The sequence below is a fragment of the Pantoea sp. SGAir0215 genome (assembly GCF_043543215.1).
In genome coordinates, this window is record NZ_CP028031.1 from 1,266,399 (window position 1) to 1,727,771 (window position 461,373).

Annotated in this window: 411 protein-coding genes, 4 tRNA genes, 3 rRNA genes, 1 other RNA gene, 4 pseudogenes, 1 riboswitch and 2 other annotated features (2 of these 426 running past the window's edge); of the genes and pseudogenes, 250 read left to right on the plus strand and 173 right to left on the minus strand. The window is 54.3% G+C overall.

The window, feature by feature from the left end; all coding sequences use genetic code 11:
• The 4 genes from C1N64_RS05990 to C1N64_RS06005 all read left to right on the plus strand — a co-directional run.
• A protein-coding gene (locus C1N64_RS05990; protein WP_205957268.1) for a pyridoxal phosphate-dependent decarboxylase family protein crosses the window boundary here: on the plus strand, positions 1–1,453 show its 3' portion. Its footprint begins 101 nt before the window's first position; the window shows 1,453 of its 1,554 coding nt (coding positions 102–1,554); its start codon lies off the left edge, out of view; its stop codon occupies positions 1,451–1,453.
• 10 nt (positions 1,454–1,463) lie between these two features.
• A complete protein-coding gene (locus tag C1N64_RS05995; RefSeq protein ID WP_110267872.1) occupies positions 1,464–2,756 on the plus strand; it encodes a lysine N(6)-hydroxylase/L-ornithine N(5)-oxygenase family protein in 1,293 nt (430 codons plus the stop codon).
• A gap of 1 nt (position 2,757) precedes the next feature.
• Positions 2,758–5,109 carry a GNAT family N-acetyltransferase gene (locus C1N64_RS06000; RefSeq protein ID WP_394515332.1) on the plus strand — a complete coding sequence of 784 codons (2,352 nt, stop codon included), beginning with the start codon at positions 2,758–2,760 and terminating at the stop codon, positions 5,107–5,109.
• A gap of 79 nt (positions 5,110–5,188) precedes the next feature.
• On the plus strand, positions 5,189–6,421 hold the full coding sequence (locus C1N64_RS06005) for an MFS transporter (RefSeq protein ID WP_033740203.1): 1,233 nt from the start codon (positions 5,189–5,191) through the stop codon (positions 6,419–6,421).
• 38 nt (positions 6,422–6,459) lie between these two features.
• Here C1N64_RS06005 and C1N64_RS06010 read toward each other — a convergent pair whose 3' ends face one another.
• The 9 genes from C1N64_RS06010 to atzF all read right to left on the minus strand — a co-directional run bounded on the left by C1N64_RS06010 (position 6,460) and on the right by atzF (position 20,494).
• On the minus strand, positions 6,460–8,577 hold the full coding sequence (locus C1N64_RS06010; RefSeq protein WP_367143324.1) for a TonB-dependent siderophore receptor: 2,118 nt from the start codon (positions 8,575–8,577) through the stop codon (positions 6,460–6,462).
• A 288-nt stretch (positions 8,578–8,865) separates the two neighbouring features.
• Complete coding sequence (gene urtE / locus C1N64_RS06015) at positions 8,866–9,564, minus strand: urea ABC transporter ATP-binding subunit UrtE (RefSeq protein WP_033740208.1); 699 nt, start codon at positions 9,562–9,564, stop codon at positions 8,866–8,868.
• Complete coding sequence (urtD, locus tag C1N64_RS06020) at positions 9,565–10,356, minus strand: urea ABC transporter ATP-binding protein UrtD (protein WP_039338787.1); 792 nt, start codon at positions 10,354–10,356, stop codon at positions 9,565–9,567.
• Entirely contained in the window at positions 10,349–11,425 is a 1,077-nt protein-coding gene (gene urtC / locus C1N64_RS06025; RefSeq protein ID WP_263756978.1) for an urea ABC transporter permease subunit UrtC, read from the minus strand. Before urtC ends, urtD begins: the two co-directional genes overlap by 8 nt.
• Positions 11,425–12,990 (minus strand): urea ABC transporter permease subunit UrtB, encoded by a 1,566-nt coding sequence (gene urtB, locus C1N64_RS06030; RefSeq protein WP_110268091.1) that lies wholly within the window; start codon positions 12,988–12,990, stop codon positions 11,425–11,427. The genes urtC and urtB overlap by 1 nt, the downstream gene beginning before the upstream one ends.
• Positions 12,991–13,067: 77 nt before the next feature.
• Entirely contained in the window at positions 13,068–14,336 is a 1,269-nt protein-coding gene (gene urtA / locus C1N64_RS06035) for an urea ABC transporter substrate-binding protein (RefSeq protein ID WP_033740212.1), read from the minus strand.
• 30 nt (positions 14,337–14,366) lie between these two features.
• Entirely contained in the window at positions 14,367–15,068 is a 702-nt protein-coding gene (locus tag C1N64_RS06040; protein WP_006117610.1) for a GntR family transcriptional regulator, read from the minus strand.
• 9 nt (positions 15,069–15,077) lie between these two features.
• The gene (gene uca, locus C1N64_RS06045) at positions 15,078–18,695 is read right to left on the minus strand and encodes an urea carboxylase (RefSeq protein WP_367143323.1); all 3,618 of its coding nucleotides are present in this window, start codon (positions 18,693–18,695) and stop codon (positions 15,078–15,080) included.
• Between the two features lie 2 nt (positions 18,696–18,697).
• Complete coding sequence (gene atzF / locus C1N64_RS06050; protein ID WP_367143322.1) at positions 18,698–20,494, minus strand: allophanate hydrolase; 1,797 nt, start codon at positions 20,492–20,494, stop codon at positions 18,698–18,700.
• Positions 20,495–20,764: 270 nt separating this feature from the next.
• On the opposite strand from atzF, the gene sltY reads away from it, so the two are divergent.
• Together sltY and trpR are read left to right on the plus strand one after the other, a co-directional pair.
• Positions 20,765–22,684, plus strand: coding sequence for a murein transglycosylase (gene sltY, locus C1N64_RS06055; protein WP_039338782.1), 1,920 nt, complete (start codon positions 20,765–20,767; stop codon positions 22,682–22,684).
• Positions 22,685–22,729: 45 nt separating this feature from the next.
• On the plus strand, positions 22,730–23,077 hold the full coding sequence (gene trpR, locus C1N64_RS06060; protein WP_033740217.1) for a trp operon repressor: 348 nt from the start codon (positions 22,730–22,732) through the stop codon (positions 23,075–23,077).
• Here trpR and yjjX read toward each other — a convergent pair.
• Positions 23,055–23,570 carry an inosine/xanthosine triphosphatase gene (gene yjjX / locus C1N64_RS06065; RefSeq protein WP_006117615.1) on the minus strand — a complete coding sequence of 172 codons (516 nt, stop codon included), beginning with the start codon at positions 23,568–23,570 and terminating at the stop codon, positions 23,055–23,057. The genes trpR and yjjX overlap by 23 nt on opposite strands.
• Before the next feature lie 60 nt (positions 23,571–23,630).
• On the opposite strand from yjjX, the gene gpmB reads away from it, so the two are divergent.
• Entirely contained in the window at positions 23,631–24,278 is a 648-nt protein-coding gene (gene gpmB, locus C1N64_RS06070; RefSeq protein WP_033740218.1) for a 2,3-diphosphoglycerate-dependent phosphoglycerate mutase GpmB, read from the plus strand.
• Between the two features lie 46 nt (positions 24,279–24,324).
• Here the strand turns inward: gpmB and robA are convergent, their stop codons facing one another.
• The gene (gene robA, locus C1N64_RS06075) at positions 24,325–25,191 is read right to left on the minus strand and encodes an MDR efflux pump AcrAB transcriptional activator RobA (RefSeq protein WP_006117617.1); all 867 of its coding nucleotides are present in this window, start codon (positions 25,189–25,191) and stop codon (positions 24,325–24,327) included.
• 197 nt (positions 25,192–25,388) lie between these two features.
• On the opposite strand from robA, the gene creA reads away from it, so the two are divergent.
• Positions 25,389–25,862: a protein CreA gene (gene creA / locus C1N64_RS06080; protein WP_006117619.1), complete on the plus strand. Its 474-nt coding sequence runs from the start codon at positions 25,389–25,391 to the stop codon at positions 25,860–25,862.
• Positions 25,863–25,902: 40 nt separating this feature from the next.
• Here creA and arcA read toward each other — a convergent pair whose 3' ends face one another.
• Positions 25,903–26,619 (minus strand): two-component system response regulator ArcA, encoded by a 717-nt coding sequence (gene arcA / locus C1N64_RS06085; protein ID WP_006117620.1) that lies wholly within the window; start codon positions 26,617–26,619, stop codon positions 25,903–25,905.
• A 601-nt stretch (positions 26,620–27,220) separates the two neighbouring features.
• Between arcA and C1N64_RS06090 the strand changes: the two genes are divergently transcribed.
• The 5 genes from C1N64_RS06090 (at position 27,221) to thrC (ending at position 32,946) form a co-directional block, all read left to right on the plus strand.
• Complete coding sequence (locus C1N64_RS06090) at positions 27,221–27,925, plus strand: tRNA/rRNA methyltransferase (RefSeq protein ID WP_006117621.1); 705 nt, start codon at positions 27,221–27,223, stop codon at positions 27,923–27,925.
• 187 nt (positions 27,926–28,112) lie between these two features.
• Positions 28,113–28,181, plus strand: a complete 69-nt coding sequence (gene thrL, locus C1N64_RS06095; protein ID WP_071988721.1) for a thr operon leader peptide — start codon at positions 28,113–28,115, stop codon at positions 28,179–28,181.
• Positions 28,120–28,239: a sequence feature (Thr leader region), on the plus strand. (Overlaps the previous gene by 62 nt.)
• 25 nt (positions 28,240–28,264) lie before the next feature.
• Positions 28,265–30,727, plus strand: coding sequence for a bifunctional aspartate kinase/homoserine dehydrogenase I (thrA, locus tag C1N64_RS06100; protein ID WP_205957275.1), 2,463 nt, complete (start codon positions 28,265–28,267; stop codon positions 30,725–30,727).
• A 2-nt stretch (positions 30,728–30,729) separates the two neighbouring features.
• Positions 30,730–31,659, plus strand: a complete 930-nt coding sequence (gene thrB, locus C1N64_RS06105; protein ID WP_006117623.1) for a homoserine kinase — start codon at positions 30,730–30,732, stop codon at positions 31,657–31,659.
• Positions 31,660–31,662: 3 nt separating this feature from the next.
• Positions 31,663–32,946, plus strand: a complete 1,284-nt coding sequence (gene thrC / locus C1N64_RS06110; protein WP_006117624.1) for a threonine synthase — start codon at positions 31,663–31,665, stop codon at positions 32,944–32,946.
• 52 nt (positions 32,947–32,998) lie between these two features.
• On the opposite strand, the gene yaaA is transcribed toward thrC, so the two are convergent.
• A complete protein-coding gene (gene yaaA / locus C1N64_RS06115) occupies positions 32,999–33,772 on the minus strand; it encodes a peroxide stress protein YaaA (protein ID WP_054634518.1) in 774 nt (257 codons plus the stop codon).
• Between the two features lie 207 nt (positions 33,773–33,979).
• Between yaaA and tal the strand changes: the two genes are divergently transcribed.
• From tal to nhaA, 6 genes are all read left to right on the plus strand, one after another.
• Positions 33,980–34,933 carry a transaldolase gene (tal, locus tag C1N64_RS06120; protein WP_033740221.1) on the plus strand — a complete coding sequence of 318 codons (954 nt, stop codon included), beginning with the start codon at positions 33,980–33,982 and terminating at the stop codon, positions 34,931–34,933.
• Between the two features lie 116 nt (positions 34,934–35,049).
• Complete coding sequence (gene mog / locus C1N64_RS06125) at positions 35,050–35,637, plus strand: molybdopterin adenylyltransferase (protein WP_006117627.1); 588 nt, start codon at positions 35,050–35,052, stop codon at positions 35,635–35,637.
• A 104-nt stretch (positions 35,638–35,741) separates the two neighbouring features.
• Entirely contained in the window at positions 35,742–37,049 is a 1,308-nt protein-coding gene (locus tag C1N64_RS06130; protein WP_367143318.1) for an MFS transporter, read from the plus strand.
• Between the two features lie 408 nt (positions 37,050–37,457).
• Positions 37,458–39,368, plus strand: coding sequence for a molecular chaperone DnaK (gene dnaK / locus C1N64_RS06135; RefSeq protein ID WP_039338776.1), 1,911 nt, complete (start codon positions 37,458–37,460; stop codon positions 39,366–39,368).
• A gap of 102 nt (positions 39,369–39,470) precedes the next feature.
• Complete coding sequence (gene dnaJ / locus C1N64_RS06140; protein WP_006117631.1) at positions 39,471–40,613, plus strand: molecular chaperone DnaJ; 1,143 nt, start codon at positions 39,471–39,473, stop codon at positions 40,611–40,613.
• A gap of 236 nt (positions 40,614–40,849) precedes the next feature.
• Complete coding sequence (gene nhaA / locus C1N64_RS06145; RefSeq protein ID WP_367143317.1) at positions 40,850–42,028, plus strand: Na+/H+ antiporter NhaA; 1,179 nt, start codon at positions 40,850–40,852, stop codon at positions 42,026–42,028.
• Between the two features lie 344 nt (positions 42,029–42,372).
• Here the strand turns inward: nhaA and rpsT are convergent, their stop codons facing one another.
• Complete coding sequence (gene rpsT, locus C1N64_RS06150) at positions 42,373–42,636, minus strand: 30S ribosomal protein S20 (protein WP_006117633.1); 264 nt, start codon at positions 42,634–42,636, stop codon at positions 42,373–42,375.
• Between the two features lie 317 nt (positions 42,637–42,953).
• Here rpsT and ribF point away from each other — a divergent pair, with 317 nt between their 5' ends.
• The 11 genes from ribF (at position 42,954) to folA (ending at position 58,231) form a co-directional block, all read left to right on the plus strand.
• Positions 42,954–43,880, plus strand: a complete 927-nt coding sequence (gene ribF / locus C1N64_RS06155) for a bifunctional riboflavin kinase/FAD synthetase (RefSeq protein WP_006117634.1) — start codon at positions 42,954–42,956, stop codon at positions 43,878–43,880.
• A 29-nt stretch (positions 43,881–43,909) separates the two neighbouring features.
• Positions 43,910–46,729, plus strand: a complete 2,820-nt coding sequence (gene ileS, locus C1N64_RS06160; RefSeq protein WP_162286073.1) for an isoleucine--tRNA ligase — start codon at positions 43,910–43,912, stop codon at positions 46,727–46,729.
• Positions 46,729–47,232: a signal peptidase II gene (lspA, locus tag C1N64_RS06165; protein ID WP_367143316.1), complete on the plus strand. Its 504-nt coding sequence runs from the start codon at positions 46,729–46,731 to the stop codon at positions 47,230–47,232. The genes ileS and lspA overlap by 1 nt, the downstream gene beginning before the upstream one ends.
• Positions 47,233–47,235: 3 nt before the next feature.
• The gene (gene fkpB, locus C1N64_RS06170) at positions 47,236–47,706 is read left to right on the plus strand and encodes an FKBP-type peptidyl-prolyl cis-trans isomerase (protein WP_006117637.1); all 471 of its coding nucleotides are present in this window, start codon (positions 47,236–47,238) and stop codon (positions 47,704–47,706) included.
• On the plus strand, positions 47,687–48,637 hold the full coding sequence (gene ispH, locus C1N64_RS06175) for a 4-hydroxy-3-methylbut-2-enyl diphosphate reductase (RefSeq protein ID WP_039338773.1): 951 nt from the start codon (positions 47,687–47,689) through the stop codon (positions 48,635–48,637). The genes fkpB and ispH overlap by 20 nt, the downstream gene beginning before the upstream one ends.
• Positions 48,638–48,849: 212 nt before the next feature.
• Positions 48,850–49,665 (plus strand): 4-hydroxy-tetrahydrodipicolinate reductase, encoded by an 816-nt coding sequence (gene dapB, locus C1N64_RS06180; protein ID WP_185199924.1) that lies wholly within the window; start codon positions 48,850–48,852, stop codon positions 49,663–49,665.
• A 468-nt stretch (positions 49,666–50,133) separates the two neighbouring features.
• Positions 50,134–51,282, plus strand: coding sequence for a glutamine-hydrolyzing carbamoyl-phosphate synthase small subunit (carA, locus tag C1N64_RS06185; RefSeq protein ID WP_006117640.1), 1,149 nt, complete (start codon positions 50,134–50,136; stop codon positions 51,280–51,282).
• 13 nt (positions 51,283–51,295) lie between these two features.
• Entirely contained in the window at positions 51,296–54,526 is a 3,231-nt protein-coding gene (gene carB, locus C1N64_RS06190; RefSeq protein WP_006117641.1) for a carbamoyl-phosphate synthase large subunit, read from the plus strand.
• A gap of 656 nt (positions 54,527–55,182) precedes the next feature.
• Positions 55,183–56,082 (plus strand): GNAT family protein, encoded by a 900-nt coding sequence (locus tag C1N64_RS06195; protein ID WP_205954068.1) that lies wholly within the window; start codon positions 55,183–55,185, stop codon positions 56,080–56,082.
• Between the two features lie 295 nt (positions 56,083–56,377).
• Positions 56,378–57,517, plus strand: a complete 1,140-nt coding sequence (locus C1N64_RS06200) for a porin (RefSeq protein WP_033740230.1) — start codon at positions 56,378–56,380, stop codon at positions 57,515–57,517.
• 231 nt (positions 57,518–57,748) lie between these two features.
• Positions 57,749–58,231: a type 3 dihydrofolate reductase gene (folA, locus tag C1N64_RS06205; RefSeq protein WP_006117643.1), complete on the plus strand. Its 483-nt coding sequence runs from the start codon at positions 57,749–57,751 to the stop codon at positions 58,229–58,231.
• A 54-nt stretch (positions 58,232–58,285) separates the two neighbouring features.
• Here the strand turns inward: folA and apaH are convergent, their stop codons facing one another.
• Genes apaH through lptD form a run of 6 tightly spaced genes read right to left on the minus strand, consistent with a single transcriptional unit; the run spans position 58,286 to position 65,098 of the window.
• Positions 58,286–59,143 carry a bis(5'-nucleosyl)-tetraphosphatase (symmetrical) ApaH gene (gene apaH / locus C1N64_RS06210; protein ID WP_033740231.1) on the minus strand — a complete coding sequence of 286 codons (858 nt, stop codon included), beginning with the start codon at positions 59,141–59,143 and terminating at the stop codon, positions 58,286–58,288.
• 55 nt (positions 59,144–59,198) lie between these two features.
• Entirely contained in the window at positions 59,199–59,576 is a 378-nt protein-coding gene (gene apaG / locus C1N64_RS06215) for a Co2+/Mg2+ efflux protein ApaG (RefSeq protein WP_006117645.1), read from the minus strand.
• 3 nt (positions 59,577–59,579) lie between these two features.
• A complete protein-coding gene (rsmA, locus tag C1N64_RS06220) occupies positions 59,580–60,401 on the minus strand; it encodes a 16S rRNA (adenine(1518)-N(6)/adenine(1519)-N(6))-dimethyltransferase RsmA (protein WP_033740232.1) in 822 nt (273 codons plus the stop codon).
• On the minus strand, positions 60,394–61,386 hold the full coding sequence (gene pdxA / locus C1N64_RS06225) for a 4-hydroxythreonine-4-phosphate dehydrogenase PdxA (protein WP_006117647.1): 993 nt from the start codon (positions 61,384–61,386) through the stop codon (positions 60,394–60,396). The genes rsmA and pdxA overlap by 8 nt, the downstream gene beginning before the upstream one ends.
• Positions 61,376–62,671, minus strand: a complete 1,296-nt coding sequence (gene surA / locus C1N64_RS06230; RefSeq protein ID WP_054634509.1) for a peptidylprolyl isomerase SurA — start codon at positions 62,669–62,671, stop codon at positions 61,376–61,378. The genes pdxA and surA overlap by 11 nt, the downstream gene beginning before the upstream one ends.
• A gap of 54 nt (positions 62,672–62,725) precedes the next feature.
• Positions 62,726–65,098 carry an LPS assembly protein LptD gene (gene lptD, locus C1N64_RS06235; RefSeq protein ID WP_164482942.1) on the minus strand — a complete coding sequence of 791 codons (2,373 nt, stop codon included), beginning with the start codon at positions 65,096–65,098 and terminating at the stop codon, positions 62,726–62,728.
• 182 nt (positions 65,099–65,280) lie between these two features.
• Between lptD and djlA the strand changes: the two genes are divergently transcribed.
• Entirely contained in the window at positions 65,281–66,093 is an 813-nt protein-coding gene (gene djlA / locus C1N64_RS06240) for a co-chaperone DjlA (protein ID WP_006117650.1), read from the plus strand.
• 53 nt (positions 66,094–66,146) lie between these two features.
• Here djlA and rluA read toward each other — a convergent pair whose 3' ends face one another.
• The 3 genes from rluA to polB form a co-directional block, all read right to left on the minus strand.
• Positions 66,147–66,800, minus strand: coding sequence for a bifunctional tRNA pseudouridine(32) synthase/23S rRNA pseudouridine(746) synthase RluA (rluA, locus tag C1N64_RS06245; protein WP_006117651.1), 654 nt, complete (start codon positions 66,798–66,800; stop codon positions 66,147–66,149).
• A gap of 37 nt (positions 66,801–66,837) precedes the next feature.
• Positions 66,838–69,744: an RNA polymerase-associated protein RapA gene (gene rapA / locus C1N64_RS06250; RefSeq protein ID WP_033740345.1), complete on the minus strand. Its 2,907-nt coding sequence runs from the start codon at positions 69,742–69,744 to the stop codon at positions 66,838–66,840.
• A 155-nt stretch (positions 69,745–69,899) separates the two neighbouring features.
• Positions 69,900–72,260: a DNA polymerase II gene (gene polB, locus C1N64_RS06255; RefSeq protein ID WP_394515333.1), complete on the minus strand. Its 2,361-nt coding sequence runs from the start codon at positions 72,258–72,260 to the stop codon at positions 69,900–69,902.
• 167 nt (positions 72,261–72,427) lie between these two features.
• Here polB and C1N64_RS06260 point away from each other — a divergent pair, with 167 nt between their 5' ends.
• Positions 72,428–73,192, plus strand: coding sequence for a DedA family protein (locus C1N64_RS06260; RefSeq protein WP_006117654.1), 765 nt, complete (start codon positions 72,428–72,430; stop codon positions 73,190–73,192).
• On the opposite strand, the gene thiQ is transcribed toward C1N64_RS06260, so the two are convergent.
• The 4 genes from thiQ to sgrR form a co-directional block, all read right to left on the minus strand.
• Positions 73,189–73,890, minus strand: a complete 702-nt coding sequence (gene thiQ / locus C1N64_RS06265; RefSeq protein WP_006117655.1) for a thiamine ABC transporter ATP-binding protein ThiQ — start codon at positions 73,888–73,890, stop codon at positions 73,189–73,191. The genes C1N64_RS06260 and thiQ overlap by 4 nt on opposite strands.
• Positions 73,874–75,484: a thiamine/thiamine pyrophosphate ABC transporter permease ThiP gene (thiP, locus tag C1N64_RS06270; protein WP_367143314.1), complete on the minus strand. Its 1,611-nt coding sequence runs from the start codon at positions 75,482–75,484 to the stop codon at positions 73,874–73,876. The genes thiQ and thiP overlap by 17 nt, the downstream gene beginning before the upstream one ends.
• Positions 75,460–76,446: a thiamine ABC transporter substrate binding subunit gene (thiB, locus tag C1N64_RS06275; protein WP_039339092.1), complete on the minus strand. Its 987-nt coding sequence runs from the start codon at positions 76,444–76,446 to the stop codon at positions 75,460–75,462. The genes thiP and thiB overlap by 25 nt, the downstream gene beginning before the upstream one ends.
• Before the next feature lie 43 nt (positions 76,447–76,489).
• Positions 76,490–76,594: riboswitch (TPP riboswitch) on the minus strand.
• Positions 76,595–76,629: 35 nt separating this feature from the next.
• Positions 76,630–78,291 (minus strand): HTH-type transcriptional regulator SgrR, encoded by a 1,662-nt coding sequence (sgrR, locus tag C1N64_RS06280; RefSeq protein WP_394515334.1) that lies wholly within the window; start codon positions 78,289–78,291, stop codon positions 76,630–76,632.
• A 253-nt stretch (positions 78,292–78,544) separates the two neighbouring features.
• On the opposite strand from sgrR, the gene C1N64_RS06285 reads away from it, so the two are divergent.
• The gene (locus C1N64_RS06285; RefSeq protein WP_033740244.1) at positions 78,545–79,723 is read left to right on the plus strand and encodes an MFS transporter; all 1,179 of its coding nucleotides are present in this window, start codon (positions 78,545–78,547) and stop codon (positions 79,721–79,723) included.
• A 72-nt stretch (positions 79,724–79,795) separates the two neighbouring features.
• Here C1N64_RS06285 and leuD read toward each other — a convergent pair whose 3' ends face one another.
• From leuD to leuA, 4 genes are read right to left on the minus strand one after another with little or no spacing between them, the layout of a single operon-like run.
• Complete coding sequence (gene leuD / locus C1N64_RS06290) at positions 79,796–80,401, minus strand: 3-isopropylmalate dehydratase small subunit (RefSeq protein ID WP_033740246.1); 606 nt, start codon at positions 80,399–80,401, stop codon at positions 79,796–79,798.
• A gap of 10 nt (positions 80,402–80,411) precedes the next feature.
• Positions 80,412–81,809 carry a 3-isopropylmalate dehydratase large subunit gene (gene leuC, locus C1N64_RS06295; RefSeq protein WP_006117660.1) on the minus strand — a complete coding sequence of 466 codons (1,398 nt, stop codon included), beginning with the start codon at positions 81,807–81,809 and terminating at the stop codon, positions 80,412–80,414.
• A 4-nt stretch (positions 81,810–81,813) separates the two neighbouring features.
• On the minus strand, positions 81,814–82,905 hold the full coding sequence (leuB, locus tag C1N64_RS06300) for a 3-isopropylmalate dehydrogenase (protein ID WP_006117661.1): 1,092 nt from the start codon (positions 82,903–82,905) through the stop codon (positions 81,814–81,816).
• A gap of 2 nt (positions 82,906–82,907) precedes the next feature.
• Positions 82,908–84,470: a 2-isopropylmalate synthase gene (gene leuA, locus C1N64_RS06305; protein WP_006117662.1), complete on the minus strand. Its 1,563-nt coding sequence runs from the start codon at positions 84,468–84,470 to the stop codon at positions 82,908–82,910.
• A gap of 903 nt (positions 84,471–85,373) precedes the next feature.
• Between leuA and ilvI the strand changes: the two genes are divergently transcribed.
• The 22 genes from ilvI (at position 85,374) to mutT (ending at position 111,177) form a co-directional block, all read left to right on the plus strand.
• Positions 85,374–87,098: an acetolactate synthase 3 large subunit gene (ilvI, locus tag C1N64_RS06310; protein ID WP_006117663.1), complete on the plus strand. Its 1,725-nt coding sequence runs from the start codon at positions 85,374–85,376 to the stop codon at positions 87,096–87,098.
• A gap of 2 nt (positions 87,099–87,100) precedes the next feature.
• Positions 87,101–87,592 carry an acetolactate synthase small subunit gene (ilvN, locus tag C1N64_RS06315; protein WP_006117664.1) on the plus strand — a complete coding sequence of 164 codons (492 nt, stop codon included), beginning with the start codon at positions 87,101–87,103 and terminating at the stop codon, positions 87,590–87,592.
• A gap of 186 nt (positions 87,593–87,778) precedes the next feature.
• A complete protein-coding gene (cra, locus tag C1N64_RS06320; RefSeq protein WP_006117666.1) occupies positions 87,779–88,789 on the plus strand; it encodes a catabolite repressor/activator in 1,011 nt (336 codons plus the stop codon).
• A gap of 493 nt (positions 88,790–89,282) precedes the next feature.
• Entirely contained in the window at positions 89,283–89,741 is a 459-nt protein-coding gene (mraZ, locus tag C1N64_RS06325) for a division/cell wall cluster transcriptional repressor MraZ (RefSeq protein WP_006117668.1), read from the plus strand.
• Positions 89,742–89,743: 2 nt separating this feature from the next.
• Positions 89,744–90,685 (plus strand): 16S rRNA (cytosine(1402)-N(4))-methyltransferase RsmH, encoded by a 942-nt coding sequence (rsmH, locus tag C1N64_RS06330; RefSeq protein WP_054688155.1) that lies wholly within the window; start codon positions 89,744–89,746, stop codon positions 90,683–90,685.
• Positions 90,682–91,002, plus strand: coding sequence for a cell division protein FtsL (ftsL, locus tag C1N64_RS06335; protein WP_006117670.1), 321 nt, complete (start codon positions 90,682–90,684; stop codon positions 91,000–91,002). The genes rsmH and ftsL overlap by 4 nt, the downstream gene beginning before the upstream one ends.
• A 16-nt stretch (positions 91,003–91,018) precedes the next feature.
• Positions 91,019–92,785, plus strand: a complete 1,767-nt coding sequence (locus tag C1N64_RS06340) for a peptidoglycan glycosyltransferase FtsI (protein WP_394515335.1) — start codon at positions 91,019–91,021, stop codon at positions 92,783–92,785.
• Entirely contained in the window at positions 92,772–94,259 is a 1,488-nt protein-coding gene (gene murE, locus C1N64_RS06345; protein WP_054634504.1) for a UDP-N-acetylmuramoyl-L-alanyl-D-glutamate--2,6-diaminopimelate ligase, read from the plus strand. Before C1N64_RS06340 ends, murE begins: the two co-directional genes overlap by 14 nt.
• Positions 94,256–95,614, plus strand: a complete 1,359-nt coding sequence (gene murF, locus C1N64_RS06350; RefSeq protein WP_006117673.1) for a UDP-N-acetylmuramoyl-tripeptide--D-alanyl-D-alanine ligase — start codon at positions 94,256–94,258, stop codon at positions 95,612–95,614. Before murE ends, murF begins: the two co-directional genes overlap by 4 nt.
• On the plus strand, positions 95,608–96,690 hold the full coding sequence (gene mraY / locus C1N64_RS06355) for a phospho-N-acetylmuramoyl-pentapeptide-transferase (RefSeq protein WP_033740254.1): 1,083 nt from the start codon (positions 95,608–95,610) through the stop codon (positions 96,688–96,690). The genes murF and mraY overlap by 7 nt, the downstream gene beginning before the upstream one ends.
• Before the next feature lie 2 nt (positions 96,691–96,692).
• The gene (murD, locus tag C1N64_RS06360) at positions 96,693–98,009 is read left to right on the plus strand and encodes a UDP-N-acetylmuramoyl-L-alanine--D-glutamate ligase (RefSeq protein ID WP_006117675.1); all 1,317 of its coding nucleotides are present in this window, start codon (positions 96,693–96,695) and stop codon (positions 98,007–98,009) included.
• Positions 98,009–99,223 (plus strand): cell division protein FtsW, encoded by a 1,215-nt coding sequence (gene ftsW, locus C1N64_RS06365; RefSeq protein ID WP_033740255.1) that lies wholly within the window; start codon positions 98,009–98,011, stop codon positions 99,221–99,223. The genes murD and ftsW overlap by 1 nt, the downstream gene beginning before the upstream one ends.
• Positions 99,220–100,278, plus strand: coding sequence for an undecaprenyldiphospho-muramoylpentapeptide beta-N-acetylglucosaminyltransferase (gene murG, locus C1N64_RS06370; RefSeq protein WP_058702059.1), 1,059 nt, complete (start codon positions 99,220–99,222; stop codon positions 100,276–100,278). Before ftsW ends, murG begins: the two co-directional genes overlap by 4 nt.
• Before the next feature lie 75 nt (positions 100,279–100,353).
• On the plus strand, positions 100,354–101,829 hold the full coding sequence (gene murC / locus C1N64_RS06375) for a UDP-N-acetylmuramate--L-alanine ligase (RefSeq protein WP_006117678.1): 1,476 nt from the start codon (positions 100,354–100,356) through the stop codon (positions 101,827–101,829).
• Complete coding sequence (locus C1N64_RS06380; protein ID WP_394515336.1) at positions 101,822–102,739, plus strand: D-alanine--D-alanine ligase; 918 nt, start codon at positions 101,822–101,824, stop codon at positions 102,737–102,739. Before murC ends, C1N64_RS06380 begins: the two co-directional genes overlap by 8 nt.
• Position 102,740: 1 nt before the next feature.
• A complete protein-coding gene (gene ftsQ / locus C1N64_RS06385; RefSeq protein WP_054634500.1) occupies positions 102,741–103,580 on the plus strand; it encodes a cell division protein FtsQ in 840 nt (279 codons plus the stop codon).
• Positions 103,577–104,833, plus strand: coding sequence for a cell division protein FtsA (gene ftsA / locus C1N64_RS06390; RefSeq protein WP_006117681.1), 1,257 nt, complete (start codon positions 103,577–103,579; stop codon positions 104,831–104,833). The genes ftsQ and ftsA overlap by 4 nt, the downstream gene beginning before the upstream one ends.
• A gap of 71 nt (positions 104,834–104,904) precedes the next feature.
• Positions 104,905–106,059 (plus strand): cell division protein FtsZ, encoded by a 1,155-nt coding sequence (ftsZ, locus tag C1N64_RS06395; RefSeq protein ID WP_006117682.1) that lies wholly within the window; start codon positions 104,905–104,907, stop codon positions 106,057–106,059.
• A gap of 101 nt (positions 106,060–106,160) precedes the next feature.
• Positions 106,161–107,078, plus strand: coding sequence for a UDP-3-O-acyl-N-acetylglucosamine deacetylase (lpxC, locus tag C1N64_RS06400; RefSeq protein WP_394515337.1), 918 nt, complete (start codon positions 106,161–106,163; stop codon positions 107,076–107,078).
• Between the two features lie 290 nt (positions 107,079–107,368).
• Positions 107,369–107,875, plus strand: coding sequence for a secA translation cis-regulator SecM (gene secM / locus C1N64_RS06405; protein ID WP_233255760.1), 507 nt, complete (start codon positions 107,369–107,371; stop codon positions 107,873–107,875).
• A gap of 67 nt (positions 107,876–107,942) precedes the next feature.
• Positions 107,943–110,648 carry a preprotein translocase subunit SecA gene (gene secA, locus C1N64_RS06410; protein WP_394515338.1) on the plus strand — a complete coding sequence of 902 codons (2,706 nt, stop codon included), beginning with the start codon at positions 107,943–107,945 and terminating at the stop codon, positions 110,646–110,648.
• A gap of 133 nt (positions 110,649–110,781) precedes the next feature.
• Positions 110,782–111,177, plus strand: coding sequence for an 8-oxo-dGTP diphosphatase MutT (gene mutT, locus C1N64_RS06415; RefSeq protein ID WP_006117686.1), 396 nt, complete (start codon positions 110,782–110,784; stop codon positions 111,175–111,177).
• 31 nt (positions 111,178–111,208) lie between these two features.
• Here the strand turns inward: mutT and yacG are convergent, their stop codons facing one another.
• The 3 genes from yacG to coaE are packed head-to-tail and all read right to left on the minus strand — an operon-like array spanning position 111,209 to position 112,779.
• A complete protein-coding gene (gene yacG, locus C1N64_RS06420) occupies positions 111,209–111,406 on the minus strand; it encodes a DNA gyrase inhibitor YacG (RefSeq protein ID WP_006117687.1) in 198 nt (65 codons plus the stop codon).
• An 8-nt stretch (positions 111,407–111,414) separates the two neighbouring features.
• Positions 111,415–112,158: a cell division protein ZapD gene (gene zapD / locus C1N64_RS06425; RefSeq protein ID WP_006117688.1), complete on the minus strand. Its 744-nt coding sequence runs from the start codon at positions 112,156–112,158 to the stop codon at positions 111,415–111,417.
• A gap of 3 nt (positions 112,159–112,161) precedes the next feature.
• The gene (gene coaE / locus C1N64_RS06430; protein ID WP_394515339.1) at positions 112,162–112,779 is read right to left on the minus strand and encodes a dephospho-CoA kinase; all 618 of its coding nucleotides are present in this window, start codon (positions 112,777–112,779) and stop codon (positions 112,162–112,164) included.
• 226 nt (positions 112,780–113,005) lie between these two features.
• Here coaE and C1N64_RS06435 point away from each other — a divergent pair, with 226 nt between their 5' ends.
• The gene (locus tag C1N64_RS06435) at positions 113,006–114,046 is read left to right on the plus strand and encodes a GMP reductase (protein WP_033740262.1); all 1,041 of its coding nucleotides are present in this window, start codon (positions 113,006–113,008) and stop codon (positions 114,044–114,046) included.
• A gap of 39 nt (positions 114,047–114,085) precedes the next feature.
• Here C1N64_RS06435 and hofC read toward each other — a convergent pair whose 3' ends face one another.
• The 4 genes from hofC to nadC all read right to left on the minus strand — a co-directional run bounded on the left by hofC (position 114,086) and on the right by nadC (position 118,177).
• Positions 114,086–115,285, minus strand: a complete 1,200-nt coding sequence (gene hofC, locus C1N64_RS06440) for a protein transport protein HofC (RefSeq protein ID WP_394515340.1) — start codon at positions 115,283–115,285, stop codon at positions 114,086–114,088.
• Positions 115,282–116,664, minus strand: a complete 1,383-nt coding sequence (gene gspE, locus C1N64_RS06445) for a type II secretion system protein GspE (RefSeq protein WP_324029052.1) — start codon at positions 116,662–116,664, stop codon at positions 115,282–115,284. The genes hofC and gspE overlap by 4 nt, the downstream gene beginning before the upstream one ends.
• Positions 116,657–117,106, minus strand: a complete 450-nt coding sequence (gene ppdD, locus C1N64_RS06450) for a prepilin peptidase-dependent pilin (protein WP_006117693.1) — start codon at positions 117,104–117,106, stop codon at positions 116,657–116,659. Before ppdD ends, gspE begins: the two co-directional genes overlap by 8 nt.
• A 174-nt stretch (positions 117,107–117,280) precedes the next feature.
• Positions 117,281–118,177 (minus strand): carboxylating nicotinate-nucleotide diphosphorylase, encoded by an 897-nt coding sequence (gene nadC / locus C1N64_RS06455; protein ID WP_033740266.1) that lies wholly within the window; start codon positions 118,175–118,177, stop codon positions 117,281–117,283.
• A 200-nt stretch (positions 118,178–118,377) separates the two neighbouring features.
• Here nadC and ampD point away from each other — a divergent pair, with 200 nt between their 5' ends.
• Together ampD and ampE are read left to right on the plus strand one after the other, a co-directional pair.
• A complete protein-coding gene (ampD, locus tag C1N64_RS06460) occupies positions 118,378–118,932 on the plus strand; it encodes a 1,6-anhydro-N-acetylmuramyl-L-alanine amidase AmpD (protein ID WP_006117696.1) in 555 nt (184 codons plus the stop codon).
• Positions 118,933–118,934: 2 nt separating this feature from the next.
• Entirely contained in the window at positions 118,935–119,789 is an 855-nt protein-coding gene (gene ampE, locus C1N64_RS06465; protein WP_172913143.1) for a beta-lactamase regulator AmpE, read from the plus strand.
• Here ampE and C1N64_RS06470 read toward each other — a convergent pair.
• The 3 genes from C1N64_RS06470 to aroP form a co-directional block, all read right to left on the minus strand.
• Positions 119,771–120,730, minus strand: coding sequence for a glycoside hydrolase family 43 protein (locus C1N64_RS06470; RefSeq protein ID WP_367143306.1), 960 nt, complete (start codon positions 120,728–120,730; stop codon positions 119,771–119,773). The genes ampE and C1N64_RS06470 overlap by 19 nt on opposite strands.
• On the minus strand, positions 120,727–122,121 hold the full coding sequence (locus C1N64_RS06475) for a glycoside-pentoside-hexuronide (GPH):cation symporter (RefSeq protein ID WP_205955973.1): 1,395 nt from the start codon (positions 122,119–122,121) through the stop codon (positions 120,727–120,729). The genes C1N64_RS06470 and C1N64_RS06475 overlap by 4 nt, the downstream gene beginning before the upstream one ends.
• 176 nt (positions 122,122–122,297) lie before the next feature.
• A complete protein-coding gene (gene aroP / locus C1N64_RS06480) occupies positions 122,298–123,653 on the minus strand; it encodes an aromatic amino acid transporter AroP (RefSeq protein WP_039338716.1) in 1,356 nt (451 codons plus the stop codon).
• Between the two features lie 512 nt (positions 123,654–124,165).
• Between aroP and pdhR the strand changes: the two genes are divergently transcribed.
• From pdhR to lpdA, 4 genes are all read left to right on the plus strand, one after another.
• Complete coding sequence (gene pdhR, locus C1N64_RS06485) at positions 124,166–124,930, plus strand: pyruvate dehydrogenase complex transcriptional repressor PdhR (protein ID WP_033740273.1); 765 nt, start codon at positions 124,166–124,168, stop codon at positions 124,928–124,930.
• A 102-nt stretch (positions 124,931–125,032) separates the two neighbouring features.
• Positions 125,033–127,699: a pyruvate dehydrogenase (acetyl-transferring), homodimeric type gene (gene aceE, locus C1N64_RS06490; RefSeq protein ID WP_033740274.1), complete on the plus strand. Its 2,667-nt coding sequence runs from the start codon at positions 125,033–125,035 to the stop codon at positions 127,697–127,699.
• A 14-nt stretch (positions 127,700–127,713) separates the two neighbouring features.
• The gene (aceF, locus tag C1N64_RS06495; protein ID WP_164482957.1) at positions 127,714–129,609 is read left to right on the plus strand and encodes a pyruvate dehydrogenase complex dihydrolipoyllysine-residue acetyltransferase; all 1,896 of its coding nucleotides are present in this window, start codon (positions 127,714–127,716) and stop codon (positions 129,607–129,609) included.
• Between the two features lie 282 nt (positions 129,610–129,891).
• Positions 129,892–131,316, plus strand: a complete 1,425-nt coding sequence (gene lpdA / locus C1N64_RS06500; RefSeq protein ID WP_028724707.1) for a dihydrolipoyl dehydrogenase — start codon at positions 129,892–129,894, stop codon at positions 131,314–131,316.
• A 615-nt stretch (positions 131,317–131,931) separates the two neighbouring features.
• On the opposite strand, the gene C1N64_RS06505 is transcribed toward lpdA, so the two are convergent.
• Positions 131,932–132,759 (minus strand): LysR family transcriptional regulator, encoded by an 828-nt coding sequence (locus tag C1N64_RS06505; protein WP_394515341.1) that lies wholly within the window; start codon positions 132,757–132,759, stop codon positions 131,932–131,934.
• A 195-nt stretch (positions 132,760–132,954) separates the two neighbouring features.
• Here C1N64_RS06505 and C1N64_RS06510 point away from each other — a divergent pair, with 195 nt between their 5' ends.
• The 6 genes and pseudogenes from C1N64_RS06510 (at position 132,955) to C1N64_RS06535 (ending at position 141,437) form a co-directional block, all read left to right on the plus strand.
• On the plus strand, positions 132,955–133,953 hold the full coding sequence (locus C1N64_RS06510; protein WP_367143304.1) for an aldo/keto reductase: 999 nt from the start codon (positions 132,955–132,957) through the stop codon (positions 133,951–133,953).
• A 245-nt stretch (positions 133,954–134,198) separates the two neighbouring features.
• Entirely contained in the window at positions 134,199–136,796 is a 2,598-nt protein-coding gene (acnB, locus tag C1N64_RS06515) for a bifunctional aconitate hydratase 2/2-methylisocitrate dehydratase (protein ID WP_072021701.1), read from the plus strand.
• A gap of 159 nt (positions 136,797–136,955) precedes the next feature.
• Positions 136,956–137,318, plus strand: coding sequence for a protein YacL (yacL, locus tag C1N64_RS06520; RefSeq protein WP_006117708.1), 363 nt, complete (start codon positions 136,956–136,958; stop codon positions 137,316–137,318).
• A gap of 149 nt (positions 137,319–137,467) precedes the next feature.
• Positions 137,468–138,038: pseudogene (locus tag C1N64_RS06525) on the plus strand (2-keto-3-deoxygluconate permease).
• A complete protein-coding gene (locus tag C1N64_RS06530; protein ID WP_133745538.1) occupies positions 138,035–139,303 on the plus strand; it encodes a D-threonate kinase in 1,269 nt (422 codons plus the stop codon). The pseudogene C1N64_RS06525 and the gene C1N64_RS06530 overlap by 4 nt, the downstream one beginning before the upstream one ends.
• A 586-nt stretch (positions 139,304–139,889) precedes the next feature.
• The gene (locus tag C1N64_RS06535; protein WP_394515342.1) at positions 139,890–141,437 is read left to right on the plus strand and encodes a methyl-accepting chemotaxis protein; all 1,548 of its coding nucleotides are present in this window, start codon (positions 139,890–139,892) and stop codon (positions 141,435–141,437) included.
• Positions 141,438–141,484: 47 nt separating this feature from the next.
• Here C1N64_RS06535 and C1N64_RS06540 read toward each other — a convergent pair whose 3' ends face one another.
• The 5 genes from C1N64_RS06540 to C1N64_RS06560 form a co-directional block, all read right to left on the minus strand.
• Entirely contained in the window at positions 141,485–142,657 is a 1,173-nt protein-coding gene (locus C1N64_RS06540) for a nucleotide disphospho-sugar-binding domain-containing protein (protein ID WP_133745539.1), read from the minus strand.
• Position 142,658: 1 nt separating this feature from the next.
• A complete protein-coding gene (locus C1N64_RS06545) occupies positions 142,659–143,495 on the minus strand; it encodes an alpha/beta fold hydrolase (protein WP_033740283.1) in 837 nt (278 codons plus the stop codon).
• 644 nt (positions 143,496–144,139) lie between these two features.
• Complete coding sequence (gene speD, locus C1N64_RS06550; RefSeq protein WP_033740284.1) at positions 144,140–144,949, minus strand: adenosylmethionine decarboxylase; 810 nt, start codon at positions 144,947–144,949, stop codon at positions 144,140–144,142.
• A 28-nt stretch (positions 144,950–144,977) separates the two neighbouring features.
• Positions 144,978–145,841 (minus strand): polyamine aminopropyltransferase, encoded by an 864-nt coding sequence (gene speE, locus C1N64_RS06555; RefSeq protein ID WP_006117716.1) that lies wholly within the window; start codon positions 145,839–145,841, stop codon positions 144,978–144,980.
• Between the two features lie 107 nt (positions 145,842–145,948).
• Complete coding sequence (locus C1N64_RS06560) at positions 145,949–146,296, minus strand: YacC family pilotin-like protein (protein WP_006117717.1); 348 nt, start codon at positions 146,294–146,296, stop codon at positions 145,949–145,951.
• A gap of 159 nt (positions 146,297–146,455) precedes the next feature.
• Between C1N64_RS06560 and cueO the strand changes: the two genes are divergently transcribed.
• Positions 146,456–148,057 carry a multicopper oxidase CueO gene (gene cueO, locus C1N64_RS06565; RefSeq protein ID WP_394515343.1) on the plus strand — a complete coding sequence of 534 codons (1,602 nt, stop codon included), beginning with the start codon at positions 146,456–146,458 and terminating at the stop codon, positions 148,055–148,057.
• A 2-nt stretch (positions 148,058–148,059) separates the two neighbouring features.
• Here the strand turns inward: cueO and C1N64_RS06570 are convergent, their stop codons facing one another.
• Complete coding sequence (locus C1N64_RS06570) at positions 148,060–149,343, minus strand: cystathionine gamma-synthase family protein (protein ID WP_185199902.1); 1,284 nt, start codon at positions 149,341–149,343, stop codon at positions 148,060–148,062.
• Positions 149,344–149,577: 234 nt separating this feature from the next.
• Here C1N64_RS06570 and hpt point away from each other — a divergent pair, with 234 nt between their 5' ends.
• Positions 149,578–150,123, plus strand: a complete 546-nt coding sequence (gene hpt / locus C1N64_RS06575) for a hypoxanthine phosphoribosyltransferase (protein WP_006117719.1) — start codon at positions 149,578–149,580, stop codon at positions 150,121–150,123.
• Positions 150,124–150,182: 59 nt separating this feature from the next.
• Here the strand turns inward: hpt and can are convergent, their stop codons facing one another.
• Positions 150,183–150,848, minus strand: a complete 666-nt coding sequence (can, locus tag C1N64_RS06580) for a carbonate dehydratase (protein WP_033740288.1) — start codon at positions 150,846–150,848, stop codon at positions 150,183–150,185.
• 106 nt (positions 150,849–150,954) lie between these two features.
• On the opposite strand from can, the gene C1N64_RS06585 reads away from it, so the two are divergent.
• The gene (locus tag C1N64_RS06585; protein WP_006117721.1) at positions 150,955–151,881 is read left to right on the plus strand and encodes an ABC transporter ATP-binding protein; all 927 of its coding nucleotides are present in this window, start codon (positions 150,955–150,957) and stop codon (positions 151,879–151,881) included.
• Positions 151,878–152,648 (plus strand): ABC transporter permease, encoded by a 771-nt coding sequence (locus C1N64_RS06590; RefSeq protein WP_006117722.1) that lies wholly within the window; start codon positions 151,878–151,880, stop codon positions 152,646–152,648. Before C1N64_RS06585 ends, C1N64_RS06590 begins: the two co-directional genes overlap by 4 nt.
• Before the next feature lie 51 nt (positions 152,649–152,699).
• On the opposite strand, the gene panD is transcribed toward C1N64_RS06590, so the two are convergent.
• The 9 genes from panD to thpR form a co-directional block, all read right to left on the minus strand.
• A complete protein-coding gene (gene panD / locus C1N64_RS06595) occupies positions 152,700–153,080 on the minus strand; it encodes an aspartate 1-decarboxylase (RefSeq protein WP_033740289.1) in 381 nt (126 codons plus the stop codon).
• Positions 153,081–153,131: 51 nt separating this feature from the next.
• Complete coding sequence (gene panC, locus C1N64_RS06600) at positions 153,132–153,986, minus strand: pantoate--beta-alanine ligase (RefSeq protein WP_006117725.1); 855 nt, start codon at positions 153,984–153,986, stop codon at positions 153,132–153,134.
• A gap of 15 nt (positions 153,987–154,001) precedes the next feature.
• Positions 154,002–154,796 carry a 3-methyl-2-oxobutanoate hydroxymethyltransferase gene (gene panB, locus C1N64_RS06605; RefSeq protein ID WP_033740290.1) on the minus strand — a complete coding sequence of 265 codons (795 nt, stop codon included), beginning with the start codon at positions 154,794–154,796 and terminating at the stop codon, positions 154,002–154,004.
• Positions 154,797–154,879: 83 nt separating this feature from the next.
• Entirely contained in the window at positions 154,880–155,365 is a 486-nt protein-coding gene (gene folK / locus C1N64_RS06610) for a 2-amino-4-hydroxy-6-hydroxymethyldihydropteridine diphosphokinase (protein ID WP_033740291.1), read from the minus strand.
• Positions 155,362–156,780 carry a polynucleotide adenylyltransferase PcnB gene (pcnB, locus tag C1N64_RS06615; RefSeq protein WP_203232196.1) on the minus strand — a complete coding sequence of 473 codons (1,419 nt, stop codon included), beginning with the start codon at positions 156,778–156,780 and terminating at the stop codon, positions 155,362–155,364. Before pcnB ends, folK begins: the two co-directional genes overlap by 4 nt.
• Before the next feature lie 86 nt (positions 156,781–156,866).
• Complete coding sequence (gene gluQRS / locus C1N64_RS06620) at positions 156,867–157,748, minus strand: tRNA glutamyl-Q(34) synthetase GluQRS (protein ID WP_110268090.1); 882 nt, start codon at positions 157,746–157,748, stop codon at positions 156,867–156,869.
• A 70-nt stretch (positions 157,749–157,818) separates the two neighbouring features.
• Positions 157,819–158,274 carry an RNA polymerase-binding protein DksA gene (gene dksA, locus C1N64_RS06625; protein ID WP_006117731.1) on the minus strand — a complete coding sequence of 152 codons (456 nt, stop codon included), beginning with the start codon at positions 158,272–158,274 and terminating at the stop codon, positions 157,819–157,821.
• A gap of 247 nt (positions 158,275–158,521) precedes the next feature.
• Complete coding sequence (gene sfsA / locus C1N64_RS06630) at positions 158,522–159,226, minus strand: DNA/RNA nuclease SfsA (RefSeq protein ID WP_110267840.1); 705 nt, start codon at positions 159,224–159,226, stop codon at positions 158,522–158,524.
• Between the two features lie 11 nt (positions 159,227–159,237).
• Positions 159,238–159,765, minus strand: coding sequence for an RNA 2',3'-cyclic phosphodiesterase (gene thpR, locus C1N64_RS06635; protein WP_394515344.1), 528 nt, complete (start codon positions 159,763–159,765; stop codon positions 159,238–159,240).
• 36 nt (positions 159,766–159,801) lie between these two features.
• Between thpR and hrpB the strand changes: the two genes are divergently transcribed.
• From hrpB to fhuB, 6 genes are all read left to right on the plus strand, one after another.
• A complete protein-coding gene (hrpB, locus tag C1N64_RS06640; RefSeq protein WP_367143299.1) occupies positions 159,802–162,297 on the plus strand; it encodes an ATP-dependent helicase HrpB in 2,496 nt (831 codons plus the stop codon).
• An 83-nt stretch (positions 162,298–162,380) separates the two neighbouring features.
• On the plus strand, positions 162,381–164,912 hold the full coding sequence (gene mrcB, locus C1N64_RS06645; protein WP_039338694.1) for a bifunctional glycosyl transferase/transpeptidase: 2,532 nt from the start codon (positions 162,381–162,383) through the stop codon (positions 164,910–164,912).
• A gap of 197 nt (positions 164,913–165,109) precedes the next feature.
• Positions 165,110–167,311: a ferrichrome porin FhuA gene (fhuA, locus tag C1N64_RS06650; protein WP_367143297.1), complete on the plus strand. Its 2,202-nt coding sequence runs from the start codon at positions 165,110–165,112 to the stop codon at positions 167,309–167,311.
• Positions 167,312–167,350: 39 nt separating this feature from the next.
• Positions 167,351–168,145, plus strand: a complete 795-nt coding sequence (gene fhuC, locus C1N64_RS06655) for a Fe3+-hydroxamate ABC transporter ATP-binding protein FhuC (protein ID WP_039338691.1) — start codon at positions 167,351–167,353, stop codon at positions 168,143–168,145.
• A 10-nt stretch (positions 168,146–168,155) separates the two neighbouring features.
• Entirely contained in the window at positions 168,156–169,034 is an 879-nt protein-coding gene (gene fhuD, locus C1N64_RS06660; protein ID WP_367143296.1) for a Fe(3+)-hydroxamate ABC transporter substrate-binding protein FhuD, read from the plus strand.
• A complete protein-coding gene (fhuB, locus tag C1N64_RS06665) occupies positions 169,034–171,013 on the plus strand; it encodes a Fe(3+)-hydroxamate ABC transporter permease FhuB (protein WP_262959867.1) in 1,980 nt (659 codons plus the stop codon). Before fhuD ends, fhuB begins: the two co-directional genes overlap by 1 nt.
• A gap of 31 nt (positions 171,014–171,044) precedes the next feature.
• Here fhuB and hemL read toward each other — a convergent pair whose 3' ends face one another.
• On the minus strand, positions 171,045–172,325 hold the full coding sequence (hemL, locus tag C1N64_RS06670) for a glutamate-1-semialdehyde 2,1-aminomutase (protein ID WP_394515345.1): 1,281 nt from the start codon (positions 172,323–172,325) through the stop codon (positions 171,045–171,047).
• Between the two features lie 200 nt (positions 172,326–172,525).
• Here hemL and erpA point away from each other — a divergent pair, with 200 nt between their 5' ends.
• The gene (gene erpA, locus C1N64_RS06675) at positions 172,526–172,873 is read left to right on the plus strand and encodes an iron-sulfur cluster insertion protein ErpA (RefSeq protein WP_006117744.1); all 348 of its coding nucleotides are present in this window, start codon (positions 172,526–172,528) and stop codon (positions 172,871–172,873) included.
• A gap of 29 nt (positions 172,874–172,902) precedes the next feature.
• Here the strand turns inward: erpA and C1N64_RS06680 are convergent, their stop codons facing one another.
• From C1N64_RS06680 to mtnN, 3 genes are all read right to left on the minus strand, one after another.
• Positions 172,903–173,154 carry a hypothetical protein gene (locus C1N64_RS06680; protein ID WP_006117745.1) on the minus strand — a complete coding sequence of 84 codons (252 nt, stop codon included), beginning with the start codon at positions 173,152–173,154 and terminating at the stop codon, positions 172,903–172,905.
• Positions 173,155–173,275: 121 nt separating this feature from the next.
• On the minus strand, positions 173,276–174,088 hold the full coding sequence (gene btuF / locus C1N64_RS06685) for a vitamin B12 ABC transporter substrate-binding protein BtuF (protein ID WP_054634473.1): 813 nt from the start codon (positions 174,086–174,088) through the stop codon (positions 173,276–173,278).
• A complete protein-coding gene (mtnN, locus tag C1N64_RS06690; protein WP_006117747.1) occupies positions 174,081–174,779 on the minus strand; it encodes a 5'-methylthioadenosine/S-adenosylhomocysteine nucleosidase in 699 nt (232 codons plus the stop codon). The genes btuF and mtnN overlap by 8 nt, the downstream gene beginning before the upstream one ends.
• Positions 174,780–174,871: 92 nt before the next feature.
• Between mtnN and dgt the strand changes: the two genes are divergently transcribed.
• The 4 genes from dgt to C1N64_RS06710 all read left to right on the plus strand — a co-directional run bounded on the left by dgt (position 174,872) and on the right by C1N64_RS06710 (position 180,528).
• Positions 174,872–176,362, plus strand: a complete 1,491-nt coding sequence (gene dgt, locus C1N64_RS06695) for a dGTPase (protein WP_006117749.1) — start codon at positions 174,872–174,874, stop codon at positions 176,360–176,362.
• 133 nt (positions 176,363–176,495) lie between these two features.
• The gene (gene degP, locus C1N64_RS06700; RefSeq protein WP_033740303.1) at positions 176,496–177,944 is read left to right on the plus strand and encodes a serine endoprotease DegP; all 1,449 of its coding nucleotides are present in this window, start codon (positions 176,496–176,498) and stop codon (positions 177,942–177,944) included.
• 177 nt (positions 177,945–178,121) lie between these two features.
• Positions 178,122–179,279: a CdaR family transcriptional regulator gene (locus tag C1N64_RS06705; RefSeq protein ID WP_394515346.1), complete on the plus strand. Its 1,158-nt coding sequence runs from the start codon at positions 178,122–178,124 to the stop codon at positions 179,277–179,279.
• Between the two features lie 31 nt (positions 179,280–179,310).
• Complete coding sequence (locus C1N64_RS06710) at positions 179,311–180,528, plus strand: alginate lyase family protein (protein WP_394515347.1); 1,218 nt, start codon at positions 179,311–179,313, stop codon at positions 180,526–180,528.
• A 73-nt stretch (positions 180,529–180,601) separates the two neighbouring features.
• Here the strand turns inward: C1N64_RS06710 and C1N64_RS06715 are convergent, their stop codons facing one another.
• The 4 genes from C1N64_RS06715 to map form a co-directional block, all read right to left on the minus strand.
• On the minus strand, positions 180,602–180,994 hold the full coding sequence (locus tag C1N64_RS06715) for a DUF3461 family protein (RefSeq protein ID WP_006117754.1): 393 nt from the start codon (positions 180,992–180,994) through the stop codon (positions 180,602–180,604).
• Between the two features lie 217 nt (positions 180,995–181,211).
• Complete coding sequence (gene dapD / locus C1N64_RS06720) at positions 181,212–182,036, minus strand: 2,3,4,5-tetrahydropyridine-2,6-dicarboxylate N-succinyltransferase (protein ID WP_033740308.1); 825 nt, start codon at positions 182,034–182,036, stop codon at positions 181,212–181,214.
• Positions 182,037–182,116: 80 nt separating this feature from the next.
• Positions 182,117–184,765 (minus strand): bifunctional uridylyltransferase/uridylyl-removing protein GlnD, encoded by a 2,649-nt coding sequence (gene glnD, locus C1N64_RS06725; protein WP_394515348.1) that lies wholly within the window; start codon positions 184,763–184,765, stop codon positions 182,117–182,119.
• A 65-nt stretch (positions 184,766–184,830) separates the two neighbouring features.
• Positions 184,831–185,625, minus strand: coding sequence for a type I methionyl aminopeptidase (map, locus tag C1N64_RS06730; RefSeq protein ID WP_033740309.1), 795 nt, complete (start codon positions 185,623–185,625; stop codon positions 184,831–184,833).
• A 316-nt stretch (positions 185,626–185,941) separates the two neighbouring features.
• Here map and rpsB point away from each other — a divergent pair, with 316 nt between their 5' ends.
• The 21 genes from rpsB (at position 185,942) to C1N64_RS06835 (ending at position 209,845) form a co-directional block, all read left to right on the plus strand.
• A complete protein-coding gene (rpsB, locus tag C1N64_RS06735) occupies positions 185,942–186,667 on the plus strand; it encodes a 30S ribosomal protein S2 (RefSeq protein WP_006117758.1) in 726 nt (241 codons plus the stop codon).
• 183 nt (positions 186,668–186,850) lie between these two features.
• Entirely contained in the window at positions 186,851–187,702 is an 852-nt protein-coding gene (gene tsf / locus C1N64_RS06740; RefSeq protein WP_394515349.1) for a translation elongation factor Ts, read from the plus strand.
• Positions 187,703–187,856: 154 nt separating this feature from the next.
• Positions 187,857–188,582: a UMP kinase gene (gene pyrH, locus C1N64_RS06745; protein ID WP_289367861.1), complete on the plus strand. Its 726-nt coding sequence runs from the start codon at positions 187,857–187,859 to the stop codon at positions 188,580–188,582.
• 143 nt (positions 188,583–188,725) lie between these two features.
• Positions 188,726–189,283: a ribosome recycling factor gene (frr, locus tag C1N64_RS06750; RefSeq protein ID WP_006117761.1), complete on the plus strand. Its 558-nt coding sequence runs from the start codon at positions 188,726–188,728 to the stop codon at positions 189,281–189,283.
• Positions 189,284–189,393: 110 nt separating this feature from the next.
• The gene (gene ispC, locus C1N64_RS06755) at positions 189,394–190,590 is read left to right on the plus strand and encodes a 1-deoxy-D-xylulose-5-phosphate reductoisomerase (protein WP_394515350.1); all 1,197 of its coding nucleotides are present in this window, start codon (positions 189,394–189,396) and stop codon (positions 190,588–190,590) included.
• A 177-nt stretch (positions 190,591–190,767) separates the two neighbouring features.
• Complete coding sequence (gene ispU / locus C1N64_RS06760; RefSeq protein ID WP_006117763.1) at positions 190,768–191,520, plus strand: (2E,6E)-farnesyl-diphosphate-specific ditrans,polycis-undecaprenyl-diphosphate synthase; 753 nt, start codon at positions 190,768–190,770, stop codon at positions 191,518–191,520.
• 18 nt (positions 191,521–191,538) lie between these two features.
• On the plus strand, positions 191,539–192,396 hold the full coding sequence (cdsA, locus tag C1N64_RS06765) for a phosphatidate cytidylyltransferase (protein ID WP_394515351.1): 858 nt from the start codon (positions 191,539–191,541) through the stop codon (positions 192,394–192,396).
• A 12-nt stretch (positions 192,397–192,408) separates the two neighbouring features.
• On the plus strand, positions 192,409–193,758 hold the full coding sequence (gene rseP, locus C1N64_RS06770) for a sigma E protease regulator RseP (RefSeq protein WP_162286036.1): 1,350 nt from the start codon (positions 192,409–192,411) through the stop codon (positions 193,756–193,758).
• Positions 193,759–193,809: 51 nt separating this feature from the next.
• Positions 193,810–196,221: an outer membrane protein assembly factor BamA gene (bamA, locus tag C1N64_RS06775; RefSeq protein ID WP_033740313.1), complete on the plus strand. Its 2,412-nt coding sequence runs from the start codon at positions 193,810–193,812 to the stop codon at positions 196,219–196,221.
• A gap of 51 nt (positions 196,222–196,272) precedes the next feature.
• Positions 196,273–196,818 (plus strand): OmpH family outer membrane protein, encoded by a 546-nt coding sequence (locus C1N64_RS06780; RefSeq protein ID WP_191091151.1) that lies wholly within the window; start codon positions 196,273–196,275, stop codon positions 196,816–196,818.
• A gap of 3 nt (positions 196,819–196,821) precedes the next feature.
• The gene (gene lpxD / locus C1N64_RS06785; protein WP_033740314.1) at positions 196,822–197,847 is read left to right on the plus strand and encodes a UDP-3-O-(3-hydroxymyristoyl)glucosamine N-acyltransferase; all 1,026 of its coding nucleotides are present in this window, start codon (positions 196,822–196,824) and stop codon (positions 197,845–197,847) included.
• A gap of 151 nt (positions 197,848–197,998) precedes the next feature.
• Positions 197,999–198,454 (plus strand): 3-hydroxyacyl-ACP dehydratase FabZ, encoded by a 456-nt coding sequence (fabZ, locus tag C1N64_RS06790; protein WP_006117769.1) that lies wholly within the window; start codon positions 197,999–198,001, stop codon positions 198,452–198,454.
• A 3-nt stretch (positions 198,455–198,457) separates the two neighbouring features.
• Complete coding sequence (lpxA, locus tag C1N64_RS06795; protein WP_006117770.1) at positions 198,458–199,246, plus strand: acyl-ACP--UDP-N-acetylglucosamine O-acyltransferase; 789 nt, start codon at positions 198,458–198,460, stop codon at positions 199,244–199,246.
• 3 nt (positions 199,247–199,249) lie between these two features.
• Positions 199,250–200,398, plus strand: coding sequence for a lipid-A-disaccharide synthase (lpxB, locus tag C1N64_RS06800; RefSeq protein WP_367143286.1), 1,149 nt, complete (start codon positions 199,250–199,252; stop codon positions 200,396–200,398).
• On the plus strand, positions 200,391–201,017 hold the full coding sequence (gene rnhB, locus C1N64_RS06805) for a ribonuclease HII (RefSeq protein ID WP_033740315.1): 627 nt from the start codon (positions 200,391–200,393) through the stop codon (positions 201,015–201,017). Before lpxB ends, rnhB begins: the two co-directional genes overlap by 8 nt.
• 28 nt (positions 201,018–201,045) lie before the next feature.
• The gene (dnaE, locus tag C1N64_RS06810) at positions 201,046–204,528 is read left to right on the plus strand and encodes a DNA polymerase III subunit alpha (RefSeq protein ID WP_033740316.1); all 3,483 of its coding nucleotides are present in this window, start codon (positions 201,046–201,048) and stop codon (positions 204,526–204,528) included.
• Positions 204,529–204,540: 12 nt separating this feature from the next.
• Positions 204,541–205,497: an acetyl-CoA carboxylase carboxyl transferase subunit alpha gene (gene accA, locus C1N64_RS06815; protein WP_033740317.1), complete on the plus strand. Its 957-nt coding sequence runs from the start codon at positions 204,541–204,543 to the stop codon at positions 205,495–205,497.
• 121 nt (positions 205,498–205,618) lie between these two features.
• Positions 205,619–207,775 (plus strand): lysine decarboxylase LdcC, encoded by a 2,157-nt coding sequence (locus C1N64_RS06820; protein ID WP_039338658.1) that lies wholly within the window; start codon positions 205,619–205,621, stop codon positions 207,773–207,775.
• A 20-nt stretch (positions 207,776–207,795) separates the two neighbouring features.
• Positions 207,796–208,185, plus strand: coding sequence for a VOC family protein (locus C1N64_RS06825; RefSeq protein WP_033740319.1), 390 nt, complete (start codon positions 207,796–207,798; stop codon positions 208,183–208,185).
• 47 nt (positions 208,186–208,232) lie between these two features.
• On the plus strand, positions 208,233–209,540 hold the full coding sequence (gene tilS / locus C1N64_RS06830) for a tRNA lysidine(34) synthetase TilS (RefSeq protein WP_058702029.1): 1,308 nt from the start codon (positions 208,233–208,235) through the stop codon (positions 209,538–209,540).
• Complete coding sequence (locus C1N64_RS06835; protein WP_375124370.1) at positions 209,537–209,845, plus strand: c-type cytochrome; 309 nt, start codon at positions 209,537–209,539, stop codon at positions 209,843–209,845. The genes tilS and C1N64_RS06835 overlap by 4 nt, the downstream gene beginning before the upstream one ends.
• A 40-nt stretch (positions 209,846–209,885) precedes the next feature.
• Here C1N64_RS06835 and rof read toward each other — a convergent pair whose 3' ends face one another.
• Both rof and C1N64_RS06845 read right to left on the minus strand, forming a co-directional pair.
• Complete coding sequence (rof, locus tag C1N64_RS06840; RefSeq protein WP_033740322.1) at positions 209,886–210,146, minus strand: Rho-binding antiterminator; 261 nt, start codon at positions 210,144–210,146, stop codon at positions 209,886–209,888.
• Positions 210,133–210,333 carry a YaeP family protein gene (locus tag C1N64_RS06845; RefSeq protein WP_033740323.1) on the minus strand — a complete coding sequence of 67 codons (201 nt, stop codon included), beginning with the start codon at positions 210,331–210,333 and terminating at the stop codon, positions 210,133–210,135. Before C1N64_RS06845 ends, rof begins: the two co-directional genes overlap by 14 nt.
• Positions 210,334–210,550: 217 nt before the next feature.
• Between C1N64_RS06845 and arfB the strand changes: the two genes are divergently transcribed.
• Complete coding sequence (gene arfB / locus C1N64_RS06850) at positions 210,551–210,961, plus strand: alternative ribosome rescue aminoacyl-tRNA hydrolase ArfB (protein WP_006117783.1); 411 nt, start codon at positions 210,551–210,553, stop codon at positions 210,959–210,961.
• A gap of 91 nt (positions 210,962–211,052) precedes the next feature.
• Here arfB and proS read toward each other — a convergent pair whose 3' ends face one another.
• The 6 genes from proS to metN all read right to left on the minus strand — a co-directional run bounded on the left by proS (position 211,053) and on the right by metN (position 216,609).
• Entirely contained in the window at positions 211,053–212,771 is a 1,719-nt protein-coding gene (proS, locus tag C1N64_RS06855; RefSeq protein ID WP_033740325.1) for a proline--tRNA ligase, read from the minus strand.
• A gap of 89 nt (positions 212,772–212,860) precedes the next feature.
• Positions 212,861–213,565: a tRNA (N6-threonylcarbamoyladenosine(37)-N6)-methyltransferase TrmO gene (tsaA, locus tag C1N64_RS06860; protein WP_033740326.1), complete on the minus strand. Its 705-nt coding sequence runs from the start codon at positions 213,563–213,565 to the stop codon at positions 212,861–212,863.
• Positions 213,562–213,960 (minus strand): Rcs stress response system protein RcsF, encoded by a 399-nt coding sequence (rcsF, locus tag C1N64_RS06865; protein ID WP_006117786.1) that lies wholly within the window; start codon positions 213,958–213,960, stop codon positions 213,562–213,564. The genes tsaA and rcsF overlap by 4 nt, the downstream gene beginning before the upstream one ends.
• Before the next feature lie 126 nt (positions 213,961–214,086).
• On the minus strand, positions 214,087–214,902 hold the full coding sequence (locus C1N64_RS06870) for a MetQ/NlpA family lipoprotein (RefSeq protein ID WP_394515352.1): 816 nt from the start codon (positions 214,900–214,902) through the stop codon (positions 214,087–214,089).
• Positions 214,903–214,931: 29 nt separating this feature from the next.
• Positions 214,932–215,585, minus strand: a complete 654-nt coding sequence (locus C1N64_RS06875) for a methionine ABC transporter permease MetI (protein WP_039338652.1) — start codon at positions 215,583–215,585, stop codon at positions 214,932–214,934.
• On the minus strand, positions 215,578–216,609 hold the full coding sequence (gene metN / locus C1N64_RS06880) for a methionine ABC transporter ATP-binding protein MetN (protein ID WP_394515353.1): 1,032 nt from the start codon (positions 216,607–216,609) through the stop codon (positions 215,578–215,580). Before metN ends, C1N64_RS06875 begins: the two co-directional genes overlap by 8 nt.
• 188 nt (positions 216,610–216,797) lie before the next feature.
• On the opposite strand from metN, the gene gmhB reads away from it, so the two are divergent.
• The 6 genes from gmhB (at position 216,798) to C1N64_RS06910 (ending at position 223,128) form a co-directional block, all read left to right on the plus strand.
• Positions 216,798–217,358 carry a D-glycero-beta-D-manno-heptose 1,7-bisphosphate 7-phosphatase gene (gmhB, locus tag C1N64_RS06885; protein WP_006117790.1) on the plus strand — a complete coding sequence of 187 codons (561 nt, stop codon included), beginning with the start codon at positions 216,798–216,800 and terminating at the stop codon, positions 217,356–217,358.
• Positions 217,359–217,767: 409 nt separating this feature from the next.
• Positions 217,768–219,309 (plus strand): 16S ribosomal RNA (locus tag C1N64_RS06890).
• Positions 219,310–219,401: 92 nt separating this feature from the next.
• Positions 219,402–219,476 (plus strand) — tRNA-Glu (locus C1N64_RS06895).
• Between the two features lie 213 nt (positions 219,477–219,689).
• Positions 219,690–222,594, plus strand: a 23S ribosomal RNA gene (locus C1N64_RS06900).
• Positions 222,595–222,698: 104 nt separating this feature from the next.
• Positions 222,699–222,814 (plus strand): 5S ribosomal RNA (gene rrf, locus C1N64_RS06905).
• The 16S, 23S and 5S rRNA genes sit together here with 2 tRNA genes alongside, the layout of an rRNA operon.
• 237 nt (positions 222,815–223,051) lie before the next feature.
• Positions 223,052–223,128: transfer RNA gene (locus C1N64_RS06910), tRNA-Asp, on the plus strand.
• A gap of 403 nt (positions 223,129–223,531) precedes the next feature.
• On the opposite strand, the gene yafC is transcribed toward C1N64_RS06910, so the two are convergent.
• Positions 223,532–224,464, minus strand: coding sequence for a DNA-binding transcriptional regulator YafC (gene yafC / locus C1N64_RS06915; RefSeq protein WP_110268558.1), 933 nt, complete (start codon positions 224,462–224,464; stop codon positions 223,532–223,534).
• A gap of 307 nt (positions 224,465–224,771) precedes the next feature.
• Here yafC and C1N64_RS06920 point away from each other — a divergent pair, with 307 nt between their 5' ends.
• Positions 224,772–225,563: an endonuclease/exonuclease/phosphatase family protein gene (locus tag C1N64_RS06920; protein WP_006117999.1), complete on the plus strand. Its 792-nt coding sequence runs from the start codon at positions 224,772–224,774 to the stop codon at positions 225,561–225,563.
• A gap of 100 nt (positions 225,564–225,663) precedes the next feature.
• Here C1N64_RS06920 and mltD read toward each other — a convergent pair whose 3' ends face one another.
• Positions 225,664–227,040, minus strand: a complete 1,377-nt coding sequence (gene mltD / locus C1N64_RS06925; RefSeq protein WP_033738490.1) for a murein transglycosylase D — start codon at positions 227,038–227,040, stop codon at positions 225,664–225,666.
• 71 nt (positions 227,041–227,111) lie between these two features.
• Positions 227,112–227,867, minus strand: coding sequence for a hydroxyacylglutathione hydrolase (gloB, locus tag C1N64_RS06930; protein WP_205954105.1), 756 nt, complete (start codon positions 227,865–227,867; stop codon positions 227,112–227,114).
• 40 nt (positions 227,868–227,907) lie between these two features.
• Between gloB and C1N64_RS06935 the strand changes: the two genes are divergently transcribed.
• Complete coding sequence (locus C1N64_RS06935) at positions 227,908–228,642, plus strand: class I SAM-dependent methyltransferase (RefSeq protein WP_006118002.1); 735 nt, start codon at positions 227,908–227,910, stop codon at positions 228,640–228,642.
• On the opposite strand, the gene rnhA is transcribed toward C1N64_RS06935, so the two are convergent.
• A complete protein-coding gene (gene rnhA, locus C1N64_RS06940; RefSeq protein WP_006118003.1) occupies positions 228,627–229,094 on the minus strand; it encodes a ribonuclease HI in 468 nt (155 codons plus the stop codon). The two genes, C1N64_RS06935 and rnhA, sit on opposite strands and share 16 nt — an antisense overlap.
• Positions 229,095–229,147: 53 nt before the next feature.
• Here rnhA and dnaQ point away from each other — a divergent pair, with 53 nt between their 5' ends.
• Positions 229,148–229,879 carry a DNA polymerase III subunit epsilon gene (dnaQ, locus tag C1N64_RS06945; RefSeq protein ID WP_006118004.1) on the plus strand — a complete coding sequence of 244 codons (732 nt, stop codon included), beginning with the start codon at positions 229,148–229,150 and terminating at the stop codon, positions 229,877–229,879.
• Between the two features lie 134 nt (positions 229,880–230,013).
• Positions 230,014–230,090: transfer RNA gene (locus tag C1N64_RS06950), tRNA-Asp, on the plus strand.
• A gap of 223 nt (positions 230,091–230,313) precedes the next feature.
• Here the strand turns inward: C1N64_RS06950 and C1N64_RS06955 are convergent.
• Positions 230,314–231,813, minus strand: a complete 1,500-nt coding sequence (locus C1N64_RS06955; protein ID WP_033738495.1) for an NCS1 family nucleobase:cation symporter-1 — start codon at positions 231,811–231,813, stop codon at positions 230,314–230,316.
• Positions 231,814–231,955: 142 nt separating this feature from the next.
• On the opposite strand from C1N64_RS06955, the gene C1N64_RS06960 reads away from it, so the two are divergent.
• Genes C1N64_RS06960 through puuE form a run of 3 tightly spaced genes read left to right on the plus strand, consistent with a single transcriptional unit; the run spans position 231,956 to position 234,400 of the window.
• A complete protein-coding gene (locus C1N64_RS06960) occupies positions 231,956–232,678 on the plus strand; it encodes a GntR family transcriptional regulator (RefSeq protein WP_039338613.1) in 723 nt (240 codons plus the stop codon).
• A complete protein-coding gene (hpxA, locus tag C1N64_RS06965; RefSeq protein WP_033738498.1) occupies positions 232,675–233,406 on the plus strand; it encodes an allantoin racemase in 732 nt (243 codons plus the stop codon). Before C1N64_RS06960 ends, hpxA begins: the two co-directional genes overlap by 4 nt.
• Positions 233,407–233,440: 34 nt before the next feature.
• Positions 233,441–234,400: an allantoinase PuuE gene (gene puuE / locus C1N64_RS06970; protein WP_033738501.1), complete on the plus strand. Its 960-nt coding sequence runs from the start codon at positions 233,441–233,443 to the stop codon at positions 234,398–234,400.
• Positions 234,401–234,484: 84 nt separating this feature from the next.
• Here puuE and C1N64_RS06975 read toward each other — a convergent pair whose 3' ends face one another.
• From C1N64_RS06975 to C1N64_RS06990, 4 genes are read right to left on the minus strand one after another with little or no spacing between them, the layout of a single operon-like run.
• A complete protein-coding gene (locus C1N64_RS06975; RefSeq protein WP_058702729.1) occupies positions 234,485–235,216 on the minus strand; it encodes a class II aldolase and adducin N-terminal domain-containing protein in 732 nt (243 codons plus the stop codon).
• Between the two features lie 43 nt (positions 235,217–235,259).
• Positions 235,260–236,075, minus strand: coding sequence for an ABC transporter substrate-binding protein (locus tag C1N64_RS06980; RefSeq protein WP_039338605.1), 816 nt, complete (start codon positions 236,073–236,075; stop codon positions 235,260–235,262).
• A 23-nt stretch (positions 236,076–236,098) separates the two neighbouring features.
• Entirely contained in the window at positions 236,099–236,971 is an 873-nt protein-coding gene (locus C1N64_RS06985) for a phytanoyl-CoA dioxygenase family protein (RefSeq protein WP_162286964.1), read from the minus strand.
• A gap of 27 nt (positions 236,972–236,998) precedes the next feature.
• On the minus strand, positions 236,999–238,522 hold the full coding sequence (locus tag C1N64_RS06990) for an amino acid ABC transporter permease/ATP-binding protein (RefSeq protein WP_033738506.1): 1,524 nt from the start codon (positions 238,520–238,522) through the stop codon (positions 236,999–237,001).
• A gap of 418 nt (positions 238,523–238,940) precedes the next feature.
• Between C1N64_RS06990 and C1N64_RS06995 the strand changes: the two genes are divergently transcribed.
• From C1N64_RS06995 to argE, 5 genes are all read left to right on the plus strand, one after another.
• Positions 238,941–239,852: a LysR substrate-binding domain-containing protein gene (locus tag C1N64_RS06995; RefSeq protein WP_033738508.1), complete on the plus strand. Its 912-nt coding sequence runs from the start codon at positions 238,941–238,943 to the stop codon at positions 239,850–239,852.
• Positions 239,853–240,098: 246 nt separating this feature from the next.
• The gene (locus C1N64_RS07000) at positions 240,099–241,364 is read left to right on the plus strand and encodes a flavin-containing monooxygenase (RefSeq protein WP_164482983.1); all 1,266 of its coding nucleotides are present in this window, start codon (positions 240,099–240,101) and stop codon (positions 241,362–241,364) included.
• 17 nt (positions 241,365–241,381) lie between these two features.
• Complete coding sequence (locus C1N64_RS07005) at positions 241,382–241,816, plus strand: RidA family protein (RefSeq protein ID WP_054632950.1); 435 nt, start codon at positions 241,382–241,384, stop codon at positions 241,814–241,816.
• The gene (locus C1N64_RS07010) at positions 241,813–242,487 is read left to right on the plus strand and encodes a DUF1028 domain-containing protein (protein WP_162286961.1); all 675 of its coding nucleotides are present in this window, start codon (positions 241,813–241,815) and stop codon (positions 242,485–242,487) included. Before C1N64_RS07005 ends, C1N64_RS07010 begins: the two co-directional genes overlap by 4 nt.
• Positions 242,465–243,676 (plus strand): acetylornithine deacetylase, encoded by a 1,212-nt coding sequence (gene argE, locus C1N64_RS07015; RefSeq protein ID WP_394515354.1) that lies wholly within the window; start codon positions 242,465–242,467, stop codon positions 243,674–243,676. Before C1N64_RS07010 ends, argE begins: the two co-directional genes overlap by 23 nt.
• Before the next feature lie 27 nt (positions 243,677–243,703).
• On the opposite strand, the gene C1N64_RS07020 is transcribed toward argE, so the two are convergent.
• A complete protein-coding gene (locus tag C1N64_RS07020; protein ID WP_172913494.1) occupies positions 243,704–244,477 on the minus strand; it encodes a HalD/BesD family halogenase in 774 nt (257 codons plus the stop codon).
• 98 nt (positions 244,478–244,575) lie between these two features.
• On the opposite strand from C1N64_RS07020, the gene C1N64_RS07025 reads away from it, so the two are divergent.
• Positions 244,576–245,478, plus strand: coding sequence for a LysR substrate-binding domain-containing protein (locus C1N64_RS07025; protein ID WP_172913493.1), 903 nt, complete (start codon positions 244,576–244,578; stop codon positions 245,476–245,478).
• A 90-nt stretch (positions 245,479–245,568) separates the two neighbouring features.
• Here C1N64_RS07025 and hpxZ read toward each other — a convergent pair whose 3' ends face one another.
• Genes hpxZ through C1N64_RS07045 form a run of 4 tightly spaced genes read right to left on the minus strand, consistent with a single transcriptional unit; the run spans position 245,569 to position 249,127 of the window.
• Positions 245,569–245,952: an oxalurate catabolism protein HpxZ gene (hpxZ, locus tag C1N64_RS07030; RefSeq protein ID WP_006118021.1), complete on the minus strand. Its 384-nt coding sequence runs from the start codon at positions 245,950–245,952 to the stop codon at positions 245,569–245,571.
• The gene (locus C1N64_RS07035; protein ID WP_394515355.1) at positions 245,949–247,349 is read right to left on the minus strand and encodes an AtzE family amidohydrolase; all 1,401 of its coding nucleotides are present in this window, start codon (positions 247,347–247,349) and stop codon (positions 245,949–245,951) included. Before C1N64_RS07035 ends, hpxZ begins: the two co-directional genes overlap by 4 nt.
• A complete protein-coding gene (hpxX, locus tag C1N64_RS07040; protein ID WP_033738521.1) occupies positions 247,346–247,528 on the minus strand; it encodes an oxalurate catabolism protein HpxX in 183 nt (60 codons plus the stop codon). Before hpxX ends, C1N64_RS07035 begins: the two co-directional genes overlap by 4 nt.
• Before the next feature lie 12 nt (positions 247,529–247,540).
• On the minus strand, positions 247,541–249,127 hold the full coding sequence (locus tag C1N64_RS07045) for a gamma-glutamyltransferase family protein (RefSeq protein WP_006118024.1): 1,587 nt from the start codon (positions 249,125–249,127) through the stop codon (positions 247,541–247,543).
• 157 nt (positions 249,128–249,284) lie between these two features.
• Here C1N64_RS07045 and hpxU point away from each other — a divergent pair, with 157 nt between their 5' ends.
• The 10 genes from hpxU (at position 249,285) to katG (ending at position 258,817) form a co-directional block, all read left to right on the plus strand.
• Positions 249,285–250,124, plus strand: a complete 840-nt coding sequence (gene hpxU, locus C1N64_RS07050; RefSeq protein WP_039338586.1) for a MurR/RpiR family transcriptional regulator HpxU — start codon at positions 249,285–249,287, stop codon at positions 250,122–250,124.
• Between the two features lie 192 nt (positions 250,125–250,316).
• Complete coding sequence (locus tag C1N64_RS07055) at positions 250,317–251,102, plus strand: transporter substrate-binding domain-containing protein (protein ID WP_394515356.1); 786 nt, start codon at positions 250,317–250,319, stop codon at positions 251,100–251,102.
• A 10-nt stretch (positions 251,103–251,112) separates the two neighbouring features.
• Positions 251,113–251,778: an amino acid ABC transporter permease gene (locus tag C1N64_RS07060; RefSeq protein WP_394515357.1), complete on the plus strand. Its 666-nt coding sequence runs from the start codon at positions 251,113–251,115 to the stop codon at positions 251,776–251,778.
• On the plus strand, positions 251,778–252,434 hold the full coding sequence (locus tag C1N64_RS07065) for an amino acid ABC transporter permease (protein ID WP_394515496.1): 657 nt from the start codon (positions 251,778–251,780) through the stop codon (positions 252,432–252,434). Before C1N64_RS07060 ends, C1N64_RS07065 begins: the two co-directional genes overlap by 1 nt.
• Positions 252,415–253,146: an amino acid ABC transporter ATP-binding protein gene (locus tag C1N64_RS07070; RefSeq protein ID WP_006118029.1), complete on the plus strand. Its 732-nt coding sequence runs from the start codon at positions 252,415–252,417 to the stop codon at positions 253,144–253,146. The genes C1N64_RS07065 and C1N64_RS07070 overlap by 20 nt, the downstream gene beginning before the upstream one ends.
• A 21-nt stretch (positions 253,147–253,167) precedes the next feature.
• Complete coding sequence (locus C1N64_RS07075) at positions 253,168–254,403, plus strand: pyridoxal-phosphate-dependent aminotransferase family protein (protein WP_006118030.1); 1,236 nt, start codon at positions 253,168–253,170, stop codon at positions 254,401–254,403.
• Positions 254,400–255,653 carry an allantoate amidohydrolase gene (gene hpxK, locus C1N64_RS07080; protein ID WP_054632954.1) on the plus strand — a complete coding sequence of 418 codons (1,254 nt, stop codon included), beginning with the start codon at positions 254,400–254,402 and terminating at the stop codon, positions 255,651–255,653. The genes C1N64_RS07075 and hpxK overlap by 4 nt, the downstream gene beginning before the upstream one ends.
• Position 255,654: 1 nt before the next feature.
• Positions 255,655–256,149 (plus strand): 2-oxo-4-hydroxy-4-carboxy-5-ureidoimidazoline decarboxylase, encoded by a 495-nt coding sequence (uraD, locus tag C1N64_RS07085; protein WP_054632955.1) that lies wholly within the window; start codon positions 255,655–255,657, stop codon positions 256,147–256,149.
• Positions 256,146–256,481 carry a hydroxyisourate hydrolase gene (gene uraH, locus C1N64_RS07090; protein WP_054632956.1) on the plus strand — a complete coding sequence of 112 codons (336 nt, stop codon included), beginning with the start codon at positions 256,146–256,148 and terminating at the stop codon, positions 256,479–256,481. Before uraD ends, uraH begins: the two co-directional genes overlap by 4 nt.
• Positions 256,482–256,618: 137 nt before the next feature.
• The gene (katG, locus tag C1N64_RS07095; RefSeq protein ID WP_054688100.1) at positions 256,619–258,817 is read left to right on the plus strand and encodes a catalase/peroxidase HPI; all 2,199 of its coding nucleotides are present in this window, start codon (positions 256,619–256,621) and stop codon (positions 258,815–258,817) included.
• 36 nt (positions 258,818–258,853) lie between these two features.
• On the opposite strand, the gene C1N64_RS07100 is transcribed toward katG, so the two are convergent.
• Together C1N64_RS07100 and C1N64_RS07105 are read right to left on the minus strand one after the other, a co-directional pair.
• Positions 258,854–259,627 carry an amidohydrolase gene (locus tag C1N64_RS07100; protein WP_394515358.1) on the minus strand — a complete coding sequence of 258 codons (774 nt, stop codon included), beginning with the start codon at positions 259,625–259,627 and terminating at the stop codon, positions 258,854–258,856.
• Positions 259,615–260,775, minus strand: coding sequence for a pyridoxal phosphate-dependent aminotransferase (locus tag C1N64_RS07105; RefSeq protein WP_006118036.1), 1,161 nt, complete (start codon positions 260,773–260,775; stop codon positions 259,615–259,617). The genes C1N64_RS07100 and C1N64_RS07105 overlap by 13 nt, the downstream gene beginning before the upstream one ends.
• A gap of 115 nt (positions 260,776–260,890) precedes the next feature.
• Here C1N64_RS07105 and C1N64_RS07110 point away from each other — a divergent pair, with 115 nt between their 5' ends.
• Genes C1N64_RS07110 through C1N64_RS07120 form a run of 3 tightly spaced genes read left to right on the plus strand, consistent with a single transcriptional unit; the run spans position 260,891 to position 262,729 of the window.
• Positions 260,891–261,505 (plus strand): methylthioribulose 1-phosphate dehydratase, encoded by a 615-nt coding sequence (locus C1N64_RS07110; protein WP_394515359.1) that lies wholly within the window; start codon positions 260,891–260,893, stop codon positions 261,503–261,505.
• Positions 261,502–262,185 carry an acireductone synthase gene (mtnC, locus tag C1N64_RS07115; RefSeq protein ID WP_394515360.1) on the plus strand — a complete coding sequence of 228 codons (684 nt, stop codon included), beginning with the start codon at positions 261,502–261,504 and terminating at the stop codon, positions 262,183–262,185. The genes C1N64_RS07110 and mtnC overlap by 4 nt, the downstream gene beginning before the upstream one ends.
• A gap of 1 nt (position 262,186) precedes the next feature.
• Entirely contained in the window at positions 262,187–262,729 is a 543-nt protein-coding gene (locus C1N64_RS07120; RefSeq protein WP_039338570.1) for a 1,2-dihydroxy-3-keto-5-methylthiopentene dioxygenase, read from the plus strand.
• Between the two features lie 47 nt (positions 262,730–262,776).
• On the opposite strand, the gene mtnA is transcribed toward C1N64_RS07120, so the two are convergent.
• Positions 262,777–263,799 (minus strand): S-methyl-5-thioribose-1-phosphate isomerase, encoded by a 1,023-nt coding sequence (gene mtnA / locus C1N64_RS07125; protein ID WP_033738539.1) that lies wholly within the window; start codon positions 263,797–263,799, stop codon positions 262,777–262,779.
• 137 nt (positions 263,800–263,936) lie between these two features.
• Here mtnA and mtnK point away from each other — a divergent pair, with 137 nt between their 5' ends.
• Positions 263,937–265,136 (plus strand): S-methyl-5-thioribose kinase, encoded by a 1,200-nt coding sequence (gene mtnK / locus C1N64_RS07130; RefSeq protein WP_394515361.1) that lies wholly within the window; start codon positions 263,937–263,939, stop codon positions 265,134–265,136.
• 31 nt (positions 265,137–265,167) lie between these two features.
• Here mtnK and fadE read toward each other — a convergent pair whose 3' ends face one another.
• Positions 265,168–267,615, minus strand: a complete 2,448-nt coding sequence (gene fadE, locus C1N64_RS07135) for an acyl-CoA dehydrogenase FadE (RefSeq protein WP_367143274.1) — start codon at positions 267,613–267,615, stop codon at positions 265,168–265,170.
• Positions 267,616–267,867: 252 nt separating this feature from the next.
• On the opposite strand from fadE, the gene lpcA reads away from it, so the two are divergent.
• Positions 267,868–268,446: a D-sedoheptulose 7-phosphate isomerase gene (gene lpcA, locus C1N64_RS07140; protein WP_039338565.1), complete on the plus strand. Its 579-nt coding sequence runs from the start codon at positions 267,868–267,870 to the stop codon at positions 268,444–268,446.
• 53 nt (positions 268,447–268,499) lie between these two features.
• Positions 268,500–269,273, plus strand: coding sequence for a class II glutamine amidotransferase (locus tag C1N64_RS07145; RefSeq protein WP_006118044.1), 774 nt, complete (start codon positions 268,500–268,502; stop codon positions 269,271–269,273).
• On the opposite strand, the gene dpaA is transcribed toward C1N64_RS07145, so the two are convergent.
• A complete protein-coding gene (gene dpaA, locus C1N64_RS07150) occupies positions 269,238–269,978 on the minus strand; it encodes a peptidoglycan meso-diaminopimelic acid protein amidase (protein WP_033738547.1) in 741 nt (246 codons plus the stop codon). The two genes, C1N64_RS07145 and dpaA, sit on opposite strands and share 36 nt — an antisense overlap.
• 246 nt (positions 269,979–270,224) lie before the next feature.
• On the opposite strand from dpaA, the gene dinB reads away from it, so the two are divergent.
• A complete protein-coding gene (gene dinB / locus C1N64_RS07155; protein ID WP_006118046.1) occupies positions 270,225–271,280 on the plus strand; it encodes a DNA polymerase IV in 1,056 nt (351 codons plus the stop codon).
• 2,232 nt (positions 271,281–273,512) lie between these two features.
• Here dinB and C1N64_RS07160 read toward each other — a convergent pair.
• The 6 genes from C1N64_RS07160 to pepD all read right to left on the minus strand — a co-directional run bounded on the left by C1N64_RS07160 (position 273,513) and on the right by pepD (position 281,138).
• Positions 273,513–274,580, minus strand: a complete 1,068-nt coding sequence (locus C1N64_RS07160; RefSeq protein ID WP_394515362.1) for a sugar ABC transporter substrate-binding protein — start codon at positions 274,578–274,580, stop codon at positions 273,513–273,515.
• A 29-nt stretch (positions 274,581–274,609) separates the two neighbouring features.
• On the minus strand, positions 274,610–275,611 hold the full coding sequence (locus C1N64_RS07165) for an ABC transporter permease (RefSeq protein ID WP_006118048.1): 1,002 nt from the start codon (positions 275,609–275,611) through the stop codon (positions 274,610–274,612).
• On the minus strand, positions 275,608–277,113 hold the full coding sequence (locus tag C1N64_RS07170) for a sugar ABC transporter ATP-binding protein (RefSeq protein ID WP_033738551.1): 1,506 nt from the start codon (positions 277,111–277,113) through the stop codon (positions 275,608–275,610). The genes C1N64_RS07165 and C1N64_RS07170 overlap by 4 nt, the downstream gene beginning before the upstream one ends.
• A gap of 311 nt (positions 277,114–277,424) precedes the next feature.
• The gene (locus C1N64_RS07175) at positions 277,425–278,396 is read right to left on the minus strand and encodes a threonine/serine dehydratase (protein WP_033738776.1); all 972 of its coding nucleotides are present in this window, start codon (positions 278,394–278,396) and stop codon (positions 277,425–277,427) included.
• A 27-nt stretch (positions 278,397–278,423) separates the two neighbouring features.
• Entirely contained in the window at positions 278,424–279,416 is a 993-nt protein-coding gene (locus tag C1N64_RS07180) for an ornithine cyclodeaminase family protein (RefSeq protein WP_375124467.1), read from the minus strand.
• 264 nt (positions 279,417–279,680) lie between these two features.
• A complete protein-coding gene (pepD, locus tag C1N64_RS07185) occupies positions 279,681–281,138 on the minus strand; it encodes a beta-Ala-His dipeptidase (protein ID WP_033738557.1) in 1,458 nt (485 codons plus the stop codon).
• 252 nt (positions 281,139–281,390) lie between these two features.
• On the opposite strand from pepD, the gene gpt reads away from it, so the two are divergent.
• The 3 genes from gpt (at position 281,391) to crl (ending at position 283,739) form a co-directional block, all read left to right on the plus strand.
• Positions 281,391–281,849, plus strand: a complete 459-nt coding sequence (gene gpt / locus C1N64_RS07190; protein ID WP_006118053.1) for a xanthine phosphoribosyltransferase — start codon at positions 281,391–281,393, stop codon at positions 281,847–281,849.
• Between the two features lie 115 nt (positions 281,850–281,964).
• The gene (gene frsA / locus C1N64_RS07195) at positions 281,965–283,218 is read left to right on the plus strand and encodes an esterase FrsA (RefSeq protein WP_033738560.1); all 1,254 of its coding nucleotides are present in this window, start codon (positions 281,965–281,967) and stop codon (positions 283,216–283,218) included.
• A gap of 119 nt (positions 283,219–283,337) precedes the next feature.
• Positions 283,338–283,739, plus strand: a complete 402-nt coding sequence (gene crl, locus C1N64_RS07200) for a sigma factor-binding protein Crl (RefSeq protein WP_006118055.1) — start codon at positions 283,338–283,340, stop codon at positions 283,737–283,739.
• A 190-nt stretch (positions 283,740–283,929) separates the two neighbouring features.
• On the opposite strand, the gene ompC is transcribed toward crl, so the two are convergent.
• Positions 283,930–285,042 carry a porin OmpC gene (gene ompC, locus C1N64_RS07205; protein WP_054634449.1) on the minus strand — a complete coding sequence of 371 codons (1,113 nt, stop codon included), beginning with the start codon at positions 285,040–285,042 and terminating at the stop codon, positions 283,930–283,932.
• Between the two features lie 350 nt (positions 285,043–285,392).
• Between ompC and proB the strand changes: the two genes are divergently transcribed.
• The 9 genes from proB to lpxO all read left to right on the plus strand — a co-directional run bounded on the left by proB (position 285,393) and on the right by lpxO (position 293,964).
• Entirely contained in the window at positions 285,393–286,496 is a 1,104-nt protein-coding gene (gene proB / locus C1N64_RS07210; RefSeq protein ID WP_033738564.1) for a glutamate 5-kinase, read from the plus strand.
• Between the two features lie 9 nt (positions 286,497–286,505).
• Complete coding sequence (gene proA, locus C1N64_RS07215) at positions 286,506–287,759, plus strand: glutamate-5-semialdehyde dehydrogenase (protein ID WP_394515363.1); 1,254 nt, start codon at positions 286,506–286,508, stop codon at positions 287,757–287,759.
• A 359-nt stretch (positions 287,760–288,118) separates the two neighbouring features.
• Positions 288,119–288,850, plus strand: a complete 732-nt coding sequence (locus C1N64_RS07220; RefSeq protein WP_039338546.1) for a S24 family peptidase — start codon at positions 288,119–288,121, stop codon at positions 288,848–288,850.
• A gap of 419 nt (positions 288,851–289,269) precedes the next feature.
• A complete protein-coding gene (locus C1N64_RS07225) occupies positions 289,270–289,548 on the plus strand; it encodes a transcriptional antitermination N peptide (RefSeq protein ID WP_006118060.1) in 279 nt (92 codons plus the stop codon).
• A 187-nt stretch (positions 289,549–289,735) separates the two neighbouring features.
• Complete coding sequence (locus C1N64_RS07230) at positions 289,736–290,203, plus strand: lysozyme family protein (RefSeq protein WP_033738569.1); 468 nt, start codon at positions 289,736–289,738, stop codon at positions 290,201–290,203.
• Positions 290,200–290,547 (plus strand): DUF7940 domain-containing protein, encoded by a 348-nt coding sequence (locus tag C1N64_RS07235; protein ID WP_006118062.1) that lies wholly within the window; start codon positions 290,200–290,202, stop codon positions 290,545–290,547. The genes C1N64_RS07230 and C1N64_RS07235 overlap by 4 nt, the downstream gene beginning before the upstream one ends.
• Positions 290,544–290,837 carry a hypothetical protein gene (locus C1N64_RS07240; protein ID WP_033738571.1) on the plus strand — a complete coding sequence of 98 codons (294 nt, stop codon included), beginning with the start codon at positions 290,544–290,546 and terminating at the stop codon, positions 290,835–290,837. Before C1N64_RS07235 ends, C1N64_RS07240 begins: the two co-directional genes overlap by 4 nt.
• A 199-nt stretch (positions 290,838–291,036) precedes the next feature.
• The gene (locus C1N64_RS07245) at positions 291,037–292,785 is read left to right on the plus strand and encodes a glycosyl hydrolase family 28-related protein (RefSeq protein ID WP_033738573.1); all 1,749 of its coding nucleotides are present in this window, start codon (positions 291,037–291,039) and stop codon (positions 292,783–292,785) included.
• 270 nt (positions 292,786–293,055) lie between these two features.
• Positions 293,056–293,964: a lipid A hydroxylase LpxO gene (gene lpxO, locus C1N64_RS07250; protein ID WP_033738574.1), complete on the plus strand. Its 909-nt coding sequence runs from the start codon at positions 293,056–293,058 to the stop codon at positions 293,962–293,964.
• 66 nt (positions 293,965–294,030) lie between these two features.
• Here lpxO and dhaR read toward each other — a convergent pair whose 3' ends face one another.
• The gene (gene dhaR, locus C1N64_RS07255) at positions 294,031–295,947 is read right to left on the minus strand and encodes a dihydroxyacetone kinase operon transcriptional regulator DhaR (RefSeq protein ID WP_205957313.1); all 1,917 of its coding nucleotides are present in this window, start codon (positions 295,945–295,947) and stop codon (positions 294,031–294,033) included.
• 101 nt (positions 295,948–296,048) lie between these two features.
• Entirely contained in the window at positions 296,049–297,146 is a 1,098-nt protein-coding gene (locus C1N64_RS07260) for a glycerol dehydrogenase (protein WP_172913485.1), read from the minus strand.
• A 586-nt stretch (positions 297,147–297,732) separates the two neighbouring features.
• On the opposite strand from C1N64_RS07260, the gene dhaK reads away from it, so the two are divergent.
• The 7 genes from dhaK (at position 297,733) to C1N64_RS07295 (ending at position 304,379) form a co-directional block, all read left to right on the plus strand.
• The gene (gene dhaK / locus C1N64_RS07265) at positions 297,733–298,803 is read left to right on the plus strand and encodes a dihydroxyacetone kinase subunit DhaK (RefSeq protein ID WP_110268576.1); all 1,071 of its coding nucleotides are present in this window, start codon (positions 297,733–297,735) and stop codon (positions 298,801–298,803) included.
• A gap of 10 nt (positions 298,804–298,813) precedes the next feature.
• Entirely contained in the window at positions 298,814–299,446 is a 633-nt protein-coding gene (dhaL, locus tag C1N64_RS07270) for a dihydroxyacetone kinase subunit DhaL (RefSeq protein WP_394515364.1), read from the plus strand.
• 10 nt (positions 299,447–299,456) lie between these two features.
• Positions 299,457–300,878 carry a dihydroxyacetone kinase phosphoryl donor subunit DhaM gene (gene dhaM / locus C1N64_RS07275; RefSeq protein WP_394515365.1) on the plus strand — a complete coding sequence of 474 codons (1,422 nt, stop codon included), beginning with the start codon at positions 299,457–299,459 and terminating at the stop codon, positions 300,876–300,878.
• 629 nt (positions 300,879–301,507) lie between these two features.
• The gene (locus tag C1N64_RS07280) at positions 301,508–301,945 is read left to right on the plus strand and encodes a hypothetical protein (RefSeq protein ID WP_269751041.1); all 438 of its coding nucleotides are present in this window, start codon (positions 301,508–301,510) and stop codon (positions 301,943–301,945) included.
• A gap of 198 nt (positions 301,946–302,143) precedes the next feature.
• Positions 302,144–303,487, plus strand: a complete 1,344-nt coding sequence (locus tag C1N64_RS07285; RefSeq protein WP_394515366.1) for a CdiA C-terminal domain-containing protein — start codon at positions 302,144–302,146, stop codon at positions 303,485–303,487.
• Between the two features lie 9 nt (positions 303,488–303,496).
• Positions 303,497–303,859 (plus strand): hypothetical protein, encoded by a 363-nt coding sequence (locus tag C1N64_RS07290; protein WP_039338534.1) that lies wholly within the window; start codon positions 303,497–303,499, stop codon positions 303,857–303,859.
• A 187-nt stretch (positions 303,860–304,046) separates the two neighbouring features.
• Positions 304,047–304,379 carry a DUF6572 domain-containing protein gene (locus C1N64_RS07295; RefSeq protein ID WP_172913475.1) on the plus strand — a complete coding sequence of 111 codons (333 nt, stop codon included), beginning with the start codon at positions 304,047–304,049 and terminating at the stop codon, positions 304,377–304,379.
• 380 nt (positions 304,380–304,759) lie between these two features.
• Here C1N64_RS07295 and C1N64_RS07300 read toward each other — a convergent pair whose 3' ends face one another.
• Positions 304,760–305,674: a LysR family transcriptional regulator gene (locus tag C1N64_RS07300; RefSeq protein WP_394515367.1), complete on the minus strand. Its 915-nt coding sequence runs from the start codon at positions 305,672–305,674 to the stop codon at positions 304,760–304,762.
• A 100-nt stretch (positions 305,675–305,774) separates the two neighbouring features.
• Here C1N64_RS07300 and C1N64_RS07305 point away from each other — a divergent pair, with 100 nt between their 5' ends.
• From C1N64_RS07305 to C1N64_RS07315, 3 genes are all read left to right on the plus strand, one after another.
• Positions 305,775–306,557: an NAD(P)H-dependent oxidoreductase gene (locus C1N64_RS07305; protein WP_394515368.1), complete on the plus strand. Its 783-nt coding sequence runs from the start codon at positions 305,775–305,777 to the stop codon at positions 306,555–306,557.
• Between the two features lie 265 nt (positions 306,558–306,822).
• Positions 306,823–307,035, plus strand: coding sequence for a transcription antiterminator/RNA stability regulator CspE (gene cspA, locus C1N64_RS07310; RefSeq protein ID WP_006118073.1), 213 nt, complete (start codon positions 306,823–306,825; stop codon positions 307,033–307,035).
• 3 nt (positions 307,036–307,038) lie between these two features.
• Positions 307,039–307,212, plus strand: coding sequence for a cold shock small protein YmcF (locus C1N64_RS07315; RefSeq protein WP_110268586.1), 174 nt, complete (start codon positions 307,039–307,041; stop codon positions 307,210–307,212).
• 114 nt (positions 307,213–307,326) lie between these two features.
• On the opposite strand, the gene C1N64_RS07320 is transcribed toward C1N64_RS07315, so the two are convergent.
• On the minus strand, positions 307,327–307,461 hold the full coding sequence (locus tag C1N64_RS07320; RefSeq protein WP_255421330.1) for a hypothetical protein: 135 nt from the start codon (positions 307,459–307,461) through the stop codon (positions 307,327–307,329).
• 58 nt (positions 307,462–307,519) lie between these two features.
• A complete protein-coding gene (locus tag C1N64_RS07325; RefSeq protein ID WP_006118075.1) occupies positions 307,520–308,482 on the minus strand; it encodes a chemotaxis protein in 963 nt (320 codons plus the stop codon).
• A gap of 161 nt (positions 308,483–308,643) precedes the next feature.
• On the opposite strand from C1N64_RS07325, the gene C1N64_RS07330 reads away from it, so the two are divergent.
• Positions 308,644–309,036, plus strand: a complete 393-nt coding sequence (locus tag C1N64_RS07330) for a YgiW/YdeI family stress tolerance OB fold protein (protein WP_006118076.1) — start codon at positions 308,644–308,646, stop codon at positions 309,034–309,036.
• A 33-nt stretch (positions 309,037–309,069) separates the two neighbouring features.
• Here C1N64_RS07330 and dbpA read toward each other — a convergent pair whose 3' ends face one another.
• Both dbpA and C1N64_RS07340 read right to left on the minus strand, forming a co-directional pair.
• Positions 309,070–310,449 carry an ATP-dependent RNA helicase DbpA gene (dbpA, locus tag C1N64_RS07335; protein WP_394515497.1) on the minus strand — a complete coding sequence of 460 codons (1,380 nt, stop codon included), beginning with the start codon at positions 310,447–310,449 and terminating at the stop codon, positions 309,070–309,072.
• A 734-nt stretch (positions 310,450–311,183) separates the two neighbouring features.
• The gene (locus C1N64_RS07340; protein WP_039338628.1) at positions 311,184–312,044 is read right to left on the minus strand and encodes a LysR family transcriptional regulator; all 861 of its coding nucleotides are present in this window, start codon (positions 312,042–312,044) and stop codon (positions 311,184–311,186) included.
• An 86-nt stretch (positions 312,045–312,130) separates the two neighbouring features.
• On the opposite strand from C1N64_RS07340, the gene C1N64_RS07345 reads away from it, so the two are divergent.
• The 5 genes from C1N64_RS07345 (at position 312,131) to C1N64_RS07365 (ending at position 317,597) form a co-directional block, all read left to right on the plus strand.
• Entirely contained in the window at positions 312,131–313,294 is a 1,164-nt protein-coding gene (locus C1N64_RS07345; RefSeq protein WP_394515369.1) for a cyanate transporter, read from the plus strand.
• A 219-nt stretch (positions 313,295–313,513) separates the two neighbouring features.
• Positions 313,514–315,169 (plus strand): L-lactate permease, encoded by a 1,656-nt coding sequence (gene lldP, locus C1N64_RS07350; RefSeq protein ID WP_394515498.1) that lies wholly within the window; start codon positions 313,514–313,516, stop codon positions 315,167–315,169.
• A complete protein-coding gene (gene lldR / locus C1N64_RS07355; protein WP_205952748.1) occupies positions 315,166–315,936 on the plus strand; it encodes a transcriptional regulator LldR in 771 nt (256 codons plus the stop codon). Before lldP ends, lldR begins: the two co-directional genes overlap by 4 nt.
• Positions 315,936–317,123: an FMN-dependent L-lactate dehydrogenase LldD gene (gene lldD / locus C1N64_RS07360; RefSeq protein WP_394515370.1), complete on the plus strand. Its 1,188-nt coding sequence runs from the start codon at positions 315,936–315,938 to the stop codon at positions 317,121–317,123. The genes lldR and lldD overlap by 1 nt, the downstream gene beginning before the upstream one ends.
• Before the next feature lie 45 nt (positions 317,124–317,168).
• Entirely contained in the window at positions 317,169–317,597 is a 429-nt protein-coding gene (locus tag C1N64_RS07365; protein WP_006118083.1) for an OsmC family protein, read from the plus strand.
• A gap of 304 nt (positions 317,598–317,901) precedes the next feature.
• Here the strand turns inward: C1N64_RS07365 and C1N64_RS07370 are convergent, their stop codons facing one another.
• Both C1N64_RS07370 and C1N64_RS07375 read right to left on the minus strand, forming a co-directional pair.
• A complete protein-coding gene (locus C1N64_RS07370) occupies positions 317,902–318,132 on the minus strand; it encodes a hypothetical protein (protein WP_006118085.1) in 231 nt (76 codons plus the stop codon).
• Positions 318,133–318,239: 107 nt separating this feature from the next.
• Positions 318,240–318,410: a hypothetical protein gene (locus C1N64_RS07375; RefSeq protein ID WP_006118086.1), complete on the minus strand. Its 171-nt coding sequence runs from the start codon at positions 318,408–318,410 to the stop codon at positions 318,240–318,242.
• 401 nt (positions 318,411–318,811) lie between these two features.
• Between C1N64_RS07375 and C1N64_RS07380 the strand changes: the two genes are divergently transcribed.
• From C1N64_RS07380 to C1N64_RS07395, 4 genes are all read left to right on the plus strand, one after another.
• The gene (locus C1N64_RS07380) at positions 318,812–319,120 is read left to right on the plus strand and encodes a PTS sugar transporter subunit IIB (protein ID WP_006118087.1); all 309 of its coding nucleotides are present in this window, start codon (positions 318,812–318,814) and stop codon (positions 319,118–319,120) included.
• Positions 319,121–319,205: 85 nt separating this feature from the next.
• Positions 319,206–320,516: a PTS sugar transporter subunit IIC gene (locus tag C1N64_RS07385; RefSeq protein WP_394515371.1), complete on the plus strand. Its 1,311-nt coding sequence runs from the start codon at positions 319,206–319,208 to the stop codon at positions 320,514–320,516.
• Positions 320,517–320,519: 3 nt separating this feature from the next.
• Positions 320,520–320,834, plus strand: coding sequence for a PTS lactose/cellobiose transporter subunit IIA (locus tag C1N64_RS07390; protein ID WP_006118134.1), 315 nt, complete (start codon positions 320,520–320,522; stop codon positions 320,832–320,834).
• Positions 320,835–320,846: 12 nt separating this feature from the next.
• On the plus strand, positions 320,847–322,277 hold the full coding sequence (locus tag C1N64_RS07395) for a glycoside hydrolase family 1 protein (RefSeq protein ID WP_033738603.1): 1,431 nt from the start codon (positions 320,847–320,849) through the stop codon (positions 322,275–322,277).
• A 25-nt stretch (positions 322,278–322,302) separates the two neighbouring features.
• Here C1N64_RS07395 and C1N64_RS07400 read toward each other — a convergent pair whose 3' ends face one another.
• Both C1N64_RS07400 and C1N64_RS07405 read right to left on the minus strand, forming a co-directional pair.
• Positions 322,303–323,316 (minus strand): LacI family DNA-binding transcriptional regulator, encoded by a 1,014-nt coding sequence (locus C1N64_RS07400; protein ID WP_033738604.1) that lies wholly within the window; start codon positions 323,314–323,316, stop codon positions 322,303–322,305.
• A gap of 90 nt (positions 323,317–323,406) precedes the next feature.
• Entirely contained in the window at positions 323,407–324,054 is a 648-nt protein-coding gene (locus C1N64_RS07405; RefSeq protein WP_033738779.1) for a CPBP family intramembrane glutamic endopeptidase, read from the minus strand.
• A gap of 481 nt (positions 324,055–324,535) precedes the next feature.
• Here C1N64_RS07405 and C1N64_RS07410 point away from each other — a divergent pair, with 481 nt between their 5' ends.
• Together C1N64_RS07410 and C1N64_RS07415 are read left to right on the plus strand one after the other, a co-directional pair.
• Entirely contained in the window at positions 324,536–324,832 is a 297-nt protein-coding gene (locus C1N64_RS07410; protein WP_058701165.1) for an I78 family peptidase inhibitor, read from the plus strand.
• A 208-nt stretch (positions 324,833–325,040) separates the two neighbouring features.
• Positions 325,041–325,361 carry a hypothetical protein gene (locus tag C1N64_RS07415; RefSeq protein WP_006118139.1) on the plus strand — a complete coding sequence of 107 codons (321 nt, stop codon included), beginning with the start codon at positions 325,041–325,043 and terminating at the stop codon, positions 325,359–325,361.
• Between the two features lie 12 nt (positions 325,362–325,373).
• On the opposite strand, the gene C1N64_RS07420 is transcribed toward C1N64_RS07415, so the two are convergent.
• Positions 325,374–325,625, minus strand: coding sequence for a biofilm development regulator YmgB/AriR family protein (locus C1N64_RS07420; RefSeq protein WP_006118140.1), 252 nt, complete (start codon positions 325,623–325,625; stop codon positions 325,374–325,376).
• Positions 325,626–326,325: 700 nt separating this feature from the next.
• Here C1N64_RS07420 and iraP point away from each other — a divergent pair.
• From iraP to C1N64_RS07435, 3 genes are all read left to right on the plus strand, one after another.
• Complete coding sequence (iraP, locus tag C1N64_RS07425; RefSeq protein WP_054634421.1) at positions 326,326–326,580, plus strand: anti-adapter protein IraP; 255 nt, start codon at positions 326,326–326,328, stop codon at positions 326,578–326,580.
• Positions 326,581–326,695: 115 nt separating this feature from the next.
• Positions 326,696–326,998: a PsiF family protein gene (locus C1N64_RS07430; RefSeq protein WP_006117589.1), complete on the plus strand. Its 303-nt coding sequence runs from the start codon at positions 326,696–326,698 to the stop codon at positions 326,996–326,998.
• Positions 326,999–327,221: 223 nt separating this feature from the next.
• Entirely contained in the window at positions 327,222–328,754 is a 1,533-nt protein-coding gene (locus tag C1N64_RS07435) for an FAD-dependent oxidoreductase (protein WP_394515372.1), read from the plus strand.
• Between the two features lie 47 nt (positions 328,755–328,801).
• On the opposite strand, the gene proC is transcribed toward C1N64_RS07435, so the two are convergent.
• The gene (gene proC / locus C1N64_RS07440) at positions 328,802–329,614 is read right to left on the minus strand and encodes a pyrroline-5-carboxylate reductase (RefSeq protein ID WP_033738612.1); all 813 of its coding nucleotides are present in this window, start codon (positions 329,612–329,614) and stop codon (positions 328,802–328,804) included.
• 280 nt (positions 329,615–329,894) lie between these two features.
• Here proC and C1N64_RS07445 point away from each other — a divergent pair, with 280 nt between their 5' ends.
• Positions 329,895–330,344 carry a YaiI/YqxD family protein gene (locus tag C1N64_RS07445; RefSeq protein WP_006117586.1) on the plus strand — a complete coding sequence of 150 codons (450 nt, stop codon included), beginning with the start codon at positions 329,895–329,897 and terminating at the stop codon, positions 330,342–330,344.
• A gap of 1 nt (position 330,345) precedes the next feature.
• On the opposite strand, the gene C1N64_RS07450 is transcribed toward C1N64_RS07445, so the two are convergent.
• On the minus strand, positions 330,346–331,053 hold the full coding sequence (locus C1N64_RS07450; RefSeq protein WP_006117585.1) for a DUF2076 domain-containing protein: 708 nt from the start codon (positions 331,051–331,053) through the stop codon (positions 330,346–330,348).
• A 282-nt stretch (positions 331,054–331,335) separates the two neighbouring features.
• Between C1N64_RS07450 and aroL the strand changes: the two genes are divergently transcribed.
• The 3 genes from aroL (at position 331,336) to ppnP (ending at position 332,608) form a co-directional block, all read left to right on the plus strand.
• Positions 331,336–331,860 (plus strand): shikimate kinase AroL, encoded by a 525-nt coding sequence (aroL, locus tag C1N64_RS07455; RefSeq protein ID WP_006117584.1) that lies wholly within the window; start codon positions 331,336–331,338, stop codon positions 331,858–331,860.
• Positions 331,861–331,971: 111 nt separating this feature from the next.
• A complete protein-coding gene (locus C1N64_RS07460; protein ID WP_006117583.1) occupies positions 331,972–332,163 on the plus strand; it encodes a YaiA family protein in 192 nt (63 codons plus the stop codon).
• A 154-nt stretch (positions 332,164–332,317) separates the two neighbouring features.
• On the plus strand, positions 332,318–332,608 hold the full coding sequence (ppnP, locus tag C1N64_RS07465) for a pyrimidine/purine nucleoside phosphorylase (RefSeq protein WP_006117582.1): 291 nt from the start codon (positions 332,318–332,320) through the stop codon (positions 332,606–332,608).
• 33 nt (positions 332,609–332,641) lie between these two features.
• On the opposite strand, the gene rdgC is transcribed toward ppnP, so the two are convergent.
• Positions 332,642–333,553, minus strand: coding sequence for a recombination-associated protein RdgC (gene rdgC, locus C1N64_RS07470; protein WP_033738615.1), 912 nt, complete (start codon positions 333,551–333,553; stop codon positions 332,642–332,644).
• A gap of 143 nt (positions 333,554–333,696) precedes the next feature.
• Between rdgC and mak the strand changes: the two genes are divergently transcribed.
• On the plus strand, positions 333,697–334,602 hold the full coding sequence (gene mak / locus C1N64_RS07475) for a fructokinase (RefSeq protein WP_006117580.1): 906 nt from the start codon (positions 333,697–333,699) through the stop codon (positions 334,600–334,602).
• A gap of 132 nt (positions 334,603–334,734) precedes the next feature.
• Here the strand turns inward: mak and C1N64_RS07480 are convergent, their stop codons facing one another.
• Genes C1N64_RS07480 through sbcD form a run of 3 tightly spaced genes read right to left on the minus strand, consistent with a single transcriptional unit; the run spans position 334,735 to position 339,978 of the window.
• Positions 334,735–335,100, minus strand: a complete 366-nt coding sequence (locus C1N64_RS07480) for a cell envelope integrity protein TolA (RefSeq protein ID WP_033738618.1) — start codon at positions 335,098–335,100, stop codon at positions 334,735–334,737.
• A gap of 10 nt (positions 335,101–335,110) precedes the next feature.
• Positions 335,111–338,785 (minus strand): SbcC/MukB-like Walker B domain-containing protein, encoded by a 3,675-nt coding sequence (locus C1N64_RS07485; RefSeq protein ID WP_394515373.1) that lies wholly within the window; start codon positions 338,783–338,785, stop codon positions 335,111–335,113.
• The gene (sbcD, locus tag C1N64_RS07490; RefSeq protein ID WP_006117577.1) at positions 338,782–339,978 is read right to left on the minus strand and encodes an exonuclease subunit SbcD; all 1,197 of its coding nucleotides are present in this window, start codon (positions 339,976–339,978) and stop codon (positions 338,782–338,784) included. The genes C1N64_RS07485 and sbcD overlap by 4 nt, the downstream gene beginning before the upstream one ends.
• A 197-nt stretch (positions 339,979–340,175) precedes the next feature.
• Here sbcD and phoB point away from each other — a divergent pair, with 197 nt between their 5' ends.
• The 6 genes from phoB (at position 340,176) to proY (ending at position 347,649) form a co-directional block, all read left to right on the plus strand.
• Complete coding sequence (gene phoB / locus C1N64_RS07495; RefSeq protein ID WP_014606457.1) at positions 340,176–340,865, plus strand: phosphate response regulator transcription factor PhoB; 690 nt, start codon at positions 340,176–340,178, stop codon at positions 340,863–340,865.
• 14 nt (positions 340,866–340,879) lie between these two features.
• Positions 340,880–342,199, plus strand: coding sequence for a phosphate regulon sensor histidine kinase PhoR (gene phoR / locus C1N64_RS07500; protein WP_033738623.1), 1,320 nt, complete (start codon positions 340,880–340,882; stop codon positions 342,197–342,199).
• Between the two features lie 13 nt (positions 342,200–342,212).
• Positions 342,213–343,133, plus strand: coding sequence for a PstS family phosphate ABC transporter substrate-binding protein (locus C1N64_RS07505; protein ID WP_039338627.1), 921 nt, complete (start codon positions 342,213–342,215; stop codon positions 343,131–343,133).
• Between the two features lie 279 nt (positions 343,134–343,412).
• Positions 343,413–344,516: a cobalamin-independent methionine synthase II family protein gene (locus C1N64_RS07510; RefSeq protein WP_394515374.1), complete on the plus strand. Its 1,104-nt coding sequence runs from the start codon at positions 343,413–343,415 to the stop codon at positions 344,514–344,516.
• Between the two features lie 390 nt (positions 344,517–344,906).
• The gene (gene brnQ, locus C1N64_RS07515; RefSeq protein WP_006117572.1) at positions 344,907–346,226 is read left to right on the plus strand and encodes a branched-chain amino acid transport system II carrier protein; all 1,320 of its coding nucleotides are present in this window, start codon (positions 344,907–344,909) and stop codon (positions 346,224–346,226) included.
• 70 nt (positions 346,227–346,296) lie between these two features.
• Positions 346,297–347,649, plus strand: coding sequence for a proline-specific permease ProY (gene proY / locus C1N64_RS07520; protein WP_006117571.1), 1,353 nt, complete (start codon positions 346,297–346,299; stop codon positions 347,647–347,649).
• A 167-nt stretch (positions 347,650–347,816) separates the two neighbouring features.
• On the opposite strand, the gene C1N64_RS07525 is transcribed toward proY, so the two are convergent.
• From C1N64_RS07525 to C1N64_RS07535, 3 genes are all read right to left on the minus strand, one after another.
• On the minus strand, positions 347,817–349,103 hold the full coding sequence (locus tag C1N64_RS07525) for a histidine-type phosphatase (protein WP_394515375.1): 1,287 nt from the start codon (positions 349,101–349,103) through the stop codon (positions 347,817–347,819).
• A complete protein-coding gene (locus tag C1N64_RS07530; protein WP_006117569.1) occupies positions 349,103–349,918 on the minus strand; it encodes an inositol monophosphatase family protein in 816 nt (271 codons plus the stop codon). The genes C1N64_RS07525 and C1N64_RS07530 overlap by 1 nt, the downstream gene beginning before the upstream one ends.
• A 202-nt stretch (positions 349,919–350,120) precedes the next feature.
• Positions 350,121–350,702: an acyl carrier protein phosphodiesterase gene (locus tag C1N64_RS07535; protein WP_006117568.1), complete on the minus strand. Its 582-nt coding sequence runs from the start codon at positions 350,700–350,702 to the stop codon at positions 350,121–350,123.
• Positions 350,703–350,803: 101 nt separating this feature from the next.
• Between C1N64_RS07535 and queA the strand changes: the two genes are divergently transcribed.
• From queA to secF, 5 genes are read left to right on the plus strand one after another with little or no spacing between them, the layout of a single operon-like run.
• The gene (gene queA, locus C1N64_RS07540; RefSeq protein ID WP_006117567.1) at positions 350,804–351,874 is read left to right on the plus strand and encodes a tRNA preQ1(34) S-adenosylmethionine ribosyltransferase-isomerase QueA; all 1,071 of its coding nucleotides are present in this window, start codon (positions 350,804–350,806) and stop codon (positions 351,872–351,874) included.
• Between the two features lie 44 nt (positions 351,875–351,918).
• Positions 351,919–353,067 carry a tRNA guanosine(34) transglycosylase Tgt gene (tgt, locus tag C1N64_RS07545; protein WP_006117994.1) on the plus strand — a complete coding sequence of 383 codons (1,149 nt, stop codon included), beginning with the start codon at positions 351,919–351,921 and terminating at the stop codon, positions 353,065–353,067.
• Positions 353,067–353,399: a preprotein translocase subunit YajC gene (yajC, locus tag C1N64_RS07550; protein WP_006117993.1), complete on the plus strand. Its 333-nt coding sequence runs from the start codon at positions 353,067–353,069 to the stop codon at positions 353,397–353,399. Before tgt ends, yajC begins: the two co-directional genes overlap by 1 nt.
• 25 nt (positions 353,400–353,424) lie before the next feature.
• Entirely contained in the window at positions 353,425–355,272 is a 1,848-nt protein-coding gene (gene secD, locus C1N64_RS07555; protein WP_072021736.1) for a protein translocase subunit SecD, read from the plus strand.
• A 10-nt stretch (positions 355,273–355,282) separates the two neighbouring features.
• The gene (secF, locus tag C1N64_RS07560) at positions 355,283–356,251 is read left to right on the plus strand and encodes a protein translocase subunit SecF (protein WP_006117989.1); all 969 of its coding nucleotides are present in this window, start codon (positions 355,283–355,285) and stop codon (positions 356,249–356,251) included.
• A gap of 51 nt (positions 356,252–356,302) precedes the next feature.
• Here the strand turns inward: secF and C1N64_RS07565 are convergent, their stop codons facing one another.
• Positions 356,303–356,851, minus strand: a complete 549-nt coding sequence (locus C1N64_RS07565) for a SadB/YajI family lipoprotein (RefSeq protein ID WP_394515499.1) — start codon at positions 356,849–356,851, stop codon at positions 356,303–356,305.
• 203 nt (positions 356,852–357,054) lie between these two features.
• On the opposite strand from C1N64_RS07565, the gene C1N64_RS07570 reads away from it, so the two are divergent.
• The 7 genes from C1N64_RS07570 to pgpA all read left to right on the plus strand — a co-directional run bounded on the left by C1N64_RS07570 (position 357,055) and on the right by pgpA (position 361,382).
• A complete protein-coding gene (locus tag C1N64_RS07570) occupies positions 357,055–357,219 on the plus strand; it encodes a hypothetical protein (RefSeq protein ID WP_006117987.1) in 165 nt (54 codons plus the stop codon).
• 90 nt (positions 357,220–357,309) lie between these two features.
• Entirely contained in the window at positions 357,310–357,759 is a 450-nt protein-coding gene (gene nrdR / locus C1N64_RS07575; RefSeq protein ID WP_006117986.1) for a transcriptional regulator NrdR, read from the plus strand.
• Between the two features lie 3 nt (positions 357,760–357,762).
• Positions 357,763–358,866: a bifunctional diaminohydroxyphosphoribosylaminopyrimidine deaminase/5-amino-6-(5-phosphoribosylamino)uracil reductase RibD gene (gene ribD, locus C1N64_RS07580; protein ID WP_162286726.1), complete on the plus strand. Its 1,104-nt coding sequence runs from the start codon at positions 357,763–357,765 to the stop codon at positions 358,864–358,866.
• Between the two features lie 90 nt (positions 358,867–358,956).
• Positions 358,957–359,427 carry a 6,7-dimethyl-8-ribityllumazine synthase gene (ribE, locus tag C1N64_RS07585; protein WP_006117984.1) on the plus strand — a complete coding sequence of 157 codons (471 nt, stop codon included), beginning with the start codon at positions 358,957–358,959 and terminating at the stop codon, positions 359,425–359,427.
• A 19-nt stretch (positions 359,428–359,446) separates the two neighbouring features.
• The gene (gene nusB / locus C1N64_RS07590; RefSeq protein WP_006117983.1) at positions 359,447–359,866 is read left to right on the plus strand and encodes a transcription antitermination factor NusB; all 420 of its coding nucleotides are present in this window, start codon (positions 359,447–359,449) and stop codon (positions 359,864–359,866) included.
• Positions 359,867–359,920: 54 nt separating this feature from the next.
• Complete coding sequence (thiL, locus tag C1N64_RS07595; RefSeq protein WP_054634408.1) at positions 359,921–360,898, plus strand: thiamine-phosphate kinase; 978 nt, start codon at positions 359,921–359,923, stop codon at positions 360,896–360,898.
• Entirely contained in the window at positions 360,858–361,382 is a 525-nt protein-coding gene (gene pgpA, locus C1N64_RS07600; protein ID WP_392391906.1) for a phosphatidylglycerophosphatase A, read from the plus strand. Before thiL ends, pgpA begins: the two co-directional genes overlap by 41 nt.
• 134 nt (positions 361,383–361,516) lie before the next feature.
• Here pgpA and C1N64_RS07605 read toward each other — a convergent pair whose 3' ends face one another.
• The 4 genes from C1N64_RS07605 to xseB form a co-directional block, all read right to left on the minus strand.
• Positions 361,517–362,491, minus strand: a complete 975-nt coding sequence (locus C1N64_RS07605; RefSeq protein WP_033738643.1) for an aldo/keto reductase — start codon at positions 362,489–362,491, stop codon at positions 361,517–361,519.
• Positions 362,492–362,569: 78 nt separating this feature from the next.
• Entirely contained in the window at positions 362,570–364,435 is a 1,866-nt protein-coding gene (dxs, locus tag C1N64_RS07610; RefSeq protein ID WP_033738645.1) for a 1-deoxy-D-xylulose-5-phosphate synthase, read from the minus strand.
• Positions 364,436–364,454: 19 nt separating this feature from the next.
• Positions 364,455–365,354, minus strand: coding sequence for a (2E,6E)-farnesyl diphosphate synthase (gene ispA / locus C1N64_RS07615; protein ID WP_033738647.1), 900 nt, complete (start codon positions 365,352–365,354; stop codon positions 364,455–364,457).
• Positions 365,354–365,596, minus strand: a complete 243-nt coding sequence (gene xseB / locus C1N64_RS07620) for an exodeoxyribonuclease VII small subunit (RefSeq protein WP_054634405.1) — start codon at positions 365,594–365,596, stop codon at positions 365,354–365,356. Before xseB ends, ispA begins: the two co-directional genes overlap by 1 nt.
• A gap of 232 nt (positions 365,597–365,828) precedes the next feature.
• Between xseB and thiI the strand changes: the two genes are divergently transcribed.
• The gene (thiI, locus tag C1N64_RS07625) at positions 365,829–367,277 is read left to right on the plus strand and encodes a tRNA uracil 4-sulfurtransferase ThiI (RefSeq protein ID WP_039338476.1); all 1,449 of its coding nucleotides are present in this window, start codon (positions 365,829–365,831) and stop codon (positions 367,275–367,277) included.
• A gap of 96 nt (positions 367,278–367,373) precedes the next feature.
• Here thiI and yajL read toward each other — a convergent pair whose 3' ends face one another.
• Both yajL and panE read right to left on the minus strand, forming a co-directional pair.
• Positions 367,374–367,973, minus strand: a complete 600-nt coding sequence (gene yajL, locus C1N64_RS07630) for a protein deglycase YajL (protein WP_006117973.1) — start codon at positions 367,971–367,973, stop codon at positions 367,374–367,376.
• Positions 367,927–368,847, minus strand: a complete 921-nt coding sequence (panE, locus tag C1N64_RS07635; protein ID WP_033738652.1) for a 2-dehydropantoate 2-reductase — start codon at positions 368,845–368,847, stop codon at positions 367,927–367,929. Before panE ends, yajL begins: the two co-directional genes overlap by 47 nt.
• Positions 368,848–368,980: 133 nt before the next feature.
• On the opposite strand from panE, the gene C1N64_RS07640 reads away from it, so the two are divergent.
• Positions 368,981–369,472, plus strand: a complete 492-nt coding sequence (locus tag C1N64_RS07640; RefSeq protein WP_006117971.1) for a YajQ family cyclic di-GMP-binding protein — start codon at positions 368,981–368,983, stop codon at positions 369,470–369,472.
• Positions 369,473–369,709: 237 nt separating this feature from the next.
• On the opposite strand, the gene C1N64_RS07645 is transcribed toward C1N64_RS07640, so the two are convergent.
• The 8 genes from C1N64_RS07645 to C1N64_RS07680 form a co-directional block, all read right to left on the minus strand.
• On the minus strand, positions 369,710–371,074 hold the full coding sequence (locus C1N64_RS07645) for an MFS transporter (protein ID WP_006117970.1): 1,365 nt from the start codon (positions 371,072–371,074) through the stop codon (positions 369,710–369,712).
• Between the two features lie 132 nt (positions 371,075–371,206).
• Positions 371,207–372,094 (minus strand): heme o synthase, encoded by an 888-nt coding sequence (cyoE, locus tag C1N64_RS07650; protein WP_394515376.1) that lies wholly within the window; start codon positions 372,092–372,094, stop codon positions 371,207–371,209.
• A gap of 12 nt (positions 372,095–372,106) precedes the next feature.
• Complete coding sequence (locus C1N64_RS07655) at positions 372,107–372,436, minus strand: cytochrome o ubiquinol oxidase subunit IV (RefSeq protein ID WP_006117967.1); 330 nt, start codon at positions 372,434–372,436, stop codon at positions 372,107–372,109.
• Entirely contained in the window at positions 372,436–373,047 is a 612-nt protein-coding gene (locus tag C1N64_RS07660) for a cytochrome o ubiquinol oxidase subunit III (protein WP_006117966.1), read from the minus strand. Before C1N64_RS07660 ends, C1N64_RS07655 begins: the two co-directional genes overlap by 1 nt.
• Positions 373,047–375,029 carry a cytochrome o ubiquinol oxidase subunit I gene (cyoB, locus tag C1N64_RS07665; RefSeq protein WP_033738655.1) on the minus strand — a complete coding sequence of 661 codons (1,983 nt, stop codon included), beginning with the start codon at positions 375,027–375,029 and terminating at the stop codon, positions 373,047–373,049. Before cyoB ends, C1N64_RS07660 begins: the two co-directional genes overlap by 1 nt.
• A 4-nt stretch (positions 375,030–375,033) precedes the next feature.
• Positions 375,034–375,960: a cytochrome o ubiquinol oxidase subunit II gene (gene cyoA, locus C1N64_RS07670; protein WP_033738657.1), complete on the minus strand. Its 927-nt coding sequence runs from the start codon at positions 375,958–375,960 to the stop codon at positions 375,034–375,036.
• Positions 375,961–376,417: 457 nt separating this feature from the next.
• The gene (gene ampG / locus C1N64_RS07675; protein WP_054634403.1) at positions 376,418–377,890 is read right to left on the minus strand and encodes a muropeptide MFS transporter AmpG; all 1,473 of its coding nucleotides are present in this window, start codon (positions 377,888–377,890) and stop codon (positions 376,418–376,420) included.
• Between the two features lie 46 nt (positions 377,891–377,936).
• Positions 377,937–378,515: a lipoprotein gene (locus C1N64_RS07680; RefSeq protein WP_006117962.1), complete on the minus strand. Its 579-nt coding sequence runs from the start codon at positions 378,513–378,515 to the stop codon at positions 377,937–377,939.
• 266 nt (positions 378,516–378,781) lie between these two features.
• Between C1N64_RS07680 and bolA the strand changes: the two genes are divergently transcribed.
• The 9 genes from bolA to C1N64_RS07725 all read left to right on the plus strand — a co-directional run bounded on the left by bolA (position 378,782) and on the right by C1N64_RS07725 (position 389,169).
• Positions 378,782–379,096: a transcriptional regulator BolA gene (gene bolA, locus C1N64_RS07685; RefSeq protein ID WP_006117961.1), complete on the plus strand. Its 315-nt coding sequence runs from the start codon at positions 378,782–378,784 to the stop codon at positions 379,094–379,096.
• 294 nt (positions 379,097–379,390) lie between these two features.
• A complete protein-coding gene (gene tig, locus C1N64_RS07690) occupies positions 379,391–380,695 on the plus strand; it encodes a trigger factor (protein WP_394515377.1) in 1,305 nt (434 codons plus the stop codon).
• 335 nt (positions 380,696–381,030) lie between these two features.
• Positions 381,031–381,654 (plus strand): ATP-dependent Clp endopeptidase proteolytic subunit ClpP, encoded by a 624-nt coding sequence (gene clpP / locus C1N64_RS07695; RefSeq protein WP_006117959.1) that lies wholly within the window; start codon positions 381,031–381,033, stop codon positions 381,652–381,654.
• A 132-nt stretch (positions 381,655–381,786) separates the two neighbouring features.
• Complete coding sequence (gene clpX / locus C1N64_RS07700) at positions 381,787–383,058, plus strand: ATP-dependent protease ATP-binding subunit ClpX (RefSeq protein WP_033738665.1); 1,272 nt, start codon at positions 381,787–381,789, stop codon at positions 383,056–383,058.
• A 186-nt stretch (positions 383,059–383,244) separates the two neighbouring features.
• The gene (gene lon / locus C1N64_RS07705; RefSeq protein ID WP_394515378.1) at positions 383,245–385,599 is read left to right on the plus strand and encodes an endopeptidase La; all 2,355 of its coding nucleotides are present in this window, start codon (positions 383,245–383,247) and stop codon (positions 385,597–385,599) included.
• A gap of 215 nt (positions 385,600–385,814) precedes the next feature.
• Complete coding sequence (gene hupB / locus C1N64_RS07710; protein ID WP_006117956.1) at positions 385,815–386,087, plus strand: nucleoid-associated protein HU-beta; 273 nt, start codon at positions 385,815–385,817, stop codon at positions 386,085–386,087.
• A 250-nt stretch (positions 386,088–386,337) separates the two neighbouring features.
• Positions 386,338–388,206 (plus strand): peptidylprolyl isomerase, encoded by a 1,869-nt coding sequence (gene ppiD / locus C1N64_RS07715; RefSeq protein WP_039338626.1) that lies wholly within the window; start codon positions 386,338–386,340, stop codon positions 388,204–388,206.
• A 139-nt stretch (positions 388,207–388,345) separates the two neighbouring features.
• Positions 388,346–388,669 carry a helix-hairpin-helix domain-containing protein gene (locus C1N64_RS07720; RefSeq protein ID WP_033738667.1) on the plus strand — a complete coding sequence of 108 codons (324 nt, stop codon included), beginning with the start codon at positions 388,346–388,348 and terminating at the stop codon, positions 388,667–388,669.
• A 95-nt stretch (positions 388,670–388,764) separates the two neighbouring features.
• On the plus strand, positions 388,765–389,169 hold the full coding sequence (locus C1N64_RS07725) for a YbgC/FadM family acyl-CoA thioesterase (protein WP_058701150.1): 405 nt from the start codon (positions 388,765–388,767) through the stop codon (positions 389,167–389,169).
• 36 nt (positions 389,170–389,205) lie between these two features.
• On the opposite strand, the gene queC is transcribed toward C1N64_RS07725, so the two are convergent.
• Together queC and C1N64_RS07735 are read right to left on the minus strand one after the other, a co-directional pair.
• Complete coding sequence (gene queC, locus C1N64_RS07730; protein ID WP_006117951.1) at positions 389,206–389,901, minus strand: 7-cyano-7-deazaguanine synthase QueC; 696 nt, start codon at positions 389,899–389,901, stop codon at positions 389,206–389,208.
• A 108-nt stretch (positions 389,902–390,009) separates the two neighbouring features.
• Positions 390,010–391,044, minus strand: coding sequence for a PLP-dependent cysteine synthase family protein (locus tag C1N64_RS07735; protein WP_058701149.1), 1,035 nt, complete (start codon positions 391,042–391,044; stop codon positions 390,010–390,012).
• Between the two features lie 116 nt (positions 391,045–391,160).
• Here C1N64_RS07735 and C1N64_RS07740 point away from each other — a divergent pair, with 116 nt between their 5' ends.
• The 5 genes from C1N64_RS07740 to amtB all read left to right on the plus strand — a co-directional run bounded on the left by C1N64_RS07740 (position 391,161) and on the right by amtB (position 397,100).
• Positions 391,161–391,622 carry an Lrp/AsnC family transcriptional regulator gene (locus C1N64_RS07740; protein ID WP_033738670.1) on the plus strand — a complete coding sequence of 154 codons (462 nt, stop codon included), beginning with the start codon at positions 391,161–391,163 and terminating at the stop codon, positions 391,620–391,622.
• Positions 391,623–391,646: 24 nt separating this feature from the next.
• Entirely contained in the window at positions 391,647–393,416 is a 1,770-nt protein-coding gene (locus C1N64_RS07745) for a SmdA family multidrug ABC transporter permease/ATP-binding protein (RefSeq protein WP_033738672.1), read from the plus strand.
• Positions 393,409–395,184: a SmdB family multidrug efflux ABC transporter permease/ATP-binding protein gene (locus tag C1N64_RS07750; protein ID WP_110268602.1), complete on the plus strand. Its 1,776-nt coding sequence runs from the start codon at positions 393,409–393,411 to the stop codon at positions 395,182–395,184. The genes C1N64_RS07745 and C1N64_RS07750 overlap by 8 nt, the downstream gene beginning before the upstream one ends.
• Positions 395,185–395,441: 257 nt before the next feature.
• Positions 395,442–395,780 carry a P-II family nitrogen regulator gene (glnK, locus tag C1N64_RS07755; RefSeq protein ID WP_003850469.1) on the plus strand — a complete coding sequence of 113 codons (339 nt, stop codon included), beginning with the start codon at positions 395,442–395,444 and terminating at the stop codon, positions 395,778–395,780.
• A gap of 33 nt (positions 395,781–395,813) precedes the next feature.
• Positions 395,814–397,100, plus strand: coding sequence for an ammonium transporter AmtB (gene amtB, locus C1N64_RS07760; RefSeq protein ID WP_394515379.1), 1,287 nt, complete (start codon positions 395,814–395,816; stop codon positions 397,098–397,100).
• A gap of 48 nt (positions 397,101–397,148) precedes the next feature.
• Here amtB and tesB read toward each other — a convergent pair whose 3' ends face one another.
• Positions 397,149–398,012 (minus strand): acyl-CoA thioesterase II, encoded by an 864-nt coding sequence (gene tesB / locus C1N64_RS07765; RefSeq protein ID WP_006117944.1) that lies wholly within the window; start codon positions 398,010–398,012, stop codon positions 397,149–397,151.
• 192 nt (positions 398,013–398,204) lie between these two features.
• Here tesB and C1N64_RS07770 point away from each other — a divergent pair, with 192 nt between their 5' ends.
• Positions 398,205–398,762, plus strand: coding sequence for a YbaY family lipoprotein (locus C1N64_RS07770; protein ID WP_006117943.1), 558 nt, complete (start codon positions 398,205–398,207; stop codon positions 398,760–398,762).
• Positions 398,763–398,802: 40 nt separating this feature from the next.
• Here C1N64_RS07770 and C1N64_RS07775 read toward each other — a convergent pair whose 3' ends face one another.
• The gene (locus tag C1N64_RS07775) at positions 398,803–399,117 is read right to left on the minus strand and encodes an MGMT family protein (RefSeq protein WP_033738677.1); all 315 of its coding nucleotides are present in this window, start codon (positions 399,115–399,117) and stop codon (positions 398,803–398,805) included.
• Between the two features lie 161 nt (positions 399,118–399,278).
• On the opposite strand from C1N64_RS07775, the gene ffs reads away from it, so the two are divergent.
• Positions 399,279–399,375: signal recognition particle sRNA small type (gene ffs, locus C1N64_RS07780), an RNA gene on the plus strand.
• 167 nt (positions 399,376–399,542) lie between these two features.
• Here ffs and C1N64_RS07785 read toward each other — a convergent pair.
• The 3 genes from C1N64_RS07785 to C1N64_RS07795 form a co-directional block, all read right to left on the minus strand.
• Entirely contained in the window at positions 399,543–399,758 is a 216-nt protein-coding gene (locus C1N64_RS07785) for an HHA domain-containing protein (protein ID WP_006117940.1), read from the minus strand.
• A 24-nt stretch (positions 399,759–399,782) separates the two neighbouring features.
• On the minus strand, positions 399,783–400,160 hold the full coding sequence (tomB, locus tag C1N64_RS07790) for an Hha toxicity modulator TomB (protein ID WP_039338473.1): 378 nt from the start codon (positions 400,158–400,160) through the stop codon (positions 399,783–399,785).
• A gap of 146 nt (positions 400,161–400,306) precedes the next feature.
• The gene (locus tag C1N64_RS07795; protein ID WP_033738682.1) at positions 400,307–400,660 is read right to left on the minus strand and encodes a hypothetical protein; all 354 of its coding nucleotides are present in this window, start codon (positions 400,658–400,660) and stop codon (positions 400,307–400,309) included.
• A 349-nt stretch (positions 400,661–401,009) separates the two neighbouring features.
• On the opposite strand from C1N64_RS07795, the gene C1N64_RS07800 reads away from it, so the two are divergent.
• Genes C1N64_RS07800 through C1N64_RS07810 form a run of 3 tightly spaced genes read left to right on the plus strand, consistent with a single transcriptional unit; the run spans position 401,010 to position 403,405 of the window.
• Complete coding sequence (locus C1N64_RS07800) at positions 401,010–401,678, plus strand: metal ABC transporter ATP-binding protein (RefSeq protein ID WP_325991443.1); 669 nt, start codon at positions 401,010–401,012, stop codon at positions 401,676–401,678.
• Entirely contained in the window at positions 401,675–402,514 is an 840-nt protein-coding gene (locus tag C1N64_RS07805) for a metal ABC transporter permease (protein ID WP_006117933.1), read from the plus strand. The genes C1N64_RS07800 and C1N64_RS07805 overlap by 4 nt, the downstream gene beginning before the upstream one ends.
• Before the next feature lie 12 nt (positions 402,515–402,526).
• Positions 402,527–403,405, plus strand: coding sequence for a metal ABC transporter substrate-binding protein (locus tag C1N64_RS07810; protein WP_033738684.1), 879 nt, complete (start codon positions 402,527–402,529; stop codon positions 403,403–403,405).
• A gap of 57 nt (positions 403,406–403,462) precedes the next feature.
• On the opposite strand, the gene ykgO is transcribed toward C1N64_RS07810, so the two are convergent.
• From ykgO to C1N64_RS07830, 4 genes are all read right to left on the minus strand, one after another.
• Positions 403,463–403,603: a type B 50S ribosomal protein L36 gene (gene ykgO, locus C1N64_RS07815; RefSeq protein ID WP_006117931.1), complete on the minus strand. Its 141-nt coding sequence runs from the start codon at positions 403,601–403,603 to the stop codon at positions 403,463–403,465.
• Positions 403,604–403,614: 11 nt separating this feature from the next.
• On the minus strand, positions 403,615–403,869 hold the full coding sequence (locus C1N64_RS07820) for a type B 50S ribosomal protein L31 (protein WP_164483024.1): 255 nt from the start codon (positions 403,867–403,869) through the stop codon (positions 403,615–403,617).
• A gap of 559 nt (positions 403,870–404,428) precedes the next feature.
• A complete protein-coding gene (locus C1N64_RS07825; RefSeq protein ID WP_033738689.1) occupies positions 404,429–407,587 on the minus strand; it encodes a multidrug efflux RND transporter permease subunit AcrB in 3,159 nt (1,052 codons plus the stop codon).
• Positions 407,588–407,603: 16 nt separating this feature from the next.
• Positions 407,604–408,806 carry an efflux RND transporter periplasmic adaptor subunit gene (locus C1N64_RS07830; RefSeq protein WP_110268606.1) on the minus strand — a complete coding sequence of 401 codons (1,203 nt, stop codon included), beginning with the start codon at positions 408,804–408,806 and terminating at the stop codon, positions 407,604–407,606.
• A 142-nt stretch (positions 408,807–408,948) separates the two neighbouring features.
• Here C1N64_RS07830 and acrR point away from each other — a divergent pair, with 142 nt between their 5' ends.
• Positions 408,949–409,587: a multidrug efflux transporter transcriptional repressor AcrR gene (gene acrR / locus C1N64_RS07835; RefSeq protein WP_039338471.1), complete on the plus strand. Its 639-nt coding sequence runs from the start codon at positions 408,949–408,951 to the stop codon at positions 409,585–409,587.
• Here acrR and rsmS read toward each other — a convergent pair.
• Both rsmS and priC read right to left on the minus strand, forming a co-directional pair.
• The gene (gene rsmS, locus C1N64_RS07840) at positions 409,584–409,739 is read right to left on the minus strand and encodes a pleiotropic regulatory protein RsmS (protein WP_006117926.1); all 156 of its coding nucleotides are present in this window, start codon (positions 409,737–409,739) and stop codon (positions 409,584–409,586) included. The genes acrR and rsmS overlap by 4 nt on opposite strands.
• A 76-nt stretch (positions 409,740–409,815) precedes the next feature.
• Positions 409,816–410,346 (minus strand): primosomal replication protein PriC, encoded by a 531-nt coding sequence (gene priC / locus C1N64_RS07845; protein ID WP_039338470.1) that lies wholly within the window; start codon positions 410,344–410,346, stop codon positions 409,816–409,818.
• A 57-nt stretch (positions 410,347–410,403) separates the two neighbouring features.
• Here priC and C1N64_RS07850 point away from each other — a divergent pair, with 57 nt between their 5' ends.
• The 8 genes from C1N64_RS07850 to C1N64_RS07885 all read left to right on the plus strand — a co-directional run bounded on the left by C1N64_RS07850 (position 410,404) and on the right by C1N64_RS07885 (position 419,169).
• Positions 410,404–410,793, plus strand: a complete 390-nt coding sequence (locus C1N64_RS07850) for a DUF454 family protein (protein WP_394515500.1) — start codon at positions 410,404–410,406, stop codon at positions 410,791–410,793.
• Between the two features lie 145 nt (positions 410,794–410,938).
• On the plus strand, positions 410,939–411,490 hold the full coding sequence (apt, locus tag C1N64_RS07855) for an adenine phosphoribosyltransferase (protein WP_006117923.1): 552 nt from the start codon (positions 410,939–410,941) through the stop codon (positions 411,488–411,490).
• Between the two features lie 158 nt (positions 411,491–411,648).
• Complete coding sequence (gene dnaX / locus C1N64_RS07860) at positions 411,649–413,625, plus strand: DNA polymerase III subunit gamma/tau (protein ID WP_394515380.1); 1,977 nt, start codon at positions 411,649–411,651, stop codon at positions 413,623–413,625.
• Positions 412,967–413,028 (plus strand) — a sequence feature (DnaX frameshifting element). Its footprint overlaps the gene before it by 62 nt.
• A 56-nt stretch (positions 413,626–413,681) precedes the next feature.
• Positions 413,682–414,011 carry a YbaB/EbfC family nucleoid-associated protein gene (locus C1N64_RS07865; protein ID WP_033738698.1) on the plus strand — a complete coding sequence of 110 codons (330 nt, stop codon included), beginning with the start codon at positions 413,682–413,684 and terminating at the stop codon, positions 414,009–414,011.
• Positions 414,011–414,616 carry a recombination mediator RecR gene (gene recR / locus C1N64_RS07870; protein ID WP_006117920.1) on the plus strand — a complete coding sequence of 202 codons (606 nt, stop codon included), beginning with the start codon at positions 414,011–414,013 and terminating at the stop codon, positions 414,614–414,616. Before C1N64_RS07865 ends, recR begins: the two co-directional genes overlap by 1 nt.
• Positions 414,617–414,714: 98 nt before the next feature.
• Entirely contained in the window at positions 414,715–416,589 is a 1,875-nt protein-coding gene (gene htpG, locus C1N64_RS07875; protein WP_033738700.1) for a molecular chaperone HtpG, read from the plus strand.
• A 279-nt stretch (positions 416,590–416,868) separates the two neighbouring features.
• A complete protein-coding gene (adk, locus tag C1N64_RS07880) occupies positions 416,869–417,513 on the plus strand; it encodes an adenylate kinase (protein ID WP_033738701.1) in 645 nt (214 codons plus the stop codon).
• A gap of 354 nt (positions 417,514–417,867) precedes the next feature.
• Positions 417,868–419,169 carry an inosine/guanosine kinase gene (locus tag C1N64_RS07885; RefSeq protein ID WP_033738797.1) on the plus strand — a complete coding sequence of 434 codons (1,302 nt, stop codon included), beginning with the start codon at positions 417,868–417,870 and terminating at the stop codon, positions 419,167–419,169.
• Between the two features lie 67 nt (positions 419,170–419,236).
• On the opposite strand, the gene ybaL is transcribed toward C1N64_RS07885, so the two are convergent.
• Positions 419,237–420,931 carry a YbaL family putative K(+) efflux transporter gene (gene ybaL, locus C1N64_RS07890; protein ID WP_033738703.1) on the minus strand — a complete coding sequence of 565 codons (1,695 nt, stop codon included), beginning with the start codon at positions 420,929–420,931 and terminating at the stop codon, positions 419,237–419,239.
• 758 nt (positions 420,932–421,689) lie between these two features.
• Here ybaL and ushA point away from each other — a divergent pair.
• Positions 421,690–423,414, plus strand: a complete 1,725-nt coding sequence (gene ushA / locus C1N64_RS07895) for a bifunctional UDP-sugar hydrolase/5'-nucleotidase UshA (protein WP_394515501.1) — start codon at positions 421,690–421,692, stop codon at positions 423,412–423,414.
• A 36-nt stretch (positions 423,415–423,450) separates the two neighbouring features.
• On the opposite strand, the gene C1N64_RS07900 is transcribed toward ushA, so the two are convergent.
• A complete protein-coding gene (locus C1N64_RS07900) occupies positions 423,451–423,882 on the minus strand; it encodes a multidrug/biocide efflux PACE transporter (RefSeq protein ID WP_367143243.1) in 432 nt (143 codons plus the stop codon).
• An 86-nt stretch (positions 423,883–423,968) separates the two neighbouring features.
• Here C1N64_RS07900 and C1N64_RS07905 point away from each other — a divergent pair, with 86 nt between their 5' ends.
• A complete protein-coding gene (locus tag C1N64_RS07905) occupies positions 423,969–424,838 on the plus strand; it encodes a LysR family transcriptional regulator (protein ID WP_033738707.1) in 870 nt (289 codons plus the stop codon).
• Here the strand turns inward: C1N64_RS07905 and ybaK are convergent.
• From ybaK to C1N64_RS07925, 4 genes are all read right to left on the minus strand, one after another.
• A complete protein-coding gene (ybaK, locus tag C1N64_RS07910; RefSeq protein ID WP_033738710.1) occupies positions 424,835–425,314 on the minus strand; it encodes a Cys-tRNA(Pro)/Cys-tRNA(Cys) deacylase YbaK in 480 nt (159 codons plus the stop codon). The genes C1N64_RS07905 and ybaK overlap by 4 nt on opposite strands.
• 184 nt (positions 425,315–425,498) lie before the next feature.
• On the minus strand, positions 425,499–426,302 hold the full coding sequence (locus C1N64_RS07915; RefSeq protein WP_006117911.1) for a TraB/GumN family protein: 804 nt from the start codon (positions 426,300–426,302) through the stop codon (positions 425,499–425,501).
• Positions 426,303–426,369: 67 nt separating this feature from the next.
• Positions 426,370–428,886: a copper-exporting P-type ATPase CopA gene (gene copA, locus C1N64_RS07920; protein WP_375096565.1), complete on the minus strand. Its 2,517-nt coding sequence runs from the start codon at positions 428,884–428,886 to the stop codon at positions 426,370–426,372.
• A gap of 430 nt (positions 428,887–429,316) precedes the next feature.
• The gene (locus tag C1N64_RS07925) at positions 429,317–429,649 is read right to left on the minus strand and encodes a seryl-tRNA synthetase class IIa (protein WP_033738713.1); all 333 of its coding nucleotides are present in this window, start codon (positions 429,647–429,649) and stop codon (positions 429,317–429,319) included.
• 400 nt (positions 429,650–430,049) lie between these two features.
• On the opposite strand from C1N64_RS07925, the gene cueR reads away from it, so the two are divergent.
• Complete coding sequence (gene cueR, locus C1N64_RS07930) at positions 430,050–430,466, plus strand: Cu(I)-responsive transcriptional regulator (RefSeq protein WP_006117867.1); 417 nt, start codon at positions 430,050–430,052, stop codon at positions 430,464–430,466.
• Here the strand turns inward: cueR and C1N64_RS07935 are convergent.
• From C1N64_RS07935 to tesA, 5 genes are all read right to left on the minus strand, one after another.
• Complete coding sequence (locus C1N64_RS07935) at positions 430,442–430,900, minus strand: NfeD family protein (RefSeq protein WP_263756875.1); 459 nt, start codon at positions 430,898–430,900, stop codon at positions 430,442–430,444. The genes cueR and C1N64_RS07935 overlap by 25 nt on opposite strands.
• On the minus strand, positions 430,900–431,814 hold the full coding sequence (locus C1N64_RS07940) for an SPFH domain-containing protein (RefSeq protein WP_006117865.1): 915 nt from the start codon (positions 431,812–431,814) through the stop codon (positions 430,900–430,902). Before C1N64_RS07940 ends, C1N64_RS07935 begins: the two co-directional genes overlap by 1 nt.
• Before the next feature lie 58 nt (positions 431,815–431,872).
• Positions 431,873–432,730: a co-chaperone YbbN gene (locus C1N64_RS07945; RefSeq protein ID WP_006117864.1), complete on the minus strand. Its 858-nt coding sequence runs from the start codon at positions 432,728–432,730 to the stop codon at positions 431,873–431,875.
• Positions 432,731–432,809: 79 nt separating this feature from the next.
• Positions 432,810–433,583, minus strand: a complete 774-nt coding sequence (locus C1N64_RS07950; protein ID WP_394515381.1) for an SDR family oxidoreductase — start codon at positions 433,581–433,583, stop codon at positions 432,810–432,812.
• A 20-nt stretch (positions 433,584–433,603) separates the two neighbouring features.
• Positions 433,604–434,227: a multifunctional acyl-CoA thioesterase I/protease I/lysophospholipase L1 gene (tesA, locus tag C1N64_RS07955; RefSeq protein WP_174250603.1), complete on the minus strand. Its 624-nt coding sequence runs from the start codon at positions 434,225–434,227 to the stop codon at positions 433,604–433,606.
• Here tesA and ybbA point away from each other — a divergent pair.
• Positions 434,195–434,881, plus strand: coding sequence for a putative ABC transporter ATP-binding protein YbbA (gene ybbA, locus C1N64_RS07960; RefSeq protein ID WP_058701138.1), 687 nt, complete (start codon positions 434,195–434,197; stop codon positions 434,879–434,881). The two genes, tesA and ybbA, sit on opposite strands and share 33 nt — an antisense overlap.
• Positions 434,878–437,295, plus strand: coding sequence for a putative ABC transporter permease subunit YbbP (gene ybbP, locus C1N64_RS07965; protein WP_394515502.1), 2,418 nt, complete (start codon positions 434,878–434,880; stop codon positions 437,293–437,295). Before ybbA ends, ybbP begins: the two co-directional genes overlap by 4 nt.
• A 43-nt stretch (positions 437,296–437,338) precedes the next feature.
• Here ybbP and purK read toward each other — a convergent pair whose 3' ends face one another.
• The 4 genes from purK to ppiB all read right to left on the minus strand — a co-directional run bounded on the left by purK (position 437,339) and on the right by ppiB (position 440,432).
• On the minus strand, positions 437,339–438,403 hold the full coding sequence (gene purK / locus C1N64_RS07970) for a 5-(carboxyamino)imidazole ribonucleotide synthase (RefSeq protein WP_394515382.1): 1,065 nt from the start codon (positions 438,401–438,403) through the stop codon (positions 437,339–437,341).
• Positions 438,400–438,909 carry a 5-(carboxyamino)imidazole ribonucleotide mutase gene (gene purE / locus C1N64_RS07975; protein ID WP_205952773.1) on the minus strand — a complete coding sequence of 170 codons (510 nt, stop codon included), beginning with the start codon at positions 438,907–438,909 and terminating at the stop codon, positions 438,400–438,402. Before purE ends, purK begins: the two co-directional genes overlap by 4 nt.
• 312 nt (positions 438,910–439,221) lie before the next feature.
• The gene (lpxH, locus tag C1N64_RS07980) at positions 439,222–439,938 is read right to left on the minus strand and encodes a UDP-2,3-diacylglucosamine diphosphatase (RefSeq protein WP_033738726.1); all 717 of its coding nucleotides are present in this window, start codon (positions 439,936–439,938) and stop codon (positions 439,222–439,224) included.
• Positions 439,938–440,432, minus strand: coding sequence for a peptidylprolyl isomerase B (gene ppiB, locus C1N64_RS07985; protein ID WP_006117856.1), 495 nt, complete (start codon positions 440,430–440,432; stop codon positions 439,938–439,940). The genes lpxH and ppiB overlap by 1 nt, the downstream gene beginning before the upstream one ends.
• A gap of 215 nt (positions 440,433–440,647) precedes the next feature.
• Here ppiB and cysS point away from each other — a divergent pair, with 215 nt between their 5' ends.
• Together cysS and C1N64_RS07995 are read left to right on the plus strand one after the other, a co-directional pair.
• Complete coding sequence (gene cysS / locus C1N64_RS07990; RefSeq protein WP_394515383.1) at positions 440,648–442,033, plus strand: cysteine--tRNA ligase; 1,386 nt, start codon at positions 440,648–440,650, stop codon at positions 442,031–442,033.
• A gap of 42 nt (positions 442,034–442,075) precedes the next feature.
• On the plus strand, positions 442,076–443,182 hold the full coding sequence (locus tag C1N64_RS07995; protein ID WP_058708299.1) for an AAA family ATPase: 1,107 nt from the start codon (positions 442,076–442,078) through the stop codon (positions 443,180–443,182).
• 26 nt (positions 443,183–443,208) lie between these two features.
• Here C1N64_RS07995 and ybcJ read toward each other — a convergent pair whose 3' ends face one another.
• A complete protein-coding gene (gene ybcJ, locus C1N64_RS08000; RefSeq protein ID WP_006117853.1) occupies positions 443,209–443,421 on the minus strand; it encodes a ribosome-associated protein YbcJ in 213 nt (70 codons plus the stop codon).
• On the minus strand, positions 443,421–444,287 hold the full coding sequence (folD, locus tag C1N64_RS08005) for a bifunctional methylenetetrahydrofolate dehydrogenase/methenyltetrahydrofolate cyclohydrolase FolD (protein WP_394515384.1): 867 nt from the start codon (positions 444,285–444,287) through the stop codon (positions 443,421–443,423). Before folD ends, ybcJ begins: the two co-directional genes overlap by 1 nt.
• 174 nt (positions 444,288–444,461) lie before the next feature.
• Between folD and C1N64_RS08010 the strand changes: the two genes are divergently transcribed.
• The 7 genes from C1N64_RS08010 (at position 444,462) to C1N64_RS08040 (ending at position 449,197) form a co-directional block, all read left to right on the plus strand.
• Positions 444,462–444,965: a DUF1198 family protein gene (locus C1N64_RS08010; protein ID WP_054634384.1), complete on the plus strand. Its 504-nt coding sequence runs from the start codon at positions 444,462–444,464 to the stop codon at positions 444,963–444,965.
• A 94-nt stretch (positions 444,966–445,059) separates the two neighbouring features.
• Positions 445,060–445,136: transfer RNA gene (locus C1N64_RS08015), tRNA-Arg, on the plus strand.
• Between the two features lie 164 nt (positions 445,137–445,300).
• Entirely contained in the window at positions 445,301–446,485 is a 1,185-nt protein-coding gene (locus C1N64_RS08020) for a tyrosine-type recombinase/integrase (protein ID WP_394515385.1), read from the plus strand.
• Positions 446,486–446,499: 14 nt separating this feature from the next.
• Complete coding sequence (locus C1N64_RS08025; protein WP_054634382.1) at positions 446,500–447,312, plus strand: DUF6387 family protein; 813 nt, start codon at positions 446,500–446,502, stop codon at positions 447,310–447,312.
• Between the two features lie 80 nt (positions 447,313–447,392).
• Positions 447,393–448,013, plus strand: a complete 621-nt coding sequence (locus C1N64_RS08030; RefSeq protein WP_394515386.1) for a zinc ribbon domain-containing protein — start codon at positions 447,393–447,395, stop codon at positions 448,011–448,013.
• Positions 448,014–448,320: 307 nt separating this feature from the next.
• Complete coding sequence (locus tag C1N64_RS08035; protein WP_111208571.1) at positions 448,321–448,533, plus strand: helix-turn-helix transcriptional regulator; 213 nt, start codon at positions 448,321–448,323, stop codon at positions 448,531–448,533.
• 40 nt (positions 448,534–448,573) lie between these two features.
• Positions 448,574–449,197, plus strand: coding sequence for a hypothetical protein (locus C1N64_RS08040; RefSeq protein WP_394515387.1), 624 nt, complete (start codon positions 448,574–448,576; stop codon positions 449,195–449,197).
• 142 nt (positions 449,198–449,339) lie between these two features.
• Here the strand turns inward: C1N64_RS08040 and C1N64_RS08045 are convergent, their stop codons facing one another.
• From C1N64_RS08045 to C1N64_RS08065, 5 genes and pseudogenes are all read right to left on the minus strand, one after another.
• The gene (locus C1N64_RS08045) at positions 449,340–450,014 is read right to left on the minus strand and encodes a DUF3289 family protein (protein ID WP_394515388.1); all 675 of its coding nucleotides are present in this window, start codon (positions 450,012–450,014) and stop codon (positions 449,340–449,342) included.
• Positions 450,015–450,296: 282 nt separating this feature from the next.
• Positions 450,297–451,445: a tyrosine-type recombinase/integrase gene (locus C1N64_RS08050; RefSeq protein WP_394515389.1), complete on the minus strand. Its 1,149-nt coding sequence runs from the start codon at positions 451,443–451,445 to the stop codon at positions 450,297–450,299.
• Positions 451,446–451,579: 134 nt separating this feature from the next.
• A pseudogene (locus C1N64_RS08055) lies at positions 451,580–451,672 on the minus strand (helix-turn-helix domain-containing protein); the annotation flags it as partial.
• Positions 451,673–451,772: 100 nt separating this feature from the next.
• Positions 451,773–452,143, minus strand: a pseudogene (locus C1N64_RS08060) (MT-A70 family methyltransferase); the annotation flags it as partial.
• Entirely contained in the window at positions 452,106–452,375 is a 270-nt protein-coding gene (locus C1N64_RS08065) for a hypothetical protein (RefSeq protein ID WP_394515526.1), read from the minus strand. The gene C1N64_RS08065 and the pseudogene C1N64_RS08060, both read right to left, overlap by 38 nt.
• A 589-nt stretch (positions 452,376–452,964) precedes the next feature.
• On the opposite strand from C1N64_RS08065, the gene C1N64_RS08070 reads away from it, so the two are divergent.
• The 3 genes from C1N64_RS08070 (at position 452,965) to C1N64_RS08080 (ending at position 456,023) form a co-directional block, all read left to right on the plus strand.
• Positions 452,965–453,258 carry a hypothetical protein gene (locus tag C1N64_RS08070; RefSeq protein WP_394515390.1) on the plus strand — a complete coding sequence of 98 codons (294 nt, stop codon included), beginning with the start codon at positions 452,965–452,967 and terminating at the stop codon, positions 453,256–453,258.
• Between the two features lie 207 nt (positions 453,259–453,465).
• A complete protein-coding gene (locus C1N64_RS08075; protein ID WP_394515391.1) occupies positions 453,466–454,416 on the plus strand; it encodes a hypothetical protein in 951 nt (316 codons plus the stop codon).
• A gap of 518 nt (positions 454,417–454,934) precedes the next feature.
• Positions 454,935–456,023 (plus strand): acyltransferase family protein, encoded by a 1,089-nt coding sequence (locus C1N64_RS08080; RefSeq protein WP_394515392.1) that lies wholly within the window; start codon positions 454,935–454,937, stop codon positions 456,021–456,023.
• A 245-nt stretch (positions 456,024–456,268) separates the two neighbouring features.
• On the opposite strand, the pseudogene C1N64_RS08085 reads toward C1N64_RS08080, so the two are convergent.
• Positions 456,269–457,371 (minus strand): annotated as a pseudogene (locus tag C1N64_RS08085) (IS3 family transposase); the annotation flags it as partial.
• 207 nt (positions 457,372–457,578) lie between these two features.
• Between C1N64_RS08085 and C1N64_RS08090 the strand changes: the two are divergent.
• Positions 457,579–458,025, plus strand: coding sequence for a hypothetical protein (locus C1N64_RS08090; protein WP_058701129.1), 447 nt, complete (start codon positions 457,579–457,581; stop codon positions 458,023–458,025).
• 1,332 nt (positions 458,026–459,357) lie between these two features.
• Here the strand turns inward: C1N64_RS08090 and C1N64_RS08095 are convergent.
• On the minus strand, positions 459,358–459,567 hold the full coding sequence (locus tag C1N64_RS08095) for a hypothetical protein (protein WP_033738740.1): 210 nt from the start codon (positions 459,565–459,567) through the stop codon (positions 459,358–459,360).
• Between the two features lie 1,522 nt (positions 459,568–461,089).
• Here C1N64_RS08095 and C1N64_RS08100 point away from each other — a divergent pair.
• Positions 461,090–461,373: the 5' end (the start) of an ArnT family glycosyltransferase gene (locus C1N64_RS08100; RefSeq protein ID WP_263756872.1), read on the plus strand. It continues 1,318 nt past the right edge of the window; only the first 284 of its 1,602 coding nucleotides appear in the window; it begins with the start codon at positions 461,090–461,092; its stop codon lies beyond the right edge, outside the window.

Sequence of the window (461,373 nt, forward strand, 5' to 3'; positions counted from 1 at the left end):
GTGGCAGCAGCAAACGCACGCGGCGCTGGCGCTGATCAGCAGCACGGTGCAGCGCGTGGAGAAGCCGTTCAGCGGAATCCTGCCCCATGAGCTGGCCCCGGCGTTCAGCGCCGTCGACCTTGATCAGCCTCTGGGCAGCAACGAAGCCGCGTTGGAAGAGCTGCGGTCACTTTACCTGCGCGATGCCGTCTGGTTCCACCACCCCAAATATGTCGCCCATCTTAACTGCCCGGTTGTGCTGCCCTCGCTGCTGGCAGAGCAGATCATGGCGGCGGTAAACAGCTCCGTCGATACCTGGGATCAAAGCGCGGGCGGCACGCTGATTGAGCAGAAGGTCATTGACTGGACGCTGGGCCGCATCGGCCTGCCTGCGAGCGCAGACGGCATCTTTACCAGTGGCGGTACGCAGTCCAACCTGATGGCGATGCTGCTGGCGCGGGACAGTTGGTGCGCCACGCACCATCCGGGTCACCTGATCAAGCATAAGGGGTTGCCGGCGGAGGCCGCGAAATGGCGCGTGCTGACCTCCCGACTGAGTCATTTCAGTATTCAGAAGTCGATGGCGATTCTTGGCCTGGGCTACGATGCGGTGATTTCCGTGGATTACGACGAACACTACCGCATGGACAGCGTACAGCTTGAGCGCGAAATTGAGCACTGCCATGCGCAGGGCCTGATTCCCATCGCCGTCGTGGCCACCAGTGGCACCACCGATTTTGGCAGTATCGATCCGCTGAACGCTATCGCGGATCTGTGTCAGCAGTACGGCATCTGGATGCACGTCGATGCGGCTTACGGCTGTGGCCTGCTGGTATCTGAAACGCAGCGGCAGCGCCTCAGTGGTATCGAAAAAGCGGACTCGGTGACGGTGGATTACCACAAGTCATTCTTCCAGACCGTCAGCTGCGGGGCGTTTTTCGTGCGCGATAAACAGCACCTCAGCCATGTGACGCACCATGCCGATTACCTCAATCCGCTCAGCGCCCAGCAGGAAGGGACGCCAAACCTGGTCAACAAAAGTATTCAGACGACGCGCCGGTTTGACGCGCTGAAAATGTGGCTGACGTTGCGCATCATGGGCCCGGCGGCGCTGGGGGAAGCATTCGATACCATCCTGACGTTGACCGAGGCAACCCATCAGTTGCTGAAAGCCCATCCGTCTATTGAGGTGCTGCATGCGCCTGAACTGACCACACAAATCTTCCGTTTCGTACCCCGGCCTGACATGCGGGCCGCTCAGCTGGATGCCATCAATGCCGGTATCCGCAAGGCGCTGTTCCGCTCGGGTAACGCGGTGATCGCCGGTACGAAAGTCGAGGGTCACCAGTACCTCAAATTTACCCTGCTGAATCCCACCACTACGGTGGCCGACATGGAAGACGTCATTGCCCTGATTGTCCATTACGGCCGGGAGCAGGCACGTGACCTGACTTTGCAAGCCGCTAACCAGTGAGAACGGTACGATGAACGACAACATTTATGACTTTATCGGAATTGGCATCGGTCCTTTCAATCTCAGCCTGGCCTGTCTGAGTGAACCTGTTGAAGGGCTGAATGGCCTCTTTCTGGATCAGAATCCGGGCTTTGACTGGCATACCGGCATGATGCTGGAAAGTGCGCATCTGCAAACGCCGTTTATGGCCGATTTGGTGACGCTGGCCGATCCCACCAGTCCTTACAGTCTGCTGAATTATATGAAGCAGAAAGGAAAACTGTATTCGTTCTATATCCGCGAAGACTTTTTCCTGATGCGTAAAGAGTACAACCAGTACTGTCAGTGGGCCTGTTCAAAGCTGAGTAACCTGCGCTGGAACACGCGCGTGGACTATGTGAGCTACGACGAAGCGTTACAGTGCTACCGCGTGCGGGCAGTCGATACGGTCAGTGGGCAGCAGCAGGACTGGCTGACCCGCAGGCTGGTGTTGGGCACCGGTCCTGAAGCCTGGCTGCCTGGCTGCAGCCATCCATACCGGTCGCGTTTTACGCACTCCAGTCAGTATCTGGCGAATAAGGCGGATTTGCAGAAAAAACCGTCCATTACCGTACTGGGTAGCGGGCAGAGCGCGGCAGAGATCTATTACGATCTGCTTACGGAGATCGATCGGTTTGGCTATCAGCTGAACTGGATAACCCGTGCGCCACGCTTTTATCCGCTGGAATATACCAAACTGACGCTGGAGATGACCTCGCCAGAATGGGTGGACTATTTCCACGCGCTGCCGGGTGAGAAACGCGATGCGCTGAATGCGCGTCACAAAAATCTCTATAAAGGCATCAACAGCACGCTGATCAACGCTATTTACGATCTGATGTACGTTAAGCAACTGGATGGCGCGCTGAACGTTAACCTGTTCACCCATTCAGAACTGACCGGAATGCGCGCGTTACCCAACGGAGAGTTCGAGCTCGCGCTGCATCAGCAGGAGCAGGATTGTGCCTTTACCCGCCGTACGCACGGTCTGGTGATGGCAACGGGCTATCAGTATCGTCCGCCGATGTTTATTGAAGGCATCAGCCAGCGTCTGCGCTGGGACGAGAAGGGCCGTTACGACGTTCAGCGTAACTACAGCATTGATCGCCACAACCAGATCTTCGTGCAGAACGCGGAGCTGCACACGCACGGCTTCGTTACACCGGATCTGGGCATGGCCTGCTATCGCAATTCGGTGCTGCTGCGTGAAATCACCGGCAAAGAGATCTATCCCGTCGAACGGCAGATTGCCTTCCAGACTTTCCCGGCTCAATCGGAATCGTAATATGTCACAGTTAACGCTTTTCACTGCCGCCCGCCCGGCAGGCCAGTTTACCCTCCGCCCCATGCAGGCCGCTGACGCCACGCTGATTCATCGCTGGGTGACGCGCGACTATGCCCGCTTCTGGGGAATGCAGAATGACACACCAGAGCAGGTCGCCGACTTTTACCACCAGCTGACGGCCAGGGATCCGCATGCGGCGTTGATCGGCTGCTGCAATGGTGAACCGGCCTTCCTTGTCGAATGCTATCGCGCCCGCGAGGATGAAGTAGGTAAATACTATCCCGCTCAGCCGGACGACTACGGCATGCATATTCTGATCGCGCCCGCGGAAACCCCGGTCAGGGAATTTAGCTGGCAGGTCTTCAGCACCGTTATGGACTACCTGTTCAGCCGCCCCGAGGTCAGTCGCGTGGTGGTCGAACCGGATGTGCGCAACGACAAAATCCATCGCCTGAACAAACGTGCGGGTTTTCGCTACCAGCACACCATTGATATGGGCCACAAAACCGCCTGGCTGGCCTTCTGTCAGCGCGACGATTATCAACAGGCATTACTGCAGGACTCACGAATGAATCACGCCACCTCACTGTTAACCGGTGCCCATCTCACCGGACCTCACTGGCTGCAGGCTAACCGTTTACTGATTCGTAAAGCGATTGCCGAATTCGCGCATGAAAAGCTGATCGTCCCCGACGAAATGCACCCAGGACGTTATCGCCTGGCCGTGCCGGGTGCCGAGGCAGAGTACCATTTTTCCGCTCAGCGTCTGGCGCTGGACCACTGGGATATCGACGTTGCCTCACTGGAAAAGCAGGAGAATGGTCGGGCGTTACCGCTGGATGCGCTGCAGTTTATTGAGGAGTTTAATGCGCAGATCGGCATTCCTCAGGCGCTGTTAGCCACCTACATGGAAGAGATCAGCAGCACCTTATGCAGCAGCGTATTTAAGTTGCAGAAGCAGAATCCAGACAGCCAGGCGCTGGTAAAAGCGGACTTCCAGACCGTGGAATCCTCCATGACGGAAGGGCATCCCTGCTTCGTCGCCAATAACGGCCGCATCGGCTTCGATGCGCGGGATTACCTGGCTTATGCTCCAGAGGCCGCCGCGCCGGTAAATCTCATCTGGGTAGCCGTGCATCGTCGTCATGCCCATTTCTTCAGCCTCAGCGCGCTGAGCTATACGCAGTTGCTGCAGGAGGAGCTAGGGCAGTCCATTCTGGATCGGTTCGCGGCTCAGCTGACAAGCCACGGGGTGGAACCCGAGGACTATATCTTTATGCCCGTGCATCCGTGGCAGTGGCAGAACAAGCTGCTGACGGTGTTTGCGGCGGATATTGCCAGTCGGGACATTATTTATCTGGGCATCGGTGATGACCAGTATCAGGCGCAGCAGTCGATTCGTACCTTCTTTAACCGCAGTCAGCCCCACAAGCGTTATGTGAAAACCGCCCTGTCGGTACTCAACATGGGCTTTATGCGCGGCTTGTCGCCGTACTATATGGCGACCACGCCTGCGATTAATGAATGGCTGGAAACGCTGGTGGCAAACGACAGCTGGCTTCAGTGCTGCAACTTCCGCATCCTGCGCGAGGTGGCCGCCGTGGGCTATCACAACCGCCATTACGAACGTGCCATTAAGGGCGATTCCGCCTATAAGAAAATGTTTGCGGCCCTGTGGCGCGATAATCCGGTTCCTGATCTGCAGCCCGGCCAGCGCTTGATGACCATGGCGGCGTTCCTGCATGTTGATCACCATCAGCAGCCGTTACTGCCCGCACTGATCGCCGACTCAGGCCTCCCCGCGGCACAGTGGGTTGAACGTTACCTTAACTGTTACCTCAGTCCGCTGCTGCACTGCTTCTATCAACACGATCTGGTGTTTATGCCCCACGGCGAAAATCTGATCCTGCTGCTGGAAAACAATGTGCCGGTCAGCGCCTACATGAAAGACATTGGCGAAGAAATCGCCGTCATGAACCCGGAGGCGGTGCTGCCGGAGAACGTCCAGCGTCTGGCAGTAGACGTGCCTGAAGAACTGAAACTGTTGTCGATTTTTACCGACGTCTTCGACTGCATCTTCCGCTTTATCAGCGCGATTTTGCACCAGTCAGGTACGCTGCCCGAGAGTCAGTTCTGGCAGTTGGTGGCACAGTGCGTGAAGGATTATCAGCAGGCGCATCCGCAGCTGGCCAGTAAATTTGCCCGCTACGATATGTTTGCGCCCACCTTTACCCGCTCCTGTCTGAACCGCCTGCAGCTGGCCAATAATCAGCAGATGATCAACCTGTCCGATCCTGCCGAAAACCTCAAGTTTGCCGGCACGCTGGAGAATCCTGTCGCCCGGTGGCGTTAACGGGATTATCACCGCCTTTCCCATCAGCGCGGTCGCCCTGGCGGCCGCGTTTTTCTCGTTTTACTGGATAATACTGACGATGGCTCGTTTTCAACCTGTCTCGCGCCTGACGCGACGACATCTGTTATTTCCTTTATCGCTGGTGCTGTTTGAGTTTGCCACCTATCTCGCCCATGACATGATTCAGCCCGGCATGCTGCGGGTCACACAGGCGTTTCACGTGGGCCCGGAGTGGGTGGCCACCTCGCTGACCGCCTATCTGATGGGCGGGATGCTGTTACAGTGGCTCCTGGGGCCGCTGTCCGACAAGCTGGGCCGCCGTCCGGTCCTGCTGACCGGTGTTGCGTTTTTTATGCTGACCTGTCTGGCGACGCACTGGGTGCAGGGCATCGGGCCGTTTATCCTGCTGCGCTTTCTGCAGGGCATCAGCCTGTGCTTTATCGGTGCGGTGGGCTATGCCGCCATTCAGGAGGCTTTTGACGAGGCACTCAGCGTAAAGATGATGGCGCTGATGGCGAACGTTGCGCTGCTGGCTCCGCTGGCCGGGCCGCTGGCGGGTACGGCGTTTCTGGCCGTCGCAGACTGGCGCACACTGTTTCTGTTTTTCGCTGCTCTGGCCGCGCTGTCGCTCATTGGCCTGGGCCTGTCGATGCCGGAAACCGCAGGTGACAGACGCACCTCCGTATCGCTGCCGTCGCTGGCGGCGGGCTATTATGCGTTGCTAAAAGACCGCCAGGTGATGTGCGGTTCGCTGGCTATTGGCCTGGTGACGATTCCCTGCCTGACATGGGTCGCGCTTTCGCCTGTTATCCTGATTCACGGTCTGGGCCTGAGCCGACTGGATTACGCACTGCTTCAACTGCCGGTCTTTATGGCAATGATTGCCGGGAATCTCACGCTGGGACGACTGGCCAGCCGTCTCTCCGTCGAGCAGCCGTTACGGTTGGGGGCCTGGCCTGTGGTTACAGGGCTTTTGATCGCTGCGCTGAGCACGTTATGGCAGGCGGACAGCTACATTGGGCTCACGGCTGGCCTCAGCCTGTACGGCTTCGGCAGCGGGATGGTCAATGCCGGACTGTACCGACTGACGTTATTTTCCAGTCAGGCAGGGAAGGGCAGCGTGGCAGCGATGCTGGGCATGGTCAGTATGGTGGTCTTTGCTTTTGGGATTGAGGCAGGCAAAGCGGCCTATTTTCATGGCGGTACCGCAGGCTTCAGCCTGTTGAACCTGATCTGTGGTGTGCTGTGGCTGTGGTTAGTACGTGTTTTTCTGCGAGAAAAACAGCGGCGACATTGCGCCGCTGTGGCATAAGCGGTGACAGGCGGCACGGATTGCCGCCCTGGGAGGGATCAGAAATCGTAGCCGACGGTCGCCACCACGGTGCGCTCTGCGCCCCAGTAGCAGAAGCCCGTGCCGTAGCAGGCAGAAACGTAGTCGCGATCGGTCAGGTTATTGGCATTAAGCTGCACAAACGCGCCTTTGAGGCTGCTGTTCCAGGCACCTAAATCAGCGCGGACCGAGGCGTCAAACAGCGTAGCGGAAGGCAGACGTGTGGTGTTCTCATTGTCTGCCCACTGCCGACCAATGTAACGCACGCCAGCACCGACGCTGATTCCCGCATCAAACTGGTATTTCGCCCAGGCAGACGCCATCGAGTCAGGCGTCACGTAAGGCGTGTGGCCGTTATTGCCGTCGATGGAATCTTTGAAGCGCACATGGTTCACCGTCACGCTCGCCAGCGTGCTCAGTCGCGGGGTGAGCTGATTATGCGCTTCCAGTTCGAGGCCCTGAGAGTGCACTTTGCCAGCCGGTTCATAATAGGAGCCTACTACCACGCGGTTACCGACATCATTCTGTGTCAGGTCGTAGATCGCGGCGGAGTAGAGATCGGACGTGCCCACGGGCTGGTACTTAATGCCGGTCTCATACTGCTCCGAGGTCGTTGGCTTCAGCAGGTTACCATCCCGTCCGGAAAGGGATTGTGGCGTAATGGCCTGGCTGTAGCTGACGTAGGGCGAAATCCCGTTATCAAAGGCATACAGCAGCGCCGCCCGGCCACTGACGTGATCATCCTGACGACGATATTGGGTATCGGTGCTGTACTGGCGGTTTTCAGAAACGATGCGATCGTAGCGGCCTGAGAGATCCAGATGCCATTTGTCCCATTTCAGCTCATCCTGCAGGTACACGCCGGTTTGATAGTAACGACGCTGTGAATTTGTAAACACGTAAGCCGGATTCACGCCCATGGCCTGACCTGTCAGCGCATTGAGTGAACTGGCCGGACCGCTGGCACCCCGTAAATCGTTCGTGTACTGATGGTATTCCGCACCGAGCACCACCTTGTGATCCACCGGACCGGTATCAAAGTCGGCTTCCAGCTGGTTATCAATCGCGTACGCCTGCAGCGACGAACGCGAGCCGGAATAGTAGCGATTGAGCAGTTCTGACTGCGGTGATGCCCAGCCAATCTGATAAACCTGATCCAGATCGACATTGGAATGGGAGTAGCTGGCATTCGAGCGAAACGCCCAGGTTTCATTAAAGCGGTGAGCGAATTCCGCGCTGTAAATCTGCTCTCGCCGCTTGAACTGATCCAGCGCGCTGTCGCCATCATAGAAACCGGTGCTGAGCTTACGCCCGTTATGTTCGGTGATGCTGCCGTCCCCTGGCACGGCACTGTGATAGCCGCCGGACGGATCTTTTTGCAGATAAGCGCGCAGCAGGAGTGACGTATCCTCATCAGGTTGCCACAGCAGTGAAGGCGAAATCGCATATTTTTCTTCGCGTGTGTGATCGTACTGCGTATCACTGTTGCGCGTTATGCCGGTCAGACGAAACGCCCACTGATCGTTGATGGCATTGGTGTAATCAAACGCAGCGCCGTTGGTGTTATGGTTGCCGGTAGACAAACGGAAATGTCCCTCAGGCGCATACTGCGGACGTCTGGAGCTTTCCATCACTAAGCCACCCGGCACCGTCTGTCCATAGAGGGCAGAAGAAGGACCTTTGATCACATCAATACGGTCGAGGAACCAGGGATCGACCTGCAGCACGTTATAGCTGCCGGGATCGCTCATCAGACGCAGACCGTCCAGGAAAATGTTATCGACATCGCCGCCGTGGAAGCCGCGCAGAGAGACCGTGTCGTAGCGGGTGGCTGCGCCAGCGAAGTTCGTGAAGGCACCGGCGGTGTAGTTAAGCGCCTGATTCACATCCATTGCGCCCTGATCGGCCATTTGCTGGCGCGTCACGACCGAAACGGACTGACCGGTGGTGATCAAAGGACGATCGGTTTTGGTTGCCCCTTTACTGACGGTCGCCGTGTAGCCTTCAGTGGGCGTGGTCGATGTTTCTTCCGGCTTTGCTGTCACCACCAGCGTATCGGCGGCAAAGGAGACCGCAGGGGCGGCAATGGCGATGGAACACAGTAGCGCTAACCGTTTCGGGCCAAAAGGCATTCTCATTGTTTATCCCTTACAAAGGCAAATACAACGCGCCCGGCAGAAGAAAGGCGCAGAAAGTCATGTGACAAAGGTGTTATGCACATTGAATGCAAATGAGAATTATTATACTTGCTGTTATTTATTACAAGATGTCTTGTGCGTTATTACACAAGAATTTAACGACGGAAAAGAAACGGGCCGGTCACGGATGCGTACCGTGGGCGTGCATGGCTCAGGTGGGAAGAAAGCGCAGGGTGCCGCGATCCAGGCAGGTCAGCCTGCGCGCCGACCTGCCTGACAGGAGGAGAATCAGATGGCGACCAGGCTCCGCACGTTATCCGTTTCCATCTCTTCACCGCGCCCGCGCTGGATAATTTCACCGCGCGACATGACCAGATAGCGGTCGGCCAGGTCCGCGGCAAAATCATAAAACTGCTCGACCAGCAGAATCGCCATGTCGCCGCGCTGTGCCAGTTGGCGGATCACCAGGCCAATCTCTTTGATCACTGAAGGCTGAATCCCTTCGGTAGGCTCGTCGAGGATCAGCAACTGTGGACGGCTGGCCAGCGCCCGGCCAATGGCCAACTGCTGTTGCTGGCCGCCGGACAGATCGCCGCCCCGGCGGGATTTCATATCGAACAATACCGGAAACAGCTGGTAAATCTCTTCAGGCACCTGCTTTGCCTGCGAGGATGAAAAGCGTGACAGGCCCATCAGCAGATTCTCTTCAACCGTCAGACGCGGAAAAATCTCCCGCCCCTGCGGCACGTAAGCCATGCCGGCCTGCACGCGCTGGTGGGGCTTTCGCCCGTTGATGATATTGTCCTGCCAGCGCACCTCGCCCGATTTAGCCGGTATTAAGCCCATCAGGCATTTCAGCAGCGTGGTTTTCCCCACACCGTTGCGGCCGAGCAGGCAGGTGACTTCACCCTGTTTAACCTCAAAAGACAGGCCACGCAGAATGTGGCTGCCGCCATAATACTGATGCAGTTCAGATACCTGTAACATTTAGCGCCCCAAATAAACGTCAATGACCTGCTCGTTGGCCTGTACCTCGCGCAGGGAACCTTCTGCCAGTACGGCTCCCTGATGCAAAACGGTGACGTGATCGGCAATGGTTTCCACGAAGCCCATATCGTGCTCAACCACCATAAGTGAATGCTTGCCCGCCAGACTGCGAAACAGTTCTGCGGTGTAGTCAGTTTCCGCATCGGTCATGCCCGCAGCGGGCTCATCAAGCAGCAGCAGGTGCGGTTCCTGCACCAGCAGCATGCCGATTTCAAGAAATTGCTTTTGGCCATGCGACAGCAGACCTGCCGGTCGCTGGCGGGCGGCGCTAAGCCGCAGCAGCGTCAGGATCTCATCGATCCGATCCCGTTGCGCGCTGTCAAGGCGCGCACGCAGGCTGGCCCAGACGGTTTTGGTGGTTTTCAGAGCAATCTCCAGATTCTCAAATACCGTCAGCGCTTCAAACACTGTCGGCTTCTGAAATTTGCGCCCAATTCCGCTACGGGCAATCTCGACCGGCGACAGGGCGATGAGGTTTTTATCCTGATCGTAAATGACCTGCCCTGTGTCGGGACGCGTTTTGCCGGTAATAACGTCCATCAGCGTGGTTTTACCTGCGCCATTAGGACCAATGATGCAGCGCAGTTCACCGACACCAATCTGCAAAGAAAGATTGTTAAGCGCACGAAACCCCTCAAAGGTTACGGTAATGTTAGCCAACTGCAGGACCGGATCGCGCCGGGCACGATAACGATCGGCTGGCAGGGTTTGGGTGAACAGGGTCTCAGTCATCTTTTCTCCGGCGCAGTAAACCCATCACGCCACGCGGCAGAAACAGCGTGACCAAAATAAACATCATCCCCAGGAAAAACAGCCAGTACTCCGGAAAAGCCACGGTGAAGACGCTTTTCGCGCCGTTGACGATGGCGGCCCCGAGCAGCGGACCGATAAGCGTACCGCGCCCGCCAAGTGCGACCCAGATAGCGGCTTCAATGGAGTTGGTCGGGGACATTTCACTGGGGTTAATAATGCCAACCTGGGGCACATAGAGCGCGCCTGCCAGGCCACATAGCATGGCCGAGAGGGTCCAGACGAACAGCTTAAAACCCCGGGGATCGTAACCGCAGAACATCAGGCGGTTTTCGGCATCCCGAACAGCGGTCAGCACCCGGCCAAATTTACTGCGGGCCAGCGCGAAGCCCAGCACCAGGCTTGCTAACAGCAGCATGACGGTAGCAATAAACAAGCCGATGCGCGTGTTGGTTGAGGTCACACTAAAGCCCAGCAGGGTCGTAAAACCGGTAAAGCCGTTGTTACCGCCAAAACCGGTTTCGTTGCGAAAGAACAGCAGCATGCCGGCATAGGTCAGCGCCTGGGTCATGATGGAGAAATACACGCCTTTGATTTTCGAGCGGAAGGCAAAGAAACCAAACACCAGCGCCAGCAGGCCCGGCACGAGGACAGTCAGACACAGCGCCCAGGCGAAATGCTGCGTGCCTGCCCAAAACCACGGCAGCCGATCCCAGGACAGGAAGGTCATAAACGCGGGCAGGCTGTCCCCGGAGGCCTGGCGCATCAGGTACATGCCCATCGCATAGCCGCCCAGCGCAAAAAACAGGCCATGCCCCAGAGAAAGTAAGCCCGCATAACCCCACACCAGATCCAGCGCCACCGCGACCACGGCGTAGCACAGAATTTTACCGACCAGCGTTAAGGTATAGGTGGAAATCGCCAGCGGATGCGAGGCGGGCAGCAGTGCCAGGAACGGCATGATCAGCAGCAGCAGCGTAACGACTGCGCCAATGCCCAGCGTCAGGCGCGGTGCCTGACGCGTCAGACGTAAGGTGAGAGGTTGCGTCATCAGTCAGTCACCCTTCCTTTCACGGCAAACAGTCCCTGCGGACGTTTCTGAATAAACAGCACGATCAACACCAGAATAAGGATTTTCCCCAATACGGCCCCCATCTGCGGCTCCAGCACTTTGTTGAGAATGCCCAGTCCCAGTGCGGCGACCACGGTTCCGGCAAGCTGGCCGACGCCGCCCAGCACCACCACCAGGAAAGAATCGATGATGTAGCCCTGGCCCAGTTCTGGCCCGACATTGCCTAACTGCGACAGGGCGACGCCGCCCAGCCCCGCGATACCGGAACCCAGACCAAATGCCAGCATGTCCACGCGGCCCGTCGGCACGCCACAGCAGTCGGCCATGGCCCGGTTTTGGGTGACGGCGCGCACGTTCATCCCCAGCCGCGTACGGTTGAGGAGCAGCCAGGTTAGTATCAGCACAAACACCACGAACAGGATGACTGCAATGCGGTTCCAGGGCAGAACCAGATTGGGCAGCACCTGCAATCCGCCCGACAGCCAGGCGGGATTGGCGACCTCCAGGTTCTGCGCACCAAACAGCATACGCACCAGCTGAATCAGCATCAGGCTGATGCCCCAGGTCGCGAGCAGGGTTTCCAGCGGGCGGCCATACAAATGGCGAATGATAGTGCGCTCCAGCGCCATTCCAATGGCTGCCGTCATCAGAAACGCGACCGGCAGCGCCAGCAGCGGATACCAGGCGATATACTGCGGAGCAAACTGCTGAAACAGGTTTTGTACCAGCCAGGTGGCGTACGCGCCCAGCATCAGCATTTCACCGTGCGCCATATTGATCACCCCCAGCAGACCGTAGGTGATGGCCAGGCCCAGCGCGGCCAGCAGCAGGATCGATCCCAGCGAGAGCCCGCTGAATGCCTGTCCCAGCAGATCGCCCCACATCAGGCGACTTTTCATCTGCTTCAGGCTGTCTGCCGCTGCCTCGCGTACCGTTTCATCGGGCTCGGCTGCGGGCTGCGTCAGGCGCTGCAGGCTGGCCTGAGTATTAGGATCGCTGGATTCGCCCAGCAGTTTGACCGCTCTAAGCCGCACTATCGGCTGCGGGCTGGTCAGCTGCAGACTGGCCGCCGTCATGGCCAGCGCAGCATGAACCTGAGGATCCGTTTCAACACTGAGGCGTTTCTCTATGAGCGGAAGCAGGTCAGCGGCCGCGTCGTTTTGTAACTGTTGCGCCGCACGCAGGCGCACGCCGGCATCAGGGCTTACCAGCTGATGGGCGGCGAGAGCACTGGCGACCAGTACACGCAGACGGTTGTTCATAAACAGCTTTTTAACGTCGCCGTTGGGCTGTGCGGCGTCATCCAGTGGCTGAAGCGTATTCCCGGTTTTACTAAAGGGATGGTGGTCCTGATCCGTCACGACGGTTTCGGCTTTTAACGCTTCCAGCAAGGGTAAACGGCGGGCATCTGGCGCAGCGGCCCACTGTTGCAGCAGATCGGCCTGCTGAGTTCGGCTGGCGGCGGCAAAGTCCGTAGCGGGTCCGGCGCTGGCAAACAGCGGCAGAAGCAGCAATAACGCTAAAAAATTCAGGCGAAGCATCATGGTGAGCCTCATCAAAAGGGCGAGCATAGGATGTCCTGACGGCCGCCCTCACAGCCAGCGCGAGGGCGGTCTGAGTTTTACTGCGTCGTTTTCACGGGATGATCCGGTTTTTTATCATTGCCGGGAATATACGGGCTCCAGGGCTGGGCGCGTACCGGTTTGTCCGTCTGCCAGACCACGTTAAACTGACCGTTTTCTTCAACTTCGCCAATCATCACGGGTTTGTGCAGATGGTGGTTGGTCTGATCCATCGTCAGGGTAAACCCGTCCGGGGCCTTAAAGGTCTGACCGGCCATGGCCGCACGCACTTTATCCACATTGGTCGTACCGGCTTTCTCGACGGCCTGCGCCCACATATGAATGCCTACGTAGGTGGCTTCCATCGGGTCATTGGTTACCACGGTGCTGGCATTCGGCAGATTGTGCGCTTTTGCATAAGCCCGATAGTCGGCAACAAATTTCGCGTTGGTCGGATTATCTAAGGATTCAAAATAGTTCCAGGCTGCCAGCTGACCGACCAGCGGTTTAGTATCAATCCCACGAAGTTCCTCTTCACCCACCGAGAAGGCTACGACCGGGATATCGGTGGCTTTGATGCCCTGGTTAGCCAGTTCCTTGTAGAACGGTACGTTGGAATCGCCATTGATGGTGGAGACCACCGCGGTTTTGCCGCCAGCGGCGAACGTCTTGATATTAGAGACGATGGTCTGGTAATCGCTGTAGCCAAACGGGGTGTACACTTCCTCGATATCTTTATCCTGCACGCCTTTTGAATGCAGGAAGGCGCGTAAAATCTTGTTGGTGGTGCGGGGATAAACATAATCTGTTCCCAGCAGGAAGAAACGTTTGGCCCCGCCGCCATCCTGGCTCATCAGGTATTCCACCGCCGGAATCGCCTGCTGGTTTGGTGCTGCACCGGTATAAAAGACGTTCGGCGACATCTCTTCACCTTCGTACTGCACCGGATAGAAGAGCAGACCATTCAGTTCTTCAAAGACCGGCAGCACGGATTTGCGCGATACCGAGGTCCAGCAACCAAACACCACAGCCACTTTGTCCTGGGTCAGCAGTTGCCGGGCTTTCTCGGCGAACAGCGGCCAGTTTGAGGCCGGATCCACCACCACGGGCTCCAGTTTTTTCCCCAGCACGCCGCCTTTGGCGTTAATTTCATCGATGGTCATCAGGGCGACATCTTTAAGTGGCGTTTCAGAAATGGCCATGGTGCCGGAAAGGGAGTGCATGATGCCTACTTTGATGGTGTCAGCCGCCTGAGCGCTCCAGGCGAACCCCATGCCCGCGACGGTAGCTGAGAGAGCAAAAGCTTTAAGCAATGAACGTCTTTTCATCGATGGTAAACCCCTAATGGTATGGATACGTTATTCAATGGGTTGAAGCCGGGCCTGCTGGAGCATGTGTAGCGTGATTTTTCTGACCTCCGCTTTACTGACGGCAATGTGCCCGGTCAGGATCTGGCGGGCGTCGCGGGTCTCTTGCAATAAAATGGCTCGCAAAATCTGTGCGTGTTCGCGATAGGTCGCCGCAATACGATCTTCCCGGGTAAAATCAAGCCGCCGGATAATGCGGATTTTTTCTGTCAGCTCGGCATGGATCCGCGCCATTTCCGCATTGCCCGCAGCGGCGACCAGCGTCATATGAAACGCCTCATCATGCTGTGAAACCCGCTTGCCATCTTCTACCTGCGCGGCTTCGCACCAGAACTGATACAGCTCGCGTAGCCGGTCGGCGCACTGGGTCGGCGGCAACGCACACAGGCGCGTGACCGCCTCGCACTCCAGGACGGTACGCAAATCGTACAGCTCTTCGAAGTAGGCAAAATCAAAGGCTTTCACCTGCCAGCCGCTGCGAAACCACACGTCGACATAGCCTTCACGCTCCAGCCAGAACAGGGCCTGGCGAACCGGGGTGCGGCTGACCGCCATGCGCTCTGCAATCTCACTTTCGCTGAAGCGGTCGCCGGGCATCAGGCGGAACTCAAAAATGTCGTTTTTCAGTGCCTGGTAAACCCGTTCTGCCAGTGCTTCCGGGCGGGCTTTGCTTCGTGGTGATCGGGTCGTCATCGGCGCTCCTTATTCCAGCCACAGCAGCGTGTCGCCAGGGCTGACAGGGCGGCCGGCCTGGCAGGCCACGCGTTTCACCCGACCCGCGCAGGGAGCCGTAATGGCCAGTTCCATTTTCATTGCTTCAACAATCACCAGTGTTTGTCCAGCACTCACCGTCTCGCCCGCCTGCACCAGCACTTTCCAGATGTTGCCGTTCATATCTGCCTGTACAGCCTGCGCGCTGTTATCCTCAGCGGGCGCGTCTGACTCGGCCTCAGTGGAAGTGGGGGCTTCCGGCTCCTCCTGCGACCAGAGCCGGACCTCCTGCTCAAATGCCGCGGCCTGGCGCTGGCGAAACGCCGCAATGTCGTCGGCGTTCGCCGCCAGAAACGCCTGGTGAGCGGCAAAATCGAATTCAGTTTCTTCGATACGCAGCGCAGCACGGCCCTCGCGGAAATCATCACGAAGTTGCGCCAGTTCCTCTTCGCTCACCGGATAGAAGCGCACCTGATCGAAGAAGCGCAGGAGCCAGGGCTCACCGGCACCGAACTGCGGGTTTTTCAGGAAGGTGTTCCAGATGGGTAACGTACGGCCGACAAGCTGGTAACCGCCGGGAGAGTCCATGCCGTAAATGCACATGTACATGCCGCCGATGCCGACGGTGCCCTCTGCGGTAAAGGTACGGGCCGGACTGTACTTGGAGCTGAGCAGGCGATGGCGAGGATCAATCGGCACCGCGCAGGGTGCACCCAGATAAACATCGCCCAGGCCCAAAATCAGGTAGCTGGCATTGAACAGCGTATCGCGGACCTGTTCACGATCGGATAATCCATTGATACGTTGAATAAAATCGACATTATTGGGTAGCCAGGGCGCGCTGGCGCGCACGGTTTCTTTATAACGTTCGACGGCACCGAGCGTGGCGCTGTCTTCAAACGCCATCGGCATCCAGACAATGCGAGAGGGCACTTTCAGCGTGCTGACATCACCGAGCATGGCTTCCCGGGCCAGCAGCTCGGACATTAACTGGGACTGCGACAGGGTAAGGCTGTCATAGCGAATTTGCAGTGAACGCACGCCGGGGGAGAGCTCTTCGATGCCGTCAACCGGTCGCTCACGCAGCGACGCCATCAGCAGATGAACACGGAGGCGGAGCGCCAGATCCAGCACGTTGTCGCCATATTCGATCAGAATGTATTTATCGCCGGCCTGACGATACACCGCCTGCGGTGTGGTGTCGGTGGCGGCAACGGCGGCGAGCACGGTAGCGGAGCCAAAGCGGTTGTCGGCCAGCGACGGTACGTCAAACGTCTGCGCCGTGTGCGGACGCAACGTGGCGATGACCTGCAACCGGGCATTTTCCAGCGCGACGGCTTCTTCGACGCTGATGGGATGGAAGCGAATTTTATCGCCCGGTTTGACCTGGCCGACCTTCCACAGTTCGGCTTTGGCTATCGTCACCGGGCAGACAAAGCCGCCGAGGCTGGGACCGTCGTGGGTCAGGATGACCGGAAAGTCACCGGTGAAGTTGATTGCGCCAATCGCGTATTCACAGTCGTGCACGTTGGACGGATGCAGGCCCGCTTCACCGCCGTTAGCGCGCGTCCAGGTCGGTTTAGGCCCGACCAGACGTACACCAAGGCGGTTGGAGTTGTAGTGAACCTGCCAGTCGCTGGCAAAGAATTCATCGATGGCGGCCTGGGTGAAAAAGTCAGGTGCGCCGTGCGGTCCGTACAGGACACCAATGTGCCATTCGCTGGTGTACGTTGGGATCAGCGCCGGGCTGAGTGCCTGCGGAGCGCTGACCGGCGCGGGCGTGGTGCAGGCTGCCAGTGACGGTTGCGAGACAGGCAGCATATCGGCAACCCGAAGCGTGCGACCGGCGTGCCCGCCAAACTGGCCCAGAGAAAAGGTGGAACGACTGCCAAGGTATTCCGGGACATCAAAGCCGTTACGGATAGCCAGATAACAGCGGCAACCGCGCTGGGCGCGACCCAGTGTCAGCGTTTGACCAGCATTGACCGTTATCGGCTGCCAGTTGCTGACAGGGATGCCATCCAGTGTGGCGCCGCAGTCTGCCCCTGTGAGAGCAAGGGTCGCCGCGCAATGAAAGCGCAGCGTTGGGCCCTGCAGGGTAAATTCCAGCCCGGCCGCCGACTCATGATTTCCGACGATGCGGTTGGCAAGGCGGAAGGCATAATCATCCATCGGACCTGACGGCGGTACGCCGATATTCCAGTAACCCAGACGGCCCGGCACGTCCTGGATGGAGCTGAACGTGCCCGCCTGCAGCACTTCGACTACGGCTGCCGCGGGCGTAAAGCTGTCCAGAAAACGTGTCCAGACCTTGCCGCTACGGAACGCCTCGGTGGCCACGACCTGCCGCAGATAATCAAGATTGGTGGCGATACCGTGCAGTTGTGTGGCGTTCAGTGCGCATTGCAGTTTTTTCAGCGCCGCCTCTCGCGTGTCCGCATGGACGATGAGCTTGGCGATCATCGGATCGTAATAGCTGGAAACCTCGCTGCCGGTCGTCACCCAACTGTCCACACGGACATCGTCAGGAAAACTGACATGCGTGAGCACGCCGGGGCTGGGCTGGAAGTTTTTTAACGGATCTTCGGCGTACAAACGGACTTCAATCGACGCGCCCTGCGGTGCCTGCTGCAGGCGCGGCCAGTCGATCGCTTCGTCAGCGGCGACGCGCAACATGCATTCCACCAGGTCGAGGCCGGTGACGCATTCGGTGACCGGATGCTCAACCTGCAGGCGGGTATTCACTTCCAGGAAATAGAAGGCGTCCTGCTGTGCATCATAAATGTATTCTACGGTCCCCGCGCTGCGGTAATTGACTACCTCACCCAGCCGAACGGCCGAGGCGAGCAACGCCGCGCGCGTGGCCGTGGGCAGGCAGGGCGCGGGGGTTTCCTCCACCACTTTCTGGTTGCGGCGTTGCAGCGAACAGTCGCGCTCGCCCAGCGCCACCACGGTGCCCTTGCCATCACCGAAGATCTGCACTTCCACGTGGCGGGCATGATCGATACAGCGTTCGAGGAAAACGCCGGCGTCACTAAAGAATTGTTCGCCCAGTCGACGGACGCTCTCCCAGGCATTGCGCAGTGCCCCGGCGTCGGCACAGCGCGTCAGCCCAATGCCTCCGCCGCCTGCCGTGCTTTTTAACATCACCGGATAACCGATGGATTCGGCTGCGCTGAGGGCGTCATCAAGTGTGTTGAGCAGCGGCGTGCCTGGCGTCATCGGTACTCCGGCCTGCGCGGCTAACTCACGGGCGCGATGTTTCAGCCCAAACTCGCCAATTTGCGCAGCCGTGGGACCGACAAACACGATACCGGCCTGTTCACAGGCGGCAGCAAAGGGCAGACTCTCTGACAGAAAACCATAGCCGGGCCAGACCGCCTGGGCGCCCGTTTCCTGCGCCGCCGCCAGAATTTTGTCGACGCGCAGATAGCTGTCACTGGCTTTGTCGCCGCCCAGACCCACGGCGATATCCGCCTCTTTCACATGCTGCGCGTTGCGGTCGGCATCGGAAAACACGGCCACGCTTTCAATGCCCAGACGTTTCAGCGTGCGGATGGCGCGACAGGCAATTTCACCCCGGTTAGCAATCAGGACTGTGCTGAACATAATTAGTTACTCCCAGGCGAGGCAAGCCAGTTACGCCAGCCGCCAAATTCAGTGATTTCCAGCGCGCCGGTTAGCGCGGCACCTTCACAAATAAAGCCTTTCACCACACGTCCATCGGCAAGCGTCAGATTGCCAATGCCCAGTGGGGCAGGGATTTCCGCCACAAACTCACCGAAGCGCGCCAGCGGGATATCCCAGAGTTCAACGGTAATGGCCGCCCCCTGTTCTGTGCGCATCAGGCCGGGTTTCTTAATCGGACCCTCTAATAAGGCAAACAGACGATACTGGCTGGCGGTCTGCGTCTCTTCCACCAGAACGGCCTGGCGCGTGGTGAGCTGGAAATTAAGGGGCATCCCGGTCAGGTGTGCGCCGACGACGGCCACACGAACATGATCGTGGGATGGAGGAAGCGCCGTCGGGGAGGACGGCAGTGGCAGGCCGGTTGCGCCGAGAGGCAGGGCCAGAGCCTGCTGCCAGCGCAGGCCAAACTGCGCCAGCGCGCGGTCATGCCAGGCGGGAGCGATGAGCGTAATGCCTGCCGGCAGGTCGTCGTTTCTGAACGGGGCGGGCAGGGCCAGTGCAGCAAGATCGGCCAGATTAGTGAAGTTGGTATAAGTGCCAAAATGCGCGTTATACAGCACCGGCTCCTGCTGCATTTCGTCCAGCGTGTAAATGGTGGGCGAGGTGGGCACCACCAGCGCATCAAACGAGGCCAGAACCTGCTGAATGTGCCGGGCCAGTTCGGCACGCTGGTATTCGGCCTGCCAGGCATCCACGGCGCTGTACTTCAGGCCATTCGCCACAATGCCGTGGACCACCGGATCCATGTTCTCTGGCTGGTTAAGCATCTCGCCTACGGCGACGGTGCGCTCGGCGACCCACGGACCCTGATAAAGCTGCTCGGCGAGCTGGCGGAAAGGGGTAAAGTCAATGGGATGCAACGTCGCGCCGGTCGCCTTCAGTGCGCTGAGCGCGGCATCCCAGGCGGCTTCGGCGGCGGCATCATCGTAAAATTCCGGTGTAGCCGGAATGGCGAAATCAGGACGGGCTTTCATGCCTGCCGGTGCCGTACGGGGATTTACGCGCGAATAGGCGTCTTTCTCGTCGTAGCCACCGGCCAGGCTGGCCACGGTAAAGGCGTCTTCAACCGTCAGCGCAAACACCGAAATCGTATCGTTCAGGCGACAGGCCGGGACCACACCACGGGCAGAGAACCAGCCCTTTGTCGGTTTCAGGCCGACAATATTGTTAAACCCTGCCGGCACCCGACCTGACCCGGCGGTGTCAGTGCCGAGTGAGAAAGCCACCAGGCCACGCGCCAGTACTGAGGCCGATCCGGAACTGGATCCGCCACTGACAAAATCAGGATCAAAGGTATTACACACCGCGCCATAAGGTGACCGTGTGCCCACCAGGCCGGTTGCAAACTGATCAAGGTTGGTTTTGCCGATGACCACCGCACCTGCTGCTTTCAGGCGCGCCACCACAAAGGCATCCTCTTCAGCGGTGTAGCTAAACGCCGGGCAGGCGGCGGTAGTCGGCCAGCCTGCGACATCAATATTGTCTTTGACCGCGAACGGCACACCGAACAAAGGAAGCGCGTCGGGATTCTGCTGATAGCGTGCCAGAAGCGGCGTGATTTGTGCTTCGAGCTGCGCCGGACTGGCAAGACAGATCCAGGCATTATCACTGGGTTCCTGTTCCGCCAGGTGGGTTGCCAGCAACGTGTGAAGCTGCTGTGGGTGCTGCCGGGCGCGTTGCTGCCATTCGCTAAGGGTCAAGCCAGATGTTGAAGCCATGCAATAAATTCCAACTGGTATACAAGATGGCATTCAACAGAGCAAAGGCTGTGCCAGATTTTTAACTTGATGAATCAAAGAGATAAAGCGGCATGCCATAAGTTTATGTGATGATAAAATGCACAGCCGTAGCGCAGAACGTGTGACATTGCGGTGCGCCACGCCTGCGCAAAGGTAAATTTTGTGAAGAACATGGCAAGAGTGGGTTCCCCTGGTTAGCATGAATAACGTCTGGCACCCTGCCAGGGCCCAGCAACAGAGGAGATTTACGTGGAGAAGTGGCGTAACGGGATGATAGGGTTCTGCCTGGTGAGCATGGCCGGCAGCGCATGGGCTGATTCGCTTGATCAACAACGGCAACGATATCAACAGATTAAACAGGCGTGGGACAGTAACCAGATGGCGACAGTCGATCAACTGTTACCGACGCTGCAGGATTATCCGCTTTATCCCTACTTAGAATACCGTTTGCTGGCGCAGGATCTGGATCAGGAAACCAGCCTGGCGGTGCAGAACTTCATTCAAAAGTACCCCACCTTGCCCCCGGCACGGTCGCTGAAAACACGGTTTGTGAACGTGCTGGCCCATCGTCAGGACTGGCAAGGCGTACTGAATTTCAGTCCGGATGAACCGACGCCGGTGCAGGCGCGCTGCAACTGGTATTACGCAAAATGGTCTACCGGTCAGCAGCAGGCGGCCTTTGCGGGCGCAAAAGCGATTTGGCTGCGCGGCACCGCCTTGCCGAATGACTGTGACAAGCTGTTTTCAGTCTGGCAGGCCTCAGGGCAGCTCTCGCCTATTACGGTGCTGGAACGCATTCGTCTGGCGATGAAAGCGGGCAATGACAGCCTTGTCAGCTATCTGGCGAAGATGCTGCCCGCTGATTATAAGACGATGTCGGATGCCTTACTGACGCTGCAGAAAGATCCCCAGTCCGTAACGACTTTTGCCAACAGCGTTGGTGCCACCGACTTTACGCGCCAGGCCACTATCTTTGCCTTCGCCCGTGTGGCGCGTGCCGATATGGAAAATGCCCGCAGCATGATTCCCGAACTGGTCCGGGCGCAAAAAATGGGGCCGGAGGATGAACAGGCGCTGAAGGAGATTGTGGTCTGGCGCATGATGGGCAGCGATCTGACTTCTGAGCAAGCGCGCTGGCGCGATGCGGTGGTGATGAACAGCGAATCAACTGCCTTGCTGGAGCGGCGCGTCCGCCTGGCGCTGAGTGAAAATGACCGTCGTGGCCTGAATACCTGGATTGCCCGTCTGCCGGTAGAAGCGAAAGAGAAAGACGAATGGCAATACTGGCAGGCCGATCTGCTTTATTCCAAAGATCGCAAAGAAGAAGCCGATGAGATTCTGCGCAAACTGATGACGTCACGCGGCTTTTACCCGATGGTGGCTGCACAGCGTCTGGGCGTGAATTATCCTCTGCAGGTAGATGCCGCACCGAAACCCGACAGCGCCACGATACAGGGGCCCGAGCTGGCCCGGGTACGCGAGCTGATGTACTGGGGGCTGGATAATCTGGCGCGAAGCGAATGGGCCAACCTGATTAACAGCAAAACCCATGTCCAGCAGCAGATGCTGGCGCGTTACGCAAGCGAGCAGGACTGGTGGGATCTCAGCGTACAGGCCACCATCACCGCAAAAATGTGGGACAGCCTGAAAGAACGCTTCCCGCTGGCATGGCAGAATCTTTATAAGCAGAACACACAGGGGAAAACCATTCCGCAGAGCTATGCGATGGCGATTTCCCGTCAGGAAAGTGCGTGGAACCCGAAAGCGCGTTCCCCGGTCGGTGCGAGTGGCCTGATGCAAATTATGCCCGCCACCGCCACGCATACCGTGAAGATGTTTAGCATTCCTGGCTATGTGAATCCGTCTCAGCTGTTCGATCCGCAAACCAATATCCAGATTGGCACGCAGTATCTGGATTATGTCTATCAGCAGTTTGATAAGAACCGGATCTTCGCCTCGGCGGCCTACAACGCCGGGCCCGGTCGCGTACGGACCTGGCAAAACAGCACCGCGGGCAATCTGAGTGCCGTCGCCTTCATCGAAACCATTCCGTTTTCCGAAACGCGGGGTTACGTGAAGAATGTGCTGGCTTATGATGCCTACTATCGCTACTTCCTGGGCCAGCCTGACAAGATCCTGTCAGATGCTGAGTGGAATCGCCGTTACTAGCTGTGTTAAGCTTCCGTACTCTTTAGTGAGTACGGAAGCCCTCTCATGAACCAACCTGCTGTGCCACCCGAAACTGAACAGGCTGCGGAGTCGAACTGGCTACGTTTTGTTGATCTGATTCAGCAGGCGTTTGCCGACCAGCATGCGTTACCGCTCCTGCAACTCATGATGACGCCCGATGAGCGTGAAGCCTTTGGCACACGTCTGCGTATCATCGAATCGCTGCTGAACGGCGACATGAGCCAGCGTGAGTTGAAAAATGAGCTTGGCGTTGGCATCGCGACCATCACCCGGGGATCGAACAGCCTGAAAGAGGCGCCTCCCGCACTCAAGCGCTGGCTGGAGGCCCAATTGCGCCACCCGGAGTCGATTACGCGTAATAAGGATGTGTAAACGGGCAGAGCGCCAGAATTAACGCCTGATGATACACACTGGAGCGGCTGAGCAGACCATGGGTTAACGTGCCTATCGCACCGCCTTTGTGTTTAATGTTTTCTATGCCGGTCAGGCGCGCCATCTCGTCGCCCAGTTCACGGCCTTCACGTAAACCCGCCATCACGGGCGGCGGCAGCGTAAAGCTGGCTGAACGTGATTCACCCCGCTGCTTGTGGTTTTCCACCACTATCCAGGCAAACGCACTCTCTTCTTCAATGCCTGCTTCAATCGCGACCCAAAAATCGGCTTCCGGGCGAACCTGACGGGCATTCATGACGCGCTGACGTGCGCCGGTGCGGGTTTCAAGATTAGAGAGGGGCTGTGCTGCCACGCCGCTCTCGACCTCCACCCCTTCTGTGTGGCAGGATCCCTCGCCGAAAACGTCGTTGAATGCCTGAGCAATCGCACGAATCTTCGCTGGATTGGTGGTAGCTGCGACGACATGGTACATAATTAATTGAACCCTCAGGTAATAAAGGCGATTTTGGTCGCAGTATAACGGAAACTACGCATGCTACAGGTCTATCTTGTTCGTCACGGTGAAACGGTATGGAATGCAGAACGCCGCATTCAAGGGCACTCCGACAGTCCGCTGACGGCAAAAGGCGAGCACCAGGCCCGTCAGGTCGGTGAACGGATTAAACACGCAGGTATCACCCATATCATTTCCAGCGACTTAGGACGTACCCGACGTACGGCAGAAATCATTGCCGATGCCTGCGGCTGCGATGTCACCTTTGACGCCCGCCTGCGCGAACTGAATATGGGCGTGCTGGAAAAACGCCTGCTGGACGAGTTGAGTGCGGAAGAAGAGGGCTGGCGCGCGTCGCTGGTTAACGGCACTGAGGGTGGCCGTATTCCGCAGGGCGAATCCATGACAGAACTGGCGCAGCGTATGCAGGATGCCCTGAATGCCTGCCTGGCGTTACCGGCTGGCAGCCGCCCCTTGATTGTCAGCCATGGTATGGCGCTGGGCGTGCTGGTGAGCACCATTCTGGGATTGCCTGCGTATGCGGAACGTCGTCTTCGTCTGCGTAACTGTTCGATTTCCCGCGTTGATCATCAACAAAGCGCCTGGCTGGCAGCGGGCTGGGTGGTCGAAACGGCGGGAGATATTTCGCATCTTGACGAGCCCGCGCTGGACGAACTCCAGCGGTAAGTTGACAGATTATGCCGTCATCGCGACGGCATAATCACAAACGCGATTAACGGCGAATCGGGATCAGATACTCGCACTTAATATCTGCTGGGGGTTCGGTCCGTTTCTTTCCGCCATGGGTAATAAAACGTTCAATATCCTGGCCCTGACGGCGAGTCAGTCCCAGTGTCGGCATGCAGGTGCCATACAGTAACAGGATAAATTCCTGCAAATCTACGCGGGGACCTGCATAGTTGAACTGCACATAGTCGCCTGCTTCCAGGCTGACGTTCTGCCCGGAGTGCATATTCGTTGCGCTGTCCACAGGCACCGCCGTGGTATACAGAATCTCCTGCTCATCATCCTTTTCATGACTGGCACGGACCTGGTGCAGACCGTAAAGCACTGGCGGCACCGTATCCGTTTCCAGCAGAAACTGCCGCCAGAAGTGGAGGCGCATTTCATCACGATATTTGGAAATTTGTTCCAGCGTGCAGGTGTAGCTCTGTGTCTGACCAAACAGTACGGTTTCCGGCAGCGTAACGAACTGGTGTTCCGGCAGCGTGTCATTGCCCAGGCGAATCGGCGGGCGAATGCCGAAGGAGTTCCAGTCAGATGAACGGCGATACCATGCAGGGGTTTGATTAAACTGCTTTTTAAATGCACGCGTAAAGGTCTGCTGGGAATCGAACCGATACTGTAAGGCGATATCAAGAATCGGGCGACTGGTCAGGCGAAGCGCGACGGCGGCTTTAGAAAGACGCCGTGCCCGGATGTAAGCGCCGATGGCGTGCCCGGTGACATCTTTGAACATCCGTTGTAGATGCCATTTAGAATAACCTGCCTTAATGGAAACGTTATCCAGTGAAAGGGGTTGATCCAAATGGCTCTCCAGCCAGGCAAGCAAATCGCGAATGATACCGGCTTGGTCCATAAAACATCCTCATACTCTGGTGGCGCAGCTAAATGAAGTCGACGAATAATAGTACTTATAGCGTAAAGACGTGATCGGCTTTGATTGGGGTAGTTGTACTATTCACTAACGCGGGAGTTTATACCCTTTTTGCATTGGTTATTGTATCAATTGACAGTACATTACATGCTCATCTATTACATTTGCAATGGTAACTCATGACAATAACTCGTCTTGCGATCGCCACCTTCGCCGGTCTGCTATTTTCCAGTTCGCTGCTGGCCGAAGAGATCGGCTCGGTCGATACCGTATTTAAGATGTTTGGGCCGGACCACAAAATTGTGGTGGAAGCGTTCGATGATCCTGATGTTAAAAATGTAACCTGCTATATCAGTCGGGCCAAAACGGGCGGGATTAAGGGCGGACTGGGACTCGCAGAGGACACGTCTGACGCCGCTATTTCCTGTCAGCAAACCGGACCGGTTGAGTTAAGTGATAAGATCGCCAAAGGAAAAGCGCAGGGTGACGTTGTGTTTCGCCAGCGTACTTCACTGATTTTTAAAAAGTTGCAGGTTGTCCGCTTCTTTGACAGCAAGCGCAATGCGCTGGTCTACCTGGCGTATTCGGATAAGGTGGTGGATGGTTCGCCGAAAAATGCGCTGAGTGCCGTGCCGATTATGCCCTGGCATTAACGCATAAAAAAACGCCCGAAAGGGCGTTTTTCTGAGGCCGTTACTCTTGCAGGTCACCGCAGAAACGGTAGCCTTCACCGTGAATGGTAGCAATGATTTCTGGCGTATCCGGTGTGGATTCGAAATGTTTACGAATACGGCGGATGGTGACATCAACGGTACGATCGTGAGGTTTCAGATCGCGTCCGGTCATTTTTTTCAGCAAATCAGCACGGGTCTGAATTTTGCCGGGATTTTCGCAGAAGTGCAGCATGGCGCGGAACTCACTGCGCGGCAGTTTGTACTGCTCACCGTTGGGATTGATCAATGAACGGCTGTTGATATCCAGTTCCCAGCCGTTGAACTTATAGCTCTCGACCTGACGACGCTCTTCATTAGGCAGCGGTAAGTTCATGGTGCGTAACAGCAGATTACGTGCACGAATAGTTAACTCACGCGGATTAAATGGCTTCGTGATGTAGTCGTCTGCGCCAATTTCCAGTCCAAGGATCTTATCAACTTCGTTATCGCGTCCTGTCAGGAACATTAATGCCACATTAGCTTGCTCACGCAGTTCACGCGCCAGTAACAGGCCGTTTTTGCCCGGCAGGTTGATGTCCATGATAACCAGGTTAACATCATTGTCGGTCAATACCTGATGCATTTCTGCACCATCGGTCGCTTCATACACGACATAACCTTCCGCCTCAAAAATACTTTTGAGGGTATTACGCGTGACCAGTTCGTCTTCAACGATGAGAATGTGCGGGGTCTGCATGTTTAGCTACCTAATTTTGCCAACTAAATTGAAAACAGGGCGTACAGCGGTTAGGTGCTCTCCAGTGCGGAGAACGGCAAGCTTTGCTGAACCGTTGTACGAAAGTCATTGTGATAAGCTTTTATCAAGGTCAACAACCGTGTTCGCTCAGCCAGCCGTAACGACAATTCCATGCCCTGCGGAATAATAAATTGAAACATATACTAACTGTCTTAACAGCAACCTAACAGCAATAACAACAACTGCTAAGCATAAAAACAACGCTTCGTTGACTTATATCAAATGCAATTGTAGCACGTTAACATTTCTGTGAAAAACATCCCGAAAAATTGACGCAGAAGGCGATTACACGTCATTTTTGTACCGACAGGCACAGCACAGCACAAAACGGGATGTTAGAAACTTACTATCACAGAGGGCTGAATTGAAAGGCTTTTATTTTGAAGTTTCTGATAATGTGCACTTTATGGTAAAAAAGGACGCAATGGCTTTTTTTAACGTGTTTTAACATGTATTTCAGGGTGTTAACCTCAAAGCTTATACCTCTTAATATCACGCTACATGTTACACTGCACCGTCTACATTTACTGATGGAATGATCATGCTTTTTCCTCTTATCCTCGTCTCGCCCGCCCGGCCGGAAAATATCGGCGCAGCGGCCCGTGCCATGAAAACCATGGGTTTTAGTGAACTGCGCATTGTCGCCAGCGATGCCTGGCAGGACCCGGCTGCACGCCGTGTGGCGCACGGCGCGGGGGACATCCTGGATAACGTGAAAACATTTGCTACGCTGGCTGATGCGCTGGCGGATATCGATTTTTCCGTCGCCACCACCGCGCGCAGTCGCGCCAGGTTCCGTTACTACGCCACGCCCCAGCAGGTTGAAGCCCGGTTGCTTGAAAAGCGGCAGTGGGTAAACAGTATGGCGCTGGTGTTTGGTCGCGAAGATAGTGGGCTGACCAACGAGGAACTGGATCAGGTTGACCTGCTCACCGGGATCCCTATGGCGCAGGACTATCCTTCATTAAATCTCGGGCAGGCGGTGATGGTGTACTGTTATCAGTTAGCGGCCCTTAACCAGGTCACAGCGCCCGTTACGCCGCTTGCCGATGCGCAGCAATTGCATGCGTTGCGCCAGCGTCTGACGCAGCTACTCCAGCAACTGGATGTCAGCGACGACATCAAAATGTCAGACTGGATTAATCAGCGTATTGGTTTGCTGGAACAGCGCGACAGTGCAATGCTGCATCGCCTGTTACATGATGTGGAAAAAAAGCTCGCAGAGAAATCCTCGGGGAATGCGTAACTATTTAGTGACAGATGTTAATTAAGCGCACGATACCAAACGATTCGCCAGGTTTTTTTCCTGCAATCACACGCTAAGCATGGCGAGTTTTTTTTGCGCAAAGGATAAAACCGTTGACTTGATGTGCGCTTTGATTTACTTCTTAGAACCAGACGGACAACCAATGACAGACAGAAAATAAATCTGAATGCGTAATCACAGCCTGAACACCACAATTATTACCACCACCATTACCATGGGTAACGGGGCGGGCTGACGCATCCAGGAAAAACAAAAAAAGAAGCCCGCACCTCACGAGTGCGGGTTTTTTTTTGACTCAAAATCAGGAGAGTTGACATCATGCGAGTGCTGAAATTCGGTGGGACCTCGGTGGCCAATGCAGAGCGTTTTCTGCGCGTCGCCGATATTCTGGAAAGTAATGCGCAACAGGGACAGGTTGCTACCGTGCTTTCTGCACCTGCAAAGATTACCAACCACCTGGTTGCGATGATTGAAAAAACCATCAGCGGTCAGGATGCGTTGCCCAATTTGAGTGATGCGACGCGCATCTTCGCAGAACTGCTGCAGGGGCTGGCCGAGGCACAACCCGGTTTCGACTATGAGGGGCTTAAGAGCCGTGTTGACAGCGAATTTGCGCAACTTAAACAGGTTCTGCACGGCATCAGCCTGTTAGGACAGTGCCCTGACAGCGTCAATGCGGCCATTATCTGTCGGGGCGAGAAGCTCTCCATTGCCATTATGGAAAAGCTGTTAGAAGCCCGTGGCTATGGCGTCAGCGTGATCGACCCGGTCGAAAAACTGCTGGCCATCGGTCATTATCTGGAATCAACCGTGGATATCGCCGAGTCAACCCGCCGCATTGAAGCCAGTCAGATCCCAACAGAAAACATGATCCTGATGGCCGGTTTCACCGCCGGTAACGAACGCGGTGAACTGGTGGTGCTGGGCCGCAACGGTTCTGACTATTCAGCGGCGGTGCTGGCGGCCTGCCTGCGGGCCGATTGCTGTGAGATCTGGACCGATGTGGACGGGGTTTATACCTGCGATCCGCGCCAGGTTCCGGACGCGCGCCTGCTCAAATCCATGTCTTACCAGGAAGCAATGGAGCTGTCCTATTTCGGGGCCAAAGTTCTGCATCCTCGCACTATCGCACCTATCGCGCAGTTTCAAATCCCGTGCCTGATCAAAAACACGGCCAATCCCCAGGCGCCAGGTACGCTGATTAGCGGCAACGGCGAGCAGGATGAGTATCCGGTCAAAGGCATCACCAACCTGAACAATATGGCGATGTTTAACGTCTCCGGCCCGGGCATGAAAGGCATGGTGGGCATGGCGGCCCGCGTCTTTGCCACCATGTCGCGCACCGGCATTTCTGTGGTGCTCATTACCCAGTCTTCGTCTGAATACAGCATCAGCTTCTGCGTTCCTCAGAGCGAGCAGGCCCGCGCCCGTCGCGTGCTGGAGGACGAATTCTATCTTGAACTGAAAGATGGTCTGCTGGATGCGCTGGACGTTATCGAAAATCTGGCGGTGATCTCGGTCGTGGGTGACGGAATGCGTACCCTGCGCGGGATTTCAGCCAAGTTCTTCTCTGCGCTGGCGCGGGCCAATATCAATATCATTGCGATTGCTCAGGGCTCGTCTGAACGATCAATTTCCGTCGTGGTAAACAATGACGACGCCACCACCGGTGTTCGCGTGGTGCACCAGATGCTGTTTGCCACCGATCAGGTGATTGAAGTCTTCGTGGTGGGCGTTGGCGGTGTGGGCGGCGCGCTGCTGGATCAGTTGCATCGCCAGCAGGCCTGGCTCAAACAGAAGCATATCGACTTGCGCGTATGCGGTATCGCCAATTCCCGTGCGCTGTTAACCAATGTACACGGTATTGATCTCAGTAACTGGAAAGGCGAGATGGAGCAGGCCAAAGAGCCGTTCAATCTGGGACGCTTAATTCGTCTGGTAAAAGAGTATCATTTGCTCAATCCGGTCATTGTGGACTGCACATCAAGTCAGGCGGTGGCCGACCAGTACGCGGATTTCCTGGCTGAGGGCTTCCACGTAGTGACGCCGAATAAAAAGGCGAATACCGCGTCATGGGAATATTACCAAAAGATGCGCGCCGCCGCTGCCGGATCGCGTCGTAAGTTCCTGTACGACACTAATGTGGGCGCCGGTTTGCCCGTTATTGAAAATTTGCAAAATTTGCTGAATGCAGGCGATGAATTGATCCGCTTCTCCGGTATTCTGTCGGGATCGCTGTCGTATATTTTTGGCAAACTGGATGAAGGTGTCTCGCTGTCGGAGGCCACGCGCATGGCGCGCGAAATGGGATTCACTGAGCCGGATCCGCGTGACGATTTATCCGGCACGGATGTCGCGCGTAAGCTGCTCATTCTGGCCCGCGAAGCCGGCTATCAACACGAAATGCACGACATTGAGATTGAGCCGTTGCTGCCAGCGCACCTGACCGCCATCGCCGATATTGAGCAGTTTATGCAGCAACTGCCCGACGTCGATGCGGCGATTGCCGCCCGAGTGGCGCAGGCGCGTGAGGCGGGCAAAGTGTTGCGTCTGGTCGGCGTGATCGAAGAAGGCGGAGCGTGCAAAGTCAAGATCGAGGCAGTAGACAGTAACGATCCGCTTTTTAAAGTGAAAAACGGTGAGAATGCACTGGCGTTCTACAGCCGCTATTATCAGCCCATTCCGTTGGTGTTGCGCGGATACGGTGCAGGAAATGACGTGACAGCAGCGGGCGTGTTCGCCGATCTGCTGCGCACACTGTCGTGGAAGTTGGGAGTGTAATGATGGTAAAAATTCATGCGCCGGCCTCAATAGGCAATGTCAGCGTGGGCTTTGATGTGCTGGGCGCGGCGGTCTCGCCAGTGGATGGTTCATTGCTGGGGGATTGCGTCTCGGTCGAGGCGGCCGACAGCTTTAGCCTGAGCAATACTGGCCGCTTTGTCAGTAAACTGCCCAGCGATCCTAAAGAGAATATCGTTTATCAGTGCTGGGAGCGGTTCTGCGAAGCCATTGGCAAAAGCGTGCCGGTGGCGATCACGCTGGAAAAAAACATGCCTATAGGCTCGGGGCTGGGCTCCAGCGCCTGTTCCGTGGTTGCGGGTCTGATGGCCATGAACGAATTTTGTGGCAAACCGCTGGATGACAACCAGCTCCTGACGTTAATGGGGGAGCTGGAAGGGCGCATTTCCGGTAGCGTGCATTACGATAATGTCGCGCCGTGCTTCCTTGGCGGGATTCAACTGATGATCGAGGAAAATGGGATCATTACCCAGGCGGTGCCAGGCTTTGACGACTGGCTGTGGGTGATGGCCTATCCGGGCATCAAAGTGTCAACAGCGGAGGCGCGGGCGATTTTACCGGCGCAGTACGCGAAGCAGGACTGCATCAAGCACGGCCGACTGCTGGCCGGATTCATTCACGCCTGCCATACGCGCCAACCCGCGCTGGCGGCTAAACTGATGCAGGATGTGATTGCTGAGCCGTACCGGACTCAGCTGTTACCGGGCTTTGCCCAGGCACGTCAGGCTGCTCAGGATATCGGGGCGCTGGCCTGCGGTATTTCGGGCTCTGGCCCCACGCTCTTTGCCATTTGCAACCAGATGGAAACGGCACAGCAGATGGCCGACTGGCTGAGCCAGCACTATCTGCAGAACGATGAAGGCTTCGTCCATATCTGCCGTCTTGATACGGCTGGCGCACGTAAACTGGGATAACGCATGAAACTCTACAATCTTAAGGATCATAACGAGCAGGTCAGCTTCGCCCAGGCGGTGAAACAAGGTCTGGGTTCACAGCAAGGGCTGTTTTTCCCGCTTGAGCTGCCTGAATTTGAACTGACCGACATCGATGCCATGCTGGAGATGGATTTTGTTACACGCAGCAGCAAAATCCTCTCTGCCTATATTGGCGACGAAGTGCCGGCGGCGCATCTGACCGAACGCCTGAAAACGGCCTTTACCTTTCCGGCACCGATCAAAGCGGTGACCGATGATGTCGCCTGTCTTGAACTGTTCCACGGCCCAACCCTGGCGTTCAAAGACTTTGGCGGCCGTTTTATGGCGCAGATGCTGTCCTATGTAAGTGGTTCAGATGAGCAGATCACGATTCTGACGGCAACCTCTGGCGATACCGGTGCCGCCGTCGCCCATGCGTTTTACGGCATGGAAAATGTGCGCGTCGTGATCCTGTATCCGCAGGGCAAAATCAGCCCGTTGCAGGAGAAATTGTTCTGTACGCTGGGCGGCAACATCGAAACCATTGCGATTGACGGCGATTTTGATGCCTGCCAGGCATTGGTCAAACAGGCCTTTGATGATCAGGAACTGAAGAAAGCTATCGGCCTGAACTCAGCCAACTCCATCAACATCAGCCGTCTGCTGGCGCAGATTTGTTATTACTTTGAAGCCGTCGCGCAACTGCCGCAGGAAAAACGTAATCAACTGGTCGTCTCTGTACCAAGTGGCAACTTTGGTGATTTGACGGCAGGTCTGCTGGCGAAGTCACTTGGGCTGCCGATCAAGCGGTTTATTGCGGCAACGAATGCCAATGACACGGTGCCGCGCTTTCTTGGCAACGGCGAATGGCAGCCTAACGCGACCGTCGCGACATTGTCGAACGCCATGGATGTGAGCCAGCCGAATAACTGGCCGCGCGTTGAGGAGCTGTTCCGTCGCAAAACCTGGCGCCTGAGTGATTTAGCCTACGGCGCGGTATCCGACGCGGTGACGCGCGAAGCGATGCGTGATCTGGCGAAACTGGGTTACGTATCAGAGCCGCACGCGGCGATTGCCTGGCGCTTGCTGCGTGACCAGTTACAGGACGGCGAGTACGGCTTATTCCTTGGCACGGCGCACCCGGCGAAGTTCCTGGAGAGCGTGGAAAGTATTCTGGAGCAGAAGCTGGCGCTGCCGACTGAACTGGCAGAGCGTGCCGATCTGCCGTTGCTGTCGCATACCATGAAGGCAGATTTTGCCTCACTGCGTGCCTTTTTGCTGAAATAAAAGAAAGGTGGCTCGTGCCACCTTCCTGCATTCCGTCGCGCGTCGGGCAGGTTTACTGTTCGGCGCGTTTAAACACCAGTTCGTTGTCTCTGCTTTCCTCTGCTGCAAACCGATAACCCTCAAGGTCAAACCGGGTTAACTGCTCAGGTTGGGTCAGGCGCTGCTGAATAATAAAGCGGCTCATCAATCCCCGGGCCTTCTTCGCATAGAAACTGATGACTTTATATTTGCCGTTTTTCTCATCCAGAAACACCGGCTTGATCAGGCGCGCCTGCAGCTTTTTCGGTTTGATCGCTTTGAAGTATTCGTCTGACGCCAGATTAATCAATACGTCATCGCCCTGGCGGGCAAGGGCTTCATTCAGTTTTTCAGTGAGCAGGTCGCCCCAGAAGCTGTAAAGATCCTGGCCTGCCGGATTCGCCAGCTTGATGCCCATCTCCAGGCGATACGGCTGCATCAGATCCAGCGGACGCAGTAAACCGTATAAGCCCGACAGCATCCGCAGATGTTGCTGCGCAAAGTCGAAATCGTGTTCGCTAAAGGTTTCAGCCTGCAAACCGGTGTAGACATCGCCTTTGAACGCCAGAATAGCCTGACGGGCATTGTCCAGGCTGAAGTCGGGATGCCAGCTGTTGAAACGTTCGGCGTTCAGATGGGCCAGTTTATCGCTGATACTCATTAATGACGCGATCTGCGCAGGCGACAGCGTACGCGCAATCTGAATCAGCTGTTGTGACTTTTCTAACAGGGCAGGTTGGGTAAAGTGCTGCGTGGCCAGGGGGCTTTCATAATCCAGCGTTTTGGCGGGCGAGATCACCATCAACATCGTCGCGTCCTCAGTAAGTCCCTTTCAGAAAGGGGAGAGCCAGTCATTGTTGCTGCGAGTGTAGCAAAAAAGCCGCAAGGATCGGCAAATCACTCCCATTCGTTCGCGCTATCGTAAACGGCATTCCCCGACCTTGCACCGCCGTTGCCGCGTGATATTATCCCAACAGCCTTTTATCACCCTGACAGTTAACTAAGAGAAAAGAACATGACGGACAAACTGACCTCCCTGCGTCAACTGACCACCGTAGTGGCCGACACCGGTGATATCGCAGCGATGAAGCTGTATCAACCCCAGGATGCCACCACCAACCCTTCTCTGATTCTTAACGCTGCTCAAATCCCTGAATACCGTAAACTGATTGATGAAGCGATCGCGTGGGCACGTCAGCAGAGCAACGATAAAGAGCAACAACTGCAACTGGTCTCTGACAAACTGGCCGTAAACATTGGTCTGGAAATCCTTAAACTGGTCCCGGGCCGCATTTCGACCGAAGTGGATGCGCGTCTTTCTTACGACACAGAAGCCAGCATTGCCAAGGCACGCAGCCTGATCAAACTGTATAACGATGCCGGTATCAGCAACGATCGTATCCTGATCAAACTGGCGTCAACCTGGCAGGGTATTCGTGCAGCAGAACAGCTGGAAAAAGAAGGCATCAACTGTAACCTGACGCTGCTGTTCTCCTTCGCCCAGGCGCGTGCCTGTGCGGAAGCGGGCGTGTATCTGATTTCGCCTTTCGTAGGCCGTATCCTCGACTGGTACAAAGCGAACACCGATAAAAAAGAGTACGCGCCACACGAAGATCCAGGCGTGGTATCCGTCTCTGAAATCTATAACTACTACAAGCAACACGGTTATGAAACGGTGGTTATGGGGGCAAGCTTCCGTAACGTCGGTGAAATCATTGAGCTGGCTGGCTGTGACCGTCTGACCATTTCACCTGCGCTGCTGAAGGAGCTGGCTGAAAGCGAGGGCACGCTGGAGCGTAAGCTGAGCTACAGCGGTGAAGTGAAAGCGCGTCCGGAGAAAATGACCGAATCAGAGTTCCTGTGGCAGCACAACCAGGATCCGATGGCGGTGACCAAGCTGGCGGAAGGTATCCGCAACTTTGCCATCGACCAGGGCAAACTTGAGAAGATGCTGGCAGAAATGCTGTAATCGTTCACCGTGGCGGCACCGTCGCCACGGTTTTCCCTTTCCGTCACGGTTTGTTATTCTTTTCACTACGTCCTTTCCTTATCACCGCACTGCGGTAAACCACAGCGAACAACATCATGAACACATTACGTATCGGATTGATCTCGGTTTCCGATCGCGCAGCGAACGGCATTTATCAGGATCAGGGCATTCCGGCTCTGGAAGCCTGGCTGAGCGGTGCGATCAGCACGCCTTTTGAACTGGAAACGCGACTGGTCCCGGATGAGCAGCCCATGATTGAGCAGGCCATTTGCGAGCTGGTGGACGAACGCTTCTGTCATCTGGTGCTGACCACCGGTGGAACCGGCCCGGCCCGTCGTGATGTGACGCCGGATGCGACATTAGCGGTGGCCGATCGCGAGATGCCAGGATTTGGCGAGCAGATGCGGCAAATCAGCCTGAAGTTTGTGCCGACCGCGATTCTATCGCGCCAGGTGGGCGTGATTCGTAAACAATCCCTGATCCTTAACCTGCCCGGTCAGCCGAAATCCATTAAAGAAACGCTGGAGGGGCTGAAAGACGCGCAGGGCAACGTCCTGGTCCCAGGAATTTTTGCAGCTGTACCTTATTGTTTACAGTTGCTGGACGGACCTTATGTCGAAACTCACGCGGAATGCGTAGCAGCTTTTCGCCCAAAAAGCGCCATACGTGAGATAAATAACTAAATATTCTGCTTTTCAGGAATAAGCTACAGCCTGGCTGGTGTGGTGATAAATTGACGGTATAGTAAGCACAGCTTTACAACCGTTCTCTTTATCTCTGGACGCCTATGACCACACTTGAGACGCCGCGCCTGAAACCTCAGGACTATAAAACGCTGGCACTGGCTGCGCTGGGTGGCGCGCTGGAATTTTACGACTTTATCATCTTCGTTTTTTTCGCCGCCGTTATCGGTGAACTCTTCTTTCCCGCCGATATCCCCGACTGGCTTCGCCAGTTACAGACGTTCGCCATTTTTGCCGCGGGTTATCTGGCGCGTCCGCTTGGTGGCATCATCATGGCGCACTTTGGCGACAAAGTGGGCCGTAAAAAAATGTTCAGCCTGAGCATATTGCTGATGGCCTTACCCACTCTGGCAATGGGCGCGTTGCCCACCTGGTCGTCGATTGGTCTTGCCGCGCCGCTGTTGATGCTGCTTCTGCGCATGCTGCAGGGGGCGGCTATCGGTGGTGAAGTGCCTGGTGCATGGGTGTTTGTGGCGGAGCATGTGCCTTACAAACGCATTGGTATCGCCTGCGGCACGCTGACCGCCGGACTGACGATTGGCATCCTGTTGGGATCGGTGGTGGCAACCTTAATTAATACAACGCTGACGCAACAGGCGATTCACGATGGCGGCTGGCGCATTCCTTTCTTTCTGGGCGGGGCGTTTGGCTTAGGCGCCATGTATTTACGCCGCTGGCTGCATGAAACGCCGGTTTTCGTGGAGATGCAGCAGCGCAAAACGCTGGCGCAGGAACTGCCGCTGAAAACCGTGGTCATGAAACATCGAAAATCGGTAGCGATTTCAATTCTGCTGACCTGGATGCTGTCGGCCTGTATCGTTGTGGTGATTTTGATGGCACCGGTCTGGTTGCAGAAACAGCATGGAATGGTGCCGGCGCTGACCTTAAAAGCCAACAGCATTGCGATTATTATGCTGTGTGTGGGCTGTATCTTATCCGGACTGCTGGTGGACCGCTTCGGTACCAGCCGGACATTAAGCACAGGAAGCGTATTGCTCGCACTGTGCAGCGGGCTGTTCTATTCGCTGGCACCGCAGCATCCTGATTACCTGTTTTTGCTTTACGGGCTGGCAGGTCTTAGCGTGGGTGTTGTCGGGATTGTGCCCTTTGTCATGGTGCGCGCGTTCCCCGCCGAGGTTCGCTTCACCGGCCTGTCTTTTTCCTACAACCTTTCCTATGCGGTGTTTGGCGGGCTGACGCCGATTTGCGTAACATTGCTAATGAATGTGTCTCCCCTGGCGCCTGGCTGGTATGTCATGGCGCTGGCGCTGGTGGGACTGATCGTCAGCGTCTGGCTGAGACAGGATATCAGCCACGAGCCTTGCCTGAGTGAAGGCATCAAGCAGGCCTGAACCCTGTACGCGGAGCCCGGCTCCGCGCTTTCTTTTTCTCTGCCAGCCGCGGCGTGCAGTCTGATGCTCGCCGCCGCGCCCTGCGCCAGATAAAAGCGTACCGTACCCGGACTGCCCATTGTATGGATGAACAGAACCGAAACGTGGACTGTTTCGAGGCGGCATTTTGCCGCACTCTCATCAGGGAGCGCGTCAGTTTATTATCTTGGTTAAGGCAGCCTGAGCGGCCGTTGAAAATTTTTTTTCATTTAACCCTTGATGCGCTTCTAAGCGACCCCATTTACTTGTCATCGAGCGTTGTGGACGTTGGAAAAAAAAGCATGTGAGGTCGGGTTGAATGTCATCAACCTGCCCACATAAAAGGTTCACAACCCAAACTGGCAACGAATTTAAGTGGGAGATGTTTAGATGGGTAAGATTATTGGTATTGACCTGGGTACAACCAACTCTTGTGTTGCGGTCATGGACGGCACCAAAGCGCGTGTGCTTGAGAACGCCGAAGGCGATCGCACCACGCCTTCGATCATCGCTTACACACAGGATGGTGAAACTCTGGTCGGACAACCGGCTAAACGTCAGGCTGTGACCAACCCGCAGAATACCCTGTTTGCGATCAAGCGTCTGATTGGCCGTCGCTTCCAGGACGAAGAAGTACAGCGTGATATCAAAATCATGCCTTACAAAATTGTGGGTGCTGATAACGGCGACGCATGGCTGGAAGTGAAAGGCCAGAAAATGGCACCGCCGCAGATTTCTGCGGAAGTGCTGAAAAAAATGAAGAAAACGGCTGAAGATTTCCTGGGTGAGCCCGTAACTGAAGCGGTTATCACCGTTCCGGCTTACTTCAACGATGCTCAGCGTCAGGCAACCAAAGATGCTGGCCGTATCGCAGGTCTGGAAGTCAAACGTATCATCAACGAACCGACGGCAGCAGCGCTGGCGTACGGCCTGGATAAAGGCCAGGGCAACCGCACCATCGCAGTTTATGACCTGGGTGGCGGTACCTTCGATATCTCTATCATCGAAATCGACGACGTTGATGGCGAAAAGACCTTTGAAGTTCTGGCAACCAACGGTGATACGCACCTGGGTGGTGAAGACTTCGACAGCCGCCTGATCAACTACCTGGTGGCAGAATTTAAGAAAGACCAGGGCATCGATCTGCACAACGATCCACTGGCGATGCAGCGTCTGAAAGAAGCCGCCGAGAAAGCCAAGATCGAGCTGTCTTCTGCGCAGCAGACCGATGTTAACCTGCCGTACATTACGGCGGATGCTACCGGTCCTAAGCACCTGAACATCAAAGTGACCCGTTCTAAACTGGAGTCGCTGGTTGAAGATCTGGTTGCGCGCTCTATCGAGCCGCTGAAAGTCGCACTGCAGGATGCGGGCCTGTCCGTTTCGGACATCAACGACGTTATCCTGGTGGGTGGTCAGACACGTATGCCACTGGTTCAGGCTAAAGTAACTGAGTTCTTTGGCAAAGAGCCACGTAAAGACGTGAACCCGGATGAAGCGGTTGCGGTCGGTGCTGCGGTACAGGGCGGTGTGTTAGGTGGTGACGTAAAAGACGTTCTGCTGCTGGACGTGACCCCGCTGTCACTGGGTATCGAAACCATGGGCGGCGTGATGACTTCGCTGATCAGCAAGAACACCACCATCCCAACCAAGCACAGCCAGGTGTTCTCGACGGCAGAAGACAACCAGTCTGCGGTAACGATTCACGTGCTGCAGGGTGAGCGTAAGCGTGCCAGCGACAACAAGTCACTGGGCCAGTTTAACCTGGACGGCATTCAGCCTGCGCCACGCGGTATGCCGCAGATCGAAGTGACCTTCGACATCGATGCGGATGGTATCCTGCACGTATCAGCGAAGGACAAAAACAGCGGTAAAGAGCAGAAGATCACCATTAAAGCGTCTTCCGGCTTGAACGAGGACGAGATTGCGAAAATGGTGCGTGATGCTGAAGCGAACGCGGAATCTGACCGTAAGTTCGAAGAGCTGGTGCAGACCCGCAACCAGGGTGACCAGATCGCTCACAGCACACGTAAGCAGCTGGATGAAGCGGGCGACAAACTGTCAGCGGATGACAAAGCCCCAATCGAAGCGGCGCTGAGCGCGCTGGAAACGGCGCTGAAAGGCGAAGATAAAGCAGAGATCGATGCCAAAATGCAGGCGCTGATGGAAGTTTCCAGCAAACTGATGGAAGCCGCACAGCAGTCTCAGGCGGGTGCAGCGGATGCCCACGATGCGTCAGCGAAGAAAGATGACGATGTGGTCGATGCTGAATTCGAAGAAGTAAAAGACAATAAGAAATAATTGCCCCTGACCGGGCGCGACGGTTGCCCTGACAGCCGTTGAAACCAGCACGGGCGTAGGAGTTTTCTCCACGCCCGTGCGATCATGTTAAGGGCTAAATAAATGGCGAAGAGTGATTACTACGAGATTTTAGGCGTCGCCAAATCTGCAGACGAGCGTGAAATCAAAAAGGCGTACAAACGCCTGGCGATGAAATATCACCCGGACCGTAATCCAGGCGATAAAGACGCCGAAACCAAGTTTAAAGAAGCAAAAGAGGCCTACGAAATCTTAACGGACGCCCAGAAGCGCGCGGCCTACGATCAGTACGGTCATGCCGCCTTTGAACAAGGCGGTATGGGCGGAGGTGGATTCGGCGGCGGCTTTGGCGGCGGCGGTGCAGATTTCAGCGATATCTTTGGCGACGTTTTCGGTGACATCTTTGGTGGTGGCCGCCGTCAGCGCGCAGCCCGTGGTTCAGATTTGCGCTACAACATGGAGCTGACGCTGGAAGAAGCGGTTCGCGGCGTGACCAAAGAGATCCGTATTCCGACGTTAGAAGAGTGCGATGTCTGCCACGGCAGCGGTGCCAAAGCGGGGACCAAACCGCAAACCTGTTCAACCTGTCATGGCGCAGGCCAGGTGCAAATGCGTCAGGGCTTCTTCACCGTGCAGCAGGCCTGTCCAACCTGTCATGGCCGGGGTTCGGTGATCAAAGATCCGTGCAACGCCTGTCATGGCCATGGCCGCGTCGAGAAATCCAAAACGCTGTCGGTGAAAATTCCGGCGGGCGTCGACACGGGTGACCGTATTCGGTTGAGCGGTGAAGGTGAAGCCGGTGAGCAGGGCGCACCCGCGGGCGATCTGTACGTTCAGGTGACGGTGAAAAAACACCCAATCTTTGAACGTGAAGAGAACAACCTCTACTGCGAAGTGCCGATCAACTTTGCCATGGCGGCGCTGGGCGGTGAGATTGAAGTGCCTACCCTGGACGGACGCGTGAAGCTGAAGGTACCGGCAGAAACCCAGACCGGTAAGCTGTTCCGTATGCGCGGTCGCGGTGTGAAATCGGTGCGCGGTGGTGCGGTAGGTGACCTGCTGTGCCGTGTCGTGGTGGAAACCCCGGTCAGCCTGAATGACAAGCAAAAAGCGCTGCTGCGTGAACTGGAAGAGAGCTTTGGTGGACCCAGCGGCGAGCACAACAGCCCGCGTTCCAAAAGCTTCTTTGACGGCGTGAAAAAGTTTTTTGACGATTTAACCCGCTAATCGCACGGACGTATGTCACTAAAGCGGAGAGAACATTCTCCGCTTTTTTTATGCCAGCATCAGGGCGGAGGTACGCCGTTACTTAGGGCCCTGTCTTCTCTTGCCTGTTTTCCTTCTTCTCTTTGCTGTCGCCAAAATGTCGACATTACGTAAAAGCGGATAAATTAGCTTTTTATCAGGTTCAGTGAATCGTTACACTGCTCAGCATTGTGTTTTCCGCTCAGGAGGAGTGCATTTTGTCAAAACCTCGTCGTATCAGGCATTTAATTAAAAGTTTTATTGAGAGTGATGCCAGCAACGGTATGGTGTTAATTCTGGCTGCCGTGGTGGCGATGGTTCTCGCGAACAGTACGTCCACCGCTCAGGGCTACCAGGCGCTGCTGGAGACACCGGTGCAGATTCGCTTCGGTGAGCTGGATATCAGCAAAAATCTGTTGTTATGGATCAATGACGCCCTGATGGCGCTGTTCTTCCTGCTGATTGGTCTGGAGGTGAAGCGTGAACTCATCTCGGGTGAACTGGCCAGCCGCGATCGGGCCGTCTTCCCGGTTATTGCCGCCTTAGGGGGAATGGCGGCGCCTGCCATCCTGTTTTTACTGTTTAATCACGGGGATGAGATCGCCCGCAATGGCTGGGCCATTCCCACCGCGACGGATATCGCTTTTGCGCTGGGCGTGCTGGCCCTGCTGGGCAGCCGTGTCCCGACGGCCCTGAAAGTTTTTTTGATGGCGCTGGCAATTATCGATGACCTGGGGGCGATTATCATTATCGCGCTGTTCTATACCAGCGATCTCTCAGTCACGTCCCTCAGCGTGGCGGTAGGAGCCATTGTCGTGCTGGCCATCCTGAACCGGTGTAACGTGCGTAATATCGCCGTTTATATGCTGGTTGGGCTGGTGCTGTGGACTGCGGTACTGAAGTCCGGCGTCCATGCAACGCTTGCGGGCGTCGTCGTCGGCTTCTTTGTCCCGCTGGAAGAGAAAGACGGTCACTCGCCGGCTGAACATCTGGCGCATGGCTTGATGCCCTGGGTGAACTGGCTGATTCTGCCGCTGTTTGCCTTCGCCAACGCCGGGATTTCCCTGACAGGGATTACCTTTGGCGATGTGCTGTCACCCGAGCCGCTGGGCATCATCCTTGGCCTGCTGATCGGTAAGCCATTGGGGATTACCCTGTTCTGTTGGCTGGCGGTGACGCTGAGGCTGGCGGTGCTGCCCAATGGCACGACGTTGCGCGATATCATGGCGATTGGCGTGCTGTGCGGCATTGGTTTTACGATGTCGATCTTTATCAGCTCGCTGGCTTTTGATGCGGCTCATGAACAGCTGGTGACATTCTCGAAGCTGGGGATTCTGAGCGGTTCACTGCTCTCGGCCGTACTGGGTTACACGTTATTGCGATATAAACTGCGTTAAACGAAAGGAGGCGTAAGCCTCCTTTTGCCTTCCCCGACGCGGTTATGCAGCCAGGGCGAACATAACAGATTACCTTTTTGCGTACGGGGATAACGCGAAAAGGGCAGATATCGGATCGGGACGGCACAGGCTGAATTATGGGCACCTACCGCTTATGCCTGATAGCGTTTTCCCGTCGTCCATGGGCTATCCGTTGTCACAGAAAGGCGAGCTTTGAAGCGGTTCGCCATCTGCGCGGGCTGTCCGGCAAGGAAGCGGGAAAGAGGAAGGTCAGCGGTGAATCGCAGACATAAAAAAACCGGCTCAGAGCCGGTTCTTTCAACAAAGCGATAAACAAAAGGCGATTAAGCCAGTTTGTTGATCTGTGCAGTCAGGTTTGCTTTATAACGTGCAGCTTTGTTTTTGTGGATCAGACCTTTAGCAGCCTGACGGTCCACGATTGGTTGCATTTCATTAAATGCATTCTGCGCAGCAGCTTTGTCGCCTGAAGCGATCGCCGCGTATACTTTCTTAACGAAGGTACGCATCATAGAGCGACGGCTTGCGTTATGCTTGCGACGTTTCTCAGATGTTACGGCACGTTTCTTAGCTGATTTGATATTAGCCAAGGTCCAACTCCCAAATATGTTCGATAGAGACAAATCAAAGGCCGAGGACTATGCCTTTTGGACCTTCTGTTGTCAATGGATTTGTGCAAATAAGCGTCGTTCACAAGTGATAACCTGCACGACACTCGGTTACGTATTTGATGGCGCAAGATTCTACCAGCTTCTGTGTCCTGAATACAGTATTTCGCAACAAAATTCTCTTTGTGGCTCTGCGTGCCGGTAAATACGGCCTGTTACGCATGAAAGGCGTGTTCACGGGTTAACCTCGGCGGCTTTCGAGGGTATAATCCGCCGATTTCCACCGGTTTGAGTCAGCCATGAAGTTTATCCGCGGTATTCATAATCTTAATGCGCAGCATCACGGCTGCGTTCTGACCATTGGTAATTTCGATGGTGTGCACCGCGGCCATCAGGCGCTGATGGGGCGGTTGATGGAAGAAGGCCGGAAACGTCAATTGCCGGTCATGGTGATGGTGTTTGAACCTCAGCCGCTGGAGCTGTTTGCCGGTGGCAATGCCCCTGCCAGACTGACCCGCCTGCGCGAAAAACTCAGGTACCTGGCAGAAATCGGCGTGGATTATGTGCTGTGCGTGCGGTTCGACCATCGCTTCGCCGCACTCTCGGCGCAAAGTTTTATCAGCGAATTGCTGGTGAGCAAACTGGGCGTGAACTACCTGGCCGTTGGGGATGATTTCCGCTTTGGCGCTGGTCGGCAGGGGGATTTCCTGCTATTACAGAAAGCCGGAGTAGAATACGGTTTCGACGTCGTCAGCACAGAAACGTTTTGCGACGGCGGTAAACGCATCAGCAGCACGGCGGTGCGTCAGGCGCTGGCTGAGGACAATCTGGCGCTGGCGCAGTCGCTGTTGGGCCATCCTTTCAGTATCTCAGGGCGCGTGGTGCACGGTGATGCACTGGGACGCACGCTGGGATTCCCTACTGCCAATCTCCCTTTACGCCGCTGCGTCTCGCCGGTCAAAGGCGTGTATGCGGTAGAAGTTGAGGGCCTGGGGCCGAAACCCCTGCCCGGCGTCGCCAACATCGGCACGCGCCCGACAGTAAAAGGTTTACGCCAACAGCTTGAAGTTCACCTGTTGGACATCAATATGGATCTCTATGGTCGCCACATTGATGTGGTATTGAAGCAGAAAATACGAAACGAGCAGCGCTTTGCTTCACTGGACGCGTTGAAAGAGCAAATTGCGAAAGACACGGTAACGGCCCGACAATTTTTTGGCCTGTAACCTGAGCAAAAAACGGAATCGAGAATCTGATGAGTGACTATAAATCTACCCTGAATTTGCCGGAAACGGGGTTCCCCATGCGTGGCGATCTGGCCAAACGCGAACCGGGAATGCTGCAGCGTTGGTATGATGACAATCTTTACGGCATCATCCGCGAAGCCAAAAAAGGGAAAAAAACCTTTATCCTGCATGATGGCCCTCCTTATGCGAACGGCAGTATTCATATTGGTCACTCTGTTAACAAGATTCTGAAAGACATTATCGTCAAGTCGAAAGGCATGGCGGGCTACGATTCACCGTATGTGCCGGGCTGGGACTGTCACGGTTTGCCTATCGAGCACAAAGTTGAGCAGATGATCGGTAAGCCGGGCGAGAAAGTCACCGCCGCCGAATTCCGCGAAGCCTGCCGTAAATACGCGGCCGAACAGGTTGAAGGACAGAAAGCCGACTTCATTCGTCTGGGCGTGCTGGGCGACTGGGATCGTCCTTACCTGACGATGGATTTCACGACCGAAGCGAATATCATTCGTGCGCTGGGCAAAATCATCGGTAATGGCCACCTGCACAAAGGTGCCAAGCCGGTGCACTGGTGCATGGATTGCCGCTCTGCGCTGGCGGAAGCGGAAGTTGAGTATTATGACAAAACGTCGCCCTCCATCGATGTCATGTTTAATGCCGTGGATGCGGATGCCGTGCGTGCGGCATTTGGGGTAACGGCCTCAGAAGGCCCCGTTTCGCTGGTCATCTGGACAACCACGCCGTGGACCATGCCTGCTAACCGCGGCATCTCTCTGCACCCCGAATTTGACTATCAGCTGTTGCAGATTGAGGGCCGCAGCCTAATCCTGGCGAAGGATCTGGTTGAGAGCGTCATGAAACGCGCGGGCGTCAGCGACTGGACTGTGCTGGGCACCTGCCAGGGCGCAGCACTGGAGCTTCAACTGTTCCAGCACCCTTTCCTGGCGCAGATCCAGTCGAAGGTGGTTCTGGGCGATCACGTGACGCTGGATGCCGGTACCGGTGCGGTTCACACAGCACCGGGTCACGGTCCGGATGACTATGTGATCGGTCAGAAATACGGTCTGGAAACGGCGAATCCGGTTGGGCCTGATGGCGCTTACCTGCCCGGTACCTATCCCGGGCTTGACGGCATTAACGTCTTTAAAGCTAACGAGTTGATCGTTGAACTGCTGAAAGAGAAGGGCGCGTTGCTGCATGTTGAAAAACTGCTGCACAGCTACCCGCACTGCTGGCGCCATAAAACCCCGATCATCTTCCGTGCTACCCCGCAGTGGTTTATCAGCATGGATCAGAAAGGTCTGCGCGCGCAGTCCCTGAAAGAGATTAAAGGCGTTCAGTGGATCCCGGACTGGGGCCAGGCGCGTATTGAATCCATGGTCGCCAACCGTCCTGACTGGTGTATTTCCCGTCAGCGTACCTGGGGCGTCCCAATGGCGCTGTTCGTCCATAAAGAGACCGAAGAACTGCACCCGGACACCCTGTCGTTGATGGAAAAAGTGGCGCAGCGCGTTGAGCAGGACGGTATTCAGGCATGGTGGGATCTCGATCCCCGCGATCTGATGGGCGATGATGCCGACAACTATGTGAAGGTGCCGGATACGCTGGACGTCTGGTTCGATTCAGGATCGACCAGCTATTCCGTCGTGGATGCGCGCCCGGAATTTGGCGGTAATACGCCGGATATGTATCTGGAAGGATCGGATCAGCACCGTGGCTGGTTTATGTCCTCGCTCATGATCTCGACAGCGATGAAAGGCAAAGCGCCTTATCGTCAGGTGCTGACGCATGGCTTTACCGTTGATGGTCAGGGCCGCAAGATGTCCAAATCCATTGGTAATACCGTTGCGCCGCAGGATGTGATGGATAAGCTCGGGGCAGACATTCTGCGCCTGTGGGTTGCTTCGACCGATTACTCGGGCGAAATGGCCGTTTCTGACGAAATCCTGAAGCGCTCTGCCGATGCCTATCGTCGTATCCGTAACACGGCGCGTTTCCTGTTAGCGAACCTGAGCGGCTTTAATCCGGCCACCGATCTGGTTAAACCGGAAGAGATGGTGGTGGTCGATCGCTGGGCGGTAGGACGTGCGCAGGCGGCGCAGGCGGATATCGTGGCTTCCTACGAGCACTACGATTTTCACGAAGTGATTCAGCGCCTGATGCAGTTCTGCTCCATTGAGATGGGCTCCTTCTATCTGGATATCATCAAAGACCGTCAGTACACCGCGAAAGGTGACAGCCTGGCGCGCCGTAGCTGTCAGTCTGCGCTGTGGCACATTGTGGAAGCGCTGGTGCGCTGGATGGCGCCGATCATGTCTTTCACAGCTGATGAGATCTGGGGCTATTTGCCGGGCGAGCGCGCGAAGTATGTGTTCACTGAAGAGTGGTACACCGGCCTGTTTGGTCTGCCTGAAAACGAAGCGCTGAACGATGCGTACTGGGCTGAACTGCTTAAAGTGCGCGGTGAAGTAAACAAGGTGATTGAGCAGGCACGTAGCGATAAACGCATTGGTGGCGCGCTGGAAGCCTCTGTCACGCTGTATGCTGATGCCGAGCTGGCGGCGAAGCTGAAGGCGCTGGGTAATGAGCTGCGCTTTGTGCTGCTGACCTCCGGTGCTGAGGTTGCCGACTACGCTCAGGCTGACGCTGATGCGCAGCAGAGTGAACTGGTAAAAGGTCTGAAAATCGGCCTGCACAAAGCCGAAGGCGAGAAATGTCCGCGCTGCTGGCACTACACTACTGACGTCGGTCAGAACCCTGAGCACGCTGCGGTGTGCGGTCGCTGTTACACTAACGTAGCCGGAAACGGTGAAGAGCGTAAGTTTGCCTGATGAGTAGACCTGTTTTCTCCACCGGATTGCGCTGGCTGTGGCTGGTGCTGGTTGTTATCGTTGTTGATTTTGTCAGCAAGCAGTGGGTAATGAACAACATGATGCTGCATGAAACGCAGCCGCTGATGCCGTTCCTTAACCTGTTTTACGCGCACAATTACGGCGCGGCGTTCAGTTTCCTCGCGGATAAAGGCGGCTGGCAGCGCTGGTTCTTCGCCGGTATTGCGCTGGCGATTGTGGTGTCGCTGCTGGTGATGATGTATCGCAACAGCGCCCAACAGAAGATCGCCAACAGTGCTTATGCGCTCATTATCGGCGGCGCTGTCGGTAATCTGTTTGATCGTGCGTATCATGGCTTCGTGGTGGATTTTATCGATTTCTATGTCGGTAACTGGCACTTTGCTACATTTAATATCGCTGACTGCGGCATCTGTATCGGTGCGGCGTTGGTGGTGCTGGAGGGGTTTTTTAATCCGTCCAGCAAGCAGGTTAAAAAAGGGTAAACCATGTCTGAGTCTGTACAGCGCGACAGCGCGGTGTTGTTGCATTTCGTTCTGAAGCTGGAAGATGGCTCAGTGGCGGAATCCACCCGCGCCAGCGGTAAACCTGCGCTGTTTCGTCTGGGTGACGGTAGCCTGTCCGGCGCGCTGGAACAGGCACTGCTGGGCTTAAAAGCCGGGGATAAACATCAGTTCTCACTGGCACCGGAAGAGGCGTTTGGCGGTGTCAGTCCTGATCTGATCCAGTACTTTTCGCGTCGCGACTTTAATGAAGCGGGCGAGCCTGAGATTGGGGCTATTATGCTGTTTACCGGCATGGGCGGCAGTGAAATGCCGGGCGTGATTCGCGAAATCAATGGTGATTCAATCACCGTTGATTTTAACCATCCGCTGGCAGGCCATCGCGTTCAGTTTGACATTGAGGTGCTGGAAATCGATCCGGTACTGGAGGCGAACCATGCAAATTCTGCTGGCTAATCCACGTGGTTTTTGTGCTGGCGTCGATCGCGCCATCAGCATTGTTGAAAACGCACTGACGCTGTTTGGTGCGCCGGTCTATGTGCGTCATGAAGTGGTACATAACCGCTACGTGGTGGACAGCCTGCGCCAGCGCGGCGCAATTTTTATTGAGCAAATCAGCGAAGTGCCGGATGGTGCTATCCTGATTTTCTCTGCCCATGGCGTTTCTCAGGCGGTACGTAACGAAGCGAAAAGCCGTGATCTCACGGTCTTTGATGCGACCTGCCCCCTGGTGACCAAGGTGCACATGGAAGTCGCGCGCGCCAGCCGCCGGGGCGAAGAGTCGGTGCTGATTGGTCACGCCGGGCACCCGGAAGTCGAAGGCACCATGGGGCAGTACAATAATCCCAAGGGCGGCATGTATCTGGTGGAGTCCCCGGATGACGTCTGGAAACTGGACGTTAAAGATCATGACCGGCTGTCTTTCATGACGCAAACCACGCTGTCGGTCGATGATACCTCTGAAGTGATTGATGCGTTGCGTGCCCGTTTCCCGAAAATTGTCGGCCCACGTAAAGATGATATCTGCTATGCCACGACAAACCGGCAGGAAGCGGTAAGGGCACTCGCTGAAGAGGCGGATGTCGTGCTGGTAGTCGGATCTAAAAACTCGTCAAACTCTAACCGTCTGGCCGAACTGGCGCAGCGCATGGGTAAAGCGGCTTATCTGATCGACGATGCAGAGGATATCCAGCCCGAATGGATCGCCACGGCCCGCTGTGTTGGCGTCACCGCGGGTGCATCGGCACCGGATATTCTGGTGCAGAATGTCATCAGCCGTCTGCAGGCGTTAGGTGGCGGCGAAGCCAGAGTCCTGGAAGGGCGGGAAGAAAATATCGTGTTTGAAGTCCCCAAAGAGTTGCGGGTTGATGTCCGCAACGTGCAGTGACAACAAACCTGTAGTAGCAAAAAGGCCGACTCTGTTCGGCCTTTTTGCTATACGCCGCCCGGCCAACGACGAGGTGAAATTGCTTTTACTGATAATCGCCTTCGCCTGGCATAAAAATTCTTATTATCCCCGAGAAAAAGTGGCGCAGTTGTTATCTCATGGTTAACCTGATTGCGCTTGCATGCATAGTTTTGTTTTAGGAATGAATAAATATGAAGAATATCCGCATTGCCATCGTGGGTGCGCCGGGACGCATGGGCCGTAACCTGATTCAGGCGGTCGTTCATGCCAACGGCGTGGATCTGGGCGCAGCACTGGCACGTCCGGGCTCGTCATTAATCGGCACCGATGCTGGTGAACTGGCGGGCGTGGGCAAACTGGACGTTCCCGTTGTCGATGATCTGCGTGCTGTGATGGATGATTTTGACGTCTTAATCGATTTCACCCGTCCCGAAGGGACGCTGGCCTACCTGGCACTGTGCCGTGAACACCGCAAGGCAATGATTATTGGTACGACCGGATTTGACGAAGCCGGTAAGGCGGCGATTCGTGATGCGGCAACAGAGACGGGGATTGTCTTTGCGGCGAACTTCAGCGTTGGCGTCAATCTGGTTCTGAAGCTGCTGGAGAAAGCCGCTACCGTGATGGGCGATTATGCGGATATTGAGATTATCGAAGCGCATCATCGTCACAAAGTGGACGCTCCTTCAGGAACGGCGCTGGCCATGGGGGAAGCCATTGCCGACGCCATGGACTGGAAACTGGCTGATCATGCCGTTTACAGTCGCGAAGGGCACACCGGCGAACGTAAGGCTCAAACCATTGGTTTTGCAACAGTGCGAGCCGGTGACATTGTCGGCGAACACACGGCCATGTTTGCAGACGAGGGAGAGCGTGTAGAGATTACTCATAAGGCGTCAAGCCGTATGACGTTTGCTAATGGCGCGGTTAAGGCGGCATTATGGGTAAGTGCGAAGAAAAAAGGGCTTTACGATATGCGTGATGTCCTTGATTTAGCCAGTTTGTAATGGGTTTTACCTGTGTGATGTGGTGATTTCAATCGCTAATTCATTGATTGAAAAAGGGCAATAATATTATTGCCCTTAATTTTGTAAAAAATAAGCCTCTTGTTTATTTTTTCTGTATAAATGCTCATAAACTTATTTATTCTCTCTTCATCTTAACGGTAAACCTGTTAAATTTGACCATTTGGTCAAAATTAATAGCCTTCTCAGGCAGAATAATGCTTCTCAACGATGAGCAAACGATTATTTGATTGTGTTTGCCCCTGTTTTTGTCCCTTATCCTCTTTTTTTTCGCTCTGAGCCTGAAAAGATGTTAAAAAAGTGGCTTCAGGGTGGACAAGTACCAGAGCGATCATTAGAATGCGCGCAATTTGCCAAAAATTGACCACTCAGGCCGTTTTTGCATTGATTCAGATCATCATTATGAATTAATATGCAGATATTGTGACTGTTTATTCCCTGGAGGATGTTTTGATTAAGTCAGCGCTCTTGGTTCTGGAAGACGGAACCCAATTCCACGGTCGGGCCATCGGGGCTACAGGGTCGGCAGTGGGGGAAGTCGTTTTCAATACGTCAATGACTGGTTATCAAGAAATCCTCACTGATCCTTCCTATTCTCGTCAAATCGTTACTCTCACTTATCCCCATATCGGCAACGTTGGTGCCAACCCCGCCGATGAAGAATCCAGTCAGATTCACGCTCAGGGGCTTGTCATTCGGGACCTGCCACTTATTGCCAGCAACTACCGCAGCGAAGAGAGCCTGTCAGCCTATCTGCAGCGCAATAACATTGTTGCTATTGCCGATATTGATACACGTAAGCTGACGCGTCTGCTGCGCGAGAAAGGCGCACAGAATGGCTGCATTATCGCGGGCGACAATCCGGATGCCGCTCTGGCCTTACAGAAAGCGCAGGCCTTCCCGGGGTTGAAAGGGATGGATCTGGCGAAGGAAGTGACGACGGCAGAAACCTATACCTGGTTGCAGGGGAGCTGGACGCTGGAAGGGGATTTACCTGCGCAGACGTCAGCAGAAGCGCTGCCCTACCATGTTGTGGCTTACGATTATGGCGCTAAGCGCAATATTCTGCGCATGCTGGTCGACCGCGGCTGCCGTCTGACGGTTGTCCCGGCTAAAACGCCCGCCGAAACCGTTCTGGCGATGAATCCGGATGGCATCTTCCTGTCAAACGGTCCGGGTGATCCGGAGCCCTGCGATTACGCCATTGAGGCGATTGAAGCCTTTCTGAAAACCGACATTCCGGTGTTTGGCATTTGCCTTGGCCACCAGTTGCTGGCACTGGCCAGCGGCGCAAAAACCGTAAAAATGAAGCTGGGTCACCACGGTGGTAACCACCCGGTGAAAGATCTCGATAACAATCGCGTCATGATTACGGCACAGAACCACGGCTTTGCGGTGGATGAAACCCATCTGCCCGCCAATCTGCGGGTAACGCATATTTCGCTGTTTGATAAAACCGTGCAGGGTATCCATCGCACCGACAAGCCTGCGTTCAGCTTCCAGGGCCATCCTGAAGCCAGCCCGGGGCCGGGTGATGCCGCACCGTTATTTGACCACTTTATCGAGTTGATTGACGCATTCCGTTCGAAAGCAAAGTAATCAGGAGCTAATCATGCCAAAACGTACAGATATAAAATCCATCCTGATTCTTGGTGCCGGTCCGATTGTGATCGGTCAGGCCTGCGAATTCGACTATTCCGGTGCCCAGGCCTGTAAAGCCCTGCGCGAAGAGGGTTACCGCGTCATTCTGGTGAACTCGAACCCGGCGACCATTATGACCGACCCGGAAATGGCCGATGCAACCTACATCGAGCCGATTCACTGGGAAGTGGTACGTAAGATTATTGAGAAAGAGCGCCCGGATGCGGTGTTGCCAACCATGGGCGGCCAGACGGCGCTGAACTGTGCGCTGGAGCTGGAACGTCAGGGCGTTCTTGACGAGTTTGGCGTAACCATGATCGGTGCCACGGCCGATGCGATTGATAAAGCGGAAGACCGCCGCCGCTTCGACGTGGCGATGAAAAGCATTGGTCTGGATACGGCGCGCTCCGGTATCGCACATACGATGGAAGAAGCGCTGGCGGTGGCTGCCGATGTCGGCTTCCCCTGCATTATTCGTCCGTCGTTCACTATGGGCGGCACCGGTGGCGGTATCGCGTATAACCGCGAAGAGTTTGAAGAGATCTGCGAACGCGGACTCGATCTTTCGCCCACCAACGAGCTGTTAATCGACGAATCGCTGATTGGCTGGAAAGAGTATGAGATGGAAGTTGTGCGTGACAAAAACGACAACTGCATCATTGTCTGCTCTATCGAAAACTTTGACGCCATGGGCATTCACACCGGTGACTCCATTACGGTGGCGCCCGCACAGACGCTGACCGACAAAGAGTACCAGATCATGCGTAACGCCTCGCTGGCGGTACTGCGTGAGATCGGCGTGGAAACCGGTGGCTCCAACGTCCAGTTCGCGGTGAACCCGAAAAATGGCCGTCTGATCGTCATCGAGATGAACCCGCGTGTGTCACGCTCTTCAGCGCTGGCATCGAAGGCCACCGGATTCCCGATTGCCAAAGTGGCCGCGAAACTGGCGGTAGGCTTTACGCTGGATGAGCTGATGAACGATATCACTGGGGGACGCACACCAGCCTCGTTCGAGCCGTCTATCGATTATGTCGTGACAAAAATTCCTCGCTTCAACTTTGAAAAATTTGCCGGTGCGAATGACCGTCTGACCACCCAGATGAAATCGGTGGGTGAAGTCATGGCGATTGGCCGTACTTTCCAGGAGTCGGTGCAGAAAGCACTGCGTGGTCTGGAAGTGGGAGCTAATGGTTTTGACCCGAAAGTGCATCTGGATGATGCGGAAGCGTTGACCCGCATTCGTCGTGAGCTGAAAGATGCCGGTTCGGATCGTATCTGGTACATCGCGGACGCGTTCCGTGCAGGCATGTCGGTCGATGGCGTATTTAATCTTACCAATATTGATCGCTGGTTCCTGGTGCAGATTGAAGAGCTGGTTCGCCTGGAAGAGCAGGTAGCGCGTGAAGGCATCAATGGCCTTAACGCGGATTTCCTGCGCGCGCTGAAGCGCAAAGGTTTTGCCGACGCACGTCTGGCAGCCCTGGCGGGCGTCGCGGAAGGCGAGATTCGTAAACTGCGTCAGCAGCATCATCTTCACCCAGTCTATAAGCGCGTGGATACCTGTGCGGCGGAATTTGCAACAGACACCGCTTATATGTACTCCACCTATGAAGAAGAGTGCGAAGCTCATCCTAATCAGGATCGCGACAAGATTATGGTGCTGGGTGGCGGACCAAACCGTATTGGTCAGGGCATTGAGTTTGACTACTGCTGTGTCCACGCAGCACTGGCGCTGCGTGAAGATGGCTATGAAACCATCATGGTCAACTGTAACCCGGAAACCGTGTCCACCGATTACGACACTTCTGACCGCCTCTACTTTGAACCTGTCACGCTGGAAGACGTGCTGGAAATCGTGCGCATCGAAAAACCGAAAGGCGTTATCGTGCAGTACGGTGGACAAACGCCACTGAAACTGGCTCGCGCGCTGGAAGCGGCAGGTGTGCCGGTCATTGGCACCAGCCCGGATGCCATCGATCGCGCAGAAGACCGTGAACGTTTTCAGCAGGCGGTTGACCGTCTGAGTCTGAAGCAGCCAGCTAACGCCACCGTTACCACGCTGGAGCAGGCGGTTGAAAAAGCGGCGGGCATTGGTTATCCGCTGGTGGTCCGCCCGTCTTATGTCCTGGGCGGACGCGCCATGGAAATTGTCTACGACGAAATCGACCTGAAACGCTATTTCCAGACGGCGGTGTCAGTGTCCAACGATGCGCCGGTCTTGCTGGATCGCTTCCTGGATGATGCCGTCGAAGTCGATGTGGATGCTATCTGCGACGGTGAGCGCGTGCTGATCGGCGGTATCATGGAACATATTGAGCAGGCTGGCGTTCACTCGGGTGACTCGGCCTGTTCACTGCCGGCCTACACCTTGAGTCAGGATATTCAGAATGTCATGCGTCAGCAGGTTGAAAAACTGGCGTTTGAGCTGAATGTGCGTGGCCTGATGAACGTACAGTTTGCGGTCAAAGACAACGAAGTTTACCTGATTGAAGTTAACCCGCGTGCGGCGCGTACCGTCCCGTTCGTGTCAAAAGCAACCGGCGTTCCGCTGGCAAAAGTGGCAGCCCGCGTAATGGCAGGCAAAACGCTGGCGGAGCAGGGCGTCACCAAAGAGGTGATTCCACCTTACTACTCTGTCAAAGAAGTGGTGCTGCCGTTTAACAAATTCCAGGGCGTTGACCCGATTCTGGGACCTGAAATGCGTTCAACCGGGGAAGTCATGGGCGTGGGCCGTACCTTTGCCGAGGCGTTTGCCAAGGCGATGCTGGGTGCGCAAAGCAACATGAAGAAAACCGGACGTGCGCTGCTGTCCGTTCGTGAAGGCGACAAGAAACGTATCGTTGACCTCGCGGCGAAGTTGCAGAAGTTTGGTTTTGAACTGGATGCGACGCACGGTACGGCTGTGGTACTGGGCGAGGCCGGTATTAACCCGCGCCTGGTGAATAAGGTTCACGAAGGCCGCCCGCACATTCAGGACCGCCTGAAAAACGGTGAGTACGCCTATATCGTAAATACCACAGCAGGTCGTCAGGCGATTGAAGACTCCAAGCTGATTCGTCGCAGCGCACTGCAATATAAGGTGCATTACGACACGACGCTGAACGGTGGCTTCGCAACGGCAATGGCGCTAAATGCCGATCCAACCGAAAAAGTCATTTCGGTGCAGGAGATGCATGCGCAAATCCTTGCGCATAAATAGCGCAGACTGAGCGCTCAGGCCCCTGTCGGGAGCATCTGCCATAAGCAGAGCACTTCTGGCAGGGGCTTTTTTTTGCAGTACGTCCAGTTCACATCGCATGTGTTTACACGATGTGCCTGTAAAGCTGATGCAGAGAGTGTTGTATTGCAACAGCCTGACCAGCGTGCCTTTTCTGTCTTACGCCACCATTCGCACCCCGTCTAAATGCGGCTGTGGCTCTCGGCCATGCGTCATCACAGCCCACAGGTTTAAACGGCGCTGTAATATTCCAGATCTGCTCTGAATTAGATGAAAAATTTATTTTATAAAAAATAAGAATGCTGTGTTGTCAATGGATCATCCATTTAAAAATATTAATTATAAGTTAATTTCTTTTTCATATTTAATTGGTTTTAGCTGGCTATTCATCTAATTGTTTATTTTTCTCGTTGCTCTTGTTTTTAATATTACTCGTCAGGCATCGCCCTGTTATTTTAAATCATTGCCAATAAATCAACGAAATCTAAACGGGATGCCATTATTATATAAAGTCTCGAATAACAAACTGTTCTGTTGTTGTGCTTAACTTTACAATGCGGAATTGGTTAAGGCCATGCTGTTCCGGAGTGCCGACAGGTACTGTAAACCTTTTTCGCTAATATAAGTGCGTATTTACCATGTTGATCCCCAAATTTTTCAAATGGGAGCAGTGCTCTTTTAACGACTATCAAAAAGCGTGTGATGATTTTGGGTACAACTGTGAGTCAGCGCCGGAATTTATCGCTTTCCGGATGCGCCATCAGCAGCCTTTCACGTTTTATGCCTATAAGGTGAAAGGGACTGTGGTAGGGAGCGTTTGCGTTGAAAAAGGCTGGCTCGCTAACGATGGTAAAAACCCTCAGCGTTCGCTTCCTGCGCTACTGACTCCATCAACATCCGTTTATATACCCTTTTGTCGCGACACCAAAACAAAGGTCCTTTTGCCCTTTCGTTGTAAGTCGTTGCATCATCTGCACGGTAATACGTTTCTTAATGCGTCTTATCGTTTGTTGAGCAAGAATAAAGCAGCATTGACGAAAAATCCTGCTGTCGACTTCTCACGAAAAACTGTCTCAACCCGCGAACGCGAATTAAGAAAATTCCTCGCTGATGGCGGAAGTTTGCTTAATGTAAATCATCTTGAGGGTGAGCATATTTTTGAGGTTTTCGAAGCGTTATATCGCGCGAGACGGGAGCAGCCAATTGCTGAAAGAGACATCAATAAAGCCTTTTTCCGTGAGTTCCAGCACTGCTTCAAAGGGCATATGATGTTCCTGAACAATGAGCCAATCGGGCTGCAATTACTGGTCTCTGTAAATAGCCAGGTTGGCATGTTTGTGGACTTTATCAATATTGGCTACCGGATGGACAGCAATGCGGGCGCAGTGGGGACGATGCTGATGTGGAAGAATCTTACCTCTTTGCATCAGGAGGCGTCTGATAAACAGGTTCCTCTCTATTATTCCTATGGTTCGATGTCAGGAGAGTACAAAAACAGATGGTGCCATGCTGTGCCTAATGGACGCGTCATTATCTGAAGTCAGTGCGTTGTGAGAATGCGTCTTATCTTCAATAACAGTTACCAGGCGTGCCTGTTTCTCTTACCGTTTTTCAGGAAATGACTGAGGCAAAAAAGCCGCACGATGTCTGATACGATTCCGGCAAAAGAGAGAGGTGGGTAAACAATTTAAGAAATTTGATTTAATTATTATCAAATCATGCCTGATTCGCTTTTTCGCATGAATTTATAATACAAAGTACTACCAAGTCATGCATGGCCAATGTAATATCCTGCCCGCTCATGAAGAGAGCGTAAACAGGATATTTATAACAATGAAAGCGCGTAATTTTGCACTGAGTGCAGTGGCTGCACTGTTGGCTCTGGTCACGTTTTCCAGCCAGGCTGAAATCACTCTTCTTAAACAAGACCCACAAGCAGGCGATCCCCTTAGCCGTCTCGATTTCAAATTTGGTGGCAGCATTCGCCCCCAGTTTAATCATCAAACCGGCGTCAACGATAAATCTTACAAGCGTAATGGCTTTGACGGCGGATCCCGTTTCCGTTTCAGCGCCGACTACTACCTGTTCGATGATATTAGCTGGACCAGCTACTATGAACTGGGCGTTAACATTCCGGCCGTGTTCAACTGGGATAATCACTACGCTGAAGGTGCGCACGAGACTACTCGCCGCCAGCTTTATACCGGCCTGAAAAGTAAAACCTGGGGCCAGTTAACCTTTGGTCAGCAGAACAGCGTTTATTACGATGTTGTGGGTGCCAAGACGGATATCTGGGATTACGACATGCTGGCCCAGGCGCCGGGCAACGGCATTAACGGTGATTACGATGGTTCCTACCGTTCTCGTAAACAGCTGAAATACAAAAACAGTTATGGGGCAGTCGATCTTTACGCCTCTTACCTGTTTAGCGATAACGAGTATCTGCCGGGCAACGGGCTGCGCTATAAGCGCCAGGGCGGTGGCTCGCTGGGTGTGAATTACAATATTACGCCTACCCTGGCATGGGGTACGGCCTGGAACTACACCCGCGCCAGCATGCGTAATCCTGCTACTGGCAACAGTAAAGATTACGACCAAAACATTTTTGGAACAGCATTGAGCTGGACGCCAGGTAACTGGACCCTGTCAGCAGGGGGTGGCTGGTACCAAAACTTCCTGACCACCAAACAGCGCAACGTGAATAACTATTTTGCGGATGATGCCTGGGGCATCGAATATTACGCCGGATATAAAATCCCGGTGGCGCAATATGGTGTCAAAGCCGTTCAGCCTTATGTCATGGGTGACCGTTTAGAATATGCGAATGGCCGTAACTACCAGCGCATCGACAATGGTCTGGGCGTAACGCTGTTCCTTGACTATGGTTTCCGTGTGGATTACGAACATGTCTTCACGTCCAGCACGGATAATCAGGGCGACATGAATCTGGTTCGTTTCCGCTACGATTTCTGATAATCCCAACGGCTCCGTCTGGAGCCGTTTTATTCTCTGTGTTTATCACGCACTCGCGTCATTATCTGGCGATTTAAGGGTTATAACCGCGATTTTTGCGGAGTAAAACCCTGTACAAACTCTGAAAGGCGGTGTCTATGCCGCTTTATTTAAGAAGCCCGTTCCTGCTATCGACGAAGGTTTAACCTTTACGTATCATGGCGCCTGTTTTTTTTCAGCGAGCTTTTTAACATGATTAGTCTTATCGCGGCATTAGCAGCAGATCGCATTATTGGAATGGAAAACGCCATGCCGTGGGACCTGCCTGCAGATCTGGCGTGGTTTAAGCGCAACACACTGAAAAAGCCCGTCATTATGGGCAGGCTGACTTTTGAATCGATCGGCCGGCCTTTACCGGGCCGGTTGAATATTGTGGTCAGCAGTAAACCCGGTCACGCAGAAGGCGTTACCTGGGTAACGTCGCTGGATGACGCAGTAAATGCTGCGGGTGAAGCTGAAGAGATCATGGTCATTGGCGGCGGCCGCATTTATGAACAGATGTTAGCCCGCGCTGACCGCCTTTATCTGACGCATATTGATGCTGAAGTAGAAGGGGATACCCAGTTCCCGGACTACGAACCGGATGAATGGCATTCTACCTTTAGCGAATTCCATGACGCTGACGAGCAGAATTCACACAGCTACTGCTTCGAGATCCTCGAACGACGTCGTTAATGGGGGATCGAAAAACGCCTTGTTGTTGGGACAAGGCGTTTTTATGGCGGTGGATCAGCTGGCTGACTGTTGGGGTGACAGATCGTCTGGTACAGAAAGCTGGCGGTTGGAAGGCTGAACATAATAACGCTGCGTTTCCCAGTGCAGCAGGGTCAGATTCCCACCCCAGCAGCAACCGGTATCCAGACCGATAATGCCCTCTGGTGTCCCTTTGCCTTCCAGTGATGCCCAGTGCCCAAACACAATGGTGTGATCGCGGGCAACGGGCCCTTCAATCGTAAACCAGGGTTTAAGCGGTGGCGGCGCTGATTCGGGCGCATCCTTACAAATCATATCGAGCTGTCCGTTTGGGAAGCAAAAACGCATACGGGTCAGCGCGTTAGTAGAGAAACGTAGCCGCGCCAGGCCGGACAGGGATTCGCTCCAGTTATTCGGCATGTCGCCATACATGGCATCAAGGAACAGCGGATAGCTGTCACTGGCCAGGACGGCTTCGACTTCACGCGCGCAGCGTTGCGCCGTCTCCAGATCCCACTGCGGCGTAATGCCCGCATGGCCCATCACCAGCTTCTTTTCTTCATCAACCTGCAGCAGAGGCTGCCGACGTAGCCAGTTGATCAATTCATCTGCGTCTTCCGCTTCCAGCAGTGGCGTCAGGCGATCTTTAGGTTTATTGCGGCTGATGCCGGCATAAACGGCCAGCAAATGCAAATCGTGATTGCCCAGAACCAGGCGAACGCTATCTCCCAGCGATTTGACGTAGCGTAGTACCTCCAGCGAGCCGGGCCCACGTGCGACCAGATCACCTGTCAGCCACAAGGTATCCTGACCAGGATCATAGTTCACCTGGTTTAGCAGAGCACGTAATTCATCATAACAACCGTGAACGTCGCCAATCAGGTAAGTATTCATTGTGAATTATCCAACAAAAAACAGACGCCCGTTAGTCGGGCGAAAGGCATCAGGTTCAGTGAATATGGCTTTCAACAGCCAGGCGGAAAACGGGGATGTCGACGTGAAACGTATCGCCTTGCTCATCCACCATCACATAGTGGCCCTGCATCGTGCCCATAGGCGTTTCAAGCACCGCGCCACTGGTATATTGGTATTCACTACCGGACGCAATGTGTGGTTGTTCACCGATTACGCCTTCACCCTGAACTTCTGTTTCACGTCCATTGCCGTTGGTGATCAACCAGTAGCGCCCGAGCAGTTGCACAGAGGAGCGGCCTAAATTGCGGATCGTAACGGTATAAGCAAAAACATAACGCTCTTCTTCCGGTGAGGATTGCGAGGCGACATAAAGGCTTTGGACGTGGATCGATACGCGGGCCGGTTCACTCATAGGTTACTCCTGCGGTTTATCCAGATGGTCTGCCAACCAGTTCGCTAACTGACAGTATTGCGCAACCGACACGTTTTCTGCACGCAGGCCCGTATCGATCGACAAGTCTTCCAGCGCACCCGCAGTCACCATATGGCTCAGGCTGTTACGCAGCGTTTTACGACGTTGGCCGAACGCTTCCGTGGTAATACGGCTTAAAATACGCACGTCTTTTACCGGATGAGGTGGCGTCATAAAAGGCACCAAACGTACTACCGCTGAATCCACCTTCGGAGGCGGCGTAAAAGCGTGCGGTGGCACTTCCAGCACCGGAATGACCTGGCAGTAATACTGCGCCATGACGCTCAGGCGACCATATGCTTTGCTGCCCGGACCGGCCACCAGGCGATTAACCACTTCTTTCTGCAGCATGAAGTGCATATCTTTAATCGAACCAGTATAGCTGAACAGATGAAACATCAGCGGGGTCGAAATGTTGTAGGGCAGATTACCAAAGACGCGTAGCGGCTGGCCTTTCTCTTTAGCCAGCGCGGCAAAATCAAAGGTCATGGCATCCTGCTGATAAATCGTCAGCTTAGGACCTAAAAACGGATGTGTCTGCAGGCGGGCTGCCAGATCGCGGTCAAGCTCCACAACCGTTAAGCTGTCGAGACGTTCGCCGACCGGTTCTGTCAGGGCACCGAGGCCCGGCCCAATCTCAACTAACGCTTCGTCGCGTTGCGGATGAATGGCGGAGACAATGCTGTCGATAATGTATTGATCGTTCAGGAAGTTCTGCCCGAAACGTTTACGGGCGTAGTGCCCCTGATGGACGCGATTATTCATTACTGCTCTTGATCATAGTGATGGCGAGATTAAGCGCCGTGATAAAGCTGCCCGCGTCAGCCTGACCCAGCCCGGCTAGTTCAAGCGCGGTGCCGTGATCGACTGAGGTACGGATAAACGGCAGGCCGAGGGTAATATTTACCGCGCGACCAAATCCCTGAAATTTGAGAACCGGTAAGCCCTGATCGTGATACATCGCCAGCACCGCATCGGCATGTTGCAGATATTTGGGCTGGAAAAGTGTGTCCGCGGGCAATGGGCCAGTCAGCTGAATACCCTGCTGGCGGAGTTCATTCAGGGCCGGGATAATCGTGTCTATCTCTTCCCGACCCATGTGGCCGCCTTCACCCGCATGAGGATTCAGCCCACAGACAAAAATATGCGGCTGGGCGATCGCGAATTTCTCTTTGAGATCCTGATGCAGGATGGTGATCACTTCATGCAGGCAATCCCGGGTGACGGCGTCAGCGACCGCTTTTAACGGCAGGTGCGTAGTCGCAAGCGCGACGCGTAACTGCTCTGTTGCCAGCATCATGACCACGCGGTGCGCGCCTGCTCGTTCGGCAAAGAATTCGGTATGGCCTGTAAACGGTATCCCCGCGTCATTGATCACGCCCTTATGCACAGGGCCGGTAATCAATGCAGCAAACTCACCGGACAAGCAGCCGTCGCAGGCGCGAGCCAGCGTTTCCAGTACATAGTGACCGTTGTCGACACAAAGCGTACCGGGTGTGACGGGCTGCGGGAGTTCAACGGGAAGGACGGTGAGTGTACCGGCCTGCTGGGGCGCTGGAGGCTCGGCAGAATCGTAAAGACGAAGGGTCAGAGGCAAACCCAGCAATGCGGCGCGCTGCAGCAAGAGCTGGGGAGACGCACAAACGACCAGCTCAACAGGCCAGGCCTGTTGAGCCAGTTGCACAGCCAGATCGGGACCAATCCCGGCGGGTTCGCCGGGCGTAATCACCACACGACAATCACTGCGCATTGTTATCCAGAATTTTCACGTAAGCCCCTGCACGCTGCTCCTGCATCCAGGTCTGCGCTTCTTCCGCGAACTTGCGGTTGAACAGCATGCGGTAAGCACGCTCTTTCTGGGCTGCATCCGTTTTATCAACCTGACGCGTGTCCAGCAACTGAATCAAATGCCAGCCGAAAGAGGAATGAACGGGCTGGCTAATTTCCCCTTTTTTCAGGCGTAGCAGCGCATCGCGGAACGCCGGGTCAAAGACTTCAGGCGAGGTCCATCCCAGATCGCCGCCCTGGTTAGCCGAGCCCGGATCGTCAGAGAATTGTTTTGCGGCGGCCGCAAAAGTGGTTTTACCGCTGCGGATATCGGCGGCAATTTGTTCCAGCTTCGCGCGGGCCTGATCGTCAGTCATGATCGGTGACGGCTTCAGCAGAATATGGCGTGCATGCACCTCGGTGACAGAGATGTTTTTGCTTTCGCCACGCAAATCGTTCACTTTCAGAATATGGAAGCCCACACCGGAACGAATCGGACCAACGATATCGCCTTTTTTTGCCGTGGCCAGAGCCTGAGCAAACAGCGTCGGCAGCTCTTCAATTTTTGACCAGCCCATATTGCCGCCTTTCAGGGCCTGGGAGTCAGCGGAGTAGGTAACGGCCAGTTTGCCGAAATCAGCACCGCCCTTCAGTTCGCTCACCAGCTGTTTTGCCAGTTTTTCCTGATCGTCAACCTGCTGTTGTGTCGGGTTTTCAGGCAGCGGCAGAAGAATGGTGCTGATATTCATCTCAGTCCCTTGAGTATTCTGCGCACCCACCTGTTTTGCCAGCGTATCCACTTCCTGTGGCAGGATGGTGACGCGACGGCGGACTTCGTTATTACGGACTTCAGAGATCAGCATCTCTTTACGAATCTGCGACCGATACGTGTTGTAGTCCATACCGTCATAGGCCAGACGACTGCGCAGCTGATCGAGGGTCATGTGGTTTTGAGCGGCAATATTCTGAATGGCCTGATCCAACTGCTGATCGCTGATTTGCAAACCGGCTTTATCGCCTAACTGCAGAATGATCGCGTCCATAATCTCACGCTCAAGGATCTGATGGCGTAAGGTTTTATCGTCCGGTAGCTGCTGGCCGGCCTGTTTCGCCTGAGATTTTACGGTGTTCATCATGCTGTCCACGTCACTCTCAAGGACCACGCCGTTATTAACCACAGCTGCAACTTTATCAACCACTTGTGGTGCTGCGAACACGGTGTTGGCACTGATCGCCACACCAAGAATCAGCATTCTCCAGTTCTTCATACTTTATCCATTATTGGTTCCGCACTGCGGGATTGCCTGTCAAACATCACAACATCAGAATGCACGCTGGTAAGGGATGATCCCCTGACTCAGCATCTGGCCAGTGCCCAGGCCATAATTCGAGCTCAGGCCACGTAACTCAATGTTGAATGAGATTTGGTTGTCGTACTTACTGTCGTTGTTTTCCCAACCGTTGATTTTACGTTCATATCCCAGACGAATCGCGTAGCAACACGAGCTGTACTGCAGGCCAACCAGCTGTGATGCCGGGCGATTATTGCGCGTATCGTAATAATACGCGCCAACCACCGACCAGGCATCATGAATTGGCCAACTTGCCGTGGTGCCAACCTGTGAAATCCCGTTTTTATAAATCGGGTTATTCACCAGTGAGCTGTCGTTAAGCGCAGAAGCAACATACTCCGGGCTGCTGTAACGGTAGCTCAACTGCACCATACGGTCAGCATCACGACGGTATTCCAGCACGGTATTGCCCTGCGCCACGTTATTCAGGCGGGTATCGTATTGCAGCCCGCCACGCACGCCCCAGCGTTCGCTGATCTTCCAGTACGTATCCCCGGCCCAAAGAAGACTGCCGGTATCGTCATCTTTATTGGTCTGGTTAACGCCTGTACGCGAAGGCGTGAACGAATAGATTTGACCCACAGAAACGTTAAAACGTTCAACCAGATCATTATCATAAATTCGTGTAGTCACACCGGTCGCGACCTGGTTCGCTGAGGCGATGCGATCCAGACCGCTGTAAGAGCGATCGCGGAACAGGCCGGTGTAGTCCGTTTGCAGCAGCGTGGAGTCGTAAGGATAGATGTCGCTCTGGTCCCGATACGGGATATACAGGTACTGAACCCTTGGCTCCAGCGTTTGGGTGTAACCCTGTGCCCAGTCCATATCACGATCAAATACCATGCGCCCATCAACTTTAAACTGCGGTAATGTGCGGTTGACGGAGTCTTTCAGGACACCGCTGGTAGTGCTGGTGGGGGCAAAGTTAGCGTTGTAGTAATCAACATCTTTTTGCTGATAGTGCGTGGCCAGAAATTTGGCTTCAGTATCCAGGCTGGCCCAGCTGTTTGATAACGGCAGATCGAGCGTAGGTTCAACATGTAAACGCGTGGTTTCAGGGAACTTGCTGTTTACATTGACAAATTTCACAGCCTGAGCATAGACCCGAGTGTCGAACGGACCGACATCGTTCTGGTACCAGTTCAGGTCAAGTTGCGGGAAGGCACGATAGACATTGCTGTTACTGGTATTACCAAAAATCTGGAAATCTTTGGTCGACAGGGCTGCGTCCCAGTTAGTATCCGCATAACCGACGCTGAATTTCTGTGAGGCATAGCCGTCGGTGGACGTGTAATAGGGTGACGTCAAATCGTTGAAATAGAACGGATCGCTGACTTTGGTATAGTCGGCGTTAAAGCGCCAGTGCTGGTCATATACACCGGCATGACGCCAGTAAAACAACCAGCGATCAGAACTGTCGTTCTGCGCGATTTGACGTAACGCTTTATCATTGTCGTACTGCTTGTCTGAGGCCAGATAGTCAAATTCGACCAGGCCTGCGCCCGCTTCTGTGAGGTAACGGAATTCGTTCTGCAATTGCAGACCACGTTTACTCATATAGTGCGGCGTAATGGTGGCATCGGCCTGAGGCGCGATGTTCCAGTAGTAAGGCAGAATAAACTCGAAACCGTTACTGCTGCCGTATTTGGCATTAGGGATCAGGAAGCCTGAGCGGCGCCGATCGCCCAGCGGCAACTGCAGATACGGGCTGTAAAACACAGGAACCGGGCCAAGCTTAAAGCGCGCGTTCCAGATCTCTGCCACTTCTTCCTGGCGATCCTGAATGATTTCGGACCCCGCCACGCTCCAGCTGTTACTGCCGGGCAGACAGGACGTGAAGGTGCCGTTTTCCATGATGGTGTAACGGTTTTGTCCACGCAGCTTCATTTGATCGCCTGTACCCCGCCCCTGGCGGCCGACCATCTGATAATCACCGTCCCAGACGTTAGTATCTTTGGTGTTAAGATTCGACCAGGCTTTCGGACCTTTCAGGATGACCTGATTATCGTCGTAGTGCACATTACCTAGCGCATCGACGGTCCGGACGGGCGTCGTCTGACCTTCTGGCTGGCGTTGATGAAGTTGCACCTCATCAGCCAGCATGCGGCTGTTGCCTTGGCTGACGTCTACATCACCTTTGAAAATGGCATCATCAGGATAGTTGCCTTTCACGGAATCCGAGTGAATAGTAACGGGCAACTGATTGGGATCGCCATTGACCAGAGGGCGATTATAACTCGGCACGCCTAACATACACTGCGACATTAAATCGTCGGCGAAGGCTTGCTGGCTAATGGCTGCGCCGATCAGGGTGGCCAGCAGAGTAGGTATACGTTTTTTCATACGCGGTATCGAGAATTCCATGAAAACTGGCATCATGCCGACAATCGGGTCAGAGACTAACGCACTGCCTGGCGTTGCGCCAGTGTTAATCCTTTTCTGTCCGCGCTGCCGTTAGGCGCTGAGATAAATGACAGGTATGATAATGCAATTTTCAGCCGTAAGCATGGCGAATTGAGGAGTTTATGCGCTACTGGGGAAAAGTTATAGGTCTGGTGCTGGGATTATTGTCTGGCGCGGGCTTTTGGGGAATTGTAATCGGCCTGATCATTGGGCATGGATTTGACAAGGTTCGCGGCGCACAAAGCAAGGCGTACTTTTCAAACACCCAGACCCGACAGTCACTGTTTTTCAGCACCACGTTTCAGGTGATGGGGCATTTAACCAAATCGAAAGGGCGCGTAACGGAAGCGGACATCCAGATTGCGTCTCTGTTTATGGACCGCATGCAGCTTCACGGTGAGGCGCGTACTGCCGCACAACGTGCTTTTCGTGAGGGCAAACAGGGTGAATATCCGTTGCGGACCAAACTGCGCGAATTACGCAGTGCCTGCTTTGGTCGTTTTGACCTGATTCGGATGTTTCTGGAAATTCAGATTCAGGCCGCGTTTGCCGACGGCACACTGCATCCCAACGAACGTCAGGTCCTGTACGTTATTGGTGAAGAGTTGGGCATTTCACACAGCCAGTTCGATCAGTTTCTGCGCATGATGGAAGGCGGCCAGCAGTTTGGCGGCGGCCGCAGTTATTCTCAAGGCGGTTTCCAGCAGGCACAACGCGGTCCTACGCTGGACGATGCCTGTAATGTGCTGGGCGTGAAAAGCAGTGATGATGCCACTACCATCAAGCGAGCCTATCGCAAACTGATGAGTGAGCACCATCCCGATAAGCTGGTGGCAAAAGGGTTACCGCCAGAAATGATGGAAATGGCCAAACAGAAAGCGCAGGACATTCAGTCGGCTTACGATCTGATTCGCAAAGAAAAAGGCTTTAAGTAAGTGGCGTGCGCCCCGGTGATTCATCCGCGGGGCGCGAGTCATAAACGGGCCGGTCAGAAATCGGCGGGCTGCTTGAAGGTCATCGCACTGCCAAACGCAGGATGCGTGATGGTCAGCGATTCGGCATGCAGCAGAAGCCGGCTTGCCATTGCCCTGGCTTCCGGGTGAGCATAAAACCCGTCCCCAAGTATCGGATGGCCCAGCGCCAGCATATGCACGCGCAACTGGTGCGAACGGCCGGTAATGGGCTTCAACGTGACGCGTGCGCTGTTATCGTCCCGATATTCCACCACCTGATACTCGGTTTGTGCCGACTTACCCGTCTCAAAACACACTTTCTGTTTTGGCCGGTTGGGCCAGTCACAAATCAAGGGCAAATCCACCAGGCCTTTTTCCTCTGCCGGATGTCCCCAGACCTGAGCGACATAGGTTTTGGCGGGTTCGCGCTCGCGAAACTGACGTTTTAGTTCACGCTCAGCGGCTTTCGTCAGTGCGACGACAATCACGCCGCTGGTGGCCATATCCAGCCGATGCACCGATTCGGCTTCAGGATAATCCCGCTGGATCCGCGTCATCACGCTGTCTTTGTGCGCCTCAAGTCGACCCGGCACGGAAAGCAGGCCGCTGGGCTTATTCACCACCATGATGTGCGCATCCTGATAGAGAATGTGCAGCCAGGGCTCAAGCGGCGGATTATAGGGTTCCATACATTATTCCAAAAAAGAGGGCCTTGCGGCCCTGAACTTACTGATGCGTAACCACAATCAGACGCAGCGCATCCAGGCGCCAGGTGGCTTCATCCAGACTTTCCAGCACCTGCTCGCGATTGCTTTCCAGCGCGTCAACTTCATCGTCACGAATATTGGGGTTGACGGCTTTCAGGGCTTCCAGACGCGATAACTCGGCACCCAGCTTTTCACTCGCTTCACGCCGTGCCGTATCGATTATGGCACGTGCTTCACTGACGACTTCTTTTTCCGCCAGGGTAAGAATAGCGTGAACATCCTGCTGGACGGCGTTCACCAGCTTACTGCCTGTGTGGCGGTTGACCGCATTCAACTGACGGTTGAAGCTCTCGAACTCCACTTTACCTGCCAGGTTAGTGCCCTTGCGATCTAACAGCAAACGCACAGGCGTTGGCGGCAGGAAACGGGTTAACTGCAGATGCTTAGGTGCCTGAGATTCCACCACGTAAATCAGTTCTACCAGCAGCGTGCCGACAGGCAATGCCTTATTCTTCAGCAGCGACAGCGCACAACTGCCCGTGTCGCCCGACAGGATCAGATCCAGGCCGTTACGGATCAGCGGATGTTCCCAGGTAATAAACTGGGTATCTTCACGCGACAGGGCCTGATCGCGGTTGAACGTGATGGTGCAACCGTCTTCAGGTAAGCCCGGGAAATCCGGGACTAACATATGATCTGACGGCGTCAGCACAATCAGGTTATCGCTACGATCTTCCTGATTGATGCCCACGATATCAAACAGATTCAGGGCAAAGTTGACCAGCTCGGTGTCGTTATCCTGCTCGGCAATGGTATTCGCCAGCATCTGCGCGGCGTCGCCGCCGTTCGAGTTCAGCTCCAGTAACCGATCCCGACCTTGTTCAAGCTGAGATTTCAGCGCGTCATGCTGTTTACGGCAGGCGTCGATAAAGTCATCAAAGCCTTCACTGTTTTCCGGCGCAGCCAGATAATTAATCAGTTCAGCGTGCACGCTGTCATAGAGGGTTCTGCCGGTCGGACAGGTGTGCTCAAAGGCATCCAGCCCTTCGTGATACCAGCGCAGCAGGACCGCCTGAGCGGTTTTTTCCAGCCATGGCACCAGAATCTGAATGTCATGCGCCTGACCGATACGATCCAGACGACCGATGCGCTGCTCCAGCAGATCCGGGTTAAACGGCAGATCGAACATAACCAGGCGGCTGGCGAACTGGAAGTTACGGCCTTCAGAGCCGATTTCTGAACACAGCAGAACCTGTGCGCCGTTTTCTTCTGAGGCAAACCAGGCCGCAGCCCGATCGCGTTCAATAATCGACAGCCCTTCGTGGAACACGGCGGCACGGATACCTTCACGCTCGCGTAATACCTGCTCCAGTTGCAGAGCGGTTGCGGCCTGCGCGCAAATCACCAGCACCTTCTCTTTACGGTTGCTGGTCAGATAGCCCATAAGCCATTCTACACGTGGATCGAAGTTCCACCAGGTGCCGGTGTCGCCTTCAAACTCTTGATAAATCTGCTCCGGATAGAGCAGGTCGCGCGCGCGTTCTTCGGCGCTTTTACGCGCGCCCATGATGCTGGAAACTTTGATGGCCGTCTGGTACTGAGCCGGCAACGGCAGGCGAATGGTATGCAATTCCCGTTTCGGGAAGCCCTTCACGCCGTTACGGGTGTTACGGAACAACACGCGGCTGGTGCCGTGGCGATCCATCAGCATGGAAATGAGTTCCTGGCGCGCCTCTTGTTTGCCCTCGCGGTCACTGTTGGCGACCTGTAGCAGCGGTTCGATATCCTGCTCGCCAACCAGCTCATTGATCATATTCATCTCGTCTTGCGAGATGGGATTATCCGCCAGCAGGGAGGTGACCGCATCGGCAATCGGACGGAAATGCTGTTGCTCTTCGACGAAGGCGGCGAAGTCGTGAAAACGATCGGGATCGAGCAGGCGCAGGCGTGCGAAGTGGCTTTCCATGCCCAGTTGTTCTGGCGTGGCGGTCAGTAGCAGGACGCCTGGTGTGTTTTCGGCGAGCTTTTCAATGACCTGATATTCACGACTTGGCTCACCTTCAGACCAGGCCAGGTGATGCGCTTCATCGACCACCAGGAGATCCCAGTCCGCGTCGGCCAGCTTATCAAGACGCAGCTTATTGCGACGAACAAAGTCCAGCGAACAGATAATCAGTTGTTCCGTGTCGAAGGCATTGTCGCTGTCGTGCTGGGCTTCGGCGTAACGATCGTCATCGAACAGCGCAAAGCGCAGGTTGAAGCGGCGCAGCATTTCAACCAGCCACTGATGTTGCAGCGTTTCTGGTACCACAATCAGTACGCGCTCAGCGCGGCCAGCCAACAGCTGCTGCTGAATGATCATACCGGCTTCGATGGTTTTACCCAGACCCACTTCATCCGCCAGCAGAACGCGCGGTGCATGGCGACGGCCCACATCATGGGCGATATGCAACTGGTGGGGAATCAGGTTGGTACGCATCCCACGCAGGCCACTGACGGGCAGGCGGTACTGTTCACTTTGATATTTACGCGCACGAAAACGCAGGGCGAAGCGATCCATGCGATCGAGCTGGCCAGCGAACAGACGATCCTGGGGCTTGCTGAACACCAGTTTGCTGTCGAGCATGACTTCACGCAGCATCACGTTGGTTTCTTCAGTATCCAGGCGCGTACCGATATAGGTTATCAGGTCATTGTCATTACGGACTTCATCCACCCGCATTTGCCAGCCCTCATGGCTGGTCACGGTATCGCCCGGGTTAAAAATCACGCGGGTGACGGGCGAGTCGCTGCGAGCGTAGAGGCGATTTTCCCCTGTGGCCGGGAAGAGCAGCGTGATCATGCGAGTATCGATCGCCACCACGGTACCTAATCCCAGTTCACTTTCTGTATCACTAATCCAACGCTGACCTAATGTAAAAACCATATAATTTTTGCTCGAATTTTTAACGTTTTTGAAGGTGTTCCCCATTCTCAGGCAATAGCATGTCAACCAGGCAAAAGGGGCCTGGTGCGTATGTCAGAGCGGTGAGTTTTGAGGAAGGGCGTTATGGTACTGGATGGCAGGGCATTCGTCACCTGTCAAAAAAGCCCCAGTTGCCCGGTAATCAGTGTAGCAAAGTCACCCTCGACGAAAGGCAAAATGCCTTCGGCAACAGGTTGCAGCTGTTTCGTAACGTAGTGATCGTAGTCGAGCGGCGTGGTCCGGGCTTCAACGGGTTCGGGGCCGCCCGTCGCTATCACATAGCGAATACGGCCACCGGTCTGATATTGCAGCGGCCGACCCAGTTTACGGTTGTGTTCATCCGCCAGACGGGCGGCGCGCACGTGAGGCGGCACATTGCGTTCATACTCCTTCAGCGGACGACGCAGGCGTTTCTTATAAATGAGCTGATCGTCCAGTTCGCCCGCCAGCAGCTGTGTCACGGTCGTGCGGACGTACTCTTCCCAAGGCTGACGATGAAATATCCGGCTGTAGAGTTCCTGCTGAAACTGCTGCGCCAGTGGCGTCCAGTCGGTCCGGACGGACTCCAGCCCTTTAAATACCATACGTTCACTGTCGCCTTCACGAATTAATCCCGCGTAGCGTTTCTTACTGCCCTGTTCGGCACCGCGAATGGTTGGCATCAGGAAACGGCAAAAGTGATTTTCATATTCCAGTTCGAGTGCGCTTGTCAGGCCATATTGCTGCTGGAGATGTTCACGCCACCAGTCATTGACCTTCGCAGCCAGTGCGCGGCCTGTTGCTTCCGCCTCGGCTTCATCCCGGGCGGACTTGAGCCAGACAAAGGTAGAATCCGTATCGCCATAGATCACATCATAGCCTTCGGCTTCAATAAGCTCGCGGGTTTGCTGCATGATGGCATGACCGCGCAGCGTAATCGACGAGGCCAGGCGAGGATCAAAAAAGCGGCAGGCGCTGGTGCCCAGCACGCCATAAAACGCATTCATAATGATTTTCAGGGCCTGCGACAGGGGCTTATTGCCCTGTTTTTTCGCGGTTTCGCGTCCCTGCCAAATCTGTTCCACAATCGCGGGCAGGCAATGCGTTTCGCGTGAGAAGCGCGCCTCACGAAAGCCGGGCACCGAATCCGCATCCGTTGGGTGCGCCAGCCCTTCGATGAGGCCGACGGGATCGATCAGAAAGGTGCGGATAATCGAGGGATAAAGACTTTTGTAATCCAGCACCAATACGGAATCATACAGGCCTGGCCGGGAATCCATCACATAGCCGCCGGGGCTGGCTTCCGGCGCAACATCGCCGAGATTGGGGGCGACAAAACCGACCCGATGCATGCGGGGAATATACAGATGGCTGAAGGCCGCCACAGAGCCGCCGTGGCGATCGACCGCCAGCCCGTTAACGGCGGCGCGCTCCAGCAAAAACGGCATGATCTCGGTTTTATGGAAGATGCGTGTGACCAGCTCGCAGTCCTTCAGGTTATAGCGTGCCAGCGCCGGTTTATCGTTGGCAAAACGCCAGTTGATCTCTTCCATGCGCTGCCACGGGTTATCGATAGCTTTGCCTTCGCCGAGCAGTTGTTGTGAAACCGACTCCAGACTAAAAGAGGGGAAATCCCAGAAGGCGGATTTCAGCGCATCAATACCGTCAATGATCAGCCGACCTGTCGCCTGGGCAAAAAACACGCCGGGTTTAAAACCGTGCTCACGCCATTCCAGTACAGCCTGCTGGCGGCCCAGGCGTAACGGAATGCCATAGCGGTCGGCATGTTTCTGCAGAACGCGCAGGTCAAACTGCACCACGTTCCAGCCGATCACCACATCGGGGTCTTGGTCGGCAAACCAGCGATTGAGCGCCTCCAGCAGTTGAGGGCGGGTTTCCAGGTAAATGAGTTCGAAATCCAGTGCGCTGGCATCGCCGTTAGGCGGTCCCAGCATGTAAACCTGACGCTGGCCGCAGCCTTCAAGGCCAATGCAGTAAAGCTCGCCATGCTGGGTGGTTTCGATATCCAGAGAGACCCATTTCAGCGGTGGGCGGTAGTCAGGATGCGGTTTGAGCCGGGCGTTAACCAGCGCATCGCCCTGCGCGTCACCATCGAACCACACGGGCGCGGTGATAAACCGTTCCATCAGATAGCGTTCAGGCGGACGAATATCGGATTCGTAAAGGGGAATGCCGTTTTCGCGCAGTTTCTTTTCAATCCACTGAAGCTGGCGATGCTGGCGGCAGTAAAGGCCAAATACCGGCCGGCGGCGAAAATCGGTTAACTGGAGAGGCTGCATGCGCACCTGGCGCTCGTCCTGTAGCAGCGTTTCGACCTGCGCCTGGTACTCGCAGGGAATAAACGTCACCGATTCCTGCACGGGCAGCACGACGCGCTGAGCACCGTCATCGGTGGCCAGCCAGAGCGTAATTTCGGTGCCTTGCGGCGTATCGCGCCAGTGACGGCTCAGCAGAAACCCTGCGCGGGGCTTATTCACGTATTCTCCAGGCTGATAGCGAATCGGACATGCGATTAAAAAGTATAACATGGGTATTTATACAGTGTCTCCCGGTGCGTTTTGTCAATATTGGCCTACAATTCTTGCCTTGACGCTGTGATGTCTGCTCTGGACAATCCAGCCTTCTGCTTTTTCTGAGGATTGATATGGAAGCCTGGGTTCAACACCTGATTACACAGTCGCTGGAGTGGGCGCTGTTTGCCGTGGCGCTGGTGACGTTTCTGGAGTCACTGGCGTTTGTGGGGCTGCTGCTCCCCGGCACCGTGATGATGGCGAGCCTTGGCGCGCTGGTGGGCAGTGGGCAGATCGGTTTGTATCCCGCCTGGGCCGCTGGCTTCGTCGGTTGTCTGCTTGGCGACTGGGTTTCTTACGGGATTGGCTGGAAATTTCAGGGGCCGCTTCATCGCTGGAAATACCTGCAAAAATACAAAGGGCTGCTGGATAAAACCGAACATGCGCTGTATCAGCACAGCATGTTTACCATTCTGGTCGGCCGTTTTGTGGGCCCCACTCGCCCGCTGATCCCGCTGGCGGCAGGTATGCTGGAATTGCCGGTACGCAAGTTTCTGCCCCCCAATCTGATCGGCTGTATCTTATGGCCCCCGCTTTATCTGTTGCCGGGGATTCTGGCAGGCGTGGCGATTGATGTCCCGAAAGAAGCCCAGGGCGGTCACTTTATCTGGCTGCTGGTTGCCGTTGCCCTTGTGGTGTGGCTGGGATGCTGGCTGTGCTGGCGCTGGTGGCGCGGTGAAAAGACCCGCGACTGGGCCACCGCGTATTTGCCGCCTGAACGACTGCGCTGGCTCGCGCCACTGGGCCTGGTCGTGGCCGTTGCGGCCTTCGTCGGTATTCAGTTTCACCCGATGATGCCAGTTTTCCGCCACCTGCTGTGGCAGGTCTTTATCGGTTAACGACGTGGGATGCCGAGCACATCGGCTTCCCGCACGTCCCCTGACAGCAGCCGGTCCGTTGCGCCATCCCAGTAAACCCGTCCATCTACCACCACCACGCTGCGTGGCGCAATCTGCTGCGCATCTTCAAGACTGTGCGACACCATAAGTAATGTGATTTCACGGGCTTCGCAGACGGTACGCACCAGGTTGAGCATCTCGCCACGCAGTGCCGGATCAAGCGCCGAGAAAGGTTCATCCAGCAGTAATACCGGCCGCTCGCGCAGCAGGCAGCGTGCCAGCGCTACGCGCTGACGTTGTCCACCTGAGAGCTGGCCTGGCAGGCGCGACAGCATCTCACTGAGCCCGACCTGCTGTGCAATGGTGGCTACCTGCTGACGCTGGTCCGCAGTCAGCCTGAGCCCGGGATGTAAGCCCAGCCCCAGATTCTGTTCCACGCTGAGATGCGGAAACAGGTTGTTTTCCTGAAACAGCATCGATACCGGGCGCTGAGCGGGCACGCTGTGGGTATGATCGACGCCATCCATTATCAGACTGCCCTGGCTGACGGGCAGAAAGCCGGCAATCAGATTTAACAACGTACTCTTACCCGCGCCGCTTGGACCAAGAATCGCCAGCCGTTCGCCGCGCCCGGCGTGAAGGGAAAAACGCATCGGCAAATGCTGATACAGGTAAGTCAGATTATTCAGTGTCAGCATGGCGACCCGGTAATTTTTCCATCAGAGTAAACAGAGACAGGCAGAGCACCAGCAACAGTAATGCGGTAACGGCTCCGTCGGCCCCGCGATAGGCACCAATCTGCTGATAGAGGTAGAAAGGCAGCGTACGGAAATCGGCGTTACCGAACAGCGCCACGACGCCAAAGTCTCCAATTGACAGTACGCAGGCAAACGCCAGCGCCTGTGCCAGTGGCCGCTTCAGTGCACGGAGTTCTATCAGCGTCAGGCGGTTCCATCCGCTGATCCCTAATGCACCGCACAGGTGGTTGTAGCGTTCTGCGATATCCCGCATCGGGTTTTCCAGCACTTTCAGGGCATAGGGAATGGCGATCAGTGCATTGGCGAACATCACTACGCCATCCGCCGCATCGGGCAGCCCTGTTGTGGCATTCAGCAGCAGGAAAAAGCCGGTTGCCAGCACGATACCCGGCATGGCCAGAATCAGCATGCCGCTGGTGTCCATAAATTGTGCGGCAAGTTTACGCTGGCGCAGGCGCAGTTCGCGGCTGCTCCAGAGCAGCATGGTCGTCAGTAACACGCACAGCACGCCAGCGCCCAGGGCGATGCGCAGTGAGGTGAATGTTGCCTGCCACAACGCCGGTTGTTGCAAGGCGCCGCGCAGTCCGCCGTCCAGGCCATTAATAATCACTGCGATCAGGGGCGGTAGCAGTAACAGCAAGGCTAAACCGATGAGGGCGATGTCGCTGATGCGCGCCAGCACGGAATCCTGCGGATCGCGCCAGCCCTGGCGCTGCGTGTTGCCAGCGGGAATGGCGTGACTGATGCGCTGACTGAGAAGCACCAGCACCAGGCAGCAGCCAAGCTGAATCAACGCCAGGAGTGCGGCGCGTCCCGGATCGTAGTCATAACTTAAAGCCTGAAAAATGGCCAGTTCGATAGTGGTGGCCCGCGGCCCGCCACCCAGTGAAAGCACCGTGGCAAAACTGGCGAAGCAGAGCATGAAAATCAACGCACCGGTAGGCAGTAACTGGCGACGTAGCCACGGCCATTCAAGGAGCCGAAAGTGATGCCAGCCACGGATATTCAGCTGTGCAGCAAGCTGACGCTGTTCGGCCGGAATGCTTTCCAGCGCCTGCAGCATCAGGCGCGTGGCCAGCGGCAGGTTGAAAAAAACATGGGCCAGCAAAATGCCCTGAAGCCCGTAAGGCGAGAAGTGATAGTCCACGCCAAGCCAGGCGCAAAGCCGGGCCAGCCAGCCCACCCGACCATAGACAGTGAGCAGACCAAATACCGCGACCAGCACCGGCAAGACCAGCGTCATGGCGCACAGGCGTAATAATCCCTGACGGCCAGGAAAACGGCGTCGATAGAGAGCCCGGGACAGCGGAATGGCCGGCAGCAAAGAGAGCAGGGCGGAAAGCAGCGCCTGCGTAAATGAAAAGCCAATCACATGATGCAGATAGGTATCCTGCAGAACCGCGCGCCAGTCGGTCGCCGGGGCCGCCATCCACAGTGCAGCAAAAGCTGACAACGCCACGCTGCAAAGCAGCAACGTGGCGAGTGAACCCGGAATCAGCCAGAAGGGGATCAGCGACTCACGGCGCGTTGCCATTGGCTGACCCATTGTGAACGGTGGCTGGCGACGGCTTCAGGCGAAAACTGTAATGCCGTCTTCGGCACGCTGAGTGAAGCAAAGCCTGCAGGCAGGTCGGTTTTGATCACCGGGTACATCCAGTTGCCGGTTGGAATCGTATTCTGGAAAGCGGGCGTGACCATGAACTGCATAAACTGCTCTGCCAGTTTTGGTTGTTTGCTGTTAGCCAGGCGGGCTGCCACTTCCACCTGCAGATAGTTGCCTTCGGCAAACGGTGCCGCGGCATAGTTATCCTTCTTCTCTTCAATAATGTGATAAGCCGGCGACGTGGTATAGCTCAACACCAGATCGCTCTCGCCTTTCAGAAACAGACCGTAGGCTTCACTCCACCCTTTGGTCACCGTGACGGTTTTCTTTGCCAGCTTTTGCCAGGCTTCAGGCGCCTTGTCTCCGTAGACTTTTTGCATCCACAGCAGCAGGCCAAGGCCCGGCGTGCTGGTGCGGGGATCTTCATAAATCACGCGCCATTTTTCGGGGCTTTCGACCAGTTCTTTCAGGCTCTTTGGTGGGTTTTTCAGCGTGTTTTTGTTATAGACGAACGCGAAGTAGCCGTAATCGAAGGGCACAAAGGTGGTGTCCTTCCAGCCGCCGGGAACCTGCAATTTACCGGTATCAACGTCGCTTTTGGCAAACAGCCCGGTTTGTTGCGCGGCCTGCAGGAGGTTGTTATCCAGCCCTAAGACCACATCGGCCTTGCTGTTCTTGCCTTCCAGACGGACGCGATTCAGCAGCGAAACCCCGTCTTCCAGGGCCACATATTTCAGTTCGCAACCGCACTGGGTTTCAAAGGCTTTTTTAACGGCCGGACCCGGTCCCCAGTCAGCGGAAAATGAATCATAGGTGTAAACCGTCAGGACAGGTTTGGCCGCGAAGACCGGGGCAGAGAGTAACAGCAGCACGGGCAGGACGTTTTTTAACACTTTGCGCTCCTATAGCGGCAGGGTTGAGTCGCAAAGGATCTGAGCAAAGTTGCCTCTCAAATCCCTACGTCGGCATTAACCGATTCAGGTTCGACGGGTATATCTCAGCGCTCTGACATGATGGAAAGAGGCACCCCGTTGAGAACGTCACATTCTAGTCATTTAATGCCCGCCGGGAAAGGATCACAGCGTGGGCGGTGCAAACCAGGCGGATTTAAAGTCAAACCACCCCAGCGTATTCATCCGTACTCCGCGCATACTGCGCTGGCCTTCCAGCAGCAGCCAGTGATGAAACAACGGATGAAGCCAGTTGCTTTCAACCAGCTGTTTCGCCCATTCAGCAAGGGGGAGCGTTTTCTCACGCCAGCGCGCAGCATCCTGCTGCCAGTTCACCGGCAGGCAGTGCTGCAACAACGGGACTTCGTATAACAGCGCAAACAGAGAATAGTCCAGGGGCAGGGTAAAGTTGACGCTGCCGAGCCAGATATCGCTTTCACCTGTGCCCTGATGCCAGGATTCATAACTGACCTCACGCACGTCCAGCGTCACATCGTGTTGCGCCAGTAGTGGACGCAAGGCATCGGTGATACTGACGTGCTCAATGTGCTGGTTATAAACGGTCAGCGTCAGGTGCGTCAGGCCTGCGGGTTTTTCTACCGGTGTCAAATCACGCCGGTGGTGCCAGCGGGGCAGCAGGCCGTAAGCAGGAAACCAGTAACGCTGGTAACCCAGATCAGCATTGTTCAGTAAGGCAATGGGGTTAAGCAGGAAGCTAAGCCAGCGTCGAATGCCCGGTTCGCCTGCCTTCGCGGAGCGCTGGTCAAACAGTAAAAAGTAGCAGCCCTCTTCAAGCCGACTCTCTTCCTGTTTCTCATCGGCCTGTTCGCCCTGCAGGCGAACACCGGCATAAACCACTTCGTCACTGATTTCGGGCAGCACCCATACCGACACGTCATCGATCAAGGCGCGATAGCCAAAGTAGTCGTCGAAGGCTTCGATCTTCAGCTGACTTTGCTGATTGCGGATGACCCGATAGGGCCCTGTCCCTATGGGCTGACGGGCAAAATCGCGCATATCGGGCCACTCGCGCGGCAGAATCATGGCGCTGACGCTGCCCAACAGCCAGGGTAGCCAGCGGTCGGGCTGATCTAAATAGATATCCAGCGTCCAGGGGGCAGGGGAGTCAAGTCGCTGAAGATGGCAAAACAGCGGATGCTGGCGCAGGCGCTCAAGGCTGGCAATCACATCGTCCATGTCGAGTTCCCGGCCATGATGGAAACGGATAGCCGGACGTAAATAAAAGCGCCAGTGTCGATCCGAATGTTGCTGCCAGTGATGAGCGATATCGGCTTCGATTTCCCCCTTTTCCTCATTTATGCGTGTCAGACCGCTAAAAATCTGGCGAGCGATATGGGTTTCTGACCGACGCAGGGGCGATCCAGGCAGCAGATTGAGCAGAGGGCGATAGTAGAGAACGCGCAGAATATGTTTTCCCTGCCGGAAACTGCGGCCCAGATGCGCGCTGATCATCTGTCTGACCTGATCTTTATCGCCGACAAGCTGCACCAGTTGATCAATACGATCCTGTTCCAGCAGGTCTTCAGCGCGCTGCTGCTGCAAGGTTAGTCCGGTGTAGCAGAAGGTGAGCACGGATCGCTTGCCCCGTCCGGCCTCCGCCTGCCAGGTGAGCCAGCCGGCTTCCTGCATCCTGTTAAGCAGGTTCCGCATATGGCGACGTGAACAGTGCAGGGCGTCGGCCAGTTCAACCAGGGTGGTTTCCTGCGATTGCCCCTGACAGCTCTGCCACAGACGAATGAACTGCTGCTTCAGACGTGATGACGACATAAAAGAGGAACTCCCTCTGAAACCTGCTCTGTTTTTCCTGCCCTATTTTAGAGGCAAACTTTCTCGCATTGGAAGAGCGGGAGGCATTCAGCGATGGATGGCGCTCTGACATGGACGGCAGCGATGCCCGTCCCTTCTGAGTAGTGTGCTACGATTTTGCCAGCAGAGTTATTCTGCTGGTTTTTTTTACGTTGCAGGTTATGGTCGGGGGACACGCTTCCCGTTTCTATTGTTGTTCTGTCAGGGATAAGGCATGAAATCTTTGTTAGCATTCTCGCGCCGTTTCAATCCAGTGTTTTTCGCTTTTATGGTGACCGCCTTTATCCTCGGCGTAGCGGGCGCGCTTCAGGCACCGACGCTGAGCCTGTTTTTATCGCGAGAAGTGCAGGTGCCGCCGCTGTGGGTTGGGCTGTTTTTTACCCTCAATGCCGTTGCCGGGATTGTGGTGAGCATGATGATCGCAAAACGTTCTGACCGGGTCGGCGATCGCCGCAATATCATCTTGCTGTGCTGCATGCTGGCATTGGCAAACGCGCTCCTGTTCGCCTTTACCCGCCATTATCTGACGCTGATAACGCTGGGCGTACTGCTGTCGTCGCTGGCGAATGTCGCCATGCCGCAGCTTTTTGCCCTGGCGCGTGAATATGCCGACAGTGCTTCGCGCGAAGTGGTGATGTTCAGCTCTGTCATGCGTGCTCAGGTCTCGCTGGCCTGGGTGATTGGCCCGCCATTGTCATTTGCGCTGGCGCTGAATTTTGGCTTTGTCACGTTGTTCAGCGTGGCCGCCGGGCTGTTTTTTCTCTGTTTTCTGCTGATCTGGTTTACGGTGCCCTCGGTGCCGCGCACCGCGTCCCTGATGCAGTCAGGCGGAATTCCGCTGAGTGGCTGGCGTATTCGTGATGTGCGTATTTTGTTTGCCGCATCGACGCTGATGTGGACCTGCAACACCATGTATATCATCGACATGCCGTTATGGATCAGTACGGATCTGGGCTTACCTGAAAATCTGGCCGGAATCTTAATGGGCACGGCTGCAGGGCTGGAGATCCCGGTCATGATCGTGGCGGGCTTTTACGCCAAACGATGGGGCAAGCGGAATATGATGGCCGCCGCCGTGGCTGCTGCCGTCGTGTTCTACAGCGGCCTTATCCTGTTTCACAGCCATCTGGCGCTGCTGATCCTGCAGGTGTTTAACGCCCTGTTTATCGGCGTGGTCGCAGGCATTGGCATGTTGTGGTTTCAGGATCTGATGCCTGGACGGGCGGGCGCGGCCACCACCCTGTTTACTAACAGCATTTCGACCGGGATTATCCTGGCGGGGCTATGTCAGGGTGCGCTGGTTGAACATTTTGGGCACGGCAGTGTGTACTGGGTGATTGCAGCGATTTCGCTGGTTACGTTGGTGATGATCAGAAGAGTCAAAGAGGCGTGATCCGCGCCTGTGAGATGCGCAGGGCAAAAAAAAGCCCGGTCAGCAGACCGGGCCGTACGGTGATAACGAAGCTTAGCGCATAAAGGCGGGCTGGTTATTTTCGTAAGCTGAAATCGCGCTTTCGTGCTGCAGCGTCAGGCCGATGCTGTCCAGTCCGTTCAGCATGCAGTGGCGACGGAAATCATCAATCTTAAAGCTGTAGGTCTTGTCGCCGGCTTTAACCACCTGCGCTTCCAGATCCACTTCGAAGCGGATGCCCGGACGGGCTTTTACCAGGGTAAACAATTCGTCTACCTGCTCCTCAGTCAACGTGACCGGCAGCAGTTGGTTATTAAAGCTGTTGCCATAAAAAATATCGGCAAAGCTCGGCGCGATGACGACTTTAAAACCGTAATCGGTTAGTGCCCATGGCGCATGCTCACGTGACGAACCACAGCCAAAGTTTTCACGTGCCAGCAGGATGGACGCCCCTTTGTACTCCGGGAAATTGAGCACGAAATCCGGATTGGGCTCCAGGCCGTGATCGTCCAGGAAACGCCAGTCGTTAAACAGATGCGCACCGAAACCAACACGCGTCACTTTCTGCAAAAACTGCTTTGGAATGATGGCGTCGGTGTCGACGTTAGCGGCATCCAGTGGCACCACCAAACCCGTATGTTGCGTAAATTTTTCTGCCATGATGGCGTCCTTATGTCAGGCTGCGAATATCAGCGAAATGGCCATTAACGGCAGCAGCAGCGGCCATCGCCGGGCTGACCAAATGTGTCCGTCCGCCACGGCCCTGGCGGCCTTCGAAGTTACGGTTACTGGTTGAAGCACAACGCTCGCCGGGATTCAGGCGGTCGTTATTCATCGCCAGACACATGGAGCAGCCAGGCAGGCGCCATTCAAATCCGGCCTCAATAAAGATCTTATCCAGCCCTTCGGCTTCGGCCTGGGCTTTAACCGGGCCTGAACCTGGCACCACCAGAGCCTGAACGCCCGGCGCAACTTTACGCCCTTTGGCAATCGCGGCGGCGGCGCGCAGATCTTCAATGCGCGAGTTAGTGCAGGAACCAATAAAGACTTTATCGATGCTGACGTCGGTCAGTTTGATACCGGGTTGCAGGTTCATATAAGCCAGCGCCTTCTCTGCGGATGCCCGCTCCACGGGATCCGCAAACGAGGCCGGGTCGGGAATCTGCGCATCCACCGCGATAACCTGCCCAGGGTTCGTTCCCCAGGTAACCTGCGGGGCGATCTCTTCTGCACGCAGCGTCACGACGCGGTCAAATTTCGCGTCCGGATCGGACTTCAGCGTGCGCCAGTATTCAACGGCCTGCGCCCATTTCTCACCTTCCGGTGAAAACTGACGTCCTTTCAGGTAGGCGAAGGTGGTTTCATCGGGGGCCACCAGACCGGCTTTTGCGCCCATCTCGATAGCCATGTTACACAGCGTCATGCGGCCTTCCATGCTCAGCGCTTCGATCGCGGAACCACAGAATTCGACAACATGGCCGGTACCGCCCGCGCTGCCGGTTTTGCCGATAATGGCCAGCACGATGTCTTTCGCCGTAATGCCCGGGGCAACCGTACCTGTCACTTCAATCTTCATGGTTTTAGCACGGCCCTGTTTCAGGGTTTGGGTGGCAAAAACATGCTCGACTTCAGAGGTACCGATACCGAAGGCCAGCGAGCCAAAAGCGCCGTGTGTAGCCGTGTGCGAGTCACCGCAGACAATGGTCATGCCCGGTAAGGTCATGCCTTGTTCCGGACCGATGACGTGCACGATGCCCTGGAACGGGTGATTCAGGTCATATAACTGCACGCCAAATTCCGCACAGTTCTTGATCAGCTCCTGCATCTGAATACGGGCCATTTCACCCGAGGCATGAATATCTTTGGTCTGGGTAGAAACGTTGTGATCCATGGTGGCGAAGGTTTTCGACGGCTGGCGCACTTTACGACCGTGCGCCCGCAAGCCATCAAACGCCTGCGGTGAGGTCACCTCATGAATCAGGTGACGGTCAATATAGAGCAGCGGCGTTTCATTCGGCGCTTCGTGAACGACATGTGCATCAAATAACTTCTGGTATAAAGTTTTCATTTTATTATTTTTCCTCGGCGACAAAGCGAGCAATGATGCTGCCCATCTCATCGGTGCTAATCGCAGGGCCATCACCGGCTAAATCTTTGGTGCGGTAACCTTCGGCTAACGCACGGCTGATGGCGCGTTCAATACTGGCAGCGGCCTCATCGGCGTTCAGGCTGTAGCGCAGCAGCAGTGACAGCGACAAAATCTGAGCAATCGGGTTGGCAATGTTCTGCCCGGCGATATCCGGTGCGGAGCCGCCAGCCGGTTCGTAGAGGCCAAAGCCATCTTCGCTCAGGCTGGCTGAGGGCAGCATGCCCATAGAACCGGTGATCATCGCGCACTCGTCTGACAGAATGTCGCCAAACAGGTTTGAGCACAGCAGCACGTCGAACTGAGAAGGATCTTTAATCAGCTGCATGGTGGCATTGTCGATGTACATATGGCTCAACTGCACATCGGGATAATCTTTCGCAATCTCGTTGACGATCTCGCGCCACATGACCGAGGTTTGCAGTACGTTGGCTTTATCCACGGAGGTCACTTTGTTGCGGCGCTTGCGGGCGGACTCGAAAGCCTGACGTGCAATACGTTCGATTTCAAAGCGATGGTAGACTTCGGTATCAAACGCGCGTTCATGCGGACCGCTGCCTTCACGTCCTTTCGGCTGACCAAAATAGATGCCGCCGGTCAGTTCACGGACACACAGAATGTCGAAACCGCGTGCCGCGATATCGCTGCGCAGTGGACAAAACGCTTCGAGACCACTGTACAGCGCCGCCGGGCGCAGGTTACTGAACAGTTTAAAATGCTTACGCAGGGGAAGCAGCGCGCCACGTTCGGGCTGGGAAGCCGGGGGCAGGTGTTCCCATTTTGGCCCGCCCACGGAACCGAACAGAATCGCATTAGCCTGCTCACAACCGGCTACAGTGGCCGGGGGGAGCGGTTCACCATGGCGGTCAATGGCGATGCCGCCCACATCGTATTCGCTGGTGGTAATACGCAGATTAAAGCGCTGACGAACGGCATCTAATACCTTGATAGCCTGCGCCATCACTTCCGGGCCGATACCGTCGCCCGCCAGTACTGCGATATGTGAAGAGTTTGACATGATTACACCGTTTCCTTCTGATCTTTAGACTTGCGCTGTAACTCTTTCTCGACCTGTTTGGCTCGCCAGATGTTGTTTAAGGCGTTCACCATCGCTTTGGCAGACGATTCGACGATATCTGTCGCCAGACCAACGCCGTGGAATTTGCGGTTGTTGTAGCTCACCACAATATCGACCTGGCCCAAGGCATTTTCGCCGTGGCCTTTTGCCGTCAGCTTGTAATTAACCAGCTCGGCATTGAACTGGGTAATTCGGTTAATGGCCTGATAAACCGCATCAACCGGACCGTTCCCGGTCGCCGCTTCTGATTTCGTCTGTTCGCCACAACCCAGATTGACCGACGCGGTCGCCGTAATACTGGAGCCTGACTGCACAGTGAAATCATTCAGTTGGAAAAATTCAGGCTCTTCGTTTTGTTTGTCGATGAAAGCCAGCGCTTCCAGGTCGTAGTCAAAAACCTGACCTTTCTTGTCCGCCAGTTTCAGGAAAGCGTCATACAGGGAATCCAGATTGTATTCGCTCTCTGTGTAGCCCATCTCTTCCATGCGATGTTTTACCGCTGCACGACCGGAACGGGATGTCAGATTAAGCTGAATTTTATGCAGGCCAATGGATTCTGGCGTCAGGATTTCATAGTTTTCACGATTCTTAATCACGCCGTCCTGATGAATGCCCGACGAGTGGGCAAACGCGTTCGATCCGACAACCGCTTTGTTGGCCGGAATCGGCATATTGCAGATCTGGCTTATCATCTGGCTGGTACGATAAATTTCATGATGGTGAATGTTGGTATGAACATTCATGATCTGCTGGCGGGTTTTAATCGCCATGATCACTTCTTCCAGCGCACAGTTACCGGCACGTTCGCCCAGGCCGTTCAATGTCCCTTCCACCTGACGCGCCCCGGCCTGCACCGCTGCAATCGCATTACCGGTGGCCATGCCTAAATCGTCGTGTGTGTGCACAGACAGAATCGCTTTGTCGATATTCGGTACGCGGTTGATTAACTGGCTGATAATGTTGGCGTATTCATTCGGCAGGGTATAGCCAACGGTATCAGGGATATTGATGGTGGTTGCGCCCGCATTTATGGCGGCTTCGACCATGCGGCACAGGTCGTCAATGGGCGTACGACCACCGTCTTCACAGGAGAATTCAACATCGTCCGTATAGTTACGGGCACGTTTTACCATGCGCACCGCCCGCTCAATTACCTCGGGTAAGGTGCTGCGCAGTTTCGTGGCGATATGCATCGGCGAGGTGGCAATAAAGGTATGGATGCGGAAGGCCTCGGCAACCCGCAATGATTCGTAGGCGGCATCAATGTCCTGCTCAACGCAGCGCGCCAGGCCGCAAACCCGACTGTTTTTAATAGTACGCGCAATGGTTTGTACGGATTCAAAATCACCTGGTGACGAGACGGGGAAGCCGACTTCCATCACATCAACGCCCATACGTTCCAGCGCTAACGCAATCTGCAGTTTTTCTTTCACACTCAGGCTGGCCTGTAAGGCCTGTTCACCATCACGCAGAGTGGTATCGAAAATAATAACTTGCTGGCTCATCGTGTTCATCCTTTTGCGTTTCTTGCCTTGCAACGAGCATAAAAAAACCCGCGACAGGCGCGGGTTTTTAACTTTTAGCAGGTTCGAATCAGTGTTTGATTTCGCCCACAAGTCTACCGCGCAGAGAATTTGCGATAAGTAGTAGACCTGATAGACGAAAAGAACGTGACATGTTTCAAACCCCGTGAATTTTTTGCTGCATCTATTGGTACTGGAATCAACAATCGATGTCAACCATAAGCGAAGGGTTATTTTCAGCCGCCACAAAGAAAAATGTTCTGACATTTTTGACGCTCACAGAGTATTAAACGAGGCGGACAGAACCCATGACGTTCATTACTGCTGATACGGGGTTACAGGAGAAAGTCTGATTTTTAAGGTGATGAAATATAATGATAAATTAATATTCCAGTATCGCTTTATCCATAATCAGGCCATCTCAGGCAGCATAATCTCATGCGCTTTAAATTTTTATAAGATAATTACGCCATAAAAACGCATGAGGAAAAGATGGCTGGCTGAGTCCGTTCGTCATAGGTTTTTTTTATTTCTTAGATATGGCTACAAAAAATATCATTCACAGCATTTTCCTCTGCCATTATTGAACGTATTTAGTTTAATAATCGCAGGCAAAAGTTGGCGGGCAGAGGCTTTGAATCCCGCCGCCTTTCATCAAATGCGTTTGGCGTTTGCCAGCCCGTTTTTCTACGGTTATGGTAATCGACCTACTCTTAGAAAAATTAACCCAGCAGAATTCTCTGTATCTGGATCGCAGAAATGAGTTCTGCGGTCTTAGCAAAAACATAAGGTTTTGATTTTAATTGGCGAAACAGGGCAGGATGCATATGGCTAGCGGAAAAGCCGTCGCCAGTGGATTCAGTTCCTCAAGCCGGGAGGCAGAAAATGGAGATGTTGTCAGGAGCCGAAATGGTCGTCCGGTCGTTGATCGACCAGGGCGTGAAGCAAGTGTTCGGTTATCCGGGTGGCGCAGTACTCGATATCTATGATGCACTGCAAACTGTGGGGGGCATCGACCATGTTCTGGTCCGCCACGAGCAGGGTGCGGTCCACATGGCCGATGGTCTGGCACGCGCAACCGGTGAAGTCGGTGTGGTGCTGGTGACGTCCGGGCCGGGTGCAACCAATGCGATCACCGGTATCGCGACCGCCTATATGGATTCTATTCCGTTAGTCATTCTGTCGGGTCAGGTGCCGTCTTCGCTGATTGGTTATGATGCCTTCCAGGAATGTGACATGGTGGGGATTTCCCGCCCGGTGGTGAAACACAGTTTTCTGGTGAAAAACACCGAAGAGATCCCGACGGTACTGAAAAAAGCGTTCTGGCTGGCATCCAGCGGTCGCCCGGGACCGGTGGTTATCGATCTGCCAAAAGATATCCTTAACCCTGCGAATAAGCTGCCTTATCACTATCCGCAGGAAGTGAGCATGCGCTCGTATAATCCGACAATTCAGGGCCATAAAGGCCAGATTAAGCGTGCGTTACAAACCTTACTGGCGGCGCATAAGCCGGTTATCTATGCCGGCGGCGGTGCCATTACGTCGTCGTGTGAAGCCGAGCTGTTGCAGCTGGCTGAGCGCCTGAATATTCCGGTCACGACTTCACTGATGGGGCTGGGTGCGTTCCCTGGCAGCCATCGCCAGTGCGTAGGTATGCTCGGTATGCACGGCACCTACGAAGCGAATATGACGATGCACAATGCCGATTTGATCTTCGGCGTTGGTGTACGTTTTGACGATCGCACCACCAACAATCTGGCAAAATACTGCCCGAACGCCACCGTGATGCATATTGATATCGATCCGACGTCGATTTCCAAAACGGTCTCCGCGGATATTCCGATTGTGGGCGATGCAAAACAGACGTTACAGCAGATGCTGGAACTGCTTGATCACACGGAGGCGAAGCAGCAGTTAGACAGTCTGCGTGACTGGTGGCAGTCGATTGAGACCTGGCGCGGGCGTCAGTGCCTTGCCTACGATCGTACCAGTGACAAAATCAAACCCCAGGCCGTGATCGAAACCATCTGCCGTCTTACTAATGGTGATGCTTACGTGACATCGGACGTAGGGCAGCATCAGATGTTTGCCGCGCTCTACTACACCTTTGATAAACCCCGTCGCTGGATTAACTCTGGTGGCCTCGGCACCATGGGCTTCGGCCTGCCTGCCGCGCTGGGTGTCAAAATGGCGCTGCCTGACGAAACCGTGATTTGCGTGACGGGCGATGGCAGTATTCAGATGAACATTCAGGAGCTTTCGACCGCGCTCCAGTATGATCTGCCGGTATTAGTGCTGAACCTGAACAACCGTTTCCTGGGCATGGTGAAACAGTGGCAGGACATGATTTACTCTGGCCGCCATTCTCAGTCTTATATGGAATCATTGCCTGATTTCGTTCGCCTGGCGGAGGCCTATGGTCACGTAGGCATTGCCATCAGTCATCCTGCGGAGCTGGAAGAGAAGCTGACGCTGGCACTGGAAACTCTGGCAAAAGGACGACTGGTGTTTGTTGATGTTAACGTTGACGGCAGTGAGCATGTTTACCCGATGCAGATTCGCGGTGGCAGTATGGATGAGATGTGGTTGAGCAAAACGGAGAGGACTTAATTATGCGTCGCATTTTATCGGTTTTGCTGGAAAACGAATCCGGCGCATTGTCTCGTGTTGTTGGCCTGTTTTCACAGCGTGGCTACAACATTGAGAGCCTGACGGTTGCGCCCACGGACGATCCTACGCTGTCACGCATGACGATTCAGACTGTTGGCGACCAGAAAGTCCTGGAGCAGATTGAGAAACAGCTGCACAAACTGGTCGATGTTTTGCGTGTGACCGAGTTAGGGCAGGGCGCTTACGTCGAACGTGAAATTATGCTGGTGAAAATTCAGGCGACAGGTTATGGCCGCGAAGAGGTAAAGCGCAGCGCAGAAATTTTCCGGGGCCAGATTATTGATGTGACGCCTTCGCTTTACACGGTTCAGCTGGCAGGCACCAGCGATAAGCTGGATGCATTCTTAAGCACGGTACGCGAAGTGGCTGAAATTGTAGAAGTCGCGCGCTCCGGCATCGTCGGTGTTTCACGTGGCGAACGGATAATGCGTTAATCACGCGCCGTAACGATCTAAAACGAATGTAACCCGGCGAAATGCCGGGTTTTTTCTTTTTTGTGCAGAACAAGGTTCACCATCAGAAAAGCGGTTGCTCCGCGCACTTTTCTGCTGTTAGATGTGATAAAAGAATGTCCATAGCTTATCTGCGGGTTATCAGACCCGCTTAACGGTGGGGTTACAGTGAAACTGGATGAAATTGCGCGCCTGGCGGGTGTATCGCGCACCACGGCCAGTTACGTCATTAATGGAAAGGCACGGCAGTATCGTGTCAGCGATAAAACCGTTGAGAAAGTCATGGCGGTGGTCCGCGAGCATAACTATCATCCTAATGCTGTGGCGGCAGGGCTGCGCGCCGGGCGCACGCGCTCGATCGGTCTGGTGATTCCCGATCTGGAAAACACCAGTTATACACGTATTGCTAACTATCTTGAGCGTCAGGCCCGCCAGCGTGGCTACCAGTTATTGATCGCCTGTTCTGAAGATCAGCCTGACAATGAAATGCGCTGTATTGAGCATCTGCTGCAACGCCAGGTGGACGCCATTATCGTATCCACTTCACTTCCTCCTGAGCATCCTTTTTATCAACGCTGGATTAACAATCCCCTGCCCATTATCGCACTGGACCGCGCGCTGGATCGTGAACACTTTACCAGCGTGGTCGGTGCTGACCAGGACGATGCTTATGCCCTGGCGGCTGAACTGCGTCAGCTTAAGGTCAGCAACGTTCTGTTCATGGGCGCGTTACCAGAATTATCGGTCAGCTTTCTGCGTGAGCTGGGATTCAGAGAAGCCTGGAAAGGGGATGAGCGTCCCATCGACTTCCTCTATTGCAATAGTTTTGAGCGCACGGCGTCGGCCGCCGTGTTCGAAAAGTATTTGCAGGATCACTCAATGCCAGACGCGCTGTTCACCACGTCATTCGGCCTGTTACAGGGCGTGATGGATGTGACCCTGAAGCGTAACGGCCGCCTGCCGTCCAATCTGGCGATCGCCACCTTTGGCGATCATGAACTGCTGGACTTCCTGGAGTGCCCGGTGTTATCGGTAGGCCAGCGTCATCGTGATGTAGCCGAACGGGTACTGGAATTAGTATTAGCGTCTCTTGATGAACCGCGTAAACCCAAGCCTGGATTAACGCGTATTCGCCGCAATTTATTACGTCGCGGACAATTAAGCAGAATTTCTAATTAATAATACGGGCAGCGATTTGTCTGCCCCGATGTTTAAATGCTGTTTTTAAACTCTTTCTTATCCAAAGTAAAAAAGCGTAAGCGTTTAACATTCATTCTAACAAATTAAGTTAACAGACCATTCTTGTTTACTTACAACTTAACGCTGGTTTAGCCCCTTAACATCAGGCGAGTGGCTAGGCTTCCGTTAAGAAATCCCCTAAAATGCGTCCCCTGTCTCAAAACGGCATCGGATTATTCAACCGTAATAAACGTGTTAATTTTCGCCGTTTTTTTTCAGAGCTGAATTTTTTATTCAATTATTCATTAGTTTAATTTTGATTAATCATCTTCCGGCGTTTTGAAACCTTTTCAGTGTTAATTCCCGCCTCGGTAAATAATCATATTCTACTGCCGCTCCGGCTTGACAATGATTTCCTACGATCCTTAAACTCGTTTTGTGGTAAAAAGTGGGATAAAGTGGTGCAAATGGGTAACTGAGGGGTGAGACTGACATGTTCCGTGGAGCAACGTTAGTCAATCTCGACAGCAAAGGACGACTGGCGGTACCAACCCGTTACCGTAATTTGCTGAACGAGGAATCGCAGGGGCAGATGGTTTGTACCATCGACCTCCATCAGCCATGCCTGTTGCTTTACACCTTACCCGCATGGGAAATCATTGAGAAAAAACTGGCGAGTCTGTCCAGCATGAATCCGATGGAGCGCCGCGTGCAGCGTTTACTGTTGGGACATGCCAGTGAGTGTCAGATGGATAATGCGGGCCGCTTATTGCTGGCGAATACCCTTCGCCAGCATGCAAATTTAAGCAAAGAAGTGATGCTGGTTGGGCAGTTCAACAAGTTTGAACTGTGGGATGAACAGACCTGGTATCAACAAGTCAGGGATGATATTGACGCAGAACAGTCAGCTCAGTCGCCTTTATCTGAGCGGTTGCAGGATTTATCGCTATAGCTATGCAGGAAAATTATAAACACACCACCGTGCTGTTGGATGAGGCAGTGAATGGCCTCAACATCAAGGAAGACGGAATCTATATTGACGGCACTTTTGGTCGTGGCGGCCACTCACGCTTGATTCTGGCGCAGCTTGGCGCCAACGGAAAGCTCATCGCCATTGACCGTGATCCGCAAGCTATCGCCGCGGCCGCTGAAATAAAGGATCCGCGTTTTTCCATTGTTCATGGCCCCTTTTCCGCGCTGGCGGAGTATGTGGCAGAGCGTGAACTGGCAGGTCAGATTGACGGCATATTACTGGATCTGGGCGTGTCATCCCCGCAGTTGGATGATGCCGAACGCGGGTTTTCATTTATGCGTGACGGGCCGCTGGATATGCGCATGGATCCCACGCGCGGCCACTCTGCCGCCGAATGGTTGATGCAGGCAGAAGAGGCCGATATCGCCTTTGTGCTGAAAACCTATGGTGAAGAACGTTTTGCGAAGCGGATTGCGCGGGCGATTGTTGAACGCAACCGGGATGAACCGATGACGCGCACGAAAGAACTGGCAGAGGTAATTGCCGCAGCAACACCGGTTAAAGACAAGTTCAAACACCCGGCGACCCGTAGTTTCCAGGCCATTCGCATCTGGATTAACAGCGAACTGGAAGAGATCGACACCGCATTAAAAGGTGCAGTCGATGTACTGGCTCCGCAAGGGCGTTTGTCTGTCATCAGCTTCCATTCGCTGGAAGACCGGTTGGTGAAGCGGTTTATGCGCGATCAGAGCCGCGGGCCGCAGGTGCCTCATGGCTTACCCATGACCGAGCAGCAACTGAATGCACTGGGTGGGCGTCAGTTGAAGCTGCTGGGCAAAATGGTACCTGGCGACACGGAGGTGAAAGAGAACCCCCGTGCGCGCAGTTCCGTTTTACGAATTGCGGAGCGAACTGACGCATGATTGGCAACGAACGGCACAGCTTACCCGCTGTCATCGCGGGCGACATTATGCGTAAAGGGAAACTCCCTTTTCTGTTGCTGATTGCTGTGCTGGTTTCTGCCGTGCTGGTCGTGACAACGACGCACAAAACACGCTTGCTGACTGCCCAGCGAGAGCAACTGGTGCTTGAGCGTGATGCGCTGGACATTGAGTGGCGCAACTTAATTCTGGAAGAGAATGCCCTTGGCGATCACAGCCGCGTTGAGCGGATCGCCACCGAGAAGCTGCAGATGCAGCACGTTGATCCTTCGCAGGAAAACATCGTGGTGCAAAAATAAGGACCTGTTACTGCTAATGAGCGGCGTAAAAAGAACGCTGAAGTTAAAAAAACCAGAAGATAAAGCCAGCTTTGTAAGCTGGCGTTTTGCGTTGTTATGCGGTTGCATTTTACTGGCCTTAGGTGGGCTGTTATCACGCGTGGCCTGGCTGCAGGTGATTAATCCGGACAAACTGGTTAAAGAGGGCGATTTACGTTCACTGCGCGTTCAGGCCGTGCCCACCTCTCGGGGGATGATCAGCGACCGCGGCGGGCGTCCGCTGGCGGTCAGCGTGCCGGTTAACGCCATCTGGGCCGATCCCAAAGAGCTGCATGATGCGGGCGGTATCACGCTCGACAGTCGCTGGCGTGCGCTCTCAGATGCGCTTTCTGTGCCCATTGATCAACTGGCCGCCCGCGTAAATGCCAATCCTAAAGGCCGGTTCATCTATCTGGCCCGCCAGGTCAATCCCGCCATTGGTGAATACGTCAAAAAACTCAAGCTGCCCGGTATCCATCTGCGCGAAGAATCACGCCGTTATTACCCTGCCGGACAGGTCACCTCACATCTGATTGGCTTCACCAATATCGATGGTCAGGGAATCGAAGGCATCGAAAAGAGCTTTGACAAATGGCTGACGGGTGAGCCCGGCGAGCGTACCGTGCGTAAAGATCGCTATGGGCGCGTTATCGAAGACATTTCATCGGTGGACAGTCGTGCGGCACATAACCTCACGCTGAGCATTGACGAGCGTTTACAGGCGCTGGTGTACCGTGAGCTGAATAATGCGGTCGCCTTTAACAAAGCCGAATCGGGAACGGCGGTTCTGGTGGATGTGAATACCGGTGAGGTCCTGGCGATGGCGAACAGCCCTGCCTATAACCCCAATAACCTCAGCGACACGCCAAAAGATCTGATGCGCAACCGGGCCATCACCGACATTTTCGAACCCGGCTCGACGGTAAAACCGATGGTGGTGATGACCGCGCTGCAACGCGGCGTGGTGAAAGAGAACAGCGTTTTGAACACCGTGCCGTATCGCGTAAATGGTCATGAGATTAAAGACGTAGCGCGCTATAACGAACTCACGCTGACTGGCGTACTACAGAAATCGAGTAACGTCGGTGTTTCCCGACTGGCGTTAGCGATGCCCTCCTCAGCGCTGGTAGAAACTTACTCGCGCTTTGGTCTGGGTAAACCGACCAATTTGGGGCTGGTCGGGGAAAGCAGTGGCTTATACCCTAAAAAACAACGGTGGTCTGACATAGAGAGGGCCACCTTCTCTTTCGGCTACGGGCTAATGGTAACGCCGTTACAGTTAGCGCGAGTCTACGCAACGATTGGCAGCTTTGGTATCGCCCGCCCGCTCTCAATTACCAAAGTGGATCCGCCGGTGGGCGGTGAGCGCGTATTTCCTGAAGCTCTGGTGAAAACCGTGGTGCATATGATGGAAAGCGTTGCATTGCCGGGCGGGGGCGGCGTGAAAGCCGCCATTAAAGGTTATCGCGTCGCCATTAAAACCGGTACGGCGAAAAAAGTCGGACCGGACGGGCGTTATGTGAACAAATACATCGCCTATACCGCAGGCGTGGCACCTGCCAGCCGTCCTCGTTTTGCGCTTGTTGTGGTCATCAACGATCCTCAGGCCGGTAAATATTATGGTGGTGCGGTTTCTGCACCGGTGTTTGGTGCCATCATGGGCGGCGTACTGCGCACCATGAACATCGAGCCGGATGCGCTGCCGACCAATGACAAGAACGAGTTGGTGACAAACAGAAGTGAGGAAACAAGTGACAGATCGTAACCTGCGCGACTTACTCGGACCGTGGGTGCCCGGTGCACCTGCGCGCCCGTTGCGTGACATGACGCTGGACAGTCGGGTGGCGGCTGCGGGTGATCTGTTTGTCGCTATCGCCGGCCATCAGGTTGATGGACGCCGCTTCATTCCTCAGGCCATTGCCCAGGGTGTGGCCGCCGTGATTGCGGAAGCCGAAGGGGAAGCGAGCGATGGTGAAATACGCGAAATGCACGGCGTGCCGGTTATCTATCTTGCACAGTTGCCCCAGCGTCTTTCCGCTCTGGCGGGGCGTTTTTACCAACAGCCGGGCGAAAGACAAAAACTGATTGGCATCACCGGCACTAATGGCAAAACGACCACGAGTCAGCTGCTGGCCCAGTGGGCTGAGCTGCTGGGTGAAACCAGCGCGGTGATGGGGACGGTGGGAAATGGTCTGGTCGGCCAGCTCGTGCCTGCCGAAAACACCACCGGCTCCGCTGTGGACGTCCAGCATACTCTGGATGAACTGGCCAGCAAGGGCGCGTCGCTGACCGCCATGGAAATCTCCTCCCACGGTCTGGTGCAGCATCGTGTCGCAGCCTTGCCGTTCGCTGCTGCTGTCTTTACCAACCTCAGTCGCGATCACCTGGATTATCACGGCGATATGCAACAGTACGAATCAGCTAAATGGCTGCTCTTCTCTGAACATCAGGTGGGCGTGGCCATCCTGAATGCCGACGATGAAGTCGGACGCCGCTGGCTGGCAAACCTGCCTGATGCGGTTGCTGTCTCGATGGAAAATAACCTGCAGCCTGGCTGCCACGGTCGCTGGCTTCGCGCAACCGAGGTGAACTATCACGACAATGGTGCCCACATTCGTTTCCGCTCCAGTTGGGGCGATGGCGAACTGGACAGTCGTCTGATGGGGGCTTTTAACGTCAGTAACGTGTTGCTGGCGCTGGCCACACTGCTGGCGCTGGGTTATGCACTGGATGATTTACTGCGCGTTGCCGCAAAACTGCAGCCGGTTACCGGACGGATGGAAGTCTTCACTGCACCGGGCAAACCCACTGTCGTAGTGGATTATGCCCACACGCCCGACGCATTAGAGAAAGCACTGGCCGCCGCCCGCCTGCATTGTAAAGGTAAACTATGGTGCCTGTTCGGCTGTGGCGGCGATCGCGACAAAGGTAAGCGCCCACTTATGGGTGCCATTGCGGAACAGTTTGCCGATGTGGTCGTGATTACTGACGATAATCCGCGCAGCGAAGATCCTGCGGCGATTGTGCAGGACATTCTGAGCGGCCTCCTTGATCCGGGCCGCGCTCGCGTTGTCGCGGGCCGTGCACAGGCAGTCACCAGCACTATTATGCAGGCTCAGCCCGACGACATTGTGTTAGTCGCCGGTAAAGGCCACGAAGATTATCAAATTATTGGTCATCAGCGGCTGGACTACTCCGATCGTGCTACGGTCGCCACGCTGTTAGGAGGCATTGCATGATTCCGGTTTCATTACGCACCTTAGCGCAGGTCACCAGCGGTACGCTGCACGGCGACGATTTGACGTTCAACACCGTCACGACAGACACCCGCAAGGTCACCGCAGACAGTCTGTTTGTTGCCATTGTGGGTGAGCGCTTCGATGCACATGACTTTGCCGAGGATGCGATTGCCAAGGGCGCGAAAGCCTTGCTGGTAAGTAAGCATTTACCTGTGTCGGTGCCGCAGGTCGTTGTCAAAGACACGCGCATCGCCTTTGGTAAGCTGGCGTCCTGGGTGCGTCAGCAGGTCAGTGCCCGCGTCGTTGCGCTGACCGGCTCATCCGGTAAAACGTCAGTGAAAGAAATGACCGCAGCGATTTTACGCCAGTGCGGCGAAACGCTGCATACCGCCGGTAACCTGAATAACGATTTTGGCGTGCCCATGACCCTGCTGCGTCTCACGCCAGAACATCAGTATGCCGTGATTGAGCTTGGCGCTAATCATCAGGGTGAAATCGCCTATACCACCGACCTGGTTCGTCCGGAAGCGGCGCTGGTCAATAATCTGGCTGCCGCGCACCTTGAGGGTTTCGGATCGCTTGAAGGTGTCGCAAAAGCGAAGGGTGAAATTTTTTACGGCCTGCCCGCAAAGGGAACGGCGATTTTAAATGCTGACAGCAATGACTGGCCACGCTGGCAGGAGAATCTGCACGGTAAAACGGTATGGCGCTTCTCGCCGCAGGCCGCAGACTGCGACTTTGGTGCGCGCGATATCCGTATTCGCCAGGATGGCACCCATTTTGTCATGCATACGCCCCGTGGTGACATCGACATTATTCTGCCTCTGCCCGGTCGGCACAATATCGCTAATGCTCTGGCGGCGGCGGCGCTTGCGTTGTCGGTCGATGCACCGCTTAGCGCGGTGCAGACCGGGCTGAAAAGCCTGCAGTCCGTTCCTGGCCGCTTATTTCCTGTCCGGCTCTCAGATCATCAACTGCTCCTGGATGACAGCTATAACGCCAATGTAGGATCGATGGTTGCGGCGGCACAGGTGCTGTCTGAAATGCCCGGCTACCGTGTGATGGTGGTGGGCGATATGGCTGAATTAGGCGATGAAAGTGAACAACTTCATCGCGAAGTCGGCCTGGCCGCCAAAGCTGCGGGCGTTGACCGGGTATTAAGCACCGGGCAGTTCAGCCACTTTATGAGTGAAAGTAGCGAAGTTGGCGAACATTTCAGCGATAAAACGGCGCTGACTGAACGATTACGCCAGTTGCTGTCCGAACACAAAGAAATGACCGTATTGATTAAAGGTTCGCGTAGTGCCGCCATGGAGCAGGTAGTACAGAGCTTACAGGAGAAAGGAACATGTTAGTTTGGCTGGCCGAGCATCTGGTCGCATTTTATTCCGGTTTTAACGTCTTTTCGTATTTGACGTTTCGCGCCATTGTCAGCCTGCTGACCGCACTGTTTATTTCGCTGTGGATGGGGCCGCGTCTGATTGCCTGGCTGCAAAAGCTGCAGATCGGGCAGGTTGTCCGTAATGATGGTCCCGAATCGCACTTCAGCAAGCGGGGAACGCCGACGATGGGCGGCATCATGATTCTGACGTCGATTACGTTGTCGGTGCTGATGTGGGCTTATCCTTCTAATCCCTACGTCTGGTGCGTGCTGGTGGTGCTGGTGGGCTTTGGCGTCATTGGCTTTGTTGATGATTACCGTAAAGTGGTTCGCAAGGATACCAGGGGGCTGATTGCCCGCTGGAAATACTTCTGGATGTCGGTGATTTCGCTCGGTGTCGCCTTTGCGCTCTATCTGGCCGGTAAAGATACGCCTGCGACGGAACTCGTGGTGCCGTTTTTCAAAGATGTGATGCCACAGCTTGGCCTGTTTTACATTGTGCTGGCCTATTTCGTCATCGTCGGTACCGGCAATGCCGTCAACCTGACTGATGGGCTGGATGGTCTGGCCATTATGCCGACAGTGTTTGTTGCGGCCGGTTTCGCCCTGGTCGCCTGGGCGACCGGTAACGTGAAGTTTGCCGATTACCTGCACATTCCTTATCTGCGTCACGCAGGTGAGCTGGTTATCGTCTGTACGGCGATTGTTGGGGCTGGATTAGGTTTCCTCTGGTTTAACACTTATCCGGCTCAGGTCTTTATGGGCGATGTCGGCTCGCTGGCACTGGGCGGCGCGCTCGGTACCATCGCTGTCCTGCTGCGCCAGGAATTTTTATTAGTGATTATGGGCGGCGTGTTTGTGGTTGAAACGCTGTCGGTGATCCTGCAGGTGGGATCGTTCAAGCTGCGTGGCCAGCGTATTTTCCGCATGGCACCGATCCATCACCATTACGAACTGAAAGGCTGGCCAGAGCCGCGCGTGATTGTGCGCTTCTGGATTATTTCGCTCATGCTGGTGCTGATTGGCCTGGCGACGCTGAAGGTACGTTAATCATGGCTGATTACCGCGGGAGAAAAGTCGTCATCATTGGATTAGGCCTGACCGGCCTGTCCTGTGTTGATTTCTTTATAGCGCAGGGCGTAACGCCCCGCGTGATGGATACCCGTGTATCACCGCCCGGGCTGGATAAACTGCCTGAGCAGGTGGAACGTTATGTGGGCGGTCTCAATCGCGACTGGCTGCTGGCTGCGGATCTCATCGTGGCCAGCCCCGGCATTGCCCTGGCCCATCCCGCATTGTGTGAAGCGGCAGACGCGGGCATTGAAATCGTCGGCGACATTGAGCTGTTTTGCCGGGAAGCACAGGCACCGATCGTGGCGATCACCGGTTCAAACGGAAAGAGTACGGTCACTACGTTAGTCGGCGAAATGGCGAAAGCCGCCGGTTGGCAGGTAGGCGTCGGCGGTAACATTGGGTTGCCCGCGCTGAGCCTGCTGAAAGCGCCCGCTCAGCTCTATGTTCTGGAGCTTTCCAGCTTCCAGTTAGAAACCACCTACAGCCTGAAGGCCGCAGCGGCCACGATCCTGAACGTGACCGAAGATCATATGGATCGCTATCCGTTAGGTATGCAGCAGTATCGCGCGGCAAAACTGCGGATTTACGAGAACGCTCAGGTTTGCGTGGTGAATGCCGACGATGGCATGACCATGCCGGTACGCGGTGCCGACGCACGCTGTGTCAGTTTCGGTATTGATATCGGCGATTATCACCTGAACAAACAGCAGGGCAGTGTCTGGCTGCGGGCGAAAGGCGAAAAAGTCCTGAACACAGACGAGATGACGCTGGTCGGACAGCATAACTACACCAATGCGCTCGCCGCGCTGGCGCTGGCCGATGCGGTTGGTCTGCCACGCTCGACCAGTCTGTCCGCACTGGCGGCTTATTCAGGTCTGGCGCACCGTTTCCAACTGGTTCATGAAAGCCGCGGTGTGCGCTGGATCAATGATTCAAAAGCAACCAATGTGGGCAGTACGGAAGCGGCTCTGAAGGGATTACAGGTTGACGGTACGCTCTGGTTACTGCTGGGAGGCGATGGCAAATCTGCGGATTTCTCTCCACTGCAACCGTATCTGCAGGGCGATCGTATCCGGCTGTTTTGCTTTGGGCGCGATGGTGATGCACTGGCCGCGCTCCGCCCTGACGTGGCGGTCAGGACCGAAACGTTACAGGAGGCAATGGCGCAGATTGCAAAACAGGTACAGCCAGGCGACATGGTCCTGCTTTCCCCGGCCTGCGCCAGCCTTGACCAGTTCCGCAATTTTGAACAGCGCGGCGATGTCTTCGCGCAACTGGCCAGGGAGTTAAGCTGATGCGTATTCCTGGAGCGGGCATTGTGAATTATCTGTCAGGTCGCCTGAGTAACTGGGTGATGGGGGCGCGTGAGAGCGACGATACCTCGCAGGTGCTCTATGACCGGACTTTGCTCTGGCTGACCCTGGGGCTGGCTGCAATCGGGTTTGTGATGGTCACATCGGCTTCAATGCCGGTGGGACAGCGTCTGAATGACGATCCGTTCTACTTTGCCAAGCGTGATGCGTTCTATATTGCGCTGGCGTTTGGTATCGCGCTGGTCACGCTGCGCGTACCCATGGATTTCTGGCAACGCTACAGCAACGTGATGTTGATGGCGTCGGTCGTCATGCTGTTGATTGTGCTGGTCGTAGGAAGCTCCGTAAACGGGGCATCACGCTGGATTGCACTGGGTCCACTGCGTATTCAGCCAGCGGAACTGTCTAAGCTCACGCTCTTCTGTTATCTCGCCAGTTATCTGGTGCGTAAGGTTGAGGAAGTCCGCAATAACTTCTGGGGCTTCTGTAAGCCGATGGGGGTGATGGTCGTGCTGGCGGTGCTGCTGCTCGCTCAGCCCGATCTGGGTACGGTGGTGGTGCTGTTTGTCACGACGCTCGCGATGCTCTTCCTGGCGGGGGCAAAGCTGTGGCAGTTCCTGGCGATTATCGGTTCCGGCATCTTCGCGGTGGTGTTGTTAATCATCGCCGAGCCCTATCGTATGCGCCGTGTGACCTCTTTCTGGAATCCGTGGGAAGATCCGTTCGGCAGCGGCTACCAGCTTACTCAGTCACTGATGGCGTTTGGCCGCGGCGAATTCTGGGGCCAGGGACTGGGCAATTCGGTACAGAAACTGGAATACCTGCCGGAAGCACATACCGACTTTATTTTCTCGATTATCGGAGAAGAACTGGGTTACATCGGTGTGGTTTTAGCCCTGTTAATGGTATTCTTCGTGGCTTTTCGCGCCATGTCGATTGGCCGCCGCGCACTTGAACTTGACCAACGTTTCTCCGGCTTTCTGGCCTGCTCAATCGGCGTCTGGTTCAGCTTTCAGGCGCTGGTCAACGTGGGTGCGGCGGCGGGGATGTTGCCGACAAAAGGTCTGACATTACCGCTGATTAGTTATGGTGGCTCGAGCCTGCTCATTATGTCGACGGCCATCGTATTTTTGTTACGTATTGATTATGAAACGCGTCTGGCTAAAGCGCAGGCGTTTACCCGGGGTGGTCGATGAGCGGTAAACGATTGATGGTCATGGCAGGAGGAACCGGCGGGCATGTTTTCCCGGGGCTGGCTGTGGCCCATCATCTCGAGGCGCAGGGCTGGCAGGTGCGCTGGTTAGGCACGGCCGATCGTATGGAAGCCGACCTGGTACCGAAGCACGGTATCGACATTGATTTTATCCGCATCAGTGGATTACGCGGTAAAGGCAGTAAAGCGCTGTTGTTAGCGCCGGTACGCATCTTCAACGCCTGGCGTCAGGCGCGCAAGATTATCAAAGCCTGGAAGCCCGATGTGGTGCTGGGCATGGGCGGTTATGTATCGGGGCCCGGTGGTCTGGCCGCCTGGAGTTGCGGGGTGCCAGTGGTACTCCATGAGCAGAACGGTATTGCCGGGCTCACCAATAAATGGCTGGCTAAAATTGCCACCAAGGTCATGCAGGCCTTCCCGGGTGCCTTTCCGCACGCGGACGTTGTGGGTAATCCGGTGCGTACCGATGTGCTGGCGCTGCCGTCACCGGCGCAACGGCTGGCTGGCCGCAGTGGACCGATTCGTATTCTGGTTATCGGGGGCAGTCAGGGCGCGCGCATTCTGAACCAGACGTTGCCTCAGATTGCCGCCAGGCTGGGCGAGACCATTACCCTCTGGCATCAGACGGGTAAGGGCGCCTTGCAAGAAGTACAACAGGCCTATCAGCAAGCCGGTCAGCCGCAGCATAAAGTGACCGAGTTTATTGATGATATGGCCGCTGCGTATGCCTGGGCCGACGTGGTGATTTGCCGCTCTGGCGCATTAACGGTAAGCGAAATCGCTGCCGCAGGCTTACCGGCGATTTTCGTGCCGTTTCAGCACAAAGATCGCCAGCAGTACTGGAATGCCCTGCCGCTTGAAGGCGCAGGGGCAGCCAAAATTTTTGAGCAGCCGCAGTTTACTGCGGAGGCGGTAGCGGAAACGTTGCGTCACTGGGACCGTCCAACATTACTCGCGATGGCAGAAAAGGCCCACGCGGTAGCGGTACCTGATGCCACCGAACGGGTTGCACAGGAAGTGGCTCGCGCCGCACGTTAAAGAATCAGGTCAGCCTGGCTGGCCCGTGCTCAACAACCTGAGCACAAACTGAATGAGTAGGTATAAGAAAGCGTAATGAATACACAACAACTGGCAAAACTGCGTTCAATCGTGCCCGAGATGCGTCGCGTCCGGCACATTCACTTTGTCGGCATCGGCGGTGCTGGCATGGGCGGTATTGCCGAAGTGTTAGCGAATGAAGGCTACCATATTAGCGGTTCTGATCTGGCGCCTAACCCGGTAACCCAAAATCTGATCAATCTGGGCGCAACGATTTACTTCAACCACCGCCCGGAAAACGTGACGGATGCCAGTGTCGTCGTGGTCTCCAGTGCGGTTTCTCAGGATAACCCTGAGCTGGTTGCGGCACGCGAGCAACGTATCCCGGTGATTCGTCGCGCTGAGATGCTGGCAGAACTGATGCGCTTTCGTCATGGCATTGCGATCGCCGGAACGCACGGCAAAACTACGACAACGGCGATGGTCTCCAGCATTTATGCCGAAGGTGGCCTGGATCCGACCTTCGTTAACGGTGGATTGGTGAAAGCGGCGGGCACGCATGCGCGTCTGGGCAGCAGCCGTTATCTGATCGCCGAGGCGGATGAGAGCGATGCGTCCTTCCTGCATCTGCAGCCGATGGTTGCCGTCGTGACCAATATCGAAGCCGATCATATGGACACGTATCAGGGTGATTTCGAAAACCTGAAGCAGACGTTTATCAATTTTCTGCACAACCTGCCCTTCTATGGCCGTGCGGTGATGTGCGTTGATGATGCGGTGATTCGCGACTTGTTACCGCGTGTAGGACGTCAGATTACGACCTATGGTTTCAGCGAGGATGCGGACTTCCGCATTGAAGATTTTGAACAGCGTGGCGCTCAGGTGCATTTCAACCTGATTCGTCAGGACAAGGCACCACTCGCGATCACGCTGAATGCGCCGGGACGGCATAACGCGTTGAATGCCGCGGCAGCGGTTGCGGTTGCCAGCGAAGAAGGCATTGAAGACAGCGCGATTCTGGCGGCGCTGGAGAGCTTCCAGGGAACCGGCCGTCGTTTCGATCAGTTGGGCGAGTTTGCTACCGAACCGGTCAACGGCACGCCTGGCACGGCTATGCTGGTTGATGATTATGGCCATCACCCAACGGAAGTGGATGCCACCATTAAAGCGGCGCGCGCAGGCTGGCCGGATAAAAAACTGGCGATGGTCTTTCAGCCGCACCGGTATACCCGCACGCGCGACCTGTTTGATGATTTTGCCAACGTGCTGTCACAGGTCGACGTTTTACTGATGCTGGATGTGTATGCCGCCGGCGAAACGCCGATTCCGGGTGCTGACAGCCGTGCGCTGTGTCGTGCAATCCGCAACCGCGGTAAAGTCGACCCCATTCTGGTGCCGGAGCATGATGCGTTAGTCGAGATGCTGGCACCGTTGCTGTCAGGTAACGATCTGATTCTGGTTCAGGGCGCAGGTAACGTCGGGAAAGTCGCGCGTAAACTGGCGGAATGCAAACTGCAGCCAGAGCGCAAAGTGGAGGGCCGTCATGTCTAAAGTGGCTGTTTTGATGGGTGGCACCTCAGCCGAACGCGAGGTCTCCCTGATGTCCGGGGCTGCCGTACTGGCCGGTTTACGTGAAGCGGGCATTGATGCGCACGGTATTGATACACGCGAGCAGTCTGTACTGGATCTGAAAGCGCAGGGCTTCGACAAAGTCTTTATCGCGCTGCATGGTCGCGGTGGCGAAGACGGCACGCTTCAGGCCGTGCTTGAATTCCTGCAACTGCCTTATACCGGTAGCGGGGTCATGGCGTCGGCGGTGACCATGGATAAGCTGCGTACCAAATTACTGTGGCAGGGCAGGGGACTGCCGGCAGGTAAGTTTGTCTGGATGACCCGTGCACAGATGCAGTCGGGTCTGGACGCCGCGACAGAGGCGGCGATTGCCGCGCTGGGCTTCCCTCTGTTTGTTAAACCGAGCAGTGAAGGATCCAGCGTTGGCATCAGCCGGGTTAATCAGCAGGGTGATCTGATGGCCGCGCTGGAAGAGGCATTTCGTCACGACGATAACGTACTTATCGAGGCGTTTCTGAGTGGTGAAGAATATACCGTGGGCATTCTGGGCGATCAGATTCTGCCAGCGATAAAAATAAAGACTGCCAGCGAGTTTTATGACTATGAAGCTAAATACATTTCTGACGATACTCAGTACTTCTGTCCCGCAGGGCTGAGTGCAGAGCGTGAAGCAGAATTACAACAGCTGGTGTGGTCTGCCTGGCAAGCGCTGGGATGTCAGGGTTGGGGTCGTGTCGATGTGATGACCGATGGTGAGGGCCGCTTTCAGTTACTGGAAGCCAATACTTCCCCGGGCATGACCAGCCACAGCTTAGTGCCGATGGCAGCAAAGCAGGCGGGACTGACCTTTTCTCAACTGGTCGTACGCATTCTGGAACTGGCCGACTGATATGTCACAGGCGGCGATGAATGTACGCAATCGTGAGGCGCAGGAGCGGGCACGCACCGGCCGCAGTAACGGTGCCCGGCTGTTTGGCATCGTCTTTCTGCTGATGGTAATGGGCATAATGATTGCGGGTGGATTAGTGGTGCTGAAGTGGATGAATGATGCATCCCGCTTACCCCTGTCGAAACTGGTGGTCACCGGTGAGTTGCATTACACCACCCACGACGACATCCGCCAGGCGATTTTATCCCTGGGGCCACCCGGCACCTTTATGTCGCAGGATGTGAACATTATCCAGCAGCAGATTGAACGGTTGCCGTGGATTAAACAGGTCAGTGTGCGCAAACAGTGGCCTGATGAACTGAAGATTCATCTGGTTGAGTACACGCCGGTGGCACGCTGGAACGACGCGCATATGGTGGACAGCGACGGCGTGTCATTTAGCGTACCGGCCAATCATATGGGCAAAGAAACGTTGCCCATGTTGTATGGGCCAGAAGGCAGTGAAAAAGAGGTCCTGGCGGGCTATCACAGTATGGATGATGTGCTGAAAGCCAGGAAGTTTACCCTGAAGGTGGCGTCGATGACGGCACGACGTTCATGGCAACTGGTGACCAGTGACGATGTACGTATCGAACTGGGCCGTACCGATACCATGAAGCGTCTGAATCGTTTTATTGAGCTTTATCCGGTGTTGCAGCAACAAGGCGAGAATGAACACAAGCGCATCAACTCCGTTGATTTACGCTATGACTCTGGCGCCTCCGTTGGCTGGACACCGATAGTGATGGAGCCACAGGACAGTAATCAGCAACAAAACCAGGCACAGGCTAAACAACAATGATCAAGGCAACGGACAGAAAACTGGTAGTTGGACTCGAAATCGGCACTGCGAAAGTCGCCGCCCTGGTTGGGGAAATTCTGCCCGATGGTATGGTCAATATTATTGGGGTCGGCAGTTGTCCGTCCCGCGGTATGGATAAAGGTGGCGTTAACGATCTTGAGTCGGTGGTGAAATGCGTACAGCGCGCCATTGATCAGGCTGAGTTGATGGCGGATTGCCAGATTTCCTCCGTCTACCTTGCATTATCGGGCAAACATATCAGCTGCCAGAACGAAATCGGGATGGTTCCGATTTCAGAAGAGGAAGTGACTCAGGATGATGTAGAGAATGTGGTGCACACGGCAAAGTCTGTGCGCGTTCGTGACGAGCATCGCATTCTGCACGTTATTCCTCAGGAATATGCCATCGATTACCAGGAAGGCATCAAGAACCCGGTCGGCCTTTCCGGTGTACGTATGCAGGCGAAAGTCCATTTGATCACCTGTCACAATGATATGGCGAAAAATATTGTTAAAGCCGTTGAACGTTGTGGCCTCAAAGTTGACCAACTGATTTTTGCCGGTCTGGCGTCCAGCTTTGCTGTACTGACCGAAGACGAACGCGAACTGGGCGTTTGCGTGGTGGATATCGGGGGCGGCACAATGGATATCGCCGTCTATACTGGCGGTGCACTGCGCCACACGAAGGTCATTCCCTATGCGGGCAATGTAGTTACCAGCGATATTGCGTACGCCTTTGGCACGCCGCCTACCGATGCGGAAGCGATTAAAGTCCGGCATGGTTGCGCGCTGGGATCGATTGTTGGAAAAGATGAGAACGTTGAAGTGCCGAGCGTTGGCGGACGTCCGCCACGGAGCTTACAGCGTCAGACGCTGGCTGAGGTAATTGAGCCGCGTTACACCGAACTTTTAAATCTGGTCAATGACGAGATTTTGCAGTTGCAAGAGCAGCTTCGCCAGCAGGGAGTGAAACACCATCTTGCTGCGGGGATTGTATTAACCGGCGGCGCGGCGCAGATTGAAGGTCTGGCCGCCTGCGCGCAGCGCGTATTCCATACGCAGGTGCGCATTGGACAGCCGCTGAACATTACTGGCCTGACGGACTACGCGCAGGAGTCTTACTATTCCACGGCGGTAGGGCTGTTGCATTACGGCAAAGAGTCACACATGAACGGTGACGCAGAGGCGGAAAAGCGGGTTTCAGTCGGCAACTGGTTTAAACGTATCAATAGTTGGTTAAAAAAAGAGTTTTAATTTTTGTAAAAGGGGATCATGCTGTTTTCTTTTGTGATCTCCAGGCGACAGGCACATAACGGAGAGAAATCATGTTTGAACCTATGGAATTAACCAATGACGCGGTGATTAAAGTCATCGGCGTCGGCGGTGGCGGCGGCAACGCCGTAGAGCACATGGTACGCGAGCGTATCGAAGGTGTGGAATTCTTCGCTGTTAACACCGACGCCCAGGCGTTGCGTAAAACAGCGGTCGGCCAGACCATCCAGATCGGTAATAACATTACCAAAGGGCTGGGTGCGGGTGCGAACCCGGAAGTGGGCCGTAACTCTGCAGAGGAAGATCGCGAAGCACTGCGTTCTGCGCTGGAAGGGGCAGACATGGTGTTCATCGCAGCGGGAATGGGTGGCGGTACCGGTACCGGTGCAGCGCCTGTTGTAGCTGAAGTGGCGAAAGATTTAGGTATTCTGACCGTTGCGGTCGTGACCAAGCCTTTCAACTTCGAAGGCAAGAAGCGCATGGCGTTTGCCGAGCAGGGGATCGCAGAGCTGTCTAAGCACGTCGATTCACTGATCACCATTCCTAACGACAAGCTGTTAAAAGTGCTTGGGCGCGGCATTTCGCTGCTCGATGCTTTTGGCGCAGCTAACGACGTACTGAAAGGCGCAGTGCAGGGTATCGCTGAACTGATTACCCGCCCTGGCCTGATGAACGTCGACTTTGCTGACGTGCGTACCGTCATGTCAGAAATGGGTTATGCCATGATGGGCTCTGGCGTGGCATGCGGTGAAGATCGTGCGGAAGAAGCTGCTGAGATGGCGATTTCCAGCCCACTGCTGGAAGATATTGACCTGTCTGGTGCGCGTGGCGTGCTGGTCAACATCACGGCGGGCTTTGACCTGCGTCTGGATGAGTTCGAAACCGTGGGTAATACCATCCGCGCCTTCGCCTCAGACAACGCCACCGTGGTTATCGGTACCTCTCTGGATCCAGAAATGAACGATGAACTGCGCGTCACCGTGGTGGCAACCGGTATTGGTATGGACAAGCGTCCTGAAATCACGCTGGTCACCAACAAACCGGCCAGCCAGCCAGTGATGGATCACCGTTACCAGCAGCACGGTATGTCGCCGCTGCCGCAGGAGCAGAAACCTGCAGCGAAAGTGGTGAACGATCAGAATGCGCAATCGAACAAAGAGCCAGATTACCTTGATATCCCGGCGTTTTTGCGTAAGCAGGCCGACTAGGAATAACCTTATAATTGGGTTTTCCCGCTCTTTGTGCTAAAGTGTTCGCCCGCTGGTAACGTATACTGGCGGTCGGAAAGTAATATTGCGAGATAATTACGATGATCAAACAAAGGACATTAAAACGTATTGTTCAGGCGACAGGTGTCGGTTTACATACCGGCAAGAAAGTCAGCCTGACGTTGCGCCCTGCACCGGCTAATACCGGGGTCATCTATCGTCGCACCGACTTGAATCCCCCGGTTGATTTTCCGGCTGATGCAAAATACGTGCGCGACACCATGCTGAGTACCTGCCTGGTGAATGATGAAGGCGTGCGTATTTCGACAGTTGAACACTTGAATGCCGCACTGGCGGGCCTGGGCATCGACAACATTATGGTGGAAGTCGATGCACCTGAAATCCCGATTATGGATGGCAGCGCAGCGCCTTTTATCTATCTGCTGATGGATGCAGGTATTGAGCAGCTCAGCAGCGCCAAGAAGTTTGTGCGCGTTAAGCAAACCGTGCGTGTTGAAGATGGTGATAAATGGGCGGAAATTAAACCGTATAACGGTTTTTCGCTTGATTTCACTATTGATTTCAAACACCCGGCTATCGATGCCAGCTCTCAGCGTTACCAGATGAAATTCTCTGCCGAAGCGTTTGTTCGTCAGATTAGCCGTGCACGCACCTTTGGCTTCATGCATGAAATCGAATATCTGCAGTCTAAAGGCCTGTGCCTGGGCGGTAGTTTAGATTGTGCGATAGGCCTTGATGATTTCCGCGTGCTTAATGAAGAAGGTCTGCGTTTTGAAGACGAGTTTGTCCGTCACAAAATGCTGGACGCTATCGGCGATCTGTTTATGTGTGGCCATAACATTATCGGCGCGTTTACCGCGTACAAATCGGGCCATGCATTGAACAACAAACTGCTGCAGGCCGTTTTGGCTAAGCAGGAAGCCTGGGAATGGGCGACCTTCGAAGACGAAGCTGAATTGCCGCTGGCGTTTAAAGCACCAAATCTGGTTCTGGCTTAATTCCTGATCAGAACGTAAAAACGGCTGGTTGCGCTGACACTCTCTCCGGTCAGTCGCGCCGGCCGTTTTTTATTGCCCCGCCTTCGCTCTCTGTGTGTTGCGACACTCTTCACATGCTAAAGCAAACAATTGCTGAATTGCTGCACAATCAGGTGCGATTTCTTCCGTTGTCGCTTTAAACGCAGGTGTCGGCACGCCACATTAGTGTTACTATCTCTGGCGCTTTTACAGGCTGCATGCTGCTGAAAACAGCAGTGAATAATGAAATTGTTATGCGCAATGGAACAATTGTGATCGGAATCCTTCTACGCTGGCGACAAATAGGTAGACGCTATTTCTGGCCTCATTTCCTGCTGGGAATGGTGGCGGCCAGTCTCGGCTTGCCGGCGTGTGCGCAAACAGCGGAACTTAACACCGGATCCGAATCCTCAGCCAGCAGCCTGTTCATCGGCAATGCCGTTCGTTTCGATCATCTTATTCGTCTTCAGGAAGCCTCGCGACGTCCCAGTTTTACGGTTGACTACTGGCACCAGCATGCCATTCGCACGGTAATCCGCCACCTCTCTTTCACGCTGACGCCGCAGTCTCAGGCGGAAGAGCAGGTACATCCGCTGGCCGCGCAAAAGCTGGCGTTAATCGATTCACTTCATGCCTTATTGACCTCCCAGACAGCACAGACATACGACGCCTTTGGTTTGTCTCTGCTGCCTGTGTCTGACGCGCCTGCCCTGACGCGAGCAGCCTGGCATGGCAAAGTGCACGGTATCCGTGCCGGCCCCGCTTCATTGTTCTGCTAATCACTTTCATTACACCCTTTTAGATTTCGCAGTCCGACGATTCGGCTGAATTGAGAATATATTTATTATGTTAATCAAAATGTTAACCAAGGTTTTTGGTAGCAGCAATGATCGTACTTTGCGCCGCATGCGTAAAACCGTTGATATCATCAATAAGATGGAACCGGATTTTGAAAAGCTCTCTGATGAAGAACTGAAAGCGAAAACGGAACTGTTCCGTGAGCGCCTGAAAAAAGGCGAGTCGCTGGAGAGTTTACTTCCGGAAGCCTTTGCAACCGTGCGTGAAGCCAGTAAACGCGTCTTTGGCATGCGTCACTTTGATGTCCAGCTGATTGGCGGTATGGTACTCAACAACCGCTGTATTGCTGAGATGCGTACCGGTGAAGGTAAAACGCTTACGGCAACGCTGCCAGCCTACCTGAATGCCCTGACCGGTAAAGGTGTTCATGTTGTTACCGTCAACGATTACCTGGCCCAGCGTGATGCGGAAAATAACCGCCCGTTGTTTGAATTTCTTGGCCTGAGTGTCGGTATCAACATGTCAGGTCTGCCTTCCGTCGCCAAACGTGAAGCCTATGCAGCGGACATCACTTACGGTACGAACAACGAATATGGCTTCGACTATCTGCGCGACAACATGGCGTTCAGTCCTGAAGAGCGAGTACAGCGTAAACTGCACTATGCGCTGGTGGATGAGGTCGACTCCATCCTCATTGACGAAGCGCGAACGCCACTGATCATCTCAGGTCCGGCAGAAGACAGCTCTGAACTCTATACCAAAGTGAACAAAATCATTCCTCACCTGATCCGTCAGGAAAAAGAAGATTCTGACCACTTCCAGGGTGAAGGCGATTTCTGGGTTGACGAGAAAGCGCGTCAGGCGCACATGACCGAGCGCGGCCTGGTGAAAGTCGAAGAGCTGCTGGTGAGCCAGGGCATTATGGTGGAAGGTGAATCCCTCTATTCACCGACGAATATCATGCTGATGCATCACGTGACGGCTGCGCTGCGTGCACATGCGCTGTTCACGCGCGATGTTGATTACATCGTTAAAGATGGCGAAGTCATCATTGTCGATGAGCATACCGGTCGTACCATGCAAGGACGTCGCTGGTCTGATGGTCTGCATCAGGCCGTTGAAGCCAAAGAAGGCGTTGAAATCCAGAACGAAAACCAGACGCTGGCATCGATCACCTTCCAGAACTACTTCCGCCTTTATGAAAAGCTGGCCGGTATGACGGGTACGGCTGATACCGAAGCGTTTGAGTTCAGCTCCATCTACAAGCTCGATACCATCGTTGTGCCAACCAACCGTCCGATGGTGCGTAAAGATCTGGCCGATCTGGTCTACATGACAGAGAAAGAGAAGATCGATGCCATTATTGAGGATATTCGCGAACGTACCGCGAAAGGGCAACCGGTACTGGTAGGTACGATTTCGATCGAGAAGTCAGAAGTTGTATCAAACGAGCTGACACGCGCAGGCATTAAGCACAATGTTCTGAACGCCAAATTCCACGCCCGCGAAGCGGATATTGTTGCTCAGGCTGGTCAGCCGGGTGCCGTGACCATCGCCACCAACATGGCGGGCCGTGGTACCGATATTATGCTGGGCGGTAGCTGGCATGCCGAAGTCGCTGAGCTGCAGGATCCGACTGAAGAGCAGATCGAGGCGATTAAAGCGGCCTGGCAGGTTCGCCATGATGCCGTGCTGGCGTCAGGTGGTTTACATATCGTCGGTACGGAACGCCATGAATCGCGTCGTATTGATAACCAGCTGCGCGGTCGTGCGGGTCGTCAGGGGGACGCGGGTTCTTCACGTTTCTACCTGTCAATGGAAGATGCGCTGATGCGTATTTTTGCCTCTGATCGTGTTTCTAACATGATGCGCAAGCTGGGAATGAAACCGGGCGAGGCCATTGAGCACCCGTGGGTAACCAAAGCGATTGCCAACGCACAGCGTAAAGTGGAAAGCCGTAACTTCGATATTCGTAAGCAACTGCTGGAATACGATGATGTGGCGAATGACCAACGCCGCGCGATCTATAGCCAGCGTAATGAGCTGCTGGATGTTTCTGATGTCTCCGATACCATCAACAGTATTCGCGAAGACGTCTATAAATCGATTATCGACAGCTACATTCCACCGCAGTCACTGGAAGAAATGTGGGACGTACCGGGACTGGAAGAGCGCCTGCGTAACGATTTCGATCTGGATCTGCCAATCAGTAAATGGCTGGATAAAGAACCGGACCTGCATGAAGAGACGCTGCGTGAGCGCATTATGAAACACGCTGCCGATAGCTATGCGGCGAAAGAAGAGATCGTGGGCGCGGAGATGATGCGTAACTTTGAGAAAGGCGTGATGCTGCAAACGCTGGACTCCCTGTGGAAAGAGCACCTGGCGGCAATGGATTATCTGCGTCAGGGCATCCACTTACGTGGCTACGCGCAGAAAGATCCGAAGCAGGAATATAAACGTGAATCGTTTGCCATGTTTGCCGCCATGCTTGAAACGCTGAAGTATGAAGTAATCAGCACACTGAGCAAGGTGCAGGTGCGAATGCCAGAAGAAGTGGAAGCGATGGAGCAGCAACGTCGCGAAGAGGCAGAGCGTCTGGCGCAGCAGCAGCATCTCAGCCATGTCAGCGAAGATGTGCTGGCGGCCGAGTCGCTTGCCCAGCAGGGCGGCGAGCGTAAAGTCGGACGTAACGATCCTTGCCCATGCGGTTCAGGTAAGAAATACAAACAGTGTCATGGTCGCCTGGCCTGATAACGTGTTGACTGAAAAGGAGCCTCTGGCTCCTTTTTTTTGGCTTTTTGTCCGCTGAACGATGGCGCGGTTAACAACCCGCTTAACATGTTTTAGAATCAGCGCTCATTCACCCACTCTTCAGGATATATTCATGAAGCACCTGCAGGTTGCCGTCGGCATTATCCGCAATGCCGATAAACACATTTTTCTTGCCCAGCGTGCGGCTTCCTCCTACATGGCCAATAAGTGGGAATTTCCCGGCGGTAAAATTGAAGCGGGTGAAAGCCCTGAGCAGGGTTTAGTGCGCGAACTGCTCGAAGAGACCGGCATTGAGGTGACTGATGCCCGCGCCATTGGCATCAAAGATCATACCTATGACGATTTGCGTGTGACGCTGCATTTTTTCCTGGTCGAAGGCTGGAAAGGTGAACCCTGGGGCAAAGAGGGGCAGCCACAGCGTTGGGTCGAACAGCGGGCGCTGATCGCTGAAGAATTTCCGGCGGCAAATCATGAACTGATAGCGCGTCTGGTGGCAGGCGAACTGTAACAGGGTGGGGCATTATGCCCCACCGCGTGACTTAGCGTTCTTCTTCACTCCAGTTGTCACTGTCGTTCAACTCATCGCTGCTGGGTATGCGCTTTTCTTCCGCAGCCCATTCGCCAAGGTCAATTAACTGACAACGTTTGCTGCAAAACGGCCGCCACGGGCTCAGTTCATCCCAGATAACCGTTTTACCGCACTGCGGACAGTTAACGGTCATAATTTCTTCCTGCATATTCACCTCTAACAACAGGCCAGTTGGAAGTTGAGGCGCGCAGGGACTTCACCGCGCTCACTGTCCAGTGGCATAAAACGTATCGCAAAACGGCTCTTATGACCGGATACCTGAGGATAAAGTGCGTCCTCTATGTCCAGTTGCAGACGCAGAAGATCGGCGCCTTCGGCATTATCCTGATAAAAACCGTTCAGACTGGTTTGTAAACGGTAAGTGCCCGACTGACGGATTAAATCGAGCAACATGGCCAGTGTGCTGTGCAGCGGTATCAGGGTTTCCATCCAGCTTGTCACCTGCGCATCACGTGTTGTCTGCGGCAGATGCAGCCAGATGTGCAGACCAGGCAGATCGAAACTGCAGCACCCGCCCGGAATACTGAGCCGCTGACGAACCAGAGCAATCAGACGATCTTCCCTCAGTTGCTGCCCCATACGCGGCGCACTGTTAAGCAGAACAGATTGTGCTTTTAGTTTGTCGCGCAATGCATCCACCACGGACATATCGACGCCGGGCACATCCGCCCACGCGCGCAGTTTGGTTTGCTGACGCTCAAGCTCTTTCAGCAACTCGGTGCGCATGTCGCCGCGTTCAAAGATATCCAGCAGTTCGCCGATCAGACGAAAAAAAGTCAGTGCCGTGGCGGTATTTTCCAATGGCGTAACCTGATGCAACTGATCGATCAGGAATTCGACACGCAGCCAGGTGCGCATTTTTTCATTCAGTGGATGTTCAAACAGAACGACTGTACTCATGGATTAATCCTGTTTCGCTGCCGCAAGCTTCAGATAACGCTGATGAAGTCTGGCAACCTGGGGTAGCGCATTTTCAGGCGCGCCACTGTTATCAATAATATCATCGGCACAGGCGAGGCGCTGTTGGCGCGTCGCCTGTGCCGCAAGAATGCGTTTAGCCTGCTCAGGAGAAACGCTGTCGCGTGCGAGCGTACGTTTCAGCTGTGTTTCTTCATCGGTGTCGATAACCAAAACCCGATCGGCCTGATGCTGGAGCTGGTTTTCAACCAGCAACGGCACGACCCACAGGACATAAGGTGAGGTCGCCTGCGCTTTAAGCTGCTGTGTGCGGGCGTTAATCAGGGGATGAAGCAGCGCGTTTAGCCAGTTTTTTTCATCAGGTGCCGCAAAAATAATCTCTCTTAAGCGCGCACGTTGCAGTGTTCCCTGATCGGTCAGAATACTGTCACCATAGCGTGCAACAATCGCCTGCAGAGCAGGCGTGCCCGGCTCGACGACCTCGCGGGCAATGACATCAGCGTCAATGATCGTCACGCCTTCTGCAGCAAAGTACGCGGCAATAGTGCTCTTGCCGCTGCCAATGCCACCGGTCAGCGCCACCGTGTAGGGCGTATCTCTCACTCTCACTCTCTTAGTCGTTCAGTCACAGGTAAGCCAAAGCGTTACGACACGATCATGTTGCGCGTCCGATTTCGTTAGAAAGACGCCGTCGAATCTGATGGATTGTAGCGTAAATAAAGTGAAATTCGCACTCTTGTTGCGGTGCAAATGGCGCGTATCATGAGGTGACTGGCTTTGTGATAACGCCCTTCATGGCGATGAATAACCTCTTACCAGGACACTATGTATGCGCATTGAAGAAGATTTGAAACTGGGCTTTAAAGACGTACTGATTCGTCCAAAGCGCTCCACGCTGAAAAGCCGATCTCAGGTCGAACTGGATCGCAGCTTTACGTTCAAACACTCCGGCCTGGACTGGCGCGGCGTACCTGTTATCGCGGCCAACATGGATACGGTGGGGACTTTTTCAATGGCCGAGGCGCTGGCCAGTTTCAATGTCTTAACAGCCGTACACAAACACTACAGTGTGGAAGACTGGCGGGCGTTTGTTCAACGCGTACCGGCATCAGTACTGAAATATGTGATGGTATCTACCGGCACCTCAGACGCCGATCTCACCAAACTTATCGCGGTCATGGCCATTTGCGATGACCTGCAGTTCATCTGTATTGACGTTGCCAATGGTTATTCTGAGCACTTTGTCGATTTCCTGAAGCGTGCGCGTGAGATCTTCCCGGGCAAAACGATTTGTGCGGGTAACGTCGTCACGGGGGAAATGGTCGAAGAGCTAATCCTGTCCGGAGCCGATATCGTGAAGGTGGGGATTGGACCGGGCTCAGTCTGCACCACGCGCGTCAAAACCGGCGTGGGATATCCGCAGCTCTCTGCCGTGATTGAGTGCGCCGATGCGGCGCACGGCCTGAGTGGGCAAATCGTCAGCGATGGCGGATGCGCTGTGCCGGGTGATATCGCCAAAGCGTTTGGTGGCGGCGCGGATTTTGTCATGCTGGGCGGTATGCTGGCGGCACATGATGAGTGCGAAGGCCGAATTACAGAAGAAAACGGCGAGCGGTTTATGCTGTTTTACGGCATGAGCTCAGAATCCGCAATGAAACGTCATGCGGGAAGCGTGGCGGAATATCGTGCGGCAGAAGGGAAAACAGTGAAACTCCCCTTGCGCGGGCCGGTAGAAGAAACCCTTCGCGATATTCTCGGCGGGCTTCGTTCTGCCTGCACCTATGTGGGAGCTGAGCGGCTAAAAGAGTTAACCAAGCGCACCACGTTTATTCGGGTGGCCGAGCAGGAAAACCGCATCTTTTCCCGTTAACCCCGCCTGCTCAGCATGCAGTAAAGGAACGGAGCACCTTTACTGCATGGCCTCACCTAGCCCAAACACAGGCAGATACATGGCGATCACCAGTGTGCCGACAATGCCGCCAATCACCACCATCATCACGGGCTCCAGCGAGGCGGCCAGATTATCAGCCCGCGTCAGCGTTTCTCTTTCATGCCATTCAGCCAGACGCGCCAGCATCACATCCAGTGCGCCTGACTCTTCGCCCACACGAATCAACTGACGACAAAGTGGCGTAAACAGGGGATGCGCGTGCAACGCCTGATGCAGAGGATTGCCTTGCGCAATGTGCTGCTGAATAGCCTTGATGGCATCCTGCCACAGCCGCGATGACAACGTGACACAGGCCGCATCAAGACCCTGGAGCAGGGTTAATCCTGCCTGCTGGGTCAGTTGCAACACACTGTAGATTTGCGTCAGTTGACTGCCCTGCCATAGCCCGGCGATAACCGGCACACGCAGCAGGGCGCGTTGCTCACAGCGCTGCCAGTTTTCAGAGCACCGCCGCGCGTGGTACCAGCCCGTCGCCAGCAGGGCAATGCCCCCGATTAACGGCAATCCGCCCGCCTGTAATGCGTCGGACAGGGTGATAACGGCGGCGGTGAAGGCGGGTAAAGGCGCGTCAAACGAGGCATAGACGGAAACAAACTCCGGCAACACAAACAGCAACATACCGCAGGTGACTGCCAACGCCACGAACAGAATAAACAGGGGATAACGCAGGGCTTTCAGAACCTTAGCGCGCAAATGCTGCTGACGTGTTTGTTGCTGCGCCAGTTGTTCGCAGCAGATATCCAACTGACCGGTCAGCTCGCCGACCGCCATCAGCGCAGCAAAAAGTGGCGGAAAAACCTCTGGCCACTGGCGTAATGCCTGCGAAAATGGCTCGCCACGCAAGACGTGATGCTGTAAGGCCTGCATCAACGCCCGCCAGGCGGCATGCGGGTGACCTGATGCCAGCAGATCAAGGCTTTGCGACAAAGGAAGGCCCGCCTTTAGCAGGGTGGCGAGCTGGCGAATGAAATCAATTTTATGCTGTGACCGCCAGTCACGTTGGCGCATCATTTTTTCCCGCTTCTCGCTCACCGGCACTAAGTGCCGGCGCGAAAGGTCGTCAGACAGCGTCTCACTGTCGGGGGCCAGATGATAACCCGTTTGCAGTCTGCCCTGTGTATCTACAGCATACCAGCGATAAAGAAAAAGGTGCGTCATGATTCGAGCCCAATAACGCGCTGCATCTCCTCCAGAGAGGTTTCGCCGCGGCTGACAGCGTCCAGCCCCGAAGCCTGTAGCGTGCGCATCCCTTGCTGTTTTGCCAGCGCCAATACCTCCTCCAGAGGCATTTCGGCGGCGATAGCATTTTGCAGTTTGGCTGTAACGGGCAGGAGTTCGAATAAAGCCAGACGGCCAAAATAACCCGAAAAGCAGTGATCGCAACCCGGTGCCCGCCAGGTTTGTAACGTGCCTGGCCAGACTGACGTCGGGAGATGTGCCACGGCCTGTGCAGGTTCACGACAGTGCGGACACAGGCGTCTGACCAGGCGCTGAGCAATAATCAGGCGCAACGCTGAGCCCAGTAAATAACCAGGAATGCCCATCTGGCGTAAGCGCGTTAGCGTTTCAGCCGTTGAGTTAGTGTGCAAAGTCGAGAGGACAAGATGACCGGTTTGCGCGGCTTTTACGGCAATTTCAGCGGTCTCGCCGTCACGTATTTCGCCTATCATGATGACATCCGGATCCTGGCGAAGCAGCGCGCGTAACACACGATTAAAATCGAGCCCATACTTTGGATTAATTTGCGTCTGATTGATGCCCGGCAAAGGGATCTCAATGGGATCTTCCACACTGCAAATGTTCTTTCCGGGCTGATTAATCGCGCTCAGTCCGCTGTAAAGGGTAAACGTTTTTCCACTGCCGGTTGGGCCCGTGACCAGAATCAGGCCCTGGGGCTGTGCCAGCGCAGCCTTGAGCAGGCGCAGCGGTGCCGCGGGTAAGCCCAGCGAGTCCAGGGACAGTGTAGCGCCTTCCCGCTGCAGCAAACGTACGACGGCTTTCTCTCCGCCCTGCGTCAGCAACGTTGAGAGCCGAAAGGAAGCGACCTGACCGTCAATCTCATGGCTGAACTGACCGTCCTGTGGCAGACGACGTTCGGCAATATCCAGCCCGGCCAAAATTTTAAGCCGCGCCAGCAGAGCCGCTGGCTGTATGTCCCGTTGCAGGGGCAGGGGATGCAACACGCCGTCAATGCGCAGACGAATACGCAGGCTGTGCTGATAAGGCTCAATATGGATGTCTGAGGCCCGCCGCTGTGCGGCCTGATGCAGAAGCTGGCTGGCGGTATCGATTGCCGATTCTGTGGCGGCACCCTCTTTAGCACACAAGGGGCTATGCATCGCTTCAGCCTGTTCGAGCCGGGCCTGCGGCCAGCACTCAATAGCGATCTGACACGGGCTGGCAAATTGCAGGGCTTCGGCCAGTCCTGGCGGAACCTGCTCAGCGACAGCAAGACGTAAATGCGTCGCGTTGTGGTCGAGGATGATGGCGCGATAGCGCTGACAGATCAGCGCTATCGCATCGTCGGGTTTACTCATTTGTGCCCCCACGACTGTCAAAGCGGAATTGTTCCTGACAGTTGTCACGTAACGTGGTGTTAGTGCTGGTACAGGTACGCTGCCAGACGAGCGTGCCTTCGTTACTGTCCCAGACGGGCAGCATTTCTACGCTTAATCCATTCAGGCTCTCCTGCCCGGTCAGGGTAATCATGCCGTTGACCACGGTGATCGCCGACACGTAACGTGATGTTGTGCCCTGCGGAATACCGCGTTGCCCGGCCTGACACTGTTCAGGCCCGCCGCGTTCAATCGCGCAAAGCTCAACGGCCGTCTTAAAGGGCACCATGGTTTGCAGCATGTCGGTCAGCGCGGCGCGCTGCAGATAATTTTGATAGGCAGGCAGCCCGATAGCGCTGAGGATCGCCACGATGCCGACCACAATCATTAATTCAACTAACGTGAATCCTTGTTGATAGTGCATATTTGCCTCCTGAGTAAGAAGGCCGCAGTCTAGGAAGACGCTGTGGGTAATAACAGCAGGAAACCCGGAGAGTGGAAAAGGGCAGGCAATAAATCTGGAGGGTTACAGGAACAGGACTACGTCACTGGATGCTGGTGCACAAAACAGGCCGTGCCGGCGGCACGGCAACAGAGATTATTGCGCCTGAAAGCGCATCGACAGATCCAGAGCACGCACATGCTTAGTCAGCGCGCCGACAGAGACATAATCCACACCGGTCTCGGCGATGTCCCGAATCGTCGTTTCGGTGACGTTGCCTGACACCTCCAGTAGCGCACGACCAGCCGTGATCTTCACCGCCTCGCGCATCGCCTGAAGGGAAAAATTATCCAGCATGATGATGTCGGCCGCCGCAGCCAGTGCCTCTTCCAACTCTTTCAGCGATTCAACTTCGACTTCCACAGGGACATCCGGATAAAGCCAAAAGGCTTTTTCGACGGCCTGACGAATTGAGCCGCTGGCAATAATATGGTTTTCTTTAATCAGAAACGCATCGGACAGGCCGAGGCGATGATTACTGCCGCCACCGCACAGCACGGCGTATTTCAGCGCTGTTCGCAGGCCTGGCAATGTTTTGCGTGTATCCAGAAGCTGTGTCTGTGTGCCTTCCAGCAGCGCGACATAGCGGCTGACTTCCGTGGCGACGCCGGACAAGGTTTGCACAAAATTCAATGCGGTGCGTTCGGCCGTCAGCAACAGGCGGGCTGGCCCGTCAACCTCAAACAGGGGTTGATCCGGGATAACATGTTGTCCATCTTCCACATGCCATGTCAGGGCGGTGTGCGCGCCTAACTGGTTAAACACCTCTTCGACCCAGCGTTTACCACAAAAAACACCGGCTTCACGGGTAATAACCTGAGCATGTGCCCGACTGTCGGCTGGCAGGAGCTGCGCGGTAATGTCGCGGTCGCTCTCTGTCTCACCGCCGAGATCTTCCTTTAATGCGCGTTCAACGGCCTCGGGGATATCATTTTCAATACGTTCAAGCAGCGCCTGATGGCGACTGTCAGGATCATAGCGACGCACAGACATACGCGTTCCGCTCCAGTAAATGTCAGGTAACAGAGGCGATTACCATAGCCTGAATAGCGCGAAGGCACCAGTCCTTAGTCACTTTTTGTTTAGTATACTTAACATGTGCGTTTATCAGCCCGATAGTGCAACGCATTTTGACGCAATAATCCCTTAAAATTCATGCTATTCTCAAACCGGTCCTGCGAAGAGAATCCAGCATGAAAGTAGAAAAAGGTTGGCTGTCCGGTGTGCGACAGGTGCCGTCCCCCCATTGTAATGATCGGCCGCATAATGAAGCGCCATCCCTTCTGGTCATTCACAATATCAGCCTGCCGCCCGGCGAATTCGGCGGCCCGTGGATTGATAAACTGTTCACCGGCACGCTGCCTGCCGACGCGCATCCCTACTTTGCTGAGATTGCTCATCTGCGCGTTGCGGCGCACTGCCTTATCCGACGTGATGGCGAAATCGTGCAATATGTTCCCTTTGATAAACGTGCCTGGCACGCTGGCATCTCGCAGTTTGAGGGGCGGGAAAACTGCAACGACTTTTCAATTGGCATTGAACTGGAGGGCACGGATATTGAACCTTATACCGAGGCACAATACGCCGCTCTGCATCAGGTCACGCAGACGTTGTTAGCCCATTATCCGTTAACGCCTGCGCGCATTACCGGCCACAGTGATATTGCACCGGGACGGAAAACCGATCCCGGCCCGGCGTTTGACTGGGACGATTTTAAACAGCGGTTACAGCAACAAAAATTGGAGTAACTATGACGTTATTTACCTTGTTACTGGTTTTAGGTTGGGAACGGCTGTTTAAGCTGGGGGAGCACTGGCAACTGGATCACCGGCTGGAGCCTGTCTTTCGTCGCCGTCAGCATTTTTCGGTGATGCGCACACTGCTGATGCTGATTATCGCGATGGGCCTGACCGCGCTGGTGGTCGGGAGCCTGAAAGGCATTTTGTTTGGTGTTCCTCAGCTTCTGTTCTGGATCGTGGTGGGGTTACTGTGCATCGGAGCGGGTGTGGTGCGTCAGCACTATCATACGTATTTGCAGGCGGCGAGTCGTGATGACGCCGCGGCACATCAGGCCATGGCGGCAGAGTTAACCCTGATCCACGGTGTGCCTGTTGAGTGCAGCGAACGCGAATTCCTTCGTGAGCTTCAGAATGCGCTCATCTGGATTAACTTCCGTTTCTATCTGGCACCGATGTTTTGGTTCGTGGTGGGCGGTGCCTGGGGACCGGTGTTACTCGTGGGGTATGCGTTTTTACGCGCCTGGCAAAGCTGGCTGGCAAAACACTGCACGCCCATGGCCCGCTCTCAGTCTGGCGTGGACAGCATTCTGCATGTGGTTGACTGGCTCCCGGTGCGGCTGGCGGGCGTTGCCTATGCGCTGCTGGGGCACGGTGAGAAAGCCTTGCCTGCCTGGTTTGCCTCGCTGACGGACAGGCACCACTCGCAGTACCAGGTTTTAACCACGCTGGCGCAGTTTTCGCTGGCTCGCGATCCGCACAGCGATAAGGTCGCAACGCCACGTGTCGCCGTGGCGCTGGCGAAGCGCATTTCGCTGGTGCTGGTGGTGGTTGTGGCGTTGCTGACCATTTACGGCACGTTGGTGTAGTCGGCAGGGGGAACCCCGAAGTCGGGTGTGCCATCCTCACGCCAGTGAAAATATTTCAGACGCGTATGGCGATTACCGTCCCAAAGGGGATCGCCCTCAATTTCTGTATAATTGCGTGCGTGATAGACCAGCAGATCGCGCCCGTTCTCATCCTGAGTAAAACAACTGTGTCCCGGTCCATACTGGCGGTTTTCCCAACTGGTTGCAAAGACCGGACGCGCTGATTTCTGCCAGGCCATCGCGTTCAGCGGATCGGCATCACGCGGAATGGAAAGCAGGCCCATGCAGTAGTTTTCATCCGTTGCGCTGGCAGAATAGGTAATAAACAGCCAGTCACCATGCACTATCGCGGCCGCGCCTTCGTTGACGCTAAACCCCGCGCACTCCCATTCATATTCAGGACGGCTCAGCATCACCGGTTTACCTTTGAGCGTCCATGGATTACGCAATTCAGCCAGATAGAGGTTGGAATTCCCTGGAATTGCAGGATCTTTCTGCGCCCATAAGTACCAGTTTTTCTCCTGGTGAACAAAGTGGGTGGCATCCAGCGCAAAACTGTCGAGATGACTTAACACCTGGCGCGGGGGCTGCCAGTGGCCACTGAGCGGGTCGTCATCGTTGCACACCAGCGCGTACATCCGGTGCTGAAACAAGCCATCTTTGATATCGCGCGAAGGCGCTGCGGCAAAATAGATAACCCAGTGTTCCTCAATACGATGCAACTCCGGTGCCCAGATCAGCTCACTGAACGGCCCAATATCGGGTTTACGCCAGACCACGACCGGTGTCGCGGTGCGTAAGGCCGTTAGCGTGCTGGCACGACGTAGCTCAAGACGATCATATTCCGGTACGGAAGCAATAAAGTAATAGTGTTCTCCGTGGCGCAGGATAAACGGATCGGCGCGCCGTTCAATAAAGGGGTTGGGCCAGTTTTCGCTCATTTCAACTCTCCAGTCGGAAGCTCGGTAGGGTGTTTTTCGTGCGCCTGAATCTGGCGGAGGGCAAGATCGCGTTGAATGGTTTGCATTAATGTGCGATCCACTTTCATCAGTCGCACCACGCCCGCGGTAATCAAATAGCCAGCCCCGGGGATAACGGTAAACAGCAGGACAATGCCGTTGAGCGCGTGAGCCGATTGCTGTTTCGCACCTGCATCATAACCGTAAGCCGAGAGCAGAAAGCCGACCATCGCCCCCGCGACGGCCAGTCCGACCTTGAGAAAGAACAGATTGCCTGAAAAGCTGATGCCGGTAATACGCTTACCGGTTTTCCATTCACCGTAATCGTCCACATCCGCCATCAAAGACCAGTGTAAAGGGGAGGGAATTTGATGAAGGATATTAAGCAGAAAGTAAGCGATAACCACTGTCACGGTGGCGTGGGGATCAAGCCAGTAGAAGCCGCAGGAGAACAGGGCAAGGGCGATATTGGTCCAGAAAAAGACTTTCAACTTACACCAGCGGTCGGTGAGGACTTTTGCCAGCGTGCTACCCAGCATCATGCCAACCACGCCCAGGCTGATAAACAGCGTGGCAAAGTGCGCCGTTTGCCCCATGACCCAGGTCACGTAATACAGGGTTGCTGCCATACGAATAAAACCCGGGCAGACATTGCAAAGTGTCAACAGCAAGATGCGCACCCACTGATCGTTCTTCCACACATCACGCAAATCGTTTTTCAGATCATCATGAGTAGGGACGGCAGGCTGAATACGTTCCCGCACGGTGGCGAAGCAGAACAGAAACATTGCCAGCCCCACCAGGGCCAGCACAGCCATCGCCATCTGATAACCCCGCGCCTTGTTCGCACCGCCAAACCATTCCGCCATCGGCAGCAACGACAGTGACAGAATCAGGGTGGCAATGCCGACCATGACAAACCGGTACGACTGGCAGGAGACACGCTCACCGGGATCGTTAGTCATGACGCCACCCAGCGAGCAATAGGGGATATTAATGGCGGTATAGGCCAGGGACATGAAAAAGTAGGTGGTAAAGGCCCAGACGACCTTGCTGGAATAGCTCCAGTCTGGCGTGGTAAACATCAGTACACTGAATATAACGTAGGGCACTGACACCCACAGTAACCAGGGACGGAAACGTCCCCAGCGGCTTTTGGTACGGTCAGCTATCGCGCCCATTATCGGGTCGGTGATGGCGTCCAGAATGCGCACCGAGAGTAACAGCACGCCCACTAAGGCCGGTGCTAAGCCAAAAACGTCGGTATAGAAATAGCTGAGGAACAGCATGACAGCGCCACCGATCATGTTGCACCCCGCATCACCCATGCCATAGCCCAGCTTTTCTCTGAATGAGAGGGGGTTATCTGTCATTGTTGTAACCTGCAGAGGAATTAAACATAAAAGGATTATTAATGTTTAATCCACAGGCGGCGCGGCACGAAATTGTTGGGATGATGGACAAAACAGCCGTGCAGGGAGAAGTGTGAGCAGGGTCGGGTTTACCGACTGCCTGCCCGCCGTTTTCTGTCGGCGGGCAGGCAATGCCGTCAGGCTTTTTGCGTCTTATTCTTGATGAAATAGCCAATAGCCAGGATGATCAGCCAGACAGGAATGAGCCATACGGAAATGGCCATGCCTGGCGTCATCGCCATCAGGACCAGGATGCCAGCCAGGAAGATCAGGCAAACCCAGTTACCCAGAGGGTACAGTACCGCTTTGAAACGGGTGGTAACGCCCTGCTGGTTTTTCTTTTTACGGAATTTCAGGTGCGCCAGGCTAATCATCGCCCAGTTGATGACCAGCGCAGACACGACCAGCGACATCAGCAGACCAAACGCCTCACCCGGCATCAGGAAGTTCAGCAGCACGCACAGCGCGGTGGCGACGGCTGACACCAGAATACTCATCACGGGCACACCGCGGCGGTCCACGTTCAGCAGCGCTTTTGGCGCATTCCCCTGCTGTGCCAGACCAAACAACATGCGGCTGTTACAGTAAACGCAGCTGTTATAGACCGACAGTGCGGCGGTGAGGATCACCACGTTCAGTGCATTGGCAACCATGGCATCGCCCAGTTCGTGGAAGATAAACACAAAGGGGCTGGTATCTTCAGTCACGCGCGTCCACGGCATTAATGACAGCAGCACTGCCAGCGAGCCGATATAGAAAATCAGGATCCGCCACAGCACCTGGTTGGTGGCTTTTGGAATCGTGGTTTCAGGATTGTCCGCTTCTGCCGCCGTAATCCCGACCAGTTCCAGACCGCCAAAGGAGAACATGATAATCGCCATAACCATCACCAGCCCACCGAGGCCATTCGGCATAAAGCCGCCGTGTTCCCACAGGTTACGCACGGTTGCCTGCGGCCCACCGGTACCACTGAACAGTAACCAGCCGCCAAACAGGATCATCGCAATCACCGCGATAACTTTAATAATGGCAAACCAGAACTCCATTTCACCAAACACTTTAACGTTCGTCAGGTTAATGGCATTAATCAGCACGAAGAAGATAGCGGCTGATGCCCAGGTGGGAAAATCGGGCGCCCAGAACTGAATGTATTTACCGACGGCACTCAGCTCCGCCATGGCGACCAGCACATACAGCACCCAGTAGTTCCAGCCAGAGGCGAAACCGGCAAAATTTCCCCAGTATTTATAGGCAAAGTGGCTGAAGCTCCCGGCAACGGGCTCCTCGACCACCATTTCACCCAACTGACGCATGATAAGAAAGGCGATAAACCCGGCAATCGCATAGCCTAAAATAACGGCGGGACCTGCGGATTTGATGACCGACGCGCTGCCCAGAAACAGGCCGGTTCCCACTGCACCGCCCAAGGCGATCAACTGTATATGGCGATTTTTTAAACCGCGCTTCAGCGATTCACCGTGCTGTTGTTCCATACACACCTCATGATGTTGTTATTCTTCGCTTCAGAATGTGCTGACTGTAAAGAATTAAATACACTTAAGACTGATGTTTTTAAGGTGTCAGACTTGCGTAATGCCGCCAGCTGTAACCTGACCAACAGAATAGTGATAAGCGCAGGGCTTTGCACCTGCTTTCGCCAGCCCCGGTACGAGTTGGCTTAAAAAGAATCAAACGGTCTGCCGTCTTATTAGCCCCCGATGAGAAAAACGGCAGCAAACTGCGCTGACCAGGCGCTGATGGCTAAATCGGTTTAGTCATACATGCTGTGTAATTTTTGGTAAAGGTTAAAAAAAATTAACGTCCAGGTATGGCCTGATTCTCCACTTTTATCTCTGGATTTAACGCGCGCATCCCGCATTCCTTCACTGAAGTGTCACAGATGCCGTATAGACACAAGGTGAATACTTTGTTACTTTACGGGCACCTTTTTTGAATTGGTATTACCAATTTACTTTGTTTGACCGGCATACTTTAAGAAGGGAAGATGGCTTATAGCAAGATTCGTCAACCCAAACTCTCCGATGCGATTGAGCAGCAACTGGAATCCCTCATTATGGAAGGGACCCTGCAGCCGGGAGAGAAGTTGCTCCCCGAGCGCGAACTCGCCAAACAATTCGATGTTTCACGTCCGTCTCTCCGTGAGGCAATCCAGCGATTAGAAGCGAAAGGATTGTTACTACGCCGTCAGGGCGGCGGAACATTCGTACAAAAACATCTCTGGCAGAGCATGAGCGATCCACTCGTAGAGCTACTCGCCGAACATCCGGAATCTCAGTTTGATCTGCTGGAAACGCGCCACGCTTTAGAAGGCATTGCGGCTTACTATGCGGCACTGCGTGGCACAGAAGAAGATTTGCAGCGTATTCGCGACTGTCATCTTCATATCCAACAGGCGCAGGACAGCGGCGATCTCGACGCTGAAGCAGACGCAGTGATGAAGTATCAGATCGCTGTCACAGAAGCGGCCCATAATGTCGTGCTTTTGCATTTGCTACGATCAATGGGCCCTATGCTGGAACAGAATGTCCGACAGAATTTTGAATTGCTCTACTCTCGCCGGGAAATGCTGGCGAAAGTGAGCGGTCACCGCGCCAGAATTTTTGAGGCGATTGTGGCTCGTGAGCCAGAACAAGCACGCGAGGCATCACACCGTCACCTGGCGTTCATTGAGGAAATCTTGCTGGACAGAAGTCGGGAGCAGAGCCGTCGAGAACGCTCCCTACGTCGTTTACAGCAACGTAAGGAATAACGCGCGGCAAAGATCGTGCGGACATGTGCGACGAGCCTGTCTCCCTGACGTTAACAGGCTCCCGATTTTTCAACGTATTAGACACAGATAAGGAATACCCCCATGTCAGAACGTTTACACAATGACGTGGATCCGATTGAAACTCGTGACTGGCTACAGGCGATCGAATCGGTCATCCGTGAAGAAGGTGTTGAACGTGCACAGTATCTGATTGATCAGGTGCTGAGTGCAGCCCGTAAAGGCGGTGTGAAAGTTGCTGGCGGTGCTGCCGCTATCAGTAACTATATCAACTCTATTGCCGTTGAAGATGAACCGGAATATCCGGGCAACACCTCACTTGAACGTCGTATCCGATCCGCTATCCGCTGGAATGCTATCATGTCGGTGTTGCGCGCATCGAAGAAAGATCTGGAGCTTGGCGGCCACATGTCCTCCTTCCAGTCTTCTGCCACTATCTATGAAGTGTGTTTTAACCACTTCTTCCGCGCGCGCAGTGAGAAAGATGGCGGCGATCTGGTGTACTTCCAGGGCCACATTTCTCCGGGTATCTATGCCCGTGCTTTCCTGGAAGGCCGTCTGACCGAAGAGCAGATGAATAACTTCCGTCAGGAAGTCGATGGCAAAGGCCTGTCTTCTTATCCGCATCCAAAACTGATGCCGGAGTTCTGGCAGTTCCCGACCGTTTCAATGGGCCTGGGCCCACTCAACGCTATCTATCAGGCTAAGTTCCTGAAGTACCTGGAACACCGTGGTCTGAAAGACACCTCTGGCCAGACCGTTTACGCGTTCCTGGGCGACGGCGAGATGGATGAACCAGAATCCAAAGGTGCGATCACTATCGCGACCCGTGAAAAACTGGATAACCTGGTCTTTATCATCAACTGTAACCTGCAGCGTCTGGATGGACCGGTCACCGGTAACGGTAAGATCATCAACGAGCTGGAAGGCATTTTTGCCGGTGCTGGCTGGGAAGTGATCAAGGTTATCTGGGGCGGTCGTTGGGATGAACTGCTGCGCAATGACACCAGCGGTAAACTGATCCAGCTGATGAACGAAACCGTCGACGGCGACTACCAGACGTTTAAATCGCGTGATGGTGCCTACGTGCGTGAGCACTTCTTCGGTAAATATCCGGAAACCGCTGCGCTGGTGAAAGACTGGTCAGACGATGAGATTTGGTCACTGAACCGTGGTGGTCACGATCCGAAGAAAATTTACGCGGCACTGAAAAAAGCGCAGGACACCAAAGGCAAGCCGGTTCTGATTCTGGCTCATACCATCAAAGGTTACGGTATGGGTGACACCGCAGAAGGCAAGAACATCGCGCACCAGGTGAAGAAGATGAACATGGATGGCGTACGCTATATCCGTGATCGTTTCAACGTGCCGGTCGAAGACGACAAAATTGAGTCGCTGCCTTACATCACCTTTGAGAAAGGCTCCGAAGAGTACAACTACCTGCATGGTCAGCGCGAGAAATTAGGCGGTTACCTGCCTTCACGTCAGCCTAACTTCACGGAAAAGCTGGAAATGCCGGCGCTGGAAGAGTTCAGTGCGCTGCTGGAAGAGCAGAACAAAGAGATCTCTACCACCATCGCGTTTGTGCGTGCGCTGAATGTGATGCTGAAGAACAAGTCGATTAAAGATCGTCTGGTGCCGATTCTTGCCGATGAAGCCCGTACCTTTGGTATGGAAGGCCTGTTCCGTCAGATTGGTATCTACAGCCCGAACGGTCAGCAGTACACGCCGCAGGACCGCGAGCAGGTGGCTTACTATAAAGAAGACGAGAAAGGTCAGATTCTGCAGGAAGGGATCAACGAGCTGGGCGCAGGATCGTCCTGGCTGGCGGCGGCGACCTCATACAGCACTAACAACCTGCCGATGATTCCGTTCTACATCTATTATTCGATGTTTGGCTTCCAGCGCATTGGTGATTTGATGTGGCTGGCGGGTGACCAGCAGGCGCGCGGCTTCCTGGTCGGCGGTACCTCAGGCCGTACTACGCTAAATGGTGAAGGTCTGCAGCATGAAGATGGTCACAGCCATATTCAGTCACTGACCATTCCAAACTGTATCTCCTACGATCCAGCGTATGCCTACGAAGTGGCTGTCATCATGCACGACGGTCTGGTACGCATGTACGGTGAAGCGCAGGAAAACATTTATTACTACATCACTACGCTGAACGAAAACTACCACATGCCAGCGATGCCGAAAGGTGCCGAAGAAGGTATCCGTAAAGGTATCTACAAGCTGGAAACCGTAGACGGTAGCAAAGGTAAAGTTCAGCTGTTGGGTTCAGGTTCTATCCTGCGCCATGTGCGTGAAGCCGCGCAGATCCTGTCGGCTGATTACGGCATCGGTTCGGACGTTTACAGCGTCACCTCGTTCACCGAACTGGCCCGCGATGGTCAGGATTGTGAGCGCTGGAACATGTTGCATCCGACAGAAGCGCCGCGTGTGCCTTACATCGCTCAGGTGATGAACGAAGCACCCGCTGTCGCATCAACTGACTACATGAAGCTGTTTGCTGAGCAGGTTCGCAGCTACGTGCCTTCAAGCGATTACCGTGTGCTGGGCACCGACGGCTTTGGCCGCTCTGACAGCCGTGAAAATCTGCGTCACCACTTTGAAGTGGATGCAGCATACGTTGTGGTAGCCGCGCTGGGTGAACTGGCTAAACGTGGCGAAATCGATAAGAAAGTCGTGGCGGATGCGATCGTGAAGTTCAAGATCGATGCCGATAAAGTTAACCCGCGTCTGGCTTAAGAGGTAACAGAGTAATGGCTATTGAAATCAAGGTACCGGATATCGGGTCAGACGAAGTTGAAGTCACCGAAATTCTGGTCAAGGTTGGCGATAAGGTGGAAGCCGAGCAGTCGCTGATCACTGTAGAAGGCGATAAAGCCTCTATGGAAGTACCTTCGCCGCAGGCCGGCGTAGTAAAAGAGATCAAAATCGCAACCGGTGACAAAGTGGAAACCGGCTCGCTGATCATGATGTTTGACGCAGAAGGTGCTGCTGAAGCGGCACCGGCGCCAGCTCAAGAGAAAAATGCCGAGGCCGCCCCTGCCGCCGCTGCGTCTGCCAGCGCCAGCAAAGACGTTAACGTACCGGATATCGGTGGTGACGAAGTCGAAGTCACCGAAATTCTGGTGAAAGTGGGCGACAAAGTTGAAGCTGAACAATCGCTGATCGTCGTTGAAGGCGACAAAGCCTCAATGGAAGTCCCGGCACCGTTCGCGGGCGTGGTGAAAGCGATTAAAATCGCCACCGGCGATAAAGTGAATACCGGCTCTCACATCATGGTCTTTGAAACAGAGGGTGCTGCACCGGCTGCTGATGCGAAGCCAGAAGTGAAAGAAGAGGCTGCGACGGCACCCGCTGCGGCCGCAGGGGCAAAAGACGTTAACGTACCTGACATCGGCGGCGACGAAGTTGAAGTCACCGAAGTGCTGGTGAAGGTCGGCGATAAAGTCGAGGCTGAGCAGTCACTGATTGTAGTGGAAGGCGATAAGGCGTCGATGGAAGTTCCGGCACCGTTCGCGGGCACCGTCAAAGAACTGAAAGTCGCGACGGGCGATAAAGTCAGCACCGGTTCGCTGATCATGGTGTTTGAAGTGGAAGGCGCTGCCCCTGCCGCGGCACCGGCGGCTAAGAAAGAGTCGGCCCCTGCACCTGCGGCGGCGGAATCTAAGCCTGCCGCTGCCCCTGCACCAAAAGCAGACAGCAAAGGCGAGTTTGCTGAGAATGAAGCCTATGTGCACGCCACGCCGGTGATTCGTCGCCTGGCGCGTGAATTTGGCGTTAACCTGGCGAAGGTGAAAGGCACAGGACGCAAAGGCCGTATCCTGAAAGAAGACGTTCAGGCTTACGTGAAAGATGCAGTGAAACGCGCAGAGGCTGCGCCAGCCGCAGCCAGCGGTGGCGGATTGCCGGGCATGCTGCCATGGCCGAAAGTTGACTTCAGTAAGTTCGGTGAAGTTGAAGAAGTGGAACTGGGCCGTATCCAGAAAATCTCGGGTGCCAACCTGAGCCGTAACTGGGTGATGATCCCACACGTAACCCACTTTGATAAAACCGATATTACCGATCTGGAAGCTTTCCGTAAGCAGCAGAACGCCGAAGCCGAGAAGCGCAAACTGGACGTGAAATACACGCCAGTGGTTTTCATCATGAAAGCTGTCGCTGCAGCGCTTGAGCAGATGCCACGTTTCAACAGCTCCCTGTCTGAAGACGCGCAGAAGCTGACGTTGAAAAAATACATCAACATCGGCGTGGCGGTCGATACGCCAAATGGTCTGGTCGTTCCGGTCTTTAAAGACGTGAACAAGAAGGGCATCACCGAGCTGTCTCGTGAGCTGATGGCGGTCTCTAAAAAGGCGCGCGATGGCAAACTGACCGCAGGCGATATGCAGGGCGGTTGTTTCACCATCTCCAGCCTGGGCGGCCTGGGCACCACGCACTTTGCGCCGATTGTTAACGCGCCGGAAGTGGCCATCCTTGGCGTGTCCAAATCCGCAATGGAGCCTGTATGGAACGGTAAAGAGTTTGCACCACGTCTGATGATGCCGATCTCTCTGTCCTTCGATCACCGTGTTATCGACGGTGCGGATGGTGCACGTTTCATTACTATTATTGGCAATATGCTGTCAGACATTCGTCGTCTGGTTATGTAAAAAGCGCAAAAGGCCGGCAAATGCCGGCCTTTTTGTAACATTCAGGGCACCGCTGTTGGCAGTTTATTAACAATTCTGTAAACTCTTGCGGTGAACATGTCCCGGTGGAATAAGGACATTATGAGCCTATTCCATTAGGCATAATTGGCGCAGTCAGATTGAGTCACGGCAGGCAAATCCGATAGGGGAATGTTTGCAGCAGCAGACGCAATATGGCCAGTTAACTAGCCTAATGGGATAGGCTCAGCGTCTGACCCGCCGGAAATCCAATAAGAGGTCATGATGAGTACAGAGATTAAAACTCAGGTCGTGGTACTTGGGGCAGGTCCTGCAGGTTACTCTGCAGCTTTTCGTTGCGCTGACTTAGGTCTGGAAACCGTACTGGTTGAGCGCTACAGCACCCTCGGTGGTGTCTGTCTTAACGTAGGCTGTATCCCGTCTAAAGCGCTGCTGCACGTTGCTAAAGTGATTGAAGAAGCGAAAGCGCTTGAAGAACATGGCATTGTGTTTGGTCAGCCGCAAACGGATATCAACAAAATCCGTAGCTGGAAAGAGAAGGTGATTAACCAACTGACCGGCGGCCTGTCTGGCATGGCGAAAGGGCGTAAAGTGAAAGTGGTTAATGGCCTGGGCAAATTTACCGGTGCCAATACGCTGGTGGTCGAAGGTGAAGGTGGCGCAACCACTATTAACTTCGACAACGCCATTATCGCTGCAGGTTCACGTCCTATCGAACTGCCGTTCATTCCTCATGAAGATCCTCGTGTATGGGATTCCACTGACGCGCTGGAACTGAAAGAAGTGCCTAAGCGTCTGCTGGTTATGGGTGGCGGAATCATCGGTCTGGAAATGGCTACCGTTTACCATGCGCTGGGTTCAGAGATCGACGTGGTCGAGATGTTTGACCAGGTTATCCCGGCGGCCGATAAAGACGTGGTTAAAGTCTTTACCAAACGTATCAGCAAGAAATTTAACCTGATGCTGGAAACCAAGGTGACCGCCGTAGAAGCCAAAGACGACGGTATCTATGTTTCGATGGAAGGCAAAAAAGCGCCGGGCGAGGCTCAGCGTTATGATGCGGTTCTGGTTGCGATTGGTCGTGTACCGAACGGTAAAGGCCTGGATGCTGACAAAGCCGGTGTCGAAGTTGACGATCGCGGCTTCATCCGCGTTGACAAGCAGATGCGCACCAATGTGCCACACATTTATGCGATCGGCGACATTGTAGGTCAGCCAATGCTGGCACACAAAGGCGTGCATGAAGGCCATGTTGCGGCAGAAGTCATTTCAGGTCTGAAACACTACTTCGATCCGAAAGTGATTCCTTCCATTGCCTATACTGAGCCAGAAGTTGCCTGGGTCGGTCTGACTGAGAAAGAAGCGAAAGAGAAAGGCATCAGCTATGAAACCGCCACATTCCCGTGGGCGGCATCAGGCCGTGCGATTGCTTCTGACTGTGCAGATGGCATCACCAAACTGATTTTCGACAAAGAGACCCATCGTGTTATCGGTGGTGCCATTGTCGGAACGAACGGCGGTGAACTGCTGGGTGAAATCGGTCTGGCCATTGAAATGGGCTGTGACGCAGAAGATATTGCGCTGACCATTCATGCGCACCCAACCCTGCATGAATCCGTAGGACTGGCGGCTGAAATTTTTGAAGGCAGCATCACCGATCTGCCTAACGCGAAAGCGAAGAAGAAATAAGTTTCAGGACAGTCATAGCGGCCCCTTATGGGGCCGTTTTTTATGCTGATTATTATCGAATAAGAAAATCAATAAAGGAAAGGGCGCCTGCGCTAACACATTTACACTGGCATATAGGGCGGAGTAAACTCCGCCACTAACGAAGTTTTACTGCCTGGTTTCGTAATTCAAGACAGCCGAAAGTTCAGCACTCATTATTCTGAGGCGAAGCTCACATAATGAACCTCGGTTTGATAAACTCAATCCTAAGAGAATTAACCCGCTAATAACAAGTAAACCGTATTTCGACTTCATGGTGGCACCTCTCTTGATTTTCATCGAGCGAGGGGCTATGCTGACAGTGTTGAGGTGTTAGGGTAGTGACCTCCGCTCGCATTATTTGACTGATTAATGTGAGCGGTTCCTTCCTCTTTCCACCTCAGGTTCTTACCCAAAGCAGAAAGCTTCAGGCGCCCAACCGCACTCTACGCATTTATTATTTTACTGTCCCCTGGTTTTTTATTTTTTCATAATGCTAATTAATAAAAATTTCTGTCTTTTATATTTTAAATGTTATTTATGCTGATTCTTTCATGACTATTTTAAAATAATTATTTCTCGGTTCTTATGTTGCTGTTAATTTTGATGGTTGATCACTTCGTTATTATTAACACGTAACCAGTCAATAAAATGACGTAATGGTGCAGAGACATAACGCCTGCCAGGATAGTAGAGCCAGAAGCCATCGGCATTCTCCGTATAGTGACTTAACAGCTCAACGAGTGAGCCACTTCGCAGACTGGCACTGACCACGGCCTCCTGCAGAAAAGCAATCCCTGCTCCCGCAAGGGCGGCCTGCAATATTCGTTCGTTGTTGTCCAGCACCAGAGAGCCACTGACGGCGACTTCCCGCTTTTTCCCTGCGTGCATGAATTCCCAGCGATAGCGTTGCCCGCTCGGGAAACGCCGCTCAATGCAGGGAAACTGCAGCAGATCGTCCGGTGTTTGCGGGGCACCATGACGTTCGATAAACGCCGGGCTTGCGACAACCAGTGTACGCATTGCCGGGCCAAAGGGCAGGGCGATCATATCCTGCGCCAGCACATCACCGTAGCGAATGCCTGCATCAAAACCGGCTTCAAGGATATCCACCAGCGCATCGTTACTGTCAATTTCCAGCGTAATGTCCGGATAGCGCTGGAGGAATGGCAGGATCAGGCTGTCAAAAAACAGCGCTTCTGCAGAGCGGGGCATATTGAGTTTCAGCGTACCGTGAGGCCGGGCTCGCCAGTCGTTAAGTTCATCCACGGCCTGCGATAAATCAAGTAAGGCAGGCTGAATGCGCTGCAGGAAATGTTGTCCCGCCTGGGTCAGTGAGACACTGCGTGTCGTGCGGTTGAGTAATCTCACTCCTAGCCGTTGTTCGAAATGACGCATGGCGTGGCTCAGCGCAGACGGCGTCACGTTGCGTGCCTGTGCGGCTTTGCGGAAGCTCCGGTGGTGTGGTGCGCAATGGCGCTGAACATTTCCAGTTCCTGCAGGGTGGCCCGCGAAAGTGTCATTGATGAATTTTCCTCACTGAATGGGCAAGAATAGCGCAATTGTTGTTGGTATTGATGAGGATTATAACAATAACACCGCAACAAAGAGGAAAATATCATGCAACAACGTCAATTGGGTAATCAGGGATTACGCGTTTCAGCACTGGGACTCGGCTGTATGGGCATGACCTTCGCCTATGGCAATCATGATGAGCAGCAGGCATTAAATACGCTGTCGCGCGCGTTTGAACTGGGCATCAACTTTCTGGATACCGCCGAAATCTACGGTCCCTTCACCAACGAGGTGCTCATCGCTAAAGCCCTTCAAGGCCGCCGCGACAATATTACGGTGGCCACAAAATTTGGTTTTGCGATTACTGGCGAAGGTCAGGGCTGGGAAAAGATGAGGGGCGTTAACAGCCAGCCTCAGCATATTCGCCGCGCAGTCGAAGGATCGTTAACCCGTTTGGGAACCGATCATATCGATCTGCTTTACCAGCACCGCTTTGATCCGAGCGTACCGATTGAAGACGTGATTGGCACGATGGCGGATCTGATTAAAGAGGGAAAAGCCCGCTATATTGGGTTGTCTGAAGTCTCATCTGCTACGCTGCGGCGCGCCTGTGCCGTCCATCCCGTCTCTGCCTTACAAAGCGAATACTCACTCTGGACCCGCGATCCCGAGCAGGACATTCTGGCGACCTGTCGTGAACTGAATGTCGGTTTTGTGCCTTACAGTCCGTTGGGCCGGGGCTTCCTGACGGGCAAACTGACGTCCGTGGACGCGCTGGATCCGCATGACTTCCGCCGCAGTTTGCCCCGTTTTCAGGAGCAGGCACAGGAACATAACCAAAAGTTAGTCGCGCAGCTCACTGAGATGGCACACAGTTATGGTATTACTGCGGCACAACTGGCGCTGGCATGGGTCATGGCGAAGGGGGAAGATATTGTGCCGATTCCGGGAGCGAGCAAGGTCCATCATCTGGAAGAAAACTGTGCCGCAGCGAATGTCGTCCTGACAGGGGCGGACAGTGACACGCTGGACAGGCTCTTTGCGCCGCAAAACGTGCGGGGTGAACGCTATGCGGATGCAGAATATGGCATGATCGATCGTTAAGCTTACAGCGAAATGACTGGGTTAACCGGCAGGGCATTAAGCCCTGCGTTTTTTTCGTTTATCTCTGTTCAGGTAGCGCATTCTGCTGCAGAAAACCGCAATGTTGCTTTTTTGTAAACAGATTAACAAGCTGTTGAAATCCTGCTATGCTGCCCAACGCGGAACCGGGCACCTTACCCTACTCATGGAATGCGTTGTCATCAGGGTGCACCGGAAACCCATACAATGAGAGCGAGGAGAACGTCGTGCTAGAAGAATACCGTAAGCACGTTGCCGAGCGTGCTGCCCAAGGGATCGTACCTAAGCCATTAGATGCTTCCCAGATGGCCGCGCTGGTTGAACTGCTAAAAAATCCACCTGCGGGTGAAGAAGAATTTTTGACCGATTTGTTGGTCAACCGCGTACCACCCGGCGTCGATGAAGCGGCGTATGTTAAAGCAGGTTTCCTGGCTGCTGTCGCCAAAGGCGAAACAACCTCTCCTCTGGTATCTCCTGAAAAAGCCGTTGAACTGCTCGGTACCATGCAGGGCGGTTACAACATCCATCCTCTGATTGAAGCATTAGATGATGCGAAACTCGCGCCGATTGCGGCAAAAGCGCTTTCCCACACGTTGCTGATGTTTGACAGCTTTTACGACGTTGAAGAAAAAGCCAAAGCAGGCAACGCGCATGCGAAACAGGTGATGCAGTCATGGGCGGATGCCGAATGGTATCTGTCACGTCCAGAGCTGGCTGAAAAAATTACCGTAACGGTTTTCAAAGTCACTGGCGAAACCAATACAGACGATCTGTCTCCGGCACCGGATGCCTGGTCACGTCCTGATATCCCTCTGCATGCGCTGGCAATGCTGAAAAATGCCCGCGAAGGCATTGAGCCAGATGAGCCAGGCAACATCGGACCGATCAAACAAATTGAAGCGCTGCAGGCCAAAGGTTTTCCGCTGGCCTACGTCGGTGACGTTGTAGGCACCGGTTCATCACGTAAATCGGCGACCAACTCGGTGCTGTGGTTTATGGGCGATGACATTCCGAACGTGCCAAACAAAAAAGGCGGTGGCGTTGTGCTGGGTGGCAAGATTGCCCCTATCTTCTTCAACACCATGGAAGATGCAGGCGCGCTGCCGATTGAAGTGGATGTGAACAACCTGAATATGGGCGATGTCATTGATATCTATCCCTTCAAAGGTGAAGTCCGCAACCACGAAACCGGCGACCTGCTGGCCAGTTTTGAACTGAAAACCGACGTTCTGATCGATGAAGTCCGTGCTGGTGGTCGTATTCCCCTGATCATTGGTCGTGGCCTGACGACCAAAGCGCGCGAATCGCTGGGGCTGCCTGCCAGTACCGTGTTCCGTATCGCGAAAGACGTGGCTGAAAGCACACGTGGCTACTCGCTGGCACAGAAAATGGTGGGCCGTGCCTGTGGTGTTGACGGCATCCGTCCCGGTGCGTACTGCGAACCTAAGATGACCTCTGTGGGCTCACAGGATACTACCGGTCCAATGACCCGAGACGAACTGAAAGACCTGGCCTGCCTGGGCTTTTCGGCTGACCTGGTCATGCAGTCGTTCTGTCACACGGCGGCTTATCCTAAGCCGGTGGATGTGAACACGCACCATACGTTACCTGACTTCATCATGAACCGCGGCGGGGTTTCTCTGCGTCCGGGTGACGGGGTTATTCACTCCTGGCTGAACCGTATGCTGCTGCCGGATACGGTCGGAACAGGTGGCGATTCTCATACGCGTTTCCCTATCGGGATTTCGTTCCCGGCAGGCTCGGGCCTGGTCGCCTTTGCTGCGGCAACGGGCGTTATGCCGCTCGATATGCCGGAATCGGTGCTGGTACGTTTCAAAGGTAAAATGCAGCCTGGCATTACGCTGCGCGATCTGGTTCACGCCATTCCGCTGTATGCCATTAAGCAGGGCCTGCTGACCGTCGAGAAGAAAGGCAAGAAGAACATCTTCTCTGGCCGCATCCTTGAAATTGAAGGTCTGCCCGATCTGAAAGTTGAGCAGGCGTTCGAACTGACCGATGCGTCTGCAGAACGTTCTGCTGCGGGCTGTACCATTAAGCTGGATCAGGCGCCGATCAAAGAGTACCTGACCTCTAACATTGTCCTCTTGAAATGGATGATCTCTGAAGGCTACGGCGATCGTCGTACGCTGGAGCGCCGTATCGAAGGCATGGAGAAATGGCTGGCGGATCCACAGTTGCTTGAAGCCGACGCCGATGCGGAATATGCCGCGGTGATTGACATCGATCTGGCTGAGATCAAAGAGCCGATTCTGTGTGCGCCAAACGATCCGGACGATGCGCGTCTGCTGTCTGATGTGCAGGGCGAGAAGATTGATGAAGTCTTTATCGGCTCGTGCATGACCAATATCGGTCACTTCCGTGCGGCAGGTAAGTTGCTGGACAGCCATAAAGGCCAGTTACCAACCCGTCTGTGGGTCGCACCACCGACCAAAATGGACGCGGCTCAGCTGACAGAAGAAGGTTACTACAGCGTATTTGGTAAGAGCGGTGCGCGTATTGAGATCCCGGGCTGTTCACTGTGCATGGGTAACCAGGCACGTGTGGCTGACGGCGCAACGGTGGTCTCGACGTCAACCCGTAACTTCCCGAACCGTCTGGGTACAGGGGCTAATGTCTATCTGGCCTCTGCGGAGCTGGCTGCCGTCTCATCGCTGTTAGGTAAACTGCCTACGCCAGATGAGTATCAGCAGTTCATGGCACAGGTTGATAAAACAGCCACTGACACCTATCGCTATCTCAACTTTGACCAGTTGAGTCAGTACACGGAAAAAGCAGACGGCGTGATTTTCCAGACTGCCGTCTGACAGGTGACGATCGTTCTGTTTGAGAGGAGCGCCCTGGCGCTCCTCTTTTTTTATGCCTGAAAAGGGGCGTCCAGGGAATCTGGATAGGCGCGCTAAGCAGGTGCACGGCAATAAAAATAGCGGTATAACAGCGCGAGTAACTGACAAAGAGATAAGATCATGGAGTATGAATTTTTACGCGACATCACGGGCAAGGTAAAAGTGCGCATGTCGATGGGCCATGAAGCATTAGGCCACTGGTTTAATGAAGAAGTCGGGCATGACGCCAGCGTGCTGGATGAGGTTGAAGCCGAAGCCCAAAAACTTACAGGCAGTGAGCGCCAGTGGCAGCGCATCGGGCGCGAATATACGCTCTGGATGGATGATGAAGAGGTCATTGTCCGCGCGAATACATTGAATTTCGAAGGCGATGAGATGGAAGAGGGCATGAATTACTACGATGAAGAAAGCCTGTGCTTCTGCGGTAAGGAAGATTTCCTGGCCGTGATTGCCGCCTGGCGGCGATTTATGTCGGGCAAATGATTGAAAGCTTGCACCCGATCGCCATTTACCTCCTTTGTTGATTGATAATGCTCAATTATCAGCGTTTTAATCTGAGATTCCCGCCGCATATTTTATTCTTGTGATTTAATATCATCATGGTGATTATAATTAATCACTAAGGTGGTGGTATGAAGATTAAGGAAACAATCGAAAAAGTGCCTGGCGGAATGATGATTACCCCGTTGGTGCTGGGGGCCGCCGCTAACACGCTGGCTCCCGACGCCTCAGGGACAGGGGGCTTTACGACGGCACCGTTTAAAGAGGACGTGCCTGCGCTTATCGGTGTTTTTTTGTTATGCATGAGATCGGTTAAAGCGCTGCCCCAGGCGCGGGTTACGGGCGGCGGTATCACCGTGACGAAGTGTCTTGCTGCTGTCGCGCTGGGTCTGTCTGTCGATACGTTGTCTGGCCCTGAAGGCCGATGGGGATTGTCATCCGTTGCGGTCATTGCGGCGATGGAGAACAGCAACGGCGGTCTTCATACGGTCCCGGCAGGGGCCGCGGCCAGGACAACTGCCGTCACGCCGGCTGCGCTGGCGCAGGCCGATCCGGCCCTGTCTTGTGTGGTCGCCGCGGCAACGCCGCTGATTGCGACATCGGTGATTGTCACCGCCCTTTTAACGCCGATGCTGACCTTCCTGGGTGGCAAAAGGTAATCAGCGACGGGCTGTCGCTTCATCTACGGAAAAATCACGATGAAAATGATCGTTATTGCCGACGACTTTACCGGTGCGAATGATACGGGCGTGCAACTGGCTAAAAAAGGGGCACGTACGGAAGTGATGCTGACGTCACAGCAAAAGCCCTCACGTCGCGCTGATGTGCTGGTGATTAACACAGACAGCCGGGCACTCAGCGCTGAGCAGGCGGCGGTTGCGGTGAAACAGGCGCTGTCTCCCTGGGTGCGCCCTGGGCAAAACAGCGTGCTGATCTATAAAAAAATCGACTCTACCTTTCGTGGCAATCCCGGCGCAGAGATTGCTGCGGCTATGGCCGCCAGCGGAACCACGCTGGCGATTGTCGCCGCAGCCATTCCATCTGCGGGGCGCATGACGCGCAATGGTGAATGCTGGGTTCACCAGCGCCCGTTGCTGGAAACCGAGTTTGCCAGCGATCCGCGCACACCGATTATCTCCTCGCGTATCCGCACGCTGATCGGCTTACAGACCGATCTGCCTGTCAGGGAGATGACGCTGGACGACGTCAGGCGTGGCGACCTCGCAGACCGGCTTGAAAACCTGCGCCAACAGCCCGCCAGCATCGTCATTATTGATGCAGAAAGCGATAACGATCTGGCCCTGATTGCCCGGGCTGCTCTCTCAATGGCTGCGCGCCCTTTGCTGGTTGGGGCGGCGGGACTGGCCAACGCGCTTCCGACCGACAGCTATATGGACAGCGATCAAACGCTTCCGGTTCTGGTGGTGGCGGGCTCGATGAGTGAAATGACCCGGCGTCAGGTAGCTCAGGCGCAACGTCTGGGGCGGGCTGACGTGGTCAGAATCGCGGTCGAAACCCTGCTTGCACCTGAGAAAGAGCAAAAAGAGATCGTAGAGCAGGCGTGCCAGATCCTTGCACAGAACAGGCACTGTGTTCTGCAGACCAGCAGCCACGGGGACGACCGTAACCAGATTGCAGCGCTGACCGGAAAATATGCATTGAGTCGCGAGGCGTTGGGCGAAACGCTGAGTCGGCGAATGGGGGATATCACCTTAGCGATCCTGGATCGTGCCCGTACGGGTGGGCTGTTCCTGACGGGCGGCGACATCGCGATCGCGGTGGCGAATGCTCTCGGCGCAGAAGGTTACCGTATCCACGGCGAAGTGGCGCCCTGTATCCCGTGTGGCACCTTCGTAAACAGTGACATCGATGATTTACCCGTTATCACTAAAGCAGGGGGATTCGGGACGGATGATACGCTCTGTGATGCGCTGCATTATATTGAGGAGCTGTATCTGAATGAGTAAACCTGAGCCTGCAGATGTGCAGGCCAGAATTGCGTTTCGACAGGATAAGTCAGGGGAAATTTGGAGGAATGATGAGAATAGCTGTGCCCTGTTTAATAAAGGGCGCGATATTCTCCATTATTAAAATATAATAAATCCTTACGTTCCCTGTTCGATGTGTAATGCTATACTCCCCAATGATGCTGTTACATTTCGTTACCTGAATGCAACTGCTCGCTTAAGTCAAATTTACTGTTCGGTAAAACGAAACAGGCTTCACTGTCCTTTTTGAATGCTTAATCTGTTTGATTTTTCAGTTTTTTATGGCCACGCGCACCGTGAAAACAGGGCAATAACAGGAATTATCCTCCCCCCTGTTTTCGCGTTATTTCCGCTAACGCCAATTTAAATTGTAACGCAGTGGAAATTTCCGCGAGAGCGCTAATAATCAACTTAACATTGATGCGTTCACTTCTACGTCACTCACCGAGCGGTTGAGTGGTCAGGCTTTTCATTAAATTTATATGCCTGATTTATTAATGTGCCTTGCCATTATTCTCGTGAATTAATGGAATTTAATTATTCTCTTTCCACTCGCGGAGATATTATGCTCAGCAATACATCTATCAGAACCCGCCTTTATATGGCGTTTGGTGCCATGACGCTTGTCATGATTGTGGTATGCAGTCTGTTTTATATGGGGTTTAATCGCGTCACGCAGGCCAGCAAACTTAACGTTCATACCTATCAGGTGGTTGAAGGCCTGAATAAGGTGACCGAGAGTCTGCTGAATATGGAAACCGGCCTTCGGGGTTATGCTCTTAGCGGTCAGACACAAATGCTGGCACCCTTTAATCAGGGTAAACAGGCCTTTAGCGACTACACCGCGAGTACACATCAGCTGACGCAGGACAATCCGGTACAGCAGCAACGCTTAGTCGATCTGGAAAGCAGACAGAAGAACTGGCTGCAAAGCTATGCCCGTAACGTAATGGCGGCGCGTGAGCGTCTGAATCAGGGGAAGCTCGACCAGCAACACTTTTTAGACATCTTTGCGACTGATGAAGGTAAAGTGCAAATGGATGCGATGCGTAACGTGATTGAATCCATGATTGTCACGGAGAAATCATTACTCAAATCGCGTGAAGATGAACTGACTAGCGAGCGGACCAAAACGCGCTTGATCCTGGTGGCCGGACTGCTACTGTCAGCGGGAATATCCCTGATTCTGGGCCTGCTGATTTCCCGCAGTATTTCTCGTCCTCTGGCTGTCGCGGTGCACACGGCCGATACCATTGCCCGGGGCGATCTGACCTCTGTGATTAACGTAAACCGTCAGGATGAAACCGGAAAACTGCTGACGGCCCTGGCGAACATGCAAAATCATTTGCGGAACCTGGTGACCCAGATCAAAGATTCTGCGGCATCGGTTGAACTGGCGGCCAGTGAAATTGCGCAGGGCAATACCGAGCTGTCCTCCCGTACGGAAGAGCAGGCTGCGGCATTGCAACAGACGGCGGCAAGCATGGAACAAATTACTGCGACGGTTCGCAATAACACCTCTGTCGCTGAATCTACAGCGTCTTCGGCCCGGGAGACGGAATCACTGACGCGCGCCAGCGAAAAAGCCGTCAATGACATGAGCCACACGATGCACAGCATTTCGGTGAGTGCGGCGAAAGTGAAAGAGATTACCGCGGTTATTCAAAGTATCGCTTTTCAGACCAACATTCTGGCGCTGAATGCGGCGGTAGAAGCGGCAAGAGCGGGTGAGCACGGTCGTGGCTTTGCCGTTGTCGCAACGGAAGTCCGTACGCTGGCACAGCGCAGCGCATCATCGTCGCGTGAAATCGGTAACCTGATTGAAGAAGCGGTCACCGGCGTGGCGAAAGGTGTACAGGCGGCCGATCATACCGCCCAGAGTATTCTCAAAGCGGCAAGTGAAGTCGCGTCACTGGCACAGTATATGGATGGTCTGGCGCTGGCATCAGTGGAACAAATGCAGGGCGTTTCGCAGGTCAGCATTGCCGTCACGCAGATGGACAGCGTCACACAAAGCAATGCCGCGCTGGTGGAGCAGTCGGCTTCGGCATCGCAGTCCTTAACTGAACAGGCGCGCAGTCTGCGCATGTTAACCGCGGCGTTCCAGGTCTGATGCCTTCAGGCCAGGCATGCACCCCGATGCCTGGCCTGAAGACGCGTTTAACGGGTCAGAAAGCGTTCCAGCTCAAGACCTCTGTGGGTTTGATTAGCCAGTTGCACAGCATAAAAGTCGCAGTTGTGTTTCTTCTGACGTGCAAGAGCCGCCATTTTTCTGATTTCCCTGATCCCTTTTCCCTTGAGGCCGCAGGCCAGTCGTTCAAGGGCGCGGGCATTTTCAAACTGATCAAATGCGCACGGATAAATCAGTTGAGGCACCCCGTTCTTGAGCAACTGCGCGGTGGTGCCAATACCGCCATGATGAATGGCAAATAAGCAGGTTTCAGTCAGGGCAATATTGAGATGCGGCAGCGTCATCACATCATCGTTTACCGCTAACGCGGCTGCGGTTGGCGTAACAAGCACGCACTTCAGTCCTTCTGTTTTTAAGTCCTGTAAAACGCGTGTCACGGATGATTGTTCAGCCAGGGCCCAACTGGTAAAAAAGACCACCGTACGGGAGTCAATAAAATCGGTAATACGATCGTCATCCAGCGATGCCCGGCTCTTGTTCAGTAAAAAACCGGCATAAAATCCCTCGCGCGCTTTCTTTTGATAAAACCAGGGTTCGTATAACACAATCGACTGCGGTTCGTTATTGACCCAGTCAGCGTAAATATTGCGAGAGGCGGGCAGATTATGGTCGCGTCGCAGCGTGTCGATGGTACGCTGGAGTGCAGGCGAAACCAGGGCCCGTTGAAATAAAGCCAGTTTCCAGTTCAGACTGACACGCAGGCTTTTTTCCAGCGCATGGATAATACGCCCGGGCTGCAATTTTAAATTTGAATTGGTCAGGCTGATAGCATATTTCTTTAACCGGTATTTCTCGCTGACGGCTTTCGCCGCAAAACACCATAAAGAGTGAATGATGATGGCGTCATCTTCGACAAGAGCGCTCATGGCATCGAACATCGACTCCTGCTGTTCCGCCATATAATGTGAAATCCGTTTCAGGGCGTGCTTTTTGTCCCATAACGCCCGATCCTGGACGGCTTTCACATAAGCCTCTTTGTCGCCGACCGCCACAAAGGACAGGCCGCGATCTACTGCCTCAGATCTGAAATAGTCGTTAGCGAGCAGGTAAACATCATGATTCTTTTCTTTTAACAGCGAGCCAATCTCAATACAGGGAAAGACATCGCCTGCTGAGCCCAGTGCGCCAATAATCACTTTCATCTCAGACACCAATCTGACTAAAAATAGTGTTGAAGGCGGCAGCGGTCCTTTCCCGGCTGCGCTTGCCTTCCAGATCCAGAAAATGTCCCGCATCCCTGATTTGATAAAAGCGCGTTTTATCCGACTCGCCGCATATCTCTTCGATGTTTTTTTGCGGCGTATGAATATCCAGGTCGCCGTTGATAAAGTGAAACTGGCAGGCCGAGTTATCAATAATGTTTTTGTAGTCGTGGTTGCGCAGCGTGGCAATCTGCTCAAGATGGAAACGCCCCTGACGGTATTCAATCTCATCCAGCGACGTCAGATGCCTGAAGTTGCAGAACTTCATTTTATTCGGCAGATATGCACCCACTTCGTCATTCATCAAATGCGCAAGCTCGACAAAGTTCTTCTCTTTTGAAAACAGATTGGCTTGCTTCACGTAAGTCCGCATACGGTCATTAAATTCAAAGGAATAGGACGCGATGATGGCATGTTCCAGGCCCTCTTCACCGTGATTCAAGAGCTTGAGAGTCGATGCGCCGCCCCAGGAGGCTGAGGCAATAATATTGGGCTTATAAATTGAAATCAGCTCGCGAATAATCGTGACTTCATCATCAAGCGTGACGATATGGCAGCCCTGTTCGTTGAAGGGTTTTGATTTGCCTGAGAATGGAAGATCAAACGTAATGACATCTGATTTATCCGCCAGGAAGCGTTTCCAGTTGCGGAAAGAAGACGAGGTTGCCAGTGCACCGTTAATCAGGATGGTCCTGTTACGGGTCGGGACACTGCATTTTGTTAACTCCACATAAATGTTAAGTTCATTTATGTTTACTACAGAATAACCGTGACTCATATCACTCTCCCCACCAGAAAACATCATCAAATATTAAAGTTTTCTAATGTATATCACAGCAAATGGTAATCATTAAGTTATTTTTATGTTTTATCGCTGTTTTTAATCCGCAATCTTTCATCTTATTGATTTAAAGGTGTTTATAAATTAAATGATCCTGATTTTTCTCCATCACCTTAGTTTTCATGGAAAATTAAGTGACTTGAAAGGCCGTTAAAGTGTGATTTTCCTCATAAAATCCAGGCGAGGAAAGAGAGGCTGGTCTTTTTTATAGTGTCATAAAACTTTATTATCCTTACTGTATTCATGGTAAATTTAATTAATGTTTTCTCGTGAGCGAGAACGGCATGGCAGGGATTGCTGTGGTGAGTTTGTGTTAGTGCCACACTGTGGCCTGTTACTGGCAGGCGTTGCGGGACGATCTCAGAAGTAGCGTCTTCACAACAGAACGCAGGGGGCGGCTGATTTATTTCACGGAAGAACGTCGTAACGGGTCTGCCAGTCTCACCATCGCAAGATGACATGCCGCGAAAGAAAGGCAGCCGGGGCTATCCTGGTTCGCAGGGCGCAATAAGTGGCCCTGAACGGGCTGTAACAGATAACAGGCATACGAAAGAGAGAATGCCCCGCAAAGGGGGCATAACTTAGTAGGTTTTTAATCCCACAGACGGAATATTGCGACCGTAATAAATCTCACGCATCTCTTTCCACAGCAGGTCAGTAATGCGTTTGTGCTCCTGCGGTGTCAGATCTTCCGGGCGGGTATTAAAGAGATAATGTTTTAAATCGAATTCTTTCAGCAACATCTTGGTATGGAAGATGTTTTCCTGGTAAACATTCACATCAACCATATCGTACATCCGCTTCATATCGTCGGACATGAAGTTTTGGATGGAGTTAATTTCATGGTCGATAAAGTGTTTAACGCCGTTCACATCACGTGTAAAACCCCGTACGCGGTAATCCACAGTGACAATGTCAGATTCCAGCTGGTGAATCAGGTAATTGAGCGCCTTAAGCGGTGAGATCACGCCGCAGGTTGAGACCTCAATGTCTGCACGGAAGGTACAGAGGCCGCCTTCAGGATGGCTTTCCGGATACGTGTGCACACAAATATGGCTTTTATCAAGATGCGCGACCACGGAATTAGGCAACGGGCCGGGATGCTCAGACGTATCAATATCTTTAGGATCAACAGGTTCTTCACTGACCAAAATCGTGACGCTGGCACCCTGTGGCTCATAATCCTGGCGCGCAATGTTCAGCACATTCGCACCAATAATCGAACAGGTTTCGGTCAAAATTTCCGTCAGGCGATTGGCATTGTATTGCTCATCAATATAAGCAATATAACCATCGCGCTCGGCTTCGGTATTCGCATAGCAAATATCGTAGATACAAAAACTCAGGCTTTTGGTCAGATTATTGAAGCCATGCAGTTTTAGCTTTTGCAATTTTATTCACCCCCTTATAAATGATCGATCAGCGCGTCTCTGACAGAGCATTCAACAGATATTGTGGCAGAGCAAAGCTGCCCGTGTGGATCGCCGGTGTGTAGTAACGGCAGTTCAGGCCCGAGGCCGCAAAGCGCGCCTGCAGAAGGGCGGGATCAAGCTGGCGCAGGGCCGGATTATCGCTTGCCCAGGCAAAGGTCATGATGCCGCCGTAGTAGGTTGGGATGGCCGCCTGGTAAAAACTGACATCGGCAAAGTAATGGCTGAGTTTACGATGGCTGTTAACCGCTTCATCCTGCTGCAGGAAGCAAACGCCGTTCTGGGCAACAAAGATCCCATTTTCATTCAGCGCATTTTTACAGCCCGCATAAAAGTCGGACGTAAACAGGCTTTCGCCAGGCCCAATGGGATCGGTACAGTCAGAGATGATAACGTCAAACTTTTCGGTGGTGCGGTTGACGAAATTCACACCATCATCGATGACCAGATTAAAACGCGGATCGTCGTACGCACCAGCGCTGTGGTTCGGCAGATACTGACGACAGAAGGTCACCACGCCGGCGTCGATCTCGACCATGGTGATTTTCTCAATGCCGGTATGGCGGGACACTTCGCGCAACATCGCGCCATCGCCCCCTCCAATAATCAGTACGCTTTTGGCGGCACCATGCGCCAGCAACGGCACATGCGTCATCATTTCGTGATAGATAAATTCATCACGTTCGGTCGTTTGCACCACGCCATCCAGCGCCATAACGCGGCCCATCGCCGCATTTTCAAAGATGATTAAATCCTGGTGGGCCGTTTTATCACGATAAAGCTCTTTATCGACGGTAAAATACTGGCCAAAGCCGGTATGAAGTGTTTCATACCACATCTCGTTTTGGGCCATGATGGGGCTCTCCTTCGTGACATTGCCATAAAAATCGGCGAAACATCATAGCTAACTATGATAGTCGTTGCACGGTCAAATGTCTGACGGGAGAGCGGGCTGGGGAGCTACTTTACATAGGCAAGCAAGCTGAGAGAATCTCTGGCCAGCGACTTACATTTTTTGTCGTTGGCAATCGCGATACCGCTTAAATCACGGTAACTGTCTTCACCCAGGGCTTTCATGTTGTAGTTGTTGTAATTGCTTAAATCCCAGCGGTTTTGCTGGGCAAAAAACACCAACGCCTTGCGGATCTGCGCATCGGGCAAATCCTGATAGCCACAGTCGTTCTTGAGATAAACGAATACCGCAGTCAGATCGGCAAGATCTTCTGCTTCGGATTCGCTCAGGGCAAAGCTGGTGGAGGAGAAGCCGAAGAGTCCTGCCAGTAGCAGGATCCTGATGCTCTTCTTCATAGATATTCTCATGTAATAGTCGTCTGAAAGACGTTAGCACAGTTGTGTAAAGATTTTCGATCAATTTACGATTTTTGGGGCATTCTGCCTGCTGATGCTTGACCTTGCCATAAGGGCAGGGTTTAGGCTTGAGGTCATTTCGTTACAAGGATGCGGATTATGCAACGTCGTCACTTTCTGAAACTGAGCGCGGTACTGGGTGCTGCAGGGGCGCTGCCGCTCTGGAGCCGATCCCTGATGGCGGCCAGTCGGCCACTGCTGCCGGTTCCTTCCCTGCTGGACGCGGATGCGAAAGGAGAGTACAGCCTGACGGCGATGCCGGGCATCAGCCAGTGGCAGGGCAAAGACGTACCCACCTGGGGCTACAATGGCAGCCTGTTGGGGCCCGCAATTCGGCTCCAGCGTGGCAAGGCGGCCACCATCAATATTCATAACCGGCTTAGTGAAGCGACGACCCTGCACTGGCACGGTCTGGAAATCCCCGGCGAGGTGGACGGTGGACCGCAGGGAATCATTGCGCCGGGCGCCACGCGTCAGGTGACGTTTACGCCGGACCAGCCTGCCGCCACCTGCTGGTATCATCCTCATCTGCATGGCAAAACGGGTCATCAGGTTGCCCAGGGGCTGGCCGGCATGATTGTGTTAGAGGATCAGCCGTCAGGGACGCTTCGTCTGCCTAATCAATGGGGCACCGACGATGTTCCACTGATTTTTCAGGACAAACAGCTCACCTCATCCGGTGACCGCATCGATTATGAGCTTGATATTATGCGGGCCGCAGTGGGCTGGTTCGGCGACATGATGCTGACCAACGGTGCGCAGTATCCTCAGCATGCCGTACCGCGTGGATGGTTACGTCTGCGTTTGCTTAATGGCTGCAATGCCCGTTCGCTGCATCTGGCTGCCAGCGATAAACGCCCACTGTATGTGATTGCCAGTGACGGCGGTCTGCTGCCTGAGCCGGTAAAGGTCGATTCCCTTCCGCTCCTGCCGGGCGAGCGCTTTGAAGTCATGGTCGATACGTCCAATGGCAAGGCTTTTGATATCGTGACGCTACCTGTTTCGCAAATGGGCATGACGCTGGCTCCCTTCGATCGGCCCCTGCCGCTGGTCAATATCATTCCGCTGCGGATCATGGCCAGCGCGACTTTACCGGATCAGCTAGCCACATTACCGGCCATACCGAAAACGGACGGTCTGCCATCGCGCTGGTTACAACTCAGTATGGATCCCCAACTGGATCAGCAAGGTATGCAGGCGCTGATGGCACGCTATGGCGCAAAAGCGATGGGGAACGGTGCGCACCATGATATGGCTATGGGCGGTAATGATCATGCGATGCAGCACGACAGCGCGTCCCAGGGAATGGATCATCAGAAGATGGACCATGACGGGATGGCCGAGACTGCCTACGATTTTCACAATGGCAATAAAATCAATGGCCAGCCATTTGATATGACGCGGCCAGCCTTTGATGTGAAGCAGGGCACCGTTGAAAAATGGACCATTTCCGGTGAAGGCGACAGCATGCTGCATCCTTTCCATATTCACGGCACCCAGTTCCGTATTCTTTCTGAAAATGGCAAGCCACCTGCGCCACACCGTCAGGGCTGGAAAGACATGGTCAATGTCGACGGCTGGCGTAGCGAAGTGCTGGTGCGCTTCAACCACCTTGCCGCCGCCGATCATGCGTATATGGCGCATTGCCATTTACTGGAGCATGAAGACACCGGCATGATGCTGGGCTTTACCGTGACCTGATATCAGGCCTGCGCCAGCGCCAGACGGATATCCTCCACCAGATCCCCGGCGTTCTCGATACCGATGGATAAGCGTATCGTCGCGTCGGTGATCCCGATGCGCTGACGCACTGTATCCGGCACGCCAGAATGGGTGGTGGTGGCAGGATGGCTGGCAAGCGATTCTGTCCCGCCCAGACTGACGGCCTGTTTAAACAGCGTCAGAGCATTCAGGAAACGAAACGCTGCAGGTTGTCCGCCGACAATGTCAAAAGAGAAGGTTGAACCGGCCCCGGTGCATTGTTCCCGATAGGTTTTGCCTGCCGGGCTGTCTGCATCCAGATACGGTAACCAGTGCAGGGCGGCGACATCAGGATGTGTACGTAAAAAGGCGGCGACGGTTTCAGCGTTATGACAGGCTTTTTCCATGCGCAGCGACAGCGTTTCCAGCGAACGGCCAATCATCCAGCTTGAATGCGGATCAAGCTGAGTGCCAATAGCGCTACGCAGAGCGCGGATCGGCGACATAAGTGTTTTGTTTCCCATCACCGCACCCGCAATCAGGTCAGAGTGACCGCCCACATATTTCGTCAGGGAATACAGCGATAAATCCGCGCCCAACGTGAGCGGTTGCTGAAAAATCGGCCCCAGTAAGGTGTTATCACAGGCGACGACCGGGCGTGAACCCTGCTGACGATCGATCTCGTCCGCAATACGGGCCATCAGCGCGATATTCACAAGGCTGTTCGTCGGGTTTGCCGGCGTTTCCACCAGGATCATGGCGACGCGTCCCTGCGCCATTGCACGCTGGGCGGCCTCGCGCACTTTGGCTTCATCATGCCCGTCAGTGAAACCCACCGCATGAATGTCAAGGTTGTGCAGGGTTTTACTGAGCAGCGTTTCCGTACCGCCGTACAGGGGCTGGGAATGCAAAATCACTTCCCCTGGTCGCGTAAAGGTCAGCAACGCCGTCGAAATGGCCGCCATGCCGGAGGCAAACAGCGCGCAACTTTCGGCCTGTTCGTAGAGAGCGAGGCGGTCCTCAACAATCTCACTGTTGGGATGATTAAAGCGGGAATACACCAGTCCGCCACTTTTACCTTCGGGAGGCTGACGGCGGCCGGAAACATAATCAAAAAAATCGCGGCCTTCTTCTGCACTGTTAAACACAAAGGTGGAGGTCAAAAAGACCGGCGGTTTCACGGCCCCTTCAGACAGGCGCGGATCATAACCGTAGTTCAGCATTTGTGTTTCGGGATGCAGTGGGCGGTCGCCGACGTGCGTTTTTTTACTTGAGGGTGAAGTCATTGAGATCTCCCAATAAGGTCGCTAACTGCATAACGATATGTCGATAAAATCGTATCATGCAGCTATTAATGCGGCTAAATGCCGGGTTGTTCTAAGGTAATGCTGTTTGTGCAACTGCCTGCACACAGGTGAAGATTTTTAGTGCACGTAAACGTTTGCGTTCTCTGCGCGGCGTCAGTAGGGACTTCTGTTATGGTAGACTGCGTGGCTTTGTGAGAGACCGGGCTGAAGGCAATGAAACACACTGTTGACGTAATGATCCCTGAGCAGGCAATCGCCGCGCGCATCGCGGAACTGGGCAAAGAAATTACCGACCACTACCGCGACAGCGGCAGCGATATGGTGCTGGTAGGGCTACTTCGTGGCTCATTTATGTTTATGGCGGATTTATGCCGCGTGATTGACGTGCCGCACGAAGTGGATTTTATGACCGCCTCCAGTTACGGCAGCGGGATGTCCAGCAGTCGCGATGTCAAAATCCTCAAAGATCTGGATGAGGATATCCGCGGTAAAGACGTGTTAATCGTTGAAGACATCATTGACTCAGGCAATACGCTCAGCAAAGTGCGGGAAATCCTGCGTCTGCGGGAGCCAAAATCCCTGGCCATCTGTACGCTGCTGGATAAGCCTGAACGCCGTGAAGTCGACGTTCAGGTTGAATTCGTGGGCTTTGCTATCCCTGATGAATTCGTGGTGGGCTTTGGCATCGATTATGCGCAGCGTTATCGCCATCTGCCTTACATTGGCAAAGTGGTTCCCCTCGAATCCTCAGGCGAGTGACCGCACATTCTTCCAAGGCTCTGACCTCTGGATTCGTGTAGGCTTGTCGCGCGCGTGCGTCAGGGGCGGTGAAAATCGCCACTGACTAACAGGTTAGCCATGCCGTGACGATAGCGTTGCTCCAGGTTTTCGCGGCTGTTCGCGGTAACATTCAGGTTACGCAGGCAGCCATCCTGAATACCGTAGACCCAGCCATGTAGCGAGACTTTACGTCCACGCTTCCAGGCCGATTGCAAGATGGTGGAATGCCCCAGATTGTAGACCTGCTCAACAACGTTGATTTCGCAGAGTTTATCCAGACGTTTATCGGGCGGCAGTTCACCCAGCAACACGCTATGCTTGTACCAGAGATCGCGAATGTGCAGCAGCCAGTTATCAATGAGCCCTAACTCCGGGTTATCCATGGCAGCCTGCACGCCACCGCAGCCATAGTGGCCGCACACGATGATGTGTTCAACTTCCAGCACTTCAACCGCGTACTGCACCACAGAAAGGCAGTTAAGATCGGTATGGATAACCAGGTTGGCAACGTTACGGTGGACAAACAGTTCACCTGGCTCAAGACCGGTCAGACGTTCTGCGGGGACGCGACTGTCTGAACAGCCAATCCAAAGGAAACGTGGTTTTTGCGCCTGAGCCAGTCGCTCAAAAAAACCAGGATCTTCTTTGACCAGTAATCTGGACCACTCGCGGTTATTACTGATCAGGGTATCAATGTCTGTCATGGCGTTAAGCAACCTGTTACTGCGCATTTGCGTGCGCGTACTATAGGCGAAGGCTTCCTAAATTCAAACGGCATTACAATGCCATAAAACAGGGTATGTATTCAGAATGACCTATGCACTGGAACTTTCCCGGCTGACCAAGACCTATCCCGGCGGCGTACAGGCGCTCAAGGGCATCGATCTTAACGTCGAAGCCGGTGATTTTTATGCGCTACTGGGACCCAACGGCGCGGGCAAATCGACCACCATCGGGATTATCAGTTCGCTGGTGAATAAGTCGGAAGGCAGCGTCCGCGTCTTTGGTTACGATCTGGAAAAAGATGTCGTCAATGCCAAACGCCAGCTGGGCCTGGTGCCGCAGGAGTTCAATTTCAACCCGTTCGAGACGGTCATGCAGATCGTGGTGAACCAGGCCGGTTACTATGGTGTTGAGCGCCGTGAGGCCCTTCAGCGGGCCGAAAAGTACCTTAAACAGCTCGACCTGTGGGAGAAACGTCACGAAAGGGCGCGCATGTTGTCTGGCGGGATGAAGCGCCGTCTGATGATCGCCCGTGCTCTGATGCACGCGCCCAAACTGCTGATTCTGGATGAACCTACCGCCGGGGTGGATATTGAACTGCGTCGGTCGATGTGGGTTTTCCTGAAAGATTTGAATGCGCAGGGGACGACCATCATTTTGACGACTCACTATCTTGAAGAAGCGGAAATGCTGTGCCGCAATATCGGCATTATTCAAAATGGTGAACTGGTTGAAAACACCTCAATGAAATCCCTGCTGTCGAAGCTCAAATCCGAAACCTTCATTCTGGATCTGGCCCCGCGCAGCCCGTTACCGTCGCTGGAAGGTTTCCAGTACCGGTTAGTGGATACCTCGACGCTCGAAGTTGAAGTCCTGCGTGAGCAGGGGCTGAACAGCGTGTTTAGCCAGCTCAGCGCACAGGGCGTTCAGGTTCTCAGTATGCGTAATAAAGCGAATCGTCTGGAAGAGCTGTTCGTCGGCCTGACGCAAGGAAAAACAGGAGCAAAAGCATGACACATTTGTACTGGGTGGCGTTAAAAAGCATCTGGGCCAAAGAGGTGAACCGGTTCGCCCGCATCTGGATCCAGACGCTGGTGCCGCCCGTGATCACCATGACGCTGTATTTTATCATCTTCGGTAACCTCATCGGTGCGCGCATCGGCGATATGAACGGCTTCAGCTATATGCAGTTCATTGTGCCAGGGCTCATTATGATGTCGGTGATCACCAATGCGTATGCCAACGTGGCATCGTCGTTCTTTAGCGCCAAGTTTCAGCGCAATATTGAAGAGTTGCTGGTGGCACCGGTACCGACGCACATTATTATCGCTGGCTATGTCGGCGGCGGCGTCGCGCGCGGGATCTGTGTCGGTGTGCTGGTGACCGCCGTTTCGCTGTTCTTTGTGCCGTTTCATGTGCATTCATGGCTGATGGTGGCCATTACGCTACTGCTAACCGCGGTACTGTTCTCGCTGGCGGGACTGATTAATGCGGTGTTTGCCCGCACGTTTGACGATATCAGCCTGATCCCCACGTTTGTGCTGACACCGCTAACGTATCTGGGCGGCGTGTTTTATTCGCTGACGCTGTTACCGCCCTTCTGGCAGGCAGTATCAAAACTTAATCCGGTGGTTTATATGATCAGCGGTTTCCGCTTTGGCTTTCTGGGCATTCACGATGTTCCTCTGACCTTGACCATGTCGGTACTGATTGCCTTTATCGTGGTGTTTTATATCGCCGTGTATTTTCTGATTCAGCGGGGCCGCGGATTGCGGACCTGATACCGGCGAAAAAAAAGCAGCGTTAGCGCTGCTTTTTTTATGCGACCAGACTCAGGCCAGCTGCACCGGCAGGGCTTTCGCCAGACGCTTCATCTGGTTATCACCTTCAAAGTAGGCCACTTTAGGCTGCCACTGGCGCGCTTCTGCATCATCGACCTGGACATACGAGCAGATAATCAGGATGTCGCCTTCACAGGCACAGCGCGCGGCCGCACCGTTGACCGAAATGATTTTCGATCCGCGTTCAGCGGCAATGGCATAAGTAGAGAAACGCTGACCGTTGGTCACGTTATAAATATCGATAGCTTCATATTGCAGGATGCCAGAAGCATCAAGGAAATCCTGATCGATGGCGCAGGAGCCTTCATAGTTGAGGTCCGCCTGCGTGACTTTAACGCGATGCAGTTTGCCTTGTAAAACCGTGCGAATCATAGTCAGAAACCTTGTTATACAGCCAAAAAGAGTGACCCTCAGCCTGCAAGACTACTGCGTGAGGTCTACCTGTTGATTATCGATCAGCCGTGCATTCCCCAGCCAGGCGGCCATTAACACGACGGCTCGCTGACTGTCCACCGTCAGAGGCTGCAGCGTTTCCGCATCACAGATGGCCAGGCCATCCGGACGCAATCCTTTTTCCTGCAGCGACCGCGTTGCGTCTTCAATAATATCGTCAATCTGCCGTTCACCATTAGCCAGTCGGGCGGCCATCGCATTCATCACCTGGCTGAGGCCAGGTGCCAGCTTACGCTCATCTTCAGTGAGGTAGCCGTTACGTGAACTCAGGGCCAGACCGTCCCTGGCTCGCACCGTAGGCACGCCGACAATCTCGATATCGAACCCCATGTCTGCCACCATTTTACGAATGATGGCTAACTGCTGGAAATCTTTCTCGCCGAAGCAGGCGATATCGGGCTGAACCAGATTAAACAACTTGCTGACGATGGTCGCCACGCCGCGAAAATGGCCGGGACGACTGGCACCTTCCAGTAAAGATGAAAGCACCGGCACTTCGACAAAGGTCTGATTAGCCAGCCCGTGTGGATACACCTCAGCAGGCGAGGGCGCAAAGACGACATCCACCGCATGGCGGTTCAGTTTCTCACAGTCTTCCTGCAGCGTGCGCGGGTAGCGCGCCAGATCGTCAGGCCGATCAAACTGCATCGGGTTAACGAAAACCGACACGATCACAATATCGGCCCGCTCACGCGCTTCATCTACCAGCGTTAAATGCCCTTCGTGCAGATTGCCCATCGTGGGCACTAACGCAATACGTTTACCTTGCTGACGCCAGCGGCGCACTTCACGGCGCAGCATGGGCAGAGTGTCGATGATCAGCACTGCCATTCTCCTGAATTACTGGAAACTGTGTTCCGCTGCGGGGTAGCTTCCTGCTTCAACCTCAGCAATGTAGCGGCGAATGGCGGCACGGATGTCGCCTGTCTCCGCCAGGAAATTTTTTGCAAATTTAGGGATATGTCCACCGGTAATGCCAAACGCATCGTGCATCACCAGAATTTGTCCATCGGTCACGTTGCCTGCGCCAATACCAATCACCGGAATCGCCAGTGCCTGCGTTACGCGCTGGGCCAGGGCCACCGGTACGCATTCCAGCACCATCAGCTGTGCGCCTGCGGCCTCAAGCGCCAGCGCGTCAGCCATAAGCTGCTCTGCACCGGCTTCATCACGTCCCTGCACTTTATAGCCGCCAAAAATATTTACGGACTGTGGCGTTAAGCCCAGATGACCACACACGGGCACGGCGCGTTCGGTCAGCATGCGCACGCTGTCGGCCAGCCATGCGCCGCCTTCCAGCTTCACCATATTGGCCCCGGCGCGCATGAGCTGCGCCGCGTTATCAAAAGTTTGCTGTGGTGTGGCATAACTCATGAAAGGCAAATCGGCTAACAGGAGCGCGTGAGGCGCACCACGACGGACGGCGGCGGTATGGTAAGCAATATCACTTACCGTGACGGGCAGCGTGGAATCATGACCCTGCACCGTCATGCCAAGCGAGTCACCAACCAGCAGAACCTGAATGCCTTCGTCAGCAAACAGGCGGGCAAAACTAAAATCGTAAGCGGTCAGCGTCGCGAATTTTTTACCGCTCGCTTTGCACTGACGCAGATGAGAAAGGGTGGTGGGTTTCATGACGATCTCAGCTCAGAAATTCAGATGGACGCATTTTACTGTATCGCGTTGCTGAGCGGAATCTGTGACGCGCGAATAGATGGTCAGCTGTGCCAGGGACGGATGCTGGCGCAGTCAAGCGTTGCCATAAGCGGCTGGAGCGGACGGCCATCAGGCAGGCGCAGATCGGGCGCAATTTCCAGCAGCGGCACCAGCATAAACGCACGGTTCAGCATATCGTAATGGGGGACGATCAGGCGTTCGCTGTGAATCTGCTCTGGACCAAACAGCATAATATCAATATCCAGCGTGCGTGGCCCCCAGCGCTCGGCTTTGCGCACCCGGCCATGTTCCCGCTCGATGCGCTGCGTCTCATCCAGTAAGGCCTCAGCCGACAAGGTGGTCTCAAGGGCTACCGCCGCATTGAGATAATCGGGCTGATCGGGTGGGCCATAAGGTGGCGTGCGGTAAAAGGACGAGGTGGCGATGCGCTGAACATCGGTGAGCGCATCCAGCGCTGACAACGCTGCATCAATCTGATGCAGCGGATCGGCAAGGTTACTGCCTAATGCCAGATAAACGCGCGTCATGACGCGTTAGAGTTATCACGACGGGGCGCGGAAGAACGACGACGCGGGCGGCGCGTACGGCTGCGCGGTGCCGGATCGTCTCCCAGCGTGTTGAGCATGGTTTTCTGCTGCGGCGGCGCAGCGACCTGGAACTCTCCCCACCACTTACTCAGGCGCAGCAGCTCCGGGTTATTTTCCACTTCAGCCCGCAGGGCCAGCAGATCATAAGCCGCACGGAACTTCGGATGCTCCATCAGCTTCCAGGCGCGTTTACCGTGACGACGGGACATGCGTAACTGCAACTGCCAGATATCACGAATCAGCGACGTAATGCGCTTAGGAATGGCCAGCGCACGGCAGGCTTCATCCAGCGTATCATTCATCGCCAGGGCAAACGCATCGTAATAAGTCAGGCCGCTTTCCTGCGCAATGCGCTCGGCGGCTTCAAGCTGCGGATACCAGAACATGGCCGCGAACAGAAACGCCGGATTGACGCGCATATCATTTTGAATGCGGTTGTCCGTATTCTTCAGCACCTGGGCGAGCATGCGCTCCATATGGCTGTCGCCCTGTTCGGTAAAGTTGCGTGCCAGCGTAGGGAACAGCGGCTGGAATAACTGATATTCACACAGTTTTAGCCAGGTACTGTAGCCATAACCGGCCTGAAGCAGCTTTAGCGACTCTTCAAACAGGCGCGCAGCAGGTACATCGCGTAACAGCGATGCCAGGCGGGGAATGGGCTCTGCCGTTTCAGGAGCAATGCGCATATTCAGTTTGGCCGCGAAGCGCGCGACGCGCAGCATGCGCACCGGATCTTCGCGATAGCGTGTTTCCGGATCGCCGATCAACCGAATGATGCCTTGTTGCAGATCGTTCAGGCCGCCAACATAATCCCGCACCGAAAAATCGGCCACGCTGTAATACAGGCTGTTAATGGTCAAATCACGCCGTTGGGCATCATCTTCAATACTGCCGAAAATATTGTCCCGTAGCAGCATACCGCTCTGGGCACGCTGGGAATTATTGTGATCTTCGCTGTTCTCTTCAATCTGATGATGACCGCGGAACGTAGCCACTTCGATCACTTCCGGACCAAACATCACATGTGCCAGGCGAAAACGGCGGCCAACCAGACGGCAGTTGCGGAACAGTTTACGCATCTGCTCCGGCGTGGCGTTTGTGGTCACGTCGAAGTCTTTAGGCTTCTGCCCCAGCAGTAAATCGCGAACGCCACCGCCCACCAGGTAGGCCTCATAACCGGCTTTATTCAGACGATACAGCACCTTGAGGGCATTTTCGCTGATGTCTTTACGTGAGATGGTGTGGCTTTCACGAGGAATGATGGTCATATGACTCTCAGGTTCAACCTCTGCTGGTGCTTCCTCGTCATCACGCTTCAGGACTTTCCGGCAAAAATTAGCGACTCGGGTAAAAATGGGACACCTCGACAGTGACAATTAGGGTGTAGGTAAAATCAGCGGCTAATCATAGCCTGTTGTGAATCATTTGAGAATGCTGTTGTCTATGCATCCGCTCTCAGGGCGTTATCATGCGGTATCAAAGCGATATTCCACTGCTTCACAGCATCAGACAGCAGTTTCTCCTGAGAATCGTCCTGCCAGCCTTCGCTGACCGGCTGTCCCAGAAACCGTAAGGCCTGCACCAGGCACGGGCGCGGATCGCCATCCGGCAGCGCGGGCGCATGATTTTGCTTAGAAAGTTTGTGTCCGTCAGCAGTGATGGCCAACGGCAAATGCAGATAATCCGGAACGGCCCAGCCAAACTGTCGATAAAGGGCAATCTGCCGCACCGTCGGCTCGATTAAGTCTGCGCCACGCACGATCTCGGTGACGCCCTGATGATGGTCATCAACCACCACGGCCAGATTGTAGGCAAACAGGCCGTCGCGACGATGGATAATAAAATCCTCTTCAGCCAGCCGCCGATCGGCCACAAGCGTGCCCCGTAACCGGTCTTCAAACTGGAAAACCGGCGCATGCTGACGCAACCGCAGTGCCGCATTCTCCGGACCTGAACCTGCATCCCGGCAGTGCCCGTCGTAAAAACCACCCAGCTGCTGAATGCGGCTTCGGCTGCAGGTGCAGTAATAACTCTGCCGGTGCGCTCTTAACCACTGTAGGGCGTCCCGATAAGCGTGATGGCGCTGTGACTGCCACATGACTTCACCGTCCCAGTGCAAACTGTACTGTTCTAACTGGTGCAGAATACGCGTGGCGGCTCCTGCGACTTCACGGGGAGGATCAATATCCTCAATGCGTACCAGCCAGCGGCCATGCTGCGCGCGTGCGCTAAGGTAACTGCCTAAGGCAGCGATCAGCGATCCAAAGTGGAGTTCACCAGAGGGAGACGGCGCAAAGCGCCCGATACAGGATGAGAATGCCATAGGTTTCATGAACCAGACGGCGGAAAAAGAGGGCCTTTTCCCGCCGCATGGCTGCAGTCAGACGGCAACATTAGCCCGCCATTTGCTTCTCACGAATTTCTGCCAGTGTCTTACAGTCGATGCACAGATCGGCCGTCGGACGCGCTTCAAGACGGCGGATACCGATCTCAACGCCACAGGAATCGCAATAGCCAAAGTCGTCATCTTCAACTTTCTTCAGCGTTTTTTCGATCTTTTTAATGAGCTTGCGCTCGCGATCGCGGTTACGCAGTTCCAGGCTGAATTCCTCTTCCTGAGCGGCACGGTCAACCGGGTCCGGAAAGTTAGCGGCTTCATCCTGCATGTGTGTAACGGTGCGATCAACTTCGTCCCGCAATTGATTACGCCAGGCTTCCAGAATCTTGCGAAAATGGTCCAGTTGCGCGTCATTCATATACTCTTCGCCCGGCTTCTCCTGATAAGGCTCCACCCCAGCGATGGCGAGAATACTCAGGGACGATGTTTTACGGTTTTGCCCTTCTTGCATGTTGTTTCTCCTGGATAACACGCACTATACCCTTCGATTGCCATCGGCCAGTATATTCACACTAACCTTCATTGATGACGCACTCTTGGGTACATCGATCCCCCAACGGGGAAAAACAGGCCGCTATAAATAACAGAAGCTGTCAAGGTTGGCAATTATTCCTGCGCCCATCTTGACAAGCCTGTGAGGAACAGCGTAGTTGGCCCCTGACAGAAGATAGTCCTATCACAGAAGGATGCCAGTGATATTACAACGTTACGTCAACAGCCGTTGTAATAAACATGCCTTCTGATGACAGTTCTGCCCGGTACGCCAAAATTTCCACGCCACTCAGCCGCGCCTGTACCAGTTGTTCTGCGTAAGCCGCATCGATGTGACGCGCCGGGGAAACGTCCTCAATCCCCGAGTGCAGAACGGCAAACAACAAAACGGCCCGATGACCTTCTGCCGCAGCCTGACTCAGCTCGCGCAGGTGTTTTTGTCCTCGAATCGTCACCGCATCCGGAAAATAGCCTTTACCTTCCTGTAAAAGCGTTACGGATTTCACCTCAATATAGCACTCAGGTCGGTCCTGTGCTGTAAGCAGGAAATCAATTCGACTTTTTTCGCTGCCGTATTTTACTTCAGCCCGACACGCTTCGTAGCCCGACAGCGGCAGAATTCGGTTTTCGCTTAACGCCTCCTTTACCAGTTGATTCGCGCGCAACGTATTCACGCAAATCCAGTGGCCTTGCTGCGTCTCGGTCATCTCCCAACTGTGCGGATACTTGCGTGTCAGGCTGTCGGACGTGGAGTACCACACGGTATCACCCGGCGTAGCACAACCGGTCATGGCGCCGGTGTTGGCACAATGGATGGTGAGCGTCTCGCCTTCCGGCGTAATGACATCCGCCAGAAAGCGTTTGTAACGGGTAATCAGACGTGCCGGTTTGAGGGTGGGAGAAAAAAGCATAGGGCTCCTGATTATGACTGTAACGGCCAGGTGGCCAGTGTCCGGTAGCGCGTCCGCCCTTTTACGTACTCTGAGGCAAAAAGCGAAAACTGACTGGCCGTAAAGCGCCAGAGAAAGCCGCGAGGGGGCAGGGCAACGGGTTGCGTCGCCGAGCGCAGCAGGGTGATGTGTGGATGAAAAGGCTGAGCGGGCTGCTCACAGCCGTGCCGGGCGGCCTGGGCACGCAGCAGACTTGCCAGCTGCAGCAATCCCCGGGGTGGGCGCTGACAGCCCAGCCAGACCACGCCGGGGCGCGGCCAGTGCCCCGCATCATCTAACGTCACATCAAAAGCAGGCTGATGGATGCGCGAGGCCAGGGTTTGCAGCTGTTTTGAGGTCTCCGCTGAGACCTCGCCCAAAAAAGCCAGCGTCAGATGAAGGTTCGCGGCCGCAATCGGGCGACCTGCCTCCTTACTGAAGGTCTCAGCTCGCCACTGCACCAGTTGCTGTTGCAGGTCTTCGGGTGGGGCAATAGCAAAAAATAAGCGCTGTAACGCCATGGCGGTCTCCGGTAATCCTCACGGATGAGTGCTACAATGCGCGCCATCTTAACACAGCCATTAGCGGAGTTTTTGGTGAGTGATCTCCCCGTCAGCGCGGTGTTGCCTGACCTGCTGAGCGCCCTTGATCAGGCCTCGAACGTCCTGCTGGCTGCGCCTACCGGCGCAGGTAAATCCACCTGGTTACCCCTTCAGCTGTTACAGCACAAGGCGCTGTCAGGGCGCATTATCATGCTGGAGCCACGCCGACTGGCCGCGCGCAACGTGGCGCAGAGGCTGGCTGAGCTACTGGGCGAACAGCCCGGCGCCACGGTGGGTTACCGCATGCGCGGCGAAAACTGCAGCGGACCCATGACCCGGCTTGAGGTGGTGACCGAAGGTATTCTGACGCGCATGTTGCAGCAGGATCCGATGCTGGATGGCGTGTCGCTGGTGATTCTGGATGAATTTCATGAGCGCAGCCTGCAGGCGGATCTGGCGCTGGCGCTGTTGCTGGATGTTCAGCAGGGATTGCGTGACGATCTGAAAATTTTGCTGATGTCAGCCACGCTCGATAATACTCGCCTGGCGACGCTGCTACCGGACGCGCCGCTGATTGCCTCAGAAGGGCGCAGCTATCCGGTCGAACGGCGTTATGCTCCGTTGAGCCCGAGCCTGCGTTTTGACGAGGCGGTAGCGCGTGAAGTCGCGCAGTTGCTTCGACAGGAAAGCGGCTCGCTGCTGCTTTTTCTGCCCGGCGTGGCAGAGATAGCGCGCGTAAAACGCGAGCTGGAAACCCGTGTCGATGAGGATGTCGATTTAACGCCGCTTTATGGCGCGCTTCCGCTGGCCGCTCAGCAGCAGGCTATTTTGCCTGCCGCCCCCGGACGCCGCAAAGTGGTGCTGGCGACCAATATTGCCGAAACCAGCTTAACGATCGAAGGTATTCGTCTGGTCGTGGACAGTGCCCAGGAGCGGCGCGCGCTGTTTGATGCACGCAGCGGCGTGACGCGGTTGCAGACTCAGCGCATCAGCCAGGCGTCGATGACGCAGCGCGCCGGACGTGCCGGACGACTGATGCCGGGCATCTGCCTGCACCTGACTTCACAGGAGCAGGCGGAACGGGCGCCTGCACAGGGCGAAGCCGAAATCCTGCACAGCGATCTCGCGTCATTGTGGCTGGAACTGCTGCAGTGGGGCTGTACAGACATCGACCAGCTACAGTGGATCGATCGGCCACCCGAAAAGCACTTACGGGCAGCGCAGCAGCAGCTGATGCGCCTTGGAGCGCTGGATGAATCAGGACGACTGAACACACAGGGCAGACGCATGGCGCAGCTCGGCAGTGATGCCAGGCTGAGCGCTATGTTATGTGCCGCAGGGCGTGATGCCGATGCGGTGGCCAGCGCGGCACTACTCGTCGCCGTGCTGGAGGATCCGCCCCGCGCGGGCAGTGTCGATCTACGTGATGTTCTCTGTCGGCCTTTACCGCACTGGTTGCGGCGCGCGCAGTACTGGCAAAAACGCCTTGGCGTCACAGGCGGACGGGTCGATGACGCGCATTTTCCCGCGTTGTTAACGGCGGGATTTCGCGATCGTCTGGCGCGCCGACGCGATAACAGCGGACGCTATCAGTTAGCCAACGGACTGGGGGCAGGGCTGGACGAACAGCAGGCGCTCACGCGTTACGAATGGCTCATTGCGCCTGTCTTATTACAGGGCATCAGCGCCCCCGATGCACGTATCCTGCTGGCCCTTCCCGTCGACCTTGCGGCATTGACGCAGGCCTGTCCACAGCTTGTCGAACAGCGTACCGACGTGGAATGGGATGACGAGAAGGGCACGTTGCGCACCTTACGCCGTGAGCAGATTGGCGAACTGATACTGAAGACTCAGCCGCTTGCCCGACCAGATGCCGAGGCGTTACAGGCCGCACTGCTACGCTGGGTCGCTAAAAAGGGGTTATCGGTACTGGGATGGACGCCGGAGGCTGAGCAACTGCGGTTACGTATCCAGTGTGCCGCCCAGTGGCTGCCCGAAGAGAACTGGCCCGCCGTCGATGAGGCCAGCCTGCTTGACTCGCTGGATCGCTGGCTGCAACCGCAGATGAGCGCTGTGCGGGATCTGAAGAGTCTGCAGTCGGTCAATCTGGTCACTGCGCTCTTACATTTGCTCACATGGTCACAACGTCAGCGGCTGGATACTGTGCTGCCAACTCATTACACTGTGCCCACCGGAAGTCGGCTGCCGATTCGCTATGATGCAGATAAACCGCCCGCGCTGGCGGTGCGTATTCAGGAAATGTTTGGCGAAGCCAGTAATCCTGCCGTCGCAGAAGGTCGCGTGCCGCTGGTGCTGGAGCTGTTATCGCCCGCCCAGCGTCCCTTACAGATCACCCGCGATCTGGCGGCGTTCTGGCGCGGTGCCTATAAAGATGTGCAAAAAGAAATGAAAGGGCGTTATCCCAAACATCCCTGGCCCGACGATCCGGCCTCCGCAATACCGACCCGGCGGACGAAAAAGAATACGTCACAGGGCGGGCCCGCTGTTTAATTCAGAGGGTTCTGCCATGCGACAGTGAAGAAAGCAGTTAGAGTAGCGGCGCAGCCGTAAGCTATGCCTGGAGAATGAAACCAATGTCTGGGAACGATCGCGAACCTATTGGGCGCAAAGGAAAACCGTTGCCACCGCGCAACAGCGCCCGCCGTGGGCGGCGCAGAGACATCGATAGTGATGTCGCTCAGGACGATTTTGATGATGATTACGAGGAGGAAGCGCCGGTGCCACGTAAAGGTAAAGGTGGAAAACCGCCGCGCGGCAAACGCCGTTGGCTGGGATGGTTTATTAAGCTGTTCCTGGTATTTGTAGTGGTCATGGCCGCGTGGGGCGTATACCTCGATTCGGAAATTCGCAGCCGCATTGACGGTAAAGTGTGGCAACTGCCCGCTGCTGTCTACGGTCGTATGGTCAGCCTCGAACCTGGCATGGCCTACAATAAAAGCGAAATGATTGCCCTGCTGGAAGGCACGCAGTACCGCGAAGTCTCGCGCATTACGCGTCCGGGAGAATTCTCGGTCAAAGGCAACACCATTGAACTGCTGCGTCGCCCGTTTGATTTCCCGGACAGCAAAGAAGGGCAGATTCATGCCCGAATGACATTCAGCAAAGATGAGCTGAGTGAGATTAAGAACGTCGAAACCGGGCGTGATTTTGGTTTCTTCCGGCTTGATCCTCGTCTGATTACGATGCTGCAGTCACCCAATGGTGAACAGCGCTTGTTCGTTCCCCGTGCCGGTTTCCCTGATCTGTTGGTGGATACCTTAATCGCAACGGAAGATCGCCACTTTTATGAGCATGACGGCATCAGCCCGTACTCCATTGGCCGTGCCTTCCTGGCGAACATCACTGCCGGAAAAGCGGTGCAGGGCGGCAGTACGCTTACCCAGCAACTGGTCAAAAACCTGTTCCTGACTAATGAGCGTTCGCTGTGGCGTAAAGCCCGTGAAGCCTATATGGCCGTGATCATGGATGCCCGTTACAGCAAAGATCGTATTCTGGAGCTTTACCTGAACGAGGTGTATCTCGGTCAGGCAGGTAACGATCAGATCCGCGGTTTCCCTCTGGCCAGCCTCTACTATTTTGGCCGCCCGGTTGACGAGCTGAGTCTCGATCAGCAGGCGATGCTGGTGGGCATGGTGAAAGGGGCGTCGCTCTATAACCCATGGCGTAACCCGAAACTGGCCCTGGAACGACGTAATCTGGTGCTGCGCCTGCTGCAGCAGCAGAAAGTGATCGATCAGGAACTGTACGACATGCTGTCGGCCCGTCCGTTGGGCGTGCAGCCGAAAGGCGGTGTGATTACGCCACAGCCTGCCTTTATGCAGATGGTGCGTAATGAGCTTCAGGCAAAACTGGGCGACAAAGTCAAAGATCTGTCGGGCGTGAAAATTTTCACCACCCTGGATCCGGTTTCTCAGGATGCGGCCGAAAAAGCCGTTGTAGACGGTATTCCCACCCTGAAAAAACAGCGCGGTCTGAAAGATCTGGAAACCGCAATGGTGGTCGTTGACCGCTTTACGGGTGAAGTTCGCGCGATGGTTGGTGGGGCCGATCCGCAGTTTGCCGGGTATAACCGCGCGTTGCAGGCGCGCCGATCCATCGGCTCGCTGGCGAAACCGGCCACCTATCTGACCGCGCTGAGTCAACCCAACACTTACCGCCTGAACAGCTGGATTGCGGATGAGCCTATTGCGCTGAAACAGCCGAATGGGAGCATCTGGAAACCCATGAACGACGACCGGCGGTTTAGTGGCAAAGTGATGCTGGTCGATGCGCTGACGAACTCCATGAACGTGCCAACGGTTAACCTGGGCATGACGCTGGGACTAAATGCGGTGGTGGACACCTGGACGAAGCTGGGTGTGCCTAAAGATCAGCTGAATCCGGTTCCGGCGATGTTACTGGGCGCACTCAACCTGACGCCTGTGGAAGTGGCTCAGGCCTTCCAGTCCATTGCCAGCGGCGGGAATCATGCAGAACTGTCAGCCGTGCGTTCGGTCATCGCGGAAGACGGTACTGTGCTGTACCAGAGCTTCCCGCAGGCGCAGCGCGTTGAACCGGCACAGGCGGCTTATTTAACGCTGTATACCATGCAACAGGTCGTCGATCGCGGTACCGCCCGGGCGCTGGGGGCACGTTTCCCGAATGCGCACCTGGCAGGGAAAACCGGCACCACGAACGATCTGGTCGACAGCTGGTTTGCCGGGATTGATGGTAAAGAAGTGGCGATCACCTGGGTTGGCCGTGATAACAACCAGCCGACCAAACTCTATGGTGCCAGCGGGGCGATGCAGATTTACCGCCGCTACCTGGACAATCAGGCTCCGATGCCGCTGCAGCTTACTCCGCCGGAAGATGTGACGATGATGAACATCGATACTGCGGGTAACTTTGTCTGCGGTTCAGGAAGCAGCACATGGCGCACGCTGCCTGTCTGGACGCTGGATCCGAATGCGCTCTGCCAGCAGCAGCAACAGCAGGTTCAGCAAATGCAACAACAGCAGCAGATGCAGGACCAGCAACAACAGCAGTTACAGCAGCAGCAACAGCAGGAACAAAAAGACAGCAACGGCGTTGCCGGCTGGATAAAAGATATGTTCGGCAAATAACCCGTCAAACGCGGATGAAAAAGGCACTTCGGTGCTTTTTTTATTCCACATCAAAACCCCTTGTTATCGCCCGTGACACGACGCCACGCCGGGGAATTCTGCTTGCAGAAATTGCGAGACTTCGCATATTATCCAATCGTTATAATAATCATTATCGTTTCGATTCGCTTAATCATCCCCATTTGAGAGACACCTTCATGACAGCGCGTTCTATCCCTTTTGCTTCTCCATCCGGCGTATTTACGCGTCGGCCTCTGGCTTTGATCATTGCCCTGGTGACCAGCGGCGCAAGCGTAATGGCTTACGCTGAACAAACGGTGGTGGTATCTGCAAATGGCGGTGGTGCGGTGGCGCAGGAAAACGCGTGGGGCCCGGCGGCCACCATCGCCGCAAAACACAGCGCCACCGGCACCAAAACGGACACGCCGATTGAAAAGAATCCGCAGTCGGTTTCTGTGGTGACACGTGAAGAGATGGAGATGCGCAGCGTCACCAGCGTGAAGCAGGCCTTTAATTACACGCCGGGTGTGCTTACCGGTAACCGCGGCAGTTCAGGCGTCTATGATGCGTTGTCAATTCGCGGTTTTAGCGAAACCAACACCAACCAGTATCTCGATGGGTTGAAGCTGCAGGGCGACAACTACTCGGAATTCGCTATTGATCCCTATTTCCTGGAGCGGGCTGAGCTGCTGCGCGGGCCGGTGTCGGTGCTGTACGGTAAGAGCAACCCGGGCGGTGTGGTCGCGCTGGTCAGTAAACGTCCCACCCAGGAAACGCTGCGTGAAGTGCAGTTTCAGATGGGCAATCACAATCTTTACTCCACCGGCTTTGATTTTGGCGGTGCGATCGATGACGCAGGCGTTTACAGCTACCGTCTGACAGGCCTGGCGAGCAGCCAGGATGCCCAGCAGGCGAACAACAAGCAAAAGCGCTACACCATCGCGCCGTCCTTCAGCTGGCGACCAGACGAAAACACCCGTCTGGATCTGCTGACCTACTTCCAGAATGAACCGGACACGGGTTATTACGGCTGGTTACCGCGTGAAGGCACTGTCGTGCCCATTACGCGTCCTGATGGCAGTCAGTACAAACTGCCCACCAACTTTGATGAAGGGGAGAAGAGCAATCGCATCTCCCGTAACACCAAAATGGTCGGCTACAGCTTTGAACACCGTTTTGATGAGACCTGGACGGTACGCCAGAACCTGCGTTATGCCGAGTTAACGACGGATTACCGCAGCATTTATGGCAATGGATTTAACGCCGCCACACAGGAAATCACGCGAGGTCATGCCACTTCAGACGAAAAACTGAATGAGTTCGCCGTCGATAACCAGGCACAGGCAAAATTTGCAACCGGTCAACTCGACCATACGCTTTTGCTTGGTGTGGATTATCAACGCATGCGTAATGATATCAACGCAGCGTTTGGTTCAGCATTTCCTTTGAATGCGGTTGCTCCTCAGTACGGTAATGATTCGCTTAACGGCACGCCTTTCCCCTATCGTTATCTGAACAAACAGGAACAAACCGGCCTTTACGCGCAGGATCAAATGGCGTGGGATCGTTGGGTGCTGACGTTAGGCAGCCGTTATGATTACGCGATGACATCTGCGTTAAATCGCGACACCAATACCGAAGTCAAAAATCATGATCAGGCCTTCACCTGGCGTGGCGGCGTAAACTACGTTTTTGATAACGGTATCGCGCCTTATTTCAGTTATAGCGAATCCTTTATCCCAACGGCCGGGACGACAGTGAGCGGGCAACCTTTCGACCCATCGCGTGCTAAGCAGTACGAAACGGGAGTGAAATATGTGCCGAAAGATCGTCCTGTCGTGGTTACGGCTGCGATGTATGAACTGACTAAGTCCAAAAATTTAACAGCCGATCCTGACCATACCCTTTTCCGCATCCAGAGCGGCGAAATCCGTTCTCGCGGTGTCGAACTGGAAGCCAAGGCGGCCCTCAATGCCAACGTCAACCTGACCGCGTCTTATACCTACACCGATGCTGAATATACGGAAGATACACAGCTCAAAGGCAAAACCCCGGTGCAGGTGCCTAAGCACATGGCCTCGCTGTGGAGCGACTATACCTTCCATGAAACGGCGCTGTCCGGCGTAACGTTGGGCGCGGGCATCCGTTATGTGGGCGAAACACAGGGATTATACAGTGCGGGTCCCGACGTGAACCAAAACTTCACCGTCGCGGGTTACACTACCGTCGATGCCGCGTTGAAATATGATTTAGGCCGTTTTGGTTTGCCTGGCTCAACGGTTGGCGTTAACGTTAACAACCTGTTTAACCGTGACTACGTTGCCAGTTGCTACCGTGAATACGCGTGCTACTGGGGCGCAGAGCGACAAATTGTCGGCACCGCCACGTTCCGGTTCTGATCGATGAGGGCGCTTCGGCGCCCGTTTACAGGGATAACCATGCAGCTTCCGCAGTACCAACAGACCGCCTTCCGACTGGATAACGCCAGCTTTCGCGTACCGGGCCGTACGCTCCTTCATCCCGTTTCTCTCGCTTTTACGCCAGGTAAAGTCACCGCGCTGATTGGGCACAATGGTTCAGGGAAATCCACGCTGTTAAAAATGCTGGGGCGGCATCACGCGGCCAGTGAAGGGCGGGTTCTGCTCAACGAACAGCCTGTTGATCGCTGGAGTAGCAAAGCGTTTGCCCGTGAGGTCGCCTATTTGCCGCAGCAGTTACCGGCTGCGGAAGGCATGACGGTACGTGAGTTGGTGGCCATTGGGCGTTATCCCTGGCATGGTGCGCTGGGGCGCTTTACGCAGGACGATCGCGAGCGGGTCGCGCAGGCAATCGCGCGGGTTGGACTAACGCCATTCGCCTCGCGGCTGGTCGACAGCCTCTCTGGTGGTGAGCGCCAGCGTGCATGGCTGGCAATGATGGTCGCTCAGAACAGCCGCTGCCTGTTGCTGGATGAACCTACCTCTGCGCTGGATATTGCCCACCAGGTGGATGTGCTGGCGCTGATTCAGACGCTGAGCCATGAACATGGCTTAACGGTCATTACCGTCTTACACGATATTAATATGGCGGCTCGCTATTGTGACCATCTGGTCGCCTTGCGCGGCGGCAAACTGATTGCAGAAGGTGGACCAGAACACATTATGCAGGCAGATGTGTTGCAGGCGATTTACGGTATCCCAATGGGCATCTTCCCCCATCCTGGCGGCGGCGCGCCGGTGAGTTTTGTGTGTTAAGGATACGATAATGCCGGATTTATATCGCCGTCGCCTGCTGATGGCAATGGCGTTGTCGCCTCTCATCCCGTCTTTCCCATCGCCTGCGGCACAGCCTGACAGCGACCGCGTTATTGCGCTGGAGTGGCTGCCCACCGAGTTACTCCTGGCGCTGGGCGTGAACCCGTTGGGTGTGGCGGACGTGCATAACTACAACGTCTGGGTCGGACAGCCGCCATTGCCTGCGGGCGTGGTGGATGTCGGGTTACGTACCGAGCCAAATCTTGAGCTGATGACCCAGATGCATCCCTCGCTGATTCTCTGCTCGAACGGTTACGGTCCACCGAAAGATAAGCTGCGGCGCATTGCGCCGATCATGGGGTTTGACCTGCACAATGGCGATGGCAAACCGCTGAGTCGCGCACGGGCCTCATTGCGGGCGCTGGCGGCCCGACTGGGATGGGAGGCGCAGGCTGAGGCGCATCTGCAACAGGTGGATGCGGAGATTGCGGCGGCGCGTCAGCGTCTGGCGCCGCACGCCGGTCGGGCCATTTTGCTGATGTCGCTACTCGACAGCCGCCACGCTATTACCTTCGGTAAAAACAGCTTATTCCTGGAAGTGATGGCGCTTTTGAATCTGAAAAATGCCTGGCAGGGCGAAACCAATTTTTGGGGCAGCGCCGTGATTGGACTGGAACGGCTGGCCGTTTTCCATGACGTAGAGGCGATCTGCTTCGATCATGACAATGATGCCGTGATGCAGCAGCTGTCGCGAAGTCCGTTATGGCAGTCCATGCCGTTTGTTCACAGCGGCCATTTCCAGCGCGTTCCGGCGGTGTGGTACTACGGTGCGACCTTGTCAGCCCTGCACTTTATTCGCGTGCTGGAACGTGCGCTGGAGAAATCGTAATGCGTCATCGTTTTTTCCCGTTAGCCGTGACAGGTACGCTGTTCTTCCTGGCGTTGATGTTAACCGCGATCAATCTGCAACAGGCGCTGCCCACGAACCAGTGGTTGCAGGCGCTGTGGACACCGGACAGCAGCAACATTGAGCAAATGGTCTTTCACTACAGCTTACTGCCGCGCTGGTCACTGGCGCTGCTGGTGGGGGCAGGGCTGGGGTTAGCCGGATTACTGTTTCAGCAGGTGTTGCGCAATCCGCTGGCCGAACCTGGCACGTTAGGCGTTTCATCCGGCGCGCAGTTAGGAATGACCGTCGCGACCTTATGGCACCTGCCGGGTGGGGCGCTGGCTCATCAGTTCGCCGCGTCGGGTGGCGCGCTGTTGGTCGGTGCGCTGGTGTTCAGCGTGGCCTGGCGCAAACGTCTGTCGCCCGTTACGCTGATTCTGGCAGGGCTGGTTCTCAGCCTGTACAGCGGCGCAGTGAACCAAATATTTGCCATCTTTAACCACGATCAACTGCAGAATATGTTTCTGTGGAGCACCGGCACGTTGAATCAGATGAGCTGGGACAGCGTTACCCAACTCTGGCCACGTCTGGTGCTGGCGCTGGTGCTGTCTCTGGCACTACTGAGACCGCTTACGCTGATGGGGCTGGACGATGGCGTCGCCAAAAATCTTGGGTTAGCGCTGTCTGCTACGCGGCTGGCCGTCCTGGTTCTGGCCATCTTGCTGAGCGCTCAGTTGGTGAGCGTAGCGGGGATCATTGGCTTTATTGGTTTATTTGCACCGCTGCTGGCAAGGCTGCTGGGTGGACGGCGGTTACTGAGCCGCATGCTGCTGGCACCCCTGATTGGTGCACTGCTGCTCTGGCTGGCGGATGCCTGCGTACTCTGGCTCACGGCGCACTGGCGCGAGATCTCCACCGGAACCGTGACGGCGCTGCTGGGCGTGCCCATTCTGTTGGCGCTGTTACCTCGCCTGCGAACCGGATCCGTTCCGCCTGCGCTGGATCAGGGGGACAACGTGCCGGTCGAGCGATACCGTTACGGGCGCTGGACGCTGGTGGGATTGCTGATGCTGGGCGGACTGACATGGCTTTGTCTGGCCTTTGGGCGTGATGCGCATGGCTGGATTTGGACGTCTGGCGACATGCTGCAACAGTTGTTACCCTGGCGCGCGCCGCGTGTGCTGGCGGCACTGGAGGTCGGCCTGATGCTCGGTGTGGCGGGCAGCCTGATCCAGCGCCTCACCGGTAATCCCATGGCCAGTCCTGAAGTGCTGGGCATCAGTTCCGGCGCGGCCTGCGGTGTGGTCGTGATGCTGTTCTTTGTTCCCGGCAACGCGCTGGCATTTCTGTTGCCGGCAGGTGCGCTGGGGGCGGCGATAACGCTGGCGGTTATTATGCTGGTCGCCAGTCGTGGTGGTTTCTCACCGGAACGTATGCTACTGGCGGGTATGGCACTCAACAGCGCCTTTGTCACCATTCTGATGCTGTTGATGGCAAGTGGCGATCCGCGCATGGCGGGGTTACTGACCTGGATATCCGGATCAACTTATAACATCAGTGCTACGCAGGCGCTGCAAAGTGCAGGCTTTGCGGCTGTTTTAGTGGCATTAGCGCCACTGGCCAGCCGCTGGTTAACCATTCTGCCACTTGGCAGCATGACCGCACGGTCTGTCGGTATGGCACTGACGGGTTCACGACTCGCCCTGTTGCTGTTAGCGGCGGCCTTAACGGCTTGTGCCACGCTGACGATTGGGCCGCTGAGCTTTGTCGGCTTAATGGCACCCCATATGGCCCGTATGTTGGGCTTTCGCCGCGCGCTGCCACAGGTGTTACTGTCTGGCGTGCTGGGGGCCGGGTTAATGGTGGCCGCAGACTGGTGCGGGCGCATGCTGGCCTTTCCCAGTCAGATTCCGGCGGGCCTGATGGCGACCTTTTTGGGCGCACCCTATTTTATCTGGCTACTGCGCCGTTCACGTTAAAAAAAAGACCGGCTCAGCCGGTCTTTTCTCATCAGAGCTTCGCGAAACAGCGCCGGGCCGCCTCGATGGTGTGCTGAATATCCTCATCAGTATGTGCCAGCGACATAAACCCGGCCTCAAAGGCGGACGGCGCAAAATACACGCCTTCTTCGAGCATCAGGTGGAAGAAGCGCTTGAAGCGTTCCACGTCGCACTGTGTCACGTCCTGATAGCAGGTGACGCTGTCGGCATCGGTAAAAAACAGGCCAAACATGCCGCCAACCTGATTCACCACCACGGGAATATTTTCCTGTCTGGCTGCCTCAACCAGCCCCTGAGCCAGTTGTTCAGTCAGACGGTTCAGCCTGTCATGCATACCTGGCTGCGCAATCTGCGTCAGGCAGGCATAACCGGCGGCCATGGCTACGGGATTACCGGACAACGTACCGGCCTGGTAAACCGGCCCGGTCGGGGCCAGCGCGGACATGACCTCGCGACGGCCACCGAACGCACCCACTGGCATACCACCGCCGATGATTTTGCCCAGGCAGGTGAGATCCGGCTTCACGTTATAGTGCGCCTGTGCGCCGCCCAGCGCCACACGAAAGCCTGTCATCACTTCATCAATAATCAGCAGCGCACCGAACTCATCGCACAGGGCACGCAGGCCCGACAGGAAGTCAGGCTGCGGAGGGATACAGTTCATATTGCCGGCAACAGGCTCAACGATAATGGCAGCGACAGCCGCGGGATACTGTTCAAAGGCCGCACGAACAGAGTCCAGATCGTTATAGGTGCAGGTCAGCGTATGCTTAGCAAAATCGGCGGGTACGCCCGGCGAGTTGGGTTGGCCCAGCGTCAGCGCACCTGAGCCGGCTTTCACCAGCAGGTGGTCGGCATGGCCGTGATAGCACCCTTCGAACTTGATGATTTTATCGCGTCCGGTAAACCCGCGCGCCAGACGAATCGCACTCATGGTCGCTTCGGTGCCGGAGTTGACCATGCGCACCATTTCCATACTCGGTACCAGGTCACATACCAGCTGCGCCATGGTGACTTCCATCTCGGTCGGCGCACCAAAGCTCAGGCCGCGCTGGGCTGCCTCAATCACAGCCTGACGAATGCCTTCGTTGTTATGTCCCAGTACCATTGGCCCCCATGAGCCAACATAGTCGATATAGGCTTTGCCATCGGCGTCATACAGACAGGCGCCATCAGCATGCTCAATGAACAGCGGAACGCCGCCGACACCGGTAAACGCACGGACCGGCGAGTTCACACCGCCGGGGATCAGGCGTTGTGCTTCGGCGAACAGTTTTTCAGACTTACTCATTTTCGGCTCCAGCAGTTCATATAATTTCGGGCTATTCTACGGAAGAGGGGCGGCCGACGAAAGCCAGATATCCCTGCGTACGACTTCTCCGCGTCAATCCGGCACAGAGTGCGAAGCTGAGCGCTTGATTGCGGCGGGTCGCTGGCAGATAATAGCAACATTGAGGTCGTTTTCTGACCCGGACGTTTACGGAGTAACTCATGAGTGATGAAGTAGTAGCACTGCCGTTGCAGTTTACCGACGCAGCAGCCAACAAAGTGAAAAATCTGATTGCTGACGAAGATAACCCGGCGCTGAAGCTGCGTGTGTATATCACTGGTGGTGGTTGCAGCGGCTTTCAGTATGGTTTCACCTTCGACGATCAAATGAACGACGGTGATATGACCATTGAAAAGCAGGGCGTTTCGCTGGTGGTGGATCCAATGAGTCTGCAGTATCTGGTAGGCGGTTCGGTGGATTACACCGAAGGTCTGGAAGGGTCGCGCTTTATCGTAACCAACCCGAACGCCAAAACCACCTGCGGTTGCGGGTCTTCCTTCAGCATCTGATCATCAGGCCGCTCTCTCCGGGCGGCCTCTTACCATTCTATTGTCACCAGTCTGTCGTTCGTTGTGCGGCTTCCCTGACGCTTCAGCACCGTTTGCGTCACGCGCGGCTGTGCGCTGCTCTGGCGACCGCAGTCAACCTGTGGCGAAGACGGGCTTCGCACGCTGTTGACTTCGCAACGTGAATAGATAACAAGTCTGGCATTGATAGAGCCGGTCGTGGATCCCGCGAACGCCTGCTGCGCGATCACAAGCCCTATGGCCAGAAGCAGGGCTTTAGTCATAGTGAATTCCTGGTGTAGTCAAAAGCGCATCGCGCAGAAGGACGGCGGGCTTACATGGCACGCGTCTCTTAAATAACGTTAACGGCAGTGAAAATGATTACTTTAATCGGCAGGGCAATATTCAGTGGCCTGAAGATGCCTTTGGGGCGGGATGCAGTGCCTCACAGAGCTGCTCTGCGGCTAACAGGATACGCGGGCCCGGACGGCTGAGCCAGTCCTCGTTAATGGCAATGATGCGTACGTTGAGCTGTGGCCGCCAGAACTGCGCAAGCGTTTCAGCCTGTTGCGAACCGCCCGTTGTCACAATGACCTGAGGGTGGCGCATCAGGACCTGCTCCCGGCTCACCTGAGGCCAGCTCACCGGACTTGCGGCAAAAATATTTTGCCCGCCACACAGGCCGATAATGTCATTTTGCAGCGTCGCTTTAGCCGCCGTATACATGGGGGAAAGACCAAACTGCACAAAAACGCGTACGGGGGGTTGCGGACGGTAGCGTTGGCGCAAGGCTGCGACCTGCTGGCGTAGTTGCGTAGCGGCCTGTGTAGCACGCTGGGGGGACGGGCTCCATCGGGCTAATCCAGCCAGCGAATGAATCATGTCATCCAGTGTCGAGGTGGCGACCCATTCCACATGAATCCCTGAGTGCACTAACTGCGCCACCTGACGGGATGAGGTGCCGCCGGGCCATGCCAGCACAACATCGGGCTTAAGCTGTAAAATGCGCTCAAGGTTCATCCCCTGCCAGGTCGCGACCTGCTCAATCTTTTGTGCTTCAGCGGGATAACCCGACCAGGCACTGACCGCAACCGGCGTGATGCCGGCGGCAAAAGCCAGTTCAGTCAGGTGAGGAGCCAGGGTGATGACGCGGGGCGGTGCAGCAGGCAGGCTGCTGCAAAACAGCAGCAGCCAGCAAAACAGCAGGGATTTAGCCATGTGCCAGGCGGGCCAGCAGATTTTCCACCATCAGGGAGGACTGCTTAGCGGCAACGCTCAGGAACTCATCGAAACTCAGGTGCGATTCCTGATCGGCCACATCGGAGATCGCGCGGACGACCACAAACGGCACGTTAAACTGGTGGCAGACATGGCCGATAGCGGTGGCTTCCATCTCAACGGCAATCGCCTGTGGGAACGTCGCGCGAATGCGGGCCAGAGGGGCTGCGCCATTGATAAACGCGTCACCGCTGACCACCAGGCCGCGAACCGCGTTGAGATTCAACTGCTGAATACAGGCTTCTGCGGCGGCGATCAGCTTACTGTCTGCGGTAAAGGCCGCGGGGCAGCCCGCCATCTGGCCCGGTTCATAACCAAAGGCTGTGACATCGGCATCGTGATAGCGCACTTCATCGGACACCACAATATCGCCTACCTTTAACGAAGAGGCTAAGCCGCCCGCTGAGCCGGTGTTAATCACCAAATCGGGTTTGCACAATTGCAGTAACAATGTGGTGCCCATAGCGGCCGAGGTCTTACCAATGCCGGATTTCAGCAACGCAACGTCCACACCATTCAGTGTGCCAGTGTAAATTTCACAACCAGCCAGAGACAGGGTCTGGCGATTTTCAATTTTGTCTCGCAGCAGGGTAACTTCCTGCTCCATTGCGCCAATGATGCCTGCTTTCATTTTACGTCTCGCTAATGTAATGGATGTCAATATCAGGCATAGTCTATCATGGCAGTGACGGGATTATTTCACGAAAAAATAAGGGGACAGCTATGGCGACGATCAATTTCAGGAAGAAGATCAGCTTCACTCGCCCTTATAGCAACCGTAAAGATCCACAGGGGGAATATTTTATTACCCGCCATTTCGAAAGCGATCGTGGACGGATCATTAATTCAGCGGCAATTCGTCGACTGCAACAAAAAACCCAGGTATTCCCGCTTGAGCGCAACGCCGCCGTACGTTCCCGTCTGACGCATTCGCTTGAAGTGCAACAAACCGGCCGGTATATCAGCAAAGAAATTCTGCAGACGCTAAAGATGCAGGGCGGACTGGCGAAATATGGTCTGGATGACATGGAAGGGGCGTTCGAAAGCCTCGTCGAAATGGCCTGCCTGTTACATGACGTAGGTAACCCACCGTTTGGGCATTTTGGCGAAGCCGCCATTAATGACTGGTTTGAAGATAACCTGCCCGCTGAACTGGTCGATCCGCTGGTTGCGGGTGTTGAAAACGAGGCACAGCGCGCGGACTTTGATCGCATGAATGCCATGATTCGTCAGGATTTGTGCCACTTCGAAGGGAATGCTCAGGCTATTCGCATGGTGCATTCGCTGCTGCAACTCAACCTGAGCTATTCTCAGGTAGCCTGCATCCTGAAATATACCGCGCCCGCCTGGTGGCAGGGGGAAAAACCGGCTCAGTTTAGCGTATTAATGAAAAAGCCGGGCTTCTATTTATCTGAGCGGGAATATATTGATGAGCTTCGCACCGCCACAAATTTGACGGAACACCATCGCTTTCCGCTGACCTATATCATGGAAGCCGCTGACGACATCTCCTATTGTATTGCCGATTTAGACGATGCCGTTGAAAAAGCCATATTTAACGTGGACAGTCTGTATGAATATCTCAGCAAGGCCTGGGGAACAATAAATAATAACGATGCCTTCAGTCGTACAGTGGGGGAAGCGTGGCGCGAAGCGGGCAGTAAAAAACGCCGTAGCCGTAGCGATCAGTTTTTTATGTCGCTGCGGGTCAATGTTCAGAATGTTTTGGTCACCTACGCGGTGAAACGTTTTATTGATAATCTGCCTGCCATATTCGAGGGACACTTCAACCATGCTTTATTAGAAGACGAAGGTGAAGAGGGCCGTTTATTACAGATTTTTAAAACCGTGGCGCGCCAGCAGGTGTTTAATCATTCCGAAGTTGAGCAACTGGAACTGCAGGGTTATCGGGTAATTAAGGGCTTGCTGGAAATATATCAGCCGCTGATGTCGCTCAATTATGAAGCGTTTACCACACTGATAAATGAAGACTTTTTACGCCATCATCCCATAGAGACCCGACTGTTCCATAAACTGTCTGGTAAACACCGAAAAGCCTATTTGTATAAAATGCGTACATTGGTTGTTGAGCATAAATATGAGCGTTTGTTATGGGAACGTTATTATCGTTTTCGCCTGATTCAGGATTACATTAGTGGCATGACGGATCTCTATGCCTGGGATGAGTATCGTCGCTTAATGGCGGTGGAATAACCCGAGAATTGTAAAGAGCGCGAATAAATTTTTACTTTTGCCTAAAACTTTTAGAGGAACTTCGCGCTAAAACATTTATCTCAACATTCGACCACAGCAATGGTCAGTATATCCATCATTGTGAGATACCAAAATGAAAAAAACCTCGTTAATGTTAAGCGCCCTGGCGCTTAGTCTTGGCATGGCACTGACCCCTGTGAGTGCTTTCGCTGCGGAAACATCCTCTTCCGTGTCATCCACCAACAGCCAGCAGTTGCCGAGCCTTGCGCCAATGCTGGAAAAGGTTATGCCTTCAGTCGTGAGTATCAGCGTTGAAGGAAGTACGACGGTCAAAACACCACGGATGCCGCAGCAGTTTCAGCAATTTTTTGGCGATAATTCGCCTTTCTGCCAGGACGGTTCGCCGTTCATGGGCTCACCGCTTTGCCAGGGCGGTGACGGTGGCGGTGCCCCTGCCGCGCCAGATACGCAGCAGCAAAAATTTAGAGCGCTGGGCTCTGGTGTCATCATTAACGCTGAAAAAGGCTATGTGGTCACCAATAACCATGTGGTAAACGACGCGACGAAAATTCAGGTAAAACTGAGCGATGGTCGCAGTTACGATGCCAAAGTGATTGGTAAAGATCCCAGCTCGGATATCGCATTAATTCAGCTGGAAGGTGCTAAAAATCTTACCGCGATTAAGATGGCCGACTCTGACAATTTACGGGTGGGCGATTACGCCGTGGCGATTGGTAACCCGTATGGTCTGGGTGAAACCGTTACGTCTGGTATCGTGTCCGCGCTGGGACGCAGTGGCCTGAATGTTGAAAACTATGAGAACTTTATTCAAACCGATGCGGCCATCAACCGGGGTAACTCGGGTGGCGCTCTGGTAAATCTCAACGGCGAGCTGATTGGCATCAACACCGCTATCCTGGCACCGGACGGCGGCAATATTGGTATTGGCTTCGCCATCCCGAGCAACATGGTGAAAAACCTGACGGCACAAATGGTGGAATACGGTCAGGTTAAACGCGGCGAGCTGGGCATTATGGGGACCGAGCTTAACTCTGAGCTGGCGAAGGCGATGAAAGTCGATGCGCAACGTGGTGCATTCGTCAGTCAGGTCGTACCGAACTCCGCGGCGGCGAAGGGCGGTATTAAAGCGGGTGACGTCATTGTGTCGATGAACGGTAAGCCGTTAACCAGCTTTGCTTCACTGCGTGCCGAAGTCGGCTCGTTGCCGGTAGGAACCACGCTGAAACTTGGCATACTGCGTGACGGTAAACCGCTGGATGTGACGGTTCAGCTGCAGCAGAGCACGCAGGACAAGGTGCAGTCCGCCACCATTTACACCGGTATTGAAGGCGCGGATCTGAGCAATAATTCAGGTAAAGAGAAAGGCGTTCGGGTTGACAGCGTGAAAGCGGGCAGCGCGGCGGCCAGAATTGGCCTGAAAAAAGGCGACCTGATTCTTGGCGTCAACCAGCAGGCCGTCAGCAATCTGGGCGAACTGCGTAAAATCCTCGATACCAAACCACCGGTACTGGCGTTGAACGTGCAGCGCGGAGACAGTTCACTGTATCTGCTGGCGCAGTAATCACAGGCAGGGGTTTATCAGGCGGACTTCGGTCCGCCTTTTTTATGGCGACGCGCACAAATGTGATGGTCGCCGCATTTCTGTTAATGCCTGCCAGGCCTTGTGCAGATGCACAATGTTCTCCCGGTATCGCGCGTCTATGCTGTTTTCCCCCTCTTTATGACTCAGGAGTACAGGATGGCAACCTGTCATCTCGACGCACGACTGGCGCAGGAAATTGTCGCGCGCACTATGAAAATCATTGATGGCAATGTCAACGTTATGGATGCAAGAGGACGGATTATTGGCAGCGGTGACCGGGAGCGCATCGGCGAATTGCATGAGGGTGCATTGTTAGTGCTGTCTCAGGGACGTATTGTGGATATTGACGATGCGGTGGCCCGGCATCTGCATGGAGTCAGGCCGGGAATTAATCTGCCGTTGCGTATCGACGGGATGATTGTTGGAGTGATTGGTCTGACGGGCGAGCCGGGTGCGCTGCGTCACTATGGTGAATTAGTCTGTATGGCCGCAGAGATGATGCTGGAGCAGGCGCGGCTGTTGCACATGCTGGCGCAGGACAGCCGTCTGCGGGAAGAGTTGGTGCTCAATCTCATTCGCAGTGACGCGATCTCCCCGCAACTCATCGAATGGGCGCAGCGCCTCGGCATCGATCTTAATCAGCCCCGAATCGTGGCGGTGATCGAAGTGGACAGCGGGCAGCTTGGCGTTGACAGCGCGATGTCAGAATTACAGCAGTTGCAGACGTTATTGACGACACCGGCGCGGGATAACCTGATTGCCATCGTCTCACTAACCGAAATGGTCGTGCTGAAACCGGCATTAAATGCACACGGACGTTATGATCAACACGATCACCGCAGGCGGGTCGAACAGCTCATGCAGCGCATGAAGGAAAGTGGTCATCTGCGCATGCGTATTGCGCTGGGCAATTTCTTTACGGGCATGGGCAGCATTGCACGTTCATATCGTACTGCGCGAACAACGATGGCGGTGGGAAAGCAGCGTATGCCCGAGGTTCGCAGCTATTTTTATCAGGATTTGATGCTGCCGGTCCTGCTCGACAGCTTACGGGGTGGCTGGCAGTCAAATGAACTGGCGCGTCCGCTGGAAAAGCTAAAAAGCATGGACAGCAACGGTTTGCTGCGACGCACGCTGAGTGCCTGGTTCAGCAACAATGTGCAGCCCGGCGCGACGTCGCGTGCGCTTTTTATTCATCGAAATACCCTGGAATACCGTTTAAATCGTATCGCTGAATTGACGGGACTCAACCTGGGCAAGGTCGACGATCGCCTGCTGTTGTACATCGCGATCCAACTGGATGAGCAGGGCTGAAAGGGCCCGAAAAAACGAAGAGGACAGACTGATGCGCGCACGGCGTTGGGGATGTGGCTTACTGATACTTGCGTTCACCTGCCAGGCGGCGGCAACGGACACGCTGATTTTTCTCTCGACAAAGGCTTTGCTCACCACACGACAGGCCATCCAGAATCAGCAGGCAAGCCCACGTACGCAGCAAGCCTGGCAACAGCTGAAACAGCAGGCGGATAAGGCGCTTAAGCAGCCCGATCCCAGCGTCATGGACAAAGGTCTGGTGCCCCCCAGCGGCTCGCGACACGATTATCTCAGCCTGAGCGCGTACTGGTGGCCGGACGCCCGGCAGAAAACGGGGCTTCCGTGGAGCCGTCGGGATGGCGAGGTGAATCCCGACACAAAAAACAACCAAACAGACGGGCTGCGTTTTGCGCGTTTTAGTGCCGATGTGCAGGCACTGACGCTGGCCTGGTTCTTTTCGGGCGATGTACGCTATGCCAGTAAAGCCCAATCGATGATCCGTCACTGGTTTATCGATCCCGCCAGCCGCATGAACCCCAACCTTAACTTTGCGCAAGGCGTGCCGGGCATCAGCACGGGTCGGCATGATGGCGTACTGGATGGGCGTTATTTTGCCACCCGCATTGTTGATGCGTTGATATTGCTGCGTCAGTCACCTGGCTGGCGTGCAGGCGACGAGGCCGCGCTACAGCGCTGGTTCCACGACTACCTTACCTGGCTGCAAACCAGTAAGCTGGCGCGCCAGGAGCGGCATGCGGCCAACAATCACGGCAGCTGGTATTGTGTTCAGGTGGCCGGGATTGCCGCTTACCTGCATAACGACGCCGTTATGAGGGACATGATGGCGCTGGCTAAAACGAAGATCGGTGGGCAGATAGCGCGTGATGGCACGCAGCCGCTTGAACTGGCCCGCACCCGCTCTTTTCACTACAGTTTTTTTAATTTACAGGCGCTGACTGCGATAGCGGCCTTGTCGTCTCAGCGCGGTGAGGACGATCTCTGGCACTACTCTGACAAACAGGGCGGCTCGCTGCTGGCTGCGTTGGATTATATGGCACCGTTTAGTGATTCTGCGCGCCGCTGGCCGTGGAAGACGCGCGACCGTAACAGCGGGCGCGTCATTCCCCTGCTTATGCTGGCGGATAATGCGCTGGGTTCTGCACGCTATCAATCCTGGATTGACCGGTTTGACTGGCGTGAGGCGACTGAAGATGTCTTGCGTGAAGGGGCGTTGCTGCGGCAGGAGTAGCAGGGCATAAAAAAGGCCCGCGTCACAAAGTGACGCTCACTCAGGACGGCAGGCCGTAGTACGTTTGAAGGGATTAACGGCCGCTGCGGGTCAGTTTTTCCAGATCGGATTCAATTTCCGCGATCTTGTGTGACACCACGCCTTCCAGATGACGCAGATCGTCCAGAATTTTACGTTTCAGATCGACTTCAACCTGATCGCGCTGGCAAATTTGATCCAACTCATCGATGACATAGCGCAGGTTAGGGCTGATTTCCTGCACTTCACGGTAGCCCTGCGACGCATTATCGGCGACGACCGTTTTACGCTGACGAGGGTATTTAAATTTCACGCTTTTAGCGAAAAATTCGCCTTTATCTTTGCGGAAATAAATTTTCAAAATATCGTTATTCGCTTCCTGACGCAGGCTGTAGCGATCGATATCGTCGGGGTTACTAATGCCTAAGCTCTTAATATTGTCATACATAACGTTTTTTCCACCAAATGATAAGCGCGCAGAATTGTTCATGACTTAATGACTGTAGACATAAATAACATGAATCAGTGCGCAACAGGATTTAACTGGCGCGAATTATGACCTGGATGAAAAGTAAACGCACCCGTTGGTTCGCGTTGAAAAACAACATTACCCGTAACAGCTGTAAACAAAAGATGACGGGCTGTCAGGCAGCCCGTCCACAAGCTTAGTCGATCGTGCGCAGCAATTCATTAATGCCGGTTTTGGCCAGTGTTTTGGCATCCACTTTTTTCACGATAACCGCGCAATACAGGCTGTAGCTGCCATCTTTTGACGGCAGATTACCCGAGACGACGACCGATCCGGCAGGTACGCGTCCGTAATGAATTTCACCGGTTTCGCGGTCATAAATTTTGGTGCTTTGACCAATATAAACGCCCATTGAAATAACGGAACCTTCTTCAACAATCACGCCTTCAACAATTTCAGAACGTGCGCCGATGAAGCAGTTATCTTCAATAATGGTCGGATTAGCCTGCAGGGGCTCAAGCACCCCACCGATGCCTACGCCACCAGATAAGTGGACATTTTTACCAATTTGCGCACAGGAGCCCACGGTGGCCCAGGTGTCCACCATCGTTCCTTCGTCAACAAAGGCACCGATGTTCACATAGGAAGGCATCAACACGGTATTACGTGCAATAAAGGCACCTTTACGCACGGCGGCGGGCGGTACGACGCGGAAACCGGCGGCTTTGAAGCGCGCATCGTCCCAGTCAGCGAATTTCATTGGCACTTTGTCGTAAAAGCGTGTTTCTGCGCCTTCCATGACCTGATTGTCATTGATGCGGAAAGAGAGCAGAACGGCTTTTTTCAGCCACTGATGCGTTACCCATTCACCGTCGATTTTTTCAGAAACGCGCAGCTCACCACTGTCCAGTTTGGCGATAACCTGATTAATCGCGTCGCGGGTTTCAGTATCCACACTGGTCGGGGTGATATCAGCGCGACGTTCGAAGGCAGATTCAATAACACTCTGTAACTGTTGCATATTTTTTCCTGATCTGTCATTTGTGGTGCCGGTCAGCGACCAGCACAGGTAAAAAGTGAAAGTTCACAAATTGAAGCGGGTCACACTTTATCGTTTGGATTAAGGGCCTCTGTCAACCGTTGTTGCAGGGTCTGGCGCATTTCCTCATCCAGTGCCCGGCGTTCGCTATTGGCCAGAATAAACAAATCTTCGACACGTTCTCCAATGGTACTGATGCGCGCACCATGCAGTGATACGCCGAGATCGGCAAACACCTCGCCGACGCGCGCCAGCAAGCCCGGCTGATCGAGCGCCACCAGTTCCAGATAACTCCGGCGATCGGTATGCGTCGGCAGAAAGTTTACTTCGGTATCCACGCTGAAATGGCGGAGTCGGGCAGCCTGACGGCGGGTACGTGGTGGCACCCAGTCTGACTGCGTAATCGCCTGTTCCAGCGCCTGAATGATCAGCGCATGACGATCGGGAGCCAGCGGGCTGCCATCCGGCTCCAGCACGATAAACGTATCCATCGCCATACCATCGCGGCTGGTAAAAATCTGCGCATCATGCACGCTGAGATTGCGGCGATCCAGCTCACCGGCCACGGCGGCAAACAGGTGGGGCCGGTCCGGGCTCCAGATAAAAATTTCTGTACCGCCTCGTGTAGCCTGTGGGCTTACCAGCACCAACGGTTTACGCAGATCGTGTTCCAGTAAATGGCGCGCATGCCAGGCGATCTGATTCGGCGTGTGACGCAGGAAGTAGTCGGCACGGCACCGGTTCCAGATGTGGTGCAGGCGGGCTTCATCAATGTTGTCCATGCGCAACAGTGCCAGCGCCTGTAAACGGTGATGACGGACACGCTCACGGAGATCCGGGCTGTTCTCCATGCCGCGGCGCAGCTGTTTTTCAGTGGCAAAGAACAGTTCTCGCAGCAGGCTTTGCTTCCAGCTGTTCCACAAGCTTTCATTAGTGGCGCAGATGTCGGCAACGGTCAGGCAAACCAGATAACGCAGCCGGTTCTCGTTCTGCATGACTTCGGCGAACTGTTGAATGACCGTAGGATCCTGAATGTCGCGGCGCTGCGCGGTAACTGACATCAGCAGATGATGACGAACCAGCCAGGCCACTAACTGAGTTTCACGTGAGTTAAGACCGTGCATCTCCGCAAACGCCAGCGCGTCCTGCGCACCCAGCACGGAGTGATCGCCGTTACGCCCTTTCGCGATGTCGTGTAACAGCGCAGCCATTAACAGTAATTCCTGTTGTGGCAGGCGAGGCCAGAGTTCAACGCACAACGGATGTTGCGGGCGCGTTGCTTCATTGGCAAAGCTCTCCAGTTTCTGCAATACCCGGATAGTGTGCTCATCGACGGTATAAGCATGAAATAAATCAAACTGCATCTGCCCGACAATGTGGCTCCAGAGCGGCGTATAAGCCCAGAGCACGCTGTGGCGATGCATCGGGACCAGCGCGCGACTGACCGCACCGGGATGACGCAGAATCGACATAAACAGGCGACGTGCTTCAGGCAACTGGCATAAGGGTTGCTCCAGATGACGCCGTGTATGGCGCAGGCGGCGCAGTGTAGTGGAGTAGATCCCTTTGATGTTTTCATTGCGTACCATGACATAGAACATACGCAAGATCGCCTGGGGTTCCCGATCAAACAGGGTTTCATCACGCAGATCGATCAGGTTACCGCGCAGCTGGAAATCGTCATCAATGGCATAGGGTTTTTCATTGGTGGAGAGCGCCAGAATGGCCTCATCGAACAGTTGCAACAGCATCTGGTTAAGCTCACCGATGCGCCGCGTGACGCGGTAAAAATCTTTCATCATGCGTTCGACCGGTTCGTTGCCTTCTCCCTCATAATTCAGGCGCCGGGCAACGCTGAGCTGGCGGTCAAACAGCAGGCGGTTATCGTACCGTGGCAGAGACAGGTGCAGGGCAAAGCGAATGCGCCAGAGAAACGCCTGGCACTCATTCAGCTCGCTGCGCTCTGCGTCCGTCAGGAAACCAAAGCCTGACATCTCATCCAGCGTGGTCGCGCCAAAGTGGCGACGGGCAACCCATTGTAAGGTATGAATGTCACGTAACCCGCCGGGGCTGCTTTTGATATCCGGTTCCAGGTTATAGCTGGTACCGTGATAACGTGTATGGCGTTCCTGCTGCTCGTCGATTTTGGCGGCAAAAAAGCGGGATGATGGCCAGAAGCCATCGCTGAAGACATTTTTTTGTAATTCCAGAAACAGCGCGACATCGCCGGTCAGCATTCGGGCTTCAATCAGATTGGTCGCCACGGTCAGATCGGACAGCCCTTCCAGCAGGCACTCTTCGAGGCTACGTACACTGTGGCCGACCTCCAGCTTGAGATCCCACATCAGCGTCAGTAGCGCGCTGGCGCTCTGCGCCGCCTGCTCATCCAGCGGTTGACGGCTGAGAATTAAGATATCGATATCGGAAAGGGGATGCAGTTCACCGCGGCCGTAACCGCCGACGGCGACAAGCGTGATGGCTTTCATGCTGTCGAAGCCAAAAAAACGCCACAAACGGCGCAGCAGGCGATCGATAAACAGCGTTCGGGCGTGAATCAGATCTTCGACAGGCTCACCGGCATCAAACGCCGCCGCCAGGTGCTGCTGGAAGCCCTCCAGACGTTGCTTTAAGACGTCGCGTGTCAGCGTATCGTCTTGCCACTCGCCAGGGGAATCATTCAGGCCGTTTTTCACTTCTTGCGACAGGCTCATGCAACGCTCTCATCATTAACCATAAAAAAACCGGCAGAGCGCCGGCTTTTTTATTCGTGGTGGAATTACTCCTGGTTAACTAACACCGCAGGCAGGGTGTCGTCTTTTCGCAGGGTTAAAATCTCACAGCCGTTATCCGTCACCACAATAGTATGCTCGTACTGCGCCGACAAGCTGCGATCTTTGGTTTTCACCGTCCAGCCGTCTTTCATGGTACGAATGCGGTAATCACCGGCGTTCACCATCGGTTCAACGGTAAAGGTCATTCCTGCCTGCAGGACCACTCCGCCGTCATCCGCGTCGTAATGCAGCACCTGAGGCTCTTCATGGAAGCCTTTGCCAATGCCGTGACCGCAGTATTCCCGCACGACAGAGAAGTCATTCGCTTCGACGTATTTTTGAATCGCGCGTCCCAGCTCGCGCAGCCGAATGCCCGGCTTAACTAAACGCAGTGACAGATAAAGGCTTTCCTGCGTCACGCGGCACAGACGTTCGCCCTGAATGGTGGGTTTACCCACGATAAACATTTTGGACGTATCGCCATGGTAATCGTCTTTAATCACGGTCACGTCAATGTTAACGATATCCCCGTCTTTTAACGGGCGATCGTCACTGGGAATGCCATGGCAAACCACTTCATTCACTGAGATACAGACAGATTTAGGGAAACCGTGGTAACCCAGGCAGGCAGACACCGCCTGCTGCTTCTCGGTAATGTGCGCATGACAAAGGCGATCCAGTTCGCCCGTCGTCACGCCAGGCTGCACGTGCGGTTCGATCATTTCAAGCACTTCCGCAGCCAGCCGACCTGCGACGCGCATTTTTTCGATTTCTTCGGGAGTTTTTATTGAGATTGCCATTAAATTATTCCGCTGTTGCTGAAATTTTCAGCAATAATGAACGCTGTGCTGTCATGTTAACAGCAAGCCAAAAGGGCTGCCAAACGGAGAACGCATCGCGCGCCATAAGCGAACAATTATTGGCGTCCAGAGCCTGATTGTGGTATAAAGCGCGCCGACGATTCTCTGTGGGCTGCAAGGTCAGCGGGAACCGCAATAATCTCACTATGTGTACTAAAACACACATGTATCGACACATACGCCGGGGTGCCTTGAAAGAGGTCGGTTGTATGGGATACATGGAGGCCCAACCCCAATTAAACTAGAGGTAGTAATCATGGCAACTGTTTCCATGCGCGATATGCTCAAGGCTGGTGTTCACTTCGGTCACCAGACCCGTTACTGGTGCCCAAAAATGAAGCCATTCATTTTCGGTGCGCGTAACAAAGTTCACATCATCAACCTTGAGAAAACCGTACCAATGTTCAACGAAGCTCTGGCTGAGTTGACCAAAATCTCTTCCCGTAAAGGTAAGATTCTGTTCGTTGGTACCAAGCGCGCTGCTGCCGAAGCGGTAAAAGAGTCTGCACTGAGCTGCGACCAGTTCTTCGTAAACCACCGCTGGTTGGGTGGTATGCTGACTAACTGGAAAACCGTTCGTCAGTCTATCAAACGTCTGAAAGAGCTTGAGACTCAGTCTCAGGACGGCACTTTCGACAAACTGACCAAGAAAGAAGCGTTGATGCGCGCTCGTGAGCTGGCCAAGCTGGAAAACAGCCTGGGCGGTATCAAAGACATGGGCGGTTTGCCGGATGCACTGTTTGTTGTCGATGCTGACCACGAACACATCGCAATCAAAGAAGCAAACAACCTGGGCATCCCAGTATTTGCTATCGTTGATACTAACTCTGATCCGGATGGCGTTGATTACGTTATCCCAGGTAACGACGATGCGATCCGTGCTATCAACCTGTACCTGACTGCCGTTGCGACTACCGTTCGCGAAGGCCGTTCTCAGGATCTGGCTGAGCAGGCTGAAGAAGCGTCTTTAGAAAACGCTTAATTAAGGTTTGCTCTGTAGAAGAGCCCTTAGCATTCAGATGTGATCTGTAAGGGGCCAAACATGGCCCCTTTATTTTATCCAAGTCTGTAACGCCCCTGTTCAGGCCGGCGGGACAGAGTAAATTTTCCGCAAATAAGTACCTGTTGATGCACCCGTGCTCAGGTACGAACCGAGGATTCTGGAATGGCTGAAATTACCGCTGCACTGGTAAAAGAACTGCGTGAGCGTACTGGCGCAGGCATGATGGACTGCAAAAAAGCGCTGACTGAAGCGAGCGGCGACATCGAGCTGGCGATTGAAAACATGCGTAAGTCTGGCGCAATCAAAGCAGCGAAAAAAGCAGGTAACGTTGCTGCTGACGGCGTGATCAAAACCAAAATCGTTGGTAACTACGGTGTGATTCTGGAAGTAAACTGCCAGACTGACTTCGTTGCAAAAGATGGCGGCTTCCAGGCATTTGCTGACAAAGTGCTGGACGCGGCTGCGGCTAACCGCATCACCGACGTTGAAGCGCTGAAAGCACAGTTTGAAGAAGAGCGCGTTGCACTGGTTGCCAAAATCGGTGAAAACATCAACATTCGTCGCGTTGCAATGCTGGAAGGCGAAGAGCTGGGCAGCTACCTGCACGGCGCACGTATCGGCGTTCTGGTTTCAGCGAAAGGCGCTAACGAAGATCTGATCAAACAGATCGCGATGCACGTTGCGGCAAGCAAGCCTGAGTTTGTTAAGCCAGAAGACGTTTCTGCTGAAGTGGTTGAGAAAGAGTACCAGGTTCAGCTGGATATCGCGATGCAGTCTGGCAAGCCAAAAGAAATTGCAGAGAAAATGGTTGAAGGCCGCATGAAGAAATTCACCGGTGAAGTTTCTCTGACCGGTCAGGCATTCGTTATCGATCCAGCCAAAACCGTTGGCCAGGCGCTGAGAGAGCAGGGCGCTGACGTGATCAACTTCATCCGCTTCGAAGTGGGCGAAGGCATCGAGAAAGTTGAGACTGATTTTGCTGCTGAAGTTGCAGCGATGTCCAAACAGTCTTAATGATCTGAAAGAACCGCCAGATGGCGGTTCTTTTTTGTCTGTCACAGGCAAAAGATACGTTTTCAGTTTCATCCCAATAGCAATTCTTTTGCTGTAAGCGGATGATTGATCGGAATTACTTCTCACTCATCATATCTTCCAGGAAGAACTGACCATGGCGACCAACGCAAAACCTGTTTATCAACGTATCCTGCTAAAACTCAGCGGTGAAGCACTGCAAGGTGCAGAAGGTTTTGGTATCGACGCGAGTGTGCTTGACCGCATGGCTCAGGAAGTTAAAGAGCTGGTCGAACTGGGTATCCAGGTGGGCGTTGTGATTGGCGGGGGCAACCTGTTCCGTGGAGCGGGTCTGGCACAGGCGGGCATGAACCGCGTTGTCGGCGACCACATGGGGATGCTGGCCACCGTAATGAATGGCCTGGCAATGCGTGATGCGCTGCATCGTGCCTATGTTAACGCCCGTCTGATGTCGGCGATTCCCCTGAACGGCGTGTGCGACAACTACAGCTGGGCAGAAGCCATCAGCCTGTTACGCAATAACCGCGTTGTCATCTTCTCCGCAGGTACCGGTAACCCCTTCTTTACGACGGATTCTGCCGCCTGTCTGCGCGGTATCGAAATCGAAGCCGATGTGGTGTTGAAAGCCACCAAAGTTGACGGCGTTTATTCTGCGGACCCCGTGAAGCACCCCGATGCAACACTGTACGAAAAACTGACCTATACGGAAGTGCTGGATCAAGAGCTAAAAGTGATGGATCTCGCCGCGTTTACGCTGGCGCGCGATCACAAACTGCCTATCCGCGTTTTCAACATGAACAAGCCTGGCGCATTGCGTCGCGTAGTGATGGGTGAAAAAGAAGGCACCCTGATTACGCATTAATACCCGAGGCGAGATAAAATAGGGTATATTCTGTCAGTGCGGCGCGGTATTGCCGCACGCCATTCAGGATTATCGATGCTTATCGATCCCGCTTCCGGTAATGCCGGAACTGGCCAGGTCAAACCGAATCCAAGGGTTTTAACGTGATTAACGACATTAAAAAAGATGCTGATACGCGCATGGATAAATGCGTGGAAGCATTCAAAACCACTATCAGCAAGGTGCGCACAGGTCGTGCTTCACCTTCACTGCTCGACGGCATCATCGTTGAATATTACGGCACGCCGACGCCACTGCGTCAGCTGGCTTCCGTCACTGTTGAAGATTCCCGCACGCTGAAAATCAACGTGTTTGATCGCTCTCTCGGCCCGGCCGTTGAAAAAGCGATTATGGCGTCTGATCTTGGGCTGAATCCCAGCTCTGCCGGTTCGGACATTCGTGTTCCGCTGCCTGCACTGACCGAAGAACGTCGTAAAGACCTGATTAAAATCGTGCGCGGCGAAGCCGAGCAGGGCCGTGTGTCGGTACGTAACGTCCGTCGCGATGCCAACGATAAGATCAAAGCGCTGCTGAAAGATAAAGAGATCAGCGAAGACGACGAACGACGCGCGCAGGATGAAATCCAGAAAATGACCGATGCGCACATCAAGAAAGTCGATGCAGCATTGGCCGAAAAAGAAACGGAGCTGATGGATTTCTAATTCCATCTTCGCCGACGAAAACGCCGTACAGGGAGGCCTTCTGACTGAATGCCATCTCTGGCGGCGTTTTACGTTGTGCCCCACGCTTTTACCGATACAGGGACAGCATTATGAAGCGATTAACTCTGCTGGGTTCGACCGGATCAATCGGCACCAGCACGCTGGCCGTTGTTAAAGCCAATCCGGCGCTTTACCAGGTCACGGCGCTGGTGGCGGGCAAAAATGTAGCCCTGATGGCAGAACAGTGTACACAGTTTCAACCGCGCTACGCCGCCATGGCAGATGAAGACGCTGCCGCCGCGCTACGTGAGCGACTGAGAGCATTGAAGATCAGGACTGAAGTGCTCTCCGGCGTTCAGGCAGCCTGTGAACTGGCCGCACTGGATGAGGTTGACCAGGTGATGGCCGCAATTGTGGGTGCATCGGGGTTATTACCCACGCTGGCCGCCATTCGCGCCGGCAAAACGGTCTTGCTGGCGAACAAAGAATCGCTGGTCACCTGCGGCCGTTTATTTATGGAGGCGGTACGTCAACATAACGCGCAGTTGTTGCCGGTCGATAGCGAGCACAATGCCATTTTTCAGAGTTTGCCCGCTTCCATCCAGCATCAGTTAGGTTACGCTGACCTGCAGAATAACGGCATTGAGTCGATTATTCTTACGGGATCGGGTGGCCCTTTTCGTGACACAAATTTAGCGGATCTGAGCAGTATGTCGCCAGATCAGGCTTGTGCACATCCGAACTGGACAATGGGGCGTAAAATCTCTGTTGATTCGGCCACCATGATGAATAAAGGTCTTGAATACATTGAAGCGCGCTGGCTGTTTAATGCCAGCGCAGCGCAGATGGAAGTGATTTTGCACCCACAATCGGTGATCCACTCCATGGTGCGGTATTGCGATGGCAGCGTGCTGGCCCAGTTAGGTTCGCCTGACATGCGGACACCAATCGCCCACAGTATGGCCTGGCCCGCACGTATTGAGGCTGGGGTCACACCGCTGGACTTTACCCGCATGTCGGCACTGACCTTCTCGGCACCTGATTTTGGTCGTTACCCCTGTCTCAAACTCGCGATTGATGCCTGCGAAGCCGGACAGGCAGCGACCACCACGCTCAATGCGGCCAATGAGATTGCCGTGGCGGCTTTCCTGGATAAGCAGATCCGTTTTACGGATATTGCCGCGTTGAACAGCGCAGTGCTGTCGGCGCATCACTGTCAGGAGCCGGACTCCGTGGATGCGGTCATTGACATTGACCGAAGCGCACGCGCGGCGGCAACAGAAATGTTGTCCCATTTCACGTCGTAATAACGATTACGCTGAGGCTATTTGTTCGCTTCGGGTGAAAATGTTATAGTCGCTGGCTCGCGTTTAACGGTCTGTCACCGAATTCGGTGTGGCCCGGCAGGCAATGTCGGGATTTGTACCGGGCGCAATGTATTCAGAAACCACAGCATTTCTGATGAAAGGAATTGATTACGCGTTATGTCGTCTGAAAATCACAACAACACCGATGACCAACAGGGTACCGGTCCGCGCCACGTCGCTATCATCATGGATGGCAATGGCCGCTGGGCTAAAAACCAGGGAAAACTGCGTATTTCCGGCCATAAAGCGGGCGTGAAATCAGTACGCCGCGCCGTTAGCTTTGCTGTCAATAATAATCTGGAAGCGTTAACGCTTTACGCCTTTAGCAGCGAAAACTGGAGCCGTCCTGCGCAGGAAGTGACAGCCTTAATGGAACTGTTTGTCTGGGCGCTGGATAGCGAAGTGAAGAGCCTGCATAAACACAATGTCCGCTTACGCATTATTGGCGATATCAGTCGATTCAGCCCGCGTATTCAGGAACGTGTCCGTCGGGCCGAGGCGCTGACGGAAAATAACGATCGCCTGACGTTAAACATCGCCGCTAACTACGGCGGACGTTGGGATATCATCGAAGGTGTTAAAAAGTTGGCTGAACAGGTACAGGAAGGCTTGTTACGCCCTGATCAGATAACCGAAGAGAGTCTGACGTCGCAACTGTGTATGAACCAGCTGGCGCCAGTGGATTTAGTGATAAGGACCGGGGGAGAGCATCGGATTAGCAACTTCCTGTTGTGGCAGATTGCCTATGCGGAATTCTATTTTACTGATGTGCTCTGGCCGGATTTTGATGAACACGTTTTTGAAGGTGCACTGAATGCATTCTCTCTGCGGGAGCGACGCTTTGGCGGCGCTGCACCAGGCGGCGCCTGAGCAATCTGGGGGTAACCTTTGCTGAAGTCTCGTCTGATCACCGCGCTGATCCTTATTCCGCTGGTGATCGCTGCATTGTTCTGGTTACCGCCTGTTGGCTTTGCAATTGTTACGATTATCATCTGTATGCTTGCCGCCTGGGAATGGGGGCAACTGTCCGGTATGGCATCGCGTCAGCAACGTATCTGGCTGGCCGTGATCTGTGGCCTTGTGCTGACGCTTATGCTCCTTACCCTTCCCCCTTACGAACATAACGCCTATCTGCCGCAGGTTACAGGCTGGCTGTGGGCTTCGCTGGCCTGGTGGACGGGCGCGCTGCTGTTGGTTCTGTTTTATCCAACCTCTGCGACACTCTGGCGTCATTCCCGGCTTCTCCGCTTGCTGTTCGGTGTCTTAACCATTATTCCTTTCTTCTGGGGCATGATGGCGCTCCGCCAGTATCACTACGAATCTGATCATTTTGCCGGTGCATGGTGGCTGTTGTTTGTCATGTTTCTGGTCTGGGGGGCCGATTCAGGTGCTTATATGTTCGGTAAGCTGTTTGGCAGGCATAAGCTGGCCCCCAAAGTATCACCCGGTAAAACCTGGGAAGGATTTTTGGGCGGACTGGTCTCTTCCGCGCTTATTGCTGTGCTGTTTGCCAGCTTTGCGCCGCTGACCATCCCGACGGGCACGCTGGTCATGTGTGCGCTGATGTCGACGCTCGCATCAGTCCTGGGCGATCTCACGGAAAGCATGTTTAAACGTGAAGCCGGTATCAAAGACAGCGGTAACCTGATCCCGGGACATGGCGGCATCCTCGACCGCATTGACAGCCTGACAGCAGCCGTACCGGTCTTTGCCTGCCTGTTACTGTTGGTGTTTCAGACACTCTAAGGGCAAACGACGATGTTAAGCGTAATCTGGAGTTTTGCCGCATTCATCATTGCACTGGGCATATTAATTACGGTGCATGAATTTGGCCATTTTTGGGTGGCGCGGCGCTGCGGGGTCAGAGTCGAACGTTTTTCAATCGGTTTTGGTAAAGCGTTATGGCAACGCCGTGACCGCCATGGGACCGAATTTGTTCTTGCCCTCATTCCACTTGGCGGTTACGTCAAAATGCTGGATGAGCGGGTCGAAAGCGTCCCTGCGGAACTCCGGCACCAGGCGTTTAACAATAAAGCCATCTGGCAGCGCGCCTCCATTATCGCTGCTGGTCCTGTCGCCAATTTCCTGTTCGCCATCTTTGCCTACTGGGTCGTCTTCATTCATGGCGTGCCGGGTGTGAAACCTGTGGTTGGTGAAATTCTGAACGGTTCGGTAGCGGCGGAAGCGCAAATTACACCCGGAACGGAACTTAAGGCCGTCGACGGTATCGAAACGCCTGACTGGGAAGCTGTGCGCATGGCGCTGGTCGGTAAAATCGGTGACAGCAGCACGACGCTGACAGTGGGTCGCTTTGGCGAACAAGGGACGCAGCAAAAGCACGTTGATTTGCGGAACTGGCAGTTTGAGCCTGATAAGCAGGATCCGGTGGTGGCGCTGGGGATACGTCCTCGCGGTCCACAGATCGAAACGACACTGGCTGAAGTGCAAAAGAATTCACCCGCCAGTGAAGCCGGTTTGCAAGCGGGCGACAGGATCGTTAAAGTCGATGGTCAGTTATTAACGCAATGGCAGCTTTTTGCGACTCAGGTTCGGGATAACCCCGGAAAAAGTATGGCCCTTGAGGTCGATCGCAACGGTGAAGCGGTGAAGTTGACCCTGACGCCGGAAGCGAAACCTGGAAATAAAGCGGAAGGGTTTGCGGGCGTCATTCCGCGAGTTGTTCCTCTGCCAGACGAGTACAAAACGGTAAGACAATATGGCGCGTTCCCGGCCATTGGTGAGGCCAGTGTAAAAACCTGGCAACTGATGAAGCTGACCGTCTCCATGTTGGGCAAGTTAATAACCGGTGATGTGAAGTTGAACAACCTGAGCGGCCCAATCTCGATTGCGCAAGGTGCAGGTTTGTCAGCCGGGTACGGAATGATTTACTACCTGATGTTCCTGGCGTTGATTAGCGTCAACTTAGGAATCATCAATCTGTTCCCGCTGCCGGTTTTAGATGGTGGGCACTTGCTCTTCCTGGCGATCGAAAAGATCAAAGGGGGACCGGTGTCCGATCGAGTTCAAGACTTTAGTTATCGCATCGGCTCAATACTGCTGGTGATGTTAATGGGGCTTGCACTTTTCAATGATTTCTCACGCCTGTAACCGCTGGAACGCGAGCTTGCGTGGGATGTGTTAGGAAAACGCATAATAACGATGGCGATGAAAAAGTTGCTCATAGCGTCGCTGCTGTTTAGCAGCGCCACCGTTTACGGTGCAGACGATTTCGTAGTGAAGGACATTCATTTCGAAGGGCTGCAGCGAGTCGCCGTCGGCGCGGCTCTGCTGAGCATGCCAGTTCGGGTTGGCGATACGGTGAATGACGATGACGTCAGAAATACCATTCGCTCCCTGTTCGCGACTGGCAACTTTGAGGATGTTCAGGTCCTGCGAGATGGTAATACGCTGATTGTTCAGGTTAAAGAACGTCCTACCATCGCCAGCATTACCTTCAGCGGTAACAAAGCGGTTAAGGACGATCAGCTCAAACAGAACCTTGAAGCCTCAGGTGTGCGCGTCGGCGAAGCGCTGGACCGCACCACAATCTCTTCAATCGAGAAGGGACTGGAAGACTTCTACTACAGCGTGGGTAAATATACCGCCAGCGTAAAAGCCGTTGTCACACCGCTGCCGCGTAACCGCGTCGATCTGAAACTGGTCTTTACCGAAGGTGTTTCTGCCAAAATTCAGCAGATCAACATTGTAGGTAATAAAGCCTTCAGTTCAGACGAACTCATTTCTCGTTTCCAGCTGCGTGACGAAGTGCCGTGGTGGAACGTGGTGGCTGACCGTAAATATCAGAAACAGAAACTGGCGGGTGACCTTGAAACCCTGCGCAGCTTCTATCTGGATCGCGGTTATGCCCGTTTCAATATTGATTCGACGCAGGTGAGCCTGACGCCGGATAAAAAAGGCATCTACATCACCGTTAACATCACCGAAGGCGATCAGTACAAGATTGCTGGCGTTATTGTTAACGGCAGCATGGCCGGCCATTCGGCGGAAATCGAACATCTGACCAAAATCCCGGCGGGCGAGCTGTATAACGGCGCAAAAGTCACGTCGATGGAAGATGATATCAAGAAGCTGTTAGGCCGCTACGGTTATGCCTATCCGCGCGTCGTGACGCAGCCTGAAATTAACGATGCCGATAAAACCGTTAAGTTGCATATCAACGTGGATGCGGGCAACCGCTACTACGTGCGTAAAGTGCGCTTTGAAGGTAACGACACCTCGAAAGATGCCGTACTGCGTCGCGAAATGCGCCAGATGGAAGGTGCCTGGCTGGGCAGCGATCTGGTCGATCAGGGTAAAGAGCGCCTGAACCGTACAGGTTACTTCGAAACCGTTGACGTGGATACGCAGCGTGTACCGGGCTCACCGGATCAGGTTGACGTGGTTTACAAAGTTAAAGAGCGTAACACCGGTACCTTTAACTTCGGCGTCGGCTACGGTACGGAAAGTGGCGTCAGCTTCCAGGTCGGCGTGACCCAGGATAACTGGCTGGGTACCGGGAATACCGTCGGTATCAGCGGAACCAAAAACGACTACCAGACCTATGCAGAGTTCTCCCTGACCGATCCTTACTTTACCGTTGATGGTGTGAGTCTGGGCGGCCGGGTGTTCTACAACAACTTTAAGGCCAGCGACGCCGATCTCTCCGGCTATACCAACAGAAGTTACGGTACAGACGGGACATTGGGCTTCCCAATCAATGAGAACAACTCGCTGCGCGTCGGTCTGGGTTATGTGCACAACGACCTGTCGGATATGCGTCCTCAGGTTGCGATGTGGCGCTATCTGGACTCGGTTGGTAAGCCACAGCAGTTAAACCGCAATGGCGATTTCTCGGCTGACGACTTCACCTTTAACTATGGCTGGACGTATAACACGCTGGACCGCGGTTTCTTCGCGACTTCGGGTAACCGTACCAACCTGAACGGTAAGGTGACGATCCCGGGTTCCGATAATGAGTTCTACAAAGTCACCCTGGACAGCCAACAGTATGTGCCGATCAATAAAGATCACACCTGGGTTGTGCTGGGCCGTGGCCGTGTCGGCTATGGTGACGGGCTGGGCGGTAAAGAGATGCCGTTCTATGAGAACTTCTACGCCGGTGGTTCCAGTACCGTGCGTGGCTTCCAGTCCAACACCATCGGTCCGAAAGCGGCCTACCTGAATGATGGCTCGTCGTACTGTAACCTGAGCGATCCTAACGGTATCTGTAAATCGAGTGATGCGGTGGGCGGTAACGCGATGGCGATTGCCAGCCTTGAGCTGATTACGCCCACGCCGTTCCTGAGTGAGAAATATTCGAACTCGGTGCGTACATCGCTGTTTGTCGACGCCGGTACCGTCTGGGATACCAAATGGCAGAACACCGCTGAAACGCGCGCTGCCGGTATTCCTGACTACAGCGATCCAAACAACATTCGCGTCTCGACCGGTGTGTCTTTACAGTGGATGTCACCGCTGGGGCCGTTAGTGTTCTCCTACGCCCAGCCGGTTAAGAAAGTGGACGGAGATAAGTCAGAGCAGTTCCAGTTTAACATTGGTAAAACCTGGTAACGTTCTGTACAGGGATGTGAAAAAAATAGCTTGCAGCTGTGGAGCATTGTTATGCTCCGCACTGCAAACATACATGTTGAGGGTAAGGAGTTTATAGTGAAAAAGTTGTTATGTGCAGTTACTCTGGGTGTTGCATTGGCTGCTTCTGCTGGCGCACAGGCGGCCGATAAAGTCGCAACTGTTGATCTGAGCCAGGTTTTCCAGAAATCACCTCAGCGCGCTGCTATCTCCAAACAGCTTGAGAGTGAGTTCCAGGGCCGCGCCACTGAACTCCGTTCTCAGCACGACAAAATTCAGCAGGAAATGCAGGATCTGCAGCGCAATGCGCCAACCATGAAGGCGAGCGAGCGCAACAAGAAAGAGAAGCAGATCGAATCTGAGCGTAATGCCTTCCAGGCGAAAGCAGACGCGTTTGAGAAAGACAACCAGACCCGTCAGGTTCAGGAACGTAACAAGCTGCTGGAAAAAATCCAGACTGCTGTTCAGTCAGTTGCCAAAAGCGGCGGATATGACCTGGTCCTGAATTCTCAGGCTGTGCTTTATTCTGGTTCTGATGTGAAAGACATCACTGATGAAGTTGCGAAGCAGGTTAAATAATCGATGTCATCAATTCGACTGGCTGATTTAGCCCAGCAGTTGGATGCAGAATTGCACGGAGATGGCGATATCGCCATCTCCGGCATTGCTTCTATGCAATCCGCCACAACTGGTCAAATCACATTTCTTGCCAACAGCCGCTACCGCGAGCAGCTCGCGCTGGTCCAGGCATCAGCCGTGGTGCTGACGGAAGCGGATCTGGAATGGTGTAAAACCGCCGCGCTGGTGGTGAAAAATCCTTATCTCACCTATGCGAGAATGGCGCAGCTGCTCGACACTACGCCACAGCCCGCGCAGGATATTGCGCCAAGTGCTGTGATTGATCCCAGCGCGAGACTCGGTGCCAATGTCTCTGTCGGGGCCAATGCGGTTATTGAATCTGACGTTGAGCTCGGTGATAACGTTGTCATTGGCGCAGGCTGTTTTGTGGGTAAAAAAACCCGTATCGGCAGCGGTACGCGTTTGTGGGCTAACGTCTCGGTTTACCATGAAGTAGTCATTGGTCAGCATTGCCTGATTCAGTCCGGCACCGTCATCGGTTCTGATGGCTTCGGCTACGCGAACGATCGGGGTAACTGGGTGAAAATACCGCAGTTGGGCTCGGTGATTATTGGCGATCGGGTAGAAATTGGTGCCTGTACGACCATTGATCGTGGCGCGCTGGATAACACTCTGATCGGCAATGGTGTTATCATAGATAACCAATGTCAGATTGCCCACAACGTAGTGATTGGCGACAATACTGCGGTTGCTGGCGGTGTGATCATGGCGGGTAGTTTAAAAATTGGTCGTTATTGTATGATTGGCGGTGCCAGCGTCATCAACGGCCATATGGAAATCTGTGACAAAGTAACCGTAACCGGTATGGGCATGGTTATGCGTCCGATAACAGAACCTGGTGTATACTCCTCAGGAATTCCATTACAGCCCAATAAAACCTGGCGCAAAACTGCAGCGTTGGTGATGAATATCGACGACATGAGCAAACGCTTAAAAGCAATCGAGCGCAAAGTCGGCAAAGACGACTAAACGCCATCCCATGACTGACCGGCTTTCATAATAACAGTGTAAGCAGGGAAGCCAGGCGCCACGGAAACTATTTGCGGCCTGCCAACGATCATGATGATCGGTGCAGGCCGTGTTATTGATGTCATCAGATTTTTAGGACAGGAAGAGTATTTTGACTACTGAAACTCATACTCTGCAAATTGAAGAGATTTTAGAGCTGCTGCCGCACCGTTATCCGTTTCTGCTGGTAGACCGCGTGCTGGATTTTGAAGAAAACAAATATCTGCGCGCGGTAAAGAACGTCTCCTTTAACGAACCGTTTTTCCAGGGGCATTTCCCTGGTAAACCGATTTTTCCCGGCGTTCTGATTCTGGAAGCGATGGCGCAGGCCACCGGTATTCTGGCATTCAAAAGCGTGGGTAAACTGGAGCCAGGCGAGCTCTATTATTTTGCAGGCATTGATAATGCCCGTTTCAAGCGTCCGGTCGTACCGGGCGATCAAATGATTATGGAAGTGACTTTCGAGAAAACCCGCCGTGGTCTGACGCGCTTTAACGGCGTAGCGACCGTGGACGGTAAAATCGTTTGTGAAGCGACCATGATGTGTGCCCGTAGCCGGGAGGCATAATTCGTGATTGATCCAACCGCCAACATCCATCCCAGTTCTGTCATTGAAGACGGGGCCATCATCGGCCCTGGCGTTCATATCGGCCCGTTCTGCTTTATCGGGGCGAATGTTGAAATTGGTGAAGGAACCGTACTCAAGTCACACGTTGTGGTGAATGGCCATACACGTATCGGTAAAGACAATCAGATCTATCAGTTCGCCTCCATTGGTGAAGTGAATCAGGATTTAAAATACGCGGGCGAACCTACCCGGGTTGAGATTGGCGATCGTAACCGAATCCGTGAAAGCGTCACCATTCATCGCGGCACGACGCAGGGCACGAATGTCACGGTTGTCGGCAGCGACAACCTGCTGATGGTTAACGTCCACATTGCCCATGACTGTGTGATCGGCAACCGCTGCATCATGGCCAACAACGCCACGCTGGGCGGCCATGTCACGGTGGATGATTTCGCCATCATTGGCGGTATGACCGCTGTGCACCAGTGGTGCACCATTGGCGCGCATGTGATGGTTGGCGGGTGTTCAGGTGTTGCTCAGGATGTGCCGCCCTATGTTATTGCGCAGGGGAATCACGCGACGCCATTCGGAATCAATATTGAAGGCCTGAAACGTCGCGGCTTCAGCAAAGAGTCACTGCATGCGATTCGTAATGCCTATAAGTTGCTTTACCGCAGCGGCAGAACGCTGGATGAGGTTAAGCCAGAAATCGAAGCGATTGCTCAGCAACACAGTGAAGTGCAGCCTTTCTATGACTTTTTTGCCCGTTCAACTCGTGGATTAATTCGCTAATTCATGTCAGCGCGTCCCCTTACGATAGCCGTCGTCGCCGGAGAAACCTCTGGCGACATCCTCGGTGCAGGCCTGATTCGTGCCTTAAAAGCGCGTCATCCTGATGCCCGGTTTGTTGGCGTCGCAGGCCCATTGATGCAGGCCGAAGGCTGTGAAGCCTGGTACGAAATGGAAGAACTGGCGGTGATGGGCATTGTGGAAGTGCTGGGACGATTGCGCCGCTTGCTGGCTATTCGTCGCGATCTGACACAGCGCTTTATCTCGCTGAGACCCGATGTGTTTGTCGGTATTGACGCACCGGATTTCAATATCACGCTGGAAGGTAATCTTAAGCGCGCAGGCATTCGCACGATTCATTACGTCAGTCCCTCTGTCTGGGCCTGGCGGCAAAAACGGGTGTTCAAAATCGGTCGCAACACCGATCTGGTGCTGGCATTTCTGCCGTTTGAAAAAGCCTTTTACGACCGTTTCGGTGTCCCGTGCCGTTTTATCGGCCACACCATGGCGGATGCTATGCCGCTACAGCCCGACAAAGCCGCCGCCCGTCGCCATCTGGGCATTGACGACAATGCCCAGTGTCTGGCGTTATTGCCCGGCAGTCGCGGTGCCGAAGTTGACATGCTGAGTGCTGACTTTCTTAAAACGGCGCAGATACTGCGTAAGCGCTATCCGGCGCTGGAAATTGTGGTACCGCTGGTTAACCCGAAGCGCCGCGAGCAGTTTGAGCAAATCAAAGCGCAGGTTGCGCCGGAGCTGCCCGTGCATCTGCTGGACGGGCAGGGCCGTGAAGCGATGGTGGCCAGTGATGCTGCGCTGCTGGCGTCCGGCACCGCGGCGCTTGAATGCATGCTGGCGAAATGCCCCATGGTCGTGGGCTACCGCATGAAGCCGTTTACCTTCTGGCTGGCAAAACGCCTGGTCAAAACTGACTACGTTTCGTTGCCTAACCTGCTGGCCGGACGAGACCTGGTCAAAGAACTGCTGCAGGATGAGTGCCAACCTGAAGCGCTGGCTGCGGCGCTGGATCCGCTGTTACATGCCAGTCATGAACGCGAAACGTTATTGCAGACCTTCCACGAACTGCACCAGCAGATTCGCTGGAATGCGGACGAACAAGCCGCAAATGCGGTACTGGAGCTCGCCAATGGCTGATTTTATCTATCCCAACGCCCGACTGATTGCCGGTGTGGATGAAGTGGGGCGCGGCCCGCTGGTTGGTGCGGTGGTGACTGCGGCGGTAATTCTCGATCCGGCGAAACCCATTCCGGGCCTGGCCGATTCGAAAAAGCTCTCAGAGAAACGTCGCCTGGCGCTGTTTGATCAGATTAAAGAGCATGCGCTGGCCTGGAGTCTGGGCCGTGCCGAACCGGAAGAGATCGACAGCCTGAATATTCTGCATGCCACGATGCTGGCGATGCAGCGCGCGGTGGCCGGCCTGGCGATCACGCCTGATTATGTGCTGATTGACGGCAATCGCTGTCCGGCCTTGCCTGTGCCATCACTGGCCGTAGTAAAAGGCGACAGCCTGGTTGCTGAAATCAGTGCGGCCTCGATCATCGCCAAAGTCACGCGCGATCGTGAAATGGCAGAGCTGGATTTGTTGTTTCCGCAGTATGGTTTTGCGCAACATAAAGGTTATCCTACGGCGTTACATATGGAAAAGTTAACGCAGTATGGCGCAACACCACATCACCGCCGCAGCTTTGCGCCGGTGCGTAATGCGCTCATCGATGCCGAAGTGCTGGCGAGCAGCGCCTCCACGCTGCGCTAATCCGCCCCTGTTTTAACCGGAAACTGATATGGCCGAACCCCGTTTTATACATCTGCATGTTCACAGCGACTATTCCATGATCGACGGCCTGGCGAAAACCGGCCCGCTGATTAAGAAAGCGGCTGCGTTAGGCATGCCAGCCATGGCGATTACCGACTTCACCAACCTGTGTGGTCTGGTGAAATTCTACGGTGGTGCGCATGGGGCGGGGATCAAACCGATTATTGGGGCGGATTTTAACGTTGCCAGTGAGCTGATGGGGGATGAACTGACCCAGATTACGGTGCTGGCGGCCAACAACACCGGCTATCAAAACCTCACGTTACTCATTTCCCGCGCGTATCAACGCGGTTACGGTGTGGCCGGTCCGATAATCGATCGTGACTGGCTGGCTGAATTACAGGAAGGCCTGATCCTGTTGTCAGGTGGCCGTCGTGGAGATGTGGGGCGCAGTCTGCTGCGCGGTAACAGCGCACTGGTTTCAGAGTGCCTGGCATTTTATCAGCAACATTTTGCCGATCGCTATTACCTGGAACTGGTACGTACCGGACGACCCGATGAAGAAACCTATCTGCACGCCGCCGTTGAGCTGGCGATTGCCGAAGGCATCCCGGTTGTGGCCACGAACGAGGTCTGCTTCCTGAATGAAGAGGACTTTGATGCGCATGAAATTCGCGTCGCCATTCATGATGGTTATACGCTGGACGATCCTAAACGGCCCCGTAATTACAGTCCTCAGCAATATATGCGCAGCGAAGACGAGATGTGCGAGTTGTTCGCAGACATCCCTGAAGCGCTCGAAAACAGCGTAGAGATTGCTAAGCGTTGTAACGTCACCGTCAGACTGGGTGAGTACTTTCTGCCGCAGTTCCCGACGGGCGACATGACCACCGAGGATTTCCTGGTAATGAAATCCCGTGAGGGGCTGGAAGAACGTCTGGCGATGCTGTTCCCGGATGAAGCCGTGCGGGCGGAAAAACGGCCGGAATACGATGAACGTCTGGACGTTGAACTGAACGTAATCAACCAGATGGGATTCCCCGGCTACTTCCTGATCGTAATGGAGTTTATCCAGTGGTCGAAAGATAACGGCGTACCGGTAGGGCCGGGACGCGGTTCGGGGGCCGGTTCGCTGGTGGCCTATGCGCTCAAAATTACCGATCTTGATCCCCTTGAGTTCGACCTGCTGTTCGAACGTTTTCTTAACCCTGAACGCGTTTCCATGCCCGATTTCGACGTCGATTTCTGTATGGAAAAACGTGACCAAGTGATTGAACACGTGGCCGATATGTACGGCCGCGAAGCGGTATCCCAGATTATTACCTTCGGTACGATGGCGGCCAAGGCGGTCATTCGTGACGTGGGCCGCGTGCTGGGCCATCCCTATGGTTTTGTCGATCGTATTTCAAAACTGGTGCCGCCCGATCCGGGCATGACGCTGGACAAAGCCTTTGCCGCGGAACCGCAGCTGCCTGAAATTTATGAGGCGGATGAAGAGGTTAAAGCGCTTATCGATATGGCGCGGAAGCTGGAAGGGGTAACCCGAAACGCCGGTAAACATGCGGGTGGCGTGGTGATCGCGCCAACCAAGATCACCGATTTTGCACCGCTGTATTGTGATGAAAACGGTCAGTATCCGGTAACCCAGTTCGATAAAAATGATGTGGAATATGCGGGCCTTGTGAAGTTTGACTTCCTGGGGTTGCGAACGCTCACCATCATTGACTGGGCGCTGAAAATGATTAACCCGCGCCGCGAAAAGCAGGGCTTACCGCCGATCGATATCGCAACCATTCCGCTTGAAGACAAAAAGAGCTTCGACATGCTGCAGCGCGCGGAAACCACCGCGGTTTTCCAGCTTGAATCGCGCGGCATGAAAGATCTGATTAAGCGCCTGAAGCCTGACTGTTTTGAAGATATGATCGCGCTTGTGGCCCTGTTCCGTCCGGGGCCCTTACAGTCGGGCATGGTTGATAACTTCATTGACCGTAAGCACGGTCGGGAAGCCATCTCTTACCCGGATATTCAGTGGCAACACGAAAGCCTGAAGCCGGTACTGGAGCCGACCTACGGCATTATCCTCTACCAGGAACAGGTCATGCAGATTGCCCAGGTCCTGTCCGGCTATACGCTGGGCGGGGCGGACATGCTGCGTCGCGCCATGGGTAAGAAGAAGCCTGAAGAGATGGCCAAACAGCGCTCTGTTTTTAAAGAGGGCGCGGAAAAGATGGGCATCGATGGCGAACTGTCGATGAAAATCTTCGATCTGGTAGAGAAATTCGCGGGTTATGGCTTTAACAAGTCGCACTCCGCCGCTTACGCGCTGGTGTCTTATCAGACCTTATGGCTGAAAGCGCACTATCCAGCGGAATTCATGGCGGCTGTGATGACGGCGGATATGGACAACACAGAAAAAGTGGTGGGTCTGGTAGATGAATGCTGGCGCATGGGGCTGAAAGTCCTGCCGCCGGACATTAACTCGGGTCTGTATCAGTTCCACGTTAATGATGAGGGCGAGATCGTTTACGGTATCGGCGCCATCAAAGGTGTGGGGGAAGGGCCGATCGAAGCGATCATCGATGCGCGTAACGAAGGCGGTTACTTCCGCGAACTGTTCGATCTCTGCGCGCGAACGGATACCAAAAAGATCAATCGCCGCGTGATGGAAAAGTTGATCATGTCCGGCGCCTTTGATCGTCTGGGCCCACATCGTGCCGCCCTGATGAGCGCACTGAACGATGCGCTGAAAGCGGCAGATCAGCATGCTAAAGCGGAAGCAATCGGTCAGGCCGACATGTTTGGCGTGCTGGCCGATGAGCCTGAGCAGGTCGAACAGTCTTACGCCAGCGTCACGCCATGGCCGGAACAGGTGCAACTGGACGGTGAACGGGAAACCCTGGGTTTGTATCTGACCGGCCACCCGATTAACCAGTATCTGAAAGAAATTGAGCGTTACGTGGGTGGGATGCGTTTGAAAGATATGCATCCGACCGATCGTGGTAAGATTACCGTCGCGGCAGGCCTGGTGATTGCTGCGCGTGTAATGGTGACCAAACGCGGCAACCGAATTGGTATTTGTACACTGGACGACCGCTCTGGCCGTCTTGAAGTCATGTTATTTACCGATGCGTTAGATAAATACCAGCAACTGCTGGAGAAAGACCGTATCCTGATCGTCAGCGGACAGGTCAGCTTTGATGACTTTAGTGGTGGCCTTAAAATGACCGCCCGTGAAGTCATGGACATAGATGAAGCGCGTGAAAAATACGCGCGCGGACTTGCTATCTCGCTGACAGACAGGCAAATTGATGACCAGCTATTAAACCGACTCCGTCAGTCCCTTGAGCCTCATCGTTCAGGGACAATTCCGGTGCATCTCTACTATCAGAGAGCCGACGCGCGAGCGAAGCTACGCTTTGGTGCAGCGTGGCGAATATCGCCCAGCGATCGTTTACTCAACGATTTGCGGTCGTTAATTGGATCGGAGCAGGTAGAACTGGAGTTTGACTAAAACAGGAACATTATGAGTCTTAATTACCTGGATTTTGAACAGCCAATCGCAGAACTGGAAGCAAAAATTGATTCGCTTACCTCGATTGGTCGTCAGGACGATAAACACGTCAATCTCGACGAAGAAGTTAAGCGTCTGCGCGAGAAAAGCGTTGAGCTGACACGTAAAATCTTCGCCGATTTGGGCGCATGGCAAATCGCCCAACTGGCGCGACATCCATTACGTCCTTATACCTTTGATTATGTGCGCAATGCGTTTGACGATTTCGATGAGCTTGCGGGTGACCGCGCTTATGCGGATGACAAAGCGATTGTCGGCGGGATTGCCCGCCTCGACGGCCGTCCTGTGATGATCATCGGTCACCAGAAAGGGCGCGAAACCAAAGAGAAGATTCGCCGTAATTTTGGTATGCCGGCACCGGAAGGCTATCGCAAAGCGTTGCGCCTGATGGAAATGGCCGAACGCTTTAAAATGCCTATCATCACCTTTATCGACACGCCGGGTGCGTATCCGGGCGTGGGCGCGGAAGAGCGCGGTCAGTCTGAAGCTATCGCACGCAACCTGCGCGAAATGTCAGGCCTGAAAGTACCGGTCATCTGTACTGTTATCGGTGAGGGCGGTTCGGGTGGCGCACTGGCTATCGGCGTGGGCGACAAAGTGAACATGCTGCAGTACAGCACCTATTCGGTCATTTCACCGGAAGGCTGTGCCTCTATTCTGTGGAAAAGCGCCGATAAAGCGCCGCTGGCCGCAGAAGCGATGGGCATTACCGCGCCGCGTCTGAAAGAGCTTAAGCTGATTGATTCGGTCATCCCTGAGCCACTGGGCGGCGCGCATCGCCATCCGGTCGAAATGGCGCAGACGCTAAAACAGCAACTGCTGGCCGATCTGGCTGACCTGGAAGGGTTAAGCACCGAAGAATTATTAGATCGCCGTTATCAGCGTCTGATGAGTTATGGCTACGCCTGATTCAGTGCTGTGACGTAAAAGCGGACTCCGGTCCGCTTTTTTTATGCCACGAATCTGACTGCGGTTTCGTGGCGTAATTCGCTATGCTTACTCAATGCCTCAACAATCAGGGAGATGTGCATTGAATATTCTGGCGATCATGGGCGCGCATGGCGTGTTTTACAAAGATGAACCGTTACGCGAGTTGGATGTAGCACTGAGTCAGCAAGGTTTTCAGCTCATACGGCCTAAAAACACAGATGATCTTCTCAAACTGATTGAACACAATCCCCGTATCAGCGGTGTGATTTTTGACTGGGATGAGCACAACAGCCCTGAGCTGTGCGGTGAAATTAATCAGCTCAATGAATACCTGCCCCTGTATGCCTTTATTAATACCCACTCGCAAATGGATATCAGCATCAATGAGATGCGGCTACCGCTGCATTTTTTTGAGTACGCGCTGAATGCGGCCGACGATATCGCCTTGCACATCCGCCAGTACACGGATGATTACCTCGACCACATTACACCACCGTTAACCAAAGCGTTGTTCACCTATGTGAAAGAGGGAAAGTACACGTTCTGCACTCCGGGCCATATGGCCGGGACGGCCTTCCAGAAAAGCCCGGTGGGCTGTTTGTTCTATGACTTCTTTGGCGCGAATACGCTTAAGTCGGATATTTCGATTTCGGTGACTGAGCTGGGCTCGCTGCTGGATCATACCGGACCACATCTTGAGGCCGAAGAGTACATCGCCCGCACGTTCGGTGCGGAACAGAGCTATATGGTGACTAACGGCACCTCGACTTCGAACAAGATCGTGGGCATGTATGCCGCGCCGGCAGGCAGCACGATTCTGGTTGACCGCAACTGCCACAAGTCGCTTACCCACTTGCTGATGATGAGCGATCTGATTCCTGTCTGGCTAAAACCCACACGCAATGCCTTAGGCATTCTGGGCGGCATTCCGCAAAAAGAATTTACCCGTACCAGCATTGAACAGAAAGTGGCTGCCACGCCGCGCGCCAGCTGGCCCGTTCATGCAGTAATTACTAACTCGACCTACGACGGTTTGCTTTATAACACGCAGTACATCAAGCAAACGCTCGACGTCCCCTCGATTCACTTTGATTCGGCCTGGGTGCCTTACACCAATTTTCACCCTATCTATGAGGGGAAAAGCGGCATGAGCGGTGAGCGGATACCGGGCAAGGTGATTTATGAAACTCAGTCCACGCATAAACTGCTGGCTGCCTTTTCGCAGGCCTCATTAATTCACATCAAAGGCGAGTACGACGAACAAACCTTTAATGAAGCCTACATGATGCACACCACCACATCGCCCAATTACGCGATTGTTTCCTCTATTGAAACAGCCGCCGCCATGCTGCGGGGGAATCCGGGGAAAAGGCTCATCAATCGGTCAGTCGAGCGCGCGTTACATTTTCGTCGTGAAATACAGCGGTTGCGCGAAGAGTCGGACAGCTGGTTCTTTGATATCTGGCAACCAGAGCATGTGGATGAAGCGCAGTGCTGGCCGATCCAGCCGGGAGACGAAGCGTGGCATGGATTCACCCAGGCCGATCGCGATCATATGTATCTCGATCCGATCAAAGTCACCATCCTTACACCGGGCATGAGCGAGTTAGGAGAAATGGCCGAAGAGGGGATCCCCGCTGCGCTGGTGGCGAAATTCCTTGATGAGCGTGGGATTGTGGTGGAAAAGACCGGTCCGTATAACCTGTTGTTCTTGTTCAGTATTGGCATCGACAAGACCAAGGCGATGAGCGTGCTGCGTGGATTAACCGAATTTAAGCGCGCCTACGACCTGAATCTGCGCGTAAAAAACATGCTGCCGGATCTGTATGCGGAAGATCCCGACTTTTACCGCACGATGCGCATCCAGACGCTGGCGCAGGGGATTCATCGCCTGATTCAGCAACATGACCTGCCGCGTCTGATGCTGAAAGCCTTTGATGTCTTACCTGAGATGAAAATGACGCCGCATCAGGCGTTCCAGCAGCAGGTGAAAGGCAATATTGAGACCGTAAACATAAATGAGCTGGTGGGCCGTATCTCTGCCAACATGATATTGCCTTATCCTCCCGGTGTACCGCTGGTGATGCCTGGCGAAATGATCACAGAACAAAGCCGCGCCGTGCTCGACTTCCTGCTCATGCTGTGTAGCATTGGGCGCCACTATCCTGGCTTTGAGACAGATATTCACGGCGCGACGCTAACCGATGAAGGTGAATATCGGGTACGTGTGCTGAAACAGAGCGGGGAACAGGAATGAAGGACCAACAGGGAGCAAACATGCTACAGCTAACGCACATTCACCATATCGCCATCATTGCGTCAGATTATCATCGCAGTAAAGCCTTTTACTGCGACATACTGGGATTTGAACTGCAAAGTGAGCACTACCGCGAAGCGCGCGATTCATGGAAAGGCGATCTGGCGTTAAACGGTCAGTACACCATTGAGCTGTTTTCCTTTCCACACCCGCCCGCCCGGGTCAGTCAGCCGGAAGCCTGTGGCCTTCGCCATCTGGCTTTCAGCGTGCCGGACGTGGAAGCCGCGGTGCGCTATCTGGACACGCAGGGCGTGACATGCGAACCCATTCGCATTGACGCGCTTACCGGGAAACCCTGTACCTTTTTTGCTGACCCGGATGGTTTGCCGCTTGAATTGTATCAGGCGTAAACTGGCGGCTTTATGGCTCGTCCCACTGCCTGAGTTATGGAATTATCATGTCTGATTTTGACGCACTGCTGAATGAAAACGACGCGCTGGTAGTGGCGTTTAGCGGTGGCCTGGATTCTACCGTCCTGCTGCATAAGCTGCGGGACTGGCAACAGCACCATCCGGCCTCGCGGTTGCGTGCGCTGCATGTCCATCATGGCCTCAGTGCTAATGCCGACCACTGGGCGGCGCATTGCCAGACCCTGTGCGCAACATGGCAGATCCCCTGCGAGATCCTGCGCGTGCAGGTAACCGATCAGGGCGATGGCATTGAAGCGGCGGCGCGGCAGGCGCGTTATCGGGCATTGCACCAGGCGCTCCATGCGGATGAGAAACTCCTTACCGCACAGCACCTGGACGACCAGTGTGAAACCGTCCTGCTGGCCCTGAAACGCGGCAGTGGCCCGGCCGGTCTGGCGGCCATGCCGGTGGCGGGCTCTCTGGGTAAAAACCCTCTGGTTCGCCCGCTGTTAAGCTGTTCCCGGCAGTCATTAGAGCTGTATGCCCAAACGCATCAGTTGCAATGGGTTGAAGATGAGAGCAATCAGGATGTGCGTTACGACCGCAATTTTCTTCGTCAGCAACTCTTACCGGCCGTCGTGGCACGCTGGCCCCATTTCGCCAGTGCGACGGCGCGCAGTGCGGCACTCTGTGCTGAGCAGGAGCAACTGCTGGATGAGTTGCTGGCGGAACAACTCGCTGCGCTGATTCAGCCGGACGGTAGCCTGTGTTTCTCCGCGTTACTGACCATGAGTGAAGTGCGCAGTAATGCTTTGCTGCGTCGCTGGCTGGCCGGACAGGGCGCGCAAATGCCCTCGCGCGATGCGTTGCGCCGCATTCGTCAGGAAGTGATGCTGAGTCGTGAAGATGCCCAGCCACGGCTACGGTTAGGCCACAGCGAAATTCGCCGTTATCGCCAGCGGCTTTATATTTTGCCGATCAGAGACTCGTTACGCGACTGCGAAATCGCCTGGAAGAATCTCAACCAGACATTGCCCCTGCCGCAGCATATCGGCACGCTGCAGCCCGATTATACAATGCCTTCACTACGACGACCGACGCCGGAGGAACAGGTATTTGTGCGTTTTCACGCGACAGGGTACGTGCATATTGTGGATCGCGCGGGCGGGCGCGAGATGAAGAAAATCTGGCAGGCGTTGAATATCCCGTCATGGCAGCGGGAACGTATTCCGCTCATTTATTATAATCAAACGCTTATTTGTGCGCCCGGCCTGTTCGTGACCCGTGAAGGCGCAGCAGGGGAGGCACAGGGCTGGCAGATTCACTGGCACAAACCTACAGGAGTATCGTTGTGAGGCAATGGATAGTGGCATTAACGTTTTTTACGTTGTTTCCGGCTTGTGCTGCAGGCGATATTCACGCGGGCGAACAGCGTTCGGCGGCCTGTACGGCGTGCCATGGTCCGAAAGGCATTGCGACGGTTCCCCTTTATCCCAGCCTGGCGGGCCAAAACGCCGCTTATCTCGCGCACGCGCTACAGGCCTATAAGAAGGGAGAGCGCAACGGTGGTCAGGCAGAGGTGATGAAAGCGTTTGTTGCGGGGCTCAGCGATGAGGAGATAACAGATTTAGCGGCGTACTACAGTTCGGTAAAGCCCTGATGAGATGGGCGGGAATGCATCCCGCCCGACGGGAAGTGAATTACTCTTCGCTGACCACGACGGTGCCGAGTTCAGGATGGCTAAAACTGGCAATATGATCGAGACGTAACTCGCGCGTTTCACCGGACAGTTCAATGGCCAGATACTCCACGTTTTTACGTGAAAGGATGTCCCTGGCCTTTGCCTTTAGCTGCTCGCCATCTTTTAACGCCAGCGACAGCATCCAGTTTTTTTGGCAGGCGAGTTCCAGATTATCGTAGTCATCGCAATTGATGGGTTTATAAGCTTCATTCATCAACATAGTCGCTCACCAATAAGTTTGCGGCGGCATAAGCCGCCTGTTCCCTGAGAGAAGAGTTTAGCGCAGCATTCGCGGCAATAGCATCAAGCGCGTTAAGCGCGCAGCCGATGGCATCGGGAATATAGCCCAGATCTCCGCTGCCAATTTCGGCATATTTTTGGCGAACTAACTCACAATATTTTTGCACGGGCACCTCCTCAGCAGAGCATAAATACTCTGGTTGATTTGCGACTATATCACAGGCATTTCAAGAAAATCAGCCAGGCGAAAGCAGGAACAGCGAGCAAATCACTGCTAAAGTAGCGGACTACGCCGTATCAGACGTTTCAGGATAAAGCACGAAAGGTTAAGTTGATGAACAGGTCAGAGCGAAAAAACGGGAACCGGACAAAGGCGGGTGGACGATGATTGCGCTGTCACGGAATGTCGAGCTGCCAGACAATGAAATTGAACTGACGGCCATTCGGGCGCAGGGGGCAGGGGGCCAGCACGTCAACAAAACCAGCACCGCTATTCATCTGCGTTTTGATATCGCCGCGTCTTCCCTGCCGCCGTTTTATAAAGAGCGGTTGCTCAGTGCCAGCCATCATTTAATTACCGGCGACGGGACGATTATCATCAAGGCGCAGGAATACCGCAGCCAGGAGATGAACCGCGAAGCGGCGCTGCAACGGCTGGTGAATTTGATTCAGGAGCTCACGAAGGTAGAGAAAGTCCGGCGCTCAACACGACCGACACGCGCGTCGAAAGCGCGCAGGCTGGAAGGGAAATCACGGCGCAGCCAGACCAAAGCATTGCGCGGTAAAGTGCTGTAAGACGTGGCCAGAGAATTACCTGTGGTCGTCAGGAGAACAGAGTCGACCATGCGTTAAAAAAAACGCCCCATGAAGGGGCGTTATGGCAGGCTTACTTGTTCAGTGCCTTGAGCAGGAAATCGACAATCTCATCCTGCTTAATCATCTGCTTTTCACCGGCACGACGGGCTTTGTATTCGATCTCCTGGTTATCAAGATTGCGATCGCCAATCACGATGGTATGCGGGACGCCAATCAGTTCCATATCGGCGAACATAACGCCTGGACGTTCTTTACGGTCATCCAGAATCACCTCGACGCCTTTCGCGCGCAGCGTGTTGTACAGTTCTTCCGCTAACTCTTTTACGCGGAATGATTTCTGCATGTTCATTGGCAGAATCGCTACGTCGAACGGGGCCAGTGCCGCAGGCCAGATGATACCGCGATCGTCATGGTTCTGCTCGATCGCCGCCGCCACTACACGGGTAATACCGATGCCGTAGCACCCCATCGTCATGACCTGATTACGACCATCTTCACCCTGAACGGCCGCTTTCATCGCTTCGGAGTATTTGGTGCCCAACTGGAAAATATGGCCTACTTCGATACCACGTTTGATCTGCAATGTGCCTTTGCCGTCCGGGCTCAGATCGCCTTCTACCACATTACGGATATCAGCAACCTCGGCCATGGGCAGATCGCGTTCCCAGTTAATGCCAACGTAGTGCTTACCGTCCACATTTGCACCGGCGCAGAAATCACTCATCTTCGCCACGGTACGGTCTGCGATAATCGGCATCGTCAACCCGACCGGCCCCAGCGAACCAAAGCCAGCACCCACCACGGCACGAATCTCTTCTTCGGTCGCGAAAACCAGCGGTGACGCAACCAGCGGCGATTTTTCAGCCTTAATTTCGTTCAGTTCGTGATCGCCGCGGACCAGGAAGGCAACCAGAGCATGACCGCTTCCCTCTGCACCCTTGACCATCAGCGTCTTCACGGTTTTCTCAATCGGCATCTGGAACTGATTCACCAGATCGGCGATGGTTTTGGCATTCGGTGTATCGATCTGACGCATTGTTTCCTGAGGCGCAGGGCGTTCGCCCGCCGGTGCCACGGCTTCGGCCAGTTCAATGTTCGCCGCATAGTCAGAGTCGGTTGAGAAGATCACATCATCTTCGCCGCTCTGTGCCAGTACCTGGAACTCATGTGAGGCACTGCCACCAATCGAGCCGGTGTCCGCCTGCACGGCACGGAAATCCAGACCCATACGGCTGAAGATCTGACTATAAGCGCGGTACATCGCGTCATAGGTTTCCTGCAGTGATTCCTGCGTGGTATGGAAGGAGTAGGCATCTTTCATGATGAACTCGCGCGAACGCATCACGCCAAAACGTGGGCGCACTTCATCACGGAATTTGGTCTGAATTTGATACAGATTCAGCGGCAGCTGTTTATAAGAGCTCAGCTCATTACGAATCAGATCGGTAATCACTTCTTCATGCGTTGGGCCGAGCACAAACGGACGTTCATGACGATCGGCAACACGCAGTAATTCTGGACCGTACTGCTCCCAGCGGCCGCTCTCCTGCCACAGGTCTGCGGGTTGGACCACAGGCATTGAAATCTCAATGGCACCGGCGTTGTTCATTTCTTCGCGAACGATGTTTTCGACTTTTTTTAATACGCGCAGTCCGGTTGGCAGCCAGGTATATAACCCTGAGGCCAGTTTACGGATCATGCCAGCACGCAGCATCAGCTGGTGGCTGATCACTTCCGCGTCAGACGGTGTCTCTTTCTGAGTAGAGAGCAGATATTGAGTAGTACGCATTGATTACAATTCCAGTTGATCGGAAATTCACGGACAAAAATAGGCTGGCGGCTAGTGTACCAGTGAGATCACCGGCTAAAAAGCGGGTTTTAACGCGGATCGATGGCCACGACTTCCGTGCCTGCGTGATCAACGCGCCAGCGCACAGTAAACTCAAGCAGCGAGGCGGCATAAATGCGATCCTTTTCCTCACCTTTACGGTAAGCGGGGCGCGGATCCTGCGCAAGAACCTCACGGATAAAGCGGGCAAGATAGGGATAGCGCGCATACTGCTGCAACTGCTGCCCGGCCAGCGGCGAAAACCGCACAGGCATGCTGCTTTCCGGCGCGGACTGCGCAAAACCCGCTCTCGCCTCAGGCAGGGCTTCGGCGAAGGGCAGATAGGGCTTGATATCGACCACCGGCGTGCCGTCCACCAGATCCAGACTGCCCAGCTCCAGAATGACCTGTTGCTTCGCGCAGCGGATGCCTTTGAGCTCAATCAGCGACATCCCAATCGGATTAGGGCGAAAGGTCGATCGCGTAGCAAAAACGCCCATGCGCGCGTTACCGCCCAGGCGGGGCGGGCGAACGGTCGGACGCCAGCCGCCTTCCAGGGTCTGATGAAAAACAAACAGCACCCAGAGATGGCTGAAGTCTTCCAGGCCGCGCACGGCCTCTGCCTGATTATAAGGCGGCAAAAGATGCAGTTCGCCGCCGCCGTCCTGAACCAGACCAGGCTGACGCGGGACAGCGAACTTCTCTTTCCACGGCGAACGGATTACGCCGATCTGCGCAAAGGCAAAATCACTCATTGACTAGTGACTTTCAGCGCCGAACCCTGGCAGACAGCCTGACGGTAGCAGCCCGGGGTGCTGCTCACGATTTCACATTTGTGAAGCAGTACCGCATTAGCTTTCATCTGAGCGGCTTTAATCTGCATACGTTTACGCGCGGTGGCGATATTGGGCGGTGAACTCTGATTGCTCATCTGGCAATCCTCTGCGGAGACTTCACCCAGATCGCGGAAGGGCTTGCTCACCAGATCGGCAGCATCGGTGTACACCTTAACGGGGGCGGGACGATACGTTGGCTTACGTGTCGGTTCGCTGGATTGCTGCGGATGAGAAGGTGCGCTGCTTATTGGGTGGTATTCCCGAACACACCCTGTCAGCATCAATGCTAACAAGCAGAGCGGTAAAAAACGCATAGCAACATCCTCAAGTGTCAAAAAGTGGCGTTATTGAAACAAGGACACGGATAAATAACAAGTCAGCAAATGGCAATAACAGAAAGGGCGGCTAAAAGCCGCCCTGAGGGAAAAGATCAGACGACCTTACCAGCCTTTAACGGCACCACCGTTAAACACTTTATTGGCCGCGTCAGCCACTTCGTCAGACTGATAAGCCTGCACGAATTTCTTCACATTTTCCGCGTCTTTGTTGTCTTCACGCGCCACAATCAGGTTCACGTAAGGGGAGTCTTTATCTTCCACAAAGATGCCATCTTTCGCCGGCGTCAGGCCAATCTGGCTGGCGTAAGTGGTGTTGATCACGGCCAGGGCGATTTGCTGATCGTCCAGTGAACGTGGCAGCTGTGGCGCCTCCAGCTCAACAATCTTCAGGTGTTTTGGATTCTCAACGATATCCAGCGAGGTTGGCAGCAGGCCCACACCGTCTTTCAGCTTGATCAGGCCCACTTTCTGCAGCAGCAGCAGCGAACGGCCCAGGTTGGTTGGGTCGTTAGGAATGGCAACCTGTGCGCCATCCTGCAGTTGATCCAGCGATTTGATTTTTTTCGAATAGCCCGCAATCGGATAAACAAAAGAGTTACCTACAGAAACCAGCTTGTAACCGCGATCTTTGATCTGTTGATCCAGATACGGTTTGTGCTGGAACGCATTCACATCGATATCGCCTTTGCTCAGTGCTTCGTTCGGCAGCACATAGTCATTAAAGGTCACCAGCTCAACATCCAGACCGTACTTATCTTTCGCCACTTTGGCCGCCGCTTCGGCAACCTGCTGTTCAGCGCCGACGATCACGCCCACTTTGATATGGTTGGGATCTTTGGCTTTTTGATCGCATCCTGCCAGCGCAATCGCGCCAATTAATGCACCCACAGCGGCAATGTTTATAAATTTGAAAGACATATCCTTTCCTTAATAGTGATATTGCTTGCTTATTTATGGGACACAGCACGCACGATGCGGTCGCCACAGAATTGTATGAGATACACCAAAACGACTAATAACACTAATACCGTATTCATCACCGTCGCGTTATATCCGATATAACCATACTGGTAGCCAATTTGTCCGAGGCCGCCCGCGCCTACTGCGCCGCCCATCGCCGAGTAACCTACCAGGGTAATCAACGTAATGGTGGCCGCGTTAACAAGACCGGGCAGGGCTTCAGGCAGCAGGACTTTGCGCACGATTTGCATCGGCGTGGCACCCATCGCGCGTGATGCTTCAATTAACCCGGTCGGGAGTTCCAGCAGGGCATTTTCAACCATGCGGGCAATAAACGGTGCCGCACCGACAGTCAGGGGCACGATGGCCGCCTGTAAGCCAATAGAGGTTCCAACGATGACGCGGGTAAACGGAATCATCCACACAAGGAGGATAATGAAAGGGATCGAGCGGAAAACGTTAACCAGGGCGGACAGCACACGGTACAGCCCTTTGTTTTCAAGAATCTGTCCCGGACGGGTAACATACAGCAGTACGCCGACCGGTAAACCCAGAACGAAGCCGAAAAAGCCAGAGACAAAGGTCATCATCAACGTTTCCCAGACGCCGCGCCCCAGCAGCGCAATCATCGCTTCAGACATAACCTAATACCTCGACTTTGACATGATGTTCCTGCAGCCACTGAATGGCGGCTTGTGTATCGCTTTCGCTACCGTGAATTTCCGCCAGCATGATGCCAAACTTCACACCGCCGGCGTAATCCATCTGCGCACTGATAATGTTGTTATTGATATTGAAACGCCGCGCTGCTTCAGACAGCAATGGAGCATCGACGGACTGGCCGGTAAATTCCATACGCAGTAATGGCATGCTGTCAGGGCCCGCTTCGGGCGACAGGCGCTGCTGGTAGTCGTCTGGAATATCCAGATGCAGGGTTGACTGGATGAACTGTTGCGCCAGCGGGGTTTTGGGGTGCGAGAAGACTTCACTTACGCTGTCTTTCTCGATCAGCTCACCCTGGCTGATGACCGCAACCTGATCGCAGATGCGTTTCACCACATCCATCTCATGGGTAATTAACAGAATAGTCAGGCCCAGACGGCGGTTAATATCTTTCAGTAATTCCAGAATTGAGCGCGTGGTCGCTGGATCTAATGCGCTGGTGGCTTCATCACACAGCAGAACTTTCGGGTTACTGGCCAGAGCGCGGGCAATGGCAACACGCTGTTTTTGCCCGCCGGAGAGATTGGCAGGCCAGGCATCGTGCTTATCCGCCAGGCCGACCAGCTCCAGGAGCTCAGAGACGCGCTTTTTAATTTCATCACGAGAAAAGCTACCCAACTCTAATGGCAGCGCAACATTGCCGGCGACGGTGCGGGAGTTCATCAGGTTGAAGTGCTGAAAAATCATACCAATCTGGCGGCGGGCCTGCGTCAGCTGTCGTTCGCTCAGCGCCGTTAAATCCGCGCCATCAACCAACACGCGGCCTGAGGAAGGGCGTTCGAGCAGATTCACGCAACGAATCAGCGTACTTTTTCCGGCACCGGATGCGCCGATGACGCCATAGATCTGTCCGGCCGGGACATGCAGGCTGACGTTAGATAACGCCTTTATCGTTCGCGAACCTTGCTGGAACACTTTAGTTATATTTTCTAATTTAATCATTACGTTATTTATTGCCGTCTTGCATTATCCGTGGTCTGGTGTGCTGCCATAAAGGACAGCATGCATAAGCTGGATGGATGTTAAGGCATCCAGACGTCTAAATCAATCGAAGTCATGTAAACGGGCATTCTCCGTTTTATGACAATCGTGCAATACTGAGCGGCAATTTTTATAGCAGGAGTTTCTACGTGGCGAATAAAGTCCCGGCCATTTTTCTCGATCGCGATGGCACCCTCAATGTTGATCACGGCTATGTCCACGAAATCGATCATTTTCAGTTTATCGATGGTGTAATTGAAGCGTTGCAGCAACTCAAAAAGATGGGCTTTGCGCTGGTTGTCGTGACAAACCAGTCTGGCATCGCACGTGGCATGTTTAGTGAAGATCAGTTTATGCAGCTTACCGAGTGGATGGACTGGTCGCTGGCCGATCGCGATGTCGACCTTGATGGGATCTATTTCTGTCCACATCACCCGGATGCAACGGTAGAAGCGTATCGCCAGCAGTGCGACTGCCGTAAACCGCAACCCGGCATGCTGCTGGCGGCGCAAGAAGAGCTGCATATCGATATGGCTGCGTCTTATATGGTAGGGGATAAGCTGGAAGATATGCAGGCCGCCCAGGCCGCCGGTGTCGGTAAGAAAGTGTTAGTGCGCAGTGGTAAGCCGGTTACGCCGGAAGGCGAGGCATTGGCTGACTGGGTAATAGAGAGTCTTGCGGCGCTCCCTTCCCGTATTAAAAAGGGTTAAAACAGCGCTTTTGTGCAAATTTCAGACGAACAGCAAAAAAGTTTAAATTTGCACTTGCGCTCTGCGAAAGCTTCCCTATAATGCGCCTCCACTGACACGGCACAACGACTTACGGAATGCGGTGTTCAGCAGAGAACTCCCCGGAGTTTTCGCCGGAGAAAAACTTCTGAAAAAGAAGTTGACTCTGAAGGAGGAAAGCGTAATATACGCCACCTCGCAACAGACGGTTAACCCGCTGGTTGCACTGCTCTTTAACAATTTATCAGACAATCTGTGTGGGCACTCGCAGGATTGATATCCGCGTCTCCGGACGCAAAAAAATATCAAGTCTTAAGAGTGAACACGTATTGAAATTCATTACGACGTTTTCCTTGAGCATCGCTGCACTGATTGCAGCAAATCAAACTTTAAATTGAAGAGTTTGATCATGGCTCAGATTGAACGCTGGCGGCAGGCCTAACACATGCAAGTCGGACGGTAGCACAGAGGAGCTTGCTCCTCGGGTGACGAGTGGCGGACGGGTGAGTAATGTCTGGGAAACTGCCCGATGGAGGGGGATAACTACTGGAAACGGTAGCTAATACCGCATAACGTCGCAAGACCAAAGTGGGGGACCTTCGGGCCTCACACCATCGGATGTGCCCAGATGGGATTAGCTTGTAGGCGGGGTAACGGCCCACCTAGGCGACGATCCCTAGCTGGTCTGAGAGGATGACCAGCCACACTGGAACTGAGACACGGTCCAGACTCCTACGGGAGGCAGCAGTGGGGAATATTGCACAATGGGCGCAAGCCTGATGCAGCCATGCCGCGTGTATGAAGAAGGCCTTCGGGTTGTAAAGTACTTTCAGCGGGGAGGAAGGTGCTGAGGTTAATAACCTCAGCAATTGACGTTACCCGCAGAAGAAGCACCGGCTAACTCCGTGCCAGCAGCCGCGGTAATACGGAGGGTGCAAGCGTTAATCGGAATTACTGGGCGTAAAGCGCACGCAGGCGGTCTGTTAAGTCAGATGTGAAATCCCCGGGCTTAACCTGGGAACTGCATTTGAAACTGGCAGGCTTGAGTCTCGTAGAGGGGGGTAGAATTCCAGGTGTAGCGGTGAAATGCGTAGAGATCTGGAGGAATACCGGTGGCGAAGGCGGCCCCCTGGACGAAGACTGACGCTCAGGTGCGAAAGCGTGGGGAGCAAACAGGATTAGATACCCTGGTAGTCCACGCCGTAAACGATGTCGACTTGGAGGTTGTTCCCTTGAGGAGTGGCTTCCGGAGCTAACGCGTTAAGTCGACCGCCTGGGGAGTACGGCCGCAAGGTTAAAACTCAAATGAATTGACGGGGGCCCGCACAAGCGGTGGAGCATGTGGTTTAATTCGATGCAACGCGAAGAACCTTACCTACTCTTGACATCCAGCGAACTTGGCAGAGATGCCTTGGTGCCTTCGGGAACGCTGAGACAGGTGCTGCATGGCTGTCGTCAGCTCGTGTTGTGAAATGTTGGGTTAAGTCCCGCAACGAGCGCAACCCTTATCCTTTGTTGCCAGCGATTCGGTCGGGAACTCAAAGGAGACTGCCGGTGATAAACCGGAGGAAGGTGGGGATGACGTCAAGTCATCATGGCCCTTACGAGTAGGGCTACACACGTGCTACAATGGCGCATACAAAGAGAAGCGACCTCGCGAGAGCAAGCGGACCTCATAAAGTGCGTCGTAGTCCGGATCGGAGTCTGCAACTCGACTCCGTGAAGTCGGAATCGCTAGTAATCGTGGATCAGAATGCCACGGTGAATACGTTCCCGGGCCTTGTACACACCGCCCGTCACACCATGGGAGTGGGTTGCAAAAGAAGTAGGTAGCTTAACCTCCGGGAGGGCGCTTACCACTTTGTGATTCATGACTGGGGTGAAGTCGTAACAAGGTAACCGTAGGGGAACCTGCGGTTGGATCACCTCCTTACCTGAAGATACCTTCGTGCGAAGTGCTCACACAGATTGTCTGATAGAAAGCTGAAGAAGCAAGACGGCTGCGAAGCCGAGACACACGTACGTGTCCCCTTCGTCTAGCGGTTAGGACTCCGCCCTTTCACGGCGGCAACAGGGGTTCGAATCCCCTAGGGGACGCCACTTGCTTGGTGACAGGTGAAAGGTGTCTCCACGAAGTATCTCAAAACTGGCCTCAGGGTCACGTTTGAGATATTTGCTCTTTAACAATCCGGAACAAGCTGAAAATTTGAAACGACGCACGTCGTGTTCCTCCGTAATAAGGAACACAGCACGATGCGTTCGGGTCTCTCAAAAGCTCATAACACGCAAGCGCAAAACGCCTGTGGGTTGTGAGGTTAAGCGACCAAGCGTACACGGTGGATGCCCTGGCAGTCAGAGGCGATGAAGGGCGTGCTAATCTGCGATAAGCGCCGGTAAGGTGATATGAACCGCTACAACCGGCGATACCCGAATGGGGAAACCCAGTGTGATTCGTCACACTATCATGCAGTGAATACATAGCGGCATGAGGCGAACCGGGGGAACTGAAACATCTAAGTACCCCGAGGAAAAGAAATCAACCGAGATTCCCCCAGTAGCGGCGAGCGAACGGGGAGGAGCCCAGAACCTGCATCAGCTTGTGCATCAGTGGAAGCGTCTGGAAAGTCGCAGGGTACAGGGTGATACTCCCGTACACAAAGGTGCACAGGCTGTGAGTTCGATGAGTAAGGCGGGACACGTGGTATCCTGTCTGAATATGGGGGGACCATCCTCCAAGGCTAAATACTCCTGACTGACCGATAGTGAACCAGTACCGTGAGGGAAAGGCGAAAAGAACCCCGGCGAGGGGAGTGAAACAGAACCTGAAACCGTGTACGTACAAGCAGTGGGAGCACCTTCGTGGTGTGACTGCGTACCTTTTGTATAATGGGTCAGCGACTTATATTCTGTAGCAAGGTTAACCGTATAGGGGAGCCGCAGGGAAACCGAGTCTTAACTGGGCGTTAAGTTGCAGGGTATAGACCCGAAACCCGGTGATCTAGCCATGGGCAGGTTGAAGGTTGGGTAACACTAACTGGAGGACCGAACCGACTAATGTTGAAAAATTAGCGGATGACCTGTGGCTGGGGGTGAAAGGCCAATCAAACCGGGAGATAGCTGGTTCTCCCCGAAAGCTATTTAGGTAGCGCCTCGTGAACTCATCTCCGGGGGTAGAGCACTGTTTCGGCTAGGGGGCCATCCCGGCTTACCAACCCGATGCAAACTGCGAATACCGGAGAATGTTATCACGGGAGACACACGGCGGGTGCTAACGTCCGTCGTGAAGAGGGAAACAACCCAGACCGCCAGCTAAGGTCCCAAAGTCATGGTTAAGTGGGAAACGATGTGGGAAGGCACAGACAGCCAGGATGTTGGCTTAGAAGCAGCCATCATTTAAAGAAAGCGTAATAGCTCACTGGTCGAGTCGGCCTGCGCGGAAGATGTAACGGGGCTAAACCATGCACCGAAGCTGCGGCAGCGACGCGCAAGCGTTGCTGGGTAGGGGAGCGTTCTGTAAGCCGCTGAAGGTGTGCTGTGAGGCATGCTGGAGGTATCAGAAGTGCGAATGCTGACATAAGTAACGATAAACAAGGTGAAAAACCTTGTCGCCGGAAGACCAAGGGTTCCTGTTCAACGTTAATCGGAGCAGGGTGAGTCGACCCCTAAGGCGAGGCCGAAAGGCGTAGTCGATGGGAAACAGGTTAATATTCCTGTACTTGGTGTTACTGCGAAGGGGGACGGAGAAGGCTATATCGGCCGGGCGACGGTTGTCCCGGTTTAAGCGTGTAGGTGTGTGCGCCAGGCAAATCCGGTGCACTTTACACTGAGGCGTGACGACGAGGCACTACGGTGCTGAAGTGATAAATGCCCTGCTTCCAGGAAAAGCCTCTAAGCATCAGGTAACACGAAATCGTACCCCAAACCGACACAGGTGGTCAGGTAGAGAATACCCAGGCGCTTGAGAGAACTCGGGTGAAGGAACTAGGCAAAATGGTGCCGTAACTTCGGGAGAAGGCACGCTGGCGCGTAGGTGAGGGGACTTGCTCCCGGAGCCGAGGCCAGTCGAAGATACCAGCTGGCTGCAACTGTTTATTAAAAACACAGCACTGTGCAAACACGAAAGTGGACGTATACGGTGTGACGCCTGCCCGGTGCCGGAAGGTTAATTGATGGGGTTATCCGTAAGGAGAAGCTCTTGATCGAAGCCCCGGTAAACGGCGGCCGTAACTATAACGGTCCTAAGGTAGCGAAATTCCTTGTCGGGTAAGTTCCGACCTGCACGAATGGCGTAATGATGGCCAGGCTGTCTCCACCCGAGACTCAGTGAAATTGAAATCGCTGTGAAGATGCAGTGTACCCGCGGCAAGACGGAAAGACCCCGTGAACCTTTACTACAGCTTGACACTGAACACTGAGCCTTGATGTGTAGGATAGGTGGGAGGCTTTGAAGCGTGGACGCCAGTCTGCGTGGAGCCGTCCTTGAAATACCACCCTTTAATGTTTGGTGTTCTAACGTGGGCCCGTGATCCGGGCTGCGGACAGTGTCTGGTGGGTAGTTTGACTGGGGCGGTCTCCTCCCAAAGCGTAACGGAGGAGCACGAAGGTTGGCTAATCCTGGTCGGACATCAGGAGGTTAGTGCAATGGCATAAGCCAGCTTGACTGCGAGAGTGACGGCTCGAGCAGGTGCGAAAGCAGGTCATAGTGATCCGGTGGTTCTGAATGGAAGGGCCATCGCTCAACGGATAAAAGGTACTCCGGGGATAACAGGCTGATACCGCCCAAGAGTTCATATCGACGGCGGTGTTTGGCACCTCGATGTCGGCTCATCACATCCTGGGGCTGAAGTAGGTCCCAAGGGTACGGCTGTTCGCCGTTTAAAGTGGTACGCGAGCTGGGTTTAGAACGTCGTGAGACAGTTCGGTCCCTATCTGCCGTGGGCGCTGGAGAATTGAGGGGGGTTGCTCCTAGTACGAGAGGACCGGAGTGAACGCACCGCTGGTGTCCGGGTTGTCACGCCAGTGGCACTGCCCGGTAGCTAAGTGCGGAAAAGATAAGTGCTGAAAGCATCTAAGCACGAAACTTGCCCCGAGATGAGTTCTCCCTGAGACTTTAAGTCTCCTGAAGGGACGTTGAAGACGACGACGTTGATAGGCCGGGTGTGTAAGCGCAGCGATGCGTTGAGCTTACCGGTACTAATGACCCGTGAGGCTTAACCTTACAACGCCAGAGGCGTTTTGGGTTGAGAGACAGAAAGAATTTTCAGCCTTGTTTACCGGATAACGCCGTGCGGCCCGAGGGGGCGGTGCGGCAGACAGAATCTGCCTGGCGGCTTTAGCGCGGTGGTCCCACCTGACCCCATGCCGAACTCAGAAGTGAAACGCCGTAGCGCCGATGGTAGTGTGGGGTCTCCCCATGCGAGAGTAGGGAACTGCCAGGCATTAAATTAACAAACCTGCACGTAACTTCGGGCAGTTCGCTACTCGACAGAGAGTAGGACAAAAGCGAACGCTTTTGAACGCTGCAACGCAGCGGCCCGAAGGGTGAATCACAGCGTGATTCATAAACTGCCAGGCATTAATTTAAGACCAGCACGCTGGTCATGACCTTACCGGTGACGCGGAAGGGCGAAACACCTGACAGCAGAACGTTTTTCTGCGATCAGTACAGAATCGGTGGAGCGGTAGTTCAGTTGGTTAGAATACCTGCCTGTCACGCAGGGGGTCGCGGGTTCGAGCCCCGTCCGTTCCGCCACTTAATTGGAAAGCCCTGACTTAACGGTCAGGGCTTTTTCCATTTCTACGGCAACCAGCCCAGGGCAATCACTTCACAGCTTATTGATCGCGCATTGGCGTGCTACTCAGTCCTTTCCTTAATATAAAAGACATTACCTCCGCGCACTCTCCCGGCTGCATAATCTTCCTGCTGACCTTCTGGTCTGTCCTCGACTGGCGCTCAGAACAGGCGTTTTTGACGGTCCGGCTTCACCTCACCCTCTTTGCACTCACCATCAGGCGGTCCTTCTCACGACGCCGTATTCGCTTACGCCCTCCTGTGCTTTCAGGGACGCAGAACGGCTGCAAACGCGGCTGGATTTGCGCTGTAAACGTCATCAGAAGATGATGTTTAAACAGTCTGGCGAGGGAAATTACTGCTTTCAGGGGTGGGTGTACGGCTGTAACTGAGCCTGTATATGCCAGGGTTGCTCTACTACCCATTCGCTTAAAAAATCAATAAAGGCACGCACGCGCTGGCTTACGCCAAGATCGCTGTAATAGACAGCATTGAACGGCATCTCTACCGGTAAACGTTGATCGGCCAGGATCTCCACCAGACTTCCGTCAGCGATCTCTTTATGCACCATATAATCAGAAAGGCAGGCAATCCCATTACCGTCCAGACAAAGCTGCTTGATGGTTTCTCCGCTGTTAGAATCCAGTTCCGAACGGATGATGTAAAGTTCCCCATCGTCACAGGCGATTGGCCAGCGGTTAAGACGTGGCGCATCAATAAAACCGAGACACTGATGATTATCCAGATCGGCTGCGCACACAGGAATACCATATTTCTCCAGATACCCGGGAGAGGCAATAAAGCGGCGATAGCTGGTGAACAGCAGTCGTGCCCGCAGGCCTGAATCGGTAAGGCTGCCTGCCCGAATCGCCACATCGACTTTACGCTCGATGAGATTAATAAAGTTTTCAGATGAAATCAGTGAAAGGGCAATCTCGGGATAGCGCTCCCGAAAAGCTTTTATCATGGGCATCAGGAGATGCAGTATGACAGGAGTGGCGGCATCAATACGTAACAATCCCTTGGGCGCATGACGGCTCTCTATCAACGCGTCTTCTGCGGCCGTCATCACCTGAAGAAAATGCTGAACCTGCTGGAAATAACGTTCTCCTTCCTGCGTTAACGCAAGATTGCGTGTGGTGCGCGTCAGTAAAGCCAGTCCGAGTTTATTTTCCAGTTTTTTGATCGTGCGGCTGACGGCGGAATTGGCCATCTGCAAGGTGTCCGCCGCGCGGCTGAAGCTCCCGTTTTCAACCACGCTGACAAATACTTTGAGTTCTTCAGAAGATGCCTTCATTGTTTCCTTCATGTGAAATAGCGCCTGAGGCCATATACCGCTAATTAAAGCACAGCCTGCCGTTTACCCCCTTGGCGCGGATGGCTTTTTGGTAAAGCGGGCTAAAGAAGACGAAAGCGCCTTTCCGTCAGGCCGGTTATCTTTTTAGTGGAAGAAACGGTCTGCACAGGCCGGATTACGCCATTCGTGACGACAATAAAGTGGGAGGGCGGTCTCGAACAATCGTCGGCATCGATTGAAACTGCGTACTAAAATCCCTATAACAGATAAGTGACATGAATTTCTGAATGATTAGCCAGGCGGGACAGTGCGCAAAAAAACCTATGCGATGAGATATGTAGCCGGACAGCCAGCGGAAAGGATCTTTCCTCCGGGTGCCATGTTTCATCTCGGCCAGGCACTGCCACCGGGTGAGCCACTCCCCGCCGATCCCACTTTGAAAGTATTAGTATGGAATATCTTTAAGCAGCAGCGCGCTGACTGGATGTCCGTGCTGGAAGGGTTTGGTAAGGATGCCCATCTGGTTCTGCTTCAGGAAGCGCAGACGACGCCCGAGCTAATCCGCTTTGCGACCAGTAACTATCTGGCGGCCGATCAGGTTCCGGCTTTAGTGCTGCCTCAGCACCCCTCTGGCGTCATGACGTTAGCTTCTGCTCACCCTGTTTATTGTTGCCCCCTGCGCGAGCGAGAACCCCTGTTAAGGCTCTCAAAATCCGCCTTAGTCACGGCGTATCCGCTTCCCACGGGCGAGATGCTGATGGTGGTGAACATCCACGCGGTAAATTTTAGCCTGGGCGTGGATGTTTACAGCAAGCAGCTCGGCCCCATTGGCGAACAGATTATCCATCATCGCGGGCCTGTCATTATGGCGGGCGACTTCAACGCCTGGAGCCGCCAGCGCATTAACGCCCTCTATCGCTTTGCGCATCAGATGAAACTGGAAGAGGTGATGTTTACCGCCGATCACCGGCGTAAAGCCTTTGGCAGACCTTTAGATTTCGTTTTTTATCGCGATATACACGTCAGTGAAGCCTCGGTTCTGGTGACGCAGGCATCCGACCATAACCCGCTTTTGGTTGAGTTCAGTACCAGACGATAAAGGTGACATCAGGCAGGAAAGGGCAGAGAGAACGTGGTCACGGGCAGGATGTAGAATCAAACAAGAAAAAAGGCTGACAAATGTCAGCCTTTTCAACGTATCAGGTATCTGGTGTTGCGTTATTCTTAACGAACAACGTGAGCTCGTCACCAGGCTGAATATCTTTTGCGTTACTCACAACACTGTTCCAGCGCATCACGTCTTTGATGTTAACGCCGTGACGACGGGCGATACTGTCAAGAGAATCACCTTTACGAACGCGATAGGTGATGCTGTTGCTATTATCCGCCAGGCTCGTGCCATTCGAACCCACAGTCAGTAGCTGACCGGGACGAATACTGGCACTGCGCAGGTTATTTTGCTGCTTCAGTGCGGCCACGCTGACGCCTAACTTATTCGCAATACCGGATAAGGTATCGCCGCTTCGCACTTTGTAGCCCCCCTCATTGCTGGCTTTCGCCAGTTGTGTGGGCTGCACGGCAGAGATATCACCGGAAGCCAGTGAATCACGCAGCTTTGCGACGTTAGACTTCGGCACCAGAATGTAATGTGGCCCATTAGGTGCTGTTGCGCCGCCTTTATAACCGGTATTGAAGCTCTTTAACTTGGTGAGCGACATCCCCGCCATTTCTGCGGCCTGCGTCAGTTTTATCTGCTGACCCACTTCAACGCGTGCCAGAGCACGGTTTTCGTCAGGCGTCGGCAGTTTGATACCGTAACGCTTGTTGTGCTTAAGCAACTCGCTCAAGGCCAACATTTTTGGTACATAAACCGTGGTTTCACGTGGAAGCGAAAGATGCCAGAAGTCGGTAGGCTTACCGCGCGCCTTGTTCTGTTTAATCGCTTTGAGTACCCGTCCTTCTCCGCTGTTGTAAGCCGCCACTGTCAAAAGCCAGTCACCACCAAACATCGTATTAAGACGCTGCATCATATCCAGTGCTACTTTCGTTGAGGCGACAACATCGCGACGACCATCGTAGTAACGGTTCTGTTTTAAACCATAGTTTCGACCCGTACTCCCAACGATCTGCCAGATGCCAGCGGCATTTGCAGATGACGTTGCGTGAGGATCAAAAGCGCTCTCCACTATGGGTAGCAGTACCAGTTCCATCGGCATATTACGTTTCTTAATCTGCTCGACTATCCAGTACATGTACGGCTCTGCCCGTAATGTTACATCGTGGAGATAGCTCTTATTTTTTAAAAACTTTAATTTCTGTTCGCGGATCCGGGCGTTTTCCGGAATCCCCATCTTCAACTCGTCACTAATGAAACGCCAGAGATCATTATCTTCTGCGAGGCCAGTTCCATCTTCCTGCCATCGCGGCGATAAAAGTCGATCACCGTATTTTCCATTTTCACTTTGACCAGCTGAAGACAGACTCTGGGCATGCTGTTCGGGGATATTGGCGTCATTCCGTGATGCCTGACATCCTACCAGCAAGACCGAGGCGAATAATATCGCTTTAGCCTTCATGTGTGTGTCAATAGTTCGCTTAAAAGACGAGCAACTATACGTGACGGTCCTTCACAACACAACCCGAAAAATCAAAAAGCGTCTTTCTTCTCGCGTAGAATAGCAAATGTTTGCCATACGGGCCCAACCCCAGCATCAACGTTTAAAGCGCGTTGTAAATCAGCATCTTGCGTTCGGAGAAATAAATTTATTACACGCTCATGGGCCAGTTTTGTAGGTAAAGTAATGCGGTTTTCGGCCCGTAAGTCCTTAATTTTATGGTATTCAGCCGTTATTTGCGGATCGTGGGGTAAAATTGCGGCAGCAAACTTCAAATTGGATAAAGTATATTCATGCGCACAGCACACCAATGTGTCTTCCGGGAGCGAGTTAAGCTTTTGAAAGGATTGGTACATTTGCTCGGGGGTGCCTTCGAAAAGCCGTCCGCAACCACCTGAGAACATCGTATCTCCACAAAAAAGATAAGGTGCACTGTAATATGAGATATGTCCTAAAGTGTGCCCCGGCGTAGCGATGACCGCGAATGACAGGCCCAAAACGTCAACGTTATCTCCTTCACGCACGCATGTTTTTGCCCCTTTATCTGCCGTTTCCTGCGGACCGTAAACGGCAATCTCGGGAAAATGTTCACAGAGCGTTTTCACGCCACCGACATGATCGTTGTGATGATGCGTCAGCAAAATGGCGACAGGCTGCCAGCCATTGGCCTGAATTTTCTCCAGAACCGGCTGGGCTTCACCCGGGTCAACAATCAGGCATTTTCCTTCGTCATCTGTTAACGTCCAGATGTAGTTATCTTGCAGTGCAGGAATGCTGGTAAGATTCATAAATACCTCTCGCTGGTCGTTAAAAGGAAAATGGTAAAGCATGAAGCCCGCCAAGACACGCCAAATCCTGAACGCCCCACGCTCATGGCACGATATGCCATGGGGCATTTACTTTCGCGATGCCCTGACGCAGCAACTTCAGCCTTACCTCGGAAAGCTTTATGGCTTTCATATGCTTAAGCTTGGCAACCTCAGCGCAGAAATCAATACGGAACAGTGCGCGATTTCCCATCAGGTCAGCGTAGGTGTCGAAGGTGAAGGCTTACAGGTCTTGGCGCATCCCACCCAGCTCCCGTTCGAAGCCAAGTCTGTCGATGCCTGTTTACTGGCCCATACGTTATCCTGGAGTCAGGATCCCCACCGGGTATTGCGGGAAGTGGACCGGGTATTGATCGATGATGGCTGGATGATAATCAGCGGCTTCAATCCGTTCAGTCTGCTGGGCATCAGTAAAATAGTACCCGGAATACAGCGTAAAGCGCCCTGGAGCGGGCGCATGTTCAGCCAGATGCGATTACTGGACTGGCTGGGATTGCTGAATTATGAAGTGGTCTTTCGTACGCGTTTTCAGGTGTTGCCCTGGCACCGTCAGGGCGGCAGAATGATCAGCGCTCATTTACCTGCTTTAGGGTGCCTGAATATCGTCGTTGCGCGTAAGCGCAGTTTCCCTCTCACGCCGACCAAGGCAAGAATGAGTCTGAGCAAAAGGCCCCTGCCGCAGCCTGTGAATGCGACACGGCAGTTCAGACACGTCAACGATCAGGATTCTGGTTGATAGCCGATATCATCAAAAGCCGGATGGTTTGCGGCATGGCGTGCCAGTTCATCGCAGCGTTCATTCTCCGGGTGGCCCGCATGGCCTTTAACCCACTCCCATTGAATCTGATGGGTGCTGAGCGCAGTATCAAGCCGTTGCCACAGATCGACGTTTTTAACCGGCTTCTTATCGGCTGTTTTCCAGCCGCGTTTTTTCCAGTTATGAATCCATTGCGTAATGCCCTGGCGCACATACTGACTGTCGGTACTCAATACCACGTCACAGGGTTGTTTCAGGGCTTCCAGCGAGACGATAGCCGCCATCAGTTCCATGCGATTATTGGTCGTCAGGCGGTAACCGGCGCTAAATGTTTTTTCATGTTGCCCATAACGCAAAATTGCGCCATAACCTCCCGGGCCCGGGTTGCCGAGGCAGGAACCATCGGTATAAATTTCTACCTGTTTGCGCATCTCTGGTAGACTTCCTTCTGACAAAACGCCAAGTCTGACATAAAACGAGCCCTATGAGCACTGCAAATAACCGCCAAATCGTTCTCGATACTGAAACCACCGGTATGAATATGATCGGGGTGCATTATGAAGGTCACCGCATCATTGAGATCGGTGCCGTTGAAGTGGTGAACCGTCGCCTGACAGGGAACAACTTCCACATGTATCTCAAGCCCGATCGGCTGGTCGACCCGGAAGCGTTTGGCGTTCACGGTATTGCCGACGAGTTTCTGCTGGATAAACCGACCTTCAGTGAGATTGCCGATGAGTTTCTTGACTACATCCGTGGTGCAGAACTTGTTATTCATAATGCCTCGTTTGATATCGGCTTTATGGATTATGAGTTCAGCAAGCTTGAGCGCGGCATCGAAAAAACGGAAACCTTCTGCAAGATTACTGACAGCCTGGCGATGGCGCGCCGTATGTTCCCCGGTAAGCGCAACAGCCTCGACGCGCTGTGTTCACGTTATGAGATAGACAACAGTAAGCGTACGTTGCACGGCGCACTGCTCGATGCCGAGATCCTGGCCGAAGTCTTTTTAACCATGACGGGCGGACAAACGTCCTTGTCTTTCTCGTCGGAAGAGGATCGCTCGCGTCAGCAGCAGAGCGAAGGCATTCAGCGCATCGTTCGGCCCACATCAGGATTGCGCGTGGTCACCGCCAGTGATGAGGAAATCAGTCATCACGAATCACGGCTGGATCTGATCATGAAGAAGGGGGGCAGTTGCCTCTGGCGCGCCTGAGTCGCAAAGATTTGTGTGTAAAATCAACATCGGGGCGAAAATAGCAGCAAACGGAAGCGGGCAGGGGGAAAACCGTTGACGGCGAGTAATGATGTGATTAATATGCGCCTCGTTCCCGACGGGGAACAAAGCGCGGAGCGGTAGTTCAGTTGGTTAGAATACCTGCCTGTCACGCAGGGGGTCGCGGGTTCGAGCCCCGTCCGTTCCGCCAAATTTTGACGCCATGCTGGTTATCAGCATGGCGTTTTTGCTTTCTGGCTCTGGACGTTTCTCGTCTTCCTCTCAACAGCCGGTTTGCCCGTCACGCTCAGTGCTATCCCGTATTTTCGACCTGATGCCCGTCGCACCCAATAAATGCCCCATAAAGGCAGGGTAAGAACGACGTTCCCACAGCCAGTCCTCACAGAAACGGACTGACTGACAGTAAGCGTGAATCAGTCTTTCTGCATCGCGACGGCACCCGACGGGATTGTCGTATGTTTTCCTGCAACCTGTTTTTCCCGCGCCACCAGCCAGTAGCAGCTTGCCGCCAGCGCCACGCCGATAAACCAGCTAAAGTTGGCGACCTGATGCAGAGAAGGGATAAAGCTAATCACCAGACAAATAGCGACCGAGGGCAGCAGGGCGACAATGGCTTTCGGGTTAAATCCACCGCGATACCAGTAGCGCCCCTGCGGTGTGGCATCGAACAGATCGTCCACAGAAATACGGCCGCCTTTGATCAGGTAAAAATCGGCTAACAGAATGCCAAACAAAGGCCCGATAAACGAACCCAGTACGTCCAGCGTATAGTGAATCAGTTCAGGCGACTGGAACAGATTCCACGGCGTGAGCAGGACCGAACCCACCGCTGCAATCATCCCCCCGGTACGAAAACTGATTTTCTGAGGCGAGCAGTTAGAAAAATCGAAAGCAGGAGACACGAAGTTCGCCACGATGTTGATGCCAATCGTCGCGGTGATCATGGTCAGTAAGCCAATCGCCACGGCTAAATCGCTGCCAACCATGCTCACGGTTTCGATAGGATCGGTGATCATTTTGCCAAACAAGGACTGCGTACCCGATACAATCACAACGGTCACGATGGAGAACAGCAGGAAATTGAACGGCAGTCCCCAGCGGTTACCCCGGCGAACCTCACTCATGCTTTTGCCGTAGCGAGAAAAGTCACCAAAGTTCAGCAGCGGGCCTGAGAAGTAAGACACGACCAGTGCCGTTGCCGTAATCATCTGCCAGGTTTGTTCACCGACGGACAGCGATTTGCTGGCCAGCGTAAACGAAATACCGTCGAATCCGGTTTTGTATACAATCCAGCCCGCCAGTGCCAGCATGACGACGTAAACGGCGGGACCAGCGATATCAATAAAGCGCTTAATCGCACTCATGCCGTGCCAGAACACCATCGCCTGCAGAACCCACATCACGCCAAAGCAGTACCAGCCCAGTTGCGATAAGCCAAGCCAGTGGCTGTGCGTCAGGCTTTCCAGCGACGGATAAAACTTCAGCAGCACCAGCATCAGCGCATTCGCTGCCAGCCAGGTCTGAATACCGTACCAGGCAAACGCAATCAGGCCGCGGATCACCGCCGGAATATTGGCGCCAAAGACACCGAATGCCTGGCGGCAAATGACCGCATAAGGCACGCCGGCCATCTGGCTGGGTTTAGCGACCAGGTTGGCGCAGAGCTGAACAATACAGATCCCCGCCAGCAAACACAGCAGCACCTGCCAGCTGGCCAGCCCTAATGTGAAGAAGCTTGCCGCGACCACGTAGCCGCCCATGCTGTGCACATCCGACATCCAGAAGGAAAAGATGTTGTACCACGACCAGTTTTGATGACGGGTAGGCGCCAGGTCAGCATTACATAGCTTCGGACTGTATGCTTTTCCGGCTTCAGAGGCCGATGTGTTACCCACCGTTGAATGATTTGGCATGAAACCTGCTCCTCTCAAAGACATGAATAAAATAACCTTGTGAAATCACATTGCAGGATCCAGGCCAGATTTGTTTTTTGTATACAAAATTTATTTTTAACGTATACGATAAGTGACGCAATGATGTTTACCGGAGCGGGTGATGAAGAGTGAAACAGGCCAGAGAACGGCGGCCGATCTGCATGATAAAGATGAACCTATCTATCAGGCGTTAATGAACGCCATTGTCGAACATCAACTGCCGCCCGGCAGCAAATTGCCGGAAGAAGCGCTTTCAGAGGTCTTTGGCGTGAGCCGCACGGGCATCCGTAAGGTCTTGCAGCGCCTTGCTGCGGTGCAAATGATCACGCTCACGCCCAAACGTGGTGCACATGTCGCCACACCGGGCGTGGAGGAAGCGCGGGATATTTTCCGCACCCGAAGCCTGCTTGAGTGCGGCAATCTTTCTGCGGTGCTGGAACATCTGCAGGCACCGCACCTGGCCGGGCTCACGGCCCTGGTTGAGCAGGAAAAAGAGGCGATTGCCCGGCATGACGGGCCGGCGGCGATTCGTCTGTCCGCGGCCTTTCATATCCAGTTGCAGGCGATTTCGGGCAATCAGGTATTAACGGATTTGGTGACGCAACTGGCCCAGCGATCGTCGCTGGTGATTGCCACCTGGGGCGCGCCCTGGCAGCGCGGTTGTCGCTGTGACGATCACGGCCAGTTACTCCAGCGACTCCGGGAAAAAGACCTGGTGTCACTGACCGCCTCGCTGCAGCACCATTTTGAACACATCGTTGCCAGCCTCCATTTTGAGCGCGGAGGCGAAACACTACCGGATTTTTCCCGACTGTTTGCCGGGCATAAAGGAGCTGTATCATGAGCCTGATTCAGGTTATCAATCCCAATACCAGCCAGGCGATGACCGAAACCATCGGTCAGGCGGCCCGCGCGGTGGCCGCACCTGGAACGGACATTATTGCCGTTTGCCCTTCGCAGGGCGTGCCGTCGATTGAAGGGCATTTTGATGAGGCGATAGCGGCAATCGGCGTGCTGGAACAGGTGAAGCTCGGCAAAGCGCAGGGCGTCAGTGGCCATGTGATTGCCTGTTTTGGCGATCCTGGCTTGCTGGCGGCACGCGAACTGGCAAGCGGGCCGGTCATCGGTATCGCGGAGGCGGCCATGCATACCGCCACATTGGTGGCAACGCGTTTTTCAATTGTCACGACGTTGCCCCGCACGCTGGTCATCGCACGCCATTTACTTCAGCAGTACGGTTTTACGCACCATTGTGCCGCTTTACATGCTATTGATTTACCCGTGCTGGCGCTGGAAGACGGCAGCGGCGTGGCGCAGGAGAAAGTGCGCCAGCGCTGTATCCAGGCAAAGCGGGAAGATGGCTGTGGCGCCATTGTTTTAGGCTGTGGGGGCATGGCAACGCTGGCCGCGTCGCTGACAAAAGAGCTGGAGATGCCGGTGATTGATGGCGTCAGCGCCGCCGTCAAGATGGTGGAATCGCTGGTGGCGCTGGGTTTTGGCACCAGTAAACAAGGCGATTTAGCTTATCCGCTACATAAACCGCTCTCAGGTGTCTTTCAGCACCTAAACTAAGCAGATGTTCCCGTTCAACGACAGGATGCAAGTGATGACTGAAAGCCAGGATAAAAAAACCTACAGCTTCAATAAGAATTACCCGCGTGACCTGATCGGTTACGGTGGAAAGCCTCCACATGCACGCTGGCCAAAGAAAGCGCGCGTCGCGGTGCAGTTTGTACTCAACTATGAGGAAGGGGCAGAAAACAACGTTTTGCACGGCGACACGGGTTCAGAACAGTTCCTGTCTGACATCATTGGGGCGGCCAGTTATCCGGATCGGCATATGTCGATGGAATCCCTGTACGAGTATGGATCCCGCGCCGGTTTCTGGCGCATTCACAATGAGTTTCAGAAGCGCGGACTGCCCCTTACCGTGTTTGGCGTCGCGATGGCGTTGGCGCGCCACCCGGACATCGTGGACGCCATCAAACAGGCGCAGTATGACGTGGTCAGCCACGGCTGGCGCTGGATTCACTATCAGGGCATTGATGCTAAAACCGAACGTCAGCACATGCAGCAGGCGGTGGATGTGTTAACGGACCTGTTTGGCAAAGCGCCCACAGGCTGGTACACCGGACGCGACAGCCCCAATACGCGGCGGCTGGTGGTGGAACAGGGCGGCTTCAGTTATGACAGCGACTATTATGGTGATGATTTGCCATTCTGGACTCAGGTCACCTGTCAGGACGGTACGGTAAAACCCCATCTGATCATTCCTTACACGCTGGAATGCAACGATATGCGCTTTGCCTCGCCCCAGGGTTTCAATACCGCAGAGCAGTTCTTCACCTATCTGCGCGATACGTTCGACGTGCTGTATGAAGAAGGCGAAACCGCGCCCAAAATGATGTCGGTGGGGATGCACTGCCGCCTGTTAGGTCGCCCGGGAAAATTCCGCGCCTTGCAAAATTTCCTCGACCACATTCAGCAGCATAAAGATGTGTGGATTTGCACCCGGCAGCAGATTGCCGATCACTGGATAAAAACCTACCCCGCGCCAGAGGCGTAATCTCCCGGCGGCAAGCGCGTGACGGCAAAAGGATGTCGCCACGCGCTGCCCCGGTTTCCGGCATTGTCGTCCGCACGGCCCCACTCAGTCACATAACGTGGGATCGGCCTCAATCATCAACTGCTTCATCTCTTCGAAATGCCGCAGAGAGAAGTCGGGGATGCCTTCCCAGTCACGGGCCGTTTTTTCCGCGACCTCGTCGCTCAGCACCTTCAACGGTTGCCCGGTAGACCAGGCGGTGACCAGAATCTGGCAGGCCCGCTCAAGTGTCCAGATATCATCATAGGCCTCGCCCACCGTCTGGGCGGTAACCATAACGCCGTGATTACCCATCAACAGACGACGCTTATCGGTCAGCAGGCTGGCCAGTCGGGCGCCTTCCTCCTGAGTGTCTGCCATGCCCCCGTACAGGGTATCCACCGCGATACGGTTGAAGTAGCGCGCACTGTTTTGATCGACAGGCGGAATGTGTGGCTGCGCCAGACAGGCGACGCTGGTGGTGTAAACCGGATGCAGATGCATCACGACCCGGGTTTCTGGCAGCCGCTGATGAATTTGCCCATGGATCGACCAGGCCGTGGCGTCTACATCGTCCCGCTCTCCACAGGCGGCATCGTCTGCATTGAGCAGCAGCAGGTCGCTGGCGCGAAGCCGTGAAAAGTGTTTCCACTTTGGGTTCATCAGAAACTGCTTACCATCCGGTGAAACGGCGGCACTGAAATGGTTCGCTACCGCCTCATGCATGCCCAGGTGGGCAATAATGCGAAAGGTCGCCGCCAGATCGATACGGGTCTGCTCTTCAAAAGAAAGCGCCATATTCCCTCCTGAAAATGAACGCGTGACGGGCACGCGTTTGAGATTAAGGTTTTGGCATCAGGGTGTTGAGATCGTCGGCTGTTGGCGCTTCAAAATGGTATTTTTTGAGCAGCGCGGCATATTCGGGCGTTTTACTGAAGGTAGCCAGCGCAGCGACCAGGGCTTTTTTCACCTCCGTATTGTCCTTCTTCACGCCAAAACCGTTTAACACCGGATAGATAAGTGTCGTGGAGGAAATCTGAATACGGTCACCCAGCTTTTGCACCACGCCACGCGCCACGGCGGCATCGGTAATCTGTGCTTCGACCGCATGGGAGAGCATCGCCTGCGTTGTCTGCGGATCGGTCGAATATTCGCTAATCGCGATGGGGGGTTTACCGTTTTTCACACAGTAGTCGTCAGACAGTTTGTGTAACTGCTGCAACCACGACGTGGCGCCCATCGAACCGATTTTATGGCCGCAGAAATCTTCAGGCGTTTTGGGTTGATAATCGCTTCCCTTCAACGACAGGATAGCTTCGCCGCTTTTCAGATAGGGAATCATGTCGATCACTTTCATGCGATCGGCGGTGATGTACATCGACGAATTAGTCATATCAAACCGGTTACTCTGCAAGCCGGTAATCAGGTTAGGGAAACGGGTATCAATGTTAACGGCCTGACGGCCCATCACTTTGGCCAGACCATCAAGAAACTCAATGTCAAAGCCGGCGGGTTTATTATCCTTCATGTACTCATACGGAAAGAAGGTCATATCCGATCCGGCGATAATTTTGCCGGGTTGTAAAAAGGCTGAGGCGTTAAAGGACGCCAGTACAGCGCCTGCGACAAGCAGACTTAACACGTAGGTTTTCATCATTATTCTCTCTCTGAAAAATGCCATCAGACGTTGGCAAGATCTTTACCGGCCTGTTGAACAAAAAACGAAGCACCGCGCGGTTTCTGCGGCAGGCGGAAGGCGTTTGCGGTGCTGCGGATCATGCCGCTCTCCTGACCGTAAACCAGCGTGCCCGCATCCGGGCTGGGTAACGGGTTTTCACCGAACGGCAGTGCATCTTCAGCGGCGTACACGGCGATAAACAGTGTGCGCGGCCATTCGGTTTCATTGGGACTGGAGGCGTGCAGCAGTCGGGTATGCATAAAGCACACAGAACCCGAGGGACCAAAACAGGCGGTAGGTTGCTGGCACTGTTCTTTCACCACTGCGGGATCAACGGCACCGGTAAAGCGGCCACCCTGCCAGTGTGAATAAAGCGGCCCCTGATGGCTGCCCGGCACCACGTTCAGCGGACCATTTTCCTGCGTGACCTCACTGACCATCAGCAGCGCGGTCACGATATCGTCGTTGCTGTGCGGGGTGAACAGGAAATCCTGGTGCCACTCCACTTTCGTTGCGGTATGGGGCAGTTTCGAGTTGATCTTACTGTGATGATAGCGTGCACCGCTGCCCCCGATTAACTGTCCGGCAATCTGCGCCATACGTGACTGCAGTGCCGCATGGCGATAGGCGGCAGAGATATCGTTCGGTGAGCTGACGCGGCGCAAAGAAGGATGATCGGCATGGTGATCGCTCTCAATATCGAAACGCGGACGCCCATCCTGCGTATCACCCCAGGGCGCATTCTGGCTGCGGCTTTCCTCAACCCACTGGTCAAAGTCGTGTTGTAGCGCTGCGATTTCATCGCTTGTCAGGACATTTTCAACTACCAGAAATCCCTGCTGGTGATACTGATCTACCTGCCACTGTTCAATCATGGTCGTGCCCTCGTGATTAATACATCGTTACGCCAGCGAGACATCCTTCAGAAAAGCTTCCACGCGCGGATGCTGGCCATCGCGTAGAGCCTGCGGCGCGTCGTCACAGACCACGCGTCCTTTTTCCATAAAGACAATCCGGTCAGACACCTTGAAGGCGAAGTTCATCTCATGGGTCACGATCACCATGGTGATGCCCTCGCTTGCCAGGGCTTCAATGACCTGAAGCACTTCATTCACTTTTTCGGGATCCAGCGCAGAGGTGGGTTCATCGAACAGCATGATTTGCGGACGCATCATCAAGGCACGTGCGATAGCCACGCGTTGCTGCTGACCGCCGGAGAGCTGATGAGGGTACTTCCACGCATGGTCGAGCATGCCGACTTTAAAAAGCAGCGCAGCAGCCTGCTGTTTTAATACCGCGGCAGGCGCGAGCTTGTGATAGCGAGGCGCCAGCAACAGGTTGTCCATAACGCTGAGATGACTGAACAAATTAAAGCTCTGAAAGACCATCCCGATATTAAGACGATGCTCTGCATGCTCAACGAAGCGTGGCTTGCGTTGCTCTCCCTGCTGACTGAGATGAATAAAGGGTTTTCCGTTAATACGAATTTCACCGTTATCGATCTGCTCCAGACCATTAAGCAGGCGAATCAGCGTGGTTTTTCCTGAACCTGAAGGCCCGATTACGGAAACCACTTCGCCAGGATGGATCTGCAGGTTAACGGCGCCCAGCACTTCAACATTGTTGTAAGCCTTGTGCAGACGCAGGGCCTGCAACGCTGGTCCGCTGGCGTGAAACGCCTGACGGACAGGATTCACCGCTGCGCGTTGTGCGAGTTCGAAAAGATGTGCATCAGGTTTGCCGGACGGTTGGCGTTGTGTCACGTCCAGATAGCGCTCCAGCTGTTTCAGCAGGAAGTCAAAGACGGTAACGATCAGCACGTAATAGAAGGCCACTGCCGCCATGGTTTCCATGACCAGAAAGTTTTGCGAGTAGAGTCGCTGGCCGACCATCAAAATTTCGGTAAGCGAGATAACAGAGACCAGTGACGTCAGCTTCACGATCGCGATGTATTCATTCGCCAGTGCCGGTAAGGCCACACGCAGTGCCTGCGGGATAATGATGCGCCACTGAATGCCTGCATAGCGTAATCCCAGTGCCCGGGCAGCCTCGCTCTGGCCTTTGGGAATCGCCAGCAGCCCGCCACGGTGAATCTCTGCGATATAGGCGCTTTCACACATGGTCAGCGCAATAAATCCTGCCCAGAATGGATCGCTCAGTACCGTCGACGTGGCGGGCAATGCCTGAGGCAGGTTATAAACAAAGATCAGCAGCACCAGCAAAGGCAGGCTGCGAAAGAGCCAGATATAAAACCGGGCCGGCAGCGTCAATAAGGGATGGCGCGACTGCTTGGCCAGCGCCAGGATAAATCCCGCAATAATGCTCGTTCCCCAGGTCAGCAGGCTCAGTTTGATGACAGTCCATGTCGCCAGCCAAAAATTAGCGTCGCTAAACAGACTGAACATATAGTTCCAGTTAAATGTCATGGGCTTGCTCACATTAAACAGAAGGGGTGAATAATTCTGTAATTCACTATGGCGGCAGGACGGGAACGATAGCAATTAGTAATTTGCTGGCTTCTGATTTTAAAAAAACTATCCAACTGTTATATCCCTTTTTAAACGGTGTCTTTTTAACAGTGCAGGGCAATAATTAACGTATTCTTTCCCTGTTTGCGCTTATTTAGGGCAGCACGCTGATCATTGCGACGCAGGGTGAGAGTTATTGGTGCAATTTCTTTTTGATGATTACGTTTCTGCCAGACGTAAAAAACAGGTGGAATGGCGTTAATACATAAACGGCGTTCAGGTGGAACGGGCAGGTAAGTGGCACAGCATTTGCAGTGCTGCTTAGGCCGGAACGAAGCAAGGTGTCTTGCTGACCATAAAAAACAGAGGTAACGCCATGAGTCGCTTTACACTTAAACAGCTCAGATATTTCGTCGCCGTGGTGGAGACGGAAAGCATTGCGGAAGCCTCGCGTCAGTTGCATATCGCCCAGCCCTCCATTTCCGTTTCCATCAAAAATCTGGAGGACGCCTTCGATCAGCAACTGCTCATCCGCCATCACGCACAGGGTGTTTCGCTGACGCCTGGCGGCCGCCGTTTTTACGAAAAGGCGCAGGAGCTGCTACGTCTGACACACGAGTTTGAGCAAAACTCACGAGCAGATAACACCCTGATTTCAGGCACCATTGCGGTGGGATGCTTTGAATCTGCGGCGCCGCTGTATATGCCCAAACTGATAGCCGGGTTTAAAAAACACTATCCGGATATTACCATTGAACTGTACGATGGCGAGCAGCATGAACTGATGCATGGACTCCATCGCGGACGTTTTGATCTGGCTTTTCTCTACGATCTCGAGCTGGATAACACCATTCAAAAAACCACGTTAAACGCTCCGCATAAACCTTACGCGCTCCTGCCGGTAAACCATCCACTGGCACAAAAATCCCTGGTCACGCTGCGTGAGCTGAGTCAGGAACCTATGATTTTGCTGGATGCGGTACCCAGCAGGAATTACTTCATCAATATTTTCAAAAGCAAAGGGTACCACCCGCAGGTAGCCTACAGTTCGCCCTCCATTGAAATGGTGCGTTGCATGGTAGGACAGGGGCTGGGGTTTTCAGTTCTGGTCACCCGCCCCTGTACTGATGTGACTTATGACGGTGAAAAGCTGGCGCAGATTGATATTGAAGATGATATGGAAGCCTCGACGTTAATCATGGCCTGGTTAAGTCATAATGAACCGACGCGACCGACAAAACTTTTTATGGACTATTGCCAGAATAGTGCGTTGGGGCCCACCGTGTAAAAAGTGCCGCGCAATTACCGTGCTGTTTGGTAAGAAAAAGAAATGTATTTGCGGTAAATCACATCGGCTAATTTCGCGCTTTATTCGCTGAGTGGCTTTAATAACCGGGCACGTATCTTCTGCTTATTAATTTCTTATTCAGATATTAGCTTTATAATATTTTACCCATTCATCTGCCTCAAATAGTCTTGGCGCTGGCGCGTGTCAGGAACACGTCATTAAAACGTCGGGCTTGAGGATGATGGAATGACAATATCAGAGCAAGAAACAGATACCCTGGTGATTGGGGCAGGGCAGGCCGGCATCGCCATGAGCGAGCACCTGGGGCGGCTCGGCATTCCGCATTGCGTGCTGGAAAAAAATCGTATTGCCGAAGCGTGGCGGACCCGGCGCTGGGACTCGCTGGTCGCCAACGGCCCGGCCTGGCACGATCGGTTTCCCGGCATGACTTTTCCGGGGCAGGATCCTGACAGCTTTGTGCCTAAAGAACAGATCGCTGACTATTTTGAAGCGTATGTGCAGCACATCGAGGCGCCTGTCAAAACGGGCGTCGAAGTCATCAGCGTGGTACCGCGTGTCGGGCGCAGCGGGTTCGACGTCTCAACCTCCGCTGGTCCGATCGTTGCCCGGCGCGTAGTCGTCGCCACAGGGCCTTTTCAGAAGCCTGTGATTCCCGCCATTGCGCCCACGGATACGCGATTCACCCAGTTACATTCGGCGGACTACCGTAACCCGCAACAACTGCCTGAAGGTGGTGTGCTGGTTATCGGCGCGGGCTCGTCAGGGGTGCAGATTGCCGATGAGCTTCAGCGTGCAGGAAAAGACGTGTGGCTCTCCGTTGGTCCCCACGATCGTCCGCCTCGCCGCTATCGCAACCGGGACTTTTGCTGGTGGTTAGGGGTCCTTGGCCTGTGGGATGCGGCAGCCAGCCAACCGGGGAAAGAACACGTCACCATCGCGGTCAGCGGCGCGCGCGGCGGGCATACCGTCGACTTTCGCAAACTGGCGGAACAGGGCATCAACCTGGTCGGATTGACGGAGCGCTTTTCCGGCGAGGTCGTGACCTTTAAGCCCGATCTGGCGCAAAACATTGCCGCAGGCGATGAAAACTATTTATCCCTGCTGGATGCGGCCGATGCCTGGGTTGAACGCCATGGCCTGAATTTACCCGAGGATCCGGCCGCACGCACCTTTCTGCCCGATCCGGAAAGCGTCTCGCATCCCGTGCAGTCGCTCAATCTGGTCCGTGCAGGGATCACGACGCTCATCTGGGCGACAGGCTATGCCACGGATTATACCTGGCTGAAGGTTAACGCCTTTGACGAGAAAAACAGACCTCTCCATCAACGCGGCGTCTCCCCGGAGTCCGGACTCTATTTCCTCGGGCTGCCCTGGCAGTCGCGCCGCGGCTCCTCGTTTATCTGGGGCGTGTGGCATGACGCAAAGTATGTTGCCGACCATATTGCTATTCAGCGCCAGTATCAGGATTACCGTGCCGCGTCAGAAAACTGAACCAGGAGACTGCTGTTATGCCAACCCATACTCGTATTCGGATGTTTAACACCAAAGAAACGTACCCTAATCAAACGCTGGACAACGATCTTTGCCAGGCCGTACGTGCAGGTAACACAGTGTACCTGCGCGGCCAGGTCGGCACTGACTTCGACGGTAATCTGGTTGGCCTGGGCGATCCGGCCGCGCAGGCGGCGCAGGCGATGAAAAATGTGAAGCAACTGCTGGAAGAGGCGGGGAGCGATCTGTCGCATATTGTCAAAACCACCACGTATATAGTCGACCCGCGTTATCGCGAACCGGTTTACCGGGAAGTCGGAAAGTGGCTAAAAGGTGTTTTCCCCGTCTCAACAGGGCTGGTGATTTCGGCTCTGGCACAGCCGCAGTGGCTGATGGAAATTGATGTCATTGCGGTGATTCCGGATGACTGGAAACGTGGAGCAGACCAATGACCTTATCAGTGACGGCACGGTGTGAAGAAACCGGTCAGCTCGGCATCGCTATCAGTTCATCCAGCATTGCGGTAGGCGCGCGCTGCCCCTGGCTCCAGGCCGGCGTGGGTGCCGTATCCAGCCAGAATATTACGTTGCCCTCTCTGGGGCAGCAGATTCTGTTGCATCTGGATCAGGGCAGCGATCTGAACGTGGCGCTAAAGCGGGCGCTGGCTGGCGACAGATTCAGTGATTACCGCCAGGTCGCCGCGATTGATATTCAGGGTAACACGGCGTTTTTCAGTGGCAGCAAGACGCTGGGTATCTGGAGCATGGCCGAAGGAAAAAACTGTATCGCCGCAGGCAATATGCTGGCGAACAAGGGCGTAACGGCATCCATGTGCGCGGCCTTTGAAGCGGCCTCCGGTGAACTCGCCAGTCGGCTACTTGCCGCCCTTCAGGCCGGCGTGGCGGCAGGCGGAGAAGCCGGGCCGTTACATTCTGCTGCGCTCAAACTCGTGGATGATTATCCCTGGCCGCTGGTGGATCTGCGCATCGACTGGACCGGGCACGACCCTGTCGGGCAGTTGACACAACTGTGGCTTGCCTATGAACCTCAGATGGAAGCCTATGTCACGCGCGCGCTGGATCCGCGTGAGGCACCGGCCTATGGTGTGCCCGGCGATGAATGAGAGGTTACGGGCGCTTCTGGCCTCCCTGCTGGCCTTTGACACAACCAGTCGGGTGTCAAACCTGGCCCTGATCCAGTTTATTGACGACTACCTGACTGACAGAGGCATAACGACGCAGTGGCTGTATGACGACAGCGGTAAAAAAGCCAATCTGTATGCGCGTCTGGGGCCGGAGGGCGAAGGCGGCGTTATGCTGTCAGGGCATACGGACGTGGTGCCGGTTGAGGGGCAAAACTGGTCCGTGCCGCCTTTCGCCCTGACGGAACGTGACGGACGATACTACGGTCGGGGAAGCGCCGATATGAAAGGCTTTATTGCCTGCGTGCTGGCCATGCTGGATGCGTTTCTTCAGCAGCCCCTGCGCATGCCTTTGCATCTGGCGTTTTCCTGTGACGAAGAGGTGGGGTGCCTGGGCGTGCGCTCGCTGGTGGCGATGCTCAATGCCTCACCGGCAAAACCGGCGATGTGTATTGTGGGTGAGCCGACCGCCATGCAGCCGGTTTACGGACATAAGGGAAAACGGGCGGTGCGCTGTCGGGTGCAGGGCCACGCCTGCCACTCTGCCTATACGCATCAGGGCGTGAATGCGGTTCACTACGCCGCCCGGTTAATTGCGCGTCTTTTGCAGCAGGAAGAAGCGTTAAAGCAGCAACGTGACGAACGGTTTGAACCGCCTTACAGCACGCTGCAGATTGGCACGATTCAGGGCGGGACAGCACTGAATATTGTTCCTGAGACCTGCCAGTTTGATATGGAGTGGCGAACGCTGCCTGGTACGGATGCTCAGGCGCTGTATGACAGCGTACGCCACTTCGCCGAAGCAGAACTGGTGCCTGAAATGCAGCGCACTGAACCGTTGTGCAACATTACCTTTCAACCACTGAGCGACTACCCCGGCTTATTGACCGATCCGCAGACCGATTTTGCCCGCTGGCTGGCGCAGTGGAGCGGACATAACGAGTTCGCTACGGTCGCCTTTGGCACCGAAGGGGGATTATTTGACGAGATTGGGGTAGCCACGTTGGTCTGCGGGCCGGGAAGCATGGAACAGGGACACAAAGCAGATGAGTTTGTCAATCTTGAACAGCTTGAACGCTGTATGGCAATGCTACAAAACCTGCGTCAGTGGATGGCGGTAACGTCCACCAATAAAGCCACGCAGGGTGGAGCGCGCCGCGCGGCCAGATGATCGGCAAAAAACGTTTGCGGGTGCGGTTTACAACCGGCCGTAAAACGTCAGGCGGGCCGTTTCCGACAGGGCGATGCCGGGCGCGGTATTGTAGGCCAGCACCGCCAGCATGCGCGTGACGTCGCCTTCTGTGGGCGTCACGCGATGCAGTGAATTTCGCCCACGAAACAGTACCAGGTCACCGGCATCCATAGCCAGTTCATCGACGGGGTGCTGTTCATCGAGCACGGCGGCCACGCCCGCGTAATTCATTTCGCCTGCATCAGCATCCCGCAGGTCTTTCACATACTGAAATCGTCCACCGCCCAGCGGTTTCTGCACCAGCAACGTGATGGCAAACGAGGAGTTATCAAAATGCCATCCCAGCTCTTTACCCTGTGGCGCATAGTGCAGGTTAATCGAAGACAACGGGTCGGCGTAGGGATACAGCGCCTCTTCGTCCAGCACTTCGCATAAGAAAGACTGAAACAGCGCATCGTCATACAACTGACGCAGCGGGGAATCCGCTGCAATCATATCGTCCGTAATGCACCCTTTGGTGCTGTTCACTTCGCGGTTGCGTGGATGGCTGTCGCTGAAGCCGGCATCCGTTTTCATCAGGTAAACGTTGTGCTGACTGACAGTGTAATAAGCCCGATCGCGCTGCGCATTGCCTTCTGCGACGATGGCCTGCAGGGCGGCAGGCTGCAAAAAATGACGCAACACCAGCGCGCCGTGTTGATTAAGTTGCCTGCGACAGTCTTGACGCCAGGCGTGGTCGGTCAGAGGATGTAAGTCAGTACGTACCAGGGCTTTGGGCATCGTCGCGGTCTCATAATGAAGGGATGAATTGTCACACTAGCCTGCCCGGCATCAGCTGAATACCAATAAATCGTTAATACCCTGATAAGGAATGCTTAATGCCCAACCCGTCATCGCGCTTGCCTAAAATCAACGTGATTCAGTCATTTAAAGTGGCTGCGGAAACCGGCAGCCTGACCAGGGCCGCGGCACAGCTGGCCTTAACCCCTGCGGCGGTGAGCCAGCAAATTCGCCAGCTTGAAGATCATCTTGGCTGCGTCCTGTTTTTACGTACGCAACAGGGCGTGATGCTGACGGAGACGGGCAAGCAGTATCTTCGCTATGTCACGGAAGCCTTTGCGGTTCTCCAGCTTGGTCAGCGTAACATAGGACGCACTGAGACCGCCGCACAGCTTACGCTTTACACGCTGCCGGCGCTGGCGTCGAAATGGCTGTTGCCACATCTGTGCCGCTGGCGTGAACGCTGTCCGGATGTCAGTCTTTCCTTACATGGCACGCACGCGGAGGTGGATTTTGCTCAAACGCCGGCCGACTTTGTGATGTGTTTCGGCGAGGAGGCGTATCCCAGACTGAATAAAGCGTATCTGTTTCATGATGAGGTGCTCCCGGTCGCCAGCCCGCGGCTGATCGACGCCTTTTCCCGCGAGGATCTGTTACGGCATGCGCCGCTGATTCATCTCGACTGGGGCAAAGAAGGGCGCTTTTTGCCAGACTGGCCGGGCTGGTTTGAGGCGAAAGGAATGGCTGTGCCAGCAACTCGTCCAGCCATGACCTTTAACCTGACCTCGCTGGCGATTGATGCCGCCGTGGCCGGCGCTGGTGTGCTGCTGGGACAGCGCCGGATGATCGCCCAGGCGCTGGACCGGGGCGAACTGGTCATTGTAGATGCGCTCGCGTTGCCGCTCAGCAAGCCCTATTATCTGGCCTGGCCGAATCGCACGCTGAACCAGCCTGGCGCAGAAGCAATGATCGCCTGGTTAGGCGAGCTCGCCGCCCTGTAGAGCGGCGTAGGGGGTGCAGTTGAGCGCTTTCGCGGCGTGAAGCGTTAGACTCAGGCCTCCCGGCCTTAACATATGACTGCTCCGCCGGGCTTAGCTCATCAGACTGACCTGCGCTGCCACGATGCGCCAGCCCTGCGGAAACTTCACCCAGGTCTGTTGCTGACGGCCAATTTTCTCCGTGCCCGCCCGGGTAAATTCGGTGCTGCACACCGCATACGCGTCACCAAACGTGGTGATCACCGTATTGCGCAGCGTGCGGTCCAGCCCCGCCGACGGTCTTGCCGCGCGAAACGCGCGGATTTCATCGATGCCGTACAGGTTCTCGCCAGCGCCTAAGCGCACGGTCCGCGGATCGTGCCAGAACAGCTCATCCAGGACGGCAATGTCGTTGCCCGTCAGCGCCTTTTCATAACGGTAGAACGCGGCGGTAACGGCGTTCAGCACCTCGGGAAGATTAATCGCGTCAGTATTCATTGTCCTCCTGCCCTGCGGGTGGGCGAAAATGTCAGTCCTTGTTGTTCAAGGGCACAGGCTGCGCGTAAGACAGCCTGTTCGTTAAAGGGGGCGCCAATTAACTGTACGCCAATCGGTAAACCGCTCGCCGTCGTCAGCGGCACAGTACAGACGGGAAGTCCAAGGAAGGAGATCGGCTGCGTCAGCATGCCCATGCTGGCTTTCGTCGGCAGATTCTGCCCGTTAATGGCAATCGTTTCCTGACCAATTAACGGCGCGCTACATGGCGTGGCAGGGGCGATAAGCACATCGTACTGCGCAAATAGCGGGACGACCTGCTGCTGAAAGTGGCGGCGGAAGCGCTGGGCCTGAACATACCATGCCGCGGGCAGCATCGCACCAGCCAGCAGGCGTTCACGCGAATGGGGCTCAAACAGGTCGGGCTGCTGACGCAGCGCAGGCAGGTAATGATTGCCGCCTTCAGAGGCGGTCATAATAAAGGCGGCCGAGCGCGCTAACTCAGCCTCCGCGATTACCACGTCGTCCTGAGCCTGTAACGCCTGCGCCACCTGTAATTGCGCCGCGCGGGCATCATCATTACACCAGGTCGAAAAGAAGCCGCCCAGTACGGCGCAGCGCAAATCCTGTGCACCGTTTTTCAGCTGCGGTAAGGTGGCTGCCAGCGGGCGATCGGCCTGGAAGGCATCCGTGCTGTCGTGCCCTTGCAGCAGATCGTAAACCAGGGCCAGATCGTCCACCCGACGGGCAAAGGGACCGATATGATCCAGACTGGCGACAAACGGATGGCTGCCGCTGCGGGATAAGCGGCCAAAAGTCGGTTTCAGGCCAAAAATCCCACACAGGGAAGCCGGGACGCGGATTGAGCCGTTGGTGTCCGTCCCCAGCGAGAAAGGCACCAGTCCCGCTGCCACGGCGGCGGCCGAACCGCCGGATGAGCCGCCCGCAATGCGCGCCAGATCATGCGGGTTGTGCGTCGCCCCGTAGTGGGTATTTTCGGTGGTAAAACCGTAGGCATAGGCATCCATGTTGACCATGCCGGAAAGCAGGGCACCGGCCTGCTGAAGTTGGGTGATGGCAAAGGCATCCCGGGTTGCGGCCGGACGCTGACGAAACAGTCTGGCCCCCGCCAGGGTAGTGTACCCCTGCACGTCAAACAGGTTTTTTACCGCATAGGGAATGCCCGCCAGCGGCGGCAAGGTCTCGCCGCGCAGGCGTTGCTTGTCTATCGCATCCGCTTCCTGCACCATCCGCGTTGCGGTGATATCCGTCCAGGCATTAAGCTGCGGATTCTGTTTCTCAATCGCGGTCAGTGTCTGCTCCGCCACTTCACGGGCGCTGATATCACCGTGCTGAATCGCCTGCTGAAGTGCCTGAATGGAAACCTCGTCTGGTCTCATGCTTTGTACACTCCTGCGACTTCGAGCCGGTCGTCCAGCGGATAAGCCATCAACGGGGCCGCCATATCGGCAATGCGCGTCATCTGTTGTAGCAGGGCGACACGGCGATCTTCGTCCAGTTCCACGTTCAGGATTTGCTCCATTTGGGCAATATAGGCTGCCCAGTCACTCTGATTCATGATTTACTCCTGTCAGAAACCGGCGGCGCTGCCGTTGCTGCGCGGATCGCTTGCGCCTTCAAACATACCGTTGTTGTGACGAACAATGGCACCTGCATGGCCGACGGCCTCACTGTAGGCCGGCAGCGACTCCACGTCATGTCCTAACGCACGTAGCGCCTCCAGGGTGTCGGGCGCGAAGCGACTTTCCAGTTTGAGCGAGTCCGACAGCTGGCCCCAGGTCCGCCCCAGCAGCCAGCGAGGTGCGCTAACGGCCTGCTGCAGCGGCAGGCGCTGAATAACATGGCGGGTAAAAATGGCTGCCTGAGTTTGCGGCTGGCCATCGCCGCCCATGGAGCCGTATACCATGGTGCGACCATCCTTCAGGCGTGCGGCGGCAGGATTCAGCGTATGGAAGGGTTGTTTACCGGGCGCCAGCGCCAGCATATGGTCGGGATCGAGGCTAAAAGCCGCGCCCCGGTTTTGCCAGACAAGTCCGGTGCCGGGCACCACTACACCGCTGCCAAACTCATGATAAATACTTTGGATAAAGGAAACGGAAAGCCCGCTGCTGTCCATCACGCCCATCCAGACGGTATCGCCAGGCCCGCGACCAGTTCCCCAGGGCGCGGCGCGATCATCCTGAATCTGGCTGGCGAGGGTGGCGAGGGTTTCGCCGTCAAGCAATGCCTGCAGATCCTCAACCACATGGCGGGGATCGGTAATATGCTGATCCCGAAGGGCAAACGCTTTTTTGGTGGCTTCGACGATACGGTGGATCGTCTGCACCTCATCTGCGTTCGCCATGTCCAGATGATCCGTGATGCCCAGTATGGCCAGCGACACCATACCTTGTGTCGGTGGCGTGATATTCCAGATATCGCCTTCGCTGTGGCGAATATGGAGCGGCGTGACGCGGCGAGCCCGTTGCTGCTGTAAATCGGCCAGGGTGATGGGAATGCCCAGATTGACCATTTCTTCCGCAAGGTGCTGTGCCAGCGTGCCGCGATAAAAACTGTCCAGACCTTCTTCGCTCAGCAGGCTCAATGTACGTGCTAAATCAGGCTGGGTGAAACGGCTGCCTTCCGCTGGCACATCGCCGTCCGGTAAAAACGTGGCGGCAAAGCCAGGCAGATGCTGTAGCTCGTCGCGCTTCGTCCGCGTCGCCGCGGCTTGTGAGGCGGTGACGGGAATGCCATCGGCAGCATAGCGAACAGCATCGCGGAGTAAGCGCGGTAAAGGCAGGGTGGTTCCCCCCAGTTCTGCGGACAGGTCCAGTGCCGCCTGCCAGCCGCTCACCGTGCCCGCCACCGTCAGGGCCGCTTTAGGCCCACGATGCGGGATATGGGTTTCCCCCTTATAGAAGTCAAAATTCGCCAGCGAACCCGCTCTGCCACTGCCATCAATGCCAACCGGATCGCCTTTGCCTGGCATGATCAGCCAGAATCCGTCACCGCCCAGCCCATTCATGTGCGGATAGACCACCGCAATCGTCGCCGCGGCGGCCACCATGGCCTCAATCGCGTTCCCCCCTTCCCGCAGTACCGCCAGCGCACTTTCACTGGCCAGATGATGCGGCGTCACGGCCATGCCTAACGGGGCCAAATTGCTCTGAATCATGCTCTTCTCATTCTGTTTTTCAGGGTACAAAGCAAAAGGTTAAGCAAGAGCCGTTCCAGTTTTTAAGAAGACAACGTCTCTGGACAGGTTTATCTGGCCCAAATTATGCTAGCTTCTGTGGCAATCCCGCGATTGAAACAAAAGTTACAGGACCTGAATGAAACAGCTTGATGAGCGACTCAGAACGCATTACCCCCAGCTTTCGCCGCAGGAGCAGCGTATAGCCGACTTTATTTTTGACCACTTTGATGACCTGATTAGCTATAACAGTGCCGAGCTGGCACGCCTGAGCGGTGTCTCAAAAGCCACGGTGAGCCGACTGTTTAAGCGCCTGGGCTATGACAAATATAAAGACATGCGCGATGAGCTCCGTACCCTGCGCCAGAGCGGTATGCCGTTAACGGATAACCGGGATGCGGTACAGGGAAATACCCTGCTGTCGCGGCATTACAAGCAGGAAATGGCCAATCTGACACAATGGGTTAACAGCATTGATCCCCAGCAATTCGCCGATGTCATCGCCCAGCTGGCGCAGGCAAAGCGTATCTATATTGTTGGCATGCGTAATGCCTATCCGGTGGCGCTGCATCTGCGTCAGCAGCTCATTCAGACGCGTGCTCAGGTGCATATTCTGCCCCAGCCGGGCCAGACGCTGGCAGAGGATTTGGTGGACATCACGCCGGAGGACATGGTGGTCGTGATTGCGTTTCGCCGCCGCACCCGCATTATTCAGCCGTTAATGCAGCAGCTGCAAACCGCAAGGATTCCGGTACTGGCGCTGTGTGAGCCCCAGGCGCAGAGCGTGATTTCACTGGCGCGCTGGCAATTTTGCGCCCCGCTGGACAGCGTCTCCGCCTTCGACAGCTACGCCTCGGCCATGAGCCTGGTGAACCTGCTCGCCAACGCCCTGCTGCATGAATTACTGGCGCTGGGGCGGCCGCGTATTCACCAGATTGCCGATCTCTATCAGCACCTTGATGAGCTGGAGCACCGTTAGCAGGCACCATTTTGGTGCTTTGCCCCTTTTTGGATCGTCTCCCGGGGTGACTCGGGAATCGCATCACGCTTAGTAAAAGCCGCCATTTCAGCGTTAATCCGCATTTATCTCCCTCCCGTTGCGTTGGCACATTAGTTGCAGAATGCCAATTATAAGAATCTTTTGTTTCACATAATCTCACCGGGGTGCATAATGAAAAAAGTATTAATGGCCGTTGTCGCGGCAGCCGTACTGATGGCACAGGCAGGCAGCGTGCTGGCGGATCAACTGCAGGACATCCAGAAACGCGGCGTACTGCGGGTGGCAGTGCCGCAGGATTTCCCGCCGTTTGGCTCCGTGGGGACCGATCTGCAACCGCAGGGCTATGACATCGACATGGCAAAGTATCTGGCCACACAGATGAAACTTAAGTTGCAACTGGTGCCGGTCAGCAGTGCCAACCGTGTGCCTTATCTGCAGACGGACAAGGTGGATCTGGTGATCTCCAGCATGGGGAAAAATCCTGAGCGTGAAAAGGTGATTGATTTCAGCCGGGCTTACGCGCCGTTCTTTCTGGGCGTTTTTGGACCTAAAGGCGATCATCTGAAAGATCCCGCGGCGCTGAGCGGCAAGTCGGTGGGTGTCACCCGTGGTGCGGTGGAAGATATGGTGCTGAGCGAGGTGGCACCGAAAGACGCGCAGGTGAAACGTTATGAAGATAACAACACCACGTTATCAGCCTACCTCTCCGGACAGGTGCAATATGTCGCTACCGGCAACCTGGTCGTCGCAGCCATTACGCGTCAGAACCCGGCTAAAGCCCCTGTTGCGCAGTTCATGCTGAAAGACTCGCCGTGCTATATCGGACTGAAAAAAGACGAGCCGGCACTGAAAGAGAAAGTGAATGCGCTGATCGACCAGGGCATTAAAGACGGCACGCTGAACAAAATGTCCGAAGAGTGGCTGAAAGCGCCGCTGCCAGCCAACCTGGGCGCATAAGGACGGGGCAATGACCGGGCAACTTAATTTCCCTGCATTATTGCCGTACTGGCCGGAGTTGCTCTCCGGCCTGTGGGTAACGATCCAGTTAACGGTGCTGGCGACGGTCGGCGGCGTCAGTATCGGTATTATCGGCGCGGCGCTGCGCAGCGGTAAACCCAGTTGGTTAAGCCGCCTGTGGGGTATCTATGTCGAACTGATTCGTAATACGCCGTTTGTGGTGCAGCTGTTCTTTATTGTGTTCGGTTTACCCAACCTGGGGCTGAAACTCACCGCAGGCGAAGCCGCACTGCTGGCGATGCTGGTTAACCTGGGTGCCTACAGCACGGAAATTATCCGGGCGGGCATTCAGGTCACGCCAAAAGGGCAGTGGGAAGCCGGTCGGGTGCTGGGATTAACGCGCAGCCAGACCTTTCTGCGCGTGGTGTTGCCACCGTCGCTGCAACGGATTTATCCGGCGCTGGTGAGTCAGTGCATCATTGTGATGCTGGGATCGTCGGTCGTCTCGCAGGTCTCCTACGAGGAGCTGACCTTTGCCGCCAACCTGATTCAGTCACGCACGTTTTTGAGTTTCGAAGTCTACTTGGTGACCACGTTGATCTACCTGGCGTTGTCGATAGTAATGCGTCAGCTGCTGCTGGCGATTGGCCGCAAGTGGCTGGGGGTGCAGGCATGATGACAACCTTTACCGACTGGGACATCGTGCGCAACCTGCTGCTGGCCGCGCGCTGGACGATTGCCCTGTCGCTGGTGGCCTTTTTAGGCGGTACGCTCGTGACGTTACCTCTGCTGTTTTTACGTCTGTTAAAGCGTAAATGGCTGACGCGAATCATTTGCGCGTACACCGAGCTGTTCCAGGGCACACCGCTGCTGATGCAGCTGTTTCTGGCTTTCTTTGGCGTCGGGCTGTTTGGCATCGACGTTGCGCCCTGGACCGCTGCGTCGCTGGCGCTGACCTTTTATACCAGCGCCTATTTGCTGGATATCTGGCACGGCAGTATTCAGGCGCTGCCAAAAGGGCAGTGGGAAGCGTCACGCTGCCTCGGCCTGAACTTTGGTCAGACGCTCACGCGGGTGATTGCGCCTCAGGCGATCCGCATTGCGATTGCCCCGACAGTGGGGTTTGCCGTGCAGGTGATTAAAGGCACCGCGCTGGCCTCCATTATCGGATTTGTCGAGCTGACCAAAGCCGGCACCATTTTGAATAACGTGACTTACCAGCCGTTTAAAGTCTTTGGGCTGGTGGCACTGGGCTACTTCCTGATGTGTTATCCGCTGTCGCGTTACAGCCAGTATCTGGAGAAACAATTCAATGCCGCTCATCACCATTAATCAGGTCCAGAAGTATTACGGCACCAACCATGTTTTGAAAGGCGTGGATCTGGATATCGATATGGGAGAAGTGATCTCGATTATCGGTCGCAGCGGTTCCGGCAAAAGTACACTGTTGCGCTGCATGAACGGGCTGGAAGGCTATCAGGATGGCAGCATTAAACTCGGCGGCATGACCATCACCGACCGCGACTCACAGGCGCGCGAAATCAGCCGCTCCGTAGGGATGGTATTTCAGAACTTCAACCTGTTCCCACATATGACGGCGCTGGAAAACGTCATGCTGGCACCGCGTCGGGTTCTGAAAAAAAGTCAGGCCGAGTGCCGCGAACTGGCAGCCCGTATGCTGGAAAAAGTGGGGCTGGGCGAGCGGCTGGATTATTACCCGTCCAGCCTGTCAGGCGGACAGCAACAGCGCGTAGCCATTGCCCGTGCACTGGCCATGGAACCCCGGGTATTACTGTGTGATGAGATCACCTCAGCCCTGGACCCGGAGCTGGTCGGCGAAGTGCTGAAAGTGCTGGAGCAACTTGCCGCCGAAGGCATGACGTTAATTCTCGTCACCCATGAAATGAACTTCGCCCGCGATGTGGGCGATCGTGTGGTCTTTATGCATCAGGGGCGCGTCTGGGAACAGGGGGACAGCAAAACACTGTTTGCCCATCCGCAGACGGCGGAGCTAAAGCAGTTTATTTCCTCTGTGCGTCTGTGAGTGCTTAACAAGGAATTCACTATGGATATCTCTCAATTTTCGCAAATTAATCCGCCTCAGCGCCTGTTAATGGGCCCCGGCCCGATCAATGCCGATCCGCGTGTGCTGCGCGCGATGTCGAGCCAGTTGCTCGGACAATATGATCCGGCGATGACCCATTACATGAATGAAGTGATGGCGCTCTATCGCGGCGTGTTCCGCACCGAAAACCGCTGGACGCTGCTGATCGACGGTACCTCACGCGCCGGTATTGAAGCGATCCTGCTGTCGGCGATTCGCCCTGGCGATAAGGTGCTGGTGCCAGTCTATGGCCGTTTTGGTCATCTGCTGTGTGAAATCGCCCGTCGCTGCCGGGCCGATGTGCACACCATTGCGGTGCCGTGGGGAGAGGTGTTTACGCCCGATCAGATCGAAGATGCGATTAAAAAAGTAAAACCGCGTTTGCTGTTGACCGTACAGGGCGATACCTCAACCACTATGCTGCAGCCGCTGGCGGAGCTGGGGGCGATCTGCAAAAAATATGGTGTGCTGTTTTACACCGATGCCACGGCATCGCTGGCGGGCAATGCGCTGGAAACCGATGCATGGGGCCTGGACGCGGTGTCCGCCGGCATGCAGAAATGCCTGGGTGGCCCGTCCGGAACTTCGCCGATCACGCTGAGCGATGAGATGGCAGCGGTGATCCGCCAGCGCAAATGCGTAGAGCAGGGGATCCGCACGGATGCGCACCAGGATGGCGATGACGAGATGATCTACTCCAACTATTTCGATCTCGGCATGATCATGGATTACTGGGGCCCGGAACGCCTCAATCACCACACTGAAGCGACCAGCGCCCTGTTCGGCGCGCGTGAATGCGCGCGTCTGATTCTGCAGGAAGGGCTGGATAACGGGATTGCGCGCCACAAGCTGCACGGCGAAGCGATGTTAAAAGGCATTCAGGGGATGGGGCTGGAAACCTTTGGCGATCTCAGCAACAAAATGAGTAACGTGCTGGGCGTAGTGATCCCTCAGGGCGTCAATGGCGATGAGGTCCGTAAGCTGATGCTGGAAGATTTCGGCATTGAAATCGGCACGTCGTTTGGTCCGCTGCATGGCAAAGTCTGGCGCATCGGCACGATGGGTTACAACGCGCGCAAAGACTGCGTGATGCAAACCCTGGCCGCGCTGGAAATGGTGTTGTCGCATGTCGGTTACCGCACGCCACAGGGCGCGGGCTCGCAGGCGGCATGGAACCACTACGGGAGCCATGCATGATGATGAATGCCAGCGAGGCTCAGGTTGCCGCCCGGCGCGTGATGGCGCGCTGTGATGCGCTGGCTGAGATCAGTGAAAGCGAACAAGGGCTGACACGGGTTTATCTGTCGCCGGAACACCTGCGTGCCAACGCGCGCGTCGGTGAGTGGATGCAGGCCGCCGGTATGACGGTCTGGCAGGATGAAGTCGGCAATATCTGCGGCCGCTACGACGCGGCCCAGCCTGGCGCACCTGCGCTGCTGCTGGGCTCGCATCTGGACACGGTTCGTAATGCGGGCCGCTATGACGGCATGCTGGGCGTGCTGAGCGCGATTGAAACCGTGCAGTGGCTCCACGATCGCCAGCGTCGCCTGCCCCTGGCCATTGAAATCATCGGCTTTGGTGATGAAGAAGGCACGCGTTTTGGCATTACCCTGCTGGGCAGTCGCGGCATTACCGGCACCTGGCCTGACAGCTGGCCGACCCATCCTGACGGCAATGGCATTACGGTGGCACAGGCGATGCAGGATGTCGGCCTGGACGCCAGCCAGATCTCACGCGCCGCGCGTAACGTCAGCGACATCGTGGCCTATCTTGAACTGCACATAGAGCAGGGGCCTTGCCTGGAGCAGGAAGATCTCGCGTTGGGTGTGGTTACCGCGATCAACGGTGCCCGTCGCCTCAATTGCTGTTTCACCGGTGAGGCCGGTCATGCCGGAACCGTACCGATGGCGCATCGTAAAGACGCGCTGGCCGCTGCCGCAGAGTGGATGGTATTCATCGAGCATACCACGCGCGAGCAGACTTCACCGCTTGTCGCTACGGTGGGCACGCTGAACTGCGCGCCGGGCGCGGTGAACGTCATTCCGGGGGAGGTGCATCTGTCTCTGGATGTGCGTGGACCCGAGGACGCGCCGCTTGAATCGTTGCTGTCCTCGTTGCTGACCCAGGCGGAAGCCATTGCACTGCGTCGCGGTTTAACCTTTAGCGCGCAGGAGTATTACCGTATCGCGGCAACGGCCTGCGATGCCGGATTGCAACAGGCGCTGAGCCACGCGGTAGAAACCGTTCAGGGACGCTGCCTGGCGCTGCCCAGCGGGGCGGGTCATGATGCTATTGCCATTGCAGAGCGCTGGCCGGTGGGGATGCTGTTCGTGCGTAACCACCGCGGCATCAGCCACCATCCGGCAGAATCGGTGAATGAAGCCGATGTCGCGCCAGCGGTTCAGGCCTATTTGCAGACGATTTGCCTCCTTGCGGAGCAGCATTAATATGGATCTGGATACCTTTAACCAGTTACCGGAAGCCGCTGCACAGCTTGCCCTGTCCCACTGCGTTGCGCTGCCGCACTGGCAGCTGGCGCTGGTGGCGGCCCGCCCGTTTCACAGTCTTGATGCCCTGCTGACTGAAGCACAACGGCTGACACAGGACTGGCAGGAGGACGATCTGAATCAGGCGCTCTCCGCTCATCCACGTATCGGGGAAAAGGCGCAGGGCAATGAGAAGGAAAAACAGTTGTCGCGTAGCGAACAGGCGGCCATGCAACACGCAGACGACGCGTTACATCAGGCCATGGTGCGGGGCAATCAGGCATATGAGGCGCGCTTTAACAGGGTATTTTTGATTCGGGCCAAAGGACGCAGCGCACAGACGCTGCTTGATGAACTCACGCGGCGGCTGGACAACAGCCCGGAAACCGAGCAACAGGAAGCCCTGGCGCAGTTGCGGGAAATCACCCTGCTGCGCTTAAAGGAGAGTTTTTCATGAGCACCATCAGCACTCACATTCTGGATACGGCGCTGGGAAAACCCGCGCCGGGCGTTGCCATGTTGCTGGAACAGCACACGGCACAAGGCTGGACTCCCTGTGCACAAGGCGTCACAGATAACGATGGTCGTCTGAAGGATCTGACACCTGAGCCACTTGCGTCTGGGCAGTATCGCCTCACGGCAGATATTGGCGCCTACTTTCGCGCGGACGGACGGGAAACCTTATACGTCAGCGCACAAATTGATTTTGTCCTCACGGAAAGCGGCAGCCATTACCACTTGCCCTTTTTGATATCCCCCTGGAGCTGGTCCACCTATCGCGGCAGCTGACGGGTCCATCGGGCGCAGCTTTTTTTTCGCTGCGCTTGAAAGCTAATGGCTATCAATACCTTCGGCCCATCCGACTATATTCCTGCTAACGCCAGGGTTATCTTAGCGATGACAATGTGAAGGCAACGGAGCCGATAATGAGCACGCCAAAAGATAATGATGTAGCCGCTTCAGGTAAATGTCCCTTTCATCACGGTAAATCGGAAGAAGAAAGCGTTCTGGCTCGTGGAGCCGGTAGTGGTACCAGCAATCGCGACTGGTGGCCAAATATGCTGCGCGTGGATCTGCTGAACCAGCACTCCAACCGCTCTAATCCCCTCGGCGAGAACTTCAACTACCGCGAAGAGTTCAGCAAACTGGACTATTCCGCACTGAAAGCCGATATCCGGGCGTTGCTCACCGACTCCCAGTCATGGTGGCCTGCCGACTGGGGCAGCTACATTGGTCTGTTCATCCGCATGGCGTGGCACAGTGCCGGCACATACCGCACTATCGATGGCCGTGGCGGCTCCGGTCGTGGTCAGCAGCGTTTCGCGCCGCTGAACTCCTGGCCTGACAACGTCAGCCTGGACAAAGCCCGTCGCCTGCTGTGGCCGGTCAAACAGAAATACGGCCAGAAAATTTCCTGGGCCGACCTCTATATTCTCGCGGGTAACGTTTCGCTGGAAAACTCAGGTTTCCGTACCTTTGGTTTTGGTGCCGGTCGTGAAGACGTCTGGGAACCGGATATGGACGTGGACTGGGGTAACGAAACCGAGTGGCTGGCCCACCGTCATCCCGAAAGTCTGGCTAACGCCCCGCTGGGCGCAACCGAAATGGGGCTGATCTACGTGAACCCAGAGGGGCCTGAAGCCAGCGGCGATCCGGCATCTGCCGCGCCAGCGATTCGCGCCACCTTTGGCAACATGGGCATGAACGATGAAGAGATCGTCGCGTTGATCGCAGGCGGGCATACGCTGGGTAAAACCCACGGTGCGGCGGCGGCCAGCCATGTTGGCGTCGATCCGGAAGCGTCACCCATCGAAGCTCAGGGCTTTGGCTGGAACAACAGCTACGGCAGCGGTGTCGGTGCCGATGCGATTACGTCGGGTCTGGAAGTCGTCTGGACGCAGACGCCAACTCAGTGGAGTAACTACTTCTTTGAGAACCTGTTTAAATATGAGTGGGTGAAAACCCATAGCCCGGCAGGGGCCATTCAGTATGAAGCCGTTAACGCAGAAGCCATTATTCCGGACCCGTTCGATCCTGAGAAAAAGCGTAAACCCACCATGCTGGTTACGGACCTGACGCTGCGTTTTGATCCGGAGTTCGAGAAAATCTCTCGTCGTTTCCTTAACGATCCGCAGGCCTTTAACGAAGCCTTCGCCCGCGCCTGGTTTAAACTGACGCACCGCGATATGGGGCCAAAAGCACGTTACATCGGGCCAGAAGTGCCGAAAGAAGATTTACTGTGGCAGGATCCGTTACCGCAGCCGACTCATCAGCCCACGCCAGCGGATATCAGTGAGCTGAAGGCGAAAATCGCGGCGTCAGGTCTGAGCGTGAGCCAGCTGGTTTCAGCGGCCTGGGCATCGGCATCAACCTTCCGGGGTGGCGACAAACGTGGCGGAGCGAACGGTGCCCGTCTGGCCCTGGCACCGCAGAATAGCTGGGCTGTGAACGCCAGCGTGATTAACGACGTGTTACCAAAACTGCAGCAGATTCAGCAGGAATCCGGCAAGGCCTCGCTGGCTGACGTCATCGTCCTTGCGGGCAGCGTCGGTATCGAAATGGCCGCCGCCGCTGCGGGCGTGGCCGCGCAGGTCCCCTTTACGCCAGGTCGTGTGGATGCTCGTCAGGATCAAACCGATGTCGAATCCTTTAACGTGCTTCAGCCGCTGGCGGACGGATTCCGTAACTATCGTCGCGTGAAAGGCGGCTCGTCAACCGAAACCCTGCTGCTGGACAAAGCACAGCAGCTGACGCTGAGCGCGCCGGAACTGACGGTGTTACTGGGTGGTCTGCGTGTGCTGGGGACCAACTTTGACGGCAGCCATCATGGCGTCTTTACTGACCGCGTCGGCGTCCTGAGTAACGACTTCTTCGTAAACTTGCTGGATATGCGCACCGCCTGGCGTGCGACCGACAGCAGTGAAGAGATCTTTGAAGGCCGTGACCGTCAGAGTGGCGAAGTCAGGTTCAGCGCCACGCGTGCCGATCTGGTGTTCGGTTCCAACGCCATCCTGCGCGCCCTGGCGGAAGTCTATGCCAGCAGCGATGCGAAACAGAAGTTTGTTGCTGACTTCGTGGCGGCCTGGACAAAAGTAATGAATCTGGACCGTTTCGACCTGCAATAACTGACTGAAGCGCCCCCGGCCTGGCCGGGGGCGCTTTTATTCTGCCAGCGTAAAGCCATCCGCATCGCGCCACGCCGGAAACCGCTCGCGATAAGCCTGCAGATCGGCAAGCGACAGCGACGTCTCAACCTTACCTGCCGTAAAGGGCTCACCTGCAGCCAGCACCTCGCCTTGCGGTGAAATAATTCGGCTGTCCCCACTGTACTGATGTTGGTTGCCATCGCTGCCCACGCGATTGCAGCCCGCGACAAACGCCTGATTCTCAATCGCCCGGGCCAGCAGTAGCGCCTGCCAGTGCAGCGCGCGCGGCGCAGGCCAGTTGGCCACATACAACGCCAGATCGTAATCATTTTGGTTGCGCGAAAAGACCGGAAAGCGCAGGTCGTAACAGATTTGCGGCAAAATGCGCCAGCCGCGCCACTGAATCACCGTGCGCGCCGTGCCCGCGACGTAATGCTGCTGTTCATCCGCCATGCGAAACAGGTGTCGCTTGTCATAGTGATGCAGCGTGCCATTCGGCTCAACCAGCAAAAAACGGTTCACGGCACCTGCTGGCGTTTGTATCGCGGTACTGCCGCCCACCAGCGCATTCGTGCGCTTCGCATGGCGGTGTAACCATGTCACGACCTGCTGTTGCGGCAGGGCCTGCTGTGCAGCCTCCATCGCAAAACCGGTGGTGAACATCTCCGGCAGAATAATCACATCCCGGTCTGTCATGTCAGCCAGCAGATTATCGAAATGGCGCAGGTTAGCCTCGCCATCCATCCACGTCAGCGGCGCTTGCAACAACGTAATGGCTAGAGACGACATAAGCGCTCCGCTGCGGCGTCGAGCGTCGCTTCCTGTTTTGCAAAGCACAGCCGGATCAGTTTGTGTGGGAAAGGCGCTTCACAGAAGACCGACAGCGGGATCGCGGCCACGCCCACTTCGCGCGTCAGCCACTGGCAAAACTGCACGTCATCCAGCGCCGATATAGCGCTGTAGTCCGCCAGCAGGAAGTAGGTGCCTTCGCACGGTAAAATGCGGAAACGGCTACGGCTCAGTGCCTGTATCAGCCGGTCACGGCGCGCGCGATAGAAGTCGGGCAGCTCACGATAATGTTCAGGATGCTGGCGCAGCATATCGGCAATCGCCAGCTGAGCGGGTGTGTTGACGGAAAAAGTGAGGTACTGATGGATCTTGCGGATTTCTGCGCTGATCGCCGCGGGGGCGACGCAGTAACCCACTTTCCAGCCGGTCATGTGAAAGGTTTTGCCAAACGAGGAAACCGCCACCGCACGTTGACGCAGTTCGGGGTGCGCCAGCACGCTGGCATGACCGTCCCTGGCAAAACAGATGTGCTCATAAACCTCATCGCTCAGCACATAGATTTCCCGGTCAGCAATCGCCTGCCATAAGGCCGCATAGTCCGCCTGGTGCCAGACGCTGGCTGAGGGATTATGTGGCGTATTTAAGATAACCAGTCGGGTTTTATCGCTTAACAGCGCGGAGAACGCCGGCCAGTCAACTGCAAACGTGGGCGGCTGCAGGGTGAGGCGTTTCAGTACGCCGCCCGCCAGTTGCACCGCGGGCGCATAGCTGTCGTAACTGGGATCGAAACAGATCACCTCGTCACCCGGGCGAACCAAGGCAGTGATCGCGGCATACAGCGCTTCGGTTGCGCCTGCGGTCACGGTGATGTCGCTGTTCACATCGGGACGATAGTCGTACAACGCAGCGGTCTTGTCGGCAATGGCTTCGCGTAACGGTTGTGCGCCGGTCATGGGGGCATACTGATTGGCACCCTGACTGACATGATAAGCCAGCCTGTCCTGCAGGTAGCGCGGACCATCAAAATCCGGAAAACCCTGGGAAAGATTGATGGCGTTATGCTGCTGTGCCAGCGCGCTCATCTGCGTGAATATCGTGGTGCCGAGGGCGGGTAACTTGCTCTCAGGCGTGAGGATGGATTGCGTCATGATTAGGTTGCCTTACGCGCAAAAACGGTTACGGAGAAACGCTGAGTTGCTGCCACTATAAACAGGATGCTAGTATTTGGCAATCAAGACGCTTAGACGGCTAAAAGGAAGAGTAATGTCCGATTCTCATGCTTTAGATCAGCTGGTTGCCGCCTGTCACTGGATAGGTGCGAAGGGCTGGGCGCCCGCCACCGGCGGCAATATGTCGGTGCGCCTGGATGCGCATTTCTGCCTGCTCAGCGAGTCAGGCAAAGATAAAGGCAGCCTGACGCGGGATGACTTTATTCAGGTCGACATTGCCACCAGCCAGGCACCCTCGGGTCGCAGGCCTTCTGCCGAGACCGCACTGCACACGCTGATCTACCGCCTGTTTCCGGAGGCGGGTGCAGTACTGCATACGCACACGGTCAATTCCACCGTTCTGTCGCGCATAGAGCAGGGCGCGGCGCTACTGCTGTACGGCTATGAGATGCAAAAGTCGCTGAGCGGTCAGTCCACGCATGAGGATACCGTGGCGATTCCGGTGTTTGATAACCGCCAGGATGTTGCCGCGCTGGCGTCAGAAATTGAAGATTATGCAGCCCGTTTTCCGCTGCGTTACGGCTTTCTGCTGCGTGGCCATGGCCTGACCTGCTGGGGCAACGATGTGGCAGAAGCGCGCCGCCATCTGGAAGGGCTGGAGTTTTTATTTGAATGCGAACGTCAACGTCGCTTGCTGGAGAAGGCATGATTAAGGCCATTGTTACCGATATTGAAGGCACCACCAGCGATATCCGTTTTGTACATAACGTCCTGTTTCCCTATGCCCGTGCCCATCTGGCCGACTATGTGCGCCAGCATCAGGCGCAGCCCGCCGTTCAGGACGCGCTCAATGCCGTGCGTACGGAGGCCGGACAGCCCGATGCCGACGTCGACAGCGTGATCGCCATCCTGTTTTCTTACATGGATGAGGACCGCAAATCGACCGGCCTGAAAGCGCTGCAGGGGATGATTTGGCGCGAGGGCTATCTGAGCGGGCGTTTTACGGGGCACCTTTATCCGGATGTCCTGCCTGCGCTCACGGCCTGGCACGCGCAAGGCATTAAACTTTATATATATTCCTCTGGCTCGGTTGCCGCGCAGAAATTGTTATTTGGCTACAGCGACGAAGGTGATATTACTGGTTTGTTTAGCGGTTACTTTGATACCCACGTGGGCGCCAAGCGCGAGGTGGCATCGTATCAAAACATCGCGGCGCAAACGGGCTTGCCGGCCGGACAATTGCTGTTCCTCTCTGATATTCATCAGGAGCTGGACGCCGCCAGACAGGCTGGCTGGCACACGTTGCAGCTGATTCGTGACGCGGCGGATGATGAAAGCCATCATCGTCAGGTCGCTGATTTTTCCCAGATTAACCCGGAGTCGATTTGAAATGAGTGCACTGACCATTTTTAGCGATAGCGATCCGAGCCAGCCGTTGTGGCACAGCACCGATCCCGAGGCGATCCGTGAGCGTCTGAACGCCAAAGACGTTCGCTTCGAGCGCTGGCAGGCAGACCGCGATCTGGGCGAGAATCCCGATGCGGAAACGGTGATCAACGCCTATCAGCACGCTATTGACCGCCTGGTCGCCGAAAAAGGCTATCAGAGCTGGGACGTCATCAGTATGCGGGCAGACAATCCGCAAAAAGACGTGCTGCGCCAGAAATTCCTCTCAGAACATACGCACGGTGAAGACGAAGTGCGGTTCTTTGTCGAAGGCGCCGGGCTGTTCTGCCTGCATCTGGACGGTGAAATCCTGCAGATCCTGTGCGAAAAGAACGATCTGATCTCGGTGCCCGCAGGCACGCCGCACTGGTTTGATATGGGCTCATCCCCGCATTTCACGGCGATTCGTATTTTTGATAATCAGGAAGGCTGGATCGCCAACTTCACAGGCGACAGGATCGCCGATGCCTACCCGCGCCTGGCGTAGTCATGACGGTGCGTTCTGCAGGCGGCTGACTCAGCCGCCCGTTTTGTTTACTGTGGCTGAAAAACGCCAGCAGCCACCTGCGCCGGTGTGATCACGCCGGTATCCAGTACCCAACCACTGATGAGCGCCGCAGGCGTGACATCAAAGGCCGGATTAGAAACCTGCGCATCCGCGGGCGCCCACTGCACGCTGCCGAAGCTTCCCGACACACCGGTAACTTCACTGGCGGCACGCTGCTCAATCGGGATGGCATCCCCTGTCGGGCATTGACGATCCAGCGTGGTATGCGGCGCGGCAACATAAAACGGAATACCATGATAGTGCGCCAGTACCGCCAGGCTGTAGGTGCCGATTTTATTCGCCACGTCACCATTGGCGGCAATACGATCCGCGCCGACCCAGACAGCATCAACCTTGCCCGCCGCCATCAGGCTGGCGGCCATCGAATCCGTGATCAACTGGTAAGGCACACCCAGCTCGCCCAGTTCCCAGGCGGTTAAGCGTCCTCCCTGCAACAGCGGGCGCGTTTCATCAACCCAGACATTGTGAACGTGGCCTTGTTGATGCGCACGCGCGATAACGCCCAGTGCCGTACCCACACCCGCAGTCGCCAGACCGCCGGTGTTGCAGTGGGTTAACAACTGACTGCCGGGTTTGACCAGCGCACTGCCGGCATCGGCGATGCGATCGCACAGCTGTTTATCCTCATGCACCAGACGCAACGCTTCTTCCACCAGGCTCGTTGCCATTTCTGGCTGCGCCAGCGCCTGTTTCATACGATCAAGGTTATTCATCAGGTTTACGGCAGTAGGGCGGGCGGCCCGCAGGGTGTCCAGCGATTGCGCCAGTTGCTCGCGTGATTCCCCCTGTTCTGCCAGCAGGGCCAGCAGCAGTGATGCAGATAAACCAATTAACGGCGCGCCGCGCACCCGCAGGGCATGAATATGGTCAACCAACTGCGCCACAGTATGGGCGGGCAGCCAGTTCTTTTGCTGAGGCAGGGCCTGCTGATCCAGTATCCAGAGCTGGTTGTTGCGAACCTGTAAGCTTGTGGTTTGGAATGTCTGCATTGTCGGTGAAATCCATGTTGCGTTGATGACGGATATTGTGCCAACATGCGTAACGGATGTATAGACGTCTGAACGGCTTGTTACGAAAGATTAATCAGCTCCGGCGCACACCGGCGTTTGTTGATGAGGAAAGGTCAATGTCGCAATACCGTACGTTCACCGCTGCTGATGCGGTTGAATATGCCAAACAGTTTGGTGGGCTGGAAGATCCCTCGGTTTTACGCAGTGCGGAAGAGATTGGTGATGGTAACCTCAACCTGGTGTTCAAAATTTACGACGACCAGGGCAACAGCCGCATTGTGGTCAAGCAGGCGTTGCCCTATGTGCGCTGTGTGGGCGAATCCTGGCCGTTAACTCTTGATCGTGCGCGTATTGAAGCGCAGACGCTGGTCGAGCATTACAAATATTGCCCGCAGCACACGGTCAACGTCACGCATTACGATGCAGACCTGGCGGTGATGATCATGGAAGATCTGTCCAGTCACCGTATCTGGCGCAGCGAGCTGGTGAAGGGCGTTTACTATCCGGAGGCGCCACGTCAGCTTGGCGAATATCTGGCCCAGACGTTGTTCCATACCTCAGACTTCATTCTGCATCCGCATGTGAAAAAAGCCGAAGTGGCGCGCTTTATCAATCCCGAACTGTGTGAAATCACAGAAGATCTTTTTTTCAACGATCCCTATACCGACCATGTGCGTAACAGCTACCCCGAGGCGCTGGAACCCCTGGTGGCATCGCTTCGTACCGATGAGGCGCTGCGCATTGCTGTCGCCGGGCTGAAGCACCGTTTCTTCAGTCATGCAGAAGCCTTACTGCATGGCGATATCCACAGCGGCTCCATTTTTGTGGCCGACGGTAGCTTAAAAGCGATCGACGCAGAGTTTGGCTATTTTGGACCGATGGGATTTGATGTCGGTACGGCATTGGGCAATCTGCTGATTAACTACTGTGGCTTACCAGGGCTGCTGCCGCCCCGTGAAGCCGCGGATGCGCGCGAGCAGCGCCTGAGCGACGTGCATGATGTCTGGCAGACCTTTGAAACGCGTTTTCTGGCGCTGGCGGAGAGCAAGACGCAGGATGTGGCCATGGCTTATCCCGGCTATGCGCAGGCGTTTCTGCGTAAAGTGTGGGCAGATACCATTGGCTATTGTGGCACCGAACTGATTCGCAGAACCGTTGGCATGTCGCATGTGGCGGACATGAAACTGATTCGGGATGAGGAGATGCGGACTGACTGCATTCGCAATGCGATTACCCTGGGCCGCACCCTGATTCTGGCGGCCGGGCACGTGGACGATGTGGATGCACTGATTGCCCGCATCCGCCAGGCGGGATAAAAAAAGGCCGACGTGATGTCGGCCTGATGGGTTATGCCGCCTCGCTGGGGCGCGCGGGCTTAGTCACATCCTGTCTGACCGGCACGGCCAGCGCATCGGGCTCAAACTCGTCCACGTTGATTGAACGCAGACGGCTCTCTTCGGCACGCTTCAGCACCTCTGCCTCTTTCTGATCGATCCAGCCCTGTTCCAGCGCCTGTTTAGCCAGCGCATCCAGGCGCGTAAACGAGAGGTGTTTTTTCTGCTGCTTGCACAGGCGATCGTGAATCACCTCAGCCGCCATCACATCCTGTAGCGCCTGCTCTAACTGGCCCGCCGGATTATGCTCGCTGGGAGCCAGATACTGACCACGACCTAAGCGCGTACGCGTCGCCGACGGCACCTGCAGCATTTTTGCCAGCTTATGATCCAGGCGATCGGACGGTGCTGGGCAGTGCTGACCACCGGCAAAGACCACCAGGCGCATGACGCCAGCGACCAGACGGTTCGGGAAGTTGCTCAGCAGATCGTCCATAGCTTTCTCGGCTTTGTGCAAGGCATCCTGCACGCCCCAGTGCACCAGCGGCAGATCGGCTTCATGACGGCCTTCATCCTCATAACGTTTCAGCGTCGCCGAGGCCAGATACAGCTGGCTCAGCACATCGCCCAGGCGCGCTGACATACGTTCGCGACGTTTCAGGCTACCGCCTAACACCGCCATGGACACGTCCGACAGTAACGCCAGATTGGCACTGATACGGTTCAGGTGCTGATAATAGCGACGGGTGGCATCACGCGTTGGCGCGGCGCTGGTGCGTCCGCCCAGAAGGCCCAGCCACAGGCTGCGCATCGCATTGCTGCCAACGTGGCCAATATGGCTAAACAGCGCCTTATCAAAGCCCGCCACATCATTGCTGGCGGCGGCCGCCATTTCCTGCAACACATACGGATGGCAGCGGATAGCACCCTGGCCAAAGATGATCATACTGCGGGTCAGGATATTCGCGCCTTCCACGGTAATGGCGATAGGGGCACCCTGATAAGCCCGGGCCAGGAAGTTGCTGTCGCCCAGCATGATACCTTTACCCCCGGCAATATCCATTGCATCGATAATTGACTGTTGGGCGCGGTGGGTACAGTGATATTTCACAATCGCAGACAGCACCGCAGGTTTCTCGCCCTGCATAATGCCGGTGGTAATCAGCGTCGCGGCAGCGTCCATCACGTAGGCATTACCGGCAATGCGCGCCAGGGGTTCTTCAATCCCTTCCATTTTACCGATAGACAGTTTGAACTGACGGCGGATATGCGCATAGGCGCCTGTGGCCAGCGCTACGCTTTTCAGGCTGCCGGTTGAGTTAGACGGCAGGGTGATTCCACGGCCCACCGACAGACATTCCACCAGCATCCGCCAGCCCTGTCCGGCCATTTCCGGGCCACCGATAATGAAATCGATCGGCACGAAAATATCTTTACCGCGGGTTGGGCCATTCTGGAACGGTACGTTAAGCGGGAAATGGCGATGGCCGATTTCCACGCCCGGTGTGCTGGTGGGGATCAGGGCGCAGGTAATGCCCAGTTCGTCTTTGTCGCCCAGCAGATGGTCGGGATCGGAAAGTTTAAACGCCAGGCCCAGCACAGTGGCAATCGGGGCCAGCGTAATATAGCGCTTGTTCCAGGTAAGGCGCATGCCCAGCACCTGCTGGCCCTGCCACTCGCCCATGCACACAACGCCCGTATCCGGAATCGCTCCCGCATCTGAACCGGCTTCCGGGCTCGTCAGGGCGAAACAGGGGATTTCATCGCCACGCGCCAGACGCGGCAGATAGTGGTCTTTCTGTTTTTCCGTTCCGTAATGTTGCAGCAGTTCGCCAGGGCCCAGTGAGTTAGGCACGCCCACGGTAATCGCCAGAATGCCTGAGACGCCGGCCAGTTTCTGCAACACGCGCGCCTGTGCATAGGCAGAGAACTCCAGGCCGCCGTACTCTTTCTTGATGATCATGGCAAAGAAGCGATGGGCTTTCAGATGCGCCCACAGTTCTGGCGGCATATCGGCCAGTTCATGGGTAATCTGGAAATCATTTGCCAGACGACAGGCTTCTTCTACCGGCCCGTCAAGAAACGCCTGTTCTTCCGGCGTCAGTCGCGGTTGCGGGTAGTTATGCAGTTTCTGCCAGTCGGGTTTGCCCTGAAACAGGTCGCCTTCCCACCAGGTAGTGCCCGCATCGATCGCCTCTTTTTCCGTACGAGACATCGGCGGCATCACCTGCTGAAAGCGGTGCAGCATTGGTTTGGAAAACAGGCTGCGGCGCAGGCTGGTGAGATTCAGCGGTAACAGGATAATCGCCAGCGGCACAAGCAGCCACGGCGTCCAGAGATGGACCACCGCCATTGCTGCGGTCCACAGCAACAGGATGACGCTGCTGAGCAGCAGCGAGATGCGGTGATAGAACAGTGCGCCAGTCAGCAGCACTGTAGCAAGAATCGAGACAACCATCATAATGAAGTGCTCCGTAAGTAGTAAGAGGTCTGACCTGTTATGATGAAGGTGTAATTCAGATGAGGGCATTTATCAATTTGTTTACATCGCAATTACAACCTGACTCACAAAATCAGCGAAAGCGCGAGCAACGCCCAGGCTGTGGTCGCGAAAAAGCGCGGCGCGAAAAGGATCCGGCGGCGTGATGCTATGCGTGCGTCAGCCATTCCGTTAAACTTGCTGCGATTACCCTCTCCTACAAAGGACAAGTCTATGTATCAGGACATTATTCGTTCAGAGCTCAACGAAGCTGCAGAAACGTTGAATAACTTTCTGAGTGACGACGCGAACATTCATACCATCCAGCGTGCTGCGGTGATGTTGGCGGACAGCTTCAAAGCGGGCGGCAAAGTGCTCTCCTGTGGCAACGGCGGATCACACTGTGATGCGATGCATTTTGCGGAGGAACTGACGGGCCGTTACCGTGAAAATCGTCCGGGCTACCCGGCGATTGCCATTTCAGACGTCAGCCACCTTTCCTGTGTGAGTAATGATTTTGGTTATGACCATGTCTTTTCCCGTTATGTAGAAGCGGTAGGGCGCCCGGGCGACGTGTTGCTGGGGATTTCAACCTCAGGTAACTCGGCTAATATCATCAAAGCCGTTGAAGCGGCGCGCGCCCAGGGGATGAAAGTGATCACGCTGACCGGTAAAGATGGCGGTAAAATGGCCGGCAGCGCGGACATTGAAATTCGTGTGCCCCATTTCGGTTATGCTGACCGTATTCAGGAGATCCACATCAAAGTGATTCATATCCTGATGCTGCTGATTGAAAAAGAGATGGTCAGGTAACAGCGTGTGTCGCCTCCTGACCGACAGGAGGCTTTTACTCTAAGGCGGTTGCTATGTGCGAATTGCTCGGGATGAGCGCTAACGTCCCCACCGATATTTGTTTTAGTTTCACCGGACTGGTGCAGCGCGGCGGCGGAACAGGGCCGCATAAAGACGGCTGGGGCATTACGTTTTATGAAGATAAAGGGTGCCGCACCTTTAAAGATCCCTTGCCGAGTTTTAATTCCCCCATTGCGCGCCTGGTGCAGGAATATCCCATCAAATCCCATTCCGTCGTGGCGCACATTCGCCAGGCGAATCGCGGCCCGGTTTCGCTGGAAAATACGCACCCGTTTACCCGGGAGTTATGGGGACGCAACTGGACCTATGCCCACAACGGACAACTGAAAGGTTACCGGCAACTGGAAACCGGCACGTTTCGGCCAGTGGGCGAAACCGACAGCGAAAAGGCCTTTTGCTGGATTCTGCATAAGCTGGCCACGCGCTATCCGCGCACGCCGGGAAACTGGCCTGCGGTTTTCCGCTACATCGGCGAGCTGGCGAGCGAGCTGCGGCAAAAGGGCGTGTTCAACATGTTGCTGTCGGACGGGCGCTATCTGATGGCCTTCTGCTCGACCAATCTGTTCTGGATCACCCGCCGTGCCCCTTTTGGCCGGGCGCAGTTGCTCGATCAGGATGTGGAAATTGATTTCCAGAAACATACCGGGGCGAACGACGTGGTCACGGTCATTGCCACACAGCCGCTGACGGGGAATGAAACCTGGCACCGGATCGTGCCAGGCGAGTGGGCCTTATTTTACCTTGGAGAGCGCCAGGAACGACTGTGATGCCGCTTCGGGTTGGGTGATGACCGGGCTGCTGTTCATCACATATCTGCCGCTGGCAACATTGACTGTCGGCGGTTGATGATACTTCGCAAAGTAGACGTAACCCGGCTGAAGCTGCTTCCAGAAATCCGCGTAGGTCGAATAACGATGGCGCTGCATGTTGCTGTCCGTCATGCGGAACGGATAAATTGCAATGTTCACTTCCTGCTGACCATTACGCAATGCCGCGTTCACATACGTGAAAATCTGATCCATATAGGCATTGGTCATGGCGTAGCAGCCAATCGACTTACAGTCGCCGTGAATCATCAGGTAGTTGCCGCTGTAGCCCTGGTCACGGTCGTATTGATTCGGAAAGCCAATATTAATCGCGCGATAGAAACGGCTGTCCGGTTTAAGCTGATTCAGTTTTACGCTGTAGAAACCTTCCGGGCTTTTAAAATCGCCTTCACGGCGTTTTGGACCCAGACCGCCCGAAAAATTGCAGATGCGGTAAGTATCCAGCAAGCGGTATTCGTTACCAATCTTGCCGTACAGCTCAAGTGTCCGCTCTTCCTTAAAGATCTGAATATAAACCGGCGTGCCGATTAGCTGTTTCTTTAACTCTTTACTCACAGGGGCCAGTTGCTGAACCGGCTCGGGAGTCATTGCCATGCTGAGGGCTGGCAGTAAAAGCATCGCAAACAGAAGTGCGATTTTGCCCATGCTGTGTATACCTTGAAGTGAAGAAGAACAATGGCGCGTTATGTGCGCCTCTGTTTGCATTATCGGAACTTTCCGCTACCGCAGCGCAACATTAAACATTGTCTGTTTTTTTAGCAATACAGCACGGCGCAAAATGTCCATTTCTTTAGCGGAATGACGCCAAAAATTTGTAAACTTTGTTTGTTATTGCAAGAAATATTGCACAAGCCTTTCCGAGCTGTATACTTATCCAGTACTGGAGGGGCGATGCGTAAGATCATTCATGTTGATATGGACTGCTTTTTTGCGGCGGTGGAAATGCGTGACGATCCCTCATTACGCGATATTCCCATGGCCATCGGCGGCAGCCGCGATCGACGTGGCGTTATCAGTACCGCTAATTATCCGGCCCGCAAATATGGCGTACGCAGCGCGATGCCGACCGGTATGGCCTTAAAGCTTTGTCCGCATCTGCGTCTACTGCCCGGACGGTATGACGTCTATAAAGAAGCCTCCAGTCAGATCCGCGCCATCTTTTCGCGTTATACCTCGCTCATTGAGCCACTCTCACTGGACGAAGCCTATCTGGATGTTACCGACAGCCAGCACTGTCAGGGATCGGCCACGCTTATCGCGCAGGACATCCGCGCCACCATTTTTCGCGAAACGCAGCTCACCGCCTCTGCGGGCATCGCGCCCATAAAATTCCTTGCCAAGATCGCCTCCGATTTAAACAAGCCTGATGGTCAGTATGTGATTACACCGGCCCAGATGTCCGATTTCTTGCTGGCCTTACCGCTGGCAAAAATTCCCGGTGTAGGAAAAGTTTCAGCAAAAAAGCTCGAAGAGCTGGGTCTGCACACCTGCGCGGACGTGCAAAAAGCCGATTTGGCGCTGCTGCTTAAGCGTTTTGGCAAGTTTGGCAGAGTGTTATGGGAGCGCAGTCACGGCATTGACGAACGGGGCGTGGTGGTTGAACGCGAACGAAAATCGCTGGGTGTGGAGCGGACGCTGGCTGACGATATCGACAGTTGGGAGCGCTGTCTGGAAATTATTGATTACCTCTATGCCGAGCTTGATCGTCGCCTGACGCAGATTCGACCCGATAAGCACATTGCTCGCCAGGGCGTGAAGCTGAAGTTTAGTGATTTCCAGCAGACCACTCAGGAACATGTCTGGCCCGTGCTCAATAAAGAGGACATGATTGCCGTGGCCCGTAAGACCTGGGACGAGCGCCGCGCCGGACGTGGCGTCCGGCTGGTGGGGTTGCATGTGACGCTGGTGGATCCGCAGTTGGAGAGGCAGTTGCTGCTGGGATTATAGAGGGGGCGCTTTCGTGTTGAGTGGGGGGAGATTACGGTTGTGCTCCGGCTCCATGAAACCTCTGCCTGTGGGATCGTGTTACTGATTTGGTGTGGTGTTGTCTGAGGTTTTGTCTGTTTGCCCGCGGGGCGGGGGAGATTACGATCGTGCACCGGGAATTTTCCGCCCGCCAGGCGACAGGGAGTTTCAGCCAGTCCGTGCAGGCGGCCGGGTTAAGGGGCTTGCGCCAGCCCCTTAACAATCCCGGCGGCCGGCAGCCGTCGCTGTTCCTTCGTCTCTCACTCCGGCCTGACGGACCGTCCGGATGCGCCGTCCCTGGCGCAGCCGTCCTCTGCGCGGCCTCCCTGCCGCTCCGTCCTGGCCTCCGTTCCCTCCTCAGCGCGCCGGATGTCGGCAGGAAACCCCTGCCTGTGGGATCGTGTTACTGATGTGGTGTTGTCTGAGGATTTGTCTGTTTGCCCGCGGGGCGGAGGAGATTACGGTCGTACACCGGGAGTTTTCCGCCCGCCAGGCGACAGGGAGTTTCAGCCTGTCCGTGCAGGCGGCCGTGTTAAGGGGCTCGCGCCAGCCCCTTAACAATCCCGGCGGCCGTCAGCCGTCGCTGTTCCTTCGTCACTCACTCCGGCCTGACGGACCGTCCGGATGCGCCCTCCCTGGCGCAGCCGTCCTCTGCGCGGCATCCCTGCCGCTCCGTCCGGGCCTCCGTTCTCTCCTCAGCGCGCCGGATGTCGGCAGGAAACCCCTGCCTGTGGGATCGTGTTACTGATGTGGTGTTGTCTGAGGATTTGTCTGTTTGCCCAAGGGGCGGGGGTGATTACGGTCGTACACCGGGAGTTTTCCGCCCGCCAGGCGACAGGGAGTTTCAGCCAGTCCGTGCAGGCGGCCGGGGTAAGGGGCTCGCGCCAGCCCCTTAACAATCCCGGCGGCCGGCAGCCGTCGCTGTTCCTTCGTCACTCACTCCGGCCTGACGGACCGTCCGGATGCGCCGTCCCTGGCGCAGCCGTCCTCTGCGCGGCATCCCTGCCGCTCCGTCCGGGCCTCCGTTCCCTCCTCAGCGCGCCGGATGCCGGCAGAAACCCCCCCGCCTGTCAGTCCTGGTTTCTTTTAAAAGCGGGTGTTGTCTGTAGTGAATGTGTGCAGTGGGATTCAAAAAAAGTTTTTTATAAACATGCATTGATTCAAAACCAGCAGACTGTAGGACTTTCCGGTCACCTACAGCGACACCGGAAGTGGCTTTAACACAGAGATAGTGAAGCAGGGGGTTGGGGCGGCCTTCCCACCCGCTGAGCGGATGAGGGATTTCCGGATGAGCCGACAGGACGTCGGCGAGAGCCGGGCCGCGCCACGGATGGCGCGTCCTGGCGGTCCGCAGAAATCCTGAAGGAGCGAAGGCACCGCGAAGCGGCGGGTGGGCAGGACGGGAGCCCGGGGTCAAGGGGCCGCGGCGGCTGGCGGCCCCTTGTCGGTCGCCCGCACCGGGCTGGCTGAAACTCCAGGCCGCCTGGCGGGCGAAACCCCCTCAGCGCTTCATAAGCTGTCAGCGACTCAAACCTTCTCAACGCCTGCTCGCGCAAGCATCACTGCAACTCATTATCGGTATCCAAAGCAATAAAAACGCCTGAGCAGGCGCAAATCTCAAAGCGGGGGAGTTGGGCGGCCTTCCCACCCGCTGAGCGGATGAGGGATTTCCGGATGAGCCGACAGGACGTCGGCGAGAGCCGGGCCGCGCCATGGATGGCGCGTCCTGGCGGTCCGCAGAAATCCTGAAGCAGCGAAGGCACCGCGAAGCGGCGGGTGGGCAGGACGGGAGCCCGGGGTCAAGGGGCCGCGGCGGCTGGCGGCCCCTTGTCGGTCGCCCGCACCGGGTTGGCTGAAACTCCAGGCCGCCTGGCGAGCGAAACCCTCTCAGCGCTTCATAAGCTGTCAGCGACTCAAACCTTCCCAACGCCTGCTCGCGCAAGCATCACTGCAACTCATTATCTGTATCCAAAGCAATAAAAACGCCTGAACAGACGCAAATCTCAAAGCGGGGGAGTTGGGCAGGACGGAAGCCCGGGGTCAAGGGGCCGCGGCGGCTGGCGGCCCCTTGTCGGTCGCCCGCACCGGGCAGACTGAAACTCCCGGCCGCCTGGCGGGCGAAACCCTCTCAGCGTTTCATAAGCCGTCAGCGACGCAAACCAGCCACCTCGCGCAGCGAATTAACCGCCCCGCGTAAGCGCCACCAACAACCCATTACTTCTTATATTTTGCTTCCAGCGTCGCAAACCACGGCTGGACAAAATCGTTATTGCTGCCCCAGCCCGGAATGATCTTGTTAAGCGACGTGACATTCACAGCGCCAGGATGGCTGTCGAGCGCCTGTTGTGAAATCGACGACGCTTTAAATTCATACGTTGCAGGCGTGGTTTCACCGGCGATCTTGTTCGCCACCAGGCGCATATTCACGGCACCGATAGTTTTCGGATCGACCGCGACGGTCTGCACCCACGGGCTGCCTTTCTGGCGCATCAGCTGCAAATCCTGATTGGAAACATCAATGCTGTACAGCTTGATCTCGGTGCGGCCATTTTCCTGCAACGCTTTATACGCGCCCTGGCTGAAGGCATCCCATGCGCCCCAGATGGCGTCAATCTTGCCTTTCGGGTATTTCGCCAGAATCGTGCCCACTTTGTTGGCCGTGTCGCCCTGGACATCCGTTGATACGGCACCAATGGACTCCAGTTGATGAATGCCTGGGTTTTCTTTTAATAATTTTTCATACACCACCTGACGGCGTTCCATCGGCGGGAAACCGGCGACCCATAACTTCACGATGTTCGCTTTGCCGTTGAAGTCTTTGATCAACTGCCCCAGGGAGAGCTGCGCCAGCGAGGCGTCATCCTGGGCGGTCACCGTCACGCCGGGAATCGGGTTGTCTACCGGTGTGTCAAATACCGACACTTTAATGCCCGCGTCAGCGATGCGTTTTACCAACGCACTGGCATAGGGCGCTTTGCCGTGTGACAGCACAATACCGTCGTATTTTTGGCTGATCGCCTGATTAACAAAATCCTGAAAACGCGCGTCATCACCGTTGCTGAGGAAGGTGCTGACTTTGAAGCCCAACTGGCGACCCTGCTGAATCGCGCCTGCCACAAACTGAGTCGTGTTGTCGTCGGAACCGAGGTTACGGATGACGGCAATACGAATCGGCCCTTCATGATTGGCGATGGCGGCAGGGACAGGTGTTATGGTGTCGGCAAACGCGGCACTGGCGTTTAACAGGCTCAGGGCCAGCAGCGAGAGTGTTATCTTTTTCATTATTCTTAACTCCAGTAGAAGAATGCGTCTTAACGACGCTGTACATAAGTGATGGCCAGCGCTAAGGCCAGCACTAATCCTTTGATAATGTCCATGGCGTAATAGGGCACAGATAACATCACCAGGCCGTTTTGCAGCACCCCTAAAATGACGGCCCCGACCAGCGTACCCAGCGCATTTGGCTTACCGGAGCCGGCCAGTGAAAAGCCGATCCAGGCGGCAGCCACGGCGTCCATCAGATAACCGCTACCGGCGTTAACCTGAGACGATCCAATGCGTGAGGCCAGCAGAATACCGCCCAGTCCGGCCAGTAGTGAGGCAATCACATAGGCCAGAACGCGATAACGCGTGGTGCGAATACCGGAAAGTCGGGCGGCTTCGGGGTTTCCGCCCAGCGCATACATGCGGCGGCCGTGTTTGGTCAGCGATAGCGCCAGCTGTGCCACCACGGTCACCACCAGCATGATAATCACGATCGTAGGTACCTGACCCAACAGGTTAAAGGCAGCAGGAATGGTGCCTTCCGCCATATCGCCGCTGGGCAGCACCATGTTTTCCGTAATCGAGCCGCCAAAGCTGTAGGTCATGGCGACGCCCTGAATCACAAACAGGGTGGCCAGCGTGGCCAGCATGTCGGGAATGCGCAGCACGACGATCAGAAAGGCGTTAAACAGTCCCACCAGCGTGCACAGCGCCAGAGTGATGGCGATCGCCGCCGTGGTATCGAAGCCGTACCAGACAAACAGCGAAATGACCAGGGCGTTTGCCAGTGACGCGGTAGAGCCCACCGAAAGGTCGAAGCCGCCAACGGTCAGGGATACAGAAACGCCCACGGCAATCACGGTTACGATGGCGATAGACCGCAAAATATTGATGATATTGTTCGGCTCCAGAAAGCTGTCGGAAGCCAGGCCAAAGGCAGCGATCAATATCACCACTGTCAGCAACATGCCCCACTTATAGAGGAAATCGAACAGCTGATGGCGCAGCGATGGCGATGCGGAATTCAGGGCTAACTCTTTACTGCTCACGCAGGGGTTCCTCCGGTGGAATAGAGCAAAAGTGTCTCTTCCGTGGCGCGTTGTCCGTCTAATTCCGCCACAATACGTCCGTCCCAGAGCACACAAATACGGTCGCATAAGCCGACCAGTTCAGAAAATTCGCCAGAGGCGTAAATAATCCCTTTGCCTTCATGGGCAAGGTTGCTGATTAGCGTGAACAGTTCCGTTTTGGCTTTTACGTCCACGCCTTTGGTCGGTTCGTCGAAAATCAGGACATCGGCGTTATTGCGTAACCATTTGCCAATCGCCACCTTTTGTTGATTGCCGCCGGAAAGCCGACGTAACGGTTGGGCGGGGCCAGTCGTACGCACGTTAAGACGACGGATCACCGCTTCCGCCCAGCGCCAGGCCTGACGATGGCCGAACAGGCTCCAGCGGGAAAAACTGTCGTCTGCGCTGATACTGAGGTTCATCGCCACCGATTCGTCAATGAAGATGCCCTCTTTGCGGCGCTCTTCCGGCACCAGTGCCATGCGCTGACTCACGGAATCGTGTGGCGATCGCGGTTTCCAGCGTTTACCGTGCAGTTCACCGCGGGTAACCCGGCTTTTACTGGCACCAAATAACGCTTTGCAGAGTTCGGTTTTGCCAGCCCCGGCCAGCCCGGCAATACCCAGAATCTCGCCCTTGTGTAAACGCAGTGAGATGTCCCGGAGCAGGTGTTCATCATGTAATCCTTCCACCGCCATGAGTACGGATGAGGACTGCAATGGCCGGCGCGGAGGATAGATATCGGTCAACGGATGACCCAGCATTTTTTCAACGATTTGCTCACCGCTCAGGGAAGCCATTGGGCTGCTTTCTACCAGGCGGCCATCGCGCAGTACCGTCAGGCGATCGCAGATGGCTTTCAGTTCGTGAATACGATGAGAGATAAATATCACGCCAATACCGCTGGTCTGCAGGCGACGAACTACGGCGAACAGGCGCTCGCTTTCGTGTTGGTCGAGTGGGGCAGTGGGTTCATCAAGAATCAGAAAGCGGCAATGGTGCGACAGGGCTCTGGCCAGCAGGATTTGCTGCTTTTCCGCCAGCGAACAACGTTCGACCGGGCGTCTGACATCAATCGTGGCATCCAGCTGCGCCAGCAGGTCCCGCGCCTGACGACGCATATCGCCCCAGCGAAAGCCATGGCCCGGTTCGGCCAGTTGATCCAGCAGAATGTTCTCGGCCACGCTTAACTGGGGCACCAGCGCAACATCCACTTCCTGCTGCACCAGGTGAATGCCGAGCTTTTTGGCGTCACGCGGGCTGCGAATCGACACAGGCTGGCCGTCCAGCAGAATCTCACCGTGATAGTGACTGTGGGCACCGGAGAGTACCGCCATCAGGGTGGATTTACCCGCGCCATTGGCCCCGGTCAGGGCATGAACCGAGTGACCTTCCGTCAGAAAATCCACTGAGGTTAACGCGGCAAATCCGCCGAAATCGATAGAGATGTTACGCATCTCAAGGCGATTGACTGCACGCATCACGGAGCTCTCCATTAAAGTCACTGATCGCATTTTTTCCCGAAGCTACCGGTGCGGCAACTAACGAAAGCGCATAAGTTAGCACAGAAATTTATTAGCCATCCAGACATCTGGACATAATGGCGGCTAAAGCTGACTAAGCGCAGCAAGTTGGTGATTTAACGGTAAGAAGTCGCCTTAACCCAGCGGATTATGCTGCGCCTGGGCGTCAGTCTTTTTTAAACGGATGCGCTTTTATCTCAGGATCGGAAAATGCGACGTGGTTTTGTCGCAGACTTCACCACGTGCAGAACGCATCGCATCCGTCGCGGTTACTTCACGGCATAGATTTCGGCGAGGTCGGCCAGATCCCAGTTACCGCCCGTTAACAGTACACAGACTTTCTCAGCGGGCTTCAGGCTGACCGAGCCCGCCAGCAACGCGCCAAGGCCGATGGAGGCCGCGGGCTCGGCAATCAATTTTGCCTCACTGGCCAGCACCCGCATGCCCTGAGCAATATGCTCGTCGTCAACCAGCACAATCTCATCCACGTACTTTTCAATAATCGGGTAGGGATTGCGGCCCGGCACGCTGAGTCTTAAGCCATCCGCAATAGTATTGAGCAGCGGCAGTGACGTTGGCTGTTTGTTGATCCGACTTTGGTAATATTTCGGTGTCAGAGCGGGTTCCGCGCCAATCACTCTGACGGCAGGACGGGTTTCTTTGATTGCGGTGGCCACACCGGAGAGAAGTCCGCCACCGCCCAGCGGCACAATCACGGTATCCACATCCGGCAAATCATGCAGGATTTCGCAGCCGATCGTTCCCTGGCCCGCCATGACCATCGGATCTTCAAAGCCATGCACTACCGCATAATTGTTGAGCTCGGCAATTTCATACACCTTCTTCCAGCGGGACGCATTGTCGCCATCGAAGAGAATCACCTCTGCGCCCAGGGCACGCGTATTGTCGATTTTGATTTGCGGCGTTGTGACCGGCAGCACCAGAATGACCTTTACGCCCAGCATTCTGCCTGCATAAGACAGGCCCTGGGCATGATTGCCTGATGAACTGGAAATCATGCCGTTGGCAAACGCCTCAACGGGCAGAGAAAGGACCTTATTCAGTGCGCCCCGTATTTTAAACGCGCCGGTAATCTGCAACGTCTCCGGCTTGAGGTAAAGCTCACAGCCGACCCGTTTTTCAATTTTTTCAGCGCGGAGTAACGGCGTATGGCGAATATGGGCAGCGATGCGCTGCTGTGCGTCATGAATGTCCTGCAGGGTGGGGTACGAACGCGTCATATACATTACCTTCGTCTGAACGAAACGTTATTCAAAAAATGCAAATCCGGTTCCGTAGCCTTTTTCAAGGGCCTTGCGGTAAATGCGCCCGGCTGTCGTGTTGTCCTGAATGGCAAGCCCAGTGGAGTCAAAGAAGGTAATTTCCCGATCGTTTTCCCGGCCCGGTTTCGTCCCGGACAAAATTTCCCCGATTTCGGCATGAATCGCGTTTTCACTGATGATATTTCTGTCCAGCGCATGCCAGGTTTCTCCTTTCTGCGTGCACTGGGGCAGGGAATCCACGATCACTTTTGCCCGACTAAAAATCTGCGGGTCAAACTCCTGTTTACCGCGCTGATCGGTGCCAATGGCGATGATATGCGTGCCGGGCGGAATCCAGTCGGCCTCAATCAGCGGACCTTTGCCCCGGGTGGTGGTGATAAGAATATCGGCTTGCCCGACCGCCGCCTGACAGCTGTGCGCGATAATGACCGGAATACCTGTGGTGCTTTCAATGTCCGCTTTGAAAGCCTGACGGGTGGCTGGCGTTCGGCTCCAGGCATGGATTTCCTCAATATCCATTACCCGGGCGATCGCCTGGATTTGCATTCTCGCCTGATTGCCAGTGCCAATCGCGGCGATTTTTTTGGCATTTTTACGTGCCAGTGCTCTGACGGAAACAGCGCCCGACGCACCGGTTCGCAGACCGGTAACCAGGCTACCGTCCATCACACAGCACAGGGCGCCGCTTTGGGCATCAAACAGGATGATCGTGCCCATACCGCCCGGCAGACCAGGACGGGACGGGTTTTCTGAAAAACCGCCGGAGGAGGCTTTCATCGAAATCAGTTCGTTGGTGCGGTAATAGCAGGTTTTAAAATCAATCTCGCCACGGGGGGCGGGCAGGTGCAGGCCGATATAGTCAGGCTGTTCCACCAGGCCGCCGTTAAAGGCCCTGTAGGCTTCGTCGACGGCTTCAATGACATCATCAATGCTGATGAGCTGTCGGACATCTTCTTTGGTGAGTAATAAGGTCTTCATGCGTCCTCGGGTCGTGTCAGACGAACGATTCCCGACTAGCGCAATGGTGTTAAAACGCGGTCGGGAAAAGAGGGATTCCCGACATTATTACACTGGTGTTGCAACAGAAAATGCCAATCTGCACCCCGGAGAAACGCTTTAAACTGTTTTAGCGACGGGTGACGAAAGCTAATGCTCGGGTAAGTGTGACGGCGGAAAGGCGAGCGAGGCGCAAAAAAAGGGCTTATGCAGAACATAAGCCCTTAATCTTATGGTGTACGGATTTTATTTCTCCGGCACCACATTCAGCAGTGTAGTCAGCAGCTTCCAGTACAGGCCAACGCTTTCGATATGGACCTGCTCATCGGGGGAGTGCGGACCTGTGATGGTTGGGCCGATCGAAACCATATCCATGTTGGGATAGGGCTTTTTAAACAAGCCACATTCCAGACCCGCGTGGATCACCTGAATATTGGGTGTTTTGCCAAACAGGGCGACATAGGTTTCACGCGTCAGGGCCATGATGGGCGAGTCGGCATCGGGCTGCCAGCCAGGATAGCCGCCTTTTGGTTTGGTCTGCGCGCCCGCCAGCTGGCCGAGTGAGGTCAGCATCTGCACCACATAATCACGTCCCGTGTCGATCAGCGAACGAATCAGACAGTTAATTTCCGCTTTGTCGGCATCCATCGTCACAACGCCCACATTAAGTGAGGTTTCCACAACGCCTTTGGCGACATCAGAGTTGCGGATCACGCCGTTCGGAGTGCTGTTTAACAAATTCAGGAAGCGATCGCGGCTTTCACGGCTCAGCGCCTCGCCCTGATGGGCAACCGGTTCGCTGACAAAAGCAATATTCTTCTCTTTCACGCCGTGCTCATTCTGTACCGCGGCCAGGAAGCTGGCGGCGGCCGATTTGAGGTTATCCACTTTGCTGCTGTCGACAGAAACGGTTGCAAAGGCTTCGCGAGGAATCGCGTTGCGCAGTGTACCGCCGGTGAACGCAATCAGGCGAAGATCCAGCTCTGCCGCATGCGCGGTCAGGAAACGGGCCAGCAACTTATTGGCATTCCCCAGGCCCATATGAATATCCGCACCTGAGTGACCGCCACGCAGTCCTTTCAGGGTGAACTTCAGGGTTTCAAAACCGGCAGGAACCGCTTCGCGCGTCAGGGGCAGGGTTGTGATGAAATCGATGCCGCCTGCGCAACCCATGTAGATCTCACCTTCTTCTTCCGAATCGGTGTTGATCAAAATGTCAGCCTGCAGCCAGCCTGGCTGTAAACCAAAAGCACCGTCCATACCGGTTTCTTCGGTCATGGTGAGCAGGACTTCCAGCGGGCCATGGGTCAGGCTGTTGTCCGCCAGTACCGCAAGGGCCGAGGCCATACCAATCCCGTTGTCGGCGCCCAGCGTCGTCCCGCGCGCTTTCACCCATTCGCCATCGACATACGGCTGAATAGGATCTTTGGTGAAGTCGTGAACGGTATCGTTATTTTTCTGCGGCACCATATCAAGGTGTGCCTGCAGGGCCACGGGCGTGCGTTTTTCCATACCGGCGGTCGCAGGTTTACGAATCAGGATATTGCCGACCTGATCGCGCTCACACCAGAAGCCTTGTTCTTTGGCCCAGTTAACAATGTAGTTAGCCAGCGCTTCTTCATGAAAAGAGGGATGAGGAATCGAGCAGATTTTGGCGAAAAAATCCCACAGCGGCTGTGGAGAGAGTTGAGACAATTCAGACACGACAAGTCTCCTGTGTCAGTGCGCCGGCTTTGCCGGACAGTGCGAAGTTCCAGTGAAAGATCGCCGTCAGTGAACTGACGAGATAGGGCGAGAATATCACTGTTTTTCGTTCTGTGTGTCATTCACCGCGCTAAAAAACCGCAACCAGCCGCCAGGTGCTGGTTTTTAGCGCGTCATGTCCTTATAATCTCGCGCAACCTTTTCCCCGTTGCACATTTTTTAAGCCACACTGACTGGCTGGGATTCCTATTTATGAGCGAAAAATACGTCGTTACCTGGGACATGCTGCAGATTCATGCCCGTAAACTGGCTCAACGCCTGCTGCCTGTTGAACAGTGGAAAGGCATTATTGCAGTGAGTCGCGGCGGTCTGGTACCGGCTTCGCTGCTGGCACGTGAACTGGGTATTCGCTATGTCGATACCGTGTGTATTTCCAGCTATGACCACGATCATCAGCGTGAAATGAAAGTCCTGAAACGCGCCGAAGGCGATGGTGAAGGCTTTATCGTGATTGACGACCTGGTGGATACCGGCGGTACCGCACAAGCCATCCGTGAGATGTATCCGAAAGCGCGCTTCTGCACCATCTTTGCAAAGCCTGCCGGACGTGCGCTGGTTGATGACTATATCGTTGATATTCCGCAGAACACCTGGATCGAACAGCCATGGGACATGGGCGTGGTTTATATTCCACCGATTGTCAAAGGCTGATTGACGCAACACAAACAACGCCCGGTTTTCCGGGCGTTGTGCTTTCTGCGCCTCGCGACTTGCCGTGCAGTACAGTAAACTTAACTGCTGCTGTCTGTGTTGTTAGAGAGGTGATATGTCTGGCAAAAACCTGAGCGTTGAGCTGTTTAAACCTCGCTTTAAACATCCCGAAACGTCGTCGCTGGTACGCCTGCGTCGGCATGCCACGCATGAAGTGCATTCTGCCCTGGATGGCGACAGCCGGCGCGGCTGGTATCGGATGCTTAATAAGCTGATGTGGACATGGCGGGGCGTGCCCGCGCAGGAGATCAGCGAGGTACTGGCGCGTATTGCAATCAGCGATGTTGAGCACACCAACCCTGCGCTACTGGATACGGTAATAGGTTATCGCAACGGTAACTGGAACTACGAGTGGAGCAGACAGGCAGGTCGCTGGCAACAACGTGCACTGGACGCGAAAGAGGACGCCCACGACCAGGCCGGGCATGACTGGCTGCACGCGTCTCATCTCTACAGTGTGGCCGCGTACCCCTATATTAAAGGCGATGAACTGGCGGATCAGGCGCAGGCCCTGGCCAGCCGCGCTTATGAAGAAGCGACCCGCCGCTTACCCGGGGAACTCAAAACGCTGACCTTCCACATTGAAGGAGGCAGCCCCGTCAGCGGTTTTTTGCATATGCCGCCTGGCGTGGAAGCCCCTTATCCCACCGTGATGTTTTGCGGTGCGCTGGACTCGCTGCAAACTGACCACTATCGTCTCTTCCACGATTATCTTGCGCCGCGCGGCATCGCTATGCTGACACTGGATATGCCGTCCGTCGGGAACGCCATCAAGTGGAAGCTCAGCCAGGATACCAGCTTTCTGCATCAGCAGGTGCTGCGCGATCTGGCTTCTGTTCCGTGGATCGATCACACGCGTGTAGCGGCGCTGGGTTTTCGCTTCGGTGCCAATGTCGCTGTTCGTCTGGCCTATCTGGAAGCGCCGCGTCTGCGAGCCGTAGCCTGTCTCGGGCCCATCGTACACAGCCTGCTGACACAAAATACCTTGCAGAACAAAGTACCGGATATGTATATGGACATGCTGGCCAGTCGGCTTGGCATGGCAGGCAGTACAGACAGCGCCTTGCGGGCGGAACTGCTCAGCTACTCGCTGAAAAATCAGGGGCTACTGGGACGTCGAACTGCCACGCCCATGCTGTCAGCATACTGGTTCAACGATCTCTTCAGCCCTGAGGAGGAAAGCAAACTGATCGCCAGCTCTTCAGCACAAGGTAAAGCGTTGTTAATTCCGGTAAAACCGGTAGCGGCCAGTTTCGATAGCGCCCTGAATGAAATCTGCGACTGGCTGGTACAACGTTTAAAAAGATAGCTGGCAAAATTGACAGTGTTTGCTACAACTACTAGCTGGAATCATTCGGATCGTTGCAAGACAATGCAGCATGGCTGCTGCGGTTCGAGATATAAAGCCTGTCCTAATGGAGAATTAGCATGACGTTACCGAGTGGTCATCCCCGCAGTCGCCTGCTTAAACGCTTCACGGAACTGGGACCTTACATACGCGATGGAAAATGTAGTGAAAATCGCTTCTTCTTCGACTGCCTGGCTGCCTGCGTAAATGTTAAACCTGCGCCTGAGCTGCGAGAGTTCTGGGGCTGGTGGATGGAGCTGGAAGCGCAAGCCGATCACGTTACCTATGTGTATCATATTGGCCTGTTTGATAAAGAGGGCGACTGGTCTGTCGCCACGATCAAGGGCAAAGATAATTCAGCCCGCGTGGAAGAAACGCTGCGTAATTTCCATGGCCGTTTAAAAGAGACGTTGAAAGAGTTTGAACTGGATCTGGTGCCCGCTAGTGACTTCGATGAAAAACCGATAAAACTCAGCGCCTGAAACTGAAGCCCCTGCGGGGGCTTTATTGTCAGGATCGATCCCGCTCAGATTGCCCTACAGGAAAGGGCGAGTGATGGTCACTCGCCCTTTTAACAGACACATTCACATTGAGGGTAAAGCACTAAACCTCTCCATCACGCGGGCCGTCATTCCTTCGACAGCCTCTCTCGTCAGGCGAAGCTCAGATTCATCAGAACTGGTAGGTCAGGCCGACAGCAACGATGTCATCGTTGTTAAGCGCCAGCTTGTTGTCTTTATCCAGTTGGTTAATTTTGTAATCCACAAACGTCGACATGTTTTTGTTGAAGTAGTAGGTGGCGCCCACGTCGATATATTTAACCAGGTCTTCGTTGCCGATACCGTTTTCGATATCTTTGCCCTTGGTCTGCACGTAGCCAATAGAAGGACGCAGGCCGAAGTCAAACTGATACTGCGCAACCAGCTCCAGGTTTTCTGCTTTGTTGGCTGAGCCTGAAACGGAGCCGCCAGCGACACGGTTTGTTCCACTGATAGGCGTCATGTTGCGGGTTTCGGTATAAATCGCGGCCAGATAAATACTGTTGGCATCATATTTCAGGCCCGTGCCCCATGACGTTGCTTTATCGCCATGACCATAGGTGCCAGCCTGTTGTGAATTGGTACGGTCAGAAGAAGTGATTGCACCCAGTACGCTCACACCAGAGTCAGCAATCGCATAACCCAGTGAGGCACCATAGCCATCACCATTCTGGCGTGTAATATCGGTACGGCTGTTTGCGGAAGTCGAGTCATTTTTACCCTGATACTGCAGGGCAAACTTCAGACCATCGACCAGACCAAAAAAGTTGGTGTTACGGTAAGTGGCGACGCCAGAAGCGCGCTGCGCCATAAAGTTATCCGTACGGGCTGTACCGTCACCACCAAATTCCGGGAAGACGTCAGTCAGCGATTCAACGTCGTACAGTACGCCGTAGTTACGGCCATAGTCGAATGAACCGTACTGAGAGAATTTCAGACCGGCAAAGCCCAGACGGGTTTTGTTGCCTGTATTAGCATCGCTGCCTTCAGAGTTGTTAGCATTGTACTGATATTCCCACTGGCCATAACCGGTCATCATATCGTTAATCTGCGTCTGGCCTTTGAAACCGATACGCACATAAGATTTGTCGCCATTTTGACCAGCATTATCGCTCATGTAATGCTCGGCTTTTACCTTACCGTAGAAATCCAGCTTGTTACCGTCTTTGTTATAAACTTCAGCGGCCTGAGCGGCAGAGGTCAGCGCCAGAGCAGAGACAACGATTGCCAGTGTACTTTTCTTCATTTGCTATCAATCCCAATGAGTAAAATGCTTATATCCTCACTATTTTCTTGCTGCAGGCAGGGCTGCCTTATTCTCCGGTCGCTCAGTGAACGCACCAGGGGGCATTCATTTGCCGCCTTGTTACATCAAGAAAACTTTTGAGGCATTAGTGAAAATATTTGTAAAACACCGACTTTTTACCGATGAATGATGAAGTTTTTATGACAACTTTTATGTTTTGTTGTTAAAGGGGAACTTTTGGTCTACTCCGCACTCTGCAAAATTTGCAGCTTTTCCCTTACTGGCTGTTGGCTTCCCTCACCGCACCTGTTAAAAAGTCGGTTCACAGAAATTTTTTACGGCAGGACAACATGAGTGGCAGTCAGACCCTTGTGGTCAAATTGGGTACCAGCGTGCTTACCGGCGGTTCGCGTCGGTTAAACCGGGCACATATGGTGGAATTAGTGCGTCAGTGCGCGCAGCAGCACGCCGCCGGCCATCGTATTGTGATTGTGACCTCCGGCGCGATGGCGGCCGGTCGTGAACATCTGGGTTACCCCGAACTGCCGCCTACCATCGCCTCAAAGCAGCTGTTAGCTGCGGTGGGGCAAAGTCGTCTGATCCAGTTGTGGGAACAGCTGTTTTCTATTTACGGTATTCATATCGGGCAGATGTTACTGACCCGTGCTGATATGGAAGATCGCGAACGCTTCCTCAATGCCCGCGATACCTTACGGGCCTTGCTGGACAACCACATTGTGCCGGTCATCAATGAAAATGACGCCGTTGCCACGGCGGAAATTAAAGTGGGCGATAATGACAACCTCTCTGCGCTGGCGGCAATGCTGGGCGGGGCAGACAAACTGTTGTTACTGACCGATCAGCAGGGATTGTTTACTGCCGATCCGCGCAGTAATCCGGATGCCCAGTTAATCAGCGATGTGCATATCATTGACGACGCACTGCGCGCACTGGCGGGCGGAAGCGTATCCGGGTTGGGCACGGGCGGCATGTCGACGAAGCTGCAGGCTGCCGATGTCGCCTGCCGGGCCGGTATTGATGTCATTATTGCGGCCGGAAGTCGTCATGGCGTGATCAACGATGTGATTGAGGGCAAGCCCGTCGGTACACTGTTTCATGCTCAGCAGACGCCGCTGGAAAACCGTAAACGCTGGATTTTCGGTGCGCCGCCCGCCGGAGAGATCACCGTGGATGACGGTGCGCTTGCTGCGATTGTTGCGCGCGGCAGTTCGCTGCTGCCAAAAGGGATCCGCGAGATTCAGGGGAATTTTTCCCGTGGTGAAGTGATCCGTATCCGCAGTTTGCAGGGGCGCGATATTGCGCACGGCGTCTCGCGCTATAACAGTGATGCGATGCGCATGATTGCGGGTCACCATAGTCAACAGATAAGCGAGATTCTGGGCTACGAATATGGGCCGGTTGCCGTGCATCGCGACGACATGATCGTCAGTTAAGGAGTACACATGCTTGAAGAAATGGGAAAGGCGGCGCGCGGCGCGGCCTGGAAACTGGCGGATCTGTCTGCGGCAGAAAAAAATCAGGTTTTGCTGACTATCGCCGATCGGCTTGAGGCAGAAAGCGAGGGGATCCTGGCGGCAAACGAGCAGGATCTGGCTGAGGCGCGGCAGAACGGCATGAGCGCCGCATTGCTCGATCGCCTGACGCTGACGCCCGCGCGCCTCAGTGCGATTGCCCACGATGTTCGCCAGGTCTGTCGGCTCGCCGATCCGGTAGGGCAGGTGATCGATGGTGGTTTACTGGACAGCGGCTTGCGCATTGAGCGCCGCCGGGTGCCGTTAGGGGTGATCGGCGTCATTTATGAAGCGCGTCCGAACGTCACGGTGGATGTGGCGAGCCTGTGCCTGAAAACCGGCAATGCGGCCATCCTGCGTGGAGGGAAAGAGACATGGCGGACGAACGCGGCTACCGTCCGGGTAATACAAAACGCTTTGCAGCAGCACGGCTTGCCATCAGCTGCCATTCAGGCGATTGAGAATCCGGATCGGGAACTGGTCAATCAACTGCTAAAACTGGACCGCTATGTGGATATGTTGATTCCGCGAGGGGGCGCCGGACTGCACAAACTCTGTCGCGAACATTCCACTATTCCGGTGATTACTGGCGGCATTGGCGTTTGCCATATGTATATCGACGACACGATGGATATCGACGCCGCGCTGGATATCATCGTGAATGCCAAGAAGCAGCGTCCGAGTGCCTGTAACTCCCTCGAAACGCTGCTGATCGACGCGGCCATGGCGGCGCGCTTTCTGCCCGCTTTTATGGCCCGCATGGCAGAGGAGAACATTCCGCTGCATGCTGATGCCAGTATCCTGAGTGAACTGCAGCAGGGACCGGCCAGCGTTACCGCCATCCAACAGGGCGATTACGACGATGAATGGCTGTCGCTTGATCTCAACGTTAAACGGGTTGCCGATATGGATGAAGCTATCGCGCATATTCGCGAGCACGGCACGCAGCACTCAGACGCTATCCTGACACGCAGCACACAAAATGCCGCGCGCTTTGTTAAGCAGGTTGACTCGTCTGCTGTTTACGTCAACGCCAGCACGCGCTTTACCGACGGGGCACAGTTTGGTCTGGGCGCGGAAGTCGCGGTCAGTACGCAAAAACTGCATGCCCGTGGTCCAATGGGCCTGGAGGCGCTGACGACCTATAAATGGATTGGCTGGGGAGACGACAGCCTGCGTGCATAACCGCATTTTAGTGAATAAAACGGGAGCCTGTGCAGGCTCCCGTTTTTTTTAGATGGCTTTTTTCGCACCACTCAATGGTAGAGTTTTTCGCCTGTTGGCCGCTTTTTAGTCAGTAAGAGGGAGGTTGTTCATCAGAAACGATGAAGGTAGGGCGCAATTTTTTACACAAGATTACTGAAAGGTGAGGTCAGACGCGGCTTAGCGCCTGATTTTATGCTTCGCTTGGCATAATAACGGTTAACAATAATCAAAAATGCCTGGCAATGCCGTTAGGTAGTCAACGGGCGGTAATATAAAATGAACTGGTAGCAATAACGAAAATAACATTCAGCACCTCTTTCATGGTTGATTATTAACTGATGGTTAAAAAAGAGAGTATCAAACAAGCGTTCACTGCCAGGCTGATCGCCGCGTGTGAAAGTGCGGGCATCACCGGTCATGGCCGAAATAAGCAGGTCGCCTGTGCGCTGCAACAGCAGGGTTGTCAGATTTCCGCACCCGGCGTGTGGAAATGGTTTAACGCGCAGTCCGTGCCCGATAACGGCAATCTTCTGGCGCTCAGCCAGTTACTGGGTGTCAGAGTAGAATGGTTGCAATATGGCATGGAGCAGACCCCGGAACCGTATTTACTGCAGGATATGCCGTGCCAAAAAAGCACGTTTCGCGTTAACAGTTTTGACCTGGGGCAAACGTCAGCAATGGGGGTTCCCGTCGGGGATGACTTCGTTGAAACGATTAAGGCTATCGAATACGGGCAGGAGGAAGCCCGCATCTTGTTCAGCGGCCGCCCGGCCGATCATATTCGGTTAATCGCAATGAACAGCGATGCCATGTCAGACACATTTGCCCCACGGGATCAGCTGTTTGTGGACATTAGCGTGCAGACATTCGACGGAGATGGCATCTACATCTTTACACTGGACGACAGACTTTACCTCAAACGCCTGCAACTGCAGCATAAAAGAATTGCTGTTATCTCAGATAATAAACGTTACGAGACTTGGTATCTGGACCGGAATGATGCGGGCAGTTTAACCGTTCTGGCAAAGGTGATCATGAGCCAGGCCAGGCAGTATCATATTCTGGGTTAGGCAATTCAGTCAGACTGATGATCCTTAAGTGAAAAAAATAATCGGTCTAAATTCAAAAAGTTAACTTATGGTAAAAAATAAATTAACCAGTGGTGTTTGATAAAGCATAAGAACCTGTTAATAATTTGAGCAGGGACGAAAAAAGTTGTTACCTCCAGGATGAAACGCTCTTAAACAATTGAGGCGCTGCACAAGCGCGAATCAACCCCCCAACGCTAATGAGCTTTGGGATGGGGTGGATGCGTACCGTGCAGTGTCATCAGATGCCGCCCGAACCCTTTGCTTACCCTTCCACCTGACTGATTATTCAGCCGGGAGGAGTGCCTGTGAACAGCATTCCGCGACGTTCAGGCGTGTTCAACGGAGCGAAAATGCTTGCCTGCCACCCTATCGCCAAAGACTCATTCACAGGAGGAGTTATGGCGATAATCCAGTATGGCAAAAGCGTTTTTACAGGCAATGCACGAACTCGCCGTCATCAGCGGCGTCAACCTCTTAACCGTCTCAAACACAGTATTGACGAAGCACTTAACTGTCCACCCGAAACCCGCACGCTTCGCCGCGCAGAGCAAATCTGTCAGCGGCAAGTGATATCGGCTGTTGATCGCGCGATTACCGCACCGCGCCTGAGAAGCCAGGAGATATCGGGATTTGATAATTGCTGCCTGCCACATGTTCATCTCTATGCGGTCCGTTGAACGAATTTTTCGTCACTGATTTTACGCCTGTCGCAGGCATCTCCATCCTTTCTGACCTTTTGTAAATGCTTCAATGCTGCTGCATGTTCACCCGACATCGCCGCTGCGTTTATCCCTGCACTAATCAGTTTGTTTTATGTTTTGTCAGTCCGGTCGGTTATGTCTGCATCGTCTATGAGGAGTTTTTATGAGCCAGATTATTGCAATTCTGAATTTTGAAGAGGGTTACGCCGAAATGCCGTATCTCGATACGCTGGGGTTTCCTACCGTTGCAGGCGGCATCCGTATTGGCCCAAAAGGCGCATCGCTAAGTAACTATGTCATGCGGGTTCCCCGGCGGGTCGGGGATGTCTGGAAGCAATGCATTCTGGAAAACAAGATCACAGATATGCAAAGCCGTGCGCCCATTAAGCTGGCGCTGGAGAAATGTAATGAGGCGCGTACCGATGTTCTGATGAGTATGGCCTATCAGCTTGGCGTAGATGGCATTTTGCAGTTTAAAAACATGCTCAACGCGATTGCCCAGGAAAACTTTGTTGAGGCCGGTGAGGCCATGCTCAACAGCCTGTGGGCGCGGCAGACACCGGGCCGTGTCCGGCGTCATGCCGAAGTGATGCGCAGCGGAAACTATGACGTCTACCGGGGGTTACTATGAGATGGTTACTTTTCATTATCGCGGTGTTAAGCGTCATTATCATTTTGCTGTTAATGCAGCGCTTCACCACGCTTCAGTTTGTTTCTCACGCCAAATTGTTGTTTAAAACCTGGTCTGTATGGCTTGCCTCGCTGGGATCGATGCTCAGTGCCTGGGTTCAGTCGTTTCCGTCTTCTGCGCTCAATGCCTGGCAAACGCTGCCGGAGGACGTAAAAAGCATTCTTCCCCACAACTATCTGGGTCTTATCGGTGCCTTCATGGTGGCGATGGGCGTGATTGCGCAGTTTGTTCGCCAGAAAACCCTGCTCAATGAAAAACGGCAAAGTAAGGAGATGGAGTCATGACGTTTTTTTCTCTGTTAACCAACGGCGGCTGGCACTGGTTGGCTGCGCTGGGTGCGCTGATGGCGGCTTTGGGAGCCAGTTACTTCGGTGGCAAAAAAATTGGCAAGGTGCAACAGCAGGCGCAGTCAGAAGCCGAGGGGGCCAGGCAAGAGGCAGACCGCCTGACGAAGATTACTCATCAACAGCAACACAATAGTGAGGAGGCGAAGCGTGTGGCGACTGATAACCTCAATCTTGATGATGCTGCTGCTCGCGACAAGTTGCAGCAGTCCAAATATAACCAGCCCTGAACCCATCATCTCTAACGATTCAGCCTGCATTCTCTTTTCCCCTATTTACACCCATGGCGATGACGCGCAGAAGGCAGACATTCGCACTGTGCGCGCCATCAATGCCCATAACGATCTCTGGGATGCCCTCTGTGGACATCCCTCATCGTCAAAATAGTTAACTAAATGATTTATAAAACCTTATCCTGAGGAGGATATCATGATTGAAGTCAACTCATTTGCTGAGCTGCGTACTACCGTGCCGTCAAAAGCAGGTGAAATTGCCGTGTTAAAACGCTACTACGACAAAGACTCCAGTTTCCGGGGCGGCGGTGATTTTGTGGGATTCACCGGCACCACCACGTTAAAAGACGATGGCGGTACAGTCGCCGTTGGCAATAACTTTTACTGGAAGCGTTCGATTAACGATCCACGTGAAGTTAACATCCTGCATTTTGGCGCGAAAGGCGATGGCGTAACCGATGACACCGATGCGTTTAAACGTATTCTTGGCTGGTCACAAACTTACAGCCAAAATATGAAAGGTTTACCGGTCCGTTTTCCCGGCGGACGTTTCCTGATCATGCCAATGGACCTGAGTGATACAGAAATGCCGTTCTTTGGTCTGGCCGGCGATGACCTGGCGCTGGGTTCTCTGCCTGGCACAACCCTTATCTCCGACAAAAGCGCCAATACGCTGTTTAAGGTTAAAGCCCGTAGGACGACGATCCGTGGTATCACCTGGGATGGGCAAGCCAGCGCGGATATTGTTGCCAATAAAGCCACCATCACCCCCGAGATGTGCAGCAACACTCAGCCTTTCTTTGAAAATATTTGTGTGGAAGGGCAAATCGTCAATATTAGCTGTTTTCGCGGCCAGCGCAGTGGCGGCACGATTTTTAAACTGCAGGACACGCTCGACAGTAAGTTTGAGCAAATCTACACCAATACCACCTACTCACGGGTGTTTGATATTGGCTGGTCAAATTCGCCCAATGGCGTGTGGGATCACTCCACGGCGGTTGAATTGTGCAACGCGAATTTCCAGACAGGCTATGGCGATGCCACGCTTTACATGCCGCGCATGACACAGGCGATTATGCGCAACGTGTGGATTGAACATACGCGTAATCCCGGCGATCTGTCTGATGGCGGCTGGACAATTGATACGCTCAACGTCGAAGACTGTAGTGCACCTTTAATCCTCAATAATGCGCGCGTGGTAATGCGCCATATTAACCTGCAGGCGGGCGCAAAGCTCAGTCAGGATCTGGTCACGGGCAAATGGCTTTCTACTTTCGAGTATGGCTATCGCCGCGACGAGAACTACGGCACGTTTATGAGTGGATCGCTACGGGCAGGGTACTTCAGTGGCTATAAAGTCGTGAATAATACTGCGACGGATAACTGGTATCGCCTGGGCCAGGTGTTTTTCCCTTCACCCAATCAGCAATGGGTTATTGAGTTGATTGGCAAAGCGGATAACACCACGCCTTCGGGAACTGCTACGTCACCCGTTAACATGCCGGGTACAGGGAAAACGTGGATCAACCTACAACGGCTGGATACCGTCTGGGCGGATGCCTGCCACATGGGTCAACCTGCTGTTATGGATATTCGCTACAACCGGGTGGGCACCACCTATGCTGGCGTGTGGGTCAAGCTGCGCGCTAACAGCGGTGAGACCATGTTTAACCTGAAAACGACCGGGCCGACGCGCTTTGACACCGGATCCTGCTCACTTTTCCAGAGTGATATGTCTCAGGTTGATGACGTCACAAAAGTCGGGACGCTAAAACCCGCTGCGCGCTTTGGTCTTCACAATGGTGTAGCGGGGCTGGGCGCCAATGAAAAAGGGGTGGTAACCCTGGCGACCGCAGAAGGCTCGCCGACAAATAAAACAACGCCGACCGGATTTGTGCTGATGAATATAAACGGCGTCGATCGGAAGGTGGCGTATTACGATTAGCATGCATACACATTCGCGAGGCTTCGGCCTCGCGACGTTTATTTACATGCTGGCAGATGTTGAAGTGTTATTGCGATGATCTGACGCGCTGTGCGGACAGATCGCTTCCGTTTTATAAACCTTTACTAAACAACCTGCCGTTATTCGCCATGAGTGATAACGCAAAGCGCACTGCATGACAAAAATTTTTACGTTTCAATACTAAAAATTAAAGTCCCAATAACTCTTCGCAAGAAACACTCCATTCTTGCAACACAAGGAACACGTTGTATGGTGGCTGCCATTATCATTGGTATTTTTATTATTAGCGTTATCTATGCGCACTCACGCGGTGTAGAAAAGCAAAAGTTTTCACGTCAGTTATTTGATCACTCGACCTTTATGGCGCCCATCAATATGTTTATGACGGGCTTCTCCAGGTTGCCGGCAAAACAGCCTTATTTCCCGACGGATGATTTTCCTGAACTTCGTCAGCTTACCGATAACTGGGAGGTTATCCGTGAGGAGGCGATACGGCTTCAGGATCACATCAAAGCGGCACAAAGCCATAATGATGCAGGTTTTAACACCTTCTTTAAACGTGGCTGGAAACGTTTTTACCTTAAGTGGTATAGCGATGTGCACCCTTCAGCACAGCAGCTGTGTCCTGTGACCACGGCACTGGTGAGTCAGATCCCGTCCATCAAAGCAGCCATGTTTGCAGAACTGCCTGCAGGCAGTCATTTAGGTAAACACCGCGATCCCTACGCGGGATCGGTGCGTTATCACCTTGGCCTGGTGACGCCCAATGACGACCGTTGTTTCATCGAAGTGGATCGCCAGCGCCATAGCTGGCGCGATGGTCAGGCGGTGATTTTTGACGAAACGTATGTGCACTGGGCGCAGAATGAAAGCGAGCAAACGCGCATTATTCTGTTCTGCGATATTGAGCGGCCGATGAAATGGCGCTGGGCACAGGCGGTTAATCACTGGGTTGGCAATACATTAATGTCGGCAGCCGCCTCGCCCAATGATGAGAATGACAAAACGGGATTCATTAACCGGATTTTTAAATACGTTAATGCTGTTCGCGATGCCGGACAGAAGCTGAAAAAGCGTAACCGGACCCTTTATTACTGGGTAAAACATAGCTTAATTGCCCTGATCTTTTTGGCGATCATTGTCCCGGGTATGATGTAGCAAAATAACAAGGCGGTCAGGCGCAGACTGACCGCCTCATTGGCTGGCGAATATAACCGACAGCCCTTACTTTAGTTTGAACTCACTGGCATCAATCGCATAGTGTTTCATTTTTCGCCATAAGGTGGTGCGTCCAATATTCAGCATCGCCGACATAGCCTGTACCTTGCCATGCGTCATTCGGGCTGCCTGAAGAATCGCTTCTTTTTCAATGGCGCGAAAAGACAAATCATCCGGCAACAACGCCGTGCCGGCAGTATTATCAGCCTGTTCAGAAAACAGTGATTCAGGCAGGTTGCTTAGCCGGATATGGCCATTTTCACTGCGGATCGCAATATTCTCGATTACGCTGTTGAGCTCAAAGTCATTGCCTGGCCATCCATACTGCATTAACTGCGTGATAACCTCGTCATCCACTTTAAAACGTGATGAAAACCGCTTTTCCAGCCTGCGCAACCGGGTGTTAATGAGACAGGGAATGCTGTGACGGCGCGCCCGCAGAGGCGGTATGGCAATTTCAAAGGAATGTAAGGCGTAATAAAGCTGACGGCTAAAACGATTCTGTTCCACAAGATGGGCCAGATTAGTGGTCGTTGTGGCAATCACTTTGATATCAACAGGAATAAGCCGCCGGGCATCCAGCCGGGTCAGTACGCCCTGTTTGATGACCTGAAGCAGCACAGACTGCTGAGCCGGAGTAAGATATTCAATCTTTTCCAAAAACAACGTGCCGCCGCTGGCCAGCGCCAGTCGGCTTAACCGGCCATCTTCATCCTCGCCGGGCGCACTGCCTGTAAAATCCTCTCCCAGAGAATTGTCGGCATAAAGTTGACAGTTAACCGCAATGTAGGGACCACTCGCCCGGTCGCTTTCATTATGAATCGCCTGGCTGAGTAGCTCTTTCCCCACGCCTTCTTCCCCACACAGTAAGACCGGAAAGCGGCCTTTTGCGGCCTGACGGCCGAAACAAACCAAACGTCGTGTTTCCGCATCTTCTTCAGGCATTTGTTCAAACGTATGGCTGACTTTGCCTAACTGACTGGTCATCAGCTGGCGCATCTGCTCAACCGGATGAAGCAGCAAAATAAAACTGTTGCCCTGGGGTTCAACAATCGGTTTCAACGTAATGACGGCATCCACAAACTGGTGCTGGCTTTCAAACGTGACCTCTACATGCTTCAGCGCCTGAACCTGGGTGATGGCCCGACGCAACAGGGCAGGCAGGGTCACCAAATCCGCCAGCATTTTTCCCTGACTGGTCAGCGCATTCAGATGCAACATCCGTGCGGCCCGGGCGTTGAGAAACTGCAACACGCCTTGCTCGTTCCAGGCCATCACGCCGTCATCCATGCTTTCCAGCAGGCCATTGAGTTGATTCAGATGGCGGTTGGACTCGGTAAGCAAAGTGTCCGTCAGTAACGAGTTGCCCACCTCACGGGCAATGGCTAACGTCAGAGAAAGATCTGACGATGCCTGCGTCTTGTCCTGGCAGGCCAGAGAAATGGAGCCAAATAAGCGACCATGATTATCAAATATTGGGGTTGAGCAGAAAAACCAGGGATGAAGGGCCCGTTTGAAGTGCTGTTCGCCGTGGGTCTTAATGGGCTGACCTTCAAGCGCCGCCAGCGATAAGGCACAGGTACCGATAATGCTTTCCGCACAATAGCTGCCATCCCGCATGCCTAATGTGTCAAGCTGCATCAGCGTTTCAGGCGCGCCGCAGCGGGTCAGAATACAGGCTGATTCGTCCAGAATGAGCAGCGCACAGGCACGGTTTTCCATGTATTCCCATGCATCCTCCAGCGTCGCCTGACCGAGGGTTATCAACGCGGCTTTACGTCGACATATGGATTCATAGGTCAGGCCCTGCGCCTGGTGTGGCGTCTGCCAGTTATCGCGTTGCATATATTTACTGCAGCGCTGCCATGACTGCGTAATCACCACTGAACCGTCATTATTGCTATGGGGAGGTAAACCCGTCATCACGTTTTCCGCCAGAAAACCATAGAAAATCCCTCTGACAGATCCGGTCAGAGGGACGCCTGGTGCCCGTGATACCCGGGCCAGCGGTTACCGGCAGTCGGCTAACGTGACAGCCACTGCTGCCCCAGCAGATCCGCAGTCACAATGGCTGCGTACACGCTGTGCGGTGTAACCGGGAACGGCATATTGTGGATGGTTTCGCCTTCCACGCAGGCCGCATGGGCAACCGCGCTTATTTTCTCTTCAATGCCGTGTTTCACTCCCATCTGTGCCAGCGTGACAGGCAGGCCCACTTTCTGGCAGAAGTTCAGCACGGTTTCGATCTCATCTGTCGGGCTGTTTTGCAGTACCAACTGCGCGAGCGTACCAAACGCCACTTTTTCGCCATGATAAAGATGATGGCACTCTTCCAGCACGGTAAATGCGTTGTGAATCGCATGAGCGGCAGCCAGACCGCTGCTCTCAAAACCAATACCACTCAGATAGGTGTTGGCTTCCACAATACGTTCCAGGGCTTCCGTGACGACGCCCGCCTGGGCGGCACAGCGCGCTTTTTCGCCCTCAGCCAGAAGCGTCTCATAGCACAGACGCGCCAGGCTTAACGCGGCCGCGGTCGATTTCCCTCCCGCCATACTGGTTGCGCCCGAGTCATAACAGGCTTTTGCTTCAAACCAGGTCGACAGGGCATCACCCATACCGGCGACCAGTAAGCGAACCGGGGCTTTGGCAATGATTGTAGTATCCATGACCACCATGTCAGGGTTTTTGGGATAGATCAGGTACTCAGCAAACTCACCGGATTCGGTATAAATGACCGACAGCGCGCTGGTGGGCGCATCCGTCGACGCGATGGTCGGGATCACCACCACCGGCAGTTTCAGATACCAGGCGACGGCTTTAGCGGTGTCCAGCGTTTTCCCCCCACCCAGTCCGATCACGCCCCGGCAGCCATGCTGTTCGACAAGGGCCATCAGGCGTTCTATTTCCGTCCGGCAACACTCCCCGTTAAAGCGTTCGGCATGGCAGGTCACACTGTGGCTGGCAAGGCCGGACAGGACCTGATCGCCCGCCAGTTTCATCACAACGTCATCGGCAATCACAAAAAAATGATTTGCCAGGTTTTTGGCATATTCCCCAAAGGACAACAAGGCATCGGGGCCCTGAATATATTTCGCTGGAGACTGAATAATTTTTGGCATTCCTTTCACCCTCAAGTAAGAACATGTTCGCAAGATGAACGCGCGCATCTTTCTGGCTCAGTTGGCGATGTGAGCCGGATGATGACCGGCGTACGCGACTCACTTTACGATCAACGGTGAGGGGAAATATTTTTGACGCCAACGTTCTTATATGGAACGCCATACGGCCAGTTATGTTCCATCCTGAAACAATAAACGCGCTCGAAAAGCCATGTTGCGATCGCGATCGCCTCTTAGCGGTTAAGAGACTACCCGGAACCCATGTGAGAGGAAGGACGCGACTGCGCGTCAGCCTGAGGGGATAAAACGCTTATCGCTCAGACAGATTGATCACATGCAACGATCCCGATTTCTTGCTTTGCCTCTCATTTTTCGCCGTAAGTGCGATAAAACGTTTCATAACGAAACATAATAACGCAGCAAAACGTTCCCTTATGGAACGCTGAAGAGGGGCATTTTTTTTCCTGTCGACTCCGTAAGAATCACTCCACCGACGCGCTGCTTTTCGCCGTCTCGCTCTCCTGATAATGCTGTCCCTTTTGCTGAGGCAAGAGCGGCGGCAAACCGATGCTAACGGAGCATACCCATGAAAAAGCTGATTAATCGTGTGGAAGATGTATTGAGTGAACAACTTGCAGGCTTCGCTCGTGCCCATCCTGAACTGACGCTGCATCAGGATCCAGTTTGTATGACGCGCGCCGATGCGCCTGTCGCCGGAAAGGTTGCCTTACTGTCGGGCGGCGGAAGCGGCCATGAACCGATGCACTGCGGATTTATTGGTCCGGGCATGCTTTCGGGTGCCTGCCCGGGTGAGATTTTCACCTCGCCAACGCCGGATAAAATGTATGAATGCGCCATGAAAATTGACGGTGGTGAAGGCGTACTGATGATAGTCAAAAATTACACCGGTGATATTCTCAACTTCGAAACCGCCACCGAGCTGCTGCACGAAAGCGGTGTAAAAGTCACCACAGTGGTGGTTGACGATGACGTGGCCGTAAAAGACAGTCTCTACACGACAGGACGACGTGGTGTGGCGAATACGGTACTGATTGAAAAACTGCTTGGCGCCGCAGCGGAGCGGGGCGATTCACTGGAAGCCTGTGCGGCGCTGGGACGTAAACTCAATAACCTGGGCCACTCGATCGGTATTGCGTTAGGCGCCTGTACCGTGCCCGCCGCCGGCAAACGCTCGTTCGAACTTCAGGACAACGAAATGGAGTTCGGTGTAGGGATTCATGGCGAACCCGGCATCGACCGCCGTACTTTTACCTCGCTGGACAAGACGGTCGATGAGATGTTCGACACGCTGCTGGAGAATGGCAACTACAGCCGTACCCTACGTCACTGGGATCAAAACAGCGGAAGCTGGCAAGAGGTTAAACACAGTAAGCAGGCATTAACCCGCGGCGATCGTGTGATTGCGCTGGTTAATAATCTGGGCGCTACGCCACTGTCAGAACTGTATGGTGTTTATAACCGCCTGGCTCAGCGTTGCGACGAAAGCGGCATCACTATCGCGCGAAATCTGGTGGGCAGTTACTGCACGTCGCTGGATATGGTGGGCTTTTCCATCACGCTGTTAAGCGTGGATGATGAGGCCCTGTCACTGTGGGATGCCCCGGTACACACACCTGCCCTGAACTGGGGCTGTTAAGGAGTTCGACATGTCACTTACCCGCGCCCAAATTGTGAACTGGCTTTACCGCTGTGGTGAAGTTTTTACCCGTGAAAGTGATTTTCTCACCGGCCTGGATCGCGAAATTGGCGACGCCGATCACGGCTTAAATATGCACCGGGGTTTCAGTAAGGTGGTCGAGAAGCTGCCCGCGATTGCCGATAAGGATATTGGCTTTATCCTCAAAAATACCGGCATGATGCTGCTTTCCAATGTGGGCGGTGCCAGCGGGCCGTTGTTTGGCACTTTCTTTATCCGGGCGGCGCAGGTCACACAGGCACACCAGAGCCTGACGCTGGAAGAGCTGTATCAAATGATACGCGAAGGGGCCGAAGGCGTGGTGAATCGAGGAAAAGCGGAACCCGGCGATAAAACGATGTGTGATGTCTGGCTTGCGGTGGTGGCGTCACTGCGGCACGCCAGTGAGCAAAATATGTCGGTCATCGCCGCGCTGGATGCCGCCTGCGAGCAGGCAGAAACGGCCGCTCACGCCACCATTACAATGCAGGCCCGCAAAGGCCGCGCCAGTTACCTGGGAGAGCGCAGTATTGGTCATCAGGATCCGGGGGCAACATCGGTGATGTTTATGATGCAGATGCTGGCTGCCGCCGCCAAAGCTTAAGGAGAAGCACATGGTAAATCTGGTGATCGTGTCACACAGTGCGTTGCTGGGTAACGGCGTGGAGATGCTGGCGCGACAAATGTTAACCGGCGATCGCTGCAAGCTGGCGGTCGCTGCCGGCATTGACGATCCTGATCATCCCATTGGCACGGATCCCGTGAAAGTGATGGCGGCGATCGAATCGGTGGCAGATGCGGATCATGTTCTGGTCATGATGGACATGGGAAGTGCGCTGTTAAGTGCAGAAACGGCGCTTGAGCTGCTTGATCCTGCCATTGCGGCCAAAGTGCGTTTGTGTGCTGCACCGCTGGTGGAAGGTACGCTGGCGGCAACCGTCAGTGCGGCGGCGGGTGCCGATATCGAAAAGGTGATGACGGTGGCCATGAAGGCGCTGGAGGCGAAGCATGCACAACTGGGTATTGCACCTGATAGTGCCGTTGCCAGCGTCGTCACCGTTAACCCACACGAGGACGCACAATCGGTCACGGTGACCGTAAAAAATCACCATGGCCTGCACGTCCGTCCTGCTTCACGGCTTGTGACCACGCTGGCTGGCTTTGATGCGGAGTTGGTACTGAAAAAAGATAACCAGTGTGTCACGCCAGACAGTCTCAACCAGATTGCTCTGCTGCAGGTGCGCTGTAACGATCAGATTACCTTGTCGGCACGTGGCCCCGAAGCGGGCGCTGCGCTGGCAGCGTTCACCTCTCTGGCGGCGGAAAATTTTGGCGAGCAACCTGAAACGATGTCGCTCAGGACAACGGTACCGGACACGGGACAGGTGCAGGGTAAAGCGGTGTTTTATCCCTTGCCGCTGGCGCAGCCTGACCGGCGTCCATGTGCCGATGAGCAGCAGGAATGCCGACGGCTGAAGCAGGCAATCGCTGACACTCTCTGTGATCTGGATGCGCTGCATAAACGGGCAGAAGCGAATTATGGCGAGGCGGTAGCCGCTATTTTCGCCGGGCATCACACGTTGCTGGATGATGCAGATATGTTTGATGAAGCCTGCGAGAAGATTCGTGCGGCGCGGTGCTGTGCCGAATCCGCCTGGTATGAGGTACTCATGGCGCTGAGTCAGCAATACCGGCAAATGGATGATGCTTACCTGCAGGCGAGATTTATCGATATTCAAGACATCCTGCACCGCACCCTGTGTCACCTTAGCGGTCGTGAGATTACGCTTCCAACACCGGATGTCCCCGCGATTCTGATTGCCGATGACATCTTTCCCTCTGCGGTCGCCAGTCTGGATGTGAAGCAGATAAAAGGCATTTGCCTGCGGGAGGGCAGTGCGCTCTCTCACGCTGCCATTATTGCCCGCGAAGCCGGTGTTGCCTTTCTCTGTCAGCAGGGTGATATGCTGGATATCATTCAGCCAGAGGACAGGCTGATGATAGATGTCGCCGGGCAACAGATCAGAAGTCTTTAGCGCTTTTCATTCGCCCCTGATGAGGTCTTCGGGGGCTTAATTTCCCTTAAAAGACCGCAATTGTACGTTGATTTTAATATCAATTTCTTATTAACAGGGCGGTGGTTGCGGCTCAGTAGGTCAGTCAAAGGGGCAATAGGAGTTTGGCTGCCAATCAGGTGATGAACGCCGTTTTAACTGGTGTACAGATCTGTCAGCCAGTGAGGGACAGGATGATCCAGCCAACGTCGTTGGCATCAGCATTTCATTCTCAATACAGCAACACAACTCAGAACCAACTTTGCAATCTCATTTAGTCAGCGGCTCAATTAATAACTGAGGCCGGAATCGGATTATCAACGCCACCTGAAAAAGTCATGGGCCCTGCCAACGGAGAATTAGTTAATTACGGCAGTCAGCTGACAGGGCGTGGCGATTTAGCATTACCTACGGTAAATAAAATCGCTCTGTCAGGCGCGACATGAAAGAGTCCAGTTATGGCTCATGCGGCAGCTTCACTTTTGTCTCTATAACAAGGTCCGGTTAAATCTCAGGCCGGGGCGGATAAAAACCGTCTGGATACGGGAACGCTGGGTTTTACCGATCTGCATAACGCGGCCGACTACAAAACGGAACATCAGGACATCGGCATGAGCTCGGGTGCCAGCATGGCGGGCCAGTTCGCCGGGAATATGGCTAACACCATGCTGGCAGGCGCTGACGGAAAAGGGCATGCTGAAGGAACTACCCGGTCAGCGGTGGCTGACGGGACGATAGTGGTGCGTAATCAGGCTGACCAGAAGCAGGATACCGCCACGCTGAGTCGCGACACGGCACATGCCAACGACAGCATCAGCCCGATCTTTAACAAAGAGAAAGAACAGCAGCGACTGCAGACCGCGCAGATGATTGGCGAGATTGGCAGCCAGGTGGGCGATATTGTCGAAACGCAGGGCGCAATTGAAGCGACGCGCGCTGCAAATAATGACATGAAGCAGGCTAGTCCGGAAAAACTGCAGCAGGCTAAAACGGACTGGGAAAAAGCGAATCCGGGCAAGACGCCGACCAGTGAGCAAATCAGCAAGTAGGCCTGGCAGAGCTATTACGATAGTGCGCTCAGTGCTTCGCCTTTCGCTGTGGGTGGCAGCGTACAGCGCATTGTCACAGCCGCAACGGCTGCCGTACAGGGACTGGCTTCGGGTGATATCCGCGCCGCCGCCGGGGGCGCAGCCCCCTATATTGCCAACCTGATCGGGCATTCAGATTTAGACCCGGCCGGCCGGTTAATGGCGCATGCGGTTGTCAATGCGGCGCTTGCGGCCGCCCAGGACAAAAATATCGCAGCAGGGGCCGCAGAGGCGGTGACAGGCGAGCTGACCGGCATGCTGGCGAGCGAAATCTACGGCAAGCAGCCCTATGAGATGGATGACAGGGAGAAAGAAACCGTATCGGCGCTGGCAACACTGGCAGCGGGTCTTTCTGGCGGTCTGGCGGGGAGCGGAGCTGCAGATATGGTTACCGCTGCTCAGGCCGGGAAGGTTACGGTTGAGAATAACTTCCTGAGCGTGCAGAAAGCAGAAATACTGAATAAATCCATCGAGGAGCAGAAAGCCGGTAAAAACCTGTTAGAGGCTTCACAGAATATCGTCAGGCTGACGAATGAAGATCGAGCCAGTAATGTGTTGCTGCAAAAGTTCCAATCAGGGCAACCACTGACAGAAGGCCAAAAGCAAGATCTGGCTGGATTACTTAACCAGTATGGTTATGAACTTCAGTCTATATACGGATATACCCCACAACGAGCGGCTGACGCTATTCAGTCTCTGCTTGCAGGCAAGGCGTTTGTTGCCTCAACAGGAGATACCAAAGCATACAACGAGGCGCTGAGTTATCTGAAAGGGTATAGCGTGCAATCCGGCCAAGCTGCAATAGGAACCGATGTTTTACTCGCTTTGCCGGGTGCTCCGGGGATTATTGCACGTTCAACGCTGGCAGCTGGTGGGGGTTATCAAGCCGGTACTGGAATCGGCCAGGTCATTGATGGTAACTATAGCAACGGGGCATTAAACATAGGTCTTGGTACGGCTGCTATATTTGGTAGTATGGCTGCGCAAAGTGCCATATCTAAGCCGAGCGGAACAAATTTTATTTCTGGTGATACGAGTTTATCGCGGAACAGCACTATCGGTAATGCTGAAGCTGCTGCGGCTGATAATGTTGGAAATGCTACAACCGGTTCTCTAAGCGGTCAGCCAACTAAGCTACCGCCGAATGCATCAGCAGAAAATATACGTTCACTACAACGAGAAAACGAAGGTGCTGTGATCCTGTCTCAAAATGGTTATCATGTTGAGCAGAATCCCGTAACTGCAGGGGTTAAAAACCCAGATTATAAAATTAATGGTGAGGTGTTCGATAATATCGCCCCTAAAACAAACTCGGTTCGCAATATCTATGACCGGGCTTTAGAAAAAGTGAATAGTGGTCAAACAAACAATGTTGTTATCAACTTGGCCGATACAAAAGCAAGTGTCAGTGATTTGCAAAAACAATTTAGTGATTGGCCAATAAAAGGGTTAGAAAAGGTTATTGTGATCGACCAGTCAGGAAAACCAATAAGAATTAAGTAAGGCGGGTAAATGTCAATTGATATAGCGTGTTACACATCAATAAGTATTGATGATCTGAGGGAAAGATTAAGTGTGGTGAAGGAAAAGTACGGCCATCTCTTTGATGGCCCATATCTTCTTTTTGAACCACATATAATCTTAAGTGGTCAGCAGCTTGCGTTGCTTGATGATCGTGTTAAGAAGTACAATCATGAGACTAAGTTATCAATTGCTGAAGAGTATGGACTAAAAGAGCCAAAATCTTATTTTATGATTGCAGTGAATGACAAATCCTTTCCTGAGTTGAATACTTCTGGAATAGCAGACGTGTTCAGGCGAGAGTTAGGGGAAGGAAATATCATTGTGCTTTTAAATGGTGAAGATCTAATCTAGATCTTGTTGTAAGCACAGCCGTTTTAGCTCTAGGTGCTTTTTGAGGTTTCCGGGGAATGACCTTTCCCCAAAATTAATGCAGTGATAAATCAGAGATCTTCGTCTTTTTGACCCAAAGAAAATGAGGCACTAAAATTCCGCCAACCCAAGTGATTATTATTAGGCCGGAAAGTAAAAGGGAGTAACTATGTCAATTGAAGAAGTAAATAAGGTCGATTTTATCAATGCATCGGATGAAGATGATGAGCTTGTACTTTTGGGTATTACAGATCATTTATCATGGGAGGATGATATTAATGGGCATTTGCTTTTGCTTCAAGATAAAGTAAATGCTTACTTAAACTTCATTCTTAGTGATCAAATGAGAGAGTTATCTCCCGCTTTATGTGGGAAAAGTAAATTCTGCATTCAGGTTTTTTTTAAATTTTTACCGCCGAAAGAAGTTGATGATTTTGTTTCTAAATTTCAAGTGGCATTAAAAGAGTACAATATTGATTTGATTAGTCACCATGTTGGTTGATTTTTAAAAAAGATTTTTATAAAATTGCATGCTATCGTTTTTATTTGAAGCTATGGGGCATTAAGCCATCTTATAATTTTTTTTGATGCTTAAGTTGGGTTTTTTGATGGAAATGATTAAGAGATTAACGAGACTTGCTTGCTTTTTAGAATGTTTGTCTGCTTGGCGAATTGATAGCTTTCAGATGTTTTGGATGAAAATATACATAATTATATTTTTTGAACGTTGATTTTGTTATGAACATAATTGTACAGAAGATTTTATATATTTAAGTTGAAATTTTTAGCGACAGAGCAATCTGTTACGTCTTTTATATGCGCCTTTACGAAAGAATGGCAAAGCGTCTTTTTTTTAAAGTTCAACACTATATAGGTTCAGCATTATTGCATAACCTCACCATTCCAACGCCCATCCTGAAACCTCCCCACCACCCGCTCCCTTAACCACCTGTGCCCCAAATCCCGGTGCGATCGCGCATGCCACAGCATCACCAGCTCAAAGCCTGGAATCGCCATCGGCGGTAGCACGGTCATTAATCCCGGCATCATCGCCGCCACTCTCTCCGGCATCAAGGCGACTAGGTCAGTCGTGCTTAGCACGCTGCCCATCAGCAAAAAGTGGGGCACAGAGAGCACCACTTTCCGGCTCAATCCTCTGGCTTCCAGCACCGTATCCGTCACCCCACGAAAGCCGCCGCCGTCTGGCGACACCACCACATGCTCCAGCGCGCAGAGCGCTTCGGCGGTGATAGCAGAATGCAGGGCGGGATGACCCTGACGGCCTGCCACCACATAGCGCTCCTGAAACAGTGGGCGGACATGTAATCCCTCTGGCACGCCTTCACGCAGATGAAACACCAGGTCTACTGTGCCTTTTTCCAGTTGCTGCGCGATGAGGGCCGGTTTCATTTCCAGTATCGCAAGCCGGGTGCCCGGTGCTTCCTGACGTAAGGTATTCATCAACGGCACCAGCGCGGTCTGCGCACCATAATCCGTGGCGGCAATGCGCCAGGTGATGTCTGCCTCGGCGGGCACAAAGGGTCCCGGCTCGGCTACGACTTCATCGATTCTGGCAACCAGTTCTTCAAGCGAAGGGCGTAATCCTTCTGCTCGTGCCGTGGGACGCATACCATGGGAAACCGGAATCAGTAGCGGATCGTTAAATAAAGTACGCAGGCGTTCCAACCGGGCACTGACGGAAGGCTGGGAAAGGTTTAACCGTTCAGCGGCACGGCTGACGCTGTTTTCCTGTAGCAGGACGTTTAACGTGATCAACAAATTCAGATCGGGCTTCATGGTATCAGTCCTGTCTATAGCGACTATCCGTTCCTTTACTTTTACTGATAGCACAATCAGGCGCAGGCTACCTGTCTCTTTTATCAATACGGGATAGTTTATGAATGTGTTAATCGTTGTTGCTCACCCTGAACCCCGCTCGCTTAATGGTGCGCTGGCGCGTTTTTCCGTCAGTCATCTGCAACAACTGGGCCATCAGGTGCGCGTTTCCGATCTCTATGCCATGAACTGGGAGGCACGCGTAACGCCTGCCGACACACAACATCGCCAACATGCCGAACGGTTTACTCCCTCACTGGAATCCACTCAGGCTTTTGAAGGCGGTTTTCAAAGCGAAGACATTCAGCAGGAACAGGAAAAACTACTGTGGGCCGATGCGGTGATTTTACAGTTCCCGTTATGGTGGTTTTCGATGCCCGCCATCTTGAAAGGCTGGATCGATCGTGTTTATGCCTGCGGGTTTGCCTACGGCGTAGGCGAACATTCAGATACGCACTGGGGCGATCGCTACGGTGAAGGTACGCTGGCAGGGAAGCGCGCCATGCTGGTGGTCACGATGGGCGGATGGGCGTCGCATTACAGTCCGCGCGGCATCAATGGGCATATTGATGACATTCTGTTTCCCATTCAGCATGGCATTCTGTTTTACCCCGGCTTTGACGTGCTGCCGCCGTTCACGGTTTACCGTACCGGCCGGATCGATAGCGTACGTTTTGATGCGCTGTGTCAGGAACTGAGTAAGCGGCTCGATAACCTGTTTATTACTTCACCTGTGGGCTATTATCGGCAAAACGGCGGGGATTACGCGATCCCCGAGTTAACCTTGCGTGACGATCTGGCAGCCGGTGAGCAGGGCCACAGAATCCACATTCGCCAAGGCTGAGGGCAGAACAGGGCAGAGGCACGTCGTCTGGCTTATCTGCCCTGTTTGCATCGATTTCAAAATAACCCTTGCATGCAACGCGAGGATGTGACCTAATGAATCGTCGGTTTGATTAACAGACGCTATCAAAGTAAGTATCTACAGCAGTTCTCATCTCTAAGCCTGTCGCGAGACATTCCTTCTTTTTGAGTCTTCTCTTACGTTCTGATTGAAATCTGTTCTCAGGCCATTACGCCGGAAGGCTCAATTATTTAAGGAATTAAACATGTCTAACAAAATCCGCGGTACCGTTAAATGGTTCAACGCTGAGAAAGGCTTCGGTTTCATCTCTCCTCAGGACGGCAGCAAAGATGTATTCGTACACTTCTCTGCAATCCAGGGTACTGATTTCCGTACTTTAGATGAAGGTCAACAAGTTGAATTTACAGTAGAAAATGGTGCTAAAGGCCCAGCTGCTGCAAACGTTGTTGGTCTCTAAGGACTGAAAATTACGCGTTTCAAGTGTCCTCACTGTAATGGCTCGCAGTACCGTACATCACATTTCGATGTGACAAGAGCCAACCCGCATGGAGCAAAATGCATTTTTTGCAAAACGGTCGTTGTTCAGATTAACGCGACAAGGATTGCAACTCAGAGTCAGCCACAGGCGCTCTGAAAAGGCTAAAGAGCGTTATAGCGTTGTGCATTTACCGTAATCAAAAAGGCTGCCAGTGGCAGCCTTTTTTCATTCCCTTTTCGCGAAATGTAGAAGCCGGTTTCCAGGCTGCGCTTATACCATCAGCACAAGAACGCCGGCCCAGAACGCCAGACAGGCTATCACCATTGCAATCCAGCTCAGCTGACGTAAACGCCCGCGGAACAGGGGCTTACGTACGACAGGAAGCGCTTCACTCTGCATTTTCATAGTCTCATGTATTGAACGTTAGGTGACAGCAGGGCAGGGTTGTGCTGCCCGCTACGTTTTAGCTTGCGGCTTCCAGCGCTTTGAAAATGACATCCGACAGTTCGTTTAATTCGAACTTGGCAACATAACCATCAGCCCCGACTTTGCGAACGTGATCTTCGTTAGCACTGCCCGAAAGTGAGGAGTGGATCACGACGGGAATATGACGCAACGTGGTGTCGCGCTTGATATTGCGCGTGAGCGTAAAGCCGTCCATTTCCGGCATTTCCAGGTCGGTTAACACCAGCGCGATCTTGTCGTGAATGGATTCACCCTGCGACTGAGCCTGCTGGTGGATCGCTTTGATTTTTTCCCACGCTTCCAGGCCGGTGTTACACATGACGGCAGGAATGCCCATGCTCTTCAGGCCCTGCTCCAGCAACTGGCGGGCAACTTTGGAGTCTTCAGCCACAATCGCGACGGAACCGGGCTTCATTTTATACTGACGCTCTTTCGGCGCTTCAGGCTCCACGCCACGAACGGACGGGATGATGTCATAGAGAATCTGTTCGACATCCAGCACCATGGCCAGATTGCTTTTTTGTTCGTCGTCATCCAGGCACGCGATACTGGTGATGTTACGTCCACCGATACCGGCTTCAGCGGTATGAACCTGGCTCCAGTTAAGACGCACGATGTTTTCAACGGATTCGACGGCAAACGCCTGCGTATTACGCGCGTATTCGGTCACCAGCAGCAGGTTCAGGCCCGTTTCAGGCACGCAACCGGCTACCGCAGGCAGGTCAATAACAGGAATGAACTGTCCACGAATGCTCGCCATGCCCAGCAACGGCGAACGCATGCCAGCAGCTTTCGTAATCGGCGGCATCGGAACAATTTCACGCAGTTTAAATACGTTTATCCCAAACAGCTCTGATTTACCTTTTAACTGGTCAGAGCCAAGGCGAAACAGCAGCAGCTCAAACTTATTCGATAAGGCGAGATTCGCTCTCTCATCGATCTCTTTCTGAAAATTATCCATCGTTGCCTCAGCGTCAGCGCAGCAGGTGAAAAAGGGTGTGATGAAGTTATCGGCAGCCTTCGGAAAAAGGTGAGAGGGGAAAACGCACGTTAAGCGATTATTGTGCCAGGCTTAACAGTGAGAACGCAGCATGGATACTTTTCTCTATAAAGGAGTAAGCGATGAAAAAATTAGTACTGGCGACCTTACTGGCGGTAGCGACCACAGGGGCTTACGCGGAAGAAGGTGGCTTCAAGGCAGGTGATACGCCGCCGCCACAGCATAAACAGGATGCAGGCTACAAAGGGTCAGAAGACACAGGACAGACGCACATCGATCAAATTCGTGACTTTCGGCAGGGCGGTTACGTCACGCTGGAAGGTTATATCGTAAAAAAAGTCGCGGACAATAATTATCAGTTTCGTGACAGCACCGGCACTTTAACCATTATTGCGCCGAAGAAAACGTTCGATGGCAAAACCTATTCCGCTGACGACAAAGTTCGCGTAAGTGGTAAAGTGCATGGGAAAGGTGACAAAACCACGCTGCACGTTATGCGGATCGATGAGCCATAATCGGCAGGGCGAGAATGATTCTCGCCCTTTCTTTTAGTCTTTCAGCAGTACAGCCCGGCAGGTTTTGCCTTTGATTTTGCCCTGCTTAAGTTTGACCAGCGCAGATTTTGCCTGAGCCGCTTCAATCGCTACATAAGCGTGCGTCGGGGTGAGATCAATCTTACCGATCTGCTCGGCGCGATAGCCTGCTTCTCCTGTCAGCGCACCCAGAATATCGCCGGGCCGAATCTTGGCCTTACGCCCACCATCAATGCAAATCGTCATCATGGTTGCCGGCAACGGTTTACTGCTTTTCCTGAGCGCACTGGCGGCAACCCATGGCAGCTTCTGCTGCAGGAAATCTTCTAACGCATGCGCGCGCGCCATTTCATCGGCCGCGACAAAACTCACGGCAGCGCCTTCTTCGCCCGCCCGCGCGGTACGGCCGATACGATGCAGATGCACTTCGGGATCCCACGCCAACTGGTAGTTCACCACCAGCGACAGCGACTTGATGTCCAGGCCGCGGGCCGCGACGTCCGTCGCCACCAGCACGCGACCACTGCCGTTAGCAAACCGGATCAGCACACGTTCGCGGTCGCGTTGTTCCAGATCGCCATGCAGGGGCAGGGCGCTGATATCGCGGGCGTTAAGCGCGGCGGCAATATCATCACATTCGCGTTTGGTGTTGCAGAACACCACACAGGACGATGGCTGGCGTTCGCTGAGCAGGCTAATCAGCAGCGACAATTTTTCGCCGTGCGTCGCTTCAATAAATTGTTGTTCGATTGCCGGCAGTTCGCTGACCTCTTCCGTCACGACGCTCAGCGCATCACGTTGAAAGCGCTGGCTCAGTGTTGCAATGCCGTCTGGCCAGGTGGCAGAGAACAGCAGCGTCTGACGCGCGGCGGGCGTGGCGGCGATAATGGTTTCCATATCGTCACGAAAGCCCATTTCCAGCATCCGATCGGCTTCGTCCAGCACCAGCGTGCGCAGACTGTCGAGCTGCAGCGTTTCGCGCTTGAGGTGGTCAAGAATACGGCCCGGCGTACCGACCACAATCTGCGGCGGATGCACCAGCGAATCGCGCTGCGCACTCATGGGCTGGCCGCCGCATAAGGTCAGAATTTTGATATTGCGCGTGAAGCGCGCTAACTGCCGCAGAACGTTGCTGACCTGATCGGCCAGTTCTCGCGTCGGACATAAAATCAGCGCCTGAGTCTGAAAACGCGCACTGTCGATATGATGCAACAGGCCAATACCAAATGCGGCCGTTTTGCCGCTGCCGGTTTTTGCCTGCGCACGAACGTCGCGTCCGGCTAAGATAGCGGGCAGCGAAGCGGCCTGGACCGGCGTCATGCGGGTATAGCCCATCTCGCGCAGGTTATCGAGCTGACTATCGGGAAGAGAATTAAGCGAGGAAAAAGCGGTCACGGGTGCGGCCTCTGCGGCTGTAAGTTGGGGCATCATTGCGAGCGCAAGTCTGTCAGAAAGCGTACACAACAGCAATGTTAACCTGCAAACCCTGCGCCGGGCGGCGCTTTTATCTAAGAATAAACTGAAGATGAAAAAGATTAGTTGGGAAATTTTAATCAATTAAAACGTCAGATGTGAAACCGCTTACATGGACTAAGCCATTAAGATTAAGAATGTTTTTTCTAATATTTTCTTTGTAATACACAATTTAAAGTTAATCAGATTATTCCGCATTTGCGACGGAATTAACGCATTAATAATGCAAAAGTATCGCCAGAAGAGAAGATGAAAACGACTTGTAAACGCCTTTATATTGAGGAGGATACATCGATATCACTACTGGCAGAGGATTTTTTCATTGAATAATATCCCGCAGATCTTGCATGAAGACGTACTTAAAATCGTAGGTCGTGCAGTCCTGACATTGCATCTCTATGGGGAAAGCTTATCGGCAGATAAAGTGGCCTCTATGATTGGATGTTATGCCGAAGACGATCCGGTGGCTTCTGATGGCGCCCATCTCTATACGCTTGCGATGGCGTTAATGTCACAGACGAGGGAGGCTCGGGTTTAGCGTCGCCTTCATTCGGCTGTCCGCGCCCCATGCCAGCTTTCTGACAGGGGGCGCGTCCGCATCTGCACGCGGTTTCTGGTTTTACAGCGTCCTTTTCCACTGCCTGTCAGTGAAAAACTCACTGCCAGTGCAGATCGGCAAATGTCACCAGTGCCTCTGCCAGCTGGCGCTGAAGCGCCTCATCCGGCTGGCGACAAAACAGCGCCAGCTCAAAAGTGTCAATCACCGGCAAGCCCTGCTGGTCGCCCAGCACACGATGTGCAGGCAGACGACAGCTGGCAGGCAACAGCGTAACGCCCAGACCTTGGGCACTGGCGGCAGACAGGGCCACAAGGCTGGCACTGCTGTAACCGATGCGCCAGCTGCGGCCCAGCCCATCCAGCGTCTGACAGATCTCCTCGCGATAAAGTCCCTGTTGAGGAAACAGGACCAGCGGCACCGGCGAATGCTCAAAGCAGGGATATGCGGCGCTGTCCAGCCATAACAGCGGCTCGGGTCGGGAAGCCAGCGGGCGTTCACCGTAAGGTTGCTTAATCAGCATGATATCCAGTTCCTCCCGCTGCCAGGCCCGACGTAGTTCTACCTGCATCCCGCTCATCACATCCAGCCGCATATGGGGATGTTCGCGACTGAACTGCGCCAGCAGGGCAGCCGTGGGGGCCGCAAAATCTTCCGGAACGCCAAGCCGCAGCACACCATCGCGCCACTTATCGCTCAACACATCGAGTGCTTCGCCATTCAGGGCAATGATACGGCGGGCATAACCCAGCAGCTTCTCGCCTTCCTCCGTGACGGTTACCTGATGTGATGAGCGGGCCAGCAGGGCTTTTCCCACCCTCTCTTCCAGTCGCCGCACCTGCTGGCTCACTGTTGATTGCGACAGGTGCACGCGATCGGCGGCACGGGTGAAGCTGGCGGTTTCGCAGACCGCAACAAAGCTCAGAAGCTGCTGGGGCGTGAACATAGGCTGGCGATTCATTTTTCCACTGCCTGTCATGATGATATTCCATTTCCAAATAGTAACCACAGCTGTCAGGCTGACAAGGTTTACTTCCAGGATGGCCCATGAAAAAAGAGAATATTGTGATCGTTACCGCCCTGGTGCTGGCGGGACTGAATATGCGTCCACTGATGACCTCCGTCAGTCCGTTGCTGGATCAGTTACGCGAAAGCATTGGGCTCTCCGCCTTGGCAGCGTCACTGCTGCCTGCGATTCCCATGATGATGATGGGAGCGATAGCGTTAATCAGCGCACCACTTATGCAGCGTGTTCAACTGCGCGGACTGCTGTGTGGCGGACTGGCGCTGTTAGTGTTGGCGCTCCTCAGCCGCCTTTTTGTAGCGCAAGGCGAATCGCTGGTAGGGAGCACGCTACCGGGCGGCATTGGTATCGGGATAGTGCAAATGGCGATGCCGGGCTTTATCCGCCAACGCTTTCCACAACGCAGTGCGATGATGACCGGGCTGTGGTCTGCGGCCCTGATGGGCGGGGGCGGACTGGGTGCAGCATTAACACCGTGGTTAAGTGCTCACCTGAGCTGGCAGATGGCCCTCAGCTGCTGGGCCGTACCTGCGCTGCTGGCCATCCTGCTTTGGGCGTGGATGCCCGGGGTGACGTCGCCAGCGCGCGCGTCGGTCGTGATGCCTTCACTATGGCGCAACGCGCGCGCCTGGATGCTGGCGCTCAGCTTTGGTTTAGTGAATGGCGGTTATGCCATTTGCGTAGCATGGTTGCCTGATTTCTACCATCAGCTCGGCTGGAGCGCACAGGCGGGTGGAAGCCTGTTGGGCGTGATGATTACCTGCCAGGTCGCCGGAGCGATGGTGTTTCCGCTGTTGACGCGCGGCCCGGATCGACGGCCGCTGTTGCTGTTAACGCTGATTTTTCAGCTAAGCGGTATGCTTGGCCTCCTGTTTGCACCGCTTTACCATCCATGGCTGTGGGTGGGAATGGCGGGCGTGGGGCTGGGTGGTGCCTTTCCCCTGGCGCTGGTGCTGGCGCTGGACCATCTGGCGCATCCGCAGGCGGGCGGACGACTGGTGGCGTTCATGCAAGGGATTGGCTTTATTATTGCCGGCAGTATGCCGTTTATCGCCGGTCAGTTGCATGCACTGACCGGGGATTTCTCCATGATCTGGTGGCTCCAGTGCGGCGTTACGATTGGGCTGGTCGGGTTAAATCTGCGTTTTCATCCGCAAAGTTACAAATACGCCTTTCCACAACCGTGATTGGTCCGACCAAAATAGCTAAACCTTTTCAGTGGTTCACATAACGTTAAAATTAAAGCCGTAACTGTTGCCTTGGGTTAACAGCGGGTTAAGTATCTGTAACGAATAAGCCCTAACTGGCAAAATTGGTAGGACCAATAAGCAGAGCGGGCGTGACAGATGCGCCCTGTGTTTATGCCCGTCGCGCATCGCTCTCATCACCTTTCTGGAGATAACGGCATGCAGGTCTGGCAGCAAAATTATGATCCGCTCAATAACATCTGGCTCTCCAGCCTGATTGCGTTACTGCCTGTTCTGTTTTTCTTTTTTGCGTTGATTAAGCTAAAGATGAAAGGCCATCAGGCTGCCACCATCACTGTCATGCTGGCGCTGGGAGTTGCGCTGCTGCTGTATCATATGCCGTGGCAGCAGGCGCTGGCCTCAGCGGCCTACGGCTTCCTGTACGGCCTGTGGCCCATTGCCTGGATTATCGTGGCCGCGGTCTTTGTCTATAAAATCTCGGTCAGGACCGGGCAGTTCGATATCATTCGCGCGTCCATCTTGTCGATCACGCCGGATCAGCGCTTACAGATGCTGATTGTCGGTTTTTCCTTTGGTGCCTTTTTAGAGGGCGCGGCAGGTTTTGGTGCGCCGGTGGCGATCACGGCTGCGTTGCTGGTAGGGCTGGGTTTTAATCCGCTTTATGCCGCAGGGTTATGCCTGATCGTGAATACCGCGCCGGTGGCGTTTGGTGCGATGGGTATTCCCATTATTGTAGCCGGGCAGGTTACCGGTCTGGACAGCTTTGCCATCGGTCAGATGGCCGGACGCCAGCTGCCTTTTTTAACCGTCATCGTGCTGTTCTGGATCATGGCGATCATGGATGGCTGGCGCGGGGTGAAAGAAACCTGGCCGGCGGTGATGGTTGCGGGTGGGTCGTTCGCGATAGCCCAATTCCTGAGTTCAAATTTCCTGGGCCCGGCGTTACCCGATATTATCTCTTCGCTGGCATCACTGGTTTCCCTGACTCTGTTTCTGCGCGTCTGGCAGCCGGTTCGCATCTTTCGCTTCAGCGATGCCGAAAATCAGACGGCGACGCAACCCGCACGTCAGCAGACGTATACGACAAAGCAGGTCATTCGCGCCTGGATGCCCTTCCTGTTTCTCACCGCAACGGTAACGCTGTGGAGTATCCCGCCCTTTAAAGCGCTGTTTGCCAAAGGGGGGGCACTGGCCAACTGGGTGATGAGCATTCCCGTCCCTGGCCTGCATGACTGGATTACCCGGATACCGCCGGTTGTGGCACAGCCCAGCGCCTGGCCCGCCATTTTTAAACTGGATCTGCTGTCTGCAACCGGCACTGCCATTCTGATTGCGGCAATTGTGGCGATTATCTTTCTGAAAATGAAACCCAGAGCGGCAGTCGGGACATTTGTCGAAACACTGAAATCCCTGATGTTGCCCATCTACTCCATTGGTATGGTGCTGGCCTTTGCCTTTATCTCGAACTACTCGGGTTTATCAGCCACGCTGGCGCTGGCCTTGGCGCACACGGGCCATGCCTTTACCTTTTTCTCCCCCTTTCTGGGCTGGCTTGGCGTGTTTCTTACCGGTTCGGATACCTCCTCCAACGCGCTGTTCGCCGCGTTGCAGGCCACCACGGCGCAGCAGATTGGCGTTTCCGATATCCTGCTGGTGGCAGCGAATACCACGGGTGGCGTCACCGGTAAAATGATCTCTCCCCAGTCGATCGCTATTGCCTGTGCAGCGGTCAGTCTGGTCGGCAAAGAGTCCGATCTGTTCCGCTTCACCGTAAAGCACAGCCTGATCTTTACCGGCCTGGTTGGGGTAATGACCACGCTGCAGGCTTACGTTTTTCCCTGGATGATCCCATGACACCAAACGATCCTTTACCGATGCGGCTTAAGCACTATATCCGCGATCATCAGCTTGAGCCGGGCATGCGTTTGCCCGCCGAGCGTCAGCTGGCGGCCGCGCTGGGCGTTTCCCGTTCGTCGCTGCGTGAAGCTATTCAGCAACTGATCAGCAGCGGCGTTTTGATGAGTCGGCGCGGTGACGGTACCTGGCTGCGTCAGCCGCAGGAGCCCTGGTCTGAGCAGCGCATCGTCGAGCCCATTCGTCAGCTTCTCGCCAACGATCCGGACTACCGTTACGACATTCTTGAAGCGCGCCATGCGATAGAGGGAAGCACGGCCTGGCATGCGGCGCTACGGGCTACCGAGTCAGATAAAGAGCGTCTGCGGTACGCCTTTGATGCCACGCTGGCGATGAAAGAGAGTGACGATCCCCATCTGGCCGGGCAGGCCGATCTGCGCTTTCATCTGGCCATCGCAGAAGCCTCACATAACATCGTGCTGCTGCAAACCATGCGGGGGTTATTCGATTTACTGCACTCGTCCATGCTGCACAGTCGTAAGCTGATGTACATCAGACCCGTGATTTTTGACCGCCTGACCGATCAGCACCGGGCGATGCTCGACGCGATTTTACTGGGCGATGCCGAGGCTGCCCGGTCAGCCGCCATGGATCATCTGGGTTTTGTTCACACCACGATGAAAACACTTGATGAAGACGAAGCCAGGCAGGCGCGAATTACGCGTTTGCCGGGTCATGACCTGCCCAATCACAAGGAAAACCGCTGATGATCATCTCTGCCGCCAGTGACTATCGCGCCGCCGCGCAGCGCATTTTACCGCCTTTTCTGTTTCATTATCTGGATGGCGGTGCCTATGCAGAGCATACGCTACGGCGGAATGTTGCCGATCTGTCAGACGTGGCGCTGCGCCAGCGCATTCTCCGGAATATGTCGGCGCTCAGCCTGGAAACCACGCTGTTCAGTGAAACGCTGTCCATGCCCGTCGCGCTGGCACCGGTTGGGCTGTGTGGCATGTACGCGCGTCGTGGGGAAGTGCAGGCCGCGCGCGCTGCGGCGGGCAAAGGGATTCCGTTTACCTTATCGACCGTCTCCGTTTGCCCGATTGAGGAAGTGGCACCGCAAATCAGTCGGCCCATGTGGTTTCAACTGTATGTGCTGCGCGATCGCGGCTTTATGCGTAACGCCCTTGAGCGGGCAAAAGCGGCGGGCTGTACCACATTAGTATTTACCGTTGATATGCCAACGCCGGGCGCACGCTATCGCGATGCGCACTCGGGCATGAGCGGCAAGCACGCGGCCCTGCGCCGCTACTGGCAGGCTGTCACGCACCCACGCTGGGCGCTGGATGTTGGGCTACAGGGCCGACCACACGATCTGGGCAATATTTCCACCTATCTGGGCAAACCGACCGGGCTGGAAGACTATATTGGCTGGCTGGCAAAGAATTTCGATCCGTCGATTTCCTGGAAAGATCTGGAATGGATCCGTGAGTTCTGGGACGGGCCAATGGTGATTAAAGGCATTCTGGATCCGGAAGATGCCCGCGATGCGGTGCGGTTTGGTGCCGATGGCATTGTGGTCTCAAACCATGGCGGACGCCAGCTGGACGGCGTGTTGTCTTCGGCTCGTGCCTTATCGGCCATCGCGGATGCGGTGAAGGGGGATATGACGATTCTTGCCGACAGCGGCATCCGTAATGGGCTTGATGTGGTGCGCATGATTGCGTTGGGCGCAGATACTGTTCTGCTGGGACGGGCCTTTGTTTACGCGCTGGCCACACATGGCCAACGTGGCGTCGAACATCTGCTGACGCTGATTGAAAACGAAATGAAAGTCGCGATGACCTTAACAGGCGCGAAGTGTATAGCCGATATCAACCAGACGTCGCTGGTGCAGGCGAATGCGTTGCTGGGCGAAGTGGCCCTGCATCCGGCCTCATGCCCGGCAAACTGAGCGACGTTGTCTATACTTACCTTCTTTACCAACAGGAGGAATGATATGACCATTCATAAGAAAGGTTCGGCGCATTGGGAAGGCGATATCAAAGGCAAAGGCACAGTCAGCACAGAAAGTGGTGTACTGAACCAGCAACCTTACGGCTTTAACACCCGTTTCGAAGGGCAGAAAGGCACCAATCCGGAAGAGCTTATCGGCGCAGCACATGCCGCCTGTTTTTCAATGGCACTGTCGCTCATGTTAGGTAATGCAGGCCATAAACCTGAAAGCATTGATACCAGTGCCGATGTGTCGCTGGACAAAAAAGGTGAAGGCTTCGCGATTACGAAAGTGGCGCTGACCAGCACCATCTCGCTGCCGGGCATTGATAACGACACCTTTGATGAAATCATCAATAAAGCTAAAGCCGGCTGTCCGGTTTCGCAGGTGCTTAATGCAGAAATCACACTCGATTACACGCTGAATAACTGATTGCGTACCTGAGTCGCCTTCTGGCGGCTCCCGCAGCAATCTTGCAGCATCCGGATGCGCCTCAGGGCGCATTTTCGCTTTCTTCAGAGGGACACTGAAATGGCAAAAAAGACGGAAAAGGGGTGCGGGTTTTGCTGAGCATGGGTGGCGGACTGCTGCTGATCCACAGGGCCGCAATGCTATGGGGCTGAAAACCTGGCTGTCGCGCCACAAACTCGGCGTGTTGCTGATGGTGGTACTGCTGCTGGAGGTAATCTGTTTCCTTCTTACCGCCTCGTGGCTGCCATGGAATGCATGACAGCAATCAGGCGTAAATCTCTTCACTCCGCTTCACACGTACATCCGTGCGCGCAATACGGTACGCCTTGCCGGGATCGCCCGCGACAAACTCAAACGTAGGTGAGTAGTAAAACGGCAGCCAGCCACCGTATCCGCTTTCCCATTCCCAGCGAACCGGACAGGGCCACAGAATGCCTTCATACAAAATGTAATAAACCCAACGCCCGGTAGGACGGCGGGGACGACTACTTTTCATGGGATTCACAACTGTGTTGGTGTAGAACAGCTTATATTTTGAACGTTAAGCGGCAACCTTGCAATGTCATCGGCTACTTTTTGTGCCATTCGCCCTGTACCGCTTTCTTAACGATGCACTTCGCCACATATCAGCACGACGTTAGGACGCACTTTATGGATACGATTTGCCATGACTTCACAGGCGGTTTTCGTCGGATAAATGCGTTCTGATACCGGTAAAGCTTCACAGGCATCGTGTCCACACGCGCTGACCAATAACACAAAACCAATTAACATAACCGACTCCTTATCCCGGTCCGCGTACTGCGAGAAGGGTGAGTGTTCCTTTATATATCACCAGTATAGCTAATTGCCGCCGGACGCCCGTGTCACGGCAGTCGGTATCGGATTGCTCTGAGCAATTATACGCGTTACCCGCTTATCAGGCAGTGAATTCTTACCCATCACTGCGATGGACAGCGCCGACGATATGGCTGAGTGAACCGCCGTTTTATTGCCTCAGCATGACGAGAAACGGGCTTCCTGATAAGGCTTATTCAGGTGTTTATTCGCCCCGAACCTCTTTAATGCTCGCGTTTTGATACTTCTCACACTTCTGATACGCAAATCTGAAACCGGTTGCAGAAAATTTTCACCCTGTGTATTCGTTAATCATTCACCACAAAGAGGAATACACCATGACGAAGATTTTACTGTGCTGTGCTGCGGGCATGTCCACCAGTATGGTGGTGCAGAAAATGGAAAAGGCGGCGCAACAGCAAGGACTGGACGTCGAGATAAAAGCTGTGGGGATTGAAGAGTTTAGAGACGATATCGCCGATTACGACTGCTGCCTGCTCGGGCCACAAATCAAATACAAGCTGGCCGATTTTCAACCGATCGCCCAGCAATACAGCAAGCCGGTTGCGGTCATCAACAGTATGGATTACGGCATGATGAATGGTGAAAAAATATTAAGCGACGCACTAAAGCTTATTCATACCTGACACCAGGGAGGTCCGGGATATATCACGCGAAACCCGCACTGCGTCAGGCAGGTTATTCTCTTTTGCCTCAGCAAGGAGTCAGGCAATGAGCCACTTCAGTGAATCTCTATTCGGCGTCATCGAAAACCGTATTAGCCCACTGGCGGGCCGTCTTTCCAGCCAGCGTCATGTCATCGCTATCCGGGACGGATTTATTGCCTCCATGCCGTTTCTGATCGTGGGCTCGTTTATGCTGTTGTTTGCTCATCCGCCTTTTTCGGCAGACAGCAGTTGGGCGTTCGCACAGTGGTGGCTGGGCATGGTAAAGGCGCATGAAGAACAAATCATGATGCCGTACAACATGACGATGGGCATTATGGCGCTCTATATCGCCAGTGCCATCGCCTATAACCTCGCAAACAGTTATAAGATGAATGGCTTTATGGCGGCCAGTCTGTCGCTGATGGCGTTTCTGGTGGTGGCGGCACCGCAGAGCGGCAAAACGTTGCCGGTTGGTTCGCTGGGCGGGGAGGGCATTTTTACCGCCATTCTGGTCGCGCTCTTTGCGACGGAGCTGATGCACGTTCTGCAGAAATACAACATCGGTTTCAAACTGCCCGAGCAGGTGCCGCCGAAGATCCGTCAGTCGTTCGATCTGCTCATCCCGATTATCACGATTTTTATTACGCTGTTTCCCCTGAGCCTGTGGGTACAGGCGCAGTTCGGCATGTTGCTGCCTCAGGCTATCATGGCCATTTTCTCGCCGATCATCTCTGCCTCTGATTCACTGCCTGCCGTGCTGGTGGCGGTACTGCTGTGCCATCTGCTGTGGTTTGCAGGCATTCATGGGGCGGTGATTGTCGGGGGCATATTGCAGGCTTTCTGGCTGACCAATCTCGGTCTGAATCAGCAGGCGCTGAACGCGGGAGAACCCATCAGCCAAGTGTTTATTGAACCCTTCTGGCAGTTTTTTATTGTTATCGGTGGCTCCGGTTCGACGATGGGGTTGGTGTTGCTTTACTTACGCAGTCAGTCAGCACATCTGCGATCGATTGGAAAACTGAGTGTGGTGCCCAGCATGTTCAACATCAACGAACCGGTGATTTTTGGTTCACCGGTCGTGATGAACCCCATTCTGTTTATCCCTTTTATTCTTGCCCCGTTAGTCAACGCCGTCATTGCCTGGATCGCCACCAAAACGAACCTGATTAATCACGTGATCTCACTGGCTCCGTGGACGACGCCCGCCCCCATTGGGGCCGCCTGGTCAACCGGCTGGGACTGGCGCGTCATTGTGTTGATTGCCGTGCTGGTCACTATTGCCACGCTGATCTACTACCCGTTTTTCAAAATGTACGAGCGTCAACTGCTGCAGCAAGAGCAACCCTCTGCCGCAGCGCAACCGGTTAAGGAGTAACCCATGGAAATTGATGAAAGCACGGTAATCGAACTGATTATCCAGGCAGGCGAAGCTCGCTCCTGTTCAATGGAGGCGTTGCGGGCGGCGCGGCAGCAAAACTGGGCGCAGGCGGACAGTATGCTCAGTGCCGCAACCGCGGCGGCCAAAGCAGCCCATCAAACGCAGACGCAGCTCATTGGCGCTGATGAGGGCAGCGGAAAGATTCCGGTCAGTCTGATTATGGTCCATGCTCAGGACCACCTGATGAACGCAATGCTCTGTCGCGAACTGGCTGAGGAGATCATACAACTGCGCCGGGAGTTAGCCGCACGTTAAACAGGAGGTTATATGCAACATTCGACATTGCCCGCGTTTCCCAGGGACTTTCTCTGGGGCGCGTCCACCTCAGCTTATCAGGTTGAAGGGGCCTGGAATGAAGAGGGCAAAGGGCCTTCCGTCATTGACCAGGCAACCTTTCATCAGGACCTTACCGATTTTACCGTTTGCAGCGATCACTATCATCGTTTCAGAGAGGACATCGCGCTGCTGGCGGAGATGGGATTAAAAACCTACCGCTTTTCCATTGCCTGGAGCCGTCTTTATCCCGAGGGCGATGGTGCGTTGAACCCGGCGGGCGTGGCCTTTTATCAGCAGGTGATCGATGAACTCTGTCGGTACGGCATTACGCCGCTGGTCACCCTTTATCATTTTGATTTGCCCTGGGCGTTGCAGCAGGCGGGCGGCTGGTCTTCACGGCGTACAGTGGCGGCCTTTGAGCGTTTTGCCATCACCTGCTTTGAGCACTATGGTCGTCAGGTTAAGTACTGGCTGACCATCAACGAACAGAACATGATGATCCTCAAGGGCGATGTGATTGGTACGTTGCCACCCGGCACCGCCGATCCGCAGAAAACGCTGTATCAGCAGAATCATCATATGATGCTGGCACAGGCGAAAGCGATGATCGCCTGCCATGAACGGTTGCCGGATGCCAAAATTGGCCCGGCACCCAATATCTCCTGCGTCTATGCCGCCAGTGCGCGGCCGGAAGATGTGCTGGCAGCCGATAATTTCTCTGCAATTCGCAACTGGCTCTACCTGGATCTGGCGGTCCATGGTCGCTATAACGCCGTGGTCTGGGCTTTCCTGAAACAGCGCGGCTGGTTACCGACGATCGAAGACGATGACATGGCTATCATCGCCGCAGGCAAGCCGGATTTTATCGCCTTTAATTATTATGCGTCCGCGACGGTGGGAGCCGAAGGCGAGGGTGAGCAAAGCGAAAATAAACCTCGGCCCGATCAGCAAATGGCGGGCATTGATCGGTCGGTTTATGTGGGATGTGATAATCCGCATCTCCGGCAAAATCAGTTCGGCTGGTATATCGATCCGGTGGGTTTTCGCATTACGGCGCGCCAGATTTATGCCCGCTATGCTTTGCCGCTTATCGTGACCGAAAACGGGTTGGGTGCCTTTGATCGGCTGGAGGCCGATAATAAGGTACATGATGATTACCGTATTGCGTATCTGCGTGAACACATTGCGCAACTGCAGCTGGCACTTGCCGATGGTGTGAAACTGTTTGGCTATTGTCCCTGGTCGGCAATAGATCTGGTAAGTACGCATCAGGGCATCAACAAGCGTTACGGCTTTATTTACGTCAACCGCGATGAAAAAGATTTAAAGGATCTGGCACGTTACCGTAAGAAGAGTTTTTTCTGGTACCAGAAACTGATTCGCAGTAATGGGGCAACGCTGAACGATTCAGTCGACTACTGATGGTGCGCGGCAGGGATGCCGCGCCTTACTGTTTATAAGGCCCGTCAGTGACCGAGGCCCGTTCGATCAGGTGACCGCTAAACGGCGGCAAGGCCGTGACCGCTTCCCCTTCCAGCATCGCCACCAGCTGCGCCAGCGTGTGCTGAATCATCTCTGCGACCGGCACATGTACCGTGGTGAGCGGCGGCAGAAAAAATTCCGCCATACGAATATCATCAAAGCCCAGCAGGGAGACATCCTCCGGCAGCCTTTTGCCCGCAGCGTTTAGCGCCAGCGCGGCCCCAATAGCCATATCGTCATTACTGGCCATCAGTGCACTAAATGGCATGTCCGATTCAAGCAGCGTTTTTGCCGCCGCCATGCCGCTGGCGGGCGTCCATGCACCCTGCACGATCAGCGCACGGTCCGCTAAGCCATGCTCGTCAAGCGCCTGCTGATAACCGGCCAGGCGGGCCGCAGCGGTCGGCGAGCCTGCCAGACCCGTAATGAAAGCGATGTCGTAATGGCCGCGCGTGATCAAATAGCGGGTGGCCTGAAAGGTATTCTGCTGATGGGTGGCCCAGACGCAGTGTGCCGGATGACGCTGCAGCTGACGATTCACCACCATAACGGGAATGGCGTGCTGCTCAATAATGGCATCCAGCGCCGCGGTATCCAGAAAACGGGGATAGATAATGATGGCGTCACAGCGCAGGTCGAGCAGAAACTCAATGGCGGCACGTTCATCGTCAGCGCTGGTTTTACCATCCGCCAGAATAAGCTGCCGGCCATAGTTATTCGTCAACGTAGCAGCCTGAAACAGCAATTCGCTGAAGTAAGGCCCATTGAATAAAGAATGGGTAACGATAAGCCCGATATTCTGGGATTTCTGCGTCGCCAGGCTACGCGCCAGCAGGTTAGGGCGATAACCGGTTTCCGCCACAGCCTGAAAGACCTTCTGTTGCGTACTCTTACTGACGTAGCGATTTCCCGCCAGCACGCGCGAGACGGTGGCTTTAGAGACGCCGGCCTTGCGGGCCACATCCAGCATGGTAATCATGGGCTTTCTGACCATCCTTCCCTGTTAGTAAAAGATACACGCTGATTTTACGCAGGTTAGTGATGACCCGGTAACAAAAGGTCAGCGGGATCAGGCGAAATACCAGGCAGGCAGAATCGCAATCAGATTATTCAGCGTATGCAGAAAGACCGGCAGGGCCAGCGTATTGCTGCGCAGACGGGCGTAGCAAAGCAGCATAGAAAACAGCGTCAGCGCCACCACCGTTTCCCAGTGGACATATTGCGTATGCATGAGCGCGAACAGTAACGAGGTCAGTAATACACAGGCAAAACGGCTGTTAGGTGCCCACAACAGAAATCCCTGTAATAAAAAGCCGCGAAACAACACTTCCTCAAACACAGGAGCCAGTAAGACGGCGGTCAACAGCAGGATAAGCATCGAACTGGGCCCCTGCTGAGTTTGTGCGACCAGCCAGCCTTCCGGCTGCAAATACTGCGTTTGTGCCACCATTAAAATAAACAGCGCGCCAATAAACAGTAAAGTCTGACCGGAACGCAAAAAGCCCAGAGGAATATCGGTACGACGCTGGCAATAAAAGCGATACAGCGGATAGATAACGGCAAATTCAAACAGGCAAAGCACAGGCACCAGTAAACCGTCATTACGCAGAATACCGTAATTAGGAAACAGGGTAATCAACATGGTAACGAGGTAATAAACAACAAAGCTGCCGACATAAAACAGTGTCAACGTCACTCTGTCGGAATTGGTGTTCATAGGCGACCCAGCCAGCGAAGATAAGCGCATAGTAGCAATGCCTCAAATCGCTGTCGAGAGAGCCGATCACACAATGTTAGCTGTTTATTACCTTACGTAAATGAGTCTGGGTTAATCAATTAAAAATCAGTGCTTTGCCTACGATACACTCTGTCGCCTGTCAGGTCGCCCAGCCTGTCAGGCGTGAAACCGCACCCGCGAACGGGTCGCTTATCGCACCCGAACCGCAATCAGTGTCATCACGACGGCAAAGCAGATAAAAATAACAAGTTCCATAGTAGCCTCCTAAGATAATTCTTAGTAAGGTTAGCGCCTTGTATTTGAAATTCTGAACGGTAAGTGCCTTTACACTGGTTATCTGGCAATAAGGCAGCATTTAATGCTTAATAATGTGTGAATCGCTTGATTTTAACGATTCAACCCGGTGGTGGGGCTTGTTACGCTTCAGGTCAGGGTTTAACACGATAACAGGAGAACATACGTGAATCATTACGGAAAAGTGATGGTGGCAACCGGCTTCTTACTGCTGACGGCCTGTCAGTCCACCACGCAGCCTGATACGGCAGCCGTCCCGCCCGGCAAGGAAGCGGACAGCTGCGGTGCCTCTCATTACCAAAACTTTGTCGGCAAACCGCTGTCCGCCCTTGAGCAACAGCGTTTCAGTCAGAAGGTGCGCGCTATTCCGTGGAATTCTGCCGTCACGATGGATTTTAATTTCGCCCGCCTGAACTTTCTGGCAGACAAAAGCGGTACTATCACCCAGGTCTATTGTGGTTAAGCGTTAAATAAACCGCGCATTGTCATTGAGGTGTCATGGGAACAGGGGAAGATAAGGCCGGTATTCTGCTGTCTTCAGCCTGTGGTCGTCTGGTCGCACTGAGCCAGCAGGATCGGGATTTCCTCGTCACATCAATTTGCAATGCTCGTCTTGTTTATTCCCGCTCTGGCGGGAATTTTTTTCTGGCTCAGTCTGGAAGGAGCAACGCATGTACTCTCGTCCACGCCTCTCACTGTCATTACTGTTGCTGATCAGTCCGGTCGCACTGGCTTCCAGCCCGACGGCATGGCAGGAAAACCAGCAGGTCATGCGGCAGGCCTGTATTAATGCCAGTACGCTAAGTAAGGTAAAAATCGTGGGGCAGCCCATCGACTATGATGACAGCGTGGGTTACAGCGCCTTGTTACTTGAGGGGCATTACCCACAGAAGCAAATGAAAAACCGGCGTGGGCGTGAACTCTGCCTGTTTCAACGCAGCAGCGGCCGTGCCAGTGTAAGTGAAGCCCGTCAGCTCCGTTGGGTGAAATAGCATAAAGGCGGCCTACTCACGTGGCCGCGCTTCCATCAACTGGGCCAGTAAACCCCGGTAACGCTGCAGGCGCTGCTCATCCCCTTCAAACTCCAGTTTATTAATGACGCGTGCGATTATTGCCTTATTCGTTGTCGGCTGGCCTGCTTCCATCAGTTCACGCAGGATAACGGCCAGCAGATCGGACTCCGGCAGCACGTTCCAGTCCGGGCTGTTGAAGTAATCAGTGATAGCACGACTGGCACTATTAGATTGGACGCTCATTCCCCGTCTCCGCAAACAGACCCTTTGCCCGGTGCGCAACGGCGCAGCAGGCAGAAGCTACTGAATGATGGGCTCCCGGAAAGAACGGCAAGGGTTTTATCGGGAGCGTTTCGTTGGTCAGAACAGCCAACGTCCCGCCCGTACCTGGCGGTTTTTTAAACATAGGTGGGCCAGAGAGAATTGTCAGTAACAGCCTGAAATATTTTTCAGATGTGATGAGTGAAAATCGAATAGTGCCAATATGCAATAAGGCATTTTTTCAGATTATCTTGATGAAAGACAAGCTGTTGCACTGAATCAGGTGCGTTTTTGGCGCAGCCAAAGGGCTGAGTAGCCCGTCATTATCGGGCCGGGAGGCATCCTGTTGTCCAGGTGGAAGGTTAAGGAACAGGGGGACCGACTGCCCGCAATCGCGGGGAGATTTTTCTCACGTTAACGGGAATGAAAACGGCCGTTATCGCTTGTAAGAAAAGAATCTCTGCTAAAAAAAGCCAGCCGGGAATCTTTATTTTATTTCGACTGAGTGAGTCAGCGTGTTATTTCATTGCGATAACAACGTTTCGTTTTCCGGCAAAATAAATGCAATAAAACCGTAGCGACAAAATGGCCTGAGTCGGGCGCAAAGCGGGCTGAAAAATCACTTTGTTTTTTAATCTGACGAATGCTAATTTTTATTTGTCTTACACGAAGGGGCCCCGGCATGAAAAACCTGATTGCTGAGTTGCTAATCACCCTGGCAGAAAAAGAAGAGGCGTCAAAAGAGCAGGTTGCACAGATCGAAGCGCTGGAAATCGTGGTTACCGCGATGCTGCGTTTGCTTCCACCCGAGCAGCATCACGCTATCGTCAGCAGTATTGAAACCGCCATGATGAATGCCGGTGTAGATCATAATGATAAAAATACGGTCCTGCTAAAACGTTATGTCACGCGCTTACTTAATCGTCCGCGTATCTGAAAGTGCCACCGACAATTCAGATTTGCGATCTCTGCCTTATTCCCTGATAAACGTATTCCGTATAGCGTGTAACGTGCCAGAATTAATCTGTTTTCATCAAGAGGGAGTGAATACAATGAAACGCGGTTTAATGACGCTAGTGTTAGCAGGCTTACTGGTGGGCGGCAGCGCCAGTGCGGCTGAAAAAACGCCACAACAGCAAAAAATGGCCATGTGTAATGAACATGCCACGTCACAAGCGTTGAAAGGCGATGTGCGAAAGAAATTTATGAGCGATTGCCTGAAAAAGGACAGTAAGGTCGCCGACATGTCGCCGCAGCAGGTAAAAATGAAAACCTGTAATCTGCAGGCCGGTGATAAAAAGCTGACGGGGGAAGCACGCAAAACCTTCATGAGTCAGTGTCTGAAGAAAAGTTAACGTTCGGTCGGCCATTTCGGTGGCCGCTTTAGTTTTCTCCTGCCTGCGCTGTCACATCCTCACGTATTTTTAATTTCCGCTTAAACAAACAGTTAGCAAAAAATCCTGACGTTAAAACCGGAGTCTGGCCGATCCTTTGCCACACTTACTGTTTACAGGCATTTGCGCAGAAGCCCTGTTGATCTGCGTGTTCAGCCGTGACAGTCGGAGAAGGAGCTATGTCGTGAACTATCAATTTGTGGTCGCTCTGAAGGATTTACCGCACCGCCAGCCGGTTAAAAAAAAGCTCGGGGAAACAGAGCTGCTGTTAATTCGTGATGGCGACAACGTACACGCTTACCAGGCGAAGTGTCCCCATGCCGGCGCACCCCTTGAGCAGGGTGCCATTTGTGAAAACCGGCTGATCTGTCCCTGGCATAAAGCCACTTTTGAACTGGACAGTGGCAAAATGTGTGAGCCGCTCGCGCTGGCCGATCTCAAACAGTATCCCGTGCGCATTGAAAACGAGGCGGTTCTGGTGAATCCCAAAGCCATGTCGCCTGCGACTGCGATAGGCAGTGGAGCCGCTGCGCCGGTCTTTGTCGTGCTGGGTGGTGGCGCAGCCGGGAGTGCGGCGCTATGGCGGTTACGTCACGAGGGGTTTAAAGGGCGGCTGATCCTGATTGAGCAGGAGCCTGATGCACCCTATGATCGCACGGCGTTAACCAAATTTGTCCCCTCGGGCAAAATGGACATCGATGAGGTGCCCTCACTGCTGGGTGAGGACATCATGGCGCACGTTGAACGCCTGCAAAAGCGCGTGGAGCGGATTGATAACCATCAGCACCGGATAATATTTGCTGACGGTACGACGCTGCAATTCGATAAGCTCCTGATTGCCACAGGTGGCGCGCCCGTCAAACCTGCGCTGGCCGGGCGCGATCTTGCTGGCGTTCATATCCTGCGCAGTAAACAGCACACCGCAGACTTACTGCAGGCGGTCGATGACACTCAACAGATTGTCATTATCGGCAACAGCTTTATCGGCATGGAACTGGCCTCCTCACTGCGTAATCGCGACATTGATGTCACCGTCATTGCGCGTCATCCGCTGCCGTTTGCGAAACAGTTTGGCGAAGCCGTTGGTCGCTATTTTTATCAGCTCCATCAGGCGAACGGCGTAAAGTTTATCGAAGGCGAGATCGATGCCCTGCTGGGCGAAGACCATGTTAACGCGGTACGACTAAAAACGGGCAAGCATATTGCCGCCGATGTGGTGCTGTTTGCGACCGGCGTTAAACCCGCCACACACTTTATTCATGATTTGCCGCTGCTGGAGGATGGCAGTCTGCAAACGGACGAACAACTCCGGGTGGCCGAGAATGTCTGGGTGGCAGGCGATATCGCCACGTATCCTTCTACCCAGGGGCCGTTGCGAATCGAGCACTTTCGTGTTGCCGAACAACAGGGACAGACAGCGGCCATCAATATGCTGGGCAATATCCGTCACTTTGATCGGGTGCCGTTTTTCTGGACCGCGCACTATGGTACGCGCTATGAATATCTTGGCCATGCGGCGGGCTGGGATGACTACCAGTCGGCGGGCTCGCTGGAAGAAAAGGAATTCATGGCGTTTTATGGCAAAGAAGGGCAACTGGCGGCGATTTTCTCCTGTGGCCTTTACACTCTGACCGCCGCGCTGGTTGACAACATGCAGCAACCCATGACGGTGAAGCAGGCGCTGGCGCTTTATCATGACTACCGTTCCGCCGGCTAGTGGGGAGGCGCCTGGCAACGCGCACTGCCGTTGCCAGACGCCGCGGGTTAACTGCGGCTCAGCTTCTCTGATTTCGCCATGCACTGCTGCATCGCCTCAATCACGGCGGAGCGAAAACCTTTTTCTTCCAGAACTTTGACCGCTTCTATCGTGGTGCCGCCCGGCGAGCAGACCATATCTTTTAACTCGCCCGGGTGTTTGCCGGTCTCCAGTACCATCTGTGCCGAACCTTTTACGGCCTGTGCCGCAAACTGGTAGGCCTGCGCCCGCGGCATGCCACCTGCCACCGCAGCATCGGCCATGGCTTCAATGAACATAAACACGTAAGCCGGTGCCGAACCACTCACGCCCACCACGGAATGAATCAGGTATTCATCCACTACCGCCGCCTGGCCAAAGCTTTTAAACATTGCAACGACCTCATCGAGTTCGCTCTGTTCAACCAGCGCATTGGGCGTGACCGAGGTCATCCCTTCTCCCACCAGAGACGGGGTATTCGGCATGGCCCGAATGATTTTTCGATCGTGTCCCAGTACGGAGGCCAGATTGTCCAGGGTAACGCCTGCTGCAATGGAGACAACCAGCGTCTCTTTTTTCATGCAGGTGGCGAGATCATTCAGAACTCTGAGGATGACATTCGGTTTTACCGCACCAAACAGGACATCAACATGCTGCGCCAGCGCTTCTGCGCTCTCAGCCGCATGGATACCGTATTGTTCGGCCATTTCCTGATTAGTGCTGGCTTTACGGTCATAAATCCAGATCGCTGACGGTGCAACTTGCCCGCTGTTTATCAGGCCGCCAATGATGGCTTTGGCCATGTTGCCTCCGCCAATAAATCCGATTTTCTTTTCCTGCATCACCGTCTCCTTCGCTGTTTACACATATCAACGATGTAGCTTACTGCAGACAGGATTAATAACAAGTTAGCCCTGTGCTGAACGGCCTGCTGTCCCCCCGCTGACCGGAGGCGTTTAACCGTGCCAGGGCATGGCGCGGTGCGCTGCGCATTAAGGCGCATGGGCGGTGCAGCCAGGTCGACTAAAGCAGGTTCTGCGTTAAAGAGGGCTGTGTTTTTCACTCAACCCGATCAGCAAAACAGGTTACCATCGTCACTCTTTTGCAGAACAAGGAATAACGATGGCTATCTGGGTTGATGCTGATGCCTGTCCTAACGTGATTAAGGACGTGCTGTACCGGGCAGCGGACAGAACGCAAACCGTGGTGACCTTTGTGGCTAACCAGTCCCTGCGGGTGCCACCTTCGCCCTGGCTGCGAACACTGCAGGTGCCTGCGGGATTTGATGTGGCGGACAATGAGATTGTTAAGCGCGTAAACGTCGGCGATCTGGTGATTACGGCCGATATTCCGTTGGCCGCGGAAGTGATTGAGAAGGGCGCGGCAGCCTTGAATCCACGCGGGGAACGCTATTCACCAGCAACCATTCGCGAACGACTGACCATGCGCGATTTTATGGACACCATGCGCGCCAGCGGTGTTCAGACAGGCGGCCCCGCCGCATTAAGCCCACGGGACCGCCAGCAGTTTGCCAATGAATTAGACAGCTGGCTCCGACAACGCCAGCGCTAAATCAGACGAAGTTGTCGTCGTCGTCGAAGTCATTGCCGCCAAAATCATTCAGGTCGCCGTTGTCGGCGTAGGAATCACTCCAGCCGTTACTTTGATCCAGGAACGACTGATTATCCGCCCCGTTCTGGTCAAGGAACGACTGATCGTTGCCACCGTTGAAGGTATTCAGACTGTCGTCCACCTGCGGCAACGGCTGCTCGTTGATGATGTTAACGATCTCCTGCGGCTGAGAATGATGGAACATGCTGGTCAGCATATCGGCCATGACCACACCACCTGCCACCCCAACGGCGGTTTGCAGGGCGCCGCCCAGGAAGCCGCTGCCACGTGGCGCCGGGGCGCTGGCATAAGGTTGCTGCGGTTGCGGTGCCTGTTGCGGCGCACTGTTCCACTGCGGCTGAGCTGGCTGCGGTTGGGCGCTGCCGCCGCCAAACAGGCTGGATAAAAATCCACCGCTGCTCTTCGGCTGCTGCTGCGCCTGTTGTTGCGCCAGCTGGTTTTCCAGTTCCTTAATACGTTCATTAAGTTTTTTAAGGGCCGCTTCCTGAATCAGAATGGCCTGCGCCATGTAGTAGGGCGCGCCTGGTTGTTCCTGCAGGTGTTGTTTGATGAGTTGTTCGGCAGCAGCATCGCGCGCCGCTGTCTGACTTTCCGCTTGTTTCAAACGGCTGAACAGATTTTCAATCAGTTGTTGTTCTTCGCGTTGCATGATTACTCTCCCGTTGCGACTGTAAACAGTATATGGGGGCGATGAGCAGCAATGTAAATTCGTGGCGGTAAGCAAATGTTGCAGAGACAAAAATACGGTGTTCATGCACAAAATGTGCATGGTTAATTCATTGTTTATAAAAAGCTTAATGCAATGGGTTGTCTGACTGTGCGTAAAATACGCTCAATGGGTAGAGGCCGCCATCATTTCCCGCTATGATGCGCGTATTATTTAAGCCAGACCTGCAGCTGTTATGGGCTGTACGGCGGAGGAAGTGCCCAGATGTCCTTGTCCATTTTTTTGATTGGTGCGCGCGGCTGCGGAAAAACCACCATCGGTGAAGCCCTGTCTCATGCGCTGGGTTATGCCTTCCGCGATACCGATCACCACCTGCAATTCACGACCCAGCGTACCGTGGCTGAAATTGTCGCGGCGGAAGGCTGGGAAAGCTTTCGTGCGCGGGAGACCGAGTCGCTGAAAGCCGTGACGGCGCCCTCAACCATCATCGCGACCGGTGGTGGCATGGTGCTGGCAGAGGTCAACCGCCGCTATATGCGCGAGCATGGTCAGGTTATCTGGTTAAGTGCGCCTTCTGAGGTGCTTGCCCGACGTCTGGAAAGCCAGCCTGAAGCTGCGCAGCGCCCGACGCTGACCGGACGGCCCATTGCAGAAGAGATGACAGAGGTCCTGCGCGCCCGTGCCCACCTGTATCGTATGGCCGCTCACCATGAAGTGGACGCGATGCAGCCGCCGGAACGCGTTGTTGAGCAAATTCTGCAGTCGTTATCGCTGGCACGCGCCAGCTAACCGTCAGATTTATCTCCTTCCCGCCGCGATTTACGCCTTTTTGACTATACTTATTCCATGACGGGCAACCGCCTGTCGTGTGGAATGTCATTCAGCCAAGAGGGACAAATGATGCCGTCAAGACCTCCTTACCCCAGAGAAGCGCGCGTTGTGACCGTGGAAAAAGGCCCCGAAGGTAAAAAAGTCACGTCCTGGCAACTGCGAGCCGATCATCCGAAGCCGGATTCACTCATCAGTGAGCACGATTCAGAGCAGGAAGCGCATGATGCGAAACAACGTTACGAAGATGTAGAAAAAGAGTAAGCCGTCGCGCTGGCAAGGATGCCGTCGATGCGCGCCCGTCTTATCCCCGCCCCTTGTCACCGCCAGCGATCACATTCGCTCATTATTTCGCGTGACAGATCAGCAAGTTCGCTTCTACACTGCCAGTCACCCTAATGTGCTGTGAGGAAGATTTATGCTCAACGTAAGTGAGTATTTTGACGGAAAAGTTAAATCCATCGGTTTTGACAGTGCGAGCACCGGTCGTGCCAGCGTTGGTGTGATGGCAGAAGGCGAATACACCTTTGGCACTGCCCAGCCGGAAGAGATGACCGTGGTCAGTGGATCAATGAAAGTGTTGCTGCCGGGGGAAACAGAGTGGAAATGGTTCGAGGCGGGATCGGTATTTAACGTGCCGGGTCACAGCGAGTTTCATCTGCAGGTAGGCGAGCCCAGCTCTTATCTTTGCCGCTATCTGAAAGACTGAAAAAAACGGCCGCATCTTTTGCGGCCGCCTGTTTTACCGCTGAGCCTCACCACCCAACGCTTCAATCAGATTACTGGTCAGGGCGGCCAGTTCGCTGGTCATCAGGATAAAGTCGGCATCGAAGCGCTGAGCAAAATCCTCCCGATCGATATCGTCGTTCTGATCACGCAGCGTATCGCTGAATTTCAGGCGCTTCACGGAACCATCATCCGACAGGACGAACTGAATCCGTTCCTGCCAGTCGAGCGCCAGTTTTGTCACCAGCTTGCCGGCCTCGATATGGTTGGCGATTTCGTCGCATACCAGATCCTGTTTTTTACAGCGAATCACGCCGCCGTCTTCCAGAATCGCTTTCAGCTCGGCTTCATCCATCAGGGCAAAGCCTGCGGGCAGATCGCCGGAACGTACCCACTCAGTCAGCGTCAGTTCAATCGGGCTTTCCAGCGTCAGAGGTACGACCGGCAGTGAACCCAGGCTTTTACGCAGCAGGGCCAGCGTATCTTCGGCTTTTTTCGCGCTGGCGCAGTCCACCATGATCAGATTATTAACGGTATCGATCCACATAAACGTCTGGCTGAAACGGCTGAAGGCACGCGGCAACAGGCTGTGCAGCACTTCATCCTTAAGCGAATCTTTCTCGGTTTTTTTCAGCTTACGGCTCTGTTCTGCCTCAAGCTTGTCAATTTTGGCTTCCAGCGCCTGCTTCACCACCGGTGAAGGCAAAATTTTCTCTTCTTTGCGCGCGCAGATGACAATCTGACCGTTATTCACATGGGTCAGCGCATCGCTGCGATTTCCCATCGGTGACACCCAACCGGTCTTGCTCATGTCCTGGCTGCCACAAGGCGAGAAGGTGAATGCCTCAAGCTGTTTTTCCATGTCGTCTGCGGACAACGGAATGTCACGATTCAGACGATAAACCATCATATTTTTAAACCACAACATCAGGATTCCTTACCGTGGCGCGATCGGGCGCACAAATCTCACTAAGTGTGCGCATGATAGCGAAACATCGATGCGGTTTCATTGCCTTTAAAGGCATCGCCTTTTAGTGTAAGAATCCCCTAACGAATAATGAGGAATAAACCGTGCGCATCGGCATTGATTTGGGCGGCACCAAAACAGAAGTGATTGCGTTGTCCAGCGAGGGAAGCGAGCTGTTTCGCCATCGGGTTTCCACGCCCCGAAACGACTATGCCGCTACGGTACAGGCTATTGTCGATCTGGTGCGTCTGGCGGAAGAAAAGACCGGACAGACGGGCACGGTAGGCCTCGGTATTCCCGGCACGCTTTCGCCCTACACGCAGCGGGTAAAAAACGCGAACTCAACCTGGCTTAACGGACAGCCGCTGGACAAGGATCTGGCGCACGCGCTGAATCGTGACGTCCGCATTGCCAATGACGCGAACTGTCTGGCCGTATCCGAAGCCGTTGACGGCGCGGGTGCCGGTAAGCCGCTGGTCTTTGGAGTGATTATTGGCACCGGTTCGGGGGCGGGCGTGGCGATAAACGGTGAATCCCGTATCGGTGGCAATGGTAATGCGGGCGAATGGGGCCACAATCCGCTGCCGTGGATGGACGAAGATGAACTGCGCTATCGCGCTGAAGTGCCCTGTTATTGCGGACTACAGGGCTGTATTGAAACCTTTGTCTCGGGCACCGGCTTTGCCACTGACTATCAGCGTTTGAGCGGCGTTACACGCAAAGGTGCCGAGATTGTTCACCTGCTGGCACAGCAGGATCCGGTGGCGGAACTGGCTATGAGCCGCTACGAAATGCGCCTGGCCAAATCGCTGGCCCAGGTGGTTAACCTGATCGATCCGGATGTGATTGTTCTGGGCGGCGGCATGAGCAACGTGGATCGTCTGTACCAGACCGTCCCCACACTGATGAAAAAATGGGTATTTGGCGGCGAATGTGAAACGCCGGTACTGAAAGCCGTACACGGGGATTCGAGCGGTGTTCGCGGAGCCGCCTGGCTCTGGCCTGAGTAATCCGTTGTGGACGGTGAACCGCCAGTTTTCAGGCTTGATCACCGTCAGGCTGCACCGCCGGTTCAGGACTTTCCGAAAGGGCGCATCTGCATTTACGTTCAGGCCGCGATGGCGCGAGCTGCCGCGTTATGGTTACGGGGCAAAAGCAAATACCCATTGCCGGGGCGCGCCCTGAGGCGGAAGGGGCATATCACGCGCGCTACTCACGCTCTGCCAGGCGCTCAGGCATAACGATTCATTTCCTTCTGTGCGCATGACGTTATAGCGGCCGTCCGCGCGGCGTTGTGCCGTCACCAGGCAGCGCTGGCCTGCGTAACGTTGCGCGTGATGAAAATTGCGCATCACCACGGCATTCACCTGCGCGATATAGTGGTCGACGGCCTGGCACTGAGTCTGCGTCATGTTCGGCGCGCAGTGCCTGGCATCAGCGCCGTGCGGCTGGCTGCAGCCTGCTAAAAGCAGCAGGGCAACCGCGAAAATACCGGTCCATCTCAACATGGTTAACCTCTTACTGGCCGGGGATGTCAAGGGTGCTGTAACCCAGGCCATTCATTTTGCGTACCTTAATCTGAACGGGAATGCGCTCTTTCATGGCTTCAACATGGCTGATGACGCCAATGGTTTTGCCACTGGCGTTAAGCGCATCCAGGGCATCCAGAGCGGTGTCCAGCGTTTCGGCATCCAGCGTACCAAAGCCCTCATCCAGAAATAACGACTCAATGCGGGTTTTATGGCTGACGAGGTCAGACAGTGCCAGCGCCAGCGCCAGGCTCACCAGGAAACTTTCTCCGCCGGACAGCGTGCGCGTATCGCGGGCGCTGTCGGCCTGCCAGGTATCCACCACATCCAGTTCCAGCACATCGCTGGCACGTCGCTGTAAAAGGTAGCGACCGTGCAGGCGATCTAACTGACGGTTGGCCAGGGCCACCAGGTGATCGAGCGTAAGCCCCTGGGCAAAGCGCCGGAATTTATCGCCCGTTGCCGAGCCAATAAGATCGTTAAGCAGGGTCCATTGCGCTAACGCCGTCTCATCCTGCGCAATACGCGCCAGCAGCGTTTGCTGCTGGTTTCGCAGGCTGGCATCGCTGTCTAACTGCTGCTGTACCTGGCCCTGCTGGTTTGCATTTTCACGCAGGGACAGCTGTAAGCGCGCCAGTTCTGCCGCCAGCACGTCCGGTGAATCCGGCATCAAAGCCGGTTTTTGCTGCTGATGTGCCGCCAGCCGCTGCTGCAGTTCTGCCAGGCGTGCCTGCTGGTGCAGACGGTGCTGGTCAATCTGCTGAAGCTGCTGACGCAGTTGCTGCGCCGCCTGTTCATCCAGCAATGCCGCGCGCAGGTGCGTTTCATCAGCGAATTCGGCTGCCGCCAGCGCGGCGCTGAAGCGTTGTTCTGCTTCCGTGACGCGCCCGGACAGGCTCTGCAGTTGGCTTTCCAGCAGCGTCAACTGGCCATTAAGACGGCTGACCTCTGCCTGTGACTGATGCAGTGCATTGCGCTGCTGGGTAAGTTGCGCCTCGTGCTGATCGACGAGCGCCTGCATCTGCTGGCGCGCCTGAGCCACATCGCGATCGCCAAACAGGGCCTGACGCTGCTGCTGTTTTTCATGTGCCTGCTGCTGTAACGCGGTGAGCTGCTGCCGCTGCTGATCCAGGCGTTGCTGCTCAAGCTGTAACTGCTGTTGCAGCGCGTCAGCCTGTGTTTCCGCCCGTGCAAGTTGCGGCTGCAGGTTAGCAAGCAACCGCTCACTCTCTTGCCAGCGCTGCCAGCGCTCTTGTTGGGTTGCCAGCCAGCTGTCGCGCGCCGTACGTTCAGGTAAAGACAACGCCACGTCGCTGAACTGCTGTGCCAGCGCGGCTTCCAGCTGCTGGCCGTTTTCTGCGGCCTGACGCTGCTGTTGCTGTAACGCCTGAAGCGCCTGGTGCTGGTTTTCCAGTTGCTGCTGAGTCAACAGTAGCGTTTGCTGATGCTGTTGTAATGTCTGGTGCTGCCGCAGGTGGTGATCTTTGGCCGCCAGCACCGCGCGCTCGGCTTGCTCCAGTGCGTCAAGCCGGGCCGTAAGCGTCTGCTCGTGGCGATTTTGCGCCTGCTGCCACGCGATCCTTGCATCCGTATTTGTCAGCGGGAAGGTGAGCGCCAGCTCACTGCTCAGTTCCTGCCATTGTTGAGAAAGGGCATCAAGTTGTTGGGTCAGACCCGTGATTTCTTCACGCAGGGATTGCTGTTGAGCCTGTAGCTGCTTTATCTGCTCCTTCTTTGCCGTCCCGGTTTCACTCAACGCGTCTACCTGTTTTTGCAGCTCGGCTTTACGTTGTTGGTTAGCACTAACTTCCAGAGCACGATAGGTTTCGACCGCAGGATGCTCGCAGGCGCCGCACAACGGGCAGGGCTGCCCGGCTTCAAGCCGGGCGCGGTACTGTTCCAGGTCAGCAATCTGGCTTTCGAGCTGGCAAATTTTCTCTACGTCGCTGAGCTGCTGTTTTTCCCGTCGCCAGGCTTCTCTTAACGTCAGCAGTGCGCTTTCAGCCTGCTGCTGAGCCGTCTCAAGTTCATGCAGGCGTTTTTCGTACTGCGTGCGCTGCTGATGCAGGGGTTGCCACTGCGCGGCCACTATCGTCAGCGCATGGCGCGCCTCGCGCTGTTGCTGATACTGGCTCAGTGCCTGACGTAAGGCTTCAGGTGGATGCGCGTTCTGAAGGGAAGTTAGTGCTTGCTCAGCCTGAGACAAGGACTGCTGCGCCTGCTGTGCGGCCTGATCCAGTGGCGTGAGTTGCTGTGCCAGCTGCTCAATATCCCCCTGGCGCTGATGAATGTGGCGCTGTTGCTGCTGTATCTGCTGATCCAGCTCAGCCTGTGCCGCTTCATAGCGGGTCAGTTGGGCAAAACGCTCTTTCCAGATCGGAAGGTGTTCACCCCATTGCGGCATGTCAGCTAACTGCTCACGTAGGGCATGCTGTTGGGCAATCGTCTCTTGCAGGTGGCGCACCTGGCGGGCTTCGCTGTGTAACGCGGCTTCGCGCTGAGCGCAGTGTTGCTGTTGCCGTTCGGCATCCTGCTGTAGCTGCTGAATGTGCTCGTATAAGGCAGAGAGAGACTGATCAAGCGGAATGACCTGCCCGGTCAACAGCGTTTCCTGCTGCTGCTGTTGCTGACGGCACTGTTCGTGCGCCGTGTCCGTTTCCGCATAGCGTTGCTGCAACACATGATGCGCCTGTGTGGCCGTGTGCATCTGTTGGCTGAGCTGCTGCTGACGTTCCCGCATCGCGTTGCGTTCGGCCAGCAGACTGTCACGTTGCTGCAACGGACCGCGCAGTTTCTCCGCCGGTTCACTGCGCGCCAGACGTTGACGATCCGGCTCTGCCGCCTGACTGGTGTGCTCTGCCGCAGCGAGGGCCGCGGTTGCCTGCTCTGTATCCGCAATAGCCTGCTGATGCTGTTGCTGCCACTGTTGCTGCGCCTGCGCCACGGCAAGCGCGGCAGTCAGCTGGTGTTCAGCGTCGCTGAGGGCCTTTTTTTGCTGGTGCAGTGCAGTACGGGTTGCCTCATCAAGCAGCGCCATGCCGCCTGCCCGACTGCGTAACAGTTCCAGCGCCGTTTTGGCCGCTTTGTGGCGTTCGAACACGGCCATGGACAGACGACCATAAATTTCGGTTCCGGTCAGTTCTTCCAGCAGTTCTGCCCGCTCATTGGCTTTGGCGTTAAGAAACGCCGCAAACTGGCCTTGTGACAGCATCATTGAGCGGGTGAAGCGCGCAAAATCCAGCCCGCTCAGCGTTTCCGTAAGTTTGAGCTTATCGCTCACTTTATCTGCCACAATCTGATTATCGGCGCAGCGTGCCAGCTCAACGCGGGGAGCCTGCAGTTTACCGTCAGCGGTGCCGCGCGCGCGGTTCTGGCTCCAGAATGCCCGCCAGGCTTCGCCTTTAATTTCAAACTCGACCTCCGCCAGGCACTCGGCACAGTCGCGTGTCATCAGGGGGTTATGCCCCTGAGAGATGCCGCCCAGGCGCGGCGTCTGGTGATACAGTGCCAGACAGATGGCGTCCAGCAGCGTAGTTTTACCGGCGCCCGTCGCGCCGGTAATCGCAAACAGCCCGTTGCTGGCAAACGGCTCGGTGCGAAAATCAATAAACCACTCACCTTTGAGCGCGTTAAGATTTTTGAAGCGCAGCGTCAGAATTTTCATGGCTGTTCCTCCAGATCCGCCAGCGTCTGTTTAAACCGCAGGGTGGTCTGGGCAATCTGATCCGCGTCCAGCGCGTCATCCAGCGCCAGTCGTCGGGCAAACACTTCTTCCACATTCAGTTCGCTCAGGGTTTCTTTATCCAGCTGTGCCAGACTGTGCTGGCGCTGTTCACGGCTGCGGCGCAGCAGCAAAACGTCTACGGGCAGGGAAGCTGTCAGCGCTTCTACCTGACGCTGCAAATCACTTAAATATTCCTGCGTGGTCACTTCAATGTCCAGCCAGACAGGTTTGGTCCCGTCGGGCGCAGAAAACTGGCTAAGCTGCCGGGTGATTTGCGCCAGCGAGCCTTTCAGGACCTGCATTGGCTGGAACAGGGGAATGGTCAGGGGCGTGACCGTCAGGCCTGACGGGCTGAAATCCAGCAGGAACACACTTTTTTCGCTGCCCAGTTCATCGAAGCTGAGCGGAATCGGCGAACCGCTGTAGCGAATATGATCGCTGTCGGCCACGCGCTGCGCACGATGAATATGCCCCAGCGCAATATAATCCGCAGGCGGAAAGGCCGAGGCCGGAAAGGCATCCAGTGTACCAATATAGATATCGCGCACTGAGTCGCTTTTGCTGACGCCGAGGGCGGTGAGGTGGCCGGTCGCGACGATGGGAAGCGCCAGATTCAGCGCCTGCGCGGCAGCAAAACTGCGCTGATAATGGGCGGTAATGGCCTCCAGCAGGCTGCGCTGTTTATCGCGTCCTGACTGGCCGGCCTGGCTGCGCATAATATCGCGTGGCCGCAGATAAGGAATGGCGCACAGCAGCGCGCCCGGTTCGCCCTGACGCGTCGTTAACATCAGCACATCGTTACCGTCCTGCGGCGTGGTAATCACGCGGGTATTCAGGCAGGCGAGCAGTTCACGCGACTCGTTCAGCGTAGCCACCGAATCGTGATTTCCGGCCAGCACCACCAGCTGACAGCCGCTGGGTTGTAACGCCACCACAAAGCGGTTGAACATTTCACGTGCATAGCTGGGCGGTGTGCCGGTATCGAATAAATCACCCGCCACAATCAGCGCATCCACCTGATGCTCTTCAATTCGGGCCAGCAGCCAGTCCAGAAAGGCCTGATGCTCAGCGGCCCGGCTTTTGTTGTAAAAGAACTGCCCCAGGTGCCAGTCCGCGGTATGGATAATGCGCATAACACTCCCTGCCATAACAAATCGCCCGGCGATTATACTGGCTCCATCACTAAAGCCACAAAACATGTCGTCATGTTGTCATAAATGGTTGTTGCAGGCCGGTTTTTATGGCTAACTTTTTCATAAAAGTGTCACAAAACTGACGCATAATGGCGCCGCAAATATCAGTGAAAGCCGTCCTACCTGCAGGAGTCATAATGGCTAAGCGCATTTTAGTTGTGGAAGATGAAGCTCCAATCCGTGAGATGTTATGTTTCGTTCTGGAACAAAATGATTATCAGCCGATTGAGGCAGAAGATTATGACAGCGCCGTCAGTAAGCTGATTGAACCCTGGCCTGACCTTATCCTGCTGGACTGGATGTTACCTGGCGGCAGCGGCATTCAGTTTATCAAACACCTTAAACGTGAAGCGATGACGCGTGATATTCCGGTCATGATGCTGACCGCACGTGGCGAAGAGGAAGATCGCGTGCGTGGCCTGGAAGTCGGGGCCGACGACTACATTACCAAACCGTTTTCCCCGAAAGAGCTGATGGCCCGTATCAAAGCTGTGATGCGTCGCATTTCGCCGATGGCGGTCGAAGATGTAATTGAAATGCAGGGCCTGAGCCTGGATCCCTCCTCGCACCGGGTGATGTCGGAAACCACGCCGCTGGAGATGGGGCCGACAGAGTACAAGCTGCTCCACTTCTTTATGACCCATCCTGAACGTGTTTACAGCCGTGAACAGCTACTGAATCACGTCTGGGGCACCAACGTCTATGTTGAAGATCGTACAGTTGACGTGCATATTCGCCGTCTGCGCAAAGCGCTGGAACTGACCGGTCATGATCGCATGGTACAAACCGTCCGCGGAACAGGTTATCGTTTCTCTGCCCGCTTTTAAACGGAGCTTTAACCGTGCTGGAACGCCTCTCCTGGAAGCGATTATTGTCCGAACTGGTGCTGGCGTGTTTGCCTGCGCTGGTACTCGGCCTGTTGTTCGGCTATCTGCCGTGGCTGTTGTTACTCAGCGTAGTCGGTATTTTACTGTGGCATTTTTATAACCTGATGCGGCTGTCGCACTGGCTGTGGCTGGATCGCACGATGACCCCGCCTTCCGGTCAGGCAAGCTGGGAACCGCTGTTTTACGGTCTGTATCAAATGCAACTGCGCAACCGACGTCGGCGGCGTGAGCTGGGTCATCTGATCAAACGGTTTCGCAGTGGTGCAGAGTCGCTGCCGGATGCCGTTATCCTGACAACGGAAGAGGGCACCATCTTCTGGTGCAATGGCCTGGCACAGCAGCACCTCGGGCTGCGCTGGCCCGAAGATAACGGGCAAAATATCCTTAATCTGCTGCGCTATCCTGAATTTTCACGTTATCTGCGCCAGCGCGATTTCGACAAGCCGCTGACGCTGGTGCTGAATAACCAGCATCACATGGAATTTCGTGTTATGCCCTACAGCGAAGGCCAGTGGTTGATGGTGGCCCGCGACGTGACGCAAATGCACCAGCTGGAAGGTGCACGACGCAACTTCTTCGCCAACGTCAGTCACGAACTTCGCACGCCGCTGACGGTGCTTCAGGGTTATCTGGAGATGATGAATGACTCAGTCATGAATCAACGTTCGCGTGACAAAGCGTTGCACACCATGTCAGAACAAACCCGCCGAATGGACAGCCTGGTGAAACAGCTTCTGACGCTGTCGCGTATTGAGGCGGCCCCGGTCATCAATATGAAAGAAAAAGTTGATGTGCCGGTCATGTTGAAACTGCTGCAACATGAAGCGGAAACGCTGAGCGGCGGGCGACATCAAATCCATTTTCACACCGATCCGCATCTGAAAGTGTTTGGCAATGACGAGCAATTGCGCAGTGCCATCTCTAACCTGGTCTACAACGCGGTCAACCATACGCCAGACGGCACACGAATTGATATCAGTTGGTTACGCAGCAAGCAGGGCGCGGTATTTAAGGTCTGCGATAACGGTCCCGGTATTCCCGCTGAGCATATTCCGCGCCTGACCGAACGCTTTTATCGTGTAGATAAAGCGCGTTCACGTGCGACTGGCGGCAGCGGGCTGGGGCTGGCTATCGTCAAACATGCGTTGAGTCACCATAATGCCCGGCTGGAGATCACCAGCATCCCGCATCAGGAAACCTGTTTTACATTTACCCTGGCACCAAGGTTGATTGTCAGTAACGGGATGCAGGAGAATGCCGTTCATCAATCGTGAACGGACCGGAACGATGCGCGCTTTTCTTTTGGTGTTCTTTTCGCTGTTGCCAGCCCTCGGGCAGGCGCAGCCCGTCATGCTGTCCGGAAATCTCAGTAGCGCCGGCTCCGACACGCTCGGCTATCTGATGACGTTATGGGGAGATGACTTTAGCCGTCAGGCGCCTGGCGTGAACGTTCAGGTTCAGGCTTCGGGGTCGTCTACCGCGCCCACTGCGTTGACCGCCGGGGCCGTTCAACTGGGCGCGATGAGTCGTCCGATGCAGGCTGATGAGCGCCAGGCCTTTGAGGCGCGCTATGGCTATCCGCCGCTGGCCGTGCCGGTGGCAATGGATGCGCTGGTCGTGGTGGTCAATCAACGTAACCCGCTGCGTGAAATCGATCCGCGGCAGCTCGATGCGGTTTTTTCCATCACCCGGCTTTGCGGCGCGCATCAGGTTCCACAACGCTGGGGTGACCTGGGACTGCACCAGACAGAATGGCAGCAGCGTCCCATCCAGCGCTATGGCCGTAACTCCGCCTCGGGAACATGGGGCTTTTTCAAACAGCAGGCGCTGTGTCAGGGCGATTTCCGCAATGACGTGGCCGAGTTTCCCGGCTCTGCCGCCGTGGTACAGGCCGTAGCCGGTAATCCCCGCAGCATCGGCTATGCCAGTTTTGGTTTCCATCTGAGCGGCGTCAGGTTGCTGCCCGTGGTGACCAAAAACGGCGACGCGGTGGCACCGGATCCAGAGACTATCCGTACCGGCCGCTATCCATGGTCGCGTCCGCTTTATCTCTATGTGAATAAAGCGCCAGGTAAACCTTTACCGCCACTGGTCGATGCCTTTTTACGACAGGTGCTTTCCAGTCAGGGGCAACAGCGCGTCAGCGAGGCCGGGTATTTGCCGCTCTCTGCGGCGCAGATTGCTCAGGCTCGCGCTTCGCTCGAATAACGCCCACCTGTCCGTCAACAAACGTCGGTAGCGTCACCGTAAAACAGCCTGCCTCCGGACCCGTAAGCCCGATCAGGCTGTCTGTTCTGCGGCCGCTGACAGAAAAGCCGACGGCGACGATGCAACATGAATTTTTTTCAGGCGACGTGAATTTTATTCGTTTGCCGCTGAGAGAACGGCATGTCACTCTGCATTTAGACGTTTAGCCATCCAGAAGGCTAAAATAACATTATGTAACTATTCCCGGCCGAAATTATCTGGCCGTGACGAGGAGTGATCATGCAAAGACAAACCGCCCCGTTTCGTGCCGACACCGTTGGCAGCTTTCTTCGTCCTGCCGCGATCAAACAGGCTCGCGAGAAATACCAGGCGGGGGAAATCAGCGCTGACGAGTTGCGTGAGGTTGAAAACGAAGCCATCCGTGATGTGGTGGCAAAACAGCGTGAAAACGGCCTCAAAGTGGTCACGGATGGGGAATTCCGTCGCGGCTGGTGGCATTTTGACTTTTTCTACGGCCTGAAAGGCGTGGAACATTTTGAAGCCGATCAGGGCATTCAGTTCAACGGCGTACAGACCAAAGCGCACGGTGTCAAAGTGACCGGCAAACTGGGGTTTGACGGGCATCCGATGCTGGATCATTTCCGCTTTTTGCAAGGCATCGCAGGGGATGCCGTGGCGAAAATGACGATTCCCAGTCCCAGCGTGCTGCATTTCCGTGGCGGACGTAAAGTGATCGACGCGGAGGTGTATCCCGATCTTGATGTGTACTTTGACGATCTGGCACAGACTTACAAAGACGCAATCGCCGCCTTTTATGCGGCAGGCTGCCGCTATCTGCAACTGGATGATACGGTGTGGGCGTACCTGTGCTCGGACGAGCAAAAGCGTGAGATCCGCGAGCGCGGTGACGATCCCGAGCAGCTGGCCCGAACCTACGCCCGCGTGCTGAATAAAGCGCTGGAGGATAAACCGGCCGATCTGACCGTCGGTCTGCATGTCTGCCGCGGCAATTTCCGTTCGACCTGGATTTCAGAAGGCGGCTATGAACCTGTGGCCGAAATCCTGTTTGGCACTGTTAATGTCGATGCGTTTTTCCTGGAATATGATAACCACCGTTCCGGCGGTTTCGAACCGCTGCGTTTTATCCGGCCGGGTCATCAGCAGGCGGTGCTTGGTTTAATTACCACCAAGGTCGGCGAACTCGAAGACGTGGAGCAGGTAAAAGCACGTTTACAGGAGGCGACGCATTACCTCAGCCTTGACCAGATCTGCCTTAGTCCACAGTGTGGCTTTGCCTCAACGGAAGAGGGGAACAGCCTGACCGAAGCGGAACAGTGGCAGAAGATTCGTCTGGTTGTGGATGTGGCGAATCAGGTCTGGTAAGCGTCAAAAGCGCGCAGTGTGGCGCAATGTATGCGCCACTTGTGCATAAAAAGACGTCAGTATGCTGGTATTTCCCATGGCCTGTTTATTATTAAGGCACATCATCTGATGTGCTTGCTGCTAATATTGATGTGATCCACTAATTTTGACTTAAATCACGAAATAAGCCTCTGGTTTTCCGATCTCGTATTGCCTTTCTTCGCTATAAACGTTTTACTTACGGCCGTTGTCGATTTATCCCTCTGTGAACAGAAAAAAAGCAGCTCAAATCACCTGCGCTAAACCGGACGCTGCGCATAATGCGCTGCTGTCGTCTGATCAGCCGCTGTCATAGCGCAGCGAGGGGGCAACGCAAACTTATCTTTCATCGCAACATCAGTGACAGGCCGTATGACACATCGTTTAACCGTTAAAGACATTCTCGCGCTGGGCTTTATGACGTTTGCCCTGTTTGTTGGTGCGGGTAACATTATCTTTCCTCCTATGGTCGGTATTCAGTCAGGCGAACATGTCTGGGTGGCCGCTTTAGGGTTTCTGCTTACCGCTGTGGGATTACCCGTCATCACCGTCATTGCGCTGGCGCGCGTCGGCGGCGGGATTGACGCGCTGAGTACACCGATTGGTAAAATTGCCGGGGTGGTTCTGGCCACTGTCTGCTATCTGGCGGTGGGGCCACTCTTTGCCACGCCGCGCACCGCCACGGTGTCGTTTGAAGTCGGGATCGCGCCGATCACCGGCGACGGTGCACTGCCGTTGTTCATCTACAGCCTGATCTACTTTGTGCTGGTGATGGGCATTTCGCTCTATCCCGGCAAACTGCTGGATACGGTCGGGCATATTCTGGCACCGCTGAAAATTGCCGCCCTGACGCTGCTCGGCGTTGCCGCCCTGCTGTGGCCCGCAGGCGGCACCATTCCGGCCACCGCCGACTACCAGCGCGCTGCGTTTTCCAGCGGTTTCGTGAACGGCTATCTCACGATGGATACGCTGGGTGCCCTGGTATTCGGGATTGTGATTGTGAATGCGGCCCGTTCACGCGGTATTGATAACGCGGCACTGTTAACCCGTTATACGGTACTGGCGGGGATTATCGCGGGTGTAGGGCTGACGCTGGTCTACCTGAGCCTGTTTAAACTGGGCGCAGGAAGCGGGGCGCTGGTCGATCAAAATGCTAACGGCGCCGCGATTCTGCATGCCTACGTACAGCACACCTTTGGCGATATGGGCAGCTTCTTCCTTGCCGCGCTGATTTTTATTGCCTGTATGGTGACAGCCGTGGGCCTGACCTGTGCCTGCGCCGAGTTTTTTGCCCAGTATCTGCCGTTGTCATACAAAACGCTGGTGTTTGTGCTGGGGCTGTTCTCCATGGTGGTTTCCAACCTGGGGCTGAGTCATCTGATCCAGATCTCGATTCCGGTGCTGACCGCAATTTATCCGCCGTGCATCGTACTGGTTGTGCTGAGTTTTACCCAGAATATCTGGAACAAAAGCAGCCGAATCATTGCTCCGACTATGCTTGTCAGCCTGCTGTTTGGTATCCTTGACGCAATCAAAACCACCGGGTTTAAAGAGGCGTTACCCGCATTCAGCCAGCATCTGCCATTAGCCGACCAGGGGCTTGCCTGGTTGCCGCCCTCACTGGTGATGTTGCTGCTTGTGGCGTTGGTTGATCGGTTAAAAGGGCCGGAACAGGTGACAGTTCACTCGTAACGGCTAAGATTGATTCTTCTTTAACCACGGGCTTGCCCGTGGTTTTTTCATTTCACAGGTACAGGTTGTTATGCAAGAAACCAACAAGCTCAAACGCGGACTGAGCACGCGCCACATCCGTTTTATGGCGCTGGGATCGGCGATTGGCACCGGGCTGTTTTATGGCTCGGCGGACGCCATCAGGATGGCAGGACCGAGCGTTCTGCTCGCCTATATTATCGGCGGCGCGGTGGCGTACATTATCATGCGCGCGCTGGGAGAAATGTCCGTTAATAATCCCCAGGCCAGCTCGTTTTCTCGTTACGCGCAGGATTATCTTGGACCAATGGCTGGGTATATCACCGGCTGGACGTACTGCTTTGAAATTCTGATTGTGGCCATCGCCGACGTCACGGCATTTGGTATTTATATGGGTGTCTGGTTCCCGGAGGTGCCGCACTGGATCTGGGTACTGAGCGTCGTGCTGATCATCGGTGCGGTCAATCTGATGAGCGTGAAGGTGTTCGGCGAAGTGGAGTTCTGGTTCTCCTTCTTCAAAGTCGCCACCATTATTGTGATGATTCTGGCCGGATTTGGCATGATCATCTGGGGCATCGGTAACGGTGGCCAGCCGACCGGCATTCACAACCTGTGGACCAACGGCGGCTTTTTTGCCCACGGGATCGTTGGCATGCTGCTGTCACTTCAGATGGTGATGTTTGCTTACGGCGGGATAGAAATTATTGGCATCACGGCCGGTGAAGCTAAGGATCCGGCGACCTCTATCCCACGCGCCATTAATTCCGTGCCGATGCGTATTCTGGTGTTTTACGTTGGTACGCTGTTTGTCATCATGTCCCTCTATCCATGGAATCAGGTGGGCACCAACGGTAGCCCGTTTGTGCTGACCTTCCAGCATCTGGGTATTGCCGCTGCCGCTTCTATCCTCAACTTTGTGGTACTGACGGCCTCCCTGTCCGCGATTAACAGCGATGTGTTCGGTGTCGGGCGTATGCTGCACGGTATGGCGCAGCAGGGCCATGCGCCTAAAGTGTTTATGAAGGTGTCAGCACGCGGGATTCCGTGGGTCACGGTGGTAGTTATGATGTTTGCCATGCTGATTGCGGTCTGGCTCAACTACCTGATGCCCGAGAAAGTGTTCCTGGTCATTGCCTCTCTGGCCACCTTTGCCACCGTCTGGGTCTGGATTATGATTCTGCTGTCCCAGATTGCGTTTCGCCGCAAAATTGGTAAAGCGGCAGCCCGTCAGCTGACATTTGCCCTCCCGGGCGGAAGCTGGACAGCCGGTTTCGGCGTAGCCTTTTTATGCTTTATCATCGGCCTGATCGGCTACTTTCCGGATACGCGCATCTCACTTTACGTGGGCATGGTGTGGATTGTGCTGTTGCTGCTGGGTTATAAGCTGGTGCGCAAGCCGTCCTGATTCCCGGCCGCGAAGGCGACTGACACGACGAAATAAAATCGGCGAAAGGATTCGCCGAAAACGTCACATAGCAAATGAAACAAACAGAGGGATGATTGACGAAACGATGCTAATGCAAAAGCGTACGTCGTTAAATAAGTTGCCGAAAAATAAGAGAAAGCCCACCGTTAACCCGACACGGGCGCTAATGCGTTCTGCGCGGGTAATATAAGGGATTCCGGAACGATCGCGCTGCGGTCCAGCTGTTGACCCAACGCGGCAATCGCATCCTGTAACGGGCACAGTGTACCCACGTCGGTGATATGGCAGCCGGCTTGCTGCCACTCCTGACGCAACAAAGGATGACGGTCATTAATGGGTTGTAACTGACGTAGCCCGTCCAGACTTTGTGCCTGAAAATAGACGCGCAGGTAGCGCTGATTGCTTTGCGTATCCCGCCAGCGCTCCATCACCAGGCTGCTTCCCGGCGGAATATTACCGCGCGTATAACCCGGCAGTTGCCATTCAAATCCCATCAGGCGGCGAACCATCGCGATATTCGTGTCATGGGCCACCAGCAGTACCCATCGTACATCGGGATCGTTCCCCTGAATGGCGTCGAGCATCCGCTGTAACAGAAGCGAGCCACGACGTTGCGCCATATAGAGCACATCATTGCTGAGATCATAACTGGCCGTCAGCAGGGGGAGCAGGGCGGTGATCTGTTGAGCGGAAGTGATGTGGCCCCACGCCAGCCTCGCGAACGGTAAGTTTTCGCTGTAGCCCAGGCGCAACGTCTCGACCATGGCGGCCAGCGTGCTTAAGCCTTCAACATAGACGCTGCCGCTTTTAGTCTGCTTTAACTGCCAGGGGCGATCAAAAAACGGGCACGCGCGGTTAGCCGGACAGACCGCCTGTTTAAGCGCCTGAATGGCGGGCTGGAGCTGCTGCTGTCGCTGTGCTAAATCGCCCGCCACACGCCGCTTTTCTTCCATCTCTCGCTGCGGATCGATGCGGGCAAAGGGCAGTTTTTCCGTCTGAAAAAGCGGATCGACGTCGCCCGTGACGGTATGCACCGCCACGCCGCAGCCGGGAAATGCGCCATCCACCAACGCTTCGGCAGTGGCGCGCGTTCGCTGAAGAGGGCTGGCGCGTACGTAGAGTGCTGTCGCGTCCGGACAACCCGCGGGAAGTAATCCCAACTGGCGATAGTGATCGCCTTCCCAGCGCGCTTTATTCACCACCGCACTGTAGCCATGGCCCGTCAGCTCGCCGTCCGCTGTACTCCACCGGGGCCAGGGCTGTCCGGTTGCTGCCTCGGTCTCCTGGCGGTTGCCCGGCGTCGGCGGGCGCACCCCGTGTCGGCTGAGTTCGACCACTTTCTCTAACTGGTATTCTGGCGCCGTGTAAAGCGACCCCGCCGCGAACCATAACGCACAGAGCGCGACTACGCGCAGGGGGCTACAGGCAGACATTATTCATCCTCCAGTTCCTGGGGCGCGAGAAGGGCTTTAATCTGTGGATAGATTACGGCATTCGCCAGCAAAACGGGATTGCCGTTTTTCAGGCCATCATTGCGCATATAGTCATTGGTGACGCCGCCCGCTTCCCGCATTAACACGATGCCCGGCAGGCTGTCCCAGGGATGCATATGGGCTTCGTAATAGCCAATCAGGCGACCGGCAGCGGCCCAGGCGCTGGTTAAGGCACCGGAGCCGATGCGAATGAACATCCCGCCTTGTTTGAGTAGCGCATCGATAAGCTGCGTAACCTTTTCTCCCGGCACCCGGCTGGAATTACTGATGCCCAACAGCCCTTCGTTGAGGTGACGGGCCTGATGAACCTCAAGCCGGGTCTCATTAAGCCAGGCGCCCTGGCCTTTGCGGGCGTGAAACAGCTCCTGATGATTGGGATCGCAAACCACGCCCACCACCGGTTCACCTTCGCAGACGATGGCCAGCGAAACGCACCAGTTATGCAGACCATTGACGAAGCAGGCGGTGCCATCAATCGGATCGATGACCCATAAAATGCGGGCCTCGCCTGTTTCTCCACCGCTCTCTTCACCTAATACCGCATCCTCGGGATAGCGTTCTGCAATCAGTGATTTAATTAATTCTTCAACGTTACGGTCAGCTTCACTGACCACGTCCTGAAGGTCCCTTTTATGTTCCACCACCAGTTTTTGACGCTGTTGATACCATGACAAGGCGCGGCTTGCGGCGGCACGGGCGATTTCGCAGGCGTAGCGATAGCGCGCGTCAATTTCAGAATGCGAAGCGGATGACATGTTTCCCTCTTATGATTTTAAAACACATCGAATACAGGAAGCGCCTGAACAGGCGGTCTGACAGTGAGAGTAGCGCAAAGCATAGTTAAGCAAGGCTTATTAAGCCGTAGTGCGCCAGTAATGGCAATATCGTCGGTGTACTGTTTGCGTGCTTTTTCAGCGTTATCAGGTAAGCCGCGTCTTACCTGATAAAGAGGGTGAATCACAGCTGCCGGCTGGCGGCCAACTGCATCAGGCGGGGATAAAACTGAAAGAAACAGGCTTCAAAGGCCGGATAATGGGCGGTGAAGTCCTGGTAAGAGTCGCTGAGTGCCGCCAGCCTTGGCCGACGTCGGGCCATGCCATTCAGCACGCGTTCAAGGCGCAGGGGATCGGCGTAGTGTTCGAACCAGCGTTCTCGCCACATCACCGCATTCAGTTCTTTAAATTCCTCGGGCGTGGCGGCCAGTTGCGGGACGATTTCGCGCTCGGCACGGGCCGTAAACGCTTGCAGCGTTTGTGACGGATGAACGCGATCCCAGTGGCGCGCCAGAAAATGGTCCCAGATGACATCCAGCGTGATGGGGGCGACGCGATAGGTCTCTGCCCGGAAAAGCTGGCGTGCCGCGCGCACTTCCGGCAGGGCATCGGTCATTACGTCCAGGCGACGATGCATCAGAATGCCGTCGGCCACCGGTTCAGGCCAGTGTTGGTGCGGCGCGCCGCGAACGAAATCGGCCATCAGATTGCCCAGCAAAGAGCTGTTGGCAAGATGGGCTAAGTGAAGATGCGCAAGAAAATTCATGCGGCATTATAAGCGCAACTCCGTTTACGCAGCCAGTTGTTCAGAATTGTTCGGTTTTCCGCTAAACTGTGCCGCCTGTTTTTCTGAGTAAGAAGTCTGTCATGCGTGTCGCCGATTTTGCTTTTGATTTGCCTGAATCTCTTATCGCCCATTATCCCCAGGCGCAACGAAGTGGTTGCCGCCTGCTGTCGCTGGATGGCCCAACCGGCGCGCTCACTCACGGCGTGTTTACGGATGTGCTGGATAAGCTCCAGCCCGGAGATCTGCTGGTGTTTAACAACACGCGCGTTATCCCGGCCAGGGTGTTCGGACGCAAGGCAAGCGGCGGCAAAATTGAGATGCTGGTCGAGCGCATGCTTGATGACAAGCGCGTGCTGGCGCATGTTCGCGCATCGAAAGCGCCGAAGCCTGGCGCAGCGCTGCTGCTGGGTGACGACGAGAGCGTGAAAGCCACTATGGTGGCGCGGCACGATGCGTTGTTCGAGATCGCCTTTGACGATGACCGTGACGTACTGGACATTCTTAACCGCGTCGGCCATATGCCGCTGCCGCCGTACATTGACCGCCCGGATGAAGAGGCGGATCGTGAGCTTTATCAAACGGTTTACAGCGCCCGACCCGGTGCCGTCGCCGCGCCCACGGCGGGGCTGCATTTTGATGAGCCGCTGTTGCAGGCGCTCAAAGATAAAGGCGTGGAAATGGCCTTTGTCACGTTGCACGTTGGGGCGGGCACCTTCCAACCGGTGCGCGTCGAGACGATTGAAGATCACCACATGCACGCGGAGTACGCGGAAGTCCCGCAGGATGTGGTAGACGCGGTGCTGGCCTGTAAGGCGCGGGGGAATAAAGTGGTCGCCGTTGGCACCACCTCGGTACGTTCGCTGGAAAGCGCCGCCAAAGCCAGTCAGGATGCCCTGATTGCGCCGTTCTTCGACGATACCCAAATTTTTATCTATCCGGGCTACGAGTACCAGGTGATCGATGCATTAATCACCAACTTCCATTTGCCGGAATCAACCCTGATTATGCTGGTCTCGGCCTTCGCCGGTTACCAGCACACCATGGCTGCTTATCGCGCTGCGGTGGCAGAAGAATACCGTTTCTTCAGCTACGGCGACGCGATGTTTATCAGCAAAAACCCTCAGGCGCCGCTGGAAAAAGTGGGCGCCTGATCTGTTTACTTTGAACATCGGACTGTTTCTCCGATGGAGGTCTTGTGAAATTTGAGCTTGATACCACAGACGGTCGCGCGCGTCGCGGGCGTCTGATTTTTGATCGTGGCGTGGTCGAAACCCCGGCGTTTATGCCCGTGGGCACCTATGGCACCGTAAAAGGCATGACGCCGGAAGAAGTGCAGGATACCGGCGCGCAAATTATTCTGGGCAATACTTTCCACCTCTGGCTGCGTCCCGGTCAGGAAATCATGAAGCTGCACGGCGATCTGCATGATTTTATGCAGTGGAAAGGCCCTATCCTGACGGACTCCGGCGGTTTCCAGGTCTTCAGCCTGGGCGATATTCGTAAAATCACCGAAGCGGGCGTTCACTTCCGTAACCCGATCAATGGCGATCAGATTTTCCTCGATCCAGAAAAATCCATGGAAATTCAGTACGATCTGGGCTCCGATATCGTCATGATCTTCGATGAGTGCACGCCGTACCCGGCCGACTGGGATTATGCGAAACGCTCAATGGAGATGTCGTTGCGCTGGGCGCAGCGCAGCCGTGACCGCTTTGACAGCCTGGGCAACAAGAACGCGCTGTTCGGTATTATTCAGGGCTCGGTTTACGAAGATTTACGTGATGTGTCTGTGAAAGGTCTGGTAGAGATTGGCTTTGATGGGTACGCTGTGGGCGGCCTGGCGGTCGGTGAGCCGAAAGAGGACATGCACCGCATCCTGGAGCATGTTTGTCCACAGATCCCTGAGGACAAACCGCGTTATTTAATGGGCGTGGGCAAACCTGAAGATCTGGTCGAAGGTGTGCGTCGTGGCGTGGACATGTTTGACTGTGTGATGCCAACGCGCAATGCACGTAATGGACACTTATTTGTGACGGACGGCGTGGTAAAAATCCGCAATGCGAAGCATAAAGACGATGTGTCGCCGCTGGATGCCGAGTGTGATTGTTACACCTGTCGCAATTACAGCCGTGCTTACTTGCATCATCTTGATCGCTGTAACGAAATACTGGGCGCGCGTCTGAACACGATTCATAACCTGCGCTACTACCAGCGCCTGATGGCAGGTTTACGCCAGGCTATTGAAGAGGGTAAATTAGAGCGCTTTGTTACCGAGTTCTACCAACGGACGGGCAAAGCGGTTCCGCCTTTAACGTCTGATAATTCATCAATGAGGGAAATTTAATGAGCTTTTTCATTTCTGACGCTGTGGCTGCAGCAGGCGCACCGTCTCAGGGAAGTCCGTATTCTCTGGTGATCATGCTGGTCGTCTTTGGCCTGATTTTTTACTTCATGATCCTGCGCCCTCAGCAGAAACGCGCAAAAGAGCACAAGAAGCTGATGGATTCTATCTCCAAAGGTGATGAAGTGCTGACGAATGGTGGCCTGGTGGGTCGCGTAACCAAAGTGGCAGAAACCGGCTACATTGCGATTGCGCTGAACGACACTACCGAAGTGGTTATTAAACGTGATTTCGTGGCTGCCGTCCTGCCGAAAGGTTCTATGAAGGCGCTGTAATTTTTACTTCCCTAAGGGAACTGCCGTGTTAAATCGTTATCCTTTGTGGAAGTACATAATGCTGGTCGTGGTGCTTGTCATTGGCCTGGTATATGCACTTCCCAACCTTTATGGTGAGGATCCGGCTGTTCAAATCACTGGCGCGCGCGGAAGCGCCGCCAGTGAGCAAACGTTGGATCAAATTCAGAACGTATTAAAACAAGATAATATTCAGGCGAAGTCTGTTGCCCTGGAAAACGGGGCGATTACGGCGCGTTTTTCTAACACGGATGTGCAGTTGCGCGCCCGTGAAGCGATCATGAAAGCGCTGGGCGAAAACTATGTTGTGGCGCTGAATCTGGCTCCCGCAACGCCGCGCTGGCTTACCCTGCTGGCGGCGCAGCCAATGAAACTTGGCCTCGATCTGCGCGGTGGCGTGCACTTCCTGATGGAAGTGGATATGGACACTGCCCTGAGCAAACTGCAAGAGCAGAATGCGGACAGCCTGCGCAGCGACCTGCGCGAAAAGAATATCCCTTATACCAACGTCAGCAAGATTGCTAACTACGGCGTGGAAATCCGTTTCCGTGACGCAGCCAGCCGTGACGCTGCCGTGAAGTGGCTGTCATCCCGTCATCAGGATCTGGTGATCAGCAACAGCGGTAACGATGCTCTGCGAGCCACCATGACCGATGCTCGCCTCAGCGAAGCGCGCGAATATGCCGTTCAGCAGAACATCACTATCCTGCGTAATCGTGTGAACCAACTGGGTGTCGCGGAGCCGCTGGTGCAACGTCAGGGTTCTGACCGCATCGTGGTAGAACTGCCAGGTATTCAGGACACGGCGCGCGCCAAAGAAATTCTGGGCGCAACCGCGACGCTGGAGTTCCGTCTGGTCAATACCAGCGTTGATCCGACCGCCGCCGCCAATGGTCGCGTGCCGGGGGATTCCGAGGTCAAAGACATGCGTGACGGCCAGCCTGTCGTGCTGTACAAACGCGTGATTCTGACCGGTGACCACATTACCGATTCGACCTCCAGCATGGACGAATACAACCAGCCTCAGGTGAATATTTCACTCGATGGCGCGGGCGGTAATATCATGTCGAACTTCACCAAGGACAACATCGGTAAACCGATGGCGACCCTGTTTGTGGAGTATAAAGACAGCGGTAAGAAAGATGCGAATGGTCGCGCCATTCTGGTGAAACAGGAAGAGGTGATTAACGTCGCCAACATCCAGTCACGCCTGGGCAACAGCTTCCGCATCACCGGTATCAGCAACCCGAACGAAGCACGTCAGCTGTCACTGCTGCTGCGCGCCGGGGCCTTGATTGCGCCTATCCAGATTGTGGAAGAGCGGACAATCGGTCCGACAATGGGTCAGCAGAACATTACTCAGGGGCTGGAAGCCTGCCTGTGGGGCCTGGTCGCCTCCATCCTGTTTATGGTGCTGTACTACAAGAAAGTGGGCCTGATTGCGACCAGCGCACTGCTGGCAAACCTGGTGCTGATTGTCGGCATTATGTCGCTGTTACCGGGGGCCACGCTGACCATGCCAGGCATCGCCGGTATTGTGCTGACGCTGGCGGTGGCAGTCGATGCAAACGTCCTGATCAATGAACGTATCAAAGAAGAACTGCGCAACGGGCGTTCCGTACAGCAGGCAATTCATGAGGGCTACAAAGGTGCCTTCTCCAGTATTGTCGATGCGAACGTGACGACCCTGATTAAGGTGGTGATTCTGTATGCAATTGGTACGGGCTCCATTAAGGGCTTTGCGATTACAACGGCTATCGGTATTGCGACCTCCATGTTCACATCGATCGTCGGAACCCGCGCCATTATCAACCTGATGTACGGTGGCAAGCGCGTTAAGAAGCTGTCTATCTGAGGAGTGCGTTGTGGCACAGGAATATAACATTGAGCAGTTAAACCACGGCCGTAAAGTCGTTGACTTTATGCGCTGGGATACGCTGGCATTCATCATTTCGGGACTGTTAATCATCATCTCGATTGCCATTGTTGGCGTACGCGGTTTTAACTGGGGGCTCGATTTCACCGGCGGTACGGTCATTGAGATCAATCTGGAGAAACCGGCCGATCTCGACGCCATCCGCGGTGCGCTGGTGAAGTCCGGGTTCCAGGAACCGTTGATCCAGAATTTCGGTAGCAGCCGCGATGTGATGGTGCGCATGCCGCCGGTCACAGGGCCTGCGGGAACCGAGCTGGGTAATAAAGTGGTAACGGTTATCAACCAGACGACGCAGCAAAACGCGACGGTCAAACGTATCGAGTTTGTCGGACCGAGCGTGGGCAGCGATCTGGCGCAGGCCGGGGCGTTAGCCCTGCTGTCGGCACTGATTGCGATTCTGATTTATATCGGTATTCGCTTTGAGTGGCGTCTGGCACTGGGTACGGTTTTGGCGCTGGCGCATGACGTCATTATCACCTGTGGACTGCTGTCGCTGTTCCGGGTCGAGATTGACCTTACGATTGTGGCCTCGCTGATGTCGGTCATCGGTTACTCGCTGAACGATAAAATCGTGGTCTCGGACCGTATTCGTGAGAACTTCCGCAAGATCCGTCGCGGCTCCTCTTATGACATTACGAACGTGTCCCTGACGCAGACGTTAAGCCGTACCCTGATCACCTCGCTGACTACGCTGGCGATGATCCTGATCCTGTTCATCTTTGGTGGTGCGCTGCTGAAAGGCTTCTCACTGACCATGCTGATTGGTGTCACCATCGGTACCGTTTCGTCGATCTACGTTTCTTCAGCGCTGGCGCTGAAGCTGGGCATGAAACGCGAACATATGCTGGTACAGAAAGTGGAGAAAGAGGGCGCCGATCAGCCTTCGATCCTGCCGTAGTATCGGTGCGATAAAAAAAGCCGCCAGCGTAATCTGGCGGCTTTTTTGTTTTCAGGGCCTGGACGTATCTGCGATCACCTGGTGAATTCGAACATAACCCAGTTGCTCCGGCGTCACATCCTTTAACCGTAATGGTACGGTGACCGAACTGCGTGGCGTCAGTGAAGCGGGAACGCTGAGGGTTTGCGTCAGGCTGTCGGCCTCAAGTGGCTTACCGGTTGCGGGATCGAGCTGGCCCCAGACTACTGTCGCATGCATCCCGGGCAGCGGTGAAATGTCTTGTGTGCGAAGCGTCAGGTCAGCATGCGTACCGCCGGCCTCGGCCTCAATGCGTGCGAGCGACAGGCGCAGCGTGCCAACCTGCGTTTGAAGTGCCACGGGCGTGTTTGCCTGCGGCAACAGCCATGCGCCCTGCTGTGAATGGGCGTTCAGCTGTCCCTGAATTTCAACCGCACTTGCCTGGCTGGTGAGTTGCTGCATCTGCTGATTAAGCTGACTGACTTCCCGGTGCAGTTGTTTCACCTGCGGCTGGGCTGGGGTGCTGCAACCACTTAGCAGAACCAGTGACAGGGCCGCGGGTGCCCAAACCATCCTGTTCATCATGTTTTTTTATCCTTTATTCAAATGACGTAATAATTGCCCCTTGTCGCGGGACGCATCAGCATCCGCTTATGGCGTTGAAGCCTGGACTGAAATCACGCCGATTACCTTAAGTGTGCTCTGAAATTGCCTTTCCCTGAGCGATAAAATTCCGTAGCCACTGGCGTGTCGATTTCACCTCGCGTTACGCGTAATGATGCAAGGTGAAACAGGTTGATATCGGGCATCCGGCCAGCGCGGTGGCGCAGGTATCCGGTGATGCAGTACCCCGTATCGGCACGAACGTGGCTACGTTCTCCGCTTTTTGCCCTGAACGCTTTAAGCGTAGCGGGTTTTACGCGGGCGGGCATTTCCCATCCGGTCTGTGAAGCGGGCGGGGTAAAACACGGGAATCGATTTTGTTGACTTGCAGTTCGCGCTACACTGTACGGCCCAATTATCTCGTGTCAGGAAACGTCATGCATTGCCCATTCTGCTCCGCTGTAGACACAAAAGTGATTGATTCTCGTCTGGTCAGTGAGGGTTCGTCAGTGCGGCGCCGTCGTCAGTGTCTGGTGTGCCATGAGCGATTTACTACGTTTGAAGTCGCTGAGCTGGTTATGCCACGCGTGGTGAAAAGCAACGATGTGCGTGAACCTTTCAATGAAGACAAACTCGCCAGCGGCATGATGAAAGCGCTGGAGAAACGCCCGGTCAGTGCGGATGCCGTAGAGAGTGCGGTAAGCCATATCAAAACGCAGTTGCGTGCGACGGGTGAACGTGAAATTCCCAGCAAGCTGATCGGTAACCTGGTCATGGACGAGCTAAAAAAACTCGATAAAGTGGCCTATATTCGCTTTGCATCTGTTTATCGCAGCTTTGAGGACGTGCGTGATTTTGGCGAAGAGATTGCCAGATTACAGGATTAAATCATGACCGATGAACGTTATATGGCGCGCGCGCTGGAACTGGCGCGGCGCGGACGTTTTACTACCATGCCGAACCCCAATGTCGGTTGCGTCATTGTACGCGATGGCGACATTGTTGGCGAAGGCTGGCACCAGCGCGCCGGAGAACCGCATGCGGAAGTGCATGCCCTGCGCATGGCCGGTGCGCGTGCGCGTGGGGCGACAGCCTATGTGACGCTGGAGCCATGCAGTCATCACGGGCGCACGCCGCCGTGTTGCGACGCGCTTATTGAGGCCGGTGTAAAACGCGTCGTGGCCGCGATGCAGGACCCCAATCCGCAGGTCGCCGGACGGGGATTACATCGACTGCAGCAGGCGGGCATTGAAGTCAGCCACGGACTGATGATGCAGGAAGCGGAAGCCCTGAACAGGGGATTCCTGAAACGCATGCGGACCGGCTTCCCCTGGATACAGCTTAAACTGGGGGCATCACTGGATGGCCGCACCGCCATGGCGAGTGGCGAAAGCCAGTGGATCACCTCGCCGGCTGCCCGACGCGATGTCCAGCGTTTGCGAGCGCAGAGCGCCGCCATTCTCAGCAGCAGCGCAACGGTGCTGGCCGACGATCCTTCCCTGACCGTACGCTGGGCCGAACTGGACAGCGACAGTCAGCGCCTGGTTGATGCGCAGACCTTACGCCAGCCGGTACGCGTCATCGTCGACAGCCAGAATCGCGTAACACCGCAGCACAAACTTATAGAACAATTGGGCGAAACCTGGCTGATGCGACAGCAGGCCGACACTCAGCGCTGGCCTGACTCGGTGACGCAAATTCCGGTTCCTTTACGCGACAGCCAACTGGATTTAGTGGCGCTGATGATGGTGCTGGGCCAGCGCCAGATTAACAGCGTCTGGGTTGAAGCCGGTGCCACGCTGGCAGGGGCATTGCTTCAGGCCGGTCTGGTTGACGAACTCATTGTGTATGTGGCACCGAAATTACTGGGTAATGACGCGCGCGGTTTGTGTCAGCTTACGGGGCTGACGCAGTTGGCTGACGCGCCGGTTTTTGCTTTCAGCGACGTGCGTCAGGTCGGCAGCGATCTCCGTCTGACCCTGATACCGCAATAACAGAGGCGGAAAAGCGAGAGCACGCCGCCAAAGAGTATGTTAGAATCCGCCCCCCTGCGCGGGGCTAAACAAACCCCTGAAAGGATATGTATGAAAGTTATCGAAGCTGCCGTTGCAACGCCAGAGGCAAAAATTGCCATCGTTATCGCGCGTTTTAACAACTTTATCAACGAGAGCCTGTTAGACGGCGCTGTGGATGCCCTGAAGCGTATCGGCCAGGTCAACGATGACAATATCACTGTCGTCTGGGTACCGGGTGCTTACGAACTGCCGCTGGCCGCGCGTGCGCTGGCTAAAACCGGCAAACATGATGCCGTGATTGCGCTGGGTACCGTGATTCGTGGTGGCACGGCGCACTTCGAATACGTCGCGGGTGAAGCCAGCTCGGGCATTGCCAGTGTTGCCATGGACAGCGATATTCCTGTGGCATTCGGCGTACTGACAACCGAAAATATCGAGCAGGCCATTGAGCGTGCTGGAACCAAAGCGGGTAACAAAGGTGCCGAAGCGGCCCTGACCGCACTTGAAATGATCAACGTATTGAAAGCCATTAAAGCCTGATTTTTGTAAGGGGAATTTTGTGAAACCTGCTGCTCGTCGTCGCGCCCGTGAGTGCGCTGTCCAGGCGCTTTACTCCTGGCAGTTGTCTAACAACGACATTGCCGATGTGGAATACCAGTTTCTGGCGGAACAGGACGTTAAAGACGTCGATATTACTTATTTCCGCGAACTGCTGGCCGGTGTGGCGACCAACAGCGCGTACCTGGATGGATTGATGCAACCCTATCTGTCGCGCCAGTTAGAAGAACTGGGGCAGGTGGAAAAAGCCATTCTGCGTGTGTCGCTGTATGAACTGAGCAAGCGTTCTGATGTGCCTTATAAAGTGGCCATCAACGAAGGTATCGAACTGGCGAAAGTATTTGGCGCTGAAGACAGCCATAAATTTGTCAACGGTGTGCTGGATAAAGCCGGTCCGCAAATTCGACCCCAACGCAAATAATCAATAAGGCCGGCTTGCCGGCCTTTTTCATTAATGGTTAAGCGGAACGCAATTATGTCATGTGGTGAATTTGAACTCATCGCACGCTACTTCAATCGCAGAACGCGTAGCCGCCGTGATGTCGAACTCGGCATCGGCGACGATTGCGCGCTGCTGAGCGTGCCCGAAAAGCAAACGCTGGCGGTCAGCACCGATACGCTGGTTTCCGGTATCCACTTCCTGCCCACGATCCATCCTGCAGATTTAGCCTATAAATCACTGGCGGTGAATCTGAGCGATTTGGCCGCGATGGGTGCCGATCCTGCCTGGCTAACCCTGGCGCTGACCTTGCCGGATGTGAATGAAAGCTGGCTGAGCAGCTTCAGCGAAAGCCTGTTTGACCTGCTGGAATATTACGATATGCAGCTGGTGGGGGGAGACACGACGCGGGGGCCTCTCAGCCTGACGCTGGGTATTCATGGGCTGATTCCTCACGGCAAAGCGTTAAAGCGTTCGGGCGCAAAACCCGGCGACTGGATCTATGTCACCGGTACATTGGGCGACAGCGCGGCCGGGCTGGCGTTGCTGCAGCATCACTGCCGCATTGACGATCCGGCCATTCATGAAGCTCTGATTAAACGTCACCTGCGGCCTATGCCGCGCGTGTTACAGGGGCAGTCACTGCGTTCGCTGGCCTCTTCCGCTATCGATATCTCAGACGGGCTGATTTCTGATATAGGTCATGTGCTGAAAGCCAGCGGCTGCGGGGCACGTATCAACCTTGACGCGCTTCCGCTGTCCCCGGCACTGCGTGACAATTTTGACGCGTCACAGGTGCTGCGCTGGGCGCTCAGCGGCGGCGAAGACTATGAGCTGTGCTTCAGTGTGCCGGAAGTGAATCGGGGTGCACTGGACGTGGCGCTGGGACATCTTGGCGTGCCTTATACCTGTATTGGGCAGATGGCGCCCGAGTCAGAAGGACTGTCACTGCTCGAAAACGGCAAACCGACAGATGTGCGTTTTAAAGGATTCGACCATTTTGACATCAGATAAACATATCGCCAAAGGTCGTCTGCGGATGCGTAATCCCTGGCATTTACTGGCGACCGGTTTTGGCAGTGGGCTCAGCCCGGTTATGCCTGGTACAGTGGGATCGCTGGCCGCGATTCCTTTTTGGTGTCTGCTGACCTTGCTTCCGCATGATCTGTATTCGCTGGTCGTGCTGCTAGGCATCAGCGTGGGCGTGTACCTTTGCCATCGCACCGCCAAAGACATGGGCGTTCACGATCACGGCAGCATTGTCTGGGATGAGTTTATCGGGATGTGGATTACGCTGATGGCCATTCCGGTGAACAGCTGGCAGTGGGTGGTGGCCGGTTTTGTGCTGTTCCGCGTGCTGGATATCTGGAAGCCCTGGCCGATTCGCTGGTTCGACCGTAACGTGCATGGCGGCATGGGCATTATGGTCGATGACATTATTGCGGGCATTATTGCTGCAGCCATCCTTTATGGTGCCGGGGTTTATCTCGCCGGTTAAGCGTTCGTCCTGCGCCCCTTATCATCACCGTTTTGCAACCGTAGCCGAAATACCGGCGTACGGTTGTCTCACCATTATCCTCTCCCGGCCGGGCCGAATGAGCGCGTCACGCCTGTGAACACGCTGCGTTGGTATCACTGATAGCCGGTGGCCGGGTGAGGCTGATATTCACTTTCCAGGGCCGCAATATCCTGCGTTGTCAGGTCAACGTTCACGGCTTCCACCAGCTCAGCAAACTGCTCTGCGCGAGAGGCGCCAATGATGGGCGCTGTCACCACCGGTTTGCTCAGTAACCACGCCAGTGCGACCTGCGCTCGCGTTACGCCTTTGTCGGCTGCAACCTGCGCCAGGCGCGCCGCAATCGCCGCATCGTTTTCCTCCGTTGAAGCATAGAGCGTGCTCATCACCTCATCAGAAACGGAGCGGGCGGTGGTTTCGCCCCATGGCCGGGTGAGCTTACCGCGTGCCAGTGGACTCCATGGCAGGACCGCAACGTTTTCACGCTGGCACAGCGGGTGCATCTCACGTTCTTCTTCGCGCTGAATCAGGTTGTACTGATCCTGCATGCTGACGAAGCGTGCCCAGCCCTGTTCTGCCTGCATGGTTAAGGCCTGTGCAAACTGACTGGCGTGCATGGACGAGGCGCCGATATAACGTGCTTTGCCGGATTTCACCACCTCATCAAGTGCCGACAGGGTTTCTTCGAGCGGCGTGTCATAGTCCCAGCGGTGAATCTGCAGCAGATCGACATACTCCATGCCCAGCCGTTGCAGGCTGTCATCAATGGATTGCAGAATGTTTTTACGGGACAGGCCTTGTGACAGATTACTCAGCGGGAAATAGACTTTGGTGGCGACCACGACCTCCTCGCGGCGGGCGAAATCCCTGAGCGCTCGCCCCAGAATCTCCTCACTACTGCCGTCTGAATAGCTGTTAGCGGTGTCGAAGAAGTTAATCCCGGCCTCCAGCGCCTGCCTGATAAGCGGTCGGCTGCTTTCTTCGGGCAGTGTCCAGGCATGTTTACCGCGGGTGGGCTCACCAAATGTCATACAGCCCAGGCAGAGCTGGGAAACTTTTAAATCAGTATTCGCGAGTGGAACGGTTTTCATCATGACTCCTGCTATGTCCTTCCAGGGGAATTAAGCATAGCAGGAATACCGCTCTCCGCAGAGAGCGGGGGAGGGGAACTACTGCGCCAGCCAGTGACTGATTTGCTGCTGAATACCGTCTGCGTCCAGGTGGTAGTCGTGACGCATCTCTTCCTGCGTGCCCGGGGGAATGAACTCATCAGGCAGGCCAATATTGAGAACGGAAATGCCCAGACGTTTCGCCATCACGAACTCGTTGACGCCGCTGCCTGCGCCGCCCTTAATCGCGCCTTCTTCCAGCGTAATCAACGACTCATGCTGTGCGGCCAGTTCGGTAATTAACGCTTCATCCAGCGGTTTAACAAAACGCATATCCACCAGGGTGGCGTTCAGCGCTTCGGCAACGTGGCTGGCTTCAGGCAGCAGTGTACCGAAGTTAAGGATCGCCAGCTTTTCGCCCCGACGTTTAACCACACCTTTGCCCAGCGGCAGGCTTTGCAGTGGCGTCAGAGCAACGCCAGTGCCGGTTCCGCGTGGATAACGCACGGCAGCCGGACCCGCCTGATAGTGATAGCCGGTATAAAGCATCTGGCGGCATTCGTCCTCATCGCTTGGCGTCATGATGACCATATCCGGAATGCAGCGCAGATAGGCGAGATCAAAGGCACCCTGATGCGTCTGGCCGTCGGCCCCAACGATGCCGCCACGGTCAATCGCGAACAGGACCGGAAGCTTCTGAATCGCGACATCGTGAATAACCTGATCGTAGGCGCGCTGCAGGAAGGTCGAGTAAATCGCAACAACCGGTTTATAGCCCCCAATGGCCAGGCCCGCCGCAAAGGTCACGGCGTGCTGTTCGGCAATGGCAACGTCAAAATACTGGTTGGGATACTTGCGGGAGAATCCTACCATACCCGAGCCTTCGCGCATGGCGGGCGTAATCGCCATCAGCTTCGCGTCGTCAGCCGCCGTTTCGCACAGCCAGTTACCGAATATCTTCGAATAACTCGGCAATCCTTCGGCGCTCTTAGGCAGTTCGCCGCTGGCGACATCAAATTTGGGCACCGCATGCCAGGCGATCGGATCCTGCTCTGCCGGGGCATAACCTTTACCCTTTTTCGTCATAATATGCAGGAACTGCGGGCCTTTCAGGCTACGCATATTCGTCAGCGTATTCACCAGCGTCAGGACATCATGACCATCGACCGGTCCGATGTAATTGAACCCCAGTTCTTCAAACAGGGTGCCCGGCACCACCATGCCTTTCAGGTGTTCTTCGGTGCGTTTTACTAACTCTTTAATCGGCGGCAGTCCGGTCAGTACGCGCTTGCCTCCTTCGCGCAGACGCGCGTAGGTCTTACCCGATAAAATCTGTGCCAGGCGGTTATTCAGCGCCCCGACGTTTTCAGAAATCGACATTTCGTTGTCGTTCAGGATAACCAGCATATCGGGTTTAATATCGCCCGCGTGGTTCATGGCCTCAAAGGCCATGCCTGCGGTGATGGCACCGTCGCCGATAATACAGGCGGTACGGCGCCCTTTACCTTCCCGTTCGGCCGCAGCAGCCATGCCCAGCCCGGCACTGATGGAGGTTGAGGAGTGACCGACGCTCAGGACGTCGTATTCACTTTCTCCCCGCCACGGAAAGGGGTGCACGCCATTCTTTTGCCGAATCGATCCAATGCGATCGCGGCGGCCGGTTAAAATTTTATGCGGATAAGCCTGATGACCGACGTCCCACACGAGGTGGTCGAACGGTGTGTTATAGACGTAATGCAGCGCCACCGTCAGCTCGACCACGCCCAGGCCCGACGCAAAATGGCCGCTTGAGCGGCTCACGCTGTCTAATAAATACTGGCGCAGCTCATTGCAGAGCGCAGGCAATTTTTCTTTAGGCAGGGCACGCAGTGCCTGTACCGTTTCTGCCTGCGCCAGTGTCGGGTATTTTGTAGTATCAAAACTCATCAGTGACTCATCATGGAAGTTATTTATCGCGTTCAATTACGAAGCTCGCCAGCGCCTTCAGGGCAGAGGTATCATAGGATTTTGCAGAGAGCATGTGCAAAGCATCCACGGCTTCCTGGTATAAATCCAGTGCCTTAATCCGGGCATTATCCAGACCCATCAATGAAGGATAGGTGCTTTTTCCAAGATCTTGATCGGCACCTTGACGTTTTCCGATAACGGCTGTGTCGCCCGTCACATCCAGGATGTCATCCTGCACCTGAAAGGCCAGGCCGATGGCATCCGCATAGCGGTCAAGATACGGCAGCGCTTCACGGCCCGCGTCGCCGGCAGCAAAGGCACCGAGTCGCACGGCTGAGCGAATCAACGCCCCCGTTTTGTGACGATGGATCTGTTCCAGTTGATGAAGATCGACAGACTGACCTTCTGCCGCCAGATCCAGCGCCTGCCCGCCGCACATACCCGCTACGCCGCTGGCCCTGGCCAGCTCTGACAGCATAGCGAGGCGGTATTCCGCACTCACGCCCGGCATGGGCTGGTCGGCCAGAATAGAAAAGGCCAGCGTTTGTAGCGCATCACCGGCAAGAATGGCGGTATCTTCACCATATTTGATGTGGCAGGTCGGTTGCCCACGACGTAACGCATCATCGTCCATTGCCGGCAAATCGTCATGAATCAGTGAATAGGCGTGAATACATTCGACAGCCGCTGCAGGCACATCGAGACTGGCTTTATTCGCATTGAGCATGGTGCCGGTTGCGTAAACCAGAAACGGGCGCATGCGTTTGCCACCTAATAGTGCCCCATACTGCATGGCATTCACCAGAGGAGAACTCTGAAAAGGGAGGGCATCCAGGTAGCCCATCAACGCGTGGTTCACCTGTTGGTGATACGCATTGAGCAGTTCAGGAAAATCCATTAGCTGTTTTCCGGCGTGAAAGAGGAGAGGTCGGCATCGTTATCGTCGCTGAGGAGAATGCGCACGCGCTGCTCGGCTTGCTGCAACGTTTGCTGGCCATTGCGCGCTAACTGCACGCCGCGCTCAAATTCATTCAGGGCGTCTTCCAACGGCAGTTCACCACTTTCCAGACGATTAACAATCTGCTCCAGCTGCTGCAATGACGTTTCAAAGCTGGCTGGCTGTTCGGCTTTTTTCGGCATATTTCGTGTCGACTCACGGTTGGAACGTTATCTTGCAATCGGTCATGGTAGCTGAGAGAGAATGATTAGCAAAATAATCAATGTGCATGCTGTTGCAGAAGCAGTCACCGGGTAAAGGTGATATACTCTCGCGCCTCGGATGCGGATGCGCCTGTCACCCCGCAATTTTATGATCTTACCAGCTAAGTGCAGCCTGTTTTAGCACTTATTTGCCCAACGAAGCTGTATTGCCATGAAGTTTATCGTCAAGTTATTTCCTGAAATCACCATCAAGAGTCAGTCGGTGCGTCTGCGCTTTATTAAGATTCTTGCCAGTAATATCCGCAACGTGCTCAAAACGGTCAGCGATGAGATCGCGGTGGTGCGTTTTTGGGATCATATTGAAGTGCGCTGCAAAGATGAAGCCATGCGGCAGATTATTCCCGATGAGCTGATGCGCATCCCGGGTATTCATCATGTCCTTGCGGTTGAAGAGCGCGAATATACCGACATCCACGATATTTTCGAGCAGACGCTGGCACAGTATCGCGACAGCCTGGAAAACAAAACCTTTTGCGTGCGGGTTAAGCGCCGTGGCAAACACAGCTTCAGTTCGCAGGACGTCGAGCGCTATGTTGGCGGCGGGCTAAATCAGCACATCGCCAGCGCCACCGTTCAGCTTAAGAAACCTGAGGTGACGGTTAACCTCGAAGTGGAAGAAAACCGCTTAACGCTGGTCACCGCACGCTATGAAGGGCTGGGCGGCTTCCCGATTGGTACCCAGGAAGATGTGCTGTCGCTCATCTCAGGTGGATTTGACTCCGGCGTTTCCAGCTACATGCTGATGCGTCGTGGCAGCCGCGTTCACTACTGCTTCTTTAACCTGGGCGGCGCGGCACATGAAATCGGCGTACGTCAGGTCGCCCATTATCTGTGGAACCGCTTTGGCCGTTCGCACCGTGTACGTTTTGTGGCAATCAACTTTGAGCCAGTTGTCGGCGAAATTTTAGAAAAAATCGACGACGGTCAAATGGGCGTGGTGCTGAAACGTATGATGGTCCGTGCAGCCTCAATGGTGGCGGAACGTTATGGCGTACAGGCCCTGGTCACAGGCGAAGCGGTGGGGCAGGTCTCCAGCCAGACGCTGACCAATCTGCGACTGATCGACAATGCCTCCGATACGTTGATTTTGCGCCCGCTGATTTCCCACGACAAAGAGCACATTATTAAAGTGGCGCGTGAAATCGGCACCGAAGACTTTGCCAGTACCATGCCGGAATATTGTGGCGTGATTTCGAAAAGCCCGACGGTCAAAGCGGTAAAAGGCAAAATCGAAGCCGAAGAAAGCCAGTTTGATTTCGCGATTCTGGAACGTATGGTGGCCGAGGCGACCAATGTGGATATTCGCGAAATCGCGGAGCAGACGCAGGAAGAGGTGGTTGAGGTTGAGACGGTCGGCTTGCTGAACGAAAACGACAGCGTGCTGGATATCCGCTCGGTGGATGAGCAGGAAGACAAACCGCTACAGCTGGCGGGAACGGAGGTGAAGTCGATGCCTTTCTACAAACTCAGTACGCAGTTTGGCGACCTTGATCAGAACAAAACCTGGCTGTTGTACTGCGATCGCGGTGTGATGAGTAAATTACAGGCGCTCTATCTGCATGAGCAGGGATTTAAAAACGTGAAGGTATATCGTCCGTAATCCGCATAGCGGTCACTGACCGCTTCCCCCTGTGCTCGCCTTGCGTACCAGGGCAAGACGAGCACAGAGCGTCCGGCAGGCGTCTGAACCGGCGACTTAACTGGCCTGATAGTCGTAAATACCCGGCGCCAGCACCAGTTGTGCCGCGACCTCACGTGCTTTATCACTGCCTGCTAGCAAATCAATTAATTTCAGCGCAAAATCCATCGCCGTGCCCGGTCCCTGACTGGTGAGCAAATTGACTCGCGGATCCCAGACGACACGACGTTCCATCCATTTCTCTTCCGGTATGGTGGACTTTAAACCGGGAAACCCTGTCATATTGCCGACCGGAAACAGGTTATGCGGCACCAGTACCGTGCCAGCGGCTGCGCAGATGGCCGCAACAATACGTCCTGACAAATGAAACTGGCGTACGGTTTCAACCAACAGCGGACTGTCACGAAATGTCTCGGCTCCTTTTAGTCCGCCGGGCAGGACAATGGCATCGTAGGCGTTGTCCGCCACCTCGACCAGCGGGACGTCGGCCAGCAGGCGAACGCCGCGCGAACAGACGATTTCACGGCAGCCATCGCTTTCCACGCTGGCGGTCACCGTCTTTATCCCGCCACGGACCAGCAGATCGAGTGTGGTAACGGCTTCCGTCTCTTCACTGCCATGAGCCAGACAGACCAGTACCGAGGCGTTCGCGCCCATAATAAGACTCCTTGCGTTTAATCATGTCGTACAGCCGGGTGTTTTCAGGTAACACTAAGCCGTGAGTGCGTGCGCGACGCAGCAGAAAGCCGGTGATGTATTCAATTTCCGTCAGTCGCTGAGCGCGTATATCCTGCAGCATTGATGAGGTGTTGGCGGCGGTCGTCTCAATCACATTCAGCACCTGATCCTGCAGGCTCTGGCTGGCCACGGACTGGCCTTCACGCTCCATAACCCAACTGATTTCGTCACATAAGGTGATGATGTCGGCCTGATGCTGACGCAGTGCGCCATTCTGACAGTCGTAAACCACGCTGAGTGGGTTGATCACACAGTTTACCGCCAGCTTACGCCAGCAGGCCGCCCGGATATTGTCATGCCAGGCGACATCGGGCAGCGCTTCGTGCAGCACATCGGCGACCTCACTCCAGTGCTCGCTTTTACGGTTGCCGGGACCAATATGGGTGACGCCCGTGGCGACGTGCTTAATGACCGTGCCATCCCGCATTGCGGCGTGCGTGGTGATACCGCGTAACAGCGGCTGCGTCAGACCTTTTAATTCGCCAAGCGTGCCCATGCCATTGTGCAACAGCAAAACCGGGCAGTTTTCTGACATCACGCTTTCCAGATTTTTTACGGCCGTTGATACCTGCGGGGCTTTCAGCGTCACCAACAGCAGCTGGCTCTGCGCCAAAAACAGCGGATCGTTGGCAATGAAGGTCCGGTTCGTCACGCGCCCCAGCGGATCGATTACATTCGCTGAGCAGTAGGGCTGAGGTACGCGTAACCAGCCCTGAACATCGTGCCCGCAATGGGCAAGAGCGGTGAGCCACACCTGGCCCAATGCGCCACATCCTAATACGGTTATTTTCATGCTGCCTCCCGCTCGCGGGCTTATTATTTATGCGCTGTGGCAATCAGTTAAGTATAGCGCTACACAGTGCGATTTTATTTAGTGCCGTAAGACGCGTATTATGCATGCCAGTTTAGCCTCAGGAGAAGAAGAGATGCCATCTTTCGATATCGTTTCAGAAGTCGACATGCAGGAAGTTCGCAACGCAGTAGAGAATGCTAACCGTGAACTGTCGACGCGTTTTGATTTTCGCAACGTCACTGCCAGTTACGAACTCAATGAAAAAAATGAAACCATTAAGGTCATCAGTGAATCGGATTTTCAGGTAAAGCAGCTGGTGGATATCCTGCGCGAGAAAATGCTCAAGCGCGGTATTGAAGGCGCGGCGCTGGAAGTACCAGAAGAGATTGAACACAGCGGCAAAAGCTGGAGCGTGGATGCCAAAATGAAAAAAGGCATTGAAAGCGACGTCGCGAAAAAGCTGGTGAAGCTGATTAAAGACAGCAAGCTGAAAGTGCAGACGCAGATTCAGGGCGAATCTCTGCGCGTAACGGGTAAGTCTCGTGATGATTTACAGGGCGCAATGGCGCTGGTGCGTAATGGCAACCTGGGCCAGCCTTTCCAGTTCAAAAACTTCCGCGATTAATCCCTCCACTCAGCACGTGAGCACAGGATGCCCTCTGAGGCATCCTGTCGGGTTGGCAGCCTGACTGTGACACCAGTCTGGCTGTCACTGATCCCCTTCCGCGACAGCAACGCTTTTGCCCTGCAAGGTGCTGATGTCCGTGACGTAAATTGCGTGACCAGAGGGACGCATTTTGCGCGGGGATAAACGGGAGGAACCGGGTTTGTCAAAGACAACAAACCCGGTGAGGGCAGGGGATTAGCCACCGCCGATAAGGGCTTCAAGCTCCGGTCGGCTGGTGATCTTACTGTCGATCTTAATGTAAGCGCTTTTTTCTTCCGGTACGATCAGCACCGCGTTCACTCCAGGCTGGGCCTTCAGGCGCTTCTCCAGATTCGGTACTGCCAGCGCCGCATCACTCAGCACAATGCGCAGACTGCTGACGTAGGGCGGTTCCTGCATGGTCATACTGACGAACAGCCAGATTGCCGCCACAATCGCTCCCACCATAAACACAGTTTGCGCATCAAAATGACCGAACACCCAACCGCCCAGGCTTCCGCCGATCGCAACGCCCAGAAACTGGCTGGTGGAGTAAAGCCCCATTGCTGTCCCTTTGTAACCGGCAGGCGATTCCTTACTGACCAGGGAAGGCAGGATGGCTTCCATCAGGTTAAAGGCGAGGAAGAAGAGCTGTACGCCGAGCACCAGCGTCCAGAAATGGCCCTGCGCGCCCCATAAAACAATTTCTGCGATGACCATCATGCCGACACAGCCGACAAAGACGCGCTTCATTTTGCGCTTCACTTCTGCATAAATGATAAAAGGCACGACGCCCGCAAAGGCGATCAGCATGGTCGTTAAATAGACCTTCCAGTGTTCTGATGGCGGTAATCCCGCCTGTTCAAACTGGTCGGGCAGCGCAACAAAGCTCGACATCAACAGGATATGCAAAAAGAAGATGCCAAGATTCAGTTTTACCAGGCGCGGGTTGGCCAGCACTTTTTTAAAGCTGCCGCGCACCATGCCCGACTCACGGTTCAGGACATGCTGAGTGGAGGAGGGGACCACCCAAAGCGTAATGAGAATACCCAGCGTCGCCAGCGTTGCGATCATCCAGAACAGCGCATGCAGGCCCAGCGCGTGGGTCACAATCGGTCCCACCACCATCGCAATCGCAAAGGTAACGCCAAAACTGATGCCAATAAACGCCATCGCTTTGGTGCGGTTCTGTTCACGCGTTAAATCCGACAGCAGCGCCATCACGGCGGCCGCAATCGCGCCCGAACCCTGCAACGCCCGGCCAAGGATGATGCCCCAAATGGATTCCGTGCTGGCGGCAATCACGCTGCCAAGGACAAACAGCAGCAGGCCGCCCACAATCAGAGGCTTGCGTCCAATACGATCGGACAGCAGGCCAAAGGGGATCTGGAAAATGGCCTGAGCCAGGCCATAAATGCCAATGGCCAGACCGATTAAGGTTTCACTCGCTCCCTGGAGTGCCATGCCATAGGTGGTCAATACCGGCAGGACCATAAACATTCCCAGCATACGCAGGGAAAAGACCGTGCCAAGGCCCCATGTGGCGCGCAGCTCCACCGGAGTCATTTTATTATCGTTCATTCCTACCTCTGTTGATGTGCTGCATTTATTTTAGGGAGGGAGAGTGGAAGGGTAAAACAATAGTTCTTAAGCAGTCGTAACAAAAAGAAAGGGCGCGAAAATCGCGCCCGTTTCATGCTGTTTTGGTACACATCAGCGCACGTAAGTTAGCAAATCTTTTGACGCAGGCGTCATGAAATCCACTGACATCATCACGCTCAGCGCGGTGATGGCGACGATGGAGAAGACAAACAGCTTACGTGCCCAAACCCGATCGTTTGAGGTTTTATAACCTGACAGCGCCATGCCCAGCCACCAGACGCTGACGGCAGCGGCAACGACCAGATACTTATAGCCTGCATAGCCACCCAGCGTCAGCATCAGCGTGGCAATCATAAACGCCAGGATATAAAGCGTAATATGATTTTTTGCCACGGAGATGCCTTTCACAACCGGTAAGACCGGGATGTTGGCAGCCTGGTAATCCTTAAAGCGGAAGATAGCAATCGCATAGGAGTGCGGCATCTGCCACAGGCTAAAAATCGCCAGCAGGATCAGGGCGCCCGCATCAAACTCATTGGTCACGGCACAGTAGCCAATCACCGGCGGCGCAGCGCCAGACAAGCTACCAATCAGCGTACCGTAAACCGAATGACGCTTCATATACAGGCTGTAAACGCCAACGTATACCACGAAGCCCATCACCGCCAGCCACATGGCCAGCGGGTTAGCACCGAAATACAGCAGTGCAAAGCCAGCAATACCCAACATAGTGGCATACACCAGGCTTACTTTCGCGGAGATAAGGCCTTTAACCAGCACCCGATTCCTGGTTCTCTCCATCTTGATGTCGATATCGCGGTCAATCACGTTGTTGAAGACACAACCTGACGCAACCACCAGCGACACGCCAACCAGTGAGGTGAGAAACAGGGCGTAATCAATGCTGCCCTTAGAGGCCAGCAAAAATCCGCCAATCACAGAAATTAAATTCCCGAAAATAATTCCTGGCTTTGTAACTTGCAGGTATTGCTTAAACATTACACAGACTCTTTAGTGGGGCATCATGTTGTAGTTGAGGTTCCACATGATCCACAGTGAGCCAACCACAACAATCAGGATAATGATTGCTGAGAAGACAATGGCCACCATGTTCCAGCCGCCCTCAGATTTGCTGTCCAGATGCAGGAAGTAAACCAGGTGAACCAGCACCTGAACGACTGCACAGACCAGCACAACGCCGAGGATGGTTCCATGAGAAGCACTACCATCCATTACCATCCAGAACGGGATTGCCGTCAGGATGATAGAGAGGATGAAGCCGATCATGTAAGACTTCACGCTACCGTGTGATGCACCATGTTCGTTAACAGAATGACTCATTACATGGCTCCCATCAGATAAACAACGGTAAACACGCAGATCCAAACCACGTCCAGGAAGTGCCAGAACAGGCTCAGACACATGATACGGGTACGGTTAGTGGCGTTCAGACCGCGTTTCGCGATCTGGAACATCAGCACGGCCATCCAGATCAGACCCGAGGTCACGTGCAGACCGTGCGTACCGACCAGTGTAAAGAAGCCGGACAGGAAGCCACTACGGTTTGGACCGAAGCCTTCAGCAATCAGGTGATGGAATTCATAGATTTCCATCCCGATAAAGCCCGCACCAAACAGGAAGGTCAACGCCAGCCAGCCGATAACGGCGCCTTTGTTTTCCTTGTTCATGGCGATAACAGCCATGCCGTAGGTGATGGAGCTTAATAACAGCAGGGCGGTTTCAACCAGCACGAACGGCAGTTCAAAGATATCTTTGCCTGCCGGGCCGCCGGCGGTGTTGTTAACCATAACTGCATAGGTCGCAAACAGGGTTGCAAAGATAATGCAGTCACTCATCAGGTAGATCCAGAAGCCAAAGACTTTATTGGCTCCTGCATCGTGATGCCCATGCTCCGCATGGGCGTCGTGGTGGTGTTTTACGGTAGTTGACATTATTTCAGACCTGCTTTGCTGATTTCGTCAAAGTGCTGCTTTTCAATCTTCTCTACTTCGGCAACAGGAACGTAGTAGTCCACGTCTTCGTCGAAGCTCTTCACGATCCAGCTTACGATCATGCCGAGGAAAGTAAGACCTGCCAGCCACCAGATATGCCAGATCATCGCAAAACCGAAGATGGTCGCAAACGCGGCAATAACAATCGCAGCACCGCTGTTTTTCGGCATATGAATTTCTTCATATTTAGCCGGCTGCTTGTACGCTTCGCCTTTCTCTTTCATTTCCCAGAAAGCGTCACGCTCATGCACATGCGGGATAACAGCAAAGTTATAGAACGGCGGTGGTGAAGAGGTTGCCCACTCCAGCGTACGGCCACCCCACGGATCGCCAGTCAGGTCACGGTTCTGGTCGCGGTCACGTACAGACACGTAGAACATGATCAGCTGACAAATAATACCGCAGGCAATCAGACCCGCACCTACCGCTGCAACAACCAGCAGAGAGTGGAACTGAGGATCGATATCCTGGCTCAGACGACGGGTCATTCCCATGAAGCCCAGTGCGTACAGCGGCATAAAGGCAACGAAGAAGCCGATGATCCAGAACCAGAAAGCACGTTTGCCCCAAGTTTCGTTCAGGGTAAAGCCGAAGGCTTTCGGGAACCAGTAGGTCACACCCGCCATACAACCGAATACCACACCACCGATAATCACGTTATGGAAGTGCGCAATCAGGAACAGACTGTTGTGCAGGACAAAGTCAGCGCCCGGAACGGCCAGCAGAACACCGGTCATACCACCCACAGAGAAGGTGACCAGGAAGCCTACGGTCCACAGCATCGCAGAGTGCATCTGAATGCGACCCTGATACATGGTGAACAGCCAGTTAAAGATTTTAACCCCGGTCGGAATCGCGATGATCATCGTCATGATACCGAAGAAGGCGTTAACGTTGGCACCGGCACCCATGGTGAAGAAGTGGTGCAGCCAGACGATGAACGACAACACGGTAATGGCGATGGTCGCCCAGACCAGTGAGGTATAACCAAACAGACGTTTTTTCGAGAAGGTGGCCGTGACTTCGGAGAAGACACCAAACACCGGCAGAACAAGAATGTACACCTCTGGGTGACCCCAGACCCAGATCAGGTTGACGTACATCATCATGTTACCGCCCATATCATTAGTAAAGAAATGGAAGTCGAGGTAACGATCAAGTGTCAACAGCGCCAGAGTCACGGTCAGAACCGGGAACGCAGCGATGATCAGGACGTTGGTGCACAGCGCAGCCCAGGTAAAGACGGGCATTTTGAACAGGTCCATGCCCGGCGCACGCATCTTCAGAATGGTCACGAAGAAGTTAATACCGGTCAGGGTTGTACCAATACCGGAAAGCTGGAGACTCCAGATCCAGTAATCCACCCCCACGCCGGGACTGTATTCTGCCCCCGACAGCGGTGGATAGGCCAGCCAGCCAGTTTGCGCGAATTCGCCGACACCCAGAGACAGGTTAACCAGAATCACACCGATTGCGGTAAACCAGAAGCTCAGGTTGTTCAGGAACGGGAAGGCAACGTCACGCGCACCGATTTGCAACGGTACGGCAATGTTCATCAGACCCACCACGAATGGCATCGCCACGAAGAAGATCATGATTACGCCGTGAGCGGTAAAGATCTGGTCGTAGTGATGAGGGGGCAATATGCCTGCTTCCCCGGAGGAAGCCAGAACCTGTTGGGTACGCATCATCACGGCGTCAGCAAAGCCGCGCAGCAGCATGACGAACGCCATGATGATATACATGATACCCAGTTTTTTATGGTCGATTGACGTCAGCCATTCAGACCACAGATATTTCCACTTACCAAAGTAGGTGATGGCAGAGACGATCGCCAGACCTGCAATGATGATGCCGGCAACCGTAACCATGATAATCGGTTCATGGTAGGGCACTGCATCCAGAGTTAATTTTCCGAACATCGTATTATTCCTCGGCTCCCGCGGTAGCGGTGTGACTCATGTCCATGCCTTTGTGTTCAGACATGTCCATTTTCCCGTGGCTATTCATGAACTTGTTAATGACCTGCAAGAACAGTTCAGGATTAGCTGAAGAGAAATATTCCACCGGGTGATTTTCGCTTGGCACAGCCACTTTCTCGAAATCATCCATCGTCATCAGCGTGTTAGGTGCCGCTTTTACTTTGGCAACCCACTGCTGGAACTCCGCATCGTCTTTGGTTGCAATGGCTTTGAACTTCATGCCAGAGAAACCGCGACCACTGAAGTTGGCGGAAATACCGTCGAAAGTTCCTGGCTCGTTGGCAATCAGGTGCAGTTTGGTCTGCATGCCCGCCATCGCGTAGATCTGGCTACCGAGCGTAGGAATAAAGAAGGAGTTCATGACGGAGTTGGAGGTGATTTTGAAGTTAACCGGGGTGTTTGCCGGGAAGGCAATCTGGTTAACTGTCGCAATACCTTGTTCTGGATAAATGAATAACCATTTCCAGTCCAGAGCAACGACGTCAATTTCAACCGGTTTCACGTCAGAGGCCAGGGGTTTGCTTGGCTCCAGCGCATGGGTTGATTTCCAGGTCAGTACACCAAGGAAAACGATGATCAGGATCGGAATGGTCCAGACCACAGCTTCCACTTTATTGGAGTGTGACCAGTTAGGACTGTACTTAGCATTCGTGTTCGACGCCCGATATTTCCAGGCAAACACGACGGCCATTAAGACTGCAGGAATCACGACGATCATCATCAGACCAAAAGCGGTCAGTATCAGCGAACGTTGCTCCAGCGCAATCTGTCCTTTGGGATTTAACAATGCATTATCGCAGCCACTCATTAATAAAGTGCCTGCGATTAATGACAAAATCCCCAAACTTTTATTGTATTTACTGAGTCTCATTTAACGACCTCAATGACAAAGGGCTCTATTGTCGTTTAAGTGTGCGCGCATTTTACGGGAAGGTTTATGCAGTGTAAACCAGCTTAAGGATGTGTCAGAACCATGTTGACACCTTTTGCTAAGGGTGTCACAGATGTTGTTCTCGGTGACAAATTATTAACGTGGACAAGCAGTTGGCAGTAATATAACAAAAAGAGATGGATGCGGGGTTAAACAAAAGTAGGAAAGGAATAACCCTGACTTTTAATACCCAATTATTTAACAATATTGCATCATTTTTTCTCTAATTTTTAACTTAATTAATTGCGTACCGGATTTAAATATCTTGCCCGAAGCGCACACATGATAAAAATATTTTTTGTAAATTGACACGCAAAGACAAATTAGGTGCGCTTAACCAATTGGCTGAAATGGCACCTGCGACTGTGTGATTATTGTGTGATTATGAGGCAAAAGGTCAATTCCCGGCCTTTCTCAATGCGCGATAATCCAGCACCACGCCGGACAGCACACCGCAAAGCGCCAGCGCCATACCGGCTTCAAACAGCGGAGCCAGCCACGCCGAAAGCGTGAGCATGCCCGTTGCATTCAGCGCCAGCGACAGCAGCCACAGCGCCAGTAACCCGCATCCGCCTGCAAACAGCCGTTTCGTCCAGCGGTAGCCTGCGGAAAAATAGCGGCGCGGCAAAAACTGGCCGGTTTTTTGGGTAAAGTCCAGTGTACCGCGACAAAAAGCCAGCAGGGCCAGGCCCGGCAGACCTGCGAAAACGGTAAAGGCGTAGAACGTTGGCCAGCCCCAGATCTCGACCAGATAACCGGCTGCAGGTCCCACGTAAACCCGGCCTACCGCTGAAAGCGCAGACAGCAGGGCGAACTGCGTCGCCGAGAAGGACTTATTACACAGCGTCATCAGCAGCGCGACAAACGCAGCGGTTCCCATTCCGCCACACAGGTTCTCAATAAAGACCGCGCTCGCCATGCTCCAGAGGTGTTTGTCGGTGACCGCCAGCAGCCAGTAGCCGAAATTCGACACCGCCTGGAGCAGGCCAAAAATCATTAACGCGCGAAACAGGCTCAGACGCTGCATCAGCATGCCGCCATAAAGCGCGCCAATGATGGTTGCCAGCAAGCCCAGCGTTTTGTTTACCAGCCCGACGTCGCCAGGATTAAATCCCACGCCGCGAATCAAAAAGGTGGTGGTGAGAGAGGCGGCAAATGCATCGCCGAGCTTGTAAAGAATGATGAGCGTGATCAGCAGCCAGGCGTTGTTGCGATTAAAAAAATCGTGCAGAGGATCGACAACCGCCTGACGTAGCGTACGCGGCGCGGCCTGCGCGTTGTCCGGCTCTTTGGCAAGACAGGTTGCGATAAGACAGGGCAGCAGGAGCAGGGCCATGAGCCAGTAAGTCGCCTCCCAGCCGAGATAGCGATCGGCCAGCCACAGGGCCAGACCGCCCGATATCAACATTGCCAGACGATAGCCTAACACCGTGATGGCAGCGCCACTTCCGCGTTCTTCCGGCGGCAACACATCCGTTTTCCAGGCATCGAAGACGATATCCTGTGACGCAGAACAGAATGCAATCAGTACCGCCAGTGCCGCCATCAGGGTTAAATCCCGGCTGGGCTGCAAAAAGCCCATTGCCACAATGCTGGCCACCAGTGCCAGTTGCGTAATGAGCAACCAGCCTCTGCGCCGACCGAGAAGCGGCGGCGTGAAGCGATCCATCATGGGGGACCAGAGAAACTTAAACACATAGGCCTGGCCCACCAGTGAAAAGAATCCGATGGTTTTCAAATCGATATTATCAACCGTCATCCACGCCTGCAGCGTCCCGCTGGTTAAGGCCAGAGGCAAACCTGATGCGAATCCCAGAAGGAGTAAAATGGCTGCATTTTTTTGGCGGAAGACACGGAAGTAGTGATTCATACTGACCTTGAAAAGTGCCCGGCCGGGTGCCGGGCAAAAGACCTGATTAACGGGCGTTTTGTTTGATGAAGTCGTTGACGCTGGTGTCCTGCGCCATATCGGCGATCACGTCGCTCAGCGTAGAATTCACCGCATTGGTGATTTTCTGATTGGTGGCGCTGAAAGCCCCTTCTACGCTGTAGGTCTGGCGGTAATTTTTAATCTGTTTATTGCCATTTTTCGCGGTCGCCACGATAGAGATATCCGCCTTGGTGGTAATGCTGTAACGCACATCACCCTGGGTGACGTCGGCATACAGATTATTGACGATGATTTGCAGATCAACCGCGCCATTAGGACCGACCATATAGCCGCGCGCTGTCATTTGTTTCTCCAGCACTTCCTGGAGTAAGAAACGCAGATCGCGCGACGGGGTCAGGCTGACCAGTTGTCCATCGCGATTAACTTTTGCCAGCGCCTGATCGCGACGCTGATCGGCGCCGTTGATACTCACCGTAATGCCCATCAGGCTCGGATCGCGCTGTGGCAGCTGAATCTTAGGTTGAATGGTCAATGTGTTGTTGCTGGAAGCGCAACCGGCCAGGATAAAAGCAGCCAGCAGCGGGAATAACAGTTTTTTCAACATACGCTTTCTCGTTAGTGTCATGGGTTGGTGTGCAAAAACTGCGGCCATCATAGCAAAGCGGTGCAGTGAATAAAGCCCTTTGCCACAAGGTAAACCGCGCAAGGCGCTTTTTCTTGCTCTCTACCTTTTCATATTCCCCGCCTGACAAGGCACAAGCGAAGAGGGCGACGGAGTGATAATATTGCGTCCGCTGTCGCGTTGCGCAGCCAAAAACGGACTAATATTTAAACAGATGGGGCACAGCGCTCGCCATTGAGGGTAAAACCATGATTCGAGAACAGATAGAAGAGAAGCTGCGCCTGGCTTTTGAGCCGGCTCATCTGGAAGTGCATGATGAAAGCTACCGACACAATGTGCCTGCCGGTTCTGAAAGCCATTTCAAAGTGGTGATTGTCAGCGACGTTTTTACCGGTCAGCGTTTTCTCGCCCGTCATCGCGCAATTTATGGTGAACTCAGTGCTGAGCTGGCGGGAAGTGTTCACGCACTGGCCTTGCATACTTATACCCTGAAAGAGTGGGAAGGATTGCAGGATACGGTACTCGCTTCGCCGAACTGTCGCGGCGCGGGCACACTCGCATAACACCCTCTCTTTTTAAACGGCCTGCGGGCCGTTTTTGTGTTTTATCCTTGCTAAACGCGTTACCTGGCTCAAAAAAGCAGCAAACTCCCTGAAAAGTGGTGACTTAGCGTCCTCGACTCATCTCAGTGATGCCGCTATAATGCTGCGTCTATTTTTCCGGAATGTCTTCGGGACGCTTCTGGTAACAGGGATCAGGTTCTCTTCACGGAAGCCGTCCCGGTTGTTAGATACGGCGCATTAATTAATGTGTGGTGTCTGAAGTTGACCGAGCACGTGATTTTTTGAGGTAACAAGATGCAAGTTTCTGTAGAAACCACTCAGGGCCTGGGCCGTCGCATTACGATTACTGTCGCAGCTGACAGCATCGAAAGCGCCGTTAAAAAAGAACTGGTGGATGTGGCGAAGAAAGTCCGTATCGATGGTTTCCGTAAAGGCAAAGTGCCCATGAACATCGTCGCGCAGCGCTACGGTGCTTCTGTGCGCCAGGACGTGCTGGGCGATCTGATGACGCGTAACTTTGTTGACGCCATCATCAAAGAGAAGATCAATCCGGCTGGCGCGCCTAACTATGTGCCAGGCGAATATAAAGAAGGTCAGGACTTCACCTATGCGGTTGAGTTCGAAGTGTATCCAGAAGTTGAGCTGAAAGGCCTGGAAAACATCGAAGTTGAAAAGCCTCAGGTCGAAGTGACCGACGCCGATGTCGATACCATGCTGGAAACGCTGCGCAAGCAGCAGGCTAACTGGATTGAAACCGACGCTGCAGCGGGTGCTGAAGACCGCGCTACCCTCGATTTCACCGGTTCTGTTGACGGCAAAGAATTCGAAGGCGGCAAAGCATCTGACTTCGTTCTGGCCATGGGCCAGGGCCGTATGATCCCAGGCTTTGAAGAAGGCGTTGTGGGTCACAAAGCCGGCGAAACCTTCACTATCGACGTGAAATTCCCTGACGACTACCACGCGGAAAACCTGAAAGGGAAAGACGCGAAGTTCGAGATCGCGCTGAAGAAAGTGGAAACGCGCGAACTGCCAGAACTGACCGAAGAATTCATCAAGCGTTTCGGCGTGGAAGATGGTTCGGTTGCGGGCCTGCGTGCGGAAGTGCGTAAGAACATGGAACGTGAGCTGAAAGGCGCGATTCGTAACCGCGTGAAGACACAGGCTATCGACGGTCTGGTTGAAGCGAACCCTATTGATGTGCCTGCTGCGCTGATCGACAGCGAAATCGACGTTCTGCGTCGTCAGGCTGCACAACGCTTTGGTGGTAACGAGAAGCAAGCGCTGGAACTGCCACGCGAACTGTTCGAAGAGCAGGCGAAGCGTCGCGTTGTGGTCGGTCTGCTGCTGGGCGAAGTGATTCGCACGCACGAGCTGAAAGCCGATGAAGATCGCGTTAAAGTGCTGATCGAAGAAATGGCGTCTGCTTACGAAGATCCGCAGGAAGTGATCGAGTTCTACAGCAAAAATAACGAGCTGATGAACAACATGCGCAATGTGGCGCTGGAAGAGCAGGCGGTTGAAGCTGTGCTGGCGAAAGCCAAAGTTTCTGAAAAAGAAACTAACTTCCAGGAACTGATGAATCAGACCGCTCAGGCCTGATCGTCCGTTTAACCCCTTGTGCTAAAGCCCGCGCCTGAAAAGTCGCGGGCTTTTTTCTGTAATACGCTTTCTGGCAACGGGTCTGTCGCTATTTGATTAATTTTTAGGCGAATTGTTCACGCATCGCTTTTTCCGGGTTAGCGATTGATGAAAAGGTTGTTATGCTTGAAACAACTGAGCACTATCCCAAGATAGAGGGAGTATGCAAAAAACAGTTCGGCTGACTGATTAACCGTCCTGATGTTGTCGGTAAGAGGCAGAGCATAGTTTTTGTTGCTCGTCTTACGTAAAATCGGTACAGAATGTTGCCAATGAAATTTATCCAGGAGACGGTAATGTCATACAGTGGCGATCGTGAGTTTACTGCACCGCACAATGCGTTGGTGCCAATGGTGGTCGAGCAAACCTCGCGCGGCGAGCGTTCATACGACATCTATTCCCGTCTGCTTAAAGAGCGCGTTATCTTCTTAACCGGCCAGGTAGAAGATCACATGGCTAACCTGATTGTGGCCCAGATGCTGTTTCTGGAAGCGGAGAACCCGGAAAAAGATATTTACCTTTATATCAACTCACCGGGTGGCGTCATTACGGCTGGCATGTCAATTTATGACACCATGAAGTTTATCAAGCCTGACGTCAGCACCATTTGTATGGGCCAGGCCTGCTCAATGGGGGCTTTCCTGCTGACAGCCGGGACGAAAGGCAAGCGTTTCTGCCTGCCAAACTCACGCGTGATGATTCACCAACCGCTGGGTGGCTATCAGGGACAGGCGACCGACATTGAGATTCATGCGCGTGAAATTTTGAAAGTGAAGCAGCGCATGAACGAGCTGATGGCGGAACATACCGGTAAGTCACTGGAAGAAATTGAGCGTGACACTGAGCGTGACCGTTTCCTCTCCGCCAGCGAAGCGGTAGAGTATGGATTGGTCGATTCAATCCTGACGCATCGCCAATAAGCCCTAACTTCACCTTGTCTCTGGTCTATAGTTAACAGGACAAGATAATGACGGGTTGAATGAACATCGGCCGTGTACCCACGGCCAGTGCTGTACGGCTGGTACGGCCTGAGAACAAGAAGAGGTTAACTGATGACAGATAAGCGCAAAGACGGTTCAGGAAAGTTGCTGTACTGCTCTTTTTGCGGCAAAAGCCAGCATGAAGTGCGTAAGCTGATTGCCGGGCCGTCAGTGTATATCTGCGATGAGTGCGTTGATCTGTGTAACGACATTATTCGCGAAGAGATTAAAGAGGTTGCCCCGCATCGCGAACGTAGTGCGCTGCCTACGCCGCATGAGATCCGCCATCACCTCGACGATTACGTTATTGGTCAGGAACGGGCCAAAAAAGTCCTGGCCGTGGCGGTGTACAACCACTACAAACGTTTACGCAACGGGGATACCAGCAACGGTATCGAACTGGGCAAAAGTAACATTCTGCTGATCGGTCCGACCGGTAGCGGTAAAACGTTGCTGGCTGAAACCCTGGCCCGTTTACTGGATGTGCCTTTTACCATGGCGGATGCAACCACGCTGACCGAAGCCGGTTATGTGGGGGAAGACGTCGAAAATATCATCCAGAAGCTGCTGCAAAAATGTGACTACGATGTGCAGAAAGCCCAACGTGGTATCGTCTATATCGATGAAATCGATAAAATTTCACGTAAATCAGACAACCCATCGATCACCCGTGACGTATCGGGTGAGGGTGTGCAACAGGCGTTACTGAAGTTGATTGAAGGCACCGTCGCCGCTGTGCCGCCGCAGGGTGGCCGTAAGCATCCGCAGCAGGAGTTTTTGCAGGTCGATACCTCTAAGATTCTGTTTATCTGTGGTGGCGCCTTCGCCGGTCTGGATAAGGTTATCTCGCAGCGCGTTGAAACCGGTTCAGGCATTGGCTTTGGCGCAACGGTGAAAGGTAAATCACAGAAGGCAACAGAAGGCGAGTTACTGGCGCAATGTGAGCCGGAAGATCTGATCAAATTTGGCCTGATCCCAGAATTCATTGGCCGTCTGCCTGTGGTAGCCACGCTCAATGAACTGAGTGAGGAAGCGCTGATTCAGATTCTGCGTGAGCCGAAAAACGCACTCACCAAGCAGTATCAGGCGTTGTTTAACCTGGAAGGCGTTGAGCTGGAGTTCCGTGACGAAGCCCTGACGGCGATTGCTAAAAAGGCGATGTCACGTAAAACCGGTGCGCGCGGTCTGCGTTCTATCGTGGAAGGCGCGCTGCTCGAAACCATGTACGATCTGCCGTCCATGGAAGATGTCGAGAAAGTAGTGATTGATGAGTCGGTGATTGAAGGTCAGTCTGAACCCATGCTGATTTATGGCAAGCACGAAGCTCAGGCTTCTGGCGAATAAATAAACAAATCGTCCACATTGTGCCATCTATAAAGGGGAAAATCTTTCCCCTTTTGCATTTCTCACCGTTGTGACATTGAATGTCTGACAATCATCCCCATATACTCAGACACCTGTGGGTTTGACCGCACACCTGCCTGATGCGGTACCCATCACCTTGCGGACACTAAACTAAGAGAGAGCTCTATGAATCCTGAGCGTTCTGAACGCATTGAAATCCCCGTCCTGCCGTTGCGCGACGTGGTAGTTTATCCGCACATGGTAATTCCGTTGTTTGTTGGCCGGGAAAAATCAATTCGGTGCCTCGAAGCCGCAATGGATCATGATAAAAAGATCATGCTGGTCGCACAGAAAGAGGCTTCAACGGATGAACCTGGCATAAACGATCTTTTTTCAGTGGGTACCATTGCCTCCGTACTGCAGATGTTAAAACTGCCAGACGGAACGGTAAAAGTGCTGGTTGAAGGTTTACAGCGTGCCAATATCACTACGCTGGCTGACAACGGTGACCATTTTGTCGCCCAGGCGGAATATCTGGTCTCTCCGGAGATTGAAGAGCGCGAGCAGGAAGTGCTGGTGCGCACGGCGATCAATCAGTTTGAAGGCTATATCAAACTGAATAAAAAGATCCCGCCTGAGGTCTTAACGTCACTGAACAATATTGATGATGCGGCGCGCCTGGCGGATACGGTGGCGGCGCACATGCCATTAAAACTCGCGGATAAACAGTCAGTGCTGGAGATGTCAGACGTCAATGAACGTCTGGAATATCTGATGGCCATGATGGAATCTGAAATCGATCTGCTGCAGGTTGAGAAACGCATTCGCAATCGCGTCAAAAAGCAGATGGAAAAGAGCCAGCGTGAGTACTACCTGAATGAGCAGATGAAGGCCATTCAGAAAGAGCTGGGCGAGATGGATGATACGCCTGACGAGTACGAAGCGTTAAAACGTAAAATCGATGCGGCCAAAATGCCGCAGGAAGCGCGTGAGAAAGCTGAAGCAGAACTGCAGAAGCTGAAAATGATGTCGCCGATGTCTGCCGAGGCGACCGTGGTGCGCGGCTATATCGACTGGATGGTTCAGGTTCCGTGGAATGCGCGCAGCAAAGTGAAGAAAGATCTGCGCAAAGCCCAGGAAACGCTGGATACCGACCATTATGGCCTGGAACGCGTCAAAGACCGCATCCTTGAGTACCTTGCGGTGCAAAGTCGCGTCAGCAAAATTAAAGGGCCGATTCTGTGTCTGGTGGGACCGCCGGGCGTGGGTAAAACCTCGCTGGGTCAGTCTATTGCGAAAGCAACCGGGCGTAAGTATGTACGCATGGCCCTCGGCGGCGTGCGGGATGAAGCGGAAATTCGCGGTCATCGCCGTACCTATATTGGCTCTATGCCGGGCAAGTTGATTCAGAAGATGGCGAAAGTCGGCGTGAAAAACCCGCTGTTCCTGTTGGATGAAATCGACAAAATGTCGTCGGATATGCGCGGCGATCCGGCCTCAGCGCTGCTGGAAGTGCTGGATCCTGAACAGAACATCGCCTTTAACGATCACTATCTGGAAGTCGATTACGATCTGTCTGATGTGATGTTTGTGGCGACGTCGAACTCCATGAACATTCCGGCTCCACTGCTGGATCGTATGGAAGTGATTCGTCTTTCTGGCTATACCGAGGACGAAAAACTCAATATCGCCAAGCAGCATCTCCTGCCGAAGCAGATTGAGCGTAACGCCCTGAAGTCGTCTGAGATCACCGTCGAAGACAGCGCTATCATCGGCATCATCCGTTACTACACGCGTGAAGCTGGTGTGCGTAGCCTGGAACGTGAACTGTCCAAGCTGTGCCGTAAAGCAGTGAAAACGCTGCTGATGGACAAAACCAAAAAGCACATCACCATTAATGGTGAAAACCTGAAGGATTTCCTTGGGGTGCAGCGTTTTGACTATGGCCGCGCCGACAGCGAAAACCGCGTGGGTCAGGTAACAGGTCTGGCATGGACGGAAGTGGGTGGCGATTTGCTGACCATTGAAACCGCCTGTGTACCGGGCAAAGGCAAGCTGACTTATACCGGTTCGCTGGGCGAAGTCATGCAGGAATCCATTCAGGCCGCGCTGACTGTCGTCCGCGCCCGGGCGGAAAAACTGGGTATCAATGGCGATTTCTATGAAAAACGCGATATCCATGTGCACGTACCGGAAGGCGCGACGCCGAAAGATGGTCCCAGTGCCGGTATTGCCATGTGTACTGCCCTGGTGTCCTGCCTGACCGGTAACCCGGTGCGTTCAAACGTCGCGATGACCGGCGAGATCACCCTGCGTGGTCAGGTCCTGCCTATCGGCGGGCTGAAAGAGAAGCTGCTGGCGGCACACCGCGGTGGTATTAAAGTGGTGCTGATCCCGGAAGAAAACAAACGCGATCTGGAAGAAATTCCTCAGAACGTGATTGCCGATCTGGAAATTCATCCGGTCAAGCGTATTGAGGAAGTGCTGAACCTGGCACTGGAAAACGCGCCTTACGGTATGCAGGTAGCAACCGCAAAATAGTGATTAATGGCATAAAGCGTTAAAAAGCCGCGCTGGCAACACCAATTGGTGCTTGCCAGCTTTTTTTTGTCCCGCTAATTTAGGTGGCTGCTGAAGCGATGTTATAAGAGGATTACCGTTGTTTCGGCATATAAGGCTTGATATAACTTGCTGCGCGTTCGTGCCCGACAGGAAGCGTGGGTACGATGTGAAATAATAAAGAGGGGATGAATAGAGTGAATAAGTCACAACTGATCGATAAAATTGCTGCCGATGCCGACATTTCTAAAGCAGCAGCAGGACGTGTTTTAGATGCATTTATGGGCTCTGTTTCTGACGCGCTGAAAAGCGGAGATGAAGTGGCGCTGGTAGGTTTCGGCACTTTCTCAGTACGTGAGCGTGCAGCGCGCACCGGCCGTAACCCACAAACCGGTAAAGAGATTACTATCCCGGCAGGTAAAGTACCGGGTTTCCGTGCAGGTAAGGCACTGAAAGACGCTGTCAACTAATGACAACGCCACCACTCAATAACACATTTTCTTGAGTGGATTAGAGGACGGTTAACGCGTTCTCATGTAACATACGGGCACATCAATAAGATGTGCCTTTTTTACATCCGGAGAGGCGGTTTAAGGTTGCGAGACTTGTCTCAACAGGATGCATGCTGCCAGCCAGACTTGCAGCGGAGTAATGCGTCGGGAAGATGGCGTTATTGCGGCAGGGCTTTACATTCACACTACAGCGGAGTGTTGTCATACCATGATGGACAATTTACGCGCGGCGTCGAACCATGTCGTGCTCAAGATTATTTTGGGGTTGATCATTCTCTCCTTTGTGCTGACCGGCGTTGGCAACTATCTGATTGGCGGTAACAACGATTATGCGGCCAAAGTTAATGGCCAGGAGATCAGCCGTGCGCAGTTAGAGCAGGCGTTCAACAACGAGCGCAATCGTCAGCAGCAGATGCTGGGTGATCAGTTCTCGCAGCTTGCGGGCAACGAAGGTTACATGCAGCAGATGCGCCAGCAGGCGCTGTCTCAGCTGATTGACCAGGCATTACTGGATACCTACATAAAAGATCTGCATATTGCCATCAGTGACGATCAGGTCAAACAGGCTATCTTCAGCCAGTCTGCGTTTCAGACCAACGGCAAGTTCGATAATGCTAAATACAATGCGATGATCCGCAATATGGGATTCACGCCGGATCAGTATGCCGAAGCGTTGCGTAAACAACTGGCCACCCAACAGCTGATCAATGCGGTCGCGAATACCGATTTTATGCTGAAAAATGAAACCACTAAGCTGGTGGATTTGGTGGCGCAAAAGCGTGATATTCAGACGGCTACCCTCGATGTGAATGCTCTGGCTGCAAAGCAAACCGTCAATGACGACGAAATCAACCAGTATTATCAGCAGCATAAAAGCAGCTTTATGGCCCCTGAGCAGTTCCGCGTAAGCTATATCAAACTGGATGCCGCCAGCATGCAGGAAAATGCCAGCGATGCGGATATTCAGGCCTGGTACGATCAACATAAAGCGGACTACACGCAGCCCCAGCGCGATCGTTACAGCGTGATTCAGACCAAAACCGAAGCCGATGCCGACGCTATTCTGGCGCAGCTGAAAGGCGGCGCGGATTTCGCGGAACTGGCAAAAACCAAATCCATTGACCCAATCTCTTCCCGTAAAGGCGGCGATATGGGCTGGCTTGAGCCGTCAACGACGCCAGACGAGCTGAAAAATGCGGGACTGAAAGAAAAGGGTCAGCTTTCCGGTGTAATCAAGTCTTCTGTGGGTTTCCTGATTGCCCGTCTTGACGACATCAAGCCTGAGCAGGTTAAACCGCTGGCGGAAGTACGTGATGAGATCGCGGACGCGGTCAAACAGGATAAAGCACAGGCGGAATTCTACAAACTGCAGCAGAAAGTCAGTGAAGCCGCGAGCAATGATAATGAGTCGCTGGCTGGTGCAGAGCAGGCGTCAGGTATGAAGGCCACAGAAACAGGCTGGTTCAGCCGTGACGATGTGCCTAAAGATCTCGACTTTGATGCCGTTAAGCAGGCCATCTTCAATGGTGGGTTAGTGGGACAAAACGGTGCGCCCGGAAATAACTCTGACATCATCAATGTCGATGGCGATCGTGCCTTTGTGCTGCGTATCAGTGCGCATAAACCCGAAGCGGTGGAACCCCTCGACAAGGTAAAAGCGCAAATCACCGAGACGATCAAGCATGATAAAGCGACGCAACAGGCAAAAGCCCAGGCTGATAAACTGTTAGCCGAGCTGAAAGCCGGTAAACCGGATGTGCTGAAAGCCGCAGGTCTGACGTTAAGCGCCAGCAAAACGGTTGACCGTAACACGCAGGATCCCGTTGCTCAGGCTGCCTTCAACCTGCCAGAGCCAGCGGATAACAAACCGTCATGGGGCGTGGGTGAGGACATGCAAGGCAATGTGGTGCTGATCGCGGTGAATAAGGTTACGACCGGTAGCCTGCCTCAGGCGCAGATTGACGAGATGGTCAAAGGCGTCACGCAAAACAACGCGCAACTGACCTTTGAAGCCTTACTGCAAAACCTGCGTAAAGCGGCCAAAATCAAATACGGTGCCGCTGCTCAAATGCAGTAATCCTCGCAAATTTCAGGTAACAGCTGAAATGACTAAAGGCCGCTTATGCGGCCTTTTCCATTTTAGAACGTTGCCCTTTGAGTCTGTTTAGCGGACATGACACGCTGAGCCTGCTGTTTAACACAAGGAGAAACACAGCATGGCTAAAACCCACTTACATGCTTTTTATCTTTCCCTCGCCCTGTGTGGCGCCCTCGTTCAAACGCCACTGGCAGCGGCGGAAACCCCCAGTGAGACACAGGCTGCACAGGTTTCAATGCCGCATCAGGAGCAGGTCAGTATCAATGAAGCCACGGCGGAGCAACTCTCGGCGGTGATGAATGGCGTTGGTCTGAAAAAGGCGCAGTCTATCGTCAGCTATCGTGAAGAATACGGGCCGTTCACGGCGGTGGATCAACTGAAAGACGTGCCTGGCTTTGGTCACGCGCTGGTGGAGCGAAATGCCTCACGGTTAAAATTGTGAAGTGAAGCGCAACTCTGATGCTTAACCTGCTGTCAGGGCGGGACTCTGCTAGAGTGAACAGGTCCAACCAGTCAATAAGCAGCAGGAGAAGGATCATGCAGACCAAGATAAAAGTGCGCGGCTATCATCTGGATGTTTACCAGCATGTTAACAATGCGCGTTATCTGGAGTTTTTAGAGGAAGCGCGCTGGCAATGGCTGGAAGAAGCAGAGGCCTTTACCTGGCTGCTTGAGCAAAAACTGGCTTTTGTGGTGGTAAACATCAATATCAATTATCGTCGCCCGGCCGTATTGGGCGACGTACTGGAGGTCAGCAGTGATATTAAGCAACTCAATGGGAAAAGTGGCATCATCACTCAACACATTTTGTTAGCGGGCAGTGAAACGGTGGTCGCGGATGCTGCACTGACGTTTGTGTGCATTGATCTTCGCACGCAAAAAGCCGTTTCGCTCGAAGGAGAACTGCGGCAGCGACTGGAAAGATTAATGAAGCCGGCCTGATTGAGGCGGCGACACGCCATCGTCGCCGCAAAAGTATTATTCCAGACCGGTTTTGGCCTTCATGGCGGCCATAATACCAGCGCGATCCTGCTGATAGGCCTTCAGGCCATTGGCCCGCAGATGGCAGGCGGCACAGTCGCCGCAACCATCGCCTTTAATGCCGTTGTAGCAGGTGAGGGTGTCTTCGCGGATTAAGGTGAGCTGCTGCCAGTAATCGGCCAGCGCCCAGGTTTCGGCTTTATTAAGCCACATCAGCGGTGTTTCAAAACGAATGTTACGCGCCATGCCCAGGCTGACGGCATGGTTGAGCGCCTTGACAAACTCATCGCGGCAGTCGGGGTAGCCCGAGAAGTCGGTCTCGCAAACGCCTGTGATGACCGCTTCCGCTTCAACCTGATAGGCATAAACTGATGCCAGGGTCAGAAACAGGATATTGCGGCCGGGGACAAAGGTGCTGGGCAGGCCGGTTGCAGTCGGGTCATACGATGGCACCGGGATGCTGTCACGCGTCAGGCTGCTCACCGCCAGCGCATTCAGCATCGTCACATCCAGCACTTTATGAGCACGGGCACCCAGCTTCAGGGCCAGGTCGCGGGCAACGTCAATCTCTTCACGATGACGCTGACCGTAATCAAAGGTCACACAGTGCACTTCATCATAACGTTGCAAAGCCTGAACCAGACAGGTGGTGGAGTCTTGCCCACCGCTAAACACCACAACAGCGCGTTTCATGAGATATCCCAGTTTAAACATTTGCGCTTATGGTAATACCTGAGTGCGCCGCTGAACAGCTGCAGGCGGCGATCACATCAGGTTATATCTGCCTGGCGGGGTGAAATATTATTCCAGTTCGCGCTGCCAGGGCGTGATATCACCAATATGTTGTGCGACCCAGTCAGGCTGGTAGTAAGTGTCAGGATAGCGCTCGCCGCTGTCGCACAGCAGGGTAACCAGTGAACCCTGTTGATCATTGTCGCGCAGGCGTTTGGCCACCTGCATCATGCCCCAGAAGTTTGTGCCGGTAGACGGGCCCGGTTTACGCCCCAGCAGGGTTTCCAGCTTAAGCATGGCGGCAATCGAGGCTGCATCCGGGACTTTGATCATTTCATCAATAACGTCGGGCATAAACGACGGCTCCACGCGCGGACGTCCAATGCCTTCAATCATGCTGCCGCGCTGACCGGTGAGCGAGGCATCACGGTTTCGCCAGTAGTCGTAAAACACGGAATGCTCCGGATCAACAACCAGCAAACGGGTATCGCATCCCTGATAGCGAATGTAGCGGCCAAGCGTGGCGGAGGTCCCACCGGTTCCCGCACTCATAATCAGCGTATGAGGAACAGGAAAAGGCTCATTCGCCATCTGGCGGAAAATACTCTCGGCAATGTTGTTATTGCCGCGCCAGTCAGTTGCCCGCTCTGCATAGGTGAACTGATCCATGAAGTGGCCATTCAGTTCCCGCGCCAGCCGTTCTGATTCGGCATAAAGCTGACAGGGATCGCTCACAAAATGACACTGTCCACCATAGAACGTGATTTGTTCGATTTTACGTCGGGCGGTACTGGCTGGCATCACGGCGATAAAGGGCAGGCCCAGCAGGCGGGCAAAATACGCCTCTGAGACGGCGGTGCTGCCCGATGACGCTTCAATCACGGGTGTACCCTGTTTGATCCAGCCATTAGCGAGAGCATAAAGAAACAATGACCGCGCCAGACGATGTTTCAGGCTGCCGCTGGGATGCGTACTTTCGTCTTTCAGATAGAACCCGATTCCCGGGAAATCGGGCAATGCAAAGCGGATCAGATGCGTATCCGCAGAGCGTTGAAAGTCAGCATTGATTTCGTTTATCGCGTGGCGTATCCAGCATGAAGACATAAGGGTTATTTCCGACCGGGTGAAAGCCCCTATTTTAAGGCACGTGCAGGAAAAAGAGCTTGCAGTTTTTGCAGTAAGATCGGCGTAATGGAGAAAAAATTTCTACCGGAGTGCGCATGTTAGATAAAATCGACCTTAAACTGCTGGCGATGCTGCAGCAGGATTGCACAGTTTCGCTCCAGGTACTGGCGGATGCGGTTAACCTCACCACCACGCCCTGCTGGAAGCGCCTGAAAAAGCTGGAAGAAGATGGCTTCATCCGCGCACGCGTTGCCCTACTTGATAATGAAAAACTCGGCCTGTCACTTACCGCCTTTATGTTTGTGAAAACCACCCAGCACAGCAAAGACTGGTATCAGGAATTTGTGTCGGTAGTGCAAAGCATGCCTGAAGTGATGGGCTTCTATCGCATGGCCGGGGAGTATGATTATCTGCTGCGTATTCAGGTTGCCGACATGAAAAGTTATGATGCCTTCTATAAGCGTTTAGTTAATGGTGTAACAGGCCTGATCGATGTGACCTCCAGCTTTGCGATGGAAGAGATCAAATACACTACAGCCCTGCCGGTTGCCCCCTGATTACCTGAGATTGAGAGCTGCCTTGTGCGATTATTCAGCCAGTTAAGTTGGTATTTTATCCGTGAGTGGCGGCGTTATCTGGGCGCCGTCACTTTATTAATCATCATTGCCGTGCTGCAACTTCTGCCGCCGTGGGTGGTTGGCGTGGTGGTTGACGGCGTAACGCATCACAGCATGAGCGCCAGCCGCATTATGATGTGGATTGGGGTGATGCTGCTGACTGCCGTCGTGGTTTATCTGCTGCGTTATGTCTGGCGCGTGCTGTTGTTTGGCGCGTCCTATCAACTCGCCGTCGAATTACGCGAGGACTTTTACCGTCAGCTCAGCCGACAGCAGCCCGCCTTTTACCTGCGCCATCGCACCGGCGATCTCATTGCCCGTGCCACGAACGATGTGGATCGCGTGGTTTTTGCTGCCGGGGAAGGCGTGCTCACGCTGGTGGATTCGCTGGTGATGGGATGTGTTGTGCTGATTGCCATGAGTACCCAAATCAGCTGGCAGTTAACGCTGATTTCGCTTATTCCGATGCCGTTTATGGCACTGGTGATTCACCGCTATGGCGAGCAACTCCATAACCGTTTCAAACTGGCTCAGGCTGCCTTTTCCAGCCTGAACGATCAAACGCAGGAGAGCCTGACCAGTATCCGTATGATCAAAGCATTTGGACTTGAGCAGCATCAGTCCCAGCAGTTTGCCGATATTGCACGCGATACCGGCGAAAAAAATCTGCGCGTCGCCCGGGTGGATGCGCGTTTCGATCCCACCATCTATATTGCCATTGGTTTTGCCAACCTGCTGGCGATAGGCGGCGGAAGCTGGCTGGTGTGGCACGGAGACATGACGCTGGGCCAGCTCACCAGCTTTGTAATGTATCTTGGCCTGATGATTTGGCCGATGCTGGCGCTGGCATGGATGTTTAACATCGTTGAACGTGGCAGCGCAGCCTGGAGCCGCATCCGCGCATTATTATCCGAAGCGCCAGTGGTGGAAGACGGTGATCACACCTTGCCTGAGCCAGCGGGAACGCTGCAGGTAGCTATCCGCGAGTTTCATTATCCCGCCAGTGCCGGTGCGGTATTAAGCAATGTCACGTTCCAGTTAAAACCGGGCGATATGCTGGGGCTGTGTGGCCCGACCGGCAGTGGTAAAACCACGTTACTGAGTCTGATTCAGCGTCATTTCGACATTCAGCAGGGTGATATTCGCTACCATGCCATCCCGCTGCCGTCGCTGCGTCTGGACAGCTGGCGCAGTCGCCTGGCCGTGGTGAGCCAAACTCCGTTCCTGTTCTCGGACAGCGTGGCCCGTAATATTGCGTTGGGTAAGCCCAACGCCACGCAGGACGAGATTGAGCAGGCGGCGAAAATGGCCTGCGTGCACGAGGATATTCTGCGTCTGCCGCAGGGCTATGAAACCGAGGTGGGCGAGCGCGGCGTCATGCTGTCGGGCGGTCAAAAACAACGTATTTCCATCGCCCGTGCCTTGCTGATGAATGCGGAAATTCTGGTGCTTGATGATGCACTCTCGGCGGTTGATGGTCGCACTGAACACGACATCCTGCATAATCTGCGGCAGTGGGGCAGAGGGCGAACGATCATTATCAGTGCGCATCGTTTGTCGGCGCTGACAGAGGCCAGCGAAATTCTGGTGCTGCAAAAAGGCACGGTGGCACAGCGTGGCGATCATGCCGGGCTGGCGAATATGCCTGGCTGGTATCGCGATATGTACCGTTACCAACAGTTGGAAGCGGCACTGGACGACGATGAGAGGGAAGAAGAGGTGGCACATGGCTAAATCACAACGTATGTGGCCAACGCTCAAACGCCTGCTCAGCTATGGCAGCCCGTGGCGCAAGTCATTGTCTCTGGCCGTGTTGATGCTGTGGATTGCGGCTGCGGCAGAAGTGACCGGTCCGGTTCTGGTGAGCTATTTTATTGATAATCTGGTCGCGAAGCATCAGATGCCGTGGGGCACGGTGGCGGGACTGGTCGTAAGTTTTATCCTGTTGCAGCTTCTGGCTGCCGCTTTGCATTACTGGCAGGCCTTACTGTTTAACCGGGCCGCCATTGGTGTGGTACAGCGCCTGCGTACCGACGCCATGAATGCGGCACTGCGCCAGCCGCTTGGCGCCTTTGATACGCAGCCGGTCGGGCAAATTATTTCCCGGGTCACGAATGATACCGAAGTTGTTCGGGATCTGTACGTCACGGTGGTGGCAACGGTGCTGCGTAGCGCCGCGCTGGTCGGTGCCATGATGGTGGCGATGTTTAGTCTGGACTGGCGCATGGCGCTGGTGGCGATGTTAATTTTCCCGATGGTGCTCATTGTGATGCTGATTTATCAGCGCTACAGCACGCCGATAGCCCGTCGTGTACGCAGCTACCTGGCAGACATTAATAATGGCTTCAATGAAGTCATCAGCGGAATGAGCGTGATACAACAGTTTCGCCAGCAGGCGCGCTTTGGTGAACGCATGCTGGAGGCCAGCCGTTCACATTATCTGGCGCGCATGGAAACGCTCAGGCTGGATGGTTTCCTGCTACGACCGCTGCTGAGCCTGTTCTCCGCGCTGATACTCTGCGGATTACTGTTGCTGTTCAGCTTTTCGGTGCCGGGTGTGTTTGAAGTTGGGGTACTTTACGCCTTTATTACCTATCTGGGGCGCCTCAATGAACCGCTGATCGAACTGACCACCCAGCAGTCGATGCTGCAACAGGCGGTCGTGGCGGGCGAACGTATTTTTGAACTCATGGATGCGCCACAGCAGCATTACGGTCATGACGATCGGCCTCTGCAATCGGGACGTATTACGCTGGAGAACCTGAGCTTTGCCTACCGGGACGATCGTGAGGTGCTGAGTAATATTGATCTCGACGTGCCTTCGCGGGGCTTTGTCGCCCTGGTGGGACATACCGGCAGCGGCAAGAGCACACTGGCAAATTTGCTGATGGGCTATTACCCCGCCACGCGCGGCGAGGTGCGCCTGGACGATCGTCCGCTTAACCAGTATTCCCATGAGGCACTGCGTCGCGGTATCGCGATGGTACAGCAGGATCCGGTGGTGCTGGCCGACACGCTGTTAGCGAATGTACGGCTGGGTCGGGATATCAGTGAAGAGGCGGTCTGGTCAGTACTTGAACAGGTACAGCTGGCCCCGCTGGCGCGCGCCTTGCCTGACGGTATCCATACCCGACTGGGAGAGCAGGGTAATAATCTCTCGGTAGGGCAGAAACAGTTACTGGCCCTGGCTCGGGTGCTGGTGCAACTGCCGCAGATTTTAATACTGGATGAAGCTACCGCGAATATTGACTCCGGCACGGAGCAGGCGATCCAACACACGCTGCGCACCTTACGTCAATATACGACCCTGGTAGTGATTGCTCACCGCCTTTCCACTATCACCGAGGCCGATACGATTCTGGTTTTGCACCGTGGCCGTGTTGTCGAGCAGGGGAATCATCAGCAGCTGCTGGCCTTGCAGGGCCGTTACTGGCAAATGTACCAGCTGCAGCAGGCAGGTGATCAGCTCGAATCGGATGAGGTGCTGACCAGTGCCGGATGATCTGCACCTTTTTTGCGCATTTTTTCCTTGTTGACCCGTTTGGATGCACGTCTTTGTGCTTAACAGCACCAAAAGCGTGCATCCGCTTCGCTTAGTCATCCCATCACTGCGCCCTGCTTATTTATTCTGCGTTTCCTAACCCTGATTCCATCGCAGCCTGAAAAGTGATTTTGCCCACTGATTATATCTGGCACAGGCTTTGCTTAACTCTCTCCGTGTCCATGAGACCGACCTATTTTAATCCTTAAGGAGAGGCTATGAAGCTGGTTACCGTCGTGATTAAGCCGTTCAAGCTGGAAGATGTGCGAGAAGCATTGTCTTCAATTGGTATTCAGGGACTGACCGTCTCCGAAGTTAAAGGTTTTGGGCGTCAGAAAGGACATGCTGAACTCTATCGCGGGGCGGAATACAGCGTAAATTTTCTGCCGAAAGTAAAAATTGATATCGCCATTGCCGATGACCAACTGGACGAAGTAGTGGACGTAATCAGTAAAGCGGCTTACACCGGAAAAATTGGCGACGGCAAGATTTTCGTTGCTGAACTGCAGCGCGTGATTCGCATACGTACCGGCGAAACCGACGAAGCCGCACTGTAAACAAGACTCAGTAATGTGATGGGATGGAAAAAAATGAATAAAATGCTGACCAAGTTGGGCCTGACCAGCCTGGCAATGTTACCGTCGCTGGCGATGGCGGCACCTGCCGTAGCGGACAAAGCCGACAACGCCTTTATGATGATTTGCACCGCACTGGTGCTGTTTATGTCAATTCCTGGGATTGCACTGTTTTACGGCGGCCTGATCCGCAGTAAAAACGTGCTGTCGATGCTCACACAGGTTGCGGTGACCTTCTCGCTGGTGTGCGTACTGTGGGTGGTTTATGGCTACTCACTGGCCTTCAGCGAAGGCAATGCCTTCTTTGGCAGCTTCAACTGGGCCATGCTGAAAAACATTGCACTGACCGCCGTCATGGGCACCTTTTATCAGTATATTCACGTCGCGTTCCAGGCATCCTTTGCCTGTATCACCGTCGGTCTGGTCGTCGGTGCGCTGGCGGAACGTATCCGTTTCTCCGCGGTGCTGATTTTTGTCGGTGTCTGGCTGACCCTGGCTTATCTTCCCATTGCGCATATGGTCTGGGCGGGCGGCTTACTGGCTCAGGATGGCGCACTGGACTTCGCGGGCGGCACGGTGGTGCACATTAACGCTGCGGTAGCCGGTCTGGTTGGTGCTTACCTGGTGGGCAAACGTGCCGGTTTTGGCAAAGAAGCATTCAAACCACACAACCTGCCGATGGTGTTCACCGGTACTGCGATTCTGTATGTTGGCTGGTTTGGTTTTAACGCCGGTTCAGCTTCCGCTGCGAATGAAATTGCTGCTCTGGCCTTCCTGAATACCGTGGTTGCAACGGCGGGTGCGGTGCTGGCCTGGACCTTTGGCGAGTGGGCGCTGCGTGGTAAACCGTCTTTGTTAGGTGCCTGTTCTGGCTTTATTGCTGGTCTGGTTGCCATCACGCCGGCTTGTGGTTATGTCGGTGTTGGCGGCGCGCTGATCATCGGTATCGTGGGTGGTCTGGCAGGTATCTGGGGCGTGACAACGCTGAAAAAATGGCTGCGCGTTGACGATCCCTGCGATGTGTTCGGTGTCCACGGTGTCTGTGGTATCATCGGTTGTATCCTGACTGGCGTGTTTGCTTCATCTTCACTGGGCGGCGTGGGTTATGCGCCTGGCGTGACCATGGGCCATCAGGTTGCGATTCAGTTGCTGAGCGTGGGCGTTACCATTGTCTGGTCTGCCGTCGTTGCCTTTATTGGCTTTAAACTGGCCGATATGATCGTCGGTCTGCGCGTACCGGAAGAGCAGGAGCGCGAAGGTCTGGACGTCAACAGCCATGGCGAGAACGCTTACAACCAGTAACTTGTCAGTCTGAATAAATAAAAAGGGGCGATGATTCGCCCCTTTTTGCTATTCGCTGCGCTGACGCATAACGCCTTCCTGCACGGTAGACGCGACCAGCTCACCCTGTTGATTGTAAAACTCCCCGCGAACAAAGCCGCGTGCACCCGATGCTGAGGTGCTTTCAACGCTGTAAAGCAGCCAGTCATTAAAGTTCAGTGGCCGATGGAACCACATAGAGTGATCAATGGTCGCCACCTGCATATCGGCTTCAAGAAAACCTTTACCATGCGGTTGTAAGGCCACAGGCAGAAAGTTGAGATCGGACGCATAGCCAAGGAGGTACTGATGGATACGCACATCGTCGGGCAGGGTGCCATTGGCCCGAATCCACACCTGACGCTGCGGTTTATCGACATGGCCTCTTAACGGGTTGTGGATCTGTACCGGGCGGATTTCCAGCGGGCGTTCAGCGACAAATTTTTCGCGTAATTTTTCCGGCAGCATATGCGCCATTTTTTGCGCCATTTGCTGCTCATTGGCCAGGTTTTCCGGTCCTTTAACCTGCGGCATCGGTTTTTGATGTTCAAACCCGCTTTCCGGAGACTGGAAGGATGCCGTCATATAAAAGATCGGCTGACCATTTTGGATGGCACTGACGCGGCGCGCGCTAAAACTTTTGCCGTCGCGCAGACTTTCAACATCGTAAATAATCGCCTTTTGGCTGTCGCCGGGGCGAAGAAAATAGCTGTGAAAGGAGTGAACGCCCCGATCCTCGGGAACGGTCTGTTTGGCCGCAAAGAGAGCCTGTCCAACCACCTGACCGCCAAATACCTGACGCAGGCCCAAATCTTCGCTCTGGCCGCGAAATAACCCCTCGTCGAGTTTTTCCAGATGAATAAGATTAAGCAGATTTTCGAGTGCCTGACTCATGGCGCTATCCTGAGGAAATGTATTTTGTTAAGTGTGAAAGATCCGACCAGTTTCCGTCAACCACACTTTTGGACTTTCATCCAACCAGGCAAACTTTTGATTTTGTGCCAACATTAAAGCTATACGGCGAGTGAAACGCTGTAATAAAGATTCACTGCTAAAAATCATTCTGATCAAAAGGAGACGACATCGATGAAATTCTGGCATGTGTTAAGTGGCGTCGCGATGGCCATGGCTCTCGCAGGTTGTGCCCATAAAGGAAAACCGGTACCGACACCGACATTGGGTTCTGCGGTCGCAGGACAGACGGCGACCATCGCTCAGCCTAATGTAAGCGGGGCGGTTTATATTCGTCAGCGTATCGCGTTACCGCCTGATGCAGCCCTGACAGTGACCCTGTCTGATGCATCAGTGGCAGATGCACCGTCCAAAGTGTTGGCACAGCGCGTGGTTCGCACCGACGGGAAACAGGCGCCGTTCCATTTCATACTGCCGTTTAACCCAGCGGATGTTCAGCCAAATGCACGCATTCTGTTGAGCGCAGCTATTACGGTTAATGGCAAGCTGGCCTTTGTCACGGAAGAAGTGAAACCGGTCGTGAATCAGGGCGGCACCAAAGCCGATCTGGTGTTAGTGCCCGTGCCTTCTGTACCGATGAAGACTCAGCCTGGCGCCGTCACCACTGTGCCACCGACATCGCCCACGCAGGTTACGCCGTCCGCCGCCGTGCCGGCACCGACAACGATGTAAGGCTCTGAGGCAGGGCGGCGCGCTGTGCCGCCCTGCAGTATTAAAACTGCCAGCGAAACTTAGCCAGATCGATCTGACCTGCCTCCGTAACTTCCACGCCTTCCGCTTCCAGCGCTTCACGCTGACGAAAAAAACGTTCGCCCTGGAGCGAAAGCGTACCGTGACGGTTAATCACCCGATGCCAGGGAAGCGTACTGCCTTCCGGTAAGCGGCTCAGAACGCCGCCCACCTGGCGCGCCGCACGGGGTGAGCCTGCCAGTAATGCCACATCGCCATAGGTGGTGACCTTGCCGGGCGGAATGGCGGCCACAATTTGCCAGATACGTTGTTTAAAGCCGTCAGTGGTTGAGTCCATAGGCTTACCTGCCAGTAAAAGAACCATAATGCTAACATAAAGGGGGTAATTTACAGGGATCGTACAAGAAACCAACGGTCATCCGTGCCAGGCTTGCAATTGCCATAGGCTTCCCCGATAATGCCTCCGCTCTCGATATGAGGGCTTGTCAATGGGGGCCCTGTTGGTTCTCCCGCAATGCTAGCTTGTGAACTCGGTCAGGTCCGGAAGGAAGCAGCCGCAGCAGGTGACGCGTGTGCCGGGATGTAGCTGGCAGGGCCTCCACCATTTTGTCTCCACCCGATTCCTCTCTTATCACTCGCTTTTTTTGACACGCCTCTTTCTTCGCAGGCAGGCAAAGCTCGCCTGGGCCGATCCATTGCCGGCAGGCGAGTCGAACAGAAACGGGCGGGTTAAATCAGATTAAACGTAACGCAAAAATTAACTTAGCGTACAAATTTCCATACTGACACGGGGACTTTGTCATACAGTTTGTTCATCGTCAGTTCAGCCAGGCGGTGATCGGCTGCGGAGTAAAATACGGCTAATTCATCATCGGACAATTCATACTTATTTTTCTCAATCACTCTTTCGAGCGTGTCAATTGACCGACAACGTCTCAGTCGCATCAAATAATCAGTTTTAGTCAGGGTTTTGTTCATAAATAAACCGTTCTCACGTCAGTACTATAATGAATGGCTTGGCTGTTGAAGATAAGCGCACTCTTCTTGAAACAGATTAAATAAACGTTTTGCTGAACGTTGCCAGCGCTGCAGATCCTGAGTGTTAACGCTATAGTTGCTAAATAGCATAAAAGTATCATCAAGATATTCATCGATTTGGGTAATCAGCGCTTCGTCTTCTGCATGCTTAATTTTGTAATTCATGGTGAAAGAGGCGATATGCTCTATCAGATCGTTCAGCTGTAAATTACCATCGGCAGTAGGGTCATTTACCCAGCCATGATGGCTGTCGGTTAATGTTGCCATACTGGCGTCAAACAAACTCTCACACACGTATTTAAGCTGGGCAATATCATGCCGTTTCGGTGAGTATTCGTCCATCTTTTTCCCCTCCGTAGCTAGCAAAGTTACCGCAATGCGGCCAGGTTCGGTGAAGCGGCCAGGAAGTGGTGGTTGGGCTTATAATTAACGGACTGCATTAAGGATAGTGTAAAATCATTAGTTCTGCTCACCTCCATTACTAAATATTACAATTCATCTCCGGGTGAGGGACGGTGATTCTCAATGGGCTCAAACACAAGCGCGGCAGGGCCGATATGAAAACTGACTTGTTCATTTTGCGTAATGGTTTCATTTAAATCCAGACAAGGATTAAATAAATTCCACTGGAAATCGTAAAGTAACTTAAATCTATTCGGTCCGGTCATCTGAACATCAATAACTTTTAAACTGTCTGGTACTAACTGAGCGTTTGCGGAATACCATTGCAAATCGCCAACCAGAGATTCTGTTATTTTGAGAATATTCCGTTCAATGATTGTAGCTAATTTTACGCAATCCGTTTCATTCTGCGCAACATCACATTCAATGCTTACTGACATAGCGTACTCATAATAAATGTCTTCAGACCCATCATTGATGTTCTTTTGTCGCTTTGCAAGTCCCCCTCTTCAGCAATATTGCGCTGTGATGCTCTCATTTAAGCAAGTGATTGATTCACTGCTGCTTCTTATTGGGCCTTATACGGGCAATTTGTGCCCTGGTTTATTTTTTGAAACACATTGCCGTGCCAGCGGGCGGACAACATCGGGTATGATGGTTGTTATGTTATAACATTTTTGGTGTAGTGATGAATCAAAGTGGACTGCTGATGTCACTCGGTGGACGGCTGTTGGTGGCATTGATGTTAATCGCCGTACTGGCGCTGGCGATGTGGTGGGGAATGCAGCCGTGATAACGTTCAGGCATTTGCAGGCAGGTTATCAGGGACGCGCGGTCACGCCCGTTGTGACAACAGAACTGGCGCAGGGCAGTATGACCGCCTTAATCGGTGCCAACGGCAGCGGTAAATCTACCCTGATAAAGACGATCGCCGGATTATTACCCCCGGTAAGCGGGCAGTGTGATGTGCGGATCTCGCGCCGTGAAGTGGGCTGGTTGCCGCAACGTAGCGAACTGGAAACGCGTTTCCCGCTCACCGTGTTTGAGCTGGTTTCTATTGGCTGCTGGCCGCGCTGTGGCTGGTTTGGCGGCATTAACCGGGCACTGCGCAATGAGATAAACGCCGCGCTGGATGCGGTGCAGATGCGTGATTATGCGGAAGCTCAGCCCGCGACATTGTCTGGCGGCCAGCTACAGCGTGTCCTGTTTGCCCGGCTCATGCTGCAACGTAGTCGCTTGTGGCTGCTGGATGAGCCTTTTAACGGCATTGACAGCAAAACGGTGGCGTTACTGATGTCAATTCTGCAGCAGCAGCAGCAGGCGGGCACGACGCTGCTGGTCGTGTTGCATGACCGTCCGTTAGTTGAACGTTATTTTACGGATGTGCTGTCAATGGATGAGGGATCGCATCAGCGCAGTGCGGTTGCTATGACGCCGTTACGGAGCATTGCCCCGTGACGCTTATTCAACCTTTTATTGAATTCAGCTTTATGCGCAGGGCGCTGGTGGCCTGTATTGCTCTGGCATTCAGTGCCACCCCGCTGGGCGTCTTTCTCTCCTTACGGCGTATGAGCCTGATCGGTGATGCGTTATCCCATGCCGTACTGCCCGGTGCCGCCATTGGCTATTTAATCTCAGGCTTATCCCTTGTTGCGATGGGCGTGGGTGGGCTGATAGCGGGGCTGGCGGTGGCGTTATTGTCCGGTGCGGTCAGCCGTTATACGCCACTAAAAGAAGATGCGAGTTTTGCCGGCTTCTATCTGGGTTCGCTGGCGCTGGGCGTGACGTTAGTGTCACTGCGTGGCTCCAGCGTGGATCTGCTTCACGTCCTGTTCGGTTCATTGCTGGCGGTGGACAACCCGGCCCTGATCGTGGTGGGCAGCATCGCCGCGTTTACCCTCTTGATGCTGGCGGTGATCTATCGCCCTCTGGTTATTGACGCTTTTGACGCGGATTTTCTGCGTGCGCAAGGTAAATGGAGCGCACCGCTGGTGCACGGTATTTTCCTGACGCTGGTGGTGCTTAACCTGGTGGCGGGTTTTCAGGTGTTGGGCACGCTGATGTCGGTCGGGCTGATGATGTTGCCTGCCGCCAGCGCGCGATTCTGGAGCCGTCATCTGGTACTGATGCTGGGCGCGGCCATGTTGATGGCTGTCCTGTCGGCATTTACGGGGTTAGTCCTTTCCTGGCACTTTTCACTGCCGGCCGGACCGGCGGTGGTGTTGAGTGCCGCAATGTTGTTTTTTCTCTCCATCTTAACAGGGCCGTGCGGTGGCATTCTGCGCCGCCATTAATCAGAGGTAGCGATGAAGATATTACCCATTAGTCTGGCAATCGGTGCATTAGTCGTCAGCCCCTTCACCATGGCGAAAACGATCGATGCGGTGGCGAGTTTTACCGTGCTGGCCGATATCGTCAAACAAATTGGCGGCGATCATGTTCATGTTAAAAGCCTGGTCGGGCCCAATGGCGATCCCCATACTTTCGAACCGACGCCGCAGGACAGCGAAGCGCTGGCAAAAGCCGATGTGGTGTTTGTCAGCGGACTCGGTCTGGAGGGCTGGATGAACCGTCTGGTGACGGCCTCAGGTTATAAAGGGGAGCCCGTAGTGGCCTCGACAGGGATTGAAACCCGCACGATGGAAGAGGATGGCAAAACCATTACCGATCCCCATGCGTGGAACAGCATGTATAACGGCACCATTTATGCCAAAAACGTGATGAATGCGTTAATCAAGGCCGATCCCCAGGACGCTGAAGATATCCGTCAGCGCGGCGAAAAATATATTCAGCAACTGCAAAAGCTGGACGCCTGGGCCAAAACCTCTTTTGCCGCCATTCCGCAGCAAAAACGTAAGGTGCTGACCAGCCATGATGCTTTCGGTTACTTTGGGCAACGCTATGGTGTCACGTTCCTTGCGCCGGTTGGTTTCTCCACCGAAGCGGAAGCCAGCGCCAGCGATGTAGCCAGTTTGATCACCCAACTTAAGCAGGAGCATATCAAAACCTACTTTATGGAAAATCAGACCGATCCCCGTCTGGTGAAACAGATTGCCAGCGCGACAGGCGCGAAGCCGGGTGGTGAGCTTTATCCGGAAGCGCTGTCCACCGCGTCCGGCCCGGCGCCGACCTATGAAGCCGCGTTTAAACACAACGTTGACGTGATGCTCAAGAGCATGCGCTAAGCATAAAAAAAGCCGGAATGGCTCGAAAGAGACAGTCCGGCTAAGGTTCACGACACATCAACGTTTTTTCTTTCTTCCCTGCACGGCTTTAAAGCGCGGATTCGTTTTGCAGATGACATAGATACGGCCTTTACGCCGAACGACTTTGCAATCCCGATGGCGACGCTTTGCGCAACGGAGTGAGCTGAGTACCTGCATGTTGCCCTCGCTTATTTCCGACCCAGAAAACGCCCAAAACGCTGATTAAAGCGCGCGGTACTGCCTTCTTTGGCAAAGTCTTTCTGCTTACCGGTGTAAAACACATGAGAGGCCGAGGAGACATCAAGCGTCACATACGGCAGGGTTTCGCCTTCAAACTCAACGGTACGGTCGGTTTTGATTGTTGAACCGATTTTGAAAAAGACATCAGCCGAGGTGTCATGGAACACCACGGCACGATAGGAGGGATGAATATTCGTTTTCATACTTCTCACCAATGTAATGTTATAATATAACAACATTATGCGCCGTGGCCGATATGAATGCAACCCTGTAAAACCCAAGGGAAACAGCGGGGCGGCGATGGCGGGCAAACCGTGCAACGGATAGCACGCTGTCGCTGACTGAGAACAGGCGCAGGGCAGACCGTGCTTCAGGCAGACAGGAAAGAACAGATTTGCGCTGCCACAAAGACAAAGTGGCTTCAGACACGCTTGTCAGCCGCGTGACACGTCAGCGCAGTCTGACGAGAGGGTAAGAAGCCGGGCAGAGACAAGAGAAAGAAGCGGGTGTGAAATCAGCGTGAACCGGTTAAGACCGAAAAGAAACAAAGTGACTCGTCAGGTCATCCGGGAGCGCGCCGGGCGTGACCAACCTGAATGTAAAAGAGGGTGAGGAAGGCAGCGTTCACCCCGAGTGAACAGGAAGTTATCGCGATAATACAAGCCAGCGTCATCATGGCAGCGGTTAATCCCTGCGGCTGTCAAAAAAGAGACGGCGTGAGGCATTAAAAAAGGCCGCTGATGCGGCCTTTTAGTTTACAGATTAATGCGAGTGGTCAGGATGATCGACGGGATGACCCTTTTCGATCTCGGCTTTGTTTTTACCAAAGCGACGACGCACCACCACAAAGAATACCGGTACGAAGAAGATGGCCAGCGCGGTCGCGGTCACCATCCCGCCCATGACGCCCGTACCGACCGCATTCTGTGCACCAGAGCCGGCACCGGTACTGATGGCCAGCGGCAGTACGCCCAGAATAAACGCCAGTGAGGTCATCAGGATAGGACGCAGACGCATACGGCAGGCTTCAAGCGTGGCTTCCACCAGCCCTTTGCCTTCTTTCTCCATCAGGTCCTTCGCAAATTCCACAATCAGGATGGCGTTCTTCGCCGAGAGGCCAATAGTGGTCAGTAACCCCACGACAAAGTAAACGTCATTGCTCAGTCCGCGCAAGGTTGTAAAGATCAATGCACCGACCACGCCCAGCGGAACCACCAGCATGACCGAGAACGGAATGGACCAGCTCTCATACAGGGCCGCGAGGCACAGGAACACGACGATCAGTGAAATGGCATACAAGGCAGGTGCCTGGTTACCCGACAGACGTTCCTGATAGGACATCCCGGTCCAGTCAAAGCCAATGCCCGACGGCAGTTTCGAAGCCAGTTCTTCCATCAGGTTCATGGCATCACCGGAGCTCTTGCCGGGGGCTGCCTGCCCCAGGATTTCCATAGACGGTAAACCGTTGTAACGTTCCAGACGCGGTGAACCATACTGCCAGCGTGCTGATGAGAAGGCAGAGAAGGGCACCATCTCGCCGTTGCTGTTTCGGACATACCACTTATTGATGTCGTCAGGCAGCATACGCGCATCAGCTTTACCCATCACGTAGACTTTCTTCACACGACCGCGGTCAATGAAGTCATTAACGTAAGAGCCGCCCCAGGATGCGCCCAGCGTGGTATTGATATCACTGAGTGAGACACCCAGTGCCTGGGCTTTCTCCTGATCGATATCCAGTTTGAACTGCGGCGTATCTTCCAGACCGTTGGGACGCACACCGACCAGCGTATCCGGATGTTGTGCGATCATGCCAAACAGCTGGTTACGCGCCTGCGTCAGCTTTTCATGTCCCAGGTTACCCTGATCGATAAGTTCAAAGTCAAAGCCGGTCGCGTTACCTAACTCGATAATGGCAGGCAGGTTAAACGCAAAGACCATACCGTCTTTAATTTGCGCCAGCGCTTGCATTGCACGTCCCTGGATCGCAGGCACTTTCATGTCGCTGCTGGTACGCTCATCCCAGGGCTTGAGGCTGACGAAGGCAATACCGGTATTCTGTCCACGGCCCGCAAAGCCAAAGCCCGCAACGGTAAAGACAGATTTCACCGAGTCTTTTTCTTTCGTCAGGAAGTAATCAGAAACCTGATCCAGCACTTTCTGCGTGCGCTCCTGTGTGGCGCCGGCAGGGAGCTGAGCCTGAGCCAGTAACAGGCCCTGATCTTCTTCCGGCAGGAACGATGAAGGCAGACGCAGGAACAGAAACGCCATTCCCAGCACAATCAGCAGATAAAGCAGCAGATAGCGACCCGTACCGCGAACGATGTGACCTACGCTGTCAACATAGTGATGCGTACTCTTGTCAAACAGGCGGTTGAACCAGCCAAAGAAGCCTTTGGTGGCACCGTGATCGCCTTTTTTCACCGGCTTGAGCATAGTGGCGCAGAGTGCGGGGGTCAGAATCAACGCAACCAGTACTGACAGCGCCATGGCCGACACGATGGTGATGGAGAACTGACGATAAATCACGCCGGTCGATCCACCAAAGAAAGCCATGGGAATAAAGACCGCTGACAGCACCAGGGCAATACCGACCAGTGCGCCCTGAATCTGCTCCATCGAGCGCTTGGTCGCTTCTTTCGGTGGCAGTCCTTCCTCCACCATGACGCGCTCGACGTTCTCGACCACCACGATGGCGTCATCCACCAACAGGCCGATGGCCAGCACCATCCCGAACATCGTCAGGGTGTTTATCGAGTAACCAAAGGCGCCGATAATGGCGAAGGTCCCCAGCAACACAACCGGCACGGCAATAGTCGGAATCAGCGTGGCTCGGAAGTTTTGCAGGAACAGATACATCACCAGGAACACCAACAGAATCGCTTCCATCAGTGTTTTCACCACTTCGAAAATAGAAATTTTAACGAACGGTGTGGTGTCGTAAGGATAAACGACCTTCATTCCCGCCGGGAACGTTGGCTGCAGCTTAGCCAACTCGGCTTTAACGGCTTCGGCGGTATTCAGGGCGTTAGCGCCGGTCGCCAGTTTGATACCGATACCGGACGCAGGCTTGCCGTTATAGCGCGCAATGATCTCGTAGTTTTCACCACCCAGTTCGATCTGTGCCACATCGCGCAGACGCACCTGAGAGCCATCGTTATTCACTTTCAGCAGAATGTTGCCGAACTCTTTGGTGGAGGTCAGACGCGTTTGCGCAATAATTGAGGCGTTCAGCTGCTGTCCCGGCACCGGCGGTGTCCCGCCTAACTGACCGGCAGCCACCTGGGCGTTCTGGGTTTTAAGCGCATTGATCACATCAACCGGCGTCAGCTGATAGTTATTTAACTTACTCGGATCCATCCAGATGCGCATCGCGTACTGCGCACCAAAGACCTGGGTATCACCCACGCCAGGCGTACGGCTGATAGGATCTTTGATGTTAGAGGCAACATAGTCAGCAATATCGTTCTGCGTCATGCTGCCATCATCGCTGATGAAACCCGCTACCATCAGGAAGCTACTGGAGGATTTTTTAACCTGAATCCCCTGTTGTTGCACTTCCTGAGGCAGCAGTGGCATTGCCAGCTGCAGTTTGTTCTGCACCTGAACCTGCGCGATATCCGCATCAGTCCCTGACTGGAAGGAGATAGTCAGCGTCAGCGCACCCGAGGAATCACTGCTTGATGACATATACATCAGGCCATCAATGCCGTTCATGTTTTGTTCGATGACCTGCGTCACCGAGTCTTGCAACGTTTTCGCGTCAGCACCAGGGTAATTGGCCTGAATCTCAATGGCCGGTGGCGCAACATTGGGATATTGCTCAATCGGTAATTTAATAATCGATAACGCGCCCGCCAGCATGACGATAATAGCCAGCACCCACGCAAAGATTGGGCGATCGATAAAGAACTTAGCCATGTATCAACGGCTCCTGTTAGGACGATGTTTTAGCAGACTGGGCCTGAGAGGGATCACCTTTTGCGGCTTTTTCATCGTCTGTGACTTCTTTAGGTGTAACTTGTGCACCCGGTTTTGCACGCTGCAGACCTGTAAAGATCACACGCTCGCCCGCTTTCAGACCTTCTGTTACCAGCCATTTATCGCCAATAGCCTGGGCTGCTTTGATCTTACGTGCTTCAACTTTATTGTCCGCGCCGACCACCATGACAGAGGCGTCACCGGTTGGTGTGCGCGTTACCGCCTGCTGAGGAACGAGCAGGGCGTTTGGATTGGTACCTTCATCCAGACGGGCACGTACAAACATTCCTGGCAGCAAGGCTTTATCAGGGTTAGGGAAGATCGCGCGCAGGGTGATCGAGCCGGTGGTTTGATCAACGGTCACATCCGAGAACTCCAGCGTACCCGGCTGAGCATAGTTTTTACCATTCTGCATCAGCAGGGTAACGTTGGCTTTGCCATCGTTCTGTTTCAGCTGACCGGACTCCAGTTCTGAACGCAGACGCAGGAAATCTTCACTCGACTGGGTAACATCGACATACATCGGATCCAACTGCTGCACCGTGGCCAGCGCTGTGGTTTGCCCGCTTTGTACCAGCGCACCTTCTGTAACGGATGACTTACCAATGCGGCCACTGATAGGCGAAGAGACTTTTGTGTACGCCAGGTTAATGCGTGCGGTTTCTACGTTAGCCTTCGCGGCCTGAACGGCCGCATTGTTTTGTGCCGCGGTGGCGACGGCATTATCGTAGTCCTGCTGACTGATATATTTGGTGCCAAGCAGCGGCTTATAACGATTGACCGTCAGTTGCGCTATACGTGCATTGGCCTCTGCTTTCGCTAAATCGGCTTTGGCGCTGTCATAGGACGCCTGATAGGTCGCGGGATCGATCTGATAGAGCGATTCACCGGCTTTAATCTCACTGCCTTCAATAAAGTTACGCTTCAGAATGATACCGGAAACCTGCGGACGCACTTCGGCAATACGGTAAGCCAGGGTACGGCCAGGCAGTTCGGTCGAAATTTTTAGGGGTTCACTTTTAACGGTGACAACACCGACTTCCGGCGGCTGTTGTTGGGCGGCCTGGTCGGATTTATTTCCGTCACATCCTGTTAACACAAAGCTGCCTGAGAGCATCAGGACGGCCGCCAGAGGCGTTAACCCTCTGAATTTGTTCATAAATAAACCTCTAGAGTCCGATATCAAATGATCAATGGATCACAAAGCCATGAACCCATTGCTGCGTATTATTTTAGCTCGTGCTATGGTACATACATTCACAAATGTATGTAAACTTACCTGTTTGTAAAAAAAGTCCCCTATGGCACGAAAAACCAAAGCGCAAGCTCTTGAAACCCGGCATCAAATTCTGGACGCCGCCCTTGCTCTGTTTTCGAAAGAGGGGGTTTCAGCCACCTCCCTGGCGGACATCGCTTCTGCAGCCAGCGTAACCCGTGGCGCTATCTACTGGCATTTCAAAAACAAAGCCGATTTGTTGAACGAAATATGGCTTCGCTGCGATGCCGGGCTTAATGAAGTGAAACTTGAGTATCAAACAAAATACCCCGGTGATCCACTCTCCATTTTACGGGCGATGCTGGTCTATATCTTTCAGGCGACTGCGCGCGATCCGCAGCGCCGTGCGTTGATGGAAATCATCTTTCATAAATGCGAATTTGTCGGGGAAATGGCTGCCGTAAAAAGTATCCAGCAAAGTCTGTTGCTTGAGCGTTACAACGAAATTGAAGACGTACTGCGTCAGTGCATTGATGCCGGGCAACTTCCAGAAACGTTCCAGACCCGACAGGCGGCGTTAATCATGCGCAGCTATGTTAATGGCATGATGGAAAGCTGGCTTTTTACGCCTGGCAAATTTGATCTGGTTGCCGATGCGCCCGAACTGGTGGATGCCCTGATTGATATGTTGCGCTTAAGTCCGACGCTGGCAAAAAAGGCTTAGTCTTTGCGCTGTTCGTCGCGTTTCTTTTCGTAATCGCGCTGAACAATGGCCAGGGCGGACAACACCGTTTCCACCGACAGTTGGTGTTCTTCAAACAGCTGAATCAAATCTACCGCCAGTTTGACCTCTTCGGGGGCCGTTTCCAGGGACATCATTCCTCCTGCGACGTTGTATCATGGGCCTGATAAGCGTGCCATCCTGCGATGGCGGTCTTGCAAAGATAGCGCATTAACTGCTAAACGGGCTGTCTGACAGTGACATTGCCCACTCCACCGAGCGGATCGCCTGCCGGCAGCGTGCCATACGGCCTTCCAGTACCTCCAGGTCTTTTTTCAACTGCTGCTGAACGGCAAAGGTTTCTGCCAGCGCCAGCCGTTGCTCCCGCTGGTCGATCATCGCCTGTAGTCGACGCTCATATTCCCGGTATTCCAGATATTTTTGCTGACGGGCGGAAGGCCGGGCACGTTCTGCGCGGCTACGAAGTTGCTGGGTACTGGCTTCACGCTGCAGGGCGGCGATTTGGTCCACCAGATGACCCGCCAGCCACTGGCTACGTTCCACATCCTCGCCGGCCTGACAAAGGCGCTGATAGTTGTGCTCAATTTCCTGCAGATAATCGGCCAGTCGGGTCCCTTTCGTCGTAAAGAGTTGGTTGTCAAAACGCGGCGAGCGACACTCGCCGTCGGGATGGCTGTGGATGGCCTGGCGCAAGGTGAGAAGGCAGTGATGCAGCCTTTGCCGCGTCGGATGCTTACTCATTGCGCCCAACGCAGGTATGCTAAAGTCATGCAACGGAAAACGCACTGGGTGGCAGGTATGCAACGCATTGTCTTATTAACCCTGGGTTGGCTGGCGATAGTGCTTGGCATACTGGGCATTGTATTACCTTTATTACCTACAACGCCATTCATGCTGCTGGCAGCGTGGTGTTTTGCCCGTTCTTCACCACGTTTTCATCACTGGCTGCTCTGGAAATCGCCCTTTGGTCGCTATATTCGCCACTGGCAACAGCATCGTGGCATGCCGCCAGGGGCAAAAAGCCGCGCCATCGTACTGATTGTGGCGACATTTGCGTTATCCTTGTGGCTGGTGCCAGTGCTGTGGGTACGGATCATGCTGGGCATCATGTTCTGCCTTCTGTTGCTGTTTATGTGGCGGATGCCGGTGGTGGCAGAAACACCAGACGACAGTTTACCTCCGCGATAAAGTTGCAATTAGCCGGCCATTTGCTTAGATTTGGGCCTCTTCGTGTGCGGCTTCCCATTATGAATGTATTTCCGCTGAACCTTTAATCAGGTATTGGCGCTATTGAAGCTGCGCAAAACAGAATTTTTTTACCAGGCTTAAGATTATGACCGACACTGCGCAGCAGCTTGAACTGATTAAAAACAGTATCAAAAGTATTCCTGATTACCCGAAGCCGGGTATTCTTTTCCGTGACGTCACCAGCCTGTTGGAAGACCCGAACGCCTATGCAGCGTCCATCGCCCTGCTGGTTGAGCGCTACCGTAATAAAGGCATCACCAAAGTTGTCGGCACAGAAGCGCGTGGCTTCCTCTTTGGTGCGCCGGTTGCCCTGGGGCTGGGGCTGGGTTTTGTCCCGGTGCGTAAACCGGGCAAACTGCCACGTGAAACCTACAGCGAATCCTACGAGCTGGAATACGGTACCGACCAACTGGAATTGCACAAAGATGCGATCCAACCGGGCGACGTCGTGCTGGTGGTCGACGATCTGCTGGCGACCGGCGGAACGCTGGAAGCCACGATCAAACTGATCCGTCGTGCAGGCGGTGAAGTAAAAGATGCTGCTTTTATTATTAACCTGTTCGATTTGGCAGGGGAAGCCCGCCTCAAGGCGCTGGGCGTTGACAGCTACAGCCTGGTCAATTTCCCCGGCCACTAAGCCTCGCTTCTGGCCTCGCGCACCTGTGGGGCCATTCCGCTTTACCGCTTCAAGATAACGAGTGATAGGTGAAAGCGTAGCTGTTAGACTACTGCAATCATATACAGGGGTTGCAGTGCGTCTGCGCTCACATTTCCATCCAAATTCGTCGAAACCACATGAGCTATCAGGTACTTGCCCGAAAATGGCGTCCACAGGCGTTTGCTGATGTTGTCGGTCAGGAACATGTTCTGACGGCGCTGGCGAATGGATTGTCTCTGGGACGCATCCATCATGCTTATCTCTTTTCCGGCACACGGGGCGTAGGGAAAACCACGATTGCCCGTCTGCTGGCAAAAGGCCTTAACTGCGAAACCGGGATCACCGCCACGCCCTGTGGTCAGTGCGATAACTGCCGTGAGATCGAACAGGGCCGTTTTGTCGATCTCATCGAAATTGATGCCGCCTCGCGCACCAAAGTGGAAGACACGCGCGATCTGCTTGATAACGTGCAGTATGCGCCCGCCCGCGGCCGCTTTAAAGTTTACCTTATTGATGAAGTGCACATGCTGTCGCGTCACAGCTTCAATGCGCTGCTGAAAACGCTTGAAGAACCGCCTTCACACGTTAAATTCCTGCTGGCGACGACCGATCCGCAGAAGCTGCCGGTGACAATCCTGTCCCGTTGTCTGCAGTTTCACCTTAAAGCGCTGGATGTTGACCAGATCCGTCAGCAGCTCGACAACGTATTAGAACAGGAGCAGATCGTCCGGGAACCGCGGGCGCTGCAACTGCTGGCCCGAGCTGCCGATGGCAGTATGCGCGATGCGCTGAGCCTTACCGACCAGGCCATTGCGATGGGCGAGGGCAGCGTGACCAGCGCGACCGTCGGGGCGATGCTCGGGACGCTTGACGATGAGCAACCCCTGGGGCTGCTTGAAGCCGTAGTCGACGGCAACGGAGAACAGGTGATGGCGTTGCTGGCGCAGGCAGCTTCACGCGGGGTTGACTGGGAGGCATTGCTCGTTGAGATGCTGCGCCTGCTGCACCGCATTGCCATGGTACAGTTACTGCCTGCCTCTCTTAACGACGATGAAGAAAGCAATGCGTTGCGCCTGCGGGAACTGGCGCGCGTCGTGCCGCCTGCCGATCTGCAGCTTTATTATCAAACCCTGCTGATGGGGCGCAAAGATTTACCCCTTGCGCCCGATCGTCGTATGGGCATTGAGATGGCCTTATTGCGCGCGCTGGCGTTTCATCCCAAAGCGGCCGTCGCGGAGCCGATCGCGCGGCCCACGCTGACCGCGCAGTCAGCGCCGGTGCCGGTACAGAACGTACCGCCGTCGCCAACCGAATCGGTGCCCGCTGCCCGGCCACAAATGGCGGCACCCGAACCCGCTTCGGCACCAACCGCGCAGTCTGTCTCGCCTGCGGCACCCGAACCGTCACTGTCCAGTTCCACCAGCCAGCTCCTGCAGGCGCGCACCCAACTGCTGCGCCAGGGAGCAAACAAAGCAAAAAAGAGTGAGCCGGCAGCGCCAGGTGCGCGGCCGGCCAGTTCTGCCCTTGAGCGACTGGCCTCGGTGACCGAGCGCAGTCAGCAGCGTGTGCGTGAGCGCGCCCCTGAAGCGCCGGTAAAAAAAGAGGCGTACCGCTGGAAAGCGCTGACGCCCGTAACCGAAGCGGCCGCGCCCGTCGCCACGCCAAAAGCATTGCGTTCTGCGCTGGAGCATGAGAAAAATCCTGAGCTGGCCGCACGGCTGGCTGAAGAAGCCCAGCAGCGTGATGCCTGGGCGGCTGAAGTGGCCGGTTTGCCGCTGCCTAAACTGGTTCAACAATTGGCGTTGAATGCCTGGAAAGAGACCACCGATCAGGGTATTTGCCTGCATTTACGTTCCAGCCAGCGCCACCTGAATTCGGCCTCCGCGCAGCAGGCCCTGACCGCCGCATTGAGTCAGGTTGCCGGACATCAGGTTGAACTGTCGGTTATTGAAGACGATAATCCTACGGTATTGACGCCACTGGAGTGGCGTCAGGCCATTTATGAAGAGAAGCTGGCGCAGGCGCGTCAGTCCATCTTGAGTGACAGCCACATTCAAACCCTTCGTCGCTTTTTCGATGCCGATTTGGATGAGGAAAGCATTCGACCCGTTTGAACACGCTGCAACGTTATGAATAAACCGCGTTGTAGCCTCAGCAGAGAGAGAAAACTATGTTTGGTAAAGGCGGATTGGGCAACCTGATGAAACAGGCCCAGCAGATGCAAGACAAAATGGCCCAGGTTCAGGAAGAAATTGCCGCCCTGGAAGTCACGGGTGAATCAGGCGCAGGCATGGTCAAAGTGACCATCAATGGTGCCCACAACTGCCGCCGTGTGGAAGTCGATCCCAGCCTGCTGGAAGATGACAAAGACATGCTGGAAGATTTGATCGCTGCCGCCTTCAACGACGCGGCGCGTCGCATTGATGAAGCGCAGAAAGAGAAAATGGCGTCTGTCTCTTCAGGCATGCAGTTGCCACCAGGCTTCAAGATGCCGTTCTGATGCAAACCAGCCCACTGCTAGAGTCCTTAATGGAGTCATTGCGCTGTTTGCCGGGCGTTGGGCCGAAGTCGGCGCAACGGATGGCGTTCCAACTGCTACAGCGCGATCGTAGTGGGGGAATGCGGCTGGCACAGGCGCTGACCCGGGCAATGTCGGAAATCGGTCACTGTGCCGATTGCCGCACCTTCACCGAGCAGGAAATCTGCACTATCTGCGCCAATCCCCGGCGTCAGCAAAACGGTCAGATCTGCGTGGTGGAAAGTCCGGCAGATATCCATGCTATTGAGCAAACCGGGCAATTTGCCGGCCGTTATTTCGTTCTGATGGGCCATCTTTCGCCCCTGGATGGCATTGGCCCGGCAGATATCGGTCTCGATCGGCTGGAACAGCGTCTGGAGAAGGAAGCGATTCAGGAAGTGATCCTGGCGACCAACCCCACCGTGGAAGGCGAAGCGACCGCGAACTACATTGCAGAATTATGTGGCCAGTATGGCGTTGAAGCCAGCCGCATTGCGCATGGCGTTCCGATGGGCGGCGAACTGGAAATGGTGGATGGCACCACGCTATCCCACTCACTGGCAGGCCGCCAGAAGATTAAATTTTAAACGCTTGCCGGCGTTGTGAAAAACGCCGGCTTGAAAATCCTGCATGTACCCCCACATCCTCCTCAACGTTCGTTAAATCTGATTCTGTTGAGGTAGCAATGACCATGAAAGGACAAGAGACTCGTGGCTTTCAGTCAGAGGTAAAACAACTTCTGCACCTGATGATCCATTCTCTCTATTCAAACAAAGAGATTTTCCTGCGTGAACTGATTTCCAACGCCTCGGATGCGGCGGATAAACTGCGCTTCCGCGCGCTGTCTGATGCCAGCCTGTACGAAGGCGATGGTGACCTGCGCGTGCGTCTCTCTGTCGATAAGGATAACCGCACCATCACGCTGAGCGATAACGGTATCGGCATGCGCCGTGATGAAGTGATTGAAAACCTTGGCACTATTGCGAAATCCGGCACCAAAGCCTTTCTGGAATCCCTGGGCTCCGATCAGGCCAAAGACAGTCAGCTGATCGGTCAGTTCGGTGTGGGTTTCTACTCGGCCTTTATCGTTGCCGACAAAGTCTCGGTGCGCACGCGCGCGGCGGGTGCCGCCGAAGACGAAGGCGTGTTCTGGGAATCGGCAGGTGAAGGTGAGTATACCATCGCTGACATCAGCAAAGCCGATCGCGGTACGGAAATCACCTTGCACCTGCGTGAAGGCGAAGATGAATTCCTCGACAGCTGGCGCGTCCGCAACATCATTGGTAAATACTCCGATCACATTGCGTTGCCGGTTGAAATCGAAACCAAAGATGAAGAAAGCGGCACCACGACCTGGGAGAAAATCAACAAAGCTCAGGCGCTGTGGACCCGCAGCAAGTCAGAGATCAGCGACGAAGAGTACAAAGAGTTCTACAAACATATTGCCCATGATTTCAGCGATCCGGCGACATGGAGCCACAACCGCGTAGAAGGGAAACAGGAGTACACCAGCCTGCTATATATCCCGGCTCGCGCACCGTTCGACATGTGGAACCGCGACCATAAACATGGTCTGAAACTCTACGTGCAGCGCGTGTTCATCATGGATGACGCCGAGCAGTTTATGCCGAACTACCTGCGCTTTGTGCGCGGCCTGATTGACTCTAACGATCTGCCGCTCAACGTATCGCGTGAGATCCTGCAGGACAGCCGTGTTACCCAGAATCTGCGCGGCGCGTTGACCAAACGTGTTCTGCAGATGCTGGAGAAGCTGGCGAAAGAGGACAGCGAAAAGTACCAGACCTTCTGGAAAGAGTTTGGTCTGGTCCTGAAAGAGGGCCCCGCTGAAGATCACGCCAACAAAGAGACGATTGCCAAACTGCTGCGTTTTGCCACCACACAAAGCGAGAGCGCGGCGCAAACCGTGTCGCTGGAAGATTACGTCAGCCGTATGGTCGAGGGTCAGGAGAAGATCTACTACATTACCGCCGACAGCTATGCTGCAGCGAAAAGCAGTCCGCATCTGGAGCTGTTCCGTAAAAAAGGCATTGAGGTCCTGCTGCTGTCCGATCGTATCGATGAATGGATGATGAGCTATCTGACCGAGTTCGACGGTAAGGCCTTCCAGTCCGTCAGCAAAGCGGATGAAGCGCTGGATAAGCTGGCTGACGAAGAAACGGAAGCGCAGAAAGAAGCGGAAAAAGCGCTGGAACCTTTTGTTGAGCGCGTGAAAACGCTGCTGGGCGAACGTGTGAAAGAAGTCCGTCTGACGCACCGTCTGACCGATACGCCTGCGATTGTGACCACCGATGCAAACGAGATGACCACGCAAATGGCCAAACTGTTCGCGGCGGCAGGACAGGACGTACCGGAAGTGAAATATATCTTCGAGATCAACCCCGATCACCAACTGGTGAAGCGCGTGGCAGATACCCAGGATGAAGCCCGCTTCGGTGAGTGGATTGAGCTGTTACTGGATCAGGCCCTGCTGGCAGAGCGCGGCACGCTGGACGATCCTAACCAGTTTATCCGTCGGATGAACCAACTGCTGACGGCGTAAGACGACGAAACCGGTGAGATCCTCACCGGTTTTTTTTGGCTGCAGCCTTCCTGCCTGCTTTCCGGCACCCATATTTGTTGCGCAACCGCCTTAAAAGCCGCATTGCACCCGCCACCAGTCCGAAAATGCCTTTTCACTGACATCGCGCACTGCGATCGCTGGCTAAAGTCAGTACACTGATCTGCGTTGATCCGCCCCTTCCTTGTGGTGCGCGGATCATAATGGTATGTTCTTCCGCTTCTCAGATTCATCAATGCGATTCGCAAGGGGATTTACGCAATGCGTATTATTCTGCTCGGAGCTCCGGGCGCAGGTAAGGGGACTCAAGCCCAATTCATCATGGAGAAATACGGCATTCCGCAGATCTCCACTGGCGACATGTTGCGTGCAGCGGTTAAAGCGGGCACCGAACTGGGCAACCAGGCGAAAGCCATTATGGATGCCGGCAAGCTGGTTACTGATGAGCTGGTGATTGCGCTGGTTAAAGAGCGCATCGCCCAGGAAGATTGCAAAAACGGTTTCCTGCTTGATGGTTTCCCACGCACCATTCCTCAGGCTGACGCAATGAAAGAAGCCGGTATCAAAGTGGACTATGTGCTGGAGTTCGCTGTGCCGGATGAACTGATCGTTGAACGCATCGTCGGTCGCCGTGTTCATGCGCCATCAGGCCGTGTTTACCATGTCAAATTCAATCCACCGAAGGTGGAAGGCAAGGATGACGTGACCGGTGAAGAGCTGACCACGCGTAAAGACGATCAGGAAGAAACGGTGCGCAAACGTCTGGTGGAATACCACCAGCTAACCGCACCGCTGATTGCTTACTACAGCAAAGAAGCCGAAGCGGGTAACACTGAGTACCACAAAATCGACGGCACACGTAACGTGTCCGACGTGAGTGCAGAGCTGGCTAAAATTCTGGGCTAAGCAGAGAGGGGCCGGCACGACTGGCCCCTTTTGCTGTAGTGAATCTACCCATACTTTCCTGCGTTTTCCTTCTTCGTTGTCCTCTGAACGCCAGCCGCGCTTGTCGCAGACCATTTTCTGGCCCTTGCTGCCTGACAGGTACGGAACCGCATTGCTGTCGTGCTGCATCCTCCTACAGGCTGTCATGAACCTGCAGGCGCCACGTCCCGGCGTTCATCAGATGGCCTGCCAGGAATATACGCTGATACGTCAGATGCGGGCGGGATGGGCGAGCTACGGATTCGCGCGCAGCGTTAAAGTCGTCGCAGAGAATATGATATGCTTCTCTGCCTGTTTTTCCTCACGGCAGTCACCATGAAATTTCCCGGCAAACGTAAATCCAAACACTATTTTCCCGTCAGCGCGCGCGATCCCCTTCTCCAGTCCTCGTCATTCGATAATGAAGACGGCAGTTGGGTAGTAGGCATCGATCAGACGTTGGTCGATATCGAAGCGAAAGTCGATGACGCCTTTCTGGTCCGCTATGGTCTGAGTGCCGGCCATTCGCTGGTCATTGACGATGCCGTGGCAGAAGCGCTGTACGCTGAACTGATGCGTGACGAACTGATTACTCACCAGTTTGCAGGCGGCACGATTGGCAACACGCTGCACAATTTCTCCGTGCTGGCGGACGACCGTTCCGTATTGCTGGGCGTGATGTGCAATAACATTCAGATTGGCGGTTATGCGTATCGTTACCTTTGTAATACTTCGAGCCGCATGGATCTTAACTATCTTCAGGGTGTGGACGGAGCGATTGGCCGCTGTTTCACCCTGATCGGCGATCAGGGCGATCGGACCTTTGCGATTAGCCCTGGCCAGATGAACCAGCTCAAAGCGGAAAGTGTGCCTGAGGACGTAATTGCGGGCGCTTCCGCGCTGGTTCTGACCTCGTATCTGGTGCGTTGCAAAGACGGTGAACCGATGCCACAGGCGACGCTGCAGGCTATCGAGTATGCAAAGCGCCACAACGTGCCGGTGGTGCTGACGTTAGGCACGAAACACGTGATAGGTGACAATCCTCAGTTCTGGCGTGATTTCCTGCGTGACCACGTGTCGATTGTGGCGATGAACGAAGAAGAGGCGCTGGCGCTGACGGGCGAGGCCGACCCGCTACTGGCCTCGGACAGGGCGCTGGAGTGGGTGGATCTGGTGCTGTGCACGGCAGGGCCGACCGGTTTATATATGGCGGGCTATACTGAAGACGAATTTAAGCGTAAAACCAACCATCCTTTGTTACCGGGCGCGATTGCTGAATTCAACCAGTACGAATTCAGTCGCGCAATGCGTAAACAGGATTGTCAGCAGCCGTTACGCATTTTCTCGCACATCGCGCCCTACATGGGCGGCCCGGAGAAGATCATGAATACCAATGGAGCAGGGGACGGCGCGCTGGCAGCGTTGCTGCATGACATTACGGCGAATAACTACCATCGCCGCAACGTACCTAACTCCAGTAAACATGCGCGTGCTTATCTGACCTATTCGTCGCTGGCGCAGGTCTGCAAATATGCTAACCGGGTCAGCTATCAGGTCCTGAATCAGCATTCGCCCCGACTGACGCGCGGTTTGCCTGAGCGTGAAGACAGCCTGGAAGAGTCCTACTGGGATCGTTAAGGCCGACAAGTCAGACGCCCCGCTGAATCTCTGAGAGTTCAGCGGGGCGACAGCCGTTTGGGATGGATTAGTGCTGGCCTTCGCTGACGGTTTTTTCTTCCTGCAGCGTTAGCTTTTCCTGTAACTTCTGAATAATACTGGCGGCAATTTCCCGCTCACCCATAACGACGTGGTTTGCACCGCGCTCCAGAATATACTCCACTTCATCGTCATAATGGGCATGCACGATAATATCGATATCAGCCTGCTTCTGTCGTGCTGCCGTCACAATTTCGCCTACCTCGTAGCCGTTAGGGATAGTGACTAACAGCCAGCTGGCACAGTCCACCCGGGCCAGCGCCAGGGTATTGGCGCGGGCGGCATTCGCCAGCACCGCTCTGATCCCCTGATCCCGTAAGGCTTTTACGCGCGGGATGGAGCTTTCTACCACCACCACCGGAATATTCAGTTTGATCAGTTGCTCACACAGCAGGTTGCCGACGCGACCATAGCCAACGATGACGGCATGGTTGCAGACATCCACAGGAATCTCTTGTTCTTCTTCCAGCGCTTCTTCCAGCGTCTGCTGCTCCATCGTTTCATTTTTGGCGAGGTAACGCCCCAGCAGCGTAAACAGAACCGGATTGAGCATGATAGAAAGGATAGCGGCCGCCAGGACCAGATTTCGGCCTTCTTCATCAAGCAGGCCAAGTGAAATGCCCAGACCGGCAAGAATAAAGGCAAACTCGCCGATTTGCGCCAGACTCACCGAGATGGTCATCGCTGTCCGACGCGAATGACCCAGCAGCGAAACCAGCAGCCAGGCGGCGGCGGATTTGCCGATGACGACAATCACCAACGCACCCAGCACGGCCAGCGGCTCTTTCACCAGGATCATGGGATCAAATAACATGCCGACAGAGACAAAGAACAGCACTGCGAAAGCATCCCGTAACGGCAACGTGTCACGGGCAGCGCGCTGACTTAACTCCGATTCATTCAGCACCATCCCGGCAAAGAACGCACCCAGCGCAAAAGACACGTCGAAAAACTCGACGGCGCCAAATGCGATGCCCAGCGCCAGCGCCAGTACGGACAGCGTAAACAGCTCGCGTGAACCCGTGGCCGCACTTTTCGCCAGAATCCAGGGGACCGCACGGCGGCCTACCACCATCATCAGCACCATAAAGGCGGCAACTTTGCCGATGGTCCAGAGCAGATCCCAGATCACCAGGCTGGCGCTGGCGTTGCCCTGTTCCATCATGCCCGCAATGGCGGGCAGCAAGACCAGCGTAAGCACCATCACCAGGTCTTCGACAATTAACCAGCCGATAGCAATTTGACCGCGCTGGCTTTCAATCAGCTGCCGTTCTTCTAACGCACGCAGCAACACCACGGTACTGGCGGTAGAAAGACACAAGCCGAACACCAGGCCGGTCATCCACGACCAACCCATCGCCCACGACATCAGCATTCCCAGCAAGGTGGCTACCGCGATCTGTGCAATCGCGCCGGGAATGGCTATCCGCTTTACCGACATCAGGTCCTTCAGTGAAAAGTGCAGACCGACGCCAAACATCAGCAGAATCACGCCCAGTTCGGCCAGTTCCGGTGCCAGATTCGTGTCTGCCACAAAGCCGGGTGTAAAAGGGCCAGCCATAACGCCAGCAACAAGGTAACCCACCAGCGGAGAAATTCGTAACCGGTTAGCCAGCATACCAAGGAGGAAAGCCAGAACCAGTGCCCCGACAATAGTGGTGATCAGCGGTGTGGTGTGATGCATGCCTGTCTCCTTGGATGTAAATGTATCCGGTTGTAACAAATGAGTTTAATGCATATCAGGCGGCATCGCTGAATAATTTGTGGGATTATCAAAAGAAATTAGGGAAATACGTGAAAAGCGCAAGATGAAGGCTGTTTTTCTCACTTATCGCGGTTATGGGTCGATACAACGGTCTGTTGCGTACGGTCAGGAAGGAGTTTATTCATTCTAAATGACACAAGCGTGACGATAATGAGGTGAAAATGTGTTGGTAACAGCCTACAACCGCACTCAGGCAGCGATTTGCCTGCTCCCTTTGCTTCGTTGGCCTCTGTGTGTCGGGGCGGCCGGATAGGCGGCTGACCTGATGGCATGAAAGCGCATGATAAAACAGCAAACAAAACAGTCTGTTATTTAGCATTGGCTCAGCCAGCCTTGTCTGCGCGCGCGAAGGTCATCTTGACGAAATGCACTGTTAAAAACAGAGTAATACATAAATTTAACACAGGGCGAATCACACCAGCGAAAGTATCTAAAAATTAACAAGCTGATCGTTCCTTCTGCTTAACATTGCGCCTTCATGCATAACAGTGATGACAAAATCAGACCCTGTCCTGCGCTGAACAACCTGCGATAATAACCGGACGACGCGCGATAAACTTGAGTTAACACAGGGAATGTGCGACACAGAAGGGCGCTGACGATCGGCAAGAATCATTATTCAAAGGAGAGAGGCTGTGGTGTTATCTCGATGGGCGGGTGCGGGTCTGACCGGAGCGATGTTGCTCTCATCACTGTTTACTCAGGCCGCCGAGCCTGACCGGAGTTACCGTTTCAGCATTTTGCACACCAACGATCTGCACGGCCATTTCTGGTTTGATGAGCAGGGCGAGTACGGTCTGGCGGCACAAAAAACATTAATAGATACCGCACGCTACGATATTCAGGCCAAAGGCGGCGGTGCACTGATTTTGTCGGCCGGAGATGTCAACACTGGCGTGCCGGAATCGGATGCCCTGGATGCCGAACCTGATATTCGTGGCATGAACCTGATTGGTTACGATGCCATGACGCTGGGCAACCATGAATTCGATAAACCCCTCGCCGTGCTGCGGAAACAGGAAAAATGGGCCAAATTTCCTTTTCTGGCCGCGAATGTTTATCAAAAAAGCACAGGTAAACGTCTGTTTAAGCCTTGGGCGATGTTCCGGCGCATGGGGCTGAAGATTGCGGTTATCGGGTTAATCACGCCGGATACCACCCGCCTGGCCAACCCTGAACAGTTAACGGATATCGAATTCCGTGACCCGGTAGCCGAAGCCGTAAAGGTTGTGTCTGAACTACGCGCCAAAGAAAAACCGGATGTGATCGTGGCGCTGACCCATCTTGGTCATTATGACGACGGCAAACACGGCAGTAACGGGATTGATGATGTGACGCTGGCGCGCAGGTTGCCTGCGGGCACCCTCAATATGATCGTAGGGGGGCATTCGCATGACGCGGTCTGTATGGAAAAAGAGAATGTGAGCCGCAAAGATTACCAGCCGGGTCAGCCCTGTCAGCCTGACCGGCAAAATGGCGTCTGGATTATGCAGGCGGAAAAGTGGGGAAAATATGTCGGACGTGGCGATTTTACCTACCGCAATGGCGAGGTTACCCTGGCGTCGTATCAGCTCATCCCGGTTAACCTCAAACATAAAATCAAAAATCTTGATGGCAGCGAATCCTGGCTGACCTGGCAGGAAGAGATCCCCAAAAACACGGCTATGATGAAATTACTGACGCCGTTTCAAAAACGCGCTGAAGCGACGTTGCAGGTGAATGTCGGGCGCGTCAACGGGGTGTTTTCCGGCGAAAAAGAAACCGTGCGCGTTCAGCAAAGCAGCCTCGGGCAGCTTATCCTGCGGGCGCAGATGGCCGCGACCCAGGCCGACTTCGCCGTGATGAGCGGCGGCGGAATTCGGGCCTCGCTCAAACCAGGGCCCGTGGCGTGGCGCGATTTGCTCCAGGTCCAACCCTTTGCCAATCAGGTCGTTTCCGTCACGCTGAGTGGGGCGGAAATTAAACGCTATCTGGCGGTGGTGGCGAATATCGAACCGGGTTCAGGCGGTTATGCCCAGTTTGCAAATGTCAGTCTGACCGCGAATGGCAGCGGCGTGAGTAAAGTCACGATCAACGGACAGCCGCTGGATGACACCAAAACTTATCGGATGGCGACTAACAGCTTCAATGCGGCAGGCGGCGATGGCTATCCCCGTATTGATTCACTTCCGGGTTATGTCAACAGTGGCAACGTTGACGCCGTGGTGCTGCGTGACTGGGTCAGTAAACATTCGCCGCTGAATGCCAGCGACTACGTGCCTCGCGATAAGGTGATTTACCAGACGGCAACGGCCCAGGATACGTTGAAAGACGCGAAAGAAACGGTGCCCGCGCGTCGTTATCCCAAAATGATTTTGGCACGGATACAACACTGGAACGGGGAACGTGCAGCACCGCGTTAAATCACCGGGGAGGCGCTTCGTCTCCCCGGTGCCTTGTCAGGCGCGGCAGGCCTTACGGTTGAACCAGTGCGACCGCAGTTTATCCCACACCAGGTTATAGACGAAGGTGTAGGGCAGAAAGAACAGAAAAAACGCCACTTCGATCATAAAGGCCTGCCATAACGAAATCTCCAGCATCCAGGCGGCCAGCGGAAGCCCTATCAGGATAAAGCCGCCCTCAAATCCCAGAGCATGCAGCACACGAACCCATACACTGCGTTTCTGACGAGGCGGATACCAGCGATCAAACACGCTGTTGTACATCATATTCCAGAGCATCGCGACCGTGGACAACATGATGGCCAGTGCGCCCATCTGAAACAGCGGTTTATCCATCATCCAGGCTGCCAGCGGGGCAATGGTGAGGATGGCCAGGCCTTCAAACAGGCTGGCATGTAAGATGCGCTCGGTGAGTGAACGAGTTTGCATGTCAGTCTCCTTAGTTCAGGTGCCTATTTTCCCATGGCATCATGCTAAGATAAAATGATCATCTATCGATAAAAGCGATGGTTCACATGCGTTACTCTCCTGAATCCCTGGAAGCCTTTGTGCAAACGGTAGCCAGTGGCTCGTTTTCTGCCGCCGCGCGCGCCTTAAACAAAAGCCAGTCCACCATCAGCGTGGCTGTGGTTAACCTGGAAGACGATCTGGGTTTTGCCTTATTTGACCGGCGCGGTCGCCAGCCGCAACTGACCGAACAAGGGCGACGCGTCTTACCGCAGGTTCAGCAGATTCTTGCCGCCAGTGAGCGACTGGATGCGCTGGCAACGCGCCTGTCCGAGGGAATCGAACCGCGGCTCAGCGTGGCGGTATCTGACTTCTGGCAAACGCACTACCATCAGCGCCTGCTCAGGCAATTTGACAGGCGCTATCCGGAGGTGGAGCTGGAAGGCATTGCCGCAGAAGATGACGATGTCGTCGAACTGTTGCAAACCGGGCGCGCGCAGATCGGCGTGATTCGTGCCCAGCCGACGCTCCCGGCTGACATCGCGGTCGCCCGCCTGCAGGTCGATGCTGAGTTAGGGATTTACCTGCACCGGGATCATCCTCTGGCGCAGGAAGCGACGGTGAATGAAAGCCAGCTTGAACCCCTTCGTCACCTTCGTCTCAATACCTGGACCGAACGCCGCGCCCCCACTTTTCAGGGCAGGGCCTGGTCTGCTCAGACATATTATGTGCTGCTTGAGATGGCGGAACAGGGCTTTGGCTGGAGCATTTTGCCGCGCTGGCTGGTGAAACAGTTTGGACATGGTGTCTTAAAGGAATTGCCTGTCGCCGGGTGGCCGCAGCGCATCGCCGTAGAAGTGGTCTGGTCGCGCCGCCATCCGCCCGGCCCGGCCGGGCGCTGGATGATTGATGAACTCTGCGCTCTGCAACCGGCTTAATCGCGTCGGGCAATGTCTGCCAGCGGGGCATTCAGAAGACGGGACAAATCCTGCGGGCTGAGTTCAATATCCAGTCCGCGTTTACCGCCAGAAATGAACAGCGTGGCAAAGTCGTTGGCTGAGTGGTCAATCACCGTCGGCAGACGCTTTTTTTGCCCCAGCGGACTGATGCCGCCGATCAGATAACCCGTAATCCGCTGCGCCAGTAGGGGATCGGCCATCTCCGCTTTTTTTGCCCCGAGAGCCTTAGCCACTTTTTTGAGATCAAGCTGCGTTGCCACGGGCGTCACCGCCACGGCCAGCTGCTTTGCATCGCCGTTCAGCGCCACAAGCAACGTTTTATAGACCTGGCGGGCGTCCAGGTTAAGCTTACGCACCGCCTCATCGCCAAAATGCGTTTCGCTTGCGTCATGCTCATAAGGGTGCAGTGTGAAGCTGACTTTTTGTTTTTCCAACAGTTTTACCGCAGGCGTCATAATGGCCTCTGATTCAGAAAAATCTTATTACGTTTTATTGAAAGATAAATGTGGCGAAATAATGTGCTTTAGGCGAGAATTGCCACGCGCCAGCAACTGGGTTGTTGAGCGATAACTAAAATCATTAACACATTCCTCTTTGAAGAGCCGATATGACTGTCGGCTCTCTTTTTTTTATCCCTGATTACTCCGCCCGTAGCAGGGCTGGCAGATTGTTCTCACCATATAAATGCAGTGCGCCGACGGCCACCACATAACGTCCCGCGGGCAACGTTTGTAATCGCCCGCGCCACTCACGGTTGCGCTGGCTAATCAGCGTGTCATTGAGCGTCTGACTGAACGTCGCCGGTAAGGCGATTTGCGGTTCGCGGGGCGGGCTTTCCAGCCACCAGCTCACCATCGTCTGCAACATGCGCGCGTTGGTGTGCCAGTGCGTCAGCGTATCCTGCAGCAGCGCCATACCGTTATCGGGCAGCGACTTTAACAGGGTGATTTGCGCGTCTGCGCCCTCCAGCTCAATCACGGGTTTTTGCAGTGAACGTGCCGCCTGAAGCAACTGATAATCAATGCCGTAATCCGGGCGCAATCCCAGCCGCTGGGCCTGACGGGCCTGCAGCATCAACGCAATTTGCCAGGCTGGTGACGTATCAAACTGCGTCAGGGACAAACCGGTCTCATTGCATAAGGCGTCCAGCTTCGCCAGCGTGCCTTCATCCATACGCACCGACAGCGGCGGGCATACTTCGGTGTCATCAAATGGCGAACCGCCCTGAGTAATATCCGCTTCCACTACCAGGGCATCGGCATTTTGCAACTGTTGTAGCAGCCGCACTGGCAGAGGCTGCATATCGCGCGTGCCCATATGAATGCTTCCCACCAGATGAAACTGGCATGCTCCCGACCGGATATCGACGGCCGGCCACCGGTAGCTGGTGGGAAAAAGGGGCGCCATCCAGTTACGCAAACGTTGCCAAAGGCTCGCAGTCATTCCCTGTCCTTACTGTGTTAAAGACACCATGCTAGCGGGATCCGGCGGCGAAAAACAGAGGCGGCCGTTAAGGCTTCTTGCGCGGTGTGAAGCGCAGTAGCCGGTTAGCATTGCTGACGACGGTAATCGATGAGAGTGCCATCGCCGCGCCGGCAACAATCGGGCTGAGTAACAACCCCGTGAAGGGATAGAGCACGCCCGCAGCCAGCGGAATACCGATAATGTTGTAGATAAAGGCACCAAACAGGTTCTGACGGATATTCCTGAGTGTGGCGGATGCAATCGCTAAGGCATCTGCCACGCCATGCAGGTCGTCACGTAGCAACGTTATCGATGCGCTTTCCACCGCCACATCACTGCCGCCGCCCATGGCTATGCCGACATCCGCCTGGGCCAGCGCGGGTGCATCATTGATCCCATCGCCGATCATGGCGACCTGACGGCCTTGCTGCTGCAACTGGCTGATCGCATCGGCTTTACCTTCCGGCAAAACACCCGCAATCACTTCATCCATGCCCACGTCATCAGCAATAGCGCGGGCGGTATTCTCATGGTCCCCGGTCAGCATAATCAACCGGTAACCTGCCTGATGCAGCCGTTGCAGCGCTTCACCCGCCTCCGGCCGCAGAGTATCACGCAGGCTAATCAGGCCAGTAAGCTTCCCGTCTTCAGCCAGTAAAACCGGCGTTGCGCCCTGGCGGGTTAGTCTCTCCGTTTCTTCCTGTGCCGCCTGGCAATCCACACCGTGCTCGCTTAACAGGCTGACATTACCCAGGACAAGTTGTCTGCCGTTAAGAATGCCACTCACCCCTTTGCCGCGTATTGTACGAAATTGCGAAATCTCAGGCTTCTCGCCAGCGCCGGCCTCTGCCACGATAGCTTTCGCCAGTGGATGCCCTGACGCCTGTTCCAGTGCCGCAGCGGCAGAGAGCACGGCATCGCGGGTGCTGCCCTGCCAGGTGATAACCTCGGTGACCTGCGGGGCACCTTGGGTAAGCGTGCCCGTTTTATCAAACACCAGCGTGTCGATATGACTTGCGCGTTGCAATGCATCGGCATCCCGCACCAGCACACCGTATTCAGCAGCGCGTCCGGTGCCCGCGATAATCGACATCGGTGTTGCCAGACCCAGCGCACAGGGACAGGCGATGATCATGACGGTGGTGGCCACAACCAGCGCATAGGCCAGTTGGGGCTGTGGACCCACCAGGTACCAAATCAGCGCACTCAGCAAGGCAATAACCACGACCACCGGTACGAAGACCGCAGAGATACGATCCGCAAGACGGCCAACCTCAGGTTTGCTGCTCTGCGCTTTACGTACCAGCTGAATAATTCGTGCCAGCGCGGTATTGCCGCCAGTCGCCTGCGCAATAAAGCGAACGGTCCCGTCCTGCACCAGCGTACCGGCAAACAGGCGATCGCCCTGTGTTTTGGATTGGGGAACCGCTTCGCCAGTCAGCATTGCTTCGTCACACCAGGCTTCGCCTGACTGTACCTCGCCGTCTACGGGGATACGATCGCCTGCGACCAGTCGCAGGATCATACCGGGCTCTACCGCGCTGACGGGCATAAGCGTCTCACCTTGTTCCGTGATGACATTGGCCTGTGCGGGCGTAAGATCCAGCAGCCGCTCCAGGGCGCGTGAGGCACGCTGGCGCGCGCGTTGTTCAAGCGCATGGCCCAGATTGATCAGGCCCAGAATCATCACGCTGGCTTCAAAATAGAGATGACGCGCCTGCGGCGGGAAAAAGTCAGGCCAGACGACCACGCTGAAGGAGTAACTCCAGGCGGCCGCCGTTCCCAGCGCCACCAGCGTATCCATGGTGGCGCTGCGGTTAAGGAGACTGCGCCAGGCGCTGCGGTAGAAATGGCCACCCGCCCCGATCATTACCAGCAGGGTGAGCATCCCGAGGACCAGCCAGGTGGTTCTGTTCGCGGCAGTGAGCATCATATTGTCGCCCATCATGCCCCATACCATCAGTGGCACGCCTAGCAGCAGCGCGACGCCCGCCTGCCAGCTAAAGCGACGCAGGGCGCGTCGGGCGCTGATTTGCTGCTTTTCACGCCGTTGCTGCTCGTCGTCAACCACTTCCGCACCGTAACCGGCCGCATCCACGGCAGCGACCAGCTGCTGTGGCTCAACATGGCCCATGACCAGCGCGCTTCGCTCGGCAAGGTTAACGCGTGCCTGCTGTACACCGGCAACCTGTTCAAGGGCTTTTTCAACCCGGCTGACGCAACTGGCACAGCTCATGCCGTCAATAAGCAGGACGTGAGCAGGCAATGCTTCGGTTGCCGGCAGAGAAGAGGACTCCGTTGTCAGCGCCTCCGGCGGCGGCTCTGATGCTGTCAACGGCTCAGGCTTTGGGCGCGCGCCTTCAGGTTTCAGCGTTGCATGATAGCCCGCCTGTTCGACAGTGGCGATGAGCGAAGTGACCTCGGCGCTGCCAGAAATGCTGGCTTCCTGTTGGGTGACCTCGGCCTGTTCAACATCGTCGCGCTGCTCAAGCGCCTCTTTTACGCGTTTAACGCAATGGCCGCAGGATAATCCTTCCAGTGCCAGGATAACCGTATTTGACATCGTTGACTCCTTGGTTGGTGTGGCGGAGTGAGTAGTCAGAAGTGACTGTGACTAAGGATAAACCTTCCATCAAGGGGAAGGTCAAATACAGGCTGTTAAAAGGGACAGAATGCCAGAATGGGTGGGTAAAAAATGTGCAGCCCGTGTCGCGGGTGGGGGTGGAAAAGCAAAAGCCCCGGGTTATCCGCGGGGCTTTTATGCATCGTTTCGGCGTCAGACGAGCTGTGTGACAACTAACCCGAATCGGATTATCTGAGCGGCGAGCCTTAGCCGGAATTACGCAGCAGGGCGCCTTCAGGGCCTGTCCGCTTCACTGTCAGACTTAATCGTTAATGATGGTCACGATACAGGGTTTTTTACGCGTTATCGCGGGGTGACGCACTGGCGCATTTAACGCAAAAAATACTGTACAACACCGCTGTGACGTCCATCATCCCTTCGGTCTTGTGAAGAGGACCAGTATGCCCAGAATAATGTCGCCAATCACCCAAATGCCGCCAATAGCCATGACACCTAAACCGGCACCGATCGCAGCACCCGCTCTTTCCGCATCAGAAGCCGCGTTGTTGACCACCTCGCCGCTTCCACTTAATCCGGCAACAAGGCAGTAGATCATGAGAATGTTAAACAGGATGAAAGCCCATTTGATGACTTTGCCAAAGAACGAACGGCGTGGTTTTCTGAGCTGTTTGGCACATGACGGACAACGTAATGCTGAATCACTTACTTCCTTATGACACTCCGGGCAGCTGACTAAAGCCATAATCACTCCTTAATTTATGTGATTAACAGTTAAAAATGGGCGGCATTTTATAAGATTTTTACGCATTGACAATATTTATATGGCTGTTTTTTATGGCTTTGATTTAAGTGCCGTGCTTGTGCACGGGCAGCCTGGGGCAGAGGAAGAGCTGCCAACGTAAGCAACATAAGGGAAACAGGAATCAACGCGCGGTCTCTGAAGCCTGACGATGAGCAGGCTCAGACCTCAGAAACGGGGTGATGTGCGCTATAGTTTCTCAGGAAAGCGGGTCAACATAGTGAAGTGAAACCAGGGTGATAAGGCAGAGGCTAAACAGGTAAATTGAGTATTAAGCCAGCAGCGTGCAAACGTTGTTTTCATCATCCCGCTAACTTTTAAGGGGAAGGGCAGGGAATCCATTATGAATATTAGTGCCGTAGCGAAAAAGACCGGACTGACCAGCAAGGCTATTCGTTTTTATGAGGAGAAGGGCGTCGTGACGCCCCCGTTGCGCGGGGATAATGGTTACCGGCATTACAATACGCATCATCTTGATGAGCTGAATCTGCTGCGCCAGGCGCGCCAGGTTGGCTTTACGCTGGATGAATGCCGCGAACTGGTTGCGCTGTTTAACGATCCTGAGCGTCACAGCGCCGATGTGAAGGCGCGTACGCTGCAAAAAGCCGATGAGATTGCTGCGCATATTGAAGAGTTGCACGCCATGCGCGCACGTTTGCTGGCGCTGGCGGCAGCCTGTCCGGGCAACGACAGTGCAGACTGCCCCATCATTAATGACCTGGCAGGTTGCTGCCGTCAGGCTGACGGCAAACGTGGCTGAATACGTAGCGTGATGCCTTCAACGGCCACGATGACCACTTCGGTTCCGGCAGGCAAATTGTGTTCGGCCTGAACGCGCCAGCTGCTGTCACCGATGCGCACATGTCCGATACCGTTTTGCAGCGTCTGTTCCAGCGTCAGGTGTAAACCAATCATCTGGCTGCCGCGCTGGTTCAGCGAACTGGGCTGCTGCTGACGTTCGCGGTAGCGTAGCCAGCGAGACCATAAAAATACGCTGACCAGTGTGGACAGGGCAAACAGCATCCCTTGTGCGGCCCAGTTCATGGGGAGAAACCAGACTACAAGGCCAACCAGCATCGCGGCCAGCCCGCTCCAGAGCAGATATCCACTGGTACCCAGCATCTCAGCCGCCAGCAGTAAGCCGCCCAGCGTCAGCCAGAATCCGTGCGGATGCGCCACAATTTCGCTGAGCATCAGCGCGTTGACTCGCTACGGGTTTCTTTTAACAACTCACTGATACCGCCAACGGCGCCCATCAGGCTGCTGGCATCCAGCGGCATCATCACCACTTTACTGTTGCTGGATTCGCCAATTTTTTGCAGCGCGTCGGTATATTTCTGCGCCACAAAGTAGTTCACGGCCTGGATATTGCCTGAGGCAATGGCGTCCGACACCATTTTTGTCGCACGGGCTTCCGCTTCAGCCTGGCGCTCACGCGCTTCTGCCTGAAGGAAAGCTGACGTTCTTTCCCCTTCCGCTTTCAAAATCTGGGCCTGTTTCTCTCCCTCCGCGCGCAAAATCTCTGCCTGACGCACGCCCTCCGCCGTTAAAATATCGGCACGTTTGGTGCGTTCGGCCTTCATTTGCGCATTCATAGCACCGATCAGCTCCTGCGGCGGCCGGACATCGCGGATTTCGATACGGGTGATTTTTACGCCCCAGGGATTGGTGGCTTCGTCCAGAATATGCAGCAGGCGCGTATTAATGCTGTCACGCTGGGACAGCATCTCGTCAAGTTCCATGCTGCCCAGCACGGTGCGCATATTGGTCATAGTGAGGTTGAGGATAGCCAGTTCAAGATTACTGACTTCATAGGCAGCCCGTGCCGGATCAATAGCCTGAACAAAACAGACGGCGTCGATGGTCACGTTCGCATTATCTTTGGAGATGATCTCCTGGGAGGGAATATCCAGCACCCGTTCCATCATGTTGATCTTATGCCCGATACGATCCATGAAAGGCACGACCAGACTCAGGCCGGGCTGCAGTGTACGGGTATAACGACCAAAGCGTTCAACTGTCCACTGGTAACCTTGCGGCACAATTTTCACGCCGGACCAGACAATGACCAGTGCGACCAGAATAAGAACGGGAATAACCGTGAACATATAACCTCCGGGTTGTCAGCGTGACGGGCCAAGTCGTTCGGCCCGTTTTCTGCTTACCTCAGTAAAGCAGGGAGTAAAGCTGGCGGCGGTAGCGCGCAGCGAGGGCGTCGCCGGTGCCTAATGCAGCCAGAATCTCCTGCAACATTTTACGCGCCTGGCCATCTGCAGCATTCAGATCGCGCTTGATAAAGCTGAAGAGCAGTTCCAGCGCTTCTTCATTGCGTCCGACCTGATGCAGCTGAAGCGACAGTTTGGTTGCCAGTTCGGCGTTGTCCGGATCACTTTCCAGCTGCGACTGCAACTGCTGAATTTCTGGCGTGTCAGCGGCCTGTTTCAGCAGGTCGATCTGCGCGACCAGGCTTTGATAACGGGTGTCCTGATCCTGCAGGGGAACGGCCTTTAATACGGTTTCAGCTTCGTCGCTACGATTTAACGTAATCAGCACTTCTGCCAGCAGAAAGCCGATTTCGCTGTCTTTATTACTGAGCTGCCAGGCGTCTTTCAGCAGCGGCAGCGCGTCCAGCGGTTTGCCTTCCTGCATCAGCGCCATCGCCTGTTGGGCTTTTAGCTCTTCTTCGCGCGGCAGCACTTTTTCCAGCAGGGCGCGCACGGCCTCTTCTGGCTGCGGCCCCTGGAAGCCATCGACGGGCTGGCCATTCTGGAACAGGTAAACCGTGGGAATGGAGCGTAACCCAAACTGTGAGGCAACCCGTTGTTCCTTGTCACAATCCAGTCTGGCAAGAATAAACTGGCCTGCATATTCCTGCGCCAGGCGTTCCAGCAGTGGCGTCAGTTCCTGACAGTGTTGGCTGCGATCCGACCAAAAGTAGAACAGCACCGGAATCTGCATTGACTGCTCAAGGGTCTGATGCAGGTTGGATTCGTTAATGTCGATAATCGAAGCGTGTGGTGACATGACTAAGTCTCTTTGCAGAAAATGTTTAAAGAATATGGGGCCGACCGACCCGGCTTCAAGTTGTATTCGCGGATTCGCCTCACTGACTGCGAATTATGCGATCCAGTATCCAGCCAGGCAGCAGACGTTTCAACAGGCTCATGATATGCGCGACCAGCGTCACCGGATAACGCAGGCGAGGATGGTTGCTCTCCAGTGCGTGGCGCAGTTTGGGTAAAATGGCCTCAGGTGGTAATGTAAAACGTGCCGCAAGGCCCGGATTTTGCACCGGATTATCCTGCTCACTCTGAGTAACATTATCCGTGAAGCGGGTATGAATGGGACCCGGTTCGATTAAACTGACACGCACGCCACTGGTATGCAGTTCCATACGTAACGCGTCGCTCCAGGCTTCCAGCGCGTATTTACTGGCCGCATAAGCGCCGCGGCCCGGCGTCGAAATAATGCCCAGCACCGAGCTGGTATTAATGATTCGGGCATTGCCCCAGGCCTTTAAGGCCGGGAGCAGGCGCAGGGTGAGCTGATGAGTGCCGAACACATTGCTGGAAAACTGCTTTTCCAGTTGCTGGCGCGTCAGGGTATTTAAGGGACCATAGGTGCCAAATCCCGCATTGTTAAACAGCGCAAACAGTCGGCCATGCGTCAGCGCCAGTACCCTGTCGGCAGCGCGATCAACGCTGTCAGGATCGTCCAGATCCAGCTGCAGCCCTGTGAATCCCAGGCTGTCCATCCGTGCGACATCGTCGGCTTTACGACAGGCTGCGATGACGTGATAGCCGCGTGCCAGCAGATCTTTGGCGGCGACCAGACCAATCCCGCTGGAGCAGCCCGTTATCAAAATGGTTTTTTGCATGCGTTACCTTTTTTGCACAACTACTGCTTAACTAAGGGAGCCAGCTCTTTTGCCATCAGGTCGGCGATAAACGGTTGGGCATCAGGATTGGGGTGAATCCCATCCTGCTGCATCCATTCCGGTTTCAAATAAACCTGCTCCATAAAAAAGGGCACTAAAGCAATGTCGTACTGTTTTGCCAGTTGCGGATAAATATCGCGGAAGGCATCAGTATAACGGCGGCCATAGTTCGCGGGTAAACGTATCTGCATCAGAATCGGTTTTGCCTTTGCGGCTTTCACCTGATCGATGATGGTGCCCAGCGTTTGCGCCACGTCTTTGGGAGGAAAGCCGCGCAGACCGTCATTACCGCCCAGTTCGATTAACACCCACTGCGGCTGATGTTGTTTTAATAGGGCAGGTAAGCGTGCCAGCCCTTGTGCGGCGGTATCGCCACTGATACTGGCATTCACGACGCTGGGCTGCTGCTGCCACTGTTTATTCAGCAGGCTGGGCCAGGCCTGACTGGCTGACATTTGATAGCCTGCGCTCAGGCTGTCACCCAGCACCAGCAACGTATCGGCCGCAGCAAGACGGGACACCAACAGACAGCACAATAACAGGAAAGGATAATGCCAGCGGAAAACATTCTTGAAGTTCATCATCTTACTAAGTCCGTGGGTCAGGGAGAGCATCAGTTAACCATCCTTACCGGAGTTGAGTTAGTTGTCAAACCAGCAGAAACGATTGCCCTGATTGGCGAGTCAGGATCCGGTAAATCTACCTTGCTGGGCATTCTGGCCGGGCTGGATGACGGCAGCGAAGGTGAAGTGCATCTGTTGGGGCAGCCGTTACATCACATGAACGAAGAACAGCGTGCCGCGTTGCGCGCGAAGCAGGTCGGGTTCGTGTTCCAGTCATTTATGCTGGTGCCCACGCTCAACGCGCTGGAAAACGTCCAGTTACCTGCACTGCTGCGCGGTGAGAGCGATCGGCAGAGCCGCGATCAGGCGCGCGATCTCCTGACGCAGTTAGGCCTGGCCGGGCGTTTACAGCATCTGCCTGCGCAGTTATCCGGCGGCGAACAACAACGCGTTGCGCTGGCGCGGGCGTTCAGCGGCCGTCCGGGGCTGCTGTTTGCCGATGAACCCACAGGCAATCTGGATCGCCACACCGGCGATCGCATTGCCGACCTGTTATTTTCCCTCAATCGCGATTTTGCCACGACGTTAATTCTGGTTACCCACGATGCGCAGCTGGCGGCGCGTTGTGACCGCCGTTTGCGTCTGCGCGAGGGAAAATTATGGGAGGAAAAATGATCTGGCGGTGGTTCTGGCGTGAGTGGCGCTCGCCCTCATTATTGATCGTCTGGCTGGCGTTAACGCTGGCTGTCGCCTGTGTGCTGGCGCTGGGATCGATTAGCGATCGCATGGAAAAGGGGCTGAGCCAGCAGAGCCGGGATTTTATGGCAGGCGATCGCACGTTGCGCAGCAGCACGGCGGCGCCGGCGGCATGGCTGGATAAAGCCCGCGAAACGGGGTTATTAGTCAGCCGACAGTTAAGCTTTATGACCATGACTTTTGCCGGTCAGACACCGCAGTTGGCTGCGGTGAAAGCCGTAGAAAACACTTATCCGATGTTTGGTGAGCTGAAAACGCAGCCGCCAGGCCTGAAGCCCCAGCCCGGTACCGCGCTGGCCGCGCCGCGTTTAATGGCACTGCTTAATCTGCACGTCGGCGATGAACTGGATGTGGGCGATACTACGCTACGTATTACGGGTGAGATTATCCAGGAGCCAGATGGCGGTTTTAATCCGTTTGAGATGGCCCCGCGTTTACTGATTAACCTGGCTGACGCGGATAAAACCGGCGCCATCCAGCCCGGCAGTCGCCTCACCTGGCGCTACAAATTCGCAGGCAAGCCTCAGCAACTGGACACGTATGACCGCTGGATAACGCCACAGATTAAAACCGGGCAGCGCTGGATCAGTATTGAAAATTCGGAAGACGCGCTGGGCCGCTCCATGCAGCGTGCCCAGCAGTTTTTGCTGTTATCTGCTCTGTTAACGCTGATGCTCGCCATTGCCGCCGTGGCGGTCGCCATGAGTCACTACTGCCGCAGCCGCTACGATCTGGTGGCCGTGCTGAAAACGCTGGGTGCCACGCGCGGCGCGTTACAACGATTGATCATCGGTCAGTGGCTGGCGGTGTTGCTGCTGGCCGCCCTGGCCGGTGGTGCAGTCGGTCAGGTGGTTGAAGCCATCCTGATGGCGATGTTGAAACCGGTGCTGCCGGCGTCTCTGCCAGCGGCCAGCCTGTGGCCGTGGGTGTGGGCGATCGGTTCGCTGTTTATGATTTCCCTGCTGGTGGGATTACGTCCTTACCGCTTGCTGCTGGCGACACAGCCGTTACGCGTGTTGCGACGCGATGCCGTTGCCGCCGTCTGGCCGCTGAAAATCTATCTGCCCGCGATGGGCTTACTGGTGGTGGCGCTGCTGGCGGTACTGGTCGGTGGCAGCAAAATGCTCTGGGCACTGCTGGCGGGCGTGATGGTGCTGGCAGGGCTGCTGGCCCTGCTCGGCTGGGGCACATTACTGCTTCTGCGTCGTTTGTCCGTACGTAATCTGGCGCTGCGGCTTGCCATTAATCGTTTACTGCGTCAGCCTGCTATGACGCTGAGTCAGCTTGCCGCCTTTTCCCTGTCGTTTATGTTACTGGCGTTGCTGCTGGTGATGCGGGGTGATCTGCTGGATCGCTGGCAGCAGCAGTTGCCCGCAGACAGCCCGAACTTTTTCCTGCTCAACATCACGGCGGAGCAGATTCCGCAGGTGCGTGAGTTTCTGCAGTCGCATCAGGTTAAACCTGAAACCTTTTACCCGATTGCGCGCATGCGCCTGAGTGAGATTAACGGTCAGCCTGCCGATCCCGCACGGGACAACGCGCTGAACCGCGAACTGAATCTGACTGCGCTGGCAACGCTTCCCGATCATAATCCGCTTGTCGCGGGGAGCTGGCCGCCGAAAGCCGGAGAAGTGTCCATGGAGGTGGCGCTGGCCGATCGCCTGGGGGTAAAACCGGGCGACAGTTTGACCTTTGAGGGCGATACGCAGCGGTTCAGCGCCAAAATCACCAGTCTGCGAAAAGTGGACTGGGAAAGCCTGCGCCCCAATTTCTTCTTTATTTTTCCCCCCGGCGCGCTGGACAGCCAGCCGCTGACCTGGCTGACCAGTTTCCGTCTGGACAACCGTGCCGCATTACTGGCGCAGCTTAACCGCACATTCCCCACGCTGAGTCTGCTGGATATCGGCAGTATCCTGCGTCAGATTGGACAGGTTCTGACCCAGGTCAGCCAGGCACTGGAAATCATGGTAGTGCTGGTCACGGCCTGCGGTGTATTGCTGCTCATGGCGCAGATTCAGGTGGGGATGCGCCAGCGCCGACAGGAGCTGGTCGTCTATCGCACGCTGGGCGCGGGCAAACGTCTGCTGCGCACTACGTTGTGGTGTGAATTTGCGCTGATTGGCGTCGTCTCGGGCATTGCGGCGGCGCTCGGTGCTGAGGCCGCACTCTGGGCATTGCAGCGTAAAATCTTTGATTTTCCGTGGCAACCCGACTGGACATTGTGGCTGGCCTTACCGCTGGGCGGCGCGCTCTTACTGTCGCTCTGTGGTGGCTGGCTGGGCGTGCGTTTGTTGAAAGGCAATGCGTTGTTCAGGACGTTTGACGCGACGTAAAACCGACCGGGCGCGATTATACTGCGCCCGGTCGTGAACAGATTTACAGCTTGGCTGCTGCCCAGCGAATACCGCTGGCATACCCGGCAGGTAACAGCGGCAACAAGGCCTGCAAGGCGGCAGCGAGACGGCTCTGGTCGCTGTCGGTCAGGTTGAGGTGACCGACTTTGCGTCCTTCACGCACCGCTTTGTCGTACCAGTGCAAATGCACCAGCGGCTGCTGGAGCCAGTCAGTATTTAACGCTGTGCCAATCAGGTTAACCATCACTGAGGGCGCAATGACCACGGGCTGTGGCAGAGCCAGACCCAGAATAGCGCGCAGGTGAAGTTCAAACTGACTGATTGAGGCCCCGTTCTGAGTCCAGTGCCCGCTGTTGTGAACGCGAGGTGCCAGTTCGTTAATCAGCAATCCCTGCGGCGTGACAAAGCATTCCATGGCCATGACGCCGACGTAGTTCAGCTCGTGCAGGATGGCGCTTAACATCGCCTCAGCCTGCTGTTGCTGCGCGGCATCTGCCTGCGGGAACGCAACGCTGGTACGCAGAATGCCTTCTTCATGCAGATTATGTGTCAGCGGATAAAATACGGTGCTGCCATCATGGCCGCGCGCGCCGACCAGCGACACTTCCCCCGAGAAGTTAATGCCTTGTTCGACAATGCATTCACCATAACAGTCGTCGGGTAACGTATCGGTTTCACCGGCACGTAACCGCCATTGGCCACGACCGTCATAACCGCCCGTGCGGCGCTTAACAATAGCCAGTTCGCCCAACGTTTTGAAAACGTGCGGCCATTCATCTTTATCCGCCAGCAGTTGCCAGGGGGCAGTCGCCAGACTGAGCTGATCCAGCAGCTGTTTTTGCGTCAGACGGTCGGCCAGCCGCGGGAAGATATCGCGATTCACAAAGGCCGGGTGGCTCGCGAGTTCGCGCGTCAGTGCCGTCTCGGGCCAGCGTTCGATCTCAGCCGTAATCACGCTCCCGGCGATAGGCAGGGTAGCGGGGTCGGCATCCAGACCAACCGGATGCACGGCAATGCCCATAGGCTCGCCCGCCTGACGTAACATACGGCCAAGCTGTCCGTTACCCAATACGCAAACCGGCTTCATGCTTCCTCCCGCGGGTCCGGATTGTCCAGTACCTCATCGGTCTGTGACTGACGCCAGGCGGCCAGACGTGACGCCAGCACGCTGTCATGAATCGCCAGAATCTGCGCCGCCAGCAGGGCTGCGTTAGCGGCGCCCGCTTTGCCAATGGCCAGCGTGCCGACCGGAATGCCGCGTGGCATTTGCACAATCGAGTAGAGGCTGTCGACGCCGCTCAGCGCGGCGCTCTGTACCGGCACACCGAGTACCGGCAGCAGGGTCTTGGCAGCCAGCATCCCTGGCAAATGCGCCGCGCCACCGGCACCGGCAATAATCACCTGAAAACCGTTGTCCGCTGCGGTTTCCGCAAAGCTAAACAGTTTATCCGGGGTACGGTGCGCTGACACCACTTCCACATGGAAGGGCACGTCCAGGCTGGTAAGGATTTCCGCAGCGAACTGCATGGTGGACCAGTCACTTTTGGAACCCATAACAACTGCGATGCGGGCCGGGGCGGCATTCGACGACATGCGGTCAACTCCTGTGAATAAAAACACACCTGACCAGGCGGACAGGTTTTGAAGGGCACAGAGAATACCATGAGAAAGGCGCAAGGAAAACGGTTGCGTCGGGCGGGTTAGCGTCAGACGATAAGCTTATCGCATCAGGAATGCATACGGCCTGAGTGAGTCAACTCAGCTCACTGCAGAGCGGGGAAGGCAGGCGGCAGGGCGTGAACGCGTTTCACTATGCTGACCTGCCGTCCGTTCGCACAGTCCCCGGGTACCTTGCGCCGCTCGACGGGCCTCAGCGCAGATGTGCAACGCGATGTCACCGGACGACTAAAAATCGAAGTCGATGAGCTGAATGCCGTTTGCATCCAGTTGGATCATTGATCCCCGGCTGTGCCAGGCACCCAATACCGCGCGCTGTGCGGGGGCTCCGTTCAGCGACACATCATGGATGGCGGGGCGGTGCGTATGACCATGAATCAGTAAAGGCACCTGCTGACGTACCATCGCATCGACCACGGCCTGTTGATTGACATCCATAATCTCCAGCGACTTATGCTGGTTGGCCTGTTTACTGTTGGCGCGCATCCGTGCCGCAATCCGTTTACGAATAAACAGCGGCAGCGTCAGGAACAGACGTTGAATCCAGGGATTATGCACTTTCGCCCGGAACTGCAGATAACCCGCATCGTCGGTGCACAACGTATCGCCATGCATGATCAGAAGTCGGTGACCATAAAGCGTCAGAACCTGCTCCTCGGGCAATAAGGTCATGCCGCTGGTGCGGGCAAAGCGTTTGCCGATCAGAAAATCGCGGTTGCCGTGAATAAAAAAGACCGGCACGGGCAGGGCATGAAGGGCGCTGGCAACCTGTTGATGCAGCGGATTCGGATCGTCATCACCGATCCAGGCTTCGAACAGATCGCCCAGAATATAAAGCGCGTCGCAGTGAGGCGCTTCGCGCTGCAAAAAATGCAGAAAACCGGCGGTAATCGCCGGTTCTTCCTGACACAGATGGAGATCTGCGATAAACAGCGTGCGCGACATTACTCGCTAACGGTCACTTTCTGAATGATGACGTCATCTTTCGGTACGTCCTGATGCATACCGCTGCGACCAGTTGAAACCGCTTTGATTTTCTCTACCACGTCCATCCCTTCAACTACTTCAGCAAATACACAGTAACCCCAGCCCTGCAGGCTTTCGTCACGGAAGTTCAGGAAGTCGTTGTCCGCCACGTTGATGAAGAACTGTGCGGTCGCAGAGTGCGGCGCAGAGGTACGGGCCATGGCCAGCGTGCCTTTGGTGTTTTTCAGACCGTTGTTGGCTTCGTTACGGATCTCTTCTTTGGTGGCTTTCTGCTTCATGCCAGGCTCAAAACCGCCGCCCTGAATCATAAAGCCGTTAATCACACGGTGGAAAATGGTGTTGTCGTAGAAACCTTCACGGCAGTAATCCAGGAAGTTCTTTACGGTTGCGGGCGCTTTGTCATCGAAGGTCTTGATCACGATATCGCCATGGTTAGTCTGGAAAGTTACCATTTTTTTCGTCCTGTAAAGGTTGTCGTCAGTAGCATAGGGTGTGCTTTTAAGCGCACACGCCTTTTTCTCGAACGTTCTTATATCATAATTTCCGATAATACGTCAGCCAGGCAGCGCAGTTGGCTTGCTTTGCGTCGCGTGACAGATAAAAATACGGCACAATAACAGGATACTCAAAACGGTGCGTTACGCACGCCTCACTACGGAAACCCCCAATGCTGAAGATTTACAACACCCTGAGTCGACAAAAAGAGGAATTCACCCCTATTCATGCTGGCAAAATCGGCATGTATGTCTGCGGCATCACGGTGTATGACCTCTGTCACATTGGGCACGGGCGCACGTTTGTGGCCTTCGACGTGGTTTCGCGCTATCTGCGCTACGTCGGTTATGACGTCAATTATGTGCGCAACATTACCGACATTGATGACAAAATCATCAAACGAGCCAATGAGAACGGCGAGAGCATCGAAACGCTGACCAACCGTATGATCGGCGAAATGCACAGCGACTTCGATGCGCTGGGGATTTTACCGCCGGATGTGGAGCCGCGTGCCACGCGCCATATTCCTGACATCATTGCGCTGGTGGAAACGCTGATTGCCCGCGGTCACGCCTATGTCGCGGATAACGGCGATGTCATGTTTGATGTCCTGAGCGATGTTGATTATGGCGCACTGTCGCGTCAGGATCTGGAGCAGCTACAGGCAGGTGCGCGTGTAGAGGTTGCCGACGTGAAACGTAACCCGATGGATTTCGTGCTGTGGAAAATGTCCAAAGCGGACGAACCTTCATGGCCATCGCCGTGGGGCAACGGTCGTCCGGGCTGGCACATTGAATGTTCGGCGATGAACTGCAAACAGCTGGGTGCGCACTTTGATATTCACGGTGGCGGTTCTGATCTGATGTTTCCCCATCATGAAAACGAAATCGCCCAGTCGACCTGTGCCCACGATGGTCCGTATGTGAATTACTGGATGCATTCCGGCATGGTGATGATTGACCGTGAAAAGATGTCGAAGTCACTGAACAACTTTTTCACCGTGCGCGATGTGCTACAGCATTATGATGCCGAAACCGTGCGTTACTTTCTGATGTCGGGCCACTATCGCAGCCAGCTAAATTATGGTGAAGATAACCTGAACCAGGCACGCGCCGCGCTGGAACGCCTTTACACCGCGCTGCGTCATACTGACCGCACCGTAGCGGCCAGCGGTGGCGAGGCGTTCGAAGCCCGTTTCCGCGAAGCAATGAACGACGATTTCAACACGCCAGAAGCCTATTCGGTGCTGTTTGATATGGCGCGTGAAGTGAATCGTCTGAAAAGTGAAGACATGACGGCCGCCAGTGCGCTGGCAGCAAAACTGCGTGAAATCGCCGATGTATTGGGGATTCTGCAACAGGAGCCGGAAGTGTTTTTGCAAAGCAGTGCCCAAGGCAATGACGACGAAGTGGCAGAAATTGAACGCTGGGTCAAAGCCCGCGCTGATGCGCGTGCGGCGAAAGACTGGGCACAGGCGGATGTGGCACGCGATAAGCTCAATGCGCTGGGCGTGATTGTGGAAGACGGACCGCAGGGTTCCACCTGGCGACGTAAATAAAACGCAACACAGGAGAGGGCGAGCAATCGCCCTTTTTTGTCGATGACGATAAAGCAGATTCACATTCGCGGTTTCCGTTCGGTACGCGATCTCACACTTCCGCTGCACCCGCTCAACGTGGTGAGCGGTCCCAACGGCTGTGGTAAATCCAATCTTTATAAAGCGGTGCGGCTGCTACACGAGGCGGCTAACGGACGGCTTGCTCTGGCGCTGGCCGAAGAGGGCGGGGTGCAAAAAGTGATGTGGGCGGGCGGATTGCGCCGTGGCGACCGCCGACATGATCCTAAGCGGCTCATCCTGGCCGTGACGATGGATGATATGGATTACCAGCTGGAAACCGGTTTTCCTGAACCGCTATCAACGAGCCTGTTTAACCTGGATCCGCTGGTTAAAGAAGAACGCATCTGGCTGAGTGGCCAGCAGCGCCGACCGTCTTCCTGCATTATGCAGCGCACTAATCAGACCGCCTTTCTGCATAACATCGACGGGGAGCGCGTCAGTTATGCTGGCGTACTGCATCCTGAAGAATCCCTGTTTGGACAACTGGGTGAGCCGCACCGCTATCCCGAACTTTCCCGGATGCGTGAACGCCTGAAAGCATGGCGCTTTTATCATGAGTTTGCCGTCTGGCCAGGTTCACCGATTCGTTCGCCGCAGATTGGCGTGCGCGCACCCGTTCTGGCCCATGATGGCAGTAATCTTGCCGCAGCATGGGCAACGATAGTGGAACGTGGGCATCATGAACTGTTGTATAAAGTGATGAAAACAGCCTTCCCGGACACTGAGTTTCAGGTGGATGTGCAGAACGGACGTTTTCAGATGCTGATGCAGCGCCAGGGCATTTTGCGCCCGCTGGAAAGCGCCGAATTTTCCGATGGTACGCTGCGCTTCCTGTGCCTGGTCGTGGCGCTGCTCAGCCCGCGCCCGCCTGCCTTTATGGCGCTGAACGAGCCTGAAAACAGCCTGCATGAGGATTTACTGCCTGCCCTTGCCGCCCTGATTGCCGAGGCCAGTCAGTTCAGTCAGTTATGGATCACCAGCCATTCACCCCGGCTGGCGACGCTGATTGCACAACATGCAGAGGTCAGTCACATTGCGCTGGAGCAGGTTAACGGTGAGACGCGGATAGTGGGAGAGGCGCGGATTTAAGGTGCCCCGCCTGGGGCACCAGCGGATCAGGCAACAACGGTAACGCGCTGCCCGGCAAACTCGACCGTTTGCCCCTGAAAGATTTTGCAGCGCTTACGGGTTTCGACTTCGCCGTCGACCCGCACCTCGCCGTCACCGATCGCCACTTTAGCCTGTGCACCGCTTTCTACCCAGCCTTCAAGTTTCAGCAGATCGCAGAGATCAACGTGGGGAAATTTGCCCAAAGAAAACGTAGCCATTATGCCTGCTCCCCATCATGAAACGCTTCGCATGCCTGCAAGGTATTTTGAATAAGTGTCGCCACGGTCATTGGCCCTACGCCACCCGGAACCGGGGTGATATAAGAAGCACGTTCAAAGGCAGCCTCATAATCCATATCCCCGACCACTTTGCCGCTTTCAAGACGGTTAATACCGACATCGATGACGATTGCGCCCGGTTTAATCCAGTCGCCCGGAATAAAATGGGGTTTACCGACCGCGACAATCAGCAGATCGGCGTGTTCAACATGGTGGCGCAGATCGCGGGTAAAACGGTGCGTGACGGTGGTTGTGCAGCCGGCTAACAGCAGTTCCATGCTCATGGGACGGCCCACAATATTTGATGCACCGACAACCACCGCATTGAGCCCGTAAGCATCAATGTTGTAGCGCTCCAGCAGTGTCACAATGCCGCGCGGGGTGCACGGGCGCAGTTTTGGCGCACGCTGGCACAGGCGACCAACGTTATAGGGATGGAAACCATCAACATCTTTATCGGGCGTGATGCGCTCAAGCACTTTGACGTTATCAATGCCGGCTGGCAAAGGCAGCTGCACCAGAATGCCATCGATCGTGTTGTCGCTGTTAAGAGTATCAATCAGCTGCAGCAATTCCGCTTCACTGGTGGTGTCGGGCAGATCGTAAGAGCGGGAGATAAAGCCGACTTCTTCACAGGCGCGGCGTTTGCTGCCGACATAAATCTGTGAGGCAGGGTTCTCACCTACCAAAACTACGGCCAGACCCGGTGCACGTTTACCGGCGGCCAAGCGTTGTTTCACTTTTTCTGCAACCTCAAGCCGTACCTGCTGCGCAATCGTTTTACCGTCAATAATTTTTGCTGCCATCAGAGCGTAAATCCACTGTGTTGAGTTTGAATCGGGAATGGCGCCTATTTTGTCAGAAGCACGTCCGGCTGTCAGGTAGAGATTCTGATCACAGTGTGGTTACCGACATTTCGCCGTGACGAAAGTATGGGTTAACGCTTATGATGCCAGACAGAGAAATGAAGGGAAGACGTAATGATTTGGTTAATAATCGCCACTTTAGTTGTCGTGTTTGTTATAGGCTTCCAACTGCTGACCGCCGGTTCGCGCCATGCCGCTCAGGCGCTCAGTAAGCGTCTACAACTCCCGCCGGTTCATATCGAATCCATGCTTTCCCTGATGGGAAAGGAGGCGGCAAAAGAGTTTACCGACTACATCAGCGGTGATAATGAAGCACATCTGAATAATGGTGCGGCAGTGCTGGTAATCTGGCAGGTGATGATTGTCGATGGCAGCGATGAAAATCTCTGGCGCTGGCACGGCGCACTCAGCCGGGCAGGCTTTACCGCGACGATTTCCCGCCAGCAGTTGTTGCTGGCGTTGGGCTTTTTGCGCCAGCTGGAACCGGATAGTCATGAGCTTAATGCGCTACGCGAGCAGTATAATACGCGCGTGACTCAGCAAGGCGTTGAGCTGGAAGGTGAAACCGCCGAGGTGAGTAACCTGGTGTCGCTGAGCGCCTGGCGAGACAAACATTAGCGAAAATTGGTCATTACCTGGGCACTCACCGCGTCGGCGCGGCAAAAACGTTGACGTAACAGCGTTCAACCGTATAATTCGACCCAACCTCTCCGCGCCCTTAGCTCAGCTGGATAGAGCACCGGCCTTCTAAGCCGTAGGTCACAGGTTCGAATCCTGTAGGGCGCGCCACTTTCTCTTCTGTTTACATCCCTTAAAGTCTATTTTTCCCTTAAAAATCAGAACATAAATCTCTTAATTGGTCCATTTCGGTCCAGGGTCACCTATTGCGTTCTTAACCAATATGGGGGCACGATAGGGGGCATCGACAGGTTCAATGGAAATGATGCCCCCAAATGAAGCTAACAGCCCGACAAATCGACTCTGCGAAGCCTAGGGAAAAGTCATACAAACTTTCCGACGGTGGAGGTATGTATCTTGAAATATTTCCAAACGGAGCCAAAAGCTGGCGACTCAAATACCGTATAGCTGGTAAAGAGAAGCGGGTAGTGTTTGGGACATATCCGTTACTGAGCCTCGCAGAAGCCAGACAGAAACGCTCAGAAGCTAAGAAGCTTCTCCTGGAAGGCGGAGACCCGAGTCAGCAGAAGCAGGATATCAAGGCTGCAAAAATTTTGGCTGTTAATAACAGCTTTGAGCTTATCGCTCTTGAATGGCATGAGCACAAGAAACCATCATGGTCAAAAGGTTATGCTACAGACATCCTGGAATACCTGAAGAAGGATATTTTTCCTCACATTGGTAAAAGACCTATTGCAGACATTAATACAAAAGAGATGCTCGATGTTTTTCGCAAGATGGAAAAACGGGGAGTTCTCGATAAGCTAAAGAAAACCCGTCAGGCATGTCGCCAGATTTTTACCTATGCAGTCATTTCTGGCAGGGCTGAGCACAATCCCGTATCAGATTTAGTCGGTGTGCTCAAAGCACCAAAGCAAAAACATTTTCCACATTTGTCAGTAACAGAACTGGGCGAGTTTCAGAGACAACTGGAGCAATATTCTGGTAGCAAAATCACTCAAATAGCTACTCAGCTTCTCATGCTAACTGGATTGAGGACGATTGAGCTTCGCTCAGCAGAATGGACCGAGATAGATTTCGAAAAACGTCTTTGGCAGATTCCTGTTGCTCGCATGAAAATGAAAAGACCACATATGGTGCCTTTATCTGATCAAGCTCTCAAGCTTCTTGAAGACTTAAGAGTGATTACTGGCGGATTCAGATTTATTTTTCCCGGCAGAAATGACTCACGAAAAAGCATGAGTGAAGCCAGTATCAATCAGGTAATCAAAAAGATCGGCTATGCAGGAAGGGCTACAGGACATGGCTTTCGACATACTCTAAGCACGATCTTGCATGAGCAAGGCTTTGAAAGTGCATGGATTGAGACACAGCTTGCTCATGCCGACAGAAATACTATTCGTGGCACCTACAACCATGCTCAATATCTGGAAGGGCGTCGTGAAATGATGCAATGGTATGCCGACTATCTCGAAGAATTGCAGAGAAATATTAATTAACCAAAGGTCTGAGTATGAAAACAGCCGAGATATACACAGAGCTTCAGAAATGGTTCAACTACGATAATTATCTTGAAATCGAATTATGCACATTAAAAGCCTTCCATAAGGAGTTACAGGTAAGAAAGAACATCCTCGATTCAATTGAGTTTTTTGGGGAAGGCGATGATAATTTTGACCAGATTCTTGCAGGTAAACCTTTAATCAGTAGAACAATTGAACTCGACACTCATCTGGCAGAAAGCCAAACGCACATACGACAAGTCACCTTTGGTCATATTGAAAGCCTAAAAAGATCTCTTGAAATGTTCTCGCAAGAATCGTTTGTCAAAGGTAGTGATCAACTTAAGAAAGAGGTCAGTGAGAAGCCACTTACTCAAAGTATGAGAGCCGTTGTTCTGGGAACAAACGAAAGCCGTGTGTATACCTTCTTTGACCTCGAAAGCTCATCGGATGATGAAATCATAGGCTCGCTTCGTGCACTACTTCCGGTATGGAGGAAAGAGTATGGAATCAAGGGCAGGAAGCAAGAGGCTTTCGGTCTGGGAAAGATTCTAAAGTTGGTTGACTACCGTATCCTTCCAATGCTGGATCTGCTTATATGGGCAAAATTGAAAGATATTTATCTTTCAAACACCATCCTTTCCAGAGTGCTTTATCCTAAGCTCACAGATGAGGTTCGAGGAGATGAACAACTCAAAGACACTGATCGTCCAATAGCTGAGAAAGCTCTGTCAGGTGAAACCAGTAAAAATATTGAGAGTTTCATCAACAAGAATCGTCATCTTAGCGATTTGTCATTATCACAATTGAGGAAACTTACCTGATTATAAAAAATCTTTGTAATAATAACATCATCCAATAGTAGTAAGAATTAGATGCTCAAACTGAAAAAAAGGGGGATGCAATGTTTTGTAATAAATGTGGTTCATCAATATCCGATTCTAATAACTTTTGTGGGCAATGCGGTGAGAGCTTAAGAGTTATAAAAAATGAAGTAAATCACTCTACGGCAGGTGATAATGGATTTAGCGCCGGGCAATACAATAATTTTACGGGCAATACTATTAATTTAGGTGTTAAGGATGAAAAGCCAATAGCTATAATTCATAGAAAATATGAAAAACCTGTTAAATTAATGGGCAAGCACATAAAAACAGTTTGGTTAATAGTAGCAGGGTTAGTTGGCTTTTTGGCTAATTTAGCAACGATTTTTACATCAATCGGAACCCCGAGTAACAATGATTTATTATTCGGACTGTTACTTGGCTTTAGTGTTTTACTTTTTAGTTTGGGTTTTTTATTGAGAAGGTTTCGTTTTGTGCATTTACTTTTCGGAACAAATGTCGAATCCGATAAATCCGGGTATGTATACATTACAAAAGTAGGAGGTGATTGTCCCCTTTGTGATGGGCAATTAAAACTTAGGAATTTCGGCCCTAAAAACAAAAAACAATTGTTATTATGTTGCACAAGAAATCCTGAACATCGGTCTCCTTTTGATCCGACTATATTAAAGGACTTATAAATTAAATATTCCAGGCCTGTGATAAAGGAAATTAATCTCAGGCTATGTGAAATATTAAATACAGTGGGTTACACCGCAAATGTTCGATGTCCTACAGCACAAGGGTGGAAGAGAACTGGTTTTCGGAATCTAAGTTTATCCGTTTCCATAAAATGCAATCGATGTCAAGAGAGTGCGAAGAATTATTATTCTCCCCCACAATAGTTCTTTAATTATCACCCACAAGAAACAATGTCCACTACATCCCTTCAAAGCCTGTTCCCGTCTACTTAGTATCAACTCATCGACAAGACGAGGAGATACAATCATGAACACATCTACTAAACAAACCACACGACTTATCCGCTTACCAGAAGTCATGCATAAAACAGGTTACAAGAAAGCATGGATTTACCGATTGATTTCTGAAAATAAATTCCCTAAACCTATCAAACTGGGGGCAAGGTCTGTAGCTTTTATTGAGATTGAAGTCGATGAGTGGATTTCTGACACCATTAGCAATTCGAGAACAGCTTCATAGTTAGGCTCCAGACGAAGAACATCGACAAAGTGAGGACAATGTGGAAATCAAAGAATTCATGAATATTGGGAGCCTTTCTCGGCTTGTGAGTCAAAAAACTTTTGATAAGATTTTTGATGCTGAAGCTATCAGGTTATTACCTATGAATACATTGAGTAAGAAATCCGTGGCCTGTTTAAGCTATTACCTCGAAGATAGCGAATACAATCCATTTCAGTTTTTACCTGAGTTAAATGAAGAGAGCCGAAACTATATCTATGAAACCATACTGTCAGTGATTAAATGTAATGAGCTACTCAGAAAGTTATCGAAGAAAATCACTAAGAATGAAATTAATATTGCTGTAAAAGAGACTGAAAAGGGCGAAGGCCATGTATTGCTCTGTAGCTTAAGTGTGCAAAAAGGGATGCTAGACCATTATGTGAAAACAATGCCGGATCTTCTGCCAGATGAAGATTCATTTATGACAGATGATATTGAACTTCTTAAGCTAAGCACTGAAGATATAATAAAAATTTTGCTGTGTGACATGTTGGAAAGAGGAGCATTGATGATTCATATGGGAGATGAACTCCGTAGTAAAGCTAAAAATATTCAAGAGGAATACTGGAACGAAGTAGAAAGTATTTACAATGGACGAACAACAATACAAATTACTATTTAAAATATCATCATTTTAAAAATGTAAAGTTTTAAGATTAAAAAATAGTAAAATTTAACGGAATACTTTACAAATTATTTTTTGGTGCCGCTGTATTACTTATGCAATAAGGCTTTATTAGTTTTTCTTCTTGAATCGGGTATGACTACCATCTATCTTCTTTATCTAAGCCAAAATGGTCTTGTGCTCTGTATTTGACAACCGCAGTATATTTATTGCCTTGAAAGGTCAGGCTTTCAATAGAAATTTCTGTGCTGTTTATGTCATGGACGGTAATCCCCATACCATTGACGAAATCTTTCCATCTTGTGTATTTAGGTAAATGGCTTTTAGATAACACAGTTGAGAAATGTTCTTTCGTTAATTGGGACTTGTTGAAATCAAATTGCTCGATAGTATTTTTAATTATGGATAATGTGCTATCGACAGAGTTGTCACTCAAAATAAGATTTCTGTAGGCATAGTTCATAGTCGGATGCTGATAATCTTTTCCATTATTGCGCTGCATATGATTGAAAAGATCTATGATCAAGCCTTGGTATGGTCCTCGGAAAGAAAAGACATAGGACTGAGATCTCAGTTCATCGTATAACATCGCTATGGCTCTTTCCCTGCTAACTGGCCGGATGGAGTTAGTAGCGGGATGCTGATAGGATGGACCAAAAGTAGTCCAGTCTATGAAAGTTGATACTTGTCCCAGATGGTAATGCTTTTTCAGCGTATCAACATCCATATCGCCACTTTGCATGTCATCGGCGTTTCTGTCATTGAATCTTTTTTTTGTGGTGAAAATGGTTAGTTTTTTGTCGATTCCCTTCATTCAGCATCAATCCCTATCAGTCAAATGACTAAGTATTATACATTTTCAGTTTATTAGGTTGGTTAAGAATTTTCTTAACATTTTCTATGCTAAGAGTCATCGTAGCTCATACAAGTACTCATTGATAAACCACAGTCATGGTGGTGAGCACTTTGTTAAGGGGGCATATCTGGGGGCAGATCACAAATTGAAATGGAAAAAAATACATAAAGAACATAAGACTAGCTAGAAGGTTTGAATCCTGTAGGGCCAATATATTTCAATGACTTACCTCCTTTATCTTTAAGCCAGTTTTTCAATGTGGGACAGATTTGTGACACGACTGCCAAAAATCGCGTCAATTTGCCTCGCATGCTCTGTTAAGTGGTTAGGTGCCAGATGAGCATAACGCTGTACCATTTCGATACTTTCCCAGCCGCCCATTTCCTGCAATGCCGACAGTGGCACTCCGGCCTGAATCAGCCAGCTCGCCCAAGTGTGCCTCAGGTCATGAAAGCGGAAATCCTCTATGCCTGCCCGTTTCAGTGCTGCGCGCCACGCAGTATTTGAATCGACACGCATCTTCCTGATGCTTGCCGTAGAGGTGCCGTCATTTCGCTTTACCGATTCGGTGTGAACAAAGACCCATATGTTGTGCTGGCCGATTTGCCTTCTCAGTACCGACTCAGCCATATCATTCAGCGCTACGCCAATAGCCCTGCCTGATTTGCTGTCCTCCGGGTAAATCCAAGCCACTTTTCGCTGCAGGTCAATCTGCCGCCATTTCAGATCGACGATATTGGAACGGCGCAACCCTGTCGCCAGGGCGAACTCTACGGTAGACTTGAGTGGTTCCGGGCATTCATTTATCAGACGCTGTGCTTCAGCGGGTTCGAGCCACCGCACCCGCTTATTTCTTTTCTGAGGCACCTTAATGACCGGTGACTTCTCGATCCATTTCCATTCGCGCTCAGCGGCCCGCATAAGCGCTTTCATTAATGCCAGGTGCTTAGCCTTCGTCGATGTTGATACGGCCTCAGGCTTATATGTGCCGGCATCGATTCCTTTTTTAGCCATGGATATGGCGTGCTGATCAAACCTTTCCTTAGCCTTCATGTTGGTCATCCTGCTGACTGCGGCGTAAATCTTTGCCTCAGTGATATCCTTCAGCAAAACTCCTTCGAAATGCATGAGCCAGAATCCAATCCGGCCCTTGTCAGCATCAAGAGATTTCTTGTGCGCCTGTTCTTCCAGCCAGCGCAGGCATGCCTCTTCAAACGTTACGTCCGGGAAATCCCCTAGACGCTCTATTCGCCAGAGCTCTGCCTTTCTCCGATCGTGCAACTCCTGTGCCTGCTTTCGGTCCTCTGTGCCAAGAGATTCTTTAATGCGCTTCCCGCCTGGCGTCGTGTAGCTCCCGTACCAGACGGAACCTCTGCGTAAGATCGACATGATTTTTTCTCCTCATGTGCATCTGCCGCGCTCACGATAACAGTGTGCATTGGATTATTGAGAGCGGCAATACATGCCTGGCGGGTTAAGAGATAGGGTGACTTCGGTTTGCTTGGGTCCTTGCGCGTTGCCATCAGGCGTCCGGTACGTATCCATTGCTGACACGTAGGCCGGGAGATACCGAGGAACGCGCACGCCTCATCCATAGAAAGGGCGTAACTTTCCATATCTACTCCTCAGGTGGCTTGCTGTGTTTGAATGCGTAAATGAGAGCGATGAGAAGGGCGAGAGTGAGTATGTCACCCGGGTCGGCGGAGATGGCAATGTTCATGCAGCAGCGCTCTTGCGTATAACTTGCTCGAAACCTCCTGCCGTTAACCTGACGCTGGTATCCATCTCATTACCCCACGAATCCCAACCCTGATCGGCGGTGCGGGCGAACAACTCAATAAGCGGCAAGTCGCCTATAAGCTTTAACAGGCTGTCACGAATAATCTGTGGCTTGGCACTGCGCTCCATGCGTGGCGCGCTGATGTGCTGGCATATGGGTGCATCCATGCGTTCCGAAAGCCGCCCTTAAACGCAAACAGGCAATCTTCGCTGTTAGCTTGCGTCATGTGCCCCATTCCGATCGCGCTGTTCCATTTGCGCTTGTTTATCTTATGCCAGGTGAATCCCTTCATTGTCATAAGACGAAAACGGGAAGATAATCCAGACATCAACCATATCAACCACCACGGCCAGCAATAACGTCTTTTCCTTCCCAATTGCTTTTCCGACAGCATGTAGGTCAATCGTCTGCCAGCAGCAGGATATTAACCAGACAAACATTATTGGTTGCATCCCGATCAGCAACTCGCAATTCCGAATCAGCGCATGGCAATGGAACGGAAACGGATTTGGATTCACAGCAACATCGGGAACGTTCATATCTCAGGGCGATTAATATGTCGATTTCAGATACCAGATATGCAGCAAAATACGCCCCCATCGCAGAGGTGGCAGTCTCGCAGGCAAAGATGTATGCAGACAAACTGGACAGCGCCCCGGACTATGCTTCACAGGCGACCGCTTCAGCTGCAGATGCGGCATAGTCTGCTACTGTGGCAGTTGCGGCTGAGTCCACATTCAATAACTACGTCATCGCAGCAAGCCAGTACGCAAGCCAGGCAGAAGCATCCGCGCAAACCGCAGAATCAGCAGTGGGCAGAACGCTTCGCGTGCCGGAATCGGCGGGTATCAGCGCGCTTCCGGCATCAGAAGACTGACACTCATCTGTAGTTTCATTCCACTCTTCAGCGAATGCCGCAGTTAAACCGCTCGCAGACTTTGCTATCCTCGAATCAAACGGAAAGATACCCGTAGAGAACATTCCGGCCATCGCACTGACAGAGGCGTTCGTGGTAAGCAGCCAGGCTGCAATGCTGGCACTGAATGCGCAGGTAAGTGACATCGCAAAACGAACTGACAAGGGGTATTCGTTCTGGCTCAACTGCTCGCATCAACCCAGGCAAACTGGGTGCAACTCAATGATGACATCCTTGCCCAACTCTCTCAGTCTGGAGGCGCTGCACAGATTAGCGCAGTAGGGAAAGCCAGTGCGACAACCAATTTTCCAGCTTTATTGGATCAGAAAACGTATGCATTAGATTTGTCGGCCGTAACAGAGGCAGCGCTCGTTGGCTACCAGAATCCATCCTCATCTGTCAGTGAGCTGGTAAAGACTGCCCTGGATAAACTGAACATGCGCATCATTTGTGTGGCTGATTTTGGGTTTAAAACTGATTCAAGCGATAATGCTGATGCTCTCTAGGTGTTGGGCCAATTCATTTAAAATGCCATAGTTCCTCTGTATATCATTTCCCCCAAGGGCGTCAGCCTTGTTGGATCGCAGCAATTAGCCGGCGCAACCGGGCAGTCATATTCATATACACCTTCTTATTTCTCCCTTCCATGGGGAGACCTTGCAGATCGCGGGTGGTTCTCGGTTCATCGCACAGACAACGATATCACCCTCGACATGTCGGGATCGACGCTGAAAAGTAACAGCTGGATGAAGCAGGGCAGCTTCGATCCTGTAACCGGAGCAGCTTATAACCCCGCATCAATGCCTTTTTACAATACCGACTGTCAGGCCAGGCATGGCTTTATCATGAATTTTTATAAGGCAACAAAGCTGGAGGTTATTAAAGGTAAAATCGACGGGAACATGTCAGTGGCCGTGTGGGGCGGTAATTATGTTGACGACGGCTATCAAGTTCCTTCATACAACCTGTGGGTAAATGAATGCAATGGCATCAGAATGGATGGCCTTCTGTCAGACAGTTCACCTGTAGATGGCTTTTACATCAATAATGGTGTAGACACAAGCGCAATCAGTCCGCTGTCTAATTACAATCAGTCCGTTTTCAGCAACATGGTTTCGACAAATTGTGGTAGAAACTGTTGGTCATATACCGGGGGCCATGATGACATTTTTATCAACCCGACAGGCTATGGGGTGGGCAATCTGGCATATGGCATTGGAAGTCACTTCTCCGCGCCTCATGCGGAAGTTGATATCGAAAGTGAAGCAGGAGCGATAGTAAGGCTGAAGGTTCATAATCCAGAATTTACGTTTGGCGGCCTAGCAGGAGTGCAAATATACAGCCCAAATAATAATATTAATGACATTTCTTTTGACGGTGGGATTATACACTCCCCAACTGGAGGTCTGGCGTTAAACAATACCAGCAGGAAGGTTGCATTCCGCAAGGCGCAGTTTATTGGATCGGTCTCAAGCCCTACCGGTTCTGCCACTAAGGCACTGACACTTGAAGATTGTGAAATTTATAACAGGGTAGACAATGATTATGTTACCGACTTCGGTGTAAAGGGCGTATTTCAGACAGTTATTGATGTTGATATTCACTATGAGATACCAAATTCAACAGTTTCTGCCGTGGTTATATATATGAATGATAACCGGTGAGTTGGTTCAGGCGGGTCTATGGCTCAATTCAGAGGGATTACGCTTTACGCATCCGGTTATTCTGCAAACCAGACTGTGCAATTTGGCTCGGTTCAGTATTTCCGCGATGCAAAGATATTTGTCAATTCTGACATGACGGGGATCAATTCGGTTGCTCTTTACATGAAAAATAGTTAGCACGGATCATTTGGATACGCCACTAATTCAGCCTATGTTAGCTTTGGCGAGTCGATGGAAAAAAGGCCGGATACGAAAATCTGGTATGACACATCTGTAGGTCTGTTATTAAACAATATCTACCCATCAATTGATAACAAAATGACGCTGGGTAAAAACGGACAGGAGTTTGTTAAAATATTTATAAATCAGGGCATTCAGCTATGCAGCCTTGCAGCCACAAATGGTTGATAACCGTAAGTAATTCATGCGAGGTTACTGCAACGGCAGTGTCATAAATCTGTTTACGTATTAGTTTGGTTTATGTATTATCGCCCGATGTTATCTGTCGGGCGTAATTCATGATTTATTCTATAGCTTATGCGAGAGGGCTTGCGGCGCTTTTTGTTCTTCTTTTCCATTTCAGGGACTATATAAACGGAGTATATTCACAGGCCAATCTTGGGGAAATACTTTTTGGTCCAGGTGTGTCAGGTGTTGACATATTCTTTGTTGTGAGTGGGTTTATTATTGTTTATTCAACGAGGAAGATAGAAAGTCGTCCGGCCGCAAAATTCATAATAAGGCGCGTATTCAGAATATATCCGTTGTTGTTCTTGAGTGTTATTTTATTTGTTTTCGTAACTCCCACTGAATACTCAGCAATCCAAATAATAAAGTCACTCATACCCTATCATCTTGACTATTCTCAGGATGCACCTTACTTCGGGTATAATGTTTATGTTCCCGCATGGACAATAACCTATGAAGTGATATTTTACGCAGTATTCGTTTCTTCCATGCTTATCACCCACCAATTCAGGGCCTACGTCTGCTCATTAATTATTTTGCTTATTTTTCTGTACTTTAATACTCACTTTTCTGATGGAGTAAGTCTTGATGCACATGATTCTGTGAGTATCAGTTACCAGCATTTTGGTGCTGGTTTCTTCTATATTCTTTCGTCACCGATGATGCTAGAGTTCATTTTCGGAATGATGCTTTGTGAAGTTTACGAGAGATCAGGCGATCTCAAAGGTGAGTTTTTTATAAAAGCATCTCGGGCTTACCTCTGGTTTTGCTTTGGCGTATTTATGACATTCTGGTTTTCGTGGTGGTCTTTTGGTCATGGTCCTTTGAAATTTGGTTTGTGGGCGGTAGTGATCTTACCTGCAATACTTTTCTATGAAAAATTTAATGAAATTAAAGTGAGTGGCAAGATTTCATTTTTAGGTGATATATCTTATTCACTCTATATGACCCATATCGTCGTGGTTTACGCTCTGGGTTGGTATGCGGATTACATACCTCTGTATAAATCACTGAGTGGATTTGCGAAGCTGTTTTATGTGTCAACGCTATGCATTGCCATTGCCTACCTCTGTCACATCGCAATAGAAAAGCCAATGCACAGGCTATCAAGGCGGATCATCAGCAGTTTAGACAACTGATCTTGAAGCTGTCCTTACTATTGAATTGAAAGAAAAAGCCCGGGCGACCGGGCAATAACTATTCCGTTCCTCTCTGGGCAGGATTACGGGATATGTGACTAAAGTTTAGTCATCAACCGTAACCCCCTTAAAGATAAATTCTCTTTGCCGCCAGTGACTTTACAAATATCCCATCAGAGATATCGCCATGCCACGTCACGACGACACACGGGTCTCATTTCATGTGAATCGCCACGGATAATCCAGACACTTCCGAGCCGTTGATAATATTGGTTTTTGTATTCTGCCGGTGGTATCTGATTGCTCGAACCATGCCGACGCCCACAGTTATAAAACATTTCGATGTAATCAAAAATATCGCTGCGGGCATCTTCCCGTGTTCCGTAGATCTTTTTCTTAACCCGTTCGCGTTTCAGTAGCTGGAAAAACTTTCCGCAACCGCGTTGTCATGGCAGTTACCGCGACGACTCGTGCTGCCTTCCAGACTGTGTGATTTCAGGAAAGATTGCCACTCATGGCTCGTGTATTGACTGCCCAGATCAGAGTGAACCAGTATCTGTTTTTGAGGATTACGCCTCCGCACTGCCATAAGTAATGCGTTCAGGACAATATCTTTTGTCATGCGGCGTTGCATTGACCAGCCGATAACTTTACGGAAACGTCAACCACCACGGCCAGATAAAGCCAGCCTTCGTGGGTTCGGATGTAGGTTATGTCCGCCATCCAACGCTCATCCGGTGAGCCCGGATTAACCTGCCGCTGGAGCCTGTTGGGTGCCACGACACTGGCTTCGCCTTTACATGCCCTTAGGCTACGGTACCCAACCTGAGTTTTATTCCGGCACGATTCATCAGCCGCCAGACCCGGTTCACTCCATACTGCTGCCCGGTATCACGCAGATCGAGATGGATCTTGCGATAACCATACACGCACCCAGACTCAAACCAGAACTGTTTGATCTGCCCGGTTATCATCTGGTCTGCCTGGTGACGCTGTGAATGTGGCTGCTAAAGCCAGAAATAAAATCCACTCGGATGGACGTCCAGAACCCGACAGAGCAAACGAACAGGCCAGCAACGGCTGTTGTCGCGGATAAAGGCGTACCTCAGTCAGACAGTTTTGCGAAGTACGCCGCGGCTTTTTTTTTATAATTTGCGTTCGTCTGTAACCCGCTTCAATTCTTTCTGAAGACGGCGGATCTCGGCCTGAGCATCTGTCTGTTCATTATTAATGGAAGAATCAGGACCGTACTTTTTTAACCAGGCATAGAGACTGTGGTGATATCAAGTCTGCTGGCGACGCTTGCGATGGAGTGACCACGTTCATCGACCTGTTTAACCGCTTCAATTTTGAACTCGTCGGGAAACGTTTACCGCTCATGGGTACCTCTCTCTTTTAAGTCATCTTAAATGACTTTCAGGAGTCTGTTAAACCTGTGGCGATTCACAGCGATGATCTTGTTTAGCCTTTAATGAGTAAAATTTATCAGCTTAACGAATGAATTAGACATCGATATATATAAGACGCTGATTAACTCTGTTTAGGAAATTTATATATGTTTAATTTCATAAAAGCCTCAATCGTTGCATTTTCTGTTGTCACATCATTTTCTGCCATGGCGGGCTGGCAACCTTATAAAACCGTCACTTTGGATGGATATAACAATACCATTCCCGGTGGGAGTTTTTACAATGAAACTAATGTGGCTTCTGGAGTGTATCGTTTTCGTATTGACCCGGAATCAGCCGGCGTCGATTACGCAACGGGGCAGGCAGGAAACACACGTTCTAAATCTGCTGCTTTAATGATCTACGATCGCACTACTACTTCTGATAAATCAGCCGCTGTAAGTTTTTATGGCTTGAATGATGATGGGCTTGAGGCTTCATCGCTTATGCATGCTTTTCCACAAGGTGGTGGATTTGATTTGTATCTACAGGACTGGCAACGTGCAGATAATTCTGGCTCTGTAAGCGTAATTATCGAAAAGTGGCAAAATTAACGTTGCTCTGAAGCGTAAATAGCATCAGGCGCTCTGTATTCAGAGCGCTAATTTATTTGTCGTCTTTTATATCTCTTTGGTTAAATTATAAATATTTCATGTGGTTATAAAAGTGAATTATGAAGATCGCGACCTGGTCTACCAAAGATTACCACTAAAACAGGTCATTAATAGCAGGATGTTACATTAAAGCGGACCATGCTTATCTTTAAATGGAAATTAATAATTTAACCTAACTCTTATACAATTAATGGGTTGATAAATTTATGCCGGGTTTTCCGTCTGTTGATGTGCTAAGGATAATCCACTCAGGCTGATGAGCACGGAGAATGCGCCACTATCAAGATTCACCTCACTTTGAATGAATCAGATTTGTGACAGGAGTTAAATAACATTATGGTGCCGTTAGTGCGATTTACTCTGTTAGTGCTGTTATCGCCATCGTATTGTCATATGGCCATGCTCATACTCATCCGTACAGGGAACATCATAATGCTACGGCAGTGCACATAGTTGCATGCTGCTCATGATGAACTGTTCGATGCTGGTCTTAGCAAAAAATGTTGAGAAATGAACAGGCGGACAGGTAATTTTTCTGCTCATAAGTATAAACCCGTTATCAGGTTTTAACGATTGTCACATCGTTATTATCCGTAGTCGATGCGGAAAGTTTTTATCACCTACAATTACTATCGTAGGGTCAGTACTAAGGACCAGTGCTTTTAGCTAATGACTGAAGGTAAGGGTAAAAAAAATATGTACTGTTTCTGGGCGCAGTTCACCTGAAAGATTTCGAAAATGGATGTGTCTTTCTGACCGTTCGGTTATGCGGTTTCTGTGGGGCAGAGATATAGCGACTTTTGTCATCAGGTCTTTCATCGCCGAACGTATTTCAACGGTGCCAGGCCTTAGGTATGGAGAAAAACATAATGCAGCCATTAAAGAGTGAGAACCGGCCAAAGCTGACCCCCGCAATGCTGTTACTGCCATTCGACATTTTAATGCTGTCTCAGCGTTTCGCTAAAACGGGTCACAATAAGCACGTATCAAAAGACCGTAATTTACTCGCTTCAATCAGAATGTCTCCGCGAGTGATAAACGTGGTGCTTTGTATCGTTCTGCTACTGCTTACGGGCTGTACCGGCACGCTGAACTGAGATGTATAAGGATTTTGACGGGTCAGGCAGCACTATACCCGGTTTTACTGGAGGGATTTCCAGCGTTATTCAAAAAGCAAGCCATGAAAAAACACCTACTGACTGTCGTTGCGTGTATAAAAACGCGGTTAGCGTCTCGATCGTTAAGACCGCAGTCAGCAGGCAAAGAACAGAATTACTCTGGGTCGGAGACCGAAGCGGAAGGCTTCAGTTTAACGACAAAGTGTTCTTTTTTTAGAATTTTTGCCCCTTTATCACACCAGTGATCGGTGAATCTGAAAAACTCATCCGTGGTCAATTCAAAACACAACTCAACATTCTTAGCCAGTCCTTTGGACAGTAATTCATTAGCCTGTTCTAAAGAGTGGGCTTTTGTCGTTTTCATGTAACAACTCCAGTGCGTTTAAGAAGAGCGTGTATAACCCCTCAGAGAACCTATCACAGGATGATGACAATTATACGACGATGTAAAACATACGTGGGTCCGGCGGAAGAGAATTCAGTGAAACCAGGAGAAGGGCTGAACTGGCACCAGGTGCTGTACGTGGAAGGGCAGATCGGCTCAGCTTGCAGCGCAGCATACTCGGTTAGTATCAATTTTTCTGATGGTTTTATTCTTTCCGGGGGCAGGGAGTCAGTCTGAAGGCGTTTGGAAACGACGTGCTTGCAGAGCATAATGCTGCTCAGGTGTTTGTGTGGTTAATTAAAGGTGATGAACAAAAAACTCAAGCGCAATCCGAAGTTAGCTTGAGAGGGTTCTCGCTTATGCATCTGATTACAAAGTGATAACGCTCCCTTTGCTATCCTTTAGTATAGTTTTGTTTGATCTAAAGTCTAGTTGTTATGAAGGAGGTTAAGGTTCAATATAATTTATGATTTAAAAAAGAAACCCCCACACCACCAGTGGCCTCGGAAACCTCAAGGGTTGATGTGAGGGTGGCTAACACAGCCAACACCAGGGAATACTCCGCGCTCATCATACACTTTTTATAAGAAATAGATAAATTTTTTTGAATGGTTATCAGCCCTGCTCGTTACAGGGCTTTTTTCGTTTAAGCGTCTCATAATGCTTCTTAGTCAATGGGCGACTTGCCTCGCTCTGGCTCATATCTGCACCTTTTCAGAAAGGCGTTAGATCCTGTGATCGTATTGCGGCAAAGGGCACTTAGAGACGTTCGTCTTTAGGTCCGAATAATAGGTGATTTAATGGTGCCTCAGCTGACTTATTGACGGGAACATTTCGTGCTTTCTTTAAACGGAAACACTATGCCAGATGCTTCTGCTTTAGTGACGCGTTTAACACATCTATCATGATCAGATCCCGTAATTGAACCGGACCCATAAGTCATTATTCCGTTCTTTACATTCATCTTTTTAGATTTGATGGTGGCTCCTCATCAATTCTTATCCTCAATGTCAGTCTGGGCTAAGCGTTTAAACTCAAAGCGCAGAATGTTTATTTCTCGTTTACTTCCGCTTCTTTATCTTATTAACAGTGAATTTTTTGTAAGCCCGGAGCTCCGGATGTTCAAATCCTCGCACTAATAAGCGCTTATAAACTTCAAAAAGTGCTGAGCGGATAAAGGGATTCAGCATTTTGCTTAAGAAGCACATTTTGCATCTTTATTAAGCCGTTTCTGTAAAGATTTTTGCGAACAGACATAGAGCTTATACACCGTATTTTTACTCTAAAAGTCGGTAAGACAAGCGAGTAACGCGTGAACACAAAACATTTTCAGGTTATTTTTCCTGCAACACGGGCCGCTGCCCCGGATGCATTTATACCTCTGACATCCACAGACAGCAGCGATACTCGCACGCAGCGTATTACGACTCTCTTTCCTCTTGCGCAGCAAATTCCCTTATTTTTATGCTTTATTATTTTTAGCTGCTGGTTATTACCAGGATTGGTAGGACATGAACCCTGGAAGCCTGACGAAGCTTATACCTTTGGGTTAATTCGCCACATCGCGCAGACCGGTGACTGGGTAGTGCCTACGCTGGCAGGTGAGCCTTTCATGGAAAAGCCGCCGCTCTATTTTGTGGTGGCGTCGTTTTTCCTTCGGCTGTTCAGTCCGTTATTAGGCGAGCCGGATGCAGCGCGTCTGACTACAGGCTTCTTCATCCTGATCGCCTGTTACGCTATTGCACTATCTGCCAGAGAGTTACTGGGTAAGGGCGCCGGACGCTG

Coding starts and splice junctions, on each gene's coding strand:
- hpxK (WP_054632954.1), top strand. CDS start 254,400: ATGATGATGAATGCCAGCGAGGCTCAGGTTGCCGCCCGGCGCGTGATG.
- thrC (WP_006117624.1), top strand. CDS start 31,663: ATGAAACTCTACAATCTTAAGGATCATAACGAGCAGGTCAGCTTCGCC.
- C1N64_RS06955 (WP_033738495.1), bottom strand. CDS start 231,813: ATGCCAAATCATTCAACGGTGGGTAACACATCGGCCTCTGAAGCCGGA.
- ybaK (WP_033738710.1), bottom strand. CDS start 425,314: ATGACGCCTGCGGTAAAACTGTTGGAAAAACAAAAAGTCAGCTTCACA.
- tsaA (WP_033740326.1), bottom strand. CDS start 213,565: ATGAGTGATTTTGCCTTTGCGCAGATCGGCGTAATCCGTTCGCCGTGG.
- C1N64_RS07735 (WP_058701149.1), bottom strand. CDS start 391,044: ATGTCTTCATGCTGGATACGCCACGCGATAAACGAAATCAATGCTGAC.
- C1N64_RS07305 (WP_394515368.1), top strand. CDS start 305,775: ATGAATGTGTTAATCGTTGTTGCTCACCCTGAACCCCGCTCGCTTAAT.
- C1N64_RS07235 (WP_006118062.1), top strand. CDS start 290,200: ATGAGATGGTTACTTTTCATTATCGCGGTGTTAAGCGTCATTATCATT.
- ybbP (WP_394515502.1), top strand. CDS start 434,878: ATGATCTGGCGGTGGTTCTGGCGTGAGTGGCGCTCGCCCTCATTATTG.
- C1N64_RS07010 (WP_162286961.1), top strand. CDS start 241,813: ATGACCTTATCAGTGACGGCACGGTGTGAAGAAACCGGTCAGCTCGGC.
- C1N64_RS07935 (WP_263756875.1), bottom strand. CDS start 430,900: ATGCTCAGCGAAATTGTGGCGCATCCGCACGGATTCTGGCTGACGCTG.
- aroP (WP_039338716.1), bottom strand. CDS start 123,653: ATGGAACAACAGCACGGTGAATCGCTGAAGCGCGGTTTAAAAAATCGC.
- dapB (WP_185199924.1), top strand. CDS start 48,850: ATGAAGAATATCCGCATTGCCATCGTGGGTGCGCCGGGACGCATGGGC.
- thrA (WP_205957275.1), top strand. CDS start 28,265: ATGCGAGTGCTGAAATTCGGTGGGACCTCGGTGGCCAATGCAGAGCGT.
- ompC (WP_054634449.1), bottom strand. CDS start 285,042: ATGAAGAAAAGTACACTGGCAATCGTTGTCTCTGCTCTGGCGCTGACC.
- C1N64_RS07285 (WP_394515366.1), top strand. CDS start 302,144: ATGGCGCATGCGGTTGTCAATGCGGCGCTTGCGGCCGCCCAGGACAAA.
- fhuD (WP_367143296.1), top strand. CDS start 168,156: ATGCCGGATTTATATCGCCGTCGCCTGCTGATGGCAATGGCGTTGTCG.
- C1N64_RS07225 (WP_006118060.1), top strand. CDS start 289,270: ATGGCGATAATCCAGTATGGCAAAAGCGTTTTTACAGGCAATGCACGA.
- aroL (WP_006117584.1), top strand. CDS start 331,336: ATGTCCTTGTCCATTTTTTTGATTGGTGCGCGCGGCTGCGGAAAAACC.
- copA (WP_375096565.1), bottom strand. CDS start 428,886: ATGTCAAATACGGTTATCCTGGCACTGGAAGGATTATCCTGCGGCCAT.
- cysS (WP_394515383.1), top strand. CDS start 440,648: ATGCTGAAGATTTACAACACCCTGAGTCGACAAAAAGAGGAATTCACC.
- C1N64_RS07220 (WP_039338546.1), top strand. CDS start 288,119: ATGGTTAAAAAAGAGAGTATCAAACAAGCGTTCACTGCCAGGCTGATC.
- mraZ (WP_006117668.1), top strand. CDS start 89,283: ATGTTCCGTGGAGCAACGTTAGTCAATCTCGACAGCAAAGGACGACTG.
- pdhR (WP_033740273.1), top strand. CDS start 124,166: ATGGCTTATAGCAAGATTCGTCAACCCAAACTCTCCGATGCGATTGAG.
- ispU (WP_006117763.1), top strand. CDS start 190,768: ATGTCGTCTGAAAATCACAACAACACCGATGACCAACAGGGTACCGGT.
- C1N64_RS07605 (WP_033738643.1), bottom strand. CDS start 362,491: ATGAAAACCGTTCCACTCGCGAATACTGATTTAAAAGTTTCCCAGCTC.
- djlA (WP_006117650.1), top strand. CDS start 65,281: ATGCGCTACTGGGGAAAAGTTATAGGTCTGGTGCTGGGATTATTGTCT.
- C1N64_RS07770 (WP_006117943.1), top strand. CDS start 398,205: ATGAAATTCTGGCATGTGTTAAGTGGCGTCGCGATGGCCATGGCTCTC.
- ppiB (WP_006117856.1), bottom strand. CDS start 440,432: ATGGTAACTTTCCAGACTAACCATGGCGATATCGTGATCAAGACCTTC.
- adk (WP_033738701.1), top strand. CDS start 416,869: ATGCGTATTATTCTGCTCGGAGCTCCGGGCGCAGGTAAGGGGACTCAA.
- ispC (WP_394515350.1), top strand. CDS start 189,394: ATGAAGCGATTAACTCTGCTGGGTTCGACCGGATCAATCGGCACCAGC.
- C1N64_RS07300 (WP_394515367.1), bottom strand. CDS start 305,674: ATGAAGCCCGATCTGAATTTGTTGATCACGTTAAACGTCCTGCTACAG.
- recR (WP_006117920.1), top strand. CDS start 414,011: ATGCAAACCAGCCCACTGCTAGAGTCCTTAATGGAGTCATTGCGCTGT.
- cspA (WP_006118073.1), top strand. CDS start 306,823: ATGTCTAACAAAATCCGCGGTACCGTTAAATGGTTCAACGCTGAGAAA.
- rluA (WP_006117651.1), bottom strand. CDS start 66,800: ATGGAACCCTATAATCCGCCGCTTGAGCCCTGGCTGCACATTCTCTAT.
- C1N64_RS07905 (WP_033738707.1), top strand. CDS start 423,969: ATGCGTTACTCTCCTGAATCCCTGGAAGCCTTTGTGCAAACGGTAGCC.
- lpxH (WP_033738726.1), bottom strand. CDS start 439,938: ATGTCGCGCACGCTGTTTATCGCAGATCTCCATCTGTGTCAGGAAGAA.
- ampG (WP_054634403.1), bottom strand. CDS start 377,890: ATGAATCACTACTTCCGTGTCTTCCGCCAAAAAAATGCAGCCATTTTA.
- yjjX (WP_006117615.1), bottom strand. CDS start 23,570: ATGTACCATGTCGTCGCAGCTACCACCAATCCAGCGAAGATTCGTGCG.
- C1N64_RS06990 (WP_033738506.1), bottom strand. CDS start 238,522: ATGACATTTAACTGGAACTATATGTTCAGTCTGTTTAGCGACGCTAAT.
- uca (WP_367143323.1), bottom strand. CDS start 18,695: ATGTTCAGCACAGTCCTGATTGCTAACCGGGGTGAAATTGCCTGTCGC.
- C1N64_RS07075 (WP_006118030.1), top strand. CDS start 253,168: ATGGATATCTCTCAATTTTCGCAAATTAATCCGCCTCAGCGCCTGTTA.
- dnaK (WP_039338776.1), top strand. CDS start 37,458: ATGGGTAAGATTATTGGTATTGACCTGGGTACAACCAACTCTTGTGTT.
- C1N64_RS07175 (WP_033738776.1), bottom strand. CDS start 278,396: ATGACGCGTTCGTACCCCACCCTGCAGGACATTCATGACGCACAGCAG.
- hpt (WP_006117719.1), top strand. CDS start 149,578: ATGAAACACACTGTTGACGTAATGATCCCTGAGCAGGCAATCGCCGCG.
- C1N64_RS08010 (WP_054634384.1), top strand. CDS start 444,462: ATGATTTGGTTAATAATCGCCACTTTAGTTGTCGTGTTTGTTATAGGC.
- panE (WP_033738652.1), bottom strand. CDS start 368,847: ATGAAAATAACCGTATTAGGATGTGGCGCATTGGGCCAGGTGTGGCTC.
- urtC (WP_263756978.1), bottom strand. CDS start 11,425: ATGACGCAACCTCTCACCTTACGTCTGACGCGTCAGGCACCGCGCCTG.
- ushA (WP_394515501.1), top strand. CDS start 421,690: ATGTTGCTCTCATCACTGTTTACTCAGGCCGCCGAGCCTGACCGGAGT.
- C1N64_RS06985 (WP_162286964.1), bottom strand. CDS start 236,971: ATGATTGAACAGTGGCAGGTAGATCAGTATCACCAGCAGGGATTTCTG.
- secA (WP_394515338.1), top strand. CDS start 107,943: ATGTTAATCAAAATGTTAACCAAGGTTTTTGGTAGCAGCAATGATCGT.
- lldD (WP_394515370.1), top strand. CDS start 315,936: ATGATCATCTCTGCCGCCAGTGACTATCGCGCCGCCGCGCAGCGCATT.
- cueO (WP_394515343.1), top strand. CDS start 146,456: ATGCAACGTCGTCACTTTCTGAAACTGAGCGCGGTACTGGGTGCTGCA.
- ybcJ (WP_006117853.1), bottom strand. CDS start 443,421: ATGGCTACGTTTTCTTTGGGCAAATTTCCCCACGTTGATCTCTGCGAT.
- C1N64_RS06090 (WP_006117621.1), top strand. CDS start 27,221: ATGCTTTTTCCTCTTATCCTCGTCTCGCCCGCCCGGCCGGAAAATATC.
- lptD (WP_164482942.1), bottom strand. CDS start 65,098: ATGAAAAAACGTATACCTACTCTGCTGGCCACCCTGATCGGCGCAGCC.
- acrR (WP_039338471.1), top strand. CDS start 408,949: ATGGCACGAAAAACCAAAGCGCAAGCTCTTGAAACCCGGCATCAAATT.
- C1N64_RS06705 (WP_394515346.1), top strand. CDS start 178,122: ATGGCAACCTGTCATCTCGACGCACGACTGGCGCAGGAAATTGTCGCG.
- C1N64_RS06980 (WP_039338605.1), bottom strand. CDS start 236,075: ATGATGAAAACCTACGTGTTAAGTCTGCTTGTCGCAGGCGCTGTACTG.
- rsmH (WP_054688155.1), top strand. CDS start 89,744: ATGCAGGAAAATTATAAACACACCACCGTGCTGTTGGATGAGGCAGTG.
- brnQ (WP_006117572.1), top strand. CDS start 344,907: ATGACACATCGTTTAACCGTTAAAGACATTCTCGCGCTGGGCTTTATG.
- surA (WP_054634509.1), bottom strand. CDS start 62,671: ATGAAGAACTGGAGAATGCTGATTCTTGGTGTGGCGATCAGTGCCAAC.
- proY (WP_006117571.1), top strand. CDS start 346,297: ATGCAAGAAACCAACAAGCTCAAACGCGGACTGAGCACGCGCCACATC.
- C1N64_RS06585 (WP_006117721.1), top strand. CDS start 150,955: ATGACCTATGCACTGGAACTTTCCCGGCTGACCAAGACCTATCCCGGC.
- C1N64_RS06780 (WP_191091151.1), top strand. CDS start 196,273: ATGCTCCGCACTGCAAACATACATGTTGAGGGTAAGGAGTTTATAGTG.
- tomB (WP_039338473.1), bottom strand. CDS start 400,160: ATGGACGAATACTCACCGAAACGGCATGATATTGCCCAGCTTAAATAC.
- C1N64_RS07320 (WP_255421330.1), bottom strand. CDS start 307,461: ATGAAAATGCAGAGTGAAGCGCTTCCTGTCGTACGTAAGCCCCTGTTC.
- ilvI (WP_006117663.1), top strand. CDS start 85,374: ATGGAGATGTTGTCAGGAGCCGAAATGGTCGTCCGGTCGTTGATCGAC.
- clpP (WP_006117959.1), top strand. CDS start 381,031: ATGTCATACAGTGGCGATCGTGAGTTTACTGCACCGCACAATGCGTTG.
- C1N64_RS06935 (WP_006118002.1), top strand. CDS start 227,908: ATGAAGCCCGCCAAGACACGCCAAATCCTGAACGCCCCACGCTCATGG.
- leuB (WP_006117661.1), bottom strand. CDS start 82,905: ATGTCAAACTCTTCACATATCGCAGTACTGGCGGGCGACGGTATCGGC.
- tesB (WP_006117944.1), bottom strand. CDS start 398,012: ATGAGTCAGGCACTCGAAAATCTGCTTAATCTTATTCATCTGGAAAAA.
- C1N64_RS07485 (WP_394515373.1), bottom strand. CDS start 338,785: ATGAAAATTCTGACGCTGCGCTTCAAAAATCTTAACGCGCTCAAAGGT.
- fhuA (WP_367143297.1), top strand. CDS start 165,110: ATGACAGCGCGTTCTATCCCTTTTGCTTCTCCATCCGGCGTATTTACG.
- atzF (WP_367143322.1), bottom strand. CDS start 20,494: ATGGCTTCAACATCTGGCTTGACCCTTAGCGAATGGCAGCAACGCGCC.
- proC (WP_033738612.1), bottom strand. CDS start 329,614: ATGCAGGAAAAGAAAATCGGATTTATTGGCGGAGGCAACATGGCCAAA.
- rseP (WP_162286036.1), top strand. CDS start 192,409: ATGTTAAGCGTAATCTGGAGTTTTGCCGCATTCATCATTGCACTGGGC.
- cyoA (WP_033738657.1), bottom strand. CDS start 375,960: ATGAGACTCAGTAAATACAATAAAAGTTTGGGGATTTTGTCATTAATC.
- C1N64_RS07915 (WP_006117911.1), bottom strand. CDS start 426,302: ATGACTGCGAGCCTTTGGCAACGTTTGCGTAACTGGATGGCGCCCCTT.
- aceF (WP_164482957.1), top strand. CDS start 127,714: ATGGCTATTGAAATCAAGGTACCGGATATCGGGTCAGACGAAGTTGAA.
- C1N64_RS07785 (WP_006117940.1), bottom strand. CDS start 399,758: ATGAACAAAACCCTGACTAAAACTGATTATTTGATGCGACTGAGACGT.
- C1N64_RS06260 (WP_006117654.1), top strand. CDS start 72,428: ATGGAAGCCTGGGTTCAACACCTGATTACACAGTCGCTGGAGTGGGCG.
- C1N64_RS07045 (WP_006118024.1), bottom strand. CDS start 249,127: ATGATTCAGAGCAATTTGGCCCCGTTAGGCATGGCCGTGACGCCGCAT.
- C1N64_RS06540 (WP_133745539.1), bottom strand. CDS start 142,657: ATGAAAGTGATTATTGGCGCACTGGGCTCAGCAGGCGATGTCTTTCCC.
- nadC (WP_033740266.1), bottom strand. CDS start 118,177: ATGTCTGTGCGTCGCTATGATCCTGACAGTCGCCATCAGGCGCTGCTT.
- proA (WP_394515363.1), top strand. CDS start 286,506: ATGCTTGAAGAAATGGGAAAGGCGGCGCGCGGCGCGGCCTGGAAACTG.
- C1N64_RS07330 (WP_006118076.1), top strand. CDS start 308,644: ATGAAAAAATTAGTACTGGCGACCTTACTGGCGGTAGCGACCACAGGG.
- dhaK (WP_110268576.1), top strand. CDS start 297,733: ATGAAAAAGCTGATTAATCGTGTGGAAGATGTATTGAGTGAACAACTT.
- C1N64_RS06040 (WP_006117610.1), bottom strand. CDS start 15,068: ATGACGACCCGATCACCACGAAGCAAAGCCCGCCCGGAAGCACTGGCA.
- C1N64_RS06195 (WP_205954068.1), top strand. CDS start 55,183: ATGTTGATCCCCAAATTTTTCAAATGGGAGCAGTGCTCTTTTAACGAC.
- btuF (WP_054634473.1), bottom strand. CDS start 174,088: ATGGCTAAATCCCTGCTGTTTTGCTGGCTGCTGCTGTTTTGCAGCAGC.
- rpsB (WP_006117758.1), top strand. CDS start 185,942: ATGGCAACTGTTTCCATGCGCGATATGCTCAAGGCTGGTGTTCACTTC.
- leuD (WP_033740246.1), bottom strand. CDS start 80,401: ATGGCAGAAAAATTTACGCAACATACGGGTTTGGTGGTGCCACTGGAT.
- C1N64_RS07145 (WP_006118044.1), top strand. CDS start 268,500: ATGTGCGAATTGCTCGGGATGAGCGCTAACGTCCCCACCGATATTTGT.
- C1N64_RS07720 (WP_033738667.1), top strand. CDS start 388,346: ATGGCTAAAACCCACTTACATGCTTTTTATCTTTCCCTCGCCCTGTGT.
- lpxB (WP_367143286.1), top strand. CDS start 199,250: ATGTCAGCGCGTCCCCTTACGATAGCCGTCGTCGCCGGAGAAACCTCT.
- nrdR (WP_006117986.1), top strand. CDS start 357,310: ATGCATTGCCCATTCTGCTCCGCTGTAGACACAAAAGTGATTGATTCT.
- rnhB (WP_033740315.1), top strand. CDS start 200,391: ATGGCTGATTTTATCTATCCCAACGCCCGACTGATTGCCGGTGTGGAT.
- C1N64_RS08080 (WP_394515392.1), top strand. CDS start 454,935: ATGATTTATTCTATAGCTTATGCGAGAGGGCTTGCGGCGCTTTTTGTT.
- C1N64_RS07565 (WP_394515499.1), bottom strand. CDS start 356,851: ATGAACAGGATGGTTTGGGCACCCGCGGCCCTGTCACTGGTTCTGCTA.
- C1N64_RS08030 (WP_394515386.1), top strand. CDS start 447,393: ATGTTTTGTAATAAATGTGGTTCATCAATATCCGATTCTAATAACTTT.
- C1N64_RS07060 (WP_394515357.1), top strand. CDS start 251,113: ATGACCGGGCAACTTAATTTCCCTGCATTATTGCCGTACTGGCCGGAG.
- creA (WP_006117619.1), top strand. CDS start 25,389: ATGACAATAACTCGTCTTGCGATCGCCACCTTCGCCGGTCTGCTATTT.
- C1N64_RS07120 (WP_039338570.1), top strand. CDS start 262,187: ATGAGTGCACTGACCATTTTTAGCGATAGCGATCCGAGCCAGCCGTTG.
- rapA (WP_033740345.1), bottom strand. CDS start 69,744: ATGGTTTTTACATTAGGTCAGCGTTGGATTAGTGATACAGAAAGTGAA.
- aceE (WP_033740274.1), top strand. CDS start 125,033: ATGTCAGAACGTTTACACAATGACGTGGATCCGATTGAAACTCGTGAC.
- C1N64_RS06570 (WP_185199902.1), bottom strand. CDS start 149,343: ATGACTTCACCCTCAAGTAAAAAAACGCACGTCGGCGACCGCCCACTG.
- rsmA (WP_033740232.1), bottom strand. CDS start 60,401: ATGAATAATCGCGTCCATCAGGGGCACTACGCCCGTAAACGTTTCGGG.
- lpxC (WP_394515337.1), top strand. CDS start 106,161: ATGATCAAACAAAGGACATTAAAACGTATTGTTCAGGCGACAGGTGTC.
- cyoE (WP_394515376.1), bottom strand. CDS start 372,094: ATGTTTAAGCAATACCTGCAAGTTACAAAGCCAGGAATTATTTTCGGG.
- C1N64_RS07035 (WP_394515355.1), bottom strand. CDS start 247,349: ATGAGACCAGACGAGGTTTCCATTCAGGCACTTCAGCAGGCGATTCAG.
- rdgC (WP_033738615.1), bottom strand. CDS start 333,553: ATGTTGTGGTTTAAAAATATGATGGTTTATCGTCTGAATCGTGACATT.
- arfB (WP_006117783.1), top strand. CDS start 210,551: ATGATTGCGCTGTCACGGAATGTCGAGCTGCCAGACAATGAAATTGAA.
- dxs (WP_033738645.1), bottom strand. CDS start 364,435: ATGAGTTTTGATACTACAAAATACCCGACACTGGCGCAGGCAGAAACG.
- C1N64_RS07340 (WP_039338628.1), bottom strand. CDS start 312,044: ATGAATCGCCAGCCTATGTTCACGCCCCAGCAGCTTCTGAGCTTTGTT.
- C1N64_RS06875 (WP_039338652.1), bottom strand. CDS start 215,585: ATGTCTGAAGCGATGATTGCGCTGCTGGGGCGCGGCGTCTGGGAAACG.
- erpA (WP_006117744.1), top strand. CDS start 172,526: ATGAGTGATGAAGTAGTAGCACTGCCGTTGCAGTTTACCGACGCAGCA.
- thiL (WP_054634408.1), top strand. CDS start 359,921: ATGTCATGTGGTGAATTTGAACTCATCGCACGCTACTTCAATCGCAGA.
- ftsW (WP_033740255.1), top strand. CDS start 98,009: ATGCGTATTCCTGGAGCGGGCATTGTGAATTATCTGTCAGGTCGCCTG.
- C1N64_RS07645 (WP_006117970.1), bottom strand. CDS start 371,074: ATGAACGATAATAAAATGACTCCGGTGGAGCTGCGCGCCACATGGGGC.
- map (WP_033740309.1), bottom strand. CDS start 185,625: ATGGCAATCTCAATAAAAACTCCCGAAGAAATCGAAAAAATGCGCGTC.
- C1N64_RS07510 (WP_394515374.1), top strand. CDS start 343,413: ATGCAAAGACAAACCGCCCCGTTTCGTGCCGACACCGTTGGCAGCTTT.
- C1N64_RS06995 (WP_033738508.1), top strand. CDS start 238,941: ATGAGTCGCTTTACACTTAAACAGCTCAGATATTTCGTCGCCGTGGTG.
- C1N64_RS07660 (WP_006117966.1), bottom strand. CDS start 373,047: ATGTCAACTACCGTAAAACACCACCACGACGCCCATGCGGAGCATGGG.
- bolA (WP_006117961.1), top strand. CDS start 378,782: ATGATTCGAGAACAGATAGAAGAGAAGCTGCGCCTGGCTTTTGAGCCG.
- C1N64_RS07450 (WP_006117585.1), bottom strand. CDS start 331,053: ATGCAACGCGAAGAACAACAACTGATTGAAAATCTGTTCAGCCGTTTG.
- C1N64_RS07365 (WP_006118083.1), top strand. CDS start 317,169: ATGACCATTCATAAGAAAGGTTCGGCGCATTGGGAAGGCGATATCAAA.
- pyrH (WP_289367861.1), top strand. CDS start 187,857: ATGGCGACCAACGCAAAACCTGTTTATCAACGTATCCTGCTAAAACTC.
- lpxD (WP_033740314.1), top strand. CDS start 196,822: ATGTCATCAATTCGACTGGCTGATTTAGCCCAGCAGTTGGATGCAGAA.
- C1N64_RS06340 (WP_394515335.1), top strand. CDS start 91,019: ATGAGCGGCGTAAAAAGAACGCTGAAGTTAAAAAAACCAGAAGATAAA.
- lpcA (WP_039338565.1), top strand. CDS start 267,868: ATGTATCAGGACATTATTCGTTCAGAGCTCAACGAAGCTGCAGAAACG.
- ykgO (WP_006117931.1), bottom strand. CDS start 403,603: ATGCAGGTACTCAGCTCACTCCGTTGCGCAAAGCGTCGCCATCGGGAT.
- C1N64_RS06010 (WP_367143324.1), bottom strand. CDS start 8,577: ATGAGAATGCCTTTTGGCCCGAAACGGTTAGCGCTACTGTGTTCCATC.
- mltD (WP_033738490.1), bottom strand. CDS start 227,040: ATGAAGGCTAAAGCGATATTATTCGCCTCGGTCTTGCTGGTAGGATGT.
- C1N64_RS06380 (WP_394515336.1), top strand. CDS start 101,822: ATGTCTAAAGTGGCTGTTTTGATGGGTGGCACCTCAGCCGAACGCGAG.
- panB (WP_033740290.1), bottom strand. CDS start 154,796: ATGAAACCCACCACCCTTTCTCATCTGCGTCAGTGCAAAGCGAGCGGT.
- C1N64_RS07460 (WP_006117583.1), top strand. CDS start 331,972: ATGCCGTCAAGACCTCCTTACCCCAGAGAAGCGCGCGTTGTGACCGTG.
- C1N64_RS07390 (WP_006118134.1), top strand. CDS start 320,520: ATGGAAATTGATGAAAGCACGGTAATCGAACTGATTATCCAGGCAGGC.
- mtnK (WP_394515361.1), top strand. CDS start 263,937: ATGTCGCAATACCGTACGTTCACCGCTGCTGATGCGGTTGAATATGCC.
- ispH (WP_039338773.1), top strand. CDS start 47,687: ATGCAAATTCTGCTGGCTAATCCACGTGGTTTTTGTGCTGGCGTCGAT.
- murD (WP_006117675.1), top strand. CDS start 96,693: ATGGCTGATTACCGCGGGAGAAAAGTCGTCATCATTGGATTAGGCCTG.
- C1N64_RS06590 (WP_006117722.1), top strand. CDS start 151,878: ATGACACATTTGTACTGGGTGGCGTTAAAAAGCATCTGGGCCAAAGAG.
- C1N64_RS07055 (WP_394515356.1), top strand. CDS start 250,317: ATGAAAAAAGTATTAATGGCCGTTGTCGCGGCAGCCGTACTGATGGCA.
- C1N64_RS07850 (WP_394515500.1), top strand. CDS start 410,404: ATGCAACGCATTGTCTTATTAACCCTGGGTTGGCTGGCGATAGTGCTT.
- accA (WP_033740317.1), top strand. CDS start 204,541: ATGAGTCTTAATTACCTGGATTTTGAACAGCCAATCGCAGAACTGGAA.
- C1N64_RS06560 (WP_006117717.1), bottom strand. CDS start 146,296: ATGAAGAAGAGCATCAGGATCCTGCTACTGGCAGGACTCTTCGGCTTC.
- tesA (WP_174250603.1), bottom strand. CDS start 434,227: ATGATGAACTTCAAGAATGTTTTCCGCTGGCATTATCCTTTCCTGTTA.
- C1N64_RS07230 (WP_033738569.1), top strand. CDS start 289,736: ATGAGCCAGATTATTGCAATTCTGAATTTTGAAGAGGGTTACGCCGAA.
- degP (WP_033740303.1), top strand. CDS start 176,496: ATGAAAAAAACCTCGTTAATGTTAAGCGCCCTGGCGCTTAGTCTTGGC.
- C1N64_RS07370 (WP_006118085.1), bottom strand. CDS start 318,132: ATGAAAAGTAGTCGTCCCCGCCGTCCTACCGGGCGTTGGGTTTATTAC.
- lldR (WP_205952748.1), top strand. CDS start 315,166: ATGACACCAAACGATCCTTTACCGATGCGGCTTAAGCACTATATCCGC.
- C1N64_RS08090 (WP_058701129.1), top strand. CDS start 457,579: ATGTTTAATTTCATAAAAGCCTCAATCGTTGCATTTTCTGTTGTCACA.
- C1N64_RS07995 (WP_058708299.1), top strand. CDS start 442,076: ATGACGATAAAGCAGATTCACATTCGCGGTTTCCGTTCGGTACGCGAT.
- C1N64_RS07100 (WP_394515358.1), bottom strand. CDS start 259,627: ATGTCGTCTCTAGCCATTACGTTGTTGCAAGCGCCGCTGACGTGGATG.
- mraY (WP_033740254.1), top strand. CDS start 95,608: ATGTTAGTTTGGCTGGCCGAGCATCTGGTCGCATTTTATTCCGGTTTT.
- yajC (WP_006117993.1), top strand. CDS start 353,067: ATGAGCTTTTTCATTTCTGACGCTGTGGCTGCAGCAGGCGCACCGTCT.
- sbcD (WP_006117577.1), bottom strand. CDS start 339,978: ATGCGCATTATCCATACCGCGGACTGGCACCTGGGGCAGTTCTTTTAC.
- cyoB (WP_033738655.1), bottom strand. CDS start 375,029: ATGTTCGGAAAATTAACTCTGGATGCAGTGCCCTACCATGAACCGATT.
- xseB (WP_054634405.1), bottom strand. CDS start 365,596: ATGCCGAAAAAAGCCGAACAGCCAGCCAGCTTTGAAACGTCATTGCAG.
- C1N64_RS06530 (WP_133745538.1), top strand. CDS start 138,035: ATGAAAATGATCGTTATTGCCGACGACTTTACCGGTGCGAATGATACG.
- dpaA (WP_033738547.1), bottom strand. CDS start 269,978: ATGGGCAAAATCGCACTTCTGTTTGCGATGCTTTTACTGCCAGCCCTC.
- fhuB (WP_262959867.1), top strand. CDS start 169,034: ATGCGTCATCGTTTTTTCCCGTTAGCCGTGACAGGTACGCTGTTCTTC.
- C1N64_RS08050 (WP_394515389.1), bottom strand. CDS start 451,445: ATGTCGATCTTACGCAGAGGTTCCGTCTGGTACGGGAGCTACACGACG.
- thiP (WP_367143314.1), bottom strand. CDS start 75,484: ATGGCAACGCGCCGTGAGTCGCTGATCCCCTTCTGGCTGATTCCGGGT.
- robA (WP_006117617.1), bottom strand. CDS start 25,191: ATGGACCAAGCCGGTATCATTCGCGATTTGCTTGCCTGGCTGGAGAGC.
- C1N64_RS07775 (WP_033738677.1), bottom strand. CDS start 399,117: ATGGACTCAACCACTGACGGCTTTAAACAACGTATCTGGCAAATTGTG.
- priC (WP_039338470.1), bottom strand. CDS start 410,346: ATGAGTAAGCATCCGACGCGGCAAAGGCTGCATCACTGCCTTCTCACC.
- C1N64_RS07820 (WP_164483024.1), bottom strand. CDS start 403,869: ATGAAAACGAATATTCATCCCTCCTATCGTGCCGTGGTGTTCCATGAC.
- bamA (WP_033740313.1), top strand. CDS start 193,810: ATGGCGATGAAAAAGTTGCTCATAGCGTCGCTGCTGTTTAGCAGCGCC.
- C1N64_RS06470 (WP_367143306.1), bottom strand. CDS start 120,730: ATGAGCGAAAACTGGCCCAACCCCTTTATTGAACGGCGCGCCGATCCG.
- C1N64_RS07400 (WP_033738604.1), bottom strand. CDS start 323,316: ATGATTACCATGCTGGATGTGGCCCGCAAGGCCGGCGTCTCTAAAGCC.
- C1N64_RS06200 (WP_033740230.1), top strand. CDS start 56,378: ATGAAAGCGCGTAATTTTGCACTGAGTGCAGTGGCTGCACTGTTGGCT.
- C1N64_RS07750 (WP_110268602.1), top strand. CDS start 393,409: ATGGCTAAATCACAACGTATGTGGCCAACGCTCAAACGCCTGCTCAGC.
- fhuC (WP_039338691.1), top strand. CDS start 167,351: ATGCAGCTTCCGCAGTACCAACAGACCGCCTTCCGACTGGATAACGCC.
- yacG (WP_006117687.1), bottom strand. CDS start 111,406: ATGCAGGAAGAAATTATGACCGTTAACTGTCCGCAGTGCGGTAAAACG.
- C1N64_RS06715 (WP_006117754.1), bottom strand. CDS start 180,994: ATGTATGACAATATTAAGAGCTTAGGCATTAGTAACCCCGACGATATC.
- gluQRS (WP_110268090.1), bottom strand. CDS start 157,748: ATGGCATTCTCATCCTGTATCGGGCGCTTTGCGCCGTCTCCCTCTGGT.
- gloB (WP_205954105.1), bottom strand. CDS start 227,867: ATGAATCTTACCAGCATTCCTGCACTGCAAGATAACTACATCTGGACG.
- C1N64_RS07950 (WP_394515381.1), bottom strand. CDS start 433,583: ATGCAAAAAACCATTTTGATAACGGGCTGCTCCAGCGGGATTGGTCTG.
- C1N64_RS07740 (WP_033738670.1), top strand. CDS start 391,161: ATGTTAGATAAAATCGACCTTAAACTGCTGGCGATGCTGCAGCAGGAT.
- apt (WP_006117923.1), top strand. CDS start 410,939: ATGACCGACACTGCGCAGCAGCTTGAACTGATTAAAAACAGTATCAAA.
- glnK (WP_003850469.1), top strand. CDS start 395,442: ATGAAGCTGGTTACCGTCGTGATTAAGCCGTTCAAGCTGGAAGATGTG.
- C1N64_RS07105 (WP_006118036.1), bottom strand. CDS start 260,775: ATGACGCAATCCATCCTCACGCCTGAGAGCAAGTTACCCGCCCTCGGC.
- C1N64_RS07260 (WP_172913485.1), bottom strand. CDS start 297,146: ATGCCAAAAATTATTCAGTCTCCAGCGAAATATATTCAGGGCCCCGAT.
- queC (WP_006117951.1), bottom strand. CDS start 389,901: ATGAAACGCGCTGTTGTGGTGTTTAGCGGTGGGCAAGACTCCACCACC.
- folA (WP_006117643.1), top strand. CDS start 57,749: ATGATTAGTCTTATCGCGGCATTAGCAGCAGATCGCATTATTGGAATG.
- urtB (WP_110268091.1), bottom strand. CDS start 12,990: ATGATGCTTCGCCTGAATTTTTTAGCGTTATTGCTGCTTCTGCCGCTG.
- dnaE (WP_033740316.1), top strand. CDS start 201,046: ATGGCCGAACCCCGTTTTATACATCTGCATGTTCACAGCGACTATTCC.
- C1N64_RS07020 (WP_172913494.1), bottom strand. CDS start 244,477: ATGCCCAAAGCCCTGGTACGTACTGACTTACATCCTCTGACCGACCAC.
- lspA (WP_367143316.1), top strand. CDS start 46,729: ATGAGTAGACCTGTTTTCTCCACCGGATTGCGCTGGCTGTGGCTGGTG.
- C1N64_RS07530 (WP_006117569.1), bottom strand. CDS start 349,918: ATGTCATCCGCTTCGCATTCTGAAATTGACGCGCGCTATCGCTACGCC.
- tal (WP_033740221.1), top strand. CDS start 33,980: ATGACGGACAAACTGACCTCCCTGCGTCAACTGACCACCGTAGTGGCC.
- rsmS (WP_006117926.1), bottom strand. CDS start 409,739: ATGTCCCTGGAAACGGCCCCCGAAGAGGTCAAACTGGCGGTAGATTTG.
- zapD (WP_006117688.1), bottom strand. CDS start 112,158: ATGAGTACAGTCGTTCTGTTTGAACATCCACTGAATGAAAAAATGCGC.
- purE (WP_205952773.1), bottom strand. CDS start 438,909: ATGTCGTCGAATGCCGCCCCGGCCCGCATCGCAGTTGTTATGGGTTCC.
- lpxO (WP_033738574.1), top strand. CDS start 293,056: ATGGTGGCTGCCATTATCATTGGTATTTTTATTATTAGCGTTATCTAT.
- folK (WP_033740291.1), bottom strand. CDS start 155,365: ATGACGCGCGTTTATCTGGCATTAGGCAGTAACCTTGCCGATCCGCTG.
- argE (WP_394515354.1), top strand. CDS start 242,465: ATGGTGTGCCCGGCGATGAATGAGAGGTTACGGGCGCTTCTGGCCTCC.
- C1N64_RS07245 (WP_033738573.1), top strand. CDS start 291,037: ATGATTGAAGTCAACTCATTTGCTGAGCTGCGTACTACCGTGCCGTCA.
- C1N64_RS07825 (WP_033738689.1), bottom strand. CDS start 407,587: ATGGCTAAGTTCTTTATCGATCGCCCAATCTTTGCGTGGGTGCTGGCT.
- C1N64_RS07795 (WP_033738682.1), bottom strand. CDS start 400,660: ATGTCAGTAAGCATTGAATGTGATGTTGCGCAGAATGAAACGGATTGC.
- C1N64_RS07505 (WP_039338627.1), top strand. CDS start 342,213: ATGCGCGCTTTTCTTTTGGTGTTCTTTTCGCTGTTGCCAGCCCTCGGG.
- katG (WP_054688100.1), top strand. CDS start 256,619: ATGAGCACGCCAAAAGATAATGATGTAGCCGCTTCAGGTAAATGTCCC.
- sgrR (WP_394515334.1), bottom strand. CDS start 78,291: ATGTCGTCATCACGTCTGAAGCAGCAGTTCATTCGTCTGTGGCAGAGC.
- dinB (WP_006118046.1), top strand. CDS start 270,225: ATGCGTAAGATCATTCATGTTGATATGGACTGCTTTTTTGCGGCGGTG.
- glnD (WP_394515348.1), bottom strand. CDS start 184,765: ATGAGCCTGTCGCAAGAAGTGAAAAACGGCCTGAATGATTCCCCTGGC.
- ftsA (WP_006117681.1), top strand. CDS start 103,577: ATGATCAAGGCAACGGACAGAAAACTGGTAGTTGGACTCGAAATCGGC.
- fkpB (WP_006117637.1), top strand. CDS start 47,236: ATGTCTGAGTCTGTACAGCGCGACAGCGCGGTGTTGTTGCATTTCGTT.
- thiI (WP_039338476.1), top strand. CDS start 365,829: ATGAAGTTTATCGTCAAGTTATTTCCTGAAATCACCATCAAGAGTCAG.
- can (WP_033740288.1), bottom strand. CDS start 150,848: ATGACAGACATTGATACCCTGATCAGTAATAACCGCGAGTGGTCCAGA.
- cueR (WP_006117867.1), top strand. CDS start 430,050: ATGAATATTAGTGCCGTAGCGAAAAAGACCGGACTGACCAGCAAGGCT.
- hofC (WP_394515340.1), bottom strand. CDS start 115,285: ATGACGCACCTTTTTCTTTATCGCTGGTATGCTGTAGATACACAGGGC.
- gpmB (WP_033740218.1), top strand. CDS start 23,631: ATGCTACAGGTCTATCTTGTTCGTCACGGTGAAACGGTATGGAATGCA.
- C1N64_RS06960 (WP_039338613.1), top strand. CDS start 231,956: ATGAAGAGTGAAACAGGCCAGAGAACGGCGGCCGATCTGCATGATAAA.
- C1N64_RS07180 (WP_375124467.1), bottom strand. CDS start 279,416: ATGAAGACCTTATTACTCACCAAAGAAGATGTCCGACAGCTCATCAGC.
- C1N64_RS06870 (WP_394515352.1), bottom strand. CDS start 214,902: ATGTCTTTCAAATTTATAAACATTGCCGCTGTGGGTGCATTAATTGGC.
- crl (WP_006118055.1), top strand. CDS start 283,338: ATGACGTTACCGAGTGGTCATCCCCGCAGTCGCCTGCTTAAACGCTTC.
- speE (WP_006117716.1), bottom strand. CDS start 145,841: ATGGCCCAAAACGAGATGTGGTATGAAACACTTCATACCGGCTTTGGC.
- rcsF (WP_006117786.1), bottom strand. CDS start 213,960: ATGCGTTTTTTACCGCTCTGCTTGTTAGCATTGATGCTGACAGGGTGT.
- leuA (WP_006117662.1), bottom strand. CDS start 84,470: ATGAGCCAGCAAGTTATTATTTTCGATACCACTCTGCGTGATGGTGAA.
- tilS (WP_058702029.1), top strand. CDS start 208,233: ATGTCTGATTTTGACGCACTGCTGAATGAAAACGACGCGCTGGTAGTG.
- C1N64_RS08075 (WP_394515391.1), top strand. CDS start 453,466: ATGTCGGGATCGACGCTGAAAAGTAACAGCTGGATGAAGCAGGGCAGC.
- mtnC (WP_394515360.1), top strand. CDS start 261,502: ATGATTAAGGCCATTGTTACCGATATTGAAGGCACCACCAGCGATATC.
- hpxA (WP_033738498.1), top strand. CDS start 232,675: ATGAGCCTGATTCAGGTTATCAATCCCAATACCAGCCAGGCGATGACC.
- dnaX (WP_394515380.1), top strand. CDS start 411,649: ATGAGCTATCAGGTACTTGCCCGAAAATGGCGTCCACAGGCGTTTGCT.
- C1N64_RS08020 (WP_394515385.1), top strand. CDS start 445,301: ATGAAGCTAACAGCCCGACAAATCGACTCTGCGAAGCCTAGGGAAAAG.
- C1N64_RS06975 (WP_058702729.1), bottom strand. CDS start 235,216: ATGGCGCTTTCTTTTGAAGAGCAGACCCGTATCGATCTGGCGGCGACC.
- tig (WP_394515377.1), top strand. CDS start 379,391: ATGCAAGTTTCTGTAGAAACCACTCAGGGCCTGGGCCGTCGCATTACG.
- ftsL (WP_006117670.1), top strand. CDS start 90,682: ATGATTGGCAACGAACGGCACAGCTTACCCGCTGTCATCGCGGGCGAC.
- C1N64_RS07430 (WP_006117589.1), top strand. CDS start 326,696: ATGAAACGCGGTTTAATGACGCTAGTGTTAGCAGGCTTACTGGTGGGC.
- ampD (WP_006117696.1), top strand. CDS start 118,378: ATGAAAGTAGAAAAAGGTTGGCTGTCCGGTGTGCGACAGGTGCCGTCC.
- hpxU (WP_039338586.1), top strand. CDS start 249,285: ATGAAACAGCTTGATGAGCGACTCAGAACGCATTACCCCCAGCTTTCG.
- C1N64_RS06680 (WP_006117745.1), bottom strand. CDS start 173,154: ATGACTAAAGCCCTGCTTCTGGCCATAGGGCTTGTGATCGCGCAGCAG.
- C1N64_RS06435 (WP_033740262.1), top strand. CDS start 113,006: ATGCGCATTGAAGAAGATTTGAAACTGGGCTTTAAAGACGTACTGATT.
- mtnA (WP_033738539.1), bottom strand. CDS start 263,799: ATGCAGACATTCCAAACCACAAGCTTACAGGTTCGCAACAACCAGCTC.
- C1N64_RS07280 (WP_269751041.1), top strand. CDS start 301,508: ATGAGCTCGGGTGCCAGCATGGCGGGCCAGTTCGCCGGGAATATGGCT.
- thiQ (WP_006117655.1), bottom strand. CDS start 73,890: ATGCTGACACTGAATAATCTGACTTACCTGTATCAGCATTTGCCGATG.
- panD (WP_033740289.1), bottom strand. CDS start 153,080: ATGATTCGCACGGTTTTACAAGGCAAACTGCATCGCGTTAAAGTCACG.
- tsf (WP_394515349.1), top strand. CDS start 186,851: ATGGCTGAAATTACCGCTGCACTGGTAAAAGAACTGCGTGAGCGTACT.
- C1N64_RS07065 (WP_394515496.1), top strand. CDS start 251,778: ATGACAACCTTTACCGACTGGGACATCGTGCGCAACCTGCTGCTGGCC.
- C1N64_RS08065 (WP_394515526.1), bottom strand. CDS start 452,375: ATGAACGTTCCCGATGTTGCTGTGAATCCAAATCCGTTTCCGTTCCAT.
- lon (WP_394515378.1), top strand. CDS start 383,245: ATGAATCCTGAGCGTTCTGAACGCATTGAAATCCCCGTCCTGCCGTTG.
- proS (WP_033740325.1), bottom strand. CDS start 212,771: ATGCGTACTACTCAATATCTGCTCTCTACTCAGAAAGAGACACCGTCT.
- pdxA (WP_006117647.1), bottom strand. CDS start 61,386: ATGCGCAGTGATTGTCGTGTGGTGATTACGCCCGGCGAACCCGCCGGG.
- thpR (WP_394515344.1), bottom strand. CDS start 159,765: ATGGCGTTACAGCGCTTATTTTTTGCTATTGCCCCACCCGAAGACCTG.
- sfsA (WP_110267840.1), bottom strand. CDS start 159,226: ATGCTTTTTTCTCCCACCCTCAAACCGGCACGTCTGATTACCCGTTAC.
- proB (WP_033738564.1), top strand. CDS start 285,393: ATGAGTGGCAGTCAGACCCTTGTGGTCAAATTGGGTACCAGCGTGCTT.
- ileS (WP_162286073.1), top strand. CDS start 43,910: ATGAGTGACTATAAATCTACCCTGAATTTGCCGGAAACGGGGTTCCCC.
- C1N64_RS07480 (WP_033738618.1), bottom strand. CDS start 335,100: ATGTTGAGATGGACCGGTATTTTCGCGGTTGCCCTGCTGCTTTTAGCA.
- amtB (WP_394515379.1), top strand. CDS start 395,814: ATGAATAAAATGCTGACCAAGTTGGGCCTGACCAGCCTGGCAATGTTA.
- C1N64_RS06005 (WP_033740203.1), top strand. CDS start 5,189: ATGGCTCGTTTTCAACCTGTCTCGCGCCTGACGCGACGACATCTGTTA.
- puuE (WP_033738501.1), top strand. CDS start 233,441: ATGACTGAAAGCCAGGATAAAAAAACCTACAGCTTCAATAAGAATTAC.
- yafC (WP_110268558.1), bottom strand. CDS start 224,464: ATGAAGGCATCTTCTGAAGAACTCAAAGTATTTGTCAGCGTGGTTGAA.
- trpR (WP_033740217.1), top strand. CDS start 22,730: ATGAACCAACCTGCTGTGCCACCCGAAACTGAACAGGCTGCGGAGTCG.
- ftsQ (WP_054634500.1), top strand. CDS start 102,741: ATGTCACAGGCGGCGATGAATGTACGCAATCGTGAGGCGCAGGAGCGG.
- queA (WP_006117567.1), top strand. CDS start 350,804: ATGCGTGTCGCCGATTTTGCTTTTGATTTGCCTGAATCTCTTATCGCC.
- mtnN (WP_006117747.1), bottom strand. CDS start 174,779: ATGAAAGCAGGCATCATTGGCGCAATGGAGCAGGAAGTTACCCTGCTG.
- C1N64_RS06535 (WP_394515342.1), top strand. CDS start 139,890: ATGCTCAGCAATACATCTATCAGAACCCGCCTTTATATGGCGTTTGGT.
- C1N64_RS07810 (WP_033738684.1), top strand. CDS start 402,527: ATGAAGATATTACCCATTAGTCTGGCAATCGGTGCATTAGTCGTCAGC.
- murF (WP_006117673.1), top strand. CDS start 94,256: ATGATTCCGGTTTCATTACGCACCTTAGCGCAGGTCACCAGCGGTACG.
- C1N64_RS08035 (WP_111208571.1), top strand. CDS start 448,321: ATGAACACATCTACTAAACAAACCACACGACTTATCCGCTTACCAGAA.
- dapD (WP_033740308.1), bottom strand. CDS start 182,036: ATGCAACAGTTACAGAGTGTTATTGAATCTGCCTTCGAACGTCGCGCT.
- frsA (WP_033738560.1), top strand. CDS start 281,965: ATGTCTGGCAAAAACCTGAGCGTTGAGCTGTTTAAACCTCGCTTTAAA.
- C1N64_RS06285 (WP_033740244.1), top strand. CDS start 78,545: ATGAAATCTTTGTTAGCATTCTCGCGCCGTTTCAATCCAGTGTTTTTC.
- hemL (WP_394515345.1), bottom strand. CDS start 172,325: ATGAGTAAGTCTGAAAAACTGTTCGCCGAAGCACAACGCCTGATCCCC.
- C1N64_RS06475 (WP_205955973.1), bottom strand. CDS start 122,121: ATGACAGATAACCCCCTCTCATTCAGAGAAAAGCTGGGCTATGGCATG.
- leuC (WP_006117660.1), bottom strand. CDS start 81,809: ATGAAAACTTTATACCAGAAGTTATTTGATGCACATGTCGTTCACGAA.
- hpxX (WP_033738521.1), bottom strand. CDS start 247,528: ATGAATCAGAGTGACTGGGCAGCCTATATTGCCCAAATGGAGCAAATC.
- yajL (WP_006117973.1), bottom strand. CDS start 367,973: ATGGGCGCGAACGCCTCGGTACTGGTCTGTCTGGCTCATGGCAGTGAA.
- C1N64_RS05995 (WP_110267872.1), top strand. CDS start 1,464: ATGAACGACAACATTTATGACTTTATCGGAATTGGCATCGGTCCTTTC.
- iraP (WP_054634421.1), top strand. CDS start 326,326: ATGAAAAACCTGATTGCTGAGTTGCTAATCACCCTGGCAGAAAAAGAA.
- C1N64_RS07415 (WP_006118139.1), top strand. CDS start 325,041: ATGTACTCTCGTCCACGCCTCTCACTGTCATTACTGTTGCTGATCAGT.
- lldP (WP_394515498.1), top strand. CDS start 313,514: ATGCAGGTCTGGCAGCAAAATTATGATCCGCTCAATAACATCTGGCTC.
- C1N64_RS07655 (WP_006117967.1), bottom strand. CDS start 372,436: ATGAGTCATTCTGTTAACGAACATGGTGCATCACACGGTAGCGTGAAG.
- murG (WP_058702059.1), top strand. CDS start 99,220: ATGAGCGGTAAACGATTGATGGTCATGGCAGGAGGAACCGGCGGGCAT.
- C1N64_RS07640 (WP_006117971.1), top strand. CDS start 368,981: ATGCCATCTTTCGATATCGTTTCAGAAGTCGACATGCAGGAAGTTCGC.
- pgpA (WP_392391906.1), top strand. CDS start 360,858: ATGTGCGTTTTAAAGGATTCGACCATTTTGACATCAGATAAACATATC.
- C1N64_RS07170 (WP_033738551.1), bottom strand. CDS start 277,113: ATGCGTGCAGTCAATCGCCTTGAGATGCGTAACATCTCTATCGATTTC.
- C1N64_RS07240 (WP_033738571.1), top strand. CDS start 290,544: ATGACGTTTTTTTCTCTGTTAACCAACGGCGGCTGGCACTGGTTGGCT.
- apaH (WP_033740231.1), bottom strand. CDS start 59,143: ATGAATACTTACCTGATTGGCGACGTTCACGGTTGTTATGATGAATTA.
- C1N64_RS06825 (WP_033740319.1), top strand. CDS start 207,796: ATGCTACAGCTAACGCACATTCACCATATCGCCATCATTGCGTCAGAT.
- C1N64_RS07680 (WP_006117962.1), bottom strand. CDS start 378,515: ATGTTGAAAAAACTGTTATTCCCGCTGCTGGCTGCTTTTATCCTGGCC.
- C1N64_RS06000 (WP_394515332.1), top strand. CDS start 2,758: ATGTCACAGTTAACGCTTTTCACTGCCGCCCGCCCGGCAGGCCAGTTT.
- ppnP (WP_006117582.1), top strand. CDS start 332,318: ATGCTCAACGTAAGTGAGTATTTTGACGGAAAAGTTAAATCCATCGGT.
- C1N64_RS07725 (WP_058701150.1), top strand. CDS start 388,765: ATGCAGACCAAGATAAAAGTGCGCGGCTATCATCTGGATGTTTACCAG.
- C1N64_RS07385 (WP_394515371.1), top strand. CDS start 319,206: ATGAGCCACTTCAGTGAATCTCTATTCGGCGTCATCGAAAACCGTATT.
- htpG (WP_033738700.1), top strand. CDS start 414,715: ATGACCATGAAAGGACAAGAGACTCGTGGCTTTCAGTCAGAGGTAAAA.
- phoB (WP_014606457.1), top strand. CDS start 340,176: ATGGCTAAGCGCATTTTAGTTGTGGAAGATGAAGCTCCAATCCGTGAG.
- arcA (WP_006117620.1), bottom strand. CDS start 26,619: ATGCAGACCCCGCACATTCTCATCGTTGAAGACGAACTGGTCACGCGT.
- C1N64_RS06545 (WP_033740283.1), bottom strand. CDS start 143,495: ATGAGTCACGGTTATTCTGTAGTAAACATAAATGAACTTAACATTTAT.
- yaaA (WP_054634518.1), bottom strand. CDS start 33,772: ATGTTGATGGTGATCTCGCCCGCCAAAACGCTGGATTATGAAAGCCCC.
- ybbA (WP_058701138.1), top strand. CDS start 434,195: ATGCCAGCGGAAAACATTCTTGAAGTTCATCATCTTACTAAGTCCGTG.
- C1N64_RS07325 (WP_006118075.1), bottom strand. CDS start 308,482: ATGGATAATTTTCAGAAAGAGATCGATGAGAGAGCGAATCTCGCCTTA.
- C1N64_RS07290 (WP_039338534.1), top strand. CDS start 303,497: ATGTCAATTGATATAGCGTGTTACACATCAATAAGTATTGATGATCTG.
- folD (WP_394515384.1), bottom strand. CDS start 444,287: ATGGCAGCAAAAATTATTGACGGTAAAACGATTGCGCAGCAGGTACGG.
- dnaQ (WP_006118004.1), top strand. CDS start 229,148: ATGAGCACTGCAAATAACCGCCAAATCGTTCTCGATACTGAAACCACC.
- C1N64_RS07160 (WP_394515362.1), bottom strand. CDS start 274,580: ATGAAAAAGATAACACTCTCGCTGCTGGCCCTGAGCCTGTTAAACGCC.
- ampE (WP_172913143.1), top strand. CDS start 118,935: ATGACGTTATTTACCTTGTTACTGGTTTTAGGTTGGGAACGGCTGTTT.
- urtE (WP_033740208.1), bottom strand. CDS start 9,564: ATGTTACAGGTATCTGAACTGCATCAGTATTATGGCGGCAGCCACATT.
- C1N64_RS07375 (WP_006118086.1), bottom strand. CDS start 318,410: ATGTTAATTGGTTTTGTGTTATTGGTCAGCGCGTGTGGACACGATGCC.
- lpdA (WP_028724707.1), top strand. CDS start 129,892: ATGAGTACAGAGATTAAAACTCAGGTCGTGGTACTTGGGGCAGGTCCT.
- gpt (WP_006118053.1), top strand. CDS start 281,391: ATGAGCGAAAAATACGTCGTTACCTGGGACATGCTGCAGATTCATGCC.
- C1N64_RS07940 (WP_006117865.1), bottom strand. CDS start 431,814: ATGTTCACGGTTATTCCCGTTCTTATTCTGGTCGCACTGGTCATTGTC.
- C1N64_RS06130 (WP_367143318.1), top strand. CDS start 35,742: ATGACCACACTTGAGACGCCGCGCCTGAAACCTCAGGACTATAAAACG.
- C1N64_RS07900 (WP_367143243.1), bottom strand. CDS start 423,882: ATGCAAACTCGTTCACTCACCGAGCGCATCTTACATGCCAGCCTGTTT.
- C1N64_RS07005 (WP_054632950.1), top strand. CDS start 241,382: ATGCCAACCCATACTCGTATTCGGATGTTTAACACCAAAGAAACGTAC.
- carB (WP_006117641.1), top strand. CDS start 51,296: ATGCCAAAACGTACAGATATAAAATCCATCCTGATTCTTGGTGCCGGT.
- C1N64_RS07110 (WP_394515359.1), top strand. CDS start 260,891: ATGTCCGATTCTCATGCTTTAGATCAGCTGGTTGCCGCCTGTCACTGG.
- dksA (WP_006117731.1), bottom strand. CDS start 158,274: ATGCAAGAAGGGCAAAACCGTAAAACATCGTCCCTGAGTATTCTCGCC.
- C1N64_RS08045 (WP_394515388.1), bottom strand. CDS start 450,014: ATGAAGGGAATCGACAAAAAACTAACCATTTTCACCACAAAAAAAAGA.
- urtA (WP_033740212.1), bottom strand. CDS start 14,336: ATGAAAAGACGTTCATTGCTTAAAGCTTTTGCTCTCTCAGCTACCGTC.
- C1N64_RS07380 (WP_006118087.1), top strand. CDS start 318,812: ATGACGAAGATTTTACTGTGCTGTGCTGCGGGCATGTCCACCAGTATG.
- C1N64_RS07345 (WP_394515369.1), top strand. CDS start 312,131: ATGAAAAAAGAGAATATTGTGATCGTTACCGCCCTGGTGCTGGCGGGA.
- C1N64_RS06510 (WP_367143304.1), top strand. CDS start 132,955: ATGCAACAACGTCAATTGGGTAATCAGGGATTACGCGTTTCAGCACTG.
- thrB (WP_006117623.1), top strand. CDS start 30,730: ATGGTAAAAATTCATGCGCCGGCCTCAATAGGCAATGTCAGCGTGGGC.
- C1N64_RS06710 (WP_394515347.1), top strand. CDS start 179,311: ATGCGCGCACGGCGTTGGGGATGTGGCTTACTGATACTTGCGTTCACC.
- C1N64_RS07865 (WP_033738698.1), top strand. CDS start 413,682: ATGTTTGGTAAAGGCGGATTGGGCAACCTGATGAAACAGGCCCAGCAG.
- C1N64_RS08095 (WP_033738740.1), bottom strand. CDS start 459,567: ATGAAAACGACAAAAGCCCACTCTTTAGAACAGGCTAATGAATTACTG.
- mutT (WP_006117686.1), top strand. CDS start 110,782: ATGAAGCACCTGCAGGTTGCCGTCGGCATTATCCGCAATGCCGATAAA.
- uraH (WP_054632956.1), top strand. CDS start 256,146: ATGAGCACCATCAGCACTCACATTCTGGATACGGCGCTGGGAAAACCC.
- C1N64_RS07295 (WP_172913475.1), top strand. CDS start 304,047: ATGTCAATTGAAGAAGTAAATAAGGTCGATTTTATCAATGCATCGGAT.
- hrpB (WP_367143299.1), top strand. CDS start 159,802: ATGCGCGCCATCTTAACACAGCCATTAGCGGAGTTTTTGGTGAGTGAT.
- ribF (WP_006117634.1), top strand. CDS start 42,954: ATGAAGTTTATCCGCGGTATTCATAATCTTAATGCGCAGCATCACGGC.
- ribE (WP_006117984.1), top strand. CDS start 358,957: ATGAAAGTTATCGAAGCTGCCGTTGCAACGCCAGAGGCAAAAATTGCC.
- uraD (WP_054632955.1), top strand. CDS start 255,655: ATGGATCTGGATACCTTTAACCAGTTACCGGAAGCCGCTGCACAGCTT.
- dhaM (WP_394515365.1), top strand. CDS start 299,457: ATGGTAAATCTGGTGATCGTGTCACACAGTGCGTTGCTGGGTAACGGC.
- ftsZ (WP_006117682.1), top strand. CDS start 104,905: ATGTTTGAACCTATGGAATTAACCAATGACGCGGTGATTAAAGTCATC.
- ispA (WP_033738647.1), bottom strand. CDS start 365,354: ATGGATTTTCCTGAACTGCTCAATGCGTATCACCAACAGGTGAACCAC.
- C1N64_RS07025 (WP_172913493.1), top strand. CDS start 244,576: ATGCCCAACCCGTCATCGCGCTTGCCTAAAATCAACGTGATTCAGTCA.
- urtD (WP_039338787.1), bottom strand. CDS start 10,356: ATGACTGAGACCCTGTTCACCCAAACCCTGCCAGCCGATCGTTATCGT.
- C1N64_RS08025 (WP_054634382.1), top strand. CDS start 446,500: ATGAAAACAGCCGAGATATACACAGAGCTTCAGAAATGGTTCAACTAC.
- hpxZ (WP_006118021.1), bottom strand. CDS start 245,952: ATGAATACTGACGCGATTAATCTTCCCGAGGTGCTGAACGCCGTTACC.
- C1N64_RS07420 (WP_006118140.1), bottom strand. CDS start 325,625: ATGAGCGTCCAATCTAATAGTGCCAGTCGTGCTATCACTGATTACTTC.
- murC (WP_006117678.1), top strand. CDS start 100,354: ATGAATACACAACAACTGGCAAAACTGCGTTCAATCGTGCCCGAGATG.
- dgt (WP_006117749.1), top strand. CDS start 174,872: ATGGCGACGATCAATTTCAGGAAGAAGATCAGCTTCACTCGCCCTTAT.
- metN (WP_394515353.1), bottom strand. CDS start 216,609: ATGATTAAATTAGAAAATATAACTAAAGTGTTCCAGCAAGGTTCGCGA.
- ppdD (WP_006117693.1), bottom strand. CDS start 117,106: ATGCACTATCAACAAGGATTCACGTTAGTTGAATTAATGATTGTGGTC.
- C1N64_RS07535 (WP_006117568.1), bottom strand. CDS start 350,702: ATGAATTTTCTTGCGCATCTTCACTTAGCCCATCTTGCCAACAGCTCT.
- dhaR (WP_205957313.1), bottom strand. CDS start 295,947: ATGACGGGTTTACCTCCCCATAGCAATAATGACGGTTCAGTGGTGATT.
- C1N64_RS07885 (WP_033738797.1), top strand. CDS start 417,868: ATGAAATTTCCCGGCAAACGTAAATCCAAACACTATTTTCCCGTCAGC.
- C1N64_RS07405 (WP_033738779.1), bottom strand. CDS start 324,054: ATGAACACCAATTCCGACAGAGTGACGTTGACACTGTTTTATGTCGGC.
- C1N64_RS07070 (WP_006118029.1), top strand. CDS start 252,415: ATGCCGCTCATCACCATTAATCAGGTCCAGAAGTATTACGGCACCAAC.
- apaG (WP_006117645.1), bottom strand. CDS start 59,576: ATGAGTGAACCGGCCCGCGTATCGATCCACGTCCAAAGCCTTTATGTC.
- C1N64_RS07830 (WP_110268606.1), bottom strand. CDS start 408,806: ATGAACAAATTCAGAGGGTTAACGCCTCTGGCGGCCGTCCTGATGCTC.
- dhaL (WP_394515364.1), top strand. CDS start 298,814: ATGTCACTTACCCGCGCCCAAATTGTGAACTGGCTTTACCGCTGTGGT.
- rnhA (WP_006118003.1), bottom strand. CDS start 229,094: ATGCGCAAACAGGTAGAAATTTATACCGATGGTTCCTGCCTCGGCAAC.
- ribD (WP_162286726.1), top strand. CDS start 357,763: ATGACCGATGAACGTTATATGGCGCGCGCGCTGGAACTGGCGCGGCGC.
- C1N64_RS07925 (WP_033738713.1), bottom strand. CDS start 429,649: ATGGCTTTAGTCAGCTGCCCGGAGTGTCATAAGGAAGTAAGTGATTCA.
- mog (WP_006117627.1), top strand. CDS start 35,050: ATGAACACATTACGTATCGGATTGATCTCGGTTTCCGATCGCGCAGCG.
- purK (WP_394515382.1), bottom strand. CDS start 438,403: ATGAAGCCGGTTTGCGTATTGGGTAACGGACAGCTTGGCCGTATGTTA.
- ppiD (WP_039338626.1), top strand. CDS start 386,338: ATGATGGACAATTTACGCGCGGCGTCGAACCATGTCGTGCTCAAGATT.
- clpX (WP_033738665.1), top strand. CDS start 381,787: ATGACAGATAAGCGCAAAGACGGTTCAGGAAAGTTGCTGTACTGCTCT.
- fadE (WP_367143274.1), bottom strand. CDS start 267,615: ATGATGGTTGTCTCGATTCTTGCTACAGTGCTGCTGACTGGCGCACTG.
- C1N64_RS07000 (WP_164482983.1), top strand. CDS start 240,099: ATGACAATATCAGAGCAAGAAACAGATACCCTGGTGATTGGGGCAGGG.
- C1N64_RS07395 (WP_033738603.1), top strand. CDS start 320,847: ATGCAACATTCGACATTGCCCGCGTTTCCCAGGGACTTTCTCTGGGGC.
- C1N64_RS07445 (WP_006117586.1), top strand. CDS start 329,895: ATGGCTATCTGGGTTGATGCTGATGCCTGTCCTAACGTGATTAAGGAC.
- C1N64_RS07945 (WP_006117864.1), bottom strand. CDS start 432,730: ATGTCACCACACGCTTCGATTATCGACATTAACGAATCCAACCTGCAT.
- yacL (WP_006117708.1), top strand. CDS start 136,956: ATGGAGTATGAATTTTTACGCGACATCACGGGCAAGGTAAAAGTGCGC.
- gspE (WP_324029052.1), bottom strand. CDS start 116,664: ATGAGTAAACCCGACGATGCGATAGCGCTGATCTGTCAGCGCTATCGC.
- mrcB (WP_039338694.1), top strand. CDS start 162,381: ATGTCTGGGAACGATCGCGAACCTATTGGGCGCAAAGGAAAACCGTTG.
- rof (WP_033740322.1), bottom strand. CDS start 210,146: ATGTTGATGAATGAAGCTTATAAACCCATCAATTGCGATGACTACGAT.
- ilvN (WP_006117664.1), top strand. CDS start 87,101: ATGCGTCGCATTTTATCGGTTTTGCTGGAAAACGAATCCGGCGCATTG.
- C1N64_RS07525 (WP_394515375.1), bottom strand. CDS start 349,103: ATGTCTGCCTGTAGCCCCCTGCGCGTAGTCGCGCTCTGTGCGTTATGG.
- ybaL (WP_033738703.1), bottom strand. CDS start 420,931: ATGCATCACACCACACCGCTGATCACCACTATTGTCGGGGCACTGGTT.
- dnaJ (WP_006117631.1), top strand. CDS start 39,471: ATGGCGAAGAGTGATTACTACGAGATTTTAGGCGTCGCCAAATCTGCA.